401 protein-coding genes, 2 tRNA genes, 3 rRNA genes and 12 pseudogenes (2 of these 418 running past the window's edge) are annotated in these 461373 nt (G+C 66.8%); 238 read left to right on the top strand and 180 right to left on the bottom strand.

Going from position 1 to position 461373, the window contains the following annotated elements:
• Window positions 1–1238, top strand: the 3' portion of a protein-coding gene (proP, locus tag DCN14_RS31895; RefSeq protein WP_096508614.1) for a glycine betaine/L-proline transporter ProP. 232 nt of this gene lie to the left of the window's left edge; only the last 1238 of its 1470 coding nucleotides appear in the window; its start codon lies off the left edge, out of view; it ends in the stop codon at window positions 1236–1238.
• Window positions 1239–1256: 18 nt separating this feature from the next.
• Here proP and DCN14_RS31900 read toward each other — a convergent pair whose 3' ends face one another.
• The 4 genes from DCN14_RS31900 to DCN14_RS31915 form a co-directional block, all read right to left on the bottom strand.
• Window positions 1257–2342: a beta-propeller fold lactonase family protein gene (locus DCN14_RS31900; protein ID WP_096508622.1), complete on the bottom strand. Its 1086-nt coding sequence runs from the start codon at window positions 2340–2342 to the stop codon at window positions 1257–1259.
• 115 nt (window positions 2343–2457) lie between these two features.
• On the bottom strand, window positions 2458–3810 hold the full coding sequence (locus tag DCN14_RS31905) for a TRAP transporter large permease (protein ID WP_096508613.1): 1353 nt from the start codon (window positions 3808–3810) through the stop codon (window positions 2458–2460).
• A 4-nt stretch (window positions 3811–3814) separates the two neighbouring features.
• Entirely contained in the window at window positions 3815–4393 is a 579-nt protein-coding gene (locus DCN14_RS31910; RefSeq protein WP_096508612.1) for a TRAP transporter small permease, read from the bottom strand.
• Entirely contained in the window at window positions 4390–5376 is a 987-nt protein-coding gene (locus tag DCN14_RS31915) for a TRAP transporter substrate-binding protein (RefSeq protein WP_096508611.1), read from the bottom strand. Before DCN14_RS31915 ends, DCN14_RS31910 begins: the two co-directional genes overlap by 4 nt.
• A gap of 398 nt (window positions 5377–5774) precedes the next feature.
• Between DCN14_RS31915 and DCN14_RS31920 the strand changes: the two are divergent.
• Window positions 5775–6326, top strand: a pseudogene (locus tag DCN14_RS31920) (glycosyl hydrolase family 28 protein); the annotation flags it as partial.
• A gap of 249 nt (window positions 6327–6575) precedes the next feature.
• Here the strand turns inward: DCN14_RS31920 and DCN14_RS31925 are convergent.
• Both DCN14_RS31925 and abaF read right to left on the bottom strand, forming a co-directional pair.
• Window positions 6576–7256, bottom strand: coding sequence for a GntR family transcriptional regulator (locus tag DCN14_RS31925; protein ID WP_096508610.1), 681 nt, complete (start codon window positions 7254–7256; stop codon window positions 6576–6578).
• Window positions 7257–7466: 210 nt separating this feature from the next.
• The gene (gene abaF / locus DCN14_RS31930; RefSeq protein WP_096508609.1) at window positions 7467–8846 is read right to left on the bottom strand and encodes a fosfomycin efflux MFS transporter AbaF; all 1380 of its coding nucleotides are present in this window, start codon (window positions 8844–8846) and stop codon (window positions 7467–7469) included.
• Between the two features lie 587 nt (window positions 8847–9433).
• Between abaF and DCN14_RS31935 the strand changes: the two genes are divergently transcribed.
• Window positions 9434–10375: a dihydrodipicolinate synthase family protein gene (locus tag DCN14_RS31935; RefSeq protein WP_096508608.1), complete on the top strand. Its 942-nt coding sequence runs from the start codon at window positions 9434–9436 to the stop codon at window positions 10373–10375.
• A gap of 132 nt (window positions 10376–10507) precedes the next feature.
• Here the strand turns inward: DCN14_RS31935 and DCN14_RS38500 are convergent, their stop codons facing one another.
• Together DCN14_RS38500 and DCN14_RS39190 are read right to left on the bottom strand one after the other, a co-directional pair.
• Window positions 10508–10672, bottom strand: coding sequence for a hypothetical protein (locus DCN14_RS38500; protein WP_172441950.1), 165 nt, complete (start codon window positions 10670–10672; stop codon window positions 10508–10510).
• A gap of 341 nt (window positions 10673–11013) precedes the next feature.
• Entirely contained in the window at window positions 11014–11265 is a 252-nt protein-coding gene (locus DCN14_RS39190) for a hypothetical protein (RefSeq protein WP_096508621.1), read from the bottom strand.
• 397 nt (window positions 11266–11662) lie between these two features.
• Here DCN14_RS39190 and DCN14_RS31945 point away from each other — a divergent pair, with 397 nt between their 5' ends.
• A complete protein-coding gene (locus tag DCN14_RS31945) occupies window positions 11663–12769 on the top strand; it encodes a PAS domain-containing protein (RefSeq protein ID WP_096508607.1) in 1107 nt (368 codons plus the stop codon).
• Window positions 12770–12808: 39 nt separating this feature from the next.
• On the opposite strand, the gene DCN14_RS31950 is transcribed toward DCN14_RS31945, so the two are convergent.
• The gene (locus tag DCN14_RS31950; RefSeq protein ID WP_096508606.1) at window positions 12809–13027 is read right to left on the bottom strand and encodes a hypothetical protein; all 219 of its coding nucleotides are present in this window, start codon (window positions 13025–13027) and stop codon (window positions 12809–12811) included.
• A gap of 119 nt (window positions 13028–13146) precedes the next feature.
• Entirely contained in the window at window positions 13147–13866 is a 720-nt protein-coding gene (locus DCN14_RS31955; RefSeq protein WP_096508605.1) for a TetR/AcrR family transcriptional regulator, read from the bottom strand.
• Between the two features lie 52 nt (window positions 13867–13918).
• Between DCN14_RS31955 and shc the strand changes: the two genes are divergently transcribed.
• Window positions 13919–15985 carry a squalene--hopene cyclase gene (shc, locus tag DCN14_RS31960; protein WP_096508604.1) on the top strand — a complete coding sequence of 689 codons (2067 nt, stop codon included), beginning with the start codon at window positions 13919–13921 and terminating at the stop codon, window positions 15983–15985.
• A gap of 81 nt (window positions 15986–16066) precedes the next feature.
• On the opposite strand, the gene DCN14_RS31965 is transcribed toward shc, so the two are convergent.
• A complete protein-coding gene (locus DCN14_RS31965) occupies window positions 16067–16981 on the bottom strand; it encodes a LysR substrate-binding domain-containing protein (protein WP_096508603.1) in 915 nt (304 codons plus the stop codon).
• 149 nt (window positions 16982–17130) lie between these two features.
• On the opposite strand from DCN14_RS31965, the gene DCN14_RS31970 reads away from it, so the two are divergent.
• From DCN14_RS31970 to DCN14_RS31985, 4 genes are read left to right on the top strand one after another with little or no spacing between them, the layout of a single operon-like run.
• A complete protein-coding gene (locus DCN14_RS31970; RefSeq protein WP_096508602.1) occupies window positions 17131–18255 on the top strand; it encodes an FAD-dependent oxidoreductase in 1125 nt (374 codons plus the stop codon).
• On the top strand, window positions 18248–18547 hold the full coding sequence (locus DCN14_RS31975; protein WP_096508601.1) for a (2Fe-2S)-binding protein: 300 nt from the start codon (window positions 18248–18250) through the stop codon (window positions 18545–18547). The genes DCN14_RS31970 and DCN14_RS31975 overlap by 8 nt, the downstream gene beginning before the upstream one ends.
• The gene (locus DCN14_RS31980) at window positions 18544–19980 is read left to right on the top strand and encodes an NAD(P)/FAD-dependent oxidoreductase (RefSeq protein ID WP_096508600.1); all 1437 of its coding nucleotides are present in this window, start codon (window positions 18544–18546) and stop codon (window positions 19978–19980) included. Before DCN14_RS31975 ends, DCN14_RS31980 begins: the two co-directional genes overlap by 4 nt.
• A 49-nt stretch (window positions 19981–20029) precedes the next feature.
• A complete protein-coding gene (locus DCN14_RS31985; protein ID WP_096508599.1) occupies window positions 20030–20818 on the top strand; it encodes an ABC transporter substrate-binding protein in 789 nt (262 codons plus the stop codon).
• A gap of 108 nt (window positions 20819–20926) precedes the next feature.
• Here the strand turns inward: DCN14_RS31985 and DCN14_RS31990 are convergent, their stop codons facing one another.
• The 4 genes from DCN14_RS31990 to DCN14_RS32005 form a co-directional block, all read right to left on the bottom strand.
• Window positions 20927–21589 carry an ankyrin repeat domain-containing protein gene (locus DCN14_RS31990; RefSeq protein ID WP_096508598.1) on the bottom strand — a complete coding sequence of 221 codons (663 nt, stop codon included), beginning with the start codon at window positions 21587–21589 and terminating at the stop codon, window positions 20927–20929.
• A gap of 93 nt (window positions 21590–21682) precedes the next feature.
• Window positions 21683–22852: a class C beta-lactamase gene (gene ampC, locus DCN14_RS31995; RefSeq protein ID WP_096508597.1), complete on the bottom strand. Its 1170-nt coding sequence runs from the start codon at window positions 22850–22852 to the stop codon at window positions 21683–21685.
• Between the two features lie 180 nt (window positions 22853–23032).
• Window positions 23033–23845 carry an alpha/beta hydrolase gene (locus tag DCN14_RS32000; protein ID WP_096508596.1) on the bottom strand — a complete coding sequence of 271 codons (813 nt, stop codon included), beginning with the start codon at window positions 23843–23845 and terminating at the stop codon, window positions 23033–23035.
• Window positions 23846–23940: 95 nt separating this feature from the next.
• On the bottom strand, window positions 23941–24384 hold the full coding sequence (locus DCN14_RS32005) for a hypothetical protein (RefSeq protein WP_096508595.1): 444 nt from the start codon (window positions 24382–24384) through the stop codon (window positions 23941–23943).
• Window positions 24385–24721: 337 nt separating this feature from the next.
• Here DCN14_RS32005 and DCN14_RS39070 point away from each other — a divergent pair, with 337 nt between their 5' ends.
• Complete coding sequence (locus DCN14_RS39070) at window positions 24722–24856, top strand: hypothetical protein (protein WP_006750603.1); 135 nt, start codon at window positions 24722–24724, stop codon at window positions 24854–24856.
• Between the two features lie 159 nt (window positions 24857–25015).
• On the opposite strand, the gene DCN14_RS32015 is transcribed toward DCN14_RS39070, so the two are convergent.
• Together DCN14_RS32015 and DCN14_RS32020 are read right to left on the bottom strand one after the other, a co-directional pair.
• Window positions 25016–26203, bottom strand: coding sequence for a beta-propeller fold lactonase family protein (locus DCN14_RS32015; RefSeq protein ID WP_096508594.1), 1188 nt, complete (start codon window positions 26201–26203; stop codon window positions 25016–25018).
• Between the two features lie 209 nt (window positions 26204–26412).
• The gene (locus tag DCN14_RS32020) at window positions 26413–27363 is read right to left on the bottom strand and encodes a LysR substrate-binding domain-containing protein (RefSeq protein ID WP_096508593.1); all 951 of its coding nucleotides are present in this window, start codon (window positions 27361–27363) and stop codon (window positions 26413–26415) included.
• Between the two features lie 204 nt (window positions 27364–27567).
• On the opposite strand from DCN14_RS32020, the gene DCN14_RS32025 reads away from it, so the two are divergent.
• Window positions 27568–28824, top strand: coding sequence for an MFS transporter (locus DCN14_RS32025; RefSeq protein ID WP_208001001.1), 1257 nt, complete (start codon window positions 27568–27570; stop codon window positions 28822–28824).
• Window positions 28825–28863: 39 nt separating this feature from the next.
• Window positions 28864–29793, top strand: a complete 930-nt coding sequence (locus DCN14_RS32030) for an agmatinase (protein ID WP_096508591.1) — start codon at window positions 28864–28866, stop codon at window positions 29791–29793.
• A gap of 141 nt (window positions 29794–29934) precedes the next feature.
• Here DCN14_RS32030 and DCN14_RS32035 read toward each other — a convergent pair whose 3' ends face one another.
• A complete protein-coding gene (locus DCN14_RS32035) occupies window positions 29935–31113 on the bottom strand; it encodes a multidrug effflux MFS transporter (RefSeq protein WP_096508590.1) in 1179 nt (392 codons plus the stop codon).
• 138 nt (window positions 31114–31251) lie between these two features.
• On the opposite strand from DCN14_RS32035, the gene DCN14_RS32040 reads away from it, so the two are divergent.
• Together DCN14_RS32040 and DCN14_RS32045 are read left to right on the top strand one after the other, a co-directional pair.
• Window positions 31252–32121 (top strand): LysR family transcriptional regulator, encoded by an 870-nt coding sequence (locus DCN14_RS32040; protein WP_096508620.1) that lies wholly within the window; start codon window positions 31252–31254, stop codon window positions 32119–32121.
• A gap of 223 nt (window positions 32122–32344) precedes the next feature.
• A complete protein-coding gene (locus tag DCN14_RS32045; RefSeq protein ID WP_346265282.1) occupies window positions 32345–32575 on the top strand; it encodes a hypothetical protein in 231 nt (76 codons plus the stop codon).
• Between the two features lie 17 nt (window positions 32576–32592).
• On the opposite strand, the pseudogene DCN14_RS32050 reads toward DCN14_RS32045, so the two are convergent.
• The 11 genes and pseudogenes from DCN14_RS32050 to DCN14_RS32105 all read right to left on the bottom strand — a co-directional run.
• Window positions 32593–33390, bottom strand: a pseudogene (locus tag DCN14_RS32050) (LysR substrate-binding domain-containing protein); the annotation flags it as partial.
• A 59-nt stretch (window positions 33391–33449) separates the two neighbouring features.
• Window positions 33450–33887, bottom strand: coding sequence for a sugar ABC transporter ATPase (locus DCN14_RS32055; protein WP_240327481.1), 438 nt, complete (start codon window positions 33885–33887; stop codon window positions 33450–33452).
• Window positions 33888–34220: 333 nt separating this feature from the next.
• Window positions 34221–34787 (bottom strand): DNA-binding protein, encoded by a 567-nt coding sequence (locus tag DCN14_RS32060; protein WP_096508589.1) that lies wholly within the window; start codon window positions 34785–34787, stop codon window positions 34221–34223.
• An 86-nt stretch (window positions 34788–34873) separates the two neighbouring features.
• Window positions 34874–36121 (bottom strand): MFS transporter, encoded by a 1248-nt coding sequence (locus DCN14_RS32065; RefSeq protein ID WP_096508588.1) that lies wholly within the window; start codon window positions 36119–36121, stop codon window positions 34874–34876.
• A 261-nt stretch (window positions 36122–36382) separates the two neighbouring features.
• Window positions 36383–36712: an H-NS histone family protein gene (locus DCN14_RS32070; RefSeq protein ID WP_096508587.1), complete on the bottom strand. Its 330-nt coding sequence runs from the start codon at window positions 36710–36712 to the stop codon at window positions 36383–36385.
• 366 nt (window positions 36713–37078) lie between these two features.
• Entirely contained in the window at window positions 37079–38428 is a 1350-nt protein-coding gene (locus tag DCN14_RS32075; protein ID WP_096508586.1) for a reverse transcriptase family protein, read from the bottom strand.
• Window positions 38429–38661: 233 nt separating this feature from the next.
• Entirely contained in the window at window positions 38662–39234 is a 573-nt protein-coding gene (locus DCN14_RS32080) for an Osa protein (RefSeq protein WP_096508585.1), read from the bottom strand.
• A gap of 165 nt (window positions 39235–39399) precedes the next feature.
• Window positions 39400–40344, bottom strand: coding sequence for an SDR family oxidoreductase (locus DCN14_RS32085; RefSeq protein WP_096508584.1), 945 nt, complete (start codon window positions 40342–40344; stop codon window positions 39400–39402).
• A 162-nt stretch (window positions 40345–40506) separates the two neighbouring features.
• Complete coding sequence (locus DCN14_RS32090) at window positions 40507–40920, bottom strand: DoxX family protein (RefSeq protein ID WP_096508583.1); 414 nt, start codon at window positions 40918–40920, stop codon at window positions 40507–40509.
• 319 nt (window positions 40921–41239) lie between these two features.
• Window positions 41240–42223 (bottom strand): lysozyme inhibitor LprI family protein, encoded by a 984-nt coding sequence (locus tag DCN14_RS32095; protein WP_240327483.1) that lies wholly within the window; start codon window positions 42221–42223, stop codon window positions 41240–41242.
• Between the two features lie 638 nt (window positions 42224–42861).
• Entirely contained in the window at window positions 42862–43746 is an 885-nt protein-coding gene (locus DCN14_RS32105) for a LysR family transcriptional regulator (RefSeq protein ID WP_096508580.1), read from the bottom strand.
• A gap of 128 nt (window positions 43747–43874) precedes the next feature.
• On the opposite strand from DCN14_RS32105, the gene DCN14_RS32110 reads away from it, so the two are divergent.
• On the top strand, window positions 43875–44600 hold the full coding sequence (locus DCN14_RS32110) for a pirin family protein (RefSeq protein WP_096508579.1): 726 nt from the start codon (window positions 43875–43877) through the stop codon (window positions 44598–44600).
• 61 nt (window positions 44601–44661) lie between these two features.
• Entirely contained in the window at window positions 44662–45264 is a 603-nt protein-coding gene (gene wrbA / locus DCN14_RS32115) for an NAD(P)H:quinone oxidoreductase (RefSeq protein WP_096508578.1), read from the top strand.
• A gap of 145 nt (window positions 45265–45409) precedes the next feature.
• Here the strand turns inward: wrbA and DCN14_RS32120 are convergent, their stop codons facing one another.
• The 3 genes from DCN14_RS32120 to DCN14_RS32130 form a co-directional block, all read right to left on the bottom strand.
• A complete protein-coding gene (locus DCN14_RS32120; protein WP_096508577.1) occupies window positions 45410–45715 on the bottom strand; it encodes a hypothetical protein in 306 nt (101 codons plus the stop codon).
• Between the two features lie 224 nt (window positions 45716–45939).
• Window positions 45940–46674, bottom strand: a complete 735-nt coding sequence (locus DCN14_RS32125) for an LrgB family protein (protein ID WP_096508576.1) — start codon at window positions 46672–46674, stop codon at window positions 45940–45942.
• Window positions 46671–47042: a CidA/LrgA family protein gene (locus DCN14_RS32130; RefSeq protein ID WP_096508618.1), complete on the bottom strand. Its 372-nt coding sequence runs from the start codon at window positions 47040–47042 to the stop codon at window positions 46671–46673. The genes DCN14_RS32125 and DCN14_RS32130 overlap by 4 nt, the downstream gene beginning before the upstream one ends.
• 300 nt (window positions 47043–47342) lie before the next feature.
• Between DCN14_RS32130 and DCN14_RS32135 the strand changes: the two genes are divergently transcribed.
• The 3 genes from DCN14_RS32135 to DCN14_RS32145 all read left to right on the top strand — a co-directional run bounded on the left by DCN14_RS32135 (window position 47343) and on the right by DCN14_RS32145 (window position 51072).
• Complete coding sequence (locus tag DCN14_RS32135) at window positions 47343–49187, top strand: ABC transporter ATP-binding protein (protein WP_096508575.1); 1845 nt, start codon at window positions 47343–47345, stop codon at window positions 49185–49187.
• A 54-nt stretch (window positions 49188–49241) separates the two neighbouring features.
• On the top strand, window positions 49242–49754 hold the full coding sequence (locus DCN14_RS32140; RefSeq protein ID WP_096508574.1) for a DUF4262 domain-containing protein: 513 nt from the start codon (window positions 49242–49244) through the stop codon (window positions 49752–49754).
• Between the two features lie 145 nt (window positions 49755–49899).
• Window positions 49900–51072, top strand: a complete 1173-nt coding sequence (locus DCN14_RS32145; RefSeq protein ID WP_096508573.1) for a porin — start codon at window positions 49900–49902, stop codon at window positions 51070–51072.
• Window positions 51073–51150: 78 nt separating this feature from the next.
• Here DCN14_RS32145 and DCN14_RS32150 read toward each other — a convergent pair whose 3' ends face one another.
• From DCN14_RS32150 to DCN14_RS32165, 4 genes are all read right to left on the bottom strand, one after another.
• Complete coding sequence (locus DCN14_RS32150) at window positions 51151–51597, bottom strand: hypothetical protein (RefSeq protein WP_096508617.1); 447 nt, start codon at window positions 51595–51597, stop codon at window positions 51151–51153.
• A gap of 158 nt (window positions 51598–51755) precedes the next feature.
• Window positions 51756–52223, bottom strand: coding sequence for a sodium:proline symporter (locus DCN14_RS32155; RefSeq protein WP_096508572.1), 468 nt, complete (start codon window positions 52221–52223; stop codon window positions 51756–51758).
• A gap of 61 nt (window positions 52224–52284) precedes the next feature.
• Complete coding sequence (locus tag DCN14_RS32160; protein WP_096508571.1) at window positions 52285–52941, bottom strand: nitroreductase; 657 nt, start codon at window positions 52939–52941, stop codon at window positions 52285–52287.
• Between the two features lie 170 nt (window positions 52942–53111).
• Window positions 53112–54101, bottom strand: a complete 990-nt coding sequence (locus DCN14_RS32165) for a LysR substrate-binding domain-containing protein (RefSeq protein ID WP_115531480.1) — start codon at window positions 54099–54101, stop codon at window positions 53112–53114.
• 57 nt (window positions 54102–54158) lie between these two features.
• Here DCN14_RS32165 and DCN14_RS32170 point away from each other — a divergent pair, with 57 nt between their 5' ends.
• The 3 genes from DCN14_RS32170 to DCN14_RS32180 all read left to right on the top strand — a co-directional run bounded on the left by DCN14_RS32170 (window position 54159) and on the right by DCN14_RS32180 (window position 57215).
• Window positions 54159–55058: a DMT family transporter gene (locus DCN14_RS32170; RefSeq protein WP_115531481.1), complete on the top strand. Its 900-nt coding sequence runs from the start codon at window positions 54159–54161 to the stop codon at window positions 55056–55058.
• A 609-nt stretch (window positions 55059–55667) separates the two neighbouring features.
• Complete coding sequence (locus DCN14_RS32175; protein ID WP_096508062.1) at window positions 55668–56822, top strand: branched-chain amino acid ABC transporter substrate-binding protein; 1155 nt, start codon at window positions 55668–55670, stop codon at window positions 56820–56822.
• An 87-nt stretch (window positions 56823–56909) separates the two neighbouring features.
• Window positions 56910–57215 carry a DNA-binding protein gene (locus DCN14_RS32180; RefSeq protein ID WP_096508061.1) on the top strand — a complete coding sequence of 102 codons (306 nt, stop codon included), beginning with the start codon at window positions 56910–56912 and terminating at the stop codon, window positions 57213–57215.
• A gap of 454 nt (window positions 57216–57669) precedes the next feature.
• Here the strand turns inward: DCN14_RS32180 and DCN14_RS32185 are convergent, their stop codons facing one another.
• The 6 genes from DCN14_RS32185 to DCN14_RS32210 all read right to left on the bottom strand — a co-directional run bounded on the left by DCN14_RS32185 (window position 57670) and on the right by DCN14_RS32210 (window position 67710).
• Window positions 57670–58398: an IclR family transcriptional regulator gene (locus DCN14_RS32185; protein WP_162826268.1), complete on the bottom strand. Its 729-nt coding sequence runs from the start codon at window positions 58396–58398 to the stop codon at window positions 57670–57672.
• A 93-nt stretch (window positions 58399–58491) separates the two neighbouring features.
• Window positions 58492–60105 (bottom strand): GMC family oxidoreductase N-terminal domain-containing protein, encoded by a 1614-nt coding sequence (locus tag DCN14_RS32190; RefSeq protein ID WP_096508059.1) that lies wholly within the window; start codon window positions 60103–60105, stop codon window positions 58492–58494.
• A 6-nt stretch (window positions 60106–60111) separates the two neighbouring features.
• Window positions 60112–61362: a mandelate racemase/muconate lactonizing enzyme family protein gene (locus tag DCN14_RS32195; protein WP_096508058.1), complete on the bottom strand. Its 1251-nt coding sequence runs from the start codon at window positions 61360–61362 to the stop codon at window positions 60112–60114.
• A 52-nt stretch (window positions 61363–61414) separates the two neighbouring features.
• On the bottom strand, window positions 61415–62719 hold the full coding sequence (locus DCN14_RS32200; RefSeq protein ID WP_096508057.1) for an MFS transporter: 1305 nt from the start codon (window positions 62717–62719) through the stop codon (window positions 61415–61417).
• A 212-nt stretch (window positions 62720–62931) separates the two neighbouring features.
• Window positions 62932–64356 carry an aldehyde dehydrogenase gene (gene aldA / locus DCN14_RS32205; RefSeq protein ID WP_096508056.1) on the bottom strand — a complete coding sequence of 475 codons (1425 nt, stop codon included), beginning with the start codon at window positions 64354–64356 and terminating at the stop codon, window positions 62932–62934.
• A 303-nt stretch (window positions 64357–64659) separates the two neighbouring features.
• Window positions 64660–67710 (bottom strand): FAD-binding and (Fe-S)-binding domain-containing protein, encoded by a 3051-nt coding sequence (locus DCN14_RS32210; RefSeq protein WP_096508055.1) that lies wholly within the window; start codon window positions 67708–67710, stop codon window positions 64660–64662.
• Window positions 67711–67862: 152 nt separating this feature from the next.
• On the opposite strand from DCN14_RS32210, the gene DCN14_RS32215 reads away from it, so the two are divergent.
• Window positions 67863–68753 (top strand): LysR substrate-binding domain-containing protein, encoded by an 891-nt coding sequence (locus tag DCN14_RS32215; RefSeq protein ID WP_096508054.1) that lies wholly within the window; start codon window positions 67863–67865, stop codon window positions 68751–68753.
• A gap of 43 nt (window positions 68754–68796) precedes the next feature.
• Here the strand turns inward: DCN14_RS32215 and DCN14_RS32220 are convergent, their stop codons facing one another.
• The gene (locus DCN14_RS32220) at window positions 68797–69648 is read right to left on the bottom strand and encodes a LysR substrate-binding domain-containing protein (protein ID WP_096508053.1); all 852 of its coding nucleotides are present in this window, start codon (window positions 69646–69648) and stop codon (window positions 68797–68799) included.
• 106 nt (window positions 69649–69754) lie between these two features.
• Here DCN14_RS32220 and DCN14_RS32225 point away from each other — a divergent pair, with 106 nt between their 5' ends.
• Window positions 69755–70402 carry a LysE family translocator gene (locus DCN14_RS32225; RefSeq protein WP_096508052.1) on the top strand — a complete coding sequence of 216 codons (648 nt, stop codon included), beginning with the start codon at window positions 69755–69757 and terminating at the stop codon, window positions 70400–70402.
• A gap of 179 nt (window positions 70403–70581) precedes the next feature.
• On the opposite strand, the gene sfnG is transcribed toward DCN14_RS32225, so the two are convergent.
• Both sfnG and msuE read right to left on the bottom strand, forming a co-directional pair.
• Window positions 70582–71685 (bottom strand): dimethylsulfone monooxygenase SfnG, encoded by a 1104-nt coding sequence (gene sfnG, locus DCN14_RS32230; protein ID WP_096508051.1) that lies wholly within the window; start codon window positions 71683–71685, stop codon window positions 70582–70584.
• A gap of 35 nt (window positions 71686–71720) precedes the next feature.
• Window positions 71721–72281: an FMN reductase gene (msuE, locus tag DCN14_RS32235; protein ID WP_096508050.1), complete on the bottom strand. Its 561-nt coding sequence runs from the start codon at window positions 72279–72281 to the stop codon at window positions 71721–71723.
• A gap of 493 nt (window positions 72282–72774) precedes the next feature.
• Between msuE and DCN14_RS32240 the strand changes: the two are divergent.
• Together DCN14_RS32240 and DCN14_RS32245 are read left to right on the top strand one after the other, a co-directional pair.
• A pseudogene (locus DCN14_RS32240) lies at window positions 72775–73144 on the top strand (sigma-54-dependent Fis family transcriptional regulator); the annotation flags it as partial.
• A 683-nt stretch (window positions 73145–73827) separates the two neighbouring features.
• Window positions 73828–75537: a dihydroxyacetone kinase family protein gene (locus DCN14_RS32245; RefSeq protein WP_096508049.1), complete on the top strand. Its 1710-nt coding sequence runs from the start codon at window positions 73828–73830 to the stop codon at window positions 75535–75537.
• Between the two features lie 83 nt (window positions 75538–75620).
• Here the strand turns inward: DCN14_RS32245 and DCN14_RS32250 are convergent, their stop codons facing one another.
• The 4 genes from DCN14_RS32250 to DCN14_RS32265 form a co-directional block, all read right to left on the bottom strand.
• Window positions 75621–76940: an MFS transporter gene (locus DCN14_RS32250; RefSeq protein WP_096508048.1), complete on the bottom strand. Its 1320-nt coding sequence runs from the start codon at window positions 76938–76940 to the stop codon at window positions 75621–75623.
• Between the two features lie 85 nt (window positions 76941–77025).
• Window positions 77026–77913, bottom strand: coding sequence for an oxaloacetate decarboxylase (locus DCN14_RS32255; RefSeq protein WP_096508047.1), 888 nt, complete (start codon window positions 77911–77913; stop codon window positions 77026–77028).
• Window positions 77914–77920: 7 nt separating this feature from the next.
• On the bottom strand, window positions 77921–78811 hold the full coding sequence (locus tag DCN14_RS32260) for an amidohydrolase family protein (protein ID WP_096508046.1): 891 nt from the start codon (window positions 78809–78811) through the stop codon (window positions 77921–77923).
• A 129-nt stretch (window positions 78812–78940) separates the two neighbouring features.
• Window positions 78941–80248, bottom strand: coding sequence for an MFS transporter (locus DCN14_RS32265; RefSeq protein WP_096508045.1), 1308 nt, complete (start codon window positions 80246–80248; stop codon window positions 78941–78943).
• 149 nt (window positions 80249–80397) lie between these two features.
• Between DCN14_RS32265 and DCN14_RS32270 the strand changes: the two genes are divergently transcribed.
• The 3 genes from DCN14_RS32270 (at window position 80398) to DCN14_RS32280 (ending at window position 83247) form a co-directional block, all read left to right on the top strand.
• Window positions 80398–81294: a LysR family transcriptional regulator gene (locus tag DCN14_RS32270; protein WP_096508044.1), complete on the top strand. Its 897-nt coding sequence runs from the start codon at window positions 80398–80400 to the stop codon at window positions 81292–81294.
• Window positions 81295–81456: 162 nt separating this feature from the next.
• On the top strand, window positions 81457–82842 hold the full coding sequence (locus DCN14_RS32275; protein WP_096508043.1) for an MFS transporter: 1386 nt from the start codon (window positions 81457–81459) through the stop codon (window positions 82840–82842).
• A gap of 117 nt (window positions 82843–82959) precedes the next feature.
• Window positions 82960–83247, top strand: a complete 288-nt coding sequence (locus DCN14_RS32280) for a hypothetical protein (protein WP_143331723.1) — start codon at window positions 82960–82962, stop codon at window positions 83245–83247.
• Between the two features lie 395 nt (window positions 83248–83642).
• On the opposite strand, the gene DCN14_RS32285 is transcribed toward DCN14_RS32280, so the two are convergent.
• Together DCN14_RS32285 and DCN14_RS32290 are read right to left on the bottom strand one after the other, a co-directional pair.
• Window positions 83643–84368, bottom strand: coding sequence for an SDR family oxidoreductase (locus tag DCN14_RS32285; protein ID WP_096508041.1), 726 nt, complete (start codon window positions 84366–84368; stop codon window positions 83643–83645).
• 164 nt (window positions 84369–84532) lie between these two features.
• Window positions 84533–85111 carry a TetR/AcrR family transcriptional regulator gene (locus DCN14_RS32290; RefSeq protein WP_096508066.1) on the bottom strand — a complete coding sequence of 193 codons (579 nt, stop codon included), beginning with the start codon at window positions 85109–85111 and terminating at the stop codon, window positions 84533–84535.
• 162 nt (window positions 85112–85273) lie between these two features.
• Between DCN14_RS32290 and DCN14_RS32295 the strand changes: the two genes are divergently transcribed.
• A complete protein-coding gene (locus DCN14_RS32295; protein WP_096508040.1) occupies window positions 85274–86713 on the top strand; it encodes an alpha/beta fold hydrolase in 1440 nt (479 codons plus the stop codon).
• Window positions 86714–86881: 168 nt separating this feature from the next.
• Here DCN14_RS32295 and DCN14_RS32300 read toward each other — a convergent pair whose 3' ends face one another.
• On the bottom strand, window positions 86882–87799 hold the full coding sequence (locus tag DCN14_RS32300) for a LysR family transcriptional regulator (RefSeq protein ID WP_096508039.1): 918 nt from the start codon (window positions 87797–87799) through the stop codon (window positions 86882–86884).
• A gap of 115 nt (window positions 87800–87914) precedes the next feature.
• Between DCN14_RS32300 and DCN14_RS32305 the strand changes: the two genes are divergently transcribed.
• From DCN14_RS32305 to DCN14_RS32320, 5 genes are all read left to right on the top strand, one after another.
• A complete protein-coding gene (locus tag DCN14_RS32305) occupies window positions 87915–89003 on the top strand; it encodes an alkene reductase (RefSeq protein ID WP_096508038.1) in 1089 nt (362 codons plus the stop codon).
• 120 nt (window positions 89004–89123) lie between these two features.
• Entirely contained in the window at window positions 89124–89870 is a 747-nt protein-coding gene (locus DCN14_RS32310) for an SDR family oxidoreductase (RefSeq protein ID WP_096508037.1), read from the top strand.
• A gap of 121 nt (window positions 89871–89991) precedes the next feature.
• The gene (locus tag DCN14_RS32315) at window positions 89992–90933 is read left to right on the top strand and encodes an alpha/beta hydrolase (RefSeq protein ID WP_096508036.1); all 942 of its coding nucleotides are present in this window, start codon (window positions 89992–89994) and stop codon (window positions 90931–90933) included.
• A gap of 70 nt (window positions 90934–91003) precedes the next feature.
• Window positions 91004–91282: a hypothetical protein gene (locus DCN14_RS38160; RefSeq protein WP_143331722.1), complete on the top strand. Its 279-nt coding sequence runs from the start codon at window positions 91004–91006 to the stop codon at window positions 91280–91282.
• Between the two features lie 43 nt (window positions 91283–91325).
• Window positions 91326–92507 (top strand): MFS transporter, encoded by a 1182-nt coding sequence (locus DCN14_RS32320; protein ID WP_096508035.1) that lies wholly within the window; start codon window positions 91326–91328, stop codon window positions 92505–92507.
• Between the two features lie 301 nt (window positions 92508–92808).
• Here the strand turns inward: DCN14_RS32320 and DCN14_RS32325 are convergent, their stop codons facing one another.
• From DCN14_RS32325 to DCN14_RS32360, 8 genes are all read right to left on the bottom strand, one after another.
• Window positions 92809–94203: an aspartate aminotransferase family protein gene (locus DCN14_RS32325; RefSeq protein ID WP_096508034.1), complete on the bottom strand. Its 1395-nt coding sequence runs from the start codon at window positions 94201–94203 to the stop codon at window positions 92809–92811.
• A 20-nt stretch (window positions 94204–94223) separates the two neighbouring features.
• The gene (locus tag DCN14_RS32330) at window positions 94224–95702 is read right to left on the bottom strand and encodes an NAD-dependent succinate-semialdehyde dehydrogenase (RefSeq protein ID WP_096508033.1); all 1479 of its coding nucleotides are present in this window, start codon (window positions 95700–95702) and stop codon (window positions 94224–94226) included.
• A gap of 123 nt (window positions 95703–95825) precedes the next feature.
• The gene (locus DCN14_RS32335; RefSeq protein WP_096508032.1) at window positions 95826–96296 is read right to left on the bottom strand and encodes an Lrp/AsnC family transcriptional regulator; all 471 of its coding nucleotides are present in this window, start codon (window positions 96294–96296) and stop codon (window positions 95826–95828) included.
• A 13-nt stretch (window positions 96297–96309) separates the two neighbouring features.
• On the bottom strand, window positions 96310–97347 hold the full coding sequence (doeB, locus tag DCN14_RS32340) for a N(2)-acetyl-L-2,4-diaminobutanoate deacetylase DoeB (RefSeq protein ID WP_096508031.1): 1038 nt from the start codon (window positions 97345–97347) through the stop codon (window positions 96310–96312).
• Between the two features lie 4 nt (window positions 97348–97351).
• Complete coding sequence (doeA, locus tag DCN14_RS32345) at window positions 97352–98560, bottom strand: ectoine hydrolase DoeA (protein WP_096508030.1); 1209 nt, start codon at window positions 98558–98560, stop codon at window positions 97352–97354.
• A gap of 10 nt (window positions 98561–98570) precedes the next feature.
• Window positions 98571–99575: a cyclodeaminase gene (locus tag DCN14_RS32350; protein WP_096508029.1), complete on the bottom strand. Its 1005-nt coding sequence runs from the start codon at window positions 99573–99575 to the stop codon at window positions 98571–98573.
• A gap of 1 nt (window position 99576) precedes the next feature.
• Window positions 99577–100548 (bottom strand): hydroxyectoine utilization dehydratase EutB, encoded by a 972-nt coding sequence (gene eutB / locus DCN14_RS32355; protein WP_096508028.1) that lies wholly within the window; start codon window positions 100546–100548, stop codon window positions 99577–99579.
• Window positions 100549–100653: 105 nt separating this feature from the next.
• Window positions 100654–102066, bottom strand: a complete 1413-nt coding sequence (locus DCN14_RS32360; RefSeq protein WP_096508027.1) for a PLP-dependent aminotransferase family protein — start codon at window positions 102064–102066, stop codon at window positions 100654–100656.
• A 350-nt stretch (window positions 102067–102416) separates the two neighbouring features.
• Here DCN14_RS32360 and DCN14_RS32365 point away from each other — a divergent pair, with 350 nt between their 5' ends.
• From DCN14_RS32365 to DCN14_RS32400, 8 genes are all read left to right on the top strand, one after another.
• Entirely contained in the window at window positions 102417–102896 is a 480-nt protein-coding gene (locus tag DCN14_RS32365; RefSeq protein WP_096508026.1) for a MarR family transcriptional regulator, read from the top strand.
• Complete coding sequence (locus DCN14_RS32370) at window positions 102893–105025, top strand: FUSC family protein (RefSeq protein ID WP_096508025.1); 2133 nt, start codon at window positions 102893–102895, stop codon at window positions 105023–105025. Before DCN14_RS32365 ends, DCN14_RS32370 begins: the two co-directional genes overlap by 4 nt.
• 34 nt (window positions 105026–105059) lie before the next feature.
• Entirely contained in the window at window positions 105060–105278 is a 219-nt protein-coding gene (locus tag DCN14_RS32375; protein WP_096508024.1) for a DUF1656 domain-containing protein, read from the top strand.
• Window positions 105275–106237 carry an HlyD family secretion protein gene (locus tag DCN14_RS32380; RefSeq protein ID WP_096508023.1) on the top strand — a complete coding sequence of 321 codons (963 nt, stop codon included), beginning with the start codon at window positions 105275–105277 and terminating at the stop codon, window positions 106235–106237. The genes DCN14_RS32375 and DCN14_RS32380 overlap by 4 nt, the downstream gene beginning before the upstream one ends.
• Window positions 106234–107736: an efflux transporter outer membrane subunit gene (locus tag DCN14_RS32385; RefSeq protein WP_096508022.1), complete on the top strand. Its 1503-nt coding sequence runs from the start codon at window positions 106234–106236 to the stop codon at window positions 107734–107736. Before DCN14_RS32380 ends, DCN14_RS32385 begins: the two co-directional genes overlap by 4 nt.
• Before the next feature lie 270 nt (window positions 107737–108006).
• On the top strand, window positions 108007–108432 hold the full coding sequence (locus DCN14_RS32390; RefSeq protein ID WP_096508021.1) for a TOBE domain-containing protein: 426 nt from the start codon (window positions 108007–108009) through the stop codon (window positions 108430–108432).
• Window positions 108433–108518: 86 nt separating this feature from the next.
• Window positions 108519–109109 (top strand): nitrogen fixation protein NifQ, encoded by a 591-nt coding sequence (locus DCN14_RS32395; RefSeq protein ID WP_096508020.1) that lies wholly within the window; start codon window positions 108519–108521, stop codon window positions 109107–109109.
• A gap of 119 nt (window positions 109110–109228) precedes the next feature.
• Window positions 109229–109594 (top strand): bleomycin resistance protein, encoded by a 366-nt coding sequence (locus DCN14_RS32400; protein WP_096508019.1) that lies wholly within the window; start codon window positions 109229–109231, stop codon window positions 109592–109594.
• A 116-nt stretch (window positions 109595–109710) separates the two neighbouring features.
• Here DCN14_RS32400 and DCN14_RS32405 read toward each other — a convergent pair whose 3' ends face one another.
• The gene (locus tag DCN14_RS32405; RefSeq protein ID WP_096508018.1) at window positions 109711–110772 is read right to left on the bottom strand and encodes a DMT family transporter; all 1062 of its coding nucleotides are present in this window, start codon (window positions 110770–110772) and stop codon (window positions 109711–109713) included.
• 659 nt (window positions 110773–111431) lie between these two features.
• Window positions 111432–112094, bottom strand: coding sequence for a ProQ/FinO family protein (locus DCN14_RS32410; protein WP_096508017.1), 663 nt, complete (start codon window positions 112092–112094; stop codon window positions 111432–111434).
• A 680-nt stretch (window positions 112095–112774) separates the two neighbouring features.
• On the opposite strand from DCN14_RS32410, the gene DCN14_RS32415 reads away from it, so the two are divergent.
• A complete protein-coding gene (locus DCN14_RS32415; RefSeq protein ID WP_096508016.1) occupies window positions 112775–113359 on the top strand; it encodes a DUF2889 domain-containing protein in 585 nt (194 codons plus the stop codon).
• 133 nt (window positions 113360–113492) lie between these two features.
• On the opposite strand, the gene DCN14_RS32420 is transcribed toward DCN14_RS32415, so the two are convergent.
• Together DCN14_RS32420 and DCN14_RS32425 are read right to left on the bottom strand one after the other, a co-directional pair.
• Window positions 113493–113984: an NAD(P)H-dependent oxidoreductase gene (locus DCN14_RS32420; RefSeq protein WP_096508015.1), complete on the bottom strand. Its 492-nt coding sequence runs from the start codon at window positions 113982–113984 to the stop codon at window positions 113493–113495.
• A gap of 166 nt (window positions 113985–114150) precedes the next feature.
• Window positions 114151–114786, bottom strand: a complete 636-nt coding sequence (locus tag DCN14_RS32425; protein ID WP_096508014.1) for a TetR/AcrR family transcriptional regulator — start codon at window positions 114784–114786, stop codon at window positions 114151–114153.
• Window positions 114787–114870: 84 nt separating this feature from the next.
• On the opposite strand from DCN14_RS32425, the gene DCN14_RS32430 reads away from it, so the two are divergent.
• From DCN14_RS32430 to DCN14_RS32440, 3 genes are all read left to right on the top strand, one after another.
• Window positions 114871–115995: an MBL fold metallo-hydrolase gene (locus DCN14_RS32430; protein ID WP_096508013.1), complete on the top strand. Its 1125-nt coding sequence runs from the start codon at window positions 114871–114873 to the stop codon at window positions 115993–115995.
• Between the two features lie 1813 nt (window positions 115996–117808).
• Window positions 117809–118504 (top strand): ParA family protein, encoded by a 696-nt coding sequence (locus tag DCN14_RS32435; protein WP_096508012.1) that lies wholly within the window; start codon window positions 117809–117811, stop codon window positions 118502–118504.
• A complete protein-coding gene (locus DCN14_RS32440) occupies window positions 118497–119531 on the top strand; it encodes a ParB/RepB/Spo0J family partition protein (protein ID WP_096508011.1) in 1035 nt (344 codons plus the stop codon). The genes DCN14_RS32435 and DCN14_RS32440 overlap by 8 nt, the downstream gene beginning before the upstream one ends.
• A gap of 88 nt (window positions 119532–119619) precedes the next feature.
• On the opposite strand, the gene DCN14_RS32445 is transcribed toward DCN14_RS32440, so the two are convergent.
• Window positions 119620–120936: a replication initiation protein gene (locus DCN14_RS32445; RefSeq protein ID WP_096508010.1), complete on the bottom strand. Its 1317-nt coding sequence runs from the start codon at window positions 120934–120936 to the stop codon at window positions 119620–119622.
• A 2553-nt stretch (window positions 120937–123489) separates the two neighbouring features.
• Here DCN14_RS32445 and DCN14_RS32450 point away from each other — a divergent pair.
• Complete coding sequence (locus DCN14_RS32450; protein ID WP_096508009.1) at window positions 123490–123798, top strand: hypothetical protein; 309 nt, start codon at window positions 123490–123492, stop codon at window positions 123796–123798.
• Between the two features lie 240 nt (window positions 123799–124038).
• Here DCN14_RS32450 and gcvA read toward each other — a convergent pair whose 3' ends face one another.
• On the bottom strand, window positions 124039–124941 hold the full coding sequence (gene gcvA / locus DCN14_RS32455; protein WP_096508008.1) for a transcriptional regulator GcvA: 903 nt from the start codon (window positions 124939–124941) through the stop codon (window positions 124039–124041).
• Between the two features lie 141 nt (window positions 124942–125082).
• On the opposite strand from gcvA, the gene DCN14_RS32460 reads away from it, so the two are divergent.
• The 3 genes from DCN14_RS32460 to DCN14_RS32470 all read left to right on the top strand — a co-directional run bounded on the left by DCN14_RS32460 (window position 125083) and on the right by DCN14_RS32470 (window position 128858).
• Window positions 125083–126372: an adenylosuccinate synthase gene (locus tag DCN14_RS32460; RefSeq protein WP_096508007.1), complete on the top strand. Its 1290-nt coding sequence runs from the start codon at window positions 125083–125085 to the stop codon at window positions 126370–126372.
• Window positions 126373–126619: 247 nt separating this feature from the next.
• Complete coding sequence (locus DCN14_RS32465) at window positions 126620–127561, top strand: LysR family transcriptional regulator (RefSeq protein WP_096508065.1); 942 nt, start codon at window positions 126620–126622, stop codon at window positions 127559–127561.
• Between the two features lie 325 nt (window positions 127562–127886).
• A complete protein-coding gene (locus DCN14_RS32470) occupies window positions 127887–128858 on the top strand; it encodes an aliphatic sulfonate ABC transporter substrate-binding protein (RefSeq protein WP_096508006.1) in 972 nt (323 codons plus the stop codon).
• A 102-nt stretch (window positions 128859–128960) separates the two neighbouring features.
• Here the strand turns inward: DCN14_RS32470 and DCN14_RS32475 are convergent, their stop codons facing one another.
• From DCN14_RS32475 to DCN14_RS32485, 3 genes are all read right to left on the bottom strand, one after another.
• Window positions 128961–129674 carry a dienelactone hydrolase family protein gene (locus DCN14_RS32475; RefSeq protein WP_096508005.1) on the bottom strand — a complete coding sequence of 238 codons (714 nt, stop codon included), beginning with the start codon at window positions 129672–129674 and terminating at the stop codon, window positions 128961–128963.
• A gap of 324 nt (window positions 129675–129998) precedes the next feature.
• On the bottom strand, window positions 129999–130310 hold the full coding sequence (locus tag DCN14_RS32480; protein WP_096508004.1) for a DUF4148 domain-containing protein: 312 nt from the start codon (window positions 130308–130310) through the stop codon (window positions 129999–130001).
• Between the two features lie 492 nt (window positions 130311–130802).
• Complete coding sequence (locus DCN14_RS32485) at window positions 130803–131768, bottom strand: GlxA family transcriptional regulator (protein ID WP_096508003.1); 966 nt, start codon at window positions 131766–131768, stop codon at window positions 130803–130805.
• Between the two features lie 224 nt (window positions 131769–131992).
• Between DCN14_RS32485 and DCN14_RS32490 the strand changes: the two genes are divergently transcribed.
• The 3 genes from DCN14_RS32490 (at window position 131993) to DCN14_RS32500 (ending at window position 133845) form a co-directional block, all read left to right on the top strand.
• Window positions 131993–132634, top strand: a complete 642-nt coding sequence (locus tag DCN14_RS32490; protein WP_096508002.1) for an HD domain-containing protein — start codon at window positions 131993–131995, stop codon at window positions 132632–132634.
• 279 nt (window positions 132635–132913) lie between these two features.
• On the top strand, window positions 132914–133369 hold the full coding sequence (locus DCN14_RS32495) for an antitoxin Xre/MbcA/ParS toxin-binding domain-containing protein (protein WP_096508001.1): 456 nt from the start codon (window positions 132914–132916) through the stop codon (window positions 133367–133369).
• On the top strand, window positions 133366–133845 hold the full coding sequence (locus DCN14_RS32500) for an RES family NAD+ phosphorylase (RefSeq protein ID WP_096508000.1): 480 nt from the start codon (window positions 133366–133368) through the stop codon (window positions 133843–133845). Before DCN14_RS32495 ends, DCN14_RS32500 begins: the two co-directional genes overlap by 4 nt.
• A gap of 34 nt (window positions 133846–133879) precedes the next feature.
• Here the strand turns inward: DCN14_RS32500 and DCN14_RS32505 are convergent, their stop codons facing one another.
• Both DCN14_RS32505 and DCN14_RS32510 read right to left on the bottom strand, forming a co-directional pair.
• Entirely contained in the window at window positions 133880–134815 is a 936-nt protein-coding gene (locus DCN14_RS32505) for a tyrosine-type recombinase/integrase (RefSeq protein ID WP_096507999.1), read from the bottom strand.
• A gap of 82 nt (window positions 134816–134897) precedes the next feature.
• Complete coding sequence (locus DCN14_RS32510) at window positions 134898–135419, bottom strand: DUF2165 domain-containing protein (RefSeq protein ID WP_096507998.1); 522 nt, start codon at window positions 135417–135419, stop codon at window positions 134898–134900.
• A 473-nt stretch (window positions 135420–135892) separates the two neighbouring features.
• On the opposite strand from DCN14_RS32510, the gene DCN14_RS32515 reads away from it, so the two are divergent.
• From DCN14_RS32515 to DCN14_RS32545, 7 genes are all read left to right on the top strand, one after another.
• Window positions 135893–137881 carry a gamma-glutamyltransferase family protein gene (locus DCN14_RS32515; RefSeq protein ID WP_096507997.1) on the top strand — a complete coding sequence of 663 codons (1989 nt, stop codon included), beginning with the start codon at window positions 135893–135895 and terminating at the stop codon, window positions 137879–137881.
• Window positions 137882–138031: 150 nt separating this feature from the next.
• Window positions 138032–138400 (top strand): hypothetical protein, encoded by a 369-nt coding sequence (locus DCN14_RS32520; RefSeq protein WP_240327486.1) that lies wholly within the window; start codon window positions 138032–138034, stop codon window positions 138398–138400.
• 248 nt (window positions 138401–138648) lie between these two features.
• On the top strand, window positions 138649–139188 hold the full coding sequence (locus DCN14_RS32525) for a hypothetical protein (RefSeq protein ID WP_096508064.1): 540 nt from the start codon (window positions 138649–138651) through the stop codon (window positions 139186–139188).
• A 254-nt stretch (window positions 139189–139442) separates the two neighbouring features.
• Window positions 139443–140693, top strand: coding sequence for a DNA repair exonuclease (locus tag DCN14_RS32530; protein WP_096507995.1), 1251 nt, complete (start codon window positions 139443–139445; stop codon window positions 140691–140693).
• A 3-nt stretch (window positions 140694–140696) separates the two neighbouring features.
• Window positions 140697–144167: a YhaN family protein gene (locus tag DCN14_RS32535; protein WP_096507994.1), complete on the top strand. Its 3471-nt coding sequence runs from the start codon at window positions 140697–140699 to the stop codon at window positions 144165–144167.
• A 121-nt stretch (window positions 144168–144288) separates the two neighbouring features.
• On the top strand, window positions 144289–144813 hold the full coding sequence (locus tag DCN14_RS32540; RefSeq protein ID WP_096507993.1) for an HD domain-containing protein: 525 nt from the start codon (window positions 144289–144291) through the stop codon (window positions 144811–144813).
• Between the two features lie 8 nt (window positions 144814–144821).
• Complete coding sequence (locus DCN14_RS32545) at window positions 144822–145505, top strand: DUF429 domain-containing protein (protein ID WP_096507992.1); 684 nt, start codon at window positions 144822–144824, stop codon at window positions 145503–145505.
• A gap of 155 nt (window positions 145506–145660) precedes the next feature.
• Here DCN14_RS32545 and DCN14_RS32550 read toward each other — a convergent pair whose 3' ends face one another.
• Window positions 145661–146131: an ATPase gene (locus DCN14_RS32550; protein WP_115531482.1), complete on the bottom strand. Its 471-nt coding sequence runs from the start codon at window positions 146129–146131 to the stop codon at window positions 145661–145663.
• 669 nt (window positions 146132–146800) lie between these two features.
• On the opposite strand from DCN14_RS32550, the gene DCN14_RS32560 reads away from it, so the two are divergent.
• From DCN14_RS32560 to rrf, 5 genes are all read left to right on the top strand, one after another.
• Window positions 146801–148333: ribosomal RNA gene (locus tag DCN14_RS32560) — 16S ribosomal RNA — on the top strand.
• A 62-nt stretch (window positions 148334–148395) separates the two neighbouring features.
• A tRNA-Ile gene (locus DCN14_RS32565) sits at window positions 148396–148472 on the top strand.
• A gap of 41 nt (window positions 148473–148513) precedes the next feature.
• A tRNA-Ala gene (locus DCN14_RS32570) sits at window positions 148514–148589 on the top strand.
• A 283-nt stretch (window positions 148590–148872) separates the two neighbouring features.
• Window positions 148873–151753: ribosomal RNA gene (locus DCN14_RS32580) — 23S ribosomal RNA — on the top strand.
• A gap of 151 nt (window positions 151754–151904) precedes the next feature.
• A 5S ribosomal RNA gene (gene rrf, locus DCN14_RS32585) occupies window positions 151905–152017 on the top strand.
• Together the 16S, 23S and 5S rRNA genes with 2 tRNA genes alongside form the textbook arrangement of a ribosomal RNA operon.
• Before the next feature lie 177 nt (window positions 152018–152194).
• On the opposite strand, the gene DCN14_RS32590 is transcribed toward rrf, so the two are convergent.
• Both DCN14_RS32590 and DCN14_RS32595 read right to left on the bottom strand, forming a co-directional pair.
• Window positions 152195–152578, bottom strand: coding sequence for a nuclear transport factor 2 family protein (locus DCN14_RS32590; RefSeq protein ID WP_096506092.1), 384 nt, complete (start codon window positions 152576–152578; stop codon window positions 152195–152197).
• Between the two features lie 110 nt (window positions 152579–152688).
• A complete protein-coding gene (locus DCN14_RS32595) occupies window positions 152689–153288 on the bottom strand; it encodes a hypothetical protein (protein ID WP_096505810.1) in 600 nt (199 codons plus the stop codon).
• Window positions 153289–153671: 383 nt separating this feature from the next.
• On the opposite strand from DCN14_RS32595, the gene DCN14_RS32600 reads away from it, so the two are divergent.
• From DCN14_RS32600 to DCN14_RS32610, 3 genes are all read left to right on the top strand, one after another.
• Window positions 153672–155177, top strand: a complete 1506-nt coding sequence (locus DCN14_RS32600) for an aldehyde dehydrogenase (protein WP_096505812.1) — start codon at window positions 153672–153674, stop codon at window positions 155175–155177.
• A 109-nt stretch (window positions 155178–155286) separates the two neighbouring features.
• Window positions 155287–156678: an aspartate aminotransferase family protein gene (locus DCN14_RS32605; RefSeq protein WP_096505814.1), complete on the top strand. Its 1392-nt coding sequence runs from the start codon at window positions 155287–155289 to the stop codon at window positions 156676–156678.
• A 320-nt stretch (window positions 156679–156998) separates the two neighbouring features.
• A complete protein-coding gene (locus DCN14_RS32610) occupies window positions 156999–158408 on the top strand; it encodes a cytosine permease (RefSeq protein WP_096505816.1) in 1410 nt (469 codons plus the stop codon).
• A 17-nt stretch (window positions 158409–158425) separates the two neighbouring features.
• Here DCN14_RS32610 and DCN14_RS32615 read toward each other — a convergent pair whose 3' ends face one another.
• Entirely contained in the window at window positions 158426–159430 is a 1005-nt protein-coding gene (locus tag DCN14_RS32615; protein ID WP_096505818.1) for an AraC family transcriptional regulator, read from the bottom strand.
• Between the two features lie 135 nt (window positions 159431–159565).
• On the opposite strand from DCN14_RS32615, the gene DCN14_RS32625 reads away from it, so the two are divergent.
• From DCN14_RS32625 to DCN14_RS32635, 3 genes are read left to right on the top strand one after another with little or no spacing between them, the layout of a single operon-like run.
• Window positions 159566–161239: an acyl-CoA synthetase gene (locus DCN14_RS32625; protein WP_096505820.1), complete on the top strand. Its 1674-nt coding sequence runs from the start codon at window positions 159566–159568 to the stop codon at window positions 161237–161239.
• Between the two features lie 20 nt (window positions 161240–161259).
• Window positions 161260–162027: a 3-hydroxyacyl-CoA dehydrogenase gene (locus DCN14_RS32630; protein ID WP_096505822.1), complete on the top strand. Its 768-nt coding sequence runs from the start codon at window positions 161260–161262 to the stop codon at window positions 162025–162027.
• Window positions 162028–162045: 18 nt separating this feature from the next.
• Window positions 162046–163236, top strand: a complete 1191-nt coding sequence (locus tag DCN14_RS32635) for an acetyl-CoA C-acetyltransferase (protein WP_096505824.1) — start codon at window positions 162046–162048, stop codon at window positions 163234–163236.
• Between the two features lie 142 nt (window positions 163237–163378).
• On the opposite strand, the gene DCN14_RS32640 is transcribed toward DCN14_RS32635, so the two are convergent.
• A complete protein-coding gene (locus tag DCN14_RS32640) occupies window positions 163379–164071 on the bottom strand; it encodes a TetR/AcrR family transcriptional regulator (protein ID WP_096505826.1) in 693 nt (230 codons plus the stop codon).
• Window positions 164072–164435: 364 nt separating this feature from the next.
• Between DCN14_RS32640 and DCN14_RS32650 the strand changes: the two genes are divergently transcribed.
• The 5 genes from DCN14_RS32650 to hydA all read left to right on the top strand — a co-directional run bounded on the left by DCN14_RS32650 (window position 164436) and on the right by hydA (window position 171703).
• On the top strand, window positions 164436–165716 hold the full coding sequence (locus tag DCN14_RS32650; RefSeq protein ID WP_096505828.1) for a Zn-dependent hydrolase: 1281 nt from the start codon (window positions 164436–164438) through the stop codon (window positions 165714–165716).
• A gap of 129 nt (window positions 165717–165845) precedes the next feature.
• Window positions 165846–167183 carry an NAD(P)-dependent oxidoreductase gene (locus tag DCN14_RS32655; RefSeq protein ID WP_096505830.1) on the top strand — a complete coding sequence of 446 codons (1338 nt, stop codon included), beginning with the start codon at window positions 165846–165848 and terminating at the stop codon, window positions 167181–167183.
• A gap of 73 nt (window positions 167184–167256) precedes the next feature.
• The gene (gene preA / locus DCN14_RS32660; RefSeq protein ID WP_096506094.1) at window positions 167257–168564 is read left to right on the top strand and encodes an NAD-dependent dihydropyrimidine dehydrogenase subunit PreA; all 1308 of its coding nucleotides are present in this window, start codon (window positions 167257–167259) and stop codon (window positions 168562–168564) included.
• A 99-nt stretch (window positions 168565–168663) separates the two neighbouring features.
• A complete protein-coding gene (locus DCN14_RS32665) occupies window positions 168664–170172 on the top strand; it encodes an NCS1 family nucleobase:cation symporter-1 (RefSeq protein ID WP_096505832.1) in 1509 nt (502 codons plus the stop codon).
• A gap of 73 nt (window positions 170173–170245) precedes the next feature.
• Window positions 170246–171703 (top strand): dihydropyrimidinase, encoded by a 1458-nt coding sequence (hydA, locus tag DCN14_RS32670; protein ID WP_096505834.1) that lies wholly within the window; start codon window positions 170246–170248, stop codon window positions 171701–171703.
• A 72-nt stretch (window positions 171704–171775) separates the two neighbouring features.
• Here hydA and DCN14_RS32675 read toward each other — a convergent pair whose 3' ends face one another.
• The 4 genes from DCN14_RS32675 to msrB form a co-directional block, all read right to left on the bottom strand.
• Entirely contained in the window at window positions 171776–172897 is a 1122-nt protein-coding gene (locus DCN14_RS32675; RefSeq protein ID WP_096505836.1) for an aromatic ring-hydroxylating dioxygenase subunit alpha, read from the bottom strand.
• 199 nt (window positions 172898–173096) lie between these two features.
• Window positions 173097–173840 carry a peptide-methionine (S)-S-oxide reductase MsrA gene (gene msrA, locus DCN14_RS32680; protein ID WP_096505838.1) on the bottom strand — a complete coding sequence of 248 codons (744 nt, stop codon included), beginning with the start codon at window positions 173838–173840 and terminating at the stop codon, window positions 173097–173099.
• A 54-nt stretch (window positions 173841–173894) separates the two neighbouring features.
• Window positions 173895–175793, bottom strand: coding sequence for a cytochrome c biogenesis protein DipZ (locus DCN14_RS32685; RefSeq protein WP_096505840.1), 1899 nt, complete (start codon window positions 175791–175793; stop codon window positions 173895–173897).
• A gap of 42 nt (window positions 175794–175835) precedes the next feature.
• Window positions 175836–176414 carry a peptide-methionine (R)-S-oxide reductase MsrB gene (gene msrB, locus DCN14_RS32690; RefSeq protein ID WP_096505842.1) on the bottom strand — a complete coding sequence of 193 codons (579 nt, stop codon included), beginning with the start codon at window positions 176412–176414 and terminating at the stop codon, window positions 175836–175838.
• 558 nt (window positions 176415–176972) lie between these two features.
• Here msrB and DCN14_RS38840 point away from each other — a divergent pair.
• The 8 genes and pseudogenes from DCN14_RS38840 to DCN14_RS32725 all read left to right on the top strand — a co-directional run.
• Window positions 176973–177068, top strand: a pseudogene (locus DCN14_RS38840) (ABC transporter substrate-binding protein); the annotation flags it as partial.
• A 184-nt stretch (window positions 177069–177252) separates the two neighbouring features.
• On the top strand, window positions 177253–177588 hold the full coding sequence (locus DCN14_RS32700) for a metalloregulator ArsR/SmtB family transcription factor (RefSeq protein WP_096505844.1): 336 nt from the start codon (window positions 177253–177255) through the stop codon (window positions 177586–177588).
• Between the two features lie 23 nt (window positions 177589–177611).
• Window positions 177612–178106, top strand: coding sequence for an arsenate reductase ArsC (locus tag DCN14_RS32705; protein ID WP_096506096.1), 495 nt, complete (start codon window positions 177612–177614; stop codon window positions 178104–178106).
• Between the two features lie 65 nt (window positions 178107–178171).
• The gene (gene arsB / locus DCN14_RS32710; RefSeq protein WP_096505846.1) at window positions 178172–179251 is read left to right on the top strand and encodes an ACR3 family arsenite efflux transporter; all 1080 of its coding nucleotides are present in this window, start codon (window positions 178172–178174) and stop codon (window positions 179249–179251) included.
• Window positions 179252–179272: 21 nt separating this feature from the next.
• Window positions 179273–179560, top strand: a pseudogene (arsC, locus tag DCN14_RS38845) (arsenate reductase (glutaredoxin)); the annotation flags it as partial.
• Window positions 179561–179686: 126 nt separating this feature from the next.
• Complete coding sequence (gene arsH / locus DCN14_RS38850; protein ID WP_240327498.1) at window positions 179687–180409, top strand: arsenical resistance protein ArsH; 723 nt, start codon at window positions 179687–179689, stop codon at window positions 180407–180409.
• A gap of 21 nt (window positions 180410–180430) precedes the next feature.
• Window positions 180431–180859, top strand: coding sequence for an arsenic resistance N-acetyltransferase ArsN2 (arsN2, locus tag DCN14_RS32720; protein ID WP_096505850.1), 429 nt, complete (start codon window positions 180431–180433; stop codon window positions 180857–180859).
• A 549-nt stretch (window positions 180860–181408) separates the two neighbouring features.
• Window positions 181409–181834, top strand: coding sequence for a MarR family transcriptional regulator (locus DCN14_RS32725; protein ID WP_096506098.1), 426 nt, complete (start codon window positions 181409–181411; stop codon window positions 181832–181834).
• Window positions 181835–182050: 216 nt separating this feature from the next.
• On the opposite strand, the gene DCN14_RS38165 is transcribed toward DCN14_RS32725, so the two are convergent.
• Window positions 182051–182353: a hypothetical protein gene (locus DCN14_RS38165; protein WP_143331688.1), complete on the bottom strand. Its 303-nt coding sequence runs from the start codon at window positions 182351–182353 to the stop codon at window positions 182051–182053.
• A 195-nt stretch (window positions 182354–182548) separates the two neighbouring features.
• On the opposite strand from DCN14_RS38165, the pseudogene DCN14_RS32730 reads away from it, so the two are divergent.
• Both DCN14_RS32730 and DCN14_RS32735 read left to right on the top strand, forming a co-directional pair.
• Window positions 182549–182707 (top strand): annotated as a pseudogene (locus tag DCN14_RS32730) (MFS transporter); the annotation flags it as partial.
• Window positions 182708–182788: 81 nt separating this feature from the next.
• The gene (locus DCN14_RS32735) at window positions 182789–184108 is read left to right on the top strand and encodes a chloride channel protein (RefSeq protein ID WP_096505852.1); all 1320 of its coding nucleotides are present in this window, start codon (window positions 182789–182791) and stop codon (window positions 184106–184108) included.
• Between the two features lie 129 nt (window positions 184109–184237).
• Here the strand turns inward: DCN14_RS32735 and DCN14_RS32740 are convergent, their stop codons facing one another.
• From DCN14_RS32740 to atpD, 9 genes and pseudogenes are all read right to left on the bottom strand, one after another.
• Window positions 184238–185095, bottom strand: a complete 858-nt coding sequence (locus DCN14_RS32740; RefSeq protein ID WP_096505854.1) for a FoF1 ATP synthase subunit gamma — start codon at window positions 185093–185095, stop codon at window positions 184238–184240.
• Complete coding sequence (locus tag DCN14_RS32745; RefSeq protein ID WP_240327501.1) at window positions 185092–186597, bottom strand: F0F1 ATP synthase subunit alpha; 1506 nt, start codon at window positions 186595–186597, stop codon at window positions 185092–185094. The genes DCN14_RS32740 and DCN14_RS32745 overlap by 4 nt, the downstream gene beginning before the upstream one ends.
• Before the next feature lie 19 nt (window positions 186598–186616).
• A complete protein-coding gene (locus tag DCN14_RS32750; protein ID WP_096505858.1) occupies window positions 186617–187369 on the bottom strand; it encodes a F0F1 ATP synthase subunit B in 753 nt (250 codons plus the stop codon).
• Between the two features lie 9 nt (window positions 187370–187378).
• The gene (locus DCN14_RS32755) at window positions 187379–187627 is read right to left on the bottom strand and encodes a F0F1 ATP synthase subunit C (protein ID WP_096505860.1); all 249 of its coding nucleotides are present in this window, start codon (window positions 187625–187627) and stop codon (window positions 187379–187381) included.
• Complete coding sequence (locus DCN14_RS32760; protein WP_096505862.1) at window positions 187624–188322, bottom strand: F0F1 ATP synthase subunit A; 699 nt, start codon at window positions 188320–188322, stop codon at window positions 187624–187626. The genes DCN14_RS32755 and DCN14_RS32760 overlap by 4 nt, the downstream gene beginning before the upstream one ends.
• Window positions 188319–188603 carry an ATP synthase subunit I gene (locus tag DCN14_RS32765; protein ID WP_096505864.1) on the bottom strand — a complete coding sequence of 95 codons (285 nt, stop codon included), beginning with the start codon at window positions 188601–188603 and terminating at the stop codon, window positions 188319–188321. The genes DCN14_RS32760 and DCN14_RS32765 overlap by 4 nt, the downstream gene beginning before the upstream one ends.
• Window positions 188604–188606: 3 nt before the next feature.
• Window positions 188607–188837: pseudogene (locus DCN14_RS32770) on the bottom strand (AtpZ/AtpI family protein); the annotation flags it as partial.
• Between the two features lie 113 nt (window positions 188838–188950).
• Window positions 188951–189409 carry a F0F1 ATP synthase subunit epsilon gene (locus tag DCN14_RS32775; protein WP_096505868.1) on the bottom strand — a complete coding sequence of 153 codons (459 nt, stop codon included), beginning with the start codon at window positions 189407–189409 and terminating at the stop codon, window positions 188951–188953.
• Window positions 189406–190836 (bottom strand): F0F1 ATP synthase subunit beta, encoded by a 1431-nt coding sequence (atpD, locus tag DCN14_RS32780; protein ID WP_096505870.1) that lies wholly within the window; start codon window positions 190834–190836, stop codon window positions 189406–189408. The genes DCN14_RS32775 and atpD overlap by 4 nt, the downstream gene beginning before the upstream one ends.
• A 302-nt stretch (window positions 190837–191138) precedes the next feature.
• Here atpD and DCN14_RS32785 point away from each other — a divergent pair, with 302 nt between their 5' ends.
• The 4 genes from DCN14_RS32785 (at window position 191139) to DCN14_RS32800 (ending at window position 193210) form a co-directional block, all read left to right on the top strand.
• Window positions 191139–191681 (top strand): hypothetical protein, encoded by a 543-nt coding sequence (locus tag DCN14_RS32785; RefSeq protein WP_240327487.1) that lies wholly within the window; start codon window positions 191139–191141, stop codon window positions 191679–191681.
• A gap of 143 nt (window positions 191682–191824) precedes the next feature.
• Complete coding sequence (locus DCN14_RS32790) at window positions 191825–192298, top strand: universal stress protein (RefSeq protein WP_096505872.1); 474 nt, start codon at window positions 191825–191827, stop codon at window positions 192296–192298.
• 23 nt (window positions 192299–192321) lie between these two features.
• Complete coding sequence (locus tag DCN14_RS32795; protein WP_096505874.1) at window positions 192322–192597, top strand: DUF1488 domain-containing protein; 276 nt, start codon at window positions 192322–192324, stop codon at window positions 192595–192597.
• A 178-nt stretch (window positions 192598–192775) separates the two neighbouring features.
• Window positions 192776–193210: an Hsp20/alpha crystallin family protein gene (locus DCN14_RS32800; protein ID WP_096505876.1), complete on the top strand. Its 435-nt coding sequence runs from the start codon at window positions 192776–192778 to the stop codon at window positions 193208–193210.
• Window positions 193211–193315: 105 nt separating this feature from the next.
• On the opposite strand, the gene DCN14_RS32805 is transcribed toward DCN14_RS32800, so the two are convergent.
• Complete coding sequence (locus tag DCN14_RS32805) at window positions 193316–193981, bottom strand: nitroreductase family protein (RefSeq protein ID WP_096505878.1); 666 nt, start codon at window positions 193979–193981, stop codon at window positions 193316–193318.
• Window positions 193982–194211: 230 nt separating this feature from the next.
• On the opposite strand from DCN14_RS32805, the gene DCN14_RS32810 reads away from it, so the two are divergent.
• Window positions 194212–194862: a BON domain-containing protein gene (locus tag DCN14_RS32810; RefSeq protein WP_096505880.1), complete on the top strand. Its 651-nt coding sequence runs from the start codon at window positions 194212–194214 to the stop codon at window positions 194860–194862.
• 55 nt (window positions 194863–194917) lie between these two features.
• Window positions 194918–195157 carry a hypothetical protein gene (locus DCN14_RS32815; RefSeq protein WP_096505882.1) on the top strand — a complete coding sequence of 80 codons (240 nt, stop codon included), beginning with the start codon at window positions 194918–194920 and terminating at the stop codon, window positions 195155–195157.
• 48 nt (window positions 195158–195205) lie between these two features.
• Here the strand turns inward: DCN14_RS32815 and DCN14_RS32820 are convergent, their stop codons facing one another.
• From DCN14_RS32820 to DCN14_RS32840, 5 genes are all read right to left on the bottom strand, one after another.
• Entirely contained in the window at window positions 195206–196975 is a 1770-nt protein-coding gene (locus DCN14_RS32820; protein WP_096505884.1) for a SulP family inorganic anion transporter, read from the bottom strand.
• A 194-nt stretch (window positions 196976–197169) separates the two neighbouring features.
• A complete protein-coding gene (locus DCN14_RS32825) occupies window positions 197170–197370 on the bottom strand; it encodes a hypothetical protein (protein WP_096505886.1) in 201 nt (66 codons plus the stop codon).
• Between the two features lie 137 nt (window positions 197371–197507).
• Window positions 197508–198416, bottom strand: a complete 909-nt coding sequence (locus DCN14_RS32830; protein WP_240327489.1) for a TIGR00730 family Rossman fold protein — start codon at window positions 198414–198416, stop codon at window positions 197508–197510.
• Between the two features lie 55 nt (window positions 198417–198471).
• Entirely contained in the window at window positions 198472–198807 is a 336-nt protein-coding gene (locus DCN14_RS32835) for a c-type cytochrome (protein WP_096505888.1), read from the bottom strand.
• A gap of 19 nt (window positions 198808–198826) precedes the next feature.
• Complete coding sequence (locus DCN14_RS32840) at window positions 198827–199834, bottom strand: nitroreductase family protein (protein WP_096506101.1); 1008 nt, start codon at window positions 199832–199834, stop codon at window positions 198827–198829.
• Window positions 199835–200009: 175 nt separating this feature from the next.
• On the opposite strand from DCN14_RS32840, the gene DCN14_RS32845 reads away from it, so the two are divergent.
• Entirely contained in the window at window positions 200010–200999 is a 990-nt protein-coding gene (locus DCN14_RS32845; RefSeq protein ID WP_096506103.1) for a zinc-dependent alcohol dehydrogenase family protein, read from the top strand.
• Between the two features lie 25 nt (window positions 201000–201024).
• Here DCN14_RS32845 and DCN14_RS32850 read toward each other — a convergent pair whose 3' ends face one another.
• A complete protein-coding gene (locus DCN14_RS32850) occupies window positions 201025–201768 on the bottom strand; it encodes a helix-turn-helix domain-containing protein (RefSeq protein ID WP_240327502.1) in 744 nt (247 codons plus the stop codon).
• Between DCN14_RS32850 and DCN14_RS32855 the strand changes: the two genes are divergently transcribed.
• Window positions 201665–202069 carry a hypothetical protein gene (locus DCN14_RS32855; RefSeq protein ID WP_240327510.1) on the top strand — a complete coding sequence of 135 codons (405 nt, stop codon included), beginning with the start codon at window positions 201665–201667 and terminating at the stop codon, window positions 202067–202069. The two genes, DCN14_RS32850 and DCN14_RS32855, sit on opposite strands and share 104 nt — an antisense overlap.
• A 96-nt stretch (window positions 202070–202165) precedes the next feature.
• Here DCN14_RS32855 and DCN14_RS32860 read toward each other — a convergent pair whose 3' ends face one another.
• Together DCN14_RS32860 and DCN14_RS32865 are read right to left on the bottom strand one after the other, a co-directional pair.
• Window positions 202166–202813, bottom strand: coding sequence for a response regulator transcription factor (locus DCN14_RS32860; protein WP_096505892.1), 648 nt, complete (start codon window positions 202811–202813; stop codon window positions 202166–202168).
• Complete coding sequence (locus DCN14_RS32865) at window positions 202810–204807, bottom strand: PAS domain S-box protein (RefSeq protein WP_096505894.1); 1998 nt, start codon at window positions 204805–204807, stop codon at window positions 202810–202812. Before DCN14_RS32865 ends, DCN14_RS32860 begins: the two co-directional genes overlap by 4 nt.
• A 248-nt stretch (window positions 204808–205055) precedes the next feature.
• Between DCN14_RS32865 and DCN14_RS32870 the strand changes: the two genes are divergently transcribed.
• Window positions 205056–205526 carry a universal stress protein gene (locus DCN14_RS32870; protein WP_096505896.1) on the top strand — a complete coding sequence of 157 codons (471 nt, stop codon included), beginning with the start codon at window positions 205056–205058 and terminating at the stop codon, window positions 205524–205526.
• 55 nt (window positions 205527–205581) lie between these two features.
• Here DCN14_RS32870 and DCN14_RS32875 read toward each other — a convergent pair whose 3' ends face one another.
• The 4 genes from DCN14_RS32875 to DCN14_RS32890 all read right to left on the bottom strand — a co-directional run bounded on the left by DCN14_RS32875 (window position 205582) and on the right by DCN14_RS32890 (window position 209034).
• Window positions 205582–206418, bottom strand: a complete 837-nt coding sequence (locus DCN14_RS32875) for a universal stress protein (protein ID WP_096505898.1) — start codon at window positions 206416–206418, stop codon at window positions 205582–205584.
• On the bottom strand, window positions 206415–206918 hold the full coding sequence (locus tag DCN14_RS32880) for a universal stress protein (RefSeq protein ID WP_096505901.1): 504 nt from the start codon (window positions 206916–206918) through the stop codon (window positions 206415–206417). The genes DCN14_RS32875 and DCN14_RS32880 overlap by 4 nt, the downstream gene beginning before the upstream one ends.
• 69 nt (window positions 206919–206987) lie before the next feature.
• Window positions 206988–208187, bottom strand: coding sequence for an acetate/propionate family kinase (locus DCN14_RS32885; RefSeq protein ID WP_096505903.1), 1200 nt, complete (start codon window positions 208185–208187; stop codon window positions 206988–206990).
• Between the two features lie 7 nt (window positions 208188–208194).
• On the bottom strand, window positions 208195–209034 hold the full coding sequence (locus tag DCN14_RS32890) for a universal stress protein (RefSeq protein ID WP_096505905.1): 840 nt from the start codon (window positions 209032–209034) through the stop codon (window positions 208195–208197).
• Between the two features lie 190 nt (window positions 209035–209224).
• Here DCN14_RS32890 and DCN14_RS32895 point away from each other — a divergent pair, with 190 nt between their 5' ends.
• The 5 genes from DCN14_RS32895 to DCN14_RS32915 are packed head-to-tail and all read left to right on the top strand — an operon-like array spanning window position 209225 to window position 214382.
• Window positions 209225–209764: a hypothetical protein gene (locus DCN14_RS32895; RefSeq protein ID WP_096505907.1), complete on the top strand. Its 540-nt coding sequence runs from the start codon at window positions 209225–209227 to the stop codon at window positions 209762–209764.
• The gene (locus tag DCN14_RS32900) at window positions 209754–210500 is read left to right on the top strand and encodes a beta-ketoacyl-ACP reductase (protein WP_096505909.1); all 747 of its coding nucleotides are present in this window, start codon (window positions 209754–209756) and stop codon (window positions 210498–210500) included. Before DCN14_RS32895 ends, DCN14_RS32900 begins: the two co-directional genes overlap by 11 nt.
• Window positions 210497–212317, top strand: coding sequence for an alpha/beta fold hydrolase (locus tag DCN14_RS32905; protein WP_096505911.1), 1821 nt, complete (start codon window positions 210497–210499; stop codon window positions 212315–212317). The genes DCN14_RS32900 and DCN14_RS32905 overlap by 4 nt, the downstream gene beginning before the upstream one ends.
• The gene (locus DCN14_RS32910; protein WP_096505913.1) at window positions 212314–213345 is read left to right on the top strand and encodes a bifunctional enoyl-CoA hydratase/phosphate acetyltransferase; all 1032 of its coding nucleotides are present in this window, start codon (window positions 212314–212316) and stop codon (window positions 213343–213345) included. Before DCN14_RS32905 ends, DCN14_RS32910 begins: the two co-directional genes overlap by 4 nt.
• On the top strand, window positions 213342–214382 hold the full coding sequence (locus DCN14_RS32915; RefSeq protein WP_096505915.1) for a zinc-dependent alcohol dehydrogenase family protein: 1041 nt from the start codon (window positions 213342–213344) through the stop codon (window positions 214380–214382). Before DCN14_RS32910 ends, DCN14_RS32915 begins: the two co-directional genes overlap by 4 nt.
• Window positions 214383–214481: 99 nt before the next feature.
• Here the strand turns inward: DCN14_RS32915 and DCN14_RS32920 are convergent, their stop codons facing one another.
• Window positions 214482–215885, bottom strand: coding sequence for an MBL fold metallo-hydrolase (locus DCN14_RS32920; RefSeq protein ID WP_096505917.1), 1404 nt, complete (start codon window positions 215883–215885; stop codon window positions 214482–214484).
• A 283-nt stretch (window positions 215886–216168) separates the two neighbouring features.
• Here DCN14_RS32920 and DCN14_RS32925 point away from each other — a divergent pair, with 283 nt between their 5' ends.
• The gene (locus DCN14_RS32925; protein WP_096505919.1) at window positions 216169–216588 is read left to right on the top strand and encodes a hypothetical protein; all 420 of its coding nucleotides are present in this window, start codon (window positions 216169–216171) and stop codon (window positions 216586–216588) included.
• Window positions 216589–216708: 120 nt separating this feature from the next.
• Here the strand turns inward: DCN14_RS32925 and DCN14_RS32930 are convergent, their stop codons facing one another.
• Genes DCN14_RS32930 through DCN14_RS32950 form a run of 5 tightly spaced genes read right to left on the bottom strand, consistent with a single transcriptional unit; the run spans window position 216709 to window position 221313 of the window.
• Complete coding sequence (locus DCN14_RS32930; protein ID WP_096505921.1) at window positions 216709–218199, bottom strand: efflux transporter outer membrane subunit; 1491 nt, start codon at window positions 218197–218199, stop codon at window positions 216709–216711.
• A complete protein-coding gene (locus DCN14_RS32935; RefSeq protein WP_096505923.1) occupies window positions 218177–219262 on the bottom strand; it encodes a biotin/lipoyl-binding protein in 1086 nt (361 codons plus the stop codon). Before DCN14_RS32935 ends, DCN14_RS32930 begins: the two co-directional genes overlap by 23 nt.
• Window positions 219259–219963: an ABC transporter ATP-binding protein gene (locus DCN14_RS32940; RefSeq protein WP_172441909.1), complete on the bottom strand. Its 705-nt coding sequence runs from the start codon at window positions 219961–219963 to the stop codon at window positions 219259–219261. The genes DCN14_RS32935 and DCN14_RS32940 overlap by 4 nt, the downstream gene beginning before the upstream one ends.
• Window positions 219960–221096, bottom strand: a complete 1137-nt coding sequence (locus DCN14_RS32945) for an ABC transporter permease (protein WP_096505927.1) — start codon at window positions 221094–221096, stop codon at window positions 219960–219962. The genes DCN14_RS32940 and DCN14_RS32945 overlap by 4 nt, the downstream gene beginning before the upstream one ends.
• 28 nt (window positions 221097–221124) lie before the next feature.
• A complete protein-coding gene (locus DCN14_RS32950) occupies window positions 221125–221313 on the bottom strand; it encodes a DUF2964 family protein (protein ID WP_096505929.1) in 189 nt (62 codons plus the stop codon).
• Between the two features lie 242 nt (window positions 221314–221555).
• On the opposite strand from DCN14_RS32950, the gene DCN14_RS32955 reads away from it, so the two are divergent.
• Window positions 221556–222203 (top strand): BON domain-containing protein, encoded by a 648-nt coding sequence (locus tag DCN14_RS32955; RefSeq protein WP_096505931.1) that lies wholly within the window; start codon window positions 221556–221558, stop codon window positions 222201–222203.
• Window positions 222204–222337: 134 nt separating this feature from the next.
• Window positions 222338–224245 (top strand): ATP-dependent zinc metalloprotease FtsH, encoded by a 1908-nt coding sequence (ftsH, locus tag DCN14_RS32960; RefSeq protein ID WP_096505933.1) that lies wholly within the window; start codon window positions 222338–222340, stop codon window positions 224243–224245.
• A 53-nt stretch (window positions 224246–224298) separates the two neighbouring features.
• On the opposite strand, the gene DCN14_RS32965 is transcribed toward ftsH, so the two are convergent.
• Window positions 224299–226092: an adenosylcobalamin-dependent ribonucleoside-diphosphate reductase gene (locus DCN14_RS32965; RefSeq protein WP_096505935.1), complete on the bottom strand. Its 1794-nt coding sequence runs from the start codon at window positions 226090–226092 to the stop codon at window positions 224299–224301.
• Window positions 226093–226325: 233 nt separating this feature from the next.
• Here DCN14_RS32965 and DCN14_RS32970 point away from each other — a divergent pair, with 233 nt between their 5' ends.
• The 4 genes from DCN14_RS32970 (at window position 226326) to pntB (ending at window position 234049) form a co-directional block, all read left to right on the top strand.
• The gene (locus DCN14_RS32970; protein WP_096505937.1) at window positions 226326–227261 is read left to right on the top strand and encodes a 1-phosphofructokinase family hexose kinase; all 936 of its coding nucleotides are present in this window, start codon (window positions 226326–226328) and stop codon (window positions 227259–227261) included.
• A gap of 480 nt (window positions 227262–227741) precedes the next feature.
• Complete coding sequence (locus DCN14_RS32980; protein ID WP_096505939.1) at window positions 227742–230453, top strand: GMC oxidoreductase; 2712 nt, start codon at window positions 227742–227744, stop codon at window positions 230451–230453.
• A 571-nt stretch (window positions 230454–231024) separates the two neighbouring features.
• Window positions 231025–232623, top strand: a complete 1599-nt coding sequence (locus tag DCN14_RS32990) for a Re/Si-specific NAD(P)(+) transhydrogenase subunit alpha (protein WP_096505943.1) — start codon at window positions 231025–231027, stop codon at window positions 232621–232623.
• 13 nt (window positions 232624–232636) lie between these two features.
• Window positions 232637–234049 carry a Re/Si-specific NAD(P)(+) transhydrogenase subunit beta gene (gene pntB, locus DCN14_RS32995; protein WP_096505945.1) on the top strand — a complete coding sequence of 471 codons (1413 nt, stop codon included), beginning with the start codon at window positions 232637–232639 and terminating at the stop codon, window positions 234047–234049.
• A 188-nt stretch (window positions 234050–234237) separates the two neighbouring features.
• Here pntB and hpaR read toward each other — a convergent pair whose 3' ends face one another.
• On the bottom strand, window positions 234238–234639 hold the full coding sequence (hpaR, locus tag DCN14_RS33000; protein WP_096506105.1) for a homoprotocatechuate degradation operon regulator HpaR: 402 nt from the start codon (window positions 234637–234639) through the stop codon (window positions 234238–234240).
• 173 nt (window positions 234640–234812) lie between these two features.
• Here hpaR and DCN14_RS33005 point away from each other — a divergent pair, with 173 nt between their 5' ends.
• The 7 genes from DCN14_RS33005 to hpaI are packed head-to-tail and all read left to right on the top strand — an operon-like array spanning window position 234813 to window position 240779.
• Window positions 234813–235580: a fumarylacetoacetate hydrolase family protein gene (locus DCN14_RS33005; RefSeq protein ID WP_096505947.1), complete on the top strand. Its 768-nt coding sequence runs from the start codon at window positions 234813–234815 to the stop codon at window positions 235578–235580.
• Window positions 235577–236335: a fumarylacetoacetate hydrolase family protein gene (locus tag DCN14_RS33010; protein ID WP_096505949.1), complete on the top strand. Its 759-nt coding sequence runs from the start codon at window positions 235577–235579 to the stop codon at window positions 236333–236335. The genes DCN14_RS33005 and DCN14_RS33010 overlap by 4 nt, the downstream gene beginning before the upstream one ends.
• A 16-nt stretch (window positions 236336–236351) precedes the next feature.
• Entirely contained in the window at window positions 236352–237809 is a 1458-nt protein-coding gene (gene hpaE, locus DCN14_RS33015; protein ID WP_096505951.1) for a 5-carboxymethyl-2-hydroxymuconate semialdehyde dehydrogenase, read from the top strand.
• Between the two features lie 48 nt (window positions 237810–237857).
• Window positions 237858–238721: a 3,4-dihydroxyphenylacetate 2,3-dioxygenase gene (gene hpaD / locus DCN14_RS33020; protein WP_096505953.1), complete on the top strand. Its 864-nt coding sequence runs from the start codon at window positions 237858–237860 to the stop codon at window positions 238719–238721.
• Between the two features lie 16 nt (window positions 238722–238737).
• Window positions 238738–239139, top strand: a complete 402-nt coding sequence (locus tag DCN14_RS33025; protein ID WP_096505955.1) for a 5-carboxymethyl-2-hydroxymuconate Delta-isomerase — start codon at window positions 238738–238740, stop codon at window positions 239137–239139.
• Window positions 239140–239159: 20 nt separating this feature from the next.
• Entirely contained in the window at window positions 239160–239963 is an 804-nt protein-coding gene (gene hpaH / locus DCN14_RS33030) for a 2-oxo-hept-4-ene-1,7-dioate hydratase (RefSeq protein ID WP_096505957.1), read from the top strand.
• A 9-nt stretch (window positions 239964–239972) separates the two neighbouring features.
• Window positions 239973–240779 carry a 4-hydroxy-2-oxoheptanedioate aldolase gene (gene hpaI / locus DCN14_RS33035; protein WP_096505959.1) on the top strand — a complete coding sequence of 269 codons (807 nt, stop codon included), beginning with the start codon at window positions 239973–239975 and terminating at the stop codon, window positions 240777–240779.
• Between the two features lie 135 nt (window positions 240780–240914).
• Here hpaI and DCN14_RS33040 read toward each other — a convergent pair whose 3' ends face one another.
• Together DCN14_RS33040 and phaZ are read right to left on the bottom strand one after the other, a co-directional pair.
• A complete protein-coding gene (locus DCN14_RS33040) occupies window positions 240915–242012 on the bottom strand; it encodes a hypothetical protein (RefSeq protein ID WP_205212622.1) in 1098 nt (365 codons plus the stop codon).
• A gap of 89 nt (window positions 242013–242101) precedes the next feature.
• Complete coding sequence (gene phaZ / locus DCN14_RS33045) at window positions 242102–243439, bottom strand: polyhydroxyalkanoate depolymerase (RefSeq protein WP_096505963.1); 1338 nt, start codon at window positions 243437–243439, stop codon at window positions 242102–242104.
• 332 nt (window positions 243440–243771) lie between these two features.
• Here phaZ and DCN14_RS33050 point away from each other — a divergent pair, with 332 nt between their 5' ends.
• Complete coding sequence (locus DCN14_RS33050; RefSeq protein ID WP_096505965.1) at window positions 243772–244431, top strand: glutathione S-transferase family protein; 660 nt, start codon at window positions 243772–243774, stop codon at window positions 244429–244431.
• A 260-nt stretch (window positions 244432–244691) separates the two neighbouring features.
• A complete protein-coding gene (locus tag DCN14_RS33060) occupies window positions 244692–245780 on the top strand; it encodes a sigma-54 dependent transcriptional regulator (RefSeq protein ID WP_096505969.1) in 1089 nt (362 codons plus the stop codon).
• A gap of 45 nt (window positions 245781–245825) precedes the next feature.
• Here DCN14_RS33060 and DCN14_RS33065 read toward each other — a convergent pair whose 3' ends face one another.
• Genes DCN14_RS33065 through DCN14_RS33095 form a run of 7 tightly spaced genes read right to left on the bottom strand, consistent with a single transcriptional unit; the run spans window position 245826 to window position 253825 of the window.
• Window positions 245826–246935: an LLM class flavin-dependent oxidoreductase gene (locus DCN14_RS33065; RefSeq protein WP_096505971.1), complete on the bottom strand. Its 1110-nt coding sequence runs from the start codon at window positions 246933–246935 to the stop codon at window positions 245826–245828.
• Entirely contained in the window at window positions 246932–247660 is a 729-nt protein-coding gene (locus tag DCN14_RS33070) for an LLM class flavin-dependent oxidoreductase (protein WP_096505973.1), read from the bottom strand. Before DCN14_RS33070 ends, DCN14_RS33065 begins: the two co-directional genes overlap by 4 nt.
• Window positions 247657–248712, bottom strand: coding sequence for an LLM class flavin-dependent oxidoreductase (locus DCN14_RS33075; RefSeq protein ID WP_096505975.1), 1056 nt, complete (start codon window positions 248710–248712; stop codon window positions 247657–247659). The genes DCN14_RS33070 and DCN14_RS33075 overlap by 4 nt, the downstream gene beginning before the upstream one ends.
• The gene (locus DCN14_RS33080) at window positions 248709–249731 is read right to left on the bottom strand and encodes an LLM class flavin-dependent oxidoreductase (RefSeq protein WP_096505977.1); all 1023 of its coding nucleotides are present in this window, start codon (window positions 249729–249731) and stop codon (window positions 248709–248711) included. The genes DCN14_RS33075 and DCN14_RS33080 overlap by 4 nt, the downstream gene beginning before the upstream one ends.
• Window positions 249728–251101: an LLM class flavin-dependent oxidoreductase gene (locus DCN14_RS33085; RefSeq protein ID WP_096505979.1), complete on the bottom strand. Its 1374-nt coding sequence runs from the start codon at window positions 251099–251101 to the stop codon at window positions 249728–249730. The genes DCN14_RS33080 and DCN14_RS33085 overlap by 4 nt, the downstream gene beginning before the upstream one ends.
• Before the next feature lie 13 nt (window positions 251102–251114).
• Window positions 251115–253448, bottom strand: a complete 2334-nt coding sequence (locus DCN14_RS33090) for a TonB-dependent receptor (RefSeq protein ID WP_096505981.1) — start codon at window positions 253446–253448, stop codon at window positions 251115–251117.
• Between the two features lie 26 nt (window positions 253449–253474).
• Entirely contained in the window at window positions 253475–253825 is a 351-nt protein-coding gene (locus tag DCN14_RS33095; RefSeq protein WP_143331689.1) for a hypothetical protein, read from the bottom strand.
• Between DCN14_RS33095 and DCN14_RS33100 the strand changes: the two genes are divergently transcribed.
• The 23 genes from DCN14_RS33100 to DCN14_RS33210 all read left to right on the top strand — a co-directional run bounded on the left by DCN14_RS33100 (window position 253824) and on the right by DCN14_RS33210 (window position 280129).
• On the top strand, window positions 253824–255065 hold the full coding sequence (locus tag DCN14_RS33100; protein WP_096506107.1) for an SfnB family sulfur acquisition oxidoreductase: 1242 nt from the start codon (window positions 253824–253826) through the stop codon (window positions 255063–255065). The genes DCN14_RS33095 and DCN14_RS33100 overlap by 2 nt on opposite strands.
• Entirely contained in the window at window positions 255065–256693 is a 1629-nt protein-coding gene (locus DCN14_RS33105) for an ABC transporter substrate-binding protein (protein ID WP_240327491.1), read from the top strand. Before DCN14_RS33100 ends, DCN14_RS33105 begins: the two co-directional genes overlap by 1 nt.
• A gap of 4 nt (window positions 256694–256697) precedes the next feature.
• Window positions 256698–257699 (top strand): ABC transporter permease, encoded by a 1002-nt coding sequence (locus DCN14_RS33110; RefSeq protein WP_096505985.1) that lies wholly within the window; start codon window positions 256698–256700, stop codon window positions 257697–257699.
• The gene (locus DCN14_RS33115; RefSeq protein ID WP_096505987.1) at window positions 257696–258529 is read left to right on the top strand and encodes an ABC transporter permease; all 834 of its coding nucleotides are present in this window, start codon (window positions 257696–257698) and stop codon (window positions 258527–258529) included. Before DCN14_RS33110 ends, DCN14_RS33115 begins: the two co-directional genes overlap by 4 nt.
• A complete protein-coding gene (locus DCN14_RS33120) occupies window positions 258526–260214 on the top strand; it encodes an ABC transporter ATP-binding protein (RefSeq protein ID WP_096505989.1) in 1689 nt (562 codons plus the stop codon). The genes DCN14_RS33115 and DCN14_RS33120 overlap by 4 nt, the downstream gene beginning before the upstream one ends.
• Window positions 260211–261095, top strand: a complete 885-nt coding sequence (locus DCN14_RS33125) for an alpha/beta hydrolase (protein ID WP_096505991.1) — start codon at window positions 260211–260213, stop codon at window positions 261093–261095. Before DCN14_RS33120 ends, DCN14_RS33125 begins: the two co-directional genes overlap by 4 nt.
• A gap of 67 nt (window positions 261096–261162) precedes the next feature.
• Window positions 261163–261702 (top strand): GNAT family N-acetyltransferase, encoded by a 540-nt coding sequence (locus tag DCN14_RS33130; protein ID WP_096505993.1) that lies wholly within the window; start codon window positions 261163–261165, stop codon window positions 261700–261702.
• A gap of 4 nt (window positions 261703–261706) precedes the next feature.
• Window positions 261707–263263 carry an MFS transporter gene (locus DCN14_RS33135; RefSeq protein ID WP_096505995.1) on the top strand — a complete coding sequence of 519 codons (1557 nt, stop codon included), beginning with the start codon at window positions 261707–261709 and terminating at the stop codon, window positions 263261–263263.
• 220 nt (window positions 263264–263483) lie between these two features.
• Complete coding sequence (locus DCN14_RS33140) at window positions 263484–264041, top strand: GNAT family N-acetyltransferase (protein WP_172441910.1); 558 nt, start codon at window positions 263484–263486, stop codon at window positions 264039–264041.
• Window positions 264042–264128: 87 nt separating this feature from the next.
• Window positions 264129–265013 (top strand): ABC transporter substrate-binding protein, encoded by an 885-nt coding sequence (locus DCN14_RS33145; protein WP_162826287.1) that lies wholly within the window; start codon window positions 264129–264131, stop codon window positions 265011–265013.
• A 117-nt stretch (window positions 265014–265130) separates the two neighbouring features.
• Window positions 265131–267608: a TonB-dependent receptor gene (locus tag DCN14_RS33150; RefSeq protein WP_096506001.1), complete on the top strand. Its 2478-nt coding sequence runs from the start codon at window positions 265131–265133 to the stop codon at window positions 267606–267608.
• Between the two features lie 136 nt (window positions 267609–267744).
• Entirely contained in the window at window positions 267745–268746 is a 1002-nt protein-coding gene (locus DCN14_RS33155; protein WP_096506003.1) for an LLM class flavin-dependent oxidoreductase, read from the top strand.
• A 43-nt stretch (window positions 268747–268789) separates the two neighbouring features.
• A complete protein-coding gene (locus DCN14_RS33160) occupies window positions 268790–270112 on the top strand; it encodes an LLM class flavin-dependent oxidoreductase (protein WP_096506005.1) in 1323 nt (440 codons plus the stop codon).
• Between the two features lie 32 nt (window positions 270113–270144).
• Window positions 270145–271956, top strand: coding sequence for an amino acid ABC transporter permease/ATP-binding protein (locus tag DCN14_RS39075; protein WP_096506111.1), 1812 nt, complete (start codon window positions 270145–270147; stop codon window positions 271954–271956).
• A gap of 67 nt (window positions 271957–272023) precedes the next feature.
• On the top strand, window positions 272024–273073 hold the full coding sequence (locus DCN14_RS33170) for an LLM class flavin-dependent oxidoreductase (RefSeq protein ID WP_239008017.1): 1050 nt from the start codon (window positions 272024–272026) through the stop codon (window positions 273071–273073).
• Window positions 273074–273276: 203 nt separating this feature from the next.
• On the top strand, window positions 273277–273972 hold the full coding sequence (locus DCN14_RS33175; RefSeq protein WP_096506007.1) for an energy transducer TonB: 696 nt from the start codon (window positions 273277–273279) through the stop codon (window positions 273970–273972).
• 65 nt (window positions 273973–274037) lie between these two features.
• Window positions 274038–274982: a MotA/TolQ/ExbB proton channel family protein gene (locus DCN14_RS33180; RefSeq protein WP_096506009.1), complete on the top strand. Its 945-nt coding sequence runs from the start codon at window positions 274038–274040 to the stop codon at window positions 274980–274982.
• Window positions 274983–274994: 12 nt separating this feature from the next.
• Window positions 274995–275417, top strand: a complete 423-nt coding sequence (locus DCN14_RS33185; RefSeq protein ID WP_096506011.1) for a biopolymer transporter ExbD — start codon at window positions 274995–274997, stop codon at window positions 275415–275417.
• 12 nt (window positions 275418–275429) lie between these two features.
• Window positions 275430–275861 (top strand): biopolymer transporter ExbD, encoded by a 432-nt coding sequence (locus DCN14_RS33190; protein WP_096506013.1) that lies wholly within the window; start codon window positions 275430–275432, stop codon window positions 275859–275861.
• A gap of 162 nt (window positions 275862–276023) precedes the next feature.
• Entirely contained in the window at window positions 276024–277367 is a 1344-nt protein-coding gene (locus DCN14_RS33195) for an LLM class flavin-dependent oxidoreductase (protein ID WP_172441911.1), read from the top strand.
• Window positions 277368–277454: 87 nt separating this feature from the next.
• Window positions 277455–277637, top strand: coding sequence for a hypothetical protein (locus DCN14_RS38870; RefSeq protein WP_240327493.1), 183 nt, complete (start codon window positions 277455–277457; stop codon window positions 277635–277637).
• A 279-nt stretch (window positions 277638–277916) separates the two neighbouring features.
• The gene (locus tag DCN14_RS33205) at window positions 277917–278636 is read left to right on the top strand and encodes a response regulator transcription factor (protein ID WP_096506017.1); all 720 of its coding nucleotides are present in this window, start codon (window positions 277917–277919) and stop codon (window positions 278634–278636) included.
• Window positions 278636–280129 (top strand): HAMP domain-containing sensor histidine kinase, encoded by a 1494-nt coding sequence (locus DCN14_RS33210; protein ID WP_096506117.1) that lies wholly within the window; start codon window positions 278636–278638, stop codon window positions 280127–280129. The genes DCN14_RS33205 and DCN14_RS33210 overlap by 1 nt, the downstream gene beginning before the upstream one ends.
• A 27-nt stretch (window positions 280130–280156) precedes the next feature.
• Here the strand turns inward: DCN14_RS33210 and DCN14_RS33215 are convergent, their stop codons facing one another.
• Window positions 280157–281257, bottom strand: coding sequence for an AraC family transcriptional regulator (locus tag DCN14_RS33215; RefSeq protein ID WP_096506019.1), 1101 nt, complete (start codon window positions 281255–281257; stop codon window positions 280157–280159).
• A gap of 421 nt (window positions 281258–281678) precedes the next feature.
• Between DCN14_RS33215 and DCN14_RS33220 the strand changes: the two genes are divergently transcribed.
• Both DCN14_RS33220 and DCN14_RS33225 read left to right on the top strand, forming a co-directional pair.
• On the top strand, window positions 281679–283313 hold the full coding sequence (locus tag DCN14_RS33220; RefSeq protein WP_096506119.1) for an AMP-binding protein: 1635 nt from the start codon (window positions 281679–281681) through the stop codon (window positions 283311–283313).
• On the top strand, window positions 283199–284491 hold the full coding sequence (locus DCN14_RS33225; protein WP_240327495.1) for an AraC family transcriptional regulator: 1293 nt from the start codon (window positions 283199–283201) through the stop codon (window positions 284489–284491). The genes DCN14_RS33220 and DCN14_RS33225 overlap by 115 nt, the downstream gene beginning before the upstream one ends.
• 118 nt (window positions 284492–284609) lie before the next feature.
• Here the strand turns inward: DCN14_RS33225 and DCN14_RS33230 are convergent, their stop codons facing one another.
• From DCN14_RS33230 to DCN14_RS33245, 4 genes are all read right to left on the bottom strand, one after another.
• Window positions 284610–285200 carry a dimethylsulfoniopropionate lyase gene (locus DCN14_RS33230; protein ID WP_096506021.1) on the bottom strand — a complete coding sequence of 197 codons (591 nt, stop codon included), beginning with the start codon at window positions 285198–285200 and terminating at the stop codon, window positions 284610–284612.
• 128 nt (window positions 285201–285328) lie between these two features.
• Entirely contained in the window at window positions 285329–286531 is a 1203-nt protein-coding gene (gene fdhA / locus DCN14_RS33235; protein ID WP_096506023.1) for a formaldehyde dehydrogenase, glutathione-independent, read from the bottom strand.
• A 51-nt stretch (window positions 286532–286582) separates the two neighbouring features.
• Window positions 286583–287812 (bottom strand): Xaa-Pro peptidase family protein, encoded by a 1230-nt coding sequence (locus tag DCN14_RS33240; RefSeq protein ID WP_096506025.1) that lies wholly within the window; start codon window positions 287810–287812, stop codon window positions 286583–286585.
• Window positions 287813–287935: 123 nt separating this feature from the next.
• Complete coding sequence (locus DCN14_RS33245; protein WP_096506027.1) at window positions 287936–289066, bottom strand: hybrid-cluster NAD(P)-dependent oxidoreductase; 1131 nt, start codon at window positions 289064–289066, stop codon at window positions 287936–287938.
• A 659-nt stretch (window positions 289067–289725) separates the two neighbouring features.
• Between DCN14_RS33245 and DCN14_RS33250 the strand changes: the two genes are divergently transcribed.
• The 9 genes from DCN14_RS33250 (at window position 289726) to DCN14_RS33290 (ending at window position 300188) form a co-directional block, all read left to right on the top strand.
• The gene (locus tag DCN14_RS33250; RefSeq protein ID WP_096506029.1) at window positions 289726–290451 is read left to right on the top strand and encodes a GntR family transcriptional regulator; all 726 of its coding nucleotides are present in this window, start codon (window positions 289726–289728) and stop codon (window positions 290449–290451) included.
• Window positions 290452–290511: 60 nt separating this feature from the next.
• Entirely contained in the window at window positions 290512–292011 is a 1500-nt protein-coding gene (locus tag DCN14_RS33255; protein WP_096506031.1) for an aldehyde dehydrogenase, read from the top strand.
• A gap of 4 nt (window positions 292012–292015) precedes the next feature.
• Window positions 292016–292909, top strand: a complete 894-nt coding sequence (locus DCN14_RS33260; RefSeq protein ID WP_096506033.1) for a dihydrodipicolinate synthase family protein — start codon at window positions 292016–292018, stop codon at window positions 292907–292909.
• A gap of 17 nt (window positions 292910–292926) precedes the next feature.
• Complete coding sequence (locus tag DCN14_RS33265) at window positions 292927–294252, top strand: FAD-binding oxidoreductase (RefSeq protein WP_096506035.1); 1326 nt, start codon at window positions 292927–292929, stop codon at window positions 294250–294252.
• A gap of 67 nt (window positions 294253–294319) precedes the next feature.
• Window positions 294320–295207: a proline/glycine betaine ABC transporter permease gene (locus DCN14_RS33270; protein WP_096506037.1), complete on the top strand. Its 888-nt coding sequence runs from the start codon at window positions 294320–294322 to the stop codon at window positions 295205–295207.
• Window positions 295200–296312 carry a glycine betaine/L-proline ABC transporter ATP-binding protein gene (locus tag DCN14_RS33275; protein ID WP_096506039.1) on the top strand — a complete coding sequence of 371 codons (1113 nt, stop codon included), beginning with the start codon at window positions 295200–295202 and terminating at the stop codon, window positions 296310–296312. Before DCN14_RS33270 ends, DCN14_RS33275 begins: the two co-directional genes overlap by 8 nt.
• Window positions 296313–296519: 207 nt before the next feature.
• Window positions 296520–297521 carry a glycine betaine ABC transporter substrate-binding protein gene (locus tag DCN14_RS33280; protein ID WP_096506041.1) on the top strand — a complete coding sequence of 334 codons (1002 nt, stop codon included), beginning with the start codon at window positions 296520–296522 and terminating at the stop codon, window positions 297519–297521.
• Window positions 297522–297675: 154 nt separating this feature from the next.
• Window positions 297676–298593, top strand: a complete 918-nt coding sequence (locus tag DCN14_RS33285; RefSeq protein ID WP_096506123.1) for a LysR substrate-binding domain-containing protein — start codon at window positions 297676–297678, stop codon at window positions 298591–298593.
• A 338-nt stretch (window positions 298594–298931) separates the two neighbouring features.
• Window positions 298932–300188: an aromatic ring-hydroxylating dioxygenase subunit alpha gene (locus DCN14_RS33290; protein WP_096506125.1), complete on the top strand. Its 1257-nt coding sequence runs from the start codon at window positions 298932–298934 to the stop codon at window positions 300186–300188.
• A 58-nt stretch (window positions 300189–300246) separates the two neighbouring features.
• Here the strand turns inward: DCN14_RS33290 and yddG are convergent, their stop codons facing one another.
• From yddG to DCN14_RS33315, 5 genes are all read right to left on the bottom strand, one after another.
• Entirely contained in the window at window positions 300247–301173 is a 927-nt protein-coding gene (gene yddG / locus DCN14_RS33295) for an aromatic amino acid DMT transporter YddG (RefSeq protein WP_096506043.1), read from the bottom strand.
• A 124-nt stretch (window positions 301174–301297) separates the two neighbouring features.
• A complete protein-coding gene (locus tag DCN14_RS33300) occupies window positions 301298–302800 on the bottom strand; it encodes an aldehyde dehydrogenase (RefSeq protein ID WP_096506045.1) in 1503 nt (500 codons plus the stop codon).
• A complete protein-coding gene (locus tag DCN14_RS33305; protein ID WP_096506047.1) occupies window positions 302800–303711 on the bottom strand; it encodes a dihydrodipicolinate synthase family protein in 912 nt (303 codons plus the stop codon). The genes DCN14_RS33300 and DCN14_RS33305 overlap by 1 nt, the downstream gene beginning before the upstream one ends.
• An 82-nt stretch (window positions 303712–303793) precedes the next feature.
• Window positions 303794–305125, bottom strand: coding sequence for an MFS transporter (locus DCN14_RS33310; RefSeq protein WP_096506049.1), 1332 nt, complete (start codon window positions 305123–305125; stop codon window positions 303794–303796).
• Window positions 305126–305246: 121 nt separating this feature from the next.
• Window positions 305247–306449 carry an FAD-binding oxidoreductase gene (locus DCN14_RS33315; RefSeq protein WP_240327504.1) on the bottom strand — a complete coding sequence of 401 codons (1203 nt, stop codon included), beginning with the start codon at window positions 306447–306449 and terminating at the stop codon, window positions 305247–305249.
• 657 nt (window positions 306450–307106) lie between these two features.
• Between DCN14_RS33315 and DCN14_RS33320 the strand changes: the two genes are divergently transcribed.
• The 6 genes from DCN14_RS33320 (at window position 307107) to DCN14_RS33345 (ending at window position 315329) form a co-directional block, all read left to right on the top strand.
• Window positions 307107–307862, top strand: coding sequence for a GntR family transcriptional regulator (locus DCN14_RS33320; RefSeq protein ID WP_096506053.1), 756 nt, complete (start codon window positions 307107–307109; stop codon window positions 307860–307862).
• 741 nt (window positions 307863–308603) lie between these two features.
• Window positions 308604–310394: an acyl-CoA dehydrogenase gene (locus DCN14_RS33325; RefSeq protein WP_096506055.1), complete on the top strand. Its 1791-nt coding sequence runs from the start codon at window positions 308604–308606 to the stop codon at window positions 310392–310394.
• A 34-nt stretch (window positions 310395–310428) separates the two neighbouring features.
• Entirely contained in the window at window positions 310429–312102 is a 1674-nt protein-coding gene (locus tag DCN14_RS33330; protein WP_096506058.1) for an electron transfer flavoprotein-ubiquinone oxidoreductase, read from the top strand.
• 49 nt (window positions 312103–312151) lie between these two features.
• Window positions 312152–313345 (top strand): beta-ketothiolase BktB, encoded by a 1194-nt coding sequence (gene bktB / locus DCN14_RS33335; protein WP_096506060.1) that lies wholly within the window; start codon window positions 312152–312154, stop codon window positions 313343–313345.
• A gap of 37 nt (window positions 313346–313382) precedes the next feature.
• Window positions 313383–314237: a 3-hydroxybutyryl-CoA dehydrogenase gene (locus tag DCN14_RS33340; protein ID WP_096506062.1), complete on the top strand. Its 855-nt coding sequence runs from the start codon at window positions 313383–313385 to the stop codon at window positions 314235–314237.
• 318 nt (window positions 314238–314555) lie between these two features.
• Window positions 314556–315329, top strand: coding sequence for an ABC transporter substrate-binding protein (locus tag DCN14_RS33345; protein ID WP_096506064.1), 774 nt, complete (start codon window positions 314556–314558; stop codon window positions 315327–315329).
• 52 nt (window positions 315330–315381) lie between these two features.
• Here DCN14_RS33345 and DCN14_RS38170 read toward each other — a convergent pair whose 3' ends face one another.
• Both DCN14_RS38170 and DCN14_RS33350 read right to left on the bottom strand, forming a co-directional pair.
• Window positions 315382–315531: a hypothetical protein gene (locus DCN14_RS38170; protein WP_162826269.1), complete on the bottom strand. Its 150-nt coding sequence runs from the start codon at window positions 315529–315531 to the stop codon at window positions 315382–315384.
• Between the two features lie 74 nt (window positions 315532–315605).
• Window positions 315606–316559 carry a LysR substrate-binding domain-containing protein gene (locus tag DCN14_RS33350; protein ID WP_096506066.1) on the bottom strand — a complete coding sequence of 318 codons (954 nt, stop codon included), beginning with the start codon at window positions 316557–316559 and terminating at the stop codon, window positions 315606–315608.
• 169 nt (window positions 316560–316728) lie between these two features.
• On the opposite strand from DCN14_RS33350, the gene DCN14_RS33355 reads away from it, so the two are divergent.
• The 20 genes from DCN14_RS33355 (at window position 316729) to DCN14_RS33440 (ending at window position 343819) form a co-directional block, all read left to right on the top strand.
• Entirely contained in the window at window positions 316729–317778 is a 1050-nt protein-coding gene (locus DCN14_RS33355) for an aromatic ring-hydroxylating dioxygenase subunit alpha (protein ID WP_096506068.1), read from the top strand.
• Between the two features lies 1 nt (window position 317779).
• On the top strand, window positions 317780–318940 hold the full coding sequence (locus DCN14_RS33360; RefSeq protein WP_096506070.1) for a 2Fe-2S iron-sulfur cluster-binding protein: 1161 nt from the start codon (window positions 317780–317782) through the stop codon (window positions 318938–318940).
• A 76-nt stretch (window positions 318941–319016) separates the two neighbouring features.
• Complete coding sequence (locus DCN14_RS33365) at window positions 319017–320141, top strand: DUF2817 domain-containing protein (protein ID WP_096506072.1); 1125 nt, start codon at window positions 319017–319019, stop codon at window positions 320139–320141.
• 156 nt (window positions 320142–320297) lie between these two features.
• Window positions 320298–321314, top strand: a complete 1017-nt coding sequence (locus DCN14_RS33370; protein ID WP_096506127.1) for a GlxA family transcriptional regulator — start codon at window positions 320298–320300, stop codon at window positions 321312–321314.
• 227 nt (window positions 321315–321541) lie between these two features.
• On the top strand, window positions 321542–322753 hold the full coding sequence (locus DCN14_RS33375; RefSeq protein WP_096506074.1) for a M24 family metallopeptidase: 1212 nt from the start codon (window positions 321542–321544) through the stop codon (window positions 322751–322753).
• 637 nt (window positions 322754–323390) lie between these two features.
• Entirely contained in the window at window positions 323391–324773 is a 1383-nt protein-coding gene (locus DCN14_RS33380) for an MFS transporter (protein ID WP_096506076.1), read from the top strand.
• 101 nt (window positions 324774–324874) lie between these two features.
• Window positions 324875–325396 (top strand): hypothetical protein, encoded by a 522-nt coding sequence (locus DCN14_RS38175; protein ID WP_143331690.1) that lies wholly within the window; start codon window positions 324875–324877, stop codon window positions 325394–325396.
• Between the two features lie 4 nt (window positions 325397–325400).
• Complete coding sequence (locus DCN14_RS33385) at window positions 325401–326690, top strand: glycine betaine/L-proline ABC transporter ATP-binding protein (RefSeq protein ID WP_096506078.1); 1290 nt, start codon at window positions 325401–325403, stop codon at window positions 326688–326690.
• The gene (locus DCN14_RS33390) at window positions 326687–327574 is read left to right on the top strand and encodes a proline/glycine betaine ABC transporter permease (RefSeq protein ID WP_096506080.1); all 888 of its coding nucleotides are present in this window, start codon (window positions 326687–326689) and stop codon (window positions 327572–327574) included. The genes DCN14_RS33385 and DCN14_RS33390 overlap by 4 nt, the downstream gene beginning before the upstream one ends.
• Window positions 327575–327737: 163 nt before the next feature.
• Window positions 327738–328619 (top strand): glycine betaine ABC transporter substrate-binding protein, encoded by an 882-nt coding sequence (locus DCN14_RS33395; protein ID WP_096506082.1) that lies wholly within the window; start codon window positions 327738–327740, stop codon window positions 328617–328619.
• A gap of 104 nt (window positions 328620–328723) precedes the next feature.
• Entirely contained in the window at window positions 328724–330019 is a 1296-nt protein-coding gene (gene glyA, locus DCN14_RS33400) for a serine hydroxymethyltransferase (protein WP_096506084.1), read from the top strand.
• A gap of 184 nt (window positions 330020–330203) precedes the next feature.
• Window positions 330204–331091: a dihydrodipicolinate synthase family protein gene (locus DCN14_RS33405; RefSeq protein ID WP_096506086.1), complete on the top strand. Its 888-nt coding sequence runs from the start codon at window positions 330204–330206 to the stop codon at window positions 331089–331091.
• 6 nt (window positions 331092–331097) lie between these two features.
• Window positions 331098–332429 (top strand): FAD-binding oxidoreductase, encoded by a 1332-nt coding sequence (locus DCN14_RS33410; RefSeq protein ID WP_096506088.1) that lies wholly within the window; start codon window positions 331098–331100, stop codon window positions 332427–332429.
• 16 nt (window positions 332430–332445) lie between these two features.
• Window positions 332446–333939, top strand: a complete 1494-nt coding sequence (locus tag DCN14_RS33415) for an aldehyde dehydrogenase (RefSeq protein WP_096506090.1) — start codon at window positions 332446–332448, stop codon at window positions 333937–333939.
• A 534-nt stretch (window positions 333940–334473) separates the two neighbouring features.
• Window positions 334474–335475: a LysR substrate-binding domain-containing protein gene (locus DCN14_RS33420; protein WP_096508568.1), complete on the top strand. Its 1002-nt coding sequence runs from the start codon at window positions 334474–334476 to the stop codon at window positions 335473–335475.
• A gap of 184 nt (window positions 335476–335659) precedes the next feature.
• On the top strand, window positions 335660–336805 hold the full coding sequence (locus DCN14_RS33425) for a porin (protein WP_096508567.1): 1146 nt from the start codon (window positions 335660–335662) through the stop codon (window positions 336803–336805).
• Window positions 336806–336930: 125 nt separating this feature from the next.
• Window positions 336931–337857 carry a LysR substrate-binding domain-containing protein gene (locus DCN14_RS33430; protein ID WP_096508566.1) on the top strand — a complete coding sequence of 309 codons (927 nt, stop codon included), beginning with the start codon at window positions 336931–336933 and terminating at the stop codon, window positions 337855–337857.
• Window positions 337858–338010: 153 nt separating this feature from the next.
• Window positions 338011–339267 carry an aromatic ring-hydroxylating dioxygenase subunit alpha gene (locus DCN14_RS33435; RefSeq protein WP_096508565.1) on the top strand — a complete coding sequence of 419 codons (1257 nt, stop codon included), beginning with the start codon at window positions 338011–338013 and terminating at the stop codon, window positions 339265–339267.
• Between the two features lie 122 nt (window positions 339268–339389).
• Window positions 339390–339833 carry a hypothetical protein gene (locus DCN14_RS38180; protein WP_143331741.1) on the top strand — a complete coding sequence of 148 codons (444 nt, stop codon included), beginning with the start codon at window positions 339390–339392 and terminating at the stop codon, window positions 339831–339833.
• A gap of 464 nt (window positions 339834–340297) precedes the next feature.
• Window positions 340298–343819: a pyruvate carboxylase gene (locus tag DCN14_RS33440; RefSeq protein ID WP_096508564.1), complete on the top strand. Its 3522-nt coding sequence runs from the start codon at window positions 340298–340300 to the stop codon at window positions 343817–343819.
• Between the two features lie 132 nt (window positions 343820–343951).
• On the opposite strand, the gene deoC is transcribed toward DCN14_RS33440, so the two are convergent.
• Window positions 343952–344632, bottom strand: a complete 681-nt coding sequence (gene deoC / locus DCN14_RS33445) for a deoxyribose-phosphate aldolase (protein WP_096508563.1) — start codon at window positions 344630–344632, stop codon at window positions 343952–343954.
• 155 nt (window positions 344633–344787) lie between these two features.
• Between deoC and deoR the strand changes: the two genes are divergently transcribed.
• On the top strand, window positions 344788–345558 hold the full coding sequence (gene deoR / locus DCN14_RS33450) for a DNA-binding transcriptional repressor DeoR (protein ID WP_096508562.1): 771 nt from the start codon (window positions 344788–344790) through the stop codon (window positions 345556–345558).
• A gap of 22 nt (window positions 345559–345580) precedes the next feature.
• Here deoR and DCN14_RS33455 read toward each other — a convergent pair whose 3' ends face one another.
• From DCN14_RS33455 to rbsK, 3 genes are read right to left on the bottom strand one after another with little or no spacing between them, the layout of a single operon-like run.
• Window positions 345581–346651, bottom strand: a complete 1071-nt coding sequence (locus DCN14_RS33455) for an aldose 1-epimerase family protein (RefSeq protein ID WP_096508561.1) — start codon at window positions 346649–346651, stop codon at window positions 345581–345583.
• A gap of 2 nt (window positions 346652–346653) precedes the next feature.
• A complete protein-coding gene (gene fucP / locus DCN14_RS33460) occupies window positions 346654–348030 on the bottom strand; it encodes an L-fucose:H+ symporter permease (RefSeq protein ID WP_096508560.1) in 1377 nt (458 codons plus the stop codon).
• Window positions 348031–348073: 43 nt separating this feature from the next.
• Entirely contained in the window at window positions 348074–349000 is a 927-nt protein-coding gene (rbsK, locus tag DCN14_RS33465) for a ribokinase (RefSeq protein ID WP_096508559.1), read from the bottom strand.
• Window positions 349001–349394: 394 nt separating this feature from the next.
• On the opposite strand from rbsK, the gene DCN14_RS33470 reads away from it, so the two are divergent.
• Complete coding sequence (locus DCN14_RS33470) at window positions 349395–350540, top strand: mandelate racemase/muconate lactonizing enzyme family protein (protein WP_096508570.1); 1146 nt, start codon at window positions 349395–349397, stop codon at window positions 350538–350540.
• A gap of 153 nt (window positions 350541–350693) precedes the next feature.
• Window positions 350694–351983, top strand: a complete 1290-nt coding sequence (locus DCN14_RS33475; RefSeq protein WP_096508558.1) for an MFS transporter — start codon at window positions 350694–350696, stop codon at window positions 351981–351983.
• A gap of 28 nt (window positions 351984–352011) precedes the next feature.
• Here DCN14_RS33475 and DCN14_RS33480 read toward each other — a convergent pair whose 3' ends face one another.
• The 3 genes from DCN14_RS33480 to DCN14_RS33490 all read right to left on the bottom strand — a co-directional run bounded on the left by DCN14_RS33480 (window position 352012) and on the right by DCN14_RS33490 (window position 355082).
• A complete protein-coding gene (locus tag DCN14_RS33480) occupies window positions 352012–352689 on the bottom strand; it encodes a hypothetical protein (protein WP_143331740.1) in 678 nt (225 codons plus the stop codon).
• 373 nt (window positions 352690–353062) lie between these two features.
• Entirely contained in the window at window positions 353063–353920 is an 858-nt protein-coding gene (locus DCN14_RS33485; protein WP_096508556.1) for a PhzF family phenazine biosynthesis protein, read from the bottom strand.
• Window positions 353921–354110: 190 nt separating this feature from the next.
• Window positions 354111–355082: an AraC family transcriptional regulator gene (locus tag DCN14_RS33490; protein WP_096508555.1), complete on the bottom strand. Its 972-nt coding sequence runs from the start codon at window positions 355080–355082 to the stop codon at window positions 354111–354113.
• Between the two features lie 94 nt (window positions 355083–355176).
• Between DCN14_RS33490 and DCN14_RS33495 the strand changes: the two genes are divergently transcribed.
• A complete protein-coding gene (locus tag DCN14_RS33495; protein ID WP_096508554.1) occupies window positions 355177–356010 on the top strand; it encodes an oxidoreductase in 834 nt (277 codons plus the stop codon).
• A gap of 347 nt (window positions 356011–356357) precedes the next feature.
• On the top strand, window positions 356358–357194 hold the full coding sequence (locus DCN14_RS33500) for an alpha/beta hydrolase (RefSeq protein WP_096508553.1): 837 nt from the start codon (window positions 356358–356360) through the stop codon (window positions 357192–357194).
• A 153-nt stretch (window positions 357195–357347) separates the two neighbouring features.
• Here the strand turns inward: DCN14_RS33500 and DCN14_RS33505 are convergent, their stop codons facing one another.
• Complete coding sequence (locus DCN14_RS33505) at window positions 357348–358763, bottom strand: 3-deoxy-D-arabino-heptulosonate 7-phosphate synthase (protein ID WP_096508552.1); 1416 nt, start codon at window positions 358761–358763, stop codon at window positions 357348–357350.
• 322 nt (window positions 358764–359085) lie between these two features.
• Window positions 359086–359847: a fumarylacetoacetate hydrolase family protein gene (locus tag DCN14_RS33510; RefSeq protein ID WP_096508551.1), complete on the bottom strand. Its 762-nt coding sequence runs from the start codon at window positions 359845–359847 to the stop codon at window positions 359086–359088.
• Window positions 359848–360228: 381 nt separating this feature from the next.
• On the opposite strand from DCN14_RS33510, the gene DCN14_RS33515 reads away from it, so the two are divergent.
• The 8 genes from DCN14_RS33515 to DCN14_RS33550 all read left to right on the top strand — a co-directional run bounded on the left by DCN14_RS33515 (window position 360229) and on the right by DCN14_RS33550 (window position 369837).
• Window positions 360229–361464 (top strand): ABC transporter substrate-binding protein, encoded by a 1236-nt coding sequence (locus tag DCN14_RS33515; protein WP_162826270.1) that lies wholly within the window; start codon window positions 360229–360231, stop codon window positions 361462–361464.
• 70 nt (window positions 361465–361534) lie between these two features.
• On the top strand, window positions 361535–362404 hold the full coding sequence (locus tag DCN14_RS33520) for a sugar ABC transporter permease (protein WP_096508549.1): 870 nt from the start codon (window positions 361535–361537) through the stop codon (window positions 362402–362404).
• Window positions 362401–363303, top strand: a complete 903-nt coding sequence (locus DCN14_RS33525) for a carbohydrate ABC transporter permease (RefSeq protein WP_096508548.1) — start codon at window positions 362401–362403, stop codon at window positions 363301–363303. The genes DCN14_RS33520 and DCN14_RS33525 overlap by 4 nt, the downstream gene beginning before the upstream one ends.
• 4 nt (window positions 363304–363307) lie before the next feature.
• Window positions 363308–364096: an SDR family oxidoreductase gene (locus tag DCN14_RS33530; protein ID WP_096508547.1), complete on the top strand. Its 789-nt coding sequence runs from the start codon at window positions 363308–363310 to the stop codon at window positions 364094–364096.
• Window positions 364093–365238: a galactonate dehydratase gene (gene dgoD, locus DCN14_RS33535; protein ID WP_096508546.1), complete on the top strand. Its 1146-nt coding sequence runs from the start codon at window positions 364093–364095 to the stop codon at window positions 365236–365238. Before DCN14_RS33530 ends, dgoD begins: the two co-directional genes overlap by 4 nt.
• A 31-nt stretch (window positions 365239–365269) precedes the next feature.
• Window positions 365270–366349 (top strand): sn-glycerol-3-phosphate ABC transporter ATP-binding protein UgpC, encoded by a 1080-nt coding sequence (ugpC, locus tag DCN14_RS33540; protein WP_096508545.1) that lies wholly within the window; start codon window positions 365270–365272, stop codon window positions 366347–366349.
• Between the two features lie 70 nt (window positions 366350–366419).
• Window positions 366420–367319: an SMP-30/gluconolactonase/LRE family protein gene (locus DCN14_RS33545; RefSeq protein WP_096508544.1), complete on the top strand. Its 900-nt coding sequence runs from the start codon at window positions 366420–366422 to the stop codon at window positions 367317–367319.
• Between the two features lie 136 nt (window positions 367320–367455).
• Window positions 367456–369837, top strand: coding sequence for a glycoside hydrolase (locus tag DCN14_RS33550; RefSeq protein ID WP_096508543.1), 2382 nt, complete (start codon window positions 367456–367458; stop codon window positions 369835–369837).
• A 100-nt stretch (window positions 369838–369937) separates the two neighbouring features.
• Here the strand turns inward: DCN14_RS33550 and DCN14_RS33555 are convergent, their stop codons facing one another.
• On the bottom strand, window positions 369938–370924 hold the full coding sequence (locus DCN14_RS33555) for a LacI family DNA-binding transcriptional regulator (RefSeq protein ID WP_240327449.1): 987 nt from the start codon (window positions 370922–370924) through the stop codon (window positions 369938–369940).
• A 308-nt stretch (window positions 370925–371232) separates the two neighbouring features.
• On the opposite strand from DCN14_RS33555, the gene DCN14_RS33560 reads away from it, so the two are divergent.
• From DCN14_RS33560 to DCN14_RS33580, 5 genes are all read left to right on the top strand, one after another.
• A complete protein-coding gene (locus DCN14_RS33560; protein WP_096508541.1) occupies window positions 371233–372354 on the top strand; it encodes a porin in 1122 nt (373 codons plus the stop codon).
• A 49-nt stretch (window positions 372355–372403) separates the two neighbouring features.
• Complete coding sequence (locus DCN14_RS33565) at window positions 372404–373537, top strand: 2-dehydro-3-deoxygalactonokinase (RefSeq protein ID WP_096508540.1); 1134 nt, start codon at window positions 372404–372406, stop codon at window positions 373535–373537.
• A complete protein-coding gene (locus DCN14_RS33570; RefSeq protein ID WP_162826271.1) occupies window positions 373534–375339 on the top strand; it encodes a right-handed parallel beta-helix repeat-containing protein in 1806 nt (601 codons plus the stop codon). Before DCN14_RS33565 ends, DCN14_RS33570 begins: the two co-directional genes overlap by 4 nt.
• Window positions 375340–375536: 197 nt before the next feature.
• Window positions 375537–376016 carry a universal stress protein gene (locus DCN14_RS33575; RefSeq protein WP_096508538.1) on the top strand — a complete coding sequence of 160 codons (480 nt, stop codon included), beginning with the start codon at window positions 375537–375539 and terminating at the stop codon, window positions 376014–376016.
• Between the two features lie 15 nt (window positions 376017–376031).
• Window positions 376032–376223, top strand: coding sequence for a DUF2964 family protein (locus tag DCN14_RS33580; RefSeq protein WP_096508537.1), 192 nt, complete (start codon window positions 376032–376034; stop codon window positions 376221–376223).
• 34 nt (window positions 376224–376257) lie between these two features.
• Here the strand turns inward: DCN14_RS33580 and DCN14_RS38875 are convergent, their stop codons facing one another.
• The gene (locus DCN14_RS38875) at window positions 376258–376704 is read right to left on the bottom strand and encodes a tetratricopeptide repeat protein (protein WP_240327450.1); all 447 of its coding nucleotides are present in this window, start codon (window positions 376702–376704) and stop codon (window positions 376258–376260) included.
• The gene (locus DCN14_RS38880) at window positions 376659–377180 is read right to left on the bottom strand and encodes a hypothetical protein (protein WP_240327451.1); all 522 of its coding nucleotides are present in this window, start codon (window positions 377178–377180) and stop codon (window positions 376659–376661) included. Before DCN14_RS38880 ends, DCN14_RS38875 begins: the two co-directional genes overlap by 46 nt.
• 529 nt (window positions 377181–377709) lie before the next feature.
• Here DCN14_RS38880 and DCN14_RS33590 point away from each other — a divergent pair.
• The 9 genes from DCN14_RS33590 to DCN14_RS33630 all read left to right on the top strand — a co-directional run bounded on the left by DCN14_RS33590 (window position 377710) and on the right by DCN14_RS33630 (window position 389732).
• Entirely contained in the window at window positions 377710–381483 is a 3774-nt protein-coding gene (locus DCN14_RS33590) for a nitrate reductase subunit alpha (RefSeq protein ID WP_096508536.1), read from the top strand.
• On the top strand, window positions 381480–383009 hold the full coding sequence (gene narH, locus DCN14_RS33595) for a nitrate reductase subunit beta (protein WP_096508535.1): 1530 nt from the start codon (window positions 381480–381482) through the stop codon (window positions 383007–383009). The genes DCN14_RS33590 and narH overlap by 4 nt, the downstream gene beginning before the upstream one ends.
• Window positions 383006–383701, top strand: a complete 696-nt coding sequence (gene narJ, locus DCN14_RS33600) for a nitrate reductase molybdenum cofactor assembly chaperone (RefSeq protein ID WP_096508534.1) — start codon at window positions 383006–383008, stop codon at window positions 383699–383701. Before narH ends, narJ begins: the two co-directional genes overlap by 4 nt.
• 24 nt (window positions 383702–383725) lie before the next feature.
• On the top strand, window positions 383726–384409 hold the full coding sequence (gene narI, locus DCN14_RS33605; RefSeq protein WP_096508533.1) for a respiratory nitrate reductase subunit gamma: 684 nt from the start codon (window positions 383726–383728) through the stop codon (window positions 384407–384409).
• Window positions 384410–384418: 9 nt separating this feature from the next.
• On the top strand, window positions 384419–385207 hold the full coding sequence (locus DCN14_RS33610) for a peptidylprolyl isomerase (protein ID WP_096508532.1): 789 nt from the start codon (window positions 384419–384421) through the stop codon (window positions 385205–385207).
• Window positions 385208–385222: 15 nt separating this feature from the next.
• Window positions 385223–386488, top strand: coding sequence for a nitrate/nitrite transporter (locus DCN14_RS33615; RefSeq protein ID WP_096508531.1), 1266 nt, complete (start codon window positions 385223–385225; stop codon window positions 386486–386488).
• Window positions 386489–386610: 122 nt separating this feature from the next.
• On the top strand, window positions 386611–388347 hold the full coding sequence (locus tag DCN14_RS33620) for a site-specific integrase (protein ID WP_096508569.1): 1737 nt from the start codon (window positions 386611–386613) through the stop codon (window positions 388345–388347).
• Window positions 388348–388436: 89 nt separating this feature from the next.
• A complete protein-coding gene (locus tag DCN14_RS33625; protein WP_096508530.1) occupies window positions 388437–388760 on the top strand; it encodes a TfoX/Sxy family protein in 324 nt (107 codons plus the stop codon).
• A gap of 60 nt (window positions 388761–388820) precedes the next feature.
• The gene (locus tag DCN14_RS33630; RefSeq protein WP_096508529.1) at window positions 388821–389732 is read left to right on the top strand and encodes a hypothetical protein; all 912 of its coding nucleotides are present in this window, start codon (window positions 388821–388823) and stop codon (window positions 389730–389732) included.
• A gap of 23 nt (window positions 389733–389755) precedes the next feature.
• Here DCN14_RS33630 and DCN14_RS33635 read toward each other — a convergent pair whose 3' ends face one another.
• A complete protein-coding gene (locus tag DCN14_RS33635) occupies window positions 389756–391930 on the bottom strand; it encodes a DUF4132 domain-containing protein (RefSeq protein WP_096508528.1) in 2175 nt (724 codons plus the stop codon).
• Window positions 391923–392294: a helix-turn-helix domain-containing protein gene (locus tag DCN14_RS33640; RefSeq protein ID WP_096508527.1), complete on the bottom strand. Its 372-nt coding sequence runs from the start codon at window positions 392292–392294 to the stop codon at window positions 391923–391925. The genes DCN14_RS33635 and DCN14_RS33640 overlap by 8 nt, the downstream gene beginning before the upstream one ends.
• A gap of 375 nt (window positions 392295–392669) precedes the next feature.
• Between DCN14_RS33640 and DCN14_RS33645 the strand changes: the two genes are divergently transcribed.
• Entirely contained in the window at window positions 392670–394094 is a 1425-nt protein-coding gene (locus tag DCN14_RS33645) for a PLP-dependent aminotransferase family protein (protein ID WP_115531487.1), read from the top strand.
• Window positions 394095–394177: 83 nt separating this feature from the next.
• Here DCN14_RS33645 and DCN14_RS33650 read toward each other — a convergent pair whose 3' ends face one another.
• A complete protein-coding gene (locus DCN14_RS33650) occupies window positions 394178–395302 on the bottom strand; it encodes an aminotransferase (protein WP_096508814.1) in 1125 nt (374 codons plus the stop codon).
• 80 nt (window positions 395303–395382) lie between these two features.
• Window positions 395383–395541: a hypothetical protein gene (locus DCN14_RS38185; RefSeq protein ID WP_162826272.1), complete on the bottom strand. Its 159-nt coding sequence runs from the start codon at window positions 395539–395541 to the stop codon at window positions 395383–395385.
• A 344-nt stretch (window positions 395542–395885) separates the two neighbouring features.
• On the opposite strand from DCN14_RS38185, the pseudogene DCN14_RS33655 reads away from it, so the two are divergent.
• Window positions 395886–396054 (top strand): annotated as a pseudogene (locus DCN14_RS33655) (LysR family transcriptional regulator); the annotation flags it as partial.
• A 125-nt stretch (window positions 396055–396179) separates the two neighbouring features.
• Here DCN14_RS33655 and acnB read toward each other — a convergent pair.
• The 6 genes from acnB to DCN14_RS33685 form a co-directional block, all read right to left on the bottom strand.
• Window positions 396180–398765: a bifunctional aconitate hydratase 2/2-methylisocitrate dehydratase gene (acnB, locus tag DCN14_RS33660; RefSeq protein WP_096508815.1), complete on the bottom strand. Its 2586-nt coding sequence runs from the start codon at window positions 398763–398765 to the stop codon at window positions 396180–396182.
• Window positions 398766–399217: 452 nt separating this feature from the next.
• Window positions 399218–400303 carry a DUF1176 domain-containing protein gene (locus tag DCN14_RS33665; protein ID WP_096508816.1) on the bottom strand — a complete coding sequence of 362 codons (1086 nt, stop codon included), beginning with the start codon at window positions 400301–400303 and terminating at the stop codon, window positions 399218–399220.
• A gap of 433 nt (window positions 400304–400736) precedes the next feature.
• Window positions 400737–403112 carry an AAA family ATPase gene (locus tag DCN14_RS33670; protein ID WP_096508817.1) on the bottom strand — a complete coding sequence of 792 codons (2376 nt, stop codon included), beginning with the start codon at window positions 403110–403112 and terminating at the stop codon, window positions 400737–400739.
• A gap of 341 nt (window positions 403113–403453) precedes the next feature.
• Window positions 403454–403786 (bottom strand): barstar family protein, encoded by a 333-nt coding sequence (locus tag DCN14_RS33675; protein WP_096508818.1) that lies wholly within the window; start codon window positions 403784–403786, stop codon window positions 403454–403456.
• A gap of 307 nt (window positions 403787–404093) precedes the next feature.
• On the bottom strand, window positions 404094–404987 hold the full coding sequence (gene rarD / locus DCN14_RS33680; protein ID WP_096508819.1) for an EamA family transporter RarD: 894 nt from the start codon (window positions 404985–404987) through the stop codon (window positions 404094–404096).
• A gap of 433 nt (window positions 404988–405420) precedes the next feature.
• The gene (locus DCN14_RS33685) at window positions 405421–406398 is read right to left on the bottom strand and encodes a YafY family protein (RefSeq protein ID WP_096508820.1); all 978 of its coding nucleotides are present in this window, start codon (window positions 406396–406398) and stop codon (window positions 405421–405423) included.
• 111 nt (window positions 406399–406509) lie between these two features.
• On the opposite strand from DCN14_RS33685, the gene DCN14_RS33690 reads away from it, so the two are divergent.
• Window positions 406510–407172, top strand: a complete 663-nt coding sequence (locus DCN14_RS33690; RefSeq protein ID WP_096508821.1) for a glutathione S-transferase family protein — start codon at window positions 406510–406512, stop codon at window positions 407170–407172.
• Between the two features lie 58 nt (window positions 407173–407230).
• On the opposite strand, the gene moaD is transcribed toward DCN14_RS33690, so the two are convergent.
• The 5 genes from moaD to fdhD form a co-directional block, all read right to left on the bottom strand.
• A complete protein-coding gene (moaD, locus tag DCN14_RS33695) occupies window positions 407231–407488 on the bottom strand; it encodes a molybdopterin converting factor subunit 1 (protein WP_096508822.1) in 258 nt (85 codons plus the stop codon).
• 70 nt (window positions 407489–407558) lie between these two features.
• Entirely contained in the window at window positions 407559–408122 is a 564-nt protein-coding gene (locus tag DCN14_RS33700; RefSeq protein WP_096508823.1) for a molybdenum cofactor biosynthesis protein MoaE, read from the bottom strand.
• A 46-nt stretch (window positions 408123–408168) separates the two neighbouring features.
• Window positions 408169–409299, bottom strand: coding sequence for a GTP 3',8-cyclase MoaA (gene moaA / locus DCN14_RS33705; RefSeq protein ID WP_096508824.1), 1131 nt, complete (start codon window positions 409297–409299; stop codon window positions 408169–408171).
• A gap of 184 nt (window positions 409300–409483) precedes the next feature.
• Window positions 409484–410698 (bottom strand): gephyrin-like molybdotransferase Glp, encoded by a 1215-nt coding sequence (glp, locus tag DCN14_RS33710; protein ID WP_096508825.1) that lies wholly within the window; start codon window positions 410696–410698, stop codon window positions 409484–409486.
• Window positions 410698–411567, bottom strand: coding sequence for a formate dehydrogenase accessory sulfurtransferase FdhD (gene fdhD, locus DCN14_RS33715; protein WP_096508826.1), 870 nt, complete (start codon window positions 411565–411567; stop codon window positions 410698–410700). The genes glp and fdhD overlap by 1 nt, the downstream gene beginning before the upstream one ends.
• Before the next feature lie 404 nt (window positions 411568–411971).
• Between fdhD and DCN14_RS33720 the strand changes: the two genes are divergently transcribed.
• The 4 genes from DCN14_RS33720 to DCN14_RS33735 all read left to right on the top strand — a co-directional run bounded on the left by DCN14_RS33720 (window position 411972) and on the right by DCN14_RS33735 (window position 415911).
• Window positions 411972–413372, top strand: a complete 1401-nt coding sequence (locus tag DCN14_RS33720) for a cytochrome ubiquinol oxidase subunit I (RefSeq protein WP_096508827.1) — start codon at window positions 411972–411974, stop codon at window positions 413370–413372.
• 3 nt (window positions 413373–413375) lie between these two features.
• Window positions 413376–414383, top strand: coding sequence for a cytochrome d ubiquinol oxidase subunit II (gene cydB / locus DCN14_RS33725; RefSeq protein ID WP_096508828.1), 1008 nt, complete (start codon window positions 413376–413378; stop codon window positions 414381–414383).
• Window positions 414384–414554: 171 nt separating this feature from the next.
• Window positions 414555–415475, top strand: coding sequence for a bestrophin family ion channel (locus DCN14_RS33730; protein ID WP_096508829.1), 921 nt, complete (start codon window positions 414555–414557; stop codon window positions 415473–415475).
• Window positions 415476–415524: 49 nt separating this feature from the next.
• The gene (locus tag DCN14_RS33735; RefSeq protein WP_096508830.1) at window positions 415525–415911 is read left to right on the top strand and encodes a VOC family protein; all 387 of its coding nucleotides are present in this window, start codon (window positions 415525–415527) and stop codon (window positions 415909–415911) included.
• A 33-nt stretch (window positions 415912–415944) separates the two neighbouring features.
• Here DCN14_RS33735 and DCN14_RS33740 read toward each other — a convergent pair whose 3' ends face one another.
• The 5 genes from DCN14_RS33740 to DCN14_RS33755 all read right to left on the bottom strand — a co-directional run bounded on the left by DCN14_RS33740 (window position 415945) and on the right by DCN14_RS33755 (window position 419251).
• Window positions 415945–416385 carry a nuclear transport factor 2 family protein gene (locus DCN14_RS33740; protein WP_162826273.1) on the bottom strand — a complete coding sequence of 147 codons (441 nt, stop codon included), beginning with the start codon at window positions 416383–416385 and terminating at the stop codon, window positions 415945–415947.
• A 172-nt stretch (window positions 416386–416557) separates the two neighbouring features.
• On the bottom strand, window positions 416558–416893 hold the full coding sequence (locus tag DCN14_RS33745; protein ID WP_239007992.1) for a DUF1493 family protein: 336 nt from the start codon (window positions 416891–416893) through the stop codon (window positions 416558–416560).
• Window positions 416894–417210: 317 nt separating this feature from the next.
• Entirely contained in the window at window positions 417211–418224 is a 1014-nt protein-coding gene (gene trpS / locus DCN14_RS33750) for a tryptophan--tRNA ligase (protein ID WP_096508833.1), read from the bottom strand.
• Between the two features lie 205 nt (window positions 418225–418429).
• On the bottom strand, window positions 418430–418585 hold the full coding sequence (locus tag DCN14_RS38505; RefSeq protein WP_172441956.1) for a hypothetical protein: 156 nt from the start codon (window positions 418583–418585) through the stop codon (window positions 418430–418432).
• A 339-nt stretch (window positions 418586–418924) separates the two neighbouring features.
• Window positions 418925–419251, bottom strand: a complete 327-nt coding sequence (locus DCN14_RS33755; protein WP_096508834.1) for a hypothetical protein — start codon at window positions 419249–419251, stop codon at window positions 418925–418927.
• A gap of 100 nt (window positions 419252–419351) precedes the next feature.
• On the opposite strand from DCN14_RS33755, the gene DCN14_RS33760 reads away from it, so the two are divergent.
• The 4 genes from DCN14_RS33760 (at window position 419352) to argE (ending at window position 423105) form a co-directional block, all read left to right on the top strand.
• Window positions 419352–420698, top strand: coding sequence for an NAD(P)/FAD-dependent oxidoreductase (locus DCN14_RS33760; RefSeq protein ID WP_096508835.1), 1347 nt, complete (start codon window positions 419352–419354; stop codon window positions 420696–420698).
• A gap of 127 nt (window positions 420699–420825) precedes the next feature.
• A complete protein-coding gene (locus tag DCN14_RS33765) occupies window positions 420826–421263 on the top strand; it encodes a RidA family protein (protein WP_096508836.1) in 438 nt (145 codons plus the stop codon).
• An 8-nt stretch (window positions 421264–421271) separates the two neighbouring features.
• Window positions 421272–421949 carry a DUF1028 domain-containing protein gene (locus DCN14_RS33770; protein ID WP_096508837.1) on the top strand — a complete coding sequence of 226 codons (678 nt, stop codon included), beginning with the start codon at window positions 421272–421274 and terminating at the stop codon, window positions 421947–421949.
• Entirely contained in the window at window positions 421942–423105 is a 1164-nt protein-coding gene (argE, locus tag DCN14_RS33775) for an acetylornithine deacetylase (protein ID WP_096508838.1), read from the top strand. The genes DCN14_RS33770 and argE overlap by 8 nt, the downstream gene beginning before the upstream one ends.
• A 105-nt stretch (window positions 423106–423210) precedes the next feature.
• On the opposite strand, the gene DCN14_RS33780 is transcribed toward argE, so the two are convergent.
• On the bottom strand, window positions 423211–424134 hold the full coding sequence (locus tag DCN14_RS33780; protein WP_096508841.1) for a LysR substrate-binding domain-containing protein: 924 nt from the start codon (window positions 424132–424134) through the stop codon (window positions 423211–423213).
• Window positions 424135–424498: 364 nt separating this feature from the next.
• Between DCN14_RS33780 and DCN14_RS33785 the strand changes: the two genes are divergently transcribed.
• The gene (locus DCN14_RS33785; RefSeq protein WP_096508839.1) at window positions 424499–425920 is read left to right on the top strand and encodes a cytosine permease; all 1422 of its coding nucleotides are present in this window, start codon (window positions 424499–424501) and stop codon (window positions 425918–425920) included.
• 118 nt (window positions 425921–426038) lie between these two features.
• On the opposite strand, the gene DCN14_RS33790 is transcribed toward DCN14_RS33785, so the two are convergent.
• The 6 genes from DCN14_RS33790 to DCN14_RS38190 form a co-directional block, all read right to left on the bottom strand.
• Window positions 426039–428318, bottom strand: coding sequence for an FdhF/YdeP family oxidoreductase (locus DCN14_RS33790; protein ID WP_096508842.1), 2280 nt, complete (start codon window positions 428316–428318; stop codon window positions 426039–426041).
• A 123-nt stretch (window positions 428319–428441) separates the two neighbouring features.
• Window positions 428442–431294 carry an AAA family ATPase gene (locus DCN14_RS33795; protein ID WP_096508840.1) on the bottom strand — a complete coding sequence of 951 codons (2853 nt, stop codon included), beginning with the start codon at window positions 431292–431294 and terminating at the stop codon, window positions 428442–428444.
• 602 nt (window positions 431295–431896) lie between these two features.
• A complete protein-coding gene (locus DCN14_RS33800; RefSeq protein WP_096509050.1) occupies window positions 431897–432166 on the bottom strand; it encodes a hypothetical protein in 270 nt (89 codons plus the stop codon).
• A gap of 100 nt (window positions 432167–432266) precedes the next feature.
• Window positions 432267–433082: a family 1 encapsulin nanocompartment shell protein gene (locus DCN14_RS33805; RefSeq protein WP_096509046.1), complete on the bottom strand. Its 816-nt coding sequence runs from the start codon at window positions 433080–433082 to the stop codon at window positions 432267–432269.
• Window positions 433075–434160, bottom strand: a complete 1086-nt coding sequence (locus DCN14_RS33810; RefSeq protein ID WP_096509047.1) for a Dyp-type peroxidase — start codon at window positions 434158–434160, stop codon at window positions 433075–433077. Before DCN14_RS33810 ends, DCN14_RS33805 begins: the two co-directional genes overlap by 8 nt.
• 277 nt (window positions 434161–434437) lie before the next feature.
• On the bottom strand, window positions 434438–434653 hold the full coding sequence (locus tag DCN14_RS38190; protein ID WP_162826274.1) for a hypothetical protein: 216 nt from the start codon (window positions 434651–434653) through the stop codon (window positions 434438–434440).
• Between DCN14_RS38190 and DCN14_RS33815 the strand changes: the two genes are divergently transcribed.
• The 3 genes from DCN14_RS33815 to DCN14_RS33825 all read left to right on the top strand — a co-directional run bounded on the left by DCN14_RS33815 (window position 434652) and on the right by DCN14_RS33825 (window position 437851).
• The gene (locus tag DCN14_RS33815) at window positions 434652–435137 is read left to right on the top strand and encodes a phosphate-starvation-inducible PsiE family protein (protein WP_096509048.1); all 486 of its coding nucleotides are present in this window, start codon (window positions 434652–434654) and stop codon (window positions 435135–435137) included. The two genes, DCN14_RS38190 and DCN14_RS33815, sit on opposite strands and share 2 nt — an antisense overlap.
• Before the next feature lie 92 nt (window positions 435138–435229).
• The gene (locus tag DCN14_RS33820) at window positions 435230–435685 is read left to right on the top strand and encodes a DUF1269 domain-containing protein (RefSeq protein ID WP_096509049.1); all 456 of its coding nucleotides are present in this window, start codon (window positions 435230–435232) and stop codon (window positions 435683–435685) included.
• A 741-nt stretch (window positions 435686–436426) separates the two neighbouring features.
• Window positions 436427–437851 (top strand): PLP-dependent aminotransferase family protein, encoded by a 1425-nt coding sequence (locus DCN14_RS33825; protein WP_115531488.1) that lies wholly within the window; start codon window positions 436427–436429, stop codon window positions 437849–437851.
• Between the two features lie 13 nt (window positions 437852–437864).
• Here the strand turns inward: DCN14_RS33825 and DCN14_RS33830 are convergent.
• Window positions 437865–438086, bottom strand: a pseudogene (locus DCN14_RS33830) (NAD-dependent formate dehydrogenase); the annotation flags it as partial.
• Window positions 438087–438281: 195 nt separating this feature from the next.
• On the opposite strand from DCN14_RS33830, the gene DCN14_RS33835 reads away from it, so the two are divergent.
• Window positions 438282–439817 (top strand): FAD-dependent oxidoreductase, encoded by a 1536-nt coding sequence (locus DCN14_RS33835; RefSeq protein ID WP_096507075.1) that lies wholly within the window; start codon window positions 438282–438284, stop codon window positions 439815–439817.
• A gap of 239 nt (window positions 439818–440056) precedes the next feature.
• The gene (locus DCN14_RS33840) at window positions 440057–440251 is read left to right on the top strand and encodes an enoyl-ACP reductase (protein WP_096507074.1); all 195 of its coding nucleotides are present in this window, start codon (window positions 440057–440059) and stop codon (window positions 440249–440251) included.
• 11 nt (window positions 440252–440262) lie between these two features.
• On the opposite strand, the gene DCN14_RS33845 is transcribed toward DCN14_RS33840, so the two are convergent.
• Complete coding sequence (locus DCN14_RS33845) at window positions 440263–440481, bottom strand: DUF6566 family protein (protein ID WP_096507073.1); 219 nt, start codon at window positions 440479–440481, stop codon at window positions 440263–440265.
• Between the two features lie 182 nt (window positions 440482–440663).
• On the opposite strand from DCN14_RS33845, the gene DCN14_RS33850 reads away from it, so the two are divergent.
• Window positions 440664–441299, top strand: coding sequence for an NAAT family transporter (locus DCN14_RS33850; RefSeq protein WP_096507072.1), 636 nt, complete (start codon window positions 440664–440666; stop codon window positions 441297–441299).
• Window positions 441300–441343: 44 nt separating this feature from the next.
• Window positions 441344–441805, top strand: a complete 462-nt coding sequence (locus DCN14_RS33855; protein WP_096507084.1) for a hypothetical protein — start codon at window positions 441344–441346, stop codon at window positions 441803–441805.
• A gap of 32 nt (window positions 441806–441837) precedes the next feature.
• On the opposite strand, the pseudogene DCN14_RS33860 reads toward DCN14_RS33855, so the two are convergent.
• Window positions 441838–442026: pseudogene (locus DCN14_RS33860) on the bottom strand (sodium-independent anion transporter); the annotation flags it as partial.
• A gap of 431 nt (window positions 442027–442457) precedes the next feature.
• Between DCN14_RS33860 and DCN14_RS33865 the strand changes: the two are divergent.
• Window positions 442458–443828, top strand: a complete 1371-nt coding sequence (locus DCN14_RS33865; RefSeq protein ID WP_096507070.1) for a sigma-54 dependent transcriptional regulator — start codon at window positions 442458–442460, stop codon at window positions 443826–443828.
• A 17-nt stretch (window positions 443829–443845) separates the two neighbouring features.
• On the opposite strand, the gene DCN14_RS38885 is transcribed toward DCN14_RS33865, so the two are convergent.
• The gene (locus DCN14_RS38885; protein WP_240327506.1) at window positions 443846–444043 is read right to left on the bottom strand and encodes a hypothetical protein; all 198 of its coding nucleotides are present in this window, start codon (window positions 444041–444043) and stop codon (window positions 443846–443848) included.
• A gap of 222 nt (window positions 444044–444265) precedes the next feature.
• Between DCN14_RS38885 and DCN14_RS33875 the strand changes: the two genes are divergently transcribed.
• Together DCN14_RS33875 and rpoN are read left to right on the top strand one after the other, a co-directional pair.
• A complete protein-coding gene (locus DCN14_RS33875) occupies window positions 444266–444568 on the top strand; it encodes a hypothetical protein (RefSeq protein WP_096507083.1) in 303 nt (100 codons plus the stop codon).
• A gap of 274 nt (window positions 444569–444842) precedes the next feature.
• A complete protein-coding gene (gene rpoN / locus DCN14_RS33880; RefSeq protein WP_096507069.1) occupies window positions 444843–446276 on the top strand; it encodes an RNA polymerase factor sigma-54 in 1434 nt (477 codons plus the stop codon).
• 12 nt (window positions 446277–446288) lie between these two features.
• Here the strand turns inward: rpoN and DCN14_RS38890 are convergent.
• Window positions 446289–446405: pseudogene (locus DCN14_RS38890) on the bottom strand (endonuclease); the annotation flags it as partial.
• A gap of 59 nt (window positions 446406–446464) precedes the next feature.
• Here DCN14_RS38890 and DCN14_RS33890 point away from each other — a divergent pair.
• Both DCN14_RS33890 and sdhB read left to right on the top strand, forming a co-directional pair.
• Window positions 446465–446707, top strand: coding sequence for a DUF6566 family protein (locus DCN14_RS33890; protein WP_096507068.1), 243 nt, complete (start codon window positions 446465–446467; stop codon window positions 446705–446707).
• Window positions 446708–446909 (top strand): annotated as a pseudogene (sdhB, locus tag DCN14_RS38895) (succinate dehydrogenase iron-sulfur subunit); the annotation flags it as partial. It lies immediately after the preceding gene.
• A 2-nt stretch (window positions 446910–446911) separates the two neighbouring features.
• Here the strand turns inward: sdhB and DCN14_RS33900 are convergent.
• The gene (locus tag DCN14_RS33900) at window positions 446912–447586 is read right to left on the bottom strand and encodes an HAD family hydrolase (protein ID WP_096507067.1); all 675 of its coding nucleotides are present in this window, start codon (window positions 447584–447586) and stop codon (window positions 446912–446914) included.
• A 202-nt stretch (window positions 447587–447788) separates the two neighbouring features.
• On the opposite strand from DCN14_RS33900, the gene DCN14_RS33905 reads away from it, so the two are divergent.
• Window positions 447789–448973, top strand: coding sequence for a sugar transporter (locus DCN14_RS33905; RefSeq protein WP_096507066.1), 1185 nt, complete (start codon window positions 447789–447791; stop codon window positions 448971–448973).
• A gap of 31 nt (window positions 448974–449004) precedes the next feature.
• On the opposite strand, the gene DCN14_RS33910 is transcribed toward DCN14_RS33905, so the two are convergent.
• The 3 genes from DCN14_RS33910 to DCN14_RS33920 form a co-directional block, all read right to left on the bottom strand.
• Window positions 449005–450177: a helix-turn-helix domain-containing protein gene (locus tag DCN14_RS33910; RefSeq protein WP_240327452.1), complete on the bottom strand. Its 1173-nt coding sequence runs from the start codon at window positions 450175–450177 to the stop codon at window positions 449005–449007.
• 167 nt (window positions 450178–450344) lie between these two features.
• Window positions 450345–451472 carry an NAD(P)-dependent alcohol dehydrogenase gene (locus tag DCN14_RS33915; protein ID WP_096507064.1) on the bottom strand — a complete coding sequence of 376 codons (1128 nt, stop codon included), beginning with the start codon at window positions 451470–451472 and terminating at the stop codon, window positions 450345–450347.
• Between the two features lie 14 nt (window positions 451473–451486).
• Window positions 451487–452959, bottom strand: a complete 1473-nt coding sequence (locus tag DCN14_RS33920) for a benzaldehyde dehydrogenase (protein WP_096507063.1) — start codon at window positions 452957–452959, stop codon at window positions 451487–451489.
• 820 nt (window positions 452960–453779) lie between these two features.
• On the opposite strand from DCN14_RS33920, the gene DCN14_RS33925 reads away from it, so the two are divergent.
• The 9 genes from DCN14_RS33925 to DCN14_RS33965 form a co-directional block, all read left to right on the top strand.
• On the top strand, window positions 453780–454916 hold the full coding sequence (locus DCN14_RS33925) for a muconate/chloromuconate family cycloisomerase (RefSeq protein WP_096507062.1): 1137 nt from the start codon (window positions 453780–453782) through the stop codon (window positions 454914–454916).
• A gap of 24 nt (window positions 454917–454940) precedes the next feature.
• Window positions 454941–455231, top strand: coding sequence for a muconolactone Delta-isomerase (catC, locus tag DCN14_RS33930; protein WP_096507061.1), 291 nt, complete (start codon window positions 454941–454943; stop codon window positions 455229–455231).
• 75 nt (window positions 455232–455306) lie between these two features.
• Window positions 455307–456242 (top strand): catechol 1,2-dioxygenase, encoded by a 936-nt coding sequence (catA, locus tag DCN14_RS33935; protein WP_096507060.1) that lies wholly within the window; start codon window positions 455307–455309, stop codon window positions 456240–456242.
• A 117-nt stretch (window positions 456243–456359) separates the two neighbouring features.
• Complete coding sequence (locus DCN14_RS33940; RefSeq protein WP_096507059.1) at window positions 456360–457718, top strand: Rieske 2Fe-2S domain-containing protein; 1359 nt, start codon at window positions 456360–456362, stop codon at window positions 457716–457718.
• A complete protein-coding gene (benB, locus tag DCN14_RS33945; protein WP_096507058.1) occupies window positions 457715–458203 on the top strand; it encodes a benzoate 1,2-dioxygenase small subunit in 489 nt (162 codons plus the stop codon). The genes DCN14_RS33940 and benB overlap by 4 nt, the downstream gene beginning before the upstream one ends.
• Window positions 458204–458241: 38 nt before the next feature.
• On the top strand, window positions 458242–459264 hold the full coding sequence (gene benC, locus DCN14_RS33950; RefSeq protein ID WP_096507057.1) for a benzoate 1,2-dioxygenase electron transfer component BenC: 1023 nt from the start codon (window positions 458242–458244) through the stop codon (window positions 459262–459264).
• Window positions 459261–460037: a benzoate diol dehydrogenase BenD gene (benD, locus tag DCN14_RS33955; protein WP_096507056.1), complete on the top strand. Its 777-nt coding sequence runs from the start codon at window positions 459261–459263 to the stop codon at window positions 460035–460037. The genes benC and benD overlap by 4 nt, the downstream gene beginning before the upstream one ends.
• 115 nt (window positions 460038–460152) lie before the next feature.
• Window positions 460153–460551, top strand: coding sequence for a RidA family protein (locus DCN14_RS33960; RefSeq protein ID WP_096507055.1), 399 nt, complete (start codon window positions 460153–460155; stop codon window positions 460549–460551).
• Window positions 460552–460629: 78 nt separating this feature from the next.
• Window positions 460630–461373, top strand: partial view of an MFS transporter gene (locus tag DCN14_RS33965; RefSeq protein ID WP_096507054.1) — the 5' portion only. The gene runs 603 nt beyond the window's last position; only the first 744 of its 1347 coding nucleotides appear in the window; the start codon lies at window positions 460630–460632; its stop codon lies beyond the right edge, outside the window.

The following is a 461373-nucleotide window of genomic DNA, read 5'->3' on the forward strand; positions in this document are numbered from 1 at the left end:
GCACGTTCGCGGCCGCGTTCCTCGTGCGCCCGCTCGGCGGCATGGTGTTCGGCCCGCTCGGCGATCGTATCGGCCGCCAGCGCGTGCTCGCCGCGACGATGATCATGATGGCCGTCGGCACCTTCGCGATCGGCCTGATCCCCAGCTACGCATCGATCGGCATCATGGCGCCCGTGCTGCTGCTCGTCGCCCGTCTCGTGCAGGGCTTCTCGACCGGCGGCGAATACGGCGGCGCCGCCACCTTCATCGCCGAATTCTCGACCGACAGGCGCCGCGGCTTCATGGGCAGCTTCCTCGAGTTCGGCACGCTGATCGGCTACACGCTCGGCGCGGCGACCGTCGCGGTGCTGACGGCGACGCTGTCGCAGGAAGCGCTGCTGTCATGGGGCTGGCGCGTGCCGTTCTTCATCGCGGGCCCGCTCGGCCTCGTAGGCCTGTACGTGCGGCTCAAGCTCGAGGAAACGCCGGCGTTCAAGAAGGAAGCGGAAGCACGCGAGGCGGACGAACGATCGCGCCCGAAACAGTCGTTCGGCACGCTGCTCGCCGAACAGTGGCGGCCGCTGCTCCAGTGCGTCGGGCTCGTGCTGATCTTCAACGTGACCGACTACATGGCGCTGTCGTACCTGCCGAACTACCTGTCCGCGACGCTGCACTTCAACGAAACGCACGGGCTCTTCATGGTGCTGCTCGTGATGGTGCTGATGATGCCGATGACGCTCTACGCGGGGCATCTGTCGGACCGGCTCGGCCGCAAGCCGGTGATGATGTTCGGCTGCGTCGGGCTGCTGGTGCTGTCGGTGCCGGCGCTGCTGCTGATCCGCACCGGCGGGATGCTGCCCGTGTTCGGCGGGATGCTGATCTACGGCACGCTGCTGTCGACCTTCACCGGCGTGATGCCGTCGGCGCTGCCCGCCCTCTTCCCGACGCGGATCCGCTACGGCGCGCTCGCGATCGGCTTCAACGTGTCGGTGTCGCTGTTCGGCGGCACGACGCCGCTCGTCACCGCGTGGCTCGTCGATCGCACCGGCGACCTGATGATGCCGGCCTACTACCTGATGGGGGCGTCGTTCATCGGCATCGTGTCGGTGCTCGCGCTGCGCGAGTCGGCGCGCCGGCCGCTGCCCGGTTCCGCGCCGTGTGTCGGAAGCCGCGCGGAAGCGCAGGACCTGATTCGCCGCGGCGCCGACGAGGGCCGCGCGCGCGAGCGCAAGCTCACGCCGATCGGCGAACGCGCGTAACCCGTGCCGCACCGGCCGTCAGTTCGTCCCGTCGTACGTGACGATCTCGACCCAGTTCGCGCCCTTGCCGACCGGATACTTGCCGATCGCGTCGAGTTGCCCGGTGCTCCGGTCGATCCGGTACACCGCGAGCATCGGCGACAATTGCCCGGCCGCGAGCAGATACCGGCCCGACGGATCGATCGCGAAGCCGCGCGGCTGCTGCTCGGTCACGAACGTACCGATGCGCGTCAGCCTGCCTGACGCTGCGTCGACACGGTATGCCGCGAGCGTGCTCGACGTGCGCTCCGACGCATAGAGGAACGCACCGTCCGGCGTCAAATGCAGATCCGCGCCCCACGGTTTGTCGCCGTGGAAATCCGGCGGCAGGATCGACACGGTCTGGACCGGCCGCGCATCGGCATCGCCGTGCGACAGCGCGATCACGTGCAGCTTGCCGTCGAGCTCGTCGATCAGATACGCGAACCACCCGTTCGACGAAAACACGAAATGGCGCGGCCCCGACTTCTCCGGCAGCCGGTACGCGGGCTCGACCGTGTCGGTCAGCGTGCCGTGCGCCGCATCGAACGGCAGACGCAGCCACGCATCGGCGCCGAGCACCGACGCGAACGCATAACGGCCGTCCGGCGATTGCCGGATCGCGTGCGCCATCGGGCCGGTCCTGATCGTCTGCTGCACGTCGCCCGCGACGCCGTTCGCGCCGATCCGGTTCACCGCCAGCAGATTGCCGCCGTACGACGCGGAGAACAGGTAGCGGCCCGACGCATCGGTCGACACGTAGGCCATGCTTTCCGCGAGCGGCGCGCGGCCCAGCTCGATCAGCCGCCCGTCGAGCGGATTGATCGCGAAGCTGACGACGCGATACGGCGTCGAGCGCAGCGCCGCATACAGCCGATGATGATCGGGCGACAGCGCCATCGGCATCACGGTGCCGCCGACCGGCACGGTCTCGATCGCGCGCAGCGCGCCGTTCGACGTGTCGACGCCGAACACCGAGATGTCGCGGCTGTCGCTGTTGGAGACGTACGCATACGTCGCGGCGTGCGCGGCCGATGCGGCCAGCGCGAATGCGGCGGCCGCGGCGGCGCGCCGAAGTGTCTTCATGTTCATGGCATTCGAGGTCGGGAAACGAGGCGGCACATGTGATTGCGGCGCCGAACGACGTGATTCGTCCGGCGCCGCGGCAGGTCATGCAAACGATCAGTACACCGGCAAGCGATCAGTACACCGCGTGACCGCTGATGAGGCTCGGCAGCCAGGTCGAGAAGAACGGCAGATACGTGACGATGTTGATCGCGCTGAAGATCGCGAGGTAGTAAGGCCACGCCATCTTCGTCGTCTCACCGATCGACACGTTGCCGATCGCGCAGCCGACGAACTGCACGGAGCCGATCGGCGGGTGCACGAGGCCGAGCGAGCAGTTCAGCAGCAGCATGATCCCGAACTGCACCGGCCCGACGCCGCACGCCATCGCGATCGGCAGGAACAGCGGCGTCGTGATCAGGATGTGCGCGGCCATGTCGACGAACGTGCCGAGGAACACCTGGATGACGTTGATGTACAGCAGCATCAGCCACGGCGCGGCGGTCGACTGCTTCAGCAGCCCTTCGATCGCATCCGGAATCTCCAGGTACGACATCTGGAAACGCAGCATGTTGGACACGGCGATCAGCAGCAGCACGACGCCCGTCGTACGCGCCGCATGCGACAGCGCGCGGCGCAGCTTCTCGACGGTCAGCGTGCGGTACACGAACGCGGTCAGCACGAGCGAATACACCACCGCGATCGCGGCCGCTTCGGTCGCCGTCGCAATCCCTTTCGCCACGCACACGAGGATGATCGCGATCACCATCAGCCCCGGCACCGCGCCGACGAAGCTGCGCAGCACCGCATACCAGCCCGGGAACAGCGGCAGCGCCGACGAGCCGTCCTCACGGCGCGGATAGCCGTGACGCACGGCCTGCCAGTACGCGGCGGCGAGCACGAAGCCCATCACCCACAACACCGGCAGCAGCCCGGAGAACAGCAGGTCGCCGATCGACACGCCGCTCACCTGCTCGCCGTGCAGCAGCCCCGTGATCCCCTGCGCGGCGAACGCGTAGATGATCATGTTGGTCGACGTCGGCATCAGCGCGCCGGCGAGCGACGCGTGGGTCGTCACGTTGACCGCGTAGGCCGCGCTGTAGCCTTCGCGCTTCATCAGCGGAATCACCACGCCGCCCATCGCGGACGTATCGGCGGTCGGCGAGCCCGACACGCCGCCGAACAGCGTGCACGCGACGACGTTGGCCATCCCGAGACCGCCGCGGAAATGGCCGACGGTCGCCTGCGCGAAGCGCAGGATCCGGTCCGCGATGCCGCCGTGCAGCATCAGTTCGCCGGAGAAGATGAAGAACGGCACCGCGAGGAACGAGAACGCGTTCATCCCCGAGATCATCGACTGCATCGCGGTTGCGATCGGCAGCCCTTCGACCATGTAGGTCAGCACGCATGCCAGCCCGAGCCCGAACGAAACGGGCACGCCGAGCACGAGGAATATCAGAAAACTGACGGACAGAATCGCGAGTTCCATGGCGTTATTGTCCCGACGGAGAGCGACGAAGCGCGAGCAGGTGCTCGAGCGAGAAGAGGATGATGGCGATCGCCGCGGGAATCGTGATCAGGTAGCGCACGCCTTCGGGCAGCCCGATGATCGGAATGCGGTCGCCCATCGTCTCGGCGGCCATGCTGCCGCAGCCGATCATGATCGCGATCGCGAACGCGATCAGGCTCAGGTGCTGGATCGCGATCACCGCCGTGCGCGGGCCCGCCGACAGACGCCGCACGAGCGAGTCGAGGCCGATATGGCCGCCGTCGCGCACCTTCATCGCCGCGCCGAACATCGCGATCACGATCACCAGCAACAACGCGATCGGCTCGACGAAGTCGGGGGCGTTCTCGAACACGTAGCGCATCACGACCGCATAGAACACCAGCAGCGTGAGCGCCGCGAGACACAGCGACGCGATCACGGCCAGCGCGCGAAACAGCAGGTCGTTCACGCAGCGCAAGCGCGGCGCGGCCGCGCGCGGGCGGCACGGTGCCGCCCCGTCCGCGGCGGCCGCGTCCGGAGAGCCCACGGCCGCCGCGCCGTTCAGGGAAGTGCGACGGGTCACTTGGTCGCCTCGATCTCGTCGACGATCTGCTTCATCTGCGGCGTCTTTTCATACTTGCTCCACAGCGGCTGCATCGCCTTCACGAACGCCGCGCGGTCGATCTGCGCGGCCGGCACGATCTTCGCGCCGCCCTTCGTCACCGTCTGCTGCGCCGAGGCCTCGCGCGCCGTCCACAGCTTCTGGTAGTACGGCACCGAATCGGCCGCGGCCTTGCGGATCGCCGTCTGCTCCTGCGGCGACAGCGTGTCCCAGATCTTCTTCGAGAACACCAGCACTTCCGGCGTCATCGCGTGTTCCGTCTCCGAGTAGTCGGGCGCCACTTCGTAGTGCTTGGTTTCTTCGTACGACGGCATGTTGTTTTCCGCTGCATCGACGAGGCCCGTCTTCAGGCCCGTGTACACCTCGGCGAACGGCATCGGCGTCGGCGTGCCGCCCATCGCCTTGATTTCGTCGACCATCAGGTCGGACGGTTGCACGCGCACCTTCAGCCCCTTCATGTCGGCCGGCGAGCGCACCGGGCGCTTCGCGTAGATCGAGCGCGCGCCGCTCTCGTAGAACGTCAGCGCGATCATCCCCTTCGCCGAGAACGCGTCGAGGATCTTCTGGCCGGCCGGGCCGTACATCGCCTTGCGGAAATGATCGATGTCGCGGAACAGGAACGGGAACGACGGGATCAGCGACTCCGGCACGATCTCGTTGAACGACGCACCGTTCACGCGCGCCATGTCGATCGCGCCGATCCGCACCTGGTCGACCGTGTCCTTCTCCGAGCCGAGCGCGCTGTTGCCGAACACCTTGATCGAGTCCTTGCCGCCCGTCATCTTCGACAGCTCGTCGCCCATGTACTTGACCGCCATGTTGGTCGGGAAGTTGTCGCCGTGCACGTCCGCCGAGCGGAACACGCGGGCATGGGCGGAGGCCGCGAAGCCGGCCATCAGCGCGACGGCCAGTGCAGTACGGGAGCGGGTGAATCGGTGTTTCATCGTCAGTCTCCTTGATGGTTGCTCGTTGTTTCGCGGCGATCGTGGCGCCCTCCGCAAGCGTCGGTGCCCGGCCTTTCGTCTCATCGCAGTCATACGTTGTATGACGTGTCGCTGGAAATGTACGTCGGTTAATCGTTTAACTCACTTGGTGCATACCCCTATAACGGCTTCTGATGCGGGTTTAGAGCCGCTCAAGGGGAAAAGCGTTCTCTGTTTAGCGGAAAGCCGGCGAAACGTTTTCCGGAAATAGGTTCGTATTTGAATCGACGCGCCGCTGTGTCGTTTTCCCGACGCCAACCGCCATCTTTCGTTTTCATTTCCATAGTTATAGGATGACTGACTGCGAAGCCGCCACGGCCCCGCAACGCCACGAGCGTGCGCCGGCCGAGCGCCTCGCGGTTCAGGTCTACGACAATTCGTTCCGGGATTCGGAGGAAGGATTGCGGATCAAGTCCGACTACGCGCGCGGCGGCGAGGTGAGCAACATCCACTACTCGAACATCTGCATCCGCGACGCGAAGAACGCGTTGCTGTTCACGCCGTACTACAGCACCAAGGCCGTGCCGGCCGGCGGGCCGCTGTATCCGGACTTCCATGACATCTCGATCGCCCACGTCGTGATCATGGGCACGGCGGGCGTGAAGCTGCAGGGGTTCGAAGCGAATACCGGCGGCTACGGCGAACCGGCGTTCCCGCTCGTGATGTCGCTGACCGACGTGGTGGCCGACACGCCCGACGGCATCTCGACGATCGCATCCGACGCGAACCTCACGCTGCGCAACGTGAACCTGCCGGTGTTCGCGTCGACCGCGAACCGCGTCGTCGTGAACGGCACCGCGACCCGCCCGATCGACCCGGCCAGCGTGCTCGACTGCAGCAAGGCGTTCGTCGACTTCCCGGGCATCGATCAGTCGAACCCGTTCGGCTCGACGTGGGTGCCGTCGTTGTAACGACGATACGACGCCCCCGGTTTCCTGCGTTCGTGCGGGGGATCGGGGGCGGGGTTGCGAGCGCACCGCGCTTGCGCGATTCCGTCACACGGGCCGACGACGGCTCGCGTGGCGTCGCGGCGGGCACGCATGATGCGTGCTCGCCGCGATACGCGAATCGTGAAAGGAGGGGTGCGATGCGGAACATCGGAACGTCAGCGCGGCAATCGACCACGGCAGGTTTGCGCCGCGCGGTGCGCGGCAACGATGTCAGCGACCGGCGCGCCGGTCCCGCAAAAACGCATTCAACTCGCCGCCCGCATGCTCGATATGCCGCTTCAGCAGCGATGCCGCCGTACGCGTATCGCCCTTGCGGCACAACGCGACCAGTTCGGCGTGCTCGGATTCCGCGACGTCGCGCGCGGCTTCGGACAGCGACAGTTGCACACGCGTGTAGCGGTCCGTCTGCTGCAGCAGCGACGCGACGATCGCGGCCGTCTTCGGCTGGTCGGCGCGCGACAGCAGCAGATGATGGAGTTCGGTGTTCAGTTCGCCCCAGCGCCCGGACTGGCTCGCGTGCAGCACGGCGCTGTATTCCTCGAGGATCGCGTCGAGCCGCGCGAAATCGTCGACGGTCAGCTTCGGAATGGATTTTTTCAGCAGCACGGGCTCCAGCAGCGCGCGCAGCTCGAACAGTTCGGTGATGTCCTCCGGGGACAGCTCCGACACGATCGCGCCCTTGTGCGGCAGGATCTTCACGAGCCCTTCGCTTTCGAGCTGCACCAGCGCTTCGCGCAGCGGGATGCGGCTGATGCCCAGTTCAGTGGCCAGCGCATCCTGGCGCAGCTGATAGCCGTCGACATACTCTCCCGTCAGAATGCGGCGGCGCAATTCGTTCGCCGCGGCTTCGGCGCGGGTGGCGTAGACAAGAGCTGGGCGTTTCTCGTTCATGTTGCGGTTCGGGCTGGGGATGGCGGTCAGGCAAGCGCCGACGCCGCGGCGACGGATATTGCATATTTTCTACAATATTAGCAGAGCGCCCCTGCCGCCGAGCGCCGACGGCAGGATATCTCGACGCAGCGCCGCGCTTGCGCCGCTCCATCGAAAAAGCCACCCGCGCGGGTGGCTTCCATGCATGCGCGCCGGTTTCGGCCGCCGGAATCACGCACGCGTGCGCCGATTGGCCTCGGCATCGACGTCGCGCAGCGACTTCCCCCGCGTTTCCTTCGCGAGCCCCACGCACACGATCGAGATCGCCGCCGCCGCGACCAGATAAAGCGCGATCGGCGTCGACGAATGATAGCGATCCAGCAGCGACAGCCCGATCAGCGGCGCGAGCGAGCCGGCCATCAGCGGCGCGACCTGGTAGCACAGCGACAGCGCGGTATAGCGCACGTTGGTCGGAAACATCTCCGTCATCAGCGCCGAATACGGCGAGTACGTCATCGATTCGATGAACAGGCCCAGCACGATCGCGGCCATGATGATCCAGTCGTTGCCGGTGTCCATCATCGGGAACGCGACGAAGCCCCAGCCGGCGGTCAGCACGGCGCCCGTCAGGTACACCGGCTTGCGGCCGACCAGGTCGGACATCAGCCCCATCAGCGGGATGAAGATGAAGTGGATCGCGTTGGCCGCGAACATCAGCTTCAGGATCCGCGTGGTGTCGAAGCCGACGACCAGCTTCAGATAAGTCAGCGAGAACGTGACGACCATGTAGTACAGGATGTTCTCGGCAAAACGCGCGCCGATGCCGATCAGCACCTGACGCCAATGATACTTCAGCACGTGAACCACGCCGAGCTGCTTTTCCTGCTTCTTCTCGCGGCGCGCCTGCGCTTCCTTGAAGATCGGCGCATCGTCGACCTTGCGGCGAATCCAGAAACCGATCAGCACCACCACCGCCGAGAACCAGAACGCCGCGCGCCAGCCCCATGACAGGAAGTCGGCCTCCGACAGCGCGCTCGACAACACCAGCAGGATGATGGTGGCGACCAGGTTGCCGGCCGGCACGCCGGCTTGCGGCCAGCTGGCCCAGTAGCCGCGGCGGTTGTCGGGGCTGTGTTCGCTGACCAGCAGGATCGCGCCGCCCCATTCGCCGCCGAACGCGAAGCCCTGGATCAGGCGCAGCGTGACCAGCAGCGCCGGCGCCCAGTAGCCGATCGAATCGAAGGTCGGCAGGCACCCCATCAGGAAGGTCGTGATGCCGACCACGACCAGGCTCACCTGCAGCAGATATTTGCGGCCGAACTTGTCGCCGTAGTAACCGAACACCAGCCCGCCGATCGGACGCGCGGCGAAGCCCACCGCATACAGTGCGAACGCGGCGAGCAGGCCGTCGATCGGGTTGCCCGTCTTCTTGAAGAAGTGCGTGCCGAACACCAGTGCCGACGCCGTTCCATACAGGAAGAACTCGTACCACTCCGCCACCGAGCCGACCATCGACGCCGCGACGACCCGCTTCAATTCCCGCTTCGACGCCGCGTCCTGCACGCCGGTTGCGTTACCTGGCGAGACTGCCTCGCCGACCTGACTTGTCATCTCCGTATCTCCTCTCGTTATCTTCCATTTCCCTTGACGGGGCGGTTCGCAAGTAAGCGCGCCGAAAGATTTTATACAATATTCAATACACGATCTACGAAATCTCAAAAATGCTTTCGGCGGAAATGCGACGCGGCGGATGGCGTTTGCCGACCGGGCTGGAAGCTGGCGGACGGAATGATTTTTGTCGGAGGAGAACACGGCGGGAATCGGTTTCGAGAACGCCGGCCGGGCTTCGAAGGCCGTCGGGCGGACGCGGAAGCGCCGGGAGAGGCATCGCCCCGCTTCGCCCGGATTCACCCGCGATCCCCGCCGGAGGCCGCTGCGACGCGGTTCGCCGCCCTTCCACACGCCCGGAACGGCCACCTTCGTCACGCCCCTTTTATTTTATATTGTATAAAATATGCGAACTGGCTAGAATGACCTCGTCGATGGCTGACTCTCGGGCGAAACCGGAGGCAACGTTTCGGCACCGAGGCAAACAAGAGGTGGCCAACCGCCGTCCCGATCACGCGGACGAAACGGCGGGCGCGTACAGCCCAAGTTGCCAGCAATGGCAGTTGACCCTATCTGAATGAGGAAACGAGATGAGCGACAACATTTTTACCGGCACCATTCCGGCCCTGATGACTCCGTGCACCGCTGACCGTCAGCCGGATTTCGACGCGCTGGTCAAGAAGGGCAAGGAGCTGGTGGCACTCGGCATGCGCGCGGTGGTGTATTGCGGCTCGATGGGCGACTGGCCGCTGCTGACCGAAGCGCAGCGCCAGGAAGGCGTCGCGCGCCTGGTCGAAGCCGGCGTGCCGACCATCGTCGGCACCGGCGCCGTGAACTCGAAGGAAGCCGTGTCGCACGCGGCGCATGCCGCCAAGGTCGGCGCGCACGGCCTGATGGTGATCCCGCGCGTGCTGTCGCGCGGCGCATCGCCGGCCGCACAGAAGGCGCACTTCGCCGCGATCCTGAACGCCGCGCCGAACCTGCCGGCCGTGATCTACAACAGCCCGTACTACGGTTTCGCGACCCGCGCCGACCTGTTCTTCGAACTGCGCCGCGCACATCCGAACCTGATCGGCTTCAAGGAATTCGGCGGCGCCGCCGACATGCGCTACGCAGCGGAAAACATCACGTCGCAGGACGATAGCGTGACGCTGATGGCCGGCGTCGACACGCAAGTGTTCCACGGCTTCGTGAACTGCGGCGCAGCAGGCGCGATCACCGGTATCGGCAACGCGCTGCCGCGCGAAGTGCTGCAACTGGTCGACCTGTGCAAGAAGGCCGCGCAAGGCGATGCAGTGGCGCGTGTGCGTGCGAAGGAACTGGAATCGGCGCTGGCCGTGCTGTCGTCGTTCGACGAAGGCTGCGACCTGGTCCTGTTCTACAAGCACCTGATGGTGCTGAACGGCGACACGGAATACACGCTGCACTTCAACGAAACGGATGCACTGAGCGACGCGCAGCGCAACTACGCGGAAGCGCAGTACACGTTGTTCCGCAACTGGTACGCGAACTGGTCGAAGACGATCGCGTAAGCGGTTCGCGCGATGCTTGCGATACGCGGCCGCGAAACGGCTGCGTGATGGGAAAGCCACGGAGGAATCCGTGGCTTTTTCTTTTTGGGTATCCGGCGATTCGCGTGGATATGTTCGTGGATGTCGCCGGCGTCAGACGCTGTATCCCGCAGCCCGCATCAACCCGCGCGACACGTCGGCGCGCGCGCCTTCGGCATCGAATTCAGAACGAAGTTTCGCATCGGCCTGGCGGGTCACGCCGCGGTGCATGGCGACGATCAACGCAAAGAGGGCTACGAGGAAGAAGGCGGTAAGCATGATGTCGCTCCTGACCGGTCAGACCGGATAGCGCGTCTGGCGGCGACCGCGTGCGGCCGTGTCGCACATCGTCGTGGCTGTGTCCGTGGATTTCAGCGGGCCGCAATATCCGGGCCCGGGGAACAGCGCGGCAATGTCGTGGAAATCGGGGCGCGAGGGCATGCGAAGCCGATGGCCGCCAGGCTGGCGCAGTCTTGAAGTGACAGAGCGCGTCGGCCGAGACCCGACACCGAATCCATCATACTGCCGGCCGACGCATGCCGCCGGCCCGGCACCGCCGCAACACAATGCAACGCAACGCCGTCAGGTGTCTTCAATGAAAACCGCGAGCGCACCCTCCACTACTTCATCACCGCCACGCGCGACTCCATCCCGCCGATCTTCTCGAGCAGCGCATCGCCGAGCCGCCTGACGTCGCGCGGCAAACCGGGGGTGACCAACAACGCTTCGATCCGGCCCCGCCAGTAACTCGGACGACTCACGCGCATCGCGCACGGCATCACCACGTCGCCCGCCCCTGTATCGCTTTCCAGCAGCGCGACCATGCGCTGGATGTGCGAAAGCTCACGCTCTACATAGTCTCTAGTCAGCATCTGATGAAGCTCCCCGAAACACGGCGCCCGGCCCATCGCAATCGGCGCGTCGCCGCATGGTCCTTCGTCCGCCCGCTCGTCGTACTCGCCTTCCGGCACGGTACGCGTGTCCTGTGTCAGAACATCGCCAGCAGGCGCGACGACTTCGTTCATATCATCGGATCAAAGGCCGCGCAGTCGCGCGACATGCGGCGTCGCGCTGCATCGGCTGCATTCGCACCCCGATATTCTGTTGCCGATCGTAGACACTCGCCCCGTCGCCGGCATCCCCAAAATTGAGGACGCTTGCTAGAATCGATCGCACCGCGTCCACATCCCGTGCCAGCGCGCGCGATCCGGCGAACGCGGTGCGACGACACGCGCGACGCGCCGCGCGTGCGGCAACGGGGGAACGGGGATGTCCAGGAAACGATCGGCCGACGAGTCGATCGCGGCGCTCTACACGGCCGCCATCGACCCCGAACAGTGGGATGTCGCGCTCAAGGCTCTCACGGCGCTCGCCGATGCGCGGGCCGCGAACTGCTTCGTGCACGATGCGCGCACCGGCACCTTCCTCGAATACCACTTCACCGGCTACGGCTCGGCCTGGGCCGATGCGTACGCGAGCCACTATCACCGTCTCGATCTCGCGCGTGGCGTGCTGATGCGCGAGCCGGCCGGCCGCATGTATCCGATGCATCGCTTCCTGCCCGATCAGGTGATCGCGCGCAGCGAGTATTACCAGGACTTCTACATTCGCGAAGGGCTGCGCTACTCGTGCGGCGGCATGCGGCTCGATGGCGGCCGGCGGCTGATGCTCGCCGTGCATCGTCCGCTCAATCACCGGCCGTACGATGCGCACACGACACGCGAACTGCAGCGCGTGCTCGATCACCTGCCGAACGTGTTCCGCCTCCGGCAAACGGCCGCGCCGCCTGCGGCGAGCCGCGAGCCGCTGATGGCCGCGGCGCTCGATGCGCTGCCGCGCGCCGTGATCGTCGTCGACGACACGCTGCGCGTGCGCTATCTGAATGCCGCCGCGCTCGCGATGCTGCAGGAATCGACGGAGATCCGCGCGCAGGCCGATCGGCTCGTGCTGTGGGCGCCGCAGGTCGCGGCGCAACTCGTGCAGCGGGTCAGGGATGCGTGTGCGCCGTGTCCGATCGTCGAACCGTTGCCGCTCTATGCGCTCGATCGCGGGCAGCGCCCGACGCTGGAAATCCACGTCGTGCCGCTGAAGCCGCAATTGACCGCGCCGCTCGATCCCGACACGCGGCCGCTCGCGATGCTGCTGTTGCGCCGACCGTTCCGGCGCATCGAGCGACCGGAAGCGGAGCAGCGTCCGTTCTCGCTCACGCGCGCGGAAATGGCGGTGGCGACGGGCATTGCGCGCGGACAGACGCCAGCCGAATACGCGGCCTGCACCGGCGTGCGGATCAGCACCGTGCGCAGCCAGATCAAGGCGATCTTCGGGAAAACGGGGGTTCGGCGTATCGCCGATCTGGTTGCGTTGTTCGGTGATTGACGGCAGCGGATCCGGCCGCGTCCACGCATGCCGATAGCGCTATTCGCGCCCGTCCAGCTCGGCAAACAGCCAGTCCTGAAAGCATCTCGGCTTCGGCAAATCGGCGCGCGACTTCAGCAGACCGCGCATGCCCCCGTTCACGCGCACTCCCTGAAACCCGAGGAAGGCCACCAGCGTGCCCATTTCGAGCGCGCGCCGCACGAACAGCAAACGCGCCGGACACATGCCCATCCCGTCCACGGCCGCGCTGACCCACATGAACGAGCGATCGAAACGGGCCGCACGGTGATCGCGCGCGTCACGTGCGTGTTCTTCATGACGAAGGCGCAGCGGATGCCCGCGCCACTTCGCGCGTCGTCGCCCGACTGAAACCGCGCTCAGCCGCGCCGGCCGCCGCGCGTCCCCTTGCGTGCAACGGCCGGCGGCTCGCCCCCGCTCATCCGGTCCAGTTGCCGGACGATCTCCGCGCGCAGCTCGGCCGAAATCTCGACACTGTCGAGCAGCTCCGAAATCCACAGCCCGTCGGCCGCGAGCCGGCAGATCATCAGCGTCGCCGCCCGCTCGAGCGGCACCGGGTCCGGGCGCGTCCACTCGCGCATCGGCACCGACCAGCGCGCGCGCGTCTCCTGTTCGGTAATCATCGAAGCGACCAGCACGCGCAGCACGTCGGTACTCGCCGCCGGCTGCGCCGTGTCGAGCACCGCATGCAGATACGCGCGCGCCGCCGCCCCTTCGCCGTGCGGATCGGCAGCCCGACGCGCTTCCATCTGCGTCGCGAAACGCTCGGTCGCCTGCCCGAACAACGCATCGAGCAACCCCTGCTTGTTCGCGAAGTGATATTGCAGCGCGCCTTTCGTGACGCCCGCGCGCTCGGCCACCGCGTCGAGCGTCAACGCGGCCACGCCGTGACGGGTCGCGATTTCCGATGCGGCCGCCAGCAACTGCGCGCGCACCTGTTCGGGTGCTTTCTTTCGCCGCACGCCGACGGCGGCAGACGCGGCGGCAGCGGGCGCTTCCCCGGCGTCGGCGCGCCGCGCGCCGGCCGGTTCGTCGGGCACGGCTGCGTCACGCAAGGCGGGTTCGAGGCGTTTTTTCATGGGGGCGATGGTAGCACTCGCGGTCTCGACATAAACATTCCGTCTGGATGGTATGATCCGCCGCATGAACAAACCCGCCTCTTCCCCCTGGTCCGCGCTCGACGCCGCGATCGCCCGTGGACGCGACGCGCTCGCGCGCCTTCAGCAGCCCGACGGCAGCTGGTGTTTCGAACTCGAATCCGATGCGACGATCACCGCGGAATACATCCTGATGATGCATTTCATGGACCGGATCGACGACGCGCGCCAGGAAAGGATGGCCCGCTACCTGCGCGCGATCCAGCGGCTCGACACGCATGGCGGATGGGATCTGTACGTCGACGGCGCCCCGGACGTGTCGTGCAGCGTGAAGGCGTACTTCGCGCTGAAGGCGGCCGGCGACAGCGAGCATGCGCCGCACATGGTCCGCGCCCGCGATGCGATCCTGACGCTCGGCGGCGCGGCGCGCGCGAACGTGTTCACGCGCATCCTGCTCGCGACGTTCGGCCAGGTGCCGTGGCGCGCGGCACCGTTCATGCCGGTCGAATTCGTGCTGTTCCCGAAGTGGGTGCCGATCTCGATGTACAAGGTCGCATACTGGGCGCGCACGACGATGGTGCCGCTGCTCGTGCTGTGCTCGCTGAAGGCGCGTGCGCGCAATCCGCGCAACATCGCGATCCCCGAGCTGTTCGTCACGCCGCCCGACCGGGAACGCCATTACTTCCCGCCCGCGCGCGGGATGCGCCGCGCGTTCCTCGCGCTCGACCGCGTGGTGCGCCACGTCGAGCCGCTGCTGCCGAAACGCCTGCGGCAACGCGCGATCAGGCATGCGGAGGCGTGGTGCGCGGCACGCATGAACGGCGAGGACGGGCTCGGCGGGATTTTTCCGCCGATCGTCTACAGCTATCAGATGATGGACGTGCTCGGCTATCCGGAAGATCATCCGCTGCGCCGCGACTGCGAGCGCGCACTGGAGAAGCTGCTGGTCACGCGGCCCGACGGCAGCGTGTACTGCCAGCCGTGCCTGTCGCCGGTATGGGATACGGCGTGGAGCACGATGGCGCTCGAACAGGCGCGCGGCGTGGCCTCGGCGGAAGCCGGCGAGCCGGCGGCGGCGCGGGAACTCGACGCGCGCATCGCGCGCGCCTACGACTGGCTGGCCGGGCGCCAGGTCAACGACCTGCGCGGCGACTGGATCGAGAACGCGCCCGCCGACACGCAACCGGGCGGCTGGGCCTTCCAGTACGCGAACCCGTACTACCCCGACATCGACGACAGCGCGGTCGTCACCGCGATGCTCGATCGCCGCGGCCGCACGCATCGCAACGCGGACGGCTCGCATCCGTATGCGGCACGCGTCGCGCGCGCGCTCGACTGGATGCGCGGGCTGCAATCGCGCAACGGCGGCTTCGCGGCGTTCGACGCCGACTGCGATCGCCTGTACCTGAACGCGATCCCGTTCGCCGATCACGGCGCGCTGCTCGATCCGCCGACCGAGGACGTATCCGGCCGCGTGCTGCTGTGCTTCGGCGTCACGCAGCGCGCGGACGAGCGCGCGTCGCTCGCGCGCGCGATCGACTACGTGAAGCGCACGCAGCAGCCGGACGGCAGCTGGTGGGGGCGCTGGGGCACGAACTACCTGTACGGCACCTGGAGCGTGCTCGCGGGCCTCGCGCTCGCCGGCGAGGACGCATCGCAGCCGTACATCGCGCGCGCACTCGCCTGGTTGCGGGCGCAACAGCATGCGGACGGCGGCTGGGGCGAGACGAACGACAGCTACATCGACCCGGCGCTCGCCGGCACCAACGGCGGCGAAAGCACGTCGAACTGCACCGCGTGGGCGCTGCTCGCGCAGATGGCGTTCGGCGACTGCGAATCGGCCTCGGTGCAGCGCGGCATCGCGTATCTGCAATCGGTGCAGCAGGACGACGGCTTCTGGTGGCACCGGTCGCACAATGCGCCGGGCTTTCCGCGCATCTTCTACCTGAAGTATCACGGCTATACCGCGTACTTCCCGCTGTGGGCGCTCGCGCGCTATCGGCGGCTGGCGGGGGCGAAGGATGCGGGCGCCACCGCGTCGTCCGCGTCCGGCACGCCCGGCGTACCGGCCACACGCGCCACGGACAGCGCGCTCGCCTGAGCCGGAACCCCGGCTGAAACGGCAATGCACCGGTACGCCTCACGGCGTCCGGCGCGATCAGGAAGACTCCCTCCTTCCTGCCTACGCATCGCGCAACGCCCGCATCCGCGCAAACGCGTCCCGCAAGTCCGCACAGAACGCGTCGCCGATCATCGACAGCGGCTGCGATGCCGACGTCACCAGATAGAAATGATCGGGCACCACGGGCTCGAACGGCTTGACGGCCACGCGATGCCCCGCATACGCAGCCGTCACCGGATCGATCAACGCGACGCCCGCGCCGTTCGCGACGAACGCGACGATCGTCTGCGACAGTTGGGCCTCGATCGACAGCACGCGCGACACGCCGGCCTCGACGAACACGCGATCGATCGCGCTGCGCGCCTCGAAACTCGGCGGAAACGAAATGAACGGTTCGTCGCGCAGGTCGGCCGGCTGCACCACGCGCTTGCGCGCGAGCCGGTGTCCGCGCGGCACGATGCAGCACATCGCCGCTTCCGCGAGCCGTTCGCCGCGCACCGCCGGATGCGGCACGGGCTCGGCGATCAGCCCGACGTCGCACTGCCCCGACGCGACCTTGTCGACGACCGTCGACGCGCTGTGCGCGAGCAGCGTGATGTCGACGCCCGGATGCGCACCCGAGAAGCGCGTGACGAGCTCCGGCAGCAGGTCGAGCGCGACGGCGGGCGAGCCGGCCACGCGCAGCGTGCCGCGCCGCATCGCGCGGATCTGCTCGGCGGCCTGCGCGACCCGGTCGAGCCCGACGAACGCGCGCTCGACCTCCTCGTACAGCACGCGCGCCTGCGCGGTCGGCGTGAAACGCCCCTGCTCGCGCTCGAACAGCACGAAGCCGACGCGATCCTCGAGATCGGCGATCAGCCGGCTCACGGCCGGCTGCGAGATATGCAGGTCGCGTGCCGCGCGCGTGACGGTATGACGCTGCATCACCGCCCGGAACGCTTCGATCTGACGAATCCTCAGCGAAGGCATGGTCATAACATTGGATTATGGGTCGTTGATCAAGCTGTATTGGACAGTCTATTTTGCCTGCCCGAACATCGGTTCCGCAACGCAACGGAAGCCAGGAACCGCGCCATCATGGTCCATAACACACAGAGATCTCCCCACCGCCACCGGAGCCGCACATGACCGCGCGCCGCTTCGACGTCGTCGTGGCCGGCGGCGGTCTCGTCGGCATGGCCCTCGCATGGGGCATCGCGCGGCTCGGCAAGCGCGTCGCCGTGTGCGACGGCGACGACATCGCGTTTCGCGCGGCACGCGGCAACTTCGGGCTGGTGTGGGTGCAGGGCAAGGGCGGACGCTGCCTGCCCTATGCGCGCTGGTCGCGCGAATCGTCCGGGCGCTGGCGCGCATTCGCCGCGCAATTGCAGCGCGAGACCGGCGTGGACTGCGGTTTCGAACGCCCGGGCGGGATCGAGCTCTTCGAGCACGATGCCGAGCTGGAAAGCGCGGCCGCGCTGCTCGAATCGCTGCATCGGCAGGACGCGGCGCTGTCGTACGAGGTGCTCGATCCGGCTGCGCTGCGCAAGCGAATTCCCGCCGCGTCGCCGGCGCTGGCCGGCGCGCTGTGGTCGCCGAACGACGGTCACGCGAATCCGCTCTACACGCTGCGCGCGATGCTGCAGGCGTTTGTGCGAAACGGCGGCGTGTACCTGCCGCGCAACGAAGTCAGCGAGATTCGTCCGCGCGCCGGGCGCTTCGAGATCGATACGCGCGCGGGCCTGCTCGAAGCCGGTCGCGTGGTACTCGCGGCCGGCCTCGACAACGCCCGGCTCGCGCCGATGGTCGACATGCTCGCGCCGATCTCGCCGCTGCGCGGCCAGATCATGGTCACCGAGCGCCTCGCGCCGTTTCTCGACTATCCGACGCTGGTCGTGCGCCAGACGCCGGAAGGCTCGGTACTGCTCGGCGACTCGGCCGAAGACGTCGGCTTCGACGATGGCCAGACGCGCCCCGCGATGGTCGACATCGCGCGCCGCGCACGCACCGCGTTTCCGGCGCTCGCGCACGCACGCATCGTGCGCGCATGGGGCGCGCTGCGCATCATGACGCCCGACGGCCTGCCCGTCTACGAGGCGTCGACGGCGCACCCCGGTGCGTTCGTCGCGATCTGCCACAGCGGCGTAACGCTCGCGGCCGCGCATGCCGATCTCGTCGCGCCGTGGATCGCGGGCGACACCGCGCCCGCCGACCTGTCCGCCTTCACCACCGCGCGCTTTGCCGCGCCCACGGATGCCCGGCATGTTTGAATCCATCGTTCCCGCCGCCGCGCCGCTCGAGCGCGTGCGCATCCATATCGACGGCACGCCGCACGACGTGCCCGCGCACTACAGCGTCGCGGCCGCGATGCTCGCCGCCGGCGCCACGGCATGCCGCACGAGCGCGGTAAGCGGCACGCCGCGCGGCCCGTTCTGCATGATGGGCGTGTGCTTCGACTGTCTCGTCGAAATCGACGGCGTGCCCAACGTGCAGGGCTGCATGACGCCCGTGCGCGACGGCATGCAGGTGTGCGCGATGCACGGCAAGGCGAGGCTCGCATGACGCGCCGCCAGTACGACCTGCTGATCGTCGGCGCCGGGCCGGCCGGGATGGCGGCGGCTGCTGCCGCGCGCCATGCGGGGCTGTCCGTCGTCGTCGCCGATGAAGGCGGCGCGCCCGGCGGCCAGATCTATCGCAACGTCGCGGACGCCCCCGCGACGCTCGCGCGATGGCTTGGTAAGGATTACGAAGCGGGCCGCGCGCTCGTCGACGGGCAGCTCGCGAGCGGCGCGCACTATCTGCCGCACAGCATGGTGTGGCAGATCGCGTTCGAACCGGAACCGGTCGCGATGCTCACGCAAAGCGGCCCGTCGGGCGGCACGCTCGAAATCGGCGCGCGCGCGGTGCTGATTGCAACCGGCGCGCAGGAACGCCCGTGGCCGGTGCGCGGCTGGACCTTGCCCGGCGTGATGGGCGTCGGCGCCGCGCAAACGCTGCTGAAATCGTCGGGGCTCGCGCCATCGGCCGACACCGTGCTCGCGGGCAGCGGCCCGCTGCTGTGGCTGTTCGCCGCGCAGTTGCTGCATGCGGGCCGGCGCGTGCGCGCGCTGGTCGACACGACGCCGCGCGACGCATGGCGCCACGCGCTGCCGCATGCCCTGCCGGCGCTGCGCGGCGCCGACTATCTGCTCAAGGGCTGGCGCATGCTGCGCACGGTGCGCGACGCCGGCATTCCCGTCTATCGCGGCGCGACCGACGTGCGCATCGACGGCGACGGCCGCGCGCAACACCTTCGCTTTCTCGACGCGGACGGCGTCGCGCAATCGCTCGACACGTCGCTCGTGCTGCTCCATCAGGGCGTGATTCCGTCGACGCAGCTCGCGCGCTCGCTCGGCTGCGCGCACGCATGGGACGAACGCGCCGCGTGCTGGCGTCCGCAATGCGACGCCCGCGGGCGCAGCAGCGTCGCGCACGTCTGGATCGCCGGCGACGGCGCGGGCATCGGCGGCGCGCAGGCCGCGGGGCTCGCGGGCGAAGTATCGGCGCTCGACATCGCGGCCGCGCTCGGCGCACTCGATCGCCAGGCGCAACACGCACGCGAACGCCCGGTGCGGCACGCGCTGCGCCGCCATCTCGCGGTGCGTCCGCTGCTGGATGCGCTGTACACGCCGGGCGCCGCATTGCGGCGCCCCGACGGCGACACGATCGTGTGCCGCTGCGAGGAAATCACGGCCGGCGAGATCCGCGAACTCGCGGCGCTCGGCTGCCAGGGGCCGAACCAGATGAAGGCGTTCACGCGCTGCGGAATGGGCCCGTGCCAGGGACGCTGGTGCGGCACCACCGTCGGCGAACTGATCGCCGACGTACAGCAGCGCGACGTCGGCGACGTGGGTCACTACCGGATCCGCGCGCCGATCAAGCCGGTCACCGTCGGCGAGATGGCCGACGCCCTCGAACTGTCGAACGATTTCCGGCGCGGCGAATTCCCGAGCTGACGCGCGGCCCGCACACCCCCACGCTAGTCCACACGAACGGAGCCTGATCATGAAGAACAAGACGCGCATCACGATACTGCTGTCCGCGGCCGCGATGGCCTTCGCGACGCTCGCTTCGGCGAAGGAATGGACGACGATCCGCATCGGCGTCGACCCCACCTACCCGCCGTTCGAATCGACCGCGACCGACGGCAGCGTCAAAGGATTCGACATCGATCTCGGCAACGCGCTGTGCGCGAAGCTCAACGCGAAATGCGTATGGGTGTCGAGCAGCTTCGACGGGCTGATTCCGGGGCTGCAGGCGCGCAAGTTCGACGTGATCCTGTCGTCGATGGCCGCGACCGAACAGCGCCGTCAGCAGATCGACTTCACCGATCGCCTGTACCGCAACCAGACGCGGCTGATCGCACGCACCGGCTCGGGGCTGCTGCCCGAGGCGGCGAAGCTCGCCGGCAAGCGCGTCGCGGTCGAGCAGGGGACGATCCAGGAAACCTATGCGCGCGACAAATGGTCGGCGGCGAAGGTCGAGGTGGTGCCGTACCCGAGCTACGACCAGGCGTATGCGGACCTCGTGACCGGGCGCGTTGACGGCGTGCTGATGGATGCGGTGCAGGGCCAGCTCGGCTTCCTGTCGACGCCGCGCGGCAAGGGCTTTTCGTTCGCGGGCGGCGTCGTGTTCGACCCGAAGATCATGGGCAACGGCGACGCGGCCGGCGTGCGCAAGGCGGACACCGACCTGCGCGACGCACTGAACCGCGCGATCGCGCAGATCCGCGGCGACGGCACGTACGACAAGATCCAGTCGAAGTATTTCGACTTCGACATGTACGGGAACTGAGCGGCCCTTCAGCGGCACCCGGCCGGACGAGTTCATGCCGCCCCGGCGCACCGGCCGGCGACGCTGCCGCTGTCGCCGCCGGCATCGATCAGCGGGCTACCCGACCCATCATACGAACCCCTCTTCGACCAGCGTACAGCCGTTCGCCGTGATCGCGTGCCGCTGCCCCGAGCCGCCGGCCACCCGGCTCCAGCTTGTGGAAACGAGCGTCGTTGCATCGCCGTCCGCCTGCAGCACATAGCCGAACCCGCCGTACATGCCCGGCACCGCGAACCACATGCGCGGCGCTTGCGCGTCGAATTCGAGCAGCGGTTCGAGTTCGGGCAAGCGTAGCGCATCGACGCGCAGGTGCGCGATGCGGCCGACGATCATCGCGTGGAAATGGCGCTGGATGTGCGTCAGCGTGTCGTGCGGCACGCTGCGCTTCGGCTGCGGCGTCAGCAGGTCGACGAGCGCGCGATGGCCGCGCGCGACGGCGATATCGACCGGTCGCCGGCCCTGCGCATCGCGCAGCATGCGCCACGCGCCGAGCCGCAGCAGTTCGGCGACGAGCGTCGGCGCCGCACCGCCGTACGCGGCCTGGTGCAGCGGCGCATGGAGCGACGTGCCGCCCGGCCGCGTCGCGTTGACGAGATCAGGCGCGCGCGCGGCGAGCGCCAGCATCGTCGCCCAGTCGCCGTTCCGTGCCGCGTCGGCCAGCGCGTGCCGGTTCGCGACGTGTGCGGCGTCGAGCACGTCGGCGCCGATGATGCCATCCCATACGAGACTCAAGCGATTGCCCTCCGTCGACCGGCGTCGCGTACGTCGCGCACCGGATAGCCCGCCCATCATAAGCACTTCCGCCCCGGGCGGGCACGACGGACGTTACGGCTTGCCGGTCACGGATTCGACGATCCGGTATGCCGTCCTCACGCGATCCGCGATCGGAAAGCTGCGGTTCGCGAGCATCACGATCGCGACGCGCTTCGCGGGAACGAACGCGACATACGTACTGAAGCCGTTGGTCGAACCCGTCTTGTTGATCCACACGTCCTGGCGCGGCGCGAGCGGCGGCTCGAGTCGGGTCGCGGGCGTCGCGTTGAGCAGCATCGCCGGCGCGTTGCCGTCGAGCAGCGTCGGCAGCGCGACCGGATACGGATACTGTTCCCAGATCAGGTCCTGCGTCAGCGCCCCCGCACGGAAATAACCGGTATGCGTGCGTTCGAGCGCGCGCTGCAGCGGCGGCGGCGTCTCGACGAGCCCCATGTTCGCCTGCACGAAGCGCAACAGGTCGGCCGCCGTCGTCCTGACGCCGTACGCCGGCTGCCACAGCATGCCGCCCGTCATCCGGATCGGTTTGCCGTCCTGCGTATAACCCTGCGCGTAGTCGGCCCGGCGTGCGGCGGGCACGTCGATATACGTATGCATCATCCCGAGCGCGGGGAACAGTTGCTGCTCCATCAGCACGGAGAAATCGCGGTGCATCGCCTTCGCGGTGAGCCGCCCGAGCATCCCGATCGCGACGTTCGAATATGTGCGGCGCGTGCCCGGCGTGTATGCGGGCCGCCACGCGCCGAGATAGCGCATCAGGCCCGCATCGTCGCGCACGCTGTCGGGCACCTGCAGCGGCATGCCGCCCGGCGTGTGCGTGCCGAGCTCGAGCAGCGTCACGCCGCCGAACGGCTTGCCCTGCAGCGCGGGCAGATACTTGCCGGCCGGGTCCGACAGCGACAGCTCGCCGCGCGCCTGCGCATCGGACGCGAGCGTCGCGGTCAGCGTCTTGCTGACGGAGCCGATCTCGAACAGCGTGTCGCCGGTCACGGGCTTGCCCGTTTGCGTCGACATCACGCCGTAGTCGAACACGTACGGCTTGCCGTCGGCGACGATGCCGATCGCCATGCCGGGAATGGCGTACTGCTTCATCAGCGGCGCGACGTTGCGCGTCACGATGTCGTGAATGTCGTCCTGCGTGGCGGCGGCCGCGCGGCCGGCCGTGGTGGCGGCGCACGCGGCGACGAACAGCGTCGCGGCGATGCGTATCGCGTCGAATCGCATGGTTGCGGTTCCTTCGATGTCGGTGGTTTGCGTGGGCGCCGGGCCCGATGCACCGCGCGGCAATGGCGGCGGGCCCGGCGAAGCAGGACTATCCGCCGCCGGCCGCGCGCCAACAATCGATGAATTTTTGCGCGAGCATAAAGAAAATCTTATGCAGCGAGTGCGTCGGCTTGCCGAACGTCAGCCCGGCAAGCGATCGAGGAAGGCGAGCATCGCGGCGTTGAACAGCGCGGGCCGCTGCAGCGGCGCGAAATGGCTGACGCCCGGCAGGATCGTCAGCGTCGCGCCCGGAATCGTGCGCGCAAGATACGCCGCGTGCTCGACGCGGATGAATTCATCGTGCTCGCCCTGCACGATCGCGACCGGCACGGCGATTGCCGCGAGATCGGCCGCGCTGTAATCCGGTTGCGTGCGCATCATTTCGCTGACGGCCGCGACGAAGGCATCGAACTGTTCGGGCGTCGCGGACAGTCGTGCGTAGTCCTTCCGGTGCCGCGCGAAGCAGCGGTCGATCAGCGGGCTCGGCGCCATCTCCTTCGTGCCGCCCGGATCCATGTTGCATGCGAAGAAGAACACGCCCGCCGCACGATCGGGCGCGCGGGCGGCCAGCACGAGCGCGATGCACGCACCGTCGCTCCAGCCGGCGAAGCGTGCGCGGCCGATGTGCAGCGCGTCTAGCACCGCGAGCACGTCCGAGGCCATGCGGTCGTACGAATAGGGGTGGTCGTCGCGCGTGCTGCGGCCGTGACCGCGGCTGTCGATCACGATCGCGCGATAGCCGGCCGCGAGCAGCGCCGGCACCTGGTTGCCCCAGTTGCCGCCGTGGCCGAGGCCGCCGTGCAGCAGCACGACCGGCGGGCCCTGGCCGAACGACGCGTGCCAGATGCGCGCGCCATCATGGTCCAACCATCCTGCGGTGTCGGCCGGCGGCAGCGGCGTGCCGCCCTGCGTGTCGAAGCGGATGAGGTCGTCGTCGGTGAATGGCGCATTCATCGTGCTGCCGTCCTGTCGCGGGGAGACGAGCTTCCGATTGTAATGCGCGTCGCGCGGTCATCCCGCGCCGGCACATGCGGCGCGGCGGCGGCCCGTCAGGCCTGCGTCGACACCAGGCCGCCCGAGGTCGAGCCGCCCGTCTGCTCGATCGCCTGCGTGAGTTGCGCGATCGCCGTCGACAGCGCGGCCGAGATCGAACTGGCTTCCGCGCTCAGCGACTGCTGCTCGATCGCGGCGGCCGGATCGTTCTTCGCGCGCTGCCCGGCATTCGCCATCTGCTGCTGCAGCTGCGCGAGCTGTTTCTGCAAGCGCTCGATGAGCTGCTTCAACTGCGCGACAGCGGGATCCACCGCCGACGATCCCGACGCGCCCGGCGTCTGGCCCGCGGCGTCGGACGACGCGGCGCCGCTCGTCGGCGAGGACGCCGAGGCAGAGGCCGTCGAGGTGGAGGTGGACGTCGAGGCCGCGCCGGACGGGCTGGCGGTCGTATTGCCGGTGGTCAGCGGGGTCTGCGCGGCTGAAGAGAGATCGATCTGCATCGTGTCGGTCCGTCGTGGGTCTGCGATTCGTATCGGTTGCTCGGGAATACCTTCCAATCGGTTTACGGCATTCGTCCGATGTAACTTTAGCGGCGCCGAATTTCCCGAAGGGGCCAGATTGGCGCTCCGGTCGCGCTGGTAAAATCGCCGGCTGGTCTGCTGGCGCAACACGTCGGCGGCTCCCCGCAGCGCCGCACGGCACGCCCGTATCGGCGCCCGCCCGGTCGAGCACAAGCGCCGGCTCGTCCAGCGCCGGCACGTCGCGTGCCTTGGCGCTCGCGTCGACGCGACGGCCGCGCCGCGCACGCGCTTCATCACGCATCTCGAGGTACTCACGATGGCCCGCATCGGCGCCTTCTGCCTGACGACGTGGCTCGCCGCCGCGATTCTCTATTTCGGCCAGCACTCGGTCGCGATGATCGCGCTCAGCGGCGTGGTCGTGTTCGGCGGATTCGACTTGCTGCGTCCGTAACGGCCAGCGGCGGCACGCCGGCGCCCGATCGGCTCGCCGCGGCCTCGCTCGACCACACGCGCCGCCACACGCCCCCGCGCCCCATTCGTCACCGCAGGCCCGCTCTCGCACGCACGAACCGGAACGACGCGCATGCCGTTCCGGCCCATGCGCGGCCCGTCACCGCGGCAACGTCCGCAACGACGACGGCCCGCCCGACAGCGCGATGCGCTTGCCCGTATCGTGCAGCTTGCCGCCTTCCACCGCATACAGCGCGAGCTGCCGCTCGACGTTGAACTGCACGATCACGTGCTTGCTATCCGCCGTGAACACGATCCCCTGCGCGGCCTCGCCGCCGGGCACTTCGCTCGTCTGCACCGCATGGCCGTCGCGGATCTCGAACAGCACCACCTTGCCGCGCGCGTGGCGGCCCGGGTTGTCGGGCGTCAGGTTCGAGCCGTCCATCGCCTGCACGGCGATCCACTTCCCGTTCGGCGAGATCGCGACGCCTTCCGGCAACGACGGCACCGTCAGGTACTGGACCGTGCGGAACGGCACGTGCGACACGTCGATCAGCGCGATCGAATCGGCGTCGCCCGCAAGCGTGCCCGTGTAGCCCGGCAGCCCCGCGAGCCCGACGTTGCTGACCACCGCCCAGCGGTTGTCGCTCGACACGTCGATCGTGTAAGGCGCGACGCCCGTGCTCAGCCGCGTACCGCTGTCGGTCACCTTGCCGTCGTCGACGTTCAGCACCGCGACGCCCTGCTCGTCGCGCAACGACACGAGCGCATGCTTGCCGTCGTGCGTGAAGCTGATCCCGGCGAGCCGCTTCTTGCCGATCTTCAGGTTGCCGTCGAGCGTGACGTGCGCCCCGTCGATCCGCAGGATCGACACGCTGCCGTCGACGTTCGCGACGAGCGCGAGCCGGCCCGCGCGGTCGATCGCGATGCCTTGCGGATGCGTGCCGAGTTCGATGCGCGTGACGGCCGGCGGCGACGCGTCGAGATTCACGACCTGCAGGAACGTGTCGTACACGAGCTGCTTCGCGCCCGGGTCGTAGCGCGTCGGCGCGCCGACCAGCGCCACTTTCGCGTCGGGCGTGATCGCGACGGCCTGCGGCGGCCCCTGGATGCCGTTCTCGACGTCGACCTGAAGCGCGACCTTCGGCGGGAAGACGCTCGCGTCGAGCAGCGTCAGCGTATCGGCGGGCGGCGACGCGAGATAGGTGTCGCGCCCTTCGACGCGCTGGTATTTGCCGTCGTTGCCGGACACGATCCAGTCGGCCGCATGCGCGGCGAAGGCGGTCGTGGCGAGCGTCAGCGCGGCGAGCAGGCGGGCGCGGCGCAGGCGGAAAGGGTTCGAATGCATGACGGTCGGTTCTCCGGATCGGTTGCGGACGCAAGGAATGGCACGACCCTGCTGCTCGACGGGCCGATGCAGCCGCATGATGCACGAAAGCGCGCAAAGCCGGCGTGACGTGCGCGGTTCGCGCCGCCGCGCCCGGGCGACGTCGCCGGACGGAGAGACGCCGCGCGCCGGAACGGGCCACGCCGCATGCGTCGCTCGCGAAGCGGGAATCAGGGCTGCGCAGCTCCGCGCCGGGTACTGCGGCACCGGCGCGTCATGTCGGCCTGAAGGCGCTTCGCCTGGCTTTCGAGAATCCGGCAGAACGCTTCGGTCAGCGCGCTCCCCGGCCGCAGCGACGGGCGCAGCATCGCGATCCGGCGCGGCGGAATCGTGTCGATCGGCACGAACGCGAGGCCCGTCGCATCGATCGACGCGGCCGTCAGGCTGTCGACGATCGCGCGGCGCCCGGCCAGCTGCACCATCCGGCACGCGAGCGCCGAGCTCGACACGCGCGCCTGGATCACGTGCCGGTTCTCGGTCGCCGACAGCAGCGCCTCGAGCGCCGGGATGTCTTCCAGCGCATCGACGCTCGTCAGCCCGCCTTCCTCGAGATCGGCGAGCGTCACCGTGCGCCGCGCGGCCAGCGGATCGTCGGTGCGCATCGCACACACGATCGTCGAATCGAGCAGGTGCTGCTCGGTGACGTTGCGCATCGCGCGAAACGGCGCGCAGATGCCGAGATCCATCTGCTGGCTCTCGACCAGATCGAGCATCCGTTCCGCATTCTCGATCGCGACCTCGACGAACACCTTCGGATATTTCGCCTGGAACACCGTGATCGCCTCGGGCAGCAACCGCTCCGTCACCGCCGGATACGCGCAAATGCCGAGACGGCCGAGCGTGCCGGCGCGCAGCCCGTCGGCCAGTTCGTTGAGCGCGTGCAGGCTCGCATTGGTCCGCTCGGTCTGCTCGAACAGCAGGATCGCTTCGGCGGTCGGCAGCAAGCGGCCCTTTTCGCGCTTGAACAGCTCGACGCCGAGGCTCTCCTCGAGCAGCTTCAGCTGCTTGGTCACCGCCGGCTGCGAGATGTGCAGGTTGCGCGCGGCCGCCGTCAGCGTGCGGCACCGGACCACTTCGTACAGCAACTCCACCTGGTGATAGTTGAGCGTTCGCCTTGCCATGTCCTCTCCTTCAGACGCTTCGCCGTCGCGAAAGCATAACCCACGGTTATGGACTCCGGTCCGACAATGTATTGGCGGAACAGCGCGGAATTCGCTGAAATCACGCCTTTGAACACAAGAGCGGCGGATCCGCGCAGTCAGGGGACAACGATGCAGACAAGATCGAACTCAGGGGCGCAAAAGCCCACGAAATTCCGATGGTTCATGGTGTTTCTCGCGTTCCTCGCGATCGTCACCAACTACATGGATCGCGCGAACCTCGCGGTCGCGCTGCCGTACATGAATACGGAGCTGCACCTGTCGTCCGCTGAATCGGGTCTGATCCTCGGCGCCTTCTTCTGGACCTACGCGGCGTGCCAGATCCCGGCCGGGATGCTGGTCGACAAGTTCGGCGCGAAGCTCGTGTTCGCGGGCGCGGTCGTCTGGTGGTCGGCCTTCACGATGGCGACGAGCCTCGCGCGCGGCGGCGCATCGCTGCTCGGCCTGCGCTTTCTGCTCGGCGTCGGCGAGGCCGGGGCCTTCCCGTCCGCAACCAAATTCGTCGAGCGCTGGTTTCCGCCGACCGAACGCGGCCTCGCGTCCGGCATCTACGACTGCGGCGCGCGCGGCGGCACGCTGATCGCGCTGCCGATCTGCACCGCGATCATCACCGCATACGGCTGGCGCGCATCGTTCATCTTCACCGGCGTGATCGGGCTCGTGTGGGTCGTCGTGTGGCTGTGCGTCGCGAGCGAGTTTCCGTCGCAGAACCGCTTCGTCAACGATGCCGAAGCGAAGCATGTCGGGCAGGACGCCCCCACCGGGAAGCGTGCGCCGGTCCGCATCAAATGGGGTGAGCTGTTCACGTCGCGCGTGGTGTGGGCGATGTCGCTCGGCTTCGCGTGCCAGGGCTACGTCGTCTATTTCTTCATCACGTGGTACCCGACCTACCTCGTGAAGGAGCGCGGCTTCAGCCTGCTGCAGCTCGGCTTCTACGGGATCCTGCCGGGTCTCGCGGGCCTGGTCGGCTCGTGGGTCGGCGGCTGGATCTCCGACCGCATCGCCGCCAGCCGCTACGGACTGAATGTCGCGCGCAAGGTCTGCATCGTCGTCGGGATGGCGCTGAGCGCGACGATCGGCCTCGCCGGGCTCGCGACGCAGGCATGGCTCGCGCTGCTGCTCCTGTCGATCGCGTTCTTCGGCGTATCGGTCGCGACGTCGAGCATTCTCGCGCTGCCTGCCGACGTGTCCGCACGCGGCGAGCGCTCGGTGGCCGGCACGGTCGCCGGCTTCCAGAACTGCATCTCCAACCTCGCGGGCATCGCGAGCCCGGCCGTGATCGGGCTGCTGAAGGACGCGACCGGCTCGTTCACGCCGGGCCTGATCTCGGCGTCGATCATGGCGATCATCGGCTGCCTGATCTACATCTTCATGCTGGGCCCGATCCGCGACGACGTGCTCGAGCACGTCATCGCCGACTGACGGCCGCACGATTATCCGCGACCACTTCACGAGGACAACATGCTTTGCGATTCACCGAAGGTACCGTTTCTTGCCCAGGGTATCGAGCCGGATACGGACAAGGTCCGCGCCACGTTCGCGGTGCTCGGCGCGCCTTACGGCGTGCCGTACGGCCCGGCGCTGCTGCATTGCGACGCGTCGAACGCACCTGACCGCGTGCGCGAGCGCAGCTTCCGCTACGGGCGGCAGGTCGCGCACTACGACTTCGACCTGCAAGGCACGCTGTTCGGCGATACCGACGCGACCTGCGTCGACTGCGGCAACCTGCCCGGCACGCTCGACGTCGCGCGCAACGCGGCGGCCGTGACCGCCGCGGTCGCGTCGCTGCTGGCGCGCGGCGCGATCCCGATCGTGCTCGGCGGCGACGATTCGATTCCGGCGCTGTGCGTGCGCGCATTCGCGGAACACGGGCCGGTGAACGTGCTGCAGTTCGACGCACACCTCGATTTCCGCGACGAAGTGAACGGCGAGCGGCATGGCTATTCGAGCCCGATCCGGCGCATTCGCGAAATGCCGTTCGTGAACCGGATCGTCCAGGTGGGGCTGCGCGGCAGCGGCAGCGCGCGGGCGAGCGACGTCGACGACGCGCTGCGCTCGGGCAACGTGCTGGTTCCGGCGGAGGTCGTGCACGACGAAGGCATCGCGGCCGTCACGCGGCACCTGACCGACGATGCGCCGTGGTTCGTGACCGTCGACATCGACGGCCTCGATCCGGCCATTGCACCGGGCGTCGTCGCGCCGCTGCCGGGCGGGCTGTCGTTCCATCAGACGCGCGGGATCCTGCGCCACCTGTGCGCCCATGCGCGGCTCGCGGGGATCGACATCGTCGAATATCACCCGGCGCTCGACGTGCGCGAGATGACCGCGCTGACGATCGTGCGGTTGCTGACCAACGTGATCGGCACCAGCGCGCGGCGACTCGCGCGATAAGCGTCGCGGCCTCCGGCACGCCGGTCACGGCGATCGGAACGATCGCCGTCATCGCCCGCCGACGGCGTGCCAACTTCTTCACTCTTGCAGTCATTACGGGGCAACGCGGCACCGCGCTCGGCCCCGCTTCCCGCTCCCGCATCACACCGGATCGACCGAACCCGCGACCGGCGACCGCGACACGCACGCCGCCAGCGCGACGAGCGACAGCACGAGGATCGACACCGTCAGCACCGTCCGTCCGGTGCCGGCCATCGTGCTGACGCCCGTCGCGACCAGCGCCGCGCTGCCGATCTGGCAGAAGCCCACGAGCCCCGACGCGGTCGCCGCATGACCGTGCCGGCCCGCCACCGCCCCGGATACGGCCAGCGACAGCGACGAACCGTTCGCAAGACTGACGATGCACATCGGCACGACGATCGCCGCGACGCCCGGGACCCCGCACGCGCCCGCGATGCCGAACGCCACGCCGCCGAGCACGAAACACGCGATACCGGCCGCGACGATGCGGTCGTACGGCCAGCGGTCGAGCAGACGCTTCGCCGCGATGTTCGCGGCGATGATGCCGGCCGTCAGCGGCAGGTAGAGCCAGCCGCGGCGCGCCTCGTCCAGCCCCGCCGCCGCAAACAGGAACGGCGATTGCGTCAGGTACACGAACCACGCGCAGTAGATCGCACACACCACCGCCGTATAGCGGCGGAACGCGGCATCGCGCAGCACGCGGCCGAACCCGGCGAACGGCGACGTGCGGGCACGGGCATGCGCGGGGCGGGTTTCCGGCAGCAGCGCGAGCGTACTCGCGAGCGCGGCACCGCCGAATGCCGCGACGAACACGAAATCGGCGCGCCAGCCGGCCCACGCGGCGAGATGCCCGCCGATCGCGGGCGCGAGCGCCGGCGACAGCGAAACCAGCGGATAGACCACCGCATAGACCTTCGCGGACACGCGCGTGTCGCAGGTGTCCGCGATCACGGCGCGGCCGATCACGAGCCCCGCCGCGGCGCCGGCCGCTTCCACCATGCGCCAGACGACGAACGCCGCGAAACTGCCGGCCGACGCGCAGCCGAGCGAGCCGCCGATGTAGATCAGGATGCCGGCCACCAGCACCGGCTTGCGGCCGTAACGATCGGACAGCGGCCCGTAAGCCAGCTGCGCGACGGCCAGCACGAGCAGGTACGCGGACACGGTCTGCGGCATCCGCCAGCCGGCAACGCCGAAATCGGCGGCCATGCCCGGCATCGCGGGCAGGTAGACGTCCGACGCGACGAGGCCGAATGCGCTCAGCATCGCGACGACGAGAATCAGGGAAAGACGCGGCATGACAAGGCTCCTCGCACGCCGGCCCGGCCGGCGCGCATGTGATTGAACTCAGGCGCCGCATGGTAGAGATCGGCCGGGCATGTGAAAATGCACGAAATCGCACGCCTCACCTGCAAATTCGCATCACTTCGGCACGACATGAACTGGGACGACGTTCGCATCTTTCTCGCCGCGCATCGCGCCGGCACCCTGCGCGGCGCGGCCGAGCAACTGGGCATCGACCAGACGACGGTCGGGCGACGCCTCGGCGCGTTCGAGCGCACGCTGGGCAGCCGGCTGTTCCTGCGCACCACCGGCGGACTCGTGCTGACCGACAGCGGCCGGCAGGTACTTGACACCGCCGAGGGCATGGAACGGCTGGCCGTGTCGTTCGAGCGGCGCAGCGAAGGCGCCGACGCGCGCGTGGCCGGCGACGTGCGCGTGACCACGACCGATGCGCTCGCGGTCGACTTCGTCGTGCCGGCGATCGAGCGCCTGCAGCAACGCCATCCCGACGTGCGCGTGCTCCTGAGCACCACGACGCGCGTCCTCGACCTCGCGCGCCGCGAGGCCGACATCGCGGTGCGCACGACGCGCCCCGACCCGCCCGACCTGATCGTGCGGCTGCTCGCGCGCTGGGACGTCGGGCTGTATGCGACGCGGCGCTATCTCGAGCGCTTCGGCGAGCCGCGCCCCGGCAGCCGCTTCGCGGGCCACGACATCGCGCGCTACCAGCCGGGCGTCACGCAACGGCAGCACGACACGCTCGCCGGCGAATCGGCCGCCGACGGACGCATCGTGGCCGAACTCGATTCGAGCCTGATGCTCGCCACGTTCGTGCGCGCCGGCCTCGCGCTCGGCGAGCTGCCAACGTACCTCGCGCGGCGCGATCCGGAACTGGTGCGCGTCTGGCCCGGACGGCAGCGCGCGCAACCGTACGAGACGTGGCTCGTACTCCATCAGGATCTTGCCCGCACCGCGCGGGTGCGCGTCGTCGTCGACGCGCTCGTCGAGACGTTCGCGCACTGACGCGCCCGCCGCGACGCCCCCCCGGTATGACGCGCAATGGCGGGCTGCCGCGCCGGATGTCACCACTCGTCGGAACGGGCCGCAGGCCAGGCCAAGACATGGCCCGGCCATCGGGCGCGATGACGGACTTCATCAACGGATTGCAGTGGTCGGGGTACAAGCGCTTCGACTGGCGCGTCGTCGGCGAGTCGGCGAGTCGGCGTGTGCGGATTCGCGGAGCCGCGTGCTCGCGACCGGCGAACCGAGCCTGTCGATCCCGTGCGATGCGAAGCGCCGCTACGGCGGCATGCTCGACGACGGGATGCTGATGGCGCTGCCGCCTGCGGCGCTCGGGCAGGCGATCACGGGAATGGAAGCGCCGGCGAAAAACGGGCTGCGCGATCCGTTCGCGCAATATGGCATCCGGCAGGACGTGCGCGCGGGCATGGCAGCGCGCTACCCGAGGCAGACCTGAGCCGCGTTCGCGCGGCATCAGCCGCCGAGCGTCTCCTTCAGGAAATTGACGCAGGCACGCACCTTCGCGGATTGCGCGAGCCGCGCCGGATACACGGCCCACACGTTCGCCGGCTGCGTGACGCCCGGCAGCACGCGCTGCAGGCGTCCCGCGTCGATCAGCGGCTGCACGTCCCAGATCGAACGCAGCACGATGCCGCGTCCGGCCAGCGCCCACTGCACGGCCACTTCGCCATGATTGCTGGACAACGGCCCGCTCACCTGCACGGACACCGTCTCGCCGCGCGCATCCAGCCGCCACACGCCGAACGGATGATCGCGCTCCTTGATCGCGAGACACGCATGCGACGCGAGATCGCCGACCTGCTTCGGCGCGCCGTGGCGCGCGAGATAGTCCGGCGACGCGCACAGCACGCGATGATTGGTCGCGAGCTGCTTCGCGATCAGGTGCCCGGCGATCTCGTCGCCGATCCGCACGTCGACGTCGAACCCTTCGGCCGCGACGTCGACGAGCCGGTCGAACAGTTCGAGCCGCACGTTGAGCTGCGGATAGCGATCCGACAGCTCGGCGAGCGCCGGGGCGACGACGTTGCGGCCGAACCCGAAGCTGCTCGACACGCGCAGCGTGCCGCGCGGCACGCGACGCGTCGTCGATACGTCCTCGACCAGATGCTCGACGTCGTCGAGGATTTTTTCGGCCCACGCCACCACGCGCTCGCCGGCGTCCGTCACCGCCACGCGGCGCGTCGACCGGTGCAGCAAGCGGATGCCGAGGCTCGTCTCGAGCATCGCGACCCGCTTGCTCACGTCAGAGGAACGGGGCGGAATGCGCGACGGCGACTTGCCCCGCCCGCGTCGTGTTGCGGGCGGCCCGGTTACTCCGCCGGCATCCGCACGTCGCCATCCACGCGCAACGTGCGCTTGCCGCGCGCGACATCGTATTCGACCGTCTGCGCCGACGTCACCGAACCGTAGGACACGCCGTTCACGTAGACGGTGCCGGCCTTCAGCTCGACCCTGTCCCCGTTGACCGTCGCGGTGCCATGTTCGCCCTGCAGGACCGCGCCCGCGCAGCCCTGGCGGGAAAAACTGCGGACCGACGAACCGGATATGCCGGCGGCCCCGCCCTGACCGGGCAACGCAAACGACGGGATCGCGGGCGTCGGCGCGCTCGATGCGCTCGCCGCGCGACATGGCGCGGTGTCGCCGCTATCGGCGGCGCGGGCAGCCTGCTGGGTGAATAGCAAGGCGACGCCGGATGTGGCGAGCAATGCGATCGTCATGGGTTGCAGTCGGTTCATGTCGATCTCCATCGTTGCTCGATCGGGTTGAACGTTCCGAGTATGCGCCCATTCCGCCAGCGTCGGCCATCCAAACGAATACCCGTCGCAGCCACTGCGGCGGGTATTCCGAACCCGTACCCGCGTCGGAGCCGACCACCCCGTCGTACGTGGCGCCGACGACCGGATCGCCGGCCCCGATGATGTGCCGTCGTCCCATTGCGCTGCCTCGCTCGCGAGTTCGGGCACCGCATTCGGCCACACCGCTTCGTGATCGGACGAACAATGATCCAGGGCGTCGTGACCGTCGGCGCGCCGCCGCTCGGCCGCACGATAACGAAAGCGCACGGCCGCCGCGCAACGCGGCTATCGCGGCGCGGGCTCCGCGCGCGAAGGCGCCGGCGCGAACGTGGCGTCGATGAACCGGATCACGTCATCGAGCGACGACGTGCACATAGCGCCCGGCGCGAGTTCCCGGAACGCACCGTCCGGGCCGAAACAAACAAGCGGCTTGCGCCAGCGCCGCGCAAGCGCGATTTCCTCGGCCGTCCCGTGGCCGCCGGGCAACGCGACGATCAGGTCGCTGCTCAGCACGTTCACGTAGTTGCGGTTGATCGTGTGCGGATCGGCGCCCGGTTCGCGGCGCGGCAGCGGCGTGAGGATCGGGATCTCGACGAACGGATGCGGATAGCCGTCGAGCGGCACGAAGCCCGCGTGCGGATCGGCTTGCGTCGGCAGGATGCCGATCGAGCGCCCGGCGCGCGCCGGCACGGCGGCGAACGCCCGCGCGACCGCGAGCATCACGCCCTGCCCGCCGCCCGTCAGCAGATTGAAGCCGGCGTGCGCGAGCCACGCGCCGAGCGGCTCCGAATACGCGAGCCACGGCTCCTTGCCCGAGCCCATCACGCCGATCGTCAGGTTGTCGCGTTGCATCGTGAATTCCGGTGGAGGTCGTTAAATTGTCTTGAGTGGCATCGACGCGTTGCGTTGCGCTGCGCCGCACCGTGCTGCACATGCCGCTATTCGAGTTCGACGCCCTTGAGTTCGGGGATCAGGAACAGCGTCGCGACCATGTCGAGCACGTAGAGGCCGGCGAGCAACGCGATCGCCGTCTGGAACGAGTAGTGCGCGGCCAGCGCGCCGACCGCGACCGGCCCGAACCCGCCGATCGCGCGGCCGATATTCCACAGCACGTTCTGCGCGGTCGCGCGCGCGGCCGTCGGATAGCCTTCGGACATCAGCGTTCCGTATCCGCCAACCATCCCGTTGACGAACATCCCCATCAGCGCGCCGGCCCACAGCATCGTCGTCGGATCGGACAGCCGCGCATACGCGATGACCGTCACGACCGCGCCGAGCTGGTACAGCAGGAACGTCGGCTTGCGCCCGATGCGATCGGCGAGCTGCCCAAACACCCACACGCCGACCATCATTCCGATCACGGTCGCCGCCGTCCACAGCCCCGACTTCGTCAGCGAGAAGCCCATCTGCTTCGACAGGAAGGTCGGCAGCCAGATCATGATCCCGTAGTAGCCGAAGTTCTGGACCGCGCAGAGGATCACGATGCCGGCGCTCGTGCGCGCGGTGCGGCCGTCGGCGACGAGCATCCGGAACGTGTTGACGCGCGGCTGCGTCGCGCGCTGCACGAACACTTCCGGCTCATGCAGCCGGTTGCGCAGCACCCACGCCAGCAACGCGGGCAGCACACCGACCACGAACATCCCGCGCCAGCCGATATGGAGCAGCAGAAGCGGCGTCAGCAGCGCGGCGAGCAGCACGCCGGCCTGCCAGCCGAGCGCGACGTAGCACGACACGCGCGCCCGCTTGCTCGCCGGCCACGCTTCCGCGGCGAGCGCCATGCCGATCCCGAACTCGCCGCCGAGGCCGATGCCCGCGATGGTCCGGTAGACGAGCAGATCGCGAAAGCCCTGCGCGAACGCGCAGAGGCCGGTGAAGATCGCGAACAGCAGGATCGTCCAGGTCAGCACGCGCACGCGTCCGTAGCGATCGCTCAGGGCACCGAACAGAATGCCGCCGGCGACCGCGCCGATCAGCGTCCACGTGACCAGCGCGCCGCCCTGCCCGGGCGTCAGTTGCAGCGCCGCGGCGATCGCGGGCAGCATGAAGCCGAGGATCAGCAGGTCGAAGCCGTCCATCGCATAGCCGATCGCCGAGCCGGCCAGCGCCTTCCACGCGTAAGCGCCGACCTGTTCCCCGCGCGGCGCCGCCGGATCGCCGAGCGCCGAAGATTTCATGTTTGCTGCCATGGTGTTGTGCCGGAAATGTCCGGGCGACATTCTAAGGCCAGTTGCCGCGCGTGACGGGCCGGTGAACGGACGCGGGCGGGAAAGCACCGCGTCCCGCTTTCCGGAGCGGGAAGCGGGACGCGAAAAGTAATCGGTTTGAAAGACGGAACGAACGACGCTACGCTTGCGCGGGCCATCGAAAGGACGGGACGGTGACGCTTGGCCGGAATCCCCGCCGGCGCGCGTCGAACGGCGCCGGCGCGACGCCGGCGCCGTGCTGGATCAGCCCTGGTCGTCCCCGGGCCACCAGGTTTTGGCCTCGCGGTCGACGAGCAGCGGGCCGAGATCCCTGCCTTCGAGCCATTTCGGCTTCGGGCCGCGGCCCGACCACGAGCGTCCCGTCGTCGGGTCGTAATACTTGGCGGGCGACTTGCGTTTTCGCTGAACGATATAGCCGAGGGCGCTCAGCACTTCCTGCTGCGAGATCCCCAACAGCTCGACCTGTTCCTTGAATGCCGCGAGCGCGGCCTGTTTCTCCTTCTGTTTGGCTTCCGACAGCTTGATGTTCAGGTCCCGAAGTTGTGCTTCGAGTTCCTGCAGGGCCTGGGTCATGTACACATCCTCTTTGGGTATGTTTTTATTCAAAAAACGTCCGATAGCCGAACCTATCATGAAGTTCCGCCAATCAGTGTTGCGATATGTGAATCGTTTGCCCGGAATCTGAAAGGCTTTCGAAGTTTGCCGAGGGCAAATGCGAGCGTCGAAAGCCGGACCGATCCGGCGCGCAACACGTGGTGCACTGCACGCGAACGTTTGACGAACCGTGGGCGACGACCTCCGCGCCGCCAGGCGCCGCACCCTGCTCGGGCGCGACATGGCGCGAATGATAGCAGCGCGCAAGCATCGCGTTTGCAGACTTTTTCGATTCGGCCCGCGCGCGTGTCGATGAACGGCACGCGGCGATGCGCGCGCGGCGATTTACGCGCCCGGGCTGCACGTATCCCACGTTATCCGGTCGAACAGCGCCTGCAGCTTCGCGCCGCGCGCGGGGTTCAGCGCGGCGGCGTGCGCGACCCGCCCGGCCAGGTGTGCGCGAAAGTCCGTGTGAGCCGCACGATTCTGCGATGCCGGCCCGTGACGGATGCAGTTGGTCAGGATGGCTTTCAGCAGATCGAACGCATCGCGCGCGAGGTTCGGGTGACGGTTGACCACGACGCCGGCCAGTTGCTGCCGCGTGCCGCGCCGCATCACGCGCGTCTTGCGCAACTGCAGCGCGAAGCCTTCGTCGAGCGCGATCGCGGCGACCCGGCGTTCCAGCCGTTCGGCGTCGCGCGCGAGAACATCGCCACCCGAGAACGCAAGATCGTCCGCATAGCGCGTGTAGGTCGCACCGAGCGAACGCGCGAGCGCGGCGAGCCGCATGTCGAAGCGAAACGCGCACAGGTTCGCCAGCGCCGGCGACGTCGGCGCGCCCTGCGGCAGATGCCGGTAACGGTAGCGCTGACGGGCGGCCCAGTCGAACCGGTCGCGCAGGTCGGGCGCGAGCAGCCGCGCCGACGGCACGCGGTTGGTACACAGCGCGGTCAGCGCCCGCGCGACTTCGACCGGGTAGCCGAGCGTGTCGAACAGCGCATGGACCCGCGCCGCCCGCACCGACACGAAGAAATCCGCGAGATCGAAACGCACGACGACGTCGCGATCCGCATGCGGCGCGGCGAACGACACGATCCCGCGCGCCTTGCGAAAGCCGTGCGCCGCGTCGTGCGGCGGAACGCGATCGAGCAGCCCGTGCAGGATTCGCCGCTGCGCTTCGCGCAGCCGCCCCTTCGGCATTTCGATCAGCCGGCAGCCGCCGCTGCGCTTGTCGTATCCGGTGTACGTGTAGTGATGCAGCGGCGTGTCGGCGCTACGCGCGTCGACGCGCCAGCGATCGGACAGCCAGTCGAGCTCGGCCGTGCTCACGCCGAGCCACTCGGCAAGATCGCCGCACGTCGGCCAGAGCGGCACGTCGCAGCCGGTGAGCCGGGGTGGCAACGGCCGCTGCGCCGGCGGCCGCCGCACGACGCGAATCACGACCGGCCGATGCGGGCCGTACCACGCGTTCAGGAACGCCGGCGCGTCGGCCAGCATGCCGGCGAGCCGGTCGGTATCGACGTCGGCCCACTGCGCGCCGAAGCGTGCCAGCGCGTCGTCCGACACGTCGTGTGCCCATGGCGGCGCGGCGCCGAGCACGGCCGCGATCCGGTCGACGACGCCGCCGCGTTCCGGCGCACCGGCCAGCATCGCTTCGGCAATCGTGCGGACGGTGTCGAACAGGGACGCGTGCATGAGGAAGAATGGGCGGGACGATGAGTCAACGTGACAGGTGCTGCGAGAGCAGTCTTTGCGCAACGCGCAAATTGCGCTCTTGCGACGCATCGGCGTGTCGATCTCATCCACGGGGTAGCCCCGTAGTCCTGGAACATCGGCTGCCTGTTCCGGGGGGGTGCTTGACCCACCGCCCCGCGACGCGACTTTACTGGCCGCGAACGCGGGGTGTCAATTCGAGGGACGCGCGCCGCTCATGCGCGCCGGGAAAAAAGCTCACTGAACGCGATCGGCGACACGCCGACGCCGGCCAGGTTGTTCAGCATCATCGCCCAGGTTGCTTCGTCGACGCAGACCGGAAACGATCGCACGCGATTCGCGAGCAGCCAGTAGGTACGCGTCATGCCGTCGCTCATCGCGACTTCGTAGCCGCTGCCCTCCAGCCAGTAGCCGACCGGCGGCAGCGTGACCGGCTCGAGGCGGCCGGCCCTGAACGCGGCGGCGGCCGTCGAGAACTTGCGATCGAGCGGCATGATGCGGCGCGGCACGCAATCCTGCGAATCGAGCCGGGGAAAGGCCGGGCTCGTGCCGAGCCACAGCGCGTAGAACCGGTCGGCATCGAGATGCACGACGTAGCGTTCCGTTGCGCCGGGCGTCGCGGCCAGATAGCAGTCGGCCTGGCCGGGAACGGGCACGCGCCAGGTCGCGCGCCTGGCGCTCAGGTCGACCAGCTCGCATGCCTGCGGGCGCGGCTGAATGGGCGATGGTCGGCTGGCATCGCGCAGGTCGCGCGCGCGATCGAGTCCGATACGAAGACGTGTCAGCATGGGCCCTCTCTTTCTCTCTTGATTTGTTCGAATAAGTCAGGGCATCGGCGAACCGGTCCGGCGCCCTGACGCTCCCCGGCACTCGGGAACCCGCGCAGTGTATCGCCTTTCCGTGCACGCACGATGACCGGGGGCGCCGTGCTGCAGCCCCCCGGCGCGCCGGCTTTACGGCAGCGGCGGCGCGTTGCGCAGCACGGCTTGCAGCGCGGTGTCGAACGGCGTCGTCCAGTCGATCCCGAGCGCGCGCACCCGCGATGCATCCAGATGGCAGTCGTACGGACGCGGCGTCGCGTCGGCCGGCTGGTCGATCGGCGCGAGCGATGCGTCGATGCCGAACGCGGCCGCGATCCGCCGCGCGATGTCGTACTTCGTCATCGGTTCTTCGGCGGACCAGTGACGGATGCCCGTGACGGACGCGCCCGCGAGATGCCGCAGCGTCAGGTCGCGGATGACCTGCGCGACGTCCGGCGTGTAGGTCGGGTAGCGGATCGCCCACGCGTCCATGCCGACTGCCGGTGCGCCCGGCCGCGCTGACGCGACAATCGCCGGCACGAGGCTCGTGACGGCCGACTCGCTCCAGTCGACGATCGGGCCGTACAGCAACGGCAGGCGCAGCACGCAGGAAAGCGGCGACGCGGCGAGCAAAGCCGCTTCGCCTTCCAGCTTCGTGCGGCCGTAGATGTTCAGCGGGTTCGGCGTCGCGTCTTCGCGGTAAGGCGCGGCCTTGCCGTCGAATACGTAGTCGGTGGAAATGCCGAGCGTCCACGCGCCGTAGCGGGCGGCGAGCGCACCGATGCGGGCCGGGGCGTCGACGTTGATCGCGCGGGCGCCCGCCGGATCGCGTTCGCAGACGTCGGGGCGGCGTTCGGCGGCGCAGACGATCACGGCGGCCGGCCGGCGCGTGTCGAACAGATGCTCGAGGGCCGGCTGGTCGAGAACATCGAGCGTGACGACGTTGTCCGGCGGCAATGCGACGCGGGCAGCGCCTGCGCGTTGCGGATTCCGGATCGTCGCGATCAGGTCGAGCGACGATTCGCGCGACAGCGACGCGGCGACTGCGCGGCCGAGCAGGCCGGCGGCGCCGATGAGGAGGATGGTCGGGTGCGGCACGATAGTCGGCGATGAACGGGAAACACGGGGGTTCCAATCTATACGGGAACCGGCAACCGATGTCGAGTGCCGCCGGACGTCGACGACGCGCCCGCCATGAAAAAACCCGGTGCGCGATTAAGCGCACCGGGCCCGTCATGCCGCACGAACAGCCGTGCTATCTCACTTCCGGTCGAGCGAATACCGCCCCGGCCCGGTCACCGCGAGCAACAGCAGCCCGCCGATGATGCTGATGTTCTTGTAGAAGTTGATCATCGCCACGTACTGGTCCATCCCCTGCAGTTGCCAGTAGCGATGCCCGATCAGCGCGGTCGCGAGCGTATAGGCCGCGAACAGCAGCGCGAGCGGACGCGTGTAGAAGCCGATCGCGATCAGCGCGCCGCCGACCAGCTCGATCGCCACCGCGATCACCGCCGACAGCTCCGGCGACGGCGAACCCGTCGACGCCATGTACGCGACCGTACCCGAGAAGCCGGCCAGCTTCTGCCAGCCGAACAGCACGAACAGGATCATCAGCAACACGCGGGCTGCCAGCAGCAGCTCGTCCTTCTTCGACTCCAGCGAAACGTAACGCATAGCACTCACCTTGAATTGACGGTTTGACGCATCCGCTGCCGGCGTCCGCCTGGACGGCGAACCAATGAATCGGCAACGAACCACTCCTCGCGCAATCGGACCACGGGCCGGTCGGCCCGCCGCCGAAGAATCCGCCCCTGCCGCGCCGTCGTGGCGCGCTCCGGATCGGTTCTGGCGAAGCACGGGTGCAGTCTACTGTCTCACCGTAAATCATCAATCCGTCAAAACAAGATTCGCTGTCTCTATTAAGTGGACAATTGTCACGTAACAAACGCGTCATGAAGGGCCGACACGCGTGCCGGCCCGTCGTCCCATCGCATCACATCATGTCGATCGGAAGCGTCTTGTCGAGATTGTCGTGCCATGCGCGAATGGTCTTCGGCACGGTTTTTTTCCACGTCGGCACGCTGGTGTAATAGCGCATCCGCACGTTGTCATGCGCATCGAACACGAGCAGCCCGATCCACAGATCGGCGCCGCGGCGCATCACGATCGCCGCGTTCGTCGTCGCGATGCCGCGCACCCAGTACGACTGCACGCTGGCGTTCAGGCCGTCGAGATCCTTGTCTTGAGCGCCGTAATTGATCGTGTCGACGAGCGTCTGATAGTCGGCGCCGAGCAGTTTGTGCGCGATCGCGTTCTGCTTCGCATCGGCCAGCACCTTCAGCGTCACGAGGTCGGCGGGCGACTTGCTCTGCGCCTTCGCTGCGGTCACGTAGTCGCCGCCATACACGACGCCCGCACCGGCGCCGCAATCGGCATCGTCGCCGTGTTGCACGACCTGCACGCGCGCGCCCTTGCGGCTGAAATCGAGCCGGCATTGCTCGTGGCGGAACGTGCCGCTGTCGCCGTGCAACGAGATATCGCCGCCGAGCTCGCCGGTGTTCGCGCCGTTGTTGCCGCTCAGTTCGAAATGAAGACGCGGCGCGGTGCCGGTGAACGTCAGCGCGCCGCCGAATGACGGATTGTCGCTGTCGCGATACCACGTCTGCTGCCACCGGTCGGCCGCGAGCGGCGTGCCGTTCAGGCTCGCGAGCCGCTCGCGATAGCGATCGCCGACGCACGCGGCGTCGCCGCCGCACTGGTCGCGCTGCTTGAGCCATTTCCGTTGCGCGGCTTTCAGCGCAGCCGTATCGCCGCCCTTGGCCAGCGCCGCCGTCCAGGCCGCCGCCAACTGGCCGTCGAGCTTCGACAGGCCAGCGTCCGCGCAGATCGCCTTCTCGGTCGGCGAAGCGGCTTTCGCGCAGTCGAAGCCGGCGGCATGCGCGGCCGGCGGCGAGATCGTCAGGACTGCAAATATCATGGCGGATGGCAAGATCGCGTTGCGCACCTGCCGGCCGCGAAGCGCGGCTTGCCCTCGCGCGCCGGCGCGAGCATTCGATCGGTTCTGGATTGTCATGGCCTGGATCGTCGCTGGGTCGCGGCCCCGTAAAAACATCGTGTCCGCAACGTTCGAGGTAAAAGTGCCCGACGCGGCATGCGCGGCATGTCACGCCCGCCGAAGCGTAACCCGAACCGGCCGCGCCATCCACACCGATCACGCGCACGATGCCTTTGCCCCGCCTGCTCGCACGATGACGGCAACTCGCGCGAAGGCCGGCAGCGCCGTGTCTTGCGAGCCTTTCGCGCGCGGGCAGCCCACTTGCCTGGTCGTCAGCTTCACTTCGAAGCCGTCGGACCGGCCATGCATGACCTTGGTCCGACGTGCATTCACGCGGCGCCAGCACATCGCGGCCAGAAGTGCACCTTGACCCATACCGCATCGAGCGTCGTGTGTACGTGATCGACGGGATCGCCGCTCGCGATGCGAAGATGATCCGGCCGATTCCCCGCGTCGCTCGACGATCTCCGCAGATCCCGCGGAGTTGACGCCCCTGTTCGCCGCACGCCTGTTCCGCAACCGTCGCCGGCCCTCGCCGCCCCGCACCACCCCCGCGCCGGCTATCCGCGCGCGTCCAGCCGCTCCGCGAGAAACCCGATGAACGTGCGCAGCGTGACGAACCCTTCCCGATGCTGCGGAAACACCGCGTTCAGCGTGATCGGCGACGGCGCATACGCGTCGAGCACCGGCACCAGCGCGCCGCTGTCGATCGACGCGCCGACGATGAAATGCGGCAGCAGCGCGATGCCGAGCCCGGCGATCGCCGCATCGCGCACGACTTCGCCGTTGTTCGCGATGAGCGGGCCCTGCACGTCGAACGTGCGCGCCGCGCCGTCGACCCGGAATTCCCAGCCGACGCGCCGTTCGCGCCCGTACATCAGGCACGTGTGGCCGGCCAGCTCGGCGGGCGTCGCGGGCGTGCCCTGCCGCTTCAGGTAGCCGGGACTCGCGCACGCGATCATCTTCCACGCGCCGAGCGGACGCGCGATCAGCGTCGAATCCTCGAGCGTGCCGATCCGCAGCACGAGATCGAAGCCTTCGCCGATCAGGTCGACGCGCCGGTCGGTCAGGTCGAGGTTCAGCCGCACGGCCGGATGCGCGGACAGGAATTCGGCGATCAGCGGCGACAGGTGCGTGATCCCGAACGACAGCGGCGCGCTGATCTTCAGCGAGCCGTGCAGCTCGGTGCTGCGCACCGACATCGCCTGCTCGGCATCGGCGACCTCGGCGAGGATCCGCTGCGCGCGCGCATAGAACTCCTGCCCCGATTCCGTGACCGCGAGATTGCGCGTGTTGCGATGCAGCAAACGCACGCCGAGCGCGGCCTCGAGCGCCATCGTGCGCCGGCTCACGAACTGCTTGGACAGCATCAGCTGGTCGGCTGCGGCCGTGAAGCTGCCCGCATCGACCGTCGCAACGAAAATCCTCAGGTCGTTGAGTTCCATATTGTCCACCTTAAAGAGACAGTCATTATCTCTTCAGCCATTTATTTGTCAAATAGATTGACCTAAGATTCATCTCAACGAACGGCCGGGCCCACTTCCGAGGTCCGGCGGACATCCAGGACAACATCATGATCGAGACTCGTGCAGCAAACCAACGTGGCCGTGCCGAGCATGGCTGGCTCAGCTCCCGTCACACGTTTTCTTTCGCAAACTACTACGACCCGCAGCAAGTCGGCTTCTCCGACCTGCTGGTGATCAACGACGACCGCGTCGCGCCGGGCCGCGGCTTCGGCACGCACCCGCACCGCGACATGGAAATCCTGTCGTACGTGCTCGACGGCGCGCTGGAGCACAAGGATTCGATGGGCACCGGGTCGGTGATCGTGCCGGGCGACGTCCAGCTGATGAGCGCGGGCACCGGCGTGCGTCACAGCGAGTTCAACCACTCGCACGAAACGCCCGTCCACTTCCTGCAGATCTGGGTCGGGCCGGCTGAAAAGGGTGCCGCGCCGCGTTATCAGCAGACCAATGTCGCGGCGGCCGACAAGCGCGGCAAGCTTGCGCCGATCGTGTCGCCTGACGGCAACGGCGGCTCGCTGACGATCCGGCAGGACACGCGGATCTACGCAGGCCTGTTCGACGGCGACGAGCGCGCCACGCTCGAACTGGCACCGGACCGCTTCGCCTACGTGCACGTTGCACGCGGCAGCGTGACGGTCAACGGCGTGACGCTCGGCGAAGGCGACGGCGCACGCATCCGCGGCGAGCAGGCGCTGACGTTCGCCGACGGCAAGGATGCCGAAGTGCTGGTATTCGACCTGCGTCCGGTCGAAGTGACGGCCGAGTGGGCATAACGCCCGTTCGGAAAACCAGGCCCCGCTGAATGCGGGGCCTTCTTAATCGGAGATTCGCAACATGGCCAAGGTACTCGTCCTTTATTACTCGTCCTACGGGCACGTCGAAACGATGGCGCAGCACGTCGCCGAAGGCGCGCAATCGGTGCCCGGCGTCGAGGTCACGCTCAAGCGTGTGCCGGAAACCATCCCCGTCGACCAGGCGAAGGCGGCCGGCGTGAAGGTCGACCAGGCTGCACCGGTCGCCACGGTCGACGAACTCGCGAACTACGACGCGATCATCTTCGGCACGCCAACCCGCTTCGGCAACATGGCCGGCCAGATGCGCACGTTCCTCGACCAGACCGGCGGCCTGTGGATGAAGGGCGCGCTCGTCGGCAAGATCGGCAGCGTGTTCGCGTCGACCGGCACGCAGCACGGCGGCCAGGAAACGACGATCACGTCGTTCCACACGACGCTGCTGCATCACGGGATGGTGATCGCGGGCGTGCCGTACGCCTGCAGCGGGCTCGTCAACATGAACGAAATCACGGGCGGCACGCCGTACGGCGCGACCACGCTCGCAGGCGCGGACGGCAGCCGTCAGCCGAGCGCGAACGAACTCGATATCGCGCGTTACCAGGGCAAGCACGTCGCGGAACTCGCGGCGAAGCTCGCGTCGTAACGCGGGATGCCGCCTGCCCCGGGAAGCCCGGGGGCGGGCGGCGCGTCCGGCATGCGCGGGACGCGGATGAACGAACGGCGCCGGTCGAACCGGCGCCGTTTTTTCTTGCGCGACCGCTGGCCGATACCGGCCCGATACCGGCCCGTTACTGGCCCGATGCCGGCGCGGCCAGCGCCGCCTTCGTCGCGGGCGCCTTCTGCACCGCGTTTTGCGGATAGTTGCTCTGGTCGTTGGTCAGCCGGTAGCCGCTGCCCGTGCCGATCGCCTTCAGGTCCTTCGCGTGGCGCGCGCGGGCCGCCTTGCGGGCCGCCTTCTTCTGCGCCTTGTCGAGCTGCTTCTGCGTCGGCGCGGACGCCGGATCCTGCGCGTATGCCGCCGGCGCGGCGGTCAACAGCAGACCGAACGACGCCGTTACTGCCACTGCCATCGAAACCACGCGAGACTTCGTCATGGCCGGATCTCCTTGTCGATTGTTGATTGTGGGTTGAACGCCCGCACGCACGCCATGGACGTCGGCGTGCGACGACGGCGCCGATGCAACGTTAGCCGATCGCTGCGCAAATGTCCGTGCGCGTTCCCGAATTCTCCCGATAACGGCTGCGATACATGCGCGGCCGGCGCCCGGCCGGCCGATGCCGCGCGCGCCATCAGGGAAACCGATAGCGTCGCGCGCGCTCACAGCCAGCGCGACAGCATCGGCAGCAGGATCGGCACGATGAACGCCGTCAGCACGCCGTTCAGCCCCATCCCGAGCCCGGCGAACGCGCCGGCCTCCTCGCTGACCTGGAACGCGCGCGCGGTGCCGATCCCGTGCGACGCGACGCCGAGCGCGAAGCCGCGCACGGCCGGCTCCTCGACGCGCAGCGCGTTGAGGAGCCCGCGCGCGCATACCGCGCCGAAGATCCCGGTCGAGATCACCAGCACCGCGGTCAGCGACGGAATCCCGCCGATTTCCTGTGCGACGGCCATCGCGATCGGCGTGGTCGCGGATTTCGGCGCGAGCGACGCGATCGTCTGGTGCGATGCACCGAACAGCGCGGCGATGCCGACCGCCGATGCGATCGCGGTCAGCGAGCCCGCGAGCAGGCCGACGAGCAGCGGCACCGCCGCGCGGCGCAGCTTCGACCACTGGCGATAGAGCGGCAACGCCAGCGCGACGGTCGCCGGGCCGAGCAGGAAGTGCACGAACTGCGCGCCTTCGAAATACGTCGGATACGGCGTATGCGTAAGCGTCAGCAATACGACGATCAGCGCGACCGCGATCAGCACCGGATTCGCGAGCGGATTGAAGCGCGCGCGGGCATAGACGGCCTGCGCGACGAGATACGCGATCAGCGTGATCGTCAGGCCGAGCAGCGGCGTCGCGGCGAGATAGACCCAGATCGCGCCGAGTTTCGGGAAGGCCGTCATTGCGTGCCCTCCGCCGCGGCATCCGCGCGCCGCTGGCGCCGCAGCAACGCGCGCGTGACGAGGGCGGTCACGGCGATCGCGAGCGACGTGCTCACCGCGAGCGCGACGACGACCGCGAGCGCATCGCCGCGCACGCGATCGGCCGACACCATGATGCCGACGCCGGCCGGCACGAACAGCAGCGACAGATGGCGCAGCAGCTCGAGCGCGGTCGGCTCGATCGCGTCGGCCACCTGCGGGCGCAGCATCACGAAACCGAACAGCAGCAGCATGCCGATGACGGGGCCCGGCACCGGCAGGCCGAACAGATAGGACACCCCTTCCCCGAGACACTGGAAGGTCAGCAAGACCGCGAATGCCTGCAACATGAACCGCTTCTCCCGAACGTGGCCGCGCGGGTCGTGCAGCCGCGCGGCCGATGAGCCGGCGGCATGCGACGCCGGCGTGGACGATACGCGCGATCGTACCAACAATAGGGGCGGCGCGGCTGTGGCGGCGTCCGGCGCGGCCATTCGGGCAACCGGCATGCAGCCGAAACGAATCGATGCGACACTCGCAGCCGAACCGCGCGAGATCGCCGAGCCGCACCGGCACATCTCGCGCCGCTTCGCGAACACACGCAAGACCGGCCGGCCCGATAGCCCATGCCGCATCAAGGAGAAGTTTCAATGTATTCGTGGTTTGAACGGCGCCTGCCGACATTCCCGCTCGAAGATCCCGCCACGCCGCCAAAGGGATTCTTTTCGTTCGTCTGGGCGTGCACGAAAGGCGCGCGCAGCTGGATCCTGCTGATCGCGCTGACGTCGGCCGCGCTCGCCGGATACGAGGCCGCGCTGTTCGCGATGATGGGGCGCGTGGTCGACTGGCTGTCGTCGTCGACGCCGGCCGATTTCGGCGGCCGCCACTTCGGCACGCTCGCCGGCTTCGCGGCGATCCTCGCCGGCAGCGCGCTGCTGATCGTGCTGCACACGATGGTCAAGCACCAGGTGCTCGCGATCAACTTCCCGATGCGGCTGCGCTGGCTGTTTCACCGGCTGATGCTCGACCAGAGCCTGTCGTTCTACGCGAACGAGTTCGCGGGTCGCGTGACGACCAAGATCATGCAGACCGCGCTCGCGGTGCGCGACGCGCTGTTCATGTCGGTCGACGTCGTGATCGGCGTCGCCGCGTACCTGATCGGCATTCTCGCGCTCGCGGCCAGCTTCGACTGGCGGCTGATGATTCCGCTCGTGCTGTGGGCGCTCGGCTACGGCGTCGCCTGCGCGTTCTTCGTGCCGCGCCTCGGCCGTGTCGGCAGCCAGCAGGCGGATGCGCGCGCGCTGATGACGGGCCGCATCACCGACGCGTATTCGAACATCACGACGGTGAAACTGTTCTCGCATACGCGGCGCGAAGCCGATCATGCGCGGCGTGCGATGGAAGCGTTCAAGGCGACCGGCGACGCGCAGATGCGGCTCGTCAGCGCGTTCGAGATCGTCAATCATCTGCTGTCGACGTTGCTGCTGGTCGGCTCGACCGGCCTTGCGCTCTATCTGTGGATGCACGGCGAGGCGAGCGCGGGCGTCGTCGCGGCCGTGATCGCGATGGCGCTGCGCCTGTCGAGCTATTCGCACTGGATCATGTGGGAAATGACCGAGCTGTTCGAGAACGTCGGCACGATCCAGGACGGCATCAACACGCTGACCAAGGTGCGCAGCGTGGTCGACGCGCCGGACGCGAAGGCGCTCGCCGTGCAGCGCGGCGGCATCGTGTTCGACAATGTGCGCTTCGCGCACGACGACAACGACACGCCGGTGTTCGACGGGCTGAACCTGACGATCCGGCCTGGCGAGCGGATCGGCCTGATCGGCCGCTCCGGCGCCGGCAAGTCGACGCTCGTGAACCTGCTGCTGCGCTTCTACGACGTGGACGACGGCACGATCCGCATCGACGGGCAGGACATCGCGCACGTGACGCAGGACAGCCTGCGCGCCGCGATCGGGATGGTCACGCAGGATACGTCGCTGCTGCACCGGACGATGCGCGAGAACATCCTGTACGGCCGCTCCGACGCGACCGAGCGCGAGATGCACGACGCGGCCGTGCGCGCGGAAGCGTCCGACTTCGTCGAGCGGCTGCGCGACCGGCACGGACGCAGCGGTTACGACGTCGAGGTCGGCGAGCGCGGCGTGAAGCTGTCGGGCGGCCAGCGGCAGCGTGTCGCGATCGCGCGCGTGATGCTCAAGGACGCGCCGATCCTCGTGCTCGACGAAGCGACCAGCGCACTCGACTCCGAAGTCGAAGTGGCGATCCAGCGCAGTCTCGACAGCCTGATGAGCGGCAAGACGGTGATCGCGATCGCGCACCGGCTGTCGACGATCGCGGCGATGGACCGGCTGATCGTGCTCGACGAAGGGCGCATCGTCGAGGAAGGCACGCACGCCGAACTGCTGCAGGCCGGCGGCATCTATGCGGCACTGTGGGCGCATCAGAGCGGCGGGTTCCTCAGCGAGACGGCGGATGCCGTGCAATAGGCGCACGACATTGCCCACTTTCGTATCGACCGAAACGAAATCCACGGAGTCCATATGACCACTCGACCGGATATCGCCACCGCGCTGGACGCACCCGATTCGGTGCTCGCGGAAGACGAGCAGCGATTCGTGAATCAGATTCGCAAGCACGGCTGGTTCCGCACGGAAGTGTTCGCGGAAGGCGGCGAACCGGGCTTCTCGTTCACGACCGGGCTCTGGGTCAACCACGGCTTCCCGGAGATCATCGTGTTTTCGCTGCCGGCGCGCGTCGTTCATGACGTGCTGTGGGACGTCTACCGGATGGTCGCGGCCGGCACGCCGCCGCCGGTCGGAGAAGTCACGGCATCGGTCTACGGCAACGCGAATGCGCTGCTCATGCCGGTGGAAAAGGTGCACTACGAGGATCATCTCGGCTGGAACCGCTGGTTCTACGGCAACGACGACTTCCCGTGCGTTCAGTTGCTGTGGCCCGATCGCGACGGGATTTTTCCCGGCGAGCCGCAAGCGGACGACGCGTTGAACGCCGCGCAGCCGCGCCTGTTCGGATCCCGCAACGATCGCCACTGACGTGCATCGGCCGCCTGAACGTTGCACGCACACCCATCACCGCGCCACCTCATAACGATTCGACAATTTATTGGTTCCCTCGACGATGCGCAGCCCGTATCGTTCACCGACTCGTCAGACCTACCGACCAACGGGGAATCCAACAATGAAACGAATCCGTTCCTTCGCACTGCTCGCGCTGCCGGCCGCGCTCTACGCCGCCGGCGCGCACGCGCAAAGCAGCGTCACGCTGTACGGCATCGCCGATGCGGGCATCGCGTACGTGCACAACGCACAGAACGCCAACGGCACCAACGCGTCGAGCCTCGTGAAGTTCGGCAGCGGCAACCTGTCGGGCAGCCGCTGGGGCCTGCGCGGCGTCGAGGATCTCGGCGGCGGCCTGTCCGCGCTGTTCCAGCTCGAGAACGGCTTCAACATCGGCACCGGCGCGCTCGGCCAGGGCAATCGCGAATTCGGCCGCAAGGCCATCGTCGGCCTCGGCAGCAGCACGTACGGCACCGTGACGCTCGGCCGCCAGTACGATCCGGTCGTCGATCTCGTGCAGGGCCTCACCGAGGACAACTACTTCGGCGGCGTCTTCGCGACGCCGGGCGACCTCGACAACTACGACAACAGCCTGCGCGTGAGCAACTCGGTGAAGTACACGAGCCCGCTGATCTCCGGCTTCCAGTTCGCCGCGCTGTACGGCTTCGGCGGCGTCGCGGGCGCGACCGGCAACGGCCGCACGTACAGCTTCGGCCTGAGCTACGCGAACGGCCCGCTGTCGCTCGGCGCCGGCTACTTCTTCGCGAACGGCGGCACGACGGTGGCAGGCGGCGTGCGCACGTGGTCGAGCAGTTCGGACACGCTGTTCAACACCGTGATCAACCAGGGCTTCTCGAGCGCGAAGTCGATCCAGATCGTGCGCGTGGCCGGCCAGTACGTGGCCGGGCCGGCCACCTTCGGCCTCGCGTATTCGAACACGCAGTACGGCGCGGACACGCTGTCGGCCTTCACGCAGAACGCGAAGTTCAACAACGGCTCGGCGTTCTTCAACTGGCAGTTCACGTCGGCACTGCGCGCGGGCGTCGGCTACAACTACACGTCGCTCACGGGCCCGAGCTCCGCGCACTACAACCAGGTGAACCTCGGCGCCGACTACGCGCTGTCGAAGCGCACCGACGTGTACGCGCTGTTCGGCTACCAGAAGGCGAGCGGCAACACGCTGAACGCGAGCGGCGCGATCGTGAAGGCCGCGGCTTCGGTCGGCTCGTACGGCGTGAACTCGGGCACCGATACGCAGGAACTCGCGATCGTCGGCATTCGCCACAAGTTCTGACGACACCCATCGCATCGCGACGACCCGGCGGACGCATGTCGGTGTGTGCGTCCGCCGCCGCGCGCCACGCGCGCAGGTCTAACGCCGTCGCATGCCGCCGACGAAGGCCGGGCCATGGTGAAAACCCGTGCCCATCGGAACGCCGATGCGGCCGTGCCCGACTCCGTCGAAATGGCCGAAGTGATCGAAGTGACGGCGATGGTGGAAGCGGTCGATGAAGACGAAACTCACGCCCGTGCCGACGAAAACCGCCGGCCCCCAGTACCACGGGTCGGCGTACGGATAGGCGGTGTCCGGATACCACACGATGCTGCCATCGAGGCTCTGCTCCATCTGCCAGGTGCCGTCGCTTTGTCGGCACGCCCGGCCAACGACCTGCTGCTCCGTGCCGTCGATTTCCGCTTGCGCGACGACCGCACGGCAACGAACGCTTTCGTCCGGCGGGCCGTCGTATGTTTGCGCCAGCACGCACACCGAACATCCGAGACAGGCGACGCCCATCCCGAACCGAAACACGTTGCACATGATCGGCTCCTGCATGGTTGCCCCCGACCATTCGACCCTTGGCATCACGGACGGCGCCTGGCTTCGTATAGGGTCACCCGACCATGAAACGATAGAACAAGCCGGGTTATTCCAAGGGTCGTGATGCAAAAGAGCGGCGGCGCGGCAACCGCCGACGGTCATGCGCGCGGCGCGCGGCGGACGATGCGGTAAACGGCTGCGGCCATGATCCCGAATACCAGGTGGGCGATCAGCGTGATCCCGCCGCGGACCTGAACGAACCACGGGAAAATCGCGGTGAATCCGTACAGATTGACGCCGTACAGCACGAGCCCGAACACGCCGCCCACGACGAGCGCGGGCCCGGGCGACAGGCCGCGAATCGTTTTCGCCAGCACGGCCGCATAGGCCAGCGACAGCGCGGCATGCACCAGCGTCGCAACTCCCATGATGACCGGATCGAAGCCGGTGGACGAACCGAGGGCACGGCGGCCCATCGCGATGGCGGCCGTCAGGCGCGCATCGCGCAGCAGGTTGTGAATGGCGTCGTCGCCGACGATCCACCACAGCAGCAATTCGACGACGGTCGAGCCGACCGCCGCGCCGAACGCTGCCCACAGAATCGGAATCGGACCAGTTGGCTTCAATTGCCCTTCACCCTTCACCGTGACGATCGGCGGTGCGTGACGGAGCCGCGGCGGCGCAGTATTACAAAGGCCGGTCGCAATCTGTCCAGTACGCGAACGGATCGCGATGCTTCGGGTAGTGCTCGTCGAGCCACTTCAGCAACGTCGCGCGCGCATTGTCGAGATCGGCCTTCGACGACGACGTCCGCAGCTCGTGCACTTCGACCGATTTTTCCCGATCCATCACGTAGCAGTTCCAGTCGGGGCCATCCAGATCCGGATCGTCGGAGGCCTTCGACGACTTGCTCCACCCGAACCCTTTGCGCGCATCGATGTAATAGCGCGGATGTACTTTCAGATACGACAGTTCGCCGCCCTGCAGGCTGCTTTCCGCGCGCACGATATCGCGCCCGTCGACGACCTGCGTGACTTCCGGCAGGCGGCGCGAACGCCACCCCGAGGGCAGCGTCGCCAGCGCCTGAACGCTGTCGTACGTGCCCCAGTCGAGGCCCCACGCTTCGGCCATGCGCTTCATGAACGCATCCGCACTCGGATAGCCGCGCAGCTGGATTCGGGTCGACAGCTTGACTTCGTACCGGCCGTCGGCGCCCGTCGCATCGTCAGCCGCTTCGAACGGATTGCCCGGGCGCGACGCGCGCTGCGCGTCCGCGGGCGCCATGCCCGAAAACAGCTGATCGAGCGCCGCACGCGCTTTCGACGACTTGTCTGGTCTATTCATTACTCATTTCCTGTGCATCCACACGGCTGCAAAAAGTCTCGATTCTCGTTCGTCTCTTGGATCTCGCGCATTGTCTCGCGGATTTCCGCGGTCGCATTGTCGACGATCCGGCGGCCACGGTCGAGCGGCAACCGCATCCGGCGGCTCGCCGAGCCACTCGGTAGCAGACGTCATGCCGCCGGTCCTGCCGTTTCCAGCGCCGCCCGCATCCGCTCCATCAACGCGAGCACTTCCGGTCGATTCTCCCCCTTCGCATGCACGAAGTGATACCGGAGCAACGAATCGACCTCGTGACGGCTCACCCGCACCAGCGCGCTGCGCCCGAGATACGCGTCCGCGAGCGGCGTGCGCGCCAGCGCCACACCGAGCCCCGCTTCGGCCGCCGCGAGCACGAGGTTGTAATCCTCGAAACGGCGATCCTGCGCACGCGGCTTGAACGCGATGCCGAGCGCGTCGAACCACGTGCGCCACCCGGTCACGTCGGAGTCGTGCAGCAACGGCATCTCGAGCAGCGCGGCATCGCCGCCCCGACGGCGCAGTGTAGCCAGTTGCGCGGCGAGCCGCGGATGCGCGACCGGGTACAGCGTCTCGGGCATGAACGGGCGCGTGTCGAGCTGACGCCAGTTGCCGCGCCCGTACCGGATCGACAGGTCCGCTTCGCCGCCGGCGATATCCACGTTGCGCAGGCCGATATGCAGATCGATCTGCAACGCCGGCTCCGCACGCTCGAGCACGTGCTGTCGCTCGAACAGCCACAGCTGCGCGAACGCCGGCACCACGCTCATCCGCACAAGGCGCGGCGTACGCGGCGAGCGCCACTGGTCGGCCGCGCTGTCGATGATCGCGAACGCCTGCTCGATCCGGCCGACGAAGCGCTGCCCGTCCGGCGTCAGGCGCACGCCGCGCGCGTGACGCTCGAACAGCGCGAGGCCCAGCCAGTTCTCGACGGCGGCCACGCGCCGGCTGATTGCGCCGTGCGTGACGCCGGACACCTCGGCGGCCGCGAGAAACGAACCCTGGCGCGCGACCGTGCAGACCGTCTCAAGACTCGCGAGCGGCGGTCTCGGCCCCGGGGCCGAGACCGACAATGCATCCGCAACCTGGCGGAGATGCGCTGCGTCGCCGGCTCGCCGCCGAACCGAGCTGTGAGCCATATTCACACTCGCATGTTGATCTGTGCGCTAGCTTAGCATCTCGCCACGCCGCACCATGGGCGCATGAATACGATTTCCTCTTCGTCGTCGCGCAGCGCGCGACTACCGCTCGTCGCGGCTGGCGCGGTCGCTTTCACGATCCTCTCGTGGGCATCCGCATTCCCGTTCATCCGGATCGGCCTGCACGGGCTCGCCCCGCTGCAGCTCGCGGCCGCGCGCTTCGCGACCGCGGCTGTGCTCGTGATCGCGTGGCTTGCGTGGCGACGGCCGCCAATACCCGCGAAAGGCGATGCGCTGCGCTTTCTCGCGTGCGGCTTCCTCGGCATCGCGCTCTATAACGCGCTACTCAATACCGGCGAGCAGACCGTGTCGGCCGGCGCTGCGAGCTTCATCGTGAACACGCTGCCGATCTTCACGGCGCTGCTCGCCGCGGTGTTCCTGCACGAACGCTTCAATCGCTGGGGCTGGCTCGGATCGCTGGTCAGCCTCGCCGGCATTGCGGTGATCGCGCACGGTCAGCCGGGCGGCCTCGTCCTCGGCTCGGGCAGCACGCTGATACTCGGCGCGGCGCTGTGCTCGGCCAGCTATTTCGTCCTGCAGCGGCGCATGATCCCCGTGTACGGCGCGCTGCCCTGCGCCGCCTACACGCTGCTGGCCGGCGCGCTGCTGCTCACGCCGTGGTTGCCCGGCGCGCTGGCGGCGCTCGGCGGCGCGTCGCGCGATACGGGGTTCGCGGTGCTGGTGCTCGGCGTGTTTCCCGCCGCGCTCGGCTACGCGACGTGGACCTTCGCGCTCGGCCACTTCGGCGCGGCACGCGCCGCCAACTTCCTCTATCTGACGCCGGCGGTCGCGACGGTGTTGTCGATGGCGCTGACGGGCGAGCGGCCCGGTATCGAAACGGTGTGCGGCGGCCTGCTGGCGATTGCGGGCGTGATCTTCGTGGCCTTGCGCGGACGGACCTAGGCGTGCGGCTTCGCTGGCTTGGCCGGAGAGCGATGCCGGCTCGAACGCTCCGGCAGCGGAAAACCGATCAAGGCCCCGCATCTGCAAAGCGGAAATATACACGCTGTGCGGCCCGCCCCGCACCCATTTGCGGATGCTGTCGGACTTGACCGTTAGTTGCATAAACTGCACAACGATCGCACGAACAATCAGGAACTGTGCAGACAAATCGACCGAACAGTTCGCGATTGATTGCATCGCACTGTGCATGGTCATCGACATCGGCCCGGTCGAATAATCGAAGCCATCGACGGTGCAACACGGTGGCGCGCGTGCGCAACGGGCGACGAAACGGCCGCGCCATCGCGTCACATTTGCGCAAGGCCGCGCAATTCGCCGACGCGTGCGGAAACAGGTTCGGATATATTCATACCAATTGCATGTCGTCTGACGAAACGGCCCGCTCGCCCGGGCATGCTCGACGCCGGCGTTTTCGCCGCATTCGACGGCCGGCGACATGCAAGCCGAACCCGTCATGGGTCATGGAGACTCGTCCGGCAAACCGACCGCCTCACAAGGGTTTCCGGCTGGCCGGACGTCAGTAGAAATATCAATCAACGGAGATGGCAGATGGAACGAAGCACTGTCGGCATGCGCTGCAAACCCCTGGTTACCGTCGCACTGGCTGCCGCCGCGTTCGCGGCCGCGTCGGGCGCGATGGCCGACCAGGTCGTGAAGATCGGCAGCGTCGAACCGACGACGGGCGGCATTTCGCACCTCGGCAAGGACAACGAGAACGGTGCGCGCCTCGCAGTCGAGGAAATCAACGCGAAGGGGCTCACGATCGGCGGCCAGAAGATCACGCTGCAACTGGACGCGCAGGATGACGCCGCCGACCCGCGCCAGGCCACGCAGGTTGCGCAGAAGCTCGTCGACGACAAGGTCGTCGCCGTCATCGGCCATCTGAACTCGGGCACGTCGATCCCGGCCTCGAAGATCTACAGCGATGCGGGCATCGTGCAGATCTCGCCGTCGGCCACGAACCCGACCTATACGCAGCAAGGGTTCAAGACCACCTACCGCGTGGTCGCGACCGACGCGCAGCAAGGCCCGGCGCTCGCGAGCTACGCGCAGTCGAAGGGCGTGAAGAGCGTGGCGGTGGTCGACGATTCGACCGCGTACGGCCAGGGTCTCGCGAACGAGTTCGAGAAGAAGGCGAAGGCGCTCGGCCTGAAGGTGCTGTCGCACGACGCGACCAACGACAAGGCCGTCGACTTCCGCGCGATTCTCACGAAGATCAAGGGCGAGAACCCCGACGCGATCATGTACGGCGGCATGGACGCCACCGGCGGCCCGCTCGCGAAGCAGGCGAAGCAGCTGGGCCTGCGCGCGCGGATCCTGTCCGGCGACGGCGTGTGCACCGACTCGCTGGCCGATCTGGCCGGCCCGGCAGCCGACAACGTGCTGTGCTCGCAGGCCGGCGCGGCGCTCGAGAAGATGCCGGGCGGCGCGGCCTTCCTCGCCAAGTACCAGAAGCGCTTCAACCAGGGCATCAAGTTCGATGCGCCGTTCGCGTACGACGCGGTCTACATCGCGGTCGACGCGATGAAGCGCGCGAATTCGACCGATCCGGCGAAGATCCTCGCCGCGATGCCGTCGACGAAGTACGACGGCGTGATCGGCACGACGACGTTCGACTCGAAGGGCGACCTGACGCACGGGATCATCTCGATCTACGGCTACAAGGGCGGCAAGAAGACCTTCCTCGACCAGGTGAAGATGTAACTCCCCGCGACGCCGGCACGACGGGAACGCCGCCCGTCGGCGCCGGCGCCGCGCGGGCCGATGCAAGTTTTGCGGAGAGGAAGCAACATGTGCGCAATGGCGTATGCGGAATTTCAACAGGAGTTGAAGAAAGCGCAGTTGACGGCGCGGGAGTTTGCCCGCCTGATCAGGATGAACGAAAGTTCCATCACCAACTATTCGAGCAGGGGCACGGTTCCGTCGCACCTCGCGGTGATCGCGACGCTGATCGGCGCGCTGGCGGCCCACGAAATCGATTTTCGCAAGGTCATCCGGCGCACGAAGATCGAGCCGAAACGGCCGCGCGGGGTCGGGGCGTTTCCGGCGGCGGGCAACGGCCCTCGTGCCGGGAAAGACGAAGACCCCGAGTCGTAGGCAAGCCGCTGCGGGCGCCGGTGGCCGCGCGCCAGCTCGGGCCCGGATCCATCGGGTCGGGCCACGAGTGCCGGCATAACGCAGCGAAATGCAGCACCACACAGACGGCGCGGCTTGCGCATTCCCCTTATCTGCGTCAGTCAAGACCAGATCTCTCAGTCATCCACCGCGTCGCTTACTTCCCCCGTCCGGTTCGCGCCTCCCGCCCGAATCTTGCCCGCCCCTCCTTGCCCTGCCGGCACCTCGTTGAACCGCCTTTATCCGAAGCGACGATCTTGATCGACCGTTAGTTGCAACTTTCAGGATCGGGGCGCGCCCGGTATCTTCTCGCAAGACCGGCACGGGGCCTCGCGGCCCGCACGGCTGCCGCCACGCCCGGCGGGCCCGTCCCGGCAAGCGCGGCCTGGACGCCGTATCTCGCTGCCGGTCGCGGCTTCCCCGGGCGGGACGGCCGCTATCCGAGCCGGGCGGAAAGCTGCCACGTCGCCTGGATCAGCGGCGTGACATACGGGCGAACGTCGTGCTGCACGGCAAGGGAAACGCCGATCGCCGCCAGCGGCTCGCCGCGACGGTTGAGTACCGGCGCCGCGAGATGGCATACGCCGGAACCCGCTTCCGGGCGGCTCAGCGCATAGCCGACGCGCTTGATCTCCGCGAGCTCATTCATCCACTCCGCGCTACCGGCCGCAGGGGACACGGCTCTCGCGCCCCGCCCCGCCATGAACTCGGCCCAGTAGTGCTGCTGCACGCTCGCGGGCAGCATGCTCATCATCGCCTTGCCGGCCGCGCACTGGTGCAGCGCATCGGACAGGCCCACGTAGACACCGAACGGGTCAGCGAACGGCCACGCGACGTGCGCGACCACGAGTGCATGGGAACCCGCCTGCACGCTCAGGTTCACGCTCTGGTGCAGTTCGTTCTTCAGCACATCGGCGATCGGGTGGAACAGCGGCACGATCGGCTGCTGCAGATAGGCGACGGACGCCATCTGAAAAAGCCGCGCGCCGGCGCAATAGGCTTTCCGACGGCGCAGGTCGCGCACCACCATCCCCCTCTGGAGCAGCGTACCGATGATGCGGTGGCAACTCGTCACCGGGAGATTCACGCGCTCGGCGATCTCGGTCAGCGTGAGCGGCCAGGTCGACTGAACCAGCGTTTCCAGAATGTCCAGCGCCCCGTCCACTGCCGGGGTCCTGGATTTCGCTTCGGGAAGTGGATCGGGTGCATTCATGGGCGATCATTCTATCGGCTTTGCCTTCGTCTCCGTCGAGCCGCTTCAGTCGGCGGCGCTTGCCAGGATCCATGCCGCCGCCCTTTCGGCGACCATCATCGTGGGCGCGTTGATGTTGCCCGACGTGATGTTCGGAAACACCGACGCGTCCACCACCCTCAGGTTCGCGACGCCGTGCACCTGCAGCCGGCTGTTCACGACCGTGCGCTCCACGTCGCGACCCATCGCGCACGATCCGCACAGGTGGTACACCGACCCGCTTTGCTCGCGAAAGAACCGCAGCATGCTCTCGTCGTCGGACACGGCTCCCGCCGGGCGCACTTCTTCCGCCGTCACCTGCCTGAGCCAAGGCGTTGCAGTCAGCTCACGCACCAGCCGGCTGCCCGCGACGGCCTCGCGGCGATCGTGTTCGGTCGACAGGTAATTCGGATCGATCCGGGGCGCCTCACGCGCGTCGGCACTGGTGAGCTCGACGGAGCCGCGGCTCGTCGGCCGGCACGGCGAGAAAAAGATCGTATAGCCCGAGTACGGCTCGACGCGCGGCATGCCGCCCGACTCCGGCAGCACGTATGAAAGCGGATTGAAGTAGAGCTGCATGTTGGGCACGGGTTCCGCGTCGCTGGTGCGCAGGAAACCGCCGGCCTTCGCCGTCGTCGCGAAGATCCCTTTGCGTCGGAACAGGTACTGGAGCATGGCCCCTGCCTGCCGGGTCAGGCCGCGCACCTCGTCGTTCACAGTCGGACGGGTGGCGCGAAAGTAATACGATGCGCACAGATGGTCCTGCAGATTCCGGCCGACCGCCGGGCTATGGTGGACCACGGGAATCTGATGCCGCATCAGCAGCGCCGCGTCCCCGACACCCGAGCACTGCAGCAGTTTCGGCGTCTCCACGGCGCCGGCGGAAAGGATCACCTCGCGACGCGCGGCGAAGCGCTGACGGTGGCCGCCGATCAGGGCCTCGACGCCGGTCGCCGTGCGCGTGTCGTCGAACAGCACGCGTTCCACGAGCGCATCCGTGTACACCACGACATTCGCGCGCTTCCTGGCGGGATGCAGGTAGGCCGTACACGACGAATCCCGTTGCCCGTCGCGCGTGTTGATGTCGTAGACGCCGACGCCCTCGAGGCGCTCGCCGTTGAAATCGTCGTTGAAGCGATAGCCGAGCAGCGTGCACGCATCGAAGAACGACTCGCAGATCGGATGCACCGGATCGCGCGTGATGCGGATCTTGCCACTGCCGCTGTGCCATTCGGTATCGCCCGCATGGTGGGATTCCAGCCGCTTGAACCAGGGCAGCACATCGCCCCAGCCCCAGCCCGGATTACCCTGTGCGACCCAGTCGTCGAAATCCCGCCGCTGGCCGCGCACGTAGATCATTGCGTTGATCGCACCCGAGCCGCCCAGCACCTTGCCGCGCGGCGTGTAGACGCGCTGCCCCGCCAGCTCCGACTGCGGCGACGTCTGATAACGCCAGTTGTACTTGCGGTGATGAAACAGCTTCGCGAATCCGAGCGGCATGCGCAGCCAGATCGATTTGTCCTCGCCGCCCGCTTCGAGCAGCAGCACCCGGAACCGGCCCGATTCGCTCAGGCGATCGGCGAGGATGCAGCCTGCGGAACCGGCGCCCACGATGATGTAGTCAAAACTTGTCGCCTCCACCGGTGCCTACTCCTTGTCGACTGCGTAGCGCGCCTTCCAGCTGTCCGACGGGCCCGCCTTCACGTCGAACGGCTGCGTGGATACGGTCAGGTGCAGGCGGCGGCTCGTATACGGCATGTGAGCGCGGACGACGTCCATGTCGAGCTCGACGCCGAGGCCCGGCGCCGTCGGCGGAATGATGTAGCCGTCCTCCCATGCGATCGGCTGCTTCAGGATCTCGGCATGGAAGCCTTCCCAGCGCATGATGCTCTCCTGGATCAGGAAATTGGGCGACGCCACGCCGAGCTGGATGCTCGCGGCGGCGCCGATCGGGCCGTTGTAGAGATGCGGGGCGATCTGCGCGTAATGCACTTCGGCCAGGCTCGCGATCTTCTTCGCCTCCAGGATGCCGCCCACGCGGCCGAGATTCATCTGCAGGATCGATGCCGCGTTGTTGCGCAGCACGTCGAAGAATTCGTACTTGGTGGTAAGCCGCTCGCCCGTCGCCACCGGGATGCTGGTTTTCTGCGCAACCCGCGCCATCGCTTCCGACTGGCCCGGCGGAACCGGCTCCTCGAACCACAGCGGGTCGTACGGCTCGATGTAGCGGGCGAGCCGCACGGCAGCCGACGGCGTCATCTGCCCGTGGGTGCCGAAGATCAGGTCGCAGCGGGTGCCGACCGCCTCGCGCAGCCGCCGGCAGAACGTCGCCGACAGTTCCAGCAGGTCGAGGCTGAGCTGGTGGCCGCAGTACGCGGTGTAGGGGCCGGCCGGATCGAACTTGATCGCGGTGAAGCCCTGCTTCACGTATTCCTCGGCGCAGCGCACGGACAGTTCGACATCCTCGTAGTCGTGGCTGTACTCGCCGTCGGCCGTCTTCGGATAAAGGTAGGTATACGAGCGCAGCCGCTCGTTCACCTTGCCGCCGATCAGTTCGTAGACAGGCTTGTTCGCCGCCTTGCCGATGATGTCCCAGCACGCCATCTCGAGGCCGCTCACGATCCCCATCATGCTCGGGTCGGGCCGCTGCGTGAAGCCGCTCGAATAGGCCTCGCGGAAAAAGCGCTCGATGTGGTGCGGATCGTGATTCTCGAGGTAGCGCTGGTAGACGTCGGCGATCGCGGCCTCCATCACGTCCGGATGGAAGCTGGCCGCGTAGACTTCGCCCACCCCCTCGATGCCGCATGCCGTCTTCAGCTTGACGAAGATCCAGTAGCGGCCGCCGATGTACGGGGGCGGCACGGCGACGACATAGGTTTCAAGCGAGGTGATTTTCATGTGATTGCCTAGTAACGTGCGATGGTTGAACCGTCATGCGGGGCAGCGCCGGTCAGCGGCCCGGAAAACGGTAATGCGCGGTGCGTTTCTTGAAGACGTACACGAGCCCGCTGCCCGCCAGGCAGCACACGGCGATGTACGTGAAGTAGAGCTGGGTGCCGAACACGCCCGGAAACCGGCGCGAAATCGCCGAGCTGATCATCGGCAGGAACACGTCCGGCGAGAGGCCGACCATCGAAATGATCCCGATCGCCAGCCCGGTCACGCGCGCCGGCACGTGGCAGCGGTCGACGATGGCCCAGTACAGCCCGTGCACCGAATAGGTCATCAGCCCGAGCACGACGATGCAGCCGGCCAGCAGCCACACCGGAACCGACCCGGGCACCAGCACGAACAGCATCCACGCGATCGCGGCCGCGAACATGCCGCCGCCGAGCACGTCGACGTTGGAGAAACGATCGCCGAGAAAGCCGCCGCCGATCGCGCCGATCGGGCGCATCCACAGCTTGATGACCGTCAGTTCGCCGGCGAGCACGGCCGACGCCGAGAAGTGCGCCTGGATATAGCTGGAGAACGAGAACGTGGCCCACAGCAGCTGGTAGCCCGACAGCACGATCAGGCTGACGAGCCAGATTTCCGGTATCCGGATCAGCATGAGGAAGTCGCCGAACGCGGACGGCCCGCCCTGCCGCGCGGCGCCGGATTCGCGGGCCCGGTTGCGGTCGTTCGGCAGAATCAGCCCGGCGAGCACGCCGATGCCGAGGCAGGTATACGCGTACATGTGGATCACCGGGCGCAGCGCGAGCTGCGGCGCGAGACTTGCGTAGTGGGCGAAGATGGCCACCGCGATCGACGCGAGGACGGCCTCGGTGAGGCCGCGTCCGCCGTCGAGGATGCCGAAGAAGCGGCCCTGTTCGCGATCGGTCGCCAGCAGCTTGACGGCGCGCAGGATCGCCGACCAGAACGTCAGCCCGCCGGCAACACCCCAGCCGAGATAGATCCAGCGCAGCATCGACGCGTCGGGATAGGTGGCGAACCACAGGCCGAGCAGGCCCACGGCGCCCAGCGAGAACAGGACCAGCCAGCGCGAGCTCACGCGGTCGGCCAGCCATCCGCTGGGGATGTAGGTCACCACATACGCGATACCGAGTATCGAATAGAGTTCGCCGAGCTGATCGGGCGTGATGTGGAACGCTTGCAGCAGCGTGTTTTCGAAGTTCTGGCGCAGGTACAGCAGCGGATACAGCGCGCCCGCTGCAAGCGTGAGCACGGCCAGCTGAAAATAGCGGACCAGCCTGGAACCGGCGCCGGACGCCTCGGCCAGCGCCCGTTCGGGGGAATCGATTGATACTGTCATGACGTCTCCATTTTTTTTACTGCGTCGTATCCGGTCCGCCGGACCGGTATTGCATGACAACCTCGACAATCTGCGCTACGTCTACGGTGCTTCACCCTCCAATTGATCAGTAGTCCGGAAAACACTGGTTGCTTCCCGGCTCCGGTCCATGCGGCCCGGGCGACGCTGCGTGCAGCGCGCCCCGACCGGTGCCGCGATAGGCCGTTACGCGATCAGTACGGCACGACCACCAGCCGCGTCTGCGTGAACGCGAGCATCCCGTGCTGGCCATCGTCGCCGCCGATGCCCGAGCGCTTCCAGCCGCCGTGATGGCCCTGGTACGGATCGTCGGGCACGCGATTCACGTAGCACTCGCCCGCCTCGATCTCGTTCGCGACCCGCATGATCGTGCGGTGGTTCTCGCTGTAGATCATCGACGCCAGGCCGAACTGGTGATCGTTCGCCATCTCCAGCGCGTCGTCGAGCGTCCGGTAGGTCACCACGCCCAGCACCGGCCCGAAGGTTTCTTCCTGGATGATTTCCATGTCCTGGCGGCATCCGGTGAGCAGCGTCGGCGGATAGAAGAAGCCCTTGCCCGCCGGAATCGCCCCACCGCACTCGAGCACCGCGCCGTCGTCGATCGCCCGTTCCACCATCTGGTGAATATGGAGGCGCGCGTTGTCGTGGATCAGCGGCCCCATCCAGTCGTGATGCTGGCTGCGGTCGCCCCACTGGCGCTCCCGCATGCGGTTGCGCAACAGCGCGATCAGCTTCGGGGCGACCTCCTCGTGCACATAGACACGCTCGACCGCGGTACAGAGCTGCCCGCAGTTGGTGGTCTTGGAGCGCACGATATCGGCCGCCGCCTGCTCGAGATTGGCATCCGGCTCGACGATCGCGGGCGTCTTGCCGCCCAGCTCCAGCGCCACTTTCGCGATATTGACCTGCGAATATTCGAGCACCTTGCGGCCGGCACCGACGCTCCCGGTCAGCGTGATCATGCCCACGGCGGGATGGGTGCAGATCTGCTCGGCCACCACATGGCTCATGGCCATGATGTTGACGACGCCGGCCGGGACGTTCGCGTCCTGCACCGCACGCGCGATCTCCAGCGCGGAACACGGCGTGTAGCTGCTGGGCCGGACCACCACCGTGTTGCCGGTGATGAGCGCCGGCGCGAGCTTGCGCATCAGCGTGTAGACCGGTGAATTGAACGGAATCAGGCAGACCCCGACGCCGATCGGCTCGCGGAACAGCATCAGGTTCTCGCCCGCGTTGTCGCTCGGGATGATCTCGCCCGTGATGCGGCGCGCCCACTCCGCGTGGTAGCGGGTGACTTCCGCCGCGTACTGGACCTCGGCACGCGCATGCTGCGGACTCTTGCCGGATTCGAGCGCAAGCGCGTGGCCAATGGCATCGGCACGCGCCATCAGCGCATCGGCCAGCCGGTACAGGACTTTCGCGCGTTCGATGGCCGGCAGGCGCCGCCACTTTTTCTGCGCGGCCGCGGCGGCCTGAACGGCCAGGTCCGCGTCTTCCGGGCTGGTGCTGTCGACGGTGGCCACGATGTCGCCGGTGGCCGGATTGCAGACTTCGATCGAAGGCGTTCGGGCCGACTCGTTGAAGTGGTTGTCGGCAAAATTCTGATAGTGGCGCACGTTGACATCCCGGTTCGTTGAGGTCCTCGCGGACCTGCAGAGTTCACCGGGACTATAAGTGCGCGTTTCGGAGGGGGTCAATCGATCCCCATAGGCCGGAATTTTTTTCCATATATGGAAATATGCGCGTCGTGGGTGCGATGCGGTTCATTCCGGACGGCCCCGCGACATGCGGGTTCCTGTCATGCGCCGGCCTGGCGCACGTGTGCGCGGCAGCAATCCAGCCCGTGCACGACGCTCACGCGTCGCGGCGTGATGCAGCGGCTACCGGGCGGGCGAACCGACGTTTCGTCCGTTCCGCGCTCATCCCTGGCCCGCCCGCACATGATCGAGCAACGCCTGCAACGGATGCCGGACCTGCTTCGACGACAGCCGCTTCACCTGGCTGCGACATGAATACCCCGTCGCCAGCGCTTCGCCATGTTCTTCCGGCGCATCCACCTGCGCGCGCCACGACTGCGCGTAGATCACCCTCGACGTCGCCAGATTCCGCGCCTCGTGCCCGTACGTCCCCGACATCCCGCAGCACCCGGTCGCCTGCACCTGCAGCCGCAGCCCGCGCCGCGCGAACACCTGCGCCCACTGCTTGCCGCTGTCGGGCGCATTGGTCTTCTCGGTGCAGTGCGGCAGCAACCGGTACGACGCCCCGCCCGCTTCCGCGCCGGCTTCCGGCAGCGCGTGCAGCAACCACTCCTGCGGCAGCGCGACCTTCAGCACATCGGCGAGCCCCGTCACCTTCAGATACTCCTGACGATACGTGAGCGTCATCGCCGGATCGAGGCCGACGAGCGCGACGCCCGAGCGCGCCAGCGCGGCCAGTTGCGTCGCGTTGCGGATCGCCGCTTTCTCGAATGCGCGGAGAAAGCCCTGTACGTGCAGCGCCTTGCCATTCGGCGCGAGCGGCGCGAGCCACACCTGGAAGCCCGCGCGCGCCGCCAGCTCGATCAGCGTCGCCAGCTGCTCGGTATCGAAATAGCGCGTGAACGTGTCCTGCACGATGACGACGCTGCGTTCGCGTTGCGCATCGGTCAGCGCCGCGAGCGCCTGCGGCTCGGCGGGCCGCACGCGCCACTGGCGAATCACGGCCGCGAGATCGAAGCGGCTCAAGAGCGGACTGTCGACCATGCCGACGTGCCGCTCCAGCAGCGTGCGCACCCAGCCGGCACGCATCAGCCCGTTGTACAGCGCGGGCACGCGCGCCATCCACGGCATCGTGTATTCGAGCGAGCCGATCAGGTAGTCGCGCACCGGCCGCAGATAGCGCTGGTGATACAGCTCGAGAAAACGCGAGCGGAACTCGGGCACGTTGACCTTGACCGGGCACTGCCCCGCGCACGACTTGCATGCGAGGCAGCCGGCCATCGCGTCGTACACCTCGTGCGAGAAATCGGCTTCGCCGTTGCGCGCCGCACGGCTGTTGCGCCAGCGGGTCGTGAAGCCGCTCAGCAGCGGCTGCCGTGCGCGCGCCGCGGCGACCACATCCACGCCGGCCTGCCCTTGCAGACGCAACCATTCGCGCATCAGCGACGCACGCCCCTTCGGCGAATGCACGCGTTCGCGGGTCGCCTTCCACGACGGGCACATCGCGTCGTCCGGGTCGAAGTTGTAGCACGCGCCGTTGCCGTTGCAGTGCATCGCCGTGCCGTAGCTCTGCCACACGCGCTCGTCGATCTGCCGGTCGTGGTCGCCGCGCGTGGGCACCTCGTCGATCTTCAGCAGCCGCAGCGTATTGTCCGGCGGCGTCGCGATCTTGCCGGGGTTGAACTGGTTGTGCGGATCGAACGCGGCCTTCAGTTGCTGCAGCGACGGATACAGCTCGCCGAAGAACGCCGGCGCATATTCGGAGCGCACGCCCTTGCCGTGCTCGCCCCATAACAGGCCACCATGGCGCTGCGTGAGCGCGGCCACCGCATCCGACACCGGGCGCACCAGCGCCGCCTGCTTCGGGTCCTTCATGTCCAGCGCCGGGCGCACGTGCAGCACGCCCGCGTCGACGTGGCCGAACATCCCGTACTGCAGCCCGTGGCCGTCGAGCAGCGCGCGGAATTCGGCGATGTATGCGGCCAGGTTTTCGGGCGGCACCGCGGTGTCCTCGACGAACGGCTGCGGACGCGCTTCACCCTGCACGTTGCCGAGCAAGCCGACCGCGCGCTTGCGCATCGCATACACGCGCTTCACCGCGTCGTCGCCGCTCGCGAGCGTATGGCCGAGCCGCTCGACGCGCGTATCGGTGCGCAGATGATCGACGAACGCGCGCACCCGCGCATCGACGTCTTGCGCGTCGTCGCCGCTGAATTCGATCAGGTTGATGCCGAGCGTCGGACGCGGGTCGTCCTGCGGGAAATATTCGGCGACGCTGCTCCACACGAAGTCCTTCATCGCGAGCATCAGCACCTTCGAGTCGACCGTCTCGATCGACAGCGGTTTCAGTTCGAGCAGCGCGCGCGCATCGCGCAGCGCATCCATGAAGCTCGCGTAGCGCACGTTCACCAGCACCGAATACTTCGGGATCGGCAACACGTTGAGGCGCGCTTCGACGACGAAGCCGAGCGAGCCTTCGGCGCCGCACAGCACGCTGTTCAGGTTGAAGCGGCCGTCCGGCTCGCGCAGGTGCGCGAGATCGTAGCCGGTCAGGCAGCGATTGAGCTTCGGAAATTTCGCGTCGATCAGCGCGGCCTTGTCGTCGGCGATGCGGCGCGCAGTACGATACACCTTGCCGATCCGGTCCTGCCGCGCGCAGCGGCGCGCCAGTTCGTCGTCCGCGAGCGCGTCGCTGTGCAGCTGCTCGCCGCCCATCAGCACGAAGTCGAGCGCGAGCACGTGGTCGCGCGTCTTGCCGTACGTGCAGCTGCCCTGCCCGCTCGCGTCGGTGTTGATCATCCCGCCGACCGTCGCGCGGTTCGAGGTCGACAGCTCCGGCGCGAAAAAGAGGCCGTGCGGCTTCAGCGCGGCATTGAGCTGATCCTTGACGACGCCCGCCTGCACGCGCACCCAGCGCTCGGCGACGTTGATCTCCAGGATCCGGTTCATGTTGCGCGACAGGTCCACGACCACGCCGTCGGTCAGCGACTGCCCGTTGGTGCCGGTGCCGCCGCCGCGCGCGGCCACCGCGACGTCGCGATGCGCGGGGTCGGCGAGCAGCCGCGCGACGAGCCGCACGTCGTCCGCATGCGCGGGACAGATCACCGCCTGCGGCAGCCGCTGGTAGATCGAATTGTCCGTGGCCTGCACGGTCCGGTTCGCGTGATCCACACGGATTTCCCCGGCGAAGCCGGCGGCCTGTAGGGCGGCGAGAAAATCGCGGTAACGGCTTTCGGGCGGGCTGGCGGGACGGGGCAACGGAGCGATCGACATGGGATAAACGCGAAAGGTAGGTGGAGCCGGTGCGCCGTCAGGTCAGAAACATGAGTTTTGAGCAAGATTCCATACACGCCGGAAATCCAGTATCTTGCTAATCCGCACGAGAAACAAACGAATTCTCCCCCGGCAAAACTTGCATAAAACTCATGAATTATCGTCGTCTGACTCCGTCCATGTCGCTGCTGCTCGTGTTCGAGGCGGCCGCCCGGCACGAGAGCTATACGCGCGCGGCCGATGAGTTGTCGCTCAGCCAGAGCGCGATCAGCCGGCAGGTCCAGACGCTGGAGGATCAGCTCGGCGTGCCGCTGTTCCGGCGCGAGGGCCGCTCCGTGAAGCTGACGGAGGTCGGGCGCCGCTACTTCATCGAGCTGAGCGGCGCGCTGGGGCGCATCCGCGGCGCGACGCTGCAGGCCATGTCGCACCACGCCGGGGCCGGCACGCTGCGGCTGGCCACGTTGCCGACCTTCGGCTCGAAATGGCTGCTGCCGCACCTGCACGACTTCTACGCCGCCCATCCGGGCGTGACCGTGCACCTGCACTCGCGGATCGGCAGCATCGATTTCCATACCGACGATCTCGACGCGGCCATTACCGTCGGCGCGGGCGACTGGCCCGGCCTGCACGCGCACCGGCTGTACAACGAGTTCCTGATCGCGATCGCGAGCCCCGACGCGGGCGGCGGCCGCGAGGCCGGCCCGCATGCGCCGGCGTGGGCGGCCGGGCAAACGCTGCTCGGGGTGACGAGCAATCAGCATGCGTGGGCGGAATGGTTCTCGCATTTCGGGCTCGATCATCGCGACATGCGGATCGGCCCGAGCTTCGAGCTGACGTCGCACCTGATCCAGGCCGTGCGCGCGGGGATGGGGATCGGCCTCGTGCCGAAGGTGCTGGTGGAAGACGAGCTGGGCCGCAACGAGCTCGTGTCGATCGGCGACGCGATCACGAGCCAGCGCAGCTACTACCTCGTGTATCCGCCGGAAAACGACACGTTGCCGTCGCTGGCGGCATTCAGGGAATGGCTGCTGAAGTCGTGCTGAATCTCGACAGCGGGCAACGCCGCGGCTGCGCGCCGCCGCGCGGTCATGCACGCCATTCGTCGAGAATCTGCTCGGCGAGGTAGTCGCACGGCGGGCGCGCCGACTGCGCGCTGCGCGCCAGCACGACTTCGAGCTCGCCCAGCGGCGGCAGCCCTTCGTTCTGCGACAGTTGGACGAGATGCGCGGGAATGCTGCACCGCGCGAGCGGCGCGACGGCGAGGCCGGCCTCGACCATGCTCAGGAGGCCGAGAAAGCTCGGGCTTTCGTACGACATCCGGTACGGGATGTGCTGCCGGTTCAGCGCCTTGACCGCATGGTCGCGCGCCATGCTGCCGCCATGCGTGAAAAATGCGACCGGCAACGGCCGCTCCTCCCATACGTTGCGTTTCGCCGAGCCCGTCCACACGATCGGCTCGAGCCGGACGAGTTCGCCGGTCACGCCCTTGATGCGCGTGAGGCAGGCGAGATCGACGGTGTTGTCCTTGAGCATCGGCACGAGCGCGCTGCTCGGCTGGCCGATCACGCGCACTTCCACGCGCGGATGCATCGCGGCGAACTTCCCCAGCACCTGCGGCAGCAGCGACGAGATGTAGTCGTCGGGCACGCCGATCGTCACGCGGCCGCTGATCTCCGGGCGCACGACCGACGCCCATGCCTCGTCGCGCATCGCCAGCATCCGGCGGCCGTACTCGGCGAGCATGCGGCCGTCGTCGGTCGCCGTGACGTTGCGCGTATCGCGGATGAACAGCGGCTTGCCGAGCGCGTCTTCCAGCGCCTTGATCTGCATGCTCACCGCCGACGGCGACCGGTGCACGGCTTGCGCGCCCTGCGCGAACGAACCGGACTCCGTCACGGCCACCACCATCGCCAGCACATCGAGATCGAGCTTTTTCATTTTCCTCAGAAAATCTGATCAATCGATTCAGTTTATCCCGTTTTACTGGGCGTCTCCACGGTCGGACAATGCATGTCATCGACGTTCATCGCAGGAAACGACAACCATGCATACCACCGGCTCGCTTTACGGATTTCTGGTCATCGGCGGGATGCTCGCGGTCACGCCGGGGCCGAACATGGTCTACGTGATGTCGCGCTCGATCGCGCAGGGGCGCACCGCCGGGCTGATTTCGCTCGCGGGCGTGATGGTGGGCTACCTGTTCTACATGTTCGGCGCGGCGTTCGGGATCACCACGCTGTTCCTGAGCGTGCCGTACGCGGGCACCGTGCTCGGCGTGGTCGGCGCCGCGTACCTGCTGTACCTCGCGTGGCAGGCGGTCCGCCCCGGCGGCCGTTCGCCGTTCGAGGTGAAGGCGCTGCCGAGCGAGCAGCCGCTGCGGCTGCTCGCGATGGGCGCGACGACCAGCGTGCTCAATCCGAAGCTAGCGATGCTGTTCGTGTCGCTGCTGCCGCAGTTCATCGACTACCGGCAAGGCAGCGTGTTCGGCCAGTCGCTCTTTCTCGGCTCGCTGCTGATCGCCGCGTTCGCGTCGGCCAACGGGATGGTCGCGATCTGCTCGAGCGGCATCGCGAAATTCCTGCACGGGCGCCCGGCGCTGCTGCTGGCGCAGCGCCGGGCGATGGGGATGGTGCTGGGCGGCCTCGGTGTGGAGATGCTCGTCGATGCTGCGCGGATGGCGGGCGCTCCGTGAGGCGCTCCGTGAGGTGCGTCGTGGGGTGCGGCAGAGCGCGGATGACGTGACGCGCGGGTCGCACTGCCCGTCGCGAAGCACCGCTTCATCATGGCCGGCGACACGCATCGCCGGCCATCGCGTTCACCCGGTCATGCAACCGTTCGCGGTCGCATCGCGTCCCGGCCCGTCGTCGCGCATCAAGCGGCCACCGCCTGCTGCTGCGCCTCGAGTTCGCGCACGAGCGGCAGCACGCGCTTGCCGAAGTACTCGACTTCCTCGATGAAATGCAGGAAACCGGCCAGCACGAGATCGACGCCGATCGCCTTCAGCGCGACGATCCGCTCGGCGATCTGTTGCGGCGTGCCGATCAGGTTCGTGCGGAACCCGTCGTTGTACTGCACCAGATCCTCGAACGTGGATTTCGCCCAGTTGCCCTCGCCTTCCGGCGATGCGCTGCCCGCCTGCTTCACCGCATCGCCGAACGCATGCACGGCCTCGACGTGCGCGTGCCGGATGATGTCGTCGAGCACGGCCCGCGCCTCTTCCTCGGTGTCGCGCGCGATCACGAACGCATTGACGCCGATCCGCACGCGATGGTTGTTCGCCGCCGCCTTCGCGCGAATGTCGTCGATCTGCGCCTTCAGGTTCTCCGGCGTATTGCCGTTCGTGAAGTACCAGTCCGACACGCTCGCCGCGTTGTCGCGCGCCGCGCGCGAGCTGCCGCCCTGGAAGATCTCCGGATGCGGCTTCTGCACGGGCTTCGGGCTCAGCGTGTAATCGTTGAAGCGGTAGAAGTCGCCCTTGAACGTGAAGTTGTCCTGCGTCCAGATGCCCTTGAGCGCCTGGATGAATTCCTTCGAACGCCGATAGCGCTCGTCGTGTTCGAGCCACGGCTCGCCGATCGCGGTGAACTCGCCCTTGAACCAGCCGCTGACGACGTTGATCGCGATGCGTCCGTTCGAAATATGGTCGATCGTCGCGAGCTGCTTCGCGACCACCGCCGGATGCCACGGCCCCGGCAAGATCGCGGCGAGCACCTTGAGCTTCGTCGTCGCATGCAGCAGCGCCTGGCTGAACGACACCGACTCGTGCTGGTATTCGGCGCCGTAGCCGGCCGTGAAGCGGATCTGGCTCAGCGCGTAGTCGAAGCCGGCCGCCTCGGCCGTGCGCGCGAGCTTCTGGTTGTATTCGAGGCTCCAGTCGGTACGCTGCTCGATCGTGCTGACGACGAGTCCGCCGCTGACGTTCGGCACCCAGTACGCGAATTTGACGCCGTCGGCCGAAGGTTCTTGAATGCTCATGACACTATCCTGATCGAAGGAGAAAACGAAAGGCGTTACGCCGCGACGGCGGACAGCGCGCGCGGGCGCAGTTGCGGCACCGCGCGATCCACGGCGAGCGCGATGCGCGCGCGCAGGGCGGGATTCGCAATCTCGTAGCGGTCGAAATCGCTTTCGGATGCATACACGCCGATCGGCAGCGTGCGCGCCTGGAAGAAGCTGAACAGCGGCCGAAGCTGGTGATCGATCACGAGCGCATGACGCTCGCTGCCGCCGGTGGCGGCGAGCAGCACCGGCACATCGATCAGCGACGCATGATGCACGAGGTCGAACAGGTGCTTGAAGATGCCGGTGTACGACGCGCGATACACGGGGCTCGCGACGACGAGCGCATCGGCCGTCTCGATCGCGCGGATCAGCGCCTCGAGATCCGGCGGCACCTGCGTGCGCGTGAGCGCGCCGGCCAGCCGGTTGCCGATCTCGCCGAGTTCGATCCGCTGCGTGTCGATCGGCAATGCGTCGCCGAGCGCGCCGACGATTGCGTCGGTCAGCGCCAGCGTGCGGGACGGCCGTTGCAGGCCGCCCGATATTGCGACTACGTTGATTGTGTTGCTCATGCCATGCGTTCCCGTCGTCGAGCCGCGCGTCGCCGCGCCGATACCGTTTCGGGTTTGCAAGGAACGTGCCATTTCCCATGCGGGCAGCGGCGCAAAGTAATCTGCATCACGAAATTTCGACCAATCGCCCGCCTGACGGGGCATCCGGGCCAAATACGCGAATCGGGCAAGCGTTCCCGAACGCACATCACATCGATATGCCGCATCGAGATGAACCTGGGCCAACAGCGCTGCTGATGCGGTGCTGCTCGATCAGCAGCATTGCAGCGCGGCTTGCGCGATCGCGACGGCAGCGCGGCTGCCGCATCGAACGCGATGACGTCGAATTCGACGTCATCGCGCCGCTATCCGGCTCCGCAGCATGCTGTGCGGCAATCCCGCTTTGGTTATCGGAAATCGATGTTTCCCGCGCGACGCAAAACGCTGAACACGCTGCTGATCAGGCAGCAACCGAAACGCGCCGCCCGTCGGCGCGCGTCCGGTCACGGCGTGCCGGCTCGAAGCGCATGCGTGGTCCGGCAATATCCGCGAGCTGGGGAACATGATTCATCATGCGCGGCTGGTAAGCCGCCACGACGCGCTGCAGGAAGCCGACCTGAACCTGTCGTCGTCATGCGCACCGGTGGCCGCCGCGCGCGTGACGGCGCCGGCGAACCGGGGGCCGGCCGATGAAGCGCTCGAACAGCGCGCTGTTCGACGAAGAACATGAGCACCTGTTCGAATGAATCGAGGACATCGTGATGCGCGTCGCGTTCGACTTCAGTCACCGCAACCAGATCCAGGCCGCTCGGTTGCTCGGCATCAGCCGCAATGTGTTGCGGGCGTGGTTGATTCGCGCGAAGGCGATCGCGGCGATCAAGTAATCAGGCACGCACGCTGGCGCAATGCGGAGAGCGGCGACGCGGGCTCGCCGGAATCCGCTTTCGCTGTCGGCTGAGGCCGATCGAGAAAGAGAAGCCGATCCCGCATGGCGCGAAGCACGCCCGGCGGCAAGCAGCGCCCCCGACGCTCGCCGCACCGTGCACGGCTATTTCGCGACGCCGCCCGACACCCCGCCGAGCAGCGACGTCACCGGCGCAAGCGGATTCGCGGCAGCACCCGCTCCCGCCCGCTACACCGCCCAGCGTGCCGGTCACCGAACCGGGCGGTGTCGACCCGAGCGCCGACAACATGCCGCCGAGCGCGCCAGCCCGCCGCCCACAGCACACCGCCGACCTGTCCGAGCAGGTCGGCCGCCGGGTTCCCGAGGCCCGCATGTTCCGAACAGGGCCGCGGAGCAATCCGCACTTTCCATGCCATTGCCTCGCACGAACCGGCTTCTCGCCCGCCAGGCAAGCCTCCACGCGTTCGCACGGGGGCTTTCCCGCCGTTCGAGCGGCGTTTTTCGCCCCCATGAGCCGCGCGGTTTTCGTTACATTCGTGCTACGAATGTCGGGATGTTGCGTAACGCCGACTGTGCGGCGTGCCGTTTCCGGGTCACGCCGCCTGCCATCCACAGTACGCCGCGCGGCCGTGCCGCCGTCTCACCGTCAGGAAAACCGCTGCCATGAAAAAGCTTGTGAACCGCCCGTCCGATGTCGTGCGCGAAATGCTGGAAGGCATCGCGCGGCAGTCGCCGCATCTCGCGATCCTCGGCGACGAGCACGTGCTCGTCCGCCAGCCGCTGCCCGATCCGGCACAGCGCCCCGTCGCGATCCTGTCCGGCGGCGGCAGCGGCCACGAACCCGCGCACGGCGGCTATGTCGGCGAAGGCATGCTGAGCGCGGCCGTCTGCGGCGAAGTCTTCACGTCGCCGTCGACCGACGCGGTGCTGGCCGCGATCCGCGCGAGCGCCGGCCCGAACGGCGCGCTGCTCGTCGTGAAGAACTACACCGGCGACCGCCTCAATTTCGGGCTGGCCGCCGAGCTCGCACGCGCGGAAGGCATTCCGGTCGAGACGGTGATCGTCGCCGACGACGTATCGCTGCGCGGCCGCGTCGAGCGCGGGCAGCGACGCGGGATCGCCGGCACCGTGCTGATCCACAAGCTGGCCGGCGCGGCTGCCGCGCGCGGGCTGTCGCTGGCCCGCGTCGCGGCGATCGCGCGCGACGCGGCGGCCGACCTCGGCACGATGGGCGTCGCGCTCGACGGCTGCACGATCCCCGGCGCCGACAAGGCTGGCTTCAGCCTCGCCGATCACGAGATCGAGCTCGGCCTCGGCATCCACGGCGAGAAAGGCGTCGAACGCACCGCGCCGCAGCCCGCCGACGCGCTCGTCGACACGCTGCTGTCGAGCATCGTCGCCGATCTCGTGCTCGATCGCGGCGAACGCGTCGCCCTGTTCGTCAACGGCCTCGGCGCGACACCCGACATGGAACTGGCGATCGTGCTGCGCGCCGCGCACGACAACCTGAGCCGGCGCGGCATCGCCGTCGCGCGTGCGTGGGCCGGCACGTTCCTGTCGGCGCTGAACATGCCCGGGTGCTCGATCTCGTTGCTGCGGCTGAACGAGGAACGGGCCGCGCTGCTCGACGCGCCGACGCAGGCACGCGCGTGGCCGGGCGGCGGCGCGGTCAACACGCGGATTCGCGCGGCCGCGGCCGCCGTGCACGAGCAACCGCTGCCGCCGCTCGATGCGGCCGGCCGCGCGTGGGCGGCGCGGCTGCAACCGGCGCTGCATGCGGTCGCGCAGGCGTTGATCGAGCACGAAGCGACGCTGACCGAACTCGATACGGCTGCCGGCGACGGCGATCTCGGTGCGAGCATGCGGCGCGCCGCGCACGCGATCCTCGACTTGCCGGAAGCCGCTTACGGCACGCCGGCCGGTACGCTCGCGGCGCTGGGCGCCGCGTTGCGCCGCGCGATCGCGGGCAGTTCGGGGCCGTTCTATGCCACCGCGCTGCTGCGTGCGGCGCGGCGTCTCGGCGAGGCCGCCGACGTTGCCGAGCCGTCCGCGCGCGACTGGGCCGCCGCGTTTCGCAACGCGGTGGATGCCATCAGCGAACTGGGCGGCGCGCACGCCGGCGACCGCACGATGCTCGATGCGCTGGTGCCGGCCGCCGTCGCGTTCGACCGCGCACTCGACGACGACCGCGATCACGCGAGCGCATGGGCGGCGGCCGTCGAAGCCGCGGAACACGGCGCGCAGCAAACGGCCGGCATGACGCCGCGCGCGGGCCGGGCGAGCTATCTCGGCGAGCGTGCGATCGGCACGCCGGATGGCGGCGCGGTGGCGGTCGCGTACTGGCTGCGTGCGTTGCTGCCGCACGTGCGGTAAGCGGCGCTGCACGGCGGCGCCGGATCGAACCGGCGCCGCCGCATCACTTCAGCGTCGCGCGCGATGCCGACCGGCGCGACCGCCTACATCGCACGCGCGACCTCCGCCGTCGCGCGCTCGCGCTTCGCCGGATGCGTCTCCGGCATCCGCCAGTACACGATCAGCGAAATCGCCGCGCAGCCTGCGACGTACCAGAAGAACATCGACTCGTTGCCGGCCGCCTTCAACCGCAGCGCGACGAATTCGGTCGTCCCGCCGAGGATCGCCGTCGTCAGCGCATACGGCAGCCCGACCGCCAGCGCGCGGATCTGCGGCGGAAACAGTTCGGCCTTGACGAGCATGTGCACCGACGTGAATCCGCTCAGCACGACGAGCCCCGCGAACACCAGCGCGAACGCCGCGAGCGGCCCGTGCACGTGGCCGAGCGCCGTGAAGATCGGCACCGACAGCAGTGCGCCGCCGATCCCGAACCACAGCAGCACGGGCCGGCGCCCGACGAGATCGGACACGAGGCCGAACAGCGGCTGCAGCGGCATGTAGAGCAGCAGCGCGATCGTGCAGATCCAGGTCGCCGTTTCCTTTTGCAGTCCGACGGAATTGACGAGGTATTTCTGCATGTAGACGGTGTACGTATAGAACGCGACGGTGCCGCCGATCGTGATGCCGATCGCGAGCAGCAGTTCGCGCCAGTGGGCCGCGAGATCGGCCGACACGCGCGTCTTCGCCGCCCGCGCGCGGCTCGCGATGAACGCATCGCTCTCGACGACATTGCGGCGCATGTAGAGCGCGAACAGCGCGAGCACGCCGCCGACGAAGAACGGAATCCGCCAGCCCCAGCGCTCGATGTCGTGCGTACCGGCGAAGATCCGCTGCATCGCGAGCATCAGGCCGAGCGCGACGAGCTGGCCGGCGACCACGCTCACCTGCAGGAAGCCGACATAGAAACCGCGCCGGTTCGGCGGCGCGATCTCGCTCAGGTAGGTCGCGCTGGTGCCGTATTCGCCGCCCATGCTGAGCCCCTGCAGCAGCCGCGCGGCGACCAGCAACGCCGGCGCGAGCACGCCGATCGTCGCGTAGCCGGGCGTGACGGCGATCAGCATCGAGCCCGCGCACATCGCGAGCACGGATTTCGTCAGCGCGGCCTTGCGCCCGCGCCGGTCCGCATAGAGCCCGACGAGCCAGCTGCCCGCCGGTCGCGCGACATAACCGACCGCGGCGATCGCCGCCGTGTTCATCAACTGCACGGTCGGCCGGTCGGCGGGAAAGAACGACGGCGCGAAATAGATCGAGAAGATGCTGTACGCGAGGAAGTCGTACCACTCGATCAGGTTGCCGGCCAGTCCGCCGACGATCGAACCGATGCGCGGCGGCGCGCCGGCCGCCTCGGGTGAGGAAGGTGTCACGGTCGTCTCCTGTTTATCGTGTGTCGGGCGCGGCGATGCGTCGTGGCGAGGGGCGGCAGGCGGCTACCCTTCGCCGCATCGCCGCTTACGATTGCGCGGCCGCGTAGCGCGCGTCGAGCGCGTCGAAGCGCGCCTTGTCGACGAGCCGCTGCCGTTCGGCGAACGGCGCGACGAGCGCCGGATCCTCGTCGAGCCGGCCCGTTTCGCGCAGCGTCGACAGCGCGGCCTGCATGCCGTGCACCGCGCCCTGCAGCGCCGCGTTCGCATACAGCACCGCGCCGTAGCCGAGCTGCGCGAGCGCGTCGCGTGAACGGGTCGGCGTCTTGCCGCCGATCACGATGTTGATGAGCTGCGGCGTGTCGAACAGCGCGGGCAGCCGCTCGACGTCCTCCGGTGCCTCCATCGCCTCGATGAACAGCACGTCGGCGCCGGCCGCGGCATAGCGGTGCGCGCGCTCGATCGCGTCGTCGATGCCGTGCACGGCCGCCGCATCGGTGCGCGCGACGATCAGCAGGTTCGGATCGACGCGCGCGTCCACGGCCGCCTTCAGCTTGCCGACCATTTCCTCGGCGGGAATCACTTCCTTGCCCGCGAAGTGGCCGCACTTCTTCGGCAACACCTGGTCCTCGAGCTGGATCGCATCCGCGCCGCTGCGCTCGAGCGTGCGTACCGTATGCAGCACGTTCAGCGCATTGCCGAAGCCCGTGTCGGCATCGACCATCAGCGGCAGGTCGACCGCGTCGCGCACGCGCGCCGTGTGCTCGGCCAGCTCGCCGAGCCCGACGAAGCCGAGATCCGGCAGCCCGAGCGACATGTTGGTGACACCCGCGCCGCTCAGGTACAGCGCGCCGAAACCGACGTCGGCGGCGATGCGCGCGCTCAGCGCATTGAACGTGCCGGCGACGAGCAGCCCCTCGCGGGCGGCGATGCCGCGCCGGAACGCGGCGCGACGAAGTGCGGTGTGATCGGTCATGCGGTCCTCACTGGTCGAAACGAAAGAGCGTGCGGGGCGAGTCGCGCAGCACGCGCAGGCGCTCGCCGGGATCGGGCAGCCAGCGCGCGAGCGCCGCATAGGCGGCATCGAAGTCGACGCGCTCGCGATGCTGCGTGTGCGGCCAGTCGCTGCCCCACACGAGCCGCTCGGCCGTGAACGCGGTGCGCAGCGCATGCGCGACATCGAGTGCGTCGATCGTGCCGTCGCCGCTCACGCTGTTGCGATACGCGGCCGACAGCTTGACCCACACGCGACCGGTATCCGCGAGCGACAGCAGCTCGCGGAAGCTCGGCGCGCACGCGCCGAGCGCGGGCGACGGACGGCCGAAATGGTCGATCACCAGCGTGCACGACTGCGCGAGCAGCGGCGCGGCGATCGCGCGCAGATCCTCGATGCCGCGATGGATCTCGACATGCCAGCCGAGCGCGTTGATGCGGGCGAACAGCGCACGCCATGCGCGCGCGCCGAAATCCGGGATCGGCAGCCCGACGAGGTTCAGCCGCATGCCGACCACGCCCGCCCGGTCGAGCGCGTCGAGATCGCGGTCGGAGATCGCCGGATCGACCATCGCGACGCCGCGAAAGCGGCGCGGGTAGCGACGCAGCACGTCGACGAAGAACGTGTTGTCGGTACCGAGAAAGCTCGGCTGCACCAGCACCGCGTGCGTGATGCCGTGCGCGGCGAGATGCGCGACATAGGTGTCGAGCGACGCGTCGTAGTCGGGCGCATGACGCACGACCGGCGCCAACGGCAGGCCGCGTGCGAACACGTGCGCATGCGCATCGACGGCGGCCACGGCGGGGCCGGCTGCATACCACGCGTCGACCGTCGGGGCAGTCCCGGCCTGTTCGGCGAAGTGCTTGGCGGCTCGATCCATGATGAGTCTGCAAGAAGCGTCCGACCGATGCGGCCGGCGCGATTGAGTGATGAAACGGCGCAACGAAGCGGTGTCGCCGGGCGACGCAGCCACGCAGCGTGAAGAAACGGGATGAAAGCGCGGCGGCCGCTACAGCGACGCCCCGGCGCGCGGGCGGCCCTCGGCGTCGACGTCGCTGCTCGCCGCCGTGTCGACCGGCCGGCGTCCGCGCGTTTCCGGCAGGAACCACACCGCGATCACGACCAGCCCGTACGCGATGCCCGCATCGATGCCGAGCGCCGTGCCGAGCGGCAGCGATTCGCCCATGCGTCCGACCAGCACCGGAAAACCGGCCGATACGATACGGCCGAAGTTGTAGCAAAAGCCAACGCCGCGCCCGCGCACGTTCCGCGGATACAGCTCGTTGAACAGCGTGCCGAGCGTCGCCGGAATGCCGGCCGAGAACAGGCCGAGCGGGAAGCCGAGCAGCAGCATCGCGATGTCGTTCAGCGGCAGGAACACGTACAGGTTCACCGTCACCGCGCAGCACACGGCGAACAGCATCACGTTGCGGCGCCGCCCGATCCGGTCCTGCAGATACGCGCTGACGAAGCAGCCGCAGATGAACGCGACGATCACGACCGCGAGATACGCGCCCGTGCCGAGCACCGACAGGTGCCGCTCGGTCTTCAGGTAAGTCGGCAGCCAGACCGTGATCGCGTGATAGCCGCCGTGCGCGCCGACGCCGATCAGGCCGCCGACCACCGTCGCACGCAGGACGGTCCGGTCGAAGATGCCGACCGTCGGCGTATCGTCGGCGTTCGCATTCGCATTCGCGTTCATGCTCGCAGGCGCCAGCGCCGGTGCCGCCCGCGGCGGCTCCGGAATCGCGCGGCGGATATACAGCACCAGCAGCGCGGGCAGCGCGCCGATCGCGAACAGCACGCGCCATGCCCACGCCTGCGGCAGCCACGCGAACACGATCATGTACAGCAGCACCGCCGCGCCCCAGCCGAAGCCCCACGCGCTCTGCACGATCCCCATCGCCTTGCCGCGATGGCGCGTGCCCACCGTCTCCGCGAGCAGCACCGCGCCCGCGGTCCATTCGCCGCCGAAGCCGAGCCCCTGCAGCGCCTTCAGCACCAGCAACTGTTCGAAGTTCTGCGCGAACGCGCTCAGGAACGTGAATGCGGAGAACCAGCAGACGGTGATCTGCAACGCGCGCACGCGGCCGTAGCGGTCGGCGATCGCGCCGGCCAGCAGCCCGCCGAGCGCGCCCGCCACGAGCGTCGCGCCGCCGATCAGGCCGGCCTGCCCCTTGCCGATGCTCCAGGTCGCCAGCAGCGCCGGGATCACGAGGCTGAACATCTGGGTGTCGAGGCCGTCGAGCGCCCAGCCCGCGAAGCAGCCGCGCAGCGTGCGCCGTTCGGTCGTCGATAGTTCGCGCGTCCAGTTCAACGAAGGTCTCCTCGTGCCGCAGCCGTTGCGCCGCGTCATTGCGCCGCCGGGGTCGCCGCCGTCATCGGCGACGCGTCTCGATGAGCATCCTATGAATCATTGGGATAATTCGCTACCATGTTTCGAATAATTATTCATAACGTTAGCTTATGGAAATCAGGCACGTCCGCTACTTCCTCGCGATCGCGGATTCCGGCAGCTTCACGCGCGCGGCCAGCGAGCTCGGCATCGCGCAGCCGGCCCTCAGCCAGGCGCTGAACCGGATGGAGAAGGAACTGGGAGTCCGGCTGTTCGACCGGTCCCGGCGCGGTGCGACCCTGACGCCCGCCGGGCTCGCGATGGTAGACGATCTGCGCCTGAGCGTCGCGCGGCTCGACGCGGCCGCGCACCGGGCCGGCGAGATCGGCGCGCAGCGCGCCGGGCGGCTGACGATCGGCTTCGTCAGCGCCGCGCTGTTCGATACGCTGCCGCGCGCGATCCGTGCGCTGCGTGAAAACGCGCCCGACGTCGAACTCGTGATGCGCGAGATGAGCAACGCCGAACAGGCGATCGCGCTCGAGCGCGGCGAGATCGACATCGGGCTGCTGCATACGCCGGTCGCGGTCAACGGCCGGATGCGCGAGAAGCTGATCCGGCACGACCCGCTCGTCGCCGTGTTGCCGAGGGATTTTCCGCGTCAGCCTGACGGCACCGTGACGCTCGCCGATCTCGCCGCGGCCGGACTCGTATGGTTTCCTCACGATCAACTGCCGCTGATCCGCGCGGGCATCCTGAGCGCGTTCCGCCAGGCCGGTCATCCGGTCGACATCGTGCTCGACGTGAACCGCACGCTGACCGTGGTCGCGTGTGTTGCCGCCGGCTGCGGCGTGTCGCTGCTGCCGCGCTCGATCCACGCGTTCGCGTTCGACGGCGTCGCATACAGCCCCGTGCGCGACGGCGGCGCGCTGCCGAACTTCGAGCTGAGCGCGATCTGGCCCGCACGATCGCGGCCGACGCTCGCGGACCGCTTCGCCGCGCTGCTGCCGTCCGCCGACGTGCGTGCGTGACGGTCGCTCCCGGACACCCGCCACGCCGTCGAACCGCCCGCCGCGGCACGGGAAAACCCCGATCCCCACATCGTCCTATGACATCGGGCATCGCTAATTGGCGGGATTACTTTGATCCTCGTCGGCGCCCGCCCGGGCGCATGCTGATAGCGAGGATCCCTCATGCGATACGTGCCATCGTGGACTTCCGTTTCTGCCGCCGCGTCCGTTCCGGACGAGGCGGCCTCCCCCGGCGACGCGCCGCATAGTTTGCCGCGGGTCGCGATCGCGGCCGCCGCCCTCGGCAATGCGACCGAATGGTTCGATTACGGCATTTACGCGTACGGGCTCGCCTATATCTCCGCCGCGCTGTTTCCCGGCAGCACCGCCAGCGCGACGCTGTTCGCGCTCGGCACGTTCGCGATCTCGTTCCTGATCCGCCCGCTCGGCGGCCTGTTCTGGGGCCCGCTCGGCGACCGCCTCGGCCGCAAGCGCGTGCTCGCGCTCACCGTGCTCACGATGTCGGGCGCGACCCTGCTCGTCGGCGTGCTGCCGACCTACGCGAGCGCCGGCTGGCTCGCCCCCGCCGCGCTGATCGCGCTGCGCATGGTGCAGGGCTTCTCGACCGGCGGCGAATACGGCGGCGCGGCGACCTTCATCGCCGAATATGCGCCCGACTCGCGGCGCGGGCTGTGCGGCAGTTTCCTCGAATTCGCGACGCTCGCCGGGTTCTCGCTCGGCGCGCTCCTGATGCTCGGCTTCGCGCTGCTGCTCGGCGACTCGTCGATGCACGCATGGGGCTGGCGCCTGCCGTTCCTCGTCGCGGCACCGCTCGGGCTGATCGGCTTCTACCTGCGTTCGCGCCTCGAGGAAACGCCGGTGTTCCGCGAACTCGAGGAGCAGGCCCAGCGGCGCGAGCAGGGCACCGCCGCCACCGCGCTGCCGGTCGGCCAGTTGCTGGTTCGCTATGCGCGGCCGCTGCTGCTGCTCGGCGGCCTCGTCGTCGCGCTGAACGTCGTCAACTATGTGCTGCTCGCGTACATGCCGACTTACATGCACAAGGAGATCGGCGTCGGCGAGAACATGTCGCTGCTGATTCCGCTGATCGGCATGCTCGTGATGATGGTGCTGCTGCCGTTCGCCGGCTGGCTGTCGGATCGCGTCGGCCGCAAGACGATGTGGTGGATCTCGCTCGTCGGGCTATTCGTCGCAGCCGTGCCGATGTTCACGCTGATGACGCACGGCGCGCTCGGCGCGTTCGTCGGCTTCGCGGTGCTCGGGTTGCTGTACGTGCCGCAGCTCGCGACCATTTCCGCGATGTTCCCGGCGATGTTCCCGACCCATGTGCGGTATGCGGGCATGGCGATCGCGTACAACGTGTCGACCTCGCTGTTCGGCGGCACCGCGCCGATCGTCAACGACTGGCTGATCGGCAAGACCGGCAATACGATGATTCCCGCGTACTACATGATGGCCGCCTGCGCGATCGGGCTGGTCGCGCTGGCGGGCGTGATCGAGACGCGCGGGTGCTCGCTGCGCGGAGAGACGGTGCCGGGGAAGGCGGGCTGATGCGCGGTTTGGTCGGTTTCGGTTTCGGTTTCGGTTTCCTCTTCCCATAAACGGCATCCCCTGCATCGCCCGCCGTCCGGCAACGGACGGCGGGCGATGTGCGTTTTGGGGGTTGCGATGCCGAACGGTGTACGCACGTTACCCAATGCCGTCGCTTTCGACCGCGGCTTCCCCATGGCGAGCGCGATTCTGAAGTTCATCCGGCCGGCCATCTTCCCCATCATGGACGTTCGAGCATATCGAGCGCTCACGGGTATTCAACCGAGCTACGCGACCTATAGTTACGAGAAATACATCAGCTATGCGCAGAAAGTGACGAATATCGCCAGACAGCTCAATCGGCCTCTTCGCGAGATTGACGAACAGTTGTACTGCTATGACAAGCTGCACAATGGCAAGATCTGAGCGGCTATTGGAAGATGAGGGGACGGGCGACATCGCGTACTAGGGCGACGAACCGGGTCGGGGATCGACGCCGCCGACGGGGGATCCGACGCAAGTCGAAGCTTGGCGCTCAGGGCGACTGCAATCGGCCACGAAGCGTCGTTCGCGGTTACGATCGATTTGCCCGGCCACCCACAGCCATTCGATACCGATCCCTAGGTCGGCGGCTGCGGCACAGTCGGTTATGAACGCAGCGCTGTAAGGTCAACCGGGGAGCCTTCGCCGGTTGACGGGAGTTTGTCAGGACATCTGGTCCAGGAAACCGTACATCTTCGGTGGATTTGTCCCGGAAATCCGGCCGTTGCCGATGCTTTGATCTGTTCATGCCGGTGCCAGCGTTGCTGGCGCGCGCACACTCAACGTCCTGCTGCTGCCCCGCCATCAACCGGAAGAATCACGCCCGTAGTGAAATCCGCGTCCGTCAAGTAGCGGACCGCGTCGACAATTTCCTTCACTTGCCCCAGCCGGCCGAATGGATTGAGCGTTGCCAAAAAGGCGTGCTTTTCTGGGCTGTGCAGGGGAGTATCGATTACGCCGGGAGCAACGGCATTGACCTTGATGTTGTGTTTCGCGAGTTCCGTGGCAAGCGAGCGCGTAGCCTGATTGATTCCGCCTTTCACAAGGGCCGGCAAGGCTGCGGGCACGTTGGTGTTGGGTTGAATGCCGACCACGGCCGTGAGGTTGACGATGTGTCCGCCGCCGTTCTCGATCATGTGGGTCACGGCGGCCTGCGTCGGATAGAAAAACCCGCGCAGATTCGTGTTGATCAGCGTGTCGAGGTCGTCGGTCGTATAAGTCGTGATCGGCTTGGCAATGAAGACGCCGGCGTTGTTCACGAGAATGTCGATTTTGGCGAAGCGGTCGATCGCTTCGCTGAAAAGGCGCTGCGACGTGCCGGCGACGGCAATGTCCCCCGCGACCGCGAGGAAGCTGTCGGGATGACCGAGTTTTGCTGCTGCGTCTTGCAGACGTTCCTGCGAACGCCCGTTGCCGACGACGTTGAAGCCTGCCGATAGGTACGACTCGGCGAGTGCGAATCCGATACCGCTTGATGCGCCGGTAATGACGACGGTCCGAGACATGGCGAATTCCTCAATGGGTTAATCAAAAGTAGAGGAATCGACGATACGCCCGGGAAACAGGGTTTGAAATCAGGTGAGCGTGAGGAACACTTGTTCAAATTCCGAGAATGCAAAGAAAGCGCGGTGAAATGCCGTGCAGCTGGATCGGCGCGTTGGACAATGCGTTAGTCCGGTGCCCGGGACGCGCTGTCTTTCGACAGATCCAGCAATGCATTCAGGGCGCGCCTGTACGGTCCGATTTCACCCGTCGCCGCTTGCATAACCAATGCGCCCTGCACGCGAGCAACCCAATCTTCCGCGAAGTGGCGCGCCTTGAGGGGCGCCAGGCCACTCTCCCGCGCCAATATTTCGATCGCTTCGATCCAGTGCGCAAGCGCTTGCCCCAGATTTTTTCGAGCCTCGGCACCCATGTCGGCGCTGGATAGCTGGCCGAGTACGCAGGGCGTGCTGCCACCGGCATACATTTGATCGAACGTCGCCACGATTTTGCGGATGCGGGTTTTGAGTGAGCCGGCAGCTTGAGCGGTGCCCAGGATCTCGCTATCGATCACGGCCGTGGCGCGCTCGAGTACGGCCTTCGCCATCTGCTCCTTGCCGTCGGGAAAGTGGTGGTAAAGGCTCGACTTGCCGAGCCCGGTCGCGCGCGACAGATCGGCCAGCGATGCGCCCTCGAAACCGCGATCGCGGAATACGGCAAACAATCGATCGACGATTTCGTCTTTTGCGGCTGGTGCGGCGGACATGGTTTGCTCCAACTGGACAGATCATTCGGTACAGACCTATAGCTTACGGAACGGGCAGGCCGAAATCAACGCTTGACGGATCGAAATTTTATTTATACTGTACCGATCGTTCGGTTCAGTTCGCTCGGGCCGTAACCTGTTCCCTCGATCCAGGAGAATTCGATGTCTGCCCTTCCTACGTATCAAACCGTCTCCGTCGCCGATCCGCGTACCGGCTCGGCGCTCAACCTGTTCTACCGCGAGGCCGGGCCCAAGGACGCGCCCGCCGTTCTGCTGCTGCATGGTTTCCCGACGTCGAGCCACCAGTACCGCGGCCTGATCGCGCGGTTGGCGGACAAGTACCGCGTGATCGCGCCGGACCTGCCGGGTTTCGGTTTCTCCGATGCGCCGGACGCCAAGGCGTTCGGCTATACCTTCGACCACCTGGCTGAAGTAATCGAGAGCTTTACCGATACGATTGGCCTCGCTCGCTATGCCGTTTATGTATTCGATTACGGTGCACCGGTTGGCTTCCGTCTGGCTGCGTCGCACCCGGAGCGCGTGTCGGCTCTGATCTCGCAGAACGGTAATGCCTATGAGGAAGGACTCAGCGATGGATGGAATCCGATCCGCGCGTACTGGAACGATCCGTCCGAAGCCAATCGCACGCAGCTGCGCGCCATGCTGGCGATCGGAACCACGCAGTTCCAGTACCAGCACGGCGAGGCCGATACCGCGCTGATCGCGCCGGAAAGCTATACGCTCGACCAGCATTTTCTCGACCGCGCCGGCAGCGACGAGATCCAGCTCGACCTGTTCGGCGACTACAAGGCGAACGTCGCGATGTATCCGCGCTTCCACGAATACTTCCGCGCGCATCGTCCGCCGACGCTGGCCGTGTGGGGCAAGAACGATCCGTTCTTCCTGCCGGCCGGGGCCGAAGCGTTCCGCCGCGATCTGCCCGACGCCGAAGTGCATTTTGTCGATGGCGGGCATTTCCCGCTCGAAACGCATCTCGATGAAGTGGCGGGCATCGTTCGGACGTTCCTCGCGCGTACGCTGGACGCTGCGCAAGGCGAAGCGTTGTTCGGCGCGCTGAACGAAGCGAACGCGTTGGCGGAAGCCAAGCCGATCCTCGACGCGATGCGCGGCGTGTTCGGTTTCGTGCCGAACCTCGGTTATGCGCTGGGTGCGGAGCCGGCGGTGCTCGGCGCCTATCTCGCCTGGCTGCAGGCACTCGGCGCAACCTCGCTCGATCCGATCGCGCAGCAGGTCGCTATGGCCGCAGCCAGCCGCGCGAACGCGGCCGATTACGGCGTGGCGGTACATGCGACGCTGGCAGGCAAGCTCGGTGCGACCGGCGTTGTCGTCGATACGTTGCGTAATGGCGGCGCGTTTGCCGATCCGAAGCTGGAAGCCGTGCGTCGTTTCGCTACCGCGATCGCGTCGAAGCGCACGCAGGTATCTGATAGCGACGTCAATGCGCTGACGGCCGCCGGCCTGGATCGTCGCGCGGCAGTCGCCATCGCGATGGCCGTGGCGGGTAAGACGCTAGCCAACACGGTGGCGCATCTGTCGCGAGTCGAAATCGATGCCGGATTTACGTCGGGCGCGGCGGCTTGATTGTCGGCCGGGGCGGCCGCGTAGGGCTACCCCGGTGTTCACCAAAGGAGCGGAGCGATGCCGGGTACGGTATCCAGTTTTCGAATCGACTTTCGTCGGTTCGTCGGCCGCGACTCGAATCGAATCGGCCGGCGCGCTGCCGCTTGCGGTGAGACGTATCTGTGCGGCTTAAGTCCGCTTGGCAAACCGGGAGAGAGATTCCCGAAGTCGTGGCGTCACGAAGTCGAGAAAACGCCGCAATTTCAGCGGCATCATGTTGCGGGAAACGTGAACCAGCTGGATCGGCACAGGGTCGAGCTCGAAGGAATCCAGCACGATCCCGAGCTTGCCGGCGTCGATAGCTTCCGCAACGTGATAGTGCAGCAGTTGCGTGAACCCTAGACCATGAATCGCGGCGTCGACGGCTGCGTCGGGCGACGAAACCTGCAGTCGCGGCGAAATGGGAATGGTCACGAGCCGCGCTGTGTCCGGACATCGAAAGCTCCAGTCCGGCGACAACATTGGCCCGTTGAACACGACACAGGGCATTTCCGCTAGGTCGGCTGGCAGATGTGGTGTGCCGCGTTTCGCGAGCAGAGCCGGGCTTGCACATACGACCGGCCGAAATGCGCCAATGCGCGTCGCGATCAAGCTGCTGTCGGGCAGTCTGCCGATACGAACCGCCACATCGACGTGTGCCTCGATCAGATCGACATTGCGGTTCGACTGCGTCAGCGTGACGTCGATCTCGGGAAATTCGTCCAGAAAGTCCAGGATCTGCGGCAGCACATAGAGCCGCCCGAGGAGCACTGGCGTGGCGATCGTGAGCTCTCCGCGCGGTACCGTGAATTCCCCCGTCGCCTCGCGCTCCTGCTCGGCGACCAGATCCAGAATCTGCCGGGCCGTGGCCGCGTAGGCCACGCCCGCATCCGTCAGCGCGAGCTTGCGCGTCGTGCGCGTGAGCAGGCGCGTGCCCAATTGTTCTTCGAGATCGGTCACCCGGCGCGTGAGCGTTGGCACGGGCACGTTCATTTCCCGCGCGGCGGCCGAGAAACTGCCTTTCTCGATGGCAGCAAGCAGCATCGTCATGGCTTCGAGTCGGTCCACGTCACTTGTCCATTTTTTGAGGAAATGAAAACCGATTTTAGTGGATTCACCATCGGGATGCCGACCGGCATGATGCGTTCCATCGGATGCTCATTCAATTTTCAAGGACCTGTCCATGCAGCCCTTTGGCCTTTTTTCTCCCGGTTCGCTTGGTGGAATCCATATCTCAAACCGCGTCGCAATGGCGCCGCTGACGCGGGCGCGCGCCGACCTCGAAGGCGTACAGACGGCTCTCGCTGCCGAGTATTACAGCCAGCGCGCATCGGCCGGATTGATCGTTGCGGAAGCCACCAATGTTTCCCGCCAAGGGCGCGGTTATGCGTATACCCCCGGCATCTACACGGAAGCGCAGGTGCGGGCCTGGCGTCAGGTGACCGATGCGGTTCACGACGCCGCCGGAACGATCGTGCTGCAACTGCTGCATACCGGACGGATTTCGCATGTGAGCCTGCATGAAGGTTCTCTCGCACCCGTCGCGCCGTCGGCGATCCAGGCTGGCGGCACGGTGCTGACCGCGACCGGCATGCTGCCGCCGTCCATGCCTCGGGCATTGCATGCGGACGAGATTCCCGGCGTGATCGACGAGTACCGGCACGCGGCCCGGATGGCGGAGGAAGCGGGATTCGACGGTGTCGAGATTCACATGGGTAACTGCTTTTTGCTCGAACAATTCCTGCGAGACAGCACGAATCATCGGGATGATCGATACGGCGGTTCGATCGAGAACCGACTGCGTCTGCCTGTCGAGGTCGCCGAGGCCGTGGCCGGGATCTGGGGTGCCGGGCATGTGGGTGTGCGAGTGTCGCCGGTCAAGACCACGATCGGCGAAACGCCGCTCGACAGCGATCCTCAGTCGACATACGAGCGGCTTGCCGAGCGGCTCGGCACGCTGGGCCTCGCCTATCTGCACTGCATCGAGGAGCGAATGCCGGCCGGAGCGGCAGGGGCGTTCGACTTTCACGCTTTGAGCCGCACGTTCGATGGCGCGTACATCGCCAACGGTGGCTACGATCGCGCGCTGGCGGTCGAGGCGATCGCAAGCGGCCATGCCGACATGGTCGCTTTCGGCAAGGCGTTTATCGGCAACCCCGATCTGGTCGAGCGCCTGCGTCTGGACCAGACGCTGACGGAGGCGTCGGCTCAAACGTACTACGGCGGCGGCGCGCAGGGGTACACGGACTACGCGCGGAATCAGACCGCCTGATCTGTGCCGGTTCGAGCAGCCGGCGGCTGCAACGTCACTCCCCCGTCGTCGATCTTAACGGCGGCATATCCAACCAGGAATATTTGCATTCCTATTTAATGAGTCAATAAAGGAAGAAAAATGAAACTGAAGAACAAGGTTGCTCTGATCACCGGCGGCACGTCGGGCATCGGCCTGGAAACCGCGAAGCTGTTTCGCGCGGAAGGTGCGTCGGTCGTCGTACTCGGCTCGAACGACGAGCGTCTCGCCGCGGCCGGCAAGGAAATCGGCGGCGACGTGCTGTTGTTGTCGGCCGACCTCCGCAAGCCGGCCGATATCGAACGCGCCATCGAAGCGGTGCGCGCCACATTCGGTCGTATCGACATCGTGTTCGCCAACGCGGGCGCCGGCAAGGTGGCGCCGCTCGACGCCGTCACCACGGAACTGATCGACGAGCATTTTTCGCTGAATTTCACCGGACTGTTCCTGACGATCCAGAAGGCCGTGCCGCTCATGCCGAAGGGCGGCAGCGTGGTGGCGACGACGTCGTTCCTCGACACCGTCGGCATGCCGGGCCTGTCGCTGCTGGCCGCGACCAAAGCCGCCGTCCGGTCGCTGGTCCGCACGCTGGGGGCGGAGCTGGCGCCGCGCGGCATTCGCGTGAATGCCGTGAGCCCGGGTGCGATCACGACGCCGTTCTACGACAAGCTCGGACTCACCGACGAGCAGCTCGCGGCAACCGCCGCGGCCATTCAGGCCAAGGTGCCGCTGCAGCGCTTCGGCGAGTCGATGGAAATCGCCAGGAGTGCGCTGTTCCTCGCCAGTGACGATTCCTCGTACACGACGGGCGTCGAACTGGTGGTCGACGGCGGCCTGACGCAATTCTAAGAATCGTCAGGAACCGTTCCGGAGCGGAGTGTGAGAGGGCTTGCCGGCATCGTCCGCCTGCAAGCATTGTCCCGATCGTTCGCAGTTCAAGCAGCGCTTTTCAACCCGGCAGGACCTGAAAATGAAAACACGCACTCTTTTGGCCGCGGTGGTTGCGTTGACCGCCAGCCTCGCCGCACAGGCGGAACCGCTGGCGTCGATTTCGAGCACGACTTCCTATCATCGCGCCACGGTCGACGGCATACGGATTTTCTATCGGGAGGCCGGTCCCGCGGACGCGCCGACGATCGTGCTGCTGCACGGCTTTCCGTCCTCGTCGCGCGAATTCGATTCACTGATTCCGCTGCTGGCGACGCGCTATCACCTGATCGCTCCGGATTTTCCGGGCTTTGGTCAGAGTGATGCGCCGTCCCCGGCGGTATACGCGTACACGTTCGATCACCTGGCGCAGACGACCAGCGAGCTGCTCGACCAGCTCGGGGTGAGCCGCTACAGCCTGTATCTACATGACTACGGCGGCCCGGTCGGCTTCCGGATCATGGCCGCGCATCCCGAGCAGGTGCAGACGTTGATTATCCAGAACGCCAATGCTTACCGTGAGGGACTCGGAGCGAAATGGACCGGCATCGCCCAATACTGGGCCGATCCCAACGCGCATCCCGAAGTGCTGGATACGTTCATTTCGTTCGCCGCAACCGAACAACGGCATACGGCCGGGACATCGCATCCCGAGCGATACGATCCCGACACGTGGACCGACGAATACACGCACCTGTCGCGTCCGGGGCAGCGCGAGATCCAGGGGGCGCTGTTATACGACTACCGGACGAACGTCACGTCGTATCCGGCGTGGCAGGCGTGGCTGCGCGAGCACAAACCACCGACCCTGGTGGTATGGGGCAAGAACGACCCGTCGTTTATCGCGCCGGGAGCCGAAGCCTACAGGCGGGACTTGCCCAATGCGGAAATTCATCTGCTCGATGCGGGGCATTTCGCATTCGACGAACAAGTCGACGAAATCGCGAACTTGATGCTCGATTTTCTTAAGAAGAACGGCGACTGATCGCAATCTGGATGACGCGGCAGGCTTCGGCTTGCCATGCCGATGCAGGGAACAGGCTTTTGAGGTGGTTATGGAACACGTGAGCTTGCTGTGCCGTTATCAGGTCAAGGGCTTGTCGGCGAAGACGCTGCCGAGCGTGCCTTTGAGCGCCGGACAGGGTTTCCCGTCCGACCGGCGCCATGCGATCGCAAATGGCGAATGGGATTTCGATGCGGCCAGCTTCGTTCCGCGCCCCAAGACCGACTTTCTGCGGCGTCTACGCCGAGATCGTGAGCGACGGCGACGTCAAGCTTGGAGACGCGATCGGGCCGCTATGAGCCGTCAGTTCGTGTTCGATCCGGCCGCGTGATGCAGCCTGGTTGCTATCTGTTTATTCAGTGAAAGGATTCGTGATGGACCGCCGCCTTCTTGTACTCGCCCTTGGCATGTTCGCGCTGGGCACCGATAGTTTCGTCGTCGCCGGCATCCTGCCGCAAATTTCCCATGCGTTCCATGCGAGCATCGGTGCGGCGGGGCAGATGACCACGGCCTATGCGCTCACCTATGCGTTGCTCGCGCCGACGATTGCGGCGCTGGCCGCCGGTATTCCGCGCAAGAGACTGCTGCTGACCGGTCTCGGACTGTTTGTCGTTTCGAACCTGGCAACGACGATCGCGCCCAGTCTCGGCCTGGCGTTGCTGTCGCGCGTGCTGGCCGGGGTGGGAGCGGCAACGTTTTCGCCGACCGCGACAGGAGCGGGAGCCATGTTGATGCCGCCGGAGCGCCGCGGTTTCGCGTTGTCGGTGATCGTTGCGGGGCTCACGACGGCGACTGCTCTGGGTTCGCCTATCGGAGCAGTCATCGGGGGACTCAGCGACTGGCGATGGACGCTCGTGTTTGTTGCTGCACTGGGGGCCGTTGCATTCGTGGGCGTGTGGGTGCTGTTGCCCGAGATGCCGCTTCCGCCTGCGATCACACTCGGAAAGCGCATCGCGCCGATTGCCGATGCGCGTGTAGCGTTGACATTGGCGACGACGCTGCTTGCCATGAGCGGTATCTTCACCGTCTACACCTACTTCTCGGTGGTGTTCGATCGTGCCGTGGGCGGCCAGGCCATCGTGCTCGGCGTGCTGCTGGTGATGTGGGGGGCGGCGGGCACGGTATCCAATCTCCTTGCCGGGCGATTGATCGACTCGTTCGGCTCGCACAAGGTGATCGTGCTGATGTTGGGGCTGCTCGTGGTCGATATGGCGGCCTTTCCGTGGACGAGCCTCCACGTCTGGAGCGCCGCACTGGCCATCGCGGTCTGGGGCGCGTGTGGTTGGGGCATACTCGTTCCGCAACAGCACCGGCTCGTTACGCTGGCACCGGTTATCGCGCCGGTACTCATCGGGCTCAATACCGCGGGCACTTATTTCGGCGTGACAGCGGCCGGCGTTATCGGTGCAGCGGCGATTCCTGTCGTCGGAGGACATCGACTCGGATTCGTTGCCGCAGTGCTGGTAGCCGTTGCGTTACTTGTGTCCGAATTGGCGACACGGCGCATCATGGCCGCATCCGGGCGGCAGCCGGCCGAGATCGTGTCACCGGTTTGACGATGCTACTGGCATGGAAGTGGACGCCCGGCATGGCTTTTTGCTTAGCCAGTCTCTGTCGCCACTGCCCATGGCTTCGTGGCTGAATCAGGTTTGCATATCGCCTGCGAAACGGTCATGCTGCTCGACTGCGACAAGATCGACGTCCGCTCGGCTCCGAAAAGAGCCATCGATGTCACTACGTTTCGACAGTCCGTTTCGGATCGGTAAGAAACCCCCATCACAATCCGCGAAACACGCCAAAAATGACGCCGCCGCTCCCCGTGCGGCGGCATCACCTCTCACATCAGTCCCCCGCAACTCACGCGACGGTCGAAATATTCCGCTCCGCCACCTCGTCCACCGCCGCCTTCACGATACCGACTATTTCATCCGCCTCCTCCCGCGTCGTCACGAGCGGCGGCGCAAACCCGAGAATGTCGCCGTGCGGCATCGCCCGCGCGATCACGCCACGCTGCAGCGCCGCGGCCGACACCTGCGCGCCGATCTTCAGCGCAGGATCGAACGGCGTGCGTGCGTCCTTGTCGGCCATGAACTCCAGCGCGGCCAGCATCCCGACGCTGCGCACCTCGCCGACGAGCGGATGCGCATCGAATGCGTCATGCAGCTTCGCGCCGAAATACGCACCCACGTCCGCCGCATTGCCGACCAGGTTCTCGCGCTCGAGGATCGCGAGGTTCGCGAGCGCGGCAGCCGCGCACACCGGGTGGCCCGAATAGGTCCAGCCGTGCCCCATCGGCCCGTGCTCCTGCGAACCGCGCGCGATCACGTCCCACACCCTCTCGCCGACGATCACGCCCGACAGCGGCGCATACGCGCTCGTCAGCCCCTTCGCGACCGTGATCAGATCGGGTTCGATCCCGAAGTGCTGCGCGCCCATCTTCGAGCCAAGACGTCCGAACCCGCACACCACTTCATCCGAGATCAGCAGGATGTCGTGCTTGCGCAGCACGGCCTGCATCGCGGGCCAGTATCCGACCGGCGGCTCGATGATGCCGCCCGTGCCCATCACGGGTTCCGCGATGAACGCCGCGATCGTGTCGGCGCCTTCACGCGCGATGAGTTTTTCGAGCTCGTCGACGCAGTACGCGACGAACTGCGTTTCGCTCATGCCGACCGGCGCCTTGCGATACCAGTGCGGACACACCGTATGCTTCACGCGGTCGATCGGCAGGTCGAAATGCTGATGAAAGCTCGGCAGGCCCGTAAGGCTGCCCGTCACGATGCCCGAGCCGTGATAGCCGCGCTCGCGCGAAATGATCTTCTTCTTGTTCGGGCGGCCAAGCACGTTGTTGTAGTACCAGACGATCTTGACCTGCGTTTCGTTCGCGTCGGAACCCGACATCCCGTAATAGACCTTCTTCATCCCGGCCGGCGCCCAGTCGATGATGCGCGACGACAGCTCGATGATCGCGTCCGACGCGTGGCCGACATACGTGTGGTAATACGCGAGCTGCTTCGCCTGCGCGTACATCGCGTCGGCCACCTCGGTGCGGCCATAGCCGATGTTCACGCAGTAGAGGCCGGCGAACGCGTCGATATAGCGCTTGCCCTGGTGATCCTCGATGCGGATGCCTTCGGCGCCGCGCACGATCTTGCCCGGCAGCGCGCCGGTCTCGTGGTCGTACGCGTGCGTCGACGGGTGCATGAAGTGGGCGCGGTCCTCGCGCAGCAGTGCGTCGATCGAGTGTTTCATGATGAGCTCCTTTGAATGAGTCAGGCCGTCGCCGCGACGGGCAGGCCGAGATTGCCGAGGCAGAAGTACTTGGTTTCGGTGAACGGCTCGAAACCTTCGGCGCCGCCTTCGCGCCCGAGGCCCGACGCCTTCATCCCGCCGAACGGGATCGGCGCGCCGGTGAATTTCACGCCGTTGACGGACACCATCGCAAAATCGAGCCGCCGCACGAGCTGAAAGATCGTGTCGATGCGCGTCGCGCACACGTAGGCAGCCAGGCCGTACTCGGTGTCGTTGGCCTGTTCGACGACTTCGTCGAGCGTGTCGAACGCACACACCGCCGAGATCGGCGCGAAGTTTTCCTCGTCGTACACGCGCATGCCGGGCGCGGCATCCGCGATCACGGTCGGTTCGTAGAACCAGCCGCCGAGTGCGTGCGGCCGGCCGCCGGCCACGATGCGTGCGCCGCGCGCACGTGCGTCGTCGACGCGCGCCGCCGTCGTATCGAACGCCGCCTGATGCATCAGCGGGCCGACGTCGACACCCGGCTCGAACGCGGGGCCCGTCTTCAGTTCGCGCACCGCGTTCGCATAGCGGCCGACGAATGCGTCATAGAGCGGGCGCGCGACGAAGATCCGGTTCGCCGCGCAGCAGTCCTGCCCGGAGGTCTGGAACTTCGCGCCGACGGCGATCCGCACCGCGTGGTCGAGCTCCGCGTCCTCGGTCACGATGAACGGCGCGTTGCCGCCCAGTTCGAGCGCGACCTTGCGAATGCCGGCTTTCGCGGCAGTTTCGGTCACGAGCCGCCCGACGCGCGTCGATCCGGTGAAGCTCACCGCGCGCACGCGCGCATCGCCGACCAGCGTTTCCATCGCCATCTGCGGTTCGCCGAGCACGACGTTGAACACGCCGGCCGGGAAGCCGGCCTCGTCGGCGAGCTGCGCGAGCGCAAGCGCCGAGAACGGCGTCTCGTGCGCGGGCTTCACCACCACCGCGCAGCCGGCCGCGATCGCGGCGGCGGCCTTGCGCGTGATCATCGCGGCCGGGAAATTCCACGGCGTGATCAAGGCCGCGACGCCGACCGGTTCCATCACCGTGCCCAGATGCGCGCCGTCGATATGCGTCGGGATCGTGCGGCCCGCGACACGTTTCGCCTCGTTCGCGAACCATTCGACGAAGCTCGCCGCATAGCGAATCTCGCCGCGCGATTCGGCGAGCGGCTTGCCCTGCTCGAGCGACAGCAACGCGGACAGATCGTCGAGATGGCGCAGGATCAGCGCATGCCAGCGCAGCAACGCGTCGCTGCGGACCGCTTGCGGCGTCCAGCGCCATGTATCGAACGCGCGCTGCGCGGCGTCGACGGCCGCGACGATCTGCGCGCGCTCGAGCATCGGCACGTGGCCGATCACGGCCTGGTCGGCGGGGTTCACGACGGCGACCGTCGCGGCACTGTCGCTGTGAATCCAGCGACCGTCGACATAGCAGGTCGACTTGAACAGAACGGGGTGTCCGGGCAGCATGCTGCGTCTCCTCGTTTGGGTGGGCACGAACTTCATTCTGGCGTGCCGGCGCGCGCGGAAATTTCGGTTTCGGCGCCCGCTTCTTGCGGTTTTTTCCGTATTGCCGCGCGTTCGCGCGAAGTTTCAGTGCCAGTCCGGCGCGCCGCCGGATTCGCACTTCACGACCTTCGTCACGATGTACGTGAAGTAGCGCTCGATGCCGAGGTCGTCCATCAGCAACGCGTCGATGAAACGCTGGTAGTGATCGATGTCGCGTGCGACCACATGCAGCACGTAGTCGACGCCACCGCCCGTCGCGAAGCACTGCGCGACTTCGGGCGCTGCGGCAATGCGCGTCTCGAAGCGCCGCATGTCGAGCGCGGTATGGCGCGACAGCGTCACCTCGACGACGATGCGGCTGCCCGAGAACGCGCCGATCCAGTCGACGTCCGCGCGATAGCCGCGGATCACGCCGCTTTCCTCGAGCTTGCGCACGCGCTCCCACGCCGGCGAGATCGACAGGTTCACGGCCTCCGCGAGCTTCGACTTCGTGATGCGTCCGTCGCGCTCGAGGATGCGCAGGATCGCCAGGTCGTATCGGTCGAGCTTGATCACGTCGTGCGCGCCCCTATGCGGCCACCGGGATGTTGCGCTCGACGATGTCGGCCACCACAGCGATCGTGTCGCCGGCCTGCACGATACCCGGGAAGTGCCGCGCGGCAAGCAGCCCGCTCCGCCGTGCGACGTATTCGACCGGTGCGACGCCCGTGCGGTCGATGTCGTGCACGCGCGCGAGCACGTCGCCGGCCGCGACCTCGCTGCCGAGATCGCGGCACATCTCGAGCAGCCCGCCATGCTCGCTGGTCGTGAAGCACGAGCCGTCCGGCATGTCGAGCAGCGTCGTCGTGCATTGCGCGGTGCGTGTGGCGCCGCGCGCGCCGTCATCCTTCGCGATCACGCCCGCATGCGCGAGAAAGCCGCGCACGCCGCGCTCGGCGATCGCGACGCTCGCCGCGCTCGACGACCCGCCGCCGCCCAGTTCGGTCGACACGAACACCTTGCCGGCCGCCTCCGCCGTGCTGTCGTAGAGCCCCACGCTGTCGAGCTCCAGCATGCGCATCGAATACGGAGCGCCGAACGCGCGCATCGCGCGCTCGCAGCGTGCTTGCTGGTCGCCGTCCTCCAGCACGTGGATCGCCGCGAACGGCACGAAGTCGAGCGTGCGGCCGCCCGCATGAATGTCGAGCACGTGCGTCGCGAGCGGCAGCAGGTGGCGCTGGAAGTAATCGGCGATCTTCTCGGTGACGGTGCCGTCCGGCCGGCCCGGAAAGCTGCGGTTCAGGTTGCCCGCATCGATCGGTGACGTGCGGCGCGCAGCCCGGAACGCCGGATAGTTCATGAACGGCACGACGATCACGCGGCCGTTCACGTCGGCCGCCTTCAGCGACCCGGCGAGCTTCGACAGCGCGACCGGGCCTTCGTATTCGTCGCCGTGATTGCCGCCGGTCAGCAACACCGTCGGCCCGTCGCCGTGCTTCACGACGGTCACCGGAATCATGATCGCGCCCCACGCGGAATCGTCGCGCGAGTAAGGCAGCTTCAGGAAGCCATGCTGTTCGCCGTCCGCGTCGAAATCGACGGTCGGCGTGATCGGAGAAGCACGCATCGTCCTACTCCTTCACGAACAGCTTGCGCGGCGTGTTGCAGAAGGTCTCGACGCCGGTATCGGTGATCAGGATGCTCTCCGTGATCTCCAGCCCCCAGTCGTCGAGCCACAGCCCCGGCATGAAATGGAACGTCATGCCGGGTTCGAGCACCGTGCGGTCGCCCGGACGCAGGCTCATCGTGCGCTCGCCCCAGTCCGGCGGATAGCTCGCGCCGATCGGGTAGCCGCAGCGGCTGTCCTTCTCGATGCCCGCGCGGCGCAGGACCGCGAAGAACGCGTTCGCGATGTCCTCGCACACGTTGCCGGGCTTCGCGGCCGCGAGCCCCGCCTCGATTCCTTCGACCACCGCGCGCTCGCCTTCGATGAAGTGCGCGGGCGGCTTGCCGAGATAGACGGTGCGCGACAGCGGGCAGTGATAGCGGCGGTAGCAGCCCGCAATCTCGAAGAACGTGCCCGCGCCGCGCGCGAACACCGTGTCGTCCCAGGTCAGGTGCGGCGCGGCCGCGTCGGCACCGGTCGGCAGCAGCGGCACGATCGCCGGATAGTCGCCGCCGAAGCCGTCCGTGCCGCCGATCCCGGTCGCATAGATCTGCGCGACCAGATCGCTCTTCTTCATGCCCGGCTCGATCGTGTCGACGATGTGCGCATGCATCCGCTCGACGATGCGAGCGGCCACGCGCATGTACTCGATCTCGCGCGGCGACTTCACCGCGCGCTGCCAGTTCACGAGCGCCGTCGCATCGACCCAGCGCGCGGCCGGCAGATGCTGCTGCAGCGACGCGTAAGCCGCCGCGCTGAAGTAATAGTTGTCGAGCTCGACGCCGATGTGCAGCGCGCCCCAGCCGCGCGCGGCGATCACTTCGGTCGACAGGTAGTCCATCGGGTGACGGGCCGTCGACTGCACGTAGTGGTCGGGATAGCCGACGATGTTTTCGTGCGCCATGAACGCGGTGCGCTTCGCGCCGTTCGCGTCCTGGCCGCGGCCGTACCAGACGGGCTCGCCGTCCATCGGCAGCAGCACGCACTGGTGCACGTAGAACGACCAGCCGTCATAGCCGGTGAGCCAGGCCATGTTGGTCGGGTCGGTGACGATCAGCAGGTCGATGCCGGCCCGCTGCATCGCCGTGCGCGTCTTCGCGATGCGCGCAGCGTATTCGCTGCGATCGAACGCGAGGCGCGGCACGGCTTCGTAGGTTTCGATGACTGCGGACATCTGTCTCCTCTCAAGTCGTGAGGTCGTTGTGGAAAATCGTGCCCGCCCCTGCCGCACGCGCGCGCTGCAGCGCGAGCACGGCAATGGCGGTGTCCTGCGCGCCGGTTCCGGTCAGGTCGCAGATCGTGATGTCGTCGCGCTGCGTGCGGCCGTCGCGATGGCCGGCGATCACTTCGCCGAGTTCGGGGAAAACGGCATCGGCCGCGACCGCGCCGGCCGCGATCGCATGCGCGAGTTCGCCCGCCACGCGGGTCTGTTGCAGCCGGTCGCAGAAATAACGCGCGGCGCCGAACACCGACGGCGCGAGTTCGGTCTTGTAGTCGGCGTCGGAGCCCATCGCCGTCACGTGCAGCCCCGGATGCAGATCCTCCGCGTGCACGAGCGGCGCGCGGCTGGGGGTCGTCGTCACCGCGATATCGGCGTCGGCCAATGCCGTATGCACCGATCGCGCGACCGTGGCGTCGATGCCGTGCGCCGCGCGCACGTCGGCCGCGAACCGCGCGGCGCGCGCGGTGTCGCGTGCCCAGACCGTCACGTGCGTGATCTCGCGCACGAGCGTCAGCGCATCGAGCTGCAGCCGCGCCTGTTCGCCCGCGCCGACGATCGCCACGCGCTGCGCGTCGGCGCGCGCGAGCCGGCGCGCCGCCACCGCGCCGGCCGCCGCGGTGCGCACGGCCGTCAGGTAGCCGTTGTCGAGCAGCACGGCCTCGGTCAGCCCGGTGCGGGCGGACAGCACGAGCATCAACCCGTTCAGGCTCGGCAGGCCGAGCGACGGGTTGTCGAAGAAGCCGGGGCTGACCTTGATCGCGAAGCTGTCGAAGCGCGGCAGGTATGCGGTCTTCACGTCGACTTCGCCGTGACGCGCCGGCAGCGCGAGATTGAGGATCGGCGGCATCGCGACCGCATCGGTCGCGAGCGACGCGAACGCGGCCTCGACCTGGTCGATCGCGGCGATATCGAGCGGGACCAGCGCGCGCAATTGCGCCTGTCCGAGCAGCGTGACGGGATGGGTCATATCAGTTCTCCGAAACGATCCGGCGATGCACGTCCATGTCGATGTTCGCGCCGCTCACCACCACCACGATCGGGCCGGCAGGATCGCGACGTACGATCCGTTCGTCGAGCAGCGCGGCGATGCCGACCCCACCCGCGCCTTCGACGACGATGCGCTCTTCGCGATACGCGTGTGCGATGCCGCGCGCGATCGCCGGCTCGTCGAGCAGCACGACGTCGTCGGCCAGCGCGCGCGTCATGTCGAACGTGTAGCGGTTGTCGAGGCCGATGCCGCCGCCGAGCGAATCGGCGAGCGTCGGCTGTTCGTCGACGTCGACCGGCCGCCCGGCCGCGAGGCTCGCGTGCATCGCGGCGCCGCGCGCCATCGACACGCCGACCACCTCGATCGCCGGCCGGATCGCCTTCGCGGCGAACGCGACGCCGCTGAAGAGTCCGCCACCCGACAGCGGCACGACGAGCGTGCCCGCATCGGGCAACGCCTCGAGCATCTCGATGCCGATCGTCGCCTGCCCCGCGATGATGCGGGGATCGTCGAACGGTGGCACGTAGGCGTAGCCTTCGTCGCGCACGAGACGCCGCGCCTCGGCCTGCGCGTCGTCCTGGCTGTTGCCGGCGATCACGACCCGCGCGCCGAGCGCGGCCACCGCGTCGACCTTGTTCGCCGGCACGAGCGACGACATGCAGACGGCGGCCTCGATGCCGAACGCGCGCGCCGCATGCGCCACCGCGCGGCCGTGATTGCCGGTCGACGCGGTGACGACGCGCGTCACCCGCTGCTCCGCGAGTTCGGCGAGCGCGTTGGTCGCGCCGCGCAGCTTGAAACTGCCCGTCGGCTGCAGCGTTTCGAGTTTCAGATGAACCGGCGCGCCGACCCGCGCGGACAGCGCGGCGGACGCGACGAGCGGCGTGACACGCGCATGCCCGGCGATGCGTCGGCGCGCGCGGTAGACGTCGGACAGCGACAGGAAGGACATGGAACGCGCGCCTCATTGATGTGGTGCGATCCAGTCTAATGTTCCAAATTGCGCTTTCGAATGTCCTGATACATTGTGCGTCGCCGCCGCGACGCCGGCTTCGTTTCAGTGAAAATCGTGCACGTGCGGATACTGCTCGAACACGCCCGCGATCGTCTCGAGCGCGGCGTTGCACGCGGCATCCGTCGTCTCCGCGCCGATGCACACGCGCACCGCATTGGGCCGCTCCGTACTGCCGACGAGGAACGGGTCGGGCGACGTCACCGCGATCTTGCGGGTGCGCAGTTCGCGCACGAGCCGGTCCGCCTGCCAGTAGTCGGGCACGCGCAGCCACGTCGACAGCGCGTTCGGGTGCGCACCGAGCACATACGGGCCGAGCGCGGCCTTCACCATGTCCTGGCGCACCGCGAGCCGCTGGCGCTGCAGCTCGACCAGCCGTCGCGCGGTGCCGTCGGCGATCCAGCGTGTCGCGATCTCCGCGATCGGCGACGTCGCCATCCAGCTGCTCACGCGCAGCACGCTCTCGACCCGCAGCGCGAGCCGTCTCGGCATCGCGAGATAGCCGGTGCGCAGCCCCGTCAGCACGGATTTCGTCATGCTCGTGCAATAGAAGCCGAGCTCCGGAATCAGGCTCGCGATCGGCGTGGCCGTCTTCGCGGGCAGCGGGCCGTACACATCGTCCTCGATCACGTACACGCCGTAGCGCGACGCGATGCGCGCGATCGACTTGCGCCGCGAATCGGACATCATCGACACCGTCGGATTATTGAGGGTCGGCGTGCACACGAGCGCGCTGATGCGCTCGCCGTCGCACATTTCCTCGAAATGTTCGGGACGGATGCCGTGCTCGTCCATCTCCAGCCCTTTCAGCGTAAACCCGAGCACGTTCGCGGAGCCGATCACGCCGTGGTCGGTCAGGCTTTCGCACAGCACCGTGTCGCCCGGCCCGACGATCGACGCGAGCGCGAGAAAGATGCCGTGCGCCGCGCCGTTCGTGATCAGCAGCGATTCGGGATGCACCGGCATGTTCAGCGACGCGAGCCACGCGGCACCGGCCTCGCGATGCGCGTCCAGGCCGGCGATCGGCCGGAACGAGCGGATCCACGGCTGGTCGTCCGCGCCGGCCAGCGCCGCGCAGACGGCGCGCCACGCGGCATCGTGCTCGGGCGTGTGCACGATGCGCGCGATCGAGAAATCGACCAGTTCGCGCTCGGCCGTATCGAGCATGTAGTTCGACATCGATTCGGTCACGCGCGCGGCCACGAAGCTGCCGCGCCCGACCTCGCAACGGATCAGGCCCTGCCTTTCAAGTTCCTTGTAGGCATTGGTGACAGTCTGCACGCTGACGCCGAGGCTCGCCGCGACGTCGCGCTGCGGCGCAAGCCGCGCGCCCGGTGCGAGCGCGCCGCTGTCGATGTCGGTGGCGATCGCCTTCACGAGCCGCTTGTATTTCGACTCGATGCCGTGCACCGCGCCGATCGCGTCGTGCCAGCGCGCCGATACCTCGGTCCGTCCCATCTCGATGTCTCCGTCGTAGCTTCCGCATGGTCGCTCAGAAAGACACCCTGAAAATATTGTCCTAGTGCAATCGTGCGCGGAAAGCAGGATGGTGCGGCGCGGCCGGGGCACGATCGGCCGGTGTTACGGCCGGGTTCGCTGCGCCGACACCCTGACGCCCTGACGCACGGCACAGGCCGCCGGCTGCGCTGCCGCGGTGCATCACAAGAGGCGGCCGCCCCCACCTTACAGCTTGACCATCCCCGGCGCCCCGCCTAAATTGCCCGTTGCAGGTCGGCATACCGCATGACATCCGGGTGACAAAAAACGATAGTTTGCTATCGAATAATTTTGCCCCTATCATCTCGCCCATGACCAATCTGCACGACCTCCGCCTCGCCGTCAGCAGCCTGCTCGTGCTCACTGCCCGCAAGTGGCGCCGCACGAGCGACGACGTGCTGACCGCCTACAACGTGTCCGAAGCCTGCGCGACGCCGCTGCTGATCGCCGGCCGCCTCGGCGAAGGCGTGCGCCAGGGCACGCTCGCCGAACACGTCGGCATCGAGGGGCCGTCGCTCGTGCGCCTGCTCGACCAGCTGTGCGCAGCCGGTCTCGCGCGCCGCGACGAGGATCCGCACGATCGCCGCGCGAAAACGATCTCGCTCACCGCCGCCGGCCGCGCGGTCACCACCCGGATGGAAGAAGACCTGCGCGTGCTGCGCGCCCAGGTGCTCAAGGGCATTACGCGCGCCGATCTCGAGGCGACGCTGCGCGTGCTCAACGCATTCAACGCGGCCGATGTGCACCATCCGGCGTCGCGCCCGCCCCACACCGCCGATTCCGCGTCATGACCTATCCGAGCCTTCGCGACTGGCTGTTCTCGGGCAAGACGTTCGCCGCGTCGATGCTGGCGCTGTACCTCGGCCTGTATTTCCAGCTGCCGCGCCCGTACTGGGCGATGGCGAGCGTCTATATCGTGTCGAACCCGTTCGTCGGCGCGACGCGCTCGAAGGCGCTGTATCGCGCGCTCGGCACCGCGCTCGGCGCGGCCGCCGCGATCCTGTTCGTGCCGCCGTTCGTCGAGACGCCGCTCCTGTTCAGCATCATCGTCGCGACGTGGTGCGGCACGCTGCTCTACCTCGCGATCTCCGACCGCACCGCGCGCAGCTACGTGTTCATGCTCGCCGGCTATACGATGCCGCTCGTCGCACTGCCGACCGTGACCGATCCGTCGACGATCTTCGACGTCGCGATCGCGCGAACCGAGGAAATCGTGCTCGGCATCGTGTGCGCGAGCGTGGTCGGCAGCGCCGTGTTCCCGAACCGGCTCGCGCCGGCGCTGATCGAGCGCACCGACGCGTGGTTCCGGGACGCCGCGTTCTACGGCCGCGAGACGCTGTCCGGGCATCTCGCCGGCAAGGCGCTGTCCGCGTGCCGGCAACGCCTCGCCGCCACCATCACGGGCCTCGAATTCCTGCTGAGCCAGCTCAGCTACGACCACGCGCACCCGCGCGTGCTGGCCCGCGCGCAGGCGCTCGCGGGCCGGATGCAGCTGTTCCTGCCGCTGATGTCGTCGCTCGCCGATCCGCTGATCGCGCTAATGCGCGACCTGCACGTGCGCCCCGCCGCGCTCGACGCGCTGCTCGCCGACGCCGCGAAGTGGTTCGACGCGCCGCTGCCGGCCGTCACCGCCGGTGCCGACGGCGAGATGACCGACGATCCGGTCGCGGACAACCTGCGCGCGCGCATCGCGTCGCTGCAGCCGCCCGACACCGCGCTGACGAGCTGGGACGGCGCGCTGCTGTCGAACGCGCTGTGGCGGCTGCGCCAGGTCATCGACATCTGGCAGGACTGCCGCTCGCTGCGCGCGCTGATCGCGAACGAGTCGGGCGTCTGGCAGCCGCGCTACCGGCACTGGCGGCTCGGCGGCACCGAGCGCTTCTTCGATCGCGGAATGATGCTGTTCTCGACGCTGACCGTGGTCGGCGCGATCGTGTTCGCGTGCTGGCTGTGGATCGAGTCCGGCTGGCACGACGGCGCGGGAGCCGTCACGCTCGTGGCCGTCGCCTGCAGCTTCTTCGCCGCGCTCGACGAGCCTGCGCCGCTGGTGTTCAAGTTCTTCCTCGCCACCGCCGCGAGCGTCGTGTTCGCCGGCCTGTACCTGTTCGCCGTGCTGCCGCACGTGCACGACTTCCCGATGCTGGTGCTGATGTTCGCGGGGCCGTTCATCCTGATCGGCACATTGCTGCCGCGCCCGCAGTTCAACATGGTGACGATGCTCGTCGCGGTGAACACGGCCACCTTCATCAGCATCCAGGGCGCATACGAAGCCGACTTCTTCGTGTTCCTGAACAGCAACCTCGCGGGTGTCGCCGGGCTGTTGTTCGCGTATGTCTGGACGCGTGCGACGCGGCCGTTCGGCGCGGAACTCGCGGTGCGGCGCCTGCTGCGCTCGGGCTGGGAGGACGTCGCGCGTTCCGCGTCGACGCAGCCGCTCGACGACCAGCGCAACCATGCGTCGCGGATGCTCGATCGCGTCACGCAACTGCTGCCGCGCCTGGGCGCCTCCGACGATCACCGCCACCCGTCGATCGAAAGCTTTCGCGACCTGCGCATCGCGCTGAACGCGCTCGACCTGCGCCGCACGCGCCGCAAGCTGTCGGGCGACGTGCCCGATGCGATCGACCGCGTGCTGGCCGGCGTGACCGATCACTACACCCGCTGCGCGGCCGCGAACGCGCGCCAGCCCGCGCCGCCGGCACTGCTCGCGTCGATCGACGACGCGCTGCAGCGCGTGGCCGGCCGCAACCTGCCGGGCACCGCAACGCCGGACGACGGCGCGACGCCACTTCCGGCCGCACCGGCAGCGCATCGCTGGCTGCGTGACACGTTGCACGCGCTCGTCGGCCTGCGCCTGTCGCTGTATCCGGCCGCGTCCGCGCAGCCGCCGCACGCATCGCCGGACGGAGCCCGCGCATGACCCCGCTTTCCAACCTGTCTTTCCGACCGCGACCATGATCGGCGAAATCGACATCTTCGGCGTATTCGTGCCGGCTCCGCTCGTGCTGATGCTGATCGCCTACCTGATCAACATCGTCGTGCGCGCGGTGCTCGAGCGCGTCGGCTTTTACCGCCTCGTCTGGCACCGTTCGATCTTCGACCTCGGCATCTACGTCTTCGTGTTTGCCGCAGTCGTGATCGTGTCTCACCATCTCGTGGCTACTTCATCGTGAAAAAAACCTGGCTCTCGGCAGGGCAGATCCTGCTCACCCTGATCGTCGTCGTCGTGGCGGCCCTCGTGCTGTGGCGAATCATCAACTACTACATGTTCTCGCCGTGGACCCGCGACGGGCACGTGCGCGCCGACGTGATCCAGGTCGCGCCCGACGTGTCCGGGCTCATCACCGCCGTGCAGGTCGCGGACAACCAGGAGGTCCGGCGCGGCCAGGTGCTGTTCGTGATCGACCAGGCGCGCTACACGCTCGCGGAGCGGCTCGCCGAAGCGACGCTCGCGCAACGCACCGCGACGCTCGCGCAGGCCAAACGCGAATACGCGCGCAACCTGCAGCTCGGCAACCTCGTGGCAAGCGAGCAGGTCGAGGAAAGCCGCACGCGTGTCGAGCAGGGCGAAGCCGCCGTCGCCGATGCGCAGGTATCGCTCGACACCGCGAAGCTGAACCTGCGGCGCACGACGATCGTGAGCCCCGTCGACGGCTACCTGAACGACCGCGCGCCGCGCGTCGGCGAATACGTGCCGGCCGGCCGCGCGGTACTGTCGGTCGTCGACCGCAATTCGTTCCGCGTCGATGGCTACTTCGAGGAAACCAAGCTGCGCGGCATCCATATCGGCCAGCCCGTCGACATCGTCGTGATGGGCGAACCGCATCCGCTGCGCGGCCACGTGCAGAGCATCGTCGCCGCGATCGAGGATCGCGACCGCACGCAGGGCGCGAACCTGCTGCCGAACGTGAACCCCGCATTCAGCTGGGTGCGGCTCGCGCAGCGCGTGCCGGTGCGCGTCGCGCTCGACGAGGTGCCCGACGACTTCCGGATGATTGCCGGCCGCACCGCGACCGTCGCGATGCGCACCGACACGCGCCGCGACGACAACGCGAAGCCGGCCGCCGGCGCTTCGACCGCCGCGGCGGCGGCGTCGCCCGCGCCCGCCAGCGCAGCGGGGGCCTCGCAATGAAGCGACACGGCCTGCGCCTCGCGGCGGCGCTCGCACCGCTCGCGCTCGCACTCGGCGCGTGCAAATCCGTCGGCCCCGACTACTCGCTGCCGCAGCAGGCGTATGTGAACGCGCCGCTCGCGAATCATGCGCTCGACGACGCGAACGGCACGCTCGTGTCGCGCGACGCGGTGCCCGGCAACTGGTGGCAGCTGTATGACGACCCCGTCCTCGACGATCTCGTGCGCAGCGCGCTGAAATCGAACACCGACCTGCGCGTCGCCGCGGCCAACCTCGCGCGCTCGCGTGCGGCGCTGGAAGTCGCGAACCAGCAGGGCGGCTTCTCAGGCAGCGCGGAAGCCGCCGTGCAGCGCGCGCAGGAATCGGCCGAGCAATATCTGCTCGAAAACAAGCTGCCGGTCGTGAACGAAGGCACGGTCGGCATCAGCGTGTCGTACGAGCTCGACCTGTTCGGCAAGCTGCGGCGCGGCGTCGAGGCCGCGCGCGCGGACAGCGACGCCGTCAAGGCCGCCGCCGACCTGGCGCGCATCACGGTCGTCGCCGATGTCGTGCGCGCGTACGTCGAATCGTGCTCCGCCGGCGACGAGCTCGCGATCGCGAAGCAGTCGCTCGCGCTGCAGCAGCAGCGCGTGACGCTGTCGCGGCGGCTGCGCGATGCCGGGCGCGGCAACCAGACCGACGTGACGCGCGGCGTGACGCAGGTGCGCACGCTGTCGGCCGACATCCCGCGTTTCGAAGGCCGCCGCAAGATTGCGCAATACCAGCTCGCCGCGCTGCTCGCACGTTCGCCCGCCGATCTGCCGAAGGCGGTCGGCGAATGCGAGCGCCTGCCGAAGCTGCGCCAGCCGATTCCGATCGGCGACGGCGCCGCGCTGCTGCGCCGCCGCCCCGATGTCCGCGAAGCGGAGCGCCAGCTTGCCGCCGCGACCGCGCGTATCGGCGTCGCGACCGCCGCGCTGTACCCGTCGATCAGCATCGGCGCGTCGGCCGGGTCGGTCGGTATCGCCGGCGATCTCTTCTCGTCGACCACCAACCGCTGGTCGTTCGGACCGCTGATCAGCTGGTCGTTCCCGGTCAACGGCCAGCGTGCCCGCGTGCAGGAAGCCGAAGCCGCGACGGGCGGTGCGCTCGCGCACTTCGACGGCGTCGTGCTGAACGCACTGCGCGAAACGCAGTCGAGCCTCGCGACCTACGCGGCCGACGTGCAGCGCACCGACGCGCTGCGCACGGCGTACGAATCGGCGCGCAGTTCCGCCGACGAAACGCACCGGCTCTATACGGCCGGCCGCGAATCGTTCATCTCCGATCTCGATGCGACGCGCACGCTGACCAGCGTGCACGCGCAGGTCGCCGCGGCCGACGGGCAGGTCGCCGCGGACCAGGTGCGGTTGTTCCTCGCGCTCGGCGGCGGGTGGGAAGGCGATGCGGCGACCGCTGCCGCGCCGCAGACGTCGGCGACGGCGGATGCACCGGGCGCCGCATCCGCCAGCGCCGAGTGATCGTCCGGCGCGGCGCCTGAAACCGCGTCTGTACCCCCTCGAGCCAGCAGCCAGGTTGCCGTCCGCGCACGCAGCGCGCTGACTACCCGTCCCGCAGTGCAGCACAGCATGCGGGCGGTTGGCCGCCGCCCCGCACGACCGTTCGCGATCTCGCATGTCCGGTATGTCCACGCCGGCGTCGCGCTTCGCAGCCGTTGCCGGTACACTCGTCCGCAGTTTCCGTCATTCGCTCGCCGCCCGCCGGGCGGCCCATTTCCCCGGAGAGTCATCATGCGAACCAGCGCCCGCAATCAATTCGCCGGCCAGATCGGCGCCGTCAAGCCCGGTGCCGTCAACGACGAAATCACGCTGCGCACCCAGGACGGCCTCGACATCGTCGCCGTGATCACGCACGGCAGCGCCGCGTCGCTGGGCCTCGCGGCCGGCACGAAGGCGTTCGCGCTCGTGAAGGCGTCGTCGGTCATCGTGATGGTCGACGTCGACAGCAGCAAGGTATCGGCCCGCAACTGCGTCGCGGGCACCGTGTCGTCGGTCGCGAAAGGCGCGGTCAATTCGGAAGTCGTGATCAAGGCGGCAGGCGGTACCGAAATCGTCGCGATCGTCACCAACGACAGCGTCGAGCGTCTCGGCCTCGCGAGCGGCAGCGCCGCGTCCGCGATCTTCAAGGCGTCGAGCGTGATCGTCGGCGTCGAGTAAGTGTCCGACCCGGTGGCAATGACGCTGCGTCGCTCGCCGCGTCTTCGCGCGGGCTACCGCGCTCGTCGAACGTGCGGGCGCGCACGATGACGTCCGCGCGCGACCACGCGCATGAACGCGTATTGCAATCGCTGCTCGCCGGGGCGGCCGACGCCGACTCCCCGGACGCGCATCTGTTTGGCGCACTCGTTGCGGCACGCGCGTGCCGCAACGAACTGGCGCTACTCGGCCTGTCTCCCGCTCGGTTGAGCGGCCTGCTTGCCCGCCAGTTTCCGCACCTGCCTCCCGCCGATGCGTCGGCGCTCGTGTCGATCGACACCGTCGCGCCGCTGCCGCCCTCACCTGCGCAATTCGTCGCGACGCTGCACACGCTGCTGATGCGCGACGCGCATCCTGCCGTCGCGCACGACGATGCCGACTGCGTCGCCGCAATCATCGCGCATGCGTGCCTGCGCCCCGACCACCTGTGGCGCGATCTCGGCCTCGACGGACGCGGCGCGGTATCCGCGATGCTCGACCGCTATTTTCCCGCGCTCGCCGCGCGCAACGTCGCGAATCTCCGGTGGAAGAAATTCCTCGCCCTGGAAGTGGCCGTATCGCTCGGCCTGCCGCCGGGGCCAGCCCCTGGATGTCCGGGCTGCGAGGATTTCGGGTTCTGTTTTCCTCGCGGAAGATAGCCATGCGGGCGGCCTGCACGGCTTGCCTGTCCGTATCGTTTGACCGACCATGCGTACACCCGTCCGCATCCTTTCCCGTCGATGCATCCGATCGCAGCACCCCACCGGAGAAACCGTCTTTGGCCGACCTCGCAAGCCCGAACCTGCCGTCACGCGATTTCGAAACGACGTCGCTGTTTTACGCGAAGCTCGGTTTCGCCGAAACCTGGCGCGACGACGGCTGGATGATCCTGAAGCGCGACGGGCTACTGCTGGAGTTCTTCCCGCACCCCGGTCTCGATCCTGCCACGAGCTGGTTCAGTTGCTGCTTCCGGCTCGCCGACGTCGGCGCGTTTTTCGACGAGGTGCTCGCTGCCGGCATTCCGGAGCAAGCGACCGGCTGGCCGCGTGCGCATCGGCCGAAACGCGAAGCATGGGGCGGTACCGTCGGTGCGCTGATCGATCCGGACGGTTCGCTGATTCGGCTGATCCAGACCAACGACTGAAACGGCTGAAGCCGGCTGCCGATCACCCGCCGCACACAAGGTTCGAAGTCCCCATAAACGGTTACTTTGCGATGCATGCCGCACGCAGCAGGCGCCGTTCTTCGTTCGCTGCGCGATCAGTGTCGATGGCGGTGATGAATGTCCGGGAAATGCGCGTGACTGTGCGTGATCGGCAGATGCACATGCGGATGCGTGTGCGGTTCGTCGCCGTCGTACGGAAAGTCGTGCGCGTGCTGATGATGTTCGTCGTGCCGATGCCGATGCGTGTGCTCGAGCCGTTCGTGCGCATGCGCGTGTTCGTGCCGTTCGCGCACATGCAGCCAGATACCCAGCGCCATCAACGCAGCCGCGATCCAGAACGTGGCCGACGGCAGCGCCGGCCAGATCAGCAGCGACAGCACGACGCCGAACAGCGGCGCGACGGAAAAATACGCGCCCGTTCGCGCACTGCCCAGATAACGCAGCGCGACGACGAACAACACGAGGCTGATCCCGTAGCCGCCGAAACCGGTCAGCATCGCGGCGGCCGTGGCCGGAACAGCAGGGAGCGCCGCGCCGGTCGCGAGCGCGATGCCGATATTCACCGGCCCGGCGATCAGGCCTTTCGCGCACGCGATGACCATCGCATCGTTCGCGGCGACCTTGCGGGTCAGGTTGTTGTCGATCGCCCAGCACAGACACGCGCCGGCGATCAACAGCGCGCCGACCGGCACATTTGCGCGCCCCGGCACCCACGACAGCAGCGTGCCGCCCGCGACGATCGCCACCATGCCGAGAAACACCTGGAAATCCACGTTCTCGCGAAACACGACCCACGCGATGACGGCCGTCAGCACGCCTTCGAGATTGAGCAGCAGCGCACTCGTCGCGGCCGGCGTGCTCGACAGCCCGAGCATCAACAGCGCCGGGCCCGCCACGCCGCCGGCCGCGATCGCGCCGGCCAGCCACGGCAGGTCGGTCCGTTGCAGCGGCGCGGCAGCGTCGGCCGGCGTGCGGCGACCGCGCAGTCCGCGCAGCAGGATTCCGATACCCAGGCCGATCCCGCTGCCGAGATAGAACAGGCCGGCGACCATGAACGGCGACATCGCGCCGATCAATGCCTTGGCGAGCGGCGTCGCAGTGCCGAACAGCGCGGCGGCAACGAGCGCGACGAGAATCGCTGAGTGTCTGGGATTCATGATGCGAGCGTTGTGTCCGTGTAGGGAATCGGTGGGCTTCGCGTGACGCCGCAGCACATCCGGCTTGCCGAATGCTTTCGATTGCGCGGAACCCGAGGTAAGCCATGCAGGCTTTCACGTTCCTGTCGTGTCGGGCGTTCTCGGCAATGAGCGTCGGCACGCGAGATTATCGCGGTTGCTTCGCGGCTCGCCAACCGACTGGAGAACGGCGGCAACAATGTGCTAGTCCGTCTCGTCTCGTCGGTTCTGCAACGAAGTCGGCGTTTCATGCCCGACATGCGTGGACAAGTGCGAATCCGGCGCCTCCTTCGCGATGGGTCAAAGGAATCTATAGCCCGCTCATCATTATTTTAGGAAAACGAATCATTTAGGTGAAACGTCCATGAATTCGTCATACCCGGCGCTCGCAATCGATATCCGGTCTCGATGCTCGCGCGATAGGGGCGACATAGTACGCAACCGACGTCCGTTCACGCGCTTTCGTCGTGCGGTCGTTGGCGGTTCAGTGGCGGAGGGGGAATGACCGGCGAACGGGCAGTGCTGCCGGCGGAGACAGCGCCAACCTGCCCGGGTAAGGGCAGATCGGTCCGTCCTGTGATTCGCTGCATGGCGGGGCATGCAGGTCGTCGCCGCGCAATCGCACGGCGACGCATCGCGCGTTACTCGCTCGCGGTGGCTTGCTGCTCGGCCTGCGGGGCTGCGTCGGCCGGTGCCTCGGTGTTGGCAGGTTGCGGCGCGGCGGCATCGGCCTGTACTTCGGCCTGCTGCTGCTGCGGTGCACCCTTCGCCGGTTGCCCGGCGCCCTTGCCCGGACGGCGCGACTTCAGGCGGCGCGCGCGCGCTGCGTCGTCGCGCGTCACGCGTCCTGCTTCGGTACCCTGCAGATCGACGCGCACCGCGTCTTCGACGAGGCACGACCAGTAGCGGTTGCCGCGGCACCACGTGGACATCGCATCGCGCAGTTCGGCTTCGTTCAGACCGACGGCCTGCGCCTCGCGGGCGAGGTCCTCCCAGATGCCGACCTTCAGCGGCACTTTCGGGGCCGGATTCTTCGGGAATGCGCGCGGGAACCGGCGCTGCAGTTTGCCGATCGCGACGATGACCGGATCGACCGGCGTCGACGGTTTCGCCGAAGCAGGCTTCGCGCCGGCCGCCGCTTTGGCGCCGGCACCGGCACCCGATTTGGCCCCACGAGCCGGCCGGTCGCCGGACTTCGGCTTCGCGCCGGCGTCCGTCTGCGTAGCCGGACGCTTCGCGTTGCGCTCCTGCTTGGCCTTTGCTGCGAGCTGCGCCCGCAATTCGGCAAGTTGTTCAAAACCCATAAATTCAATCCACCAGGAATATAAGGTGTGGTTCGTGCAGCCATTCCGCACATCGGCGCTTCGCCGCATTGCCTGCGGCCCGTCTGCCGCCGACGCGGAACATACGCTGCGGGGCCGCATCGCACCCACCGCTGTTTCAGGCACCCGGCCACGATGCCGGAGAAGGCAGGAATGGAAGTATACCGGTACGCGCGGCAGTCGGTTGACTCACCGGTTCGCATTCGACGGATTCCGGCAGCGGACAACGTGTCCACACGGTCGTGGTGCGCATTATGGCGGCGTTTTCGTGCGCGATCGATACACGCGTTACGTAGTGTCGTTTTCAGTGCGACCGGGCTTCGATATTCGGGCCGCGCCATAGATACGTTATTCCACACTACGGGATGCGAGCGTCGGTACAGCGAACGAAGACGTTCGCGGCTGCGGACCTGCGCTATCCGGGGAGGCCGGATTTCACGGTGCGATGAATGCAACGCACCAGTGTGCACAGTGCTCGTTACCGGCATCCGATTAGTTGCGTCCGCACCGATCTTCGATCGTACGACCGTGCCGGAAAGTGCGTAGTATGGCCGGATCGACGTTGGCGGCTGCCTGTCACGGAGGGTCGCGATGGCGCCGCCGGCCGACGACATCGCTATCGAATGCAAAGAGGCCCCGGTCGTACGAAGCGGAGCGAATACATGGATTCCCGACACGACATTCCCCACGACGGCATTACCCGCGAAGAAATTCACCATCGACAGATCGACATGCGCGGCTATCGGCGCAGCGACGGCCTGTTCGAAGTAACGGCCTGTCTCGCCGACCGCAAGACAAGCGACTTCACGCCGCCGGGCGGCACGCGCACCGTCGTGGCGCTGGCCCCGATTCACGATCTCGGCGTCACGCTGGTTTTCGACGTCGACATGATCGTGCGCGCGGTATCCACGTTCATCAGGTCGCATCCGTATGCGCAATGTCCGGGGGGCGGCGACTCGCTGCAGGCGCTCGTCGGATTGCGTATCGGCGCCGGCTGGAACAGCGAGATCCGCAAGCGTCTGCCGTCTTGCGACACCTGTACGCATCTGAAGGAAATTCTCGGTCCGGTTGCCACGACGGCCTATCAAACGATGGTCGGTGTACGGACGTCCCCGCTCAATGACCGCGACAGCGAAGGAAAACCGCTGAAGATCGACAGTTGTTATGCGTATGGCGCGTCGCGTGACCTCGTGAAAAACCTGTGGCCTGAATATCATCAGCCGGTGGTGTCGGTCAAAGAGGACTGACGCGTCGGTCGTGCGCACTGCGGCAGGGTGCGGGATGGGTATCGCCGCGGGATTTGCGCGTCGGAGGTATCGGCTCCCCGGCGCGCGCTTGCGACGGCAGTGACGCCACTTCGGCGGGTTCGATCGCTGTCGATCAGAACACGCCGAGCGCCAGCCCTGCGGCAAGACCCGCACCGATTTCGGCGCAGCGCGCGAGATCCTCGCTGCCGATCGTCTTGGGGGAGAGGATGCGCTCGGGCGTCTGCGCATGGGTGCAGACGATCAGGCCCGGCGCCACATTCCTGAGCCGCCATCCGGTCGCGATCCGGTCAATCTGGCGCAGTGCGTTCTGTCCGTCGCTGCCCGCGCAAATCATCGCTGCATACGGGCGGCCATTCACGCGATCGAGCGCGGCGTAGTAGCAGCGATCGAAGAAATCCTTCATCAATCCGGACATCGCAGCCAGATTTTCCGGTGTCGCGAACAGGTACGCGTCGGCGGCCAGCACATCGTCCGCGCTCGTCGCGTCCGCACGCTGCAACTTCACTTCCACGCCGGATTGCTCGCGCGCGGCGCTCGCTGCCGCTTCGGCCATCTGTTGCGTACCGCCAGTCATCGTGTGGTAGACGATCAACAGCGTCTTCATGTGGGTTCACTCGCGTTCTGCTGCATAGGCACCGGTCGGGTTCGGGACGGGTTACGTCGACATGCGCGGTCCGGTTCCGTATTCATCATGCGTTCGTCAGTTACGGACTACCGCATCTTCGAGGCTGCCGATAAAACACGCATTGGGTCGATCGACGCACGGCCAGTCACGCAGCGTCGGCGTCCTGGCACGCGTAGTACGCAAGAAACATGTCGGCCGCGGATTCGGCAAGCCTCTGCTGCTCCTGCATGCCAAGCGGTGGCTGGCCCATCGTGACTTGCGGCCAGAACGCGAAAGCTTTCACGATGCCTTGCAGCTGATGAGCCGCAAATACGGGATCCGTGACCGACAGGCGGCCGGCCGCCGCCGCCGCGCGAATCCAGACCGTCAGGTCTTCTTCGCGTTCGCCGAGGCGTTCGACCATATCGCGCGCGCGCTCCGGAGAATGAATGGCCGCGCCGATCGCGACGCGTGCGAGCGCAAGAAACGCTTCGTCGTTCAACAGGCGCAATTTGCGGTCCAGCAGGGCGAGCAGCTGCTCGCGCAGCGGGACGTCCGGACAATAGGCAGGTGGGCTGGCCGTCCGGGTCGCATCCCATAGCTGATGGAGAATCGCGGCGAACAGGGTCTCCTTGCTCGGGAAATGGTTGTAGACGGTGCGTTTCGACACGTCCGCGCGCGCGGCGATGCGATCCATGCTGGTTGCGTCGTAGCCCGCCGCGAGGAATTCCTCGATCGCGGCGTCGATGATCGCCGCGCGTTTTCGATCGGTCAGGCGCGAAGGAGAAGTACTCGTATCCATACAAAAAATTTTACACCTCCGAGTTTACTTTTCCCAGGGATAAACTACACTGATCGGTGTACTTTTCTTTCCGGACGAATCGACATGGCTTCGCCTCTCGTTTTCCTTCATCGCGTTCTGGGTTTCGCTGCCGCCAGGCGTGGCCGCGCGTTGTCCAGTGGGTCGCCGCAACATACCGGCGAACGCTTCAGCAACGTCGCACCGCGGCCGACCGAAGGTTTCGGCAAGACGCTCGGGATCGCATGGAACATGCTGGTCAACAAACCGCGCAACACCACGCCGACCGGCGCTCTGCCTATCGATTCACTGACTCTGGAACAACTCGACGCTGCTCCCGACCGGAGCCTGTACCGGCTTGGGCACTCGACGCTGCTGCTGAAGCTTCGTGGCGAGTTCTGGTTGACCGATCCGGTGTTTGCCGAGCGCGCATCGCCATTTCGGCACCTCGGCCCCAAGCGCTTTCATGCCCCTCCGATTGCACTCGAGGATCTTCCTCCGTTGCGCGGCGTGATTCTCTCGCACGATCACTACGATCACCTCGACCGCGACACGGTGCTGGCGCTCGCGGCCACCACCGACGTGTTCGTCACGACGCTGGGTGTCGGCGATCGCCTGATCGACTGGGGTATCGACGCGAAAAAGGTACGCCAGCTCGACTGGTGGCAAAGCATCGACGTAGACGGGCTGATGCTGACCGCGACACCGGCGCAGCATTTCTCCGGGCGGAGCCTGTTCGATGGCAACAGCACGCTATGGGCGTCATGGGTCATCGTCGATGACGACCTGCGTGTGTTTTTCAGCGGCGACACCGGGTATTTCGATGGCTTCCGGGCCATCGGCGAACGCCTGGGGCCATTCGATGTGACGCTGATCGAAACCGGCGCGTACGACGCGCAATGGCCGTACGTGCACATGCAGCCGGAAGAAACCGTGCAGGCACACATCGATCTGCGCGGCCGTACGCTGATACCGATTCACAATGGCACGTTCGATCTCGCGATGCACCGGTGGCAAGAACCGTTCGAGCGGGTCACCGCATTGGCCATGGTGCGAGGCGCAGGACTGTCGACGCCCAGGATCGGCGAGCGGCTCGATTTGAACGAACCGCATCGCGGCGAACAGTGGTGGCGTACGGTTGATGAACAAGCAGAGAAGCCAGCAGCGAAATCGCGTCGGTGGCAGCTGTGCACAACGCAGGTGACGAAGTAGGTTTGCCCGCCGCCGCGCTTTCCGCTCTGGAGAAGCGCGGCGGAAATGTGCGCTCCGTCACGGAGTGACGCAAGGTAGTGGGCGCGTCGTCAACGGCAATCGGCTCGACGGAAAAGTGCTTCAGCCGCCCACTGGAAATTCAGCCTACGGGCGACGGGCGGTCAATGCAGGCCCGGCGTCGCGCGCCCCCATAGCTGCCGCTGACCAAGCACTTCAAAATCGATCCCGCGCCCATCGGCCCTATCTCCCTCCCCTTCGAAAAGCGGCCCGGCCATAGAAAATCGGTCGGTGACGCGACTCGTCGATCCAATATCGGATCAAGGTATTTCGATCGCACCAAAGGCAGTAATTTCACAATCCTGCTGCGGTGAAGAACGACGTTGTCACGTGACAACTCAACATGAACGAGTCCACATGAGCGCGCCGTGGATTCACGCCAGGCATGTCGCGAGCACTCAGCCAAGCAGACGGCTCGTAGGCAATCGCACAGACACGTATCAAACACTACGAAACACATTTCAGACAACACATTTGCGTCTAAATTACCTTTGCCAGAAGCCAATTTTTCGCACCATCTTCATACGCCCCCATTTACATGGCAAATCTGATGTGTTTTGCGTGAAACAACATGAAGAAAGTGCCGCAACCCATTGCCTGACAAGGGTTTACGGAGATACCCCATTTTTCAGTAATGTTTCACGAACATGCGCTGCGACGTTGCTGTTCGCCCGGGTCGGGCCAGATTGAAATGTAATACAGGCACCCAGAGTCTCTTCACGACGAACCATCACGATCATCGTCTCGCTCAACACAGGCAACCCAACGAACACTACTCTCCCTACCCCGAACAATAGTGAGCCAATAGGGCACGCGCCCCATTTAAATGGGGTCGTATCATCAGTCAAAATATCTACCGACCCATCCTCCAGGGCTTCTAGCGGCCGTGGCCGCTGATACCGCTCGCTGGGCCTTGATGACCAATTCCGGTCATCAAGGCCCAGCGCCCGTCGCTCTTGTAGTGCACCTGCTATCGCAGCGCGCGAGTCAGGTCTGTCGTTTCGGCGTAGGTTATTCGGCTCACTAAGCTAGTGCCGTTGTCACGTGACAACTCGGGTCCCCATCTCCCACGAAGCCCAACTCGAATCTCCGGCGATCAACGCAGTCTCCGGTAGTGGGTCGAAAGCGAATTACCAGCCCCATCTCCGCTATAGCGAACGCTTCCAAATTTATTGCAACCCACATCGAAATCAGTCTCCCGTGCCAGTTGTCACGTGCCAGTTGTCACGTGCCAGTTGTCACGTGCCAGTTGTCACGTGTCAGTTGTCACGTGACAATCGCTCATGACCGCATTCTTAGCATCTGGCCGGCGGCCATATCCTGGAATGAAGAACGAATCCGAGAGTCCTAAAGTCACAGCCCCGATCGGGATATCACTGGTTCACACGCATCGATGCCTCGGGACACCCGACTTGTCACGTGACAACTGCGCAAAGCCGCATCACCTACTGTCGAACGGTCACGTCATCGCAGCAACATTTCCAAAACGACACTCAGGCATTCACTAAATCCAAGGCTTGAGAATTTTTTCTGCGAACTCGCGCGGGCTTTCCTTAAGAGAAATTTCTTATTAGTAGTTAGACAAAGAAACATCGGTTTTTCTAAATTCAAAACCACAAGATAGATAGCTAGCCATCCGGCCCGCTTGTCACGTAACAACCACCTCGATCTACAAATTCATATCGTCATCGAACACTTTTTCTGGACATTTCGATAGCAACTACATATATTACGAAAAACTCCGTGGAGAACTTTAATGGCTTTCAAGATCGCCGTTAGCAATCAAAAAGGTGGGACTGGAAAGACCACCATCTCCGTCAATATCGCAGCGGCCTTCGAGGCCGGCGGCAACAAGGTCGCATTGATCGATGCCGATCCTCAGGGCACGTCGGTCAGATGGGTCACGAGCGGAGAAAACACACTTCCGATGACGGTACTGTCGCTGGCACCCGCCGGCCGCGGCATCGGCGGCGAGATCAAGAAGCAGGATGCAAACTTCGACGTCATCGTCGTCGACTGTCCGGGCAACCTCGAGGATCCCCGCATCGCATCCGTGCTCGAAGTCGCCGATTTCTGCCTCGTGCCGCTGTCCCCATCGCCGGCCGATCTGTACAGCACCGTTGCGATGATTCGTATGATCGAGTCGATGCGCTCCGTTCGTAACCCAAGTCTTTCTTCTGCGCTGATGCTGAATAGCGTCAATGGAAAAACTAAAATGCGTGAAGAAATTTTAAAAATTCTAAGAGCTGAAGAAATAGGGGAGCATCTGCTCGACAGCCAGATCGCGCAACGCGAGGTCTATCGTCAGACGTTCGCGCTCGGCACCACGATCCATCATCACAACCGGTACCTGAAGGGGCTGAAGGAAGCCCGCGCAGAGATCGAAAGGCTCGTCACGGAAATGGCCCAATACATCGCATCGACGCGCGCGACCGGAGCCGCTCATGGCTAAAGACACATCGAAAGACAAGAAGCCGACCGGCAATCTGCATCTCGCCGCCGGCCTGCTGCGCGGGCTCGCGCAGGAAAACGCGGCGCTGGAAACGCGGCTGCCCGAGCCGGTGCCTCCGGCATCGGATATCGCTGTCGAAACCACGACCACCGCCGCTCCGAGCGCACCGGCACCCGCGGATGCCCCCGATCTCGGCGCGCCGCAAAGGGTTGCGGTCAAGGACTGCATCCCGAACCCGTTCAACCCGCGCGTGTTCTATTCGGAATCGAGCCTGCACGAACTCGCACTGACGTTGAAGCGGGAAGGGCAGATCGAGCCGATCAAGGTCACGCGGCTCCCGCAATTCCCCGGCAAGCTCGTCGTGATCGACGGGCAACGCCGGCTGCGCGCGACGAGCATCAACGGCGACGAAACGATCAACGCGACGTTCCGTACGGATCACACGCCCGAGCAGCTCTATACGATCGCGTATCGCGCCAACCACGACCACGAACGCCAGACGATCTTCGACGACGCGGTCGCATGGAAGCGTCTTCTCGACGAAAAGGTCTTCCCCGACCAGAACACGCTCGCGGAGAAGATCGGCAAGGACAAGGCATCGATCAGCAAGACGCTGTCGCTGAACGCACTGCCGAACACGCTGCTCGAGCGGATGGCCAGCGCGAACGACGTGGTCGGCCTGCAGGCGGCGTATTTCCTGAAGCTGATTTTCGAGCGCCTGGGCGAACCGGCCGCCGACCGTCTGCTCACGGCCGTGATGGACCGCAAGAAGTCGGTGCGCGATCTCGAGAACTTCCTGCGTGCGCAGAGCGACGGCAACAAGAAGACGGGGCGCACGCGCTACAGCGTTCGCCACGATTTCGCGCTCGAATCGCGCGCGATCGGTCAGTTGAAGACGTATCCGGACGGGCGTCTGGATCTGCAACTCAAAGGCGTGGATGCGTCCCACCAGGAGGCGCTTGCCGATCGGCTCAAGACCGTCATCGACGCATACGTTGCCGAACTGGCTTCAGCAGCGCAAAAGTAAGCGCCCAAAGCAAAGGCCTCGCTCCTGCATCGCGCGGCGCCGCCGGATGATATCCGGCGCACCGCGCATACTGGCTGCGAGGCCTTGATCAGTTGGTCGCGAGACTGCTTTTCAGCAGGAATTCCAGCAGATCGTCCGAGGTCGGTTCGCCCCACGTGTCGAGCGCCAGCCACCGGAAGAAGCTGGTCTGCGCCAGCTTGCTGGCCTTCTTCTTCGGCGACAGCGTGAGATCCTTCGAACCGGCAACCGTCTCGTTGTAACGTTCGATCAGCTTGGTCTGGTCGTCGATCTCCAACTCGCGGAAATACGCACCGGCTTCATCGACCTTCGCGGCCAGGTATTTGTCGCGGATCTGTTCTTGCTTGCTCTGCGCGGATTCCCTTGCCGGCGCGACCGCCTCCGTGCCCTGCCCGTCGGCCAGCGTATAACCGTGCGTCAGCGCCTTGCGGAAATACGCGGCGACATTGTCGACGGGCGCCGCGTTCTTCTTCGTAGTCCGATTGAGCGTATAGGCGATCGCCGCCTTGATGCGCTGCACGCCGTACTGCGTGATCAACCGGCGTGCTTCCGAGCGCGGAATGCCGAATTTCGCGACTTCCTCGACCAGCGCTTCGTTCTTGGCGTCGCCTTCCTCGACCGTATCCGCGCTCGGCTTGCGCGTCACCTTGAACTGAACGGCTTCCACGCTGCGGCCCGACTTGTGTTCGATCAGCTCGAGCGTATGGTCGGAAACTTCGTTCACCTCCTGAATGCACGGCACCAGGACCTTGCTCTTGAAGAGCTTGTACTCCTTGTACGATTGGGATGCCTTGTCCTGGCCGAGAATGAGATCGCGAAATTTCGGCAGCGGAATCTTCGCGGTGATGCCGATCCCCTCGTAGCGCACCGTGTTTTCCCACAGCGCGAGCGAATGCGATCGCCGAAACTCGCGCGCGATCCGCATATCGATCAGCGCGTAGATCTCCGGATTGAGCAGTTCGCTGCGAATCTGGTCGGAGAAGCTGTACTTCAACACCGATTGCTCGAGCTCGGCGCCGGCGAGCAGGCCTGACGCCTTCCATACCGTCGAGCGATCCGCAGCGAGATAGTCCCAGTTGACGACGGTACTGATCAGCGAGTTGACCGTGTCCTTCACGTACTTCGTGTTGTTGCTGTTCAGCCCGCTCTCGTGCGACAACGCCGCAATCGAGATCGAGAAACTGGTCCGCCCCGGCTCGAACGCTTCCTGGCGAAGCGCGTTCTTGATCAGCGAGCTGAACATCTTGCGCTGCTGCAAACCGATCTTTCCGGACTTCGGAGCGATATGAATTGCCTGGACCGCCTTGCGCAACAGATCGGGAGGCTCGGGCGTCTGAAATAGCGAAACCTGCTTGTCGGAGCCTTTGATTGCGGGCTTGCGCGGCATCGTGATGTCCGGATAAGGTGACCTTGTTGGGGACTGACTTTATACCTTTTCCCGCTGACGAGCAATGCCTCTTTCTCCAGCATTACTTGCACTATCACTTCTAAATGCTTGTCAATAAAGGGAAAAATTATATTTTCAGGTCGTTTCAGATTCCCATATCCATATACCTTCATGCCAAAACCCTTCCCAAAACCAGCTACCTGTCGGATCCGGCAGCCAGATCCGGCACGGGATTTTCCGGGCCGAAGGTACCCATTCATGGGAAGCAATCGGCCGGAAATGGATCAGCAAACGCGATTCATGGTGCTTTGCAACACGGTCCGCTTTCCCTCCCATAACGAGCTACCTTTAGGGCTTCCCATGAATGGGTACCTGTGAAGAGGTGTCGGCTTTGTTTTTTGTCTTCGTGCGAGCCTTCACGACCGAAATCTCTCCCATAAACGGCTACCCTCAGATTTCCCCATAGATGGTTACCTGTGAATGCCGGCGATACTGTTTATGGGACGGTGCCACAGAAGCAGCGCGCGATACCAAGCCAGCAAGCGCCAAACAAGCCCCATATCCGGCTACCTGTGCGTGTCCCCATAACAGGCAACCTCACATAAAACGCTGTGCCTACATTCATCGGCCAGTACGAAAAAGCCCCCCATAAACCGCTACCCAAACATTTCCCCATAGCATGCTACCTGAAGCACTTTTGGGGCAAAATCCCATAACCGTCTACGTGCGCCCCATATCCACAACCCCGATTTCCCACAGCACGGTACCCAATTCCCCAAATCCACAGACCTGAACCCCCAGACCCTTCCACCTGTGCTCCCATAAATGGGTACCGAACATCGGTCAAACCCTTACCAGATAAGGCTGTGAGCCGTCTAAAGGTAGTTAAAGTAGTAAACGTCGTTTACCAAAGATGTAAACACACGTGTGCCTGTGCAAAAAAGCAACCCCCATAAACCGCTACCAAACTGACCTGAATGCGGTCAGCGAGCACAGCAATGAGCCTCAAAATGCTGTGGAGCATCCACCGTTCGACGTTGTCTCAAGCCCGATAAGGCTCTCAGAGGATGTGAGTACCTACTCACAAACCCTCAAACGTAGAAACTTATGGGAGGAAATCAACGTTTCCCGAATATAGGTACCCAGCTATGGGGCCCAAAATTGGTCGGGGCTGGCGACCCACCTCATCGGAATCGCCGTCGACCAGCACCATCGCACTCGACACCTGGATATCACCGGTGCTGTCACAGCAGTCAGAAATCGCTCGAATTTGGCGACGAGTAATTTTTTCGACGCCTGTGCGAGTCGTTCCGCGGATAAGTCTCCGATGGAGATACATGGACGAATCTATGACCGCGACCTGTGGATCATGCAAAGACGACCGTTGCCGAGGCCGGACGATCTCTCACCGGCCTCATGACTTTCTACCTTTGGAACCGCGCCGAAATTGCTGTGCTACCGGGGTCGACAGATGAGGATCCATTCACCGGTCGGCGGAAAACCAGACCTTTCACCGGTGATCATCCATCGCAATTCCGGCATCGTCCCGAACGTGAGGTTCCAGCCGCCGACGAAGCTCACCGTAATCCGATCGATGACTGGATCCCGAACATTCTCACCCTGGAAAGCTGTCGAGTCCTGGAAAGGCTCACCGATAAAGTGACCGGACTGTCTCCACGGATAGTCCGTGCGGGGACACCCTTGATCGAACGGAAAAGCTGTGAAGCATCCGGACGATGGAGCGCATGTCTGTGCGGTCACACAGGCATAAGACTCGTCGCGACGTGGGCAATGGATGAAATCGCAGCGTCCGAATAGGCGAAGGTTCGCACGGCATTCATGCGTGCATGTGAGCAACGAGCGTCGATCGACGTGGTGACGCTGTGCCGGCATGTCTCATCACCAGCGCACGCCGCGCCCGACGAGCCGCCAGGAAGGGCAGCGAACAGGTAGCCATGCGCGTATCGAGCGGTTACCCGATCGTTCGTGTCGAACTGCATCGCCGTACCAGGAGTGAACTGGAATTCGGCACAGAGTGATTCGTGGTCGTTTATGGGAGAGCGCGACACTCGCGTGCCATGGCGCGGGACATTGGTTCACAGGCAAGCGCTTCCTGTGGTGGGCGCGCTTGTGATGCGACGATCACGCCGGACGAGTCGCGAACGCCATCGTTGAAACGGCGACGACGTGCGAATGCACCGTGCATCGAAATGGAGCGCGCTCCTATCGACAAGCTGTGTCGTATTGCCGGAGCGATCCGGTTCGCCGGATGGTTACCTTGGATCATGGGCACCGCGCACGTAGTGCCGAACGATGCACCGTTGCTACCTTTGTCAGCCGCTGATCGCGGGACCCACAGCGAACCCCTGCGATGCAGTGTTTCCCATACACGTCTACCTCGAACTACGGTTACGACGCCACTTTTTTCACAACACGGTTATGATGCAAAAGCCCTGATCGTGACCTGATGGCCGGTCGGGGGCAGGGGGCGGTATCTCGACGTGCTTTCAATCCGTGATCAATCAGAAATCAATCAGAAAAGAGAGTTCAGCGATGCGAATCCAGATCAGAAAACTCACGCTGGCTGCTACGGCAGCAGCTTTCCTCTTCGGCTCGGCAGCTCCGGTGTTCGCGCAGACCGACGCCAGCGCACCGGCCGCACAGGATGCCAAGGCCGCAAAGCGTGAGGCGCGCAAGGCAGCCCGGGCAAAACGCAAAGCCGAACACAAGGCAGCGCGCGCGAAGAACACCGCCGAATTGAAGAAACTCGAAGACGCCGGGTACAAGCCGGCGGCCAACGATCCGAACTATCCGCAGAATCTGCAGAACGCGGAGAAGAAAGCCGCCGGCGCAAGCCAGTAAGCATCACCCGTACGCCAGGCCGCGGCTCGATCCGCGGTCTGGCGCATGTGCCACGGAAATGCGTTGCGCTTCCGTGAAAAATGCAGGCGGCGAGTCTGCGTCAATTGATTCGTGATCCTATGTTTTTGGGGCGTGCGGAAGCTGCGTCAGCAAGGTCTTCACTATCTGTCCCGCTCGCCGACGCAAATCGGACGCGCTGTCGAAGCGGGAGCCTCCGGATAAGAACGCAGCCCATCCGGTTCAGCGCCGCACTTCTGTCGCTGCGCTGCCCGTCGCCTTCAGCCAATCCTTGAACGCGCGCACGGCTTCGTCCTCCGCACGTGCGGCCGCCACATAAGTGAAATACCGCCACGGCGGCAACGCCGGTTCGCTGAACGGCTGCACGAGCCTGCCTTCGGCAATGTCGTCCGCGACGAGCGCGATCGGCCCCATGGCGACGCCGAGCCCGTCGAGCGCGCCTTGCAATGTCAGGTAGAAGTGCTCGAGCGTCAGCGAGTGCCGCGGCACGAGGTTCGCATAACCGGCCGCCGCGAGCCATTCGGGCCACATGCCCGGATAAGTCGCCGCATGCAGCAGCGTGAAGCCGGCGAGATCGGCCGGCGTGCGCAACGGTCGCCCCTCGAGCAGCTTCGGCGCACACACGGGCAACCGGACTTCGGACAGGAATTCGTCGGCGACATAGCCGTCGATCGTCTGCGGACCGCCGCGGACGATCAGGTCGACCTTGTCGCGCAACTTCTCGATCGGCTCGTTCGACGTCGACAGCCGCACCTCGATGGCCGGATGGGCGACCTGGAACGACGACAGTTTCGGCACGAGCCAGCGCAGCGAAAACGTTGCGGGCGCGCTCACGCGCAGCACGCGCTGCTGCGCGTGGCCGAAATGCTGCGCGGTGGCGAGCGCGATCCGGTCGAACGATGCGCCGACTTCGGCGAGATACGCTCGGCCGGCATCCGTCAGCTCGACGCGCCGGTTGTGCCGTTCGAAGAGCGGCCGGCCGAGCCATGTCTCGAGCTGCTGCACGTGCCGGCTGATCGCGCCGTGTGTCACGCACAACTCGTCGGCGGCATGCGTGAAGCTGCCGAGCCGGGCCGCGGCTTCGAACGCGCGCAGCGAATTCAACGGTGGGAGTCGTCGGGCCATTTCCTCATTTCGTGTGAAATTTACTCACGCGAATACTCAGATTTAATCGTTTGATCATGCGATCCAGCTCCGCCAATATGGCACACAAACGGGCGATGCGGCCTGAATACGTGTCTGGATTTCTCACATGGAGCATGGAACATGGCGAACGTGGTCGTAGTAGGCGCCCAATGGGGTGACGAAGGCAAGGGGCGCGTCGTGGACTGGCTGGCGGCGCAGGCCGATCTGGTCGCGCGCTACAACGGCGGCCACAACGCGGGCCATACGCTGGTCGTCGGCGGAAAGACGTACAAGTTGGCGCTGCTGCCGAGCGGCATCGTGCGCGGCAAGCGCGGCGTGATCGGCAACGGCGTGGCGCTCGATCCGGAGGCGCTGCTCGCGGAGATCGCGCGGATGGCCGAGCTCGGGCTGTCGGTCACGCCGGACAATCTGTCGATCGCCGAAAACGCGACGCTGGTGCTGCCGATCCACCGTGCGATCGACCAGGCGCAGGAGCGTCAACGCCGCGAGCCGATCGGCACCACGCTGCGCGGGATCGGGCCGGCCTACGAGGACAAGGTCGGGCGCCGCGGGCTGCGCGTCGGCGATCTGGCGGAACCGGGCCGGCTCGCCGAGAAGCTCGACGTGCTGGTCGATCATCACAACGCGTGGTTTCGCGGGCTGGGGCTCGAGCCATACTCGCGCGACGCGCTGCTCGCGATCCTCGTCGACGTCGCGCCGAAGATCCTGCCGTTCGTGCGCCCCGTGTGGGCCGACCTCAACGAGGCGACCGACCGCGGCGAGCGCATCCTGTTCGAAGGCTCGCAGGCCGTGATGCTGGACATCGACTGGGGCACGTATCCGTTCGTGACGTCGTCCGGCACCGTGGCGTCGGCCGCAGCAGCCGGCACGGGCCTCGGCGCGTCCAGGCTCGGCTACGTGCTGGGCGTGACCAAGGCATATGCGACGCGCGTCGGTGGCGGCCCGTTCCTGACCGAGCTGACCGACGCAACCGGCGAAGCGCTGCGCGCGCGCGGCCAGGAATTCGGCGTCAACACCGGCCGGCCGCGCCGCTGCGGATGGCTCGATGCCGCGCAGTTGCGTCAGGCCGTCCGGATCTCCGGGATCGATTCCCTCGCGCTCACCAAGCTCGACGTGCTCGACGGCTTCGACGCAATCGAACTGTGCGTCGGCTACGAACTCGACGGCGCACGCGTCGACCACCTGCCCGCCAGCCTCGATGCGCAGTCGCGCGCGAAGCCGGTCTACGAACGGTTCGACGGCTGGCGCGGCACCGTGAAAGGCGTGCGCGAACGTGCGGCGTTGCCGCGTGCCGCGCAGGATTTCATCGCACGCGTCGAGGCGGTGGCGGGCGCGCCCGTATCGATGATCACGACCGGCGCCGAGCGTGACGACACGATCGTCCTGAGCAATCCTTTCGACCCGGCGTAAGCACGAGCAAGCACGACGCGGCCCGCGCAATGCGGACCCGGCAGGCCGTCGCCAGGCGGCCTGCCCCCATCCGGTGCGGTCGCCCTTCGGGCGTGCGCCGTCGCGTGAACGATCGTCCGCCTTCCCCGCACACGGCAAACTGGACACGCCTGCATCGCTGCGGTACTGTTCCGCACAATTCGCGCCAGACCGGCCCGTGCCGGGGCGGGTGCCGCTGCGAAGCGATTTCAATCCCGGGGACATGTCGATGGACACGTTACAGATGATGCGCATTTTCGTCCGGGTGGCGGAGGAGGGCAGCTTCACGAGCGCGGCCCAGCGCCTGGACATCACCACCGCTTACGCATCGCGTTCGGTCGCCCAACTCGAAACGCATCTGCGCACGCGTCTGCTCAATCGAAGCACGCGCCGCATCGCGTTGACCGATGCCGGACAGCGCTACCTCGACCGGTGCCAGCGCATCCTCGGCTATATCGACGAAGCGGAAGCCGAGGCGGCCGACGCGCAGGCGAAGCCGTCGGGGCGGCTCCATGTCCACGCGACGACGAGTTTCGGCCAAGCATATCTGGTGCCCGCGGTCGTGCGATACCGGCAGCGCTATCCGTCCGTGGCGGTCGAGCTCACGCTGTCGCAGCACGTGCCCGACATCATCGACGAAGGCTACGACGTGTCGCTGCAACTGAGCTCGACGGAGTTGCCCGATTCGGGACTGGTATCGCAGCGGCTCGGCGATGTGCACAGCGTACTGTGCGCGTCGCCCGCCTATCTGAAGGAACGCGGCACGCCGCATACCGTGCGCGATCTCGAAGCGCATGCCTGCCTGCAGATCGTCACGCCCGTGTTTCCGCGCGACCGCTGGCATCTCGACGGCCCCAACGGCCGCGAGACGTTCGAACTGCCGCCGCCCGATTTTCAGGTCAACATCGCCGATGCGCTCGGCGGTGCGCTGCGCGCCGGCCTCGGGATCGGCTCGCTGCCGATGTCGAGCGCGGTTCCGGCGCTGGCAAGTGGCGCGCTCGTGCGCGTGTTGCCCGAGTACCGGCTGCAGAAGCTGACGGTCTATACGCTGTATGCGTCGCGCCAGTACCTCGACGCGAAGATCCGCACCTTCGTCGATTTCCTGCGCGAATGCGTGCCCGAAATGCTGTCCGCCGACGAGGCGGCGTTGTGCGCGCCCAGCAGGTCCTGAGCGAACGGTAACGACGCATGCCGCGCCTGATGATGCGGCGCGTCGTGTTGTCGATGCATGAACAGATTGTCGCTTGCTCCAGATAATTCGCATAACGAAGCGATGAACCCGGAAGATGCGATCACGCCGATCGGCCGTGTCGTCAGCCGCGCGCCTTTATGAAAACCCCTGCTTTCGATATCGGACATCGTTGGTTCGGTGCGAAGCGTCGACCCCCTAGAATCGATTCGGCTCGCGCGAGCGGTTCGACACGCCGGTATCGATGTCGCGAACCGCAAGCGCGCAACGCGTTCCTCCGCTTCCTTCCGATCGAACACAGGACACCATGGCAGACCGACTTTCCAGATCCCGCCGCCGGCTCATCCAGGCCGGCCTGGCGATCGCCGCGGGCGCTGCCGCCCAGCCGCGCTTCGCGTTCGCCGATGCGGCCGGCACGCGCACGTTGCGCATCGGCTACCAGAAAGGGCCGCTGAGCCTGTTGAAGGCGAGGGGCTCGCTGCAGGGCAAGCTCGCCACGCTGGGCGTCAACGTCACGTGGACCGAATTCCCGTCGGGGCCGCCCCAACTCGAAGCGCTGAACGCGGGATCGATCGACTTCGGCGATGTCGGCGAGGCGCCGCCGATCTTCGCGCTCGCGGCGGGCGCACCGCTCGTCTATTACGCGCAGACGCCGGCGGGCCCCGCGGCCGAGGCCGTGGTCGTTGCCAAGGATTCGCCGGTGAAGACCTTCGCGGATCTGCGCGGCAAGCGCATCGCGCTCGTGAAGGGATCGAACACGCACTTCCTGCTGGTCAGGTTGCTGCAGGCGGCGAAGCTTCGTTATGCGGATGTCACGCCGGTCTGGCTGTCGCCGTCCGACGCGCGTGCCGCGTTCGAAAGCCGCTCGGTCGACGCGTGGATCATCTGGGATCCGTTTCTCGCGGTCGTCCAGCAGACATTGGGTGCGCGCATCGTCGCGGACGGCTCGGGGCTCGTCGAGAACCGCAGCTACTACTTCGCGTCGCGTACGTATGCGCAGCGCAATGCCGACGTGCTCGACGTGGCCGTGTCCGAGCTGACGGCGGTCCAGCGATGGCTCGACGCGCATCGCGCGCAGGGCGCGGCCGAGTTCTCGAAACTATGGGGCATTCCTGAGCCGGCGGTGGCGCTCGCATTCAGCCGCGCGCGCTTCGGCGTCGAACCCGTGACGCGCGACACGCTTGCGTATCAGCAGCGCATCGCGGACGTGTTCTACCAGGCGGGAATTTTGCCGAAGCGGGTCGACGTGAGCCAGGCAGCGCCACCTACGCTCGCGTGACGAATCCTTTCCGGTAAACGACAACGCCACGGACGTCGATCCGTGGCGTTTTGCTTGATGCGCCCCACTGCACGGAAGTCGTGTGCAGCGAAGAACACCGCATCAGCGCTGCGAGTCCCAGAGCGTGCGCCCGAAGAACGTGAGCGTGCGATCCCATGCGAACTGCGACCACACCGGATCGAACTGCGTGCCGCCGATGCGGCCGGGCCCGACGGCCGTTTCGTTCGCGAACGCGTGATGCGCGAGATAACGATGGAACTCGATGTCGACCTTGGCATCGGTCAGCTTCTTCTCCAGCGCATCGACCTGGTCGATCGCGAAGAACGCATCCTGCGTGCCCCAGTGACCCATCAGCGGCACCTTGATCTTCGACGGATCGAGATAGTCGAGCGGGGGGAAGCCGTACCACGTGACGCCGGCGTCCGCATCGGCGAACTGCAGCGACAGCAGCGTCAGAGCGCCGCCCATGCAGAAGCCCGTGACGGCAACGCGCGACGCGCGCGTCTTCAGGTATTGCACCGCGCCGGGGATGTCCTGCGACGCGGCGTCGCCGAAATCGAGCCCGGTCATCAGATGGTGCGCTTCTTCCTCCTCGACCGTCGACTTGCCGCGATACAGGTCGGGCACGAGCGCGAAGTAGCCGCAGCGCGCGAGCCGGTCGGCGACGCCGCGGATCTGGTCGTTCAACCCCCACCATTCCTGGATGACGACGACCGCGGGCGCGCCTTCGGTCTTTTCCGGCGTGGCGAGGTAGCCCTGCAGTTCCTGGCCGTCCGGGCGGCGAAACTTGATCATGGAACCGGATGTTTGAGACATGAAACCGCTCCTTTTCGAAAAATGCGATGAGTGCGGCATCGGGTCGGCCAGCGAGTGCGGTATGCCCGGTGATTCGAGGCGTCGCTCGCGTTCGCTTTGGCCGGCGTCGACCACGCGGCCATTCTATGCGCAAACGCCGGCAGTCTGCGTGAACGGTGTGACGCGGCGTCCGTTCCGCGCTATCGCGTCGATCGACCGTCGTGGAAGGGTGGTTTCATGCGCCCAAAGTGAAACACCCCGCCCCGATGAACGGGAGCGGGGTGTTTCGTCGACAGCGGGCGTAACGGGGCATGCGCCAGGGGGGACGCGCCGCGTGCGCGGGCCTTACTGACCGAAATAGACCGAGTCGCGCGCGTTCTGCTTGACTGCGATCACGCGCCCGGCGCGCGCGCTGGCCGCAGCCTGGGCGCCGTAACCCGTTGCGTCGTTGTTCGTCACGCGCGCTTGTGCGGTGTGCAGCGCATTCGGGTAGTGAGCGTCGGAAACTTCCGGCTTGTAGCCGGCCTGTTCGAGCTGAACCAGTTCCGCGCGAACCTGGGCTCGCGTGAGTTCGCCCGACGGATTCGATTGTGCGAACGCGCCAAACGATGCGGTGAGGGCGGTGGCGGCGGCGACTGCGTAGATGAACGACTTCATGATGACCTCCGGTTTAGTAGATTTCGCGCTTCGCTTGTTGCGTTCAGCGGTTGATTGCATCGTAGCGATCGCGTTACCGGTCGGAAATAGGCGTTCCAGCGAATGATTATTGCAACTGAGTAAACGATTGGAATGGCGTGCGGGATTTCGTCTGACGATTGAAGGGGGTTGAAGGGCAATCGAGGTCTTGCGAGATCGCATGTCTGCATGCGGGATTGCCGAGGCGGGACGTAATTCGCTCCTCCTGGCCGGTGGTGACGTACCCGGATTGCGCGATGGTCATCTGTCGCTGCGATTCGCGGCGGGGACGTATCGCGGCCACATGCAGAGTACGGTCGACATGACGATATATTGAATCGGATACCGAAGCATTGCAGGCGGACGCGGAAATGCTCCGACACAATGGCGTTGCCACAGAGGGCTGCCTCTACCTTCACGCATGATTCACGCATGAAGCAGAACGTTCATACCGCTTCGCCGCCCCGTGCCGGATCACGCTTCAACGACCGCCTGTCGTTTCCGGTATTCGGCCGGCGTGATCCCGACATGCCGGACGAACGTTCTTCGGAGCGTATCGACATTCGCGAAACCGCATTTCGCGGCGACCTGCTTCGGCGTGTCATGTCCGTTTTCGAGCAACTGGCGAGCCGCCGAGATGCGAGTCGTTTCGACCCAGGCGGCGGGCGTCATCCCGACCTCCGCGCGAAAGAGCCGCGCGAAGTGGCGCGGGCTCATCCCCGCATGCTTCGCGAGCTCGGCCACCGAGTGTTCGAATTCCGGATGACCGGCGATCCAGCGCTGGACTTCCTGCAGGACCGAGCGCCCGGCCGGGCGCGCCTCGCCGCTACGGCTGAACTGGAGTTGCCCGCCCGGGCGCTTGAAGAACATGACCAGTTGCGCGGCGACGCGCCGCGCGATTTCCCGGCCGAGGTCCTCCTCGACCAGCGCGAGCGCGAGATCGAGGCCGGCCGTAACGCCGGCACCGGTACGCAGCTTGCCATCCCGTACGTACAGCGCGTCTGCTTCGACAGCGAGCGACGGATAGGCTTCGGCGAGCGCGTCGGCGGCGGCCCAGTGCGTCGTCAGGCGTCGTCCTTTCAGTAGCCCGGTCGCGGCGAGGATGAATGCGCCCGTGCAGATCGACCCGTAGCGTTTGCTTTGCACGGCGGCCGATCTGAGCCATGCGAGAACGTCGGTCCGCAGTGCGATGCGGGGCGCGCCGGGCGCACCGGCGACGAGCAGCGTGTCGATCCGATCGGGGATGTCCGGCGCGATCCAGTCGGCCAGCAATTGCGCGCCCGACGAACTGCGGATCGGACCTGACGTGGTCGCGATGATCCGTGTCGTATAGAACGGCTTGCCGCATTCGGCGTTTGCCTGTGCGAATACGTCGAGCGGAGCGGCGACGTCGAGCAGTTGTACGCCCGGTACCGCGAGAATACCAACGACCTTCGGCATGATCGGTTGCGGGTTGTATCGATGTGTCGAACGTGACGCGTAGCAGTATAGACGCGCGGCACTCTGCGATGTGCTGCTGTCTGCGCGCTTTGAGAATGCGTTTTTCACGGTTTCGGCAGTCATGGCCGTCGTGCGAGTGAAATGGCAGGATTTGGCGTATTACGTCGATTGATGCCACATGTCGGACTCCGGAGAATCGATGCTGTCTTCAATGGAGGTCGATCATGACTATGAACGTTGCCGGCATCGCCATTCCCGATAGCCAGCTGGCTCGCGAGATCACCGAACTCGTCCGGGATACCGAGTCCGAATTGCTGTTTCATCACTCCAGCCGTGTCTATTACTTCGGCGCACTGGCGGGCCGGCGCCGCGGGCTCGAGTTCGATCCGGAACTGCTCTATTGCGGCTGCATGTTTCACGACATGGGGCTCACGCATCAACACAGCAGCGCGTGCGAGCGATTCGAAGTGGACGGCGCCAACGCCGCGCGCGAGTTCCTGGCGAGCAGGGGCATTTCGCGGCAGGACATCGACGTTGTGTGGACGTCGATCGCACTGCACACCACGCCGGGTATTCCGCAGCACATGCATCCGGTCGTCGCGCTCGTGACCGCCGGGGTGGAGATGGACGTGCTCGGGCTGACCTATCCGGAGTACGGCGAAGTCGAGCGCGACGCGGTCGTCCGTGCGCATCCGCGTACGCCGCATTTCAAGGAAGACATCATTCAGGCGTTCTACGACGGCATCCGTCACAAACCCGATACGACGTTCGGCAATGTGAAGGCTGACGTACTGGCCGACAAGGACCCGCATTTCCACGCGGGCAACTTCTGCAGCGTGATTCGATCGTCGGCGTGGCCGGGCTGACGATGGTGGGCCGGGGGACTGAGGGAAGCGTTTATCCGTAAGAAAAGTTGTTACGTGACAACGGTGTAACGTTGGCATTAACTTTATATACTGAATCTCGGGAGCCGCCTTCCTGGGCGAATCTTCGATTCGCGCAACCCCGGCGAAACATGACGGGGAACGACCTGCCCGCACCGGCAGGTGACGGTCCGCAGAGGCTGTCGTCGCCCGGCACCGGACAAATCCTCGTCTTTCCGGCAAAACGCCTATAATGAATGGGCAAATTGCCGGAGAGAGGTCATGAGCACCATTGCGTTCCATCCTTCGGGCGTCGCGCATCCGCGTCAGGCCGAATTCACGATACTCGAGCAGTTGCTCGCGATTCGCGTCCGCTCGGGCGCCGATCTTGCCGAGCTGGCGAGCGCTCGGGTCGACGTCGCGGTGATCGACCGGCTGTCGGAGCATGGCCTGAAGTCGGACGAACTCGCGTTCATCATCCCGCGGCGCACGCTGAGCCATCGTCGTCAGTCGCAGGAGCGCCTGTCGCCGGAGGAGTCCGACAAGGCGATCCGTCTTGCGCGTATCGTCGCGCAGGCGACGGCCACGTTCGGCGACCAGGACAAGGCAATGGCGTGGCTGCGCAACGGGCTCCAGCGCTTCGGCGGCCGCACGTCGCTGGACATGTCGAGTACCGAGCATGGCGCGCGGCTCGTCGAAGAGGTTCTCACGCAGGTCGACGAGGGGTACTTCGCTTGACGACGTTGTGGCGGATCAGCAATTACGCGGACCTCAAAGGCATCGGCGGATTGCGTGCCGGCGGGCGCTGGCATTTTGCCGGGCAGCCCGTCGTCTATCTCGCCGAGCACCCGGCGCTCGCGTTGCTCGAGACGCTCGTGCACTTCGAAATCACCACCGTTGCGCAATTGCCGAGCGGTTACCAGTTGCTTCGCGTCGAGGCGCCCGAATCGGTGGACGTCGCCGAGATCGTGGAAGGCGATGCGCCTGCCGACTGGCGAACCGACATCGACTGGACCCGCAGCGCCGGCACCGAATGGCTGCACACGCAGCCGAGCGCACTGCTGCGCGTCCCGAGCGTCGTCGTGCCGCATGCGCACAATTTCCTGCTCAATCCGCTGCACCCGGACGCATCCGCGATCCACATCGCCGAAGTCATGCAGTCGCCGTACGACAGCCGGATCCTGCGGCTCGTCCAGTCGAACACGGGCGAATAGGCGCCGCTGCGCGCCGCCGTGTGCGCCAGCGCGATCAGCGTTCGCGTGCGGCGCGGTCCGCAGCCGCATCGGGCGCCAGCGTCTGACGGATCCGCGTGACCGTTCGCGAGCTGGCCAGGCCGAGCATCGCGGTGACGGCGGCATGCGGATGACCATCGAGCAACTGCCGGCGCGCATACGTATTGCGCAGCACGCGCGGGCTCATGTCCGCCGCATGAAAGCCGATTGCAGTCAGCGCATCGCGCACGACGAGCAGCAGAAACATATCGTTCATTGCGCCGCCGCGCGGGGCGGGAAACAGTCGTCCCGATGCGGCCGCATCGGACGACATCGATCGCCATGCGGCGAGCGGCGCCCGCGCGAACGGGGCGAGTGCGAGCGTCCGCTCGGGCCGGGCACGATGGCGCGGCACGGTGAGCGATGGCGGCCGCGCATCGAGATCGAGCGCGCCGTACGTCACCGCACGCATCTCGGCCGACGTGATCCCGCTCGAGAGCAGCAGCGCGACGATCGCGCGATTCCGGCACGCGGCCGGCGAGTCCGCCGGTTGCGGCTGCACATGGCGCTGCAGCGCGGCATCGGCATCGGACGGCAGGCAGCACGGTTCGGGTTCGCCATCCGGCCACGCGAGATCGCGCGTCGCCCGGCCGGCAGGGTGGTGCGTCCGCACGCCGGCTTCGACCAGATGCCGGCTTAGCCGGTCGATCAGCTTCGCGTAGCGAACGCGTGTCGACGTGCCGGGCGCACAGGTGCGTTCGAGTTCCGCCAGAAATGCCGCGACGTGCTCGGGGCCGAAGGTGGCCGGCGATACGTGGTGCGCGATCAGATGACGCAGGAACCGGTCGAACATCGCCACGTGCTGCACGATCGAGCGCGGCGCGAATGGCCGGCGGCCAGTACCGGTCGCGGCCGTTTCCTGCCACGCGCGGAACGCGCCGACGGGATCGTGAGTCCAGCGATTCGTGTCCATTCGCGATTTATATCCGGAACACGGTGGTGCCGGCAATCGTCGCGACGTTCGATGCGTCTGCCGGTGCGATGAAATCGATGGTTCAACGCGCGGTGCGGGCCGCGTCAGGCCCGTCGACCCCGTCGTTGTGCATCGTCAGATAGACGAGCACGAGCAGCAGCGTGATGAAGAAGCGAAACGCGTCCGGCACGCCGTTCCATTGCTTCGACATCCACATGCCGAACCATTCGCCGCCGATCGACATGAATCCGACCTGCCACGTGAGGAAGCCGAGCGTCAGCCCGGCGATCGCGCACGATTTGGCGGCGCGAAATGCCGCGTCGTTCGCGCGTCGCGCGCGAAGCAGCCGGATACCGCCGATCCAGCACAGGGTGGCCGTCAGCGTTTCCATCGAGATGATCGCGACATAGCCGGCGTGATGAACCCACGGCGTATCGATGGCGCGATACATGATGCCGTTGCCGGGAAAGGTCGTGTCCATCAGAAAGACGTGGTGCACGAACGCGAAATTCGTCGCGTAATCGGTCATGTTGCCGAACGCGACGAGCGAGGCGAAGAAAGCCATGGCGAGCACCATGGCGGCCTTGGAAAGGCGAACGATCATAACGGACTCCGAAGTGAATATGCGCGTGCACGTGTGAGCGCGCCGTGCTCAACCGACGTTGGGGACGATACTCGAGACAGCGTTTCCGGCCGCGCCGGTGGATGTGCGTGCGTGGGCACGGCGGCGCGGAGATCGGGACTGGAAAACCTGAAGCCGGCGCAGCGTCGAGGAGACGCCCGTGCCGGCTGGATCGAGTGCCCGCGCCAGGAAGGTGCGGCGATTGTCGGCGCAAGCGCGGGCGTCGTCAAGTGAGGCCGTTTCGCGGCGCAGCACGACGCAGCTCATGCGTGTCGCGCGATTCCGCGTGCAGGTTCGGTGACGTTACACACACACAACCGCCGGTCACATCGCATCATTTCCTTATTGCGCAAAAAAATCCGTTCGTGGGACTATCGACTGCGCTGCCCGCGCACCGAGGGGGGCGCAGGCAGCGTGACGAACATCGCAACGACCTACAAGAACATCGACAGACAATGAACAGAACAGCGATCTTCCCGTATGCGTCCGCACTGGTTGCAGCCGCCATGATGACGGCATGCGGCGGTAACGACATCGAAAACGACGCAGGCGCGACGCCGGCGCCCGGATCCGACGCGAGCTGCCTCGCGCTCGACAACAGCGGTTCGACGGTCGTCGTCGGCTCGAACCAGCCGGGCGATCCGTCGCTGCCCGAGGCCGCGTCGGGCTACCGCACCGGCATGAAACCCGTCTATGCAAAAACCTACCTCGTCGCGACCTCGAACGCGTATGCGAGCGCGGCCGGTTGCGCGGTGCTGAAGCGGGGTGGCACGGCCGCCGATGCGGCGGTCGCCGTGCAGGCCGTGCTGGGTTTGACGGTGCCGGAGGCGACGGGCCTCGGGTCGGGCGGCGTGCTGCTCTACTACGATGCGCGCGGCAAGACGCTGCAGGCGTACGACGGACGGGAAACCGCACCGGCCGCTGCAACGGAGAACTACCTGCGCTACGTCGACGACCAGAGCGACCAGTCGGCGCCGCAGCCGAACGCGCGTGCAAGCGGCCGTTCGATCGGCACGATCGGCGTGCCGAGGCTCATCGAGGCATTGCAGCAGGATCACGGCAAGCTGCCGTGGCAGGGCCTGTTCGGCGACGCGATCACGCTCGCGACCAACGGCTTTCCGATCGGCGGCCGGCTGGCCGACGCGATCGCATCGAACGCCGCGAACCTGAAACGCGATCCCGAGGCCGCCGCGTATTTCCTGAACGCGGACGGTTCGCCGAAAACGCTCGGCACGGTACTGAAGAACCCGGCTTACGCACGCACGCTGACGCTGATGGCGCAGTCCGGCGCGAATGCGCTGTACACAGGGCAGATCGCGCAGGACATCGTTGCGAAGATCGCGACGGCGAAGGGCGCGGACGGTTCGACGATCACGCCGGGCAAGACGACCGTCGCGGATCTGGCCGCATACCAGGCGAAGCGCCGCGAATCCGTGTGCACGACCTATCGCAGCTACTGGGTATGCGGGATGCCGCCGCCGTCTTCAGGCGGTATTGCGGTTGCATCGGCGCTCGGCATTCTCGAGAACTTCGACCTGAAGCCGATGAAGCCGATGGCGATCGATCTGGAAGGCGGCAAGCCGACCGTCGCCGGCGTGCATCTCGTGACCGAAGCCGAGCGTCTCGCGTATGCCGACCGCGACAAGTACGTGGCCGATACGGATTTCGTGCCGCTGCCGGGCGGCACGTGGGACACGTTGCTGAACAAGCCGTACCTGAAGTCGCGTGCGGCGCTGATCGACACGAGCAAGAGCATGGGAACCGCGCAACCGGGCGATCTCGGCTCGGTGCCGCTCGGTGTCGACACGACGCTGATCGAGCACGGCACCAACCAGTTCACGATCGTCGATGGCGACGGCAGCGTGTTGAGTGCGACGACGACCGTCGAGTCGAGCATGGGCTCGTTTCACATGACCAACGGCTTCCTGCTGAACAACCAGCTGACCGATTTCTCGGCGAACCCGGTCGATAGCGCCGGCAATCCGGTGGCGAACCGCCTGCAACCCGGCAAGCGGCCGCGCAGCTCGATGGCGCCGACGATCGTGTTCGGCAAGGCCGCCGATGGTTCGCGTGGTGCCTTCGTGATGGCCACCGGTTCGCCGGGCGGCGGTACGATTCCGCAATATGTGGTCAAGACGCTCGTCGGCGCGCTCGACTGGGGGCTCGATGCGCAGCAATCCGCGGGGCTCGTCGATTTCGGCGCGAGCAACAGCCCGACGACGACTATCGGCGGTGAACATCCGAACGTCGACGCATCGAACAATGGCGCGAACGATCCGCTGATCACGGGGCTCGTCGCGCTCGGCCACAAGGTGTCGACGTCCGCACAGGCGAGCGGCGTCAACACGGTGATGCGCGTGACGCTCGGGCAGGCGAGCGTGTTGCAGGGCGGCACCGATCCGCGTCGCGAAGGCGTCGTGCTGGGCGACACGTTCAGACCGTAAACAGACGGTATCCCGGGACGGCGCGCGGCCCTGGCCTGCCGGCAACGGCAGCGCCGGAGCCGCGCGTCGCCGATCCGAAAGCCGATGCGGTGCGTCGCGGCAGGGCCGATCGATGAATGGAATCGCCACGTATCGTGGCAAGGGATTGCCGTGACGAACCCGCATCTGCTTGAAATGGACGCAATCCTGTCGGCCCCGGGCTTCTTCGATTTCCTTGGCGACGTCGATTGCGATCGCGTGCTGGGCAGTCGCGATGCCGAGCCTTTCGATACGCCATGGATGGCAGCGTTCGACGAGGTCGACGGCGATCCGGGCGCCGCGCTCGACAAGCCGGCAGTGGACGTGCTGAGGGAAAAGGCGTTCAGGCTTGCGTTCAGGGCATCGGGGAACGCCGACATTGCGGCATGCGTTGCCGATGACATCGAATTGATCGCGAGAAGCCGGCTGTCGGGTCGTGTCGACGGCTGGCCGATTCACTTGCTTTGGAATGCATATCAAAATGGCCGCTTCCCGTGCTGACCGATGCCTCGTGCCTGCCGCGCCGATGCGTACCATCGGATGATTCACAATCCATGGCTGCACGGCATGTTTGTCAAACAGTGTGAGTCAATCGTCAGCATTTGCAACTGAAGTAACAGTCCCCGCAATTGGGTGGCTTCGGACGTTGGCGCCGCTACATTAGCTCCACCTGCCGCACGTCGCGGCAAGGCATGCGACAAGCCGCACGAAGGCGGCCCGCAGCAACAACGTCTTTGGGGAGAATGACCATGAACAAGATTCGCACGATCCTGCTTGGTGCCGCGCTGACGGCAATCGCATCGGCCGCTTTCGCACAAACGGCGCAGACGGGCGCGGAAGGTTCCGCTGGCGTCGGTGCGCAGGTCCAGACGCCGCTGCTCGGCGGCGGCGTGGGCGTGCAGGGCGGCGCAGGCGCGAATGCGGCGGGCTCGGGTTCGGGCGCAGGCAGCCTCGTCGGTGGCGCGCTGCACGGCGTCGGCAATACGGTCGGCGGCGTCGGCTCGGCGGCCGGCAATGCGGTTGGCGGCGCGACGCACGCGGTCGGTTCGGCCGCTGGCTCGGCGAAGGATGCGGCAGCATCGGCTGCGCACGCAACGAAGTCGCACGTGAAGCACGCCGCGGCTTCGGCGAAGCGCCACGCGCAAGGCGCGATGTCGACGGCGGGCGATGTCGCCGGCGGCGCCAAGGCGAAGGCCGGTGAAGCGCTCGAGGGCGCGACGAACTCGGTGCAGGGCGGCGCATCGGTCGGCGTGAAGGGTTCGGCGTCGGCACAAGGCGGCGCGCTGTAAGCGATCCGCTCCGAGCCAAGGCCCGGCCCGCTTCGATGCGGGCCGGGCTTTTTTCATTGGCGCGCCACATATCGCGACCGGATGCGTCTGCCACGGACCGAAACGGGCGGCCCGGCACGCTCTGCCCATTGCTCGCCCGCCATGCTTAAATAGCGGGGCTTCCGGTTGCCGGGCCGCCCGCGGGCGCCGCCGGTCGAGGCAGGCAAGCATGTCTGATCGACATCGCCTCATCGTCATGACACAGAGGAATCTTCGTGAAGTTCATCCACGCGGCAGACATTCACCTTGACAGCCCGTTGCACGGCTTGAGCGCATATCCCGACGCGCCGGCCGCGCAGTTGCGCAACGCGTCGCGCGAGGCACTGCGGCAACTCGTGGATCGTGCGATCGAAGAGGAGGTTGCGTTCCTCGTGATCGCCGGCGACCTGTACGACGGCGACTGGAAGGATCACAACACCGGCATTTTCTTCGGCCAGCAGATGGGCCGCCTGCGCAAGGCCGGCATTCGCGCATTCGTGCTCGGCGGCAATCACGACGCCGAAAGCGAGATGACGAAGAAGCTGACGCTGCCCGACAACGTCACCGTGTTCGGCCACCGGAAGCCGGAAACGCACCGGTTGCCGGAGTTCGACATCGCGCTGCACGGACAGAGCTTCAAGGACAAGGCTGTCGTCGACAATCTCGCGATCGGCTATCCGGATCCCGTGCCGGGCTACTACAACATCGGCGTGCTGCACACGGCGCTCGAAGGCTATGCGGCGCACGCGAACTACGCACCGTGCACGCTGGCGGAACTGCACGCGAAAGGTTACGACTACTGGGCGCTCGGCCACGTGCACGAATTCCAGCAATGGACGGGGCCGTCGACCGTCGTATTTCCCGGCAATCTGCAGGGGCGCCATATCCGCGAGACGGGCCGCCGCGGCGCGGTGCTCGTGACGCTCGAGCAGGGCCGCACGCACGTCGAACGCCTGTACCTCGACGTGCTGCGCTGGGAAGCCGTATCCGTCGACGCATCCGACTGCTTCACTGTCGCCGATCTGTCGAGAAAGATCGGCCAGTCGCTGGAGGCGCTGCTGGAGGTCGATGGCCACGTGCCGCGCGCGGTGCGCGTGACGGTCACGGGGCGCACGCCTGCGCACGGCCTCTTTTTCGGTCGTGCGCCGCAGTTGCGCGCGGAGGTGCTGAACCAGATCGGGATCATCGGCAACGAGCGGCTGTGGCTGGAGAAGGTCCGGCTCGCGACGTCCGCGCCCGAGCAGCAACCGGGCGAGAGCGAGCAACTCGAAGCGCTGGAGGACCTGAAGCAGATCCTGGCCGACGCGGCGCGCGATCCGGACTTTCTTGCGCTGCTCGAGCGCGACCTGAAGCCGTTCGTCGGCAAGGTGCGCAGCGACGTGAAGGAAGAGGTGCCGCTGCTGACGATGGCGCGTGCGGGTGAGCTCACGGCGCTCGTCGAGCAGGTCGGTCCCGCGTTGCTCGCGCGGCTGGCGAGAGGAGAGTAAGCGATGCGCATCAGTCAGCTCGATCTGATCAAGTACGGCAAGTTCACCGACGAGACGCTGCGCTTCCCGTCGGCCAGCGAGGATTTCCACGTGATCGTGGGGCCGAACGAGGCCGGCAAGTCGACGATCCGGACGGCCGTGTCGGAGCTGCTGTTCGGGATGAAGCTGCAGACGCCGCTCGACTTCCTGCATGCGACGCCCGAACTGCGGATCGGCGGCGTGCTGGAGGGCGGCGCCGGCGCACTCGCGTTTCATCGCGCCCGCGGGCGCAGCCCGTTGCGCACCCCCGCCGACGACAAGCTGCCGGACGACTATCTCGCGGCGATCCTCGACGGCGCGACACGCGAGTTCTTCGAGCAGATGTTCGGGCTCGACCACGGGCGGCTCGTCGACGGTGGCCGGAGCATTCTCGATGCATCCGACAAGCTTGGTCAGGTGCTGTTCGAGTCGGCGGCAGGCGTCGGCACGCTCGGGCCCGTGCGCGAGGAGCTCGACGCACGTGCGGGCGAGCTGTGGGCGCCGCGCCGCAGCGGCAGCGCGTTCGCGCAGGCCGAGACGTCGTTCAACGAAGCCGTCGGCGAACTGAAGACGGTCCAGGTGCGTACGCGCGACTGGGTCGACCGCAAGGAGGCGCGCGACGCGGTCGAGCACGAGATCGAGCAGGCGCGCGCGGAGCAGCGCCGCCTCGAAGCGCTGCGCTCGAAGCTCGAGCGTGTGCGGCGGCTGGCGCCGTATCTGAAGGAACTGACGGTCAAGGAAGCGGCGCTGGCCGAGTTGGGCGCGGTCGTCGAGTTGCCGCCGACCGCGTATGCGGACCTGTTGAAAGCGCAAGGCGATCTCGCGGCCGAACAGAAGGTGTGCGAGGAACGGCGCGCCGATCTGCTCGCGAAACGGCAGGCGCGTGATGCGATCGATCCGGATGCCGACGCGCTGGCGCTCGAGGGCGACATCGAAGCGCTCGACCGCTTGCGCGGCGCGTGCATGAATCACGCACAGGATCTGCTGCTGCTCGGTGCGGACGTCGAGCGGCATCTGTCCGCTGCGGGCGCTGCCGCCGCACAGCTCGGCTGGCCGACCGACGAGGCGTCGCTGCGCGCGGCATTGCCGAGCGCGCTGTCGCTGAAGACGGTCGCAAACCTGTTGCGCGACCACGGCGCGCTGCATCAGGCGCTGGCCGGTGCGCGCGAATCGCTCGACGAGCGCACGCAGGAACTGGCACAGGTCCACGAGCAGTTGGCGTGCCTGTCGACCGTCGAGGTGCCGGAGGCGCTTCGTGCGTCGCTTGCCGAGGCGCAGGGTTTTCGCGCGAGCGGCCAGCGCGAACAGGCACTCGAACGCGACATCGCCGCCGCCGAACGTACGCTTGCCGACACGCTCGATGCGCTCGGCCAGTGGCGCCAGCCGGTCGACACGCTGCGTGTGCTCGACGTGCCGTCGGTGGCTCGGCTCGGTGCACTGCTCAACGAAGCAGGCGAGCGCGCGAGCGCGGCGGCCGCTGCGCGCGACGCACGGGACAGCGCGCACGAAGAATACGAACGGCTCGAGCTGCAGGAGAAGCATTTCGCGGAGACCCACAAGGTCGTCACGACCGCCGAGGTGCTGGCGGCGCGTGCGCGTCGTGATGGCGCGTGGGGCGACATTCGCAGCGGTGCGGTCGATCTCGCCACGGGCGCACCGGCCGTCGACGATGCGATTCGCCTGGCCGACGAACTCGTCGATGCGCAGCTCGGCGCCACGCAGGCGGCGGCGACGCTGCAATCGCTGCGTCAGCAGGTCGAGTCCGCACGTGCCGTATTGACACGCCGGCAGGCCGCGGTGGACGAGCGCGAACGCGAGTGGGCCGCGCATCGCGACGCGTGGTCCGACTTGGCGGCGACGGCCGGTGTCCCGGGCATGCCGCTGGCGGCGATGGGCGACTGGCTCGCGAAGCGCGACGCGGTATTCGCCGCGCAGGCCGAGCTCGACCGCCAGCGCCGCGAATTCGCGACGGTTCGCGATGCACGGATCGATGCGGAAGCCGCGTTGCGTTCGGCGCTGCGTCTGGTGTCGCGCGGCAGTGACGCGGACGGGCTGGCGGCACTCATCGCCATTGCCGAGACCTTCGTGCAGTCGGCCGAGAAGACGCTCGCGCAGAAGGACAGCCTCGAGGATCGCGCGCGCGAAGCCGAACGCGGATGCGCGACGGCGCGTTTGCGCGCCGGCCAGGCTCAGGCTGCCTACGATGCATGGAGCACGCAGTGGCGCGACGCGCTTGCCAACGCGAAACTGTCCGCGAACGCAGGGACGCAGGCTGCTGCCGAAGGTGCGCTCGCGCTCGCGAACACGGTGACGGCCGAACTGGCCGACGCCGATGCGCCGCGCAACCGGATTGCCGCGATTCGTGCGGAGCTGGCCGCGCTCGAGGCCGGTGCACGGCGACTGGCCGAAGCGCTCGAACCCGAGTGGCTCAAGAGCGGCGACTGGCTGGACGTTGCACGCAAGCTGACGATGCGCGTGGCGGCGGCGCGCGAAACCGCGCGCGCGATTGGTCGTGCCGACGAGGCGGTGCGCCAGGCGGACGGCAAGCTCGCCGATGCGTCTGCCGCGGTGGCGGGTGCGGATGCCCGCATCCAGCCGCTGCTGCAACTGGCCGGCGTCGCGTCGATCGATGCGGCGTTGCCGCTTGCCGAGCGATCGGATCGGCAGCGCCAGTTCCGACAGGCCGTCGATGCCGCAAAGGAAGCGCTGGTGCGCGACGGCGACGGGCTGTCCCAGCAGGCCATCGAGGCAGAGGTCGCGGAGCAGGAGATCGCCGACGTGCCCGTGCATCTCGAAGCGGCCAAGCAGGCGCTCGGCGACGTCGGCAAGCGGTTGAACGCGCTCGCGCAGCGACAGGTCGTGGCGCAACAGGCGTTCGGCGCCATCGACGGTCACGCGAGCGCGGCCGTGGCCGAGGCGAAGCGGCAGGAAGCGCTGGCCGCGATGGGCGACGCGGCCGAACAGTATCTGGAGGCGGCTACCGCGAGCCGTTTGCTGAAGTGGGCGACCGATCGCTATCGCGATCAGAAGCAAGGGCCGATGCTTCGGCGCGCGAGCGAGATCTTCGCGGGGCTCACGTTAGGCGAATTCGCGCGGCTGACCGTCGACACCGAACGAACGCCGCCCGCGCTGTATGCGCGGCGCACGAAGGGCACGTCGGTCGAAGTCGTCGGCCTGAGCGAAGGCACGCGCGATCAGTTGTTTCTCGCGCTGCGAATCGCGGCGCTGGAACTACAGCTCGCCAGCAGGACCGGGCTGCCGTTCGTCGCCGACGATCTGTTCATCAACTTCGACGATGCGCGCGCGAAGGCCGGGCTCGAGGCGCTGCGCGATCTGTCGACGCGAACCCAGGTGCTGTTCCTGACGCACCACGACCATTTGCTGCCGCTCGTGCGGGACGTGTTCGGCGCACAGGTCAACGTGGTCGCGCTGCAGCGCGAGGCGGCCGGCGCATGACGCCGGGCGGCCCGATGTGCCGATACTCGGGAAAGGTCATCGCGTACAGGTAGTATGTGCGGTTCCGAAACGCACGCGACCGGTTCTGACGGTCGCGGGTCCGGCCATACGGGGGGTCAATATGAACAAGCTGGTAGCCGCCATTGCGTTCGCGGCCGACAAGCATCGCAATCAGCGGCGCAAGGACGACGAGGCGTCGCCGTACATCAATCATCCGATTGCGCTTGCCGACGTGCTGGCAAACGAAGCCGGCATCGAGGACGAGCGCGTGATCGTCGCGGCCGTGCTGCACGACACGATCGAGGATACGGAGACCACCGAACAGGAGCTGCTGCGGCTGTTCGGCAAGGACGTCGCCGACATCGTGATGGAGGTCACCGACGACAAGTCGTTGCCGAAGGACGAGCGCAAGCGCCTGCAGGTCGAGCATGCGGCGACCATCAGCCGGCGCGCGAAGCTCGTGAAGCTGGCCGACAAGATCTGCAATCTGCGCGACATCGCGCGGCATCCGCCCGCGGACTGGCCGCTCGAGCGCAAGCAGGCGTACTTCGACTGGGCGAAATCCGTCGTCGACCGGATGCGCGGCGTGCATCCCGGCCTGGAGGGGATCTTCGACGTCGCGTACGACGCACGGCCGACGCACTGAGCGCGGCCATGTCGGCGATCCGATCCCGATCCACCGCCCGGCCGCTGCCCGCGGTGGCGGGCGTCGACGTGGGCGGCGACAGGAAACAATGCGATCTCGTGATCCTGCGTGGTGCGACGATCGTGTGTCGGGAGGCGAAGATTGCGCCCGAGGCGCTGCCTGCGCTGTGCGTCGAGCATGATGTCGTGGCCGTCGGCGTCGATGCGCCGAGCCTGTGGTGGACCGGAAGCGGACGTCGGGCGGCCGAGCAGGCGCTCGCGCGCGAACGGATCTCGTGTTTCCCGACGCCGTCGCGCGAGCAGGCCATTGCCAGCACGTCGGGCTTCTTCGACTGGATGTTCATGGGGGAGCGCGTTTACCGCGCGCTGGCGGATGCGTATCCGCTGCTGACCGATGCGCGGTATGGCGGCGGCCGCGTGAGCTTCGAGACTTATCCGTACGCGATTACCTGCGCGATGCTCGGCAAGGCGATTGCTTCCGCGAAGCAGAAACGTATCCAGCGCCGGCAATTGCTGGAACGGCTGGGGATCGACGTCTCGACGCTGCGATCGGTCGATGCGCGGGACGCCGCGCTTTGTGCGTTGACCGCGCAATGTGTGATCGACGGAAACGCGCATGCATATGGCGATGCGCAGGGCGGATATATCCGTGTGCCGGTCGTCAGCGAGACGATCGTTCTCGACGCGCTTTGACCATGGTGTGCGGCCGGCGAATGCCGGCTAAGGCGAGGTGAGCTTTTGCGGGAGATGCGGCCGACTGTCGGCGCTGCAGCTGCGCTGCGCGGTGCACGCGCGACGCAGGCGGCGTACGCGACATGGGCAGTCGATACGCCGCGCTCGGGTGACGCTCAGTCTTCGAGAATGGACTTCGGCACGCTGGACAGATCGCAAGCGGCCGCCTGCTCGAAATAACCCTGCGCATCGTCGATCATCACGACCGCGACGTCGATCAGTTCATCGAGCCGTTGCAGCAGCGATTCGCGCCATTCGATGTCCTCGTCGCGCTCGGGCGTCTTGTCCAGCTGTTCGATGATCGAGTCGGCGGTCTGAAGGAACGGAATCGCCTGCTGATAGTTTTCGATCGAGACCATCGCCGCATTGCGCGCGCCGACGAGCCGTTCGCGATGCTCGTCCGCCAGTTCGGATTCGCCGCTGATGCGCGGGAGGACATCCGAGATGCGTTGCAGAAGCGGCGGAACTTGTTCTTCCAGCATGACGGCGCGCTCGCGCAGCGCGGCATATTCGTCGCGGAGATCGGTGTCGCCGGATTGAGTGGTGCTGTCCATCGTCGGTATGAGTGCGTTGTTCGATCGCGGCATGATACTCGACGGCGCGAAACCCTCTATGCGTTCAGTAGCCAGGTGGCCCGCGAGACGAGGGTGCGGAATACGGTCGAACACGCGATGCAGCGTGCTGCCTTTATATAGGATGAAAGAAAGGCTTGCCGTCGATTCATATAAGGCGTTCCTGTTGTGACTGCGGCCCGTCATATCCAAAGCCTCCGTGCGCGGCAGCGCACGGAGGCTTTTTCAAAATATTTTCACAAAGGGGCTTGCGGAGATGGGGGTGGGTGCTTAGAATCACGCCTCTTTCGCGCTAACGGAAACACGGCGCGGGAGAGGAAGGAAGGGAAGCGGTGCGGTCGAGGTTGCTGTCGAGCCTTGGCGCACACGGAGTTGAACCCCAGCCGTCGCGACGAAGCAGTTAAAAATGTTGTTGACGATCTGAAAAAAGCGGTTCATAATCTCGCTTCTCTGCTGCTGAAAACGCAGCGCTGCTGAGAAAGAAAGCTTCCTCGCAGTCACGCTCTTTAAAAATTAACAGCCGATAAGTGTGGGCGCTTGATGGACGCGAACTGACCCTCGGATCAGATAGCGAAAGTATCAAGAGTCTCACACTAAAGTAAGTCAGGTTTATGAAGCAATTCATATTCCTGTCAGCTTTGAGTGAGCGACCGGTTCGAAAGAACCGAAAACAGTAACAGGTTTGAACTGAAGAGTTTGATCCTGGCTCAGATTGAACGCTGGCGGCATGCCTTACACATGCAAGTCGAACGGCAGCACGGGTGCTTGCACCTGGTGGCGAGTGGCGAACGGGTGAGTAATACATCGGAACATGTCCTGTAGTGGGGGATAGCCCGGCGAAAGCCGGATTAATACCGCATACGATCTCTGGATGAAAGCGGGGGACCTTCGGGCCTCGCGCTATAGGGTTGGCCGATGGCTGATTAGCTAGTTGGTGGGGTAAAGGCCTACCAAGGCGACGATCAGTAGCTGGTCTGAGAGGACGACCAGCCACACTGGGACTGAGACACGGCCCAGACTCCTACGGGAGGCAGCAGTGGGGAATTTTGGACAATGGGCGAAAGCCTGATCCAGCAATGCCGCGTGTGTGAAGAAGGCCTTCGGGTTGTAAAGCACTTTTGTCCGGAAAGAAATCCTTGGCCCTAATACGGTCGGGGGATGACGGTACCGGAAGAATAAGCACCGGCTAACTACGTGCCAGCAGCCGCGGTAATACGTAGGGTGCAAGCGTTAATCGGAATTACTGGGCGTAAAGCGTGCGCAGGCGGTTTGCTAAGACCGATGTGAAATCCCCGGGCTCAACCTGGGAACTGCATTGGTGACTGGCAGGCTAGAGTATGGCAGAGGGGGGTAGAATTCCACGTGTAGCAGTGAAATGCGTAGAGATGTGGAGGAATACCGATGGCGAAGGCAGCCCCCTGGGCCAATACTGACGCTCATGCACGAAAGCGTGGGGAGCAAACAGGATTAGATACCCTGGTAGTCCACGCCCTAAACGATGTCAACTAGTTGTTGGGGATTCATTTCCTTAGTAACGTAGCTAACGCGTGAAGTTGACCGCCTGGGGAGTACGGTCGCAAGATTAAAACTCAAAGGAATTGACGGGGACCCGCACAAGCGGTGGATGATGTGGATTAATTCGATGCAACGCGAAAAACCTTACCTACCCTTGACATGGTCGGAATCCTGCTGAGAGGTGGGAGTGCTCGAAAGAGAACCGGCGCACAGGTGCTGCATGGCTGTCGTCAGCTCGTGTCGTGAGATGTTGGGTTAAGTCCCGCAACGAGCGCAACCCTTGTCCTTAGTTGCTACGCAAGAGCACTCTAAGGAGACTGCCGGTGACAAACCGGAGGAAGGTGGGGATGACGTCAAGTCCTCATGGCCCTTATGGGTAGGGCTTCACACGTCATACAATGGTCGGAACAGAGGGTTGCCAACCCGCGAGGGGGAGCTAATCCCAGAAAACCGATCGTAGTCCGGATTGCACTCTGCAACTCGAGTGCATGAAGCTGGAATCGCTAGTAATCGCGGATCAGCATGCCGCGGTGAATACGTTCCCGGGTCTTGTACACACCGCCCGTCACACCATGGGAGTGGGTTTTACCAGAAGTGGCTAGTCTAACCGCAAGGAGGACGGTCACCACGGTAGGATTCATGACTGGGGTGAAGTCGTAACAAGGTAGCCGTATCGGAAGGTGCGGCTGGATCACCTCCTTTCCAGAGCTTCTCGCCAAGTTGAGCGCTCACGCTTATCGGCTGTAAATTAAAGACAGACTCAGGGGTCTGTAGCTCAGTCGGTTAGAGCACCGTCTTGATAAGGCGGGGGTCGTTGGTTCGAATCCAACCAGACCCACCACCGTCTTAGCCGACGGTACACCCTGAGGCATATCTGTACATGGGGGCATAGCTCAGCTGGGAGAGCACCTGCTTTGCAAGCAGGGGGTCGTCGGTTCGATCCCGTCTGCCTCCACCAATCTTCAATGACAAGCGTTCGAACGAAGCGTCGTTCGAGTCTTTGTCATTGGCGATTGAGCCAGTCAGAGCGGTATGAGTAACACCATATCGGCTGTCGTTCTTTAACAATCTGGAAGAAGTAAGTAATTTGGATAGCGGAAGCGTCTTGAGATGGACGTGGAAGCTATCCGGGTTGTGATTGTATCGATGTATCTCAAGATGATTCGAACTCTATGTTTGACTCAATTTGGAATACGGCACAACGCGAGAACTCAACCTGTAACGAGACAGACTCGTTATAGGGTCAAGCGAACAAGTGCATGTGGTGGATGCCTTGGCGATCACAGGCGATGAAGGACGCGGTAGCCTGCGAAAAGCTACGGGGAGCTGGCAAACGAGCTTTGATCCGTAGATGTCCGAATGGGGAAACCCACTCCTTTTGGAGTATCCATGGCTGAATACATAGGCCATGTGAAGCGAACGCGGTGAACTGAAACATCTAAGTAACCGCAGGAAAAGAAATCAACCGAGATTCCCAAAGTAGTGGCGAGCGAAATGGGATGAGCCTTGCACTCTTTATTTGTATTGTTAGCCGAACGCTCTGGAAAGTGCGGCCATAGCAGGTGATAGCCCTGTAGGCGAAAACAGTACGAAAGAACTAGGTGTGCGACAAGTAGGGCGGGACACGTGAAATCCTGTCTGAAGATGGGGGGACCATCCTCCAAGGCTAAATACTCGTGATCGACCGATAGTGAACCAGTACCGTGAGGGAAAGGCGAAAAGAACCCCGGGAGGGGAGTGAAATAGATCCTGAAACCGCATGCATACAAACAGTCGGAGCCTCGCAAGGGGTGACGGCGTACCTTTTGTATAATGGGTCAGCGACTTACGTTCAGTAGCAAGCTTAACCGTATAGGGCAGGCGTAGCGAAAGCGAGTCCGAATAGGGCGTTCAGTTGCTGGGCGTAGACCCGAAACCAAGTGATCTATCCATGGCCAGGATGAAGGTGCGGTAACACGTACTGGAGGTCCGAACCCACTAACGTTGAAAAGTTAGGGGATGAGCTGTGGATAGGGGTGAAAGGCTAAACAAACTTGGAAATAGCTGGTTCTCTCCGAAAACTATTTAGGTAGTGCCTCGTGTCTCACCTTCGGGGGTAGAGCACTGTCATGGTTGGGGGGTCTATTGCAGATTACCCCGCCATAGCAAACTCCGAATACCGAAGAGTGCAATCACGGGAGACAGACATCGGGTGCTAACGTCCGGTGTCAAGAGGGAAACAACCCAGACCGCCAGCTAAGGTCCCCAAATATAGCTAAGTGGGAAACGAAGTGGGAAGGCTAAAACAGTCAGGAGGTTGGCTTAGAAGCAGCCACCCTTTAAAGAAAGCGTAATAGCTCACTGATCGAGTCGTCCTGCGCGGAAGATGTAACGGGGCTAAGCTATATACCGAAGCTGCGGATGCACATTTATGTGCATGGTAGGAGAGCGTTCTGTAAGCCTGCGAAGGTGTCTCGGAAGGGATGCTGGAGGTATCAGAAGTGCGAATGCTGACATGAGTAGCGATAAAGGGGGTGAAAGGCCCCCTCGCCGTAAGCCCAAGGTTTCCTACGCAACGTTCATCGGCGTAGGGTGAGTCGGCCCCTAAGGCGAGGCAGAAATGCGTAGCTGATGGGAAGCAGGTCAATATTCCTGCACCATTGTTAGATGCGATGGGGGGACGGATCGCGGAAGGTTGTCCGGGTGTTGGAAGTCCCGGTCGCTGCATTGGAGAAGGCGCTTAGGCAAATCCGGGCGCAGGATTCAAGGGTGTGGCGCGAGCTCCCTAGGGAGCGAAGCAATTGGAAGTGGTTCCAAGAAAAGCCTCTAAGCTTCAGTCTAACGATGACCGTACCGCAAACCGACACAGGTGGGCGAGATGAGTATTCTAAGGCGCTTGAGAGAACTCGGGAGAAGGAACTCGGCAAATTGGTACCGTAACTTCGGGATAAGGTACGCCCTTGTAGCTTGATGCGCCTGCGCGCAGAGGGTGAAGGGGTTGCAATAAACTGGTGGCTGCGACTGTTTAATAAAAACACAGCACTCTGCAAACACGAAAGTGGACGTATAGGGTGTGACGCCTGCCCGGTGCCGGAAGATTAAATGATGGGGTGCAAGCTCTTGATTGAAGTCCCGGTAAACGGCGGCCGTAACTATAACGGTCCTAAGGTAGCGAAATTCCTTGTCGGGTAAGTTCCGACCTGCACGAATGGCGTAACGATGGCCACACTGTCTCCTCCCGAGACTCAGCGAAGTTGAAGTGTTTGTGATGATGCAATCTACCCGCGGCTAGACGGAAAGACCCCATGAACCTTTACTGTAGCTTTGCATTGGACTTTGAACCGATCTGTGTAGGATAGGTGGGAGGCTATGAAACCGGAACGCTAGTTTCGGTGGAGCCGTCCTTGAAATACCACCCTGGTTTGTTTGAGGTTCTAACCTTGGCCCGTGATCCGGGTCGGGGACAGTGCATGGTAGGCAGTTTGACTGGGGCGGTCTCCTCCCAAAGCGTAACGGAGGAGTACGAAGGTACGCTAGGTACGGTCGGAAATCGTGCTGATAGTGCAATGGCATAAGCGTGCTTAACTGCGAGACCGACAAGTCGAGCAGGTGCGAAAGCAGGTCATAGTGATCCGGTGGTTCTGTATGGAAGGGCCATCGCTCAACGGATAAAAGGTACTCTGGGGATAACAGGCTGATACCGCCCAAGAGTTCATATCGACGGCGGTGTTTGGCACCTCGATGTCGGCTCATCTCATCCTGGGGCTGTAGCCGGTCCCAAGGGTATGGCTGTTCGCCATTTAAAGAGGTACGTGAGCTGGGTTTAAAACGTCGTGAGACAGTTTGGTCCCTATCTGCCGTGGGCGTTGGATATTTGAAGGGGGCTGCTCCTAGTACGAGAGGACCGGAGTGGACGAACCTCTGGTGTACCGGTTGTCACGCCAGTGGCATCGCCGGGTAGCTATGTTCGGAAGAGATAACCGCTGAAAGCATCTAAGCGGGAAACTCGCCTTAAGATGAGATATCCCTGGGGACTAGATCCCCTTGAAGGGTCGTTCGAGACCAGGACGTTGATAGGTCAGGTGTGTAAGCGCAGTAATGCGTTCAGCTAACTGATACTAATTGCCCGTAAGGCTTGATCCTATAACAAGTCTGCCTTGTAGATCGGCGCGGTGCGAAGGCACTGAGCAGGATCCAGGCGACAGGTTGGATTCTCGTGTGTGATACACACAACCAAGATTACTGCTTCTTCCCGGATTGGTCGCGTTGCGAAGCAGCGTGACAACCCTCTTTGCCTGATGACCATAGCGAGTCGGTCCCACCCCTTCCCATCCCGAACAGGACCGTGAAACGACTCTACGCCGATGATAGTGCGGATACCCGTGTGAAAGTAGGTAATCGTCAGGCTCCCTAAGCCGAGAACCCCCGCCCGAACAGGCGGGGGTTTTTGCATTTGCGCGGCAGAAATGCGAGCGGGCAGTGGCAGATTGCTTTGGCTGGTCGATCGTATGTCGGTGCGAGCCGGCCGCGACGCCGACTCACCTTTGAACCCTAGCCTTCACCGATTCGCCTGCATATCGCAGCTCACCCGATCTGCGATGCATGTCCAGCGACGACACGCCAACTGCTTCCCGACCGGCGCCACAAGCGCGTATAGGCAAACGTACCGCTGAAGGCGGTGCCGTCGAAACGACCTGCAAGCATTGCTCTTGTCGTCGTCAGGATCAGCTCTCCGATCGCATCCGCCCGCATTTCCTGGATATCCAGTGCGTCGAGACGCAGCAGCTTCGCCCGGTGCGCGGACAGGTCGTCGTTCTTCGAAATGATCACCCCGCTCGGAACGGTGAAGATCAGATCGTCATCCAGTAACGTGTCGAGTACCCCGGCGTCGTTGGTCAGCATGGCCGCGCGAAGTGCGGCTTCATACGGTTCGATCACTGCACGGACTGTATCCCGAACGGCATCCATATCGCGGCCCCACATCATTTCGAAGAAGCATGGCGCCACGCATGGTCGCACGGTTCTCGCGGCGACTCACACGTTGCGGGCATGCCGGCATCACGGTTACCCGACAGACGTTACTCCGCTTTCGGCAGCGCCTGGCGCCGGACGATCATCAGCGTGCAGATGCCGATCGACGCGATGATGTTGACCGATGGATAGAACGCGACCGCGACATTCCACCTGCTTAGCGCCAGCAACGCCAACGCGTACTTGAGCACGCACAGCGCGAAATACGCGAGACTCTCGCTCCACGGATCGTGCAGCGTCTTGCGCACGGTCGGGCCGAGGCCGGCAAGCTCGATCAGCGTGACGAGACAGATCGAGATCGTCGGGTCGTCGGTCAGCATCCAGAGCGGAATCGCCGACAACGCCGCGCACAGAAAAACCCAGTCGATGCGCGTCCAGCCGCGCTCGCCTCGAAAAATGCTCGCGACGAAGGTCAGGAAACAGGTGACGGCGATCGCCGCCGTACACCATGCCGAAGGGCCGGCACCGGCAACGAACTGGCCGGCGGCCGCGATCGCGGTGACGACCGACCAGACGAGCCACGTGAACAGATGCGGACGGACGGTGCGCCGATAGATCGCGAGCGCATACGGAATCGCTGCCAGCAGGGACACGGCAGATCCGATCGCACCCAGCACCGAAGCAGCATCCTGATCGACGGTCACCATCGAAGCAGCCTTGTTCGTATGGGCTGACCAGTATGTGGTCGGACCGGACGATATGCAACGCCGCACCGCTATTCGGCGCCGCGAGTCGCGCCGTCCATCGCCGTCGAACTTCGAAACGATCGAATCCAAATAAACCACCCAACGATCGCGAAGTCACAGGAAAACCGACTGCACGACGGTCGAGTGAATAGAAATAACCTCTTCAATGAGAAGAAAAACTGTTCTTTCAGATCTCTTTTTGATGACCGACAGTTTGACAACCGGATGACTGCCGCGATTCACGGCGGTCAGCGGCATCGGTCGTGCCCGCTGGCGTCTTTCGTCGGGTCGAGTCCAGGCGGAGAACAACGCACAAACGCCTGGTCGTCACAACGGAGTCTCGAATGAACCCAACTTCAACAGAAAACTATCGGCATGCGGACTGGAGACAACTCGCCGCGCAGATTGCGCCACGAACGCTCGCGCATATCGCCGGCCGCAACGTGCCAGCCCGAAGCGGCCATACGTTCGCCGCAATCAATCCGGCCACGGAAGCCGTCATCGCGGAAGTCGCGTCGTGCAACGCGGCGGATATCGACGATGCCGTGCGCGCGGCCCGCGAAGCATTCGAATCGGGCGTGTGGTCGCGTTGCGCGCCGGCCGAACGCAAGCGTGTGCTGTGCCGGCTTGGCGAACTGATCGTCGCGCATGGCGCGGAGCTCGCGCTGCTCGATTCTCTGAACATGGGCAAGCGCGTCGCGGATGCGATCAGCATCGACGTGCCGGCTGCTGCAGGGCTCTTCAGCTGGTACGGCGAAGCCGTCGACAAGCTGAACGGCGAGGTCGCTTCCACCGATCCCGGCAACCTCGCGATCGTCACGCGCGAGCCGCTCGGTGTCGTCGGTGCGGTGGTGCCGTGGAATTTCCCGCTCGACATGGTCGCGTGGAAGGTGGCGCCGGCGCTGGCGGCCGGCAATAGCGTCGTGCTGAAGCCCGCCGAACAATCGCCGTTGTCTGCGCTGCGTCTCGCGGAACTCGCGCTCGAAGCCGGCTTGCCGTCGGGTGTCCTGAACGTCGTGCCGGGATACGGCGAGACCGCCGGGCGGGCGCTTGGCCTGCATCCCGACGTCGACGTGCTCGCGTTCACGGGATCGACGGCCGTGGGCAAGAAATTCCTCGAGTACGCCGCGCAGTCGAACATGAAGCAGGTATGGCTGGAATGCGGCGGCAAGAGCCCGAATCTGGTCTTCGACGATACGGACGATCTCGATCTTGCGGCCCGCAAGGCCTGCTTCGGCATCTTCTTCAACCAGGGCGAAGTGTGCTCCGCGAATTCGCGGCTGCTGGTACAGCGCTCGATTCACGATGCGTTCGTCGATCGGCTGATTGCGCATGCCGCCGCGTTCATGCCGGGCGATCCGCTGGATCCGGCGAGCGGCATGGGCGCAATCGTCGACGAACACCAGCATCGTCGCGTGTGCGACTGGATCGAGCGCGGCCGCAAGAGCGCAACGCTCGCGATCGGCGGAGGCGCGCCGCGCGTCGATGGCAAAGGCTACTTCGTCGAGCCGACGATCTTCATCGACGTGAAGCATGGCGACCCGATCGCGCGCGACGAGATCTTCGGGCCCGTCCTGTCGGTGCTTCCGTTCGATACCGAGGATGAGGCGGTCCGTCTCGCGAACGACTCGATCTACGGGCTTGCCGCGTCGGTGTGGACCGGCAGCCTGTCGCGCGCGCATCGCGTGTCGGGCCGCCTGCGTGCCGGCACCGTGTCCGTTAATACCGTCGACGCGTTGAGCGCGCAGACGCCATTCGGCGGGTTCCGCCAGTCGGGTTTCGGTCGCGACCTGTCGCTGCATGCGATCGACAAGTACACGGGACTCAAGACGACCTGGATCAGTTACTGATTCGGCGCGGCGACCCGCATCACCTCGCACCGCTGCCGTGCAGACGAAGCCTGCCGCACCGGCAGCGCACCTGCCCCTTGCTTCACACAACGAAACCGGAGACTCGCACATGAATGCGCCCAACTTTCCGCATCGCACGACCCAGGACTATCAACGCAGCGACGCCGCGCATCACCTGCATGCATTCGTCGACCAGAAGGCGCTGAACCAGGAAGGCGCGCGCGTGATGGTGCGCGGCGAAGGCGTCTACCTGTGGGACAACGACGGCACCCGCTATCTCGACGGGATGTCGGGATTGTGGTGCACCAACGTCGGCTATGGCCGGCCGGAGCTGATCGACGCGGCCGCGCGGCAGATGAAGGAACTGTCGTACTACAACATGTTCTTTCATACGACGCATCCGTCGGTGATCGAACTGTCGGAGCGGCTCTTTGCACTGCTCGGCAATCGTTTCAGCCATGTCGTCTACACCAATTCGGGTTCCGAATCGAATGAGGTGCTGATTCGCACCGTGCGCCGCTTCTGGGACGTGATGGGCAAGCCGGAGAAGAAGGTGCTGATCGGCCGTGTGAACGGTTATCACGGCTCGACGGTCGGTAGCGCGTCGCTGGGCGGCATGGCGTTCATGCACGAGATGGGCGACTTGCCGATTCCGAACATCACGCACGTCGACGAGCCGTACTGGTACGCGAACGGCGGCGACCTGAGCCCCGAGGCATTCGGCAAGCAGGCGGCGCTGTCGCTCGAACGCAAGATCCTCGAGATCGGCGCGGATCGTGTCGCCGCGTTCGTCGCGGAGCCGTTCCAGGGCGCGGGCGGCATGATCTTCCCGCCGGACGGCTACTGGCAGGAGATCGAGCGCATCTGCCGTCAATACGACGTGCTGCTGTGCGCGGACGAGGTGATCGGCGGCTTTGGCCGTACCGGCGAATGGTTCGCACATCGCCACTTCGGCTTCGAGCCGGACCTGATCTGCATGGCGAAGGGGCTGACGTCGGGCTATGTGCCGATGGGCGGCCTGATCATGAGCCGGCGCGTCGGCGATGCGCTGGTCGAGAAGGGCGGCGTCTATGCGCACGGGCTGACCTATTCGGGGCATCCGGTCGCGGCCGCCGTCGCGCTGGCCAACCTCGACGTGCTCGAGCGCGAGCGTCTCGTCGAGCGGACGAAGACGGATACCGGCCCGTACCTGCAGCAGGCGTTGCGCGATGCGTTCGACGGTCATCCGCTCGTCGGCGAAATCCAGGGCGTGGGCGCGGTCGGTGCCATCCAGTTCGCGAAGAACAAGGCGACACGCGAGCGTTTCGCGAACGAGGCCGATCTGACCTGGCACAGCCGGACGGTCGGGTTCGAACTCGGCGCGATCGTGCGTTCGACGAACGGCCGGCTGATCGTTGCGCCGCCGCTCGTGATCGACCATGCGCAAATCGACGAACTGGTTGGCATGATGCGCAAGGCCGTGGATGCAACCGCCAGGGAAGTACTCGGGATCGACTGCTGACCGGTTGCGTGGCGCGACTCCGCTCGATGCGGGACGAGCGGAGTCGCGCCTCGCGACGGATGCCGCTTCCGCGGCTCGCACGATTGCGTGTGATTCGGCAAGTGGCGATCCGGAGCGAACCCGATCGGATCGACCGAGGGTAGCAAGCACATCGGCGCTGGGTCGTTTTCTGGATGTCATGTAGGAATACGAATTGAATATTCCATGCATGAAGGCAGCGTTTCCCGTGTATGCAGAAGAACGCCTCCGTTGCTTGTGCAACTGACTTGCCCCGATCCCGCGCAAGCCAACGAACATCACAACAGAGACAAGGAGACGAAATGAGTCAGGACGAGTCCATTGCTCATCTCGAGGAAAGCACGATCCAGCAGATTCCGCTGACCGAGCGGCACGGCAGCGCGAAGGACCTGTTCACGATCTGGTTCGGTTCGAACATCATGATGCTGACGATCGTCACCGGGTCGCTCGCGACGACGGTGTTCAAGCAGCCATTCTGGTGGGCGGCGCTCGCGACGCTCCTCGGCAGCCTGATCGGCGCGATCTTCATGGCGCTGCACTCCGCGCAGGGGCCGCAGCTCGGCGTGCCGCAGATGATTCAGACGCGAGGGCAGTTCGGTTCGTTCGGTGCGTTGCTGGTGGTCGCGCTGGTCGTCGTGATGTACGTCGGCTTCTTCGCGTCGAACTGCGTGTTCGGCGGGCAGGCGCTGCACAGCCTCAGCCCAGGGATCCCGCTCGACGCCGGTGTGGTGGCGATCGGCCTGGTCAGCCTGCTCGGATCGATCTACGGGTACAAGCTGATCCACGCGTATGCACGGCTGCTGAGCTGGTGTTCGGGCACCGTGCTCGTGCTTGCATTCGTGTGGATCATCTTCGTGCACGGACTGCCGGGCGATACGTTTTCGAAGCATTCGCTGAACCTGTCGGGCTTTCTCGGTTCGATGTCGGTGGCCGCGCTGTGGCAGATCGCGTATGCGCCGTACGTGTCCGACTACTCGCGCTACCTGCCGCCGGATACGGGGCCGCGCACGGCGTTCTGGTCGAGCTACTGGGGCTGCGTGCTCGGCTCGTTCTTCCCGATGCTGCTCGGCTGCCTGGTGGGCCTCGCCACGCCCGACGGCAACGTCGTGAACGGCCTCACGGGCCTCACGCAGGGCATCAGCGTGCTCGTGATCGTCGTGCTGTCGTTCGGCATCGCGGCCAGCAACGCGATGGAGCTGTATTGCGGCGCGCTGTCGGCGATCACCGTATTGCAGACGCTCTTTCCGTCGTGGTCGGGCCGGGCCCGCGCACGGGCGATCACGGCGATCGTGCTGTGCTGCGTCGCGCTCGCGATCGCGCTGTTCGGGCAGAACAATTTCCTGGCCGGCTATACGAACTTCATCCTGCTGCTGCTGTACGTGCTCGTGCCGTGGACGGCGATCAATCTCGTCGATTACTACCTCGTCTGCCACGGCGAATACGACGTCGATTCGTTCTTCCGGCAGGACGGCGGCATCTACGGGCGCTTCAACGCGATCGCGGTCGGGTCGTATTTGATCGGCATCGTCGCGCAGGCGCCGTTCATGGCGACCGATCTCTATACCGGGGAGCTGGCAAACCGGCTGGGCGGTGCGGACATCTCGTGGATCGTCGGATTGTCGTTGACGTCGCTCGTCTACTACGCGGGGTGCAAGCTGTTTTCGCGACCGATGCATGACGTTGCGCCGAGCATCGACGGCATGTCGCGCTGACCGCGCGGCGCCGGGCGTCAATGCTCCGGCTGCGCCGCATTGACGTCGCGGCGAAACGCGCCCGGGCTCGTGCCCGTCCATTTCCGGAACGCGCGGTGAAACGCGCTGGGCTCGGTGAAACCGAGCTCGGCCGCGATTTCCGCGACACTGAGCGTGTGCCCGCGCAGCAGCGACTGGGCGAGCGCGCCACGCAGTTCGTCCTTGATCGACGCGAAGCTCTGCCCCTCGCTGCGCAAACGTCGACGCAGCGTCGCGGGCGTCGTGCCGAGGCGGACGGCCAGCGTATCGAAATCCGGCCACTCGGCGGCCGGCCGCGCCTTCAGGTGCGCGCGCGTCTTCGCGACCCAGCCGGTGTCGTGCCGGTAGCGGACCAGCAGATTGCCGGGCGCGCCGCGCAGGAACGTCCTCAGCGCCTGCGCGGAGCGGATCGTCGGCAGCGCGAGGTATGCGGCGTTGAAGGCGAGCCGGCTGTCGGGGCGGTCGAAATGCACCGGCACGCCGAAGAACTGGTGGTAATCGCTGCGCTGATCGGGGCTCGGGCATGCGAAATCGATGCGCTGCAGCGGAATGCGGCGCCCGATCAGCCAGCACGCGACGCCGAGCAGGATCAGCCAGAACGTCCGGTAAGCGAACGCCGAATACGGTGCGCCCGACTGCGTCAGGACGATCTGCGCCTGCCCGTCGGCGACGACGAGTTCGCCGCGCGGCTCGTCGAGCACCACGCGCAGGAACTGCAGCGCGCGCCGCAGCGCCTTCTCGAGCGTGCCCGCATGCAGTACGGCATGGCAGAGCAGCGTGAAGCTGCCGCGCCGCATCGGGCGGGCGGCGAGGCCGAAGAATTCGTCGTCGATCGTGCCGGCGATCGCGAGCCACAGCCGGCCGTACTGTTGCGGCGTGACGGGCTCGCGCACGGTGTCCGGCAAGCCCGCGGCGCGCAGCACGGGGCCGACCGGAATCCGTTGCCGGCGCAGGCTCTCGAGCGCATCGTCGACGAAATCCGGCGAGATCATCTGCGGCCCCATTTTTCGTGCCCTCCTGACATGGCAAAAGCGATCACGATTCTAGATTCTGTTTGTCATTGATTGCAATGTGACGGCTGTCTACCATCATCGATATACCGCCGGTTCGCCGACGGTCATAACGAACAGGAGACACGCATGCGTGATGGAGCAAACGCCCGGGTGGTGCCGGCCTACGCCGACGCCGTGGCCGGCTTCCGTATCGAGACCGCCGCAACGCAGTTGCACGGCGACCTGGAGCGGGGCCTGAACGCATGCGTCGAATGCTGCGACCGGCATGCAGCGGCGGACGCGAACGCGATCGCGCTCGACTGGATCGACGCCGGCGGCCAGCACCGCAGCTTCACGTTTGTGCAGATGCAGGCGCTGTCGGCGCGCGTCGCGAACCTGCTGGTCGCGCAGGGCGTGAAGCCGGGCGACGTGGTGGCCGGCCTGTTGCCGCGTACGCCCGAGCTCGTCGCGACGATTCTCGGCACGTGGCGCGCGGGCGCCGTCTATCAGCCGCTGTTCACCGCATTCGGCCCGAAGGCGATCGAGCACCGGCTGCGCATGAGCGATGCGCGGCTGGTCGTGACCAACGTCGCGAATCGCGCGAAGCTCGACGAGATCGCCGATTGTCCCCGGGTCGCGACGGTGCGCGAGCCCGGCGACGCGCTGCCGGCCGGCGACATCGATTTCCGCGCGGCGCTGGATGCGCAGTCCGACACGTTCGAACCGGTGCTGCGCAAGGGCGCCGACCTGTTCATGATGATGTCGACGTCGGGCACGACGGGCTTGCCGAAGGGCGTGCCGGTGCCGCTGCGCGCGCTGCTCGCGTTCGGCGCGTACATGCGCGATGCGGTCGACCTGCGCGAAGGCGACCGCTTCTGGAATATCGCCGATCCGGGCTGGGCCTACGGTCTTTATTACGCGATCACCGGCCCGCTGCTGCTCGGCCATGCGACGACGCTGTACGAAGGCGGCTTCACCGTCGACAGCACCTACGACGTGATCGAACGGCTCGGCATCACGAGCCTCGCCGGCTCGCCGACCGCGTACCGGATGCTGATGGCGGCCGGCAGCGACGCGGCGGCGCGCCTGAAAGGGGCGTTGCGCGTCGTCAGCAGCGCGGGCGAGCCGCTGAATCCGGAAGTCGTGCGCTGGTTCGACGCGGCGCTCGGCGCGCCGATCTACGACCACTACGGCCAGACCGAACTCGGGATGGTCGTGAACAATCATCACGGGCTCGCGCACGTCGTCCATGCCGGTTCGGCCGGCTTCGCGATGCCCGGCTACCGTGTCGCGGTGCTCGACGACGCAGGCCGCGAGCTCGGCCCCGGCGAGCCCGGCAACCTCGCGATCGACATCGCGCGCTCGCCGCTGCTATGGTTCCACGGCTACTGGCAGCAGGACACGCCGGCGATCGCGGGCGGCTACTACCGGACCGGCGACAACGTCGAGCTGGAGCCGGACGGCACCGTGAGCTTCATCGGCCGCGCGGATGACGTGATCACGTCGTCCGGCTACCGGATCGGCCCGTTCGACGTGGAAAGCGCGCTGATCGAGCATCCTGCCGTGAGCGAGGCCGCCGTGATCGGCGTGCCGGACCCGGAGCGCACGGAGATCGTCAAGGCGTACGTCGTGCTGTCGAAGGGCGTCGAAGGCACGCCCGCGCTGGCCGACGAACTGAGTCAGCACGTGAAGCGGCGGCTGTCCGCGCACGCCTATCCGCGCGCGATCGACTTCGTCGACGCGCTGCCGAAAACCCCGAGCGGCAAGATCCAGCGCTTCGTGCTGCGCAAGATGGAAGCCGAGAAGGCCGTTCAATCCTGAATACTGAATACGGACTGCGAATGAATATCAAGGATCGCGTTTTTCTGATTACGGGCGCCGGTTCGGGCCTGGGTGCCGCGGTCGCGCGGATGGTGGTCGCCGAAGGCGGCAAGGCCGTGCTGCTGGACGTCAATGAAGACGCCGGCGCGAGCCTCGCGCATGAACTCGGCGCGGCCGCGCGCTTCGTGAAGACCGACGTGACGAGCGACGCCGAAGGGCAGGCGGCCGTCGCCGCCGCGCGCGACGCGTTCGGCCGGATCGATGCGCTCGTGAATTGCGCGGGCGTCGCGCCGGGCGAGAAAGTGGTCGGCCGCGAAGGTCCGCATGCGCTCGACCGCTTCGCGCGCGCGGTGTCGATCAACCTGATCGGCACGTTCAACATGATCCGGCTGGCGGCCGACGCGATGTCGAAGCAGGACGCGAACGCGGAAGGCGAGCGCGGCGTGATCGTCAATACCGCGTCGGTCGCGGCGTTCGACGGGCAGATCGGACAGGCCGCCTATGCGGCATCGAAGAGCGGTGTGGTGGGCATGACGCTGCCGATCGCGCGCGAACTCGCGCGGTTCGGCATTCGCGTGGTGACGATCGCGCCGGGCATTTTCGCGACGCCGATGATGAGCGGCATGCCGCAGGACGTGCAGGATGCGCTCGGCAAGAGCGTACCGTTCCCGCCGCGGCTCGGCCGCCCGGACGAATTTGCGGCGCTGGTGCGCCACATCGCCGAGAATACGATGCTGAACGGCGAGGTCATCCGTCTCGATGGCGCGCTGCGCATGGCACCGCGCTGACACTGGAGGAAATCAATCATGACGACACAGGATCCGATCGTAATCGTTGGGGCGGCACGCACGCCGATGGGCGGTTTCCAGGGCGACCTGGCCGCTGCCAGCGCAAGCGACCTCGGCGCGGTGGCGATCCGCGCGGCACTCGAGCGCGCGAACGTACCGGCCGAGCGCATCGATGAAATCGTGTTCGGCTGCGTGCTGCCGGCCGGTCAGGGGCAGGCGCCCGCACGGCAGGCCGCGCTGAAGGCCGGGTTGCCGCTGGGCGCGGGCGCGACGACGGTCAACAAGATGTGCGGCTCCGGCATGAAGGCCGCGATGTTCGCGCACGACCTGCTGCTGGCCGGCTCGGCGGACGTCGCCGTCGCGGGCGGGATGGAGAGCATGTCGAATGCGCCGTATCTGCTGCCGAAGGCGCGTGCGGGGATGCGCATGGGGCACGGCCAGGTGCTCGACCACATGTTCCTCGACGGGCTGGAGGATGCGTACGACAAGGGCCGGCTGATGGGCACCTTCGCCGAGGATTGCGCGCAGGCCTACCAGTTCACGCGGGAGGAGCAGGATGCGTTCGCGATCACGTCGCTGACGCGCGCGCAACGCGCGATCGCGGAAGGGCGTTTCGTGTCGGAGATCGCACCGGTGACGGTGAAGGCCGGCAAGACGGAAGCCGTCGTGTCGATCGACGAGCAGCCGGGCAACGCGAAGCTCGACAAGATTCCGACGCTCAGGCCGGCGTTCCGCGAAGGCGGTACGGTGACGGCGGCGAACTCGTCGTCGATTTCGGACGGCGCGGCCGCGCTCGTGATGATGCGTCGCTCGGAAGCGGAACGGCTCGGTCTCACGCCGAAAGCCGTGATCGTCGGGCATTCGACCTACGCGAACAAGCCCGGCCTGTTTGCGACGGCGCCGATTGGCGCGATCCGCAAGCTGTCGGAAAAAACCGGCTGGAACCTGCGCGACGTCGACCTGTTCGAGATCAACGAAGCGTTCGCGGTGGTCGCGATGGCCGCGATGCGCGATCTCGACCTGCCGCACGACAAGGTCAATGTGCACGGCGGCGCGTGTGCGCTCGGACATCCGATCGGCGCATCGGGTGCGCGCGTGATGGTGACGCTGCTGGCCGCGCTCGAAGCGTATGGTCAGAAGCGCGGCGTCGCGTCGCTGTGTATCGGCGGCGGCGAGGCGACGGCGATCGCGATCGAACGCATCGGCTGACGCGAACGCACGACGCCAACGCATCGTGCGCGATACGGCCGGCACGCCGTATCGCGACGCGGGCGGCGGGCGGCGGGCATTGCGCAGGGTCTTCCTGCGTCGTGCTCGCCGCCCGTTTTGTCTTTCGGGGATGGCGCGCGCGTTACGCGTTCGCGTTCGGCGACACCGCGCCGCATGCGCGGATCACGAGCTGCACGACCTGCTCGGTCTTCTCGTCGAACCCCTTCTGCGTGAACGCACGCTTGCCGCTCAGCGCGCGGATTTGCGCATCGAAATCCGCATAGTGCTGCGTGGTCGCCCACACGAGGTACAGCAACGCGTGCGCATCGACCGGCGCGAGCAAGCCGCGCGCGATCCAGCCTTCGACCACGGCCACGCGCTTGTCGAACCACGGCTTCACGCGTTCCGACAGGATGTCCTGCATGTGCGTCGCACCGTGGATGATCTCGTTGGCCCACACCTTCGAGCCGAGCGGGCGGCGGCGCGACAGATCCATCTTCGCGCGCACGTAGCTGGCGATCGCCTCCACCGGATCGTCGCCGTCCTCGAACGATCCGGCCGCGTGGTGCCAGTCTTCGAACAGATCGTCGAGCACGCGGCGATACAGCGCGAGCTTGGTCGGGAAGTAGTAATGCAGGTTCGCTTTCGGCAGGCCCGCGCGTTCGGCGATCATCGCGGTGCTCGCGCCGTCGAGCCCGCGCTCCGCGAATACGGCTTCCGCACAGGCGAGCAAATGCGCTTCGTTGGACTCGCGGATGTGTGCCTTGCGTCGCCGCAAAGGCGTGTGCGTTTCGTCGGAGCCGGCCGCTTCGGCGCCCGCTTTGTCATGTCTCATCGTTGCCCTCGCGCGGCGTGCATGCCGCGTTGGGCTTCATTCTAGCCGCTCGTCTGCGTTGAGCGCACGCGCTTGCATCACGGCAGTGCGCGCCATGCTGCGATGCGGTGGCACGTTTCTCGCTCGGCGAGACCCGCGAAAGAAAGACATTGCATTGCACATTTTGATCGTCTAAAACCTGTCCAATCGGACAGGATTCGACGCGTGACGGAATCGAGTGCCAATGTCTTCGCCGCTCGATCGGACGCATGACGCGAACGATGCGCACATGCACATTGCGTGTGCGGGTTTGCCCCGACAGAAGCAATGCGTGCACCGGCATCGACCGGGATGACGACATGACGACCCCACAGGAGCGATACGAATGAACGCGGTATCGGAAACAGTGAAACGGGCAGCATTCGACACGTCGATCAAGGTCGACGGCAAGCGGTTGTGGGACAGCCTGATGGAGGTGGCGAAGATCGGCGCGACGCCGAAGGGCGGTGTCTGCCGCCTCGCGCTGACCGATCTCGACAAGGCAGGGCGCGACCTGATCGTCGGCTGGGCGAAGGCCGCCGGCTGCACGGTGACGGTCGATACGATGGGCAACGTGTTCATGCGCCGCGCGGGCCGCGTGGCCGATGCGGCACCGGTCGTCACCGGCTCGCACGCGGATTCGCAGCCGACGGGCGGCCGGTTCGACGGCATCTACGGCGTGCTGGGCGGTCTCGAAGTGATTCGCAGTCTGAACGATCACGGCATCGAGACCGAGCATCCGGTCGAGGTCGTGATCTGGACCAACGAAGAAGGATCGCGCTTCGCGCCGGCGATGGTCGCATCGGGCGTGTTCGCGGGCGTGTTCCCGCTCGAATACGGGCTGTCGCGCAAGGACGTCGACGGCAAGACGATCGGCGAGGAACTCGCTCGCATCGGTTATGCGGGCGACGTGCCGTGCGGCGGGCGCAAGCTGCATGCGGCGTTCGAGCTGCATATCGAGCAGGGGCCGATTCTCGAAGCGGAGTGCAAGACGATCGGCGTCGTGACCGATGCGCAGGGGCAGCGCTGGTACGAGATCACGTTCACCGGGCAGGAAGCGCATGCGGGCCCGACGCCGATGCCGCGTCGCCGCGACGCGTTGCTCGGCGCGTCGCGCGTGGTCGATCTCGTGAACCGGATCGGTCTCGATCACGCGCCGTTCGGTTGCGCGACGGTCGGCATGATGCAGGTGCACCCGAACTCGCGCAACGTGATCCCGGGCCGCGTGTTCTTCACCGTCGATTTCCGGCATCCGGACGACGCCGTGCTCGCGCGGATGGACGCCGCGCTGCGCGACGGCGTCGCGCGCATCGCCGCCGCTATCGGGCTCGAAACCGAGCTCGAGCAGATTTTCTACTACGAGCCCGTCGCATTCGATCCGGCCTGCGTGGCGGCCGTGCGTGCCGCGGCCGACCGCTTCGGCTACTCGCATCGCGACATCGTGTCGGGCGCGGGCCACGACGCATGCTATCTGGCGCAGGTCGCGCCGACGTCGATGGTGTTCGTGCCATGCGTCGACGGCATCAGCCACAACGAGATCGAGGACGCGACGCCTGCATGGATCGAGTCCGGCGCGAACGTGCTGCTGCACGCGATGCTGTCGCGCGCATGCGAGCCGGCTTCATGACGCATCGCACGTAACGCAGCCAGGAGGCTGCCCGGCATCAGACCGTAGCATTCCTTATAAAAACCGCCCCGACTGTGCATCCGCAGCCGGCGGGGACGGCTTTGTCTCCACCCAGTCGAAGGAACGCGTATGACCACCAAGCCAACCGGCGATATCGCCGCGCATCGCCTGTCGTCCACGCAACTCTCGTGCGAATTCGCCGACATCGCGCCGCTGCTCGATCCGACTGCCGCGGCGGCCGCTGCCAGCCGCTGCCACTACTGCTACGACGCGCCCTGCGTGCAGGCGTGCCCGACGCAGATCGACATCCCGAGCTTCATCCGCAAGATCGGCAACGGCAACCTGAAAGGGGCGGCGATGGACATCCTGTCGGCGAATCCGCTCGGCGGGATGTGCGCGCGGGTCTGTCCGACCGAGATCCTGTGCGAAGGCGCCTGCGTGCGCAATCATCAGGATGCGCAGCCGGTTGCGATCGGCGCGCTGCAGCGGCACGCGACCGACTGGGCGATGGCGACCGGCGCGGTACGCTTCACGCGCGCACCCGATACGGGGCGGCATGTCGCCGTGGTCGGTGCGGGGCCGGCCGGGCTTGCATGCGCGCACCGGCTCGCGCTTGCCGGCCATCGCGTCACGCTGTTCGACGCGCGGCCGAAGGCGGGCGGCTTGAATGAATACGGGATCGCCGCATACAAGACCGTCGACGATTTCGCGCAGCGCGAAGTCGAGTGGCTGCTGTCGGTCGGCGGCATCACGCTGGAGACCGGCGTCGCACTCGGACGCGACGTGACGCTCGACGCGCTGCGCGAGCGGCACGACGCGGTGTTTCTCGCGATGGGCCTGGGCGGGGTGCGTACGCTCGCGATCGACGGCGAACAACTGGACGGCGTGATGAACGCGGTCGACTTCATCGAGCGGGTGCGGCAGGCCGACGCTTTGGAGAATGTGCCGGTCGGGCGGCGCGTGGTCGTGATCGGCGGCGGCAATACCGCGATCGACGCAGCCGTGCAGAGCCGCAAGCTCGGCGCGCAGCGCGTGACGATGGTGTACCGGCGCGGTGTGGAGGCGATGAGCGCGACCTGGGCCGAACGCGAGTTCGCGCAGAAAAGCGGCGTCACGCTGGTCACGCATGCGAAGCCGGTGCGTATCGCGGGCGCGGACGGGCACGTGACGGGCATCGAATTCGAGGCGGCGTCCGGCGAGCGCTTCACCGTCGACGCGGACATGGTGCTGAAGGCGATCGGCCAGACGCTGGTGCCGGACGGCGTCGACGCTGCATTGCTGACGGCGGACGGCACGCGCATCGCGGTCGATGCCGACGGCCGCATGGCGTTGCCCGACGTATGGGCCGGCGGCGACTGCGCGGCGACGGGCGGCATCGATCTGACGGTACAGGCCGTGCAGGACGGCAAGCACGCGGCCGCCGCGATCGATGCGGCGCTCGCGCAGCGCGACGCCAGGGCCGCGTGAGCGCGGCATACGCAACGGCAGCGCGCACGTCACGCGCGCCACGATAAACGTCCCCATTCTCACGGAGCCGAACATGGCCGACCTTCGCTGCACTATCGCAGGCATCACTTCGCCGAATCCCTTCTGGCTCGCTTCCGCGCCGCCGACCGACAAGGCGTACAACGTCAACCGCGCATTCGAGGCCGGCTGGGGCGGCGTCGTCTGGAAGACGCTCGGGCTCGATCCGCACGTCGTCAACGTCAGTTCGCGCTATGGCGCGGTGCAGTGGAACGGGCAGCGGATCGCCGGGCTGAACAACATCGAGCTGATCACCGATCGCCCGCTCGACGTGAACCTGAAGGAGATCGCGCAGGTGAAGCGCGACTGGCCGGACCGCGCGCTGATCGTGTCGCTGATGGTGCCGTGCAACGAGCGCGACTGGAAATGGATTCTGCCGCTGGTCGAGGATACGGGCGCCGATGCGGTCGAACTGAACTTCGGCTGCCCGCACGGGATGAGCGAGCGCGGGATGGGCGCGGCCGTCGGGCAGGTGCCGGAATACGTCGAGATGGTCACGCGCTGGGTCAAGGAGGGCACGAAGCTGCCGTGTCTCGTGAAGCTCACGCCGAACATCAGCGACATCCGGATGGGGTCGCGCGCCGCGTACAAGGGCGGCGCGGACGGCGTGTCGCTCATCAACACGATCAACTCGATCGTCGCGGTGGACCTCGACCAGATGGCGCCGATGCCGACGGTCGACGGCAAGGGCACGCATGGCGGCTATTGCGGTCCGGCGGTCAAGCCGATCGCGCTGAACATGGTCGCGGAAATCGCGCGCGACCCGGAAACGCCGAACCTGCCGATCTCCGGCATCGGCGGGATTTCGTCGTGGCGCGACGCGGCCGAATTCATGGTGCTGGGCGCCGGCAGCGTGCAGGTATGCACCGCCGCGATGCACTACGGCTTCCGGATCGTGACGGATCTGGCGGACGGACTGTCGAACTGGATGGACGAGAAGGGCTACGCGACGCTCGACGACGTGCGCGGCCGCGCGGTGCCGAACGTCACCGACTGGAAATACCTGAACCTGAAGTACGACATCAAGGCGCGCATCGACCAGGACCGCTGCATCCAGTGCGGGCTGTGCCATATCGCGTGCGAGGACACGTCGCACCAGGCGATCACGGCCGAGAAGGACGGCGTGCGGCATTTCGAAGTGGTGGATGCGGCGTGCGTCGGGTGCAATCTTTGCATGCATGTGTGTCCGGTCGAGCAATGCATCACGATGGAGCGTGTCGACGCGGGCGACTACGCGAACTGGACCACGCATCCGAACAACCCGGCGCGCGTCGATGCGGGCGCGAGCCCCGCGCAACCGGAGAAGCACGCGAAGGCGGCCTGACCGGCGGCCGGCGGCGCGGCACCGTCCGCGCCGCTGCTTGTGTTCTGTTCGGCCGGCATCGTGCGATGCCGGCGCTGACGTTTACGTGGAGCGCCCTCGATGAAACCAGCAGCGATTCCCGCCGATTCCGACAGCGCCGCGGCGCCGGCCGGCAGCCTGTACAACGACGACCTGGCGCCGACGACGGCGGCGCAGCGCACGTGGCGGTGGTATCACTTCGCGGCGTTGTGGGTCGGGATGGTGATGAACATCGCGTCGTACATGCTCGCGGCCGGGCTGATCCAGGAAGGCATGTCGCCGTGGCAGGCGGTGCTGACCGTGTTGCTCGGCAACCTGATCGTGCTCGCGCCGATGCTGCTGATCGGTCATGCCGGCGCGAAGCACGGGATTCCGTACGCGGTGCTCGTGCGCGCGTCGTTCGGCACGCAGGGCGCGAAGCTGCCCGCGCTGTTGCGCGCGATCGTCGCGTGCGGCTGGTACGGCATCCAGACCTGGCTCGGCGGCAGCGCGATCTATACGCTGCTGAACATCCTGACCGGCAACGCGCTGCACGGCGCGGCGCTGCCGATCGCCGGCATTTCGCTCGGGCAGCTCGCATGCTTCCTGGTGTTCTGGGCGCTGCAGCTTTACTTCATCCTGCACGGCACCGATTCGATCCGCTGGCTCGAAAGCTGGTCCGCGCCGATCAAGGTCGTGATGTGCGTCGCGCTCGTGTGGTGGGCGACGTCGCAGGCGGGCGGCGTGGGCTCGATGCTGTCGGCGCCGTCGCAGTTCGCGGCGGGCGGCAAGAAGGCCGGGCTGTTCTGGGCGACGTTCTGGCCGGGCCTGACCGCGATGGTCGGCTTCTGGGCGACGCTCGCGCTGAACATCCCCGACTTCACGCGCTTCGCGCATTCGCAGCGCGACCAGATCATCGGACAGTCGATCGGGCTGCCGCTGCCGATGGCGCTGCTGTCGGTGGTGTCGGTCGTCGTGACGTCGGCCACCGTGGTGATCTACGGCAACGCGATCTGGGATCCGATCGACCTGACGAGCCGGATGACCGGCATCGGTGTCGGCATCGCGCTGGTGATCCTCACGCTCGACACGATGTGCTGCAACCTCGCGGCGAACCTGGTCGGCCCCGCGTACGACTTCTCGAGCCTGTGGCCGAAGGCGATCTCGTATCGCACGGGCGGCCTGATCACCGCGACGATCGCGATCGTGATGATGCCGTGGAAGATCCTCGCCACGACCGACGGCTACATCTTCACCTGGCTCGTCGGGTACTCGGCGCTGCTCGGGCCGGTCGCGGGGATTTTGATGGTCGACTACTTCCTGATTCGCGGCACGCGGCTCGACACGCGCGCGCTGTTCGACGAGCGCGGCGGCTTCAGCTATACGCGCGGCTGGAACCCGGCCGCGCTGGTCGCGCTCGCGGTCGGCGTGCTGCCGAACCTGCCCGGCTTCCTGCACACGGCATTTCCGGCATCGTTCGCGAACGTGCCGGCGTTCTTCAACACGCTTTACACATATGCGTGGTTCGTCGGCCTCGTGCTGGCGTCCGGCGTGTACGGCACCTGGATGAAGTGGCGCGCCGGACAGCGCGCGCAGATCGCGAGCGCCTGATGCACCCGATGCGCGGACATAACCGGCATCGGCGCCGCATGCGGCACCCGACAGTCAACGAGGAGGCAACGAAATGGCAATCCTGATTCGCGGCGGCACCGTGGTCGATGCAGACCGGACCTATCGTGCGGACATCCTGTGTGCCGACCCGCAGGACGGCGGCACGATCCTGCAGATCGCGGAGAAGATCGACGCGCCGGCCGGCGCGAGCATCGTCGACGCGCACGACCAGTACGTGATGCCGGGCGGCATCGATCCGCATACGCACATGGAACTGCCGTTCATGGGCACGACGGCGAGCGACGATTTCTACTCGGGTACGGCAGCCGGCCTGTCGGGCGGCACGACGAGCATCATCGACTTCGTGATCCCGAGCCCGAAGCAGCCGCTGATGGATGCGTTCCGCGAGTGGCGCGGCTGGGCCGAGAAGGCGGCGGCCGATTACGGTTTCCATGTGGCCGTCACGTGGTGGGACGAATCGGTGCACCGCGACATGGGCACGCTCGTGCGCGAGCACGGCGTGTCGAGCTTCAAGCACTTCATGGCGTACAAGAACGCGATCATGGCCGACGACGAGATCCTCGTGAACAGCTTCTCGCGTTCGCTCGAGCTCGGCGCGCTGCCAACCGTGCACGCGGAAAACGGCGAGCTCGTGTTCCAGCTGCAAAAGGCGCTGCTCGCGCGCGGGATGACGGGGCCGGAAGCGCATCCGCTGTCGCGTCCGCCCGAGGTCGAAGGCGAGGCCGCGAACCGTGCGATCCGCATTGCGCAAGTGCTCGGCGTGCCCGTGTATATCGTGCACGTATCGGCGAAGGATGCGGTCGATGCGATCTCGCGCGCGCGCAGCGAAGGACTGCGCGTGTTCGGCGAGGTGCTGCCGGGCCATCTGGTGATCGACGAGGCGGTGTATCGCGACCCGGACTGGACGCGCGCGGCCGCGCACGTGATGAGCCCGCCGTTCCGCTCGGCCGAACATCGCGAGGCGCTGTGGCGCGGGCTGCAGGCAGGGCAGCTGCATACGACGGCGACCGATCACTGCGTGTTCTGCGCATCGCAGAAGGCGATGGGTCGCGAGGACTTCACGAAGATCCCGAACGGCTGCGGCGGCGTCGAGGACCGCATGTCGGTGCTGTGGCATCACGGCGTGAACCACGGCCGCATCACGCCGAACGAGTTCGTGCGGATCACGTCGACCAATGCCGCGCAGATCTTCAACCTGTATCCGCGCAAGGGGGCCGTGCAGGTCGGGGCCGACGCCGATCTGGTCGTGTGGGATCCGGCCGCGACGAAGACGATCTCGGTGAAGACCCATCACCAGCAGGTCGACTTCAACGTGTTCGAAGGGATGACGGTGCAGGGCGTCGCGACGCACACGCTCACGCGTGGAGCGCTCGCGTGGGCCGACGGCGAGCTGCGTGCGCAGCGCGGGGCCGGCCGCTACCTGAAGCGGCCGCCTGCCGCCGGCTACTACGAGGCCGCGCGCATCGCGAACCGGCTGCGCGAGCCGCACCCGGTCGAGCGGGCCGGCTAAGCGGGCCGGCTGCGCGGGCTCGGTCGAGCGAGCCCGTCAAGCGGCCGCCGGGCGGGCGCGTTCGTTGCGATGTCAACGAGCGTCGCCCGCGCCTGTCTGGTGGATCGGGATCACCGTGCGCGCGCCGCATTCGCGCAGCAGGTCGCGCAGTTCGTTGATGACCGGAAACACCTCGTGGTTCCAGTCGGCGCCCTGCCGGTCGTGCGCTTCCTGCTCGCGTTCGACGATCCAGCGATCCTCGCGGAAGATCCGCTCGGTGAACCAGACGAGCAGCGGCCACGCGAGATCGAGCGCGAACGGGATGCCCGGCTTGTGGATCGACAGCAGTCCGAACGTACGATTGGTACGCTGCGCCGCGTCGAGCGGCACGTAGACGATCCACAGGTCCATCACGAGCGTGCCTTCGCTCGAGCGGATCTGCAGCGTCTGGTACGGGTAGCCCGTGCGGACCGTCATCACGCTCTTGTTGGCCTGGTCGCCGGGCTTCTTGCTCGAACCGAACACGAGCGCCTCGCCGACCGGCTGCTTGCCTTCCATCCGCGCGAACGTGTAGTCGACCTCGACCCAGTCGTCGCCGCGGCGGCGGCCGACGCTGCGCGCGCGCATCTGTCCCATCTGCTTGCGATGCAGGAACTGATGGTTCATGTCCATCAGATTCTCGTGCATGAACGAGTAGTGGCACTTGACCTCGCGGCCGAAACGGCGTGTCTTGTATGCGGGATCGTCCGCCGATTCGAGTGCGGGAAACGGGCGCTCGCCGGCGAGCGTCGCGTCGCCGGGGAAGACGAAGATCAGCCCGTGCGCTTCGCGGCACGGGTATGCGCGCACGCCGTTGGGCAGGCGATCGCGGCCGAGATACGGGACGTCGACGCAGTGGCCGCTGTCGCACGCGTAGGTCCAGCCGTGGTAGCAGCACCGCAGCGTTTCGCCGGTCACGACGCCCGCATGCAACGGCACCTGGCGGTGCGCGCAACGATCTTCGAGCGCATACACGGCGCCGGATTCGGTGCGGACGAGCACGATCGGGTCGCCGGCGAAATGCACGCCGAGCGTCTTGCCGCGCTTGAGTTCGCGCGACCACGCGAGCGGATACCAGTGATCGGGATGGATCGGCACGCGGCGCAGGTCGCGCACGACCGTGCCGGTGGACGGTTGTTCGAGGGTGCCGCTGTCAGACAAAGGCACTGCGCGCATGCGTGACGCCTCCTGGCTCGACTGGGGTTCCGAGCACCGCGAAACGCGGCGGGAATCTGAAGCAGTCTACGCGAAGTTGGCGTGCCAAGCGGGTGCGATACGGGTATGCCCGGTCGGCGCGGCGCGGGTTTCCTTGATGCAGCGCAAACCAGGGCGGCGGCGCGGGGTGCTCGAGCCGCGCCGCCCGCCCGGCACGCCGTCACATCCGCGCATCGCGCCACAGCACCGCGTCGGCGCGGTACAGCGCGGGGAAGCGCTGCTTGAGTCCGGCAACCTTCGGCAGGTCGTTGTATGCGATGTACGGCGCGTCGGGGTGCAGTTCGAGGTAGTTCTGGTGATACGCCTCGGCCGCATAGAAGCCTTTGTACGCTTCGACGCGCGTGACGACGGGCGCCGCGAATGCGTGCGCGGCGCCGAGCTGCGCGATGTACGCTGTCGCGACGGCGCGCTGCTGCGCCGTGGTCGGAAAGATCGCCGACCGGTATTGCGTGCCGTCGTCGGGGCCTTGCCGGTTGAGTTCGGTCGGGTCGTGCGCGACGGAGAAGAACACCTGCAGCAGCCGGCCGTACGTGATCTGCGTCGGGTCGTACACGATGCGTACCGATTCCGCATGGCCCGTGAGGCCGGTGCCGACGAGCGCGTAGTGCGCGGTTTCGGAGGCGCCGCCCGCGTAGCCGGCCGTGACCTGCTTCACGCCCTTCACGTGCTCGAACACGCCCTGCACGCCCCAGAAGCAGCCGCCTGCCAGCACGGCCGTTTCTTCGTGCGCCGCGCCTGGTGTTTCGTCGAGCGTCGGTGCCGGCACCGCATGCATCGGTTCCGCGGACGCGACGACGCGCTGGTAGCCGAACACGGCGGCGGCCGCGACGGCGATCGCGCCGATGCGGCGCAGCATGACCGCCCGCCGCCGCGGCGGGCAATCGCGAGTGGATGTCGGGATCATGGTTTGCTCCTTCGGAATGCGGGACGGAAGACGGCGGTCGGTCGGCGTGCGCGATCAACCGAACGTGAACGCATAGGCATCGACGCCGGGGTCGAGAAACTCGATCGAGAACGTGCGGTCGGCGATCGCGCCGGGCTGCCGGACGAGCTGGTACAGGCGCTGCCCGGTGACGGTGCCGTAGCCCTGCGCATCGACGTCGGTGCCGTGCGCGGCGCCGGGGGCCGCGCCGTCGAGCGTCACGCGAAAGCGCACCGGCTTGCCGTTCGTGCCCGGGCCGAGCACGAGGTGCAGGTCGCGCGCATGGAAGCGGTAGACGATCTTCCCGGCCGGCGCGGCGAGCGTCGCGCGCTCGGCGCCGACCTGCCACGCGCCGGCGAGGCCCCAGTCGTTCAGTTCGGGATGCGCGGGCGCGTCGTAGCGGTGCGTCGCGTCGCGCACGACGCCGCCCGGCGACGTGAAGTCGTCGGCGCGTGCATAGCCGACATAGGTTTCGGGCGAGCGCACGTCCGCGCTGTCGGCCGCCGCGAGCGCGCCCTTCGCGGGCGCGCCGGTGAGGCCGAGCGGCACGTTCAGCGCTTCGGGGTGGCCGGCTTCCGCGAGCAGCGACTGGATCGCGCGTTCCGACTGCGTGTATTCGCCTTCGCCGAAGTGGTGATGGCGGATCCGCCCTTGCGCGTCGATGAAATAGTGCGCGGGCCAGTATTCGTTGCCGAATGCGCGCCAGATCGCATAGCGGTTGTCGATCGCGACCGGGTAGTCGATGCCGAGGTCGTGCACGGCCTTCTTCACGTTGCCGATGTCGCGTTCGAACGCGAACTCCGGCGCGTGCACGCCGATCACGACGAGCCCGTACGGCGCATATTTGCGCGCCCACGCGGTCGTGTACGGCAGCGTGCGCAGGCAGTTGATGCACGAGTACGTCCAGAAATCGACGAGCACGACCTTGCCGCGCAGGCCGGCCGCCGTCAGCGGCGGCGAGTTCAGCCACTGCACGGCGCCGTCGAGCGACGGCAGCGCGCCTTCGACGGGCAGTGCGGCCGGGGCGTGCATCGCGGGTGTCGTGTCGGCCGCGCGCATCATCGCGCTGCCGGTCATTGCACCGCCCGCGGCCGGTGCGTCGCCGGACGTTGCGGCCATCATCGCGCCGCTCGCTGCGCCGCTGTTGCTGCTGCTGCCGGTGTTGTCGGCGTTGCCGGTCGCGGCCATTGCCACGGGCGCGCCGTTCGAGTGGCCGCCGAGCCGGTCGACGAGCTTCGTCTCCAGCCCGCCGGTCGTGACGGTCGACAGCTGCGCGAGCGCGCCCGTATCGAGGCCGAGCGCGATCGCCGCGACGCCGGCCAGCAGCGTCGCGCCGATGCCGCGCCGGATCCATTCGCCGGCGCCGAGCGAGCGCTTCATCGCGGCGAACACCTTGCCGCCGATCACGAGCGCGATGCCGAGCGACGTTGCCGCGCCGGCCGCGTACGCGACGAGCAGCACCGTCGTGCCGACGCTCGCGCCGCGCAGCGCGGCGCCGGTCAGCACGAGTCCGAGGATCGGGCCTGCGCACGGCGCCCACAGCAGGCCGGTGGCGACGCCGAGCAGCAGCGACGACACGGGGCCGGCCGCGCGGCCGTCGCGCTGCGCGAAGCCGGTGAGCCGGTTGCCTGCCGCGACGAGCGGGCGCGTCAGGTGTTCGGCCAGGCGCGGCAGCAGCAGCGTCAGGCCGAACAGGGCGAGCAGCGCGATGGCGAGCCAGCGGCCGGCCTGGTTGGCCTGCGCGACCCAGCCGCCGCCGACGGCGGCGAGCGTGGCGACGACGGTGAACGTGAGCGCCATGCCGACGAGCAGCGGCAGGCCGGTACGCACGAACGGCTGGTCGGCGCGCGCGAACACGAACGGCAGCACGGGCAGGATGCACGGGCTCAGGATCGTGAGCACGCCGCCGAGATAGGCGAGGACGATGAGCAGCATGGAGGCATCTCCGGTCGTTCAGTTCAGGAAGGTGGCGGCGGCTCAGGCGGCGGCCGGGTGGAAGACGAGCGCGAGCCCGTTCATGCAGTAGCGCAGCCCGGTGGGCGGCGGGCCGTCGTCGAACACGTGGCCGAGATGGCCGCCGCAGCGGCGGCAGTGCACTTCGGTGCGCGCCATCCCGAACGACGTATCGACCTCGGTCGCGACCGCGTGGTCGAGCGGCTTCCAGAAGCTCGGCCAGCCGGTGTGGCTGTCGAATTTGGTGCTCGACGAGAACAGCGCGAGGCCGCAGCCGGCGCACGCGAACATGCCGTGGCGGTGCTCGTCGTTCAGCGGGCTGCTGTACGGCGGCTCGGTGCCGGCGTTGCGCAGCACCGTGTATTGGGCTGGCGTCAGGCGGCGGCGCCATTCGGCATCGCTGAGGGTGACTTCGAATGGGGCGGCCATCCGCGGGGCGGCCATCCGTGGGGCGGCCATTGGCTTGGCGGCGGGTTCGGCGCCGGCGGCCGGCGGCGCGGCGAACGCGCGGCCGACCAGCGCACGGCGGCCGATCGACGACAGCGCCGCGAGCGCGGCAAGGCCGGTGGCGCCGGCGAACAGCAGATCTCTACGGGTGGGCATGGCGGGCTCCTGAAAGCAGGTGCTGAAAACATGCGCACAGAGTAGGCAGCGGCCGGTGTCGAAGTCCTCACGGAAAGTTAAACGATTCGTGAGGTTCGCGGGGTTCCGTGGGGATGCGGTGGAATCTGTCGAAGCGCCGACTGGCACGGGCCTTCGAGCGGGTGAGCCGACGATGTTTGCCGAGCGCCGGTTCGCGCCGCGATTTTTAGTGTTCGTAGCGTTGCGTGGTGAGTCCGGACTTTGGCTTGCCGATCAAATCGGACCGGGACACGAGCGTTGTATGACTGCGGTAGCGAATCACACCGAGCGTCTGATGCGCATCGATAGGCGGATGAGTTTGCAAGCTGGCGCGACCGACGTGCGGTGCGCGTGTGGGCGCGGAAAGTTTGACAGTTTTTACGTAGAAACTTCAGGGGAAGAGTTGGAACGTGCGCGGTTGTGCAGTGAAAGAGGTGACGCACGCCATATGGTCGGGCCTTCATGTGCTGAACGAGGATGAACGTTTGCAGTGGAAATGGAGGCGTGACGGCGATGACGGGGACGAGGACACGTTGTGAGAATGGCAGTTATCGTAAGGTGCTCGGCCGCTGGAGCCTCGATGCCGAGGCGATCGACAGGTCGCTGACCAATCCGCCTGGATTGCCGAGGACGTGAACGCGTGACCGGCGCGCGTAGTGCGCTCGGTATGCCGGTATCGCTGCCTGGGCATTCGCGGAAGAGGTACCGAGACGCGGGCGGCGTGCGCGGCAGATTGTCGGGTGTGACGAGATGCGGTTGGCGGCCGCCGATCAACAGATTGGCGCTTACAAAGTTTCCATATTTCGATTATTATCGAAATATGGAAACGAACCAGACCATTGCCGCCCTTGCGGCACTCGCACACGAGTCCCGGCTCGCCGTGTTCCGCGCACTCGTGCAGGCGGGTCCGGAAGGCATGCCGGCCGGGCAGATTGCCACGTTGCTGGACGTGCCGCCGTCGTCGCTGTCCTTTCATCTGAAGGAACTGGCGCATGCGCAACTCGTCACCAGCCGCCAGGAAGGCCGCTTCGTCTTCTACTGCGCGAACTTCGCCACGATGAACGGCCTGCTGGCTTACCTCACGGAGAACTGTTGCGGCGGCAATCCGTGCTCGCCGGTGTCGGCATGCTCGCCGTCGGGCACCTGCCCATCCTGATGCGCATTCGCGTGCCTCCGCCCATGACGACGAACATCCTGATCCTCTGCACCCACAACTCGGCCCGCAGCGTGCTTGCCGAGGGCATGCTCAATCACTGGGCCGGGAAACTCGGCCGGGACGTGCGTGCCTACAGTGCCGGCAGCGCGCCGAGCGGCCGTCTCAATCCGTTTGCGCTGGAAGCACTGACGAACGCCGGCGTGGACGTCAGCGGCTATCGCAGCAAGAGCTGGGACGAATTCGTCGGCGACGCTGCGCCTGAAATGCGCGTCGTCGTGACGGTGTGCGACAGCGCGGCATCCGAGACCTGTCCGTACTGGCCCGGGAGTCCCGTCAAGGTTCACTGGGGCTATGCCGATCCGTCGAATGCGGCGGGCGGCGACGAAGGCAAGCGTCTCGCGTTCGAACTGACGCGGCAAGCGGTCGGCTATCGGATGCTGCAGTTGCTGGCGCTGCCGCTCGACCGCATGAGTCATGCCGAACTCCAGGCAGCGCTGATCGAAATTTCGCAGAACTGACCGTGCACTGGACGGCCCGCGCGAAAAGCACGGCCGCCAACGACTTCGGGAATGAACACTGTCAAATGAATAGACCCAACGTGACGTCGCCGGCCACGGCCGCCGCAGCCGCGAAATCCGCCATCAACTTCTTCGAGCGCTACCTGAGCGTTTGGGTCGCGTTGTGCATCGTCGCCGGGATCGCGCTCGGCCAGGTGCTGCCCGGCCTGTTCCGGCAGATCGGCCGGATGGAGTACGCACAGGTCAATCTGCCGGTCGGGCTGTTGATCTGGGTGATGATCATCCCGATGCTGGTCAAGGTCGACTTCGGTGCATTGCATGAAGTGCGTCAGCACGTCAAAGGCATCGGCGTCACGCTCATCGTGAACTGGCTCGTCAAGCCGTTCTCGATGGCGTTCCTCGGCTGGCTGTTCGTCCGCCACCTGTTTGCGCCGTTGCTGCCGGCGGACCAGCTCGACAGCTACATCGCAGGGCTGATCCTGCTGGCGGCCGCGCCTTGCACGGCGATGGTGTTCGTCTGGAGCCGGCTGACGGGAGGCGATCCGCTGTTCACGTTGTCGCAGGTCGCGCTGAACGACAGCATCATGGTGATCGCATTCGCGCCGCTGGTCGGGCTGCTGTTGGGGATGTCGGCGATCTCGGTGCCGTGGGCGACGCTGCTCACGTCGGTCGTGCTCTACATCGTGATTCCGGTGATCCTCGCGCAGATCTGGCGCAAGGTGTTGCTCGCGAAGGGGCAGGCGGCGTTCGATGCGGCAATGGCGAAGATCGGCCCGTGGTCGATCGCCGCGCTGCTCGCCACGCTCGTGTTGCTGTTCGCGTTCCAGGGCGAAGCGATCCTGAAGCAGCCGCTGGTGATCGCGCTGCTCGCGGTGCCGATCCTGATCCAGGTGTTCTTTAATTCGGCGCTGGCCTACTGGCTCAACCGCGCGGTCGGCGAGAAGCACAACATCGCATGCCCGTCGGCGCTGATCGGCGCGTCGAACTTCTTCGAACTGGCCGTCGCGGCCGCGATCAGCCTGTTCGGTTTCCATTCCGGCGCGGCGCTGGCCACTGTCGTCGGCGTGCTGATCGAAGTGCCGGTCATGCTGCTGGTGGTGCGTATCGTGAACCAGTCGAAGCGCTGGTACGAGTGCCGCGCTTGATCAGAACACAGGACGCTCGACATGACTGCCATCACGATTTACCACAACCCCGGCTGCGGCACGTCGCGCAATACGCTGGCGCTGATTCGTAACAGCGGCGAAGAGCCGATCGTTATCGAGTACCTCGAGACGCCGCCGTCGCGTGAAACGCTAGTCAAGCTGCTGGCCGACGCGGGCCTGACCGTACGCGAGGTGCTGCGCGAGAAGGGCACGCCTTATGCGGAACTCGGCCTTGGCGATCCGAAGTGGACCGATGCGCAGTTGCTCGATTTCATCGGGCAGCATCCGATTCTGATGAATCGACCCATCGTGGTCACGCCGATCGGCACGAAGCTTTGCCGGCCGTCGGAAGCCGTCCTGGACATACTGCCGAACCCGCAGAAAGGGCCGTTCACCAAGGAAGACGGCGAGGTCGTGATCGATCGGAGGGCAAGCGTGTCTGAGCAATTGAAAGACCTGCCGCAACTCGACCCGACGCTGTTTCGCGTGCCGGATGCCGATCGATTGCGGCCAGCGACACCGTCGACACATCCGCCGCGGTTTCTGCTTCTGTACGGCTCGCTCCGTGAGCGCTCGTTCAGCCGCTTGCTGATCGAGGAAGCCGCACGTCTGCTCACGGCGATGGGTGCGCAGGTGCGCGTGTTCAATCCGAGCGGCCTGCCGCTGCCCGACGACGCGCCCGAGAGTCATCCGAAGGTGGTCGAGCTGCGCGAACAGGTGATGTGGTCGGAAGGGATGGTCTGGTGCTCGCCGGAACGGCACGGTGCGATGACCGGGATCATGAAGTCGCAAATCGACTGGATTCCGCTGTCGGTCGGCGCAGTCCGGCCGACGCAGGGCAAAACGCTTGCGGTGATGCAAGTCAGCGGCGGATCGCAGTCTTTCAACGCCGTGAACCAGATGCGCGTGCTGGGGCGCTGGATGCGCATGCTGACCATCCCTAACCAGTCGTCGGTCGCCAAGGCGTTCGCCGAATTCGACGAAACCGGCCGAATGAAGCCGTCGTCCTATTACGATCGTGTTGTCGACGTCATGGAGGAGCTGGTCAAATTTACTTTGCTGACGCGGGATATCGGCCCCTATCTGGTCGACCGGTACAGCGAGCGGAAGGAAAGCGCCGAGGCACTGTCGAAGCGCGTGAATCAGCGGCGTATCTAGAATCCCGTCCAAGGAGTACAAGTGGAGATCCGTCCCGCCACGGTCAACGACCTGACGTCGATTGAAGCCCTGCTGCATCGATGCGGTCTGCCCGTCGTCGGCGTGAGCGACCATGTGCGGAATTGCGTGGTCGCGATGGAAGGCCCGACGATGTGCGGATGCGGTGGCTTTGAGCATTATGGCGACGCCGCACTTTTGCGCTCGATTGCCGTGGCGGAACATGCGCGCGGCGCTGGTTTGGGGCGGCGTATCGTGGCCCGGTCGATCACCGCGTGTCGTTTGCTGCACGTTCGGTCCCTCGTGCTCCTCACAACGACGGCGGAGGACTATTTCGCCCGTCTTGGTTTCGTGTGCGTCGCACGCGATGACGTACCGCCGCTGGTGCGGACGTCGAGCCAATTCCAGGGAGTATGTCCGGGGTCGGCCGTTTCGATGCTGCGGGTTTTGTAGTCTTCGACGCCGGCGCCGGCAGAGCGACGCGACGCTTCAGATGGCTGGAATGACCATGAACCGCGTGGCGAAGGCGAGGCACCCTGCCGCGGCGAGCACACCCGGGCGTTGGTCGGTTACCACCTGAACCGGTCGCCCGCCAACCTGGCGTGCGCGCCCTGACCGCCGAGGTGATACGTCGCGCTCGGGATGTAGACCGGGGTGGACGTCGACGCGCTTGCCGCCTGCCGGCGGACGTTCGGTATGAAGCCTGACCACGCCCGCGAATTGCCCACATGCAGTATATTCCGCGCCGGGACAACGACGTGGCTGGCCGTTCCTGCATGTGGGCTTGTCGAATGACCGGGCTGTACGATGGCCAGGGCGACCAGCAGCGGTATCGAAATGCCGTCCACTTCTCCTCACTGATTCAGGTTGATCGGATCAATCCACGCAGCAATCGGAGTAGCAACTGATGAAAGCACTTTGCTCTACCCGTCACGCGTGCCTGTATTTTAGGTCACGTGATGACATGATTCCAGAAAACTCCCGGTGTTCCCGGAGTTCGTGATGGCGGCAAGCAATCGAAAGGCCGGCGCAAGCGCCACGAAACACGACCTCGAGCAGCTATCCGAATTTCGCTACCGGCTGCGGCGATTTCTGCGTTTCTCGGAGGAAATCCTGCGTGCCGAGGGGCTGACACCGTTGCAATACATGCTGATGCTGCACACCTGTGCGTTTCCGGACCGCTCGTGGGCGACAGTCGGCGAGATTGCCGAGCGGTTGCAGGCATCCTCGCACGGCACGGTTGCGCTCGTCACACGCTGTGAAGCAGCAGGGCTCGTCCGGCGCCAGACGAGCGAGCAGGATCGACGGCAAGTGGAGATCCATCTGACGGAAAAAGGGGCGGATTGCTTGCGCAAGGTCGCGGCGTTGCACAAGTCGGAAATCCAGTCGTTCGGCTGGGCTTTCCAGGACGTCACCGATATCAACTGAACGCGCGACAACGACGTGCGCGGATTCGCCGCGACGGCCGATACCTGCCGGTTGTCGCAATAACGGGCAGCGCGGGAGAACGAACGCGCACGCCACAAGGGGAGGGCGTTTGCAAGGCGCGGCATATGAGCACGACCTCGAGCGTCAATCTGAAAGGCACGCTCCGGCGTGACGCCGGAATCATCGTCGTCGCATGCGCCGGGCCATCTCGCACGATCATCCGTCGGTGACGCGCGGCGCGCTCGCGCAACGCAATTTCATCGCGATCGCGCCGGGTGAAGCGCATGCCGGCAACGGGGCAGCATGCAACTCGGCGTCGAACTGGCCGGTTTGCGTCGGCGCCTTGCGGTGGCCCTGCATAGCGATGAATGGACGGAAGTGTTGGAGCGAGCGTCGGCGCCGCTGCCGGACGCACAGTGAACGGCGCTGCTCCATTGTGACGGGCGACGGAGTTTCGTAAATGAACTGAAGGGCGATTCGAAAGATTTTCCCGGTCACATGGATCGTCAAAGCGATCACCGCTATCAGATCGGGAGAAATGTCACATCGTGACTAGTTGCCATGTTACGATGCGAAAATTCTGCGGAATCATGAATTCGGATGTGCTTCCGCAGCTCACGTCGCTCGACGTCCGGTCGTTCCGATACGATATGAAAGGCCGGGGCGAGCTTCTTGAACCCGGCTGTCCAGCCGGTTTTTTTTGTCCGTTGTCGGGCCACGGGCGTCTACGACACCACGCAGCCGATCGGGCTCGCGCTCGGCGGCATCGCGTTCGGCTGGCTGCCGAAGCAAGGCGGCCCGAACAGGGTGTTTCTGATGTGTGCCGGCGTGGTTGCGGTATGGCTGGCGATCGCACTCAGCATCTCAGCATGAATGCCGCCGCAGCAGCGAACCTGAACGATCCGGACATCGCTTGAAAATGCAAAAGACTGACGAGTGGGTAGGGGGAGACCGATGAGCCGCATTTCCGCGCTCGCGGATCGACGCGCGCTGCTGCATGCGCGGCGTCTGTGGCTTCACTATGGCGTGTTCTGGCTGGGTGCGGTGGCGGTCGGCCTCGTAGCGGTGCTTTACGCGAAGCTGATCGATTTCGGCTATGCGGTGTTTCTGGGCTACGCGGCCCGACACGCATGGTTGCCGCTGATCGTCACGCCGCTGATCGGTGCGGTTACGGTCTGGCTGACGCGGCGGTTCTTCGACGGCGCGGAGGGAAGCGGCATTCCACAGGTGATTGCCATGCTGCATGCCCCAGGCAACACGGCCGCGCGGTTGCTCAAGTTCCGGATCCTGATCGGGAAGATACTCGTCTCGTTCCTGGCCATTCTCGGCGGGTTCACGATCGGTCGCGAAGGCCCGACGATTCACGTCGGCGCCGCGCTCATGTTCAACCTGCGGAAGTTCTATCCGAAGCGGTTTCGTGCGATTCGCCCCGGCGTGCTCGAGCACCGGCTGGCCCTTGCGGGCGCGGCAGCAGGCCTTTCCGCCGCGTTCAATGCACCGCTCGCCGGTGTCGTGTTCGCGATTGAGGAACTCACGAGAAGCTTCGAACAACGAACGAGTGGCGTGCTGATCACGGCGATCATCTTCGCCGGTATCGTGTCGCTCGGCATTCAGGGCAACTACGTTTATTTCGGCACGATCGACGTCGGGGCGCGCCTGCCCCAGTCGCTGGCGCTTGCGGTCGTGCTCATCGGCGCGATCGCGGGCGTCATGGGCGGAATCTTCTGCTGGTTGTTGCTCAACACGCGACGCTGGATGCCGCGCGGGCTTCAGGATTTTCGTGCCGGTCAGCCCGTGCTGTTCGGGGCAGCGTGCGGGCTGGTCGTCGCGGTCGTCGGCGTTGCGACGCACGGCCATACGTTCGGCAGCGGATACGCAGAAGCCCGCGGCATGCTCGAAAGCCACACGGACGTGAGCGTCCTGTACCCGGTGTTCAAGATGGTTTCGATGATCGGCTCGTACCTGCCCGGCGCGCCGGGCGGCCTGTTTGCCCCGTCGCTCGCGATCGGCGCAGGGATCGGCAACACGCTGCATATCCTGTTCTCGGGAATGCAACTGCAGATGCTGATCGCGCTCGGGATGGTCGGCTATCTGGCCGCGGTGACGCAGAGCCCGATCACGGCGTTCGTGATCGTCATCGAGATGATCAACGGCCACGCCCTGGTCATTTCGTTGATGGCCACGGCGCTGATCGCCAGCCGCGTGTCGCGATTCTTTGCGCCGCCGCTGTACGAAGCGTTGTCGACACGCTATTTTCCCGCTGACCACCGATGATCTTCGAGGCCTGGTTCCAGGGTCAGCCAAGGTAGCCGATCGGGCAGAAACGTAAAGGTCTCGATGTCGTCGTTGTTTTTCAGTGGTCGACGAGCGAGCTCGAACAGGCCATCGCGATCCCGCGGCGAATCATGAGGCGAAGCTCCCGTCGACGGTCGATAGTTCAACGATCTCGGCAGTGATCTGCTCCTGCCTCAAACGGTGATAGTCCCGGTTCAGTCGCTGTGCCGTGTCGTCGATATTGCGTTTCGCCGCGATCATCGCGCGCATGCGCGCTTCGTTCTCCGCGGCGAACGACAGGATGATGGCTTCGCAAACCTGCGTGTAGACATATTCCTCGGCCAGGCTTTCCTGCAGTTGCCGGACCGGGAGCGTGACGACTGGCGGGAAAGGGCGCGTGGCCGGCGCGAATCGCCGGAAATCGAAGGGCAGCAGCGAGGTGGCCTGGATAGCCGATTCGCCGATCGCTTGCGGCGCGCCGTACACGAGCGTGACATGCGAGGCGTTTCCGTGCCGCAAACGGACGTACAGCGTGTCGATGATTTTCGCTGCAAGATCGGACACGGCGTCGGCGTGAACGATCATCTCCGACGACCACGCGACGGGCAGATTGAGTGCGTCGGCTGCAATTCTCGCGCGATCGCCGATGACGAAGTACTCGACTGCGCCGGTCGCCGGCGGGCGGATCGCCTGAAACACACGTTGGTTGTACGTGCCGACGAAGCCGTGTTCCGCGCCGATAACGATATAGACATGGGTGTCGCCCGGCAGCGGCGATCCCGGGCTCTCCTGCGGCTCTCGCACCGCAATGCTCATCGCGTCGGCGATCGCAAGGCCGATCAGATCGGCGCATGCGCGGATGCCCGGCAGGCGTGCGAGTGCTTCTCGCGTTCGTGTCGCCGCGATGCCGCGCATCGCGCTCACCACGGATTCCAGTTCGCGGACCGTACCCAGCCGGTTCTGGACATCTCCGAGCCTGTTGCTCATTGGGCGCTCCGGATTGGCGCGGACTGCGGCACGAGCTCGCGGACGATTCGAACGAGCGCCGTGCGGTCATCGGGTGACACGTCGTCGCCGGCAGTGAGCATCGGCTCGAGCCTTGTCGCGATGCCGGTCGAATCGAGGCGGGCGGGAAGGGCGGCTCGCACCGCGGCGATCGCCGACGGTGCGCACGCATCGAATACGCCGTCGGCCAGCGCAAACAGCAACGCGATCTCGCCGATCGGGCGTAGCGGCGCGAATCGCGGTTGCGCAATCAATGCGCGAATGCGTTCCCCACGCGCGATCTGGGCCTTGATTCTCGTATCGCTGAGCCCGCCGAAGCGCGTGAACATCTCGAGCTCGAGAAACTGCGCGTAATCGAGTCGCAACCTTCCCGATGCGGCTCTCAGTGCCGGCAACTGGGCCTTTCCGCCCACCCGGCTGATGCTGAGTCCGACGTCGATAGCCGGGCGCTGGTTGGCGGCGAACAGGTGGGTGTCGAGCACGATCTGCCCGTCGGTAATCGAGATCAGATTGGTCGGAATGTACGCGGCGAGATTCCCCGCGTCGGTTTCCGCAATGGGCAGCGCGGTCAACGAACCGCCGCCGCGCTCCGCGGACAGCTTGGCGGCGCGTTCGAGCAGGCGGGCATGCAGATAGAAGATATCGCCCGGATAGGCCTCTCGCCCGGGCGGATCGCGTGCCAGCAACGCCAGCTCGCGATGGGTTGCGGCGTGCTTGGCGAGATCGTCGATGACCACGAGCGCGTGCTCGCCCCGATCCCGGAAGTATTCCGCGATGCTGAACGCGGCAAACGGCGCGATCCATTGCAGGCCGGGCGGATCGGCCGCCGATGCGACGACGAAGATACAGCGTTCCGGTGCGCCGTGCTGTCGAACCGCATCGATCACGCGTTCGACTGCCGTGGCCCGCTGGCCGATCGCCACGTACACGCAGATCATGTCGGAATGCTTCTGGTTGACGATCGCGTCGACCGCGATGGACGTCTTGCCCGTTGCCCGGTCGCCGATGATCAGCTCGCGCTGTCCGCGGCCGATCGCGAACAGCGCATCGATCAGGAGGATGCCCGTTTCGACCGGTTGAGCGACCGCGGCGCGTTCGATGATCGACGGCGCGGCGCGTTCGATCGGAAGCGACGACGGACATTTCGGCGGCTGGCCGCGATCGAGCGGCCTCCCGAGCGGATCGACGACGCGCCCGAGCAGGTTCGGGCCAACCGGCACTTCGACGACGCGGCCGGTGCCCGAGACGCATGTACCGGCGGAAATGCCGCTCCCGTCGTCGAGCAACACGCAATCGAGCGTGTCGACGTCCAGCTTGAGCGCGAAGCCGAACCGTCCTCCGTCGAACCGCAGCAGCTCGTTCAGGCGAACGTGCGGAAGGCCGCTCACCCGTGCAATGCCGTCGGCGATGTGCTCGACGCGCCCGACGGATTCCGCCCGCGGTGCGAGATTCAGCGCCGCCAGCACGGCTCTTCCGTCCGTCAGCCACGCGTCGTCGGGGCCGTCACGCGTTTCGTTCGTCGCCATGGGAAATGAGGTCGCTTGTCAGGGATGCCAGGCTATGCCGAAAGCTGTTTCGCACGATGACGTGCGGCGCGACAAGTTCGAGTCCTGCAATCAAGGCAGGATCGACGTCCGCGTGCAGCGGCATGTCGTGTCCCAACGCCGTTGCGAGCGTCGAGCGGCACCGGGCCAGCTCGTCGTCGCTCAACGTACGCGGGGCGATCAGGCGAAGCATTTCGCCGTCGCGGCCGAGGCGTGCGCGATCCTCCGCAGGCAGTGCCCGGACGGCTTCGGCGAGCGGCTCGATGAAGCCTTCCACCAGCGAGCTGGCCGGGAGTGTCCCGAGCAACCGGGCCGCGATGTCGATCGCAAACCGGCTGGCCCGTGCCGCGTTGGCCCGCCGTGCGTCTTGCTGCATCGCTGCGACTGCAGCCTCGCCGGCGCCTCTCAGCGTATCGGCCTGGGCGCGGGCGTCGGCGAGCAGCGATGCCTTGACGCGCTCGGCCTCGGCCGCGGCTGCACGCATTCGCTCCAGGCGCGTGGCGTCCTGTGCGGCAAGGTCGTTGGCCGCCCGGTCGCGATCCTGCTGCGCCGCATCGCGGGCGGCCGCTGCATCCTGCATCAGCCGCGCCGCGGCCTGCTGACGATCCGCGATGATCTTCGCGACCGGCTTGAACAGAAAGCGCGACAGCAGCCAGACCAGAACGAGGACGTTGATCGTCTGGAAGGCGAATGTCCACCAGTCGATTCGCATGGCGACGGCCTACCGGGTAAACGGATTGGCGAACAGAACGAGCAGGGCGATCACGAGACAATAGATCGCCATGGTTTCGATCATCGCCAGGCCGACGAACAACGTTCGCGAAATCGTGCCGGCCGATTCCGGCTGGCGCGCCAATGCGTCCATCGCGGCAGCGACGGCGCGGCCCTCGGCCAGCGCGGGGCCGATTGCGCCGAAGGAAACGGCGATGGCGGCCGCGGCGATGCTTGCCAGTTGAATCCAGTCGTTCATGATGCTCCTTGCCGTGGATGTGATGCGGGCGCGCCTTCGCCGCCGAGCGCGGCGCCGATGAACACTGCTGCGAGTACGGTGAAGATGTACGCCTGAACCGTGCCCGTCAGCAGGTCGAGCGCCATGAGCGGAATCGGAACCAGCAGGCCCGCGAGCGACAGTACGATGCCGATCACGAACACGCCGCTCATGACGTTGCCGAACAGGCGCACGATCAGTGAAAAGGTCCGGGTTATCTGCTCGACCAGATTCAGCGGAATCATGATCCAGGTCGGTTGTGCGAACGATGCGAGATATCGGGCGAGCCCGCGTTCGCGGATGCCGTAGAGCACCGTCGACACGAAGACGACACCGGCGAGGGCGGCGTCGGTTTCAAGATGGGCGGTAGGAGGCTCGACACCCGGGATCAGGCCGGACCAGTTGCAAGCCAGGATGAACAGGAACAACGTCCCGAGCAACGCCCGGCAGCGCGCGGGTTCAACCTGCATCGTGTCCTGCAGCTGGCTGTCGAGCGTCGAGACGAACAACTCGGCCGCCGTCTGGAGTTTGCCCGGGGTCAGCGACAGTTGCCGGCGCAACGTTATCGAGGCGACGGCAATGAGCGTCATCAGCGCCCAGGTGATTGCCACCGGCGTCGAGACGGGCACTGCCCCGATGTGAAACAGCGGTTCGGTCACGAGGGGGGAATGCATCATGACGCGCCTCCCGGCGACCGGATCATCACGCGGCGAGCGAGCATGATGCCGGCGAGGCCGCTCAGCAACGCGGCGGCTCCAATGTGCGCGAGGCCGAACAGCACCAGGGCGAGCATGCCGAAACGAACGAGATGCACGATGGTGGCGATGCCGAATGCATTGCGCACATACCAGCGGGCGCTGGCGAGTAGCGATGCGAAATAGGCCAGGCCGATGACGCCGCCGGTTATGCCGCCCGCGGCAGCCTGGAGGGGAATCGACAACGTCTGGATCGGCATCATGTATCAGCTCCCTGGACCCTGGCGATGCATCCAGCGCCATGCGGACCACAGACCGAACGCCGCGCCCAGCATCAGCAGCGGCGCGGAGAAGAACACGCCGGTATGAAAGTGCCGGTCGAGCCAATGCCCCAGCCATAACGCCAGCAAGGCCGGAATCACGATCATCCAGCCAAGCATGCCGATCTGCCCGAGTCTGGCGCCCAGTGTCGGCTCCGGCACGTCGCGTGCCTGCCTGTCTCGCCGGACGGCGCGTTGCGCGGTCTCTTCGAGCACCGGTGCGTCGGGCTCCCGCGTTTTCGCCTCCGGCCCGGGCCGCGCAGGCGAATTCCTTCTTCGGGGCTTACCGCTCATGGCCGGCCCCCCTCGTTTGTCCCGTCCGCACGTCCGGCCGCGTCCGCCGTGCCGGGGCGCAGATACTTCAGGATCTGCCGAATGGCCTGGGTATTGAGGCGCGTTTGCTCGACCCGCACTCTACGCGCCGCATCGAGACGCGCCGCGCGCGTTTCACGGACGCGTGTTTCCAGCGTCTCGAGCGCATCGCCGAGTTCGCCGTCACGGCACGCGATACGGATGTCCTTGCCGTTGACGATCCGCAACACGCCGCCGCTTACCGCACAGAACCTGCGCGTGCCGTCTGCGGTGCGCCAACGCATGACACAGGGCGACAGCACGGTCAGAAAATCCGTATGCCCGGGCAGCACACCGAAACTGCCGGTTGCGTCCTCCGCACGGAAGGCGACGACCTCCGGCGTATCGACCAGCATCCCGGCGGGCGTCGCGATGCTCAGGTGAAGCACCGTGCTCATGATGTTGCCCGCTCCCGCTCGCGGGCTTCGTCGAGCGTCCCGATCATGTACAGCGATTGTTCCCGCCATGCGTCGCATTCGCCGTCGAGAATGGCGCGGCATCCCGCGACGGTGTCGTCGACCGCGACCGAGCGGCCCGGCACCCCCGTGAACGCTTCGGTGACGGCGAACGGCTGGGTCAGAAACCGCTGCAGACGGCGGGCCCGGCCGACGATCAGGCGGTCGTCCGCGCCCAGCTCCTCGATGCCGAGCAGCGAGATGACATCCTGCAGCTCGCGGTAGTGCTCGATCGTGCGCCGCACGTCGGTCGCGACCTGAACGTGTTCGGCGCCGACCACCAGCGGATCGAGCAGGATCGATGACGACGTGATCGGATCGATCGCCGGATACATGCCTTCGGCGGCCATCGTGCGCGACAGGACGACCATGCTGTCGACGTGCGCGGCGATGGTCGTGACGGCAGGGTCCGTGAAATCGTCCGCCGGAACGTAGACGGCCTCGATCGCCGTGATCGAGACGCCGCCGACGGACACGATGCGCTCCTGCAACGCCGCCACTTCGCTTGCCAGGGTCGGCTGATAGCCGACGCGTGACGGGAGCCGGCCGAGCAAGCCCGACACTTCGGCGCCGGCCTGGACGAAGCGGAATACGTTGTCCATCAGGAGCAGCACGTTCTGGCGCTGTTCGTCGCGAAAGTGCTCGGCGACGGTCAGGGCCGTCAGCGGAACGCGCCAGCGGGCGCCCGGGGGTTCGTTCATCTGGCCGTACACGAGCACGGTTTTCGGCAGCACACCGGAATGCTGCATGTCCATCAGCAGTTCGTGGCCTTCTCGCGAGCGCTCCCCGACACCGGCGAACACCGATATTCCGTTGTAGCGCTCGACCATCGCGTGAATCAGCTCCATGACGAGCACGGTCTTGCCCACGCCGGCGCCGCCGAACATCGCCGCTTTGCCGCCCCGGGCGAGCGGGGCGAGGAGATCGACGACCTTGATGCCCGTCGCGAAGATGCCGGTTGCGCTGTCCTGTGAGGACAACGCCGGCGGCGGTTGATGGATGGGGCGGCGCTGGACGTCGGCCGGCAGCGGTTCGCCCCGGTCGCCCGGCGCGCCCATCACGTCGATCAGGCGTCCGAGTACGGCGTTGCCGACCGGAACCGAGATCGGCCGACAGGACGCCTGCGCCGATGCGCCTCTCGGCAATCCGCTGGTCGACTGCATCGCCAGTGCGCGGACGGTCTGCTCATCGAGGTGGGCTTGTACTTCCGCAACGATCGCACTGCCGCCGTCGACTTCGATCGAGATCGCGGTGTCCACCGGCGGCAACGAGCCCGCCGCGAACGCGAGATCGACGACTGCGCCGCGCACCGCGACGACGCGTCCGGGAAGCTGCGGGCTGGAGACACTGCCGATCGATGCGGTGTTCATCGGTTGTTGTCGGTGTTGGAGGGCGCCCGTGCACGGGTCGGTGCAGTCCGGAGCCGGGTCGCGGGAAAAGGCCACGGCCAATTTTTACTGCGGCGCATCCTGTCGACGATTGATCGTGATCAAGGAGCGTGTCGGCGGGCCGGCCGGGAGGCGGGGATGTGGACGGTCACGCCGGCATGCCGGCGTGACTCGGCAATCGGCGCGCGATTGACGCAGGACAACCGCATTCGGCAGGCCGGCGATACAGTCGATTCGGACGCTTGCGCAACGCGGGCGGCACGGGTCGTCACGACATGGCCGGAATGACGTCGGGCGCGATCGTGCTGCCGGACTGCAGGCGGACCTCATGGCTCTGCGAGGCATTGGCGATGAAACAACGGGTGTTGGCTGCGAGCGCCCTGCTCGTGCTGGGGGCATGTGCCGGAGTCGGGCAGGGCGCGACATTCAGGTCGACTGAAACGCGCTTGCTCGCGGCACGGCAGGCTGCGGCGCTGCAGTGTTCGACGCCATCCGGATGCGACCGTGCGTGGAAGCTCGCACGCCGCTACGTCGAAGCGCATTCGTCGACCCGCATCACGCGCTTCGGTGCAGACCGGATCGAAACAGCACAACCGTATCTCGCCGGGGAAGTCTATCTGTGGGCGTCTCGCGTGGCGTCGGGCGACGGCGGCGCGGTGATCCGGCTCAAGGCCATGTGCAAGGGCATGTATGACAGCGATGGCGGCCCGGGCTGGCAATACGATGCGTGCGCGATGAAAATCATCGAGATCGAACAAGGCTTCCAGTCGTATGGGAAGCCGCCGCATGCACCGGAAACGCCGACGCAACCGGTTGAGCCTCGATAACCCGGCGCTCTCGTCTCGCCCCAGGGCCGGTTTCATTGCGTTTTCAAACCATTGACTTCCGTCAACGCCGGTTTCCCGCGCGCGCCGATGATGAAAACATATCCGGACGCCGCCGGCGCGTCGGATCATCCAGCGAGGTCGGTATGTACACGAACATCATGGTCGCCGTGGACGGTAGTCCTTCATCGAACCGGGCGCTCGACGAAGGCTTGAAGATGGCCGGATCGTGCGGCGCGCGCCTGTTCGCCGTTTTCGTCGTCGACAAGTCGTTGCTGATCACGTATGCCGGGCGACTGGACCCGGACGCGCTGCTCGACGAAGTCCGGCGGGACGGCGCGGCGGTTCTGCGAAACGCGGAACGAACCATCTCGCATGCGGCAGTCAACGGCGAGACGGAAATCGTCGAAACCGAACTCGGTCAGGATATCGCCGAGCGGCTGCAGCGCTATGTCGCGGATCGTTCGATCGATCTGGCCGTGATCGGAACGCACGGACGACGCGGTGTGCGGCGGCTGCTCCTCGGCAGTGTCGCCGAACGCTTCCTGCGCGGATCGAGTTGTCCGGTACTGCTCGTGCGCAGTCACGATGCCGCGCCTGCCGCCGTGGCGGCGGCCTAGCGTCGCGCCGCAGGGTGACCGTCATGCAGATATCCTTTCCCGTCGAACATCCGACGTACTGCGGCCTGGACCTGGCGCTGGCCTTTCCGGCGCTCGTCGAAGGCCGCCGCGTGCGATGCGCGATCACCGCGGAGGCGCTGGAAGACCACTTCCGTGCGGCATCGCCCCGCGAGCAGGATCTCGTCGACGCCTTTGCACGACATCGTCCCGCCATCGAGCGGGCGGCACGCTGCCTGCTCGAGGAAGTCGGCGGGCGGCCGATCCTGCTTCATAGCGGTTATTTCCGGTTCTGTACGTAATCGGCTGTCGCCTTTGACCCGCATCAAGCACGTACTGGTGCGGGCAGGTACGCTGGACTTCGAAAGATCATTCGTCCCTTGCGCGGCATGCGGTGCCGCGCCATCCGATCTCCATTGCGGCCCATGCTGTCGGGACGAAAGCGGCGGCCGCATGTCATCTGTATGAGGAGTGCGAATCATGAGCAACATGACGCGTTACGACCCGTTTTCGATCGAACCCGTGTCCGACCTGTTTCAGGGGTTGTTCAGGCCGCTGCGCGGCATGGCGCTGGCCGACCAGCCGGATCTCGAGTCGATGAAGATCGACGTGACGGAAAGTGACGACGCCTACAAGGTCAATGCGGAACTGCCCGGCGTTGCGAAGGAGGACATCGACATCGAAGTCAAGGGCTCGACCGTATCGATCAACGCAAAGGTCGAGCGCAACCGCGAACAGAAGGACGGCGAGCGGGTGATTCGGCGCGAACGCTACAGCGGTGCGATCAGCCGGTCGTTTTCCCTTTCCGCCGAAATCGACGACGCGAACGCGACGGCGACCTATCTGGATGGCGTGCTGTCGCTGACATTGCCGAAGAAGGCGCCGGTCGGGCAGAAGAAGCTGGCGATCAGTTGAGCGGATGACGGGCAACGGGCGATGCAGGCACGCATCGCCCGTCGGGAGGAGCCGGCGCGCGGAGCGATCCGCGCGCCGTTTTCATGGATGCCGACGCGGGTTCGCTCACGCGTGCGGCGCCGTCGTGCCGGCCCGATAGCCGACCGTCTGGGCGAGGATCGGCAACTCGTCCTCGTTCAGTCGTAGCGCGTCGGCGAGCGCACGGTGATTGATCCAGCCGCGCACGACGGTGCCGAGGCCGGCCGCCGCGCAGTACAGCGACACGTTCTGCGCGATGGCGCCGGCCGCGATGGCAGAGAACACGTCGCGCTGTTGCTGCGGCATGTCGAGTATCGCGGCCGTCCGGACGACGTAGACGAGATCCAGCGGGGCGCGTCCGACGAAGTCCTGATAGCCGGTCAGGTTGCGCGCATCGACCGCATGCTTGAGCACGAGCCGATGCGCGGCTGCGTCGTATCGGTAGACCCCGTACGGCAGCGCGACGTAGAGGTCGATTTCATTGAATGCGTGCGCGGACGGCGCGGTGCGACCGCCGCTCGCCGGCCGGTTGATGCCGTCCGCCGCCCACAGCATCGTACCGAGCGTCGCGGGCGGGAGCGGCGTGGCAGCGAATTCGCGGGAGCTCGTTCGGCTCGCGAGCGCGGCCATCAGCGACACGTCGCTGTCGAGCATCGGGCGCGGCAAGTCGACGATCGCCGGCGACTCGCCCTGGGGCGACGCGGGCTGCGCCGCGGGTGCCGGCGAATAGGCCAGCAATTGCTGTTCGGTCATGCGAGTCTCCTTGAAGCGTGGTTGCGCGTGCCTGGAACGTCGCGCATCGGCGATCTCACGATAGGACGGTCGCGCCGCATCGGGTTGACCTTCGTCAAGCGACGCATCGACTGGCGGTGCGGGACGGCGCGAGGCATCCGTTGACCTGTATCAGCGGGCCGGGGCCGCGCGTGTGCCAATCTGGCTGCGTGCGGCGGACAGGCACGCCGCGGCTCACAGGAGAGCAGACGATGAAAACCGACAAGCAGTTGAAGCAGGACGTTCAGGAAGAACTGGAATCCGACCCGTCGATCGATGCGACGCGTATCGGCGTCGAGGTGGCCGACCGGATCGTGACGCTGTCGGGTCACCCGCCGAGCTATGCGGAGAAGCTGGCGATCGAGCGCGCGGCGAACCGCGTGTCCGGCGTCAAGGCACTCGTCGTCGACATGACCGTGCATCTGCCGGACGACGACGTGCGTACCGACGAGGACATCGCGAAAGCCGTGCGTTCGGTGCTGCACTGGACGGTCGGCCTGCACGATGACGCGGTCAAGGTGCAGGTCGAACGCGGCTGGATCACGCTGTCCGGCAAGGTCGACTGGGCGTACCAGAGCCACCTCGCCGTGCGCGCGATCTCGCAGATGCGCAGCGTGACGGGCGTGACCGACCACATCGCGGTACAGGGGGCGGTCGGTGCGGACGACATCGGCGGCAACATCAAGCGCGCGATCATGCGTCACGCGGAGCGCGAGGCGAAGCACATCGCGATCGACGTGCACGACGGCACGGTGCGGCTGTCCGGCAAGGTCGGCTCGTTTTCGGAGCGCAAGGCCGTGCGCGGCGCCGCGTGGTCCGCGCGAGGCGTGCGTGCCGTCGTCGACGACCTGGTGGTCGAGTGAATCCCGCAGGCGGCCGGCGCAGGCGTGGCCCGCGGAGATCCAGGAGGGCGGTCGAATGACACTTTCAGGCGAACTTCACGAAGCGGACTGGTCGGTCGCGATCGAGACGATCGCGGCCGAATCGGGCGGCTTCCGCTGCCGGATCCACATCACGCTCGCGTCGCCGGATGGCGTGTGCGAGCGCACATTCGAGCACAGCCGGACCCATGCGACCGAGCGCGACGCCGCCGTCGACGGGCTGCGGGCCGGCATGACATGGATCGAGATGCGGAAGTCGAACACCTTTACCGACTGAACCGTCGCGCGCTGCGGCGAGCGCCGCAGCGACGCGTGCTCCGCTCTTCTATCTCGGTTTGTGCGACACGCGCCGGCGCGGGGCACGCTTTCTTTTGCAGGCACGCGTATGGCGACCCGGATGTCGGCCCGGCCGCCGAACGTGATGGGCCACGGCATCGGTCACGGTCGGAAAGAAACTGCCGGGCCCGAACACGTCGAACAGGCCGTATGCGCGCAGGCGATCCTTCACCGGCCCCTTCATTTCCGCGAAATTCACCGCGATGCCGCGCGCCCGGAGTTCCGCGTGCAGCGCCACGAGCCGGTCCGCCGCGCTGACGTCGATGTCGGTGACGGGTTCGGCCGCGACGACGATGCGCGTGACCGGGCCCGCCGATCGCGCGATCGCCGCGCGCAGATGCTCGCAGAAGATCTCGACGTTCGCGTAGAAGAGCGGGGCATCCCAGCGGAACAGCACGAGTCCGGGCGTTTGCGCTGCGTCCGGATGCCGTGCGATGTCGTGATAGCCGCGCACGCCCGTCAGCCGGCCCAGCACCGCGTCGTACGGATGCCAGGCCCGCCAGACGAACGACAGCAGCGACAGCGCGCTGGCGAGCAGGATGCCGGGTACGACGCCCATGCCGATCACGCCGGCGAAACACAGCACCGAGATCAGGCATTCTCCGCGGCGCATCCGGTACAACCGCACGACACTGCGGACGTCGGCGATGCCGAACGCCGCATAGATCACGACAGCGGCCAGTGCCGTGCGCGGGACGAACGTCAGCAACGCCGGCGCGGCCATGAGCAGCATCGCGATGCACGCGGCCGCGACGAGATTCGTGACCTGGCTTTGCGCGCCGGCCGCGATCGCGACCGGCGTGCGGGACGCGCTGCTGCTGACCGCGCAGCCCTGTGTCACGCCGGCGAGCAGGTTGGCCGCGCCCAGCGCGATCAGCTCCTGGTTGCGGTTCGGCGTATCGCCCGCACGCGCGGAAAGCGCGCGCGACAGCATGCTGATGTCGGCGAACGACACCAGCGCCACGGCGATCGCGCCGGACGCGAGTGCGCTCGCGTCGGCCAGCGAAACGACCGGCAGGCGCGGGACGGGCATGCCGGCCGGCAACGCGCCGACCGTCGCGATCCCGTGCCAGGGTGCCAGGCGGGCGACGAGCGTTGCCGCCAGCACGGCGATCAATACGCCGGGCCAGCGCGGTGCCGCGCGTTTGATCAGGCAGATCGCCGCAAGGACGGCGATGCCGAGCACGCCGGCAGCCGTGGAAAAACGGCCGCCGACGAGCGCCTGCGCGATGTGCGGCACGCTGGAAAGCACGTTGCTCCCCGACACCTGCATGCCGAGCAGTTCGGGCAGCCGCCCGAGCGCGAGCGCGATGGCGATGCCGTTCAGGTAACCGTACTGGATCGGGCGCGACAGCAGATCGGTGACGAATCCGAGGCCGAGCGCGCCGAGCAGGATGCAGATCGCGCCGGCAGACAGCGCCAACGCGCCGGAAAGCGCGATCGCGTGCTGCGGATCATGGCCGGCGAGCGGGACGACGGCGCCCGCGATCAGCGCCGCCAGCGCGGAATCCGGGCCGAGGACGAGGACCCGGCTCGGCCCGAGCAGCGCATACGCGAGCAACGCGGCGATCGACGCATAGAGCCCCGTGATGGCGGGCAACCCGGCCGCCTGCGCGTAGCTCATGCCGACCGGCACCAGGACGGCGGAAAGCGCGATCCCCGCGGACAGGTCGCGCGAAAGCCACTCGCGCCGGTAGTTCGCGAGCAGCGTCACGCCGGGGAGCATGCGGGCGATCCGTCCGGACGGGGCGCGATTCATCGCGATGTCCGTCGTCCGGGCGCAAGCCGGGCGGCAGTCGGGCCCCGGTCCGGCACACGCGCGGTCATCGGAATGCCGCCGGTGCCGGTAGGCGGACGAGACGGCGGTGCGCGCGCGACCTTGGCGTCGAAGGTTCGCGGCGATGCCGTCGCACGGGATGCGGGCGCCGCGTCACGGCACGGCCACGTTCCGCTTCATGCCGCTTCGGGCATCGACAACCGCAGGGCCCTGGCGAAGCGGGCGAGCGTGGCGACCGATCCCGTCACGCTTTCGTAGCGCTCGCGCTTGATCCGTCCGTCGAGTATCACGGGTATGCCGGCGTCGCGAGCGAGTGCGGCGCGTGCCTGCGTGTTGGACGGATTGTCCGGGGCGGTGCGGTAGGGGGCGTGTGACATGGCATCTCTCCTTGTGCCTGCGAGCGGTATATCGTACAACCGTTTTCGGTGCTTTCAGTCTCGTTGTCGTCACGGTGCGATTCAATCGACCCTGCCGAAGCCGTGGTAGGAATCGTGCCGATGTCGTCGGCGGATTGCTAGACGACGCGCGCCTTCGACGAAGCATGGCGGCGTGCCGGCGCGCGTTCCCGACGTCGCGCATACCAGCTTCCGATCGCGTGCCAGATCTCCGCGGCGGATTCGCAATACGTGAGCAACGCGAGGTCGCGGCGATCGATCATGCCTTCGTCCGCGAGAAACGCCAGGTCGACCGCGCGGCGCCAGTATGCTTCGCCGACGAGAATGACCGGCAGCGGCGCGATCTTGCGCGTCTGCAGCAGCGTCAGTACTTCGAACAGTTCGTCGAACGTGCCGTAGCCGCCCGGGAAAAATACCGCCGCCTTCGCGCGTTCGAGCAGGTGCAGCTTGCGGATCGCGAAATAGTGAAACCGGAAGCAGAGATCCGGCGTGATGTACGGATTCGGCGCCTGTTCCCGCGGCAGCTCGATATTGAAGCCGATGCTCGGCGCGCCGCGCTCGTACGCGCCGCGATTGGCGGCCTCCATGATGCCGGGGCCGCCGCCCGTGACGATCGCGAGCCGCGCGGTGCGCGTGCATCGATCGGCGTGGGCGACGATGCGCCCGAACTCGCGCGCGATGCGGTAATACACGCTGTGCTCGACGAGCCGGCTCGCGCTCGTGACGGCGCGCCGCCGGCCCGAGTCGTGCGGGCGTTCCGCGAGCAGGCGATTCGCTTCCTCCAGCCGCGCATGCGCGACGGCCGGCGCAACGATGCGCGTGCTGCCGTAGATCACGACCGCATGGCCGATGCGTTCGTTCTGCAGACGCTCTTCGGCCTTCCAGTAGTCGAGTTGCAGCCGGATGCCCCGCATGCCCGCGCGTTGCAGCAGCGTCGCGTCTTCATCGGCCGGGGTGCGGTTCGGGCGTTTGGCGATGCGCCGTGCGCGACGCGGGGCGCGCCGCAGCCCGCCGTTGCCGTTCGTCATGCCGGGGCGCACGCGTTTGACCACGGTCGACACGAGTCGAAGGCGCGCGCGACGGTCACTGGCTCAACACCCATTGCACGAGCCGATGCGCGTCGTCGGGGGAAAGCGGCCCGCCGCGATCGATCGCGGACGGCATCGGCGTGTCGCCCCAGTGCACGCGGCCGCCGACGCGCAGCTTGCGTTCGAGTTCCGCGCCGGCATTCGGATCGCTGCGGTACCGATCCGCAATCTCGTGGAATGACGGCCCGAGGAACGTCATGTCGGGCGTATGGCAGAACATGCAGTGCTGCGCGTCGACGAGTTCGGTCGGCTCGGGCACGGCAGTCTGCGCGGCGGCCATGCCGGCCGTCGCGGCAATCGCGCAGAACGCGACGCAACGCATGATGCTCATGTTCGTTTCCTCGTCGAGATCAGGAGAACGAGATCACTTCGTCGAGCGGGCGACGCGGCGAATGCGGCGTATGCGGGCCGCGCCCGACGCGCAGCAGCAACTGCGGCTCGCCGCGCAGGCCGAGCATGTGGCGCAGGTGGGCGCGCAGCTCGGCCGTCTCGATCGGTTGATTCAGGTACGACGCGGTATACCCCGCGCGCGTCGCGACGAGCAGGATCCGCTCCAGCGCCTGGCCGGCGGCGAGCCACGCATCGCGATCGTCGCGCGCGGTCGCGATGCAGACGATCAATGGCGATGCGCCGACGAGCTGGTGATGCAGTGCAGCCAGCCCGTTGCCGAGATCGAAGGTCCGTACCGCCGTCGTCACGAGCGGCGCCGCGAAGTCCAGCAACGCGGGCACGCCGGCCGCGAACGCCGGCATGCCGTCCACGTGCCGGCGCGGATCGATCCAGCTCGCCAGCTCGCGGCGAAAGCGCGGGTCCGCGAACTGCTGGCGATCGGCTTCCGCGACGAGCTCGGCCACGTGTGCCCGATGCGCGATCGCGTCGACGCAAGCGATGTCGGCGCCTTCCGCGACGCCGGCGGCGATCAACGCCTGCTGGATCTCGTCCGGAACGGCCGTCGATTCGAACGGCGCGCGCGTCGTGACGCGATCCGGAATCGCATCGAACAGCGTACCGAGCGACGCATCGGAATAGCCGTCGTCGCAGACCCGGACGAGCGCAAGGAGATCGGGATCGACTTCGGAAGGAAACGTGCTGATCGTGTGCGCGAGCCCGGCGTGATTGAGCGCGACGCGCAGATTGAGCAACGCCGCTCCGCAACTGATGATCAGCTCGCGATCGAACGGATCGACCACGGGCAACGCGCGCATGCGGTCCGCGCAGACCGAAATCGTGGCGCCGTTGACCAGGAAGCGCCACGGCTGGGAATTGTGGCTGGACGGCGCCAGCACCGCATAGCCCACGAGCGACCGCAACTGCTGGTCGGGATGGGCGCTTGCGGCAAGCGGGGGAACGGCTATCATTTGGATCGTCTCCAGGTCGCCGCGCTGGCGGCGTCGCACCACTTCATCGTGTCAGCAACCGTCCGGCGGCCGTTGACCCACATCAAGCGTCCGGCACGCCGTGGTGCGCGCGCGACGCGCAATGACTAGCCTTGGAATGCACGGCGTGCGGCGACGATCGCGCGAGGAGGCGAACATGCTTGCGATGATGTTTGACGGCACGACACCGCACCTGCGCGAAGCGCACGTGCCGGCCCCATCGCCCGCGGCGGGGCAGCTACTGATCGACGTACACGCATGCGGCGTATGCCGAACCGATCTCCACGTCGTCGACGGCGAGCTCGCGCACCCGAAGCTGCCGCTGATTCCCGGACACGAAATCGTCGGCACGGTGCGCCGGCTGGGCGAAGGCGTGACGGGCTTCGCGGTTGGCGACCGGGTGGGCGTTCCGTGGCTGGGCGCGACGTGCGGGCAGTGCGCGTATTGCATGTCCGGTCGCGAGAATCTGTGCGACGACCCGCGATTCACCGGCTACACGGTCGACGGCGGCTATGCCGAGTGCGCCGTTGCCGATCATCGGTATTGCGTGCATCTGCCGCGGCGTTATGCCGATCCGGAAGCCGCGCCGCTGCTGTGCGCCGGGCTGATCGGCTATCGCACCTTGCGGATGGCGGGCGACGCTCGCCGCCTCGGCATCTACGGTTTCGGCGCGGCGGCCCATCTCGTCGCGCAGGTCGCGCACGGCGAGGGACGCAAGGTGTTTGCGCTGACCAGGCCTGGCGATACGGTGGCGCAGCAGTTCGCGCTGTCGCTGGGCGCGGCATGGGCCGGCGGCAGCGACGAAGCGCCGCCCGAGCCCCTCGACGCCGCGCTGATCTTCGCGCCGGTGGGCGCCCTGGTGCCGGCCGCACTCCGTGCGGTCGACAAAGGCGGGATCGTCGTGTGCGGCGGCATTCACATGAGCGACATCCCGGGCTTTCCGTACGCATGGCTATGGGGCGAGCGCCGCATCGCGTCGGTGGCCAACCTGACGCGTGCGGATGCCGTCGAATTCATGCGGATCGCCGCCGCGATGCCGCTGCGGGTCGAGACGGTGCGCTATGCGCTGACCGATGCGAACCGCGCACTCGACGATTTGCGCGGCGGGCGCGTGTCGGGCGCCGCCGTGCTGGACACGCGCGGTTGATCCGCGCGCCGCATCGGCGGCGCGCTCAGATCTGCCGGAGGCCGTCCGGATCGACGATCCGGATCTGCTTGCCTTGCGCCGCGACGAGCCCCTTGTGCTGGAACTTCGACAGCATGCGGCTGACCGTTTCGAGCTTCATCCCGAGATATTCGCCGATCTCGTCGCGCGTCATCCGCAGCACGAATTCGGCGGCCGAGTAACCGCGCGCCTTGAAGCGCGCGGAAAGATTCAGCAGGAACGCGGCCACGCGCTGCTCGGCCGTCATCGTGCCGAGCAGCAGCATCTGGGAGGACTCGCGCACGATTTCGCCGCCCATCATCTGATACACGTGGTGCTGCATCGGCCGCACTTCGCGGCACATCTGCTCGAGCTGGCCGAACGGGATGATGCAGACCGTGCTGTCCTCGAGCGCGATGGCGTCGCCGTTGTGGCGTCCGGTGTACACGCCGTCGAGCCCGAGCGACTCGCCGACGATCTGGAAGCCGGTGATCTGCTCGTCGCCGTCGCGATGCATCACGATGGTCTTGAACGACCCGGTTCTCACCGCATAGATGCTGTTGAACGTGTCGCCCGCGCGAAACAGCGTTTCGCCGCGCCTGACGTGGCGCGTCGTGCAGATCATCGCGTCGACGCGCGCGAAATCGTCAGGAGAAAGATCGGACGGCATGCACACGCTGCGTAGTGCGCACGTCGAACAGCGGGACGCGGCGCGCTTCGGCTGGTCCACCGGCGCGACGGAATGCAGCGGGATGAACGGGCGTAACGGCATGGTCGTCGAGACATCGGCATTGCTCTGCATGATCGGCTCCAGTTCGGGGGGCAGCGACGGTTCGCCGTCAGGCGGGATCGCGCTGGCCGTTGTACCGGCGGCCTGGGTGGTTGCCGCCTTCCTGATGGAAACGCCGCGCCGGACGGGCCGGGAGACCGGTACGCCGGTCTCGACGGTGATGCTGCCTTTGCTCCGGGAGGCACGCTGGGTTGTTTTTCTTGAGGTGCAGTATGGACGTTGCGCGGCGTCAAGAAAATCAGCCGGAATTGAAGATGCGGTAGGTGAGGTGGAAGCGCTGTAGGCCGATTCCTACAGCGGTGCGGCGTCTTGTCGCGCGTGTTGCGGGCGGGGAGCGCATGCCGCGGCAACGCGACGGCAGCCGGCGGCCTTGCCGCCGTCAGAGCTCGTCCGGGTCGTCGAACAGCTTGTGGCGCATCGCGTAGCGCACGAGCGCCGTGTCGTTCGGCATCTGCATCTTCTCGAGGATCCGCGTCTTGTACGTGCTGACGGTCTTGACGCTGACGCAGAGCGCCTGCGCGATTTCGGAAATCGGCTCGCCGGACGTCACGCGGCGGAAGACGTCGAACTCGCGGTCGGACAGGCGCTGGTGCGGCAGGAGATCGGTCGGCTCGTTCAGGCTCTGCGCGAATTGCTCGGCCATCGTCAGGCTGACATAGACGCCGCCGGCCGCGATTTTGGTCAGCGCGGCGACCAGTTCGGCGCTGGCGCTTTCCTTGGTCATGTAGCCGGACGCGCCCGCGCGGAACGCGCGCACCGCATATTGCTGTTCGGCATGCATCGTCAGCACGAGGATCTGCAAGGCGGGCTTCTCGTCCTTGATCTGCTTGATGAGCTCGACGCCGTTTCGGCCGGGCATCGACAGGTCGAGCACGAGCACGTTCGCGTCCTTGCCGCGCACGAGCGCGATCGTCGACGCGCTGTCCTGCGCTTCGCCGACGACGTCGAAACCGCTTGCGTTCTGCAGGATGTGCCGCAGGCCGTCCCTGACGAGTGCGTGGTCGTCGGCGATGAGTACCCTGATCATGACAGCACGTCTCCTTGCTGGATGGCGTGAAGCGGCAGCGCCACGGTGATCGTGAATCCCGCTCCCGGCCGGTTGTCGATCGTCACCGTCCCGTCGAGCATGTGCGCGCGCTCGCGGATGCCGATCAGGCCGAACGACGGGCGATCGTGCGCGTCGCGGCGGGGGGCGGGCGCGCCGTGACCGTTGTCGGCGATGCGCAGCATGCAGTAGCCGTCTTCGATTTTCAGCGCGAGCTTCACGTTCGTCGCGTCCGCGTGCCGCGCGACGTTGGTCAGCGCCTCCTGCACGATGCGGAACAGCGTGGTTGCGCCGGCGCTGGTGAGCGCGGCATCGACGGGGGCGAGGTCGCGCTCGACCGTGATCCGGTAACGGCGCGTGAAATCGTTCGCCAGCCATTCGATCGCCGGGACGAGGCCCAGGTCGTCGAGCATCACGGGCCGCAGATCGGCCGCGATGCGCCGGACCGACGCGACGGTCGAATCGATCAGGCGATGCATGCCGCCCAACTGCTCGCGCACGCCGGTGTTGGGGACGACGACGCCCGCGAGCCCCAGCTCGACGGCGGAGAGATCCATCTTGAGCGCGGTGAGCTGCTGGCCGAGGTCGTCGTGCAGCTCGCGGGCGATGCGCGTTTTTTCTTCCTCCCGCACGTTCTGCAGGTTGGCGGACAGCTCGCGCAGCTCCTCGCGCGACTGCTTGAGCGCGTTTTCGGCGCGCACCCGCTCGGTGACGTCGCGCAGCATGACCGTATACAGCTTGCCGGCGCCGTCGCGGATCTGCGAGATCGACGCCTCGATCGGAAACTCGGTGCCGTCGCCGCGCAAGCCGAACAGCACGCGTTGCCGCCCCATCTGCCGCTCCGACACGCCGGTCACGCCGAATTGCTCGACGTGCGCCGCATGCGCGGCGCGGAAGCGCTCGGGGATGAAGCGGGCGAGCGGCGCACCGATCGCGTCCATCGCCGAGACGCCGAACACGCGTTCGGCGGCCGGATTGAAGATCACGATCGTCTGGCGTTCGTCGACGGTCATGATGGCCTCCATCGATGACCGGATGATGGCCATCATCCGGTCATCGCCGGGCGGGGTGTCGCTGGCGTGTGTCGTACCGGCGCGCGCGCGCTTCGCGGCGATCTGCAGCACGAGCGCGGCCAGCGTCAGCGACAGCGCGATGCCGGCCGGCAGCACGGCCGTCGCGGCGCCGGACAGGGCGGCGCGCGGTGCGCCGTAGCGCAGCGTGAGCGGCGTGCCGCCGAACGTCAGCGAGTCGGTTCGCCTGAACGTATCGCGGACGTCGGCGTCATCGCCGCCGCCGAAGCCGCCGGAATACACGGGCGCCGCCGGATCGTCGGCGACGATTTCCATGTGAAGCCGGCCGAGCACGGACGCATCGACGAGACGATCGGGATTCAGCGACGCATAGACGTATCCGGTCGCGCTCGCGTGCCGGGGCCCGGACAACGGCCCGTCTTCGGCGTTCGCATCAATCGGCAAGTACAGCGTCAGTGCCGTCCGGGCGAGCGTCGCATCGGTGCCGTCCTGGAGCGCGTTCGCGGCCAGCGCGACCTTGCCGGTTTCCGCTGCGCGCCGCAGTGCCTGCCGGGTCGACAGATCGCCGATGGCGGCGCCCGGTTCGATTCTTCCGAGGCCGCGGACTGGGGATTGCAATCCGTCCAGATCGAGACTGGCGAGATAGCCGCGCCACGCCGCGCCGGATTGCGGCGCGGCCAGTGCCGACGCGAAGCCGCGCGCGCCGCGCAAGATGGCGGCCGCGCCGAGGAGGCTGCGCCTGAGGTCGGCGGTCGCGAGCGTCGCGGTTTGCTCGAACCGGGCCTGGGCGGCTTGCCGGGCCGCGTTCTGCAGCGACCGGGACGCCGCAAACGTTGCGGCCAGACCCAGCGCCAGCGTCAGCAGCGCGGCCGCGGCTGCATGGCGGGCGGGGCGCGTCCGGTGCGGAACCGGCCCGGCCTTGAAGGGGGGCGCATTCACTGTCATTGCCGTTCATCCTGACGGATTGCGCCGGCGGCTGGCTGGCGGCGGGCCGGGCGCGGGGCACGAAAAGCGGGGCAGGCCGGAACTGCGATGTCGCCTGAAATTGTGCCCGCTTTGCCGGCGTTCGCCAATCGGGACCGGTGCGGACGGGCGGCGCGTCGCACGCTTGACCGGCATCAACGGAAAGGTGCCCGCCGGGAGCAGACTGGCTGGACCGGCCGATCGAACCCGGACGACAGCAGGGAGGCGTCATGTACCAAAGGATCTTCGCGGCACTCGATGGCAGCCGCAGTGCGCGGCTCGCGCTCGACGAGGCGATTTCGCTCGCCCGCGATGCGGGCAGCCTGGTCATCGCCATGTGCGTGGTATCGGACGCGCTGCGGCTGGCCGATGTGGACAGCGGCTATATCGACCAGTACGCGCCGGGCGGACTGGACGCGGACAAGGCCGCGATCGCGGTCTCGGACGCGGAAACGGCGTTTCAGCTGTCCGGCGTGCGCGGCATCGCGCAAACGATCGACGCGTATGGCGAGGACGTTGCGGAGGTGCTGGCGCGCGCCGCCGCCGAATGCGACGCGGACCTGATCGTGATGGGCACGCATGGCCGTCGCGGCGTGCGCCGGGCGGTGCTCGGCAGCGTCGCCGAATCGCTGGTGCGCATCGCGGACCGGCCGGTGCTGGTCGTACGGGAGGGGCCGGGTGCGTGCGCCGGCGTGTTGTGACGGTCGTGACGGGAGGCGGGCAGCCGGATGCGGCTACCCGCTTTCACGCGCTCACTCAGTGAGACAGCAGGACCGGCACCGTCATCGTCTCGAGGATCGTGCGCGTGGCACCGCCCAGCACGCGTTCGTGCATGCGGGCATGACTGTACAGCCCCATCACCAGCAGATCCGCATGCAGGTCGGTCACCCGGTTCAGCAGCGTCGCGCCCACGCTCACCGACCGATCGCGCGGCGTGGCGGAGAACGATGCGCGAATGCCGTGCCGTTCGAGATACGCGGCGACGTCGACGCCCGCCGGCGTCCTGTCCGGATCCGGATGCCCGCGGGTGACCGTCTCGACGTTGACGAAGCGCGCGCGGGCGAGCAGCGGCAGTGCGTCGGCCATCGCGCGAGCGGCTTCGCGTCCGCCGTCCCAGCCGATCAGCACGTTCTCGCCGAGCGTTCGCACGTCGCCCGCGTAGGGCACGACGAGCGCCGGCCGTCCGCTGCCCATCACGACGTCCTCGACGAAATGGCGGGCCACGTAGGTCATGCGGTCGTCCGGATCCTCCTGGCCGAGCACCAGCAGGTCGGCGTGGCGCGCATGCAGGATCGCGGCGGCCGTCGCGTCGCCGGTCGGCGCCTGCCACTCGACGTTGTTGCGTCCCGCGCGCTCGGCGGCCGCCAGGAACCGCTCCTCGGCTTCCTGGCGCCGCTGGTCGCACAGGCGTTCGTAGACGGCCAGCTTCAGCGGTTCGTCAGGGCGTCGCAACGGTTCGAACAGATCCTGGCAGACCACGTAGAGGCCGGTCAGATGCGCGTTCCAGCGTCCCGCGAGTTCGAGCGCGAGCTCGACGCGCGTCGCGCAGCGCGCGCTGTCGTCGAGATGGACGAGCAGGGTCTTGTAGCTCATGACGGTTCCTTTTCGGTCGATGCGGCAGGGGTTCCGGCGGATGCCGTCGACGCACAACCCGCCGGAATCATCAGGACCGGGCGCGTGGCATGGCGCAGCACGCGTTCGGCCACGCTGCCGAGGACGAGGCGACGAAAACCGCGCCGGCCGTGCGTGCCCATCACGATCAGGTCGGCGTCGATCTCGTCGGCGAGCGCGACGATCCGTTGCGCAATGTCTTCGCCCGCCGGCGCGACATTGGAGATCTGCGGCGTGCCGGTCACGCCGTGTGCCTTCATGCGTTTCGCGGCGTCCTCCGTGACGCGCAGCCCCTCCTCCCGGAATGCATCGATCAGGATCGACGGATCGTAGCCGTACGTGTCGTAGGCCGGCACCAGGAAATCGACGACATAGACGGGGGTCAGCCGCGCACCCGTCTCCGACGCGAGGTTCAGCGCGGCGTCGAGTGCGCGGGACGACGTATCGCTGCCGTCGAGCGCAACCAGAATGTTCGAGTACATGGCGTTTCCCTTGAACGGATGGCGATGGAATCATCTTCGGCGCATGCGCGCCGCCCGCGCTGATCTGGATCAAGCGTCCCGATTGCCGCGAAGCACGCGTACCGCGGCGCGCGCCGCGACCCATGCTTCGTTGGTCGGTTCGACGACCACCGTGACCGCGCTCGACGCAGACGACACGACGTGCGCGTGGGCGGCATTCGCGCCCGGGTCGAGCGCGATGCCGAGCCAGCCGAGCGACGCGCAGATCCGCTCGCGCAATGGCGCCGAGTGTTCGCCGATGCCGGCCGTGAAGACCAGCATGTCGAGGCCGCCGAGCAGCGCGGCAAGCGCACCCGCTTCGCGCACGATGCGATGGACGTACAGTGCGAGCGCATCGCGGGCCTGCGCGTCGCCGGCCGCTTCGCACGCGAGCAGGACACGCGGATCGCCCGACGCACCGGAGACGCCCTTGAGCCCCGACTCGTGATAGAGCAGGTGCCCGAGTGCGTCGCCCGACAATTGCCCGGCCTCGAGCAGGTGCAGGACGACGCCGGGATCGAGCGTCCCGCAGCGCGTGCTCATCATCAATCCGTCGAGTGCCGAGAAGCCCATCGTCGTCGCGACGCTGCGGCGCTCGCGCAGCGCGCACAGGCTCGCGCCGCTGCCGAGGTGCGCGGCGATCACGCGGCCGTGCGCGCGTGCGCCGAACGACTCGTCGAGCGCGACGGCGAGGTATTCGTACGACAGGCCATGGAACCCGTAGCGACGCACGCCCCGGTCGAACCAGGCATGCGGCAACGGCAGCAGTTGCTCGACACGCGGCAGCGTGCGATGAAACGCCGTGTCGAACACGGCGATTTGCGGGACGTCGGGGAACGCGTCGCGCAGCGCGTCGATCGCGTCCAGGCTGTGCGGCTGATGCAGCGGCGCCAGCGGCGTCAACGTGCGCAGCGCATTCAGCACGGCATCGTCGACGGCCACCGGTTCCACGTACCGCGCGCCGCCGTGCACGACGCGATGCGCGATCGCGCCCAGCGCGATGTGCGGCAACTGCTCGCGAATCCACGTCGCGATCCGTGCGAGCACGGCACGGTACGGATCGCCGGCAACCCTCGGCAACACACCGTCCGGTTCCGCATCGAAGCGGATCGTCACGCCGTTGCCGGTCTCGACCGCTTCGCCTTCGTGCAGCGGCCGCCGCTCGGGATCGCCGTGCGGCGGGTACGCGAAGACCGCGAACTTGACGCTCGACGAACCGGCGTTGACGACGAGGAGCGCGAGCGTACGCATCGCCGGTTCAGTGCGACATCAGCACCGGCATCGTCATCGACGCCAGCACCGTGCGCGTGGCGCCGCCCATCACCAGCTCGCGCCAGCGCGGATGGCCGTAGGCGCCCATCACGAGCAGGTCGGAACCCGTTTCATAGGCGCGTGACAGCAACGTGTCGCCGACCGCCGCACCGGCGCCGGTGTCGATATCGAGCACGGTCACGTCGTGTGCATGGCGCGCCAGCATCAACGCGGCATCGGCGGCCGGAATGCGCAGGGTCGCCGCTTGCGAATCGCCGTCGACCACGGCGGCGACCGTCGTGCGCTTCGCATGTTCGAGAAAGGGAATCGCATCGTGCGCGGCGCGCGTGGCCTCCCGGCTGCCGTCCCACGCGACGAACACCCGTTCGCCGACCGACGGGAATTCCCCCGTATACGGCAGGAACAGCACCGGGCGGCCGGCGGACAACACGAGGCTCTCCGGAAACTGGTCGTCGATATAGGTCTCGGGATCGTTCGGGTCGCTTTGCCCGGCGATCACCAGGTCGGCAAGACGTGCGGCGCGCAGCACGGCCGCATTGGCGCGCTCGTCCGCGTGAACCCACGTGGCGGGCACTTTCGCGCGAGTGGTTTCCGCATGGAACAGGCGTTCCAGCGCGGCCATCCGTTCGTCGCGCTGTTCGCGGTGCGCGCGGAAATAATCGGCGGACCCGGCCATCACGTAGAACGAATTCGGTTCCGGCGTGTAGACCGCGAAGAGGCCCGTCAGATGGGCACCGAAGCGCCGGGCGAGACGCAACGCGAACTCGAGCCGCGAATGCGCGCGGGCGCTCGTATCGAGGTGCACGACCATGCTTTTGTAGCTCATCGGAATCGCTCCATCGACGGGTGATCCGCCAGTGCAATCCAGTCTACGAAGCAGGCTTTCCGCGCGCTTGACCCAGATCAACGGCCCGCGTGCGCCGTGGCCGCACAGTGAAACGGTCGCGATGCCGATGCGGGGCGTGCGGCACGACGCGGGATGTCAACCCATTGACCGGATCGAAAGAGGGAAGCCGATGAGCACGTACGCTTTGACGACACCGAACGACGTTTGCCGCGCGGGCTGCGATCTCGCGTTGCGCATGGTCGCGCTGAACCGCGACTGGCAGCATGAATGGCATGCACTGGCCGGGCGACGCATCGAGCAGGACCGCGACACGGTGCGCCGGCTGCAGCAGTCGCTTGCGCAAACGCAAGCGTGGACGGCCTTCGGCGAGGCAACGCAGCAGGTGATGCGCGACCATGCGATCGCGAGCCTCGCGATCTGGCAGGATGCCACCGAGATGTGCATGCGGGCGCAATACGAGAGCGCCGGCACGTGGCGTAGCTGGTTGCGCGAATACGGCGCGGGTGCGCTATCGCGTTATCAGACCGACTGGCTGCCCGATCTGGGACGACTGGCCGTGGTCAACGAGGCCAGCATGCCGTGGGCCGAGTGGATGGCGGCACTGGAGCGCGGGATCGAGGACGCGGCCGGCGCGCATGACGCATCGCCGGTTTCCGCCCGGCCCTTGAACGGCATCGCCGGCGTACGGGAGAGCGATCATGTGCGCTGAGCGTGTCGCGTTCGTCACCGGCGGAATGGGCGGGCTCGGCGCCGCGATCAGCCGCCGCCTGCACGATGCCGGCATGACGGTGGCGGTGTCGCATACGGAACGCAACGACCACGTCGCGACGTGGCTCACGCGCGAACGCGAGGCGGGGCGGACCTTCCATGCGTTCGAGGTCGACGTTGCCGACTTCGATTCGTGCGAGCATTGCGCGGCGCGCGTGCTGGCCGAGTTCGGGCGCGTCGACGTGCTCGTCAACAATGCCGGCATCACGCACGACGCCACCTTCGTGAAGATGACCAAGAGCATGTGGGATGCGGTATTGCGCACCAATCTCGACGGCATGTTCAACATGACGAAGCCGTTCGTGCCGGGAATGGTCGAAGCCGGCTTCGGGCGGATCGTGAACATCGGCTCGGTGAACGGTTCGCGCGGCGCATACGGGCAGGCGAACTATGCGGCGGCGAAGGCCGGCATCCATGGCTTCACGAAGGTGCTGGCGCTCGAACTCGCGCGCCACGGCGTGACGGTCAACACGGTCGCGCCCGGCTACCTGGCCACCGCGATGCTCGAGTCGGTGCCGAAGACGGTGCTCGATACGAAGATCCTGCCGCAGATTCCGGTCGGCCGGCTGGGCGATCCCGACGAAATCGCCGCGCTCGTCGCGTTCCTGTGCTCCGACGCGGGGGCTTTCGCGACCGGTGCGGAATTCGACGTCAACGGCGGGATGCACATGAGATGAACGCACCTGCCATGCGCGCGCCGGTCGGGCGCGAATCGATACGGCCGCCGGATACCGGAGAACCGGCGTCGGGCGCGATCGAATGTGCGCAAGCCGATACGACACCCGCCGAGCAATGGAACCGCGCGGCGCACGCGAACGTAGCCGCGATGACCTTCGGGCTGTCACCCGTATCGCTTGCACTGGCCATGCTCGACTGGGGCGCGCATCTGGCGGTGTCGCCGGGAAAATGCTTCGAGCTCGCGACGCAGGCGTGGCTGGCTGCTTTTGTACCGGCGGCAAACCAGGGCGACGGCGAGGCCGGCGCCGCGGACACGAGCGGCCTGGCCGTGCACGCGGGACAGGCCGATCCGCGCTTCGCCGCGCCCGTTTGGGCCGGATGGCCGTATCGAGCGTATCGCGACGGCTTCCTGTCGATCCAGCGCTGGTGGCGCGACGCGACGCGCGGCGTGCCGGGTGTCGAACGGCACCACGAGGAACTGGTCGGATTCGCCGCGCGACAGTGGCTCGACGCATGCTCGCCAGGCAATTTCCTGGCGACCAACCCGGTCGTGCTCGACGCGACGATGCGCAGCGGCGGCGCGAATCTCGCGGCGGGCTTGCGGCACTGGCAGGACGATGCGACCGCGTGGCTCGAGCGCGCGAACGGCACGCGGGCCCGCGATGCGCGCACCTATCTGCCGGGGCGCGACGTGGCGATCACGCCGGGCCGCGTCGTATGGCGCAACGCGCTGTGCGAGCTGCTGCAATACGACCCGACGACGGCCGACGTGGCACGCGAGCCGATCCTGATCGTGCCGTCGTGGATCATGAAGTACTACATCCTGGATCTGCAGCCGCACGATTCGCTGATCCGCTTCCTGGTCGATGCCGGCTACACGGTGTTTGCGGTGTCGTGGCGCAATCCGGGCGCGGAGGCGCGCGCGCTCGGCCTCGACGATTATCTGCGTGACGGCTGCATGGCGGCGCTCGATGCGGCCCGGTCGATCTGCGGCGAAGCCGTTCATGCGGTCGGCTATTGCCTCGGCGGCACGCTGCTGGCGATCGGCGCGGCGGCGCTCGCGCGCGACGGCCGCCAGCACGACGCATTGCGCTCCGTCACGCTGCTGGCCGCCCAGACCGATTTCAGCGAACCCGGCGAACTGGGTCTCTTCATCGACGCCAGCGAACTGTCCGCGCTCGATGCGCTGATGTGGCGGCAGGGCTACCTGGACGGCGCGCAGATGTCCGCCGCATTCGAACTGCTGAACGCGCGCGACCTGATCTGGTCGCGGATGATGAGCGAATACCTGCTCGGCAAGCGCACGAAGCCGAACGACCTGATGTCGTGGAATGCGGACACCACGCGCATGCCGTACCGGATGCATACGGAGTACCTGACGCGGCTCTTTCTCGACAACGATCTCGCGGCGGGCCGCTATTGCGTCGACGGGCGGCCGGTCGCGCTGTCGGATATCGACGTGCCGACGTTCGTGGTCGGCACCGAGCGCGATCACGTGTCGCCCTGGCGTTCCGTCTACAAGCTCCATCTGCTCACGCACCACGCGCTGACGTTCGTGCTGACGTCCGGCGGCCACAATGCCGGCATCGTGTCCGAGCCCGGGCATCCGGGACGCCACTATCGCTGCGCGACGCGCGAGCCCGGCGCGCCTTACCGGAGCCGGCATGACTTCGTGAGCGACACGAGCGTGGTCGACGGATCGTGGTGGACCTGCTGGCGCGACTGGTTGCACGCGCATTCGTCGGGCGACGTGCCGGCCCGTGTGCCGGCCGCCGGTTTCGGCGCGGCGCCCGGCACCTACGTGCTCGAAACATGAACGGCGACCTGCATCGAGATACGCCGGACGGCGCGTGCCTGCCCGGGCTGTTGCCGCGGGCGGACGGCACGCCGCCCGAGCTGATCGCGCGTGCACGCAACGCGCCGCCGCTCACCGTCGCCGTCGTGCATCCGTGCGATGCGGCCAGCCTCGTCGCGCTGGCCGCCATCGCCGCGTCGCCGCTGGGCGCATCGATCGAGCCGCTGATCGTCGCGCCGCGCGCGAAGGTGCTGCGCGTGGCGGGCGACGCGGGCGTCGATCTGGCGAAGTGGACGATCGACGACGTGCCGCACAGTCACGCGGCGGCGGCGCGCGCGGTGGCGCTCGCGGCGTCCGGCCGCGCCGGCGCGCTGATGAAGGGCAGCCTGCATACGGACGAGCTGATGGGCGCGGTCGTCGCCGCCGGATCGGGCCTGCGCACGGACAAGCGCATGTCCCACTGTTTCCTGATCGAGTCGCCGGCGTATCCGCGGCCGTTCATCCTGACCGACGCGGCCGTGAACATCGCACCGGATCTTGCGCAGAAGGCGGCCATCACGCAGAACGCGATCGACGTCGCGCATGCGCTGGGCGTTGGCTGCCCGCGCGTGGCGGTGCTGTGCGCGGTCGAGACGGTCAATCCGGCGATGCGTTCGACGCTCGACGCGGCGGCCCTCGCGAAGATGGCCGAGCGCGCGCAGCTCACCGGGGCGGTCGTCGACGGCCCGCTCGCGTTCGACAACGCGATATCGCAGCGGGCCGCGCGCGACAAGGGGATCGATTCGTCGGTGGCCGGCCGCGCCGACATCCTGGTCGTTCCCGATATCGAAGCGGGCAACATGCTCGCGAAGCAACTCGAATACCTGGGCGGTGCCGCGAACGCGGGTATCGTCGTGGGGGCGCGCGTGCCGATCGTGCTGACGAGCCGCGCCGACGGCGTTGCCGTCCGGGTCGCGTCCTGCGCGCTCGCAGCATTGCTGGTGCAGGCTCGGCATGCGCCGGCGTTGACCAACCAACAGGCCATCCTTTCGATGGAGGAGCAGCGATGAAAGCACTCGTTTACCACGGCCCCGGGCGCAAGGCGCTCGAACAGCGGCCCAAACCGGAACTGCAGTCGCCCACCGACGCGATCGTCAGGGTGACGCGCACGACGATCTGCGGCACCGACCTGCACATCCTCAAGGGCGACGTGCCGACGTGCGAACCCGGTCGCATTCTCGGCCATGAAGGCGTGGGCATCGTCGAGCAGGTCGGCGCCGCGGTCGACTCGCTGAAGCCGGGCGATCCCGTGCTGATTTCGTGCATTTCGTCGTGCGGCCGCTGCGAGTACTGCCGTCGCGGGCTGTATTCGCATTGCACGACCGGCGGCTGGATTCTCGGCAACCGGATCGACGGCACGCAAGCCGAGTACGTGCGCATCCCGCATGCGCAGACCAGCCTGTACCGGATTCCGCCGGACGCGGACGAGGACGCGCTCGTGATGCTGTCCGACATCCTGCCGACCGGATTCGAATGCGGCGTGCTGAACGGCAAGGTGCAGCCGGGATGCTCGGTCGCGATCGTCGGAGCGGGGCCGATCGGGCTGGCCGCGTTGCTGACCGCGCAGTTCTACTCGCCCGCGCGGATCATCATGATCGACCCGGACAGCAACCGGCTCGAGATCGCCCGGCACTTCGGCGCGACCGACTGCTTCGACGGCCGCGACGGCGACCCGGTGGCGGAAGTGATGAAGCTGACCGACGGCGTCGGCGTGGATTGCGCGATCGAGGCGGTCGGCATTCCGGCGACGTTCGAGATGTGCACGTCGCTCGTCGCACCGGGCGGCGTGGTTGCGAACGTCGGCGTACATGGCGTCAAGGCCGACCTGCACCTCGAGAAACTGTGGGATCGCAACATCTCGATCACGACGCGGCTCGTCGACACGGTCAGCACGCCGATGCTGCTGAAGACCGTGCGCGCCGGGCGCATCGATCCGACGCGCCTGATCACGCACCGGTTCTCGCTCGACGACGTGGAAGGCGCGTACGACACGTTCGGGCGCGCCGCGCAGACCCATGCGTTGAAGGTGATCATCGAAGTCGGCTGATTGCACGGCCGCGCGTGACGGGAATCGGGATCGTCTGCTGCCCGTCGTCACGCGCGGCCTGTGTTTTCGCCGGCAGCGCCGCCAGGTCCGTCAGGTTCGTCAGGACGACAGCGCGGCAGGCGCCTGCGTGCCGCCGGCTTCGACTGCGTCCAGATCGACGCACTGCTCGTAAGTCGGCACCTCGCACGGCCAATGCAGGGTCTCCGAAATACGCCGGCGCAATGCATCCGCGGCGGCGGGTTCGCCGTGCGTGATGAAGGTCCGCACGGGCGCGCACTGCATCGTGCCGAGCCACTTGAGAATCTCTTCGTAGTCGGCATGGGCCGACAGCGCCGTGATCGATTCGACCTGCGCGCGCACGCGGACGTACTCGCCGTGAATCTTCAGCGTCGGCTCGTGTGCGGCAAGCGCCGCCCCGCGCGTGCCGGCGGCCTGATAGCCGACCAGCGCGACCGTGTTGCGCGCATCGGGCGCGTAGCGGCTGAGGTGATGCAGCACGCGCCCGCCGGTCGCCATCCCGCTGCCGGCGATGATGACCATCGGGCCATGATGTTCGGCGATCGCTTTCGACTGCTCGACCGACCGGATCATCGTCGCCGCGTGGCCGAGCGCGTTCGCTTCGGACACGGTCAGCCGGTGTTCGAGGATATGGTGGCGATAGATCTCGGTCACATCCGTCGCCATCGGGCTGTCGAGGAATACCGGGACGCGCGCCATGCGGCCGGATGCCTTCAGCCGCGCGATGTAGTGCAGGATTTCCTGTGCGCGGCCGACGGTGAAGCAGGGCATCACGACGACCCCGCCGCGCGCGAAGGTCCTGTCGAACAGTGCGGCCAGTTCGTTCTCGGGATCCGACACCGGATGCAGGCGGTCGCCGTACGTCGATTCGACCACCAGGTAATCCGCATGCGCGGGCGGCTGCGGTGGCTGCAGGATCGGGTCGTGATAGCGGCCGAGGTCGCCGGAGAACGCGAGCACCTTGTGATCCCAGTGCATCACGACGCTCGCCGCGCCCAGAATGTGCCCGGCCGGCAGCAGGCGAAACGCCAGCCCGCCACCCAGCGCGGTGCATTCGTCGAACGCGACGGGCTTCAGCAGGTGCAGCGCGCGCTGCGCGTCGTCCAGCGTGTAAAGCGGCTGCGCGGGATGGTGCTTCGAATAGCCGTGCCGGTTCGCGAAGTCGGCTTCCTCTTCCTGCAGCCGCGCGCTGTCGCGCAGCATGATGTCGCAGAGTTCGGCCGTGGCCGCCGTGCAGTACACCGGGCCGCGATACCCTTCGCGCACGAGCAACGGGAGATAGCCGGTGTGATCGATATGCGCGTGCGTGAGCACGACCGCGTCCAGCGTGTCGGGCGCGAGCGGCAGCGGACGCCAGTTGCGCAGCCGCAGGTTCTTCGTGCCCTGGAACAGGCCGCAGTCGACAAGGACGCGCCGGCCGCCATGCTCGACCAGATACTTCGAGCCGGTCACGGTTTCGGTCGCACCGAGAAAAGTCAGTTTCATGGATCGCCTCACCGGGAGTCGAGAGAGCAGTGAATCGATTACATCCCGAATGCGCGTGGGGCGGTTGACCGAAATCATGATTTGCGGGATATCCCTGCGCGCCGGGCAAGATGCGCGGACGGCACGCGGCTTGACGACGATCAACCTTCGGCCCCGGCGGTGGCAGAATAGTGATGGCGTGCGCGCCTGCGGTATCTGCGGTGTCGTGTCGTGACCCCGTTATCCGCGCAAGCCTTGCGCGCGATGCGTATCGGTTTCACGAGCCTTTCGGGATGCACTCATCATGACGTTGATCGCCAATCTGGATGGGGCCGGGCCGCTCTACCGGCTGTGTTTCGTCCGCTCGCCGTGGGCGTGGTTTACCTGCTTGCCGCTCGACGAGCAATGCGGCGAGCGCTGGGCGGACGTGCCGTACCAGAACGCCGCGAAACCGCCGTACGGCGATTCGCGCGCGCAGTTGCTCCGGGTTGCGTTCGATGCGCCGCGCCTGTTGCCGCCCGAGGCCGGGCGGCACGGGCAGGCATGGAGCGTCCAGCAGATCAACCGCGGTGCGGTGCCGTGGCTGCGCAGCGAGGATTTCGTCGACGCGATGACGCTGACCGTTCCGGCCGGGACGACGCTTGCCGCGTTCGTCGAGAAGATCGAGGCCGCCGGCGGCACCGTCTACGGCCCGCTCGGCTGGGCGGAACTGCCGCCCTGGTAGCGGCCCGGCATCGTCGCGCAAACGGGCTGAACGCGGCGGAATGCCCGCGCGGCGCGCTTGTCGGCCCGTTTGTCAGTCTATTTGTCAGCCTGTTTGTCAGCCCGGTCGTCAGCTCGCACGTCAGCCCGCGTCGCCCCAGCCGCCGCCGAGCGCGACGTAGAACGCGACCGTGTCCTGCAGGCGCTGCGCGACGGCCTGCAGCCACGCAATCCGCGCCTGATGGTATTGCACGTCCGCGACCAGCAACTGGACGTAGCCCGCGATGCCCGCATCGTAGCCGGCCTGCGTCAGCTTCAGCGCATCGCGGGCCGCGGCCATCGCGCGGGCCTGCGCGTCGAGCGCCGTCGCGTCGTTGGCGAGCGCGCGCAACGTGTCGGCCACCTGCGAGAACGCCGACAGGACGACCTGCCGGTAGCTCGCATCGGCTTCGTCGTACGCATCTTGCGCGGCGCGCCGCTGGTTCAGCAGCGTGCCGCCGTGAAACAGCGGCGCGGTCAGCCCGGCGCCGGCACTCCACGCGCGGCCGGCCGGCGCGAAGAGCTGGCCGGCGACGATGCTGTCGAATCCGCCCGATGCGGACAGCGTGAGGTTCGGGTAGAGCGCGGCCGTCGCGACGCCGACCTGCGCGCCGGCCACGTGCAACTGGGCTTGCGCCTGCAGGATGTCGGGCCGGCGGCGCACCAGCGACGACGGCGCCGTATCGGGCAGGCTGGCGGGCAGCGCGATGCCATCGAGCGACAGGTCCGGTGTCTGCCAGTCGACCGGGTAGCGGCCGGCCAATAGCGCAAGCAGGTCGTCGGCCTGCGCGCGCTTCTGGTCGAGCGCGGGCAGGGCCGCCTCGAGCGACGCCCGCTGCGATTCCAGCGTCAGCACCGCGACGTAGGCCGCTGCGCCGGCCGTCACCTGCGCGTGCGTCAGACGAATCTGCTCGTCGAGCAGGGCGATCATTTCGCGCGTGGCCGCGGTCTCGTCGCGATAGGCGGCGCGCGCGACCATCGTGTTGACGACGTTGGCGGTCAGCATCAGGTAGGCGCCCGCCAGCGCCTGGCGCTGCGCGTCGACGCCGGCCGCCAGCGCTTCGACCTGGCGCCGTTCGCCGCCCCACAGATCGAGCGTATAGCTGACCGTCGCGGACAGCGTGAACAGGTTGAAGATCGATGCCGGCAATGCCTGGCCCGTGCGCAGCGGCGCATCACGCTGGCGCGCCGCACCGGCCTGCGCATCCATCTGCGGGAAGAAGATGCCCTGGCCGGCCCGCAGTGCGTGTTCGCTGCGCCGCAGCGTCGCTTCGGCGAGATCGAGCGTCGGGCTGCCGGTCAGGGCTTCGTCGACGGTCGCGTCGATCGCGCGGCTGCCGAAGCGCGTCCACCAGTCGCGCGTGAGCGCCGTATCCGCCGACAATGCCTGCGTCCGGCCGTCGCCGCGCCAGGGGCCGGCCGCCGCGCGCGGATCGCCGGGCGGCACGAAGCGGGCGACGCGCGGCGCGGGCGGCGGGACGAAGTCCGGCCCGACCGTGCATCCCGCGAGCAGCGCGGCGATGACCAGCGCACCCGCCCGGCGGCGCGGTGCATGCGCGCGATGGATGCCGTTATTTGCCTGCGACGTACACATCGACGATCTGCCCGGGAAACAGCCGCACATTCCTGTTCGGCACGATACGGAAAATGACCGGCAGCACGCGCACGTCGACACGCTCGGTGCGCTGGTCGGACAGCTCGATCTTCGGCGTGACGTACGGCTGCACGCGGACGAACTGGAGATCGGCCTCGACCGACGTGCCGCGCACGAACATGTGCGCCTTCAGCGCATGGAGGTCGGGCAACTGATGGATCAGGATTTCGTCGATGTAGCAGCGCACCTGCAGGCGGTCGACCGGCGTGCCGAGCACCGCGACGGGCGCGTTGCCCTGCGTGTAGGTGTCGTACAGCCCCTGCGAGGTCAGGTAGGACCCGACGGCTGCATTCATCGCCAGGACCGTGCCGTCGGCGGGCGCGCGCAGCGTGTAGCGGGCGAGCAGCGCGGCCGCCGCGTCGGCCGCGCGCCGCAGCGCGATGGCCTGCGCTTCCTGGTTGCGCACGTCGTAGCGCCATGCGCCGGCTTTGGTCAGACGATACTGCCGCGTCACGACGTCCAGGTTGGCCGCCGCGACGCGCACCGCGTTCGCGGCCGTGTCGAGCGCGTCGCGGCTGACGGCTTTCGGATCGATGTCGTACGCGTGCCGCTGCTTGTCGTACTGATCCTGCGCGAGCTTCAGGCTCGCCTGCGCGGCCGTCGTCTGCGCGCTGGCCACGTCGAGCACCTCGCGACGCGGCTGCGCCTTCAGTTCGTCGAGCAGCGCGTCTGCCGCGTCCGCCTGTGCCGCGAGCTGGGCGGCGGTGGCGCGCTGCACCGAGTCGTCGATCGTCAGCAGCGCGTCGCCGGCCTTCACCGGGTCGCCGTCGTGCACGAGAATGCGCGTCACCGCGCCCGACACGTCCGGATAGACGTTCACGTTCGCGCCGGCCGGCTGCTCGCTCTCCACGATCCCGTTCGCATAGACGCCGCGCGCGTACGGATTGGCGGCCGGCTTGAATACCGGCGGCTGCGGCGGTTCCTGACGACTGTAAACCCAGGCGGCCACGAGGCTTGCCAGGAAGCCGAGCAGGGCCGCCACGAACACGAGCCGGTGTTTCATCGCGCACCTCCGCGCTCGATTCCGTTGAGCTGGCCGTCTTCCATGCGCAGGATGCGGTCCGCGTATTCGAAGATCCGCGCGTCGTGCGTGACGATCACGATGCAGCGCGTGTCGTTCAGCACCTTGTGCTTGACGAAGTCGATGATCATGCGGCCCGTGTCGCCGTCGAGCGACGCGGTCGGCTCGTCGAGGATCAGCAGGTCGGGCTGGCTGACGATCGCGCGCGCGATCGCGACGCGCTGCTGTTCGCCGCCGGACAGCTTGACGGGCGGCAGTTGCGCGCGGTTCTTGAGCCCGACGACGTCGAGATAGACGAGCGCCTCCTTCATCGCGTCATCCCACGGCCGGCGCTTCAGGATCAGCGGGATCGCGACGTTCTCCGCGGTCGTGAGCCGCGGGAACAGGTGATAGTCCTGGAACACGAAGCCGATCCGGTTCAGCCGGAAGTCGGCGATCGCGTCGTTCGGCTGCGCCCACAGGTCGACGCCGTCGATCGCCACCGAGCCGGATTCCGGGCGCAGGATGCCCGAGATCACGCTGAGCAGCGTCGTCTTGCCGCTGCCGGACGGGCCGACGATCAGCAGCATCTCGCCGAAGTTCGCCTGCATCGACACGTCGCGCAATGCCTGCGTGCGCGCATCGCCTTCGCCGAACCATTTGCTGACGCCGCGGGCGTCGATCGCGATGCCGGCCATCGTCATCCCCGGAAGATGTCGAACGGCTCGATGCGCAGCACGCGCCGCACGCCGAGATAGCTCGAGATCGTCGCGATCACGACCACCATGCCGAACGCGAGGGACAGGTTGCCGAACGTGATGAGCGCCGCGTAGTCGGGAATCTGCAGTTTCGCGAGACTGATCATCAGCACGCACAGCCCGACGCCGATGCCGTAGCCCGTCAGCGCGGTGAAGGTCGCCTGGAACAGGATCATCGCGACCAGCTCGTGGCGCTTCGCGCCGATCGCCTTCAGCGCGCCGAACTTGTCCAGGTTCTCGAGGATGAACGCGTAGAACGTCTGGCCCGAGATCGACAGCCCGATGATGAAGCTGATGATCGTCATCAGCATGATGTTGGTGCCGAGCCCGGTCTCGTACTTGTAGAAGCGCGAGATCTGCGCGATGAATTCGTCGCGCGTGTACGCGCGATAGCCGAGCGCATTCACCACTGCCTGGATGTGTGCGATGTCCGCATCCGACTTCGGCTCGACGAGGATGTAAGACGTCGTGAAGCGCGGCGACGGGATGTACCGGATCGCGCGGGCGTACGTGGTGTAGAGCGTCGGTGTGCCGAACAGGCCGCTCGCGGCGACCTTCGCGATGCCGACGATCACGCCGCGATGATCGTTCAGTTCGAAATCGGTGCCAACGGCCGGATTCTCGAGCTTCGGAAACTCGGGATCCTGGATCGCGATGAAGCCGTTCTCCGCGTAGATGTCCTCGATGCGGCCCTGCAGCATCGTCGGGCGGCCGAGCAGGCTCGCGTCGTCGAGGCCGACGACCGTCACGGCCTGGTAGGTGCCGGAGCGCAGCTTCACGAGCGCGGCGCCGGAGTAGAGCGGCACCGCGTACTTGACGCCGTCGATGCTGCGCACCGCATCGAGCACGTAGTCGGGCATGCCGATGCTGTTCGCGATCGTCTTCACGGCCGGGTCCATCACCCAGACCTTCGCGCCGATATTGATGACCGACGCCGACGACTTGTTCAGGATGCCGGCGAACAGCGACGTCATCTCGATCATCAGCAGTACCGAGAACGTGATGCCGACGGTCAGCGCGGTGAATTTCGCGCTGTCGTTGACGAGCAGCTTGAACGCGAGTCTCAGGATGCCGTTCATGGTGGCGAGGGCGGCGGTGTCGCGCGTGTCACGGGCGGTCGCCCGCGCCGGGATTCAGCAGCACGACGAACGCGAGGATGCTCGAGATCAGCGTGACGATCGCGTACCTGAACACCCGCTCGTCGAACAGCATCCCGTGCACGATGCCGACCAGCGATGCAATCGCGATGAACACGCTGAGCGTCGCAAGAACGATTCGATACTGTTTGCGGATCATGACGGTCTCCCGGGGGCGGGGTTGTCGCTCCGCCTGTCGTCATGATCGCGTTGCGCGCGGACGCGCCGTTGATCTGTATCAACGGGCAAAATCGGCCGCGGCACGGTCGACATGCCTCGTGCCGGCACGCCGTTGATTGATCCTCGTCAAGCCGCCGACGTCGCCGTGCGCGATGCTGGCTGCAGTGCGGCACGCATCCGATCGCAAGCTTCGCGACCGGCACCGGCCGCCGGGAGACCGACATGAAGTCCGATGCAGCACTCAAGCAGGACGTCGAGCAGGCGCTGTTCTGGAATCCGGCGGTCGACGCGCGTCGGATCGACGTCGATGTCCGCGACCGGATCGTGACGTTGCGCGGCACGGTCGACAGCTGGGCACAGAAGCTCGAGGCGCAGAAAACGGCGCTGCACGTCGCGGACGCGCGCGCGCTGGTGCTCGAACTGAGCGTGACCCCGCCCGAGAACGCCTGCGCGGACCAGGAACTGGCGGTTGCCATCACGTTCGCGCTCGGCTGGCAGGAGGCGTTGCGCGATCACGCGATCCGCGTCGAGGTCGATCACGGCTGCGTGACGCTCGACGGCGAGGTCGATCATGCGTTCCAGAGCCGCGCGGCGGAAGCCATGGTGAGCCGGATGATCGGCGTCGTCGGCGTGGCGAACCGCATCCAGGTGCGTGCCGACCGCACGGTGCCGGACGTCGGCACCCGGATCGCCGAAGCGCTCGCGCGTCGCGCGCAGCGCGAATCCGCGGGAATTTCGATCGAAGCGGCCGACGGCATCGTCACGTTGACGGGCACGGTCGCCTCGCTGGCCGAACGGCGTGCCGCGTGCGGTGCGGCGGGATCGGTGAGGGGCGTCCGGGAGGTCGTCGACCGGCTGACCGTTGCCTGAGCGGCTTGCACAGGCTGTCTGCTGCCAGGAGAAGCCGCCATGAACCGTTCGCATACCGGCCGGCCGAGCTGCGGGCGCACTGGACGCGCAACGATGCGTGAGCGCACGGTTGCCGGTCGGGCGGGCCCTACTCCATGAAAAAATCATTCGATTACGCCGGGCTGTTGATCCCGATTGCGTTCGCGGCGCTGGTCGCGGTGCAGCTCCTGATGGATCAGCCGGCCACGACGTCGATCTCGTACAGCGACTTTCACCGGCTGGTGGACGCCCGGCTCGTCGACGATCTGGAAATCGGCCCGTCGTCGATCTCGGGCACGCTGCGCATGCCGGAAGCCGGCGCGGCGCTGCCTGCTTCCGACGCGGCCGCGGTGAAGAAGACCGGCGCGCCGTGGCGCTTCACGACGAACCGCGTGAGCGACGACAGTCTGGTCCCGTCGCTGACGACGGCGGGGATTCGCTACCGCGGCGCGGCGGATACGGGCTGGATCGGGACGCTCGCGACATGGGCGTTGCCGTTGATCGGTTTCGTCGCGATCTGGAGTTTCATGATGCGGCGGCCGGGCGGCATGAGGGATCTGAGCGGTATGGGCAAGAGCCGGGCCCGCGTGTATATGCAGAAGGAAACCGGCATCACGTTCGACGACATCGCGGGCATTGACGAAGCGAAGGCCGAGTTGCAGCAGATCGTCGCATTTCTTCGCAATCCGGAACGTTATCAGCGGCTCGGCGGCAAGATTCCGAAGGGGGTGCTGATCGTCGGCGCGCCCGGTACCGGCAAGACGCTGCTGGCCCGCGCGGTCGCCGGCGAGGCCGCGGTGCCGTTCTTCACGATCAGCGGCTCGGCGTTCGTCGAGATGTTCGTCGGCGTCGGCGCGGCGCGCGTGCGCGATCTGTTCGAGCAGGCCCAGCAGTGCGCGCCGTGCATCGTGTTCATCGACGAGCTCGATGCGCTCGGCAAGGCGCGCGGTGTCGGCCTGATGTCGGGCAACGACGAACGCGAGCAGACGCTCAACCAGCTGCTCGTCGAGATGGACGGTTTTCAGGCCAATTCGGGCGTCATCATCATGGCCGCGACCAACCGGCCGGAGATCCTGGATCCCGCGCTCTTGCGCCCCGGACGGTTCGACCGGCACATCGCGATCGACCGGCCGGACCTGACCGGCCGCAAGCAGATCCTGGCCGTGCATACGAAGCGCGTGAAGCTCGCGCCGGACGTGGACCTGGCCGAGCTGGCGCAGCGTACGCCGGGATTCGTCGGTGCCGATCTCGCGAACGTCGTCAACGAGGCCGCGCTGCATGCGGCCGAACTCGGCAAGCCGGCGATCGGGATGGAGGATTTCGACGAAGCCATCGATCGCGCGATGACCGGCATGGAGCGCAAGAGCCGCGTGATGAACGAACAGGAGAAGCGGACCATCGCGTACCACGAATCGGGTCACGCGCTGGTGGCGCAAAGCCGCGCGCATTGCGATCCGGTGAAGAAGGTGTCGATCATCCCGCGCGGGATCGCGGCGCTCGGTTACACGCAGCAGGTGCCGACGGAGGACCGCTACGTGCTGCGCCGAAGCGAGCTGCTCGATCGGCTCGACGTGTTGCTCGGCGGAAGGGTGGCCGAGGAAATCGCGTTCGGCGACGTGTCGACGGGCGCGCAGAACGATCTCGAACGGGCGACCGCATTGGCGCGCCACATGGTCATGCAATACGGGATGAGCGAAAAGGTCGGCCTCGCGACGCTCGACGACGGCGCGCTCCAGGGCGGGGCGCCGGGCGTGTGGACGCCGGGCGACGGTCGCTGCAGCGAACACACGGCGCAACTGATCGACGAAGAGGTGCGCGCGCTGCTCGAGGACGCCCACGCGCGGGTCGCGGCGACGCTCGGCGAGCACCGCGATGCGCTCGGGCGGATCGCGCGCAGCTTGCTGCAGCATGAATCGATCGACCACGACATGCTGGTGGCGCTCATCGCGCCGCCGGACGATGCCGGCGAGACGCCCGCGCCGGCGCAAGACGACACGGAAGCGATCACGGGCGCTTCCGCCTGAAAGCGCGATCGCACGCCATCGCGCCGGGCGCCCGCTGGCGCCCATCGCGCCGTTCAACAACGGATGCAGACGGCGCCGTCGCAAGGTTGTGCCGCATCGTCGGTGACGACCGCCGCGAGCCGCGGATCGGGCCGGAACACCGTGATGCCCTTGAGACCGTCGCGCCACGCCTGGAAGAGCAACGCGTCGACCTGCGCAAGCGAACACTGGCCGGGCATCGTCACGGTCTTCGAGATGCCGGCGTCGACGCACGGCTGCAACGCCGCAAGCATCGCGACATGGTCGGCCGGCGCGATATCCGCCGCCGTGACGAAATAGTCCGGCAGTTGGACGCTGTCGCCATGTAGTTCGCGAAACAGCCGATACGCGTGATTCTCGACACGAAACGGCCGGACCCGGCCGTCGGCGGTGCGCACCATGCGGCGCTGCGTCCAGCCGACGGCCGGCTCGATCCCGTTCGAGCAGTTGTCGCAGAACGCGAGGCTCACGCTGCCGGCCGGCGCGAACGACAGCAGATGGCTGTTGCGCAGCCCGTGCCGTGCGATCGCGTGATGCACCTTCAGCGGCAGGCGCATGCGGTATGCGGGGCCGCTCAGGTAGGCGGCCGGATCGTAGGCCGGGAACACGCCGCGCTCGCCGGCAAGCGCGGCCGACGCGGCAAACGCATGCTCGCGCATCGTCAGCACGATCCCGCGCGCAACCGCGCGGGCTTCGACGCTGTCGTAGCGCAGCCTCAGCATCGTCAGCGCGTCGCCCAGTCCGGTTACGCCGACCCCGATGCGGCGCGTGCGCCGCGCTTCGTGCTCGTGCGTGGCGAGCGGCCACGCGGTCAGATCGAGCACGTTGTCGAGCATGCGGACCTGGATACGTACCGCGTCGACGAGCGTCGCGAAGTCGAAGTGCGGTTTGCCGTCGACGCCGAACGGGTGGAGAACGAACCGCGACAGGTCGATCGGCCCGAGCACGCAGCTGCCGTACGGCGGCAGCGGCTGCTCGCCGCACGGGTTCGTCGCGTCGATCCGCTCGTGCTCGCGCAGCGGATTCGCATCGTGGATCGTGTCGAGGAACAGCAGCCCCGGTTCGGCGCTGTCGCGTGCGGCGCTGACGATCTCGCGCCACAGCGTGCGTGCCGGAAGCGTCGCGTAAAGATAGCGTCCATCCGGCTGCCGGGGCGCGGTGGCGGAACCGGAACGGCGCGGCGCGTGATGGACGAGCGCCCACGGCCGGTCGCGCTCGACCGCCTCCATGAACGCGTCCGTGACGCCGACCGACAGATTGAACGTCGGCCAGCGCGCGCGGCCGCGCTTGGCCGCGACGAATGCGGCGAGGTCGGGATGGTCGCAGCGCAGCACGGCCATTTGCGCGCCCCGGCGCGGGCCGGTGAACGGCAGCGCCCGGCACATCGCATCGAAGCGGTCGATCGCGGCGCATGCGCCGCGCTCGGATGACGCGCGCCGCTCGTACGCATCCGCAGGCGGCACCGGCGAGAAGTCATAGCCGATTCCGCCGCCCATCGACAGCGTGAGCCGTGCGTCGTCGAGCGCGTGCGCGAGCGCCGCGTCGACGGCCGGCACGGCTGCACCGGCCGGCACCGCGAGCGGATGGACGAAGCAGTTGATCATCGTCCCGCCGGTATCCGCGCCGGCGTTCGCGAGGATGCGGCCCGCGCCGATCGCGCCGCGCCGCAGGTTCCGGAAGAATGCACGCTCGCACTGCGCGCGCAGGTCCGGCGGCTCGGCGAGCGACAGCGCACGGGCGACGCGATGGAATACCGCCGCGTGCGACGTCTCGCCGGGCTGCGCATAGCGTTCGGCGAACACGGTGGTGCAAAGCGGCTGCTCGTCCATGGCGGGGCCCGGCAACGACGGATGATTCACTGTAGGAGCCTGCCCGGACGGGGCGTTGATCGAGCGCAATCGGGCGACGCGGCGGCATCGCTTGACGGGCGTCAAGGCTGCAACCCGCATCGACCGTAACGTGAGGGCACGGCCGGCACGCACCGGTTAGCGGGAATCGCCGTGCCGGCGTCTGCCGCGCAAGCCGGCCGATCGCGCCTGCCGTCGACCGAGAGCCATACGCCATGACCGATATCGTCACCGTCACATTGAATCCCGCCGTCGACGTCGCGACGTCGGTCGAGCACATGGTCGACACGCACAAGCTGCGCTGCGCACGGCCGCGGCGCGATCCCGGCGGCGGTGGAATCAACGTCGCCCGGACCATTCACCGGCTCGGGGGCGACTGCGTCGCGCTGTACCTGGCCGGCGGGCCGACCGGAGACGTCCTGACGCTGCTGCTCGAGGCCGAGCACCTGCCGGGCATGCGAATCCGGATCGCCGGCGAGACGCGCGAGAACGTCTGCGTGACCGAGACCTCGACCGGGCGCGAATACCGTTTCCTGATGCCGGGGCCGCTGGTCGCGGAGGCCGAGTGGCGCGACTGCGCGGCCCGCATCGAGGCGATGCAGCCGGTGCCGCGCTATCTCGTGTTGAGCGGCAGCCTGCCGCCCGGCGTGCCGGAAGACCTTTATGCAACGCTTGCCCGGGAAGCCCGGGCAAGGGGCAGCCGGGTGGTCGTCGATGCGGCCGGCCGTGCGCTGCAAGCGGCCCTCGACGCCGGCGTCTATCTCGTGAAGCCCAGTCTCGGCGAACTGGGCGGGCTGGCCGGAGCAACCCTCGACGAGACGGCGGCATGCCGGAGGGCGCGTGAGCTCGTGGAACAGGGGCGGGCGGATATCGTCGCGTTGACGCTGGGTGCGCACGGCGCATGGGTCGTCACGCGCGATCGCACGCTGCGCCTGCCCGGCAGGCCAGCCGCGGTCCGCAGCACGGTCGGCGCCGGCGACAGTTTCGTCGGCGGCATGGTCTGGGCGCTGGCCCGCGGCGTGCCGCTCGACGATGCGTGCCGCTACGCGCTGGCCGCATCGGCTGCGTCGGTCGAGCATCCCGGCACGGCGCTGTGCACGCGCGACGATGTCGAGCGGATTCATGCCGAACTGGTTGCGCAGGCAGGCTGACGTGCGGGTAGCCCGACGCGTGCGCGCATTTCGCCGATGCGCGATGCCGCGCGGCTGCCGTGCCGTCGGACAGCATGCGCGCGCGGCGAATGACCGTGAGCTCGAAGCCGGCGCGGAAGCCGGCGACGGTGACGACTTCGACCGGGCCGCCGCTCGGATGGTGCGACCATCCCGCGTAGTGAATCACGTTGCCGTCGCCGATGTAGATCCCGTGATGCATGTAGCCGGGCCGGCATTGCGACCTTCCGATGGATGCCGTTTATGTGAGATGGAGCACACTGCTTTCCGGCGGTGTCGGTATGTTGTCGTTTCGGCCGAAGCCGTGTCGGATTGTCAGAGCGACGACGGGGCAATGCGGCATTGCAACGCGGCCACCGTACTCGCCGACATTCCCGCACCGGGACAACCTGTTGGACAGCATCCCGCTCGTGCCGCCGCGTCAAACCTGCCGGTGTGGACGCGAGTCACCGATATCGAGAGATGACGCAATATTTTGACTTCGAAGCAGACGAGTTGCCCGGCGATCCGTTGTCGGCATCGTTCGACCTCGTCGTCGTCGGTGGGGGCGCCGCGGGCCTGACGATCGTTCGCGAGCTGTCCGGCCTGGGCCTGAACATCCTGCTGCTGGAAAGCGGCGGACTCGAAGAATCCGCCGACCACGAAGCGCTCAACGACGTCGACGTCGAAGGATCGCTGCAAGACGCCGAACTGCAGCGGTCCCGCCACGCATCGCATGCGTTTCAATTGAAATTCTGGACCACGCAAACGCAGAAGTTCGGCGTCCGGTGTCGCGTGCTCGGCGGCTCGACCGCGGGATGGGCCGGAAAGGTCGCGCCGTTCGATGCGCTCGATTTTGCCGCGCGCGAGTGGATCGCCGACTCCGGATGGCCGATCACCGCTTCGGATCTCGCGCCATACATTCAGCGTGCCGCGCGGCACCTCGATGTCGGCCCGATCCTCGGCGGCCCCGCATTCTGGCCGGCAGCGAAATTGCGCGAGCCGGCCGAAATGGCGCGCATGAAGCATGTGTCGTCGTTCTTCTGGCAGCTTGCGCGTTCTCATCGCAATCTGACGGACGTGATGCGTTTCGGACCCGACTTCAGAAGCGAATCGCATCGCGGCGTGACGACCGTGTTCAACGCGACGGTGCGCGCGATCCAGACGGATCGCACCGGCGTGACGGGCGTCGAGATCGTGTCCTCGCTGTCGGGCAAGCGACGCCGCACGTTGCTGTCGAGCCATGTGGTGCTGGCGGCCGGCGCCATCGAAAACGCCAGGCTGCTGCTCCTGTCGCGGGATGAGGTCGGCAATGCGCTGGGGAATGCGCGTGGCGTCGTCGGCCGTTATCTGACGGATCACCCATGCATGTCGATCGGCGAGTTTTCGCCGGACAGCCAGGCGTCGGCCGCCGCGTTGCTCGGATTCTTCTCGTTGCAGCAGGACTATCGCGCGTTCATGTATTCGCATGGGCTGGCGATCCGCCCCGACGTGCAGCAGGCACAGCGTCTGCCGAATATGGCGGCGTATGCGAACGCCCGCATCTCGAACGACGATCCGGTGGTCGCGTTGAAACGGCTGGCAAAGCGGCAAAGCGAACGCCCGCTGGCCGATCTGATCCTCGTGTTGCAGCGCTCCGGCGTGGTCGTGAGTTTCGTCGGGCGGCGGATACTCGGTAGTTCGATCCTGCCGCGGCGCGTGCGCCGTCTGATCGTCGACGCGGTCATCCGGCTCGATGCGAATTTCGTCGCGCGTGACTACGTGGCGAAAGGCACCGGCAGAAAAATCGAGAAGGTGACGCTCGACGTCATTTGCGAACAGCCGCCGATGCGCGAGAACCGCGTGACGCTGTCGAGCCGATGCGACCGGCTCGGATTGCCCGTGGCGAGCGTCACGTGGGAGTCGGGAAGCGCGATGAAACAGGCCGTGGTCACGTTCGCGCGCCTGCTCGACGGCGACTTTCGCGACGCCGGCATCCAGGGCTTCGCGCTGCGGCCGGAAATCGCGGCGGGCGACCTGTCGGCCATCGCGCTGCACGACATGGCGCACACCGCCGGCACGACGCGAATGGGACAGGACCCGGCAACGAGCGTCGTCGACGCGGACTGCCGCGTGCACGACGTTCGCGGCCTCCATATCGCGGGCGCGTCGGTTTTCCCGACGAGCGGGCATGCCAATCCGACCATGGTGATCATGGCGCTCGCGATCAGGCTCGCCGACCATCTGAAATCGCAGCTGGTCGCGCGACGGATCGCGGCGTTGACGCGGCCTGCCGCGGCAAACGACGACACGAGGCCGCTCGTCCTGGTGACGGGGGCGACCGGCAACCTGGGCGCACATGTCGTCGATCAGCTGATTCTGCAAGGCTATCGGGTGCGCGGGCAGTTTCACCGCAAGGTGCCGGCCGATGCGCGGGTCGAATGGGTCGCGGTCGATTTCTCCGACCGCGAGCTCGCGGATGCCGCCCTGGACGAACTGGTCGATGGCGTGACGGCCGTCGTCCATCTGGCGGCCGGTCTGCCCGGCACGCCGGATCTGGAAACGATCAACGTCGCCAATCTGGAGCGCTTTGCCCAGGCGTGCATCCGCCGCGGCGTCGGCTATTTCGGACACGCGAGTTCGATGGTGGTCTACGGCTCGCCGCGACATCGGCTCGTGGATGAAACGGCGCCGTTGCTCGACATGACCCGCCCGATCGAAAAGCAGTATTTCGAGGCGCCGGAGATGCGCGACTACGCGCGCAGCAAACGCATCGGAGAGGACATCCTGTCCCGATGCTCGGCGAGCATGCATGTCGATCTGTATCGGATCGCACTCGCGCAGCAGCCGGGCTATCTCGAGGCATCGCTGCGCTGGAGCAGGACGAAGCGGCTTTTTGCGCTGTACCGCAACAGTCACTATATTTCGCCGCACAACGTCGCCAGGGCGATCGTGCATCTGCTGCGGCGCTCGATCGACAGCGCGAAGCGTGACGGGATCGACGCGTTCAATATCGCCGACACGCATTCGCCGACGTATGAGGAAGTCTATCGGCGCGCGGGGCGCAAGCCGATCGTCCACGTGCCGTTGCTCGCGGATGTCGCGAAAAGCCTGGCCGTCGGCAAGACCGTGAAAAAGCGCTATCCGATGGGCTTCTATCGTCTCGACGACAGCAAGCTGCGGTCAACGGGTTTCGTGCTCGATCGCCAGGATTGAGCGCGCCGTTCGGCTGCGCGCTACGTGGCCCCGTGGTTTCGCGGGGGGCCGGTTTGGTCGCGCGGTCGATGAACGCGAGGATTTCGACACGATCGACGCGCGCGCAAACGACATCGCCGGCAAGGTCGACGCGCCGCCGGGCAATGAGACGGGCGAGCGGGTGCGTGGCATTGCGGGCACGGGTCGCGGCGGTTCCGCATGAGCCTTTCGCATATCGACCGGTCGGTCGGCGAAACGGGCCGGCTGATGCCGCGGGGATCGCCGCAAATCGGGCCGCGCGTCGCGCAGCGGCGCGACACGGCGGATGCCTTGGAGCAGGCCGTCGTCGCGGCCGGTCATCCGTTCGGCCGACGCAATCTTTCGTGTACGTGGATAAAACACAACAGTACGATGGAATGCGTGCGCGGCGCACGCACGCGCTTCGCCTGCACTGACGCGGGCATCGCGGCCGGACGGGCGTGATCGTGTTTAGCGAACGGTCGTTCGATCATTGACGCGAATTCACATGATTCTGGTAACTTGACGCACCGGCCCGAGCGCTTCGCGATGGCCATTACCCAACTTTCATAATATGACACTACAGATTGGGATTCCTCTGGAGATAGCCACCGGCGAACGGCGCGTAGCGACCGTGCCCGAGGTGGTTGAGAAACTGATCAAGCTGGGGTTCTCGGTGGCCGTGCAAAGCGGTGCCGGGGAGGGGGCGAATTTCGACGACGACGCGTACCGCGCGGCCGGCGCGCGTATTGCCGCCACGGCGGCCGAGCTCTGGGCGGGCAGCGATATCGTGCTCAAGGTGCGCCCGCCGAGCACGGAAGAAGTCGCGTCGATGCGCGAGGGCGGCACGCTGATCGGCTTCGTGTGGCCGGCGCAAAACCCCGAACTGATGGCGCAACTGGCCGCGAAGCGCGCCACGGTGCTGGCGATCGATTCGCTGCCGCGCACGCTGTCGCGCGCGCAGAAGATGGACGCGCTCACGTCGATGGCCGGCATCAGCGGCTATCGCGCGGTGATCGAGGCCGCGCATGCGTTCGGCCGTTTCCTGAACGGCCAGGTCACGGCGGCCGGCAAGATTCCGCCGGCGAAGGTGTTCATCGCCGGCGCCGGCGTGGCCGGTCTGGCCGCGATCGGCACCGCGGCCAGCCTCGGCGCGATCGTGCGCGCGAACGACACGCGCGCCGAAGTGGCCGATCAGGTCAAGTCGCTGGGCGGCGAGTTCGTCAAGGTCGACTACGAAGAAGAAGGCTCGGGCGGCGGCGGTTACGCAAAAGTGATGAGCGAAGGCTTCCAGCAGGCGCAGCGCGCGATGTATGCGCAGCAGGCCAGGGACGCCGACATCATCGTCACCACCGCGCTGATCCCCGGCAAGCCGGCGCCGAAGCTCATCACGGCCGAGATGGTGCAGTCGATGAAGCCCGGCAGCGTGATCGTCGACATGGCCGCCGAGCAGGGCGGCAACTGCGAACTGACGGTGCCGGGCGAGGCCGTGGTGCGCCACGGCGTGACGATCGTCGGCTATACCGATCTCGCATCGCGCCTGTCGCGACAGTCGTCGACGCTGTACGGGACCAACCTGCTGCGCGTGGTCGAGGAGCTGTGCAAGGGCAAGGACGGCACGATCAACGTCGACTTCGACGACGATGCGATCCGCGGGCTCACCGTGATCAAGGAAGGCAACGTCACGTGGCCGCCGCCGCCGATCAAGCAGGCGGTCGTCGCGCCGAAGCCGGCGGCGACCGCGCCCGCCGCCGCACCCGCGAAGTCGAAAGGCCACGGTCACAGCGGCGAGCCGATGTCGGCGAAGGCGCTCGCGATCGTATTCGCGATCGGCGCGGTGGCGTTCCTGCTGGTCGGCCAGTTCGCGCCGGCCAGCTTCCTGTCGCACTTCACGGTGTTCGTGCTCGCGTGCTTCGTCGGCTACATGGTGATCTGGAACGTCACGCCGTCGCTGCACACCCCGCTGATGAGCGTGACCAACGCGATCTCGTCGATCATCGCGATCGGCGCGCTCGTGCAGGTCGCGCCGCCGCTGGATGAGCTGGCCAATGCCGGCGACCGTCCGTCCGGGCTGATCCTGGGCCTGGCGGTGGGCGCGCTGACGCTCACGGCCGTCAACATGTTCGGCGGCTTCGCGGTGACGCGACGCATGCTGGCGATGTTCCGCAAATAAGGGGACGACAATAATGACTTCAAACCTGACCACCGTCTCCTATATCGGCGCTGCGATCCTGTTCATCCTCAGCCTCGGCGGGCTGGCCAATCCCGAGACCGCGCGCCGCGGCAACCTGCTCGGGATGATCGGCATGCTGATCGCGGTGCTGGCCACCGTGCTCGGCCCGCGCGTGTCGGCCGCGGGCATTCCGTACGTGATCGCGGCGCTCGTCGTCGGCGGCGCGGTCGGCCTGTACGCCGCGAAGAAAGTGCAGATGACGCAGATGCCGGAACTGGTCGCGCTGATGCACAGCCTGGTCGGCCTCGCGGCCTGCCTGGTCGGTTTCGCGAGCTATATCGACACGTCGGTGCAGTTCGCGGGTGCCGAGAAGGCCATCCACGAAGTGGAGATTTATGTCGGCATCCTGATCGGTGCGGTCACCTTCGCGGGCTCGATCATCGCGTTCGGCAAGCTGTCGGGCAAGATCGGCGGCAAGCCGCTGACGCTGCCGGCGCGGCACTGGCTGAACCTGGCCGGGCTGCTGATCGTGCTCTACTTCGGCCGCGCGTTCCTGCATGCGGAAACCATCCAGGACGGGATGCTGCCGTTGATCGTGATGACGGCGATCTCGCTGCTGTTCGGCGTGCACATGGTGATGGCGATCGGCGGCGCGGACATGCCCGTCGTGGTGTCGATGCTCAACAGCTACTCGGGGTGGGCGGCGGCGGCCACCGGCTTCATGCTCGGCAACGACCTGCTGATCGTGATCGGCGCGCTGGTCGGCTCGTCGGGCGCGATCCTGTCGTACATCATGTGCCGCGCGATGAACCGCAACTTCATCAGCGTGATCGCGGGCGGCTTCGGCGGCGGCGCGCCTGCGGCGGCGGGCGGCGGTGCCGGCGCGCAACCGGCCGGCGAGGCGGTGGCGGTGAGCGCGGTGGAAACGGCCGAGCTGCTGCGCGAAGCGAAGCGCGTGATCATCGTGCCGGGCTACGGGATGGCCGTGGCGCAGGCCCAGCACACGGTGTACGAGCTCACGAAGCTGCTGCGCGAGAAGGGCGTCGACGTGCGTTTCGCGATTCACCCGGTCGCGGGCCGCATGCCGGGCCACATGAACGTGCTGCTGGCCGAAGCGAAGGTGCCGTACGACATCGTGATGGAGATGGACGAGATCAACGAGGACTTCCCCGAGGCCGACGTGTCGATGGTGATCGGCGCGAACGACATCGTGAACCCGGCCGCGCAGGACGATCCGACGAGCCCGATCGCGGGGATGCCGGTGCTGGAAGTGTGGAAGGCGAAGACGTCGATCGTGATGAAGCGCAGCATGGCTTCGGGCTATGCGGGCGTCGACAATCCGCTGTTCTACAAGGACAACAACCGCATGTTGTTCGGCGACGCGAAGTCGATGTTGAACGAGATCTTCGGTGCGCTGAAAGCCTGAGGATGGCCGCGCGGCCGGCCAGGGCCGCGGGTCCGGGCCGGCGGCGCGCGGCTTCGAGGTATCGTCGGCCCGCAACGCATCGTCAGTGCGTTGCGGGCCGATGTCCGTCAGGCGTGACCGAATGCGGGCGGCGCGCTTCGGCCCCGTTTCCGGGTTCGCGGCTCCTCCGGCAGCACGCAGGCAAGCGATCAGTTTTCTTCCAGCCCCGCGAGCAGGTCGTCGACCGCCTGGTAGACCCGTGTCACGACATCCTTGCCGACCTCTCGCTCCAGGTCGGCGTATCGCTGTTCCAGATCCTGCGTCAGCGTGCGAACCAGGTCGATGCTCGTCGGCGTCAGGGAAACCAGAACGCGGCGCTGATCTTCCGCGAACCGCGCCTTCGTAATCAGTTCCAGCGCCTCCATCCGCGCCAGCACGCCCACCATGCTCGGGCTCGAGATCGTACAGAGATCCGAAAGCTGCCGAGGCTCCATCGGCCCCTGCTCGTGCACCGCGCGGATGATGCGCCATTGCTGCTCGGTGAGCCCGTGCGCGGTCAGGAGCGGCCGGAAGCGCTCCATGATCTTTTCCCGCGCGCGCAGAAGCATCATCGGAAGATTGCGATGAGGCGCGTCGTGCTTGTCTTTGACATCCATACCGTTGATTGCGCTTCAGCTTCGTTGCAGCGGGGAATTCCCTTGGGCTGCATGTTCTCTCTTGACGCCCGATGATATCAGGCGAAATAATACTAACATGTGAGTGAAATGCAGAGGGACGAATCGTGATGCTTGCACCTGTCGACCATGTGCTTCGCCTGGAGGGAGAGCCGCTTGCGCGTGACGTCGATGCGCGCACCGCGGCGTCGCTCCTGTCCGGCGGCGCCAAATGCCGGCCTCCCGTCGAGGGCGCCGTTTATGGGACGTTGCTGAACGACCGCGCGGCGCTCGACGCGCTGGGAGACGCGGTCCATGCCGCCCCCTACAAGGCGCCGCCCAAGGCCCCGGTGCTGTACGTCAAACCGCGCAATACGCGGGCGGGGCACGGTGCGAAGGTCGTCGTGCCGGGCGGCACGAGCGGCGTCCAGATCGGCGGCTCGCTGGGGATCGTCATCGGGCGCACCGCTTCGCATGTCAGCGTTGCCGACGCGCTCGACCATGTCGCCGGATACACGATCGTGGCCGATCTGTGCGTGCCGCACGAAAGCGTGTATCGCCCGTCGGTCCGGTTCCGCGCGCGGGACGGCTTCTGCGTGATGGGGCCGGCCGTCGTCGCGCGCCGCCTGGTCGCGGACCCCGACGCGCTGCCGATCTCGGTGAGCATCGACGGCCGGCAGACGTTCCACGCCAACACGGCGACGTCGATCCGGCATGTCGCGCAACTGATCGCCGACGTCACCGATTTCATGACGCTCGGGGCCGGCGACGTGCTCACGCTGGGCGTCCCGCACGGCGCGCCGCTGGCTCGGGCCGGCGACATCGTGACGGTATCGATCGGCGCATGGCCGGCCCTCACGTTTTCGATGACGAGCGAAGCAGCAGGAGGCAAGCAATGATGCGGGGCCGTGTTGCATATTCGGGTGCCATTCACGAGGCATACCCGCACGAAGCGGGCGTCCGGCTCGCCGACGGGCGCGTGTGTCGCGAGAGCGAGGTCGTGTGGCTGGCGCCCATCGAGCCGGGGACGATCTTCGCGCTGGGATTGAACTACGCGGAGCACGCGAAGGAACTGCAGTTCTCGAAGCAGGACGAACCGCTCGTGTTCCTGAAGGGGCCCGGGTCCGTCATCGGCCACCGCGGGGTGACGCGCCGTCCTGCCGACGTGACGTTCATGCACTACGAGTGCGAACTGGCGGTCGTGATCGGCAAGCCGGCCAGGGCGGTCAGGCGCGAAGACGCGATGCAATACGTCGCGGGTTACATGATCGCGAACGACTACGCGATCCGCGACTATCTCGAGAACTACTACCGCCCGAACCTGCGCGTGAAGAACCGCGATGGCGGCACCGTGCTGGGCCCGTGGTTCGTCGACGCGCAAGACGTCGCCGACGTCACGAACCTCGAATTGCGCACGTTCGTGAACGGCAAGCTCGAGCAGAAGGGCAATACGCGGGATCTCGTGACCGGCATTCCCGCGCTCATCGAGTATTTGAGCGGCTTCATGTCGCTCGCCCCCGGCGACATCATCCTGACGGGCACGCCGGAAGGGATCGTCGATGTGAAGGCAGGCGACGAAGTCGTTTGCGAAATCGACGGTCTCGGCCGTCTTGTCAACGTGATTGCATCCGACGCGGAATTTGGCCGCAACTGACTGATTAGGATTACCTATGCGAATCGACCATCTGATCAACGGGAAGTCTGCGGCCGGCAGCAGCTACTTCGAGACCGTCAACCCGGCCACGCAGGAAGTGCTCGCCGAAGTCGCGAGCGGCACCGCGCAGGACATCGATGCCGCCGTGCGCGCGGCGAAGGAGGCGTTCCCCGCGTGGGCCGGCACGCCGGCCACCGAGCGCGCGAAACTGCTGCGCAAGCTGGGCGAGCTGATCACGAAGCACGTGCCGGAACTCGCGAACACCGAGACGCGCGACACGGGGCAGACGATCTCGCAGACGGGCAAGCAGCTCGTGCCGCGGGCCGCGGACAATTTCACGTATTTCGCGGAAATGTGCACGCGCGTCGACGGGCATACCTACCCGACCGGCACGCACCTGAACTACACGCTGTTCCACCCGGTCGGCGTCTGCGCGCTGATCTCGCCGTGGAACGTGCCGTTCATGACGGCGACGTGGAAAGTCGCGCCGTGTCTCGCATTCGGCAACACGGCGGTGCTGAAGATGAGCGAGCTGTCGCCGCTCACCGCGTCGATGCTGGGCGATCTCGCGCTCGAGGCGGGCATTCCCGCCGGCGTGCTGAACGTCGTGCACGGCTACGGCAAGGAAACCGGCGAGCCGCTCGTCGCGCATCCCGACGTTCATGCGATTTCGTTTACGGGCTCCACGGCGACGGGCAACCGCATCGTCCAGGCCGCGGGCCTGAAGAAGTTCTCGATGGAGCTCGGCGGCAAATCGCCGTTCGTGATCTTCGACGATGCCGACTTCGAACGCGCGCTGGACGCCGCCGTGTTCATGATTTTCTCGAACAACGGCGAGCGTTGCACGGCCGGCTCGCGCATTCTCGTGCAGAAGTCGATCTACGCGAAGTTCGCCGAGCGCTTCATCGAGCGCGCGAAGCGGCTGACCGTGGGCGACCCGCTCGGCGAGAGCACCATCGTCGGGCCGATGATCAGCCAGGGGCACCTCGCGAAAGTCCGCAGCTACATCGAGCTGGGCGCGAAGGAAGGCGCGACGCTCGCCTGCGGCGGCCTCGATGCGCCGACGCTGCCGGACGCGATGAAGCACGGCAACTTCGTCACGCCGACCGTGTTCGTCGACGTCGACAACCGCATGCGCATCGCGCAGGAAGAGATCTTCGGCCCGGTGGCCTGCCTGATTCCGTTCGACGACGAGGCGGACGCGATCCGCATCGCGAACGACATCGCGTACGGGCTGTCGAGCTACGTGTGGACCGAGAACACCGGCCGTGCGCATCGCGTGGCGGCGTCGATCGAAGCGGGCATGTGCTTCGTGAACAGCCAGAACGTGCGCGACCTGCGTCAGCCGTTCGGCGGGACGAAGGCGTCGGGCGTCGGCCGCGAAGGCGGCACGTGGAGCTATGAAGTGTTCCTGGAGCCGAAGAACGTCTGCGTGTCGCTCGGTTCGCATCACATTCCGCGCTGGGGCGCGTAAGCCGATTCGCCGGCTGCATCCGCACACCGCGTCATCAGGAGACAGAAATTGGGAAAGCTCGCCCTCGCCGCGAAAGTCACGCACGTGCCGTCGCTGTATTTGTCGGAGCTCGACGGCCCGCACAAGGGCTGTCGCCAGGCCGCGATCGACGGCCATCATGAAATCGGCCGGCGCTGCCGCGAACTCGGCGTCGACACGATCGTGGTGTTCGACGTTCACTGGCTCGTCAACAGCGAATACCACATCAACTGCGCGTCGAAGTTCGAAGGCATCTACACGAGTAACGAACTGCCGCACTTCATCAACAACATGCGCTATGCGTACCCGGGCAACACGGCGCTCGGGAATGCGATCGCCGACGTGGCGAACGAGATGGGCGTGAAGACGCGCGCGCATAGCGAAACGTCGCTGGATCTCGAATACGGCACGCTGGTTCCGATGCGATACATGAATGCGGACCAGCACTTCAAGACCGTGTCGATTTCCGGCTGGTGCATGTGGCACGACCTGCCGACGAGCGTCCGTTTCGGCCTGGCGGTGCGCAAGGCCATCGAGGAGCGCTACGACGGCACCGTCGCCATTCTCGCGAGCGGCTCGCTCAGCCACCGCTTCGCGAGCAACGGCACGGCCGAGCAGTTCATGCACAAGGTGTGGGATCCGTTCCTCGAGGAAACCGACCGGCACGTGGTGTCGCTGTGGGAAAAGGGCGACTGGAAGACGTTCTGCGGCATGCTGCCGCTCTACAACGAAAAGTGCTGGGGCGAGGGCGGCATGCACGACACGGCGATGCTGCTCGGCGCGCTCGGCTGGGATCGCTACGAAGGCAAGGCCGAGGTGGTGACGCCGTACTTCGGCAGTTCGGGCACCGGCCAGATCAACGCGATCCTGCCGGTCACGCCGTTGCCCGTCTGACCATTGGGAGCAGCAGATGCCACATCTCACACTCGAATACAGCAACAACCTGGCGGACGAGGACAGCATCGCGCTGCTGTGCCGCAAGCTCGCGCACAGCCTCGACGCGCAGCGCGAGGGCGGCCAGCGGGTATTCCCGCTGGGCGGGATCCGCGTCCGGGCGCTGCGCTGCGACGCATTCTGCATCGCCGACGGCCGGATCGAGGACGCCGCGTTCCTGCACGGGAACCTGAAGATCGGCGCCGGACGTTCGGAGGCCGCGAAGCAGGCCGCCGGCGATGCGCTGTTCGACATCATCAGGCAGCACTTCGCCGACGCGTTCGAGCGGCACGGGCTCGCGTTGTCGCTGGAGATCAACGAATTCAGCGAAGCCGGCACCTGGAAGCACAACAATCTGCATGCGCGGCTGAAGGCCTGAGCGCGAAGGGCACGTTCATCATGTTGGACCAAACGACGATCCGCGAACTCGCGGAGAAACTGGAACACGCCGAAAAGACGCGCACGCAATTGCGCCACTTTTCCGCGGCCTACCCCGGGATGACGATCGAGGACGGCTACGCGATCCAGCGGGAGTGGGTGAAGATGAAGCTGGATGCCGGGCACGTGATCAAGGGCCGCAAGATCGGCCTGACCTCGCGCGCGATGCAGCGTTCGTCGCAGATCACCGAGCCGGATTACGCACCGCTGCTCGACAGCATGTTCATCGAAAGCGGCCAGGACATTCCGGCGGACCGCTTCATCGCGCCGCGCGTCGAGGTGGAGCTCGCATTCATTCTCGACAAGCCGCTGACGGGCCCGAACGTGACGCTGTTCGACGTGCTGGATGCGACCGCCTATGTGACGCCCGCCGTCGAGATCATCGACGCGCGCATCGAGCAGTTCGATCGCGAGACCCACGCGCCGCGCAAGGTGTTCGACACGATCTCCGACTTCGCGGCCAATGCCGGGATCGTGCTGGGCGGCCGGCCGGTGCGCCCCATGGACGTCGACCTTCGCTGGGTCGGGGCGCTGCTGTACAAGAACGGCGCGGTGGAGGAGAGCGGGCTCGCGGCAGCGGTGCTCAACCATCCCGCGACGGGCGTGGCGTGGCTCGCGAACAAGATCGCGCCGTACGACGAGCGCCTGAACGCGGGCGACGTGATTCTCAGCGGCTCGTTCACGAGCCCGATTCCGGCGCGCGCGGGCGATACGTTCCACGTCGACTACGGCCCGCTCGGCGGGATCGCGTTCAAGTTCGTATAAGGAGCAGGCATGGACCGAATCAGGAACCCGTTCAAGCAGGCGCTGGCCGAAGGCCGGCCGCAGTTCGGCCTATGGGCCGCGCTCGCGGATCCGTACGTGGTCGAGTTGCTGGCGACGGCCGGCTTCGACTGGCTGCTGATCGACAACGAGCATGCGCCCAACGACGTGCGCAGCACGCTCGCGCAATTGCAGGCGATGGCCGCGTACCCGACGCATCCGATCGTGCGCCCGGTGAAGAGCGATACGGCGCTGATCAAGCAGTTCCTCGATATCGGCGCGCAGACCTTGCTGCTGCCGATGATCGATACCGTCGAGCAGGCGCGTGAAGCCGTCGCCGCGACGCGCTATCCGCCCGACGGCGTGCGGGGTGTCGGCAGTGCGCTGGCGCGGGCCTCGCGCTGGAACCGGGTGCCGGACTATCTGGCCCGCGCGAGCGACGCGCTATGCGTGCTGGTGCAGGTCGAGACCGTCACGGGGCTCGCCAGTCTCGATGCGATCGCGAACGTCGACGGTGTCGATGGCGTGTTCTTCGGGCCGGCGGATCTGAGCGCGTCGATGGGTTTCCTCGGCAAGCCGGGCGAGGAATCGGTGCGCGCGGCCATTCGCGACGGCATCCGCACCGTGCGCCGGGCGGGGAAAGCGGCGGGCGTGCTCGCGCCGGACCGCGCGTTTGCAAACGAGTATCTGGACGCCGGCGCGACCTTCGTTGCGGTCGGCACGGATACGGGATTGCTGAGCACGGCGGCCGCCCAGCTTGCAACGAGCTACACGGGCGAACGCGCCTCGCGACCGGCCGCCGAACGCGGCGGGTACTGAAGTCGGGGGAGGCCGCCGGGATATCGGCGGCTTCCCGTTGCCCGATGCCCCGTTGGGTCGGCATCTTCTCCACGGCGTCACGCAGGCCCGCTCCGTGGGCCATTCAACGCGTCCGCGCAGCGGGCGTGCCCGCACCTATTCGTAGAGATACCCGACCGGCCTGCCTTCGGTCCGCTGCGGGCGCACTTCGGTCCGGGCAATGATGTCCCCCGCCAGGCCGTCGATCTCGTCGCGCTGCGTCGGGGTCCAGCTGCGCAGGTTCTCGAAGTTCTTCAGCAGGCCGAGCCGGAGAATCTGCGTGTTCTCGCCCATCCCGACCAGCGCGATCGAATGCCGACCCGCCGTCACCCCATCGCCGGTCTGCAGTTCGAGCACCGTGCCGGCACGTTCCTTGAATTCGGCGGTGCCGCGAATGACGCGATAGATCACCACCTCGCCCTTCGCAAATGAAGCTGCGTCGACACCGCTCGCGATGCTCTTCGGCAGGAGCGACTGATCCGCGGGATCGGTCGCGAGGATGTGGCCGGTCACGAGCTGACCGCTCGGCGCCTCGATGCCCAGATCGCGCACATGGACAGCCCCGGCCGATTTGATCGAGCCGTCGGTCAACGGCCGGTAGAGCGCACTCAACTCGAGCGGATCCTGTAACCAGAAGTTCGCCCCTTCGGCACGGTCGTGCAATGGATGACTCCAGGCGATACGTGGCGTTTCGGCTTCGTTGATCTGCGCCGTCGGCACGATCGTCGGATTCGGGAAGGTCGTCGGATCGGTGATGAATGCCTCGAGAAATTTGGCCGAGCATCCCATCGACATCGCGTCGGGCACGACCGTCTGCGTGGTTTGCAGATTTTCTTCCGTGGACATGCCCGACCACGTGTAGAAGAGCTGCCGATGCACAATCGCGCTTTGCAAGATCACCGAGCCGGGGCCGACGTAGTGCAGCCGGCCGTCGTAGTCGAACGTAAAGACGCCCGACGTGACCAGCACGAACTGGAAGCCGCCCGGTGGCAGATGCAGGTGGAAATCGGTCGGCCCCGTGTTTTCCCGGTACACCGGCAGATTGGTCGCAACTTCGTGAAGCAGGAAGGCTTCGTTGTTCGCATGAAAGCCTTCGTTGGCACGGCTATAGAGTGCCTGCGGGCGGTAGGTCGCTTCGTACCTGGCTGCCTGGCGGCGATCGACGGCGACGAAATCGCGATGGTTGAGACGGATGGGGTGGCCGCCCGGATGCACGAGGCCCGGAGAGGACTGAAGAATATCGACGCGCTGATTCATCGCAACCCCCGTGACTCTATCGATTGAGAATGCCTGCCTGTAGGCCGCTACGCCGCTGCCTGCGCACGGGTGTGATGGGTGGCGCTTGTGTCGAGCAGCGCGCGCAAGGTCACCCGATTGCCGTGCCCGGCCTCGCCTGGAGACGCCATGCACCGGGCGCGCGGTTCGTGGTCGTGGATGGTCGAACGCACGAGCGGATAGATATGCGAGTTCCAGCGGCGGCCGTTGAATACGCCGTAATGGCCCACGCCGGTCTGCACATGATGCGTCTTCATGTAAGGACGCAAGCCCGAGCAGAGTTCCTGGGCAACCACGGTCTGGCCGACCGAGCAGATGTCGTCCTTTTCGCCTTCGACCGTGAGCAGCGCGGTACGCCGTATCGCATGCGGCTCCACGCAGCGGTCGCCGATCTTGAGCTTGCCGAGCGGCAACGCATATTCCTGGAACACCGCGCTGACGGTCTCGAGATAGAACTCGGCGGTCAGATCGGTCGTGGCGAAGTATTCCTGGTAGAACGTGCGGATCGCATCGGCCTTGGCAGGGTCGCCCTTGGCGCGCTCGAATCGCATCTCGTCGAACGAAGCGATATGGCGCGACATGTTCATCGACATGAAGGCGCCGATTTGCATGAACCCCGGATAGACACGGCGCTGCGCGCCCGCAAAACCGCTGGGCACGACGCCCACGAGATTGTTCTCGAACCATTCGATCGGCTTGCTGTTGGCGAGGTCATTGACCTTGGTGGGATTCACGCGGCAATCGATCGGGCCGGCCATCAGCGTCATGGTCGCGGGTTGCGCCGGGTCGTCGTCGGCTGCCATCAATGACACGGCCGCGAGCGCCGCGACGGTCGGCTGACATATGGCCACCAGATGCGAATCGGGGCCGATCCGGCGAATGAACGACATCAGATGCTCGACGTACTCGCTGAGGCCGAAGCGGCCCGCGGCCAGCGGAATATCCCGGGGATTGTGCCAATCGGTGATATAGACGTCGTGATCGGCGAGCATGGTCAGCAAGGTGCCGCGCAGCAACGTTGCAAAATGCCCCGACATCGGCGCGACGAGCAGCACGCGCGGCTGCGCGACTGCCGTGTCCTTGCGGAAATGCAGCAGCGAGCCGAACGGCGTGCGCTTGACGACTTCCTCGGTGACCGGCGTGCGCACGCCATCCACGTCCACCCAATCGATATCGAAGGGCGGCCGGCTATGCGTGAGTCCCGTGAGTTCGATCGACTCCCACCAGGCATCCAGAAAGCGCGCGTCGAGTCCGAACGCCAGCATGGGCCAGGTATTCGCCGCATAACGCGCCAGGGAGGCAGCGGTACGCCAGGGGCGCATCCAGTCCGCGGCGGCCTGATAGGCCGGATAGGCAAGCAAATTCATGGGCGCGGCTCCGATCGGGGTGGACGCCTCCACAAACACGCAAACAGCGTACCAGGTGCGCGCCTGGCATGACGCTTGCGCGTCGCAGGGGGGCACCGCGACGCGCGGCACGCGCACGCGCCGTGTGCCGCGCGAACCCGGCATTTCGACAGCGCAGCGGTTGAGCACCGCAACAGGGCGCATCGTTCCGCGCGCTGCAAAATCGTGCGAAACGCCATGATTCGTGGTGCGCACTTCAGGACACGCACTTCGCTGGTGCGCGTCCGAATGCTTGTCTTTCGGGGTTCGCGCAATTCGTAATGGATCGCCGCGCCACTTTTCAGGAGCCGCGCATGAGCCAGACACTCGTCACTATGACCATCAGCAGTCGAAATTATTCGTCGTGGTCCATGCGCGGATGGCTGCTGGCCAAACTCGCCGGACTCGAATTTGACACGGTGGTCGTGCCGCTCGACGATGCCACCGCGCGCGCCGAATTACTCCTGCTTTCGCCATCGATTCTCGTGCCCTGCCTTCGTCACGACGGCAATGAAGTCTGGGACACGCTGGCCATCTGCGAATATCTGAACGAGATTCGGCCGGATGCGCATCTGTTGCCTGCCGATCCCAAGGCCCGCGCGCATTGCCGTTCGGTCTGCGGAGAAATGCATTCGGGCTTCAGCGCCCTGCGCTCCGCGTTGCCGATGAATCTGCGCGGACATTTCCCCGATTTCCGGCTCTGGTCGCGTGCGCAGTACGACATCGAACGCATCGTGGCCATCTGGCGCGACTGCCTGAAAAAATACGGCGGCCTCTGGCTGTTCGGCGAAATCGGCGCGGCCGATGCGATGTATGCGCCTGTGGTCACGCGCTTGCTGACCTATGACGTGCCGATCGATCCGGATATCGCCGAATACTGCATGCGCGTGCTCAAGCAACCTTACGTGGCCGAATGGATCGCGGCGGCAAAGACCGAGACCGAAGAGATCGACGAGCTGGATATGGAATTCTGAGTGCCATGCGGGCTTCGGCGTCGCGGGTCAAGGCCGCTGCCGACGATCTGCTGCTCGATGAACCGGGCGAGCGGCGGTCGGCGGTTTCCGGTCGCGCCGGACACTATGCCGTTGCCCGGCGCGACCCGCGCGGGATTCGTTATTCGCGCGCGGCAACGAAGCATCACAGCAATCGGTATTTTGCGTGCGGCCGAGGTTGACTAAGATCAAACCCTCGGGCGGATGCCAGTATCGTCAACCGGTCCGCCCGTGCCCGGACCATGGACAACCGCACAGATTCCCCTCCGCTCATTGCGCTGCCGGAAAGCGAGCATCGCCCTCTTTCGGTGCGCGCGAAGGCGCTCGTGTTTGCCGATCCCGCGTCGCGGGCCGTACTGCGCTTCGTCGAGCAGATCGGGCCTAGCGTCGCGCCCGCGCTGATTCTCGGCGAGACGGGCACCGGCAAGGAGCTGGTCGCGCGCCATATCCACCATGTCAGCGGGCGCGCCGGCGCGTTCATCGCGGTCAACTGCGGCGCGATCAGCCAGCAGCTCGCGGAGAGCGAACTGTTCGGCCACGAGGCCGGTGCGTTCACCGGCGCGCAGGGGCGTCGCGCCGGCTATTTCGAGGAAGCGCACGGCGGCACGATCTTTCTCGACGAAATCGGCGATCTTGCGCCGCCGCTGCAGGCGAAGCTGCTGCGCGTGCTGCAGGAAGGCGAGGTGACGCGCGTGGGCGCGACGCGCGCGCGGCCGGTCGACGTCCGCGTCGTCGCGGCAACCAACGTCGATCTCGAGCAGGCCGTGCTGGCCGGCAATTTCCGGATGGACCTGTTCTACCGGATCAATCTCGCCCGCGTGCGGCTGCCGCCGCTGCGCGAGCGGCCGCAAGACATCCTGCCGCTCGCCGAGCATTTCCGCGGGCGCTATTGCGCGCAGCTGAAGCGGCCGCAGCCGATGCTGTCCGAGGGCACGGTCCAGGCGCTGCACGCGTATCCGTGGCCCGGCAATATCCGCGAGCTGGAAAACGTCATGCATCTCGCGCTGCTCGTGTCGAACGGCAACCTGATTCGCCCGGAGCACCTGAAGTTCTCCGAGGCGCTCGCCGGCTATGCGCGAGCCGACGCCGCCGCGACGACGCTGCCGCAGGACGACATCCGCGCGGGCGTGCGCCGCCTGTTTCGCGCGCCCGGCGAAAGCCTGCTGCGCGACATCGAGGAACTGGTCGTCTGCGAGGCGTTCGAGCATTGCCGGTTCAGCCAGGTGCGCACGGCCGCGCTGCTCGGTGTCACGCGCAACACGATGCGGACATTGCTCGCGCGCCACGGGCTGCTCAGCGATCCGCGCCCGGAATCCGCGTTCGACGACTGACCTGCCGCGGGGATCGGCGGCGTTGCCCGCTCGCCGACCGGCACGTCACGGCAGGCTGGCGCCTGCCAGCAGCGTGCGCACGCGCGGCAATACGTGTTCGCCCACGCGCGCGGCTTCCTCCAGGTTCGGGTAGGACGACAGCAGGAAGGTTTCGATGCCGAGCGTCCGGTATTCGTGGACGCGCGCGGCGACCTGGTCGTAGCTGCCGACGATCGCGGTGCCCGCGCCGCCGCGAATCAGGCCGACGCCGGCCCACAGGTTGGGATACACCTCCAGCTCGCGCAACGAGCGCAGTGCGCTGCGGCTCAGCGCCGTCTGACGCTGCTGTCCGACCGATTCGTACGTGGCGAGCTTGCGCTGTGCGTCGACATAGGTCTGGTCGGAAATCTCGCTCAGCAACTCGTCGGCGCGCGCCCACGCGGCGCGTTCGGTCGGGCGGGCGATCACGTGCACGCGCAGCCCGAAGCGGATCCGGCGGCCATGCATCGCCGTCAGTGCGCGCAGTCGCGCGACGCGCTCGCGCACGGCGTCGGGTGGCTCGCCCCATAGCAGGTACGTATCGGCCTGGCTCGCGGCTACCTGCTCGGCGAGCGTCGACGCGCCGCCGAGATAAATCGCGGGCGGGTTCGCGAGCGGCACGCCGGCGTGCGCGGGGTTCAGCATGTAGTAATGCCCGGCGACCGAATGGCCGGCGCCTTGCCACAGGCGCCGCAGGACCCGCAGGTACTCGGACGTGCGCTGGTAGCGCGCGTCGTGCTCGAGAAAATCGCCGAGCGCGCGCTGCTCGTAAGCGCTCGACCCGTTCACCGCGAACAGGCGCAGGCGGGCGCCGCTCATGCGCTGCAGGGTGGCCGCCTTGCGCGCGATCTGTTCGGGCTGCTCGAGTCCTGGCCGGAACGTCACGATCAACGCGATGCGCTGCGTTGCGCGCGCGAGCTGCGCGCTGACGAGCCACGGATCCTCGAAGCCCGCGGCCATCGGCAGCAGCAGGCTGTCGAAGCCGGCGGTCTCGGCCGCCCGGGCGACGCCGCGCAGGTATTCGGGCGTGGCCGGCCGATAGTCCTGCAGGAAGGTCGGCGGGCGGGGCAGGCCGCTGTTGGCGAGATGCGGACCGTCGCCGTTGGTCGGCAGGAACCACGCGAAGTCGACGCTCATGCGCCGCCTCGCCGGCGGTTGGCCCGATGCGCGACGCGTGCGCGGCGCACGTCGTCGAGCCCGACCGTGCGCCGGAGCAGCGCGCCGGCCGGCGGCGGCGCGAGGCCGCGCGCACGATACGCGTGTGCGACGGCCGCCGCCAGCGGCGGCGCGCTGGCGGGCACCAGCAACCCGTCGCACCACGGCGCCGCGAACGCGATCTCGCGCCGCTCCGTGACCGACCAGTAGACGGGCGGCCGCTGCGATGCGAGATCCGGCAAACGGGCGTGCTCGGCGCGATAGTAGGTGCCGCGATACTGCAGGGCGGAGTCGGCAGCCCACAGCGCGCGCAGCACCGACAGGAATTCGGCGCTGCGCGCGAGCCGCTGGTCGCGGTTCAGATGCATGGCCCGGTCGGTCGCGCCGATGTCCGGCGCGTCGGCTTCGCACGCGAGCAGCGCGCGCCCGCGGCTCAACGACTGCAGGCTTTGCGCGAGATGCGCGGCTGCGACGGGCAGCATCGCGCCGGCCTGAAGCGTCACCATCACGCGCAGCGCCGGCAGCGCATCGACCAGCGCTGCGGCCGCCATCCACGGATCGGGGCCGGCGGAATGCGCGGGCAGCAGCACGGCGTCGCAGCCGGCCGACATGCCGGCCTCGGCGATCGCGATCCAGTCGGCGGCCGGGTCGGGGCGCGTGTCGTCGCAGCGGGTGTCGAGCCGCAGCAGCAGACGCGGCGCGTTCATGCGGCGGCGTGGGCCGGCCGCCAGCCGAGCGCCGGCGCAATCGTTTCCGCAAGCGTGCGCAGCCGCGCCAGCGCGTCGTCGAGCGACGTGCTTTCCGATTGCACGACCGGCAGAAAATAATCGGCGAACGGGAACAGCGCCGGGTCGCCGCGCAGGCTGTCGATCACGTCGTCCGGATGCCCGTAATGCACGTTCAGCAGCCGCAGGATCTGCTCGGGATCGGTCACGTCGGGATGGCCGCTCGCCGCGAGCCACGGGATATGCCGCACGACGTCGGGCGCAAGCGCGGCGAGCGCGGCGCGCCGGTCGCGCGCGGGAAATACCGCGCGCACCACGCCGATGCGCGGCGCCGGCGCGTCGGCGTGCGCGCGTTCGCGCCACGCGTCGAGATAGGCGCGCGCGAGCGGCAATTGCACGGTTCGCGGATCGTGCACGGCGGTCCCGAGCAGCAGGCCATTGCCGTGCCGTGCCGCGAACCGCGCGCCGTCAGGCGACGCATGCGAATGCCACAGGCGGGTGCGTACGCCCGGCGCCGCCGGCTGCAGGACGAGCGGTGGCGCATCGGCGGCGGCGCGCGCGAGCGGGTGGCCCGCGAGCGCATCCTGCAGGCGTTCGAGCGCGGCCGCGAAGCGCGCCTGACGCGTGTCGACGTCGAGCCCGAACGCGGCGAACGCATCGAGATTCGCGCCGCCGCTGCCCAGGCCGAGTTGCAGGCGCCCGCCGGCCAGCGAGTCGAGTACCGCCGCATCTTCGGCGAGCCGCAGCGGGTCCTCGAGCGACAGCGTGACGATTCCCGTGCCGAGTTCGATGCGGCGTGTGCGTTGCGCGACGGCGGCCAGCAGCACGAGCGGCGACGGCAGCCGGCCGTATTCCGCGCGGAAATGGTGCTGCGCGACGAATCCGCCGTCGAAGCCGAGCTGTTCGGCCGCGACGAACAGCGTGTCGAGATCCGCGTAGACGCGGCGCGCGTCGCCGCTACCGTGGACGTGCGTGAGGAAGCCGAGCTTGAACGGCCGGCGTCCGGCCGGTGCGGGAGAGGACGATTGAGTCATGTCGGGATCGGATCGGAGGTGAGCGAAGCGGCTTCGGCGCCGGCGGCGGCCGGCGTCCAGCCGAGCGCCGGCGCGATCTCGCGGGCGACGGCTTCGAGCCGCCGCAGCGCGTCGCGATGCGAGGTGCCCGCCGTCTGCACCTGCACGACCAGTTCGGTCGCGTCGGCCAGCGCGGGATCGGTCTGTAGCGCGGCCGCGATGTCGGCGGGCGTGCCGCGTAGCACACCGAAGCGATCGAGCAGCGCGGGGAGGTCGGCTGGCGCGGGCGCCGGTGCGCCGCCGGCCGCGGCAAGCCGCGCGGCGTACCGCAGGATGTTGGGACCGAGCGCGGCTTCGACGCTGGCCGCGTCCGCGCCCGGCACGACCGCCCGCACGAGCGCGACACGAGGCGCGCCCGGATGGGCCCATGCGCGGCGATAGCGCGCCGTGAGCGTGGCTTCGCCGTCCTGTTCCGGACGCGTGCGCGCGACGATCAGCCCGTGACCGTTGCGCGCGACCGCCTCGGCATCGCCGGTCGCTTGCCAGAGACGCGCGGCCAGCGTGGGCGCGGGCGGTTGCAGCGTCGCCCCGGCGGGGCCGACCGGCGCGCCATCCAGCGCCCGGCGCAACGCCGCGAGCGCATCGGCCTGCAACGCCGCGCGCGCACCGAAATCGCGGCCGAACGCGGCGAACACGTCCGCCTCGAAGCCGGCGCCGACACCGAGCTGAAGGCGGCCACCCGCGAGCGCGTCGAGCACGGCCGCATCCTCCGCGACGCGCAACGCCGATTCGAGCGGCAGCACGATCACGCCGGTGCCGAGCGCGATGCGCCGCGTGCGGCGCGCGGCGGCGGCCAGCAGCACGAGCGGCGACGGCAGCCGGCCCGTTTCGCTGCCGAAATGGTGCTGCGCCACCCAGGCGCTGTCGAAGCCGAGCGCTTCCGCCGCTTCAATCAGCGCAAGCGTGTCGTGCAGCACGCGCGGCGACGAATCGGGTGCATAGACGCGCGTCAGCACGCCGAGACGGAACGGGCGCGTCATGCGGCACCTCCGCCGACCGGTGCGACCGTATCGCCGCGCAGCGACGACGGGCGCCGAAAGAAGGGCGGGCGCGGCAGGCCGAGTTGATCGCGCAGCGTCGGGCCTTCGTACTCGGTGCGGAACAGCCGGCGGCGCTGCAGTTCGGGCACGACGAGATCGACGAAGTCGTCGAGACCGCCGGGCACCCACGCGAACGCGACGTTGAACCCGTCGGCGCCATACGACAGGAACCATTCCTCGAAGCGGTCGGCGATGGTTTTCGGCGTGCCGGTGACGACGCCGGCGCTGGCAAAGCGCTCGTAGAGCTGGCGGATCGTCAGGTTCTCGCGGCGCGCGAGATCGACGATCAGCTGCTGCCGGCTCTTGCTGCGATTGCTCGGCGGCAGATCGGGCAACGGTCCGTCCAGCGGATAGCCGGACAGGTCGAAGTCACCCGCGTTGTCGGCGAGCAGCCGCAGCCCGAGCACCGGATCGATCAGGTCCTGCAACGCACGCAGCTTGTCGCGCGCCTCGGCCTCGGTCGCGCCGACGATCGGCATCACGCCGGGCAGGATCTTCAGGTGCTCCGGCCGGCGGCCGTAACGCGCGACGCGGCCCTTGACGTCCGCATAGAACGCCTGCGCGTCGTCGAGCCGGTGCTGCGCCGTGAAGATCACCTCCGCGCAGCGTGCCGCGAGTTCGCGGCCGGCTTCCGACGAGCCGGCCTGCACGAGCACCGGATGGCCCTGCGGCGCGCGCGCGACGTTCAGCGGACCGCGCACGCTGAAGTGCGGCCCGCGATGATCGAGCACGTGCAGCTTGCGGTGATCGAAATGCAGGCCGGCGGCCTTGTCCTCGATGAACGCGTCGTCTTCCCAGCTGTCCCAGAGCCCCGCCACGACGCGCTGGAACTCGTCGGCGCGCGCGTAGCGATCGGCGTGCGCGAGGTGCGGCGTCGCGCCGAAGTTCGCCGCTTCGTCGGGCACGACCGACGTGACGAGATTCCACCCCGCGCGGCCGCCGCTCAGGTGGTCGAGCGACGCGAACTTGCGGGCGATGTGGTAAGGCGCGTTGTAGGTCGTCGTCGCGGTCGCGATCAGGCCGATGCGGTGCGTGACGGCCGCCAGCGCGGCGAGCAGCGTGAGCGGCTCGAACGTATCGGCGCGCGCGCTGCGGCGCAGCGAGTCGACGTGGCTGCCCTGCGTCGCGACCACGTCCGCGACGAACAGCGCATCGAGCTTGCCGCGCTCGGCCGTCTGCGCCATCCGGCGGAAATGCGCGAAGTCGCGGTTGCCGTTCGGCTGCGCGAGCGGATGGCGCCAGCCGACGACATGGCTGCCGCCGCCGTTCAGCATCGCGTTGAGTTTCAGGGTGTCGGTGCGGCGCGTCATCCGGCGAGCCTCCTCAGTACGTGTAGGTCACGCGCACGCCGACGGTGCGCGGCTGCCCCGCGGCGGCGACGTTCGTGCCGGGCAGGAAGAAGTTCTTCGTCAGGTCGTACTGGCGGTTGAACAGGTTGCGCGCCCACAGCGCGACGTCCCAATGCCGGTCGGGCGACGTGACGGTCAGGCTCGCGTTGACGAGCCAGTAACTGTCGACCGTGTAGTCCGGGCCGAGCAGCAGCAATTGCGAATACGCGTCGCGGTAGCTGTAGTTCGTCTCCGCGCGCAGCCGGTAGCCGCCCGCGAGCCAGCTGTACGCGACCTGTCCGCCATAGCTCAGGCGCGGGAAGCTGAGCGCGGTGCCGTTGTAGTCGGTGAACACGTTGTGGCCGCTGGCCGCCGACGCCTGCGTGTTGTACGTGACGAACGGCGACGTGTACTTGCCGCTCTTGTAGCCCACGTACTGCGAAATCTCGAGCCCGCGCACCGGCTGCCATTTCAGGTCGGTCTCGAAGCCGTCGATGCGCGATTTCGGCGCATTCACGAACGTGCCGATCAGCGATTGGGAGTTCGGGTCGAAGGTGGCCGACAGCACCTGCTGGTCGCGGTAGTCGTAATGGAACGCCGATACGTTCCAGCGCAGCGAGCGCGTGAGGTCGCTCTTGAAGCCCACTTCGTACGCGGTCAGCGATTCGGGCTTGAACGGCGCGAGCGCATTCGAATTGCCGGTGTTGTGCGCGGTGAACCCGCCCGACTTGTAGCCGCGGCTCACGGTCGTATACAGCATCGTCGCAGGCGCGAGGTCGAACTCGAGTCCGACCTTGCCGGATGTGCCGTTGGACGTCAGCGACTGGTTCGCATCGCCGCCCTGGAAGCCCGCGAACGGCGTGAACGACGGCGTCAGCATGCCCGACGCGAAGCCGCGCAGCTCGCGCTTCTCGTGTTCCTGGCGCACGCCGACGATGCCGCGCAGGCGTTTCGTGATGTCGTAGGTCGCCTGGCCGTAGACGCCGAGCGTATCGACCGACTGCCGGTAGCGCGTCAGCGCGATGAAGCCGAGCCGGTCGCTGAAGTCGGAATAGAACTTCTCGTCGAGATCGTCGTGCGAGTAGAACAGGCCGGTGACCCAGCGCAGCCGCGTGTCGCCGCGCGACGACGCGCGCAGTTCCTGCGTGACTTCGTTGACGGTGTCGTCGAAGTACTCGTCGGAGTCGTGGTATTGCGTCGCGTCCCAGTCCGAATATTCGCGGCGGTGCAGGTAGTTGTACGCGGTAATGCTCTTCAGTTCGACCGGGCCGAGATTCCACGTCGCGGTCAGGTCCACGCCGCCGTTCACGTTGTTCCGTCCCGGCTTCGCGTCGGTCGACAGGCCCGTCACGCGCGAAAACGCGGGGCTCACGCCCCAGCCGGTCTTCGTGTGATCGGCATCGGCCGGGATCACCTCGCCGGTCTTGGCCGACGTGTACGGCGTAAACAGGTAGAGCCCCGTGTTGTCGGACTTGTCGAAACCGCCGTGCGCGCCGACATGCAGCTTGAAGTCGCGCGTGACGTCCCAGTCGAGCTGCCCGCGCGCGGCGGCGCTGTCGTGGTTGCCGAGCGTCTGGTTGGTCGCGCGGTCGTTCTGCCACGCGCCGAAGTCCTGCGTCGTGAACGCGAAGCGGCCGCGCACGCGGTCGCTCAGCGGTCCCGACACATAGCCCTCGGTCGTCAGCAGGTTGTGCGAGCCGTATTCGACGCTCGCGCCGGCCTCGAAGTCGCGGGTCGGCTGGTTCGTGATGAAGTTCACCGTGCCGCCCGTCGTGTTGCGGCCGTACAGCGTGCCCTGCGGGCCGCGCAGCACCTCGACGCGCGCGATGTCGAACAGTTGCCCCTGGGTCTGGATCGGCAGCGCGTACGCGACGTCGTCCACGTTGATGCCGACCGTCGATGCGTTGTTCGACGTGTAGTCGTTGAAGCCGACCCCGCGAATCCGGAACTGCGGCTGGCCGCCGCCGAACGCGGGCTCCACCTCGACGCTCGCGGTCGCGTGCTGCAAGTCGTTGACGGTCCCGACGTTCAGCGTCTTCAGGTCGCTGCCCGAGAGAACCGACACCGACGTGCCGACGCGCTGGGCGGATTGCCGCCGCCGCTGGGCCGTGACGATGACGTCCTTGAGCTGGGCTTCCGCGACCGGCGCGCCGGCGTTCGCCTGCGCCGCGCCGGACGGCGGGGTGGCCGACGCGGCCGGCGCAGCCGCGGACGCCGACGCGGCGACCGGTGCCGCGCTCGCGGCCGGCTGTTGCTGCGCATGCAGCGCCGGCGCGGCGGCCAGTAGTGCCGACGCGCCGATGGTGGCGCTCAACATCGTGTATTTCATCCGTATATCCCCAAAGCGAAGCGTTGTTATGCGTGTGGTCCGGCGCGGCGCCGCGCATCCGGTCGATGGCGCCGCGGATCGGCAGTGCGTGAGCCGGTGCTTCGCAACAGGCGTGCCAATGGGCGCCCGGGCCCGCCCCGCAACGGTTTGCGCCGAATGCGGCGGCCGAATGAGCCGGGGCGCGTGCACGCGTAGCAGTCGTTTTGCTGGAAATACAGCAGCGTCGTCGCGCGGCGCGCGGTGTGCTGCTTTTGCTCCATCTCGCTGGAAATCCAGCACGCCGCGCGCGGCGTCATGGGCGCACAGGCCGGCAGGACGGCGATGGCATGGTGCTTGCTCTCGACGGAGGCCATGCATCTGTCCACGAGGATCTTCATGAACGCTTTCACGTCCGCCGACACGTCCGCCCGCGCGTCGTCCCCGCTTTCCTCCCGGCCGCCCGCGAGCCGCATCGCCGACGACGCGCATGCGCTCGAAATCGCGCGCCGTCTCGCCGACGAACTGTCGCGCGACGCGGCGCTGCGCGACCGCGAGCGCCGCCTGCCGTTCGCGGAGCTCGACCTGTTCTCGGGCAGCGGGCTGTGGGGCATCACGGTGCCGCGCGCGTTCGGCGGCGCGGATGTGTCGCTGGCGACGCTCGGCGAGGTGGTGCGGACAATCGCGCAGGCGGATCCGTCGATCGGCCAGTTGCCGAAGAATCACTTCCATGCGCTCGACGTGATCCGGCTGACCGGCAACGACGCACAACGCCGCAAGTTCTTCGATCTCGTGCTCGACGGTGCACGGATCGGCCATGCGGCGTCCGAGCGCGGCACGAAGAACGCGCTCGAGATCGGCACGCGGCTCTCGCGGCGCGGCGGGCGGCTCGTGCTCGACGGCCAGAAGTTCTATTCGACGGGCGCGCTGTTTGCCGACTGGATCGCGGTGCTCGCGCTCGACGACGACGGCCGCTACGTGCAGGCGCTGGTCGAGCGCGACCGGCCGGGGCTCGAGATCGTCGACGACTGGAGCGGCTTCGGGCAGCGCACGACGGCGAGCGGCACGCTGACGCTGTCGGGTGTCGAGGTCGACGAGCAGGACGTGGTGTCGATCCAGGCCGCGTTCGAGCGGCCGACCCTCGCCGGGCCCGTGTCGCAATACCTGCACGCGAACATCGACGTCGGCATCGCGCGCGCGGCGCTGGCCGACACGCTCGAGTTCGTGCGCACGCGCAGCCGGCCGTGGGCCGACAGCGGCATCGCGCGCGCGTCGGACGATCCGTACGTGATCCGCGACGTCGCGGACGTGCAGATTCGCCTGCTCGCGACCGAAGCGCTGCTCGAACGCGCGGCCGCGACGCTCGACGCGCTGCCGGTCGAACTCGACGATGCGCAGGTGGCGCACGCTTCGGTGCAGGTCGCGGCCGCGAAAGTGCTGAGCACCGAGCTGGCGATCCTCGCGACCAACAAGCTGTTCGAACTGTCGGGCACGCGCTCGGTGCTGAGCGAATACAACCTCGATCGCCACTGGCGCAATGCGCGCACCCACACGCTGCACGACCCGGTGCGCTGGAAATATCACGCGATCGGCAACTACGTGCTCAACCACGTCAATCCGCCGCGCCACGGCTATCTGTGATGAACGACACGCTTTCGCATCTTTCGCCGGTCGCGCCGAAGGACCCGGCGCGGCGCCGCTATGCGCTCGCCGCCGCCTGGGTGGCTGCCGGATTCGGCGGCGCGGCCCGCGCTTTCGCGGCGGACGCCGCCGCGGCGCCGGTGCGCGGCGGCACGCTGTCGCTGTTCGCGCAGCCGGAGCCGCCGTCGCTCGTCAACGCGCTGACGCCGCACGTCGCGTCGCAATACGTCGGCGGCAAGATCTTTCAGGGGCTGCTCGGCTTCGACCCGCAACTGCGCGTGGTGCCGGTGCTCGCGCGCAGCTGGCATGCGTCGGCCGACGGGCTGAACTACACGTTCGAGCTGCAGCCGGGCGTGCGCTGGCACGACGGGCAGCCGTTCGGCGCGCGCGACGTGGTCGTCACGCTGAGCGAAATCGCGCCGCAGGCGCTGCCGCGCACGAAGGTGACGTTCGACAAGTACGTCGCGTCGATCGAGGCGAGCGGCCCGCTGCAGGTGACGATCCGCCTGAAGAAGCCGTATGCGGGGCTGATCAACCTGCTCGGCAGCGGGCTGCTGCCGATCCTGCCGGCGCACCTGTACCAGGGCAAGGACCCGCGGAACAATCCGGCGAACCAGCATCCGGTCGGCACCGGGCCGTTCGTGTTCGGCGAATGGAAACGCGGCGCGTATATCCGCCTCGCGCGCAACCCGGATTACTGGAAAAAGGGCTTGCCGCATCTCGACGGGATCGTATTCAACATCGTGCCCGATGCGGCGGCGCGCTCGATCGCATTCGAACGCGGACAGATCCATGCGCTGCGCGCGGGCGACGTCGACTACTCGGACATCGCGCGGCTCGCGAAGCTGCCGGGCGTCGCCCTCACGACGCAGGGCTGGGAACTGTTCACGGGGATGGCCTTTCTCGAGCTGAACCAGCGCAAGCCGCCGTTCGACAACGTGCTCGTGCGGCAGGCGGTGCTGCATGCGCTCGATCGCCAGTTCATCGTCGACCGGATCTTCTTCGGCTACGGCAAGGTCGCGAACGGGCCGTTCGTGTCGTCGTCGCCGTTCTACGATCCGAACGTGCCGCGCTTCGCGTACGACCCGGAGCGGGCGCGCGCGCTGATCCGGCAATCGGGTGTCGACGTCGGCCGGTTTCCGCTCGTGCTGATCAACGGCGAGAAGGGCGGTGCGTGGGAGCGCGTCGCCGAATACACGCAGCAGGCGCTCGGCCAGGCCGGCTTCCGGCTGCGCGTGCAGACGACCGATGCGGCCGGCTGGTATGCGCGCGTCGCGAACTGGGATTTCGACCTGAGCTACAACTTCCTGTTCCAGAACGCGGATCCGGATTTCGGCGTCGCGCCGCTGTACCGGATCGACGGCATCTCGAAGGGTTCGCCGTTCGGCAACGTCGAGGGCTACCGCAACCCGAAGGCCGACGCGCTGTGGGACGCGGCTGCGCTCGACACCGATCCGGCCGCGCGCCGCGCGCGCTATGCGCAGCTCCAGACCCTGCTCGCGAACGACGCGGCGATCGCCAACATCTTCGAGATGGTCAACCCGACGGTGTACCGGCGCAACGTCCACAACCTGCTGCGCACGGCCACCAGCGTGAACGACAGCCTCGAGGACACATGGATCGGATGATGCGATGAACATGGCGCTGCGCTTGACGTCGACGGTGCTCCGGGGCCTTGCGGTCGTGCTCGGCGTGCTGGTCGTCAACTTCTTCCTGGTCCGGCTCGCGCCGGGAGACCCCGCGCTCATGCTCGCCGGCGACGCGGGCTCGGGCGACGCCGCGTACGTCGAGCGGCTGCGCGCGCAGCTCGGGTTGAGCCGGCCGCTCGTCACGCAGTTCGCGCTGTATCTGCGCGATCTCGCGCACGTCGATTTCGGCTTCTCGTACCGCAACCAGCTGCCGGTGCTGCAGCTCGTCGCCGAGCGTCTGCCCGCGACGCTGCTGCTGATGGCCGCGGCGTTCGTCGTGTCCGTCGTCGCCGGCGTGACGGCGGGCGCGGTGGCCGCGTACGGCGAGTCGCGCGGCGGCGCGTGGGCGCGCCGCGTGGCGCGCGCGATCGGCGCGCTGGCGGTGATCGTCTATGCGACGCCGCTGTTCTGGCTGTCGCTGATGAGCGTGATCGCATTTTCGGTGGTGCTCGGCTGGCTGCCGTCCTTCGGCATGGAGAGCGTCGGCGCCGGCTATACGGGGTGGCGTCACGCGCTCGACGTGGCCGCGCACCTGGTGCTGCCGGCCGCGACGCTCGGGCTCGTGTACGGCGCGATCTACGTGCAGCTCACGCGCGCCGCGATGCTGGAAGTGATCGAACGCGAATTCGTGCGAACCGCACGGGCGAAAGGCGCGTCCGAGCCGCGCGTCATGATCCGCCACGTGCTGCGCAATGCGCTGTTGCCGGTCGTCACGCTCGGCGGGCTGCAGCTCGGGCAGCTCGCGGGCGGCGCGCTCGTCACCGAGATCGTGTTCGCGTGGCCGGGGCTCGGCGGGCTGATGTACGACGCGCTGCTGCAACGCGACTATCCGGTGCTGCTCGGGCTGCTGGCCGTGGTCGCGGCGCTCGTGGTGATGTTCAATGCGTTGACGGATCTGCTGTACGGCATCGTCGATCCGCGCGTCGCCGGGCGGGAGGTGCGATGACGGGGCGCTTCCTGCGGGGTTTCGCGCGCACGCCCGGCGCCGCCGCCGGTTCGCTTTTTCTCGTGGGCGTCGCGCTCGTGGCGCTCACCGCGCCCGTATGGCTGCCGTCGCCGTGGCGCATGGCGGCCGAGCCGTTGCTGCGGCCGCTGCTGCACGCCGGCCACCCGCTCGGCACCGACATGCTCGGGCGCGACGTGCTGGTGGGACTGCTGTGGAGCGCGCGCGTGTCGCTGTTCGTGGGGCTCGCGGCGACCGCCGCGACCTTCGCGCTCGGCGTGTCGGTCGGCGCGCTCGCGGGCTGGTGCGGCGGCTGGGTCGACAGGGCGCTGATGGCGCTCACGACGCTGTTCCAGACCGTGCCGCAATTCGCGGTCGCCGTCACGATCGCGGCGGTGCTCGGCGCGTCGCTCGAATCGACGATCGTCGCGATCGCCGCCGTGTCGTGGCCGGCGATCGCGCGGCTCGTGCGCGGCGAGTTCATCGGGCTGGCGCGCCGGGAGTTCGTGCTGGCGGCGCGGCTCGCCGGCGAGTCGCCGGCCGCGCTCGTGTGGCGTCAGATCCTGCCGCACGTGTGGCCGCCGCTCGCCGTGCTGGCCGCGCTGATGGTCGCAACCGCGATCCTCACCGAGTCGGCGCTGTCGTTTCTCGGGCTCGGCGATCCGTCCCAGATGAGCTGGGGTTTCATGATCGGCGCGGCGCGCAACGTGATGCGCGACGCGTGGTGGCTGAGCATCTGGCCGGGGCTCGCGATCGTCGTCACCGCGCTCGCGATCAATCGCGTCGGCGAAGGGTTGCGCCACGCATCGGCGATTGCGGAGCGGGTGCGATGAGCGGCGTGCCGCTGCTGTCGATCGAGGGGCTCACGCTAGCGTTGCCGGCCGGCGCCGAGCGTCGCGACGCGGTGCGCGACGTGTCGCTGACGATCGCGCCCGGCGAGGTGCTGTGCGTGGTCGGCGCGTCCGGGTCGGGCAAGTCGCTGCTCGCGGCCGCGATCGCCGGCCTGCTGCCGCGCGGCGTGCGGCACGCGGGCGGACGCATCGCGCTGCGCGGCCGGGACCTCGCGCATTGCAGCGACGCCGAGTGGCGTGCGGTTCGCGGGCGCGACGTGTCGATGATCTTCCAGGAGCCGCTCGCCGCGCTGAATCCGCTGATGACGGTCGGCGCGCAGGTCGACGAGGTGCTGCGTGTCCATCGCGTGTCGGGCGGGCATCGCGAGAGGGCGGCGCGCGTGACGGCGCTGTTGCGCGACGTCGGCCTGCCGGAGCCGGATCGGCTGCGCCATGCGTATCCCGACGCGCTGTCGGGCGGCCAGCGCCAGCGTGTGCTGATCGCGATGGCGCTGGCGCTCGAACCGGCTTTACTGATCGCGGACGAACCGACCACCGCGCTCGATGTCACCACGCAGGCGCGCATTCTGGCGCTGCTCGAGCAAGCGGCCCGTACGAAGCGGTCCGGCGTGCTGCTGATCACGCACGACTTCGGCGTGGTTGCGCGCGTCGCCGATCGCGTCGTGGTGCTGCGCGATGGCGAACAGGTCGAGAGCGGCCGCGCGGCCGATGTGCTGCGCGCGCCGCGTCATCCCTATACGCGCGCGCTGCTCGATGCCGTGCCGCAGGGCCGCGTCGAGCAGCGCGTCGTCATCCGCAGCGGCGTGCCGCTGCTGGCGGTGCAGGGTCTGCATAAGCGCCACGCGCCGCGTCGCGCATGGCCGTTCCTGCGGGCCCGCGGCCGGGGCGGCGTCGATGCGCTGATCGACGTCGGCTTCACGCTGCATGCCGGCGAGACGCTCGGCATCGTCGGCGAATCGGGTTCCGGGAAGTCGACGCTCGCGCGCGCACTGGTGCGGCTCGCGCGGGTGGATGCGGGCCGCATCGTGTTGCATGGCGAGCACGATTTCGCGCGCCTGCCCGAACGGGCGCTGCGGCCGCTGCGCCGCGACATCCAGATGGTGTTCCAGGATCCGTATGCGTCATTGAACGCACGTCAGACGATCGCGCAGATCGTCGCGACCGGTCCGATCGCGCAGGGTGTCGACCGGGCGGCCGCGTATCGGCTCGCGGCCGACCTGCTTGCGCAGGTCGGGTTGCCGATGGATGCGCTCGACCGGTATCCGCACGCATTCTCCGGCGGGCAGCGGCAACGCATCGGCCTGGCGCGAGCGCTCGCGCTCGACCCGTCGATCCTCGTGGCCGACGAAATGGTGTCGGGGCTCGACGTGTCGGTGCAGGCACAGGTGCTCGAACTGCTCGCGTCGGTGCAGCGGAAGCGCGCGATGGCGATCGTATTCATCACGCACGACCTGCGCGTGGCCGCGCAGATCTGCGACCGGATCGCGGTGATGCGGGCAGGGCGCATCGTCGAACTGGGCGATACCGCGCAGGTGTTCGGCGCGGCGCGCCATCCGTACACGCGCGCGTTGCTTGACGCGATGCCGGTGTTGCCGGCGCGCGTGCCTGCGGCCGGGACGCAGGATGCGGCACGGCGCGCTCATCGAATCAACGAGGAACAATCATGACGCACGTTTCGAACGTCGCGGCCGCCAAGTCGGCCGTCGTGGCCGGCGTGCCGGTCGAGGTGCGCGCGGGGCGCACGCTGAGCGTCGCGCATCGCGCGGCGCCGCCGGATTCGCCGCATGCGGACACCGTGCTGTTCTTCGCGCACGGCGGCGGCGGCAACAAGAACCAGTGGCGCGATCAGTGGCGAACGTTCGCCGATGCGGGCTACGGGCTCGTGGCATGGGATTTTCTCGGCCACGGCGACAGTCCGCGGCCATCTGCGGGCAGCGGCGCATACCACGGCGGCGAGACGCTGCGCGATTATCTCGCGCTGTTCGACCGCTTCAAGGGCACGCACAACGTGCTCGTCGCCCATTCGCTCGGCACGGGCAGCACGCTTGAACTGCTCGCGCGGCTGGCGGCCCTCGGGCGGCTGCGCGAAGCGAGCGGCGCGCTGCTGCTCGGCACGCAACTCGCGCGCCCCGTGGCGCGGCCGCCGGCGCTGCCGGGCTGGCTGCTCGAATGGATCAAGCCCGTGTTCGCACGGCGCTTCCGGCGGCTCGCGTGGCATCCGCAGGCCGATCGGGCGCTCGTCGCGTACGAATCGCGCATCGCGCGCCGCAACCGGATGACGACGTTTCAGGCCGTGGTGCGCGATGCGCCATGGCCCGATTCGACTCGTCTGTCGGCGCTCGACTTGCCGGTCGCCGTGCTGGCCGGCGACACCGACGGCCTGACGCCGCCCGCCGGCGGACGCGCGCTCGCCGATGCGTTGCCGAATGCGTCGTTCGACGTGCTGCCTGCCTGCGGCCATCAACTGATGCTCGAGCGGCCGGATGCGGTCAGTGCCGCATTGCGTGCCCTGCTCGATCGCACCGTTCATGCGGCGCCCGTGCGATGAGCGCCCACCGAAGCACCATCAAACAGCCGGCCCGGCATCCGGGCGACGGTTCGTGAGGAGGCAGTCGATGTCCGAAGCCGGATCTTCGCTGGATCAGCGTGATCATTTTGTCTACGTGTCCGCCACGGACCCGCTCACCCGGCCGCTCTTCGACGAGCTGGCGCACGAGTACAGCAGCCGCTACGCGGCCTATATTCCCGAAGAGGAACTCGGCAGGGAACTGGTGCGCTATCCGGTCGAAGCGTTTGCGCCGCCTCAAGGCGCGTTCCTGCTGCTGCTGAGGGACGGGCGGGCCATCGCCGGCGGCGTCTTCATGCGTCATCACACCCCGGCCACGGCGGAGTTCAAGCGTATCTGGGTCAGTCGCGCGCATCGCCGTCAGGGGCTCGCGCGGCGCGTGCTGGTCGAGCTCGAGGCGCAGGCTGCCCGGCAAGGCTATACGCGCGTCCATCTGGGAACCGGGCCGCGGCAACCCGAAGCGGTGGGCCTTTACCGGTCCTCCGGCTATACGCTGCTGTCGTCGCACGATTTCGGCGAGGACGCGCCGCCCGGCGTCCTGTTCGAGAAATATCTGTTGCCGGTTCGGCGCGCCGGCAGCCCGGATTGAATCGATGATTCGCGACGAGACGCCCGCGCCCGTGCACGATGATCTCGAGAAACCGGTCGTCCTGGGCCGGCCTTCGGGCCTGGACGGAGGGCGGGTGCGCCGGCGCGATGCCCACGGCCGTTCGAGTGACGCGAGCGCGAGCACCAGTGCCAGTGCCAGTGCGGACATCGTGCTGGGCATCTGCGTCGCGATGGGCTTCACCACGCTCCTCGATCAGGCGATTTTCACGCTGGCGGTGCCGACGCTCAGGAGCGAACTGCATGCGTCGACCGCCGAAATACAGCTGATCACGTCGGTCTATTCCATTGCGTTCGGCATCGCGCTCGTCCCGGCAGGCCGGCTTGGCGACGTGATCGGGCGCCGCCTGCTGTTTCTGGTCGGGCTTGCGATGTTTTCAGGTTTCAGCGTGCTGGGCGGGCTGGCGGATGATGCGCGCACGGTGATCGTCGCGCGCGTGCTGCAAGGGCTCGGCGCGGGGATGATCAATACGCAGATATTCGGCTTGATCCAGGATCTGTTCAACGGCGCGGCGCAAGCCAGGGCGCTGGGGCGATACGCGTCGGCAGGCGGTTTGTCGGGGCTCGTCGGCCCGATTCTCGGCGGGCTGATTCTTGCATCGGTTTCGCCGGATCTCGGCTGGCGGCTGCTGTTCCTCGTCAATGCTCCATTCGGCATGGTCGTGTTCTATCTGGCGCTTCGGCATCTGCCGCGCCACCGGTTGTCGGATGCCCGGTTTTCGATCGATCTGGTCGGCTTGATCCTGCTCTCGGTGGTCACGCTCGCGCTCATGCTCGCCACGTTGGTCGGAAGCGCCGGACTGCCGCCGCGACGCGTCTGTCTCGCGGTTTCGATTGCCGGGCTGCTGATGTTTCTTGCCTGGGAGAGGGCATATCAGCGCCGCGGCGGAACGCCGATTCTGTCCCGCGCCCTTGTCGGTTCGAGCGGATATGTCTTCGGCACGCTCGTTGCCATGTGCCAGTTTGCAGCGGGCGTGACGCTCGGGATGGTCAGTGCATTGTTCTTTCTCGACGGCCTGCATCTCGATCCGCTGCTTTTTGCCGCGCTGTCGATTCCCGCCGCGCTGGCGTCGATCGCATCGAGCATGTGGAGCTGGCGATTCGTCGGGCGCTTCGGCCGCGCCGGGACGGTGTGCGCCATCGCGTGCTATGCGCTCGCGGTCGCCGCGCAAGGTCTGGCGACCGAATACTTCGAGGTTCGCTGGATCGTGTTCGCGTATCCCGCGATCGTCTTGCTGCAGGGGTTCGCCGGCGGCCTGATCCATGCACCGAACCAGGCCATGACACTCGCGGAGATCGGCCCGGACGGAGGGCGCGGGCTGGCCGCGGGGTTTCTGCAGTTGTCGCAGCGGCTCGCTTGCTCGATCGGCATGTCGTGGGGAACCGGCGTATTCCTGGTGCAGGCATCGTCTTCGGCCGGGTTGACGGCATACCGAAGTGCGTTCGTCGAAGTGTTGACGCCGATCCTGCTGTTGGTGGCCGGCGCGTTTGCGGCGGCATGTGCCGACTGGATGAGCAAGCATTGTCGGCGTCCGACGGCGTGACTTGCATGGCGGATCGTGTTTTGCCGTGCGGTCTCGGTTTTACGATACGTCATCCTGATTATGTGTATCCGTGTGCATAACGATTTCGAAAATGCTTGGTTTGCGCGTGAATGGTTAACGCGCAATATGGTGCGACGCGATACGCAGCAATCGACGTGTCGAACGAATCAACCGACCCTGGCAAATCAGAGGCAGATGACTCGAAGCATCTGGCGTATCCGTGACTGACGAAGTAATCGACACATCCCCGCTCGACCCGCTCGCGCTACCCATGTTCGACGAGTTGTCGGTCGAATATTCCACGCGCTACCAGGACTTCCGCCCGGTGTCCGCGGAAGTCGTGCGTGACGAACTCCTTACGTATCCGGCGGCGCTGTTTGCGCCACCCGACGGCGCTTTCGTCCTGATTCGACGAGGTGACGAAGTCGTGGGCGGCGGGGCATTTCAACGCTACGACGAAACGACGGCCGAACTCAAGCGCATCTGGGCGCATTCCGGTGTTCGTCGGCAAGGCGTCGCGCGTCGCGTGGTGGCCGAGCTCGAATCCCGTGCGTTGACGCAGGGATACCGGCGGGTTTATCTCACGACCGGATTTCGTCAACCGGAGGCGGCGGCGCTCTATCTCGGCGCCGGCTATGAACCGCTATACGATCCGGCGATCGCACCGGAAGTGCATTGGCGGCTGCCTTTTGGAAAGGATCTGCTCGAGCCGGGCCGTATCGATCATCTACAGGATCTGAAGCCGGACGGGCCGTTAGGCCGGCCGTTCGGCGCATGACGCATGAACACTTTCACGGGATACGAAAAAATGAATCGTCGTCGCGGAATCGGCCTGGCATTGTCCGGTGCGTTTGCCGTTGTGGTCATGGGCATTGCCGGCGCCGCGCAGTCGGCGACGTCGTTCAACCTGAGTCCCGATCAGCATGATCGCCCGCGCGTCACGCCGGACGCGGCGGCGATCAAATTGATCCCGGAGAACTTCGGCTTCGCCGAAAAGGGCGTGTTGACCGTCGGAATCGCCGTGGCATTTCCGCCGATCAGTGCCTACGCGACGGATGCGAAAACGATCGTCGGCGCCGATCCGGATCTCGCCCAACTGGTTGCGGACGAACTCGGCCTGAAGCTCAAGCTCGTGCCGCTCGCATGGGCGGACTGGCCGCTCGCCGTGGCGTCCGGCAAGGTGGATGCGGTGTTGTCGAACGTGACCGTGACCGAGGCACGCAAGCAGAAGTTCGACTTCTCGACCTATCGCCGTGACGTGCTGGGTTTCTACGTCGCGCAGAACAGCGCCATCAAGCAGATTCGCGAGCCCCGGGATATCGCCGGGCTGCGCGTCATCGGCGATTCCGGAACCAATCAGGAAAAGATACTGCTGGCCTGGGACAAGGAAAACGTCGCACATGGGCTGAAGCCGATTCACGTGCTGTATTACGAGGACCCGTCGGTGCGGACGCTGGCGCTCGTATCGGGCCGCGCCGACGCGATTTTCAGCGTCAATGCCGCGCTGGTTTACCAGGCGAGTCAGGGTGTGAAGATCAGGCAGGTCGGCACGGTCAGCGGCGGGTGGCCTCGCACTGCCGAGGTTGCCGTCACCACGCGCAAGGGCGGCGGGCTGGCCGCGCCCATTACCTATGCGATCAACGACCTGATCCGGAACGGCAAGTATCTTCAGGTGCTGGGCCGCTGGAATCTCGACAGCGAGGCGATCACGAAGGCCTCGACGAATCCTCCGGGGCTGCCCGATCTCTGATCGGGTGTCGAGCGGCCGACACGCGGCCGCCACCCGGAAACAGCTTGTCAAACAATACGGACTACTACTAAAAGGCAGCGGGTAGCGTGCCTTCAATCGGCAAAGGGCGGAGAAATCATGCGGCACACACGGGGCGAAGGGGTTTCGCCGAAGACGCGCAGGACGGTGATATCGGTGGCGGTCGCGGCAGGCGTTTTTCACGGAGCGGCCTGGGCACAGGAAGCGGGGGCGGGGGACGGCGCGGCTTCGGTCGCGGCGCCCGCCGGTAATGCGGCCGCACCGGCATCGTCGGGTTCGGCCGCACAGGACGGCAAGGTACAGGTTCAGGACCGGGTGGTGATCACGGGTTCGCGCACGGAAACGCGTGCGAGCAAGAGCCTGACGCCGATCGACGTGATCGGCGGCGATCAATTGCGTGCGACGGGGCAAACCAACCTGCGCGACGCCTTGGTGAAGCTTTCGCCGTCGATCACGAGGACTTCCTACTCCGGCGACGCGGGCGTATTGACCGACACGTTGTCGCTTCATGGCCTCACGCCCGACCACGTGCTCGTGCTGGTGAATGGCAAGCGGCGCCATACGACGGCCAACATCACGCTCGACCCGGGCCTGAACCAGGGCTCGACCGGCGTGGATATCGATACCATTCCGATCGGCCTGATCGACCATATCGAAGTCCTGCGCGACGGTGCATCCGCGCAGTACGGCTCGGATGCGATCGCGGGCGTGATCAACATCATCCTGAAGCGCAATGCGCACGGCGGCGAGCTTGCCACGACCAACGGGCAGACGTATTCCGGCGACGGTTTCAAGACGAGCGAGTCGGCCACGATCGGCCTGAATATCGCCGACAAGGGCTTCCTCGACCTGAGTGCCGGATTCGACCGGCAGAACCATACCATCCGCACCGGGCCTGACGATTATTTCGGGCGCTTTCCGCAGGGGCAGGGCTACTACAACCCTATCCTGGGCGACCCGGCCAGTTCGCGCGAAACGGTGGGCTTCAATGCCGGGTACTACCTTGGCGACGATGTCGAACTCTACGGGTTCGGCACCTATGCCCACCGGAACGGCGATGCGTACCAGAACTATCGTCCGCCTTTCGTGTTGCCCCAGGTCTACCCGAACGGGTTCGTGCCGGTCGAAACGATCAACGAGAACGATTACTCGGTGACGGCCGGGATCAAGGGAAAGAACCTGTTCGGCTGGGCATGGGATCTGAGCACGACCTACGGCGGGGACTACAGCGTGTTCGGGATGCGCAATTCCGCCAACACCGGGCTGTACGCAGCGTCGGGGTATACGCCGTCCACCTTTCATCTGTCGACCGTCAGCAATACCCAGCTGACGAACAACCTGGACCTGTCGCGGGCGTTCAATGTCCCGCTGCTGCCCGCGCCGCTGAACGTCGCGGTGGGCGTCGAGCAACGGCGCGAAACCTATACGATCCGCAATGGCGAGGAGGCGTCGTGGATCTACGGCGGCTCCGCCGCGTTGCCGGGCCTGGCGCCCGTCAGCGCGAGCGACATCTCGCGCAACGTGATCGGCACGTACATCGATCTGTCGACCTACCTGACGCCGAAATGGCAGGTGGATCTGGCGGGCCGGTACGAGCACTACAACGACGTCGGCGACACCACCAACGGCAAGATTTCCACCCGCTACCAGTTCTCGCCGGCCATAGCGGTTCGCGGCAGCGTCAGCTCCGGCTTTCGCGCGCCGTCGCTGGCTCAGGAGTCCTATACGAGCGTGACCACGTCGCCGGCATCCGTGGGCGGCATTCTGGCCACGACGTCGTCCGGGGCGCGACTGATCGGTGCGCAGGCGCTGAAGCCCGAAGCGTCGACCAGCTACAACTTCGGCGTGGTGCTCAATCCGGTTCGCAACCTGCAACTGACGATCGATGCGTACCAGATCAATATCCGCAACCGGATCGTCCTCGGCGGAACCGCGTCGGGCGCGGCGGCCATCGCCGCGCTCGAAGGGGCCGGGCTGACGGTTCCGGGATCGGTGCCCGCGTCGGCGGTCAGTGCGAGCTATTTCACCAACGGCGCCAATACGCGAACGCGAGGGATCGATCTGGCGGGTACCTACCACACCGGTTTCGGCCGGTACGGCCAGGTGGACTGGGACTTCGGGGTGAACCTGAACACGACCTCGGTCACGCACGTGGCGAACGGATCGAACGGCAAGCCGTCGCTGAACGCGCAGCAGATCGCGTCGCTGTCCACCACGACGCCGAAGAACAAGATCATCGTCGGCGGGACGTGGCGGCTCGACAAGTGGGCAGTCACGCTCCACGAGACGCGTTACGGGAAGACGTCCGGAGAAGCGACCTACATCATCGGACCGAACGCGTTCTCGACCTCGCAGTTCGTTCATTTCGAGGAGGCCGCGCGGTATGTCACCGACGTCGAGGTGCGCTACGACGTGACCAAGAAGTTCCAGATCGCGGCCGGCGCACAGAACCTGTTCGACGTCCGCCCGAGCAAGTTGCCGTATGAGGCGCAACTGGAGGGCATCCAGTACAGCGGCGGCAGCACGATCGGCGTCAATGGCGGTTTCTATTATCTGCGGGCGCGCTATCTGTTCTGATCGATCGGCCATATTCATAGCAGAAATGACCGTAACGGGCAGATGATCCGTTATCCATAATGAATGATCTGCCCGGCGTTTTCCGCTGTATCGGCACCCGCCTCAGCGGGTTGTCCGTCCTACAAGGTTGAGCTGCATGTCTTATTCCCTTTCGATTCTCGATAAAAGCCCGATTGCAGAAGGGGCGACCGCGCACGATGCGCTGCGCTTCACGATCGCGCTTGCGAAGCGTGCCGAAGCGCTCGGCTACAAGCGCTACTGGATTGCGGAACACCATGGCGCGCCAGGCCTTGCGAGCTCGGCACCGGAGATCGTCGTGTCGCATGTGCTTGCGCATACGTCCCGGATTCGCGTGGGCTCGGGCGGCGTGATGCTTCAGCATTACAGCCCTTACAAAGTCGCCGAATCGTTCCGGACGCTGGCTTCGCTCGCGCCGGGACGCGTCGACCTGGGCGTCGGCAAGGCGCCCGGCGGGCTGCCGCTCACGACCAGGGCATTGCAATGGTTTCACGACAAGGCGAAGAAGCCCGACTTCGCCGGGCAACTCGCCGAACTCGATGCGTTTCTCGGCGACGGCGTCGCACCGGATCACCCGCTGGCCGGTGCGGTGGCGTTGCCCGCACCGCCGGAATCGCCTCAGCGCATTCTGCTGGGCGGCAGTCCGGAAAGCGCCGAACTGGCTGCCCGGCACGACTGGCAGTTCTGCTACGCGGGCCACTTCAACGGCGACATCGGCAATATCGAAAGGTCGCTCGACGTCTATCGCAGCGCGACGGGCCGCGTGCCGCTGCTCGCACTGTTCGCGGTCGCCGCGCAATCGTCGGAGGACGCGAAACGCCAGGTGGGGGCACTGAGAATCTTCAAGCTGCGATTCGGGAACGGGCAGAGCGTCAATCTGCAGAGTCCGGAGGCGGCGGCCGAATTCGCGCGCCAGATCGGTGTGACCGACTATCGGATCGACGAGCTGCATCCGCAGGTCGTGGCGGGTACGCCGGAAGCGGTGCGCCGAGAGCTGGACGCGCTGCATGAGCGCTTCGGAATCGACGAGTTCGTCATCGACAACCCGGTGGCGGACTACGCCAGGCGCCTCGCGTCGATCGAGGCGCTGGCAGGTGTCGAGCAGCCGGTCGGCGTCTGATGGCGCCGGGTTCTTTTTTCCTCTTCAGCCCGCGGATTCGAACATGACCCAACGCAACCTCACTTTCGGCCTGATGCTGCATGGCGCCGGCGGCCACATGAATGCGTGGAAACATCCTGCCGGTCCCGCAGACGCGAGCGTCAACATCGATTTCATCACCGGCATCGCGCAGAAGGCCGAAGCCAACGGCGTGGCATTCGTGTTCGTCGCGGATGGCCTTTACATCAACGAGAAGTCGATCCCGCATTTCCTGAACCGCTTCGAGCCGATCTCGATCCTGTCCGCGCTTGCGTCGGCGACATCGAAGATCGGCCTGGCCGGCACGTTGTCGACGTCGTACAGCCATCCGTTCACGGTGGCCCGCCAGTTCGCGTCGCTCGACCTGATCAGCGGCGGGCGCGCCGGGTGGAACGTCGTGACTTCGCCGCTCGAGGGATCGGCAAGGAACTACGGCGGCGAACATCCGGATCATGCGCGGCGTTACGAGATCGCCGACGAATATCTGGAGGCGGTGCAGGGCCTGTGGGACAGCTGGGACGACGATGCCTTCGTGCGCGACCGCGCGAGCGGCCGCTTCTTCGACCGCGACAAGCTGCACACGCTGAACCACAAGGGCCGTTTCTTCGAGGTGGCCGGGCCGCTCAACATCCAGCGTTCGCCACAGGGGCAGCCGGTGATTTTCCAGGCGGGATCGTCGGATGACGGTATCGCGCTGGCCGGCAAGTATGCCGATGCCGTGTTCACCCACGCGCCGTCGCTGGACGAGACGCGCGTGTTTGCCGAGCGCGTGCGCGAGAGCGCGGTGGCGCATGGCCGCGCGCGCGCCGACGTGAAGATTTTTCCCGGCATCGGACCGATCGTCGGTGCGACGCGCGAGGAAGCCGAGGCGAAGTACCGGGCGATTCGCGATCTGCTCACGATCGACGAGGCGCTGGCCTATCTCGGCCGCTTCTTCGAGCATCACGACTTTTCGCAGTATCAGCTCGACGCGCCGTTTCCGGAGCTGGGCGAGCTTGGCAGGAACAGTTTCCGTTCCACCACCGATCGCATCAAGGACGAGGCCCGTCGAAACGGCTCGACGCTCCGGGAAGTGGCGCTCGACGTGGCGACGCCGAAGCCCGGGTTCATCGGCACCGGCGAGCAGGTCGCGGACGAGCTGATCCGCTGGTTCGACGCGGGCGCGGCCGACGGCTTCATCCTCGGCTTCCAGGTGCAGACGGAAGGACTCGAGGATTTCGTCCGCTACGTGATTCCCGCACTCGAGGCGCGGGGCCGCTACCACCGCGCGTTACCGGGCGCCACGCTGCGGGACCATCTCGGTTTGCCGCGCCGCGCGAGCCGCCACGCGACCGCAGAGACGGCGTGACCGATCGACATGACATGCGCAAAGGCAGCGTGATGAACGATATTTCCAGGATCGCCGGTCATGCGCCCTTCGTGGCCGAAGGTGTGTCATCGGCGGCACCCGACTACGCGCAATACCGGGTCGTTCCCGCCCGCAATCCGGCACGGACGGCCGGAACCGTCGCGGCGATCGTGCTGATCGCCATCGTGCTCTATTCGGTGCTCGACAACCCGCACTGGGGCTGGAACGTCTTTGCGCAGTGGTTCTTCTCCGAGGCCGTGCTCGCGGGGCTCGGGCAGACGCTGCTGTTGACGGCGCTCGGTGCGGTGCTCGGCTTCGCGCTGGCCATTCCGCTCGCGCTGGCGCGACTTTCGCGTTCGCCGCTGTTGTCCTCGTGCGCGTGGGCATACATCTGGCTGTTCCGTTCGATTCCGACCATCGTCCTGCTGCTGCTGCTGAACAATCTCGGCTATCTGTACGACACGGTCAGGCTCGCGATTCCGTTCACGAATATCGTATTGCTGCATGGCCCGACCACGGATCTGATTACCCCCTTCATGGCGGCGATCCTGGGGCTTACGCTGACCCAGGCCGCGTTCGCGGCGGAAGCGATCCGCGGCGGCATCCTGTCGGTCGACCAGGGGCAACGCGAGGCCGCGGCGGCGCTCGGTCTGCCGCGCGCGCGGCAGACCTGGCGCATCGTGCTGCCTCAGGCGATGCGCGCGATCCTGCCGGCCGCGTTCAACGATGTGATCGGCCTGGCGAAGGGGACGGCGGTCGTCTATATCCTCGCGATGCCGGATCTCTTCTACACGGTCCAGATCATCTACCACCGCAACCTGGAAGTGATTCCGATGCTGATGGTCGCGACCGTCTGGTATCTGGTCATTCTGACCGGGTTGTCGGCGATCCAGGTGCATATCGAGCGCCACTATGCTCGCGGCGCGACGCGCGACCAGGTGGCCGTATCGCGCACGGCCGTGCTGCTGCGCAAAGGCCGTCGTTCGGTCGAGGCGCTGCTTTCCCGGGCCTCGGCGGCGGGCAAGCGGCCCGACGATGTCGCGACGCCGGACACCGAGACGAGCGGGTGGGCGAAGCAGCGCGTCGGGGCGGCCGTCGGCATTCATCGCATATCGAAGCGCTTCGGGGCGCAGAAGGTACTCGACGACGTTTCGCTGACCATCCCGTCCGGGAGCGTGACGGTCATTCTCGGACAGTCGGGTTCCGGCAAATCGACGCTGTTGCGCACCATCAATCACCTCGAGCGCGTGGACGCGGGCTTCATCGACATCGATGGCGAACTGGTCGGCTATCGCCGCGACGGGCGCACGCTCTACGAACTCAAGGAACAGGACATCCTGCGCCGCCGCGCCGAGGTCGGCATGGTGTTCCAGAGCTTCAACCTGTTCCCGCATTTGACCGTGCTCGAGAACCTCGTCGAGGCGCCGGTGGCGGCAGGGCTGCCGCGCGCCCGCGCAGAAGCGGAAGCACGTACGCTGCTCGCCCGCGTGGGCCTGGCCGGCAAGGCCGATGCCTGGCCGCGCCAGCTGTCCGGCGGGCAGCAGCAGCGCGTGGCGATCGCACGCGCACTCGCGCTCAAGCCCAAGGTGTTGTTGTTCGACGAGCCGACTTCCGCGCTCGACCCGGAGCTCGTCAACGAAGTGCTCGACGTGATTCGGCAGCTCGCCCGGTCCGGAACCACGCTGATCGTCGTTACGCACGAGATCGGTTTTGCGCGGGAAGTGGCCGACACGATCGTTTTCATGGATGGCGGGCGCGTCGTGGAGTCGGGGCCGCCGTCGGCGGTGCTGACGGCCCCTTCGCATCCGCGTACGCGCGAATTCCTGTCCAGGGTGCTGTCGTAGCCATGTGCCGTTTCCCCGGCTCGCGGCCGGCACGACATGGCATGGGCGCCGTGGCAAATGACGAAGGATGGAAAAGGTGAGCAACGGACGAATTGATCACATTGCATTTCTCACGCCGGGGAATTATCCCGACGAGGCGGCAGCGTCGGGATTCGAGCGGACGCTGGAACTGTTTCGCGTCGGCGAGACGCTCGGTTACGACAGTGCGTGGGTACGGCAGCGTCACCTCGAGCGCGCCGTGTCCTCGGCCGCCACGTTTCTCGCGGCGGCGAGCCAGCGGACGACCCGGATCGGACTCGGCGCGGCGGTGATCCAGATGGGCTACGAGAATCCTTTCCGGCTGGCGGAGGATCTGGCGACCGTGGACGTGCTGTCGAACGGGCGGCTCAACGTCGGGCTCAGCGCGGGCGCACCGAATCACGGCGCGCTGCTGGGCGAGCGGCTGTTCGATACCGATCCCGACCTGGTCGACTTCTCGCATGCGCGCGTGGCGCGCCTGCGCCGCAATCTCGCCGGCGACTGGCTCGGCGACGACGACACGTTCGTGGAATCGGCCGCCGGCCGGGTGCGGCCGCGGGTGAGCCCGTATGCGCCGGGTTTGACGGACCGGCTCTGGTACGGCGGGGGTTCCAGGCGCTCGATCGAGTGGGCCGCCAGAAACGGCTTCAACTTGCTGATCGGCAATCTGACCACGGGCGAGGGAACCGACAGCTATGTCGATGCCCAGCTCCGGCAACTCGAGCTGTACCGCCGTCACTGGAGCGAAACTGCTGCACCGCGTATCGCGCTGGGCCGTGTGATCGTGCCGACCGACAGTGCGAATGCGCGGGAGCGTGAACGCTATCGGGCGTTTGCCGATGCGCGCCATGCCCGCACGCTGGCGCCGCAGGGCGAACGGCGCACGCTCTTCGCCCCGGATCTCGTCGGCACCTCGGACGAGATCGTGGAGCGGCTGCTTGCCGATCCCGTGGTGGGGCAAGTGCGGGAATTGCGCCTCGAATTGCCTTACGACCTGCCGTTCGAGAACTACCGGCAGATTCTCGAGGATTTCGTCGCGCATATCGCGCCGGCACTCGGCTGGCGTCCGGCCGACCGGCGAGAGCCGGTCGCGGCCTGACCGGATCGATACGGCATGCGTGAGACGGCGTGCGCGACTGAACCCGGCGATGAACCGGATGCGGCCACGCGGACCGTGGCCGTCCCGCCGGCACGCCCGCGGACGGTCGAGCGCCGGCGAATCGCGTGCGCGGCCGCCCGTGCGCGGGCCCGCCGAGGTAAAGGCGGCGCCGGACACCCGACCTTATTGGCTTTGGATTGAACATGACTAGCGCCACTCAACCCCGACTCGCGGCAATCGGCCGTCCGCGCCAGTTCGGCAAAAAGCGGGCCCATCCGGTCCGTCGCTTCGGCGGCATCGCGATTGCCATCGGCCTGCATCTCGTCCTGATATGGGCGCTGGTGAACGGTCTGGCGACCCGGGTCGTTCAGATCGTCCAGCAACCGATCGAGACCCGCATCATCGTCCCGGTGAAACCGCCGCCCCCGCCCCCGCCGCCGAAGCCGGTCGATAAGGTCGTGTCGAAGCCGCGGGTTGCGCCGCCGCCTCCGCCGTTCGTGCCGCCGCCCGAGGTGCACGTGCAGGCGCCGCCGCCGCCGACCATGACGCACCAGGATGCGCCGGCGCCGAGCGCACCCGTGCACGAGGCGCCCCCCGCGCCGGTGCCGGCGCCGGTTGCGCGGCCGGTGAACCAGGAGATCGGTGTCGTCTGCCCGAATTCGGACGAAGTCCGCGCGTCGATCGTCTATCCGCCGGAGGCGCAGGACAACGACATCACGGGCGATGTGACGGTCGAATTTACGGTGGACCCGGACGGGCACGTCACGAACCTGCGGCTCGCGCAGCCGGCCGATCCGGTGCTCAATCGCGCGGCGCTCAATGCGGTCAAGCGCTTTCGCTGCATCGCGCAGGGGCAGCCCGTGCGGGTGCGGGTGCCGTTTTCCTTCAATCTGAATTGACGCAGGCCACGGCAGGCCGTTCGATCTGACCAGCTTTACGAATCGAAACACGGGATGGAGTCCTTATGAAAAAGCGCTTTCGCGCCGCACTCGCGGCAAGTCTGATGATCACCGCCGGCATCGGCGGCACGCTGGCCGCACCGCAAGCCGTGCTTGCACAGGAAGGCGCGGCATCGGCATTGCCGCCGGGCCCGGCGGCATCCGGCACGGCATTGATCGCGGCGGCACCGGCTGCCGCAAGTGCCGCCGATCGGGCGGTGCCGCCGCCCGAGCCCGCAACGTCGGCAACCGTCGAGAACCCGTACGGCCTCGGTGCCCTGTGGGCAAACGGCGACTTCGTGGCCCGCTTCGTCCTCGGGCTGCTCGTGGTCATGTCGCTCGGCAGCTGGTACATCATGATCACCAAGTTCCTCGAGCAGGTGCGGGCAAACAGCCGCGCGAAATCGGCCGACGAGCAGGTCTGGAATGCGCCGACGCTGGCCGAGGGCGCGGCCCAGCTCGATGATGCGTCGCCGTTCCGTTTCATCGCGGAGAACGCGATCGAGGCCGGGGAGCATCACGACACGGCGCTGCTCGATTCGGTCGACCGCAATACCTGGATCGACCTGAACATCGAGCGCTCGATCACCAACGTGTCGAACCGGCTGCAGGACGGCCTGGCCTTTCTGGGCACGGTGGGGTCCACGGCGCCGTTCGTCGGTCTGTTCGGCACGGTGTGGGGCATCTATCACGCGCTGACGGCCATCGGCATCGCCGGCCAGGCATCGATCGACAAGGTCGCCGGCCCGGTGGGCGAGGCGCTGATCATGACCGCGATCGGCCTTGCGGTGGCCGTGCCGGCCGTGCTCGGCTACAACTTCCTCGTGCGCCGGAACAAGTCCGTGATGGAGCGCGTGCGCGACTTCGGCGCACAACTGCATACGGTATTGCTCGCGGGCGGCCGGCGTGCGGCCGGCAGCATCGCGACGTCTGCGGCGCAGTCGCCGCAGGCGCTGGCGGTTCAGTCGTGAGCGGGGGCTGTCATGGCGATCAGTGTCGGCGGTGACGACAACGACGAGGTCATCTCGGCGATCAACACGACGCCGCTCGTGGACGTGATGCTGGTGTTGCTGATCATCTTCCTGATCACGATTCCGGTCGTGACCCATACGATCCAGGTGCAGTTGCCGAAGGAGCGGATCCAGCCGCTGCAGACCCAGCCGAAAAGCATCGAGCTCGCGGTGAACCGGCAGGGCGACATCTTCTGGGGCACCGAGCACGTGGATCTGCAGACGCTCGTGGCGCGGCTGAAGGACGTATCCGCGCAGACGCCGCAGCCGGACGTGCATGTGCGCGGCGATCAGGCCACGCCGTATCAGTACATCGGCAAGCTCGTGACGGCATGCGAGCGGGCAGGGATCGGCAAGGTTGCCTTCATTACGGAGCCGCCCGCGCGGGGCGGTTAGGGAGTTCGAACGATGGGTATGAACGTAGGTTCCGGCACAGGCAGGGACGAGCCGGACGTGATGGTGGACATCAACACCACGCCGCTGATCGACGTCATGCTGGTGCTGCTGATCATGTTGATCATCACCATCCCGATCCAGATGCATTCGGTGAAGATGAATCTGCCGGTGGGCAATCCGCCGGCGCCGCCGCATCCGCCTCAGGTCGTGCAGATCGACATCGGCGCGGACGGCTCGCTCAACTGGAACGGTGCGGCCGTGCGCGGCGGGGCGGCGCTGGACGCGAAGTTCCGCGAGGTGGCGGCCGAGGCCGACCAGGACGAGATCCGGTTGCGCCCGGACAAGGCGGCGCCTTACCGGGCGGTGGCCGAAGTGCTGGCCTCGGCCCAGCGCGAAGGGGCGACGAAGATCGGGCTGATCGGCAACGAGCAGTTCATGCAGTGAGTCGTGCGCGGGCCCTGACGATCGCTTCACCGTCGGGGCCGGACGGCCGCGCGTCAATCGCGGGGCGATCGATGGTTCCCTACACCGCGGAACCCATGATGGCGGTGCGAAAAGCGCGGCATTCCTCCCGTCAACATCAGTACAACCAAAGATAATACGATCATGAGCGAAACGCAGGCAGTGCGGCAGAACGCGCGTTCCCGGCAGATTCATCTCGGCGCGACGATTCACGGGCCCGGCGGGCATTACGCGGGATGGCGACACCCCGACGCGGTGATCGACGCAAGCATCAACCCGGACTTCGCGAAGAACGTGGCCCGCCAGGCCGAGGCAGGCAAGTTCGATTTCGTATTCGTGGCGGACGGTCTGCATATCAACGCGAAGTCGATTCCGCACTTCCTGAACCGCTTCGAGCCGCTCACGCTGCTGTCCGCGCTGTCGGCCGTCACGGAACGGGTGGGGCTGGTGGGGACCTTGTCGACGTCCTACAGCGAGCCGTTCACGGTTGCCCGGCAGTTCGCGAGCCTGGATCACCTGAGCCGGGGGCGTGCGGCCTGGAATGTCGTGACGTCGCCGCTCGAGGGTTCCGCCCGGAATTTTTCGCGCACCGAGCATCCCGAGCATGACGAACGTTACCGGATCGCCGACGAATATCTCGCGGTCACGAAGGGGCTCTGGGATTCATGGGAGGAGGATGCGTTCGTGCGCGACCGTGCGAGCGGAGTGTTCTTCGATCCGGCCAAGCTTCATCCGCTCAATCACAAGGGCAAGTATTTCTCGGTCGAGGGGCCGCTGAACGTGGGGCGTACGCCGCAGGCCCGGCCCATCCTGTTTCAGGCCGGCGCGTCCGAGGCGGGCAAGCAACTTGCCGCCAGGCATGCGGATGCCGTGTTCACCCATCACGATACGCTGGCGCAAGCGCGCGAATTCTATGCCGATCTCAAGCGCCAGGTGATCGGGCAGGGGAGGCATCCGGACGATCTGAAGATATTCCAGGGGATCGGCGTGATCGTGGGCAATTCGGCCGAGGAGGCGGAACGGCAATACCAGGAGAGCCTCGAGTTGATTACGATCGACAGCGCGCTCGACCATCTCGGCCGGTTTTTCGAGCATCACGATTTCGGCCGGTATCCGCTCGACGAGCCGTTTCCGGAGATCGGCGACCTCGGCAGCAACAGTTTCCGCAGCGGGACGGACGAGATCAAGCGCAATGCGCGCGAACGCGGACTGACGTTGCGCCAGGTCGCGCTCGAATCGGCTGCACCGCGCCCGCGTTTCATCGGTACGCCGGAGCGTATCGCGGACGGCTTGCAGGAATGGTTCGAGGCCGACGCGGCGGACGGGTTCATCGTCGGCGGCGGTACGCCTGCGGCGTTCGCCGACTTCGTCGAACAGGTGGTGCCGATCCTTCGGGAACGCGGCCTGTTTCGTGCCGAGTACCAGGGTACGACCTTGCGCGACCATCTCGGCGTGGGGTATCCGCCGAATCGCTACGCCGCGGCGTAAGCCCGCCGGGGACGCGCTCGCCGGCGGGATGGCGCGAGCCGGCGCTGTGCCGGATCGTCGGGGCGCGTGCGGCGTCTCGCGCTGTCCGTGCTCGCCGGCGAAGCGATCCTGCTGCTGAAATCGACCGTCTTTGCGTCGACCGTCACGGTGTTCGGCGCGCCGTTGCCGGATCGTCGGGGCGGTGACGCGTTGCGGCAACTGACGGCATCGAAGCGACGCATCGTTCGGCGGCTGCCGAGAACCTGCCGACTTCCAGCGCTCGCCGGATGAGGCATCGTCACGTCCACTTTTTAGTGCTTGCGCGGGACGACGGAAATTCTTCATTCGGGGGCAGAGCGGAAAGGCCCGCGGGCATTGGCTTGTGGCACAGTCGCAATGCAAACTTAAACGAAATGTGACCCCTTGCCCCCGCAAAATTCCGCACAATGGCGACAGCGCGGCATTGCCGCCGCGACTCGCCCCCGGCAGGCCGGCCTTCCGGTCCGAAAGGGGCGGCCGGAGCGACCCTTCCGCCACCGAGACCCGACCGACGCACCGCCCCCGACCGCCATGGACCACCCCAAACGCATCCTGATCGTCGAAGACGACGCCGATATCGCCGACGTGCTGAGCCTGCACCTGCGCGACGAGCGCTACGAGGTCGTGCACAGCGCGGACGGCACGCAAGGCCTGCGCCTGCTCGAACAGGGCAACTGGGACGCGCTGATCCTCGACCTGATGCTGCCGGGCGTCGACGGCCTCGAGATCTGCCGCCGCGCCCGCGCGATGGCGCGCTACACGCCGATCATCATCACGAGCGCGCGGTCGAGCGAAGTCCACCGGATCCTCGGCCTCGAACTCGGCGCCGACGACTATCTGGCGAAACCGTTCTCGGTGCTCGAACTCGTCGCGCGAGTGAAGGCGCTGCTGCGCCGCGTCGATGCGCTCGCGCGCGATTCGCGGATCGACGCGGGCACGCTCGACCTCGCGGGGCTGTCGATCGACCCGATCGCGCGGGAAGCGACCGTCGACGGCACGCGCATCGACCTCACGCCGCGCGAGTTCGACCTGCTGTATTTCTTCGCACGGCATCCCGGCAAGGTGTTCTCGCGGATGGATCTGCTCAACGCGGTGTGGGGCTACCAGCACGAAGGCTACGAGCACACGGTCAACACGCACATCAACCGGCTGCGCGCGAAGATCGAGGCCGATCCGGCCGAACCCGTGCGCATCCTCACGGTGTGGGGGCGCGGCTACAAGCTCGCCGCGCCGGACCAGCGGGACGCATGATGAAGCTCACGCTCACCCAGCGGCTGTCGCTCGTGTTCTCGGTGCTGCTGCTCGCCTGCTCGGGCGCGTCGGCATGGCTGCAGATCCGCGCGAACGACATGCGCGAAAAGGAAGTCGTGCAGGGCCTGTCGCGCGATCTCGCCGCGCACATCGCGAACAGCACGCCGCTGATGGACGCGAACGGATTGCGCCCGGATGCCGTGCGCACGCTGTTCGGCCAGTTGATGGGCGTGAACCCGAGCGTCGAGGTGTACCTGCTCGACAACGCGGGGCGCATCGAGGGCGACGACGCGCCGCCGGGCCACGTGAAGCGCGAGCGCGTCGATCTCGCGCCGGTGCAGCGTTTCATCGCGGGCGATCCGCTGCCGATCCTCGGCGACGATCCGCGCAGCCCGGACGCGCGCAAGGTGTTCAGCGCCGCGCCGTTGCAGCGCGCGGGGCAGCCGCCGTCCGGCTATATCTACGTGGTGCTGCTCGGCGAGGCGCACGACCGGCTGGCCGCGCGCGTCGACGCCGGCAACGTGCTGCGCACGACGCTGTGGTCGATGGCGCTCGTCGCGCTGCTGGGCCTCATCGCGGGCCTGACGGCGTTCAGCTTCATCACGCGTCCGCTGCGCCGGCTGACCGATGCGATGCGCCGTTTCGACGCGGACGGCGCGCCCGACACGCAGCCGCCGGTGCCGCGCTCGCCGCCGGGCCGGCGCGGCGACGACATCGCGGTGCTCGAATCGGCATTCGCGCAGATGGCCGACCGGATCGGCGATCAATGGCGCGCGCTGACGCGCCAGGATCAGCAGCGGCGCGAACTGATCGCGAACATCTCGCACGACCTGCGCACGCCGCTCACGTCGCTGCACGGCTATCTGGAAACGCTGTCGCTGAAGGCCGAGACGCTGGCCGAGCCGGAGCGTCGCCGCTACCTGTCGATCGCGCTCGCGCAGAGCGCGAAGGTCGGCCGGCTCGCGCAGGCGCTGTTCGAGCTCGCGCGGCTCGAGTCGGGCGGCGTGCAGGCGGAGCGCGAGCCGTTCTCGCTCGTCGATCTGGTGCAGGACGTGTTCCAGAAGTTCGAGCTGGCCGCGCAGGCGCGCGGCGTCGCGCTGCGTGCGCGCATGCCGCCGCGCGTGCCGCCGGTGTCGGCCGATCTCGGCATGATCGAGCGCGTGCTGACCAACCTGCTCGACAACGCGTTGCGCCACACGCCGCAGCACGGCGAAGTCGAAGTCTCGCTGGTGCCGCAGGGCGATCGCGTGGTGGTGACGGTGTCGGATACGGGAGAGGGGATTCCGCTCGCGCGGCGCGAAGGGCTGTTCCAGCGGCCGCAGCGGCCGATGAGCGGCGGCGCGGCGACGAGCGGCGGCCTCGGGCTGCTGATCGTGCACCGGATGCTGGTGCTCAACGGCAGCGGCATCCGGCTCGTCGATCGCGCCGGACGCGGCGCGGTGTTCGAGTTCGCGCTGGCGGTCGCGCACCCCGCGGCGGGCGATGCGCGCTGAAATCAGCGGTGGCGCACTCGCGCACGCTTACCCGCCGCGCTTGCGCCGCACGTCGCTCGGGGTCGTGCCGGTCCAGCGCTTGAACGCGTGGCGGAACCCGACCGCATCGCTGAAGCCGAGCGTCAGCGCGATGTCCTCGGTGCTGAGCGTGGTGGTCGTCAGATAGTCGATCGCGAGCGCCTTGCGCACGCTCGTCAGCAACGCGCTGTACGACGTGCCTTCTGCATCGAGCTTGCGGCGCAGCGTGCGCGACGTCATGCACAGGGTGTCGGCGATCGCGTCGATGTCCGGAAACTGCCCGGGCGTGCGCGTGAGTTCCTGATACACGCGCCGCGTGAGCCCGGCCTGGCTGCGCAATTCGTCGAGCAGGCGCGCGCAGTGCGACGACACCTGCGCGGCGGTGATCGGGTTCGCGAGCTGCGGCGCACGTGCGAGCCACGCGGCCGGATAGCTGAGTACGTGGTGCGGCTGGTCGTAGGCGATCGGGCATTCGAGCGCATCGGCGAGCTGTGCCGCATGCGCCGGCCGCGGCTGCGCGAACTGCGCGCGCGCCGGCACGCACCACGCGCCCATCACGTCCTTGATGATCGTCACGTGCAGCGCGAACTGCATGTCGATCAGGAAGCGGTAGAGCGGCAGGGCCGGCTCGGGCAGCGCGGCTTCGTGCAGGTCCGGGAGCAGCCACGACGCGGTGTCGCCCTGTTCGACCCAGCGGATCGCGAGCATGCCGTTCGCGAGCTGGTGATATTTGACGGCGGAGTCGAACGCGTGCGCGAGCGATTCCGAGCACAGCATCGCGTAGCCGTACATGCCGTAGCTCGACGCATGCAGCCGGCGGCCGACGCGCACGCCGAGGTCGGAACCGTCGTAGCGGTCGATCGCGTTGCGCGCGGCGGTCAGGAACTGCAGCGACGACGTGAGCGTAAACGGGTCGGCGATGGCGGCCGGCGACAGGCCGGTGCCGTCGAGCACGGCGCCCGGGTCGAGGCCGAGTTCCCGGGTGACGCCGACGAGCACGGCCAGCTTGGCCGGCGAGAAGCGTTTTTCCCGCGACGCGTGGGCGGGCGGGGTGTCCGGCAGCGGGGCGGCGCCGGCGGCCGTCGGATTCAGGGGCGTACTGCGCGGCATGGCGGGTTCTGCGTCCGATTCGATATCGTTGACGGCTCGCAATTCTGCTCGGGAACGCTCCCATGCGCCACAGGGTTCACCCTGATATGCGGTCGGCGCCACCCGGCGCGGGCCCGCCAGCAGGCAGGGTCGACCTGCCTGGAACCCGCCGGCCTGCCACGCGAACGGCTCCGCGAGCCGGTTCCACGTGTTGATCTGCGCGACGCTCGGCGTGAGCGTCGCGATCGAAACGCTCACCCAACGCGTCGACGCGCCCGTCGCCGCCCGCGTGTCCGTTTCGATCATCTTTTCGGCCGCCGAGATCATTTTCAAAGCGTATCTGGCGGGCGATAGTCTCCGGTCAGGCAGCGGCCTGCGCCGGTTCGGCGCATGGCCGCCGTGCGAACGGCGCTGCGTGGCGCCGTCCCCCGAGGAGCAGGACATGACAAAGAGACACTGGATCGGGTCGTACGGCTCGATCCCCGCCGAGATCGATGCCGATCGCCATCCTTCCGTAACCGCGCTGCTGGACGACGCGATGCGCCGCTTCGCCGGGCAGCCCGCGTTCCATGCGTACGGCCGAACGCTCACCTATGCCGACGTCGACCGCCTGTCGACCGCGCTCGCCGCGTACCTGCAGCAGGTGGTCGGCGTGCGCAAGGGCGATCGCGTGGCCGTGATGTTGCCTAACGTGCTCGCGTTTCCGGTCGTGTTCGTCGCGGTGGCGCGGATCGGCGCGATCCAGGTCAACGTGAACCCGCACTACACGGCACATGAACTCGAACATCAGTTGAACGACGCCGGCGTCGAAGTGGCGGTGGTGTGCGGCGGGTCGATGGGCACGTTCGCCGACGTGGTCGGCAAGACGTGCGTGCGGACGGTGCTCAGCGTGGGGCGCGGCGATCTCGGCGTCGTCGATGCGCCGGCCGGCGCGTGCGATGCGCTGCCGCCCGGATCGATCGCGCTCGCCGACGCACTCGCCGCGGGCGAATCGCTCGAGTGCGAGCCCGTCGCGCTCGGCGGCGCCGATCTGCTGCTGCTGCAGTACACGGGCGGCACGACCGGGCTGTCGAAGGGCGCCGCGCTGTCGCACCGCAACCTCGTCGCGAACATCCAGCAGTTCGCGGCGATCGTGCCGGCCGCGCGGCGGCCGGGCGAGGAAGTCGTCGTCACCGCGATCCCGCTGTATCACATCTTCGCGCTGACGGTGAACTTCCTGTCCTACTTCGCGATCGGCGCGGAGAACTGGCTCGTCGCGAATCCGCGCGACATGGACGGCTTCATCGACGTGCTGAAGGCCGCGCGGCCGACGGTGTTCGTCGGCGTCAACACGCTGTATGCGGGGCTCGCCGGCCATCCGCGGCTGAAGGAAGTCGACTGGTCGCGGCTGACGCTGTCGGCCGGCGGCGGCGCGGCGGTGATCGACGTGATCTCCGCGCGCTGGAAGGCGGTGACGGGCAACTTCATCCGCGAAGGGTACGGGCTGTCGGAAACGTCGCCGGTGGTCACGTTCAATCCGCAGTCGATCGACACCTTCACGGGCACGACGGGCCTGCCGCTGCCGTCGACCGACGTGAAGCTGCTCGACGAGCAGGATCGCGAGGTGGCGATCGGCGAAGCGGGCGAGATCTGCGTGCAGGGGCCGCAGGTGATGGGCGGGTACTGGCAGAAGCCGGAAGCGAACGCGCTCGCGTTCACCGCGGACGGCTATTTCCGCACCGGCGACATCGGCGTGTTCGACGCGGCGGGCTTCCTGAAGATCGTCGATCGGAAGAAGGACATGATCATCGTGTCCGGTTTCAACGTGTATCCGAATGAAGTGGAAGCCGTCGCCACCGCGCTGCCGGGCGTTGCCGAATGCGCGTGCATCGGGGTGCCCGACGAGCGCACCGGCGAGGCCGTCAAGCTGTTCGTGGTGCGCGCGCCGGATGCGGCGCTGACCGAAGCGGAAGTCGTCGCGCATTGCCGCGCGAGTCTCGCCGCCTACAAGGTGCCGAAGATCGTTCGCATGGTCGAGCGGCTGCCGAAGTCGACGGTCGGCAAGATCCTGCGCCGGGAACTGAGCCGCGCCGACTGATGACGCCGAAGCCTCGCGCGGCCGGCACCGCGCGGACCGGCGTGCCGCGAGTCTCCAAGGCGCGGAAAGCCTCGAAAGCCCCGCACGGGCCGCTCAAGTACAATGCGAGCGGTTCGATCGACGGGGACGCGATGACCGGTTCAGATTCACCTTCCGCCCGGCCCGGGCGTGCGCTGCCGTCGCCGAGCGCCACGGTGCCGATCTCGCTCGTCAACGGTTTTCTCGCGAGCGCGGGCGCGCAGCGCGACGTGGTGGAGCGCTATCTGCGCGGCGCCGGCATTCCGCTCGAGCTGCTCGGCGAGCCGCATGCGCGTGTGACGGAGGAGCAATTCTCGACGCTGTACCGCACGCTCGCGATCGACCTCGACGACGAGATGCCGGGCATCTTCTCGCGCCCGCTGCGCGGCGGCACGCTGAAGTACCTGTGCCTGAGCCTGCTCGATGCGCGCAACCTCGAAACGGCGCTGCATCGTTTCGGCCAGTTCTTCCATATCCTGCTCGACGACTTCTTCGTCGAATCGAAGCGCGACGGCCTCGTCGCGCAGGTGCTGCTGCGGCCGAACCCGGCGATGGGCCCGATCGGCGCGCTCGGCCAGGAACTGATGCTCAAGCTCGTGCACGGCGTGTGCTCCTGGCTGATCGGGCAGAAGATTCCGTTGCTGCAGATCGAGTTCGCGTGTCCGCGGCCGCGTCATGCGGTCGAGCACCTGTATTTCTTCTCCGGCTCCGTGCAGTTCGACCGCGAGCGCACGCTGATGCGCTTCAGCGCGGACTATCTCGATGCACCGATCCGGCAGAGCAAGCGCAACCTGCGCAAGTTCCTCGCGCGCGCGCCGGGCGACTGGATCTTCGAATCGTTCAGCGAACAGCTCGTGTGTCATCGCGTGCGGCAATACCTGTCGGCGGCGCTGCCCGACCTGCCGGTGATCGACCAGGCGGCCGAGCATCTGCACTGTTCGGTGCGCACGCTGAGCCGCCATCTGGCCGGCGAAGGCACGACGTTCCAGGCGTTGAAGGACGAGTTGCGGCGCGACATCGCGATCCAGCGGCTCACCGACACGCTCGACACGATCGCGGCGATCGGCGCCGATATCGGCTTCGACGATCCGAGCGCGTTTCATCGCGCCTTTCGACACTGGACGGGCAGTACGCCGGGGACTTACCGGCGGCACGCGTAGCGCGGTCGTTCGATCCGCGCTCGCTCCCACAAACGGCTCCCTTTGCGGGATCCCATGGACGGCATCCCTTCGCCGATGCCGCCGAGCGTTTCGACGGCGGTGCGCGCCGGCCGCCGGATCAATTCAGCAGGCACCAGATCGCGAGAAACGGCGCATCGCCGGAGCGCATCGCATGCAGCCCGCCCGGCGCGTTATGGATGCCGCCGCCGATTCCCGGATCGAACCACGCGCCGTTTTTCTGCCGGAATTCGCCGGCGGTCAGCAGCACGTACGCTTCCTCCGGCGGATGGCCGTGATCCGGATACCGCACGTCGGGCATCAGCAGCGAAAAGCCGAGCTGGATGTCGTCGCGGCTTTCCGCGCCGCCCGGCCCGCAGATCATCCCGTTCACGTGCCCGTCGATGTAGTTCGGGCTGCCGTCCCGTCCGGACGTGCGCCGTGCCCATCCGATCGTCGGCTCGAGCAACTTGATCAACCGTGCGAGTTCGGCGCACTGCGCGTCGATGCGCGCGACCGACAAGAGCGCGGCGTCGAGCCAGTCGCACGCGGGGTATCGCGTCGGCAGCCGTGTGCCGTTGTCCGACACGGTTTGCAGCCGCGCGAATACCCGCGGCGCGAATGCGCGCGCGGAATCGGGCAGCCGTTCCGACCGGAACAGGTCGCTGGCGACCCGGATGAAATTCTCGATGTTCTTTGAACGCCCGCTCATCGCTGTCCGTGCTCCCGAGATCGTGACCTGTCGAGACGAAAGTCTACGCATAAAAGGACGGCGCCGCGCAGCGAAAGCGGCGGCCGGTATCGCGGCCGGCCGCCGCATGCTTCGCTATCGACGACGCATCACGCCGCCGCCTTCAGGCTGCCGTGCGGATCAATGACGAATTTCTTCGGCACGCCCGAATCGAATTCCGCATAGCCGCTCGGTGCGTGATCGAGATCGATGACGGTCACGTTGACGATTTCGGCGATGTTGAGCCGATCCCACAGAATCGCCTGCATCAGGTTGCGGTTGTACTTCATCACCGGCGTCTGGCCGGTAAAGAGCGAATGCGACTTCGCCCAGCCGAGGCCGAAGCGCACCGACAGGCTGCCGTGCTTAGCGGCGGCATCGGTCGCGCCGGGATCGTCGGTCACGTACAGGCCCGGGATGCCGATCCTGCCGGCGGCGCGGGTGATTTCCATCAGCGAGTTCAGCACGGTGGCCGGCGCTTCCGCCTGCGAGCCGGCGTGACCGTGGCCGCGCGCCTCGAAGCCGACGCAATCGATCGCGCAGTCGACTTCCGGTTCGCCGAGCAGGCCGGCGATCTGGTCCGCGAGCGACGCATCTTCCGACAGGTCGACGGTTTCGAAGCCGACGCGTCGCGCGTGTTCGAGCCGGGCCGGATTCACGTCGCCGATGAGGGTGACGGCAGCGCCCAGCAGTTTCGCGGACGCCGCCGCGGCCAGCCCGACCGGGCCGGCACCGGCGATATAGACGGTCGAGCCCGGCCCGACGCCCGCGGTCACGGCGCCGTGATAGCCGGTCGGCAAGATGTCGGACAGGCAGGTGAGATCGCGGATCTTCTCCATTGCGCGGTCGCGGTCCGGGAACTTGAGCAGGTTGAAGTCCGCATACGGGATCATCACGTATTCGGCCTGCCCGCCGATCCAGCCGCCCATGTCGACGTAGCCGTACGCGCCGCCCGCGCGCGCCGGGTTCACGGTCAGGCACACGCCGGTGTTCTGCGCCTTGCACATCGGACAGCGGCCGCACGCGACGTTGAACGGCACGGAAACCAGGTCGCCCTTTTTCAGCGTCGTGACGTCGGCGCCGACCTCGACGACTTCGCCGGTAATTTCATGGCCGAGCACGAGCCCCGACGGTGCGGTCGTCCGGCCGCGCACCATATGCTGGTCCGAGCCGCAGATATTGGTGGCGACCACGCGCAGAATCACGCCGTGATTCGCTTTCCGGCCGGACGGATCGACCAGTTCGGGGAAGGCGATGCTGCGCACCTCGACCTTTCCCGGTCCCACATAAACAACGCCACGATTGCCTGACATAGTGTCTCCCGATGTGATGAGTCGGCGGAAAGCGGCGCTTTCCGCGACGATTTACAGCCAGTCGGTTTCGAAGCCGCAGTCGGTCAGCGACACGCAGCCGTGCTCGGTCAGCACCACCTGCTGTTCGAGCTTGACGCCCTGGCTGCCGCCTTCCGCGCCGATGTAGCTTTCGACGCAGACGGTCATGCCGACTTCGAACCGGCCGTCGTAACCCGAACTCGCCCAATCCACCTGGTGCGCGATCGCCGGATACTCGTCGACCATGCCGATGCCGTGTGCCAGGCAGCAGTAGCGGTTCTTGACGAATTGATCGGGGATCTTCCACGCCTGTTCGGAGAACTCGCGGAACGTCATGCCGGGCCGCAGCAGCTCCATGTTGAAGTGAACCTGTTCGTACGCGTACGCGTACAGCCTGCGCTGTTCGTCCGACGGGCGGCCGTCGCCGACGAGCCACGTGCGGGAGATGTCCGAGCAATAGCCGTTCGGCCCGACCATGTCGGTGTCGAACGCGAGCAGGTCGCCCGCCTGCAGCACCCGCGACGAGCACTCGTGCATCCACGGGTTGGTCCGGTCGCCGGAGGCCAGCAGGCGCGTCTCGATCCATTCGCCGCCATGGCGGATGTTCTCGTAATGCAGGTTCGCCCAGATGTCGTTCTCGGTCAGGCCCGGGCGCAGCTCGCGGCGCATCCGCTCGATGCCCTTCTCGGCGGTGCGCAGCGATTCGCCGATCAACACGAGTTCGCCGGACGACTTGACGAGCCGGGCGGTTTCCATCAATTCCTGGCCGTCGGTCAGCGTGAGGCCGTGCTTTTCCAGGTACGCCGTGCCGAACGGGTCGAGGCGATCGACGGCGAGGCAGCGCTCGCCCGGCGCATGCTTGCGGAACACGTCGACGATCTCGGCGCCCCACGTTTGCGCGCGGCGCTCCGTATCGGGGCCGGCGTTGAAGTAGGTCCAGCTGAGCGCGCCGCGCAGCTCCACATCGAGATCGAGGCCGTCCCACACGTGCTCGCTGCTGTGGAACTCCCACGCGACGATGCGGCCGCTGGCGAACACCATCACGTAGCGCGCGGGGTTGCGTCCGGCCCAGACCTGCATGTTCGACGTATCGGTCGCGTAGCGGATATTGACCGGGTCGTAGAGCAGGATCGCCGGAACCTTGTGCGCGAGCAACTGCGCCTGAACCCGGGCCAGTCGATAGGCACGGACATCGCGCAACACGGCTTCCTTGTCGTTCACGTCAATGGCACTACTCGCATCGAGGAGTTGATCGCCCGCCATGCTGTTTCTCCTAAATTTGTTCTGATGATGTGTTTGCAGGGACATGCGAAGTCAGCGCGATCTGTGATTGGGACTCCTTCGAAATGGCCTGAGATCGTGCCGCGCGCGGTTGCCGACGGATGACTACAGTTCCAGAACGAGGTCCGACGTCGGGCGGCTGCAGCACAGCAGCCGGAAACCCTTCTGGACTTCCCGCTCGCGAATCCCGCCGTTGTGCTGCATGTCGACCGTGCCTTCGAGCACCTTGGTCTTGCAGGTGCCGCAGATGCCCTGGCTGCACGACGACGGGATTGCGACACCGGCCTTTCTCGCGGCGGACAACACGGTGTCGGTCGCGTTCATCGTGAACGTCTTCGACGAGCGCGACAGCTTGATCGTGAAGGTTTCCGACGGCGCTTCGGCGGCGGGTGCGGCAGGTTCCGGCGCGACGCCGGCGCTGATGTCGAAGCTCTCCTGGTGATAGCGCGCCGGGTCGTGTCCGCCGGTGCGCAACACGTCGCGCACCGCGTTCATGTAGCCGGCCGGGCCGCAGGTGAACGCTTCGCGCTCGGCGTAGTCGGGCACCTGCTCGGCAAGCAGTGGCAGGCTGAGCCGGCCGATCGATCCCGGCCAGTGCGTTTCATCGCCGACGCCTTCGCAGACGAAGAACGTGCGAAGGCGCGGCGACAGCGCCTGGAGCCGCTGCAGCTCCGTGCGGAACACGATGTCGTTGGGGGTGCGCGCGCTGTGCACGAACACGATGTCTAGGTCGAGCCCGAGGTCGATGCTCGCGCGCGTCATCGACATCAGCGGTGTCACGCCCGAGCCGGCGGACAAGTACAGCAGTTTGGCCGCGGGCGCCGCCGTCGGCGTGAAGCTGCCCGACGGGCCGTACGCCAGCAGCTGGCTGCCCGGTTTCATGGTGTCGTGCAGCCAGTTCGACATGACGCCGCCGGGGACGCGCTTGACCGTGATCGACAGCAGATAGGGGCGCGTCGGCGGCGACGAGATCGTGTAGCAGCGCTCGACCGACTGACCGTGGACGTTCGCCGATACCGTCATGAACTGGCCGGGTTCGAAGCGCACCGGCGCGCCGTCGCCCACGCGGAACGCGAAGCTCTTGACGTCGTGCGTCTCGTCGACGACGCGGCAGCAGGTCAGGACCTGCTGTTCGCCGCTCGCCCAGGTTCTTCCGGTGCTGTCCCACGTGCCGGGATGGGAGAGACGGTCGTGTGCTTCGTGTGCGGGGTCGAACAGGGTGTTGACGGAGTTCATGGCATCGCTTCCTTGGGGCGCGTCGCACGCTCGGCGTGCATGCTGTCGTTCGCGAAAGCCCGGGCTTCGATGGCGGGGCGGCATCGCGCCTCGCGCCGATGTCTCGCTCCATGCCGGATTGCCTTCGCTGTGCGCCGAGTATTGGCGTGCACTAAAACAGCGTCAATGCGCTTTATTTTCCGAGCGCCATTACTTTAGGTTATGCGTCGCGCGCACCCGCGCGGACAGCGTCTCGGCGCGAACGAGCGGGATGGCGCGGTGGCGGATGGCGTTCGAAACGGCGCGGCGCGAACCGGCGGGCGCCGGCGATGCTACGCGCTCACCGTCGCTGCGGGCCGCAGGCGCCGCAATCGGGACGTCGATGCGTTCCCGATGCGGGCCCGAGCGCCATCGCTACCCGGTTCCTCTCTTTCTGCCCTGTCGTGCCGGCCGAATCGGGCGTCGCGCTGCGGCCGTTCCACTAACATCTGCATTTGGACGGATGCGGCTCCTTGCCCGGGCGGCTTCGGCAGCGAAAAAGCCGCCCATCGATCGTGTCCTGTCAGGCCTTTTCCGAAGCCAGTAGGGACGCTCGCGCATCCGCAGTTTCCCTTATTAGACACATTGAAGTCTTGACGAATACAATTTGTATACAGACGATGCATGCAACAGGAGAGCACATGAAGCCCAATCTCGTGGAAGCCGAGCGTGAAGATGCGCAGTCGCCGGCGCTGGATCGCAAGGCGGTTCTGGCGCAGACGCTTCGCCACCGGATCCTCAGCATGGAGCTCCAGCCGGGCGCGACGCTGGACGAGGTGGCGCTCGGCGAGGAATTCGGGCTGTCGCGTCCGCCGGTACGCGAATTGATGCGGCAGATGGCGGCGGAGGGCTACATCGAGCTGGAGGCCAATCGCGCCGCGCGGGTTGCGTCGATGAACTACGACTCGCTGCGCAACTATTTCCTGGCCGCACCGATGATTTACGTCGGAACGACCAAGCTGGCCGCGATGCATGCGACCCCGGCGGAAATCGACGGGCTGAAGCGGATCCAGGAGCGGTTTCGTACGGCGGTGGAGACGGGCACGGTGGACGAGCGGGTGTTGCAGAACGACGAGTTCCATCTCGCGATCGGCAAGATGGCGCACAACCCGTACCTGCTGCCGAGCCTGTGCCGCTTGCTGATCGATCATGCGCGGCTCGCGAAGACGTTCTACCAGCCGCGCGACGAGAAGATGGAAGCGGAGCTCGTCGAGGCGATCGAGCAGCACGACGCGATCATCGACGCCATCGAGCGCCGCGATGCGCAGGCGGCCGGCGAGATCGTGAGCGCGCACGTGTATCTGGCGCGCAGAAACATGGCGTCGTACGTGGCGCCCGAAGGCGTGGACGTATCGCTTGATTTTTAGTAGCACGAACCGGGCGGCTGGTTCGGTTCCTCATGAAACCCGTGTCGATGAGAGACTGATATGACTGAGTTGCTGTCCACGAGCGAGTATCGACGTATCGCTCGCGAATTGAACCTGCCGGGCCGCGTCGTGATCGACGGCGAAGCCCGCACGGCGCGCTCGGGCGACACGTTCGCCACGATCAACCCGGCAACCGGCGAGCATCTCGCCGACGTGCCGGCGTGCGCGAAGGAGGACGTCGATGTCGCGGTCGCCGCCGCGCGCGCCGCGTTCGACGATGGCCGCTGGTCGAAGCTGCATCCGGCCGCCCGCAAGCACGCGCTTCTCCGCCTGGCGGACCTCGTTGAACGGCATGCGCTCGAGCTGTCGGTGATGGAGAGTCTCGACAGCGGCAAGACGATCTTCGACTGCCAGACGGTCGACATTCCGGAAACGGTCAACGTGCTTCGCTGGCACGCGGAAGCGATCGACAAGATCTACGACCAGGTGTCGCCGGCCTCCGACGGCCATATCTCGATGATCGTGCGCGAACCGGTCGGCGTCGTCGGCCTCGTGCTGCCGTGGAATTTCCCGTTGCTGATGCTCGCGTGGAAAATCGGCCCGTCGCTCGCAGCCGGTTGCACGTTGGTCGTGAAGCCTGCCGAGGAAACGTCGCTCACGACGATGCGGGTCGCCGAGCTCGCGCTCGAGGCCGGCATTCCGGCCGGCGTGTTCAACGTCGTGACGGGCACGGGCCCCGCGGTCGGCGAGCCGATCGGCCGCCATCGCGACATCGACATGGTGTCGTTCACCGGGTCCACCGACACCGGCCGGCGCTTCCTGTCGTATTCGGCCGAGAGCAACCTGAAGGAAGTCGTGCTCGAGATGGGCGGGAAGAACCCGTGCGTCGTGATGCCCGACGTGACCGACCTCGACGCGGTGGCGGGCCACATCGTCAACGGCGCGTTCTGGAACATGGGCGAGAACTGCTCGGCCATTTCGAGGCTGATCGTGCATCGCGACATCAAGGCGGCGCTGCTCGAGAAGATCACGACGCTCGCCGACGAATGGCGGGTGGGTGACCCCCTCGATCCCGCGCACCGGATCGGGCCGCTCGTGTCGCAACAGCATTACGAGAAGGTGCAGTCCTACCTGTCCGGCGACTACACCGTGTTGTATGGCGGCCAGACGAGCGAAGGCCGCTACGTCCACCCGACCATCATCGACGTGGCGAACAACGACGCGAAGCACGCACGCGAGGAAATTTTCGGGCCGATCCTGTCCGTCATCACGGTGGACGGCATGCAGGAAGCGATCGACATCGCGAACGACACCGACTACGGCCTTGCCGCGTCGGTATTCGCCGGCAACGGCAAACGCGCGCTGCGCGCCGCGCGTGCGATTCGCGCCGGCACGGTGACGGTGAATGCATTCGGCGAAGGCGACATCACGACCCCGTTCGGCGGTTTCAAGCAGTCGGGTTTCGGCGGACGCGACAACTCGCTGCACGCACACGATCAATACACGCAGCTCAAGACCCTCTGGGTCGACCTGAACGACAACGAAACGGACGAGGCATAACGACATGAAAGACTTCGCTTTCCCTGGCATCAATCTGGCAATCAGTACTCCTTTCGATGAAAGCGGCAAACCCGATCATGCCCGACTGGAGCAACTGATCGAGCGCTATCTCGCGGTCGGCATCAAGGGCTTCGTGCTGAGCTCCGGCACCGGGATGCACGTCTATCTGTCGAAGGAGGAATCGAAGGCGCTGGTCGCGTTCGGTGCGAAGGTCATCAACGGCCGCGCTCGCATCATCGCGCAAACGTCGGCGCTGCTGGTCGACGATGTCGTCGAGCGCACGCGTCATGCGGCCGATTGCGGGGCGGACGGCGTGATGGTGCTGCCGCCGTTTTTCGAGGGGCCGACCGACGACGACGGCGTGTTCGAATTCTATGCGTCGGTCGCGCGCGCCGGACTGCCGATCATCGGCTACAACGTGCCGCAGGCGGTCGGCGTCGAGATCACGCCGTCGCTGCTGCGCCGGCTGTGCGAAATTCCCGAGTTCCTCGCCGTGAAGGACAGCAGCGGCGATCTCGCGAAGCAAGCGGCGCTGGTGCGCACGGGGCTGCCGATGATGAACGGCGCGGACCCGCTCGTGCCGTATGCGATGTATGCCGGTGTCAGCGGCCTGATCTGGGGTGGCGCGAACTTCGCGCCGAAGACGTGCCTGGAACTCGTCGCGGCCGCGCAGGAACATCGCTGGGACGACGCCCGCGAAACCTGGCGACTGCTGGAGCCCGCGATGTCGCTGATCTGGGAAGGCGACTACGTGCAGTCGGTCTACGCGGCGGCCGAACTGACCGGCTATGGCGCAGGCAATCCGCGTCGCCCGCTGTCGCGCGTGTCCGCGGCGAAGCGCGACGCGCTGCACGGCGCACTTGGCGCGCTCGTCGAGCGCGAGCGGCAGGCCGTGTAAGGAACGGGTGAACCATCATGTTCGTAGCGAGCAAACTCCCGCAGCATCTCGGCAAGTCCGGCTGGGTCGAGATGCTGCCCCCGCGGGCGCCGCGCGCGCCGCTCACCGCCACGGTGAACGCCGACATCGCGATCATCGGCGGCGGCTTCGCGGGGCTGTCCGCGGCCCGGCGCCTGTCGCAACTCGATCCCGGCCTCAAGGTGGTTGTGCTGGAGGCCGGTGAGGTCGCCGAAGGTGCGACCGGGCGCAATTCCGGCTTCATCATCGACCTGCCGCACGAGGTGTCGTCCGAAGACTACGGCGGGTCGGACAGCGACGCGCGGCGACACGACATCCAGGTGCACCGGATGGCGATCGCACTGGCCCGCGACCTGGCGCTGGAAAAAGGCTGGGGCAAGGACGTGTTCGATCCGTGCGGCAAGTACAACGTCGCGATGGGACCGCAAGGTGACAAGCACGTCTCCTCTTATGCGGTCCAGCTTAATAAGGCCAACGAACCATATCGTCTGCTCAATGCAAGAGAGATCGCGGCGGTCACGGGAACCAAGTCGTTCACGTCTGCGATCTTCACGCCCGGCACCGTGATGATCCAGCCGGCTGCGTACGTCCGCGGCCTCGCCGACTCGTTCCGCGATCCGGTGACGCTCTTCGAGAATACACCCGCACTGTCGATGGAGCGGCAGGGCGCGGCGTGGCGCATCAAGACGCCGAACGGCGCCGTCAACGCCGGCAAGATCATCCTGGCGAACAACGGGCATGCGCAGAGTTTCGGCCTCCTTCCGGGTGTGCTGCTGCATGTCTACACGTACGCATCGATGTCGAAGGCATTCGATCCGTCGCAACTCGGTGGCGAACGTTCGTGGGCCGCGACACCGGCGTTTCCGATGGGCACCACGGTTCGCCGTGTTCGGGGCGACGACGGCGACCGGATCCTGATCCGCTCGCGCTACACGTACAACCCGCGGCTGCAGGTGACCGAAGGCGCGATCGCACGCGCCGGCCGCGTCCACGACCGCAAGTTCGACGCACGCTTCCCGATGCTCAAGGGGTTGCCGATGCAGTACCGCTGGGCGGGCGCGATGGCGCTGACGTGGAACGGCGTGCCGGCGTTCGGTGAAATCGAGCCCGGCATCTTCGCGGCGATCGCATGTAACGGCGTCGGCGCGACCAAGGCGACGGCGTCGGGCATCGCGGCCGCCGAGGCTGCGCTGGGGATGGATTCATGGCTGGTGCAGGTGTTCCGCGGGTTCGCGGCGCCGAAGCGGCTTCCGCCGCAGCCGTTCCTGACGATCGGCGCGACGGCGAACCTGAGCGTCAAGGAATGGTCGGCCGGCCTCGAATGAACGACAACCCTTTCGCGCCGGCGCATTCGCAGGCCGTCCGGCCGGCATCGGACTGATGGAGGATCAAATGGACTGGATACACACATTCCCGCACATGCAGGACGACGCGCTGCTGAACATGAAGCGCTCGATCGACGACGGCTTCCGTGCGTTTACCGCCGCATACGGCGATCCGATCGACGCGGCGTTCCAGCCGCTTCAGCAATTCCTGACGGCGGCCGAGCACTTCATGACGCGCACCCCGTGGCCGATCATCATGCTGCTGGTGCTCGCGGTCGCGTGGATCGCGAGCCGCAACTGGAAGATCGTCGCCGGCTGCTTCGTCACGCTGGCCGCGATCGGCTATCTCGACATGTGGGAGGACACGATGCGGACCGTGTCCATGATTTTCGTCTGCACGTTGCTGTCGATCCTCATCGGCTTGCCGATCGGGATCCTGATGGCGAAGTCGAACCGCGTGCGCAGGCTGGTCGACCCGGTGCTCGACGTGATGCAGACCATGCCGAGCTTCGTGTACCTGATTCCGGTGGTGATGCTGCTCGGCATCGGGCGCGTGCCGGGCCTCATCGCAGTCGTGATCTACGCGATTCCGCCGATGATCCGCCTGACCAATCTCGGGATCCGGCTGGTCGACGTGGACATCATCGAAGCGGCCGACGCATTCGGTTCGTCGGGCTGGCAGCGGCTCGTGAAGGTGCAGTTGCCGCTCGCGCTGCCGACCATCATGGCCGGCGTCAACCAGACCATCATGATGGCGCTCGCGATGGTGGTGGTCGCCGCGATGATCGGCGTGCAGGGGCTCGGCCAGCCGGTGCTGAAGGCCATCGCCAACCAGTACTTCACGCTCGGTATCTTCAACGGCCTCGCGATCGTCGGCATCGCCGTCATCTTCGACCGCGTCAGCCAGGCCTATGGCAAGCGGCTTCAAAAGCACCAGGAGGTGGTCCATGGCTGACATTCAATCCGGCGGCATCGAGATCCGCAGTCTGTACAAGATCTTCGGACCGAAGGCCGCGTCCCATGTCGATGCCGTGAAGAACGGCCTGTCGAAGGCAGAGCTGCTTGCGCAGACCGGCCACGTGCTGGGGCTGCGCAACATCAACCTCGACATTCCCGCCGGCTCCATCCAGGTCATCATGGGCCTGTCCGGCTCGGGCAAGTCGACGCTGATCCGCCACATCAACCGGCTGATCGACCCGACGGCCGGCGAGGTGCTGATCGGCGGCGTCGACGTCTGCCGGATGAAGCTCAAGGCGCTGCGCGAGTTCCGCCGCCGCCAGACGGCGATGGTGTTCCAGAAGTTCGCGCTGCTGCCGCATCGCAACGTGCTCGAGAACGTGATCTACGGGCTCGAAGTGTGCGGCGTCGCGCGCAACACGTCGGTCGACACGGCGATGCGATGGCTCGAACGCGTGGGCCTGAAGGGCTTCGAGCAGCGCTATCCGAACCAGTTGTCCGGCGGCATGCAGCAGCGCGTGGGGCTGGCGCGCGCACTGTCGATGGATGCACCCGTGCTGCTGATGGACGAGGCGTACTCCGCGCTCGATCCGCTGATCCGGATGGACATGCAGACGGTGCTGCTCGATCTGCAGAAGGAGATCCGCAAGACGATCGTCTTCATCACGCACGACCTCGACGAGGCGCTGCGGCTCGGCGACCAGATCGCGATCCTGCGCGACGGCAACATCGTCCAGCAGGGCACGAAACAGGACATCGTGCTGCGTCCGGCCGACGAGTACGTCACCAACTTCGTCAGGCAGGTGAATCGCGGCCGCGTGGTTTGCGTCGAGGACGTGATGGCGCCGCTGCGCGCCACCGTGCCGGCGGCGGGGATGCGCGTTGCCGCGGGCACGACGCTCGAGGGCGCGCTGTCGATGCTCACGCGCGATCCGGACTTCGATCGCCTGACGGTCGTCGGCGACGGCAACCAGCCGCTCGGCACCGTCGACCTGCGTCAACTGGCGTGTGCGCTGGCGACGCCGGAAGACGCGCACGACGTGCCGAGCATGCCGGCGGCGCACGCCCGCGCGGACGCATCCGTGGCGGTTGCGCGCGGATGAAGCCCGCCGGGATGTGCACCGGATACCGACATTCGATTCGTGGCGCCACGAGGCCGCGCACGGCCGCGTATTGCCATCCGGCCGGCGATTGAAGCAATCGCACGCGCCCGCAGTCACGCGCTCGACCGTGTTCGCATCGGGCGGACATGGAAGCGCGCGCATACCAACGCAAACCGGGGAAGGTCCGGAAACTTTGAGGAAACTGCAATGAAACTGAAATTTCTTGGCGCACTCGTGGCAGCTGGTGTTCTCGGTGGCGGCTCGCACGCCTACGCCGCCGGATGCGGACGCGTGACGATTGCGAGCATGAACTGGCAAAGCGCCGAGTTGGAAGCGGCTGTCGACAAGGCGATTCTCGGCGACGGCTACGGCTGCCAGGTGAACACCGTGATCGGCGACACCGTGCCGACCATTACGTCGATGGTCGACAAGGGCAAGCCGGACGTCGTGTCGGAAGGCGCGATTGCGTTGCTGCCCGCGATCGTGCAGCGGGGCATCGACGAAAAGAAGATCGTGATGGGCGCGAAGACCATTCAGGAGGGCGCGGTCTACGGCTGGTACATCCCGAAGTACGTCGCGGATGCGCACCCCGACATCAAGACGATTCCGGACGCGCTCAAACATCCCGAGCTGTTCCCCGATCCGGAAAATCCGGGCAAGGGCGCGATCTACAATGGCCCGCAAGGGTGGGGGATGACGGTCAATACGGCTCAACTGTTCAAGGCGTACAAGGCCCAGCAGGCCGGGTTCCGGATCGTCGATACGGGATCGGCGGCAGGGCTGGACGGATCGATGGCGAAGGCCTACGAACGGAAGCAGGCGTGGCTCGGGGTGTACTGGTCGCCGACTTCCCTTCTCGGCAAATACCAGATGGTGAAGCTCGACGCCGGCGTGCCGGTCGACCAGGCGGAGTGGAAGCGCTGCACGACGGTGGCCAGCTGTCCCGATCCGAAGCCGACGGGCTGGCCGGTCGGGCAGTTGTATACATTGATCGCCAAACCGTTCGCGGATAAAGCCAGCCCCGACGTGATGAAGTATCTGAACACGCGCAGCTTCAAGACCGCCGACCTGCAGCAGATCATGCTGTGGATGACGGCCAACCAGGCCACCGGCGAAGACGGCGCGAAGCGCTTCCTGAAGGAAAAGCAGGACGTGTGGACGAAGTGGGTGACGCCGGCTGCCGCGGAGAAGGTCAAGGCGTCGCTGTAAGCGCACACGCGGGCCGGGGATCGTCGTCGATTCCGGGCGCGTCGAACCCCGACGGGCGGATGGCATGGATTGCCGCCGCCCGTCGGTGGCGTATACGGCGCGGCGGAACGGCGGCACGGGCGACTCATACAACACGATTCACGGTGAAGCAGGCATGGACGGTGCAAAAGGTTATCGGCGGCTCATCCCTTCGTTGACGGCGCTGGTGGAGTTCGAGGCCGTCGCGCGGCTGCGCAGCTTCACGCAGGCCGCGTCCGAGCTCGGCGTCACGCAGGCCGCCGTCAGCCGGCAGATCCGGTTGCTCGAGGAACAGCTCGGCGTGCGCCTGCTCGATCGCCTGCACCGCACGACGACGCTGACCAGCGAAGGCGCGGCGCTCTATGCCGTCGTGGCCGAAGCGATGGGCAAGATCGCCGGCGTGTTCGACCGGCTGTCGACCGGGCTCGAAGACGAGGAACTGGTGCTCGCCACGACGGCGGCGTTTTCGCACTTCCGGTTGATGCCGAGCCTCGCGCGGCTCAAGGCGCTGCACCCGAACCTGCGCATCCGTCTCACGACGACGATGTTTACCGCCGATCTGCGCCATACCGAGGTGGACGCCGTGGTTCGCTGGGGCGACGGCAAGTGGAGCGACGGGAGCGCGCATCTGCTGTTCGACGAACAGGTGTTCCCGGTATGCTCGCCGGCCTGGCGCGACGAGTACGGCACGCCAGGCTCGCTCGACGAGCTCGCGAACATGACCTTCATCGAGGAAGACTCGACATCCGAGGGCTGGCTGAGCTGGGACAAGTGGTTTCGCGCCGTCGGCGCGCGCCCGGCCAAGCTCAGGTACGGCGTGCGCACCTGCCTGTATCCGGACGCGGTTCAGGCAGCATTGCTCGGGCAGGGCGTCGCGCTCGGGTGGAGCCGGTTGCTCCATGAACATCTCGCGTCGGGCGACCTGGTGCGTCTGATGGATGTCACGCTGCCGTTGAACGACGCGTATTACCTGGTCGTGCCGCACGGACGGTCGATCACGCCGACGATCCAGACGCTGATCGACCTGTTGAAGGACGACGCCGGCGTCGCGTGACGTGAGCGGGGCGCTGACCGGTGCGACCTCTGCGCATTCAGCGCCGGGCGCTTCGATTTCTTGATCATCCTTATCACTGACGCAGTTTCGCCCCCGTGGGGAACTGCTTTGTCCCGCGGCCTTCGAGTGCATTTTCTCGACGGCGCGGGATTTTTCTGCATGCGGAAGCGAGCGGGATTCGCTGCGAAAGACCGCAGCCGGCGGTCGTCATCGCCCATAATCCAATGTAATGAATCCGGGAAAATAAAGCGCATTGACGCGTTTTTCCGGCACGCCAATACTGCGGCTAACGCGGGATCGACCGAAGTCCCGCTTCCCCATCAACGTTGGAGAAGACGATGTCAGACGTTCAATTGAGACCGCTTGGCGAACTCGTGCGCAGCCGCAAGCCGGGCTGCGGGTTGCCGGGCGAAGTGTTCAGCCGCCCCGATGTGTTCGAGACGGACGTCGATATCTTTTTTCACAAGCACTGGATCGTGGTCGGCGTGACCGCGGACATCCCGGAGCCGGGCGACGTGTCGGTCGTCGATATCGGCCGGGCGTCGGTCATGATCGTGCGCGACGACGACGAAGGCATCCGCGCCTATCGCAACGTGTGCCGCCATCGTGGCGCACGCCTGAAGGAAGCGGGCAAGTCGACGGTCGGCATGCTCGTGTGCCCGTATCACCAGTGGACCTACGACCTCGACGGCAGCCTGCGCCACACCAAGCACATGGGCAAGGACTTCGACAGCACCTGCCGCAATCTGTTGCCCGTGCACGTGAAGGTGGTCGGCACGCACGTGTTCGTGTGCTTCGCGGACGAGCCGCCGGCCGACATTGCGCACCTGGAAGAAACGATGGGGCCGCGCTTCGCGCCGTACGCACTGCAGAACACGAAGATCGCGTTCGAGTCGGAGATCGTCGAGGACGGCAACTGGAAGCTCGTGATGGAGAACAACCGCGAGTGCTACCACTGCGAGGCCGGGCATCCGGAGCTGACGCAGTCGTTCCTGCCCGAATCGACCGGTTCCTGCGCGGACGACATGGACGAAGCGGCGCTGAAGGCCCAGCAAGCGTATGAGAAGCTCAATGCCGACACGCAAGCCAGCTGGGAAAGCGAAGGCTGGGTGTGCAAGGCGGTCGAGGCGCTGTCCGGCGACGTCGCGACGCATTTCCGCACCGAGCGTCTGCTGATCGCGGGTCACGGCGAATCGCAGACGATGGATACGAAGGTTGCATCGCGGAAACTGCTGGGCAATATTACGCGCCGCGATCTCGGCGATACGCACATGTGGACGCACAACTCGTGGACGCACGTGATGAGCGACCACGCGATGATCAGCTACATCATCCCGCTCACGCCGGAGAAGACGCTGGTCCGCACGAAGTGGCTCGTGCACGCCGATGCGGTGGAAGGTGTCGACTACGACCTGACGAAGCTGACCGAAGTCTGGGTCGCGACGAATGCGCAGGACGCGAGCCTGGTGGCGATCAATCATCGCGGCGCGCGGGACCCGGGGTACATCCCGGGCCCGTACTCGCCGTCCACCGAGAACTACGTCGACCAGTTCGTCGGATGGTATGCGGGACGTCTCGACGCGCACGGCATCTGACATGCGGCGCATGGCGCTCGCGCGCCCGGCCGGAGCAGGCACGCGAGCGCCGATGCCGTTACGTGCACTGCTCGGCCTGCGCCGATACAGTGGCGCGCGGCGCGCGCTTGCGCGTCGCGAGCCAGCACAGGATCGAGCCGCCGCACACGCAGAACGCGCCGATCCAGAAGCCGGACGACAGCGACGCGTTCAGCAGCAGCGCGGCGAGGGCGGCCGAGATGACCGGGATGAAGTACGACACGCCGGCCAGGATCGCGACGTTGCCGCGCATGATGCCGATGTTCCACGCGGAATAGCCGATACCTGTGGCCGCCGACGCGAGCACGAGGTACGCGAGCGCATTGAAACTGAAGACGATCGTATGCTCGCCGTCGAACAGGTATTTGATCCACAGCGAGATCGCGACCATGATGAAGAACAGCGTGATGCCGTTCTTGCCGTTCGCGATCCGGATCGTCACGGTGCAGTACGCGGCCCAGATCAGCGAGCCGACGAACGCCAGCCCGTAGCTGAACGGGTTGTCGGCGATATTGGCGAACATGCCGGCGGTATCGAGCCCGTGCTCGCCGCCCAGCACCCAGCCCACGCCGACCATCGCGAGGAGCACGCCCGGCACGATCAGCAGGTTCGCGCGCTGGCCGAGGAACAGGATCGCGAACACCATCGTGAAGGTGGGCCACAGGTAATTGACCATGCCGACTTCGATCGCCTGGCGCGCCGTATGCGCATCGCCGATCGACAGCGACAGGCACCATTCGTACGCGACGAACAGCACGCTGCCCCACAGCAGGTAGCGGCGCGGGACTTCGCCAAGACGCGGCAGCCCGGTCGTCACGAGCAGCAGCGCCGCCGCGCCCGTGTAGATCATCGCGGCGCCGCCGGTTGCGCCGAAGCTTTCGCTCAGGCCGCGAATCAGCCCGACCATCGAACTCCATAAAACGATTGCGACGAGTCCAATCAGCGTCGCCCTGTTCCTGCTGTTCATGCTTGTTCCTGCCGATACCGGGTGAATGTGTTGCTGCGGGCCGACGGCCCGCCAGATGCGACAAGCCGGCCGCGCTCGCTCGTGGCGATCGCGGCCGGCATGCGGGTGTCGCGCGGCGATGAATTTATGCGGCGCGGGTCGGTACGTCAATCCAGATGGTCTTGATCTCGGTGTACTGGTCATGCGCCCAGATCGACTTGTCGCGGCCGCCGAACCCGGAGGCCTTGTAGCCGCCGAACGGGGTCGTGATGTCGCCTTCGCCGAAACAGTTGACCGTCACCACACCGGCCTGGATCGAACGCGACAGATGAATCGCGTCGTTCAGGTTGCTGGTGTAGACCGACGCCGCGAGCCCGTACACCGAATCGTTCGCGAGCGCGATCGCCTCGTCGGTGTCCGTGAAGGTCGTGACGGCCAGCACGGGCCCGAACACTTCTTCCTGGAACAGCGCGTGGTCCGGACGCACGCCGTCGACCACGGTCGGCTCGACGAAGATGCCGTTCGCGGTCGACCCACCGAACACCACGTCGAGCTTGTCCGTGCCGATCTGGTCGAGATACGAGCGAACCTTGTCGAAGTGCGCCTTGCTGATCAGCGAACCGATGCGATGCTCGGGGTCGAGCGGGTCGCCCATCTTCCATTCGCGCATCTGCACGCCGATGCGCTCGAGCAGCGCCGGCTTGATGTCCGCGTGCACGATCAGGCGCGACGACGCCGAGCAGTTCTCGCCCATGTTCCAGAACGCGCCGTTCACCACGTGCTGCGCGACCGCGTCGAGGTCGGCCACGTCGCGCATCACCACGGCCGGATTCTTGCCGCCGCATTCGAGCACGATGCGCTTCAGGTTCGATTCCGCCGCGTAGTGCAGGAAGCGGCGGCCGGTGGCGGTCGAGCCGGTGAAGCTGACCATCGCGACGTCCGGATGGCGGCCCAGCGGCTCGCCGACTTCCTTGCCGCCGCCCGGCAGCACGTTGAACACGCCGGCCGGCACGCCGGCCTCGTGTGCGAGTTCGGCCACGCGCAGCGCGGTCAACGTGGTTTCCATCGCCGGCTTGACGACGATCGAGCAGCCGGCCGCGAGCGACGGGCCGATCTTCCATGCCAGCATCAGCAGCGGGAAGTTCCACGGCAGCACCAGGCCGACCACGCCGATCGGTTCGCGCACCACCAGTGCCAGCGCGTTCGAGCCGACCGGCGCGGTGTTGTCGTAGACCTTGTCGATCAGTTCGGCGTGCCACCGGATCGTGTGGATCGTTTCGGGCACGTCGATGTTCTGGCATTCGCGGATCGGCTTGCCGCTGTCGAGGCTCTCCATCGTCGCCAGTTCGTGCGCGTGCTGTTCGAGCAGATCGGCGAACCTGAGCAGGATCGACTTGCGCCGCGACGGCGGCAGTTGCCGCCAGCGGCCGTCGGCGAAGGCCGCCCTGGCGCGCGCGACGGCATCGTCCACGTCGGTGGCGTCGCATGCCGCGACGTGCGCGAGCACCTGATCGGTGGCCGGGTTGAGCGTCGCGAACGTGTTGCCCGAGTTGGCGGGGCGAAACGCCCCGTCGACGAAGGCCTGCGTCGGCAGCTTCAGCCCGGCCGCGATGGCCGCGTATTGCGATGCGCTGAGCAGTTCCGCCATCAGGCCTGGCCCCCGACGATCGCCGCGATCTCGCGCTTCACGTCGGCGACGATCTGCTTGAGCACTGCCTTGTTCGCGTCGTCGAGCGGCTGCAGCGGTGCGCGCACGCCGCCGCTGCGCAGGCCGACGAGTTCGCTGCCGTACTTGATCGACTGCACGAACTTGCCCGCGTCTTCGAGGAAGTCCATCAGCGGCATCATCGCCGACATGATGCGGCGGCCTTTGCGGAAGTCGTTCTCGACCACGCAGGCCTGGTGCAGCGCGACGTGTTCGGCCGGCAGGAAGTTCGAACCCGCGCAGACCCAGCTGTTCGCGCCCCACGCGAAGAATTCGAGCGCCTGGTCGTCCCAGCCGCAGGACACGCTGATGTTCGGGAATTCGCGCGCCAGCATGTGGAGCTGGCCGGTGCTGCCCGAGCTTTCCTTGATCGCGACGAAGTTCTTCGACGCGGCGGTGACGGTGCGGAAGAACGCGCGGCCCATCGACACGCCCATGCGCGCCGGGTAGTTGTAGAGCATCACCGGCAGGTCGGCGGCGCGGTCCACGGCGATCGCGTGGGCGGCGTTTTCCTGCTCCGTCGGCAGCGCGTACGGCGGCGAGCCGACCAGGATCGCATCGGCCTTGATCTCGCGGGCCGACTTCGCGTATTCGATCGAGTCTTCCGTGCGGATCGCGCCGGTGCCGATCACGAGCGGCACGCGCGTGCCGATCACCTGCTTCGCGTACGCGCCGAGGTCGATGCGTTCCTGCATGGTGTGCGCGTAGTACTCGCCGGTCGAGCCGCCGATGATGATGCCGTGCACGCCCGCGCCGATCAGGTACTCGAGGACTTCGGCGAACGCCGCCTTGTCGATGCCGCCTTCGGCGGTCAGGGGCGTGATGGCCGGCGTGTAGATGCCGTTGAAATTCATGATGTGCTCCCGCTGAAATGAAAGTAAGGATTGCGTTGGAAATGCCGCCGCCGCGACGGCCGCGGCGTGCGTGTCATGCGTATCAGTGACCGAGCGAAGCGGCTTCCTGAAGCGACAGCGAAGCCGTCTCGGGGGCGAGTGCGATCGACGCCACCAGGCCGACGATCGACACGGCCGCCGCCGCGTACATCGTGTTGCCGATGCCGACGCTCTGCAGTGCGATCGGTACCAGCCAGGTGCCGACCGCCGCGCCGATGCGCGACAGCGATGCGCCCATGCCGACCGCGAACGCGCGGATGTCGGTCGGGAAGATTTCGTTCGGATAGACGAGCTGCAGCACCTGGGCGCCGCCGATCAGCAGCGCATACGCGCCGAACAGCACCAGGATCAGCATCGCCGAGCTTTCCGAGCACGCGCCCAGCGCCAGCAGCGCGAGCGCCGACCACAGGAAGCTGTGGATCACCAGCGCGCGGCGGCCGAGCGTATTGATGATGCGCGTGGCGATCGCGCAGCCGACCACGAACAGCAGCGTGATGGCCACCGAGCCGTACGCTTCCCAGTCGCCTTCGAGGCGCAGCGCCTGCAGCACGCGCGGCGCGAACGAATAGACCGCGAACACCGGAATCACCGAGCAGGTCCAGAACAGCACCACGAACAGCATGCGTTTGCCGTAGCCCGAATGCAGCAGCGCGCCGAGCGACACCTTGCGGTCGACCGGTTCTTCCGGCAGGTTGCGGATCGAGAACGACGGCCCGTACACCTTGCGGATCACCGCTTCGGCCTCCGCCTTGCGGCCCTTGTTGAGCAGCCAGCGCGGCGATTCCGGCGTGCCGATGCGCACCAGGAACAGCGCGACGCCGATCACGGCCGGGCTCGCCAGCACCCAGCGCCATGCGTCGGGGCCGCCTTTCGCGAGCAGGATGTTGCCGACGATGTACGCGAGCGCCGCGCCGAAGAACCAGATGATGGTCAGCATCGCGAGACGCGGGCCGCGATACTTGCGCGGCATGAACTCGGTCAGCAGCGAGCCGGCGACCGGATATTCGATGCCGACGCCGATGCCGGTGATGAAGCGCAGCACGAACAGCGCCTCGCCCGACTGCACCCAGAACTGCGCGATCGAGCAGACGATGAACAGCACCGGGCCGAAGAAGTACGGCCGGCGGCGCCCCATCCGGTCGGTCAGCCAGCCGCCGAGGAAACCGCCGACGAAGATGCCGAGCAGCGCCGAGGCGGCGACCATGCCTTCCCAGAAGCTGGTCAGGTGCAGCGCGGCCGAGAATTGCACCATGGCCACGCCGATGATGCTGAGCACGTAGCCGTCCATGAGCCAGCCGCCGCCCGATCGCACGGTGAGCAACTGGTGAAATCCGTTGAGGGGTACGTCTTCGATGGATACCGTCGTTTTTGCCATTCGCTGTTGTCTCCTGCCTGATGTCCTGATGAGTGGGCGCGATCTCCGCGGGCGCGCCGTGCGGCGGCGGCTCGATCGCTGAAGCCCGGATTCGATGGTGTCGTCGTGCGGCGCGGCCCGTTCAGCTCTCCAGGCCGGCCTTGCGCTGGCCCCACCAGAGCGTGGCGTTCACGCCGGCCGACAGGAACGGCTCGGGCGGCGTGCGGTTCGGGCCCGACGTCGCGAGCAGGAAGTCGGTCAGCGTGTCGCGCTTGCCGGCCAGCCAGTCGGCGAGCAGCGTGCCGGTCACGGTGCCGCGCGTGATGCCCAGGCCGTTGCAGCAGAGCGCGCCATAGACGTTCGGCGCGAGCTGCCCGAAGAAGCCCTTGTGGTTCTGCGACAGCGCGAGCGAGCCGCTCCACGTGTAGTCGAACCCGACGTCCGGCAGCATCGGGAAGCGGCGTTCGAACGAGAGCCGGTGGCGCGCCAGCGCGCGTTCGCGATGGCGATTGTTCGGGCGGCCGTTCGGATTGAAGCTGAAGCTGTTGCGGATCAGGATGCGGTTGTCGTGCGTGCGCCGCACCGTGCTGCCGAACGGGTCGGCCGGAATCACGCCCCAGAACGGCTGGCCGCCCAGTCGCGCCTGCTCGGCGCCGGTCAGCGGCCGCGTGAGGCTGGCGTACAGGAACACCGGCAACATGGTGCGCGCGAGGAAACCGAAGCGCATGCCGAACGCGTTGTTCGCCAGCACCAGCTTGTCGACGGTGATGCGCCCGCCGGCATGCGCGAGCACGATCCTGTCGCCGTATTCGACGTCGGTGATCGCGGTGTGCTCGTAGAGCGTCACGTTCGACGGCAGGCTGTCGGCCAGGCCCTTCACGAGCGCCGACGGCTGCAGCAGCATCGTGCCGGGCGTGAAGAGGCCCTTGCGGTAGAAGCCGGTGCCGATATGCGACGGCAGGTCCTTGCCTTCGATCACTTCGTACGGCTGGCCGAGCTTGTCGAGGCCGCGCCGGTACGCGTCGAGCACCGCGATGCCGCGCGGCTCGACCGCCGCCTGGTACTTGCCGGATGCGCGCAGGTGACAGTCGATGCCGTGTTCGTCGACCAGCGCGCGCAGGACCGACTGGCCGAGCAGGTTCAACTGCAGGGTCATCTTCGCGGTATCGATGTCGCCGATGTAGTCGTCCGCGCCGATGTCGTGCGGCAGGTCGATCGCGAAACCCGCATTGCGCCCGGACGTGCCGAAGCCGACGTCCTGCGCGTCGACCAGGACGACTTCGTCGTCCGGGAAGTTCAGCGCGAGCTGACGCGCCGCGGCGAGCCCGGTGAAGCCGGCGCCGATCACGCCCCAGCGCGCCTTCGTCGTGCCCGTGTGCGACGGCCGCGACACGCGCGGCGCGCTCGTGTGATACCAGCCGCACGCCTGGTCGTCGGCCGGCAGCGCACCGACCCTGACCTTGCGCGCATCGCGTTGCGGCCGCGCAGCCTCTTCTACCGTCGGCGAAGTCACCCTAAGCATTCTTCTGAATCCAGTGTCTCGTTGATTGAAATGACACGTGCGTGCGAGGGCGCCCATGTCCTGATTCGCGATGTCAGCCGCTGGCTGTGCGGATGATCCGGGCCGGTGGCGCCGGTCCCTGGATCACCCTTGTCTGGCTCCCCGGATCGGCTCGATCGACGCCGCGAGGCACTCGAAACACCGCTCTGGAAAGAAAATATTTTATCGTGCGTCTAATAAACTATAGTTAGTAGACAGACTATATTCCAACAATCGTATTGCGGGAATCGAGGGTTAACCCTCGACGAATGCGGCGGTTCGACGGGCGATGGAGGAGACGGCGGATGGCGCGGGCGGTTGCGTGCCGCGTTGCGCGGCCGTCGAGGCGGGACAGGGCGCCGGCCGCGCACGCAGCGCGTGCAGCCGGCGGGGCAAGGGGCGGCGCTAGCCATGGCCCCGGGCGGGGCCGTATAGTACGCGCTTCACATTGACGAGAGCGTTATGAAAGGAACGGGTGGGGATTCGGCACCGGCGGATGTGGCGCAAACGGTCGATCGCAAGTCGGCGTTGGGCGAGGCGCTGCGGCGCCGGATCGTGAACATGGAGCTGGCGCCGGGCGCGTTGATCGACGAAGCCGCGCTGGCCGACGAGTTCGGCATGTCGCGCCCGCCGATCCGCGAGCTGATCCGGCAGATGGCGGCGGAAGGCTATGTCGAGCTCGAGACGAATCGCGCGCCGCGCGTGTCGTCGATGAATTTCCAGTCGCTGCGCAGCTTCTTCATCGCCGCGCCGCTGATCTACATAGCGACCACCCAGCTCGCGGCCCTCAATGCCACGCCCGACGACATCGCGCGGCTGCGCACGATCCAGGCGAATTTCCGCGCGGCGATCGCCAGCGGCAATGTCGTCAACCGCGTGATCTACAACGACGAATTCCACCTCGAGATCGGCCGGATCGCGCAGAACGATTACCTGATGCCGAGCCTGCGCCGCCTGCTGATCGATCACGCGCGGCTCGGGAAGATGTTCTACCGCTATCCGACGACGGACACGATGCAGCACACGCTCGAAAGCGCCGTCGTCCAGCACGACCAGATCATCGACGCGCTCGAGCGGCAGGATGCCGACGGAGCCGGTCAACTGGTGCGCGATCACTTCGAGTTGTCGCGCAGGCGGATGACCGAATATGCTGCGCCGCAGGGGATGGCCGTGTCGGTGAACCTCGGCGATCCGGTGCTGGCGCAGGACAAGCGATAGCGGCAGGGTTGGCTATCGCTTGGTGGTCGCGGATCGGCCGGTTGGCCGGCGCGCGGACTTGCTCGGGCCGCCGGCGGCCGGCCTTGCAACGCGGCCGGATTCATCGGCGCTTGCTGCGGGCGTGAGGCGCTGCGGCCTTTCTGTTCCGTACGGTCGGCATTTCCCCGGATGTTTGCGGCGGCGCGCGAGCCAGCGCTGCTGCCGTCGCGCGTGGCTGCCTGTCGGGTAGCGGGTCGCCGCATGCCCCGATCGGCCGGGGCGCAAGCCCGCGTGCTGCCCGCTGATCCTCGAACCGCGGCCCACGATTTCAACTGCGATCCGCTGCCGGATTTTCATCCCGAAGACGTCACGGCGTGCCAGGATCCTCCCATAACCGGGCGCCTTCGCACACTCCCATGGCCGGCTTCCTTGGGCGATTCCCATAACCGGATCCCTGTCGCCGGCCATCGCCGATCGCCGCCGGGCACGCACGAACTGCCGTTTCGACCCCGCCGCCGGGCATGCCGCTTGCGCGCGCCGTTTTCCCCGAAACCGCCACCGGCCAAACCCGCATCCGGCCGATCCTTGCCCCCGCCGCCTGCGCATCGCGTGGCCGGTTTTGTCACCATGTGGGCCGGATATGACAATGGGAAACGGCCGGCGCGGCATTACGATGGGTCACGACGTCGCCTGGAGCTGGCCGGTTTTGCCGTAGCGGGCTCAGTGGCGCACCCTCTTCACCGCCTGATTGGAACATCGACCATGAGCTATAACGCCCCCGTCAAGGACATGCTGTTCGTGCTGAAGGAACTCGCGGGCATCGACACCGTTGCGCAGCTGCCGGGCTTCGAGGAAGCCGGTTACGACACGGCGCAGGCCGTGCTCGACGAGTCCGCGAAATTCTGCGGCGAGGTGCTCGCGCCGCTGAACGTCGAAGGCGACCGCAATCCGAGCAGCTGGAAGGACGGTGTCGTGACGGCGACGCCCGGCTTCGGCGCCGCGTTCCGCCAGTTCGTCGAGGGCGGCTGGCAAGGCCTGCAGCATCCGGCCGAATACGACGGCCAGGGTCTGCCGAAGCTGATCGCGACGCCGTGCATCGAGATGCTGAACGCATCGAACCTGTCGTTCGCACTGTGTCCGCTGCTGACCGACGGCGCGATCGAGGCGCTGCTGACGGCCGGCACCGACGAGCAGAAGCAGCGTTACGTGCCGAAGCTGATCTCCGGCGAATGGACGGGCACGATGAACCTGACCGAGCCGCAGGCCGGCTCGGATCTCGCGCTGGTGCGTTCGCGTGCCGAGCCGCAGGGCGACGGCACGTACAAGGTGTTCGGCACCAAGATCTTCATCACGTGGGGCGAGCACGACATGGCGGACAACATCGTCCACCTGGTGCTCGCGCGCACGCCGAGCGCGCCGGAAGGCGTGAAGGGCATTTCGCTGTTCATCGTGCCGAAGTTCCTGGTCAACGAAGACGGCTCGCTCGGCGCGCGCAACGACGTGCACTGCGTGTCGATCGAGCACAAGCTCGGGATCAAGGCGAGCCCGACGGCGGTGCTGCAATACGGCGACCACGGCGGCGCGATCGGCTATCTGGTCGGCGAAGAGAATCGCGGCCTCGAATACATGTTCATCATGATGAACGCGGCGCGCTTCGGCGTCGGGATGCAGGGCATCGGCGTGGCCGACCGTGCATACCAGAAGGCCGCCGAATTCGCGAAGGAACGCGTGCAGAGCCGCCCGGTCGACGGGTCGGCCAGGCAGTCGGTGACCATCATCCATCACCCGGACGTGCGCCGGATGCTCGGCACGATGCGCGCACTGACCGAAGGCGCGCGCGCGCTCGCCTACGTGGCCGCCGCGCACAGCGACATTGCCCACCGCCATTCGGACGAGGCGACGCGGGCGCGTCATCAGGCAATCTACGAATATCTGGTGCCGGTCGTGAAGGGCTGGAGCACCGAGATGGTGAACGACGTGGCGAGCCTGGGCGTGCAGGTGCACGGCGGGATGGGCTTCATCGAGGAAACCGGCGCGGCGCAGTACTACCGCGATGCGCGGATCCTCGCGATCTACGAAGGCACGACCGCGATCCAGGCGAACGACCTCGTCGGCCGCAAGACGCTGCGCGACGGCGGGGCGGTCGCCAACGCACTGATCGCCGAAATCGGCGAGACTGTCGCGGCGCTCGGCAAGCTGGACGGCGCAGCAGCTGCGTCGATGAAGGCGCAGCTCGAGCAGGGCGCGCGATCGCTGTCGTCGGTGGTGGATTACGTGCTGGCGAATGCGAAGCAGGATCCGAACGCGGTGTTCGCGGGCAGCGTGCCGTACCTGAAGCTCGCGGGCGTCGTGCTGTGCGGATGGCAGATGGCGCGCGCGCTGCTGGCGGCGCATGCGAACCGCGCGAGCGACACGGCGTTCTTCGATGCGAAGATCGCGATCGCGCAATGCTATGCGGAACACGTGCTCGTGCAGGCAGCTGGCCTGGAAGCGTCGATCGTCGGCGCGAAGGGCAACGAGAGCGTGCTCGCGTTGACGGAAGACCAGTTCTGACCGTAACGGTCGGGGCGCAGGAGGAGACAGGATTTTGACCACACAGGACTTGCTCGCGCAGTACGGCCCGCGCGAATCGATGGAATACGACGTCGTGATCGTCGGCGGCGGCCCCGCCGGGCTGTCTGCGGCGATCCGGCTCAAGCAGCTGGCCGCCGAGAAAGGCGCCGAGATCGGCGTGTGCGTGCTCGAGAAGGGTTCCGAGATCGGCGCGCACATCCTGTCGGGCGCGGTGATGGACCCGCGCGCGATTACCGAGCTGTTCCCCGACTGGAAGGAACGCGGCGCCCCGCTCGACGTCGAGGTGACGGAAGACCGCTTCCTGTTCCTGTCTGAAAAGAGCGCGATCACCACGCCGAACTGGGCGCTGCCCGCCAACTTCCAGAACCACGGCAACTACGTGATCTCGCTGGGCAACGTCACGCGCTGGCTTGGGGCACAGGCCGAGGCGCTCGGCGTGGAGATCTTCCCGGGCTTTCCGGCCGCGGAGATTCTCTACAACGACGACGGCTCGGTGAAGGGCGTCGCCACCGGCAACATGGGCGTGGGCAAGGACGGCGAGCCGACCGAGAACTTCCAGCTCGGCATGGAGCTGCACGCGAAGTACACGCTGTTCGCCGAAGGCTGCCGCGGCAACCTCGGCCGTCAGCTGATCTCGAAGTTCAAGCTCGACGCGAACGCCGATCCGCAGGCGTACGGGATCGGCATCAAGGAACTGTGGGAAATCGATCCCGCGAAGCACAAGCCGGGCCTCGTGATCCACACGGCCGGCTGGCCGCTGAAGTCGGACACGTACGGCGGCTCGTTCCTGTATCACATGGACAACAACCAGGTCGTGGTCGGCTTCGTGGTGGGCCTGGGCTACACGAACCCGTACCTGTCGCCGTTCGAGGAATTCCAGCGCTACAAGACGCATCCGTCGATCCGCGCGTTCCTGGAAGGCGGCAAGCGCGTGTCGTACGGCGCGCGGGCGATCACGGCCGGCGGGCTGCTGTCGCTGCCGAAGACGGTGTTCCCGGGCGGCGCGCTGATCGGCGACGACGCGGGCTTCCTGAACGCGTCGCGGATCAAGGGCAGCCACGCGGCGATCAAGACCGGCATGCTGGCGGCGGACGCCGCGTTCGACGCGCTGCAGGCCGGCCGCCAGTCGGACGAGCTGAACGCGTACCCGGATGCCTTCAAGCAATCGTGGCTGCACACGGAGCTGTACCGCGCGCGCAACTTCAAGCAGTGGATGGCGAAGGGGCTGTACCTCGGCACGTTGATGGTCGGGCTCGAGCAGAAGGTGATGGGTGGCAACGTGCCGTGGACGCTGCACCACAAGCATGCGGACCACGAGATGCTGAAGCCGGCATCGCAATGCCAGCCGATCGAGTATCCGAAGCCGGACGGCAAGCTGACGTTCGACCGGTTGTCGTCGGTGTTCATCTCGAACACGAACCACGAGGAGAACCAGCCGGCGCACCTGACGCTGAAGGATGCGAACGTGCCGGTGAACGTGAACCTGCGCACGTACGCGGGCCCGGAGGGGCGCTTCTGCCCGGCGGCCGTGTACGAGTTCGTGAAGAACGACGACGGCAGCGATCGCCTCGTGATCAACGCGCAGAACTGCGTGCACTGCAAGACCTGCGACATCAAGGACCCGACGCAGAACATCGTGTGGGTCACGCCGGAAGGCGGTGGCGGGCCGAATTACCCGAACATGTAACGCAAACGCATCCCCGCGCCCGCGGGCGCGAACGAACCGGAGTGAGACGATGAGCAATGCAGCGAAGGAAGTCGTGGTGGTGAGCGGTGTCCGTACCGCGATCGGCGATTTCGGCGGAAGCCTGAAGGATTTCTCGCCGACCGATCTCGGTGCGAAGGTCGTGAGCGAAGTGCTGTCGCGCGCGAACGTGCCGGGCGATGCGGTCGGGCATGTCGTGTTCGGCCACGTCGTGAACACCGAGCCGAAGGACATGTATCTCGCGCGTGTCGCGGCGATCAACGGCGGCGTTGCGCAACATACGCCGGCGCTGACCGTGAACCGCCTGTGCGGCTCGGGCCTGCAGGCGATCGTGTCGGCCGCGCAGACGATCATGCTCGGCGACGCCGACGTCGCGATCGGCGGCGGCTCGGAAAACATGAGCCGCGCGCCGTACACCGTGCCGGCCGCGCGTTTCGGCCAGCGCATGGGCGACGGCAAGCTCGTCGACATGATGCTCGGCGCGCTGCACGACCCGTTCCAGACGATCCACATGGGTGTGACGGCCGAGAACGTCGCGAAGAAATACGGCATTTCGCGTGACGCGCAGGATGCGCTTGCGCTCGAATCGCATCGTCGCGCGGCGCGCGCGATCGCCGAAGGGCGCTTCAAGGATCAGATCCTGCCGATCTCGATCCGCACGAAGAAGGGCGAGGTCGCGTTCGACACCGACGAGCACGTGCGCCACGATGCCGGCCCGGACGATTTCACGAAGCTCAAGCCGGTGTTCGCGAAGGAGAACGGCACGGTGACGGCCGGCAACGCGTCGGGGATCAACGACGCCGCCGCCGCGGTGCTGATGATGAGCGCGGACGCCGCGCGCGCGCAGGGCGTGAAGCCGCTCGCGCGTCTCGTCGCGTATGCGCATGCGGGCGTCGATCCGGCGTACATGGGCATCGGCCCGGTGCCGGCCACGCAGAAGGCGCTCGAGCGCGCGGGCCTGAAGATCACCGATCTCGACGTGATCGAGGCGAACGAGGCGTTCGCCGCGCAGGCATGCGCGGTCACGCAGGAGCTCGGCCTCGATCCGGCCAAGGTCAACCCGAACGGCTCGGGCATTTCGCTCGGCCACCCGATCGGCGCGACGGGCGCGTTGATCACGGTCAAGGCGCTGTACGAACTCAAGCGCATCGGCGGGCGTTATGCGCTCGTGACGATGTGTATCGGCGGCGGTCAGGGGATTGCGGCGATCTTCGAGAACATCTGATAATCGACCGCTCAGCACCCGAACACACAGGAATCGTATGACCATCGAAACCGTCGGCGTCGTGGGCGCCGGAACCATGGGCAACGGCATTGCGCAAACCGCGGCCGTTGCGGGACTCAACGTCGTGATGATCGACGTCAGCGATGCGGCGCTCGACAAGGGCGTCGCCGCGCTGAAGGGCAGCCTCGAGCGGCTCGTGTCGAAGGACAAGCTCGACGCCGGCGCGCGCGACGCCGCGCTCGCGCGCATCGCGACGTCGACCGATTACGCGAAGCTCGCCGCGGTCGACATCGTGATCGAAGCCGCGACCGAAAACGTCGAGCTGAAGAGCCGCATCCTGAAGCAGATCGAGTCGGTCGCGCGGCCCGATGCGATCATCGCGACCAACACGTCGTCGATCTCGGTCACCGCGCTCGCGGCGCTGCTCGCCGATCCGTCGCGCTTCGTCGGCATGCACTTCTTCAATCCGGTGCCGCTGATGCCGCTCGTCGAGATCATCCGCGGGCTGCAGACGAGCGAAGCAACCGCGTCGGCCGTGCGCGCGCTGACCGAGCGTTTCGACAAGTCGCCGATCGGCGTGCGCAACGCGCCGGGCTTCGTCGTGAACCGGATTCTCGTGCCGATGATCAACGAAGCATTCTTCGTGCTGGCCGAAGGCATCGCGTCGGCCGAGGAGATCGATGCGGGGATGAAGCTCGGCGCGAACCATCCGATCGGGCCGCTCGCGCTGGCCGATCTGGTCGGTCTCGACGTGTGCCTCGCGGTGATGGACGTGTTCCTGAAGGACTTCGGCGACACGAAATACCGTGCATGCCCGCTGCTGCGCGAGATGGTGTCGGCCGGGCGCCTCGGGCGCAAGACCGGGCGCGGGGTGTACGACTACGGCAAGTAAGCGGCGCGTCGGTGCCACTTCGTGCGGCCGCCTTCGGGCGGCCGTTTGTTTTAAGCGGCGCGCTTATGCGTCGAGCACCGTCAGATCCCGCGGCAACGCGATCGCGTGAATTCAGCAGATGAATGGAGGCGTTCCGGGGCGAGTCGAACGGCTCGACCGCACGCGGCCATTTTAGAAAAACTTAAGGGACGCGCAGCACAAGGCCTCTGTTCGGCGGAATTGTGGATTTTTAAGCTTGGTCCCGGTCGTTTCAACCTGTCGGCCGGGCACGCGCAACGCAAGTACGCGCCGCCTCGATCCGAGTCCCCTGGAGCACACATGAAAAACGCAATTGCCGGTCTGGTCATGCTGGTGTCCGCTGTTTCCGCCCATGCGGGCGACGCGACACGCCTTCGTTTCGGCGTGGATCCGTCCTACGCACCGTTCGAATCGAAAGCGCCGTCGGGGCAACTCGTCGGCTTCGACATCGATGTCGGCAACGAGATCTGCCGCCGTTTGAACGCGCGGTGCGTGTGGGTCGAGACGGCATTCGACGGCATCATCCCGGCGCTCAAGGGCCGAAAGTTCGACGCGATCCTGTCTGCAATGTCGGTCACGCCGCAGCGCGAGACGCAGGTCGCGTTCTCCACGTCGCTGTTCAATACGCCGAGCCGGCTGGTCGGCCCGCGCGGCCGCGACCTCAAGCCGACCGTCGCGTCGCTGCGAGGCAAGCGCGTTGGCGTCGCGCAGGGCTCGACGCAGGAGACCTATGCGCGCACGTACTGGGCACCTGCCGGCATCGAGATCGTGTCGTACGCGAACCAGGAACTCGTATACAACGATCTGCGCGCCGGCCGCCTCGACGCAACGCTGACCGACATGATCTCCGCGAGCGAAGGGTTTCTGAAAACGCCGCAAGGGGCCGGCTATGCGTTCGTCGGCGAGCCGGTCGTCGACGAGAAGACGCTCGGCAAGGGCGTGGCGATCGGCTTGCGCAAGGAGGACGGCGCGCTGCGCGACAAGATCGACGGCGCGATCGCCGCGATGAACCAGGACGGCACGTTCCGCCGGCTGGAGCGCCACTATTTCGATATCGAACGGTCGAATCCGTAACCGGATACGGTTCCATCGCGTGCTGTCCGGCAGATTGGATGCCGGGCGGTGCTCAGATCAGCAGGTCGACCGATTGCAGCACGTTGCGCGCATGCGGCGACGCGGATGACAGCGCCGTGCGGATCGTCTCGATTAGACAGTCAAGAAAGCATTCGGCCGCCGGCCCCGGCGGTCGATCGCTGCGCGAGATCACGCTGACCAAGGCCTCTTCGAGCGACTCGCGCAATGGCAGTGCGCTGCGCCCGGGGCGGCATCCGGCACGCGTTCTGAGTCGTGCTACGCGGCGCCCGTCGGGCACGCCGCGATCAACTGGTCGCTCACCTGCTGCTGCTCGCGCGCACGCGTGAGCAGCCAGCGATGGAAGCCGCGGCATTCCGGTTTGTCGAACGCGCTTTTCTTCCACGCGAGGAAGTACGGCCACGGCAGCGGCAGTCCCGACGCGAGTGGCACGACGAGCCGCCCGGCGGCGACGTCGTCGGCGATCATCGACGATTGGGCGAGCACGAAGCCGTGGCCGTCGATCGCGGCCTGGATCGCGACACTCGACAGCGAGAAGGCATGGCGGACCGGTGCCGCCGTCGCCGCATCCACGCCATGCGCGTCGAACCAGTCCTGCCACGACGGCGGCGACGCGAACTTCGGCTGCCAGTCGATCGCGATCAACGGGAACGGCAGCAAGTCGGCCGCCGCCACGAGCGGCGCGCGATCGTGCAGCAGATGCGGACTGCAGGCGGGTACCACTGCGTCGCGAAACAGCTCGACCGCGTTGTCGACGTCGGCGACACGATCGCCATAGCTGATCCGGAAATCGATCTCGCAGCCGTCCGGAAACGGCTCGGTGTGCGTGCCGTCGAGATAGAGGCTCAGTTCCGGGTAGGCCTGCTGCCATTCGATCACGCGCGGCGCGAGCCATTTCGACAGCAGCGACGGCAGCGCGCTGATCCGCAGGTTGCGGTCGTGCCGCGAGCGCTCGACTTCCGCGTGCGCGATGCGCAACCGTTCGAACGCGTCCGCGCAGCGCTCGTGGTAGCGGCGCCCGGCCGTCGTGAGCCGCAGCCGCTTGCCGTCCTTCTCGAGCAGGCTGAGGCCGAGCGTGTCCTCGAGCAGTTTCATCTGCTGGCTGACGGCGCCCGCCGAAATGCCGAGGCGCTTCGCGGCTTCGGCGATGCCGCCGCAGCGACCGACGGCTTCGAAGACCTGCAGCGCGCGCAAGGGAGGAAGCGTACTCATGGCAGTGGATCCGGCAAAAGCGTGATCGTAGACGAAATTCGTTTTAGAGATACTAAAGCATCGATCAGTTTTGGGTAGCTATTCTTTCCTGTTGAGGTTTCTTATGCTTCGGTCTGAGGCATCGATACCGGGGAGCGCGGCGCGCGGCTCCGAACAACAGGAGAATCGGATGTTTTTGAGAAACGCTTGGTATGTCGCGGCATGGGACAAGGATGTCACGCGCCGGCTGACGCCCGTGACGATGCTCGGCGAGCGCATCGTGCTGTATCGCAAGGCCGACGGCACGCCGGTGGCGCTCGAGGACGCGTGCCCGCACCGGATGCTGCCGCTATCGATGGGCCGGCTGACGGGCGACGACGTCGAATGCGGCTATCACGGCCTGACGTTCGACTGTTCCGGCGCGTGCGTGCGCGCGCCCGGCTCGGCCCGGATTCCGGCCCAGGCGATGGTGCGGCGGTATCCGGTCGCGGAGCGCTACGGGCTCGTATGGGTGTGGATGGGCGACGAAGCGGCCGCGGATCCGGACGCGATCCTGACGATCGACGAATGGAACGATCCGGCATGGGGCCTCAATCGCGGCGATGCGATGACCGTCGATTGTCATTACCTGTACATGACCGACAACCTGCTCGATCCGTCGCATGTCGCGTGGGTGCATCGTTCGTCGTTCGGCAACGCCGCGTGCGAATCCGAGCCGTTGAAGACGAGCGTTGCCGACAACGGCGTGACCGTGTCGCGCTGGATGCGCGACGTCGACGTCGCACCGTTCTACGCGAAATTCGTCCGCTTCCCGGGGCGCTGCGATCGCAAGCAGCATTACGAGGTGCGGTTTCCGTCGGTCGCGGTGATCAAGGCGATCTTCACGCCTGCCGGCACCGGCAGCGACGACGGTGTCGTGCATCCGGACGTGTTCCTGATGAACTCGTACAACTTCATGACGCCGGTTGACGATTCGCATACGCGCTACTTCTGGTTCCAGACGCGCAATTTCGCGCCGGGCGACGCACAGGTGTCGCGTGCGTTCGACGAGGACGTGCGCCATGCGTTCGAGGAGGATCGCGTGGTGCTGGCCGCCGTGCATGCGGGCATGGCGCGCCGCCGCAAGCCGAACATCGATCTCGCGATCGATTCCGGGCCGCTGCGGTTCCGGCGCGCGCTCGGCCAGATGATCGACGCCGAGCAGGCGGCGGCTGCCGTCGCGTGCGAGGCGGGGCGATAACATGGCCGCCGCCGGTTTGACTACCGCGCAGGCGCCGACCGCGCCGAGCCGGTTCGAGCGGTTTCGCGTTCAGCGCTGCACGCGCGAAAGCGGCGTGATCGTCTCGTTCGAACTCGTGCCGGTGGACGGTGCGCGACCGCTGGTGTTCGCGCCCGGCCAGTTCGTCGTGCTGCGGTTGACGCTGCCGGACGGTGAGCGCGTGCTGCGCCACTACAGTCTGTCGGGCGACCCTGCCGACACGACGCGCTGGCGCATCTCGGTCAAGCGCGAGGACGGCGGCGGTGACGTGCCGCCGGGACGCGGTTCCACGTATCTGCACGCGAACGTCGAGGTCGGCACCGAACTCGAACTGGCCGGCCCGGCCGGTGCGTTCGTGTGCGACGAAGGCAGCGAGCGTCCGGTCGTGCTGATGAGCGGCGGCGTCGGCGTGACGCCGATGGTCAGCATGCTGCATCGGCTGTCGCGCGCGTCGCATCGGCGCGTGCATTTCATTCACGCATGCGAGAACGGCGCGGTCCATGCGTTCGCCGACGAAGTGCGCGCGCTGGCCGCGACGCGGGACGGTATCGACGTGCACGTGTGCTACCGGCAGCCGCTCGAGGACGATGACGCGCGCGGCGGCTTCGACAGTCGCGGGATCGTGACGCGCGAGTGGTTGCAATCGCTGCTGCCGCTCGACGACTACGACGTATACCTGTGCGGCCCGCCCGGTTTCATGCAGGCGAACTGGCGCCTGCTGCGCGGGCTGGGCGTCGCGCGCGAGCGGATTCGCCACGAATTCTTCGGGCCGGCGACGGTGCTTGAAGACGAAACCGATGCACCGCGGTCCGGCGTCGCGGAGCAGACTGCGGCCACGGGTGCGAGTGCCGATCCGGCCGCTGCAGACGGCGCTGCGATCACCGTGCGCTTCGAGCCGCATGGCAAGCCGATACGCTGGCGACCGGAACACGGCTCGTTGCTGGAGATGGCCGAGCAGGCGGGATATGCGCCGGTATTCAACTGCCGTGCCGGCCTGTGCAATGCCTGCATGACGCCGCTGCTGTCCGGCAGCGTCGCGTATGACGAGGCGCCGCTGTCGGCGCCACCCGAAGGGTCGGTATTGCTGTGCTGCGCGCGGCCGACCGGCCCGGTGACGCTTGATCTGCAATGCGGGCGCCACTGACGCGCGGCGGCCGCGCATATGAACCGAACAGGCGACGGACGCTACGGTCCGCCGCGCGAACAAGGAGGATTCAACGATGAAGCATGGCTTTCCGGTCGAGGCCGATTTCACGCGGCAACGCGCGCAGTTCCTGCAGGCGGCCGAAGCGGCCGGCGCGACGGTGACGAGCCATCCGCACCCGCTCACCGGGCCGGCGGGTGAGCCGCTCGCGACCGACGTCGCGTGGCTCGGCCCGCGTGACGCGCGTCGCGTGCTGGCGGTCGTATCCGGCACGCATGGCGTCGAAGGCTATTATGGATCCACGTGTCAGACCGAATGGCTGCACGAACTCGCCGGGCGTGCGCTGCCGCCCGGCGTGGCCGTGCTGATGGTGCATCTGATCAATCCGTGGGGCACCGCATGGGTGCGGCGCGTCAACGAAGACAACGTCGACCTGAACCGGAACTACGTGGATTTCGGGGCCGCGCTGCCAGTCAATCAGGGCTACGAATCGATTCACGAAATCTACACGTGCCGCGATGTCGACGGCCCGGAACGCCGACACGCCGATGAACGGCTCGACGCGCATTTGCGTTCGCTCGGCTGGCCCGGTTATCTGGCGTTGCTCGAAGCCGGGCAATACGTTCACGCGGACGGACTTTTTTACGGCGGGCAGCAGGCGACGTGGTCGAACCGGACGCTGCGCGAGATCGTCGCGCAGTACCTGCAGCCCGCACGAATCGCGATCGCGTTCGACCTGCACACCGGCGCGGGGCCGTTCGGGCATCCGATGCTGATGGCGATCGCGCAGTCGCGCTATCCGGCGCTCGCCGATGCCGAAAAGCTGTTCGGCCCGTGGCTCTATACGCTGCTGACGGCGCAGGATGCGGCTGTCAGCGACACGGGCGTGGCCGCGCGTGCGACCGGCTACACGTCGCAGGCGATGCTCGATGCGCTGCCGGATACGCATCTGATGCAACTCGTGATCGAATGCGGAACGTTTCCCGAGGTGCCGATGCATGCGGCGCTGCGCGACGATCACTGGTTGCATCTGCATGGCGATCCGCGCGATGCGCTTGGCAGGCGGATCAAGCGTGCGCTGCTCGACGCGTTTTTGCCCGCCGATCCCGACTGGCGGGAGATTGCGTGGGTGCGTACCCGGCAGGTGCTGAATCGCGCGTTGAACGGGTTGCCGGAAATTCGGCCAATCCGCGAAGATTGAGCGCTACCTGCCGCGCGATCGGTGGGCATGCGCGCGAATTGCCTGCACGGCGACGCGGTGGCGATCACGGCAAGGCGGCCGCCGGAAGGCGCGCATTGCAGTCACCGGATTCGCGGCGCTATGATGCCGCATCCGTCCGATGGCACTGATCCCTCGATGTCGAAAACCGCGCCTGTATCGTCGCTGCCGCCCCGGTCGCGCGAAGGTCTTCATGACCTTCGAGTCGTCCGTTACGGCTTTCTGCTGGTCGACAACTTCTCGCTGATCGCGCTGAGTGCCGCGATCGATCCATTGCGGATCGCGAACATGGTCGTCGGGCGGCGAGTCTACGACTATCGGCTGATCGGGGCCGGCGACGCGTTCGTCCAGTCGAGCGACGGCATCCGTGTCGTGCCGGACGTATCGGTGTCGGACAGCGACGCATTCGACGTGGTATTCGTCGTCGGCCCCAATCCCATCCCGCGCCGACGGACCGGCGCGATCGTCGACTGGCTGCGTCGGCAGGCACGCAACGGGACCGCGCTCGGCGGCCTCGATACCGGCAGCTACTTCCTCGCGCGCGCCGGGTTGTTGAACGGCTATCGCTGCACGATCCATTGGGAGGACCAGGACGTCCTGATGGAGCAGTTTCCGAAACTGACCGTGTCGACCCGCCTCTACGAAATCGATCGCGACCGCTATACGTGCAGCGGCGGCGTCGCGCCGCTCGACCTGATGGTGCATCTGCTGGCAACCGCGCCCGGCAGCCCGGCACTGGCCGCGCGCGTGCTCGAATTGCTGGTCGCGGAGCCGCGCAGCCGCGAATACCGGCAGCAGACGTCGCTGCGCCAGTACATCGGCGCGGAACACGAGAAGCTGGACGAGGCCTTGCAACTGATGGAAAGCAACGTCGAGGAAACGCTTTCCGTGCCCGAGATCGCCGTCCATTTGCAGGTGTCGCAGCGACAGTTGCAACGGTGGTTCCAGGATCGCCTCGGCAAGTCGCCCGCGCAGGCGTATCTGGAGATTCGCCTGCTGCGTGCGCGGCAACTGCTTTACCGCACGGCGACCTCGCTCGAGGAAGTGTGTGCGCGTACCGGATTCACGTCGACGACCCATTTCGCGACGCGCTACAAGGAACAGTTCCAGATCTCGCCGATTGCCGACCGGCGCCGCTACCAGAACGCGCTGTAGTCCGGCGGCGATCGCCTGCCGGGCTCGGCCGGCATTCATTCCCGTACCGACTCGTCCCGCCGACGGACAGGCCCGCGCTCGTTCGCGCACGGCGGCCCGTACCGGATTGGTGGTTAACCCGACATGGCCAAATCGCGGATTCCGATGTCCATTGCGGAAATCTTCGAATTTGCCGAACTTCTACCATTTGCTCACACCCACCACGCTTTTTACCGAGGAGCGAGCTCATGAAAATGGAGAACCTGATTCGAATCGAGAATGGCGAAAAGGTGAAGCACACCTTCTCCGATGCCGAATATGCGAACCGTCAGCGCAAGCTGCGCGAACTGATGGCGCGCGAAAACATCGACGCGGCGCTGTTTACGTCGTATCACAACATCAACTACTACTCGGACTTTCTGTATTGTTCGTTCGGCCGGAAGTACGGCCTCGTCGTCACGCCGAACAAGGTCGTGTCGATCTCGGCGAACATCGATGGCGGCCAGCCGTGGCGGCGCACGGTCGGCGACTACAACGTTGTCTATACCGACTGGCAGCGCGACAATTTCTTCCGTGCGGTGCAGGCCGAGATCGACAATCGGGGGCGCGTCGGCATCGAGTTCGACCATGTGCCGCTCGAGGTGCTGTCGAAGCTGAAGGCGGCGCTGCCGTCGGTCGAGTTCGTCGACATCGGCGCACAGACGATGCGCATGCGCATGATCAAGTCCGATGAGGAAATCGCGCTGATCAAGCATGGCGCGAACGTCTGCGATGTCGGCGGCGCGGCGCTGGCTGCCGCCGTGCACGAAGGCGTGCCCGAACACGAAGTCGCACTGGCGTCCACGCAGGCGATGGTTCGCGAGATCGCGCGACGCTTCCCCGAGTCGGAACTGATGGATACGTGGACGTGGTTCCAGTCCGGCATCAACACGGATGGCGCGCACAACCCCGTCACCACGCGCAAGGTGCAGAAGGGCGACATCCTGAGTCTGAACTGCTTCTCGATGATTGCCGGCTACTACACGGCACTGGAGCGCACGATGTTCTTCGACCACTGTCCGGATGAACATTTGCGTTTGTGGAAGGTCAACGTCGAAGTGCACGAAGCGGGACTGAAGCTGATCAAGCCCGGCGCACGCTGCGGCGACATCGCACTCGAACTCAACAAGATCTACGCGGAATACGGGCTACTGGAATACCGCACGTTCGGGTACGGCCACTCGTTCGGCGTGCTGTCGCACTACTACGGACGCGAGGCGGGGCTCGAACTGCGCGAGGACATCGATACCGTGCTGGAGCCGAACATGGTCGTGTCGATGGAACCGATGATCATGATGCCGCAAGGGCACCCGGGCGCGGGCGGCTATCGCGAGCACGACATCCTCGTCGTCGGCGAGCGCGGCGCCACCAACATCACCGGCTTCCCATACGGCCCGGAGCGCAACATCATCAAGGCGTGAGCGGCATCCGCCGCGTTCGCGGATGATGGCACACGCGGCATGGAGGGCACCCCGTAGCCGACGGAGGGCGATCCGCCAGAATCGTCCACGTCGGCTATTTCGTTAAACGAAGCATATCGAGTCGATCGCGGGTCCCGTCCCGGTCGATGCGCGAACGGGCAGGGCAGGCGGCCGCCTGTCGTCGCGAGTGATCGCGTTCCGGCGTTCCGGCTGCGCGATCCTGCATCCCCCTCCCGTTTCTAGGTTTCCCGGTTTTGCCTGACCGGCCGTCAAGTGGCCGGGCACGCGCATTTCCTGCCCCTCTCCGTCGACCGTCTTCGACGGGCATCCTCTCCCACGTGACAATCACGCGCTTCCGCGTTCGCGCAGCGCGATGCCGGCTTTCCTCAAGACTTCTGATTTTCGACACGCGATCGCCGTCGACGCGGCGCGCCGCCCGCCGCCCGACGGTGTTAACCCTCGATGTCGAATCCAGGGAGTTTATTGTCGAAAAGGAAAATCTTCCTGGGGCTCCAACTCCTACCATGCGTTTGAACGGCCGCGATTCGGCACTGCGCAGTGCACTCACCGCACGATCGATCGAATCACGGATGGCGGCCATGACACCGCAACGTACTATTCAGTTTGGAGACTGAGCATGAGTACCAGAAAGGTAATGTCGGGCCGGTCGGCCGATGCCGGCGCATGGTTGCCGAGTCAGGGCGGCACCGCTCATTCGAGCGGCGGCGCGCCCGCGCGCGCGGAGGTCGATACGCGGCTGCTCCGGCGGGCGGCAAGTGCGAGCTTCATCGGCAATTTCGTCGAATGGTTCGATTACGCATCGTACGGGTATCTCGCGACCGTCATCGCGGTCGTGTTCTTTCCGAAGAGCGACGCGATGACGGGGCTGCTGGCCGCGTATGGCGTGTTCGCGATCTCGTTCGTGATCCGGCCGCTGGGCGGCGTGGTGTGGGGGCACTTCGGCGACAGGGTCGGACGCCGGACCGCGCTGTCGCTGTCGATCCTGATCATGTCGGGCTCGACGTTCCTGATCGCGTTCCTGCCGACTTATGCGCAGGTCGGGATGGTCGCGCCGGTCTTGCTGCTGCTGGTGCGGGTCGTGCAGGGCTTCTCGGCGTCGGGCGAGTATGCGGGGGCGTCGGCGTTCCTTGCCGAATATGCGCCGGAAGGCAAGCGCGGGTTCTACACCAGCATCGTGCCGGCCAGCACCGCGGCCGGCCTGTTGTTCGGGTCGATCTTCGTCGCGGCGATGCACGCGGTGCTGACGTCGCAGCAACTGCACGATTTCGGCTGGCGTCTGCCATTCCTGCTGGCCGCGCCGTTCGGCCTGGTCGGACGCTACATCCGTATTCGACTCGAGGACACGCCGAAGTTCAAGGCGCTCGAAAGCGCGCACCATGTCGCGCAGGCGCCGGCCACCGAATTGCTGACGCGGCATCGCGGCAGGATGCTGATCGCGTTCGGCGTGACGTGTCTGAATGCCGTGGCGTTCTACCTCGTGCTGAGCTACATGCCGACCTACCTGTCTACCGAGATGGGTGTCGGCGAGACCGAGTCGTTCATCGCGGCGACGATTTCGCTGGCGGCGTATATCGGGCTGATCTTCCTGATGGGTGCGCTGTCGGATCGGGTCGGGCGCAAGACGATGCTGATCGGCGCGTCGGTGCTGTTCGCGGCGCTGACGGTGCCGCTGTTCAAGGGGCTGGCCGGCGCGAGCTTCGCGACGATCGTGATGATCCAGATCGCGTTCGGTGCGCTGCTGACGATGAACGACGGGACGTTGCCCTGCTTCCTGTCGGAGATTTTCCCGACACGGGTGCGTTACACCGGTTTTGCGTTCTGCTTCAATACGGCGAATGCGCTGTTCGGCGGGACGGCGCCGTTGGTCGCGACGTGGCTGATCGGCGCGACCGGGAACAAGCTGGCGCCGGCATGGTATCTGGTCGGGGCGGCGGGTGTCGCGCTGGTCGCGATGCTCGCTAGCAGTGAAACATCGAAGCGGCCGCTTGCGGACGATTGACGATGCGATGAATCGTTCGACCGGTTCTCAGCCGGTTTGAACCGGAACGCCGTGCGGCAGCAGCGAATGCGCTGCCGCACGGTGTTTTTTCAGCAGTCGCGATGCCGTCGCGCGTTATCGACGTTCGTGACGACGTCGCGCGTGCGGATTGCGTGTTGTTCGTCGCGGCGATGGCGGCGCGGTGGCGATCGCCGTCGACCGCCGATCCTGCATACCCGACCCGGTTCGACGGACGTTTTTGCCTTCATTCGACCGTTTTCTCCGTAGTTTCCCTTAAGTCCCCTCGTCGGGATTTTCCCCTAGCGCACCGTCTTGCGCACCGCGTGCACCCCATTGCCGCGATTCCCGCGAAATCCCGCACAGCCGCACCGCCATTGGCTTTCGCGTCATTCGCACGGTTTCGGGGCAATCGCGCTTTTTTGCCCGTATTCGATGCATTACCAAAGGTATGGAAAAGCGCACAGAAAATGTATCTGGAGCCGCGTAATTGGATTGATACGCTGCAACCACTGTATCAGCGCCGTCAACCACGCAGGAGCGGCATCGAGCCCGCGCAGCAAGCGCGGCAATCGATGGCGGCTCGTCCGAAGTTCGCGGTTTCCTTCACCATCCAGTCGGGATGACAGAATGGCCCCAAATCTGACGTTTGCACCGGGCGACGTACTTCCCCCCGGAGCAATCCACACCGACGGCGCGCCGTCGATCGCCCGGTCGGGCATCGCGACCGGAACCGACATCCTGACCGTCAAGCACCTGTCGAAGATTTTCGGTCCGAAGCCCGAGCGTGCGATCGAGATGCTGAAGAGCGGTGTCGGCCGCAACGAGATCTTCGCCGAGACCGGCAACATGGTGGCGGTCAACGACGTGAGCCTGAGCGTGAGGGCCGGCGAGATCTTCGTGATCATGGGGCTGTCGGGCTCCGGCAAGTCGACGCTCGTTCGTCTGCTCAACCGGCTGATCGAGCCGACGTCCGGACAGGTCGTGCTCGAAGGCCGCGACATCGCGCCGATGTCGACGCCGGAACTGCGCGACGTCCGGCGCCAGAAGATGGCGATGGTGTTTCAGTCGTTCGCACTGCTGCCTAACCGGACCGTGATCGACAACATCGCGTACGGGCTCGAAGTCGCGGGCATCAAGAAGGCGCAGCGCTACGAAGTCGCGCGTGCCGCGCTGGAGCGCGTCGGCCTCGGGTCGTACGAAAAGCTGCTGCCGAGCGAGTTGTCCGGCGGCATGCAGCAGCGCGTGGGCCTGGCTCGCGCGCTGGCGGTCAATCCGTCGGTGCTGCTGATGGACGAGGCGTTCTCCGCGCTCGATCCGCTGATCCGCTTCGAAATGCAGAACGAGCTGCTGCGCCTGCAGAAGGAAGAGCAGCGCACCATCGTGTTCATCTCCCACGATATCGAGGAAGCGGTGAAGATCGGCGGCCGCATCGGCATCATGAAGGACGGCTGCCTGATCCAGGTCGGCACGCCGGCCGAGCTGATCCAGACGCCGGCGGACGACTACGTGCAGGACTTCTTCCGCAACGTCGACGTGTCGCGCTTCCTGAAGGCCGCCAGCATGATGACGAAGGTCGAGCGCGGGCTGCTTCGCTGCAATGCGGGCACGCCGTCCGATCGTTACCTGAACCAGCTGATCGACAGCGGCGCCGAATGCGGCTACGTGTGCGACGAGGCCGGTCATTACCTGGGCTGCGTCACGCCCGCCACGCTGCACCGGTCCGGCGCGCGGCCGATTCGCGAGGCATTCCTGAACGACTTCAACGCGGTGTCGATCGATACGGATCTGCATCGACTCGCGTCGATCGCGCTGACCCAGCAGCACGACGTGCCGGTGACGGACGCAGCGGGACAACTGGCAGGCGTCGTGTCCTGCCGGACGATACTCAAGCAGATGATGCAACGGAGGGCAGCATGAATTCGTCGGTGATCGGGAAGTTCGCGGAAGACTTCGTCAATTTCCTGTTTCTGCACTTTCGCGGCGGTTTCGACACGTTCTCGGCGGGGCTCGGCGCGGTCGTGAAGCTGCTCGAAGACGGGCTCGGCGCCGTGCCGTTCATCGCGATGGTGGTGCTTCTGGTCGGCCTCGCGCTGTGGCGCCGCGGCATCGTGTTTTCGATCTTCGTCGGCTTTGCGCTGCTCCTGATCCACTACATGGGCTTGTGGGCGCAGACGGTGTCGACGCTCGCGCTCGTCATCGCGGCGACCTTCTTCAGCCTGGTGATCGGCGTGCCGCTCGGCATCTGGGGCGCACGCAACAACCGGATCGGCATGATCCTGCGCTCGCTGCTCGACTTCATGCAGACGATGCCCGCGTTCGTGTACCTGATCCCGGCCGTGATCCTGTTCGGGCTCGGACGCGTGCCGGCGGTGATCGCGACGATCGTGTTCGCCATGCCGCCGGTCGTGCGGCTGACGACGCTCGGCATCCGCCAGGTGCGCGAGGAACTGATCGAAGCCGGCCGTTCGTTCGGCAGCACCGACTGGCAGCTTCTGTGGAAGATCCAGTTGCCGAACGCGCTGCCGTCGATCATGGCGGGCGTGAACCAGACGATCATGATGGCGCTGTCGATGGTGGTGGTGGCATCGATGATCGGCGCGGGCGGCCTCGGCGAATACGTGCTGAGCGGCATCCAGCGTCTCGACATCGGGATCGGCTTCGAAGGCGGGCTGGGGGTCGTGCTGCTCGCGATCGTGCTGGACCGCCTGACGGAAAGCTTCGGCGTGAAGGCGAAGAAGAAGGTGAAGAAGCCGATGGCGCGTGCCGGCAAGGCCGGCCCGCGTGGCGCGGCCCGCACCTGACGGCCACGGCAGTTGAAGGCAATTGAAGGCAACCGAAGGACGATGACGCGCCGCGGCCACGGCGCCGCGGCGAAATCGATGTAGCAGTACGTGGAGACCAGAAACGCCGATCGGAGGCGTTCCCCACCCTTGAAAGATTCGCGTAATTAAAAAGGAGTACTAGATGAAAATCCATACGTTCAAATCGCTTCTGGCGAAACTTGCGGTATCGACGGTGGTTGCGTGCAGCGCAGGTGTGGGAGCGGCGTCGGCGGCCGAGCCGGTCAAGATCGCGGTGACCAACTGGGCGGACGTGCTGGCGGTGGCCAACGTCGCGAAGTACGTGCTGGAAACGCAGCTCAAGCAGCCGGTGGAGTTCGTGCAGGCCGCGATCGGCATCCAGTACCAGGGCGTCGCGCGCGGCGACCTGGACATCATGGTCGGCGGCTGGCTGCCGGTCACGCATGCGACGTATTACGCGAAGTACAAGAACGACCTGGATGACGTCGGCATCATCTACACGGGCGGCAAGAACGGCTGGGCCGTGCCGACCTACATTCCTGAATCGGAGCTGTCGTCGATCGCCGACCTGAACAAGCCGGAAGTCAAGAGCAAGCTGAACGCCACGATCCAGGGCATCGAGCCGGGCGGCGGCCTGATGCAGGCGTCGGAGAAGACCATCAAGGCCTACAACCTGGACGGCTACAACCTCCAGGCATCGAGCGAGGCCGGGATGCTGGCGAGCGTGTCGCGTGCGTACCAGTCGAAGCAGTGGGTCGTCGCGACGGTCTGGAGCCCGCACTGGTTGTTCCAGAAGTGGCAGATGCGCTACCTGAAGGATCCGAAGGGCACGCTGGGCGGGGAAGAGCAGATTCACGCGTTCGCATCGAAGAAATTCGCCGGCAAGTTCCCGCGTGCCGACGTGTTCTTCAAGCACCTGAAGCTGACGCTCGCCGACGTCGAAGCGATCGAATTCGAAGGCAACAGCACGAACGACTACGCGACGGCCGCGAAGAAATTCGTCGATGCGCATCCGGAGAAGCTGAAGGCCTGGCTGCAGCAGTAAATCCCGCGCGCCCCGGCGTCGATCGTCCGGGGCGCGACGAACCCGCCGGCCCGGCAGCGTGCAGCACGCGCAGCCCGTCATGATTCCCGTCGCGGAGTGACCAAGTGAACGAGAACGCCCGCTTTTTTTCCGAAACGCTTCAGAGTCGGGATCCGGTGATCGCATCGGAGATCGCGCTGGAGCTGCGTCGCCAGCAAACCCAGATCGAGCTGATCGCGTCCGAGAACATCGCGTCGGCGGCGGTGCTGGAGGCGCAGGGCACCGTCCTGACGAACAAGTATGCGGAAGGCTATCCGTCCCGGCGGTACTACGGCGGCTGCGACCACGTCGACCGGATCGAGGCGCTCGCGATCGACCGCGCGTGCGCGCTGTTCGACGCCGGCTATGCGAACGTGCAGCCGCATTCGGGCGCGCAGGCCAACGGTGCGGTGATGCTCGCGCTGGTCAGGCCCGGCGATACGGTGATGGGCATGTCGCTCGATGCGGGCGGCCATCTCACGCACGGCGCGCGGCCGGCGCTGTCGGGCAAATGGTTCGATGCGGTGCAGTACGGCGTGAGCCCGGACACGCTGCGCATCGACTACGACGACGTGCGCCGGCTCGCCGAGCGGCATCGCCCGAAGCTGATCATCGCGGGTTACTCGGCTTATCCGCGGGCGCTCGATTTCGCGGCGTTCCGCGCGATCGCGGACAGCGTCGACGCGAAGCTGATGGTCGACATGGCGCACATCGCGGGCATCGTCGCGGCCGGCCGGCATCAGAACCCGGTGCCGTTCGCCGACGTGGTGACGTCCACCACGCACAAGACGCTGCGCGGCCCGCGCGGCGGCTTCATCCTGACGAACAACGCGGATGTGGCGAAGCAGGTCAATTCGGCGGTGTTTCCGGGGTTGCAGGGCGGCCCGTTGATGCATGTGGTCGCGGGCAAGGCGGTCGCCTTCGCCGAAGCGCTGCGCCCGGAGTTCACGCGCTATATCGATCAGGTGCTGCGTAACGCGCAGGCGCTCGCCCGCGTGCTGACCGACGGCGGGCTGACGCTCGTTACGGGCGGCACCGACAACCATCTGCTGCTGGTCGACCTGCGTTCCCTGCGTATTAGCGGCACGCAGGCCGAGAAGGCGCTGGAGCGCGCGGGCATCACCTGCAACAAGAACGGGATTCCGTTCGATACGGAAAACCCGACCGTCACGTCCGGCATCCGGCTCGGCACGCCGGCCGGCACCACGCGCGGATTCGGCACCGCGCAGTTCGAGCAGATCGGCGAAATGATCCTCGACGTGCTGTCCGCGCTCAAGCGCGATCCGGGCGGCGACGAAGTGGTCGAGCGCGCGGTCCGGACCCGCGTGCGCGATCTGTGCAACCAGTTCCCCATATACGCGCATGCGGAGGCGTTCGCCTGATCCCGGAATCGGGCGGACCGGGGCCTTCGTCCCGGTGGCGTATCGAATCGATCGGCCCGGCTGCGCGAACGCGCCGCTTGCCGACGACGTTTGTCGAATTGCCGGTTCCGTGCGTGCCGCGACGCTTCAATGACGCGTCCGGCGCAGCGACGGCCTGGCCCATCCACTCAAATGAGGAATCGAAATGAGCTTCGAGGGCGTACACACACCGCTGGTCACTCCGTTCGACGCGGACGGCGAAATCGACCACGCATTGCTGGGCAGGCATGCTGCCGATCTCGCCGGCCGCGTGTCGGGTCTGGGGATCGGCGGGACGACGGGCGAATACTACGCACTGAGTTTCGACGAGCGCGTGCGCACGTTCGACACGGTCGCGGCCGCGGCCGGCGGCAAGACGTTCCTGACCGCGGGCATCAATGCGACGACGACGAAAGAGGTGCTGCGTCTGGGCCGGGAAGCGAAGCGCGCGGGATTGAATGCGTTGCTGGTCGCGGCGCCGTACTACGCGCAGCCGACGCAGCAGGAATTGCTCGCGCATCTGCTCGCGGTCGACGATGCGCTCGACATGCCGATCATGCTGTACAACTTTCCGGCCCGCACGGGCACCGAGATCGGCGATGCGATTCTCGAGAAGCTGCTCGAGCGCAAGAACTTCGCCGCGATGAAGGAAAGCACCGGCGACATCGCGCATCTGCATCATCTGTCGACGCATGTCGGCGGCCGGCTGGTGCTCAGTTGCGGGATGGACGACCAGGCGCTCGAATTTTTCGCATGGGGCGCGCGCAGCTGGGTCGGCGGCGCGTCGAACTTCCTGCCGGAAGCACATACCGAGCTGTTCGACGCCTGCGTGACGCGCGGCGATTTCGCGGCCGGGCGCAAGCTGATGGCGCAACTGCTGCCGGTGCTCGAACTGCTCGAGCGCAGCGGCAAGTTCATTCAGTACGTGCGTTACGGCTGCGAGCTGGCCGGTCTGCCGGTCGGCGTCGCGCGCGCACCGCTCGGCGCGCTGTCGGGCGACGAGCGCGACGCGTTCGCGAAGCTCGTGAAACCGCTGATCCGCGACGGCCGGTAACCCAGCATGGGCTCGCATCTGGCATTCGCGCGGTTTCCGGCGCCCGACGGCATGAACGGGTGGTGGGAGAGCCTGCCGCCCGCGCGGGAGGCTCGCACCGTCACGTCCGAAACCCGGTTCGACTGGGTCGTGATCGGCGGCGGCATCACCGGGCTGTGCGCGGCGCGCCGGCTCGCTGAGCTGGCGCCCGACGTGAGCATCGCGCTGGTGGAGGCCGACCGGATCGGACGCACGACGGCTGGGCGCAATTCCGGATTCTTCGTCGACCTGCCGCACGACATCAGCAGCGAAAGCTATTCGCGCAGCATCGACGAAGATCGCGCCGATGTCCGGTTCCAGCGGCATGGCATCGACTATGTCCGCTCGATCGTGCGGCGCTTCGGCATCGATTGCGACTGGCGCGACGACGGCAAATTCCACGCGTCGGTCAACCAGAAGGGCGCGGCGGCGCTCGCGCATTTCGCCGACGGGCTGGCGCGCATCGGCGAAGCGTTCGAGTGGCTCGACCAGCCGGCGATCCAGGCGGTGACCGGAACCGGCTTCTATACGGGCGCGCTGTTCACGCCGGGCTGCAGTACGGTACAGCCGGCCGCGCTGATGCGCGGGCTGGCGGCGACGCAGCCGGACAACGTGACGGTGTTCGAGCACAGCGCGGTCACGGCGATCGAACAGCGCGGCGACACGCGGGTGCTGCATTTCGCGGGCGGCAGGATCGTCGCGAAGCAGGTGATCCTGTGCACGAACGCCTATGCGGCGACGTTCGGCCGGCATTCGAACGGCTTGCTGCCGGTCTATACGTTCGCTTCGCTCACGCGCCCGATGAATCCGGACGAAGTGGCGAAACTCGGCGGCGCGCGCTCGTGGTCGCTGATCCCGGCCGACCCGATGGGCACCACGGTGCGGCGCCTGATCACCAACCGTATTTGCGTGCGCAACCATTTCGCGTTCCGGCCGGACGTGAAGGTGTCGCAGGCCGATCTGGCGAAGTCGCGCAGCCTGCATCGGCGCTCGTTCGAGCGCCGCTTCCCGATGCTCGCCGGCGTCGAGCTCGAATACACGTGGGGCGGGCCGCTGTGCCTGTCCGCGAACAACGGCGCGCTGTTCGGCAAGCGCGACGACGGCCTTTACGAAGCGATCGGATGCAACGGCCTCGGCCTGAGCCGCGGGTCGTCATCCGGCAAGTTGATCGCCGAATACGCGCTCGGCGAATCGAGCGATCTCGTGCAGCAATTGTTGAAGCAGCCGCATCCCCGCCCGCTGCCGGTCCGGCCGCTCGTCGACCTGGCCGTGTCGGCGACGATCTGGGCCAAGGAATTCTCGGCCGGCGCCGAACTTTGATTTTTGAGGAAACGACATGACGACCCATCAGGACTGGATTCAAAAGGCGCAAGCGCTGTCGCTCGACGGTCGCGCATTCATCGCGGGCAAACGCAGCGCGGCCGCGTCGGGCGAGACGTTCGGAACGCTCAACCCGGCGTCCGGCAAGGTGCTCGCCGAAGTCGCGCGCTGCAACGGACGCGACGTCGATCAGGCGGTCGCGGCCGCGCGCGACGCGTTCGAATCCGGCGTGTGGTCGAAGGCCGCGCCCGCGCACCGCAAGGCGGTGCTGCTTCGGCTCGCGCAGCTGATCGACGCGCATACGGACGAACTCGCGCTGCTCGAGGCGCTGGAAGCCGGCAAACCGATCGGCGAATGCCTCGGGCTCGACATTCCCGAGTCGGCCGCGTGCATTCGCTGGCACGCGGAGGTGACGGACAAGCGCTACGACGCGTTGTCGCCGTCCGGCGCGGGCGTGGTCAGCATGATCACCCGCGAGCCGATCGGCGTCGTCGGCGCGGTGCTGCCGTGGAATTTCCCGGCGCTGATGCTCGCGTGGAAGATCGGCCCGGCGCTGTCGGTCGGCAACAGCGTGGTCGTGAAGCCGGCGGAGCAGACGTCGCTGTCGACGCTGCGCATCGCCGATCTCGCGGCCGAGGCCGGCGTGCCGCCGGGCGTGTTCAGCGTCGTCACGGGCTTCGGCGGCGAGGCCGGCGAAGCGATCGGCCGCCATCCCGACGTCGATCTCGTCGCGTTCACCGGCTCGACCGCAACCGGCAAGCGCTTCCTGCACTACTCGGCCGACACGAACCTCAAGCGCGTCGTGCTCGAGTGCGGCGGCAAGAATCCGCAGGTGATCCTGCCGGACGTCGCGAATCTCGATGCGGTGGCCGAACAGGCCGTCGCGGCCGCGTTCTGGAACATGGGCGAGAACTGCAGCGCCGGCTCGCGGATCATCGTGCCGTCGAGCCGCAAGGCGGAACTGCTCGAGAAGATCCAGGGCGTGCTCGCCGGCTGGAAGACCGGCGATCCGCTCGACCCGGACGTGAAGCTCGGCGCGCTGATCGAGCAGAAGCACTACGAGAAGGTGCTCGGCCATATCGAGAAGGCGAAGGCCGAAGGCGCGCGCGTGGCGTGCGGCGGGCGCGCGATCCTGACCGAAACCGGCGGCTGGTTCGTCGAGCCGACGATCTTCGACCAGGTGACGCCGGAGATGAGCATCGCGCGCGACGAGGTGTTCGGGCCGGTCGTGTGCTTCATCGAATACGACGACGTCGACGATGCGGTGCGGATCGCCAACGACACGTGCTACGGGCTTGCCGCGTCGGTGTGGACCGACAACGTGAACAGCGCGCACAAGGTGGCCGCGCGCATTCGGGCGGGCACGGTCACGGTGAACTGCTTCGGCGAAGGCGACCTGTCGACACCGTTCGGCGGCTTCAAGCAGTCGGGGTTCGGCGGGCGCGACAAATCCGTCTACGCGCACGATCAATATTGCGAGCTGAAGACCACCTGGCTGAAGCTCGACTGAGCGCGCGCACGAAGGGCGCGGCACGCCGGGCCCGCGGCCCGGCCCCGGCTGGCGGCGTGCGCGCGGCGGCTTCGGACGCCCGCGCACGCCGCGGAGCGATCGCGACGCACGGTGCCGCGCGAGCACGACCGCTTGTCGAGTGGCGGACGCACGCCGCGCGCGACCCGCGACGATCCGCCCGGCCGCGCGCGCAGCGACGCCGTAGCGCCGTGACCGCACCGCCCGGCGTGTCGTGGTGCGTTGCGCAAACGCGCCGCGCCGCGCGGCCGCGAGCGTCCTCCCGCGCGGTTCGCCTTGCAGTCCCCGTCATCGATTCCGATAATAGCGACGCGGTGCACAATCGATCGAGAATGGCGTCGTCGTGACGCCGTTACGGCGGCTGAGCCGCCTTTGCCAGCCGCCCGGCTGACGCGCAAGCCGCAATATTCAGATAATTGAACGGTTTGCGATGAGACCGCCCGCGGCCACCCGGCGGGACGGTCGTCGACGGGTTCGTCGACGAAGCGTCCGATTTCCGTTTTGAGAGTGAAAGCCATGTTGAAGAAGCAACTGTTTGCAGACCGACTCCTCGCGCAGATGCCGTCGTTGCGGGCGCTGCGGTGTTTCGTGACGGCGGCGCGCTACGAGAGCTTCACTCAGGCGGCCGAGGTGCTGTGCGTGACGCAGGCGGCGATCAGCCGGCAGATCAAGGAACTCGAGGATTCGCTGGACGTCGCGCTGTTCGAGCGTACCGGCCGGCATATCGCGCTGACGGATGCGGGACGCATTCTCTACAACGCGTCGTACCTGTCGATCATGAACATCGCCGAGGCGGCGGAAGCGGTGCGCCGGACCGACAAGCATGCGCTGATGGTCTGCGTGTCGCATACGTTCTCGGCGCTGTGGCTGTCGTCGCGGCTGCCCGCGTTTCGCGAGCAGTTTCCGGACATCCGGCTGCACGTGATCGTGACCGAGCATTTCATGGAGCTGGACGGGCTCATCGAGCCCGACGTGATCATCACGAAGAACCCGCCGCGCGAGCCCGAGTTCGAAGCCGAGCCGCTGTTTCACGACATCGTCTATCCGGTGTGCAGCCCGTCGTTTCACGAGCGGTATTTTCATGGCCGGTCGCTGAAGCCGCTGGACCTGCTGTCCAGTCCGACCCTGAACCTGTCGATGCTCGGCCGCGCGCAGGTGTGCGAGCACGTCGACTGGCGCGTGTGGCGCAACTGGTTCCAGCAAAGCGACGGCACCGATACGATGACCGAGAACAAGTATCTGGAAAGCAACGACTACCGGCTGCTGGTCGCGCAGGCCGAGGGCGGCGAGGGGACGCTGCTCGGCTGGCATCATCTCGTGCACCGGCAGATCGAGAAAGGCATGCTCGTGCGGCCGGTACAGGACGTGCTGGTGTTTCACGATCGCCATCATTACCTGATCACGCACCGCAATGCGCAGCCGCGCCCGGAGTACCGGCTGTTCCGGCAGTGGCTGAGCGACGAGGTCGGCGTGATGATGCGCGGCTGGCTCGATGCCGGCGTCGAGGCCGGTCAATAGCGCGCGACACCGGCGCCGGCCGTCGCCCGCCCGGCTCGCCGACGCCTGCATAACCAAAAGTATCGTATAAGCCGCAGGAAATGTTTCTGGCGGGCGCAATTTGGATTGATACGCTCCGAACTGCTTCAGCAGTGGTTTGCCAGGTTGGATAACAATCATCGCAACATTAGGTTCGGAGACCTGAATGAAACAGAAGATTCTCGCTTGCACGATCCTGTCCGCCGTCGCCGCGCCGGCGATCGCACAAAGTACCGTGACGCTCTACGGCTTGATCGACGAAGGGTTCAACTATACGAACAACGTATCGGGCAAGAAAGTCTATGAACTCCAGAGCGGCTTCGTCCAGGGGAGCCGCTGGGGCCTGAAGGGCGCCGAGGACCTCGGCGCCGGCACGAAGGCCGTGTTCCAGCTGGAGAACGGCTTCGACGTCAACAGCGGCCGCCTCGGCCAGGGCGGGCTGATGTTCGGCCGCCAGGCGTACGTCGGCATTGCGTCGGACCGGTTCGGCACCGTGACGCTGGGCCGTCAGTACGACTCGGTCGTCGACTATCTCGCGCAGACGACCGCGAACGGCAGCTGGGGCGGCTACCTGTTCTCGCATCCGTACGACAACGACAACACGGACAACTCGTTCCGCGTGAACAACACGGTCAAGTACACGAGCCCGACGATCGCGGGCCTGCAGTTCGGCGGCACGTACAGCTTCAGCAACGGGACCGGCTTCGCGAACAACCGCCAGTTCAGCGCGGGCGTCCAGTACGTCATCGGCGACCTGCTGCTCGCCGCCGCATACCTGCAGGCCGACCATCCGTCGTCGACGGCCGCCGGCGCGATCACCAACGCGGGCGACGAGAACTTCCTCGCCGACCGGCTGCGAATCTTCGGCGCGGGCGCGAGCTATACGTTCGGCAAGGCCAACGTCGGCATCTCGTACACGAACACGTACGTCGCGAATCCGCTCAGCTCGGGGTACGTCGGCGCGATCACGCCGTCGGCGGGGACGTTGTCGAGCCTGCGGTTCCAGAACGTCGAAATCAACGGCAAGTACCAGTTCACGCCCGCGTTCTTCGTCGGCGCGATGTACGCCTATACGCGTGCCGACTTCAACGCGACGGGCGGCAAGCAGCACCCGAACTACCAGAGCGCGGGGCTGATGGCCGACTACTTCCTGTCGAAGCGGACCGACGTGTACGTGCAGGGCGCCTATCAGCACGTCGGCGGCGATCGCACCGGGACCGTGCTGGATGTCGCCTACGTGCCGGGCGCGGACGGCGTATCGTCCGGCAGCAACCAGATCGTTGCGCGCGTCGCGCTGCGGCACAAGTTCTGAGTGCCGTCGAGCGCCGGTCTCCGGAGCGGCCGGCACGACGGCCGCTCCACGACGCATGGCCGGCGGTCGATGACGGATTGGCCGCTTGATAGAATCCGCCTAACCTCGAACGACTGGTCCGTCAGATGAAACCTGCGTCGGCAACCCCCAAAGGCTATCGGCGGCTCATCCCGTCCGTGACGGCGCTCGTCGAATTCGAGGCGGTCGCCCGCCTCGGCAGCTTCACGCTCGCCGCGCACGAGCTCGGCGTCACGCAGGCCGCGGTGAGCCGGCAAGTCAAGTTCCTCGAGGAGATGCTCGGCCAGCGGCTGTTCCTGCGGTTGCATCGCTCGATCGCGCTGACGGACGAAGGCGCCGCGTTGTACCGCGTGGTGGCCGAGTCGATGCAGAAGATCGCCGGCGTGTTCGACCGCCTGACGAGCGGCCCGATCCGGCAGGAACTCGTCCTCGCGGCGACCGCCGCGTTCTCGCATTTCCGGCTGCTGCCGCGGCTCGCCGCGCTGAAGGCCGCGCAGCCCGAGTTGCAGCTGCGCCTCGCGACGCTGATGTTTACCGCCGATCTTCGCCACAACGAAATCGATGTCGCGGTGCGCTACGGGAACGGCCGCTGGGCCGACGGCACGGCGATCCGGCTGTTCGACGAAGCCGTCTTTCCCGTCTGCTCGCCGGCGTGGCTGCAGCGGCACGGCACGCCTGAATCGCTGGCGGAGCTCGCCGCCGTCACGCTCGTGGAATCCGATTCGACGTCGGAGGGCTGGATGGGCTGGGAGGCGTGGTTCCATGCCGCGGGCTTCCGGCCCGACCGATTGAATTTCGCGCTGCGGTGCAGCCTGTACACCGACGCGATCGACGCCGCCCGATATGGCCACGGCGTCGCGCTGGGCTGGGGGCGGCTCGTCCAGGACCTGCTCGACGCCGGCGAACTCGTGCGGCTGCCGATCGCATCCTTGCCGATGACGGACGCCTATTACATCGTGGTGCCGCACGGCAAGACGATCACGCCGGCGATCGACGGGCTCGTCGAATGGCTGCGCGCGGACGCCCAGGGCTGACGCGGCCGTGCGCCGTCCGTTTCGCATGATCCCAGGTAATGCCAGAACGAAAATAAAGCGCGTTGACGCTCTTTTTCGTCAATCCAATACTGAAATCACAGCGGGAATTTCCGAAGCCGCGCGATTCCATCAACACAGGATTGGAGAAAGACGATGTCTGAAGTGCATGTCAAGACGCATGGGGATCTGATTCGCAGCCGCCAGCCGGGGCACGGGATGCCCGGCGAGCTGTTCGGCCGTCAGGACGTGTTCGAAACGGATGTCGACGTCTTTTTCTCGAAGCACTGGATTCTGGTCGGCGTGACCGCCGACGTGCCGGAGCCGGGCGACGTGTCGACCGTCGATATCGGCAAGTCGTCGATCCTCATCGTGCGCGACGACGACGAAAACGTCCGCGCCTACCGGAACGTGTGCCGCCACCGCGGCGCGCGGCTGAAGGAAGCGGGGAAGTCGACGGTCGGCATGCTTGTGTGTCCTTATCATCAATGGACTTACGATCTCGACGGCTCGCTGCGCCACGCGACGCACATGGGCAAGGACTTCGATGCGAAATGCCGCAGTCTGATTCCGGTGCACACGCGCATCGTCGGTACGCACATCTTCGTGTGCCTCGCCGACGATCCGCCGGCCGACATCGCGAAGCTCGAGGAAACGATGGTGCCGCGCTTCGCACCGTACGACCTGCAAAATACGAAGATCGCGTTCGAGCAGGAGATCATCGAGAACGGCAACTGGAAGCTGGTGATCGAGAACAACCGCGAGTGCTATCACTGCGCGGGCACGCACCCCGAGCTGACCGCGTCGTTCCTGCCCGAGGATTTCGGCTTCTGCCCGGAAAACCTGACGGAAGCGCAGCTTCAGGCGTTCGAAGAATACAAGGCGCGCAATGCCGCCTGCCAGACGAACTGGGAGAACGAAGGCTTCATCGGCGCGACCGTCGAATGGCTCGACGAGGACGCCGTCACGCAGTTCCGCACGCAGCAGCTCGTGATCGCCGGCGAGGGCGAATCGCAGACGATGAGCACCAAGGTGGCGAGCACGAAGCTGTTCGGCAATCTGCAGCGGCGCGATCTCGGCGATGCGCACTTGTGGACGCACAACTCGTGGACCCACGTGATGAGCGATCACGCGGTGATTTCGTACATCATCCCGCTCGCGCCGGACAGAACGCTCGTCCGCACGAAATGGCTCGTGCATGCGGACGCGGTCGAAGGTGTCGATTACACGCTGTCGGATCTGACCGAAGTGTGGGTCGCGACGAATACGCAGGACAAGCACCTCGTCGAGATCACGCATGCGGGCACGCAGGATCCGGCGTATGCGCCGGGCGTGTTCTCGCCGTTCACGGAAGCCTATGTCGATCAGTTCTCGCGCTGGTATGCGGCGCGGCTGAATGCGCATGGGGTTTGAGGGGGCGGGCTGGAATGAAAAGGAGGGCGCCGGGGCGGGTCGCGCCGGTGTCCTGACGGCAGATCCGGCCGGGCAGGACCGGCTGCGCACGGCGGCGGCTCCGCTCAGCCGAGCCGCCGCAATTGGCCGACGTGGCGCGATGGTTCGCGATCCGCTGCGCGGGCCGGTTCATCCCGCGCCGCATGCGTCGACAGGATGCAGGCGCGTTCGGGTTTCGCGCCGACCGGGACCGAGGCGATTCCGGACCCAACCGGCACGGTCGCGTCGATCGCGCCGTTCCGGCATCCGCACCGCCATCGCAATCACCATCGCAACACGTTGCGACGGGATTCGCCGATTTCAGAATTGAAATCTCGATTTCATCCCTGAGCCGGCACGGGACCGGATCGCGCGTCCGGGCACCGCCCATCAACGCCGTCCGTCCGGTCGGCGACGTGGCCTGCTTTTTGCATCACCGGAGCGACATGCTCGATGTCCGCTCGTCCGGCCGGTCGTTCCGCACGGAACGAAACGAACCCGGCAGCTCGACGGACGGCCCGCTTTCCAATCGTAAGGTGATGCAATGACAGGCTACGGCAAACGACACCCGGTATCCGGGAACGACGCGCATCGCGTTGTGCGGGAACACGCGACGGACGCGAATCCATCTGCCATGACATCCGGAGGCTTCGGCGAACGACGCCGCGAGGCGAACTGGGCCTGGGCGAAAGGCGCGACAGGCTACGACTGGATGGATCACGCACCGCTTTTCGACCCCCGAGACTGATTCTGTCGCGCGCCCGGCCGTGGCGCGGGCGCGCCGTGTGTCCGCCAACGCCCGGCCGGCTCCTCGTTTCCGCTTGGTCGGCTGGATACCATTCATCGTCGCGACGGTTATAGCGGCCCTCGGGCGATATGGCGAACATGTCGACTGGCGAAAGCCGGGACGATGCAACCGCGAATGACCGATGCGACGATCCGCACGCCGCCCAGTGAAGCAGGCGGGTGGCGGACGGCGCGTCGGCGTGCTTAATTCAACTCTTCACTATCCATGGCTGCCGTGACGCCCACCCCCATCCAGTCCATCCTGATCGCGAACCGCTCGGAAATCTCGATCCGCGTGATGCGTGCCGCCGCCGAACTGAACATGCGTACGGTGGCGGTGTATTCGAAGGAAGACCGCCTCGCGCTGCATCGCTTCAAGGCGGACGAAAGCTACCTGATCGGCGAGGGCAAGAAGCCGCTCGCCGCGTATCTCGACATCGACGACATCCTGCGCGTCGCGCGCCAGGCCAACGTCGACGCGATTCACCCCGGCTACGGCTTCCTGTCCGAGAACCCCGAGTTCGCGCAAGCCGTGATCGACGCCGGCATCCGCTGGATCGGCCCGTCGCCCGACGTGATGCGCACGCTCGGCAACAAGGTGGCCGCGCGCAACGCGGCGATCGCGGCCGGCGTGCCCGTGATGCCTGCAACCGCGCCGCTGCCGGACGATCTCGCCGCATGCAAGGCGCTGGCCGCCGAAGTCGGCTATCCGCTGATGCTGAAGGCGAGCTGGGGCGGCGGCGGACGCGGGATGCGCGTGCTCGAGAACGAACGCGACCTCGAGACGCTGCTGCCCGTCGCGCGGCGCGAGGCGCTGGCCGCGTTCGGCAACGACGAGGTGTACGTCGAGAAGCTCGTGCGCAATGCGCGCCACGTCGAGGTGCAGGTGCTCGGCGACCTGCACGGCACGGTCGTGCATCTGTACGAGCGCGACTGCACGGTGCAGCGGCGCAACCAGAAGGTGGTCGAGCGTGCGCCGGCGCCGTACCTCGATCACGACGGCCGGCAAGCGCTGTGCGAATCCGCGCTGCGGTTGATGCGCGCGGTCGGCTATACGCATGCGGGCACCGTCGAATTTCTGATGGATGCCGACACCGGCCAGTTCTACTTCATCGAGGTGAACCCGCGCATCCAGGTCGAGCACACGGTGACGGAGATGATCACCGGCATCGACATCGTGAAGGCGCAGATCCGCATCACCGAAGGCGGCCGGATCGGGCTCGCCGAAGACGCGACGGACGGCGACGGCGCACTCGTCGCGCGCGCGGCCGGCGTGCCGGAACAGCACGCGATTCCGCTGAACGGCAACGCGCTGCAATGCCGGATCACGACCGAGGACCCGGAGAACGACTTCCTGCCCGACTACGGGCGGCTCACGGCCTATCGCAGTGCAGCGGGCTTCGGCGTGCGGCTCGACGCCGGCACCGCGTATGGCGGCGCGGTGATCACGCCGTACTACGACTCGCTGCTCGTCAAGGTGACGACCTGGGCGCCGACAGCCGCCGAATCGATTCATCGGATGGATCGCGCGTTGCGCGAGTTCCGGATTCGCGGCGTCACGTCGAACCTGCAGTTCCTCGAGAACGTGATCAATCACCCGGCCTTCATCGCGGGCGACGTGACGACACGCTTCATCGACAAGACGCCGGAGCTGCTCGCATTCGCGAAGCGCGGCGACCGCGCGACGAAGCTGCTGCGCTATCTCGGCGAGCTGAACGTGAACGGCAACACCGAGATGAAGGGCCGCACGCTGCCGGCGCTGCCGTTGCAGAAACCGGTGCTGCCGAAGGTCGATACGGCGGTGGCGATTCCGGCCGGCACGCGCGATCGCCTGCGCGAACTCGGCCCGGAGAAATTCGCGCGCTGGATGCTCGACCAGAAGCAGGTGCTGCTGACCGACACGACGATGCGCGACGCGCACCAGTCGCTGTTCGCGACGCGCATGCGCACGGCCGACATGCTGCCGATCGCGCCGTTCTACGCGCGCGAGCTGTCGCAACTGTTCTCGCTCGAATGCTGGGGCGGCGCGACCTTCGACGTCGCGCTGCGCTTCCTGAAGGAAGACCCGTGGGAGCGGCTCGCGCTGCTGCGCGAGCGCGTGCCGAACATCCTGTTCCAGATGCTGCTGCGCGGCTCGAACGCGGTCGGCTACACGAACTACGCGGACAACGTCGTGCGCTTCTTCGTGCAGCAGGCCGCGAGCGCGGGCGTCGACGTGTTCCGCGTGTTCGACTCGTTGAACTGGGTGCGCAACATGCGCGTGGCGATCGATGCGGTGGGCGAGAGCGGAATGCTGTGCGAAGGCGCGATCTGCTACACCGGCGACCTGTTCGACACGTCGCGTTCGAAGTACGACCTCAAATACTACGTCGGCATCGCGCGCGAACTGCAGAAAGCCGGCGTGCACGTGCTCGGCATCAAGGACATGGCCGGCATCTGCCGTCCGCAGGCGGTCGCGACGCTCGTGAAGGCGCTCAAGGAAGAAACCGGGCTGCCGGTGCATTTCCATACACACGACACGAGCGGGATCGCCGCGGCGTCGGTGCTCGCGGCGGTCGGTGCGGGCTGCGACGCGGTGGACGGCGCGCTCGATGCGATGAGCGGCCTCACGTCGCAGCCGAACCTGTCGAGCATCGCGGCCGCGCTGGCCGGCAGCGAACGCGACCCGGGGCTGGATCAGGATCGCCTGCACGAAGCGTCGATGTACTGGGAAGGCGTGCGCCGCTACTACGCGCCGTTCGAATCGGAGATCCGCGCGGGCACGGCCGACGTCTACCGTCACGAGATGCCGGGCGGCCAGTACACGAACCTGCGCGAGCAGGCGCGCTCGCTCGGCATCGATCATCGCTGGACCGAGGTGTCGCGCGCGTATGCGGACGTCAACCGCTTGTTCGGCGACATCGTGAAGGTCACGCCGACGTCGAAGGTGGTCGGCGACATGGCGCTGATGATGGTCGCGAACGATCTCGCCGTGGACGACGTGCGCAACCCGGCCAAGGACATCGCGTTCCCCGAGTCGGTCGTGTCGCTGTTCAAGGGCGAACTGGGCTTCCCGCCCGATGGCTTCCCGGCGGAGCTGTCGCGCAAGGTGCTCAAGAGCGAGCCGCCGGCGCCGTATCGCCCCGGCGACCAGATTCCGCCGGTCGATCTCGACGCGGCACGCGTGCAGGCCGAGGCCGCGTGCGAGCAGCCGCTGGACGACCGGCAACTGGCGTCGTACCTGATGTATCCGAAGCAGACGATCGACTACTACGCGCACGTTCGCGCGTACAGCGACACGTCGGTCGTGCCGACGCCGGCGTTCCTGTACGGGCTGCAGCCGCAGGAGGAAGTGGCGATCGACATCGAGCCGGGCAAGACGCTGCTGGTGGCGCTGCAGGGCCAGCACGCCGATGCGCAGGACGGCATCGTGAAGGTGCTGTTCGAGCTGAACGGCCAGTCGCGTTCCGCGCTGGTCGAGCAGAAGACCAGCGCGCAGGCGGGCAAGGAGCGGCATGGGCTGCAGCGTGCCGATCCGGGCAATCCGCTGCACGTCGCGGCGCCGATGCCGGGCTCGGTGGTGACGGTGGCCGTGCAGCCGGGGCAGCGCGTGGCGGCCGGCACGACGCTGATCGCGCTCGAGGCGATGAAGATGGAAACCCACATCGCGGCGGAGCGCGATTGCGAGATCGCGGCCGTGCACGTGAAGCCGGGCGAGCGGGTGGCGGCGAAGGATCTGCTGATCGAGCTGAAAGACCCGGCGCAATGAGCGTTGCCGCGACCGGTCGTCCGTACTGACTGGTGCCGGGCGTCGCAACCGGCGTGCCGGTCGAACCGTTCGGCGCCGGCTGCCTGCACGTCGCGACCTGACGACGCGCAGGCAAGCCGGGCCGCCGTGCGGTCAGTACGCCGCGTCGCTGCCGTCCTTGTCGGTGACGATCGCCACGCCCGAGCTCGTGCCGAGCCGCGTCGCGCCGGCTTCGAGCATCGCGAGCGCGGTCGCGCGATCGCGCACGCCGCCGGACGCCTTCACGCCGAGCGTCGGGCCGACCGTGCGGCGCATCAGCGCGACGTCGGCGAGCGTCGCGCCGCCGTGCCCGAACCCGGTCGACGTCTTCACGAACGCGACGCCGAGCGCGCGGCACATCTCGCACACGCGCACCTTCTCGTCGTCGGTCAGTAACCCCGTTTCGAGGATCACCTTGAGCGGCACCGTGCCGCAGGCGCGGTGCACGGCATCGATATCGGCCTGCACGTCGTCGGCGCGGCCGCTCTTCAGCGCGCCGAGGTTGATCACCATGTCGATCTCGCGCGCGCCGGCCGCGATCGCGGCCGACGCCTCGAACGCCTTCGCGGCGGACAGCCCCGCGCCGAGCGGAAAACCGACCACCGCGCAAACGAGCACGCCGGTGTCGGCCAGCTCGCGCGCGGCGAGCGGCACGTTCGCCGAATTCACGCAGACCGAGTAAAAGCGATGCTCGGCCGCCTGGCGGCAGAGTTCGCGGATCTGCGCGTCGCTCGCGTCGGGCGCGAGCAACGTGTGATCGATGGTTTGGGCGAGTTGGGCGTTGGAAAGCGGCATGTGTCAGGACTCCACGGATCGTGCGCCGGAAAGGCACACGGAAAGTTGATGTTTTCACATCGGTTTGTTACAAATACGACATTCCGGCCGGGCCCGCGCGCCCGGCACGGCGAGCGGCGCGGGCGACGCGTGTGACGGGCAGGCAGGATACAGGCATGGAAACGAAGAAGGGCGAACGGATCAAGACGCTGATGAACGTGCTGCAAGGGCAGAACGCGATTCATCTGAAGGAAGTGGCCGACCTGTTCGGCGTGTCGGAAATGACGATCCGCCGCGATCTCGCGGACAACCCGCACGGCCTGAGCCTGATCGGCGGCTACGTGACGCGCCATTTCGCCGCGCAGCGCAGCGACATCGGCGAATACCTGATCAGCGACGAGAACAACCGGCAGACCGAGGAGAAGCGCCGCATCGGCAAGCTCGCCGCGCAGTTCGTGAAGACGGGCGACACGATCTTCGTCGACTGCGGCTCGACCACGCCGTTCGTCGTCGACTTCATTCCGGACGACCTCGAATTCACCGCCGTCTGCAATTCGCTGAACGTGTTCGCGAAGCTGCAGCAGAAACCGCATTGCAGCGTGATCCTGTGCGGCGGCGCGTATCACCGCAAGAACATGGTGTTCGAGTCGGTGGCCGAGACGGGCATTCTCGATACGGTGCGCGTGTCGAAGGCGTTCATCTCGGCGGCCGGCGTGAGCGAGCGCTGCGGCGTCACGTGCTTCAACTTCCACGAAGTCGACGCGAAGAAGAAGGTGATGGCGCGCGCGCAGAACCGCTTCCTGCTCGTCGATCACACGAAGTTCGACGAAGTGCGCGCCGCGTACTTCGCGGAGCTCGCCGACTTCAACTACGTGATCTCCGACGGGCAGTTGAGCAGCCGGTACGAAACGACGATCCGCGAACACGGGATCGCGCTCGTGACCTGACGGCGGGCGGCCGCGCATCGCGTTACGCATCGGGCCGTTCCGTCGCCGCGCGCGCTTCCGCCGCGCTCAGATAGCCCGTGACGACCTCGAAGCGGCGCGTCGCGCCCGCCGCCAGCGCCGCGACATGGCCTTTGCGGCGCTCGGCTTCATAGCCTTCCGGCTCGCACGTCGACGGCAGCGCGAACGCGGCCACCTGTTGATCCGCGTTGTGCAGGATCCAGCGCGTCGCGTGCGGAAACTGCTCGGGACGATACGCGGTGTGGAATGCGCCGCCGTCCGGATGCGCGAGCAGGAAATGCGCGACGCCGTGCGCATCCGTTGCCGCGCCGTTCATGAAGAACACGATTTCCGGGTCGTACAGCGCGGGGGCCTCGAGCGTCGCGAGCCGTTCCGGTTCGCGTGCGAGCGTGGCCGTGTAGTCGCGCCACGCGGCCGTCGGCTTCACGTGCGCGGGCACGCTGTCGCGCAGCCGCAGGCCGCCGCGCGGCAGCGACTGCACGAAGCGGCCGCCCGGCACGTACGCGTAGTTCAGGTGCGCCATGTACATCAGGTCCATCGGCGTGCCGCCGAGATTCGTCACGTCCATCCCGATCGTCATCTGCGCGTCGTGCTCGGCGAGCCGCACCGACGCTCGCGCGACATAGTGGCTGCCGAAGCCCTGCACGTACTCGTACTCGCCGGTCACTTCAACGATCGCGCCGCGCGCATCCGCGCCGACGACGAGGCTGGCGCGATCCATCGGCGCGCACGGCATCTCGCCATGCAGCGCGTGCGTGTCGTCCGGGCCCGGGCAACCGTTGCGCAGCAGCCCGCTGTGGAACATGAAGCAGCCGTACGTATCGATGATCGACGCCGCGCGCTTCGGCTGCCGGAACATGTGCTTCATCGTCAGGTCGCGGCCGTCGAACGCGGCGGCCCAGATCATCTGGCCCAGATACGGCAGCACGACGACGTGGCCGCGGCGGTTCTCGAGCTTCAGCGCCTCGACGCCGGACGGATACGCGAACGCGGTGACGGCGACGCCGTCGGCGCGATACAGCGTGCGCGGCGTGTCGCGGAAGTCGTCGCGGCGCAGTTCGATTTCGCCTCGCATCGTCAGGCTCCCGACGTGTTGCGCGTGTCGACGTAGCGCGCGGACGCGCTGCCTTCTTCGCCTGCCGTGTCGGGCGTCGCGGCAGGCAGGTGGCGCAGGCAGTAGACGCCGTAGTAGACGATCACGACGAAGCATGCGAGCGGCACGACGAACGCGAGCTGCATGTTGCCGCCCGTGTGATCGGAGATCAGCCCCTGGATCAGCGGCACGACCGCGCCGCCGACGATGCTCATCACGAGGATCGAGCCGCCGTATTCGGTGTCCTTGCCGAGACCGTCGATCGTGAGGCCGTAGATCGTCGGCCAGCACGGGCCGAGGAACACGCTCACGCACACCGCCGCATAGACGGCCGTGATGTTGTGCACGCCGATCGTGTACGCGAGCAGCGCGATGCATAGCACGCCGTAGACGATCAGCACCTTCGCCGGGCCGGCGCGCTTCATCACGAGCGTCGCGATCAGCTTGCCGACGAAGAACGCGAAGAACGTCGCGAGCAGATAGTGCGATGCGCCGCGCTCGTCGAGCCCGCCGATCTGCATCGCGAGCCGGATCGTGAAGCTCCACACGCCGACCTGCGCGCCGACGTACAGGAACTGCGCGACGATGCCCGCGACGAAGCGGCGGTTGCCGAACAGCCGCGCGAGCGTGCCGCGCGCGTCGATCCGGTGCATGGTTGCGCCCGCACCGTTGCCCTTGCAGGCCGGATACGGCGTCAGCGCGAACACGACGAACACGGCCGCGAGCACGACGATCAGCCATTTGTACGGTTCGAGCGTCGCCTGGATCATCGCGAGCTGGTGCAGGTGCGCATCGGCCGCCGACATCGCCGCGAGCTGTGCATGCGATGCGTCGCCTTCCTTGAAGATCAGGAAGCTGCCCATGTACACGCCCGCCATCGCGCCGAACGGGTAGAACGTCTGCGAGATGTTCAGGCGGCGCGTGCTGGTGTCGCGCGGGCCCATCAGCGTCGAATACGAGTTCGATGCCGTTTCGAGGAACGACAGCCCCGCGGCGATCACGAACAGCGCGACGAGGAACATCCCGTATTTCGCCATCGACGCGGCCGGGAAGAACAGCAGGCAGCCGGTCGTGTAGAGCAGCAGGCCGACGAGGATCGTCGTCTTGTAGCTGAACTTCTTCACGACGGTCGCGGCGGGAATCGCGAGGAAGAAGTAGCCGAGATAGAACGCGGACTGCACGAACGCCGATTCGAAATCGGACAGGAAGAACGATTTCTTGAACTGCGCGATCAGCACGTCGTTCAGGTTTGCCGCGGTGCCCCACAGCGCGAACAGGCAGCACAGCAGCGTGAACGCGAAGAGGGGCGTGCGGTTCAGGTAGTAGCCGTCGGGTGTGTGTTCGATTCTGGCTCGGCGCATGGGTGTCTCCTTCCCGGTTGTCTCGTCGATGTAGGCGCCGCGCTCAGTGGCCGGCGTCGCGGAGGAAGCGTTCGAACGTCGCGGCGTCGGCGTACGACTTCTGCGTGCCGAGGCCCGTGACCGAATGCGCGGCGTACGCCGACGCATAGCGCATCGCGTCGACCGCGTCGCGCGACGCGGCATAGCAGCGCGCGAAGCAGCCGATGTACGCGTCGCCGGCGCCCGTCGTGTCGCGTGCGTCGACCGGGACGCCCGGCACGTGCCGCGCGCCGTCGCGCGACACCAGCAGCGAGCCTTCGCTGCCGAGCGTGACGAGCACGTGCTTCAGTCCGCGCACGACCAGCGATTCGGCGGCGCGGGTCGCGCTTTCGCGCGAATCGACCGGCATTCCGGACACGATCGCGAGTTCGGTTTCGTTCGGCACGAAGAATTCGACGGAGCGGATCCGCTCGAAATCGAGATCGGCGACGGCGGGCGCGGGGTTCAGCAGCACCGGAATGCCGTGCTTCGCACCGAATTCGATCGCGTGATAGACGGTGTCGAGCTCGATTTCGAGCTGCAGAACGATCAGCGCGCATTCGACGAGCGCCGGCGCGGCCGCGTCGATGTCGGCCGGCCGCAGGTGGCGGTTCGCGCCCTTGACGATCAGGATGCTGTTGCCCGAATCGGGCTCGACGAAGATCGGCGCGACGCCGCTCGGCACGCCGGCGACCTTGCGCACGTGCGTGGTGTCGATTCCTTCGCGCTCGAAGTTGCGGATCGTGTTGTCGGCGAACACGTCGTCGCCGACCTTCGTGACCATCACGACGCGCGCGCCGAGGCGCGCGGCGGCGACCGCCTGGTTCGCGCCCTTGCCGCCGCAGCCGAGCTCGAAGTTCGGCGCCTCGAGCGTTTCGCCCCGGGCGGGCATGCGGGCGACATAGGTCACGAGGTCGACCATGTTGCTGCCGATGACGGCGATTGTCTCCATCTGCGTCTCTTCCTTGGAATGGGGTGGGCCGCGTGCGCGATCGGCAGCGGCCGCAACGAATGATAATAAAATCACAATAAATGTGAGAATGCAATCTTGTGATGTTAGTCGGGTCACTATGTGGGAAGGATGCGCAGGCGGGATCGACGTCACGAAGGCGACGCGCATGATGTTGTGGGATGTCGTATGAGATATGGCGAACGAATCCCGGCTGCCATGTAGGGTTATACAAGCGGGTCACTTGTATTTGCGTGGTCCAGGTCATATGATGACCGATCATTTGGGCGACCCATCGCGCCGCGCTCGCGCGCAACGCACTGGCTCGCCCGTCATATCGCGCCTTTCGCAGTCGGCCGCATACGTGCCGCCGACCCGCCGCATCGGGAATCCGTTCGTGAAAATCGCCGCCATCGAAGTCATCCGCCTGTCGCTCGCGTTCGACGCGGGCCGTCGTCCCGTCACCGGCGCCGAACAGGCCGCCGCCGATACCTACAACGCCGCCGACCGCACGCTGCGCCGGATGGAATCGCTGCTCGTCAGGCTCACCGACGACGCGGGCCGCGTCGGCTGGGGCGAGGCGTTCGGCCATCTGATCAACCCCGTGACGTACGCGGCGCTCGAAGGCCCGGTCGGCCGCTGGTTCAAGGGGGCCGAATTCGAGCCGACGCGGCAGGGGATCGCCGCCTTGCGCGACGCGGCCGACCGCGCGCTGCATGCGTTCGGGCGCACGGGGCCGGTGCTGTATGCGCTGTCCGCGATCGACACGGCGCTGCACGACCTCGCCGCGCAGGCGGCCGGCTTGCCGCTGTATCGCTGGCTCGGCGGCCGTCGCGACGAGATCGACGTCTATGCGAGTCTCGTCAGCTACGACAACGCGCCCGACGAAGTCGCCCGCCATGTGCGACGCGCGTGGGACGAAGGGTTCCGGCGCATCAAGCTGCACGAGACGCAGCGCGCGGCGATCGCGGCCGCGCGCGACGCGTTGCCGGCCGGCGGCGAACTGATGGTCGACGTGAACTGCCCGTGGACCGCGAACGAGGCGCTCGGGCGCGTGAGCGAGCTGGCCGACCTGCGGCTCGGCTGGATCGAGGAGCCGGTCTGGCCGTGCGACGACACGCACGGAATCGCGCGCGTGCGCGGCACGGGCGTGCCGGTCGCGGCCGGCGAGAACGCGTCCGGCGTCGCGGGTTTTCGCGACCTGTTCGAACACGGCGCGCTCGACGTCGCGCAACCGAGCATCGCGAAGATCGGCGGGCCGACCGGCATGGCCGAGGTGATCGCGCTCGCCGCGCATCACGACGTGCGCGTCGTGCCGCATTGCTTCTATTACGGCGCGGGGCTGCTCGCGACCGCGCATGTCGTCGCGACGCTGCCGGACGACGTCGCGCTGGAAATTCCGTATCTCGACTGGCCCGAGCGGCTGCACGACGCGCAGCGGCCCGGCGCGCGGCTGCGTTTGCCCGACACGCCCGGGCTCGGGTTCGCGCCGGACGCTGCCGTGCTGGCGCGCAACACGATCGCGCGCGCGACGCTCGCGTGAGCGCGGGCCCGCGGCGCGGCGCGCGGCCGACAGCGATGAATCGCATCGCACCGGATCGAAGCGCATGAAGCGGCCGCCGACGTCGGCGCCGCAACCGAAAACCATGAAGCCGGGCACGCATCGACGCGCTTGCCCCGGTCAACAGGAGACGACATGAAAAAAACGCATTACCGCTGGTGGATCGGCGCGCTGCTGTTCGGCGCCGGCATGCTCAACTATCTCGATCGCGCGGCGCTGTCCGTCGTCGCGCCGATCATCAAGCGCGAACTCGGCATCGACGACGCGCAGATGGGCATCCTGTTCAGCAGTTTCTTCATCGGCTACTGCGTGTTCTGTTTCGTCGGCGGCTGGGCCGCGGACCGGTTCGGACCGCGGCGCGTGTTCGCCTGCGCGGCCGGCGTGTGGTCGCTGTTCTGCGGCGCGACCGCGCTGGCCGGTTCGTTCGCACACCTGCTCGTCGTGCGCGTCGCGTTCGGGATCGGCGAAGGGCCGATGGGGACGACGACGAACAAGGCGATCTCGAACTGGTTCCCGCGCCGCGAAGCCGGCCGCGCGGTCGGCTGGACCAACGCGGGGCAGCCGCTCGGCGCGGCGATCGCGGCGCCGATCGTCGGGCTCGTCGCGCTGCAGTTCGGCTGGCGCGTGTCGTTCGTCGTGATCGCCGCGCTCGGCTTCGTGTGGCTTGCCGCGTGGTGGACCTTGTTCCGCGACGATCCGGCGACCCATCCGCGCGTGTCGCCCGAAGAGGCGCGCGAGATCGTGTCGGACCGGATGATCGACGTCGCGCCCGACGCGCACGCCCCCGATCGTGCCGCCCGCCCGCTGCTGCGCGACCTGCTGTCGCGCCCGGTGCTCGGCGTCGCGCTCGCGTTCTTCAGCTTCAACTACGTGCTGTATTTCTTCCTGTCGTGGCTGCCGAGCTACCTGACCGACTATCAGCATCTGAACATCAAGCAGATGAGCGTCGTCGGCATCCTGCCGTGGCTCGGCGCGACCGTCGGCTTCGTGGCCGGCGGCACCGTGTCGGATCGCATCTATCGCCGCACCGGCGACGTACTGTTCGCGCGCAAGGTCGTGATCGTCGTCGGGCTGGCCGTCGCGGCGGCGTGCGTGCTGCTCGCGTCGCGCGTGAGTTCGCTCGGCGCGGCCGTCACGCTGATCGCGATCGCGAGCCTGTTCGCGTTCATGGCGCCGCAGGCGTGCTGGTCGCTGCTGCAGGAAATCGTGCCGCGCGAACGCGTCGGCTCGGCGGGCGGCTTCGTGCACCTGCTCGCGAATCTCGCGGGGATCCTGTCGCCGAGCGTGACCGGCTGGCTCGTCCAGTACGGCGGCGGCTATGCGAGCGCGTTCGTGCTCGCGGGCGCGTCGGCGCTCGCCGGCGCGGTGATCCTGACGTTCGCGGTGCGCGCGCGGGCCGTCGCGCAGATGCGCGGCGCGGTCTGACGAAGCGGCGCGGGGGCGCGTATCGCGCTCATGCGTAGGCGCGGATCAGCGTATCGAGATTGCGTCGGGCGGCCGGCGTGAGCGGCGCGAATTCCGCGGACTGAAACAGCGGATCCTGTTCGCGCAGATGTTCGAGCGCTTGCCGGCGTCCGGTGCGGAATGCCGCCGACGGCGCGTCGGGGTCCTGCGCCCATTCGCGTGCGATCGCGCGATCGTATTCGCGCAGCCGGTCGGGCGCGGCCGCGAGGATCGCGAGATCGGCATCGAGAAAAATCCGTCCGGCGCGCTGCACGTGGGGATCGGCTTCGAACGCGTCGGGCAGCCGGTGCGCTTTCGTCGCGAGCACGAGTTCGTGCGCGATCGATACGTGCGATGCGTGCGCATGCCGCCACGCTTCAGCGCAGTGCGTTTGCACGATCTGCACGAGCCATTGCGCGCTGCGCGCTTCGTTTTCCGCATAGTCCGGCAGTGTCGTCGCATAGACGATGTCGTGCGCCCAGACGGCCAGCGCGATCGCCGGCCACAGCGGCTCGGCACGATACGGCGCGAGATGTTCGAACAGTTCCGCGAGGTGTGCGAGCGTGTGATAGAAGCGCTGCGGCTCGCGATACGCGCGCTCGACGAGCGGCCAGACGGCGGGCGTGCCGAAGCACGCGTCGCAGGCGGCGCGCAACGTATGCGCGAGGTCGGGGGCGAGGTCGTTCATGTCGGTGATCGGCTCGGGCGGATAATGCGCGCAGCATAGCAAACGCGCCGCGCATGCCGCGCTTCGACGCATCGTTTTCCGCTATCTCCCGGGCTTGTTTTTCGACGACGCGTCGTGCGCCGCGCGGGCACGCAACGTGTGCGTCGCCTCGGCGAACAGCTTCGGCAGTCATTCATGAACAACCGGCGCTCGCCGCGACACCCGGTGCTCGCGATCCGTGCGTTCGCAACGTTCGGACTGTGCGCGTGCGTCGCATCGACGGCGCCGGATGTTTCCATCATTACGATCCCGCGCCGGGACGTTTTCTCGAGCGGTACACGACGCAGCCGGGGCTGCGGTTCCATACGTCCAACGGGTTGAACGACAGCGGCCGCTATACGTCGATCACGCCGCGTCCGAGTGCCACCACACGGCCGCCGACGCCGATCGCGCCACGCTCGCTGACCGACAACCGAAGCAGGCAGGGCCGGCCGACGGCTTCGCCCTGTTCGATCTCGAACGCGGCGGGCAGCGCATGACGCGCGGCAAGCAGCCAGCCGCCCAGATTCGCACAGGCCGACCCGGTGCCCGGGTCTTCCGAAATGCCGCCCTGTTTCGCAAAGAAATAGCGGGAGACCACTTTCCCGGGACGATTCGGATCGAATGCGAACACATAGGCCGTCTTGCGGCCGAGGCTGCTGGCCGGCCAGCGATCGAGGTACGTGCTGTCGGGCCGTGCGCGGCGCACGGCCGCGGGAGTCTTGACGGCGACCAGCAGCTGGTCCGCGCCGGTGTCGACCCAGAGCGGCGGCGCGAGCAGATCGTCCGTCGTCAATCCGAGCATGGCCGCGGTGTCGGTATCGGGCAATGCGCAGGGCGCGGTTTTCGGCATGCCCGTGTGCGGCGCGGTGAACGTCCACACGTCGTCGCTCGCATCGACGTCGACCACGCCGGCCTTGAATTCGAGCGACAGCGCGTTGCCTGCCGCGAGCGTGTCGCGCACGACGTGCGCGGTGCCGAGCGTCGGATGGCCCGCGAACGCCATCTCGTAGCCCGGCGTGAAGATGCGCACGCGCGCATGCGCGCGATCCGACGGCAGCACGAAGGTCGTTTCCGACAGGTTGAACTGCACGGCCAGCGCCTGCATGGTCGTGTCGTCCATGCCGCGCGCATCCTCGAACACGCATAACGGATTGCCGCCGAACGTGGATTCGGCGAATACATTGAGCAGTCGGAACGCGTACGTGGTCATTCGAATCTCTCGTTGGGGCAAGACGCAACGGCGCTCGTTCGGTGCGATACCGTCGTCGTGCGATCCGCCATTGTGCCTCGAAGACGCGCAGCAGGTGTCGCGCGACCGCGATCTGCCGCGCCCGCGGAATCGGGCCGGCGATTTCGATGCGGGCGCAACGAGTGTGTCTGTCGAAGCGCCGTTTCCGATCTCAATGCGACGATACATAAACGGCATCCTCGAACGCCTCCGGCAGCGCGAAGCGTTCGCGCATGCGCTTCGTCTCCTGCGCGGGCGTGAGGCCGAACAGCCGCTTGAATTCCCTGCTGAATTGCGACGGGCTCGTATAGCCGACGGCATAGCACGCGGCTTCCGCCGTCAGATCCTGGCGCACCATCAACAGGCGCGCCTGATGCAGGCGCGTCGATTTCAGATACTGGATCGGCGACACCTGCGTGATCGCCTTGAAGTGACTGTGGAAGCTCGGCACGCTCATCCCGGCTTCCGCGGCCAGCTGCGGCACGTCGAGCGAGTGCGCGTAGCCGGTGTGGATCACGCGCAGCGACCGGCCGATCCGGCCGAACTGCCCGCGCATCGCGAGCGCGCTTCTCATCGCGCTGCCCTGCGCGCCGGTGAGCACGCGGAAATACAGCTCGCGCAGCAGCGCCGGGCCGAGCACCGCCGCTTCGAGCGGCCGGTGCATCGCCTCGACGAAACGCAGCACGCTCGTCTGCATCGCTTCGTCCATCGGCGTCGACATCATGCTCCGGGGCGCTTGCACGGGTTCCGCGGCGCCTTCGCCGTCGATCTGCGCGGCCAGCTCGGCCGCCATCGTGAAATCGAGGTGCAGATACAGCGCAAGCAGCGGCCGCGCGGGCGTCGCATCGGTTTCCATGCTGAACGGCACGGGCACCGATACGGCCAGGTAGTGATCCGCGTCGTACAGGTAGCGTTCGCCGCCGAAGTAGCCGCGCTTGCTGCCCTGGCAGACGATCACGATCCCCGGGTCGTACAGCACCGGCGTGCGCGACAGCGCGCGGTTCGAACGCAGGATGCGCACGCTCGGCAGCGCCGTCAGGTTGTAGCCTTCGTCGGGCGCCAGTGCGTTCAGCAGCGCAATCAGGCGTGTGCGGCTGCGCACGGACAGTGACGACGATGAGGTGGGGAGGGCGGCAGCGCTCATAGTTTTATGCAAGAAGATTAGCGGATTCCGGCTTATTCGGCGTAGTGCGTCAGACTAACATGCATGCTTCGATCGATATTCAGGAGAAGCTCACATGGCATCCGGCAATCTCATCCTCATCACCGGCGTCAGCAGCGGCTTCGGCCGCGCGCTCGCGCAACAGGCGCTGGCCGCGGGTCACACGGTGGTCGGCACCGTGAGAAGCGAAGAGGCGCGGGCGGCGTTCGAAGCGCTGTCCGCGCACGCGGCGTTCGCGCGCGTGCTCGACGTGACCGATTTCGAGCGCATCGACGGCGTCGTCGCGGACATCGAGGCAAGCATCGGGCCCGTCGACGTGCTGGTGAACAACGCCGGCTACGGGCACGAAGGCATCATGGAGGAGTCGCCGCTGTCGGAGCTGCGCCGGCAGTTCGACGTGAACGTGTTCGGCGCCGTCGCGATGATGAAGGCGGTCGTGCCGTTCATGCGCGAACGTCGCCGCGGCCGGATTCTGAACATCACGTCGATGGGCGGCCACATCACGATGCCGGGCATCGCGTATTACTGCGGCAGCAAGTTCGCGCTGGAAGGCATTTCCGAAGCGCTCGGCAAGGAGCTCGAACCGTTCGGCATTGCGGTGACCGCGGTCGCGCCGGGCTCGTTCCGCACCGATTGGGCCGGCCGCTCGATGACGCGAACGCCGCGCGCGATCGCCGATTACGATGCGATCTTCGATCCGATCCGCCGTGCCCGCGAGGAGAAAAGCGGGCGGCAACCCGGCGATCCCGTGAAGGCGGCGCGCGCGATGCTCGCGATCATCGACGCGGAACGGCCGCCCGCGCATCTGCTGCTCGGTAGCGACGCGCTTGGACTGGTGCGCGGCAAATTGTCGGCACTGGAAGACGAAATTCGCGCATGGGAGGCGGTGACGGTTTCCACGGACGGTTGAGGCGCGATTTTCGTGCGGCGTCGTGTACTTGTACGGTTAGTTGCATTGCATGGCGGCCGTCCGTCATCGGCGCTCGATGCACGTGACGTCGCCCACGTGGAGTTTGGAGACTGACGCGAGCGGGTCGGAACAGGGAATCCGGTGCGATATTGGGGCGCGTCGCGTCGCCGGCATGCCGCTCGTGCCGGAACCGCATCCGCTTCATGACACCGTCGCGGTTTTCCGCTACAACGAGGAGGGCTGCGTCGACTCGCGCGGTGTGCCGCCGCGCCGCAGCCCGACACCGACCCCCGCCCGGGCGGTCGGCCGGTACGCAATGTCTACCTATCCCAAAGGAGCCAGCAGCCATGCCGTACATCACCACGAATGACAACGTCGATATTTTCTACAAGGACTGGGGCCCGAAGGATGCGCAGCCGATCGTCTTCCATCATGGCTGGCCGCTGTCCGCCGACGACTGGGATGCGCAGATGCTGTTCTTCGTCCGGAACGGCTATCGCGTGATCGCGCACGATCGTCGCGGCCACGGTCGCTCGGCGCAGGTATCCGACGGTCACGACATGGATCACTATGCCGCCGATGCGTTCGCGGTGGTCGAAGCCCTCGACCTGCGCAACGCGGTTCATATCGGTCACTCGACCGGCGGCGGCGAAGTCGCACGCTACGTGGCCCGCCACGGCGAGCCAGCCGGCCGCGTCGCGAAGGCCGTGCTGGTCAGCGCGGTGCCGCCGCTGATGCTGAAGACCGACGCGAACCCGGAAGGCCTGCCGCTCGACGTGTTCGACGGCTTCCGCAAGGCGCTCGCCGACAATCGCGCGCAATTCTTCCTCGACGTGCCGTCCGGCCCGTTCTACGGCTTCAACCGGCCCGGTGCGACGGTGCACCAGGGCGTGATCCGGAACTGGTGGCGTCAGGGCATGGAGGGGAGCGCGAAGGCGCACTACGAAGGCATCAAGGCGTTCTCGGAAACGGACCAGACCGAAGACCTGCGCGCGATCTCGGTGCCGACGCTCGTGCTGCACGGCGAGGACGACCAGATCGTGCCGATCGCGGATTCGGCGCTGAAATCGGTGAAGCTGTTGAAGAACGGCACGCTGAAGACGTATCCGGGCTATTCGCACGGGATGCTGACCGTCAATGCGGACGTGCTGAACGCCGACCTGCTGGCGTTCGTGCAGGCGTAACGCGCGCGGCGCATGCCCGCTTCGGCGGGCTGCGCCGTGCTGGCCGGCAACGCCGGCCGTTTCGTTTTCGCGGGGCATGCGCGAATCGTGCGTGATGCAGAAAGAGAACCGCGGCGCATGCGCGTTCAGCCGGTTCGCATGTTGCGCGGCGTGTCACGCCTCGTTCGCGGCGCTGTCGCCCGGATTGCCGAGTTCGCCCTCGATCGCGGCCATCAGATCGTCGACGCCCACCATCAGCGCGCGCACCTGACGCAGCGCTTCGTACTGATGCAGCACGGCGCGCCATGACGGCTGCTCCAGCAGCGCTTGCCAGATGACGCCGAGGCCGTGCCGATCGGCATCCGCTTGCTGCGCCAGCGCGCTCGCATATTCGAGGCTCGCCGGCGCCGACAGCAACTGCATGCGGCTCGCGGCGCCCAGCAGGCGCGGCGTCGGATCTGCCGCTGCATCGCAGCAGTACAGCACCTCGCGTTGCAGCGCCGCATCGTCGATCGTCAGCGCATGCAGCGACGCGCCGTGCAGCCGCACCGCGCCTTCGCGCGTGTCGAACGCGTAGACGGTGTCCGGATCGGCTTGCGCGAGCAGGCTCAGGCCGCGCGTGAGACGCGGCAAATCGGTCGTCGCCGCATCGGCCGACGCTTTCGCCTCGACGAGAAACCGGACATGCCACGCGGCCGACGGATCGTCGCCGCGCGCGCGGTCGAGCAGCACCGCATCCCATTCGGTCTTCGCGCGATCGTGCTTGCCCGGTATCGACGACGGCACGCGCATCGACGTCACCACGCGATACGTGCGTTTCGCATCGTCCGCGTCGAGCTGGGCCGCCAACGCGTCGAGCGCCTGCGCGGCCAGCGCTTCGACGGCCGCGCCGCGCTGTTGCGACGTCGCACCCTGCGCGACCGCGAGCGCGCTGCCTTCGAGCGGGCCCTGGCGTTCCCACAGCGTGCGGTATTGCCGGACGTCCGGATCCGGCAGCAGTGCGTCGAGACGCTGCAGCCGGCCGAGCGCCGGGTTCTCCTTCAACTTGACGATGTCCTGTTCGAACGCGCGATCGGTTGCCATTTCCGGTTGCGCGAGCAACTGTTGCAGCGTGGCGTCGAGATCGTGCCACGACGCATCGGCCGCCGCCGCATGCAGCCGCGCGAGCGGCGCGCGTTGCCACGCCTGTGCGTGACGCTCGAGCCGGGCCGGATGCGCGATCGTGTTGACGGCCGAGCGCAGCGTGCGCCGGTCCTGCTCCGCATGCGCGGCGAGCGACGCGTACTCGCGCACGGCTGTCGCGCCGTGCCGCAGCACCGCGGCCTGAAACGCGGGGTCGCCGGATCGTGCGTCGATGGCGTCGCCGATCATCCGCGCGAGCGCATCGACGAAGCGATGTTGCAGCTCCGGGCCGGGCGTGCGGCCGTCGGCCCGCACGCGGCGCGCTTCCTCGATCACGATCGCGATGACGGTGGCCGGATTCGCGGCGTCGGTCAGCGACGCCGCGCGCACGAGCGGCGGCAGCCGGAAACGGCGATCGACGGAGCACAGGACTTCATCCAGCAGGGCGGGCAACGGTGTCGGCGGCATGGCGAATGGCGGCGGTGAACGCGGGGCGCACGTTCGTGACTTGCGATGTGCAACGGTATCACGCAGCGCCGGCATGCAGGGCCGGGCGTGGCGCGTTGCGCCGGGTGCGGGCTGCGAACGCGACGATGAACGTGCGGCCGGCCTCGGCCGGCGGTCGTCTTGCGCTGAGTCGCTGCCGATGTGCCGCTGCACGCGGACGACAACGCGTATCGCCGCGTCTGCGGATTTGAAAAGGAATGGGGGGGCGTCGTCTGCGTCGTGGAGACGGCGTTGGCGGATACATCGACGCGGCGGATGGCGAACACCCGCACAGCCCCCAGCGTCACGCCGTCAGCGTCACCGACAGGCTGCCGAGTTCGCCGAAGCGCACCGTCAGCGCATCGCCGAGCGGCACGTCGATCGCGCCCGCATACGAACCGGTCGTCACGATCTGGCCGGCCCGCGCGCCGTCGCCGCGCGACGCGAGGAAATTGACGAGCCACACGAGCGGCTTGAGCGGATCGCCGTCCGGATGGCGGCCGTCGATCGTGCGGTTCAGCGCGCCCTCGAACGACAGCGCGAGCGTCGCGAGCGGCACGTTCAGCCCGTCGGGCACGACGGGGCCCACGCATAGCCCCTGGTTGAATTGCCCGTCGGCGAGCAGTTCGAACTTCGACGCGCGCGCGGGCTCCGCAAAGCGGCAGCCCAGCACCTCGAGCACGATGCGCACTTCGCGGATCGCGCCGCGCACGTCGCTCTCGTCGTACGGCTGCGCGCGCGCGGGCAGGTCGCGATCGAGCACGAAGGCGATCTCCGGCTCGATGCGCACGATCGGGCCGCCGACGACGCGGTACGGGGCATCGGCTTCGCGGATCGTCGACGCGAAGATCGGCGCGACGATCACGCGGTCGGGCGGCGGCAGCGCGCATTTCCATCCGCCGACGGATTCGCCGAGCAGGTCGGCGACGCGATGCTGGATCGCGAGCGCGGTCTCGACGTTCTCGGGGCGCAAGGCGTCGGGCAGCAGCGGGCCGGGCACGCCGGCATGGCGGGCGGCGACGAGATGCTGGGCGGCGCCGTCCACGCGTTCGGTAGTCGTTGTCATGTCGGTTGAGCGAGTTGAAAGTGAGCCGGCAAAAAAGGGCCGGACGAAGGTCGCAACATCGATGATAGCGCCTTCGGCGTGCCGACCGCTCGGTCGGGAACGCACATCATGGCGCCGTGGCGCGCCATTGCACGCCGGCCAGCCGCACGCCGCCTGCCTGGCGCCTCCGGCTGGCAGCCGTCCGGCCGGCGCGTCTGCGGGTATCCCCTAATCGATCCGGACACACCGGCGCTTGCATGCCGGAGGCTTTGTGCGACACAATAGGGAAAGCGCTTTCCCAAATGAAGGACCGGGCGGGAAACGCAAGCTTCTTGCGCGATGCATCGCGGCTGTCGACCGCTCGCCTCACGCAACGATTCGACAACAACGTGGAGACAGCAGATGTTCAACAGGCTTCGAACGGCAACCTTCGCAGTCCTTTCCGTCCTGGCGGCGCAAGTCTGCGCCGCGCCGGTCACGCTCGACGTGACGGGCTGGAAGGGCGGCGGCGCCGAGCCCGCCAACATGGCGGCGTTGATCGCGAAGTTCGAGAAGGAAAACCCCGACATCAGGATCAAGTTCGAGTACATGTCGCGCAACGACACGACGACGGTCGTGTCGTCGCGGCTGCAGGGCGGCAACGGGCCGGACGTGCTGATGGTCGATCGCGAACTGATGCGGCAGTGGCAGGGCGCGCACCAGTTGCTCGACCTGAGCGGCGAGAAATGGGTGCCGACGATCTGGCGCGGCGTGCGCGCGCATACGCAGATCGGCGGCAAGACCTACATGTTGCCGATGGAGCTGGTCGGGATCGGCCTGTTCGCGAACCTCGACCTGCTCAAGCGCGCGGGCGTCGCGACGGTGCCGACCGACGTCGACCAGTTGAAGGCCGCATGCGGGAAGCTGGCCGCGGCCGGCGTCACGCCGATGCTGCTGCCCGCGAAGGAAGGCTGGGCGCCGGCCGCGCTCGTGATCGCGTCGGGGCTGTCGGCCGGCGGCGGCGATGCCGATGCGCGCGCCGAGTCGTTCGTCGGCGCGGGCAGCGCGCGCTTCGCGGCCGATCCCGCTTTCAGGCAGTCGGTGGCGGCGCTGAAGGTGCTGGCCGACGCGAAATGCTTCGTGCCGCGCCTGAACGACGGCGTGAGCGCGTGGAGCACGGGGCTGACCGAGTTCCAGGCCGGGCGCGTCGCGATGATGCCGCAGGGCGCGTGGAACATCGCGAAGTTCAGCGCGACGAAGGGGCTGTCGTTCCAGTTCGCGCCGCTGCCGGCGCTCGTGTCCGGCAACGGGCCCGTCGCGCTCGACATGCTCGGCACCGCGTGGGCGATCAATGCGGCGACGCATCAGACCGATGCCGCGAAGAAGTGGCTCGCGTTCTGGGCACGCCCCGACAACGATCGCCAGTTCCTCGACGCGGAAGCCGGGTTCAGCCCGTTCGAAGGCGGCGCCGACGCGATGCCGCCGCAGGCGCAGCCGTATGCGGCCGTGCAGAAGAACGGGCACGTCGTGCTGTATCCGAAGGGCGTATGGACCGGCGGGCTGTTCACGGCGATCTGGAATTCGATGTCCGCGTATTTCCTCGACATCGGGCAGGACCCGGCCAAGCTGCTCGCCCGCTGGGATGCCGCCGCGCGATGAACCGTCTGCCCGCTGACATTTCCCGTGCCGCGCCCCGTCGCGCGGCGCGGTTCGACGAAGGAGGCGCGTGATGAAGCGCAACCGGACCTTGTTGTGGTGCGCCGTTCCGGCGCTCGCGCTCTATGCGCTGCTGAGCCTGTATCCGCTGTTCAAGGCCGCGCGGATGAGCCTGACGGATTTCTCCGGCGTGGGCGACGCGCACTGGATCGGGCTCGCGAACTACGTCGCGGCGTTTCGCGATCCGGCGAGCCTGCATACGCTCGCGGTCACGTTCGCGTATGCGGCGATCGTCGTGATCGTGCAGAACGGCCTCGGGCTGCTGTTCGCCGCGCTGCTGTTCTCGCTGCCGCGGCTGCGCGGCGCGTTGCGCGTCGGGCTGCTGGTGCCGAGCATGTTCTCGGCGGTGATCGCCGGCTTCGTGTGGGAGTACCTGTACTCGCCGCTCGGCGGCGGCATCAACGAGCTGCTGCACCTGGTGCATCTGGACGCGCTGCAGCAGGTCTGGCTCGGCGATCCGTCGGTCACGCTGCCGGCCGTCACGGCCGTGCACGTGTGGATGTACGTCGGCTATTCGACGGCGATCTTCCTGGCCGGCTACCTGAACATTCCATCGGAGCTGCACGACGCGGCGAAGCTCGACGGCGCGAATGCATGGGTGCGCTTCACGCGCATCGACCTGCCGCTGCTCGCGCCGGCGTTCACCGTGAACATCACGCTGAGCACGATCGGCACGCTGAAGACCTTCGAGCTGCCGCTCGTGCTGACCAACGGCGGGCCGGACGGCGCGACGACCACGCTCGGGCTGCAGATCTTCCACAGCCTGTTCAACGACTACAAGTTCGGCTTCGCGAGCGCGCTGTCGATGATCATGCTCGCGATCGTCGTGGTGGTCGCGACCACCCAGAACACGATCCTGCGCCGCCGGGAGGACAACCTGTGAACGTCATCCGTCAACGCTTTCATGCGGACCATCCGGCCGCCGGCACGTCGGGCGGCGGGCTGCGCGCGGCCGCGCTGCTGCGCCGCATGCCGGGGTTCGCGCGCCTCGTCGCTGCAATCGCGATCGTTGCGATCGTGCTGCTGCCGACGATCTACATGGTGCTGATGTCGCTGCGCACCGGCGACGACATCATCGCGCGCCCGCTCGGCCTGCCCGACCACGTGTTCTTCGGCAACTACGCGGCCGTGTTCACGCAGATGAACTACTGGCGCAGCGTCGCGAACACGATCGGCATCACGCTCGCGGTCACGTTCCTCGTCGCGCTGCTGTCGTCACTCGCCGCGTATCCGCTCGCTCGCGTGAAGGGCCGGCTGTCGACCGCGGTCTACATCGTGCTGACGCTCGGCCTGACGATCCCGATGTTCGTCAGCCTGACGCCGCTCTACGTGCTGTTCCGCGACCTGCACCTGCTCAACACGTATCTCGGCGTCGTGCTCGCGTACACCGTGCAGAGCCTGCCGCTCGGCGTGTTCTTCTATACGAGTTTCCTGAAGCGGATTCCGCTCGAACTCGAGGAAGCCGCGGTGATGGACGGCTGCAGCCCGCTGCAGGTGTACTGGTACATCGTGCTGCCGCTGTTGCGGCCGATCACCGGCACGCTCGCGATGTTCGTCACGCTGTCGGTGTGGAACGACCTCGTCTATCCGCTGCTGTTCCTGACCGACTCGTCGAAGTTCACGATCACGGTCGCGGTGTTCCGCTTCATCGGCACCAACGACATCGATCCGACCAAGCTGTTCCCGGCGGCCGTGATGGGCACGCTGCCGCTGCTCGTGCTGTTCTTCCTGCTCCAGCGCAGGATCGTCGCGGGCATCACGGCCGGCGCGGTCAAGGGGTAAAACCATGATGAATCCATTCGAATCGCTCGACGGCCGCGTGGTCGTCGTCACGGGCGGCGGCGACGGCATCGGCCTTGGCATCGTCGACGTGCTCGCGCAATGCGGCGCACAGGTCGTCGTCGCGGAGAAGAACGCCGCGCGCGCCGACGCGGTGCGCGAACGGCTCGGCGGCCGCGACGCGCTGTTCGTCGCGACCGACGTGGCCGACCCCGCGAGCGTCGCCGCGCTGTTCGAGCGCGTCGACGCGCATCACGGCCGGCTCGACGGGCTCGTGAACAACGCGGGCATCACGCTGCACGGCCCGTTCGACGCGTTCTCGCTCGACGATTGCGACCGCCTGTACCGCACCAACCTGCGATCGATGTTCCAGTGCGCGCAGCTCGCCGCGCCGCGCATCGCGCGCGCCGGCGGCGGCGCGATCGTCAACATCGCGTCGAATCATGCGGGCGCGAGCGTGCCGGGCTTCGAGATGTATGCGGCGACCAAGGGCGGCATCGTCGCGATGTCGCGCGCGATGGCGACGAGCCTCGCGCCGCAGCGCATCCGCGTGAACACGCTGAGCCCCGGCTTCACGCTGAACGCGCCGATCGGCGCGGCGCTCGAGCGCGATCCCGCGCTGCTCGATGCCTATCGCGCGCTGCACCCCGCGCAGCGCATCAACGAGCCGGCCGATATCGGCCGGATCGCCGCGTTCCTGCTGTCGGACGCGGCGATCGGCATCGCCGGCGCGGATCTCGTCGCCGACAACGGCATGTCGGCGCTGCTGTTCAACCGCACACGTTCATCCACATGAAGATCACCGAAATCGAAACATTCGCGGTCGCGCCGCGCTGGCAGTTCGTGAAGGTCGGCACCGACGAGGGGCTGGCCGGCTGGGGCGAGCCGATCGTCGAAGGGCGCGCGGCCACGACCGCCGCGGCCGTGCACGAACTGGCCGACTATCTGATCGGCCGTGACCCGCGGCACATCGAGGACCTGTTCCAGGTCATGTATCGCGGCGGCTTCTATCGCGGCGGCCCGATCCTCACGAGCGCGATCTCGGGTATCGAGCAGGCGCTGTGGGACATCAAGGCGCGCGCGCTCGGCGTGCCCGTCTACGACCTGCTCGGCGGCCCGGTGCGCGACAAGGCGCGCGTCTATGCGCACGTGAAGGGCGATACGCCCGACGAGATGGCCGCGAATGCGCGGCAGCTCGTCGAAGCCGGCTATACGGCACTGAAGATGGGCGTGGTCAACGCGACCGACTGGATCGAGTCGCCCGCGGCGATCGATCGCGCGGTGGCCCGCTTCGGCACGGTGCGCGACGCGATCGGCAAGGAGGTCGGGCTCGGCATCGACTTCCACGGCCGCGTGCGGCGCCCGGTGGCGAAGGCGCTCGCGAAGGCGCTCGCGCCGTTCGATCCGATGTTCTACGAAGAATTGCTGCTGCCCGAACACAACGATGCGCTGCGCGAGGTCGCACGCGACTGCGCGGTGCCGCTCGCGACCGGCGAACGGCTCTTCACGCGCTGGCAGTTCAAGGAACTGCTGCAGGAAGGCGTCGTCGACATCGTGCAGCCCGACGTGAGCCACACGGGCGGCATCTGGGAACTGCGCAAGATCGCGGCGATGGCCGAAGCGTACGACGTTGCGGTCGCGCCGCATTGCCCGCTCGGCCCGCTCACGCTCGCGGCGTCGCTGCAGATCGATTTCTGCACGCCGAACGCGTTCATCCAGGAGCAGTCGACCAATGTGGCCTATCACGACGACAACGCGATGTATGCGTACACGCGCGGCATCCCGTTCGCGTTCGACGCGGGCTACGTCGCGCGTCCGGATGCGCCGGGGCTCGGCGTCGAGATCGACGAGGAGAAGGTGCGGGCCGCCGCCGCGATGGGGCACCGCTGGCGCAATCCGGTGTGGCGCCGCGAGGATGGTTCGGTCGCCGAATGGTAACCGGCACGAACGGACGAGGAGAAACGCAATCATGGCAAGTGTGACGCTCAAACAGATCCGCAAGCGCTACGACGACGGCGCGGACGTGATCAAGGACGTCAGCCTCGACATCGAGGATGGCGAATTCATGGTGTTCGTCGGTCCGTCGGGCTGCGGCAAGTCGACGATGCTGCGGATGCTGGCCGGGCTCGAGGAGATCACGTCGGGCGACCTGCTGATCGACGGCCGCCGCGTCAACGACGTGCCGGCCGCGAAGCGCGGGCTCGCGATGGTGTTCCAGAACTACGCGCTGTACCCGCACATGACGGTGTTCGAGAACATGGCGTTCGGCCTGAAGCTCGCCGGCGTCGACGCGGCCGAGACACGCACGCGCGTCGGGCAGGCGGCCGAAGCGCTGCGGCTGTCCGCGCTGCTCGAGCGCAAGCCGAAGGCGCTGTCGGGCGGCCAGCGGCAGCGCGTGGCGATCGGTCGCGCGATCGTGCGCAAGCCGGGCGTGTTCCTGTTCGACGAACCGCTGTCGAACCTCGACGCGGCGCTGCGCGGCGGGATGCGGCTCGAACTCGCGCGGCTGCATCGCGAGCTCGGCAGCACGATGATCTACGTGACGCACGACCAGGTGGAAGCGATGACGCTCGGCGACCGGATCGCGGTGTTCAACGGCGGGCGCATCGAGCAGGTCGGTTCGCCGCTGTCGCTGTACGAGCAGCCGGCCAATCATTTCGTCGCGTCGTTCCTCGGCTCGCCGTCGATGAACTTCCTGCCGTGCCATGCGCACGGCGGCGCCGATGCGATCCGTTTCGACGTGCCGGGCGGCTCGCTCGCCGCGACGCCGGACGACCCGCGCGCATGGCCGTCGGGCGCGTTGCAGCTCGGCATCCGGCCCGAGAACCTCGTCGTCGGCGCGCCCGGCACGGGGCTCGACGGGCGCGTCACGCATGCCGAGCATCTGGGCGACGCGACGATCGTCTATGTCGAGCTCGCGGGCCACGACCGGCCGCTGTCGGTCCGGCAGAACCGCGACGCGTACACGGTCGCAGCGGGGCAGCCGGTCGGCGTGCGCGTCGACATGCGGCACGCGCACTTTTTCGACGACGCGGGCCGCGCACTCTGAATCCGGCCGGCACGCAGGTTCCGCCCGCCGCTCGGCGGGCGGCCGAAGTCACGCATAAACAAGACATTCGATGACGACAGTAAAACTGGTACAGGGCGCGAACGCGATCCTGGGTGAGGGCCCGCTGTGGTGCGAACGCTCGGCGTCGCTCTACTGGATCGACATCAAGCGCACCGCGCTCTACCGCTACACGCCCGGCCAGGGCCAGACGGGCTTCTGGCTGCTGCCGGAGCTGGCCGGGTGCGTCGCGAGCGTCGACGACGGGCGGCTGCTCGTCGCGCTGAAAAGCGGCCTGCACCTGTTCGACCCCGCATGCGGCGCGCTCGAACGGCTGGCCGATGCCGGGCACGCGCGGCCGTCGCTGCGCTACAACGACGGCGCGGTCGACGCGCGCGGGCGTTTCTGGGTCGGCACGATGGCCGACGACGGCGACGGCCCCGGCGATCTGCATTGCTTCGAACACGCGCGTGCGTCGCGCGTCGCGGTGGCCGGCTTCGCATGTGCGAACGGGATGGGCTGGAGTCCGGACGGCACGACGATGTACGTGACGGACTCCGGGCGCCGCACGATCTTCGCGTACGACTTCGATGTCGACGCGGCGCAACTGTCGAACGCGCGGCCGTTCGCGACGTTCGACGATGCGCGTGGCGTGCCCGACGGGCTCGCGGTCGATGCCGAAGGCGGCGTGTGGTCGGCGATCTGGGACGGCTGGCGGCTGCATCGCCATGCGCCGGACGGCACGCTGGACGCGGTCGTCGAGATGCCGGTGCAGCGGCCGACGAGTGTCGCGTTCGGCGGCGCCGATCGCGCGACGTTGTTCGTCACGTCGGCATCGGTCAACGTCAGCGCGGACGGGTTGTTGCGCGGGCCGCTCGCGGGCAGTTTGTTCGAGACGCGGCCGGGCGTGGCCGGGCTTGCGCCGCATTGCGTCGCCGCGGAATGGGTCGAGGCCGCGACGACGTCCGGGTGAACACGGCAAGCCCGGTATCGAATTCTGGAAGGGCGGCAGGCAGACAGATCGCTCTCGATCCTGCCGATCGACGTCACCTGAAACGGGGGTAGCAATGTCATATGTTCGAGCGGGCCATGTTCTGGTCATGTCGGGAATGCTTGGCTTGATCGTGTCGGGGTGCGGCGGCGAAGCGGACAGCGTGCCGGGTGTGAGTCAAAGCGCCGGCGTGCCGGAAGCGGCTGCATTTCAGGTGGACCGGCCCAACGTCGTGGGCCGCTCGAATATCGTGCTCGGCAGCCCCAATCTGTCGAACACGCAGGCGATGCCGCTTGGCAACGGCCGGTTGGGCGCGGCTGTCTGGTCGGAAAACGGCCTGACCGTCCAGCTCAATCGCAGCGACACGCTGCCGAAGCGGCTTTCGCCCGGTCAACTGGTCGTTCCAGGGTTGTCGACGATCGCGAATGCCGCGGATTATCGCGGCGTTCTCGATCTGTATAACGGCGAATTCCGCGAAAGCGGCGGCGGCATGACGGCCACGGCCTACGTTCAACCCGACACCGATGCGCTGGTGATCGATGTGACGGGTGCCGATCCGGCCAGGCCGCAGACGGCCACCCTGCGTCTGTGGTCGCCGCGCACACCCACGGCGAGCGTGGCGGGACAGTCGATCGGCGTATTGTCGCAAGCGTGGGTCGACGGCAAGGCGGGCGACGCGAACGGCAGTTCCGGACAAGCCTTCGGCGCGCTGGCCGCGATCACCGCAGTGGGCCGGAACGTCACCGTTTCGACGGCGGCCGACTCGCTCTCGGCGACGGTTGGTTTCACGCCGAACGCGGACGGAACGTTTCATATCGTCGTCGGCGCGCCGCACTACGACGGCAGCCAGGCTGTGCCGGCACTGGCGAGCGCGAGTGTCTCTGACACCGCGCCGGCGGCGCATGCGCAATCGTGGAACGCCTTTTGGGCGCGGACCGGGTTGATCAAGCTGACTTCGTCGGACGGTAGCGGCGAATACATGGAGAATCTGCGGAATCTCTATCTCTATTCGGCGCAGGCCGAGAACAAGGATACGTATCCCGGCTCGCAGGCCGGTGTCGGCGACTTGTTTGCCTGGACAGGCGATGCCCATCGCTGGGACCCGGCCGGATACTGGCACTGGAATCTGCGCATGCAGGTCGCGGCGAACCTGTCGGCCGGCCTGCCCGATCTCAATGCGCCGTACTTCAATCTTTATCGGGACAATCTGGCCAGTATCAAGGCGTGGACCCAGGCCAATATCGGCGGAGACGGAACGAGCGCTTGCGTGCCGGAGACCATGCGGTTCAACGGAAACGGAAAGCAGATCAACAGTGCCGGAGTACTGGTGTCGAACTGCAGCGCGAGTGCGGGGGCCAACTACAACGCCCGCACGCTGTCGACCGGGGCGGAGGTGTCGCATTTCATCTGGTCGCAGTACCTGGCGACCGACGACTTGAGCTTCCTGGCCAGGCACTATCCGTTCATGGTGGCGGCCGCCCGCTTCATGCTCGGCTATCAGCGTGTCGGCGTGGACACGCTGCGCCATACCGCTCCGACCAACGCGCACGAGACGCAATGGGACGTCCGGGATTCGACCACCGATCTCGCCGCGATCCGGACGCTTTACGCCGATACCTTGAATGCGAGCCAGGTGCTGAAACGCGCCGGTCAGTCGATCGACGGCACGCTCGTGAGCGAGCTCGACGCGGCGTTGCCGCTGACGCCGGATTATCCGCGCACGCAGTCGTCGGGGGCGCTGACGCTGCTGCCCGCATCGGCCGATTCGGCCGGCACGGATGTGATCGCCGATTCGTACTTGCCGGCGGCGGCCAACCGGAATTCCGAAAACATCGGTCTGGAGCCGCTCTGGCCGTTCGACCAGATCGGCGATACGTCGGCGCTGTATGCCGTGGCACGGCGGACATTCGTCAGTCGTCCATACAAGACGACGAACGACTGGAGTTTCGACCCGATCCACGCGGCCCGGCTCGGGCTCGGCGACGAAGTCAGGCAGACGCTGATCACGCTAACGGAAACGTATCAGAAGTATCCGAGCGGCTTCGCGCAATTCGCCGGCTCGGGCGAGCCGTACGTCGAACAGACCGGCGTGGTCGCGGCGGCCCTGGCGGAGTCGCTCGTGCAGGACTACGACGGCGTCATCCGGATTGCGCCGGCCGTGCCCGGCGGGTGGGACTATGACGGGACGGTATTTGTCCGCGGCAATACGCGGGTCAACGTGCAGGTTCGCCATGGCATTCCGGTGACCGTCGTGATCGAGCCAGGCTCGAATGCCGCGCTGACCGTGCGCAATCCGTGGCCCGGCACTGCCGTCACGGCAACCTCGGCCGGGCAGCGCCTGCCCGTCACGACGCAGGGCGCCAACCTGATACTGCAACCCGGCGGGACGCATGCGATCGTCATGAGAAGTGCTGCTGTCGCGGGTTTGCCGCCCGCGCTGGTCAGTGGAACGGTTGCGACGGCCGCGAAACATCTCGGCCCGGTTCAGATCGGCCTGTAACGTGCGCGTTCGGCAGGCGGGCCGGCTATTCCGGCCGTCGGCCCCGGGCCGGCCGTTCCGGTCGCGTCGTAGCGCCCCGGGACGCCGCGCATCGCGTCCATCACGTGCGCCGCGACCGGGCTGTCGATTCACGGACGACGAGCCATGCATCGAGCATCGTATGCGACGCGGGCGATTTGCCCGCGAGCGCATCGAGCAGCGTCGTCATCGCGACTTCGCCTGCGCGCTCGGTTTCGGTGTCGATCGATGTCAGCGTGGGCGAGGTGAGCTTGCCGAGCTCGAGGTTGTCGAAGCCGCATACGGCGACGTCGCGCGGGATCGCGATGCCGAGCCGTTCCGCTTCCTTGATGAAGCCGGCCGCGATCATGTCGTTGTAGCAGATCACCGCGTCGGGCGGGTCGGCGGACAGCATCACCGATGCGCACACGCGCTCGCCGTCGGCGACGGTCGCGCGCGGCACGCTGAACGTCTTCAATGGCAGCCCGGCACGCGCGAGCACTTGCGCCGCGCCAGCACGCCGTTCGTTGTCGGCGCGCGCGTTCGGCAGGCTGATGTACGCGAAGCGCTGATACTTTTCCATCAGCAGGTGCTGCGCGAGCAGTTCGCCCGCGCGGGTCGAATCGGAGCAGAGCGTGAGCAGGCCGTCGCGCGGCGCGGAGCCGACCGCGACGACCGGCTTGCCGAGGCTCGCGGTCCAGCGCAGGTCGTCGTCGGGCATGCTGGTGTTCAGGATCAGCCCGTCGACGCGCCGGCTCAGCTTGGTCAACGCCGGCCGTTCGCCCTTGCGGTTCTCGTCGGCATCGACGATCAGGACCACGAAATCGTTGCGCTGCGCGATCCGGTTCACGCCCTTGACCATCGCGGTGAAGTACGGGTTGAGAATGTCCTGGATCACGACGCCGACGGCGCCCGTCTGGCCGGTCGCCATCGAGCGCGCGAGCGGGTTCGACTCGTAACCGAGCTGCGCGATCGCCTCGGCGATGCGGCGCTCGACGTCGGGCGAGAAGCGCTTCGTCTTGTTGATGAACTTGGAGACGGTTCCGATGGAGACGCCGGCTGCGGCGGCGACTTCGTTGATCTTGGCCACGGTGAAAGTGTGTGTCAGTGCATTTTGCCGGCGAGCATAGCATGCGCGCCGACGGCGGCGACCGTGCGGCAATGCTGGATGCATGCCGCGCGGCCGGACTCGGTAGTATCCCTTGGAGGGCCAGAATTTTCTTGAAAAAGCGCCATCGCACACCGACAATGAAAACGCTTTCCCTTTTCGCGAGCATAGCACGCGCGCATTCCGTTCGAAACGTATCGGAAAACGACGCACGACAACCGCCGCGAAATTTTTTTGCCGTGACGGGAAAGCGCTTTCCCTATTCAGACGAAAACAAGGAGGAGATCTTGATGCGACAGTATGGGTGGATCGCGGCGCTCGCATTGGCGGTGCCCGCCGCGGCGCAGGCCGAATCGAGCGTGACGGTATGGGGGCGGGTCGGCGGCGACGTGCAGTACCTGAGCGGCGTGCAGAACGGCCCGCATTCGACGGGCTCGCGCTTCTCGGAGGGCAACGACTGGGGGACGAGCATCCTCGGCCTCACGGGCAAGGAGGATCTCGGCGGCGGCAACCAGGCCGTGTTCTGGCTCGAATCGGCGATCAACGCGGCGAACGGCAACTACGGCGGCGGCGTGCTGTTCCAGCGCGGCGCGTGGGTCGGGCTGAAGAACGAGCGCTACGGCTTCCTGCGGCTCGGGCAGGGGTCGTTCATCAACAGCTACATCTGGTCGTACGATCCGCTGCTGGAGGAAAACTATTCGGTCGAGTCGCTGACGTCGTATCGCAACGGGCCGAAGCTGTCGAACGGGATCCGCTACGAGTCGCCGAAGTTCGGCGGCTTCTCGTTCGCGTTACAGGCGAACCTCGGCAACAGCTCGGACGGCTGGCTGCGCGGCTCGACGGGCAACGTGAACGCCACGGGCCTGTCCGACGGCGCGACGCTCGCGTACACGCACGGCGACTTCGAAGTGCGCGCGATCTGGAACGAGATCCGCAACCAGTACGGCCGCGAGGACAACCTGTTCACCGCGTCGCAGGAGGCGTTCATCGGCGTACGCGACCGCTTCGGCCCCGCGCTGGTGCAGCTCGGCTACACGCGCTACAGCGCACCCGACACGCCGGCCGGCCTGTCGCGCACCGCGAACTACTACTGGGGCGGCGTGACCTACGACGCGACGCCGTTCCTGCATCTGCAGGGCGCCGTCTACTCGATGAAGATCGATGCGGGCAAGTGGACCGCCGATCACAGCGGCGAAGGGCGCTCGACGATCATCGGCCTCGGCACGATGTACGACCTGTCGAAGCGCACGTTCCTGTATGCAACCGCCGCGCACGTGTTCAACAGCGCGAATGCGAACCTGGGCGTGAACCCGCAGTCGCCGGGGCTCGGCAACGGCAACGGACTCGGGGCGTCGCCGATGCCGGGGCATGGCCAGACGGGTGTTTACGCCGGTATCGAGACGCTCTTCTGATCGATACGGAACCGTACGGCAAATCGCATACGTCAAATAGAGGAATCCTATGCAAGCAGCAAGCAAGCGACATCGAGAACCATCGAATCCGCCGCGCCTGATCGCGCTCGACTGGGGCACCACGTCGCTGCGCGCGTACCTGATGGCGGACGCGCGGATGGTGCTCGACGCGCGCGCCGCGCCCAAGGGCGTGATGCAGATCGGCGGCGCGGAGGTCGCGATCGCGGATGCGTGCGATGGGGCGTTCGAAGACGTGTGCGGCGCGTGGCTCGATGCGTGGCCGGCGCTGCCGGTCGTCGCGGCCGGCATGGTCGGCAGCGCGCAGGGCTGGCGCGATACGCCGTATGCGGACGTGCCGATCGACGCGGACCGGCTCGGCGCCGCGCTGCATGCGGTGCGCACGCGGCGCGGCGCGGCCGTGCACATCGTGCCGGGGCTGATCCAGCGCGGCGAGCTCGCGAACGTGATGCGCGGGGAAGAGACGCAGATCGTCGGCGCGCTGCACGCGGGCGGCGCCGCGCATGCAGCGGCCGCGACGCGCTGGATCGGCCTGCCGGGCACGCATTCGAAGTGGGTCGCGGTGCGCGGCTCGCGGATCGAGCGCTTCCGGACTTTCATGACGGGCGAGCTGTATGCGCTGCTCTGCACGCACAGCCTGCTCGGCCGCACGATGCGGCCGGCGCCGGCGTTCGTCGAGGCGGCGTTCGAGCGTGGCGTGCGCACCGCGCAGGCCGGCCATGCGACCGGGCTGCTCGCGACGATCTTCGGCAGCCGCGCGCGGCTGCTGGCCGGCGAGCTCGCGCCGCACGAGCAGGCCGATTACCTGTCGGGCGTGCTGATCGGCCACGAGCTCGCGGGGCTGGCCGCCGAAGGCGACGGGCCGGCCGGCGCGCCCGGTGCCGATGCGCCGCGGCCGATGCTGATCGGCGACGCCGCGCTGTGCGCGCGGTACCGGCACGCGGCCACGCTGTTCGGCTGGCCGCCCGTCGACACGATCGATGGCGCGGCGGCGGCCGGCCTGTGGGTGCTGGCCGAGCGGGCGGGGCTGCTGGCGGCGGCAAGCGAGGGGGCGGCGGTTCGTCTCGACGAACCGGCTGCCGCACTGGGTGGGCGGCACGACGATCGACAGGCAGTCGATCCGGTGCCGGATAACGCATGCAACATTTCGGGAGACTCACGTTGAAACACTGGAAGATGGTCGTCGCGCCGCTCGTCGGCGCACTTGCCGCATGCGGCGGCGGAGAATCGCCGGACGGCGCGGCAGTCACGGGGCAGCAACTGGCTGCCGCGCCCGCTGCGGGGCAGCAGGCCGGCGCGACGCCGGGCACGCTGTACGTCGATTGCTCGTCGGGCAGTAACGGAAACGGGAATGGGAACGGCAACGTGAAAGCCTCGCCCGCGACGCTCGGCACGCCGGCCCATCCGGTCGACGATCTAGCCACGCTGAACCGGATCGTGCTCACACCCGGCACGCATGTGCGCTTCAAGCGCGGCACGACCTGCTACGGCAGTTTTTCACCGGCGGCCGGCAGCACGGGCGCGGCCGGTGCGCCGATCGTCGTCGACGCGTACGGCGATCCGAAAGCGCCGCGGCCCGTGATTGCGGCCGGCTGCACCGATGCCGCGACCGACCCCGGCCAGTCGATCACCGAGCAGCACAAGACGGCGAGCGGATTCAGCGGCTATTACTCGCTGTGCAAGTCGGACAACCCGACCGTGAACCGCGCGGCCATCTATCTGTACAACACGCAGTACTGGGACATCCGCTCGCTCGAGCTGACCAACGACGCGACGACGCCCGGCGGGCGCCTCGGGCTGTATGTGCGGCTCGAGGATTACGGCACGGGCAGTCACTATCACGTCGACGACGTGTACGTGCATCACGTTCGCGGCTATCTGCAGGACGTCGCCGGCAATACGGTCGGCTCGTACAAGACGACGGGCGGGATGCTGTTCGAGGTGACGCGCGACAACGAGGTGGTCGGCACGAAGGAGAAGCCGACCGGCTTCGACGACATCTCGGTCGAGAACAGCGAGATCTACAACGTCGACGCGGTCGCGCTGTCGACCCGCTCCGCATGGATGTGCCGCGTGGGCGGCGCGCCGTGCGGCGACTATCCGCCGTACAAGGGCAACCCGGCCTACCTCACGAACCCGGCCACGCAGGCCGCGTCGGAGTATTTGCCGATGACGCGCGTCGTGTTGCGCAACAACCTGATCCACAACGTCGGCGGCGACGGCATCATCGTGCGCACCGCAACCGCGCCGGTCGTCGAGGCGAACCACCTGTACGACATCTGGATGCGCGCGCCGGGCAACAGTGCCGGTGCGTGGGCGATCAACACCGACGATGCGCTGTTCCGCTACAACGAAGTCAACGGCGTGCGGCTCCAGAACAACATCGAGGCCGGCGACGGGATGGCGTTCGACGCGGATCTCGGCACGCGCAATACGCGGGTGACCGCGAACTTCAGCCACGACAACGATGGCGGGCTGATGCTGTTCTGCGGATGCGGGTCCGACGGACTGGGTCACGTCGCGCAGGAAACCGGTGCGATCGTCGACAACAACCTGAGTCTGAACGACAAGCGGCGCATCATCTCCGCCGCCGGGTCGGCCGACTCCGTCGTGCGCGACAACGTCGTGATCACGCGCACGCCGGGCCTCGTGACGCCGATCGTCGAGAATCTCAGCTACGCGAACGCGTTCCAGGTGACAGGCAACCGCTTCTACAACGCATCGGACAGCGGCGCGATCTTCCGGACGAAGAATCCACAAGGCAGCTACGCGAACATCGTGTGGAGCGGCAACGCGTACTTCGGTTATGCGGCGGATCCCGAGTTCGCCGGGCCGAACTATCGCCATGGCGCCGAGCCCGATACGGTCCAGCCTTTCGCCGGGCAGAACGTCGACGCGGTAGCCGGTGCCTGGTTCGCGGCGAGCGGGTTCGACCGGAACCGGTATCGCGCGCCGCGCGTGCACTGACGGTACGGGCGGGTGTGCCGATGCGCGGCGACGGCCGACGCCGCTGCCGCGCGCGACCCGCTGTCCGTGTCAGCGGGTCGCAGGCCGGACGGCCGCCCGGTTTGATCGTCGTCAAGGTCCAAACCCGCCACCCGCCGATGATGGTGACAGGGTCGCGCGCGCTCCCGCGCGCGGCAACTCACCCCAGCGAGGTTCGCATGTACGAGAAGATCATGGTGGCCGTCGACGGCAGCGCTTCGTCGAAGCAGGCCCTGGCCGAGGCAGTGAAGGTGGCGCTGGCGGGCGACACGCACGTCAGCGTCGTGTACGTGGTCGACAAGTCGGTGCTGTTCACGTATGCCGGCCGTTTCGACCCGCATGCGCTCGTCGAGGAAATTCGCGAGGACGGCATCAAGGTGCTGCGCGAAGCCGAACAGATCATCGCGCTGGCCGGCGCGAAGGGCGAAGCCGAGCTCGTCGAGACCGAAAGCATCGGCGAGGACGTCGCGGAGCGCCTGCAGCGCTACGTGAAGGAGCACGGGATCGATCTCGCGGTGGTCGGCACGCACGGGCGGCGCGGGCTCCGGCGCGTGCTGCTCGGCAGCGTCGCCGAGCGTTTCCTGCGCGGCTCGAACTGCCCGGTGCTGCTGATTCGCGGCGACGATGCCGACGTTCCGGCCGCCGCCGCTGCGGCCTGATGCGGCGGGTACGCGATGATACGTCGCCAGTACCGGATCGTCGTCGCGGCGATCGCCGTGTTCGTGTCGCTCACGGGGATGATGGCCGTGGTGAGCGGGCTGCTGTTCGATAATCCGGTCGCGCTGCGCGGCGGCGCGATCGCGCTGATCGTCGGCGTGGCCGGCTTTGTCGTGATGCTCAACCCGGGGCCGAAAGGCGAGGGGTGACGCGATACGCGCGATGCGTGCGATACGTGCGCAGTTACGTGCCGCGCGCATCGGACGCCGCCGCCCGCTCGGGGCCGGCCGGCACATTCAGCCGTTTCAACGTTTCCGCCTGCTCCGCATTCTTCGGCTCGATCTTGCGCGCCTGCGCGAACGCATCGCGCGCTTCATCCTGCCGCCCCAGCTTCCACAGCACTTCCCCCTTGTGCGTCAGGCCGGTCGCCCGCGCATCGCCGTCGCCGTCGTCCTTCGCGAAGATCGCGATCGAGCGGTCGAACCACGCGAGCGCTTCGTCGTTGCGGCCGAGGCGATACAGCGCCCAGCCCTTGCTGTCGAGCGCATACGCATCGTTCGGCGATTGCGCGAGATGCGCGTCGATCATCGCCAGCCCGCGATCGACTTCGACGCCCGCGTCGACGAGCCGATAGCCGATGTCGTTCAGGCGGTTGTCGGGAATCTCGCCGAGGTCGAGCACGGCAGCCACGCGGCCGGCGTCGCGTTGCGCGATCGCCAGCGACAGCAGCTTGGCGACGATCTGTTGCCGCAGTGCGCTGCCGATCCGCCCAGCATCCCGGTATGGAGATTGACGTTGCGCGGCGTGCGCGATTGCGCGTAGTACGTGTAGCCGTTCGCATCCGAGTAGCCGCACGCCGGATATTCATGCTCGACATCCAGCACGTACGGGAAGCTGCCGAGCGGCGTGTCGCCGGACGGGCCGACCAGCCGGAACGATTCGCCCAGGTCGCCTTCGCCGATGATCGGGTTGAACACCCATTGCTTTTGCGGATGCGATGTCGGCAGACGGATCCGGACGGTGCGCCCGGCGGCATCGGTCGTGCCGAAGATCACGCTGTCGCGCTGGCCCGGCTTGACGGGCAGGCCCGCGATGACCTGGCCCGGCAGGAACAGCCGGTATCGCGCATTCGGCAGCGGCTGGTGCGTGACGGGGTCGCGCAGCACGAACCGATGAACGTAAGCGCCTTTGCCGAGCGACGCCGCCGGCAATGCATGCGGCGAAAAAGCGCGATGTCATATGAATGCGGTTTTTATCTGTAAATGTGTAATTGACCGATGGCCGGTAATGCATCGAATGCGTTGCGCAGTTTTCTAAGAACGGCGCGCCATGGCCGGTCGTTTTCGATGGAAACCGCCGGGTCGTTCAGCGCGATTCGACACGGGCGCCGCCCGACGTTTCGATGCGCGCGATGCTCGGGGATACCCGCGGAGCGGACCGGGAAAGCACCTTCCCGTACGCAGCATAGCGGGGGATACGGCTCAGTCGGTCCCCATTTCAAGTTGTTGCGCACGGGCGAACGATCTCGTGATTTGTATCAAGCCGTGATATGTTGATCCGAAAGACAATTCCCTCGATCCGGACGAAAGAAACGAATACGGACGGAACAGGCGAAATCCGATCGTCCTTTACAACCGGTATTTCGCCTCCTTAAATAATCAGGGTCTGCCAAGAGACCGGAAAAACGAGATCCCCATGAGCCATTTCCTGGATAGATTGCGTTATTTCTCCACCACGAGGCCGAGCTTCTCCGACGGACACGGCGCCGTCACGGACGAGGACCGGAAATGGGAGGACGGCTACCGGCTTCGCTGGCAGCACGACAAGATCGTTCGATCGACCCACGGCGTGAACTGCACGGGTTCGTGCTCGTGGAAGGTCTACGTCAAGGGCGGGATCGTCACCTGGGAAACCCAGCAGACCGATTACCCGCGCACGCGCCCCGACATGCCGAACCACGAACCGCGCGGTTGTTCGCGCGGCGCTTCGTATTCCTGGTATCTGTACAGCGCGAACCGGCTCAAGCATCCGATGGTGCGCAGCGCACTGGTGAAGCTGTGGCGTGAACGCCGCCGCACGCTCGCGCCCGTCGACGCGTGGCGCTCAATCGTCGAGGACGACGACGCGCGGCATGCGTACCAGAGCCGCCGAGGGCTCGGCGGCTTCGTGCGCGCGAGCTGGGACGAGGTCAACGAGATCGTGGCGGCCGCAAACGTTTACACGGTCGAGCGGCACGGCCCCGATCGGGTGGTCGGCTTCTCGCCGATTCCGGCGATGTCGATGGTGTCGTATGCGGCAGGCTCGCGCTACCTGTCGCTGATCGGCGGCGTGTGCCTGAGCTTCTACGACTGGTATTGCGACCTGCCGCCCGCGTCGCCGCAAACCTGGGGCGAGCAGACCGACGTGCCGGAATCGGCCGACTGGTACAACTCGACGTTCATCATGATGTGGGGCTCGAATGTCCCGCAGACCCGCACGCCGGACGCGCACTTCCTCGTCGAGGCGCGCTATCGCGGCACCAAGGTCGTGTCGGTGTTCCCCGACTATTCGGAAGGCGCGAAGTTCGGCGATCTGTGGCTGCACCCGAAGCAGGGCACCGACGCGGCGCTCGCGCTCGCGATGGGCCACGTGATCCTGAAGGAGTTCCACCTGGCCGGGAAGAGCGACTACTTCATCGACTACTGCAAGCGCTATACGGACATGCCGTCGCTCGTGCGCCTCGTGCCGCACGGCGACGGCTACGTGCCCGAGCGCCTCGTGCGCGCGTCCGACTTCGACGATGCGCTCGACGAGGCCGCGCACCCGGACTGGAAGACCGTGACGATCGACGACGCGACCGGCGAATTCGTCGTGCCGGTCGGCTCGGTCGGGTTCCGCTGGGGGCAGCAGGCGGACGCCGACAAGGGCAAGTGGAACCTGCGCGGCGAAACGTCGAAGGGCGCGGCGCTGTCGCCGCGGCTGTCGTGCACGGCCGCGCACGACGAGGTCGTCGACGTGCTGTTTCCGTACTTCGGCAACCAGCCGCACGCGCACTTCAAGTCGACGGAGCACGCCTCCGAGCTGTCGCGCCGGATCGGCGTGCGGCGCGTCGCGACGCGCAACGGCGACATGCTGGTCGCGACCGTCTACGACCTGTTCGTCGCGAACTACGGGCTCGACCAGGGGCTGGGCGGGCGCGACGTGGCCGCGAGCTACGACGACGATCTGCCGTACACGCCGGCGTGGCAGGAAACGATCACCGGCGTGAAGCGCGCGGACGTGATCTCGGTCGCGCGGCAGTTCGCGGAGAACGCGCACAAGACGCAAGGCAAGTCGATGGTGATCATCGGCGCGGGGATCAACCACTGGTTCCACATGGACATGTCGTACCGCGCGATCATCAACATGCTGATCATGTGCGGCTGTATCGGCAAGCCGGGCGGCGGGTGGTCGCATTACGTCGGCCAGGAGAAGCTGCGTCCGCAGACGGGCTGGACCGCGCTCGCGTTCGCGCTCGACTGGAGCCGGCCGCCGCGCCACATGAACGCGACGTCGTTCTTCTACGCGCACACCGACCAGTGGCGCTACGACACGATGGACCCGAGCGCGCTGCTGTCGCCGCTCGCGGACAAGACGCAATTCCACGGCGCGCCGATCGACTACAACGTGCGCGCCGAACGGATGGGCTGGCTGCCGTCCGCGCCGCAGTTGTCGGTGAATCCGCTGAAGGTCGGCGCGACCCTCGGCGACCCCGCCCAGGCGAGCGCCGACGTCGCGCGGCAACTGAAGGCCGGCACGCTGCAGATGGCGTGCGAGGATCCGGACGCCCCGGACAACTTCCCGCGCAACCTGTTCGTGTGGCGCTCGAACCTGCTCGGCTCGTCGGGCAAGGGCCACGAGTATTTCCTGAAGCACCTGCTCGGCACGACCAACGGCGTGCAGGGCGAGGATCTCGGCGCGACGGGCGGCGCCCGGCCCGAGGAAGTGAAGTGGCACGACGAAGCGCCGCGCGGCAAGCTCGACCTGCTCGTCACGCTCGACTTCCGGATGTCGACCACCTGCATGTATTCGGACGTCGTGCTGCCGACCGCGACGTGGTACGAGAAGGACGACATGAACACGTCCGACATGCACCCGTTCATTCACCCGCTGTCGGCGGCGGTCGATCCCGCGTGGGAATCGAAGAGCGACTGGGAGATCTTCAAGGGGATCGCGAAGCGCTTCTCCGAGCTGTGCGACGGGCATCTCGGCGTCGAACGCGACGTGGTGCTCGCGCCGATCGCGCACGATACGCCGGGCGAGCTCGCGCAGCCGTTCGACGTGCAGGACTGGAAACGCGGCGAATGCGAGCCGGTGCCGGGCCGCACGATGCCGGCGGTGATCACCGTCGAGCGCGATTATCCGAACACCTACGCGCGCTTCACGTCGCTCGGCCCGCTGATGGACAAGCTCGGCAACGCGGGCAAGGGCATCGGCTGGGATACGAAGGACGAAGTGAAGCTGCTCGGCGCGCTCAACTACAAGGTCGCCGACGGCGCCGCGCAGGGCCGTCCGCGCATCGACACCGCGCTCGATGCGGCCGAGGTGATCCTCGCGCTCGCGCCGGAAACCAACGGCGAAGTCGCGGTGAAGGCATGGCGCGCGCTGTCCGGCATCACGGGCATCGATCACACGCATCTGGCCGTCGCGCGCGAGGACGAGAAGATCCGCTTCCGCGACATCCAGGCGCAACCGCGCAAGATCATCTCGTCGCCGACGTGGAGCGGGATCGAATCGGAGCACGTGTCGTACAACGCGGGCTACGTGAACGTGCACGAGCTGGTGCCGTGGCGCACGCTGACGGGCCGTCAGCAGCTGTACCAGGATCATCCGTGGATGCGTGCGTTCGGCGAGTCGCTGTGCGCGTACAAGCCGCCGGTCGACACGGGCAGCTACGCGCACATGGTCGGCCAGCGCTCGAACGGCAACCCCGAGCGCGTGCTGAACTTCCTGACGCCGCACCAGAAGTGGGGGATCCACAGCACCTACACCGACAACCTGCTGATGCTGACGCTGTCGCGCGGCGGCCCGATCGTGTGGATGTCGGAGGACGACGCGAAGGCGATCGGCGTGGTCGATAACGACTGGATCGAGTGCTACAACTCGAACGGCGCGTTGTGCGCGCGGGCGGTGGTGAGCCAGCGGATTCCGTCCGGGATGGTGATGATGTACCACGCGCAGGAGAAGATCGTGAACACGCCGGGCTCCGAGATCACCGGTACGCGCGGCGGCATTCACAACTCGGTCACGCGCATCGCGCTGAAGCCGACCCACATGATCGGCGGCTACGCGCAGCTGTCGTACGGCTTCAACTACTACGGCACGGTCGGCTCGAATCGCGACGAGTTCCTGATCGTGCGCAAGATGAGCAAGATCGACTGGCTCGACGGAGAAGAAACCGCGGTCGACCCCACCACGCAATACGCGGTTCGCGCTGGAGAAACGTCATGAAAGTACGTGCACAGATCGCGATGGTGCTGAACCTCGACAAGTGCATCGGGTGCCATACCTGCTCGGTGACCTGCAAGAACGTGTGGACCAGCCGCGAAGGGATGGAATACGCGTGGTTCAACAACGTCGAAACCAAACCCGGCATCGGCTATCCGAAGGACTGGGAGAACCAGGACCGCTGGCGCGGCGGCTGGCAGCGGCGCGCCGACGGCAAGATCGAGCCGCGTCTCGGCGGCAAGTGGCGATTGCTCGCGCAGATCTTCGCGAACCCGCATCTGCCCGAGATCGACGATTACTACGAGCCGTTCACGTTCGACTACGGCCATCTGCAGGAAGCCGGCAACACGCGCGCGATGCCGGTCGCGCGCCCGCGCTCGCTGATCAGCGGCCAGCGGCTCGAGAAGATCGAGTGGGGGCCGAACTGGGAGGAAATCCTCGGCGGCGAGTTCGAGAAGCGCGCGAAGGACTACAACTTCGAGAACGTGCAGAAGGACATCTACGGGCAGTTCGAGAACACCTTCATGATGTACCTGCCGCGCCTTTGCGAGCACTGCCTGAACCCGGCGTGCGTCGCAGCGTGCCCGTCGGGCTCGATCTACAAGCGCGAGGAAGACGGCATCGTGCTGATCGACCAGGACAAGTGCCGCGGCTGGCGCATGTGCGTGTCGGGATGCCCGTACAAGAAGATCTACTACAACTGGCAGAGCGGCAAGGCCGAGAAGTGCATCTTCTGCTATCCGCGGATCGAAGCCGGCCAGCCGACCGTGTGTTCGGAAACCTGCGTGGGCCGCATCCGCTACCTCGGCGTGCTGCTGTACGACGCCGACCGGATCAGCGAAGCCGCCAGCGCGGAAAACGAGAAGGACCTGTACGAAGCGCAGCTGTCGCTGTTCCTCGATCCCGAGGACCCGGCCGTGATCGCGCAGGCCGAGCGCGACGGCGTGCCGGCCGCGTGGATCGACGCCGCGCGGCGCTCGCCGACCTACAAGATGGCGATCGACTGGAAGATCGCGTTTCCGCTGCATCCGGAATACCGGACGCTGCCGATGGTCTGGTACGTGCCGCCGCTGTCGCCGATCAACTCGGCCGCGAACAGCGGCGCGCTCGGGATGAACGGCTACCTGCCGGACGTCGAATCGCTGCGCATTCCGCTGCGTTATCTGGCGAACCTGCTGACGGCCGGCGACGAAGCGCCCGTGAAGCTCGCGCTCGAACGGCTGCTCGCGATGCGCGCGTTCATGCGCGCGCGTCACGTCGACGGCATCGACGCGCGCGGCGTGCTCGACCAGGTCGGGCTGTCGCTCGCGCAGGTCGAGGAGATGTACCGCTACCTCGCGATCGCCAACTACGAGGATCGTTTCGTGATCCCGACGACGCATCGCGAGTATGCGGAGAACGCGTACGACCTGCGCGCGTCGTGCGGCTTCTCGTTCGGCAACGGCTGTTCCGACGGCCGTTCCGAAGCGAGCCTGTTCAGCCCGAAGAAGGGCAGCAAGACGATTCCGATCCACGAGGCATCCCGATGAGCAACGCACCCGACCCGACCTATGCGGCGTTCGCGGCGCTGCTCGACTATCCCGGCGAAGCGCTCGTCGACGTGCTCGATTCGATCGAAGACCACCTGCGTGAGCGCGCGCGCGTGCCGAAAGCGGTGCGCGCGGGTCTCGACCGGTTCTTCGCGTACGTGCGCGAGCGCGACCTGCTGACGTTGCAGGAGAACTATGTCGCGCTGTTCGATCGCGGCCGCGCGACGTCGCTGCATCTGTTCGAACACGTGCATGGTGAATCGCGCGATCGCGGCCAGGCGATGGTCGATCTGCTGCAGATGTACGAGCGACACGGGCTGGCGCTGAACCCGGGCGAGCTGCCCGACTATCTGCCCGTGTTCCTCGAATACCTGTCGCGGCTGCCGGCGTCCGACGCGCGCAACCTGCTTGCCGAAACCGGCGAGATCCTGCGCGCGCTGGCCGGTCAGCTCGCGCAGCGCGGCAGTCATTACAGCTTCGTCGTCGGTGCGCTGCTGCCGCTGGCCGGCCTCGCGCCGGTCGACGCGCCGGCCGCCGCGGACGACGACGTCGCCGCGGAGCGGCCGAGCGCCGACGATTACCGCGCGCTCGACGCGTCGTATGCGGATGAAGCGGTGCGCTTCGTCGGCGCGGCCACGCCGGCCGAGCAGACGGTGCGATTCCACGACAAGCGGCCGGCCCGCGGCGCGTAAGCGCGGGCCCAACTGGGGAAAGACATGAACGCTTACCTGCATCAGTTCCTGTTCGGGATCTACCCGTACATCTGTCTCGCGGTGCTGCTGATCGGCAGCCTGATCCGCTTCGACCGCGATCAGTACACGTGGAAAAGCGATTCGTCGCAGCTGCTGCGCCACGGGATGCTGCGGCTCGGCAGCAACCTGTTCCACTGGGGCATCCTCGTCGTCGTGCTCGGGCACTTCGCGGGCTTCCTCGCGCCGCACTGGCTCGTGTCGCCGTTCCTGTCGGCGTCCGGGCACCAGCTCGTCGCGATGGTGGCGGGCGGCACGGCCGGCGTCGCGGCGATCATCGGCCTGACGATCCTGATCTGGCGTCGTCTCGGCGACGCACGCATCCGCAACAACAGCCGCAAGTCCGACATCCTGATCGTGCTGATGCTGTGGGCGCAGCTCGCGCTCGGGCTCGGCACCGTCGTGCTGTCGACGCGCCACATGGACGGCGCGATGTTCGAGCAGCTCACCGACTACGTGAAGGGCGTCGTCACGTTCCGGCCGGACATCGCGAGCCTGCTCGTCGGCGTGCCGCTGACGTACCGGCTGCATATCCTGCTCGGCTTCACGATCTTCCTCGTGTCGCCGTTCACGCGGATGGTGCACATCTGGAGCGGCATCGCATCGGTCGCGTACCTGATCCGGCCGTATCAACTCGTGCGCAAGCGCTGAGGAGGCGGCATGAACGACGTTCTCTCCGAAGTCGCGACGGTGCCGCTGATCGTCAACGATGTCGAGATCGACGCGGCGTCGATCGCGGCCGAAGCCGAGCATCACGACGATGCCCCCGATCCGCTCGACGTGGCCCGGTATGCGCTCGCGGTGCGCGAGTTGCTGCGGCAACGCGCGGTGTCGCTCGCGCTGATCGAAGAAGGCGTGCCGCTCGACGATGCGGCGGTCGACGCGCTGCTCGAACGCGAGCTCACGCACGTGCCCGAACCGGATCGCGCCGATTGCGAGCGCTACTACGCGCAGCATCCGGCGCGCTTTCGCCGCAACGACATTGTCTATGCGAGCCACGTGCTGTTCGCGGTGACCGACCGCGTGCCGCTCGCGCCGCTGCGGCAGCGCGCGGAACGCGCGCTCGCCGACGTGGTCGCCGCGCCCGATACGTTCGAAGCCGTTGCGCGCGCCGCGTCGAACTGCCCGTCGGCGCAGGTCGGCGGCAGCCTCGGGCAATTGCTGCGCGGCGACACCGTGCCGGAATTCGAGGCCGCGCTGTTTGATACGGAAGGGATCGGCGTGCTGCCGAAACTCGTCAACACGCGTTTCGGTTTTCACATCGTGCGCATCGAGCGCCGCGTGCCGGGCGACGCCGTGCCGTTCGACGAAGCGGCCGGCCAGATCGCCGCGTACCTGTCGGAGCGCGTGCGGCAGCGGGCGATGCGGCAGTACGTGGCGATACTCGCGGGCGGCGCGCGGGTCGAAGGCGTGAGCTTCGACGGCGCGAACGGGCCGCTGGTCCAATGAAACGGGGTTTTGCGTATGGCAATTCGACAAGGTAACGCCGCGCCGGCCGCGGATTCGCAGGCGATCCCGCTGCGCGCGTGGTCGGTGCTGGCCGCGAGCACGCTCGCGTTCATGGTGTGTTTCGTCGTGTGGATGATGTTCGGCGTGCTCGGCGTGCAGCTGCGCACCGATCTCGGCTTGAACAGCACCGAGTTCGGGCTGCTCACGTCGACCCCGGTGCTGACCGGCGCGCTGATGCGTTTGCCGCTCGGCACGTGGACCGACCGCTTCGGCGGCCGCATCGTGATGACGGTGCTGCTCGTCGTGTGCGCGATTCCCGTCTACATCGTCAGCTACGCGACGCAGCTCTGGCAGTTCCTCGCGATCGGGCTGTTCCTCGGCTGCGTCGGCGCATCGTTCGCGGTCGGCACGCCGTATGTCGCGCGCTTTTTCCCGCCGAAACGGCGCGGTCTCGCGATGGGCGTGTTCGGCGCGGGCACGTGCGGCGCGGCGGTGAACCTGTTCGTCACGCCGCTGCTGCTCGATGCATACGGCTGGCGCTTCGTGCCGCGCGTGTACGCGGTGGCGCTGCTGGTCACGGCCGTGATCTTCTGGTTCGCGTCGGCGCCCGATCCGGGCGCGGGCAAGCGCGGCGGCTCGTGGCTCGAATCGTTCAAGGTGCTGCGCGATCCGCGCGTGTGGCGGCTGTGCCAGTACTACTCGATCACGTTCGGCGGCTTCACCGCGCTGTCGCTGTGGATCCCGCAGTACCTGAAAAGCGAATACGGGATGTCGCTCGTGATGGCGTCGGCGTTCGCGGCGGGCTTCTCGCTGCCGGGCTCCGTGCTGCGCGCGCTCGGCGGCGCGCTGTCCGACCGCTTCGGCGCGCATGCGGTCACGTGGTGGGGGCTGTGGGTCGCATGGATCGCGCTGTTCCTGCTGTCGTATCCGGCGACCGACTTCGTGATCCACACGATCGACGGCACCGCGACGCTGAACGTCGCGATGCCGGTTGCCGGCTTCGTCGCGCTCACCTTCGTGCTGGGCGCGGTGTTCGCGCTCGGGATGGCGTCGACCTTCAAGTACGTCGCGGACGATTTCTCGGACAACATGGGTGTCGTCACGGGCATCGTCGGCCTCGCGGGCGGGCTCGGCGGTTTCCTGCTGCCGATCCTGTTCGGCGCGCTGCTCGACCTGCTGCGCGTGCGCACGACCTGCTTCATGTTCCTGTACGGGATCGTGTGGGTGTCGCTGATCCTCATCTACCTGTCCGAAGTGCGGCGCACGCCCGTGGTGGGCTGACCGTTTCCGTTCGACGGGTTCGCGCGATGCCGGATGTGTCCGGCATCGCGCCGGTGTTTCGCCTGCGTTTCACCGTCCCGCAGGCGTTTTCTGCCGCGCGCAGTTCTGTCAAACTGGCGCCCATGAAACCGCGCCTCGCTTCGCCGCCTTCCTCTGACTCCGCGCCTGCGCCCGCAGGCTTTCCCGACGCCGACGAACTGGCCGCGTTGCGCGCGTGGTACGCGGGCATGACCGTGCGCCGGGCGGTCGAGCGCTATCTGCCCGGTCGTCTTGGCGATGGGCGCTCGGCGCGCGGCGTGATCGGCGGCATTCGCCGCCGCCTCGTGCGCGTCGCGCGACAGGCGGGGCGGCCCGATCTCGCGGCGCAGCTCGGTCATGCCGACGGCGAACGCACGCAGATGGCCAGGGCGATGGCCGAGGCGATCGGCATGCTGCGTCATGCGCGAGCGCCGGTGCCGCAGATCAGCGACGACGTCGGCCTGTGGCTGCCCGCGCGGGCGGTGGTCGCGCTGCGCGCGCACGGGATCGCGACGCTGGCCGACCTGACCGTGCGGATTCCGCGCCGGCGTCAATGGTGGCGCGCGATCGCGGGGCTCGGCGTGGCGAGCGCGCGGCACGTCGAAGCGTTCTTCGCCGCGCATCCCGAGTTGACCGAGCGCGCCCGCGCGCTGATTGCCGCCACGCCGCGCGGCAGCATCGTGCCGTGGGAGCACCTGAAGCTGCCGCACGAAGTCGACGGGTCGGCCGGCACGTTTCGCGCGCCGCGCGCGACCAGCACGCTCGACGCGGACAACGATTACGCGGCCGTGCATGCATGGCTGTCGCTGCACGAATCGGCCGCGACGCGGCGTGCGTACCGGAAGGAGGCCGAGCGGCTGATCCTGTGGGCGATCGTCGAGCGCAAGCGCGCACTGTCGTCGCTGACGACCGAGGATGCGGTCGCGTATCGCGCGTTCTTGCGCAGCCCGACGCCGCACGCGCGCTGGGTCGGCCCGGTGCGGCCGCGCGGCGCGCCGGACTGGCGGCCGTTCTCGGGCGGGCTGTCCGCGCGTTCGGCCGCGTACACGCTGTCGGTGCTCGGCGCGCTGTTCCGCTGGCTGATCGAGCAGCGCTACCTGCTCGCGAATCCGTTCGCGGGCGTCAAGGTGCGCGACACGCGCGGCGCGAATGCGCTCGACACGTCGCACGCGTTCACCGAAGGCGAGTGGCTGCTTGTGCGCACGATCGCGGACGGACTCGAGTTTCGCAAGGACACGTCGTCCAGCGCGCCGCAGTCCGGCTGGTCGCCGGCCGCCGCGCAACGGCTGCGCTTCATCCTCGATTTCGGTTACGCGACCGGGCTGCGTGCAAGCGAACTGGTCGGCGCGACGCTCGGCGACATCGCGACGGACGCGCACGGCGATGCGTGGCTGAAGGTGATCGGCAAGGGCCGCAAGGCCGCGCGCGTCGCGCTGCCGCCGCTCGCGCGCACGGCGCTCGATCGTCATCTGGTCGCGCGGCGGCTGCCGGTGACGCCGGTGCGCTGGCGCCCGGATACGCCGCTGATCGCGAGCCTCGCGGAAGACGGCGCGGCCGGGATCACGAGTGTGCGGCTGTGGAAGGTGATGCAGCGCTTCTTCGCGCAGACGGCCGCGCTCGTCGACGAGGACAACCCGGCGCTCGCGCAGAAGCTGCGGCAGGCGAGCCCGCACTGGATGCGGCACACGCATGCGACGCATGCGCTCGCGCGAGGCGCGGAGTTGACGACGGTGCGCGACAACCTGCGGCATGCGTCGATCTCGACGACGTCGATCTATCTGCACGGGGACGATGTGAAGCGGGCGCGGCAGATGTCGAGTGCGTTTTCGGCAGACAAATAACGCGGCGCGCGAGCGGTTGCGCGGGAATTGAACGGAACGACACCGCATCGGTGACGGTCAGAACGTGTATTCGACAACGGAGCGGGCGGATGGCATCGAGTCAGGGAACCGTCGATTTCATCGTCGAGCAGATGGCCGCGGCCGGCGCGGTGTCGGCCCGCAAGATGTTCGGCGAATACGGGGTCTACTGCGACGGCAAGATGGTCGCGCTGGTCTGCGACGATCGCCTGTTCGTCAAGCCGACGCCCGATGGGCGTGCGTTTCTCGGCATCTGCGAGGAAGCGCCGCCGTATCCGACAGCGAAGCCGCATCTGGTCATTGCAGGCGAGCGCTGGGATGACCGCGAATGGTTGTCGACGCTGATCCGGATCACTGCCGCGCAATTGCCGGTGCCGGTGAAGCGGGGCCGATAGCGATCGGCGTATTCCGTGAATCACGCGCGCACGCACTGCGCCTCCCGCTGGAGCACACGAATGGAGACGTCCTCAGATCCGCAAGCCCCGCGCTACGCGCGCCGCGCATGGCACGCGCTCGTTGCGGCCTTATGCCTGGGCTGGAGCGCGCTGTCGTTCGGCGCGAACGGTGGCGCGGCGCTGCTCGACCGCTATCACAGCCTCGGCGAGCAGTTGAAGAACAACCCGTTCCATCGTCCGCTGTACCTCGAATCGTCCGAGGCTTCGTCATCGCTGAAGGGCGATATCTACGCCGTCGTCGACTATCCGTATTCCGTCGTGAGCGGCAAGCTGGACGATCCCGCGCAGGGCCCCGCGAACTGGTGCGCGGTGCTGATCCTGCACCTGAACACGAAGTATTGTCATGCGTCGGCCGGCAGCAACGGCCCGGTGCTCGACGTGAATCTCGGCCGCAAGGTCGAGCAGAAGCTGTCGGAGACCTATCGCGTGCAGTTCCGCTATCGCGTGGCCGCCGCGACGTCCGACTATTTCCAGGTCGACCTGAGCGCCGACAGCGGCCCGATGGGCACGAAGGACTACCGGATCGTGCTGGAGGCCGTGCCGGTCGGCGCGTCGCGCACGTTCCTGCACCTGACGTATGCGTATGGCTTCGGCACGGTCGGCCGCATGGCGATGAAGACCTACCTCGCGACGATCGGCAGCGACAAGGTCGGGTTCACGCTCGCGAGCGGCGCGTCGGTCGCGCAGCCGCAATACATCGGCGGTGTGCGCGGGCTGCTGGAGCGCAACACGATGCGCTACTACCTCGCGATCGACGCGTATCTCGCGACGCTCGACAAGCCGCTCGACCAGCGCTTCGCGCGCTGGTTCGACGCGACCGAGCAGTATCCGCAGCAACTGCACGAGGTCGAGCGGAGCGCGTATCTGCAGATGAAAGCGCAGGAGGCGCAGCGGCAGCAGACGGCGCGGTAGGCGCGCCGCTCACCACTCGCCGCTCAGTCCAGCAACCCCGCCACGACATCGACGATCCGCTGCAGCAGCGCTTCGTCGTAAGGCAGCCACGGCACCGCGCGCAGCGGCGACGCCGGCGGCTCGACCGGCGTATCGACCGGCTCGCCGTCGCGCATCACGCGGCCGGTTGCGCAATGCACCGACCATTCGCCGACACGCACATGGCGTTCGTCGAGCGCGATCCGCCCTTGCGCGATCGCGTCGGCGAACACGAGCGACAGCACGTGCCGGCGATGCGCCGCCATCACGCCCAGCGGCAGATCCGACAGCCGGTTCAGACGATTCCAGCGTTCCGCTTCCATCGCGCGGCGGCGCACCGGGTCCGGCGCGAGCGATGCGGCCGCGGCGTGCGTGGCGTCGTCGTCGAGCGCGAAGGCCGCGACGCTCACCAGCAGGTCGACTGCACGCGCAATTTCAGAGAACACCACAGGGTCGACCTCGCCGATCGGCACGGGCGCCCAATGGCGTTCGCGCCTGCGCTCGACGTGCAGCCGGCGCGACGTGCCGTGGCTGTCCGCGCCCGGATAGAGCGGGGCGTCGACGCCGAAGGTCGCGCGCACGTCGCCGAACTCGCGCACGAGCCCGTCGTCGTAGGCCCGCAGCGCCCATCCTTCACTGCGCGCGACGCCGATCAGCGGCCGGGTCGCGAGCACGTGGCCTTCGAACATCGCGGACTCGCTTGCGGCGACGTCACCATCGGCCGGCACGTAGCACTCGCGAAACGCCTGCCGGACCGGCTGCCGGATCGCACGGCCGACGATCGCGTGCTGCCACGCGAGCCGTTCGGCCGCGTCGGCGCGCAGCGGATGCCATAGCCGGATCTCGCCGTTCGGATCGATGTCGCATGGATTCCCGGCCGCGTCGCGCAGCACGACGTTGCCTTTCGCGCTGTCGGGCATGAACGAGCGCGTCGCGCCGTCGGGCGCGCGCGCCTGCCAGATCATCCGCGTCGAGAATGCGGCGCCGGCCGGCGCATCGACGAGGCGTTCGCGCCATTCCGCGTAATCGAGCGTCATCGGCTGCCAGAAGCTCGCTTCCATGCAGACGGCCAGCATCGCGAGCTGCTTCTTGTCCGGCTTCGCGCCGAGCGTCATGCGCAGCGCGGTGCGCGGCCGCTCGCCGAGCGCGCGCTCGGCCGGCTTCACGTTGCGCGCGAGCTTCTTCTGCACGCCGGCATGACGCACGACGGCTAGCGCGTCGCGCAGCGCGCGTACGCTTTCCGGCGTCGGGATCGTCTCGATCGCGTGGCCGAGCGCGATCGCGAGCGATTGCGACGGCGCGGTCTTCGCGGCCGTGGGCGCGACGCATACGCCGCTCAGCAGCGGCCCGATCAGCGGACGCAGCCACACTTCGTCGCGCCAGGCGGCCACGCGCGCCGCGCGTGCGACGACCTGCGCATCGTCGGTCGTGAACGCGCGATCGGCCTGATAGGGAACGGTGCCGGCATGGATCGCGGCGACCTGTTGCGCGGCCTCGACCAGCGCGTCGTGCGCGAACGCGACGTAGGCGGCGTCTTGCGCGAGCGTGACGGCCGGATCGTCGGCATCGATCCACAGCCGCTTCGGCGCGAAATAGCCGTCGTTGGTTGCGGCGAGCGCAAGCAGCGACGCCGGCCCGAGTTCGGGAAGCACGTCGAGCTCGCGCACGCGAAACGGCGAATCGGCGAGCGCCTGCGCACAGGCTTCCCGTCGGGCCGAGAAGTCGCGACGGCCCGCGAACCAGTCGAGCGCATAGGCGCCGTACGGCGATCCGGCACCCAGGCCCGGTTGCGGCGGCCCGTCCGCGATGCGTGCGAGTTCGGCCTGCAGCGCGGGCGATGGCAGTGCGTCGAGGTACGGCAATTCCTGCAGCGCGAGCGTCTGCGCGCCGGCCGGGATGGCGCGGAACAGTTCGAGCGCGGCATCGGCGCCGATCAGCGGCGCGATGCCGAGCGCTTCGATCTGCTCGCGCAGCCAGCGGACGAACCCGGCACGCGGATCGTCGTACGCGAGTTCGTGCTGGATGATCCGCCGCTCGGCGCGGCGTAGCGCCGGCCAGACCGCGCCGAGCGCATGCGCGTCGAGTGCCGACAGGTCGATCGGCGTGCCGGTGAAGCGCGGGTGGTCGGCGGTGTCGGTCAGCCGCGCAACGAGCAGCGCGACGAGGGCGTCGTCAGTCATGCGTCGGCTCCTGGCCGGCGCGCGGTGTGCCGTCGGCGGCCGCGACGCGTGACGCGGGCCGCGCATCGACCTTGGCCGCACGTGCCGCACGCGCGTCGGCGCGACGACGCGCCTGTGCCGTTTCCCGTTCGAGCAGTTCGCCGCCCGCGTCGGGCAGTTCGACGAGGACGCGTACGCCGAGCCGCTGCAGCAGCCCGAACACCTTGCCCCACTGGACGGTGTCCGCGCCGCGTTCGGCCTTGACCATGAACGACTCGCTGACGCCGGCATGGTCGGCCGCATCGTTCTGGCGCCATTTTTGTGCCTTGCGGGCGGCGCGGATCACGCCGCCGAGGTCGGATGCCTGTTCGATCGGGTGCTGCATGCGGAACTCCGTCGATAAAACCGTGCGGTCGCACAGTATTGCACTCCGATCGCCATCCGGCCGCCTTTTCATAAGACGTACAGTTCGCCGGAAGTCATCGATTGGCGCCGAACTGTACTCTTGTGTGCGCGTTCCATGTGTGTACTCCGGGCAAACTGTTCTGCTTTTAAGATTCAACCATCAAGTGCACAGTACCGCAGGCCCGGACGTCACGGGCCTCCCGGCGCATCTTCAAAAGCGAGCCACTGCGATGGAAAAGGCAAAACCGGAGGAAGCTATCAGGCATCACGACAGCCCGGTCGGCGGGCAGAACACGCGCGTTTCGGACGCGCACGAGGCGGCGGCGTACATGCGCAGGCCGGCAAGGAGCGCGCGATGAAGCTCTACGAAAAACTCGCGGACGACATCGAGCGCCTGATCCGTCAGGGCGTGTACCGGCACGGCGACCGGATTCCGTCGGTACGGCAGGCGAGCCAGCAGCACCGGATCAGCATCACGACCGTGCTGCATGCGTATCTGCTGCTCGAAAGCCGCGGGCTGCTGGAAAGCCGCCCGCAATCCGGTTATTTCGTGAACCTGCGCCGCGACGACAGCCACGCGCCGGTGCGCGACCTGCGGCCGTCGAAGCCGATCGCGGTGTCGTCGTCGGTCGACATGAGCCGGCTCGTGCTGTCGACGCTGCGCTCGATCGGCACGGACGACGCGGTGCCGCTCGGCTCGCCGTATCCGGACCCGAGCCTGTTTCCGTTCGAGAAGCTGAACCGCTATGCGTACGCGGCCGGCCGCGACAAGTCGTTATGGGGCGTGACGGACGGGCTGCCGCCCGGCCATCCGCGCTTGATCCGGCAGATCGCGCGCCGCTATCTGGAAAACGGGATGTCGGTGGACCCGAACGAGATCATCGTGACGGTCGGCGCGACCGAGGCGATCAACCTGTGCCTGCAGGCGGTCGCGAAGCCGGGCGACACGATCGCGGTGGAATCGCCGACGTTCTACGCGATGCTGCACGCGATCGAGCGGATGGGGATGAAGGCGATCGAGGTGGCGACGCACCCGGAATACGGAATCGACATCGCGGCGCTGGCGGCGATCGCGAAGTCGCAGCCGATCGCCGCGTGCATGGTGATGCCGAATTTCCAGAACCCGCTCGGCTTCCAGATGCCCGACGAGCGCAAGCGCGAACTGGTTGAATTCGCCACCCGTGTCGACCTGCCGATCATCGAAAACGGTGTGTATAACGAACTGTATTTCGGCGATTCGCATCCGAGCACGCTGAAGTCCTACGACCGCGGCGGGATCGTGCTGCATTGCGCGTCGTTCTCGAAGAGCCTCACGGCCGCGTACCGGATCGGCTGGGCGTTGCCGGGCCGCTACCGGGATCAGGTCGAGAAGCTGAAGTTCCTGAACACGCTGGCGACGCCGTCGATCCCGCAGCTCGCGATCGCCGAGTTTCTCGAACGGGACGGCTACGAGCATCATCTGCGGCGGTTGCGCAAGGCGTATGCGCAGCAGGCGAACCTGATGCGTGCGATGGTGTCGCGGTTCTTCCCCGAAGGCACGCGCATCTCGAGCCCGGCGGGCGGCTACGTGTTGTGGGTCGAGTTGCCGGCGCAGGTCGATGCGATGCGGCTATACCAGCTTGCGCTGGAGCAGGGGATCACGATCGGGCCGGGCTACATGTTCTCGATCACGGACAACTACCGGAACTTCATCCGGCTGAACTACAGCAGCCCGTGGTCGCCGGACATCGAGCAGGCGGTGATCGCGGTCGGCAAGCTCGCGGCGTCGTGCATGCGATGAAACGAAGGCCGGTACGCGGCGTACCGGCCTTTTCGCGCGGACGTCAGGGCCGCATTGCCGGCCCGAACGTCGCGAGTCCCGGATCAGCGGGCCTTCGCGCGCAGAAACGCCGACACGTGCGCCAGCCCCTGCTCGAGCACGGTCCGGTTGTTCGCATAGCCGATCCGCACGTAGCCTTCCATGTCGAGCGCGCTGCCCGGCGTGAACATCACGCCGGTCGCTTCGATCAGCTCCGTGCAGAACGCGCGCGACGGCATGTCGAACGCATACTTGAGCAGCGCCGTCGTGCCGGACTTCGGCTTGACCCACGAAATCGCCGGCTCGCGTTCGACCCACGCATCGAGAATGGCCAGGTTGGTGCGCACGATGTCGTGATTGCGCTGCATGATCACGTCACGGTGTTCGAGCGCGAGCGTCGCGAGATAGTCGTCGATCATCCCGACGCTGATCGTGTTGTAGTCGCGATGCACGCTCACGGCATGGATCAGCTCGACCGGGCCCGCGATCCAGCCGAGGCGCAGCCCGGCGAGCGAGTACGTCTTCGACATGCTCGCCGTGCTGATCCCGCGCTCGTACAGATCGGCGATCGATGCGCTGTAGCCGCTGCCGGCCTGATCGGTGCCGCGATAGACCTCGTCGCACAGCACGTAGGCGCCGCACCGTTTCGCGATCTCGACGATCTTGCCGAGCATCGCTTCGTCCATCAGCGAGCCGGTCGGGTTGTTCGGGTTGTTGATCGCGATCAGGCGCGTCTTGTCGTCGACGAGGGACGCGAGTGCTTCGAGATCCGGCAGGAACGCGTTTTCCTCGCGCAGCTTCAGCACCTTCACGTTCGCGCCGTAGCTTTCCGGAATCGAGTAGTGTTGCTGGTAGGTCGGCAACACCGACACCACCGTATCGCCCGGTTCGACCAGCGTTTCGTAGATCAGCGCGTTGCCGCCGATCGCACCGTGCGTGACGATCACGTTCGATGCCGACTGGCGCGCGTAAGTCGACGCGATCACTTCGCGCAGACGCTGCGTGCCTTCGATCGCGCCGTACGTCAGCTTCATCGGACGCAACTCGTCGAGCAGCGTGTCCTGCTTGCCGGTCATGGTCAGCAGTTGGTCGACCGTCAGCGATTCGACGCACGTTTCCGCGAGGTTGTACGTGCAACGATTTTCGTACAGGTCCATCCAGCGTTCGACGCCGAATTCCTTGATCTTCATGTTCGTTCCTTGGTCGGGTTGGGTGCGGTGCGTGCGCGCCGCATACGGATTGAAACGGGCAGGCCCGGTGGCGGCGCGCGCTATCTGACGACGAGGTCGCGCTGGAAATGCTGGATGGACGGCCGGTTCGGTGAGCTGTCCTGCTGCAGTGCGTCGAGCACCGCGGTGTTGTCCGCGCACGCCAGCCCGGACAGGCCCGCGGACAACGCGACCGCGAGGACCGGATGCTTGAGGTTCATGCGAGCTCCGATGAAGGTGAAACGAAGACCGTCGCTTGAGGCCAAGTATCTTCTCTTAAAAACGAATTGTCCATAGTGGACTAAAAATCTACGTTTTGAGCGGTGTGACGAGGGCATCGATGTCGGTCGGCGGAGTGCTGTAAAGCGTGCGTTCGAGCCGCTCGTGACTGCGCACAGAAATCCGTTCGAGGAGGCAGCAGGTGACTTATCGATGTATCGAACTGCCTTTGCTGTCGCCGGCGCCCGGCGTCGCGCTTCATCTGGGCGAACACCGTTTCGGCCATCCCGATGCCGTGTGCGATGGCCACCATCACGCCGGGGCCGATGAGCAGGACGTCGAAGGTGCGATCGATCCGTGGCATCTCGTGCGTGACGATCTCGAAAGTAGTGTGCGCGGTCGCGCCGATGGGTTTTATCGAAGATGTTTCACACTACTGCCCGATGACGCCGGAGCCCATGACGGCCGGCGGTGCGTCGTCGGACCTTCCCGGCTGGCTGTGGGCGATAACCTGACGTATGCGCCGGATCGTCGCGCGACGCTGGCGACATGCAAAAAAAATGGCGCCACAGGCATTCAGCCCGTGGCGCCATTGCGTGCCGCTACGACGGGCCCAGCCCGCCGCAGCACGACAGCATGCTTACATCTGCACGGTGTCGGCGACTTCCTTGAAGTCTTCGATCTGGTCGAAGTTCATGTACTGATAGATCTTGTCGCCGTTGGCGGTGAGCACGCCCATGTCGGCCATGTACTCTTCCTTGGTCGGGATCTTGCCCAGACGCGAGCAGATCGCCGCCAGTTCCGCCGAGCCGAGGTACACGTTCGTGTTCTTGCCCAGGCGGTTCGGGAAGTTACGGGTCGACGTCGACATCACCGTCGCGCCTTCGCGCACCTGTGCCTGGTTACCCATGCACAGCGAGCAGCCCGGCATTTCGGTACGCGCGCCGGCCGTGCCGAACACGCCGTAGTGACCTTCTTCCGTCAGTTGCTTCTGGTCCATCTTGGTCGGCGGCGCGACCCACAGCTTGACCGGAATGTCGCGCTTGCCTTCCAGCAGCTTCGACGCGGCACGGAAGTGACCGATGTTGGTCATGCACGAACCGATGAACACTTCGTCGATCTTGGCGCCAGCGACGTCCGACAGCGTCTTCACGTCGTCCGGGTCGTTCGGGCATGCGACGATCGGCTCGTGGATGTCGGCGAGGTCGATCTCGATGACGGCCGCGTACTCGGCGTCCGCGTCCGGCGACAGCAGTTGCGGGTCGGCCAGCCACTGTTCCATCGCGGCGATACGACGCTGCAGGCTGCGCGGATCCTGGTAGCCCTGCGCGATCATCCACTTGAGCAGCGTGATGTTGCTGTTCAGGTATTCGATGATCGGTTCCTTGTTCAGGCGCACCGAGCAACCGGCGGCCGAACGTTCCGCGGACGCATCCGACAGTTCGAACGCTTGCTCGACCTTCAGGTCGGGCAGGCCTTCGATTTCGAGAATGCGGCCGGAGAAGATGTTCTTCTTGCCTTGCTTCGCCACCGTCAGCATGCCCTGCTTGATCGCGTACAGCGGAATCGCGTTGACCAGGTCACGCAGCGTGACGCCCGGCTGCATCTTGCCCTTGAAGCGGACCAGCACCGATTCCGGCATGTCCAGCGGCATCGTGCCGGTGGCGGCCGCGAAGGCGACCAGGCCCGAGCCTGCGGGGAAGCTGATGCCGATCGGGAAGCGCGTGTGCGAGTCGCCGCCGGTGCCGACGGTGTCGGGCAGCAGCATGCGGTTCAGCCACGAGTGGATCACGCCGTCGCCCGGACGCAGCGCGATGCCGCCACGCGTGCTGATGAAGGTCGGCAGGGTCTGGTGCGTCTTCACGTCGACCGGCTTCGGATAAGCGGCGGTGTGGCAGAACGACTGCATCACGAGATCGGCCGAGAAGCCGAGGCACGCCAGATCCTTCAGTTCGTCGCGGGTCATCGGGCCCGTGGTGTCCTGCGAGCCGACCGAGGTCATCTTCGGTTCGCAGTACGTGCCCGGGCGCACGCCCTGGCCTTCCGGCAGACCGCATGCGCGGCCGACCATCTTCTGTGCGAGCGAGAAGCCCTTGCCGCTGTCGGCCGGCTGGTGCGGCAGGCGGAACAGCGTCGACGGTGCGAGGCCCAGCGCTTCACGCGCCTTCGCGGTCAGGCCGCGGCCGATGATCAGCGGAATGCGGCCGCCGGCGCGCACTTCGTCGAACAGCACGTCGGACTTGACCTGGAATTCGGCGATCACGTTGCCGTCTTTCAGCGCCTTGCCGTCGTACGGGCGCAGTTCGACCACGTCGCCCATTTCCATCTGCGACACGTCGAGTTCGATCGGCAGCGCGCCGGCATCTTCCATCGTGTTGTAGAAGATCGGAGCGATCTTGCTGCCGAGGCACACGCCGCCGAAACGCTTGTTCGGGACGAACGGGATGTCTTCGCCGGTGAACCACAGCACCGAGTTGGTGGCCGACTTGCGCGAGGAACCGGTGCCGACCACGTCGCCCACGTAGGCGACCAGGTGACCCTTTTCCTTCAGCGATTCGATGAACTTGACCGGGCCGCGCTTGCCGTCTTCTTCCGGCGTGATGCCGGGGCGTGCGTTCTTCAGCATCGCGAGCGCGTGCATCGGGATGTCCGGGCGGGTGGTGGCGTCCGGTGCCGGCGACAGGTCGTCGGTGTTGGTTTCGCCCGTGACCTTGAACACGGTGATGGTCAGGCTTTCCGGCACTTCCGGACGGCTCGTGAACCATTCTGCGTCGGCCCAGCTCTGCAGCACGGCCTTCGCGTGTGCGTTGCCCTTGTCGGCGAGTTCCTTCACGTCATGGAACTGGTCGAACATCAGCAGGGTTTTCTTCAGCGCGTCGGCGGCGACCGCGGCGACGGCTTCGTCGGACAGCAGTTCGATCAGCGGCTGGATGTTGTAACCGCCGAGCATCGTGCCGAGCAGTTCGGTCGCGCGTTCGCGCGAGATCAGCGGGCAGGCGGTCTCGCCCTTCGCGACGGCGGCCAGGAAGCCGGCCTTCACGCGAGCGGCTTCGTCGACGCCTGCGGGCACGCGGTGGGTGATCAGGTCGAGCAGCGTCTGCTCTTCGCCCGCGGGCGGGTTCGCCAGCAGTTCGACCAGTTCGGCGGTCTGCTGAGCCGTCAGCGGCAGGGGGGGAATACCGAGCGCGGCGCGGGCGGCCACGTGAGCACGAAAGTTTTCAAGCATGGGGGGACCTGCTGAGATTGCGTTTCAGGGGAAGGGCTTTCCAGGCACGCCGAGGCTGCTGTTCCGGACACTGCTTCATTGCTTTGGACGGGATTCTAATCGCAATATGGTGAAGCGTCAAATGTCTTATGTCTTATATAAGAGTTGGTGGCGGGGCGGATGGACTTTCTTGCTGGGGCGATTCGACGGGGTGTGCTGGAGCCTTGCCGTGCAAGGTTGTATGGGCAATTCAGGAGGGACGTGGGTGCGCGGGGGAAGTCGAACGCCCGTTGGGCGTTCATGACGTGGGACTTCGTCCGGCGGGGCGTCGAGGGTGTCGATGCGCGATTCCGCTATGTGAAAAAGGCGCTGCTGTGTCGGCAGCGTCCTGGCGGCGGTAGCGGGGACAGGTGCGCGTAGTCTTGCGTCACGATCGGCGGATCGACGGTGCCTGCGGGAACCGCGGTGTTGCTTTACCTGCGCCGCGACCGATAGAGGGTGGGCCAGTCACCGGGTTCGATGCCGCCGCAGGTAGTTTGCCGCGACGCCGCCGAGATTTGAAATGCGTGGCCATCCCAGATCCATTCGGCCCGGAAACCGCAATCAGCCAGCCCGCGCCCCTTGGCGGCAGTCGACAGCGTGCCAGTTGCCGGGTCAAAGCCCGGTTCCGTCAGTAAAGAATCCATGACTCCGCCGGCGGGATCGCTCAGCTTGATAGGTTCCGGTGTTCCGCCGCCAACGCGCGGGACGATGAATACGTCCGATGACCCCTGGTAGGCTCCCATAATGCATGGGAGTAGGACCAACGCCTGCCGTGCGTCGAGTGCATACGCTGCTTCTTCGAGATATCTGGACGCATTCTGTTCACAGCTACTCGCGTCCTGGATACGCTTCGTGCGCGCGATGAGGCTCTTTTCCTCTTGTTTGGACAGTTGCGAAACGATTTTCCGTGTCTGTACGACCGGTAGCGGCGGTGCGGGTGTGGCTTGCGAGGCAGGGGCAGGGCCCTTGCGGATTAACGCGGTAACGCTCCCGACTCGCCCCTGCCGATCATCGATGCGCAAGAGCGCCGCGATCATGCCGTCGAGAGGAATAGAGGTGCTTGCATCCGAGGCGACCTGAAGCTTCGTGCCATTGCGAAGGCGGGATACGAAGGCGGCGACGGCCTCCGGCTGCGTCGTCGACAACGTCGCTATATTGTTGGCGTGGTCGATATTCACGCTCCAGGCCGACTCGTCCAGCCGCAGCGGTGCTCCGTCCACACGCAGGTCAGCGAGATCGATACTGGCGTCGGTCACGACATTGAGCCGTGCTTCAATCGCGCCGTGTGGCCCGGCAGCGCGAATGAAGCGCAAGTCCGCGCCGGTTTCGCCTCCGTCCGCAAATCCCTTTGCCTCGCAGGTCAAGCCGTTGTCGCAGGCGACCAGCCAGGACTTGTAGGTGCCGTAGCTGGGTGCGCTGACTTCCAAAGGCGGTGCCGCTTCGGTGACGAGCGGGGCGGTCGCGCCGGCGAAAGCGGTAATGAGCACCGCGCTCAGCGCGATGAAGCGACTTTTCATGGGGGTCTACCGAGCTGAGGATGATGTGCATCGTAACGGAAATGACGTTTCGGGAATGAGCGTGTTTCGTGGCGTTGGTCGGGGCGAGGTAGGCGGGGAATCGCGGCAAGTATGTCGGGATGGCTGTTGCCGACCCTGAGCGGACGATCGGTCAGAACTTTCGATCGTCCGCATACACGTCACTTCGAGGCAGTGGCAGGAGAGATTGACGGCTCATGCTTACCCGGTCAAAGTTTGAAGGCATCGTCCCATCTTACGTAACGAGACGTACTAGCATTCCTAGTGATTAATGTATTCCAACGATCGAAGATCGGAGGCACGGAGTCGGGAATTTGGGTGCCGGAAGAATAGAAATAACCGGCGCTGTCTAATTCCATTGAAATAAAAATTCTTTCCGAAATGCACACTTTATCAATGGTGAGATATCGCATAATTAGGCGTTCGCCTTACGATAAAGGTTTTTAACTTTGATTCGCAAAGTTTCGACTTCTTCATTATGCCGATGATGCGCCCTAGTACGAGGGGCGCCTATCTTGCTAGCACTAAGCAAATCGCCAATTTTCGCTTTATCGCATTCACCATCAAAAATGCTCTCCTTCCATGCTCGAGTATAGCGAGCATGTGCCATTTGAAGTAATATCAAATACCGTTCTTTGCCATTTTCTTTGGCAATATTTAGATAATTGTCTGCTTCGGCGACATTTCCAGTTCTGGCAAAAATCATACCTAGAGTAAAATTGACTTCCGGGTCCGAAGGCACGAGAGAAGCTGCGTGCTTCCCCAGATTTTCGGCAACCTCAAGATTTCTAAGGCACTTCATCGAGAACCAGGCAAAACGATCGAATAAGTAAGGATTTCCCGGATCAGCAATAATGGCTTGCTCATAAAAACCTTTTGCCAATTCATTGTCTCCCTTCGCACCCGCAATCCTTGCTTGTCGCGCCAAAGGATGTACAAACGCTTTTTCAATTCGGTCCTTTACGTCAATTCGTTGAGCGGCCAAATATTCAGCATATTTTGTTTTGCATCCTTGTACTGCAATATCGATCTTTTTCTTTACTTCCTTCGGAAGTTCATGATATCGACCGGATATGAAACTTCTAGCACCTTCGTCTAAGATAATCTCCTGTTTCCCAGAGAAAAAATTCGCATCACCGTATCGGGTTTCTTCGTACGCAGACATCCAATCATCTCGTCGTACACCGAAGCTTTCCGTGACAAGCGCGAGGAGTACATCGTCGACAAAGCCTCCCAGTTGCGCGATCGCCATAAATACGTGACGACTATTTTCCTCTATGCGTCCCCAACCATCAGCGAACAAAAATTGACCGAGATGACCGCCTTCCTGCTTTAAAATTTCCTGCACGCCGCGCTCAAGAGTGGCTTGTGTCATTGACGCATATTTGGCAAGAAATTCGATTAGAATTGGTTTGCAACCGATACGTATCGCATAAGATTTTAGCTTGTTGTGATCCGCATTGGCTTCAACCCCGGACTCTTCTAACAGTTGCTCAAGCAATTTTGCAGCATCTTCGTCGACAAGAGGAGGGACGTTAATTGGCTCTGCCTCGATCTCCTCACGGCGACGCGAAGTCACCATGACTCGACCAATTTTTCTTGAAATTAGTTTTATTAATGCCGAGAGATCGGATTCATCTTGTCTTTTTCTTACAAGATTTTCGGCATTATCTATAATAAATAATATTTTATCTTTTAATCCGACCTCATTTATAAGTTGCGCCGCCCGATTGACGAGGTCAGTGGGAGAGGCTGAATACCAATCTTGGCCGATGCTGGCGATATCCAAGGCATCAATTAAACGTATAACTGCTTCCGTGAGACTGGTTTGAACGCCAGGGATGTGTTCCATTCCATTGACGCCCCATCGAGTTTGCTTGGAAGAGAAGAAAAATATGTAATCGGGCTCCCAAGTTATTTCGATTTCCTCCTCGAGAACTCGATTGACGAACTCCAGCGCCAAAGTTGTCTTTCCGATGCCACCTTCGCCGTATATCAAACAAGTCCTAGAATATGCATCGTTCCACCATTCCTTAAGCTGATCCATTTGCTCGCTTCGCCCAAGAAACGACTCGGTTTGTTTAATAGGCAAAACGAAGAGCGGGCGCCACGTGTCCGAGATTGTCCGGGAATTCAGAGTTGATCGATTTTCGGAAAGAAGTCGTGGGAATAAACTCTCTGCTTGAAGATATCCGATCGCCTCTCGAGATTCAGAGGCGTCCAGTGTCTGGAAGCGATATCGCCAACCAGTTGATTTTCTTGCGACTTCGCGGAAGCAACATATCGCATCTCCTGGAAAGGGGATAGGGAATGGTGTCGTTCCAATGAGAAGCCCTGTTTCACCGGCGAGCGGCAAGAGTTGGCCAATACAATCGAACACTCGTTCGATTTCGCTTATCAGTTCGTTGGATTTTTGAGCAGTAACTAAATCGAAGACTCCATGTCCGAGTCGGTTGTTGCGCTCGAACACGATCGCGTAGCAACGTTTGGAATGTTCCTCCCTGAACCAGGCGCCAGTGTCAGGGAATTGTCCTTTAGACCACAATAGGGGCAATAAGGTGTCAATGATCGAGACTAGATCGCCATCTGCAGGCTTAGTTAATTTTCTCGCGCACTGTGACAATAACGAAAGATCGGCATCATCCGCGTCGCTTTCGGCCACAGCGAGGGCTCCTAGAGCGGCGTAACCCAATATCGTCCGGAAAATTGAGAGGGCGAAATTGTATCTCACCCCGTCGTCGACTATTGAAAATTTTGATTCGTCGATTAGTTTTTCAAATTTTTTTCTCATTTTTCCTCTCCGCGAGCGTGTGTTAATTGGTCATTCGTTGCAAACACTAAACGGTAACGGCATATCTTACGCGAACAAATTTCTATTTTACCGACGGTTTCTATGAGATCGTGAATCTGTATCTGCTTTGGCGAGCATTTCTGAGTCCAGCTCGATAGCCAAACTCATACCGGTCGCTGAAGAGGAATAAGCCGAGCGGTAGCTTGCCATCCGGAACTGTGTTGCCATATTCTTCCCGCCGAGTCACGACGGTGGCTCAACTGAAGTTTAGAATGGACATTTGATCGATTGTCGTGGATTGTCTGCTCCTGGCCGCAGTGCGCCTGTGGCTGTCTTTCGATTCAGTCGTAGTACGACAGTGCGACCAAAGCGGCTCCATGCTCGCGTGTACGACGCCAGTTCACGAAAGCGCACGCGTCTTGCAAAGCCTCGAATAGGTCTGGACGGCGTCTCCTGAAACTGATGACAGCGCCAAGCTGTATCGCCAACGTCTCTCCCGGCCTGACATGCAAGCTCGTCATCGCGGCTTCGGGCTCATCAAGGTAACTCAAACAGTCAACCAACGCGTCCATGTTGTTGCCATAAAACGAGGGAAAACCAAAGATCTGCGAGAAGACCCGATGGAATGAAGGCCAGTCCGTAATTTTAGTCGTGTCGACGAACACTTTCGTCATCGCGCTACTCCAGATTCTATTGTGCGTCTAACCGGTTCCGATAGATGCTCCATCGTCGGATTGTCGACGATTCTGGCACCGAGAAGCAGTAACCGCTCTTGGCCGCGTGCCGACGCATGCAATTTGCACATGCAGCTTCTGCCTCCCCAGGCTATGTTCGGCAGCCCGCGACCCGAAGCGGCCTTACATAGAGTCGCATTGACATGACGTCTGTTTCCAAATCTCAGCGGTCGTTCGCGCTTGCGGGGCCGCTCCAACAGATTAGGCGATCACCCGGGTTTCAACACAGCCGCTCCCAACCTCCACTTCAAACTCCCCTGCGCGCCTGCCGCGCCTCTGCCAGCGTACGGCGCAGCCCTTCGAACGAGTAGAGCGCGAGCGCTACCCAGATTGCGCCGTAGCCGATCGCGCGCACCGACCCGAACGGCTCGCCGTAGATCAGCACGCCGGTGAGGAGCTGGAGCGTGGGCGTCACGTACTGGATCAGGCCGAGCGTCGAGAGCGGGATGCGCCGCGCAGCCGCCGCGAAGAGTAGCAGTGGCACGGCCGTGATAGGCCCGGCGGCAGCCAGCAGCAGTTGCAGACCGAGCGACGCATGGGTGAAATGGCTCGCTCCGGCCATGCCGATCATCATCAGATAGACGATCGCCACGGGGAATAACAGCACCGTTTCGAGCGCGAGGCCTTCGAGCGCGCCGAGCTTTGCAGTCTTGCGCAAGAGGCCATAGCCGCCGAACGTCAGCGCGAGCGCGAGGCTGATCCACGGCGGCGCGCCGTTTTGCCAGGTGAGCCAGGCCACGCCGAGCGCCGCAAGCGCCACCGCGCACCATTGCAGCACGCGCATCCGCTCGTGCAGGAAGACGAAACCGAACAACACGTTGATCAGCGGATTGATGAAGTAGCCGAGGCTCGCCTCGACGATATGCCCGGCGTTCACGGCCCAGATGTAGATGCCCCAGTTGGCCGAGAGCAGTATGGCACTCGCGGCGAAGCGTGCGATCAGGCGCCTGTCGCGCAGCGCGGGGCGCAGCCACGCCCAGTGGTGGCGCGCGGCGAGCACGGCGAGGATGAACACGAGCGACCATGCCATGCGGTGGGCGAGTATTTCGAGCGCGGGAATCTGGTGGAGCGTCTTGAAGTAGACGGGAAAGAGCCCCCAGATGACGAATGCGGAAAAGGCGTAGACGATGCCGGAATTCATGGTTGGTTGTAGTTGGCCGGTGCGCGTGGTTGGTGCGAGGCGACGTCGGTGGCAAAAAATTTCGCGCAAATTTCACCCGGCCCTGCGCCGATCAGCCGGTTTTGCGACGATAGCTGATTTTGGCCGCCAGCCTTTGCCGCTGTCCAGCCCGACGCGACGCTTACGAGGAACGGCAGGCGCGCGCAGGAGATAACGGCGTCATGCGCGAGGCCGGCGGCCCCCTTTCATGGGGCGGCCAGGAGGCCTTTCGATGATTATCACTGGTTCGACGGAGGTGGCCTGGTCGGCTTGGACATCACAAGCACGTGGCCATCCACTATCGACAGGCACCGGTACGTCGATTCGGCCGATACGTTCTTCATCCTTGCGGCTCGCGTACTTTTCTCGCGCGAGGACTTGCGTTGCCGCGTGCTTGCCGGTCAGCTTGTCCGGGCTACGCGTTGCGCCCGTACAGTCCCGTCACCGCCGCAACCTCTTGCGTGAGCTTGCTCACGAGCGCCGACGGCCCCAGCACCTTCACCTCCGCGCCAAACCCCAGCAGCTTTCTCGCACCGTGCTCGATCGATTCGATCGGCATCAGGTATTCCTTCCATCCTGGCGGCACCGCGGCGCGCCCGGCCTGCTCCACGACCGGCGCGATCTTGATCCGCGCATTGACCAGCCAGTTCTCCCCGCGCGCCGACACCGCGACATGCGCGGTCAACCGATAAAGCTCCGTCTCGTACCGGCTCATCGCATCCCGCCAGTGCTTTGCCAGATCGAAGCGCGCGGGCCGCTTGAACCGGCGGCGCGATGCGCCGAGCTCGCGGATATTCGCAAGCCGAAAAGTGAGCGGATCGCGCTTGCCCGCAATCTTCGCCACCACGTACCAAGCACCGCCCTTGAGCACCAGCCCGAGCGGATCGAGTGCGCGACGCGACACGCCGCGCCAGCTTTCGTACGTCACGTCGATCCGATGCGAATTCCACACCGCATCGGCCACTTCACGCAGAAATGCCGGCGTTTCCTGCGCCCGATACCAGTCGACGGTATCGACGTGCAATCGGCTGGCGACGCGATCCGCATGTTCGCGCGAGTCCGGCGGCAGGCTGGCGATCATCTTCAGTCGTGCGGATGTGGCGATCCCGTCCAGCCCGAGTTCTCCCGCAGGCCCCGGCAACCCCGCCAGAATCAGCGCGTGCGCTTCCTGCTCGGTGAGCCCGGTGAGATCGGTGCGCCAGCCATCCCGCAACTGAAAGCCGCCGTTGCGGCCGCGATCGCCCCAGATCGGCACGCCGGCCGTCGACAACTGGTCGATATCGCGCAGGATCGTCCGCTCGGACACTTCCAGCGCCTCGGCCAGCGCCGGCGCGGTCATGCGTCCGCGCGCCTGCAGCATCATCATGATCGACAACAGGCGGCTGGCTTTCATGTGCGGCACCTTGCTCCGAATACATGACACGGGTTGTCATGTTAACGGACCTATTATCTGTCGCATTCCCTGCGTCCGGGGCTTGAAGCGACATCCATGGAGGCGCGACAGATGAAAATCATGACCGGTCCACTGAGCATGTTCGGCGCGAAAGTCGAGATCGCCGCGCACGAGAAGGGCATCGCATTCGAGCGCGTGCTGGTGCCGTTCAGCCAGCAGCGCGGCTACGACCCGAGGCATCCGGACGTCGTACGCATCAACCCGAAGCGGCAGATACCGGTGCTGATCGATGGCGAACTGGAGATATTCGATTCGACGCAGATCTTCGAGTATCTCGAAGACCGCACGCCCGATCCCGCGTTATGGCCCGTGCAGCCGAAGGCGCGCGCGGTTGCGCGTCAGCTCGAACATTGCAGCGATGAAGTCTATTTTCCGCACGTGATCCGGTTGATGGGCCTGGAGGAGACGCCGGACCATCCCGCGGCGCAGGCCGCGCGCGACGAAGCGGCGCAATACTATCGACGGATGGAACGCGTGCTGGCGGATCGGGCGTTTCTCGCCGAGACCTATTCGTACGCGGACATCGCGTTTTACATGGCGCAGTTGTTCGGCGCGCGCAAGGGCGCGCCGATGACGGCGGAGACGCCGAACCTGCTGGCCTGGCGAGAACGGATGACCGCGCGTCCGGCCGTGCGAAAAGTGGCCGGCGCGATGGCCGGTTATCTGGCCTCGATCGACCATCCCGTCCCGGGCTTTCTTCGCGGGCTGTACTAGCTGTCCGCGATGCTTGGCGCAGCAGGCAACCTGCCGGCCGCCGCCCGATGCGAGCGAATCACCCGCCCGTCACCGGCGGAAAGAACGCCACCTCGCTGTCCTCCCGCACGACGAACCCGCCCGTCACCATCTCGAGATTGACGGCCGCGCGCACGGGGCGGTCCATCCGCAGCGCTTCCCCGCTGCGCGCGTCGCGCGCGGCGAGCGTGCCGCGCAACGCGTCGACGGTGAGTTCCCGCGCATCGATCTCGACGATTTCCTCGTCGGTATGCAACTGTTCGCGAATGCTCGCAAAGTATTTGATCGTCAGTTTCATGGCGAAGTCCGGAGCCCGATCGACGGAGTCGGAGAAAGCGGCGGAAGCCGAAGGAATACGGCCGGCACGTTCAGCCCCATCGCCGCATCGCCTGATCGTCGTGCGCCTTCGGCTCGACCCAGCCGGCCACGCCGTCGTGCCGGATCTCCTTCTTCCAGAACGGCGCGTGCGTCTTCAGGAAGTCCATCAGAAACTCGCACGCGTCGAACGCCGATGCGCGATGCGCGGCGGCCACCACGACGATGACTACCGCGTGACCGAGCGGAATGCGCCCGACGCGGTGCACGATCTTCACCGCTTCGAGCCGCCAGCGCGCGCTGGCTTCCTCGACGATGCTCCAGAGCGCCTGCTCGGTCATCGTCGGGTAGTGCTCGACTTCGAGTGCGATCACATCGTCGACGTCGCCTTCGTTGCGCACGACGCCGAGGAAGTTCACGACCGCGCCGACATTCGGATTGCGAACGATCGGCGCGAGCTCGGCGCCGGCGTCGATCGCGGCATGCTGCACGCGCACTTCGAAGCCGGCGGCAATCGACGGCGGCAGTTCGGTGTGCGGGTCGGCGAAATCGGGAGGGCTGCCGGCACGCGACGGATCGTCGGGTGGCGCGGCACGGGATTCGGTGAAACTCGTCATGACGATTCTCCAGTAGGCGGTGCGTCGCGCTTCGCACGGCAGCCCGTCAGCCGCCGACGAGCGACATGCGCACGGTCGGATAGGTCTTGCCCGACGGCCGGGCCGCACGCGCGGCCCGCCGCTCGGAATAACGATCGTCGCGCTGCATCCATCGATCGCGCACGGCAGCGGCGAGGCGGTCGATCGGCGCGGCTTCGTCGAGCCACGGCCGCAGGTCGGTGCCCTGCGTCGCGAACAGGCACGTGTAGAGCTGGCCGTCGGCCGATACGCGAGCGCGCGAACACGTGCCGCAGAACGGATGCGACACGCTCGCGATGAAACCGACTTCGCCCGCGCCGTCGATGTGTCGGCAGCGGATCGCGGTAGCGTCGTGCGCGGGCTCGCCGACGAGCACGAGCGGATAGCGTGCTTCGATCAGCGCGCGCATCCGCGCGGCCGGCACGACCGTGTCGCCCGACCACCGGTGTGCGCCGCCGACGTCCATGTATTCGATGAAGCGCACGGCCACCCCGCTATGACGGAAATGGCGCACGAGCGGCAGGATCTGGTCGTCGTTCGCGCCGCGCTCGATCACCGCGTTGACCTTCACCGGTGCAAGCCCGGCCGCCTGCGCGGCGTCGATGCCGGCCAGCACGCGCGCGACGGGTACGTCGGCGTCGCTCATTTTGCGGAACACGGCGTCGTCGATCGCATCGAGGCTCACGGTCACGCGCGTCAGGCCCGCGTCGCGCAGCGAGCGCGCTTTCGCGGCGAGCAGCGAGCCGTTGGTCGTCAGCGCGATTTCGACGGGCTTGCCGTCGACGGTGTTCAGCGTCGCGAGCCGCTCGATCAGCGCTTCGAGATTGCGGCGCAGCAGCGGCTCGCCGCCGGTGAGGCGGATCTTTTCGACGCCGAGCGAGACGAACGCCCGCGCGATCTTCTCCAGCTGGGCGAACGACAGCCGCTCGGACGACGGCATGAACGCATAGTCCGTGCCGAGGCTGTCGCGCGGCATGCAGTAGCCGCAACGGAAATTGCACTGATCGATGACGGACAGCCGCAAATCGCGCAGCGGCCGCTCGAGCGTGTCGAGCGCGCGGGAGAAGGTGCCGGGCGCACTGCCGCCGGATGAAGCGGAAGCGGCGGCGGCCGGTGCGGCGGAAACGATGGCATTCACGATCGGTGCGTCTGCCTGCATGAAGTGAGCGGGGTGGCGTCGCCGATCGGCCGCGATTGCGTCGACATGTCGGCGCACAGGTCGTGGCGAGCCTCATCGTGAGAATAGTCCGCCGGAATTTCCCGGCAGAGACACAATCCCGCGCGAAATGCAGGAATACAGTTCGTGCTCCTGCGTGCGCGGCGAGCAGGCAGCGTGCGGCGATTCATGCGAGCCAGTGCGCGAAATCGTAATACGGCACCGCGTCGCCGCGCGCGATGCGCCGGCCCGCCGGCAGCCGCGCGAGCCCGCTCGCCTGCACGAGCGACTGCAGCGTGCCGGCGCCTTGCTGGCGCAGCGTGTCGAGCACGGGAGCGCCGCCGGAACCGACGCTGCGGCGCACGCGCACGAAGCGTTCGCGCTGCGGATCCGGCTCGACGTCGATGTCGATCGGCAGCGACGGTACGTCCGGCACGCAATCGTCGCGCCCCTGCAGGCGGCGGATCAGCGGCGCGACGAACAGCGCGAACGCGATCATCGCGGCGCCCGGATTGCCGGGGAGCAGCACGACGGGCCGCGCGTCGAGCCGCGCGAGCGCCACGGGCTTGCCGGGCTTCATCCGCACGCCCGATACGACGAACGATGCGCCGAGCGCGGTCAGCGCGGGGCGCAGCAGATCCTTGTCGCCGACCGACGCGCCGCCGACGCAGACGACCACGTCGCAGCGCGCGGCCAGCCCGCGCAACGCCTGATCGACCGCGGCCGCAGTGTCGGCCGCGTGCTCGTTCGCCGCGACGAGGGCGCCGGTGCCCGCGACCAGCGCGGCGAGCATCGGTGCATTGCTGTTGTAGATCTGCTGCGGCGCACGCGGCTGGCCGCACGGGACGAGCTCGTCGCCGGTCGTCAGGATGCCGACCCGCAGCGGCGCGCGCACGTCGATGCGCGCGCAACCCTGTGCCGCGGCGACGCCCGCATGCATCGCGCCGAGCCGCACGCCGGCCGGCATCAGCAGATCGCCGGCGCGGACTTCCTCGCCGCGGCGCCGGATATGCGATCCGCTGCGCTGCGGTGCATCGAACGCGACCCAGCCGTCGTTCTCGCGCGCGTGTTCCTGCATCACGACGGTGTCGGCGCCGGGCGGAATCACGCTGCCGGTGAAGATGCGCGCGGCCGTGCGCGGCGCGAGCGGTGCCGGCGCGTCGCCCGCATAGCAGCGCTGGGCGACGCGCAGCGGCTCGCCGTGCGCGAGATCCGCGTGGCGCACGGCGTAGCCGTCCATCGCGCTCTGGTCGGCCGGCGGCTGGTCGAGCGCGGCGGTGAGCGGCGCGGCGAGTACCTGGCCGGCGGCTTGCGCGACCGGCATGGAGACGGTCGTTTGCAGCGGCGCGAACGTGCCGGCGAAATGCCGTTGGGCGGTATCGAAATCGGTCAGGGGTTTCATCAAGCGGTGAGCGCACGCGGTTGTGCATGCGTCGGTTCGGGTGACGGGAGCGCGTCGGGCGACACGTATTCGACGAAGCCGTCGTTGCGGCAGAAACCGAGCAGCCGCACGCCGGCCTCGCGCGCGACGTCGATCGCGAGCGACGTCGGCGCCGAGATCGTCGCGATCATCGGGATGCCGACCCGTGCCGCCTTGCGCACGAGCTCGTAGCTCGCGCGGCTCGACAGGAACACGAAGCCCGCGCGCAGATCGGCGCGCCGCCGCGCGAGCCGGCCGATCAGCTTGTCGAGTGCGTTGTGGCGGCCGACATCCTCGAAGACGTCCAGCACGGCGCCGTCGCGGTCGCACCATGCGGCCGCGTGGATGCCGCCGGTCGTGCGCATCAGGATCTGCTGCTCCGGCAGCGCGCGTGCGGCACGCGCGACGGCGTCGGCGCCGATGTCCGTCGCCGCGCCGGCCGCCGCGATGCGCGGCGGATGCAGGTCGAGCTGCGCGATGCTTTCGATTCCGCAGACACCGCAGCCGGTGCGGCCGGCCAGCGCGCGCCGGTGCGCCTTCAGCGCCATGAACGCCTGTTGCGACACGGTGAGTCGCACTTCGGCGCTGCCGGGCCGGCATTCGCTTTCGATGTCGAAGACGTCGGACGCGCGCTCGACGATGCCTTCGCTCAGCGCGAAGCCGAGCCCGAACGCGTCGAGATCGATCGGCGTCGCCATCATCACCGTGTGCGCGATGCCGTTGAACACGAGTGCAACCGGCGTCTCGTCGACGACGCGATCGACGGTGTCCCGCGCGTCGCCGGCGCGATGGCGCGTCACCTGACACGCGCTGCTGCCGGCGGGCTCGTCGGGGCGGTTGCCGGGTTCCATGCGGTTTTCTCCAGGGGATCGGCAGGCGCGTGCACCGGCCGGAACGGATTCTGCCGGGGCGGGGCGCGACGTCGCGCTCGTTTGCCATCGGCAGGCTTCGGGACGATGGTACGAGCGTGCGGCCATGCCGCGGATATACAGCGTTGCACTGCGCAAAGCAGTACAGCTGACGGCCTTGCGGCGCCGAAATGTGTTTTCCGTACACACATCTCCGGCCCCCGGAAAAGCACAGTTTCAGCGCACGTTTGCGCGATTGCGAGTATCGTCGGAAACGCGATATCGTCATTCACGCTTCGTTGCCGTGCACTGTGCGATCCGTCCGTGTTTGCACGTGCCGCCGCGAAGCCGTCGCGCGATTTCCTGCTTCGAGCTGACGTCCTCACAACCACGAGCAAATTACGGTCATGGAAATCTTCGATGCGTTCCATCTCGCCCGGTTGCAATTCGCGTTCACGGTGTCGTTCCACATCGTGTTTCCCGCGATCAGCATCGGCATGGCGAGCTTCCTGGCGGTGCTGGAATGGCGCTATCTCGTCACCGGCGACGCCGCCTACAAATCCATGTTCCAGTTCTGGTCGAAGATCTTCGCGATCGGCTTCGGGATGGGCGTCGTCTCCGGCGTCGTGATGGCCTACGAGTTCGGCACGAACTGGGCGGGCTTCTCGCGCGTCGCGGGCAACATCACCGGCCCGCTGCTGACTTACGAAGTACTGACGGCGTTCTTCCTGGAAGCCGGCTTTCTCGGCGTGATGCTGTTCGGCTGGCAGCGCGTGAGTCCGCGCGCGCACTTCTTCGCGACGCTGATGGTCGCGGTCGGCACGCTGATCTCGACGTTCTGGATCCTCGCGTCGAACAGCTTCATGCAGACGCCGCAAGGCTACAAGATCGAGAACGGCCTCGTCGTGCCGGTCGACTGGTTCAAGATCATCTTCAATCCGTCGTTTCCGTACCGCCTCGTGCACATGACGATCGCGGCGTTCATCGTCGCGGGCTTCATCGTCGCCGCGTGCGGCGCATGGCACCTGCTGAAGGGGCGCCGCGACGAGCCGGTGAAGCGCAGCTTCTCGATGGCGCTGTGGATGCTGCTGCTGCTCGCGCCGATCCAGATCGTCGTCGGCGATGCGCACGGCCTGAACACGCGCGAATACCAGCCGGCGAAGATCGCCGCGATCGAAGGGCTGTGGGAAACCGAGAAGGGCGGCACCGCGCTGAACCTCGTCGGCTTGCCCGACATGCAGGCCGAAACGACGCGCTATGCGATCCAGGTGCCGCACCTCGGCAGCCTGATCCTCACGCACAGCTGGGACGGCGAGATTCGCGGGCTGAAGGAATTCCCGCCGCAGGACCGCCCGTATTCGCCGATCGTGTTCTGGACGTTCCGCATCATGGCCGGCCTCGGGATGCTGATGCTGCTCACCGCGTTGCTCGGGCTGCTGCTCAGAAAGGGCGGACGTTTGTATGAAACGCGCTGGTTCCAGTGGTTCGTCGTGTGCATGGGGCCGTCGGGCATCGTCGCGCTGCTGGCCGGCTGGATCACGACCGAGGTCGGGCGGCAGCCGTGGACGGTGTACGGCGTGCTGCGTACCGTCGACTCGGTCGCGCCGCTCAGCGCGCAGCAGGTCGGCGTGTCGCTGCTGATCTTCGTGATCGTGTATTTCCTGGTGTTCGGAACGGGTATCTACTACATGCTGAAACTGATGAAGCGCGGGCCGGCCGCGCACGCCGGGTATATCGAAATGCACCGGCATCCGGGGCTGCGCAAGAGCGCGCTGTCCACGCCGCTGAACGTCACCGAAGCGGAGTAAGCCATGCAGATCGATCTCCCTGTCGTGTGGGCCGCGATCATCGGCCTCGGCGTGTTCATCTACGTGATGCTGGACGGCTTCGACCTCGGCATCGGCCTGCTGTTTCCGTTCTTCGACGCAAAGGCCGAACGCGAAGTCATGCTCAATACCGTCGCACCGGTGTGGGACGGCAACGAGACGTTTCTCGTGCTCGGCGGCGCGGGCCTCTATGGCGCGTTTCCGGTCGTGTATTCGACGCTGCTGCCCGCGAACTATTTGCCGCTGGTGCTGATGCTGGTCGGCCTGATCTTCCGCGGTGCGGCGTTCGAGCTGCGCGCGAAAGCCACCCGCACGCAGCACATGTGGGACCTCGCGTTCATCGGCGGCTCGGCGCTCGCCGCATTCTGCCAGGGGATCGTGCTCGGTTCGCTGCTGCAGGGCATCAAGGTCGAGAACAACCAGTTCGCGGGCGGGCCGTTCGACTGGCTGTCGCCGTTCAGCCTGCTCTGCGGGATCGGCGTGCTCGTCACCTATGCGACGCTCGGCTGCGGCTGGCTGATCCTGAAGGTCGACGGCGAACTGCAGCGCAAGATGCGGCTTCTGATGAAGCCGCTCACGGGCGTGCTGCTGGCCGTGATGGGCGTGGTCAGCCTGTGGACCGTGATCGGCCTGCCGGCCGTCGCGCATCGCTGGTTCGGCAGCGGCAATCTCGGCTGGTTCCTGCCGGTGCCGGTGCTCGTCGTCGCATGCGTGTGGGGCATCTTCCACACGGTGAAGCAGCGGCACGAAGCGACGCCGTTCCTGCTGACGCTCGCGATCGTGTTTCTCGGCTACACGGGGCTCGTGATCAGCATCTGGCCGAACATCGTGCCGCCGTCGCTGACGATCTGGGATGCGTCGTCGAGCCATTCGAGCCAGCTGTTCGCGCTCGTCGGCACCGTGATCGTGCTGCCGATCATCCTCGTGTACAACGCGATGCAGTACCGCGTGTTCCGCGGCAAGGTGCGCGAGGGCGACGCGGGCTATCACTGACCGGTGCGCCCGGCGAGGGGCACGGCCGGTGCGGGCGTATCATCACGCGCAGTGCCGTGCATCCCGTCGTCAGGCCGGGTATCGACGCGACAGCGGCCCGCCACGCGCGGGCCGTTTCGCATCGGGCGCGCCGTTTGCATTGCGTATTCCTTGGGCAGTCGAGACAAGATCATGATCGTCAGACCACGACAAAACTGGCTCAGGATGCTGTTCGTGTGGAACGGCTCCGTGCTGCAATCGATCATTCCGCAACTCGTGTTCATGGCGATCGTCAGCACGCTGGCGGTGTTCACGAACGGGCGCATCTTCGGCGAGAAGATTCCGCTCAATACCGCGCCGTTCACGCTGTTCGGCCTCGCGCTCGCGATCTTCCTCGCATTTCGCAACAACGCGAGCTTCGAACGGTTCAAGGAGGCGCGGCATCTGTGGGGCAACCTGCTGATCGCGGCGCGCACCGTCACGTCGCAACTGCAGCGCTACTTGCCCGACAGCGTCGGCGAAGCCGAACGCAACCGGCTCGCCGATCTGCTGATCGCGTTCACGTATGCGCTGAAGCACGAGCTTCGCCATACCGATGCGTCGGAAGACCTGCAGCGCATCCTCGGCGCCGAACGTGCCGCCGCGTTCGCGAACAAGCGCTACCAGCCGGTCGCGATTCTCGACGCGTTGCGCGGCGGCATCGTGCGCGCGCTCGGTCGCGCACCCGGCAGCGAAGCCACGTGCTGGATGTTCGAGGCGCAACTCGTCGAGCTGGGCAAGTCGGTGGGCGGCTGCGAGCGGATTCTGACGACGCCGATTCCGTTCTCGTACAGCGTGCTGCTGCACCGTACCGTGTATGCGTACTGCGTGCTGCTGCCGTTCGGTCTCGTCGATTCGACGGAGTTCTTCACGCCGCTGATCTGCGTGTTCATCTCGTACACGCTGATCGCGCTCGAAGCGATCGCGAACGAGGTCGCGGAGCCGTTCGGTCTCGCGCCGAATGCGCTGGCGCTCGATGCGATGACGCGCACGGTCGAGCGATCGGTGCTGGAGCTCGGCGATCGCGCGATGCCGGAGGAGTTCGTGCCGGCGTCGACGTATCAGATCACGTAAGCGGAACAGCAACGCGCGCGGCGGCGCGCATCATCCGGAAGAGGAACGAATGCGTATCTATGTGACGAGCATTTTCGTCGACGATCAGGACAAGGCGCTGGCGTTTTATACCGGCACGCTCGGCTTCAGGTTGAAGAACAACGTGCCGGTGGGCGGGTTTCGCTGGCTGACGGTGGTGTCGAAGGATCAGCCGGACGGCACCGAACTGCTGCTCGAGCCGAGCCATCATCGCGCGGCGGGGCCTTACAAACAGGCGCTCTACGAGGACGGCATTCCTGCGGCATCGTTCCAGGTCGACGATCTCGACGCGGAATTCGCGCGCCTCGACGCGCTCGGTGTACGCTTCACGCTGGCGCCGATGGATGCGGGGCCGGTGCGCGTCGCGGTGCTCGACGATACGTGCGGGAACCTCGTGCAGCTGATGCAGATGAAGTGATGCGGCGCGAACGCGCGGCGGGCGATGCGTGTTTCAGTGCGCCGCGACCGGCGGCGCGGTCTGCATCCAGCTGCGCTCCTGCATGCGGCGCTGGATCCGCCACCCGCATTCGCGCCTGACCAGCAGGTCGCGATACCACAGCCCGACGAAGCAGACGCGATCGTCGCCGGCATCGTCGGCCGACACCATCATCACCTGGCCGGCCGTGCGCGCGGTGGCTGCATCGCCGTCGACGATCAGCAGCGATGTCGAGATCGTGTGCTGTGTGCTGCGCATCGACGCCGTCACCCGTTTCAGGTAGGCCGCGATGTCCGCGCGGTTGCCGACGGGGCCGCCGAACGCCGCGTAGTCGAGCATCGCGTTGCCGGCGAAGAGTCGCTCGAATTCGTGCCAGTCGCGCCGGTCGACGGCGTGGCAGTAGCGCGTCAGCAGATCGTGGATCTCGAGACGGTCGATCATTTCCTGTGGCGTCATGATGGCGTGAGGGAGCGTGGATGACGGGGGAACGATAGCGGGCGGGACGGGGGGCGGCATCGGCGGGTTGGACTAAGGGTGCACGCGGATCGCGGCCGGTTGCGCGTATCGACGAGGTTGGAGGTGAATACCCGGAAACGGATTGCGGGCGGCACGGAATGCCCGTGAACGGCTACTGCTCGATCGCCTCGGTGTCCCAGGTTCCAAGCAATATGGCTCGGTGCAGCATACCGACGGTCAATGCGTGTCGCTTGAACGTATGGGGTTTTCCGAGGAGATATTTTCTCAGGACGTGATACAGGAACCCTTCGCCTTCCATCAGGAAGTAGCGTCCGAAGTCGTAGTCGCCACGGGCTACGTCGAACCGCGCGAAAAAACGCGCCATGAAGATGTCGGCGTCGTCTCCGGTTTGCCCCAGGTCGTCCGATATCGACGTCTCACCCGTCATCCGGCGGGTGTCTGGTACGGCGGCTTCCTGGCGAACGAACGCTTCCAGCGCGCGCCACATGTGACTATCGTCCATTACAGAATCGCCGTCGTTGTCGTTGACGGGCCAATCTAAGGAATGGCTCGTTGCCGGTCAATTTCACGAGAAGCCGCCGGTGACGTTTGCGCCGGGAGACGAGTTGGCCGGGAGCGGCGGGATTGCGGTCGCTTGCCGCGTGGTGGCGGGGCGAGCGGCATGGCGGTGCCAGCGAAATCGACCGTTGCCGTTGAAAGGGTGGTTGGCGTGAAATGTTTTCAACCATCAACGATCGCATCTCGCCCCGACACCCGTTTCGGAGGCGCGCGTCGCGAGATGGCGACGCGCGTCGCCCTCCCCACTCAATCGAAATACGTGAGCCCCATCGCGCCCTTCACTTCCGCCAGCGTTGCCCCCGCCACCTCGCGCGCATGCATCGTGCCGCGCTTCAGGATTGCCATCACCTCGGCCTTGTCCGACTCGAACTCGCGGCGGCGCGCGCGAATCGGCTCGATCAGCGCCTGCAGCCGTTCGTTGAGCACGCGTTTCACGACGCTGTCGCCGAGACCACCGCGGCGATAGTGCGCCTTCAGCTCGTCGACCTTCGGCACGTCCGGCTCGAACGCATCGAGGAACGTGAACACGACGTTGCCCTCGACCTGGCCCGGATCGCTCACGCGCAGGTGGTTCGGGTCCGTGTACATGTCCTTCACGGCTTGCGCGATCTCGTCGGGCGTCGAGCCGAGCGTGATCGCGTTGCCGAGCGACTTGCTCATCTTCGCCTTGCCGTCGATGCCCGGCAGTCGCGTGACCGCCGACAGCACGGCCTCGCATTCGACCAGCACCGGCTTGTCGACGGTCGCGTTGAAGCGGCGCACGAGTTCGTTGGTCTGCTCGATCATCGGCAACTGGTCGTCGCCGACGGGCACGTGCGTCGCCTTGAACGCGGTGATGTCGGCTGCCTGGCTCACCGGGTAGGTGAGAAAGCCGGCGGGGATGTCGCGCTCGAAGCCGCGCAGTCGGATCTCTTCCTTGATGGTCGGATTGCGCTCGAGGCGCGCGACCGTCACGAGGTTCAGCAGGTATTGCGACAGCTCGGCGAGCTCGGGCACCTGCGACTGGACGACGATCGTCGAGATCGCCGGGTCGATGCCGACGGCCAGGTAGTCGAGCGCGACTTCGATCACGTTCTCGGTGACGCGCTGGCGGCGGCCCATGTTGTCGGTGAGCGCCTGCGTGTCGGCGAGCAGCAGGAACTGCGTCGCTTCGTGCTGCATCTGCACGCGTGCGCGCAGCGAGCCGATGTAGTGGCCGAGATGCAGCGGGCCGGTCGTGCGGTCGCCGGTGAGAATGGTCGGTCGGGTCGGGTGCGTCATGGTATGGGTGGGCTCCGGGTTATCGGAGCCGCCAGCCATGACATGAGCGTAGAAACGACAATGCCGCCATGGCTGGCGGCATCACGTTCGGGACATGCAAAAGGAAACGGGCCGCCTGGGTCAGGCGCGCCACCAGCAATGCACGTTCGGCGAGGCGGGTTTGGTTTCCATCTCGAAAGTATAGCGCAGCGGAGACGGGCGTGCGTCAGCGTACGACGGATTCCAGCGCGAGGCGCGCGACTTCGGCGGACGGCCACAGCAGGTACAGCAGGCCGGCCATCAGCAGCAGCGCGCCGGCGCGTACCACGGGCGTACTGTCCTTCTCGCGCAGGGTACGGATGTGCTGCTTCAGTTTCTTCATGCTTGCTGGCGCAACGTGCGCCACTCCAACGGTTGCTGCAACGGGCCGGATGGGCCGGCGCCGGAGTGTTGCGGGTTTTACGGGGCAGGCGGCCGTTCGGCGCGCCTTGTCGACCGGGGCGACGGCCGGATCGGTCGGAGGTGCAAAAAAGGGGACGATCGAAGGTCCGTTGCCTGCGGTCCAGGCCAGGAGACCGGCATCCTAACAGGTCGGCGGGGCGGGCACAGTCAAGAATTGTGTGAGGGGCGTGGCTGCCGGGGGCGGTGTCGCCTGAATCGCCGTGGTGCCGCGATCGGTGTGTCCGATCGACTGGCGGAGGGTTTTCCCGTGTCGTTTGGCTCACGTCGGCCAGTGACTGGCCGGATCGAACGACACATGCCGCTGATGGCGAATGGCGAGGAGATGCACCGTGCCCTCGATCAGCGCGTAGAGCAGCAAGTAGTGGGTCGTCACGTATTCGCGCAATTCGCTGCCCGCCGCGATGGCGTCGAGCTGCGCTGCCGGACGCGCAATTCCGTACGCCGCGGCGCGGCTGTCGTGATGCCGCCAAACGCGGCCGTCGATCGTCGTGGAAAGCGCGGCGCACCGCGCGCCAGGATGCCGACGCCATTTGCCACGCGCACCCGCCCCAGCTTTTTGCTCGTCAACAACCACAAAAAACATCATTTCGCCCAGGTCTGCCTGTCAGCAGAATGTCTCCATTCCCACTCGCACGATAACGGGCACCCCCGTGCCGCAGCGAGCCGCACTTCAGAAGGAGACAGCCGTGGCAGTGCAAACAACTTCAATCGATACGCTGGTCGTCGGCGCCGGGCAGGCCGGCGTGGCCATGAGCGAGCACCTGGGCAAGCTCGGCGTGCCCCATCTCGTGCTGGAGCGCGACCGCATCGCCGAACGCTGGCGCACCGGGCGCTGGGATTCGCTGGTCGCGAACGGCCCCGCGTGGCACGACCGCTTCCCGGGGCTCGAATTCGACGGGCTCGCCCCCGATGCGTTCGCATCGAAGGACCAGGTCGCCGACTACTTCGAAGCGTACGCGCGCAAGTTCAATGCACCGATCCGCACCGGCGTCGAAGTGAAGCAGGTCACGCGCAACGCGGGCAAGCCGGGCTTCGTCGTCGAGACGTCCGACGGCACGATCGAGGCGAACCGCGTGGTCGTCGCGACGGGGCCGTTCCAGCGCCCGGTCATTCCGCCGATCGCACCGGACGACTCCAGCCTCGTGCAGATCCACTCCGCCGACTACCGCAACCCGGCGCAACTGCCTGACGGCGCGGTGCTGGTGGTCGGCGCGGGCTCGTCGGGCGTGCAGATCGCCGACGAGCTGCAGCGCGCGGGCCGGCAGGTCTATCTGTCGGTCGGCCCGCACGACCGGCCGCCGCGCGCCTATCGCGGCCGCGACTTCTGCTGGTGGCTCGGCGTGCTCGGCGAATGGGACAAGGAGGTCGCGACGCCCGGCCGCGAGCACGTGACGATCGCCGTGAGCGGCGCGCGTGGCGGTCACACGGTCGATTTCCGCGCACTCGCGCATCAGGGCGTGACGCTCGTCGGGCTGACGAAGTCGTTCGACGGCGGCGTCGCGGTGTTCGAACGCGATCTCGCGGTCAATCTCGCGCGCGGCGACGAGAACTACCTGTCGCTGCTCGACGCGGCGGACGCCTATGTGGCCCGCAACGGCCTCGATCTGCCGGAAGAGCCGGAAGCACGCCGCATCCTGCCGAATCCGGACTGCGTGACGCAGCCGATCCTCGCGCTCGACCTGGCCGGTGCCGGCGTCACGTCGATCGTGTGGGCGACCGGTTATGCGGTCGACTACGACTGGCTGAAGGTGGACGCGTTCGCCGCGAACGGCAAGCCGCAGCATCAACGCGGCGTGTCGAAGGAGCCGGGCATCTATTTCCTCGGGCTGCCGTGGCTGTCGCGTCGCGGCTCCAGCTTCATCTGGGGCGTGTGGCACGACGCAAAGCACATCGCCGACCACATCGTCACGCAGCGCAAGTACCTCGACTATCACGACGCGTCGCAACGCCGCGCGCAAACGCGCACGGGGCAGGACGACACGACGCACGGGGCGCAGGCCGATGCCCGCCCGCTGGTCGACGCGATCGGCTGATCCGCATGCACGCCGCGGCCCGTGCCCGATACGACGCCCGGACGCGACGCCGCGCCAACCCGAACCCCGCCACGCCGCGACCGCTTCCGGCCCGGCGGGCGAACCCACCGACATTCGAAGGACCTCGATGAGCCAGCCTACCCACACGCGTATCCGCATGTTCAACACGAAGGATACCTACCCGAACCAGACGCTCGACAACGACCTGTGCCAGGCCGTGCGGGCCGGTAACACCGTCTACGTGCGCGGCCAGGTCGGCACCGATTTCGACGGCAACCTGATCGGCCTCGGCGATCCGCGCGCGCAGGCCGAGCAGGCGATGAAGAACGTGAAGCAGTTGCTCGACGAAGCCGGCAGCGACATCACGCACATCGTGAAGACGACGACCTATCTGATCGACCCGCGCTATCGCGAGCCGGTGTACCAGGAAGTCGGCAAGTGGCTGAAGGGCGTGTACCCGATTTCGACGGGGCTCGTCGTGTCGGCGCTCGGCCAGCCGCAGTGGCTGATGGAGATCGACGTGATCGCGGTGATCCCGGACAACTGGCCGTCGAACCGCGCATAGGAGGCGAGATGACTTTCTCCATCGTCGGGCGCTGCCCGGAAACGGGCCAGCTCGGGATCGCAATCAGCTCGTCGAGCATCGCGGTGGGCGCGCGCTGTCCGTGGGTGCGCGCGGGCGTCGGCGCGGTCGCGACGCAGAACGTCACGCTGCCGGCGCTCGGCCCGCAGATCCTCGATCTGGTCGAGCACGAACAGCTCGCGCCGGCCGCCGCGCTCGACCGCGCGCTGAGCGCGAACGGCTGGAGCCAGTACCGGCAGGTCACGGTGATCGACGGGCAGGGACAGACGGCGTGCTTCACGGGCAAGGAAGCGCTCGGCATGCATCGTGCGGTGCAGGGCGAGCAATGCGTGGCGGCGGGCAACCTGCTGGCCGCACCGGCCGTGATCGACGCCATGGCGCGCGCATTCGAGCAGGCGCCCGGGCTGCTCGCCGATCGCCTGCTGGCCGCGATGCATGCGGCGATCGCGGCGGGCGGCGAAGCGGGGCCGGTGCATTCGGCCGCGCTGAAGGTGGCGGGCGACGTGACCTGGCCGATCGTCGACCTGCGCATCGACTGGGCGGATGCCGACCCGATCGGGCAGCTCGATGCACTGTGGCAGGCCTATCGCCCGCAGATGCAGGACTACCAGACGCGCGCGCTGAATCCGACGGCCGCGCCGAGCTACGGAGTGCCGGGCGATGAGTGATCCATCGAGCCGCGCGCTGCTCGAACGGCTGGTCGGCTTCGCGACGGTCAGCCGCGATTCGAACCTCGCGATGATCGCGTTCATCCGCGACTATCTCGACGGCTTCGGCGTCGAGAGCGAACTGTTCTACAACGCGGAACGCACGAAGGCGAGCCTGTACGCGACGATCGGGCCGCGCGATCGCGGCGGTATCGCGCTGTCGGGCCATACCGACGTGGTGCCGGTCGACGGGCAGGCGTGGACGGTCGAGCCGTTCCGGCTGACCGAGCGCGACGGCCGGCTGTACGGGCGCGGCACGGCCGACATGAAGGGCTTCATCGCGTCGGTGCTGGCGGCGGTGCCGGCGTTCGTCGCGCGGCCGTTGAGCCTGCCGGTGCATCTCGCGTTCTCGTACGACGAGGAAGTCGGCTGTCTCGGCGTGCGGCCGATGCTCGACGCGCTGGCCGCGCGCGAACACCGGCCGCGCCTGTGCCTGATCGGCGAGCCGACCGAGCTGAAGCCGGTGCTCGGCCACAAGGGCAAGCTGGCGATGCGCTGTCACGTGAAGGGCGCGGCGTGCCACTCCGCGTATGCGCCGCTCGGCGTCAACGCGATCGACTACGCGGCGAAGCTGATCGGCCGGCTCGGCGAGATCGGCGCGACACTCGCGCGGCCCGAGCATCACGACAGCCGCTTCGATCCGCCGTTCTCGACCGTGCAGACGGGGTTGATCAAGGGCGGCCGCGCGCTGAACATCGTGCCGGCCGAATGCGAGTTCGATTTCGAGGTGCGCGCGCTGCCGGCGTTCGATGCGCACGACGTGCCGAGAAAACTGCAGGACTATGCGGAATCCGAACTGTTGCCGACGATGCGCGCGGTGCAGGCCGATACCGACATCCGTCTGCAGCCGCTCGGCGCGTACCCGGGGCTCGCGACGTCGCCGGACAGCGAAGCCGCGCGGCTGCTCGCGATGCTGAGCGGTTCCGACGCGTTCGGCACCGTCGCGTTCGGCACCGAGGGCGGGCTGTTCGGGCAGGCCGGCATTCCGACGGTGGTGTGCGGGCCGGGCAGCATGGATCAGGGGCACAAGCCCGACGAATTCGTCACGCTCGATCAGCTGCACGGATGCGACGCGATGCTGGGGCGTCTCGTGACGTATCTCGCTTCAGCGGACTGACCGGGCTGCGGCGGGCTGCATCGGGCTGCGGCGGGCCGCATCAAGCCGCAAAAAACCGCACGCTGCCGCTTGGCGGCGCGTGCGGTTTTGCTTTTGCGTCCGTCGTCAGCGCGCCGATGCCTCGATGAGCTGCGCAAGCCGCTCGCGGCTGAAATCGACGAACGACTGCGCCTGCTTCGTGAGCTGCCCGCGCTTCAGGCGCGCGGTGACGAGCCCCGACGGGCTCACCGTTTCGCTCAGACCGATCGTCACGACGCGCCGGCCGTCGTACGTGTATTCGGAATGCGGCCGCGTGACGAGCAGCGAGAAGCCGAACCCCTGGCCGACCATGCCGCGCACCATCTCGATCGACGGCGAGCCGAACACGATGTTCGGCGTCAACCCGAGTTCGTGAAACAGGCTGACGAAGTACGTGCGGCTCGGCTGCACGTCGAGCAGGATCATCGGCTCGACGCTGAGATCGCGCAGCGACACGTGCGCCTGCCCGGCAAAGCGATGATTCTCGGGCAGCAGTACGTACGGCTGCTGCGGCGGCATCAGCGGTTCGGTCTCGATCGTGCCGTCGAGGTCGTGGTCGTAGAGGAACGCGAGATCGAACGTGCCGGCGGTCAGCCCCTGCACGAGTTCCTGCTGGTCGCCGTCGCGCAGCCGGATGTTGACGCCGGGGTAGCGCTCGCGAAACCCGGCGATCAGCTGCGGCAGATAGAGCGGCGCGACCGTCTCGAAGCAGCCGATGTCGATCTGTCCGGTGATGACGTCGTTGTCGGCCAGCGCGTTCTGTTCGAATTCGTGCGCGATGCGCAGCAGCTCCTGCGCTTTCCGGTAGAAACGCGTGCCGCTCGGCGTCAGCGACACGCCCTGCGCGTGATGGCGGATGAACAGCTTCACGCCGAAGCTTTCCTCGAGACCCTTGATCGCGCTGGAAATCGACGGTTGTGCGATGAAGAGCTGACGCGACGCTTCGGCGACGCTGCCGGATTCGACCGTCGTCACGAAATATTTCAGTTGCCGCAAAGTGTAGTGAGCCACGAGCACCTCTGATACCGGCGCCGCCGCATGACGCCGCGGCGCGCATCTGTCCATTTCCGTGCGTAGCACCTTACCCGAAGAAGCGTCGTGCCGGAATTTCCGCTACAGAGTTTTTTCGTATGTCCCGAAAATATTTTTAGTATTTTCCGGTCGCTTCATGCATGGCGCACCATCGTCTGCAACCTGGATCGCAACGGCGCCGCACACGCGCTGGCGGCGTGTTCATTCGTCCCCGCAGGCATCGCGCCACGGGGCGCGATCGGCACGTCGTCGCCCGCGTATCCGGACCCGCTTGCAGGCGCGCATCCCGTCGCGCCGGCTGACACGGAAAGCGCGCATCGCGCGCCAGACAGGAGACATCGCCATGACCACCGCGGACCGCAACGCGTCCCCCATGATAGAGAAACACACGATCGGCTACGTGCCGCCGGCCGAGCGCCACGGCAAGGTGCGCGACCTGTTCACCCTCTGGTTCGGCGGCAACATCGCGCCGCTGCCGATCGTGACGGGCGCGCTCGGCGTGCAGATCTTTCACCTGAACCTGATGTGGGGAATCGTCGCGATCGTCGTCGGCCAGGCGGTCGGCGGCGTGCTGATGGCGCTGCATTCGGCGCAGGGCCCGCAGATGGGCATTCCGCAGATGATCCAGAGCCGCGCGCAGTTCGGCTCGTGGGGCGCGCTGCTCGTTACGGTGATCGCGGCGGTGATGTACGTCGGTTTCTTCGCATCGAACATCGTGCTGGCCGGCAAGTCGGTGCACGGCATCGCGTCGTCGGTGCCGGTGCCGGTCGGGATCGTGATCGGCGCGGTGGGCTCGGGGCTGATCGGGATCGTCGGCTACCGGTTCATCCACATCCTGAACCGGATCGGCACGTGGGTGCTCGGCATCGGCATTCTCGTCGGCTTCTGGATGATCCTGTCGCACGTGAGCACCGCCGATTTCCTCACGCGCGGCGGCTTCGACTTCGCGGGCTGGCTCGCGACGGTGTCGCTGTCGGCGTTGTGGCAGATCGCGTTCGCGCCGTACGTGTCGGACTATTCGCGCTACCTGCCGGAAGACGTCGGCGTCGCGTCGACGTTCTGGGCGACCTATCTCGGCTGCACGATCGGCTCGACGCTCGCGTTCATCTTCGGCGCGGTCGCGGTGCTCGCGGTGCCGGCCGGCGCGGACACGATGGATGCGGTGAAGCAGGCGACGGGCCCGCTCGGGCCGCTGATGCTCGTGCTGTTCCTGCTGAGCGTGATCAGCCACAACGCGCTGAACCTGTACGGCGCGGTGCTCGCGGTGATCACGTCGGTGCAGACGTTCGCGTACAAGTGGATTCCGACCGCGAAAGCGCGCGCGGTGGTGTCGGTGGTGATTTTCGTCGGATGCTGTTACGCGGCGATCGGTGCGTCGACGAACTTCGTCGGCAATCTCGTCGACCTGGTGCTCGCGCTGCTGGTCGTGCTGGTGCCGTGGACGGCGATCAACCTGATCGACTTCTACGTGATCCACAAGGGCAAGTACGACATCCAGTCGATCTTCATGGCCGACGGCGGCGTGTATGGCCGCTTCAATCCGCAGGCGCTGCTCGCGTATGCGATCGGGATTCTCGTGCAGATTCCGTTCATGAACACGCCGATGTACGCGGGTCCGATTCCCGCGCATCTCGGCGGCGCGGACTTGTCGTGGGTCGTCGGGCTCGTGCTGACGTCGCCGCTGTACTACTGGCTCGCGACGCGCGACAGCGCGTACCGGCGTCGTCAGACCGGCGCGCATCTGCCGCCGTCGGCGGCGCGGTAAGCGGCGCGTTTCGCGACGCGATGCAAAAGGGCCGGCGAATCGATGACGATGCGCCGGCCATGGGAAGGGGCAGGGATGCGGCGGGCCGGCTCGCGCTCGCTGCGAGCCGGCCCGCCGGTCAGACGACCGCCGCGCGCGCGACGCGCACCGGCACCGACTTGTACGACGGCGTGCCGCTTTCCTTGTCGATGTAGTCGAGCGGCACGAGCACGTTCGCTTCCGGGTAGTACGCGCCGACCGACCCCGGCGCGATGTCGTACTCGATCGCGGTGATCTTCTCGAGGCGCAGCGTGCGGCCCGATGCGGTGATGGTCTCGATGTCGACGAGGTCGCCGTGCTCGAGCCCGTACTTCGCGAGATCCGCGACGTTCATGAACAGCACGTCGCGGCGCCCGAACACGCCGCGATAGCGGTCGTCGAGCCCGTAGATCGTCGTGTTGTACTGGTCGTGGCTGCGCAGCGTGATGAGCCGCAGCACCTGCTCGCCGCCGAGCACGTCCGCGTCTTCCTTCACGCCCGTGTAGACCGAGAACATCGCCTTGCCGGTCGGCGTGGGCCACACGCGCTCGGTGGGCGGCAGCGGCAGCCGGAAGCCGCCGGGCGTGCGGATGCGCTCGTTGAACGCCTCGAAGCCGGGCACGGTGCGATCGATCAGGTCGCGGATGCGGTCGTAGTCGGCGATCAGGTCGAGCCACGCGACCTTGCTGGCCGGCAGTGTCGCATGGGCGATCCCCGCGACGATCGCGGGCTCGGAGCGCAGCTCGTCCGACGCAGGCTTCAGCTTGCCGGCCGACGCGTGCACCATCGACATCGAATCCTCGACGGTGATCGACTGCCGGCCGCTCGCCTGCATGTCGAGCTCGGTGCGGCCGAGCACGGGCAGGATGTAGGTCTCCTTCGCGACCAGCAGGTGCGAGCGGTTCAGCTTCGTGCCGAGATGCACGCTCAGGTCGAGCTTCGCCATCGCCGGGAACGACAGGTCCGGATCGGGCAGCGCGACCGCGAAGTTGCCGCCGAGGCACAGCAGCGCCTTGGCCTGGCCGTCGATCATGGCCTGCATCGCCTGCACGGCGTCGTGCCCGTGATGCGCGGGCGGCTTGAAGCCGCACACCTCCTCGATCTTCTGCAGGAACGCGGCCGACGGCTTCTCGGTGATGCCCACCGTGCGGTTGCCCTGCACGTTCGAATGGCCGCGCAGCGGGCACACGCCCGCGCCGGGCTTGCCGATGTTGCCGCGCATCAGCAGCAGGTCGGCGATCAGGCGCACGGTCGCGGTGCCCTTGTTGTGCTGCGTGACGCCCATCCCGTACGTGACGATCGTCGCGCTCGACTTCGCATACGCGAGCGCGACCTGCTCGAGCTGCGCCTGGGCGAGGCCGCTCGCGCGCTCGATGTCATTCCACGGCGTGGCCTGCAGGTCGGCGGAGAACGTATCGAAACCTTCGGTGTGCTGCGCGATGAAGTCGCGGTCGAGCACGTCGCCGCGCTCGGCTTCGAGCTGCAGCAGCGCCTTCATGATGCCCTTGAGCGCGGCCGCGTCGCCGCCCGCATCGACCTGGTAGTACGTCGATGCGATCCGCGTCGAGCCGAACGACGCCATCTCGATCATGTCCTGCGGATCGGCGAAGCGTTCGAGCGCGCGCTCGCGCAGCGGGTTGAACACGATGATCGGCACGTTGCGGCGCGAACACTCGTGCAGCGTGCCCATCATCCGCGGGTGGTTGGTGCCGGGGTTGTGGCCGATCGAGATGATCAGCTCGCAGTGGTCGAAATCCTCCAGCGAGACGGTGCCCTTGCCGATCCCGATCGACTGCGGCAGGCCGACGCTGGTCGGCTCGTGGCACATGTTCGAGCAGTCGGGGAAGTTGTTGGTGCCGAGTTCGCGCGCGAATAGCTGATAGAGATACGCGGCTTCGTTCGACGCGCGGCCCGACGTATAGAACTCGACCTGCTCGGGCGGCAGCGCGCGCAGCACTTCGCCGATGCGCGCGAACGCATCGTCCCATGCGACCGCGCGGAACGTGTCGGTCGCGCGGTCGTAGACGAGCGGATGCGTGAGCCGGCCCATGTTCTCCAGCGCGTAGTCCGACATGCGCAGCAGCGACGCCACGGTGTTCGTCGCGAAGAACTCGGGCGTCACGCGCTTGGTCGTCGCCTCCCAGGTGACGGCCTTCGCCCCGTTCTCGCAGAACTGGAACGTCGACTTGTGTTCCTTGTCGGGCCACGCGCAGCCCGGGCAGTCGAAGCCGTCGGGCTGGTTGGTCCGCATCAGCACGATCGGCGCCTCGATGGTTTCCATCTGCGTGCGCACGGCCTCGGCTGTCGCGCGAAGCGCGCCCCAACCGCCGGCGGGCCCATCGTACTTCCTGATGCCTGGCACTTCGCGTCGATTTGTCATGTGAATCTCCTTGAGCCGGTTCTGCTGCCGGCGGCTCGGGTTGCACCGCATCGCGGCGTGGGGTGGCTCCGTCCCGTGGACGGAGCCGGTCATGCGTGCCTGGGCATCCGCACTTGCGCGGTGTCAGTGCGCGTCCTTCTTCGTACCGGAAGCCTTCTTGCCGGACGGCTTCGCGGCGGCAGGCGATCCGGCGGATTTTGCTTCGTCATCCTGGGTATCGTCCGACGCCTTGGTCGCCTTGCCGTTCGACTTCGCCTTGTCTTTATCCTTGCCGTCGGCGTCCTTCTTCGCGTCCTTCGCATCTTTCGCTTCAGGCGCGGCCAGCTTGTCGAACTTCACTTCGTCGCTGGTCTTGTCGTAATCGACTTCGACGCGATCGCCGGACTTCAGCTTGTCCGCGAGGATCTCCTTCGCGAGCTTCGTCTCGATGATCTGGCGCACCTGCCGCTTCAGTTCGCGCGCACCGAACTCGGGCTGGTAGCCGGCTTCGGTCAGGTGTTCGACGAGCGAGTCGCCCATCACGAGCGTGATGTCCTGGGCGGCGGCGGTGCGCACCACGCGGTCGAGCTGGATCTGCACGATCGAACGGATGTTCTCCTTCGACAGCGCATGGAACACGATCACCTCGTCGATCCGGTTCAGGAACTCGGGGCGGAAGTGGCCCTTGAGCACCTGCATCAGTTCCTCGCGGATCGCCTTGTCGGTCTTGCGCGCGGCTTCCGGCTGCGTGAGGTTGTCCATGATGATCGCGGCGCCGAGGTTGCTCGTCGCGATGATGATCGTGTTGCTGAAGTCGACCACGCGGCCCTTGCCGTCGGTGAGGCGCCCGTCGTCGAACACCTGCAGCAGCACGTTGTAGACGTCCGGGTGCGCCTTCTCGATCTCGTCGAGCAGGATCACGCTGTACGGACGGCGCCGCACGCGCTCGGTGAGCTGGCCGCCTTCGTCGTAGCCGACGTAGCCGGGCGGCGCGCCGATCAGCCGCGCGACCGCGTGCCGCTCCATGTACTCGGACATGTCGATGCGGATGATCGCCTGCTCGTCGCCGAACACGGTCTCGGCCAGCGCCTTCGCGAGCTCCGTCTTGCCGACGCCGGTCGGCCCGAGGAACAGGAACGTCGCGATCGGCCGGTGGGTCTGGCCGAGCCCCGCGCGCGACAGCCGCACCGCGTCGCTGACGGCGACCACCGCGTCGTTCTGACCCACCACGCGCTCGCGCAGCTGCTCCTCCATCTTCAGCAGCTTCTGGCGCTCTTCCTGCGTGAGCTCGGACACCGGAATGCCGGTCAGCCGCGACACGACTTCGGCAACCGATTCGACGGTCACTTCGAGCGTTTCCGAGCCGGTCTTGCGCTGCCACGCTTCCATCTTCTCGTCGAGCGACTGCTGCTTCTCGTTGATCTGCTCCTCGAACTGCTTCGCCTGGTCGAAGCGCTTGCGCGAGGTCGCGTAGTCCTGCTCGCGCTTCAGTTGCGCGATCTGCGCTTCGCCTTCCTGGATGTCGACCGGGCGCGAGGTCGCGCCGATCCGCACGCGCGCGGCGGCCTGGTCGATCAGGTCGATGGCCTTGTCGGGCAGGAAGCGCGACGTGATGTAGCGATCGGCGAACTCGGCGGCCGCGACGAACGCGTCGTCGGCGAACGTCACCTGATGGTGGGCCTCGAGGCTGTCGCGCAGCCCGCGCAGGATCACGATGGTCTGCTCGACGCTCGGCTCCGGCACGAACACCGGTTGAAAGCGCCGTTCGAGCGCGGCGTCCTTCTCGATGTGCTTCTGGTATTCGTTGAGCGTGGTCGCGCCGATCAGGCTCAGCTCGCCGCGCGCGAGCGCGGGCTTCAGCACGTTCGCGATGTCGAGGCCGCCTTCGCCGCCGCCCTGACCCGCGCCGACAATCGTGTGCAGCTCGTCGATGAACAGGATCAGTTCGTCATGCTTCGCAGTCACTTCGTCGATCAGCTGCTTCGCGCGCTCCTCGAATTCGCCGCGATACTTCGCGCCGGCCACCATCGAGTTGATGTTGACTTCGACGAGCCGCTTGCCGCGCAGCACCTCGGGCACGTCGCCGTTCACGATCCGCTGCGCCAGCCCCTCGACGATCGCCGTCTTGCCGACGCCCGGCTCGCCGATCAGCACCGGATTGTTCTTCTTGCGGCGCGCGAGCACCTCGATCGTGCTCTCGATTTCCTGCGCGCGGCCGAGCACCGGGTCGAGCTTGCCCTGGCGCGCGATCGCGGTGAGGTCGCGGCCGAACTTGTCGAGGTTCGGGGTGCCGGTCGGCGCATCGACGCGGCCGTCTTCCGCGCCCTTGCCGACCACCTTCACGACCTTCTGGCGCAGCGCCTCCGGCGTCACGCCGTATTTCTTCAGCAGCGTGCCGGCGATGCTGTCCGGCACCGATGCGAGGCCGATCAGCAGATGCTCGGGGCCGATGTACGAGTGGCCGAGATCGCGCGATGCCTGGAACGCGTACTGCACGGCCTTTTTCACGCGCGGCGAGATCGACAGCCTGTCGAGCGACGCGTCGGGGGACGCGGTGCCGGTGTGCGCGTGCGCGTCGATGTAGGCCTTGATGTCCTGCGGCGACAGCTTCAGTTCCTTCAACAGCGCGGCGCATACGTCGGTGTCGGCGAGCGCGTACAGCAGGTGTTCGGTGTCGAGTTCGGTGCGGCGCAGCTCGTGTGCCTTTTCGGCCGCGTGCTGCAGCAGTTCGAGCGTCTGCTCGCTGAACGCGTCGGTCGGGTCGACCGATTCGCGCGGAATCTCGGCGGCGAGCGGCGATTCGTCGCCGGGCTCGCCGAACAGCGACGACCCGCCGCCGCCCAGCAGCGAATCGAACGGGTTCAGCATGCTCTGATGCCGCATCAACTGACGGAAATGGTAGTCGCAGATCGAGATCGTCTTGCGCTCGCCGTCCTGCATCACGGTGGCGCGCGCAACGGCCGGCCGGGCGTGACAGATATCGCAAAGTGCGGGCATGGTGGTCTGGCTCCTGTCAATGAACGTGGATCGAAGGGGAAGTGCCGATGCGGTACGACGCCGGGGCGTACCGGCCGCGCCGCGACCGGTGGCGCGCGCGCCGCGCCCGCCCGATCGCGCAGCGCGCGCCAGTGCGGCGCACGGCCATGGCCGACGCCGGCGGCACCGGTGCCGCGCATAGCCCGCAACATCACTGCGACTGCGTTCAAAATAGCGAATCGGCCGGGGGCCTCCAAGACACAGTTCCGCGCCGGCCCGGCCGCGAATTGCACCCTCACATGCGTGCGTGCGCGTGCGGCAAGGAGCACAGCGGCGCGCGCATGCGGCTGCGGCGTGCGCAATGCGGAAAAATGCCGGCGCGCGACACGCGCGAAGCGCGGTGCGGCATCGGCGCGCAGGGCGCCGGCGGTCGGCAAACGGGAAGGCGGAGGCGGGAGGAAACGCGGTGCGCACGCATCGGCGCGACGGTGCGGTGCGGCAGCGTACGAGGGGGCGTTACGTTGCGCCGCGCGCGCACCGCCACCGGTGCGTGGCGCGGCGCCGATGACGGGGAGGGCGGGTTGCACGGTATGGGCCGGACATGGCGCGACCGTGGTGGGATGTCAGTCCGCGAGCGTCATCGCGAGCCGCTGTCGTGCGATCTGCTTCACGTCGGTTGACAGTGCCGCATTCTGCAGACCATTGGCCCAGACGGAGAACGAATCCTCGATCAGGTTGCGGGTGTCGGGCGGCAGTTCGGCCAGCATCAGCGACACGACGGTGAACAGCACGGCGGTGTCGCCGGCCTGGCGGCTCGCGTTGGCGTCGACGGCTTGTTTCAGGCTGTCGATCGACGCTTGCAGCGCCTGTAATGCGTCATTCGATTCGCTCATTTCGCGCTCCATGCGGGATGGTTCGGTCGGCGACGAACGTGCGGCCGACGAGGCGGCCGGTGCGCGCGACGCCCGGCCGGCATCGCGCGCGAGCGGGACGTCAGGCCGCCGCGTTGCCCTGCGGCGCCACGGCCACCGATGCCTCGCTCGTCAGCATCAGGAACGTGTACGTTTCGCGCAGGTACAGGCGGACGACCTTGTCGGTATGGCTCGTGTAGCCGATCGACACGTCTTCGCCGAGGTGTAGCTCGTAATCGCCGCCGCGGGTGGACAGCACGCAGCCGCCGCTGATCGCCGGCGCCCAGATGATCTCGCCGCTGACGATCCGTTTGATGTGGCCGAGGACCGGATAGCCCTGGTCGCGCGCCTCGCTGAGCGCCGTGTACGCGTCCGAGCCGAGCACCACCGAGTACGGGCCGTCGACGCCGGCGAGCCGCAGCGCTTCGAGCGCGTCGCTGATCGCGTCCGGGTACGCGCCGACGTCGGCCGGCAGCGTGAGCTTGCGGTTCGACGTGCCTTCACGGATGCCGACGATGCCCGCGGCCTGGTAGCCGTCGAAGATCGCGCCGTCTTCGGCAAAGGCCAGCCGCTGCGCGGCGTCTTTCGCCGGCTGCCAGTCGGCGTCGCGCGCACCGCGCTCGACGCTGTCGATCGCGTCGCGGCTCAGTTCGAACGGCACCGTGAGCTCGACGATCGTGCGGACTTCGCGCAGCCGCGCGCCGACCTGCTCGCGCGGGGCGGCCACGTCGAGCAGGTGCCCGGTGCCGACGGCCGACAGCTCGGGGCCCGCCGGGCCTTCGACGTCGACCACGCGGCGCCCGGCCACCGAGCGCTTGAAGGTGCGTGCCACTTCTTCCTCGATCTGTTCCCAGGCCGACGACGAGATCGGTGCGAGTTCGCGATGCAGGTTATTCATAGGCTTTGGCTCCTTTCAGCGATCCGATGTTCAGCGAGCCGTCACGGCGCGACTCGGGTGATGAGGGTTCAGGCTGGGCGGTCGGGGCAGCGTCGGCGTCGGCAGCGGCCGGCGCCGGGCGATCGGCGAGCGCTTCCAGCAGGTCGGCCGACGGCACGAAGAACAGCGAGCCGGTAACCGCGCGGCTGTAGTCGAGCAGCCGGTCGTAGTTGCCCGGCGGGCGGCCGACGAACATGTTCTCGAGCATCTGTTCGATCGGCGCCGGCGAACGCGCGTAGCCGATGAAATAGGTGCCGAATTCGCCGGAACCGGGCCGCCCGAACGGCATGTTGTCGCGCAGGATCTTCACTTCCTGGCCGTTTTCGTCGAGCGTGGTCAGCGAGCTGTGCGAGCACGACGGCTTCACGTCCGGCGCGAGCTCGATGTCGGACAGCTTGGTGCGGCCGATGATGCGCTCCTGCGTCTCGACCGCGAGCGCGTTCCAGCCGGCCATGTCGTGCAGGTACTTCTGCACGATCACGTAGCTGCCGCCCGCGAATTCGGCATCCTCGTCGCCGATCACCGTGAAGTCGACCGCTTCGCGGCCTTCCGGGTTCTCGGTGCCGTCGACGAAGCCGATCATCGCGCGCTGGTCGAAATTGCGGAAGCCGTGCACTTCGTCGACGACCGTGACCGCGTCGCCGAGTGCGCCGAGCAGTTGCGTCGCGAGCTCGAAGCACAGGTCCATCGCGTCGGCGCGGATGTGCAGCAGAATGTCGCCGGGTGTCGCGACCGCGACGCGCTGGCCGGCGCCGAATTCGCGGAACGAATGCAGCGACGCCGGGCGCGGGGCGCCGAACAGCGCATCCCATGCGTCGGCGCCGAAGCCGCAGACGCATGACAGGTTGCCGCCCGGCACGCGCTTGCCGACCGAGCGCACCAGCGCGGCGATGTCGCCGCACCATCCGCGGATCGTGTCGGCGCGGTCGGCGCCGGGGTTGACGGTGGCGACGAGGAAGATCGCGCTGCGCGTGATCGTGTCGTGGACGGCCTGGGAAAGCGGGGGACGGGTTTGCATCGCGGCCTGCCGGTCAGTCATGTCGGGACGAACGGCCCGCGGATGCCGCGGCGCGCGAGGGCGAACGGTAGGACTGTGTCATGCGACTGTTCTCTGTGTGACATGCGGATGAAGGACGTTGCGCGGGCATCGCGCAACGGGCCGCAGCGGCGGCGGCCTGCCGCCCGGGCGCGAAAAGGGGCGGCAGGCAGGGTGGCCGCGCGTTCGCCCGGCGCGTGACCTGTCCGCACCGCGTAACGTCGTCGAGCATGCAATCTAGCAGCTTCGGCGGGTCTTTGGAACACGTATCGTCAATCTGTCATTCGAATGGGTCAAACAACGAACGGTTTGTGCGGGCTTCGCGCAGCTGTGCTCCTGACGCGCGCGACGCTGTGCTCTTGAGGCCGCGTGGCGTGCGCGGTAGATTGGGTTCGCTCGCGATGCGTGACGATTCGCGACGATGCGCGCGCCGGTGAAATCGGCGGCGATGCTGTTTTCCGGTCCCCGTCATTCCATCGCCCGACACGTCGAACATGTCCACCGCTTCCTGGCCGCCGGCCGAACACCTGCGCCGCCGCTTCGGTCATTTCCTTCACGCCGCCGAGCTGGGCGGGCTGATCGTGATCGGGCTCGCGACGGTGTTCGCGATGGCGCAGGAGGCGTGGAAGGTGATACTCGCCGGCGAGGTGTCGCTGACGGACCTGCTGCTGATGTTCCTGTATCTCGAAGTGCTCGCGATGGACGTGCGCTATCTGCGGCTCGGCCGCTTGCCGGTGCGTTTTCCGCTGTTCATCGCGATGACGTCGCTCGCGCGGGATCTGATCTTGCGCGGCGCAACCGACAGCCCCGAGCGGATGCTGATGACCACCTTCGGGATCGTGCTGCTCGCGGTGGGCGTGCTGATCCTCAGTTTCGGGCAGCACCGGTTCCCGATCGAGGCCGACGACGCCGGCGACGATGCGCAGGCGCGCGGGTCGGCGGGCGGGGCCCGACTGCGGGACGGGGAGTCGAATGCTTGAATGCCGGGTGCGCAACGCATGCGGCACGAATCGTCCGCGGATGACCGCCGATCGGCGGCGGTCGCCCGGATCGCCAATGCAGGAGGGTTCGAATGGCCAGGCAACTGATCGTCGCCGTGTTCGGCAATGCCGACACGGCCCGTCGCGCGGCGAACGATTTCGACGCGCTGTCGGAGAAGCACGAAGGATTTCATATCGATAACGGCGTCGCCGTTGAAAAGGACGCGGCCGGCAAGCTCGCCGTGCTCGACGCCGAAGCGCCGCCGTTCAAGGGCGGGTTGATCGGCGCGATCGCGGGCGGCCTGCTCGGGATGCTCGCCGGGCCGCTCGGTGTCGCGACCGGCATGGCGGCCGGCGCGGGGTTCGGCACCGTCGCCGATGCGGCCGGCCACGCGCTGCTCGACGGCCGGTTCGTCGAATCGGTCGCGACGCAGCTCGTGCCCGGCAGCGCCGCGGTCATTCTCGAGGCGGAGGAGGCCACGCCGTTCTCGGTCGACAACGTCGTGACGGGGTTCGGCGGCAAGGTCGTGCGTCACGCGCTCGGGTAGGCGGGGCGCGTTCGAGCCGGGCGCGAATGTGCCGCGCATTGCGCCCGGCATCGCGGTGACGCTACCGCCGTGCTTCCTGCAATCGCGGCTGTGAGCGTCGATGCGGCGGCCTGCGATCCCGCTCGCGTTGCCGGGCCGGGTGCGGGCGATCGACCGTAGAGCCGTGAGCCGATCGAATCGAACCACGGCGTTCATTCCCGACGCGCGTTGTCGATGAATGAGCGCGGCCGATCGATCTTCGCGTCGACGACATCGCCGAAGTGTGCGCATTCGCACACTTCGAATGCCCGCGCGCGCATCGCGTCGTGTCGCCGTTGCCCGACACGACGATCGGGAATGCCGCGCATCGATTCGCGCGCGACGCGACACGCACGGATCGATGCCGCCCGATGACAGGGCACGACGTTGCGACGTCGCGCCACGTTTCGACAGCAGCATGCACGCTGCAGAAACGGACGACACACGAGAACGCCGCGTGCCGCCGTCTTTCCATCTGTTCACCACGTCCGGGCGATTTGGCGTTTCACCGCCAAACTGTCACTTACATTCGCCGAATTGACGCAGTAGGATGCCGATCCCTGTCATGATGGATTTCGCATTGCTATCCGCCTTCAATTTCGGTAATGGACGACGCTCGAACCGGAACGCCCGCGATCGCGCACGGCTATCCGGCTTCCCGCATCGGCGCGGCATGCTCGCCGATGCGTCACGGGCCGGTTCACCGCTGGCGGGGCGAGGCGGATGAAGCTCTACGAAAAGTTCGCGAACGACATAGAGAGACTCATCCGGCAACGCGTGTATCGACACGGCGATCGCGTGCCGTCGGTACGGCAGGCGAGCCAGCAGCACCGGATCAGCATCACGACCGTGCTGCATGCGTATCTGCTGCTCGAAAGCCGCGGGCTGCTGGAAAGCCGTCCGCAATCCGGTTACTTCGTGAACCTGCGCAACGACGACGGCCATGCGCCGGTGCGCGACCTGCGGCCGTCGAAGCCGATCGCGATTTCGTCGTCGGTCGATGTGAGCCGGCTCGTGCTGTCGACGCTGCGCTCGATCGGCACGGACGACGCGGTGCCGCTCGGCTCGCCGTATCCGGACCCGAGCCTGTTTCCGTTCGAGAAGCTGAACCGCTATGCGTACGCGGCCGGCCGCGACAAGTCGTTATGGGGCGTGACGGACGGGCTGCCGCCCGGCCATCCGCGCCTGATCCGGCAGATCGCGCGCCGCTATCTGGAAAACGGGATGTCGGTGGACCCGAACGAGATCATCGTGACGGTCGGCGCGACCGAGGCGATCAACCTGTGCCTGCAGGCGGTCGCGAAGCCGGGCGACACGATCGCGGTGGAATCGCCGACGTTCTACGCGATGCTGCACGCGATCGAGCGGATGGGGATGAAGGCGATCGAGGTGGCGACGCACCCGGAATACGGAATCGACATCGCGGCGCTGGCGGCGATCGCGAAGTCGCAGCCGATCGCCGCGTGCATGGTGATGCCGAATTTCCAGAACCCGCTCGGCTTCCAGATGCCCGACGAGCGCAAGCGCGAACTGGTTGAATTCGCAACGAAGGCCGACCTGCCGGTCATCGAGAACGGCGTGTATAACGAACTGTATTTCGGCAATACGCATCCGAGCGCGCTGAAGTCCTACGACCGCGGCGGGATCGTGCTGCATTGCGCGTCGTTCTCGAAGAGCCTGACGGCCGCGTACCGGATCGGCTGGGCGTTGCCGGGCCGCTATCGGGAGCAGGTCGAGAAGCTGAAGTTCCTGAACACGCTGGCGACGCCGTCGATCCCGCAGCTCGCGATCGCCGAGTTTCTCGAACGGGACGGCTACGAGCATCACCTGCGGCGGATTCGCAAGGCGTATGCGCAGCAGGCGAACCTGATGCGCTCGATGGTGTCGCGGTTCTTCCCCGAGGGCACGCGCATCTCGAGCCCGGCGGGCGGCTACGTGTTGTGGGTCGAGTTGCCGGCGCAGGTGGATGCGATGCGGCTATACCAGCTCGCGCTGGAGCAGGGGATCACGATCGGGCCGGGCTACATGTTCTCGATCGCGGACAGCTACCGGAACTTCATCCGGCTGAATTACAGCAGCCCGTGGTCGCCGGAGATCGAGCGCGCGGTCGTCACGGTCGGCAAGCTCGCGACCGCCTGCCTCGGTTAGCCCGGCCTTGGGCTCAAGTGAGCCGGTACGACTGCTTGCCCGTTCCCGCGAGCGCGCCGCCGTCGACGATCAGGTATTCGTCGCGGATCGGCTTGCCGTCGAACCAGTCCTGCAGGATCTCCAGCGTGCCGGCCGCGTAGCGCGCCTGGGCCGACAGCGACGTGCCGGAGATATGCGGCGTCATCCCGTTGTAGGGCATCGTGCGCCACGGATGGTCGGCGGACGCGGCACGCGGATTGCTCGGCTCGCCGGCCCCTCCGCATGCGCGGCCGGTGTGTTGCGCCGCAATGTGGATCACGTTGTACGCCGGTCGCGGATCGCGTACAAGCTACAGTCCGCGTTTGCGTGCGCTGCGAGGTCGTCTGTACCTGTTCTTTTCGGGAAGGACGCCGATAATGGGATCGTTACCTCACTCGCAGGGAGCCAGGCCATGTCCGCAAGCGCTGCTTCGTCTTCACGTCCCGATCTCGCGCAGGGCATCGCGTTCGACGACATCGCCGACGGCGCGATGATCGAGGGCCATGTCGGCGACGCAGCCGTGCTGCTCGTGCGCCGCGCCGACGAATTGTTCGCGGTCGGTGCGCAATGCCCGCATTACGGCGCACCGCTCGCCGACGGCCTGCTGGTCGGCGACACGATTCGGTGTCCGTGGCACCACGCGGCGTTCTGCCTGCGTACCGGCGCCATGCAGCGCGCGCCCGCGCTCGACGGATTGACGTGCTGGCGCGTCGAGCGTCGCGACGGCCGCGCGGTCGTGCTCGATGCGCGGCCGGCCGCGGCCCCGCCCGCGTTGAACGCGGCCGGGCTGCCCGATTCGGTGGTGATCGTCGGCGGCGGCGCGGCCGCGATCGCGGCGGCCGTGACGCTGCGCCAGGAAGGCTATCCGCACGCGATCACGCTGTTGAGCGCCGACAGCGAACCGCCGTACGACCGGCCGAACCTGTCGAAAGATTACCTGGCCGGCACGGCCGAGGCCGACTGGCTGCCGCTGCGCGGCGCATCGTTCTATACCGACCAGCGCATCGACGTGCGCTGCGGCACGCGCGTCGCGCGCATCGACCCGGCACGGCGCGCGGTCGAGCTGGCCGACGGCAGCCGGCTCGCGTACGGCGCGCTGCTGCTCGCCACGGGCGCGGAGCCGAACCGGCTGACCGTGCCGGGCGCCGATCTGCCGCACGTGTGCGTGCTGCGCTCGCGCGCCGATTGCGATGCACTGATCGGCAAGCTCGGAACGGCGAAACGCTGCGTCGTGGTCGGCGCGAGCTTCATCGGCCTCGAAGCGGCGGCCGCGTTGCGCACGCGCGGACTCGACGTGCACGTCGTCGCGCCCGATGCGCATCCGATGGCGCGCGTGCTCGGCGAAGCGCTCGGCGACACGATCCGCGCACTGCACGAATCGCACGGCGTGGTGTTCCATCTCGGCGCGACGCTCGCGCAGATCGTACCGAACCACGTGGCGCTGTCGAACGGCGACGTGCTGCCGGCCGACGTCGTGGTGGTCGGCATCGGCGTGCATCCGAACATCGCGCTCGCGCAGGACGCGGGCCTCGCCGTCGATCGCGGCGTGACCGTCGACCGCTTCCTGCAGACGAGCGCGCCGGGCGTCTATGCGGCCGGCGACATCGCGCGCTGGCCCGATCCGCTGACGGGCGAACGCATTCGCGTCGAGCACTGGGTCGTCGCGGAGCGGCAGGGCATCGTCGCCGCGCGCAACATGCTCGGACAGCAGCGGCCGTTCGACGCGGTGCCGTTCTTCTGGACCCAGCACTACGATTTGACGGTCCGCTATGTGGGACACGCGGAGCAATGGGACCGCGTCGAGATCGACGGCGACCTGCGCGCACATGACGGTTCGGTGACGTACTGGCGCGGCAACGCGCGGCTCGCGGTCGCGACGATCGGTCGCGATCTCGACAGCCTGCGCGCGGAAGAGGCGCTCGAGCAGCAGGGCGCGGCGCACGAATGAGGGCGGGTATTGCACGGCGATGCGCGGCCGACCGGCTGCGTGGGCCGAAGCGGGTGCTGTACCCCGCACGGCACGCGATGCAGCGCCTGTTGCCGACTGTACCTTGACCGGCCCATCCTCATGCCGCACGCTCCGCGATGTGCATGGCAGCGCGCAACCCGCGTTCGCGTGCCCATCTGGTTGCGTACGCAACTGCCACCGCGACGCGCGAAGCGGCCCGGAACCGGACAGGAAGCCGAATGGAAAAGTATCTCGTCGAGACCGTGCTCAACGCGATTGCCGAGCGCATCATCGGCCACCGCGTGATCGACGCCGGCACGGCGGCGTCGACTTCGGTCGAGCTGACGCTGGACGACGTGTCGCGGCTGATGCGCGGCGCGTTCGAGGCCGGCCAGTCGGTGCGCGCACCGACGTGGCCCGGCGCCGGCCGATGAGCGGCGCGCGGCTAGCGGTCCTGCGTGCGGATCATCACGCGCCCCTGATCGATTCCCCCGCGCAGCGCCTCGTCGCACGTGAGCCATTCGGGCGTGACGAGCTCGGGCGCGGGCAGGTCGACCGGCGCGCCGTCGCGGAAGATCCGCACCTGTGCGACCCACGCGCCGTTCGCATTGCGCGTCGCGTCGACGCGGATCTCGTGATCCAGGTAGGTATCGCTTGCTTGCATCGGTCAGGGCCCTCTGTCGTGAGTGAACGAGGATGCGGCGGCCGCGTGTCGCGCGATCTCGATCGTGCCGCCGCGCGGGCCGCCGGCAGCGGTGCGTCGATCGTAGCAGCATCGCGCGGCGCGCGCATCGGCCGTGTATCGAAACCTGCATGCGCAGCATGCGGCCATGACGGAGCGCGCCCGTGAACGTCGACCTGACTTTCTCCATCAAGGTGTTCGCGGCGCTGTTCGCGATCATGAATCCGATCGCGAACGTGCCGGTGTTTCTGTCGTTGACCGAAGGCGCGACCGACGGCGCTCGGCGCAAGGTCGCGCTGACGGCCGCGCTCGGCGTGACGATCGGCTGCATCGTGTCGGCCATCGCGGGCGGTGCGATCCTGCATGCGTTCGGCCTGACGATCGACGATTTCCGCCTCGCGGGCGGACTGCTCGTGCTCCTGATCGCGCTGTCGATGCTGCATGGCGCGCCGAGCCGTCAGCATTCTCCGGGCGACGGCGAGGGCGCCGATCCGGCCGGGGCCGACGGCATCGCGATCTATCCGCTGACGATTCCGCTGCTGGTCGGCCCCGGCACGATCGCGACGATGATCGTGCTCGGCCACACCGCGTTCGCGGGCGGGCAGGAACTCGCGTTCGCGCTCGGGCTCGTCGCGTTCCTGCTGCTGCTGAGCGCGGCGCTGCTGGCCGCGCCGTTCATCGGCCACTATCTGTCGCCGCGCGTGACGGCCGTCACGCAGCGGCTGATGGGGATGATTCTCGCGGCGATCGCGATGCAGATGATCGTCGCGAGTCTGAAGGCCGCGTTCGGACTGCATTGAATGCGGCGCGCACGGTCACGGGCGTGCGCGCCAGGGAGTCGCTGATGAACACGTTGATTGTGGTGTGCTATTCCGACCTCGACACGGCCCGGCGCGTGGCCGCCGAACTGGAGACGCTGCGCGGGCGTGGCGCCGTATCGCCGGCGGGCGTCGTGATCGTCGAGTGCGCGGCCGATGGACAACTGCGCACGCAGACGGTCGGGCGCGGTGGCGCTGCGTCGGGATCGCTGGTCGGCCGCGCGCTCGAACGCGTCGAAGCGGCGCTCGACGCGTCGCGCGAGCGGCCCGTGGACGATGCGCTGATCGATCGCATCGCGCGCAAGGCGCGGCCGGACACCGTGTCGCTCGGGCTGGCGGCGACGCAGCTCGACATCCTCGCGCTGAGTGCGGCGCTCGCGCCGTTCGGCGGCGAAGTGACCGACACGACGTTGTCGATCGACGACGAGCTGAAGCTCGTCGAAGCGATCTCGAAGCGGCGCGACGGCGGTGTGCCGGCGGCCGACTGATTGCATCCGCTTGCTGCGCGCCGGTCATGCGCTCAGTGCGCGGCCGCTTCCGGCTGCGCGCCGGCCTTGTCGTGCGTCGCATACTGCTCGATCGTCGTCGCGCTCGCGCGATCGCACCCGCTGACGTCGATCTCGTTGCGACGGAACGTGTGCATGATCCGGTCGAGCGCTTCGATCGCGATGATGTTCCGGAGGTGCGCATGCGACAGGTCGAGCCGCACGCGCGACACGTTCAGTAACACGTCCTGGATTGTTCGTGAACGACCGAACAGTCGCGTGCCGTCATCGCCGGATTTCGACATGGGCGTGACCGCGGCGAGAATTTTTGACCGAATGCGACGAAGACGAGATGAAAGAATGACGTGACATGCGCTGTTTCTCACGTGAAAAGCATTTCGTTTTACCCTGCCGCGAGACATTGAATTTTGCATGCGGGCTTCGCAAACAGATAGATTTATTCGATGTATCGCGATTGCGCGACATGCTTCTTCTATACTGCTAAACATTCGTTTGTCATGGCAGGACAGCTTGTCTGCTCGTTCGTGTGCCGCGTGGAACGTCGGTCGCCGGGTGCTCCGGCGCGGCGTCCGCACCGCATGCCCGCCGCGGTTTCGGCCGATGCCGGCGCCGGGCCGCACCACAAGGAGCTTCGATGCCTTATGTCCTGATCGTCGAAGACGATGCCGATACACGTACGATGCTCGCGACGCTCGCGCAAGCCCAGCAGCTTTCGTGCGACACGGCCGCGACGCTCGAAGAAGCGCGCACGCTCGTCTCGACGCATACCCCCGATCTCGTACTGTGCGACCTCGTGCTGCCGGACGGTAACGGCATGGATCTGTTCGACGCATTGCCCAAGCGCGGGCATTGCGAAATGGTGTTGACCACCGGGCACGCGAGCCTCGAGACCGCCATCGATGCATTGCGGCGTGGCGCGACCGACTATCTGGTGAAGCCGATCAACATGCAGCGGCTGAACAGCATCTTCGCGCGCGTGCCGCGCACCACCGCATTGCACGAGGAAATCGCCGAGCTGCGCTCCGAACTGCAGCGCCTCGGGCGCTTCGGCCGGATGCTCGGCAGCTCGCCCGCGATGCAGGCCGTCTACGACGCGATCGGCCGCGTCGCGCGCACCGAAGCGTCCGTGCTGCTGACGGGCGAATCCGGCACCGGCAAGGAGCTTGCCGCACAGACGGTTCACGATCTGAGCTTGCGCCGCCGCGGCCCGTTCCTCGCGGTCAATTGCGGCGCGATCGCCGCGAACCTCGTCGAAAGCGAGATGTTCGGCCACGACCGCGGCAGCTTCACCGGCGCCGAGCGTCAGCACAAGGGCCTGTTCGAGCGCGCGGACGGCGGCACGCTGTTCCTCGACGAAATCACCGAGATGCCGCTCGAATCGCAGGTCAAGCTGCTGCGCGTGCTCGAAACCGGCCGGCTCACGCGGCTCGGTTCGACGCGCGAGATCGACGTCGACGTGCGCATCGTCGCGGCGACCAACCGCGATCCGGAAGCCGCGATGGCGGACGGCAAGCTGCGGCCGGACCTCTATCACCGGATCAACGTGTTTCCGATTCCGCTGCCGCCGCTGCGTGAGCGCGGCGACGACATCCCGATGCTTGCCGACGCGTTCCTCAAGCGCTACAACGAGGACACCGGCCGCAACCTGCGCTTCGCGCCGGCTGCGCGCGAAGCGCTGAAGGGCTACGCATGGCCGGGCAACGTGCGCGAGCTGCGCAACTTCGTGCAGCGCGCGAGCATCTTCAGCGACACCGACGTGATCGACACGCTGCCGCCGCCGATCATGGACGAACTGTCGAACATGGTCGACGCGCATGACGATCGCGTGACGGTGCCGTTCGGCACGTCGCTCGAGGAAGTGGACCGCAAGCTGATTCTCGGCACGATCGCGCAATGCGGCGGCGTGAAGGCACAGGCGGCCGAAGTGCTCGACGTCAGCCTGAAGACGATCTACAACCGGCTTGCACAACTCGAAGACGAAGCAGAAGAAAAGCCGGACGCGTGATTCGGCGCCGGCCGTGCTCATGCGGGCGATCCGGTGCGGCGTTTCGCCGGGGCCGGCCACGGTCCGTCGTCGTGCGTGCCCGGCGGCGTGTCGGGTTCGATCCGCGTGACGCCGCCGGTCGCGGGCGGGTCGCTTGCCGGAAACGGGTCTTCGCGCTGCTTGTCGACAGGCAGCTCCGAGTGGCGCGTCTTCGTACGGGCGTGACGCTTCTGCAGCGACGACTAAGCGCGGTGCGGCTCGTGTGCAGGCGTGGCGTGGCCGAACCGGGTCGAATCCTTCATGGCGCGGTGCCATGTCGGTGACGGTGACGTGCCTTTTGCCGCAACCGGCGTGCCCATCGTGCAGCGATGGCACGCGACTTGCCGCACCGGGATGACGACAACGTGCGCGATGCGGTGAAGCGCGCCGCACGCGCACGCAATCACACGGGAGGCACGATGACGATTCCGAAACGGCGGCCGGACGTGCGTTACGAAGTCAACGTATGCGGCGGCGGATTCGATTCGGTGAAAAGCCACTTCAGCGCATGGAAACAGGAGTCGTTGGTCTACCGGCCCGATCGCCGGATGTTCGAGGGCAAGGCCGACGTGCGGCCGCTCGACGAGACGTTCGGCTCGACCGAGCCCGCGCGTTTCGCGTTGCAGCGCGCGTGCGAGCCGGACGATCCGTACGCGCTCGCGGCACGGGTGCGCGACGACGGCCGCGAGCTGTGGCTCGTGATGGCGGCCTACGACGGCTAGCGCGACGTCGTTGAAAGTTTTGCAGCGCGCGATGTAGCGAAGGCATGACGCACCGGCCCTCGTATGCGGGTGCGAAGGACGGCTTTTCGCGATCGGCGGCGCTGCGCGAATTCCGTGCCCCCTAACTTCCCGCCGCTTGTAAAAAAGCGGTTTCCGGTACGCCCGGTAACGGGGTGCGAATCCGCGTGCGCCGCGACGGGCGGGGCTCGGCCGGACTGGCATGAAAGCTGCATGATACGTGCATCCGAATCCGCACACTGTCAGGAGAGCATCGATGTCCGTCACGCTTGCGCTGCAGATGCGACAGCATCTGGCACTCACGCCGAGGCTCCAGCAGTCGCTTCGCCTGCTGCAATTGTCTTCGCTCGAATTCCAGCAGGAATTGCGGCAAGCGCTCGACTTGAATCCGTTTCTCGAAGACGGGCAGGGCGACGACGAAGCCGCTACCGAGGCACCCGAGCCCGCGGCCGAAGCGGCCGCATCCGAGGCGCCGCCCGAGCGCGACGACGTGCGCCCGCCGGACGCCGACATGTCGTATACGGCCGCGCCTGCCCCGCGCGGCACGGGCCGCCAGGGCGAGGACGGCAGCCAACTGTCGCCCGGCGAATGGATGGCGGCCGAGCCTTCACTGAATCGGCAACTGCACGACGCGCTGCGGCTCTATCCGCTGAACCGGCGCGATCGCGAAGCGGCGCGCCTCGTGATCGACGCGCTCGACGACGACGGCTACCTGCGTCAGGAACTGGCCGAACTGCTGGTCGCGGCCGATCCCGCACTGCTGCTGTCGGAACAGGATCTCGCGGTCGCGCTGCGGCTCGTGCAGATGCTCGATCGCCCGGGGATCGCCGCGCGTTCGCTGTCCGAATGCCTCATGCTGCAACTCGACGCGATTCCCGCCGGCACGCCGGCGCTCGCGGAAGCGAAGGCGATCGCGCGCGAGCATCTGGAGCGGCTCGCGCGGCGCGAGACGGCCGAGATCCAGCGGCGCGTCGGCTGCAGCCAGCAGGCGATGCAGGCCGCCTGCGCGCTGGTGCGTGGGCTCGATCCGCGCCCCGGCAATCACTACGGCAGCACGCGCGGCGACTACGTGGTGCCGGACGTGATCGTGCGCCAGGTGCGCGACGAATGGATCGTGACGATCAATCCGGCGGTGCTGCCGCGCGCGCGGCTGCACGAACGCTATGCGACGCTGTTCGCACAGTCGAGCGGCGAGCGCGATTCGCCGCTCGGCCAGCAGCTTCAGGAAGCGCGCTGGCTGATCCGCAACGTGCAGAAGCGCTTCGACACGATCCAGCGCGTCGGCGAATGCATCGTCGCGCGGCAGCGCGATTTCTTCCGCTACGGCGAGATCGCGATGAAGCCGCTCGTGCTGCGCGACATCGCCGAAGCGCTCGACCTGCACGAATCGACCGTGTCGCGCGCGACGGGCAACAAGTACATGGCCACGCCGCACGGCACGTTCGAGTTCAAGCACTTCTTCCCGCGCAAGCTGGCGGCCGCCGGCAAGGGCGTGTGCTCGGCATCCGCCGCGAAGGTGCTGATCCGCGACATGATCGCGGGCGAACGGCACGACGATCCGCTGTCCGACGTCGCGCTCGCGCAGAACCTCGCGGGGCGCGGCATTCTTCTTGCGCGTCGTACCGTGACCAAGTACCGCCAGGCGATGAAGATTCCGCCGGCCGAACTGCGGCGGCGCGACGCCGCATGACGGCGCGCCCGGTCGACTCGCGCGCGGGTTGCGGTGTACGTTCATGTCGACTCGCCATTCGCCGGGATGGATCCGGTTCAGCGACAACACCGGGCACAGCGTCGGAAACGTGCTCGGCGCCGGTGCGCGCGGCGATCATGCGGCACGCATCTTTTTCATGTCATCGCAGATAAGGACGGGGGGCCGCCATGGCGCATCAACCGGATGCACAGGTCCGCGATCTGTATCGCGGCCACGAGATTCGCGTATGGGCGCGGCGCAACGCGCGCGGCACATGGGGCGACGAAGTGCAGGTGTATGTGGACGGCGCGCGCATCGAGCTGTATGTGCCGGAGTCGACGCCCCAGGAATGGCCGACCGAGGACGAGGCGCTGCGTGCGGGGAGCGAGCGCGGGCGCTATCTGGTCGACAAACGCGTCGACGACGACTGACCGGCCGGGTTGCCGCACGCGTACCGGTTTATCGCGGATTCGCGCGATCTGCCGACGGCCGGGCGGCTCGCCGATCTCGACGATCCGTATCGGCTGTTCGGCTGCCGCACGACCATGAACTGCACGGACGTGTGCCCGAAGGGACGGAATCCAGCGAAGGCGACGACGGAGATCCGGCCGGCTGGTCAGGCGGACGGTTTAGTCCTACGGCCGCGCCGCGATCTCGTCGAGGTGCCACAGCAGATCCGCCGGATCGTCGTACACGCGCAGCGCGCCCGAGCGTTCCAGCTCGTCGCTGCCGTACCCGCCCGACAGCAGCCCGACACCCAATGCGCGGCAGCGGCTCGCGGCGAGCATGTCCCAGATGCTGTCGCCGACCACCACCGAGTGTTCGATCGGCACGTTCAGCTTCGCGGCGGCGGTCAGGAACAGGTCGGGGTCCGGCTTCGCATACTTGACCTGGTCGCGCGTGACGACCACGTGCTTCGCCGGATCGACGCCGAGCGCTTCCAGGTTGATGGCCGCCGTTTCCATCCGGCCGCTGGTCGCGATCGCCCAGCGAATGCCCGCGTTCGTCAGCGCGGCGAGCAGCTCGCGCGCGCCGGGCAGCGGCCGGACCTGCGCGCGCAGCCGCTGGTACGCGGCCGCATGCAGGCGTGCGAGCCGTTCGACGCGCTCGGCGTCGATGTCGCCGGCCGTCTCGCGCAGCAGCTGGTTCAGGAACAGGCCGCCGCTCATGCCGATCTTGCGATGGATGCGCCACACCGACAGTTCGATGCCTTCGGCATCGAGCGCTTCCTTCCACGCGAGCACGTGCTGGTAGACGCTGTCGACGAGCGTGCCGTCGAGATCGAACAGAAATGACGTTTCAATGCGCATGTGAATCTCCCGGCCCGATGGCGCTCGGGCGTATCGTTCGCAAAAAGTGCCTGGGCGACATTATCGGCGCGCGGCCGTGTCGTCGCCATGTCCCGCCGAAACGGCCGCCGCCGCGGCAGCGGCGTGTCTTGAGCCGCTGGTACAATCGCGGCGACGCGCGAGGCCGGCTGCCCGCGCCCTCACATCTTCGTCGATTCCCCGTATGGCAACCCCCGACGCCGTCAGTTCCGAACAGTCGTGGTGGGGCGTTCTGGCCCTGGCACTCACTGCCTTCATCTTCAATACCACCGAATTCGTGCCTGTCGCGCTGTTGAGCGCGATCGGCGACAGCCTGCACATGCAGCCGACCTCCGTCGGCCTGATGCTGACGATCTACGCGTGGGCGGTCGCCGTCGTATCGCTGCCGATCACGTTCGTCACGCGGCACGTCGAGCGCCGCAAGCTGCTGGTCTGCGCGCTGCTGGTGTTCATCGGCAGCCATGTCGTCACCGGCGTCGCGTGGAATTTCACGGTGCTGATGATCGGCCGGCTCGGCATCGCGTGCGCGCATGCGGTGTTCTGGTCGATCTCCGTCCCGCTGGCCGTGCGGCTCGCGCCGAGCGGCCGGAAAAGCCGCGCGCTCAGCCTGCTCGCGATGGGCACGGCGATCGCGATGGTCGCCGGCATTCCGCTCGGACGCGTGATCGGCGAGGCGCTCGGCTGGCGCGTCACGTTCCTCGTGATCGGCGGCGCGGCGGCCGTCGCGCTGCTGTTGCTGCGCGCGACGCTGCCGCTGCTGCCGAGCCAGGGCGCCGGCTCGCTTGCGAGCATCGGCTCGTTCCTGCGCAAGCCGGCGCTGGTGTCGCTGTACGCGATCACCGTGCTGGTCGTGTCCGCGCACTTCACGTCGTACACGTACATCGAGCCGTTCGTGCAGAGCATCAATCACGCGAGCAGCGGCCGGATCACCTATGTGCTGATCCTGTTCGGCGTCGCCGGCGCGCCGGCCGCGCTGTGCTTCAATCGCGTGTTTCCGGAGCGGCCGGCCGACTTCCTGCTCGCGTCGATCATCGCGTTGTCCGCGTGCCTGCTGATCCTGTTCCCGAGCGCGCTGAACATCGTCACGCTGTCGGTCCACACGCTGGTGTGGGGCGGCGCGATCGTCTGTTTCGGCCTCGCGATGCAGGCGTGGGTGCTGAAGCTCGCGCCCGACGCGACCGATCTCGCGGTGTCGATCTTCTCCGGGCTGTACAACGTCGGGATCGGCGCCGGCGCGCTGCTCGGCAACCATATCGCCGCGGATTTCGGGCTGCCGTGGATCGGCACGTTCGGCGGCGTGGTCGGGATCTTCTCGGCCGGAATCGCGTGGGCCGCGTTGCGGCTGCACGAGCGGCGGGCGGTGGCGTAAGCGTCGGCACGTCTGATGCCACCCGCCGCATTCATCCATGCGGCTCGCCGTTCCCGAGCCCCGCCGCATCGAGCTGCCTGAGCTTCGCGTACAGCGTCGTGCGCGAAATGCCCAGTTGCCGCGCGGCCGCCGATACATTGCCGTCGTGTTCGTCGAGCGCCCGGCGGATCGCGTCGAGCGACTGTTCGTGCAGGCTGGCCTGCGGGCTGGCGGCCGGCGCTGCGCGGCACACGTCGGCGGCGTCTTCGAGCACGTCGGCATGGCGCGCCGTCGCCGCCCGATCGAGCGGCGCGCGCACGGTGCGCACCCATACGTGGCTACCATCGTCGCGCGCGATCCGCTGCGGCGTGCGCGCCGGCGTCAGCAAGCGGCGCTGCTGCACGGGCGTCGCGCCCGGAAACAGTTGCCGGAGATCGTACGGTGCGACCGGCCCGGCCGGTGCGAGATCGAGCATCTGCCGCGCCAGCCGGCTCACCGCGCGCACGCGGCCCGCTTCGTCGAGCGCAATGACGCCGGCGAGCGGTGTGCCGAGCCAGCGCGCGTCGTGCTGCACCTGCAGCAGATGGCAGTCGCGCAGCATCGCATACAGCCGCTGCTCGGCGGACAGCGCCGCGTGCCGGAATTGCTCGCGCAACTGCACGACGTTGCGCCGGCCGATGCCGGTGATGTCGAGTGCGCCGATCACTTCGCCGTCGAAACCGACCAGCGGCACCGCGAGACAGAACACCCGCGACAACTCGTGGAGATAATGCTGCGCGCCCGCGACGACGGTTTCGGCGCCGTCGTGAATCACGCAGCTCGGCGCGGTCGTGCCGATGTTCGGCTCGACGATGCTGCGCCCGGCGACGATCGGCGTGAGCAGCGCGTCGTCGCATTGCGGGCTGCGCCGCGCATGGATGATCGTGCCGCGCGGATTGACGCACATGATCGCCCACTCGCTGCCGCCGAACGCGGCCCACAGCGGCTCGATCTCCTGCGCGACGCAGCGGTAGAGCCGCCGGTCCGCGCGCGATTCGTCGCGCTCGCCGAGCATGTCGTACCGGGCGGTCTGCCAGGGTCGCAGCCCGGCGTCGCGCGAACGCAGCCACGAGCGCGCGACGCCGGCCGGCAACGCCGCTTCCGGCAGCGGCTCGCCCGCCGCGAAGCGGGCGCGGAGCCGGTCGAGGTCGACCGGCCGTGAAAGGGGTTCAGGGGCCGTGTTCACGCTGCGTTCCATTTGGGGTCGAATGTCCGGGCCGGGCATGCCGGCCCGGCGTGTCGCGCGAATGCGTAATATAGCCCGGTGCCCGAAGCCGGGTATTGTCGAAGGGGGAAAGGGGCGCCGCCGCCGGTGTCGCCGGCCCGAACCCGGAGGGCGGCGGCGCGCCGCGCTCAATGCGGCAAACGCAGGATCGGCTTGAGCGTGATGCCGCTGCTGCTGTCTTCCGCTGCCTGGTTGATCTGCTCGAGCGGGTAGAACTTCACGAGCCGGTCGAACGGAAACCGTCCTTGCAGATGCAACTGCACGAGTTGCGGAATGAACGTCTGCGGCACGCTGTCGCCTTCGACGATGCCGCGGATCGACCGGCCGCCGAGCAGCAGGTTGTTCACGTCGAATTCCGCCCTGGTGCCGAGCTTCGGCGCGCCGACCACGCCGATCGTGCCGCGCGAGCCGAGCGCCTCGATCCCTTGCGACAGCACGGCCGGCAGCCCGGTCGACTCGAGCGCGAAGTCGGCGCCGCCGCCGGTGATCTCGCGAATCGCATCGACGACGTCCACCTGCTTGCTGTTGACCGCATGCGTCGCGCCGAGCTCGAGCGCCAGCTCGAGCCGCGACGGCACGATGTCGACGGCGATGATGGTCGCAGCGCCCGCGACGCGTGCGGCCATCACCGCACTCATGCCGACCGCGCCCGCGCCGAAGCTCGCGAAGCTGCTGCCCGGGCGCACCGCGAGCGAATGGATCACCGCGCCGGCGCCGGTCTGGATCCCGCAGCCGAGCGGCCCGAGCAGTTCGAGCGGCGCGTCGGCCGGCACCTTGATCGCGTTGTTCTCGCGCGCGAGCGCGTAGCTCGCGAACGACGACTGCGCGAAGAAGTGATCGTGCAGCGGCTGCCCGGCTTCGTCGCGGATCGCGGTCTGCCCGTCGGCATCGGCGCCGCCGAAATTCAGCCCGAAGAACTGCCGGCAATATGCGCCGTGGCCGCCGACGCACGACGGGCAGTGGCCGCACGCACCGTAGGTCAGCACGACGTGATCGCCCGCGGCGAGCGTCTTCACGTTCGGGCCGACCGCTTCGACGACGCCCGCGCCCTCGTGGCCGAGCACGGCCGGCAGCGGCACCGGGTAGTACTGGTCGCGCACGATCAGGTCGGTGTGGCACAGGCCGGTCGCGACGACGCGCACCAGCACCTCGTCGCCGCACGGCGCGCGGATCCGGGCGGATTCGATCGTAAAGGGGGCGCCGGCGGCGCGCGCGACGGCCGCGGTGACGGCGCGCGTATCGTTTTCGGTATACATGGTCGGTCTCCTCGTCAAATCGGATACGGCGGCGCTTCGCCCTTGATCGTCAGCCACTGCCACTGCGTGAATTCTTCCCAGTTTGCGCTGCCGCCGATGCTCGAGCCGTTGCCCGATGCGCCGACGCCGCCGAACGGGTTGATCACTTCATCGTTGACCGTCTGGTCGTTGATGTGCAGCAGCCCCGTGTTCAACCGTTCGCCGAGCCTGAGCGCGCGGCCGACGTCGACCGACAGGATCGCCATCGACAGCCCGTATTCGGTCCGGTTCGCGAGCGCGATCGCGTCTTCGTCGGTATCGAACGGCACGACGATCGCGACCGGCCCGAAAATCTCCTCGTCGAATGCCGGGTTGCCCGGCGCGACGCCGCTCAGCACGGTCGGCTCGAAGAACAGGTCGCGATGGCCGCCGCCTGTCTCGACGCACGCGCCCGCGCGGCGGGCCGCGTCGACCAGCTGCGCGGCATGGTCGCGTTGCGCGGCATTGATCAGCGGGCCGAGGCCGACGTCCGCGGTCGCGGGGTCGCCCACGCGCAGGCTTTGCGCTTTCTCGACGAGCTTCGCGACGAAGCGGTCGTGAATCGCGCGCTGCACGAGCACGCGGCCGGTCGCCATGCAGATCTGGCCTTGATGCAGATACGCGCCCCACGCGGTGTTGGCGACGGCGCGGTCGAGATCGGCGTCGTCGAGCACGATCAGCGAGTTCTTGCCGCCGAGTTCGAGCGACACTTTCTTCAGATGGCGGCCGGCCGCTTCGCCGACCTTGCGCCCGGCCGCGGTGGAGCCGGTGAACTGGATCATCGCGACGTGCGGATCGGCGACCAGCGCCGCGCCGGCCGCGCCGTCGCCGGGCAGCACGTGCAGCACGCCTTTGGGCAGGCCGGCGAGTTCGAACACGCGCGCGATCGCGATGCCGCCGCACACGGCCGTGCGCGGATCGGGTTTCAGCACGACGGCATTGCCGAGCGCGAGCGCCGGAGCGACCGCGCGCATCGCGAGGTACAGCGGGAAATTGAACGGCGAGATCACGCCGATCACGCCGCGCGGGCGGCGGCGCGCGAGCGACAGGCGCCCGGCCGCCGACGGCAGCACTTCGCCGGCCGCGCGCGACGGCAGCCCGGCCGCCTCATGCAGCGCCTTGATCGTGACGGACGTTTCGAACGACGCCTTCGCGCGCGTCGAGCCGCTTTCGCGCACGAGCCAGTCGACGATCGCGTCGAAGTGCGTTTCGGCGACGGCTGCCGCGCGGCGCAGCACCGCCGCGCGCTCGTCGTACGGCAGGCCGAACCACGCCGGCTGCGCGCGATGCGCGGCGGCGGATGCGTCGGCGATCGCCGCGCCGTCCGCGAGACCGATGCGGCCGAGCGTGTTGCCGGTGGCCGGTTCGATCACGTCGGCCGCGTGCGGGCTCGCGTGCCAGCGTCCGTCGAAGGTCTTGCCGCGCCACACGTCGGCGTCGAACAGAGGGGTGTTGCTGCTGCTATCCATGTAGGCTCCAGAAGAAATTCCAACTCGCCGGGTCGGGCGTTGCACCGCCCCGACCGGCATGCGCGCGAGGGTAGGCGGGCGGGACGCCGCCGGGCCATCCGGGTTTCTTCCCACCCGCCGCGCCCGCGTCGATCGGTGGCTGCATGCGTTCGCGTGTCCGGAAACTGGACACTTGCCGGGGGGCAGGCACTGCCATGCTCGCCGCGAATTCGATGGGCGGTCGGAGCCGCGGGCGGATGCCGGGATCGGCCATCGTCGTCGTGCCGGCCGGCGCGAACAGCGTGTTGACGGCGGACCGGCGCTCGCCCGTCACGAGCCCGAGCCGCGTATCGCTGGCGTTGCGCACGACTCCGGCCCGCGCGTAGCGCGTCGTGCGCTTCGACAGGAAGTACGACGCGCCGAGGGTGCCGAACAGCGCGTGGGTGGCGTGCCGTGCGCGGATCGATATTCAGACCATTGCGGGTATCGAAAGCCGGGAGAGCGATCCACCGCCCGGCACGTCATTTTTTTCTAAGGAAAACCCTGATAGGCCCCTTGCCGGGCGTGGGAGACGGCCTGATTTCGACCGGTTTCGCCGGCCTGGAAAGCGGCCGGCGCGTTTCTGTTCAAGCTGCGGCCCGCGTGTGCGACCGCCTTGTCCAGCAAGCCTCCCGGCTCGCATACCTAGCCAAAATAGGTATGGCGCACCGCAATATTTCGTGTCCAGAGCCGCATTTCGATACCTGTCAGGTATCAAAAAACACGCCCAAAAGTATTGGACGCTCCATTTCCCCGCCGCGTATAAATCCGTCCCATGAACTCCCCACTTGCAGCGTGCACCATGTCCTCAGTCACCATCGAACGCATTGAAACCCGCCTCGTCGATCTGCCGACGATCCGTCCGCACAAGCTGTCGGTTGCCACGATGCACGGCCAGACGCTGATGCTGGTGAAGGTGACCTGCAGCGACGGCGTGACCGGCCTCGGCGAAGGCACGACGATCGCCGGGATGGCCTACGGCCCGGAAAGCCCCGAGGCGATGAAGCTCGCGATCGACGCGTATCTCGCACCGGCGATCGTCGGCAAGGATGCGACGCGCATCCAGACGCTGATGGCGTTCCTCGGCAAGCTCGCGAAGGTCAATCACTTCGCGAAGAGCGCGCTCGAAACCGCGCTGCTCGACGCGCACGGCAAGCGCCTCGGCGTGCCGGTCAGCGAACTGCTCGGCGGGCGCCGCCGCGATCGGCTGCCGGTCGCGTGGACGCTCGCATCGGGCAACACGGCGACCGATATCGCCGAAGCCGAACGGATGCTCGAGCTGCGCCGCCACAACGTGTTCAAGCTGAAGATCGGCGCGAAGGCGCTCGACGCGGACATCCGGCACGTGGCCGAGATCAAGCGCGCGGTGGGCGATCATGCGTCGGTGCGCGTGGACGTGAACATGGCCTGGAGCGAAACGCAGGCCGCGCGCGCGATTCCGGCGCTGGCCGATGCCGGCTGCGAACTGGTCGAGCAGCCGGTGGCGTCGGCGGCGGCGCTCGCGCGGCTGATGCGCCGTTTCCCGGTCGCGCTGATGGCCGACGAAATCCTGCAGGGCCCGGACAGCGCGTTCGAGATCGCGAAGCAGAACGGCGCGGACGTGTTCGCGATCAAGATCGAGCAGAGCGGCGGCCTGTTCGCCGCCCAGCGCGTCGCGGCGATCGCGGACGCGGCCGGCATCGAGCTGTACGGCGGCACGATGCTCGAAGGCGCGTTCAGCACGGTCGCATCCGCGCACCTGTTCGCGAGCTTCGCGAACCTGCAGTGGGGCACCGAACTGTTCGGACCGCTACTGATTACCGAAGAGATCCTCACGACCCCGCTCGACTACAGCGATTTCGAGCTGACCGTGCCGGCCGGCCCCGGCCTCGGCATCGAACTCGACGAAGCGAAGGTTGCGCGCTTCACCCGCGACGGGCTGACGAAAGTTTCCCGCTAACCGACACCGTATCAGGACATCACGATGCTTTTCCACGTACGCATGGACGTCAACATCCCGGTCGACATGCCGGCCGCGGTGGCTGACGAAATCAAGGCCCGCGAGAAGGCGTATTCGCAGGATCTGCAGCGCAGCGGCAAGTGGCGCCATATCTGGCGCATCGCCGGCGAATACGCGAACTACAGCGTGTTCGACGTGTCCGGCAACGCCGAGCTGCACGAGATCCTGACCGGCCTGCCGCTGTTTCCGTACATGAAGATTTCGGTGACGCCGTTGTGTCGCCACCCGTCGTCGATACACGACGGCGACCTCTGAACCGCGGAGCCGTCCGTTTTCCGACAGCGAACACTCCGGGTCACCTTTCCCCCAAATACACGTGGAGACACCATCATGAGCGTCAAAGTTTTCGATACCAAGGAAGTGCAGGATCTGCTGAAGGCCGCGTCGAACGCGGGCGGCGACGGCGGCAACGCGCGCACGCAGCAGGTCGTGCTGCGCCTGCTCGGCGACCTGTTCAAGGCGATCGACGATCTGGACATCACGCCCGACGAAGTGTGGGCCGGCGTGAACTACCTGAACAAGCTCGGCCAGGACGGCGAAGCGGCGCTGCTCGCCGCCGGCCTCGGTCTCGAGAAGTTTCTCGACATCCGGATGGACGCCGAGGACAAAGCGCTCGGCCTCGACGGCGGCACGCCGCGCACGATCGAAGGCCCGCTGTACGTGGCCGGTGCGCCGGTGCGCGACGGCGTCGCGAAGATCGACCTCGACGCGGACGACGGCGCGGGCCCGCTCGTGATCCACGGCACGGTCACCGGTGTCGACGGCAAGCCGGTGGCCGGCGCGCTGGTCGAATGCTGGCACGCGAACTCGCACGGCTTCTATTCGCACTTCGACCCGACCGGCAAGCAGAGCGATTTCAACCTGCGCGGCGCGGTGAAGACGGGCGCGGACGGCAAGTACGAATTCCGCACGCTGATGCCGGTCGGCTACGGCTGCCCGCCGCAGGGCGCGACGCAGCAGCTGCTCGACGGCCTCGGCCGCCACGGCAACCGCCCGGCGCACGTGCACTTCTTCGTGACCAGCGACGGCCACCGGAAGCTGACGACGCAGTTCAACATCGACGGCGACCCGCTGATCTGGGATGACTTCGCGTATGCGACGCGCGAAGAGCTGATCCCGCCCGTCACCGACAAGACCGGCGGCGCCGCGCTCGGCATGAAGGCCGATGCGTACCAGGACATCGCGTTCGACTTCGTCCTGACGCCGCGCGTCCAGGGCAAGGACAACCAGATCGTCGAACGCCTGCGCGCTTCCGCCGCGGCATAACCGCCCGACGGCGCGGCGGCGCGGATGCGCCGCCGCCATGCCGGACCCCCGCGAGATTCAATCGATACCGATGCGAGCGTGCTTGCAGGAGCCGGCACGCGCGCAGGAGGAACCAACATGTCCGCCACGATCGACCACACCACCGAACTGGACCACCTGCTCGCGACCGCCGTGCAGGACGACAAGGAAGCCGGCGTCTTCCGCTGCCGCCGCGACATCTTCACGAACGAGGAACTGTACGAGCTCGAGCTGAAGCACATCTTCGAGAGCAACTGGGTCTACCTCGCGCACGAAAGCCAGATTCCGAACAACAACGACTATTACACGACGTGGATCGGCCGCCAGCCGGTCGTCATCACGCGTGACAAGACGGGCGAGCTGCACGCCGTGATCAATGCATGCGCACACAAGGGCGCGATGCTGTGCCGCCGCAAGCACGGCAACAAGGGCAGCTTCACGTGCCCGTTCCACGGCTGGACCTTCTCGAACACCGGCAAGCTGCTGAAGGTGAAGGACGAGAAGACGACCGAGTATCCGGTGCAGTTCAACACGCACGGCTCGCACGACCTGAAGAAGGTCGCGCGCTTCGAGAACTATCGCGGCTTCCTGTTCGGCAGCCTCAGCGCCGACGTGCTGCCGCTGGAAGACTACCTCGGCGAAGCGCGCGTGATCATCGACCAGATCGTCGACCAGGCGCCGGACGGCCTCGAAGTGCTGCGCGGCAATTCCTCCTACATCTACGAAGGCAACTGGAAGATGCAGATGGAAAACGGCTGCGACGGCTATCACGTCAGCACCGTGCACTGGAACTACGCGGCGACGATGGGCCGCCGCAAGGAAGACGGCACCAAGGCGGTCGACGCGAACAGCTGGAGCAAGTCGGTCGCGGGCGTGTACGGCTTCGACAACGGCCACATCCTGCTGTGGACCCAGACGATGAACCCGGAAGTGCGTCCGGTGTACCAGCACCGCGACGAGATCAAGGCGCGCGTGGGCGACGTGCAGGCCGACTTCATCGTGAACCAGACGCGCAACCTGTGCGTGTACCCGAACGTGTTCCTGATGGACCAGTTCAGCACGCAGATCCGCGTGGTGCGTCCGCTCGGCGTCGACAGGACCGAAGTCAGCATCTTCTGCTTCGCGCCGAAGGGCGAGAGCGAGGCCGACCGCACGACGCGGATTCGCCAGTACGAAGACTTCTTCAACGTGACCGGCATGGGCACGGCCGACGACCTCGAGGAATTCCGCGCATGCCAGGCCGGTTACGCGGGCATCACGGCGATGTGGAACGACCTGTCGCGCGGCGCGCCGCTGTGGATCGACGGGCCGGACGAGAACGCGAAGAAGATGGGGCTGAACCCGCGCATCTCGGGCGAGCGCAGCGAGGACGAAGGGCTGTTCGTGTGCCAGCACGAACACTGGGTGCACGTGATGCGCGATGCGCTGAAGAAGGAACGCGGGGAGGCCGCAGCATGAACATCGATTACCGGACCATCTGCGCGACGCTGTATCGCGAAGCGCGCCTGCTCGACGACCGCGAGTGGGACGCGTGGCTGACCTGCTACACGGAAGACGTCATGTACTGGATGCCCGCGTGGGACGACGACGACCGGCCGACCGACGATCCGCAAAGCCAGATCTCGCTGATGTACTACGCGGATCGCGGCGGCCTGGAGGATCGCGTGTTCCGGATCAAGACCGAGCGCAGCGGCGCATCGACGCCCGAGCCGCGCACCAGCCACAACGTGACGAACGTCGAGGTGCTGGCCGAGCGCGACGGCGAGGTGGACGTGCGCTACAACTTCGACACGCTGAACCACCGCTACCGCGTGACCGATCACTACTTCGGCACGATGTTCGTCACGCTGCGCCAGGTGGGCGACGCGCTGCTGATCTCGAACAAGAAGATCGTGCTGAAGAACGACTACATCCGTCAGGTGCTCGACGTGTACCACGTCTGACGCCGATTGTTTCGACCGTAACACAGGGAGACGATGTCATGTCCACCTACAAGATTGCACTGAACTTCGAGGACGGGGTCACCCGCTTCATCGACTGCAAGGCCGGCGAGAAGGTGCTCGACGCCGCGTTCCGCGCGAAGATCAACCTGCCGATGGACTGCTCCGACGGCGTGTGCGGCACCTGCAAGTGCCGCGCGGAAAGCGGCAGCTACGATCTCGGCGACGACTACATCGACGACGCGCTCACCGAGGACGAGAAGGACGGCGGCCTCGTGCTGACCTGCCAGATGGTGCCGCAAAGCGATTGCGTGATCGCGATTCCGACGTCGTCGGTCGCATGCAAGACCGGTCACAGCGCGTTCGCCGCGACCGTCACGAAGGTCGAGCAGCACAACGATGCGGCGATCGTGCTCGAACTCGACGTCGGCGCGGCCGCGCCCGTGTTCCTGCCGGGCCAGTACGTGAACATCGGCGTGCCGGGCAGCGGCCAGCACCGTTCGTACTCGTTCTCGTCCGCGCCGGGCGACGCGAAGGTCGGCTTCCTGATCAAGAAGATCCCCGGCGGCGTGATGAGCACGTGGCTCGAATCGGCGAAGCCGGGCGACACGCTCGAGCTGACCGGGCCGCTCGGCAGCTTCTACCTGCGCGACGTGCAGCGCCCGCTCTTGTTCCTCGCCGGCGGCACGGGCCTCGCGCCGTTCCTGTCGATGCTCGAGGTGCTTGCGCGCAGCGGTTCGCAGCAGAAGGTGCACCTGATCTACGGCGTGACGCGCGATCTCGACCTGGTGCTGGTCGACGCGATCGAAGCGTATGCGGCGAAGCTGCCGAACTTCAGCTTCTCGACGGTCGTCGCCGATGCGGCGTCGAACCACCCGCGCAAGGGCTGGGTCACGCAGCACATGCCGGCCGACGCGCTGAACGACGGCGACGTGGACGTCTATCTGTGCGGCCCGCCGCCGATGGTCGACGCGGTGCGCCAGTACTTCGACGACGCAGGCGTGAAGCCCAACAGCTTCCACTACGAGAAGTTCACCCCGAACGTCACGGCAAAGGCGGCATGACCATGCAACGATTCTCCGGAAAGGTCGTCGTCGTGACCGGCGCGGCGCAGGGCATCGGCCGCGGCGTCGCGCTGCGCGCGGCGGCCGAGGGCGGCAAGGTGCTGTTCGTCGATCGCGCGGATTTCGTGGCCGAGGTCGCGGCCGAAGCGGGCGGCGGCAACACGGCCGGCTTCGTCGCGGATCTCGAGACGTACGACGGCGCGCGCGCGGCGATGGCGTGCGCGGTCGACACGTTCGGCGGCATCGACGTGCTGATCAACGGCGTCGGCGGCGCGATCCGGATGCGGCCGTTCGCCGAATTCGAGCCGGCGCAGATCGACGCGGAAATCCGCCGCTCGCTGATGCCGACGCTCTACAGCTGCCACGCGGTGCTGCCGCATCTGCTCGCGCGCGGCGGCGGCACGATCGTGAACGTGTCGTCGAACGCGACGCGCGGCATTCGCCGCGTGCCGTATTCGGCCGCGAAGGGCGGCGTCAATGCGCTGACCTCCGCGCTGGCGATGGAATACGCGGAGCACAACATCCGCGTCGTCGCGACGGCGCCGGGCGGCACGCAAGCGCCGCCGCGCCGCGTGCCGCGCAATGCGGACGGCGACAACGCGCAGGAACAGGCATGGATGGCCGAAGCGGTGCGGCAGGTGACCGATTCGACGTTCTTCAAGCGCTACGGCACGCTCGACGAACAGATCGCGCCGATCCTGTTCCTCGCGTCGGACGAAGCGGGCTACATCACCGGCACGGTGCTGCCGGTCGCGGGCGGCGATACGGGCTGAACGGCGGCGGCTTGCCGAACCCGGGCTGCAACGTGCACGTGCCGCAGCCGCGCGTGCACGCCATTCGATCACGACATGAACGGCCGACGCCGACACGCCGGCCACGGAGATACGCATGCACAAGCGCGAAGCCATCATTCCGGCCGGAATGGAAGCCGTGTACGAAAAAATCGGCTATGCGCCGGCGATCAAGGTTGGCGACACCGTGTACGTATCCGGCCAGATCGGCCGCGATGCCGCGATGCAGCTGGTGGCGGATCGCGAAGCGCAGATCGTGCAGGCGTTCGAGAACCTCAAGCGCGTGCTGGAGGCGGGCGGCGCGACGCTCGACGACGTGGTCGACCTGACGACCTTCCATACCGACATGCGCGACCTGCCGCTGTTCATGCAGGTGCGCGACCGCTATTTGCACGCGCATCCGAAGCCGGCCTGGACGGCCGTCGGCGCGCACATGCTCGGCGGATCGCCCGGCTATATCGTGGAAATCAAGGCGGTAGCGGTGCTTGCGGGCTGATACCCGGCGCTGGAAATTCGTACTTCAAAACGATAAACGGATCGCCCCGCGCCAGCGGGCCGGTCCTGGAGACGCTTCATGACCCCTTCATCCGTTCGCTCGATTCCCGCGCTGATCGACGATGCGCCGCTCGGTGCGTTGCAGATCCGCGTCCTCGCACTGTGCGTGCTGATCGCGCTGCTCGACGGCTTCGACACGCAGGCGATCGCGTTTACCGGCCCGGCGATCCTCGCCGCGTTCCGGCTGCCGGCCGGCGCGCTCGCCCCGATCCTGACCGCCGGCATCGTCGGGATGACGATCGGCGCGATGACGCTCGGCCTCGTCGGCGACCGGATCGGCCGCCGGCCCGCGCTCATGATCGGCCTTGCGCTGTTCGGCACCGCGACGCTGGCCACGTCGTGGGCCGGCGACCCGCGGTACATCCTCGCGCTGCGCTTCGTGGCCGGGCTCGGGATGGGCGGCTGCACGCCGGTGCTGCTCGCGCTCGCGGCCGAATACTGTCCGGCCCGCCTGCGCGGCGCGGTAATGACCGGCGTGCTGCTCGGCCTGCCTGCCGGCGCGATGCTCGGCGGGCTGCTCGCCGCGCGCATGCTGCCGGTGATCGGCTGGTCGGGGATTTTCGTGGTGGGCGGCGCGGTGCCGCTCGCGGTGCTCGGCCTCGTCGTGCTGCTGTTGCCCGAATCGCTGTTCTACCTGGCCTCGCGCGGCGACGCACGCGCGCAGCAGCGGGTGCATGCGATGCTGTCGAAGATCGTCACGCAGCCGTTGCCGGCCGACGCGCGCCTGAGCGTGCCCGACGAAGCGACGGCGAAGGCGAGCGTC

This window comes from Burkholderia sp. IDO3 (assembly GCF_003366075.1).
GTDB classification, from domain to species: Bacteria; Pseudomonadota; Gammaproteobacteria; order Burkholderiales; family Burkholderiaceae; genus Burkholderia; species Burkholderia anthina.

What these genes read in the sequence shown, in the direction of transcription:
- DCN14_RS31900 (WP_096508622.1), bottom strand. Translation starts at nt 2,342, where the DNA reads ATGAAGACACTTCGGCGCGCCGCCGCGGCCGCCGCATTCGCGCTGGCC.
- DCN14_RS31905 (WP_096508613.1), bottom strand. Translation starts at nt 3,810, where the DNA reads ATGGAACTCGCGATTCTGTCCGTCAGTTTTCTGATATTCCTCGTGCTC.
- DCN14_RS31915 (WP_096508611.1), bottom strand. Translation starts at nt 5,376, where the DNA reads ATGAAACACCGATTCACCCGCTCCCGTACTGCACTGGCCGTCGCGCTG.
- DCN14_RS31925 (WP_096508610.1), bottom strand. Translation starts at nt 7,256, where the DNA reads ATGAACGAGAAACGCCCAGCTCTTGTCTACGCCACCCGCGCCGAAGCC.
- abaF (WP_096508609.1), bottom strand. Translation starts at nt 8,846, where the DNA reads ATGACAAGTCAGGTCGGCGAGGCAGTCTCGCCAGGTAACGCAACCGGC.
- DCN14_RS31935 (WP_096508608.1), top strand. Translation starts at nt 9,434, where the DNA reads ATGAGCGACAACATTTTTACCGGCACCATTCCGGCCCTGATGACTCCG.
- DCN14_RS38500 (WP_172441950.1), bottom strand. Translation starts at nt 10,672, where the DNA reads ATGCTTACCGCCTTCTTCCTCGTAGCCCTCTTTGCGTTGATCGTCGCC.
- DCN14_RS39190 (WP_096508621.1), bottom strand. Translation starts at nt 11,265, where the DNA reads ATGCTGACTAGAGACTATGTAGAGCGTGAGCTTTCGCACATCCAGCGC.
- DCN14_RS31945 (WP_096508607.1), top strand. Translation starts at nt 11,663, where the DNA reads ATGTCCAGGAAACGATCGGCCGACGAGTCGATCGCGGCGCTCTACACG.
- DCN14_RS31950 (WP_096508606.1), bottom strand. Translation starts at nt 13,027, where the DNA reads ATGTGGGTCAGCGCGGCCGTGGACGGGATGGGCATGTGTCCGGCGCGT.
- DCN14_RS31955 (WP_096508605.1), bottom strand. Translation starts at nt 13,866, where the DNA reads ATGAAAAAACGCCTCGAACCCGCCTTGCGTGACGCAGCCGTGCCCGAC.
- shc (WP_096508604.1), top strand. Translation starts at nt 13,919, where the DNA reads ATGATCCGCCGCATGAACAAACCCGCCTCTTCCCCCTGGTCCGCGCTC.
- DCN14_RS31965 (WP_096508603.1), bottom strand. Translation starts at nt 16,981, where the DNA reads ATGACCATGCCTTCGCTGAGGATTCGTCAGATCGAAGCGTTCCGGGCG.
- DCN14_RS31970 (WP_096508602.1), top strand. Translation starts at nt 17,131, where the DNA reads ATGACCGCGCGCCGCTTCGACGTCGTCGTGGCCGGCGGCGGTCTCGTC.
- DCN14_RS31975 (WP_096508601.1), top strand. Translation starts at nt 18,248, where the DNA reads ATGTTTGAATCCATCGTTCCCGCCGCCGCGCCGCTCGAGCGCGTGCGC.
- DCN14_RS31980 (WP_096508600.1), top strand. Translation starts at nt 18,544, where the DNA reads ATGACGCGCCGCCAGTACGACCTGCTGATCGTCGGCGCCGGGCCGGCC.
- DCN14_RS31985 (WP_096508599.1), top strand. Translation starts at nt 20,030, where the DNA reads ATGAAGAACAAGACGCGCATCACGATACTGCTGTCCGCGGCCGCGATG.
- ampC (WP_096508597.1), bottom strand. Translation starts at nt 22,852, where the DNA reads ATGCGATTCGACGCGATACGCATCGCCGCGACGCTGTTCGTCGCCGCG.
- DCN14_RS32000 (WP_096508596.1), bottom strand. Translation starts at nt 23,845, where the DNA reads ATGAATGCGCCATTCACCGACGACGACCTCATCCGCTTCGACACGCAG.
- DCN14_RS32005 (WP_096508595.1), bottom strand. Translation starts at nt 24,384, where the DNA reads ATGCAGATCGATCTCTCTTCAGCCGCGCAGACCCCGCTGACCACCGGC.
- DCN14_RS39070 (WP_006750603.1), top strand. Translation starts at nt 24,722, where the DNA reads ATGGCCCGCATCGGCGCCTTCTGCCTGACGACGTGGCTCGCCGCCGCG.
- DCN14_RS32015 (WP_096508594.1), bottom strand. Translation starts at nt 26,203, where the DNA reads ATGCATTCGAACCCTTTCCGCCTGCGCCGCGCCCGCCTGCTCGCCGCG.
- DCN14_RS32020 (WP_096508593.1), bottom strand. Translation starts at nt 27,363, where the DNA reads ATGGCAAGGCGAACGCTCAACTATCACCAGGTGGAGTTGCTGTACGAA.
- DCN14_RS32025 (WP_208001001.1), top strand. Translation starts at nt 27,568, where the DNA reads ATGGTGTTTCTCGCGTTCCTCGCGATCGTCACCAACTACATGGATCGC.
- DCN14_RS32030 (WP_096508591.1), top strand. Translation starts at nt 28,864, where the DNA reads ATGCTTTGCGATTCACCGAAGGTACCGTTTCTTGCCCAGGGTATCGAG.
- DCN14_RS32035 (WP_096508590.1), bottom strand. Translation starts at nt 31,113, where the DNA reads ATGCCGCGTCTTTCCCTGATTCTCGTCGTCGCGATGCTGAGCGCATTC.
- DCN14_RS32040 (WP_096508620.1), top strand. Translation starts at nt 31,252, where the DNA reads ATGAACTGGGACGACGTTCGCATCTTTCTCGCCGCGCATCGCGCCGGC.
- DCN14_RS32055 (WP_240327481.1), bottom strand. Translation starts at nt 33,887, where the DNA reads ATGGAGATCGACATGAACCGACTGCAACCCATGACGATCGCATTGCTC.
- DCN14_RS32060 (WP_096508589.1), bottom strand. Translation starts at nt 34,787, where the DNA reads ATGCAACGCGACAACCTGACGATCGGCGTGATGGGCTCGGGCAAGGAG.
- DCN14_RS32065 (WP_096508588.1), bottom strand. Translation starts at nt 36,121, where the DNA reads ATGGCAGCAAACATGAAATCTTCGGCGCTCGGCGATCCGGCGGCGCCG.
- DCN14_RS32070 (WP_096508587.1), bottom strand. Translation starts at nt 36,712, where the DNA reads ATGACCCAGGCCCTGCAGGAACTCGAAGCACAACTTCGGGACCTGAAC.
- DCN14_RS32075 (WP_096508586.1), bottom strand. Translation starts at nt 38,428, where the DNA reads ATGCACGCGTCCCTGTTCGACACCGTCCGCACGATTGCCGAAGCGATG.
- DCN14_RS32080 (WP_096508585.1), bottom strand. Translation starts at nt 39,234, where the DNA reads ATGCTGACACGTCTTCGTATCGGACTCGATCGCGCGCGCGACCTGCGC.
- DCN14_RS32090 (WP_096508583.1), bottom strand. Translation starts at nt 40,920, where the DNA reads ATGCGTTACGTTTCGCTGGAGTCGAAGAAGGACGAGCTGCTGCTGGCA.
- DCN14_RS32095 (WP_240327483.1), bottom strand. Translation starts at nt 42,223, where the DNA reads ATGATATTTGCAGTCCTGACGATCTCGCCGCCGGCCGCGCATGCCGCC.
- DCN14_RS32105 (WP_096508580.1), bottom strand. Translation starts at nt 43,746, where the DNA reads ATGGAACTCAACGACCTGAGGATTTTCGTTGCGACGGTCGATGCGGGC.
- DCN14_RS32110 (WP_096508579.1), top strand. Translation starts at nt 43,875, where the DNA reads ATGATCGAGACTCGTGCAGCAAACCAACGTGGCCGTGCCGAGCATGGC.
- wrbA (WP_096508578.1), top strand. Translation starts at nt 44,662, where the DNA reads ATGGCCAAGGTACTCGTCCTTTATTACTCGTCCTACGGGCACGTCGAA.
- DCN14_RS32120 (WP_096508577.1), bottom strand. Translation starts at nt 45,715, where the DNA reads ATGACGAAGTCTCGCGTGGTTTCGATGGCAGTGGCAGTAACGGCGTCG.
- DCN14_RS32125 (WP_096508576.1), bottom strand. Translation starts at nt 46,674, where the DNA reads ATGACGGCCTTCCCGAAACTCGGCGCGATCTGGGTCTATCTCGCCGCG.
- DCN14_RS32130 (WP_096508618.1), bottom strand. Translation starts at nt 47,042, where the DNA reads ATGTTGCAGGCATTCGCGGTCTTGCTGACCTTCCAGTGTCTCGGGGAA.
- DCN14_RS32135 (WP_096508575.1), top strand. Translation starts at nt 47,343, where the DNA reads ATGTATTCGTGGTTTGAACGGCGCCTGCCGACATTCCCGCTCGAAGAT.
- DCN14_RS32140 (WP_096508574.1), top strand. Translation starts at nt 49,242, where the DNA reads ATGACCACTCGACCGGATATCGCCACCGCGCTGGACGCACCCGATTCG.
- DCN14_RS32145 (WP_096508573.1), top strand. Translation starts at nt 49,900, where the DNA reads ATGAAACGAATCCGTTCCTTCGCACTGCTCGCGCTGCCGGCCGCGCTC.
- DCN14_RS32150 (WP_096508617.1), bottom strand. Translation starts at nt 51,597, where the DNA reads ATGTGCAACGTGTTTCGGTTCGGGATGGGCGTCGCCTGTCTCGGATGT.
- DCN14_RS32160 (WP_096508571.1), bottom strand. Translation starts at nt 52,941, where the DNA reads ATGAATAGACCAGACAAGTCGTCGAAAGCGCGTGCGGCGCTCGATCAG.
- DCN14_RS32170 (WP_115531481.1), top strand. Translation starts at nt 54,159, where the DNA reads ATGAATACGATTTCCTCTTCGTCGTCGCGCAGCGCGCGACTACCGCTC.
- DCN14_RS32175 (WP_096508062.1), top strand. Translation starts at nt 55,668, where the DNA reads ATGGAACGAAGCACTGTCGGCATGCGCTGCAAACCCCTGGTTACCGTC.
- DCN14_RS32180 (WP_096508061.1), top strand. Translation starts at nt 56,910, where the DNA reads ATGTGCGCAATGGCGTATGCGGAATTTCAACAGGAGTTGAAGAAAGCG.
- DCN14_RS32195 (WP_096508058.1), bottom strand. Translation starts at nt 61,362, where the DNA reads ATGAAAATCACCTCGCTTGAAACCTATGTCGTCGCCGTGCCGCCCCCG.
- DCN14_RS32200 (WP_096508057.1), bottom strand. Translation starts at nt 62,719, where the DNA reads ATGACAGTATCAATCGATTCCCCCGAACGGGCGCTGGCCGAGGCGTCC.
- DCN14_RS32210 (WP_096508055.1), bottom strand. Translation starts at nt 67,710, where the DNA reads ATGTCGATCGCTCCGTTGCCCCGTCCCGCCAGCCCGCCCGAAAGCCGT.
- DCN14_RS32215 (WP_096508054.1), top strand. Translation starts at nt 67,863, where the DNA reads ATGAATTATCGTCGTCTGACTCCGTCCATGTCGCTGCTGCTCGTGTTC.
- DCN14_RS32220 (WP_096508053.1), bottom strand. Translation starts at nt 69,648, where the DNA reads ATGAAAAAGCTCGATCTCGATGTGCTGGCGATGGTGGTGGCCGTGACG.
- DCN14_RS32225 (WP_096508052.1), top strand. Translation starts at nt 69,755, where the DNA reads ATGCATACCACCGGCTCGCTTTACGGATTTCTGGTCATCGGCGGGATG.
- sfnG (WP_096508051.1), bottom strand. Translation starts at nt 71,685, where the DNA reads ATGAGCATTCAAGAACCTTCGGCCGACGGCGTCAAATTCGCGTACTGG.
- msuE (WP_096508050.1), bottom strand. Translation starts at nt 72,281, where the DNA reads ATGAGCAACACAATCAACGTAGTCGCAATATCGGGCGGCCTGCAACGG.
- DCN14_RS32245 (WP_096508049.1), top strand. Translation starts at nt 73,828, where the DNA reads ATGAAAAAGCTTGTGAACCGCCCGTCCGATGTCGTGCGCGAAATGCTG.
- DCN14_RS32255 (WP_096508047.1), bottom strand. Translation starts at nt 77,913, where the DNA reads ATGACCGATCACACCGCACTTCGTCGCGCCGCGTTCCGGCGCGGCATC.
- DCN14_RS32260 (WP_096508046.1), bottom strand. Translation starts at nt 78,811, where the DNA reads ATGGATCGAGCCGCCAAGCACTTCGCCGAACAGGCCGGGACTGCCCCG.
- DCN14_RS32270 (WP_096508044.1), top strand. Translation starts at nt 80,398, where the DNA reads ATGGAAATCAGGCACGTCCGCTACTTCCTCGCGATCGCGGATTCCGGC.
- DCN14_RS32275 (WP_096508043.1), top strand. Translation starts at nt 81,457, where the DNA reads ATGCGATACGTGCCATCGTGGACTTCCGTTTCTGCCGCCGCGTCCGTT.
- DCN14_RS32280 (WP_143331723.1), top strand. Translation starts at nt 82,960, where the DNA reads ATGCCGAACGGTGTACGCACGTTACCCAATGCCGTCGCTTTCGACCGC.
- DCN14_RS32285 (WP_096508041.1), bottom strand. Translation starts at nt 84,368, where the DNA reads ATGTCTCGGACCGTCGTCATTACCGGCGCATCAAGCGGTATCGGATTC.
- DCN14_RS32290 (WP_096508066.1), bottom strand. Translation starts at nt 85,111, where the DNA reads ATGTCCGCCGCACCAGCCGCAAAAGACGAAATCGTCGATCGATTGTTT.
- DCN14_RS32295 (WP_096508040.1), top strand. Translation starts at nt 85,274, where the DNA reads ATGTCTGCCCTTCCTACGTATCAAACCGTCTCCGTCGCCGATCCGCGT.
- DCN14_RS32305 (WP_096508038.1), top strand. Translation starts at nt 87,915, where the DNA reads ATGCAGCCCTTTGGCCTTTTTTCTCCCGGTTCGCTTGGTGGAATCCAT.
- DCN14_RS32310 (WP_096508037.1), top strand. Translation starts at nt 89,124, where the DNA reads ATGAAACTGAAGAACAAGGTTGCTCTGATCACCGGCGGCACGTCGGGC.
- DCN14_RS32315 (WP_096508036.1), top strand. Translation starts at nt 89,992, where the DNA reads ATGAAAACACGCACTCTTTTGGCCGCGGTGGTTGCGTTGACCGCCAGC.
- DCN14_RS38160 (WP_143331722.1), top strand. Translation starts at nt 91,004, where the DNA reads ATGGAACACGTGAGCTTGCTGTGCCGTTATCAGGTCAAGGGCTTGTCG.
- DCN14_RS32320 (WP_096508035.1), top strand. Translation starts at nt 91,326, where the DNA reads ATGGACCGCCGCCTTCTTGTACTCGCCCTTGGCATGTTCGCGCTGGGC.
- DCN14_RS32325 (WP_096508034.1), bottom strand. Translation starts at nt 94,203, where the DNA reads ATGAAACACTCGATCGACGCACTGCTGCGCGAGGACCGCGCCCACTTC.
- DCN14_RS32330 (WP_096508033.1), bottom strand. Translation starts at nt 95,702, where the DNA reads ATGCTGCCCGGACACCCCGTTCTGTTCAAGTCGACCTGCTATGTCGAC.
- doeB (WP_096508031.1), bottom strand. Translation starts at nt 97,347, where the DNA reads ATGCGTGCTTCTCCGATCACGCCGACCGTCGATTTCGACGCGGACGGC.
- doeA (WP_096508030.1), bottom strand. Translation starts at nt 98,560, where the DNA reads ATGTCCGCAGTCATCGAAACCTACGAAGCCGTGCCGCGCCTCGCGTTC.
- DCN14_RS32350 (WP_096508029.1), bottom strand. Translation starts at nt 99,575, where the DNA reads ATGACCCATCCCGTCACGCTGCTCGGACAGGCGCAATTGCGCGCGCTG.
- eutB (WP_096508028.1), bottom strand. Translation starts at nt 100,548, where the DNA reads ATGTCCTTCCTGTCGCTGTCCGACGTCTACCGCGCGCGCCGACGCATC.
- DCN14_RS32360 (WP_096508027.1), bottom strand. Translation starts at nt 102,066, where the DNA reads ATGGGACGGACCGAGGTATCGGCGCGCTGGCACGACGCGATCGGCGCG.
- DCN14_RS32365 (WP_096508026.1), top strand. Translation starts at nt 102,417, where the DNA reads ATGACCAATCTGCACGACCTCCGCCTCGCCGTCAGCAGCCTGCTCGTG.
- DCN14_RS32370 (WP_096508025.1), top strand. Translation starts at nt 102,893, where the DNA reads ATGACCTATCCGAGCCTTCGCGACTGGCTGTTCTCGGGCAAGACGTTC.
- DCN14_RS32375 (WP_096508024.1), top strand. Translation starts at nt 105,060, where the DNA reads ATGATCGGCGAAATCGACATCTTCGGCGTATTCGTGCCGGCTCCGCTC.
- DCN14_RS32385 (WP_096508022.1), top strand. Translation starts at nt 106,234, where the DNA reads ATGAAGCGACACGGCCTGCGCCTCGCGGCGGCGCTCGCACCGCTCGCG.
- DCN14_RS32390 (WP_096508021.1), top strand. Translation starts at nt 108,007, where the DNA reads ATGCGAACCAGCGCCCGCAATCAATTCGCCGGCCAGATCGGCGCCGTC.
- DCN14_RS32395 (WP_096508020.1), top strand. Translation starts at nt 108,519, where the DNA reads ATGACGTCCGCGCGCGACCACGCGCATGAACGCGTATTGCAATCGCTG.
- DCN14_RS32405 (WP_096508018.1), bottom strand. Translation starts at nt 110,772, where the DNA reads ATGAATCCCAGACACTCAGCGATTCTCGTCGCGCTCGTTGCCGCCGCG.
- DCN14_RS32410 (WP_096508017.1), bottom strand. Translation starts at nt 112,094, where the DNA reads ATGGGTTTTGAACAACTTGCCGAATTGCGGGCGCAGCTCGCAGCAAAG.
- DCN14_RS32415 (WP_096508016.1), top strand. Translation starts at nt 112,775, where the DNA reads ATGGATTCCCGACACGACATTCCCCACGACGGCATTACCCGCGAAGAA.
- DCN14_RS32420 (WP_096508015.1), bottom strand. Translation starts at nt 113,984, where the DNA reads ATGAAGACGCTGTTGATCGTCTACCACACGATGACTGGCGGTACGCAA.
- DCN14_RS32425 (WP_096508014.1), bottom strand. Translation starts at nt 114,786, where the DNA reads ATGGATACGAGTACTTCTCCTTCGCGCCTGACCGATCGAAAACGCGCG.
- DCN14_RS32430 (WP_096508013.1), top strand. Translation starts at nt 114,871, where the DNA reads ATGGCTTCGCCTCTCGTTTTCCTTCATCGCGTTCTGGGTTTCGCTGCC.
- DCN14_RS32435 (WP_096508012.1), top strand. Translation starts at nt 117,809, where the DNA reads ATGGCTTTCAAGATCGCCGTTAGCAATCAAAAAGGTGGGACTGGAAAG.
- DCN14_RS32440 (WP_096508011.1), top strand. Translation starts at nt 118,497, where the DNA reads ATGGCTAAAGACACATCGAAAGACAAGAAGCCGACCGGCAATCTGCAT.
- DCN14_RS32445 (WP_096508010.1), bottom strand. Translation starts at nt 120,936, where the DNA reads ATGCCGCGCAAGCCCGCAATCAAAGGCTCCGACAAGCAGGTTTCGCTA.
- DCN14_RS32450 (WP_096508009.1), top strand. Translation starts at nt 123,490, where the DNA reads ATGCGAATCCAGATCAGAAAACTCACGCTGGCTGCTACGGCAGCAGCT.
- gcvA (WP_096508008.1), bottom strand. Translation starts at nt 124,941, where the DNA reads ATGGCCCGACGACTCCCACCGTTGAATTCGCTGCGCGCGTTCGAAGCC.
- DCN14_RS32460 (WP_096508007.1), top strand. Translation starts at nt 125,083, where the DNA reads ATGGCGAACGTGGTCGTAGTAGGCGCCCAATGGGGTGACGAAGGCAAG.
- DCN14_RS32465 (WP_096508065.1), top strand. Translation starts at nt 126,620, where the DNA reads ATGGACACGTTACAGATGATGCGCATTTTCGTCCGGGTGGCGGAGGAG.
- DCN14_RS32470 (WP_096508006.1), top strand. Translation starts at nt 127,887, where the DNA reads ATGGCAGACCGACTTTCCAGATCCCGCCGCCGGCTCATCCAGGCCGGC.
- DCN14_RS32475 (WP_096508005.1), bottom strand. Translation starts at nt 129,674, where the DNA reads ATGTCTCAAACATCCGGTTCCATGATCAAGTTTCGCCGCCCGGACGGC.
- DCN14_RS32480 (WP_096508004.1), bottom strand. Translation starts at nt 130,310, where the DNA reads ATGAAGTCGTTCATCTACGCAGTCGCCGCCGCCACCGCCCTCACCGCA.
- DCN14_RS32485 (WP_096508003.1), bottom strand. Translation starts at nt 131,768, where the DNA reads ATGCCGAAGGTCGTTGGTATTCTCGCGGTACCGGGCGTACAACTGCTC.
- DCN14_RS32490 (WP_096508002.1), top strand. Translation starts at nt 131,993, where the DNA reads ATGACTATGAACGTTGCCGGCATCGCCATTCCCGATAGCCAGCTGGCT.
- DCN14_RS32495 (WP_096508001.1), top strand. Translation starts at nt 132,914, where the DNA reads ATGAGCACCATTGCGTTCCATCCTTCGGGCGTCGCGCATCCGCGTCAG.
- DCN14_RS32505 (WP_096507999.1), bottom strand. Translation starts at nt 134,815, where the DNA reads ATGGACACGAATCGCTGGACTCACGATCCCGTCGGCGCGTTCCGCGCG.
- DCN14_RS32510 (WP_096507998.1), bottom strand. Translation starts at nt 135,419, where the DNA reads ATGATCGTTCGCCTTTCCAAGGCCGCCATGGTGCTCGCCATGGCTTTC.
- DCN14_RS32515 (WP_096507997.1), top strand. Translation starts at nt 135,893, where the DNA reads ATGAACAGAACAGCGATCTTCCCGTATGCGTCCGCACTGGTTGCAGCC.
- DCN14_RS32525 (WP_096508064.1), top strand. Translation starts at nt 138,649, where the DNA reads ATGAACAAGATTCGCACGATCCTGCTTGGTGCCGCGCTGACGGCAATC.
- DCN14_RS32535 (WP_096507994.1), top strand. Translation starts at nt 140,697, where the DNA reads ATGCGCATCAGTCAGCTCGATCTGATCAAGTACGGCAAGTTCACCGAC.
- DCN14_RS32540 (WP_096507993.1), top strand. Translation starts at nt 144,289, where the DNA reads ATGAACAAGCTGGTAGCCGCCATTGCGTTCGCGGCCGACAAGCATCGC.
- DCN14_RS32545 (WP_096507992.1), top strand. Translation starts at nt 144,822, where the DNA reads ATGTCGGCGATCCGATCCCGATCCACCGCCCGGCCGCTGCCCGCGGTG.
- DCN14_RS32550 (WP_115531482.1), bottom strand. Translation starts at nt 146,131, where the DNA reads ATGCCGCGATCGAACAACGCACTCATACCGACGATGGACAGCACCACT.
- DCN14_RS32590 (WP_096506092.1), bottom strand. Translation starts at nt 152,578, where the DNA reads ATGGATGCCGTTCGGGATACAGTCCGTGCAGTGATCGAACCGTATGAA.
- DCN14_RS32595 (WP_096505810.1), bottom strand. Translation starts at nt 153,288, where the DNA reads ATGGTGACCGTCGATCAGGATGCTGCTTCGGTGCTGGGTGCGATCGGA.
- DCN14_RS32600 (WP_096505812.1), top strand. Translation starts at nt 153,672, where the DNA reads ATGAACCCAACTTCAACAGAAAACTATCGGCATGCGGACTGGAGACAA.
- DCN14_RS32605 (WP_096505814.1), top strand. Translation starts at nt 155,287, where the DNA reads ATGAATGCGCCCAACTTTCCGCATCGCACGACCCAGGACTATCAACGC.
- DCN14_RS32610 (WP_096505816.1), top strand. Translation starts at nt 156,999, where the DNA reads ATGAGTCAGGACGAGTCCATTGCTCATCTCGAGGAAAGCACGATCCAG.
- DCN14_RS32615 (WP_096505818.1), bottom strand. Translation starts at nt 159,430, where the DNA reads ATGGGGCCGCAGATGATCTCGCCGGATTTCGTCGACGATGCGCTCGAG.
- DCN14_RS32625 (WP_096505820.1), top strand. Translation starts at nt 159,566, where the DNA reads ATGCGTGATGGAGCAAACGCCCGGGTGGTGCCGGCCTACGCCGACGCC.
- DCN14_RS32630 (WP_096505822.1), top strand. Translation starts at nt 161,260, where the DNA reads ATGAATATCAAGGATCGCGTTTTTCTGATTACGGGCGCCGGTTCGGGC.
- DCN14_RS32635 (WP_096505824.1), top strand. Translation starts at nt 162,046, where the DNA reads ATGACGACACAGGATCCGATCGTAATCGTTGGGGCGGCACGCACGCCG.
- DCN14_RS32640 (WP_096505826.1), bottom strand. Translation starts at nt 164,071, where the DNA reads ATGAGACATGACAAAGCGGGCGCCGAAGCGGCCGGCTCCGACGAAACG.
- DCN14_RS32650 (WP_096505828.1), top strand. Translation starts at nt 164,436, where the DNA reads ATGAACGCGGTATCGGAAACAGTGAAACGGGCAGCATTCGACACGTCG.
- DCN14_RS32655 (WP_096505830.1), top strand. Translation starts at nt 165,846, where the DNA reads ATGACCACCAAGCCAACCGGCGATATCGCCGCGCATCGCCTGTCGTCC.
- preA (WP_096506094.1), top strand. Translation starts at nt 167,257, where the DNA reads ATGGCCGACCTTCGCTGCACTATCGCAGGCATCACTTCGCCGAATCCC.
- DCN14_RS32665 (WP_096505832.1), top strand. Translation starts at nt 168,664, where the DNA reads ATGAAACCAGCAGCGATTCCCGCCGATTCCGACAGCGCCGCGGCGCCG.
- hydA (WP_096505834.1), top strand. Translation starts at nt 170,246, where the DNA reads ATGGCAATCCTGATTCGCGGCGGCACCGTGGTCGATGCAGACCGGACC.
- DCN14_RS32675 (WP_096505836.1), bottom strand. Translation starts at nt 172,897, where the DNA reads ATGCGCGCAGTGCCTTTGTCTGACAGCGGCACCCTCGAACAACCGTCC.
- msrA (WP_096505838.1), bottom strand. Translation starts at nt 173,840, where the DNA reads ATGATCCCGACATCCACTCGCGATTGCCCGCCGCGGCGGCGGGCGGTC.
- DCN14_RS32685 (WP_096505840.1), bottom strand. Translation starts at nt 175,793, where the DNA reads ATGCTGCTCATCGTCCTCGCCTATCTCGGCGGCGTGCTCACGATCCTG.
- msrB (WP_096505842.1), bottom strand. Translation starts at nt 176,414, where the DNA reads ATGCCCACCCGTAGAGATCTGCTGTTCGCCGGCGCCACCGGCCTTGCC.
- DCN14_RS32700 (WP_096505844.1), top strand. Translation starts at nt 177,253, where the DNA reads ATGGAAACGAACCAGACCATTGCCGCCCTTGCGGCACTCGCACACGAG.
- DCN14_RS32705 (WP_096506096.1), top strand. Translation starts at nt 177,612, where the DNA reads ATGACGACGAACATCCTGATCCTCTGCACCCACAACTCGGCCCGCAGC.
- arsB (WP_096505846.1), top strand. Translation starts at nt 178,172, where the DNA reads ATGAATAGACCCAACGTGACGTCGCCGGCCACGGCCGCCGCAGCCGCG.
- DCN14_RS32725 (WP_096506098.1), top strand. Translation starts at nt 181,409, where the DNA reads ATGGCGGCAAGCAATCGAAAGGCCGGCGCAAGCGCCACGAAACACGAC.
- DCN14_RS32735 (WP_096505852.1), top strand. Translation starts at nt 182,789, where the DNA reads ATGAGCCGCATTTCCGCGCTCGCGGATCGACGCGCGCTGCTGCATGCG.
- DCN14_RS32740 (WP_096505854.1), bottom strand. Translation starts at nt 185,095, where the DNA reads ATGAGCAACAGGCTCGGAGATGTCCAGAACCGGCTGGGTACGGTCCGC.
- DCN14_RS32750 (WP_096505858.1), bottom strand. Translation starts at nt 187,369, where the DNA reads ATGCGAATCGACTGGTGGACATTCGCCTTCCAGACGATCAACGTCCTC.
- DCN14_RS32755 (WP_096505860.1), bottom strand. Translation starts at nt 187,627, where the DNA reads ATGAACGACTGGATTCAACTGGCAAGCATCGCCGCGGCCGCCATCGCC.
- DCN14_RS32760 (WP_096505862.1), bottom strand. Translation starts at nt 188,322, where the DNA reads ATGATGCATTCCCCCCTCGTGACCGAACCGCTGTTTCACATCGGGGCA.
- DCN14_RS32765 (WP_096505864.1), bottom strand. Translation starts at nt 188,603, where the DNA reads ATGATGCCGATCCAGACGTTGTCGATTCCCCTCCAGGCTGCCGCGGGC.
- DCN14_RS32775 (WP_096505868.1), bottom strand. Translation starts at nt 189,409, where the DNA reads ATGAGCACGGTGCTTCACCTGAGCATCGCGACGCCCGCCGGGATGCTG.
- atpD (WP_096505870.1), bottom strand. Translation starts at nt 190,836, where the DNA reads ATGAACACCGCATCGATCGGCAGTGTCTCCAGCCCGCAGCTTCCCGGA.
- DCN14_RS32785 (WP_240327487.1), top strand. Translation starts at nt 191,139, where the DNA reads ATGACGTCGGGCGCGATCGTGCTGCCGGACTGCAGGCGGACCTCATGG.
- DCN14_RS32790 (WP_096505872.1), top strand. Translation starts at nt 191,825, where the DNA reads ATGTACACGAACATCATGGTCGCCGTGGACGGTAGTCCTTCATCGAAC.
- DCN14_RS32795 (WP_096505874.1), top strand. Translation starts at nt 192,322, where the DNA reads ATGCAGATATCCTTTCCCGTCGAACATCCGACGTACTGCGGCCTGGAC.
- DCN14_RS32800 (WP_096505876.1), top strand. Translation starts at nt 192,776, where the DNA reads ATGAGCAACATGACGCGTTACGACCCGTTTTCGATCGAACCCGTGTCC.
- DCN14_RS32805 (WP_096505878.1), bottom strand. Translation starts at nt 193,981, where the DNA reads ATGACCGAACAGCAATTGCTGGCCTATTCGCCGGCACCCGCGGCGCAG.
- DCN14_RS32810 (WP_096505880.1), top strand. Translation starts at nt 194,212, where the DNA reads ATGAAAACCGACAAGCAGTTGAAGCAGGACGTTCAGGAAGAACTGGAA.
- DCN14_RS32815 (WP_096505882.1), top strand. Translation starts at nt 194,918, where the DNA reads ATGACACTTTCAGGCGAACTTCACGAAGCGGACTGGTCGGTCGCGATC.
- DCN14_RS32820 (WP_096505884.1), bottom strand. Translation starts at nt 196,975, where the DNA reads ATGAATCGCGCCCCGTCCGGACGGATCGCCCGCATGCTCCCCGGCGTG.
- DCN14_RS32825 (WP_096505886.1), bottom strand. Translation starts at nt 197,370, where the DNA reads ATGTCACACGCCCCCTACCGCACCGCCCCGGACAATCCGTCCAACACG.
- DCN14_RS32830 (WP_240327489.1), bottom strand. Translation starts at nt 198,416, where the DNA reads ATGACGAACGGCAACGGCGGGCTGCGGCGCGCCCCGCGTCGCGCACGG.
- DCN14_RS32835 (WP_096505888.1), bottom strand. Translation starts at nt 198,807, where the DNA reads ATGAGCATCATGCGTTGCGTCGCGTTCTGCGCGATTGCCGCGACGGCC.
- DCN14_RS32840 (WP_096506101.1), bottom strand. Translation starts at nt 199,834, where the DNA reads ATGATAGCCGTTCCCCCGCTTGCCGCAAGCGCCCATCCCGACCAGCAG.
- DCN14_RS32845 (WP_096506103.1), top strand. Translation starts at nt 200,010, where the DNA reads ATGCTTGCGATGATGTTTGACGGCACGACACCGCACCTGCGCGAAGCG.
- DCN14_RS32855 (WP_240327510.1), top strand. Translation starts at nt 201,665, where the DNA reads ATGCACACGCTGCGTAGTGCGCACGTCGAACAGCGGGACGCGGCGCGC.
- DCN14_RS32850 (WP_240327502.1), bottom strand. Translation starts at nt 201,768, where the DNA reads ATGCCGTTACGCCCGTTCATCCCGCTGCATTCCGTCGCGCCGGTGGAC.
- DCN14_RS32860 (WP_096505892.1), bottom strand. Translation starts at nt 202,813, where the DNA reads ATGATCAGGGTACTCATCGCCGACGACCACGCACTCGTCAGGGACGGC.
- DCN14_RS32865 (WP_096505894.1), bottom strand. Translation starts at nt 204,807, where the DNA reads ATGACAGTGAATGCGCCCCCCTTCAAGGCCGGGCCGGTTCCGCACCGG.
- DCN14_RS32870 (WP_096505896.1), top strand. Translation starts at nt 205,056, where the DNA reads ATGTACCAAAGGATCTTCGCGGCACTCGATGGCAGCCGCAGTGCGCGG.
- DCN14_RS32875 (WP_096505898.1), bottom strand. Translation starts at nt 206,418, where the DNA reads ATGAGCTACAAGACCCTGCTCGTCCATCTCGACGACAGCGCGCGCTGC.
- DCN14_RS32880 (WP_096505901.1), bottom strand. Translation starts at nt 206,918, where the DNA reads ATGTACTCGAACATTCTGGTTGCGCTCGACGGCAGCGATACGTCGTCC.
- DCN14_RS32885 (WP_096505903.1), bottom strand. Translation starts at nt 208,187, where the DNA reads ATGCGTACGCTCGCGCTCCTCGTCGTCAACGCCGGTTCGTCGAGCGTC.
- DCN14_RS32890 (WP_096505905.1), bottom strand. Translation starts at nt 209,034, where the DNA reads ATGAGCTACAAAAGCATGGTCGTGCACCTCGATACGAGCGCCCGCGCG.
- DCN14_RS32895 (WP_096505907.1), top strand. Translation starts at nt 209,225, where the DNA reads ATGAGCACGTACGCTTTGACGACACCGAACGACGTTTGCCGCGCGGGC.
- DCN14_RS32900 (WP_096505909.1), top strand. Translation starts at nt 209,754, where the DNA reads ATGTGCGCTGAGCGTGTCGCGTTCGTCACCGGCGGAATGGGCGGGCTC.
- DCN14_RS32905 (WP_096505911.1), top strand. Translation starts at nt 210,497, where the DNA reads ATGAACGCACCTGCCATGCGCGCGCCGGTCGGGCGCGAATCGATACGG.
- DCN14_RS32910 (WP_096505913.1), top strand. Translation starts at nt 212,314, where the DNA reads ATGAACGGCGACCTGCATCGAGATACGCCGGACGGCGCGTGCCTGCCC.
- DCN14_RS32915 (WP_096505915.1), top strand. Translation starts at nt 213,342, where the DNA reads ATGAAAGCACTCGTTTACCACGGCCCCGGGCGCAAGGCGCTCGAACAG.
- DCN14_RS32920 (WP_096505917.1), bottom strand. Translation starts at nt 215,885, where the DNA reads ATGAAACTGACTTTTCTCGGTGCGACCGAAACCGTGACCGGCTCGAAG.
- DCN14_RS32925 (WP_096505919.1), top strand. Translation starts at nt 216,169, where the DNA reads ATGACGTTGATCGCCAATCTGGATGGGGCCGGGCCGCTCTACCGGCTG.
- DCN14_RS32930 (WP_096505921.1), bottom strand. Translation starts at nt 218,199, where the DNA reads ATGTGTACGTCGCAGGCAAATAACGGCATCCATCGCGCGCATGCACCG.
- DCN14_RS32935 (WP_096505923.1), bottom strand. Translation starts at nt 219,262, where the DNA reads ATGAAACACCGGCTCGTGTTCGTGGCGGCCCTGCTCGGCTTCCTGGCA.
- DCN14_RS32940 (WP_172441909.1), bottom strand. Translation starts at nt 219,963, where the DNA reads ATGACGATGGCCGGCATCGCGATCGACGCCCGCGGCGTCAGCAAATGG.
- DCN14_RS32945 (WP_096505927.1), bottom strand. Translation starts at nt 221,096, where the DNA reads ATGAACGGCATCCTGAGACTCGCGTTCAAGCTGCTCGTCAACGACAGC.
- DCN14_RS32950 (WP_096505929.1), bottom strand. Translation starts at nt 221,313, where the DNA reads ATGATCCGCAAACAGTATCGAATCGTTCTTGCGACGCTCAGCGTGTTC.
- DCN14_RS32955 (WP_096505931.1), top strand. Translation starts at nt 221,556, where the DNA reads ATGAAGTCCGATGCAGCACTCAAGCAGGACGTCGAGCAGGCGCTGTTC.
- ftsH (WP_096505933.1), top strand. Translation starts at nt 222,338, where the DNA reads ATGAAAAAATCATTCGATTACGCCGGGCTGTTGATCCCGATTGCGTTC.
- DCN14_RS32965 (WP_096505935.1), bottom strand. Translation starts at nt 226,092, where the DNA reads ATGGACGAGCAGCCGCTTTGCACCACCGTGTTCGCCGAACGCTATGCG.
- DCN14_RS32970 (WP_096505937.1), top strand. Translation starts at nt 226,326, where the DNA reads ATGACCGATATCGTCACCGTCACATTGAATCCCGCCGTCGACGTCGCG.
- DCN14_RS32980 (WP_096505939.1), top strand. Translation starts at nt 227,742, where the DNA reads ATGACGCAATATTTTGACTTCGAAGCAGACGAGTTGCCCGGCGATCCG.
- DCN14_RS32990 (WP_096505943.1), top strand. Translation starts at nt 231,025, where the DNA reads ATGACACTACAGATTGGGATTCCTCTGGAGATAGCCACCGGCGAACGG.
- pntB (WP_096505945.1), top strand. Translation starts at nt 232,637, where the DNA reads ATGACTTCAAACCTGACCACCGTCTCCTATATCGGCGCTGCGATCCTG.
- hpaR (WP_096506105.1), bottom strand. Translation starts at nt 234,639, where the DNA reads ATGATGCTTCTGCGCGCGCGGGAAAAGATCATGGAGCGCTTCCGGCCG.
- DCN14_RS33005 (WP_096505947.1), top strand. Translation starts at nt 234,813, where the DNA reads ATGCTTGCACCTGTCGACCATGTGCTTCGCCTGGAGGGAGAGCCGCTT.
- DCN14_RS33010 (WP_096505949.1), top strand. Translation starts at nt 235,577, where the DNA reads ATGATGCGGGGCCGTGTTGCATATTCGGGTGCCATTCACGAGGCATAC.
- hpaE (WP_096505951.1), top strand. Translation starts at nt 236,352, where the DNA reads ATGCGAATCGACCATCTGATCAACGGGAAGTCTGCGGCCGGCAGCAGC.
- DCN14_RS33025 (WP_096505955.1), top strand. Translation starts at nt 238,738, where the DNA reads ATGCCACATCTCACACTCGAATACAGCAACAACCTGGCGGACGAGGAC.
- hpaH (WP_096505957.1), top strand. Translation starts at nt 239,160, where the DNA reads ATGTTGGACCAAACGACGATCCGCGAACTCGCGGAGAAACTGGAACAC.
- hpaI (WP_096505959.1), top strand. Translation starts at nt 239,973, where the DNA reads ATGGACCGAATCAGGAACCCGTTCAAGCAGGCGCTGGCCGAAGGCCGG.
- phaZ (WP_096505963.1), bottom strand. Translation starts at nt 243,439, where the DNA reads ATGAATTTGCTTGCCTATCCGGCCTATCAGGCCGCCGCGGACTGGATG.
- DCN14_RS33050 (WP_096505965.1), top strand. Translation starts at nt 243,772, where the DNA reads ATGAGCCAGACACTCGTCACTATGACCATCAGCAGTCGAAATTATTCG.
- DCN14_RS33060 (WP_096505969.1), top strand. Translation starts at nt 244,692, where the DNA reads ATGGACAACCGCACAGATTCCCCTCCGCTCATTGCGCTGCCGGAAAGC.
- DCN14_RS33065 (WP_096505971.1), bottom strand. Translation starts at nt 246,935, where the DNA reads ATGAGCGTCGACTTCGCGTGGTTCCTGCCGACCAACGGCGACGGTCCG.
- DCN14_RS33070 (WP_096505973.1), bottom strand. Translation starts at nt 247,660, where the DNA reads ATGAACGCGCCGCGTCTGCTGCTGCGGCTCGACACCCGCTGCGACGAC.
- DCN14_RS33075 (WP_096505975.1), bottom strand. Translation starts at nt 248,712, where the DNA reads ATGACTCAATCGTCCTCTCCCGCACCGGCCGGACGCCGGCCGTTCAAG.
- DCN14_RS33080 (WP_096505977.1), bottom strand. Translation starts at nt 249,731, where the DNA reads ATGACGCGCCCGTTCCGTCTCGGCGTGCTGACGCGCGTCTATGCACCC.
- DCN14_RS33085 (WP_096505979.1), bottom strand. Translation starts at nt 251,101, where the DNA reads ATGACGCGCCGCACCGACACCCTGAAACTCAACGCGATGCTGAACGGC.
- DCN14_RS33090 (WP_096505981.1), bottom strand. Translation starts at nt 253,448, where the DNA reads ATGAAATACACGATGTTGAGCGCCACCATCGGCGCGTCGGCACTACTG.
- DCN14_RS33100 (WP_096506107.1), top strand. Translation starts at nt 253,824, where the DNA reads ATGAACGCTTTCACGTCCGCCGACACGTCCGCCCGCGCGTCGTCCCCG.
- DCN14_RS33095 (WP_143331689.1), bottom strand. Translation starts at nt 253,825, where the DNA reads ATGAAGATCCTCGTGGACAGATGCATGGCCTCCGTCGAGAGCAAGCAC.
- DCN14_RS33105 (WP_240327491.1), top strand. Translation starts at nt 255,065, where the DNA reads ATGAACGACACGCTTTCGCATCTTTCGCCGGTCGCGCCGAAGGACCCG.
- DCN14_RS33110 (WP_096505985.1), top strand. Translation starts at nt 256,698, where the DNA reads ATGAACATGGCGCTGCGCTTGACGTCGACGGTGCTCCGGGGCCTTGCG.
- DCN14_RS33115 (WP_096505987.1), top strand. Translation starts at nt 257,696, where the DNA reads ATGACGGGGCGCTTCCTGCGGGGTTTCGCGCGCACGCCCGGCGCCGCC.
- DCN14_RS33120 (WP_096505989.1), top strand. Translation starts at nt 258,526, where the DNA reads ATGAGCGGCGTGCCGCTGCTGTCGATCGAGGGGCTCACGCTAGCGTTG.
- DCN14_RS33125 (WP_096505991.1), top strand. Translation starts at nt 260,211, where the DNA reads ATGACGCACGTTTCGAACGTCGCGGCCGCCAAGTCGGCCGTCGTGGCC.
- DCN14_RS33130 (WP_096505993.1), top strand. Translation starts at nt 261,163, where the DNA reads ATGTCCGAAGCCGGATCTTCGCTGGATCAGCGTGATCATTTTGTCTAC.
- DCN14_RS33135 (WP_096505995.1), top strand. Translation starts at nt 261,707, where the DNA reads ATGATTCGCGACGAGACGCCCGCGCCCGTGCACGATGATCTCGAGAAA.
- DCN14_RS33145 (WP_162826287.1), top strand. Translation starts at nt 264,129, where the DNA reads ATGGGCATTGCCGGCGCCGCGCAGTCGGCGACGTCGTTCAACCTGAGT.
- DCN14_RS33150 (WP_096506001.1), top strand. Translation starts at nt 265,131, where the DNA reads ATGCGGCACACACGGGGCGAAGGGGTTTCGCCGAAGACGCGCAGGACG.
- DCN14_RS33155 (WP_096506003.1), top strand. Translation starts at nt 267,745, where the DNA reads ATGTCTTATTCCCTTTCGATTCTCGATAAAAGCCCGATTGCAGAAGGG.
- DCN14_RS33160 (WP_096506005.1), top strand. Translation starts at nt 268,790, where the DNA reads ATGACCCAACGCAACCTCACTTTCGGCCTGATGCTGCATGGCGCCGGC.
- DCN14_RS39075 (WP_096506111.1), top strand. Translation starts at nt 270,145, where the DNA reads ATGAACGATATTTCCAGGATCGCCGGTCATGCGCCCTTCGTGGCCGAA.
- DCN14_RS33170 (WP_239008017.1), top strand. Translation starts at nt 272,024, where the DNA reads ATGGAAAAGGTGAGCAACGGACGAATTGATCACATTGCATTTCTCACG.
- DCN14_RS33175 (WP_096506007.1), top strand. Translation starts at nt 273,277, where the DNA reads ATGACTAGCGCCACTCAACCCCGACTCGCGGCAATCGGCCGTCCGCGC.
- DCN14_RS33180 (WP_096506009.1), top strand. Translation starts at nt 274,038, where the DNA reads ATGAAAAAGCGCTTTCGCGCCGCACTCGCGGCAAGTCTGATGATCACC.
- DCN14_RS33185 (WP_096506011.1), top strand. Translation starts at nt 274,995, where the DNA reads ATGGCGATCAGTGTCGGCGGTGACGACAACGACGAGGTCATCTCGGCG.
- DCN14_RS33190 (WP_096506013.1), top strand. Translation starts at nt 275,430, where the DNA reads ATGGGTATGAACGTAGGTTCCGGCACAGGCAGGGACGAGCCGGACGTG.
- DCN14_RS33195 (WP_172441911.1), top strand. Translation starts at nt 276,024, where the DNA reads ATGAGCGAAACGCAGGCAGTGCGGCAGAACGCGCGTTCCCGGCAGATT.
- DCN14_RS33205 (WP_096506017.1), top strand. Translation starts at nt 277,917, where the DNA reads ATGGACCACCCCAAACGCATCCTGATCGTCGAAGACGACGCCGATATC.
- DCN14_RS33210 (WP_096506117.1), top strand. Translation starts at nt 278,636, where the DNA reads ATGAAGCTCACGCTCACCCAGCGGCTGTCGCTCGTGTTCTCGGTGCTG.
- DCN14_RS33215 (WP_096506019.1), bottom strand. Translation starts at nt 281,257, where the DNA reads ATGCCGCGCAGTACGCCCCTGAATCCGACGGCCGCCGGCGCCGCCCCG.
- DCN14_RS33220 (WP_096506119.1), top strand. Translation starts at nt 281,679, where the DNA reads ATGACAAAGAGACACTGGATCGGGTCGTACGGCTCGATCCCCGCCGAG.
- DCN14_RS33230 (WP_096506021.1), bottom strand. Translation starts at nt 285,200, where the DNA reads ATGAGCGGGCGTTCAAAGAACATCGAGAATTTCATCCGGGTCGCCAGC.
- fdhA (WP_096506023.1), bottom strand. Translation starts at nt 286,531, where the DNA reads ATGTCAGGCAATCGTGGCGTTGTTTATGTGGGACCGGGAAAGGTCGAG.
- DCN14_RS33240 (WP_096506025.1), bottom strand. Translation starts at nt 287,812, where the DNA reads ATGGCGGGCGATCAACTCCTCGATGCGAGTAGTGCCATTGACGTGAAC.
- DCN14_RS33245 (WP_096506027.1), bottom strand. Translation starts at nt 289,066, where the DNA reads ATGAACTCCGTCAACACCCTGTTCGACCCCGCACACGAAGCACACGAC.
- DCN14_RS33250 (WP_096506029.1), top strand. Translation starts at nt 289,726, where the DNA reads ATGAAGCCCAATCTCGTGGAAGCCGAGCGTGAAGATGCGCAGTCGCCG.
- DCN14_RS33255 (WP_096506031.1), top strand. Translation starts at nt 290,512, where the DNA reads ATGACTGAGTTGCTGTCCACGAGCGAGTATCGACGTATCGCTCGCGAA.
- DCN14_RS33260 (WP_096506033.1), top strand. Translation starts at nt 292,016, where the DNA reads ATGAAAGACTTCGCTTTCCCTGGCATCAATCTGGCAATCAGTACTCCT.
- DCN14_RS33265 (WP_096506035.1), top strand. Translation starts at nt 292,927, where the DNA reads ATGTTCGTAGCGAGCAAACTCCCGCAGCATCTCGGCAAGTCCGGCTGG.
- DCN14_RS33270 (WP_096506037.1), top strand. Translation starts at nt 294,320, where the DNA reads ATGGACTGGATACACACATTCCCGCACATGCAGGACGACGCGCTGCTG.
- DCN14_RS33275 (WP_096506039.1), top strand. Translation starts at nt 295,200, where the DNA reads ATGGCTGACATTCAATCCGGCGGCATCGAGATCCGCAGTCTGTACAAG.
- DCN14_RS33280 (WP_096506041.1), top strand. Translation starts at nt 296,520, where the DNA reads ATGAAACTGAAATTTCTTGGCGCACTCGTGGCAGCTGGTGTTCTCGGT.
- DCN14_RS33285 (WP_096506123.1), top strand. Translation starts at nt 297,676, where the DNA reads ATGGACGGTGCAAAAGGTTATCGGCGGCTCATCCCTTCGTTGACGGCG.
- DCN14_RS33290 (WP_096506125.1), top strand. Translation starts at nt 298,932, where the DNA reads ATGTCAGACGTTCAATTGAGACCGCTTGGCGAACTCGTGCGCAGCCGC.
- yddG (WP_096506043.1), bottom strand. Translation starts at nt 301,173, where the DNA reads ATGAACAGCAGGAACAGGGCGACGCTGATTGGACTCGTCGCAATCGTT.
- DCN14_RS33300 (WP_096506045.1), bottom strand. Translation starts at nt 302,800, where the DNA reads ATGGCGGAACTGCTCAGCGCATCGCAATACGCGGCCATCGCGGCCGGG.
- DCN14_RS33305 (WP_096506047.1), bottom strand. Translation starts at nt 303,711, where the DNA reads ATGAATTTCAACGGCATCTACACGCCGGCCATCACGCCCCTGACCGCC.
- DCN14_RS33310 (WP_096506049.1), bottom strand. Translation starts at nt 305,125, where the DNA reads ATGGCAAAAACGACGGTATCCATCGAAGACGTACCCCTCAACGGATTT.
- DCN14_RS33320 (WP_096506053.1), top strand. Translation starts at nt 307,107, where the DNA reads ATGAAAGGAACGGGTGGGGATTCGGCACCGGCGGATGTGGCGCAAACG.
- DCN14_RS33325 (WP_096506055.1), top strand. Translation starts at nt 308,604, where the DNA reads ATGAGCTATAACGCCCCCGTCAAGGACATGCTGTTCGTGCTGAAGGAA.
- bktB (WP_096506060.1), top strand. Translation starts at nt 312,152, where the DNA reads ATGAGCAATGCAGCGAAGGAAGTCGTGGTGGTGAGCGGTGTCCGTACC.
- DCN14_RS33340 (WP_096506062.1), top strand. Translation starts at nt 313,383, where the DNA reads ATGACCATCGAAACCGTCGGCGTCGTGGGCGCCGGAACCATGGGCAAC.
- DCN14_RS33345 (WP_096506064.1), top strand. Translation starts at nt 314,556, where the DNA reads ATGAAAAACGCAATTGCCGGTCTGGTCATGCTGGTGTCCGCTGTTTCC.
- DCN14_RS33350 (WP_096506066.1), bottom strand. Translation starts at nt 316,559, where the DNA reads ATGAGTACGCTTCCTCCCTTGCGCGCGCTGCAGGTCTTCGAAGCCGTC.
- DCN14_RS33355 (WP_096506068.1), top strand. Translation starts at nt 316,729, where the DNA reads ATGTTTTTGAGAAACGCTTGGTATGTCGCGGCATGGGACAAGGATGTC.
- DCN14_RS33360 (WP_096506070.1), top strand. Translation starts at nt 317,780, where the DNA reads ATGGCCGCCGCCGGTTTGACTACCGCGCAGGCGCCGACCGCGCCGAGC.
- DCN14_RS33365 (WP_096506072.1), top strand. Translation starts at nt 319,017, where the DNA reads ATGAAGCATGGCTTTCCGGTCGAGGCCGATTTCACGCGGCAACGCGCG.
- DCN14_RS33370 (WP_096506127.1), top strand. Translation starts at nt 320,298, where the DNA reads ATGTCGAAAACCGCGCCTGTATCGTCGCTGCCGCCCCGGTCGCGCGAA.
- DCN14_RS33375 (WP_096506074.1), top strand. Translation starts at nt 321,542, where the DNA reads ATGAAAATGGAGAACCTGATTCGAATCGAGAATGGCGAAAAGGTGAAG.
- DCN14_RS33380 (WP_096506076.1), top strand. Translation starts at nt 323,391, where the DNA reads ATGAGTACCAGAAAGGTAATGTCGGGCCGGTCGGCCGATGCCGGCGCA.
- DCN14_RS38175 (WP_143331690.1), top strand. Translation starts at nt 324,875, where the DNA reads ATGCCGTCGCGCGTTATCGACGTTCGTGACGACGTCGCGCGTGCGGAT.
- DCN14_RS33385 (WP_096506078.1), top strand. Translation starts at nt 325,401, where the DNA reads ATGGCCCCAAATCTGACGTTTGCACCGGGCGACGTACTTCCCCCCGGA.
- DCN14_RS33390 (WP_096506080.1), top strand. Translation starts at nt 326,687, where the DNA reads ATGAATTCGTCGGTGATCGGGAAGTTCGCGGAAGACTTCGTCAATTTC.
- DCN14_RS33395 (WP_096506082.1), top strand. Translation starts at nt 327,738, where the DNA reads ATGAAAATCCATACGTTCAAATCGCTTCTGGCGAAACTTGCGGTATCG.
- DCN14_RS33405 (WP_096506086.1), top strand. Translation starts at nt 330,204, where the DNA reads ATGAGCTTCGAGGGCGTACACACACCGCTGGTCACTCCGTTCGACGCG.
- DCN14_RS33410 (WP_096506088.1), top strand. Translation starts at nt 331,098, where the DNA reads ATGGGCTCGCATCTGGCATTCGCGCGGTTTCCGGCGCCCGACGGCATG.
- DCN14_RS33415 (WP_096506090.1), top strand. Translation starts at nt 332,446, where the DNA reads ATGACGACCCATCAGGACTGGATTCAAAAGGCGCAAGCGCTGTCGCTC.
- DCN14_RS33420 (WP_096508568.1), top strand. Translation starts at nt 334,474, where the DNA reads ATGTTGAAGAAGCAACTGTTTGCAGACCGACTCCTCGCGCAGATGCCG.
- DCN14_RS33425 (WP_096508567.1), top strand. Translation starts at nt 335,660, where the DNA reads ATGAAACAGAAGATTCTCGCTTGCACGATCCTGTCCGCCGTCGCCGCG.
- DCN14_RS33430 (WP_096508566.1), top strand. Translation starts at nt 336,931, where the DNA reads ATGAAACCTGCGTCGGCAACCCCCAAAGGCTATCGGCGGCTCATCCCG.
- DCN14_RS33435 (WP_096508565.1), top strand. Translation starts at nt 338,011, where the DNA reads ATGTCTGAAGTGCATGTCAAGACGCATGGGGATCTGATTCGCAGCCGC.
- DCN14_RS33440 (WP_096508564.1), top strand. Translation starts at nt 340,298, where the DNA reads ATGGCTGCCGTGACGCCCACCCCCATCCAGTCCATCCTGATCGCGAAC.
- deoC (WP_096508563.1), bottom strand. Translation starts at nt 344,632, where the DNA reads ATGCCGCTTTCCAACGCCCAACTCGCCCAAACCATCGATCACACGTTG.
- deoR (WP_096508562.1), top strand. Translation starts at nt 344,788, where the DNA reads ATGGAAACGAAGAAGGGCGAACGGATCAAGACGCTGATGAACGTGCTG.
- DCN14_RS33455 (WP_096508561.1), bottom strand. Translation starts at nt 346,651, where the DNA reads ATGCGAGGCGAAATCGAACTGCGCCGCGACGACTTCCGCGACACGCCG.
- fucP (WP_096508560.1), bottom strand. Translation starts at nt 348,030, where the DNA reads ATGCGCCGAGCCAGAATCGAACACACACCCGACGGCTACTACCTGAAC.
- rbsK (WP_096508559.1), bottom strand. Translation starts at nt 349,000, where the DNA reads ATGGAGACAATCGCCGTCATCGGCAGCAACATGGTCGACCTCGTGACC.
- DCN14_RS33475 (WP_096508558.1), top strand. Translation starts at nt 350,694, where the DNA reads ATGAAAAAAACGCATTACCGCTGGTGGATCGGCGCGCTGCTGTTCGGC.
- DCN14_RS33480 (WP_143331740.1), bottom strand. Translation starts at nt 352,689, where the DNA reads ATGAACGACCTCGCCCCCGACCTCGCGCATACGTTGCGCGCCGCCTGC.
- DCN14_RS33485 (WP_096508556.1), bottom strand. Translation starts at nt 353,920, where the DNA reads ATGACCACGTACGCGTTCCGACTGCTCAATGTATTCGCCGAATCCACG.
- DCN14_RS33490 (WP_096508555.1), bottom strand. Translation starts at nt 355,082, where the DNA reads ATGAGCGCTGCCGCCCTCCCCACCTCATCGTCGTCACTGTCCGTGCGC.
- DCN14_RS33495 (WP_096508554.1), top strand. Translation starts at nt 355,177, where the DNA reads ATGGCATCCGGCAATCTCATCCTCATCACCGGCGTCAGCAGCGGCTTC.
- DCN14_RS33500 (WP_096508553.1), top strand. Translation starts at nt 356,358, where the DNA reads ATGCCGTACATCACCACGAATGACAACGTCGATATTTTCTACAAGGAC.
- DCN14_RS33505 (WP_096508552.1), bottom strand. Translation starts at nt 358,763, where the DNA reads ATGCCGCCGACACCGTTGCCCGCCCTGCTGGATGAAGTCCTGTGCTCC.
- DCN14_RS33510 (WP_096508551.1), bottom strand. Translation starts at nt 359,847, where the DNA reads ATGACAACGACTACCGAACGCGTGGACGGCGCCGCCCAGCATCTCGTC.
- DCN14_RS33515 (WP_162826270.1), top strand. Translation starts at nt 360,229, where the DNA reads ATGTTCAACAGGCTTCGAACGGCAACCTTCGCAGTCCTTTCCGTCCTG.
- DCN14_RS33520 (WP_096508549.1), top strand. Translation starts at nt 361,535, where the DNA reads ATGAAGCGCAACCGGACCTTGTTGTGGTGCGCCGTTCCGGCGCTCGCG.
- DCN14_RS33530 (WP_096508547.1), top strand. Translation starts at nt 363,308, where the DNA reads ATGATGAATCCATTCGAATCGCTCGACGGCCGCGTGGTCGTCGTCACG.
- dgoD (WP_096508546.1), top strand. Translation starts at nt 364,093, where the DNA reads ATGAAGATCACCGAAATCGAAACATTCGCGGTCGCGCCGCGCTGGCAG.
- ugpC (WP_096508545.1), top strand. Translation starts at nt 365,270, where the DNA reads ATGGCAAGTGTGACGCTCAAACAGATCCGCAAGCGCTACGACGACGGC.
- DCN14_RS33545 (WP_096508544.1), top strand. Translation starts at nt 366,420, where the DNA reads ATGACGACAGTAAAACTGGTACAGGGCGCGAACGCGATCCTGGGTGAG.
- DCN14_RS33550 (WP_096508543.1), top strand. Translation starts at nt 367,456, where the DNA reads ATGCTTGGCTTGATCGTGTCGGGGTGCGGCGGCGAAGCGGACAGCGTG.
- DCN14_RS33560 (WP_096508541.1), top strand. Translation starts at nt 371,233, where the DNA reads ATGCGACAGTATGGGTGGATCGCGGCGCTCGCATTGGCGGTGCCCGCC.
- DCN14_RS33565 (WP_096508540.1), top strand. Translation starts at nt 372,404, where the DNA reads ATGCAAGCAGCAAGCAAGCGACATCGAGAACCATCGAATCCGCCGCGC.
- DCN14_RS33575 (WP_096508538.1), top strand. Translation starts at nt 375,537, where the DNA reads ATGTACGAGAAGATCATGGTGGCCGTCGACGGCAGCGCTTCGTCGAAG.
- DCN14_RS33580 (WP_096508537.1), top strand. Translation starts at nt 376,032, where the DNA reads ATGATACGTCGCCAGTACCGGATCGTCGTCGCGGCGATCGCCGTGTTC.
- DCN14_RS33590 (WP_096508536.1), top strand. Translation starts at nt 377,710, where the DNA reads ATGAGCCATTTCCTGGATAGATTGCGTTATTTCTCCACCACGAGGCCG.
- narH (WP_096508535.1), top strand. Translation starts at nt 381,480, where the DNA reads ATGAAAGTACGTGCACAGATCGCGATGGTGCTGAACCTCGACAAGTGC.
- narJ (WP_096508534.1), top strand. Translation starts at nt 383,006, where the DNA reads ATGAGCAACGCACCCGACCCGACCTATGCGGCGTTCGCGGCGCTGCTC.
- narI (WP_096508533.1), top strand. Translation starts at nt 383,726, where the DNA reads ATGAACGCTTACCTGCATCAGTTCCTGTTCGGGATCTACCCGTACATC.
- DCN14_RS33610 (WP_096508532.1), top strand. Translation starts at nt 384,419, where the DNA reads ATGAACGACGTTCTCTCCGAAGTCGCGACGGTGCCGCTGATCGTCAAC.
- DCN14_RS33615 (WP_096508531.1), top strand. Translation starts at nt 385,223, where the DNA reads ATGGCAATTCGACAAGGTAACGCCGCGCCGGCCGCGGATTCGCAGGCG.
- DCN14_RS33620 (WP_096508569.1), top strand. Translation starts at nt 386,611, where the DNA reads ATGAAACCGCGCCTCGCTTCGCCGCCTTCCTCTGACTCCGCGCCTGCG.
- DCN14_RS33625 (WP_096508530.1), top strand. Translation starts at nt 388,437, where the DNA reads ATGGCATCGAGTCAGGGAACCGTCGATTTCATCGTCGAGCAGATGGCC.
- DCN14_RS33630 (WP_096508529.1), top strand. Translation starts at nt 388,821, where the DNA reads ATGGAGACGTCCTCAGATCCGCAAGCCCCGCGCTACGCGCGCCGCGCA.
- DCN14_RS33635 (WP_096508528.1), bottom strand. Translation starts at nt 391,930, where the DNA reads ATGACTGACGACGCCCTCGTCGCGCTGCTCGTTGCGCGGCTGACCGAC.
- DCN14_RS33640 (WP_096508527.1), bottom strand. Translation starts at nt 392,294, where the DNA reads ATGCAGCACCCGATCGAACAGGCATCCGACCTCGGCGGCGTGATCCGC.
- DCN14_RS33645 (WP_115531487.1), top strand. Translation starts at nt 392,670, where the DNA reads ATGAAGCTCTACGAAAAACTCGCGGACGACATCGAGCGCCTGATCCGT.
- DCN14_RS33650 (WP_096508814.1), bottom strand. Translation starts at nt 395,302, where the DNA reads ATGAAGATCAAGGAATTCGGCGTCGAACGCTGGATGGACCTGTACGAA.
- DCN14_RS38185 (WP_162826272.1), bottom strand. Translation starts at nt 395,541, where the DNA reads ATGAACCTCAAGCATCCGGTCCTCGCGGTCGCGTTGTCCGCGGGCCTG.
- acnB (WP_096508815.1), bottom strand. Translation starts at nt 398,765, where the DNA reads ATGCTTGAAAACTTTCGTGCTCACGTGGCCGCCCGCGCCGCGCTCGGT.
- DCN14_RS33665 (WP_096508816.1), bottom strand. Translation starts at nt 400,303, where the DNA reads ATGAAAAGTCGCTTCATCGCGCTGAGCGCGGTGCTCATTACCGCTTTC.
- DCN14_RS33670 (WP_096508817.1), bottom strand. Translation starts at nt 403,112, where the DNA reads ATGAGAAAAAAATTTGAAAAACTAATCGACGAATCAAAATTTTCAATA.
- DCN14_RS33675 (WP_096508818.1), bottom strand. Translation starts at nt 403,786, where the DNA reads ATGACGAAAGTGTTCGTCGACACGACTAAAATTACGGACTGGCCTTCA.
- rarD (WP_096508819.1), bottom strand. Translation starts at nt 404,987, where the DNA reads ATGAATTCCGGCATCGTCTACGCCTTTTCCGCATTCGTCATCTGGGGG.
- DCN14_RS33685 (WP_096508820.1), bottom strand. Translation starts at nt 406,398, where the DNA reads ATGAAAGCCAGCCGCCTGTTGTCGATCATGATGATGCTGCAGGCGCGC.
- DCN14_RS33690 (WP_096508821.1), top strand. Translation starts at nt 406,510, where the DNA reads ATGAAAATCATGACCGGTCCACTGAGCATGTTCGGCGCGAAAGTCGAG.
- moaD (WP_096508822.1), bottom strand. Translation starts at nt 407,488, where the DNA reads ATGAAACTGACGATCAAATACTTTGCGAGCATTCGCGAACAGTTGCAT.
- DCN14_RS33700 (WP_096508823.1), bottom strand. Translation starts at nt 408,122, where the DNA reads ATGACGAGTTTCACCGAATCCCGTGCCGCGCCACCCGACGATCCGTCG.
- moaA (WP_096508824.1), bottom strand. Translation starts at nt 409,299, where the DNA reads ATGCAGGCAGACGCACCGATCGTGAATGCCATCGTTTCCGCCGCACCG.
- glp (WP_096508825.1), bottom strand. Translation starts at nt 410,698, where the DNA reads ATGAAACCCCTGACCGATTTCGATACCGCCCAACGGCATTTCGCCGGC.
- fdhD (WP_096508826.1), bottom strand. Translation starts at nt 411,567, where the DNA reads ATGGAACCCGGCAACCGCCCCGACGAGCCCGCCGGCAGCAGCGCGTGT.
- DCN14_RS33720 (WP_096508827.1), top strand. Translation starts at nt 411,972, where the DNA reads ATGGAAATCTTCGATGCGTTCCATCTCGCCCGGTTGCAATTCGCGTTC.
- cydB (WP_096508828.1), top strand. Translation starts at nt 413,376, where the DNA reads ATGCAGATCGATCTCCCTGTCGTGTGGGCCGCGATCATCGGCCTCGGC.
- DCN14_RS33730 (WP_096508829.1), top strand. Translation starts at nt 414,555, where the DNA reads ATGATCGTCAGACCACGACAAAACTGGCTCAGGATGCTGTTCGTGTGG.
- DCN14_RS33735 (WP_096508830.1), top strand. Translation starts at nt 415,525, where the DNA reads ATGCGTATCTATGTGACGAGCATTTTCGTCGACGATCAGGACAAGGCG.
- DCN14_RS33740 (WP_162826273.1), bottom strand. Translation starts at nt 416,385, where the DNA reads ATGACGCCACAGGAAATGATCGACCGTCTCGAGATCCACGATCTGCTG.
- DCN14_RS33745 (WP_239007992.1), bottom strand. Translation starts at nt 416,893, where the DNA reads ATGTGGCGCGCGCTGGAAGCGTTCGTTCGCCAGGAAGCCGCCGTACCA.
- trpS (WP_096508833.1), bottom strand. Translation starts at nt 418,224, where the DNA reads ATGACGCACCCGACCCGACCGACCATTCTCACCGGCGACCGCACGACC.
- DCN14_RS38505 (WP_172441956.1), bottom strand. Translation starts at nt 418,585, where the DNA reads ATGAAGAAACTGAAGCAGCACATCCGTACCCTGCGCGAGAAGGACAGT.
- DCN14_RS33755 (WP_096508834.1), bottom strand. Translation starts at nt 419,251, where the DNA reads ATGATGTTTTTTGTGGTTGTTGACGAGCAAAAAGCTGGGGCGGGTGCG.
- DCN14_RS33765 (WP_096508836.1), top strand. Translation starts at nt 420,826, where the DNA reads ATGAGCCAGCCTACCCACACGCGTATCCGCATGTTCAACACGAAGGAT.
- DCN14_RS33770 (WP_096508837.1), top strand. Translation starts at nt 421,272, where the DNA reads ATGACTTTCTCCATCGTCGGGCGCTGCCCGGAAACGGGCCAGCTCGGG.
- argE (WP_096508838.1), top strand. Translation starts at nt 421,942, where the DNA reads ATGAGTGATCCATCGAGCCGCGCGCTGCTCGAACGGCTGGTCGGCTTC.
- DCN14_RS33785 (WP_096508839.1), top strand. Translation starts at nt 424,499, where the DNA reads ATGACCACCGCGGACCGCAACGCGTCCCCCATGATAGAGAAACACACG.
- DCN14_RS33790 (WP_096508842.1), bottom strand. Translation starts at nt 428,318, where the DNA reads ATGACAAATCGACGCGAAGTGCCAGGCATCAGGAAGTACGATGGGCCC.
- DCN14_RS33795 (WP_096508840.1), bottom strand. Translation starts at nt 431,294, where the DNA reads ATGCCCGCACTTTGCGATATCTGTCACGCCCGGCCGGCCGTTGCGCGC.
- DCN14_RS33800 (WP_096509050.1), bottom strand. Translation starts at nt 432,166, where the DNA reads ATGAGCGAATCGAATGACGCATTACAGGCGCTGCAAGCGTCGATCGAC.
- DCN14_RS33805 (WP_096509046.1), bottom strand. Translation starts at nt 433,082, where the DNA reads ATGAATAACCTGCATCGCGAACTCGCACCGATCTCGTCGTCGGCCTGG.
- DCN14_RS33810 (WP_096509047.1), bottom strand. Translation starts at nt 434,160, where the DNA reads ATGACTGACCGGCAGGCCGCGATGCAAACCCGTCCCCCGCTTTCCCAG.
- DCN14_RS33815 (WP_096509048.1), top strand. Translation starts at nt 434,652, where the DNA reads ATGTCCACCGCTTCCTGGCCGCCGGCCGAACACCTGCGCCGCCGCTTC.
- DCN14_RS38190 (WP_162826274.1), bottom strand. Translation starts at nt 434,653, where the DNA reads ATGTTCGACGTGTCGGGCGATGGAATGACGGGGACCGGAAAACAGCAT.
- DCN14_RS33820 (WP_096509049.1), top strand. Translation starts at nt 435,230, where the DNA reads ATGGCCAGGCAACTGATCGTCGCCGTGTTCGGCAATGCCGACACGGCC.
- DCN14_RS33825 (WP_115531488.1), top strand. Translation starts at nt 436,427, where the DNA reads ATGAAGCTCTACGAAAAGTTCGCGAACGACATAGAGAGACTCATCCGG.
- DCN14_RS33835 (WP_096507075.1), top strand. Translation starts at nt 438,282, where the DNA reads ATGTCCGCAAGCGCTGCTTCGTCTTCACGTCCCGATCTCGCGCAGGGC.
- DCN14_RS33840 (WP_096507074.1), top strand. Translation starts at nt 440,057, where the DNA reads ATGGAAAAGTATCTCGTCGAGACCGTGCTCAACGCGATTGCCGAGCGC.
- DCN14_RS33845 (WP_096507073.1), bottom strand. Translation starts at nt 440,481, where the DNA reads ATGCAAGCAAGCGATACCTACCTGGATCACGAGATCCGCGTCGACGCG.
- DCN14_RS33855 (WP_096507084.1), top strand. Translation starts at nt 441,344, where the DNA reads ATGAACACGTTGATTGTGGTGTGCTATTCCGACCTCGACACGGCCCGG.
- DCN14_RS33865 (WP_096507070.1), top strand. Translation starts at nt 442,458, where the DNA reads ATGCCTTATGTCCTGATCGTCGAAGACGATGCCGATACACGTACGATG.
- DCN14_RS33875 (WP_096507083.1), top strand. Translation starts at nt 444,266, where the DNA reads ATGACGATTCCGAAACGGCGGCCGGACGTGCGTTACGAAGTCAACGTA.
- rpoN (WP_096507069.1), top strand. Translation starts at nt 444,843, where the DNA reads ATGTCCGTCACGCTTGCGCTGCAGATGCGACAGCATCTGGCACTCACG.
- DCN14_RS33890 (WP_096507068.1), top strand. Translation starts at nt 446,465, where the DNA reads ATGGCGCATCAACCGGATGCACAGGTCCGCGATCTGTATCGCGGCCAC.
- DCN14_RS33900 (WP_096507067.1), bottom strand. Translation starts at nt 447,586, where the DNA reads ATGCGCATTGAAACGTCATTTCTGTTCGATCTCGACGGCACGCTCGTC.
- DCN14_RS33905 (WP_096507066.1), top strand. Translation starts at nt 447,789, where the DNA reads ATGGCAACCCCCGACGCCGTCAGTTCCGAACAGTCGTGGTGGGGCGTT.
- DCN14_RS33915 (WP_096507064.1), bottom strand. Translation starts at nt 451,472, where the DNA reads ATGTATACCGAAAACGATACGCGCGCCGTCACCGCGGCCGTCGCGCGC.
- DCN14_RS33920 (WP_096507063.1), bottom strand. Translation starts at nt 452,959, where the DNA reads ATGGATAGCAGCAGCAACACCCCTCTGTTCGACGCCGACGTGTGGCGC.
- DCN14_RS33925 (WP_096507062.1), top strand. Translation starts at nt 453,780, where the DNA reads ATGTCCTCAGTCACCATCGAACGCATTGAAACCCGCCTCGTCGATCTG.
- catC (WP_096507061.1), top strand. Translation starts at nt 454,941, where the DNA reads ATGCTTTTCCACGTACGCATGGACGTCAACATCCCGGTCGACATGCCG.
- catA (WP_096507060.1), top strand. Translation starts at nt 455,307, where the DNA reads ATGAGCGTCAAAGTTTTCGATACCAAGGAAGTGCAGGATCTGCTGAAG.
- DCN14_RS33940 (WP_096507059.1), top strand. Translation starts at nt 456,360, where the DNA reads ATGTCCGCCACGATCGACCACACCACCGAACTGGACCACCTGCTCGCG.
- benB (WP_096507058.1), top strand. Translation starts at nt 457,715, where the DNA reads ATGAACATCGATTACCGGACCATCTGCGCGACGCTGTATCGCGAAGCG.
- benC (WP_096507057.1), top strand. Translation starts at nt 458,242, where the DNA reads ATGTCCACCTACAAGATTGCACTGAACTTCGAGGACGGGGTCACCCGC.
- benD (WP_096507056.1), top strand. Translation starts at nt 459,261, where the DNA reads ATGACCATGCAACGATTCTCCGGAAAGGTCGTCGTCGTGACCGGCGCG.
- DCN14_RS33960 (WP_096507055.1), top strand. Translation starts at nt 460,153, where the DNA reads ATGCACAAGCGCGAAGCCATCATTCCGGCCGGAATGGAAGCCGTGTAC.